Origin of the sequence: Streptomyces sp. NPDC048172 (genome assembly GCF_043202595.1) — a bacterium.
Classification (GTDB): Bacteria; Actinomycetota; Actinomycetes; order Streptomycetales; family Streptomycetaceae; genus Streptomyces.
In genome coordinates this window covers 1,218,809-1,670,027 of sequence record NZ_JBIDAT010000001.1, presented here as the reverse complement: position 1 = coordinate 1,670,027, position 451,219 = coordinate 1,218,809, and the positions used below count along the sequence as shown (strand labels likewise).

408 protein-coding genes, 2 tRNA genes, 8 pseudogenes and 1 riboswitch (1 of these 419 only partly in view) are annotated in these 451,219 nt (G+C 71.4%); of the genes and pseudogenes, 193 read left to right on the top strand and 225 right to left on the bottom strand.

Annotation, left to right across the window (positions count from 1 at the left end):
* The 12 genes from ACGF3A_RS07685 to ACGF3A_RS07630 all read right to left on the bottom strand — a co-directional run.
* Positions 1–39, bottom strand: a tRNA-Glu gene (locus ACGF3A_RS07685) (it extends 34 nt beyond the left edge of the window).
* 26 nt (positions 40–65) lie between these two features.
* Positions 66–137: transfer RNA gene (locus ACGF3A_RS07680), tRNA-Gln, on the bottom strand.
* A 159-nt stretch (positions 138–296) separates the two neighbouring features.
* Positions 297–1,790: a glutamate--tRNA ligase gene (gltX, locus tag ACGF3A_RS07675; RefSeq protein ID WP_393726765.1), complete on the bottom strand. Its 1,494-nt coding sequence runs from the start codon at positions 1,788–1,790 to the stop codon at positions 297–299.
* Positions 1,783–2,565 (bottom strand): fumarylacetoacetate hydrolase family protein, encoded by a 783-nt coding sequence (locus ACGF3A_RS07670; protein WP_393726763.1) that lies wholly within the window; start codon positions 2,563–2,565, stop codon positions 1,783–1,785. The genes gltX and ACGF3A_RS07670 overlap by 8 nt, the downstream gene beginning before the upstream one ends.
* Positions 2,566–2,685: 120 nt before the next feature.
* Positions 2,686–3,279 carry an ATP/GTP-binding protein gene (locus ACGF3A_RS07665; RefSeq protein ID WP_344534205.1) on the bottom strand — a complete coding sequence of 198 codons (594 nt, stop codon included), beginning with the start codon at positions 3,277–3,279 and terminating at the stop codon, positions 2,686–2,688.
* Positions 3,260–3,913 carry a DUF742 domain-containing protein gene (locus tag ACGF3A_RS07660; RefSeq protein WP_393726761.1) on the bottom strand — a complete coding sequence of 218 codons (654 nt, stop codon included), beginning with the start codon at positions 3,911–3,913 and terminating at the stop codon, positions 3,260–3,262. Before ACGF3A_RS07660 ends, ACGF3A_RS07665 begins: the two co-directional genes overlap by 20 nt.
* Positions 3,914–4,058: 145 nt before the next feature.
* Positions 4,059–4,472, bottom strand: coding sequence for a roadblock/LC7 domain-containing protein (locus tag ACGF3A_RS07655; protein ID WP_241063341.1), 414 nt, complete (start codon positions 4,470–4,472; stop codon positions 4,059–4,061).
* Positions 4,473–4,482: 10 nt separating this feature from the next.
* Positions 4,483–7,776, bottom strand: coding sequence for a nitrate- and nitrite sensing domain-containing protein (locus ACGF3A_RS07650; RefSeq protein ID WP_393726759.1), 3,294 nt, complete (start codon positions 7,774–7,776; stop codon positions 4,483–4,485).
* Positions 7,777–8,152: 376 nt separating this feature from the next.
* Entirely contained in the window at positions 8,153–8,737 is a 585-nt protein-coding gene (locus ACGF3A_RS07645; RefSeq protein ID WP_393727214.1) for an ATP/GTP-binding protein, read from the bottom strand.
* Between the two features lie 67 nt (positions 8,738–8,804).
* Positions 8,805–9,218, bottom strand: coding sequence for a DUF742 domain-containing protein (locus tag ACGF3A_RS07640; protein ID WP_344534208.1), 414 nt, complete (start codon positions 9,216–9,218; stop codon positions 8,805–8,807).
* 67 nt (positions 9,219–9,285) lie between these two features.
* A complete protein-coding gene (locus ACGF3A_RS07635) occupies positions 9,286–9,699 on the bottom strand; it encodes a roadblock/LC7 domain-containing protein (protein ID WP_344534485.1) in 414 nt (137 codons plus the stop codon).
* Positions 9,700–9,708: 9 nt separating this feature from the next.
* A complete protein-coding gene (locus ACGF3A_RS07630; protein ID WP_393726757.1) occupies positions 9,709–13,794 on the bottom strand; it encodes a nitrate- and nitrite sensing domain-containing protein in 4,086 nt (1,361 codons plus the stop codon).
* Positions 13,795–14,349: 555 nt separating this feature from the next.
* Here ACGF3A_RS07630 and ACGF3A_RS07625 point away from each other — a divergent pair.
* Positions 14,350–14,535 carry a hypothetical protein gene (locus ACGF3A_RS07625; protein WP_393726755.1) on the top strand — a complete coding sequence of 62 codons (186 nt, stop codon included), beginning with the start codon at positions 14,350–14,352 and terminating at the stop codon, positions 14,533–14,535.
* 116 nt (positions 14,536–14,651) lie between these two features.
* On the opposite strand, the gene ACGF3A_RS07620 is transcribed toward ACGF3A_RS07625, so the two are convergent.
* From ACGF3A_RS07620 to ACGF3A_RS07610, 3 genes are all read right to left on the bottom strand, one after another.
* The gene (locus ACGF3A_RS07620; RefSeq protein ID WP_393726754.1) at positions 14,652–14,864 is read right to left on the bottom strand and encodes an acyl-CoA carboxylase epsilon subunit; all 213 of its coding nucleotides are present in this window, start codon (positions 14,862–14,864) and stop codon (positions 14,652–14,654) included.
* Between the two features lie 62 nt (positions 14,865–14,926).
* Positions 14,927–16,534: an acyl-CoA carboxylase subunit beta gene (locus ACGF3A_RS07615; protein ID WP_393726752.1), complete on the bottom strand. Its 1,608-nt coding sequence runs from the start codon at positions 16,532–16,534 to the stop codon at positions 14,927–14,929.
* A 177-nt stretch (positions 16,535–16,711) separates the two neighbouring features.
* On the bottom strand, positions 16,712–19,153 hold the full coding sequence (locus ACGF3A_RS07610; RefSeq protein WP_393726750.1) for a polysaccharide lyase 8 family protein: 2,442 nt from the start codon (positions 19,151–19,153) through the stop codon (positions 16,712–16,714).
* Between the two features lie 190 nt (positions 19,154–19,343).
* On the opposite strand from ACGF3A_RS07610, the gene sph reads away from it, so the two are divergent.
* Positions 19,344–20,318: a sphingomyelin phosphodiesterase gene (sph, locus tag ACGF3A_RS07605; RefSeq protein WP_393726748.1), complete on the top strand. Its 975-nt coding sequence runs from the start codon at positions 19,344–19,346 to the stop codon at positions 20,316–20,318.
* A 53-nt stretch (positions 20,319–20,371) separates the two neighbouring features.
* Here the strand turns inward: sph and cimA are convergent, their stop codons facing one another.
* Together cimA and ACGF3A_RS07595 are read right to left on the bottom strand one after the other, a co-directional pair.
* On the bottom strand, positions 20,372–22,012 hold the full coding sequence (cimA, locus tag ACGF3A_RS07600; RefSeq protein ID WP_393726746.1) for a citramalate synthase: 1,641 nt from the start codon (positions 22,010–22,012) through the stop codon (positions 20,372–20,374).
* Between the two features lie 296 nt (positions 22,013–22,308).
* Positions 22,309–23,607 carry a TolB family protein gene (locus ACGF3A_RS07595; protein ID WP_393726744.1) on the bottom strand — a complete coding sequence of 433 codons (1,299 nt, stop codon included), beginning with the start codon at positions 23,605–23,607 and terminating at the stop codon, positions 22,309–22,311.
* 287 nt (positions 23,608–23,894) lie between these two features.
* Between ACGF3A_RS07595 and ACGF3A_RS07590 the strand changes: the two genes are divergently transcribed.
* Positions 23,895–24,977, top strand: coding sequence for a S1 family peptidase (locus tag ACGF3A_RS07590; RefSeq protein WP_393727213.1), 1,083 nt, complete (start codon positions 23,895–23,897; stop codon positions 24,975–24,977).
* 70 nt (positions 24,978–25,047) lie between these two features.
* On the opposite strand, the gene ACGF3A_RS07585 is transcribed toward ACGF3A_RS07590, so the two are convergent.
* Both ACGF3A_RS07585 and ACGF3A_RS07580 read right to left on the bottom strand, forming a co-directional pair.
* A complete protein-coding gene (locus ACGF3A_RS07585; protein ID WP_393726742.1) occupies positions 25,048–26,151 on the bottom strand; it encodes a branched-chain amino acid aminotransferase in 1,104 nt (367 codons plus the stop codon).
* Between the two features lie 237 nt (positions 26,152–26,388).
* The gene (locus tag ACGF3A_RS07580) at positions 26,389–27,429 is read right to left on the bottom strand and encodes a 3-isopropylmalate dehydrogenase (protein ID WP_393726741.1); all 1,041 of its coding nucleotides are present in this window, start codon (positions 27,427–27,429) and stop codon (positions 26,389–26,391) included.
* Positions 27,430–27,564: 135 nt separating this feature from the next.
* On the opposite strand from ACGF3A_RS07580, the gene ACGF3A_RS07575 reads away from it, so the two are divergent.
* On the top strand, positions 27,565–29,238 hold the full coding sequence (locus tag ACGF3A_RS07575; protein WP_393726739.1) for a purple acid phosphatase family protein: 1,674 nt from the start codon (positions 27,565–27,567) through the stop codon (positions 29,236–29,238).
* 16 nt (positions 29,239–29,254) lie between these two features.
* Here ACGF3A_RS07575 and ACGF3A_RS07570 read toward each other — a convergent pair whose 3' ends face one another.
* The 3 genes from ACGF3A_RS07570 to ACGF3A_RS07560 all read right to left on the bottom strand — a co-directional run bounded on the left by ACGF3A_RS07570 (position 29,255) and on the right by ACGF3A_RS07560 (position 32,269).
* Complete coding sequence (locus tag ACGF3A_RS07570) at positions 29,255–29,386, bottom strand: hypothetical protein (RefSeq protein WP_393726737.1); 132 nt, start codon at positions 29,384–29,386, stop codon at positions 29,255–29,257.
* Positions 29,387–29,668: 282 nt separating this feature from the next.
* Positions 29,669–31,300: an L-glutamate gamma-semialdehyde dehydrogenase gene (gene pruA / locus ACGF3A_RS07565; RefSeq protein ID WP_393726735.1), complete on the bottom strand. Its 1,632-nt coding sequence runs from the start codon at positions 31,298–31,300 to the stop codon at positions 29,669–29,671.
* Positions 31,301–31,342: 42 nt separating this feature from the next.
* On the bottom strand, positions 31,343–32,269 hold the full coding sequence (locus ACGF3A_RS07560; protein WP_393726733.1) for a proline dehydrogenase family protein: 927 nt from the start codon (positions 32,267–32,269) through the stop codon (positions 31,343–31,345).
* A 190-nt stretch (positions 32,270–32,459) separates the two neighbouring features.
* Between ACGF3A_RS07560 and ACGF3A_RS07555 the strand changes: the two genes are divergently transcribed.
* A complete protein-coding gene (locus ACGF3A_RS07555) occupies positions 32,460–33,578 on the top strand; it encodes a PucR family transcriptional regulator (protein ID WP_393726731.1) in 1,119 nt (372 codons plus the stop codon).
* A gap of 7 nt (positions 33,579–33,585) precedes the next feature.
* Here ACGF3A_RS07555 and ACGF3A_RS07550 read toward each other — a convergent pair whose 3' ends face one another.
* From ACGF3A_RS07550 to ACGF3A_RS07520, 7 genes are all read right to left on the bottom strand, one after another.
* A complete protein-coding gene (locus ACGF3A_RS07550; RefSeq protein WP_393726729.1) occupies positions 33,586–35,094 on the bottom strand; it encodes a hypothetical protein in 1,509 nt (502 codons plus the stop codon).
* Between the two features lie 62 nt (positions 35,095–35,156).
* Positions 35,157–36,758, bottom strand: coding sequence for a phosphoglycerate dehydrogenase (serA, locus tag ACGF3A_RS07545; protein WP_393726727.1), 1,602 nt, complete (start codon positions 36,756–36,758; stop codon positions 35,157–35,159).
* A 411-nt stretch (positions 36,759–37,169) separates the two neighbouring features.
* Entirely contained in the window at positions 37,170–38,168 is a 999-nt protein-coding gene (gene ilvC / locus ACGF3A_RS07540; RefSeq protein ID WP_393726725.1) for a ketol-acid reductoisomerase, read from the bottom strand.
* Between the two features lie 93 nt (positions 38,169–38,261).
* A complete protein-coding gene (ilvN, locus tag ACGF3A_RS07535; protein WP_393726723.1) occupies positions 38,262–38,786 on the bottom strand; it encodes an acetolactate synthase small subunit in 525 nt (174 codons plus the stop codon).
* A gap of 23 nt (positions 38,787–38,809) precedes the next feature.
* Positions 38,810–40,678 (bottom strand): acetolactate synthase large subunit, encoded by a 1,869-nt coding sequence (locus tag ACGF3A_RS07530; protein WP_393726721.1) that lies wholly within the window; start codon positions 40,676–40,678, stop codon positions 38,810–38,812.
* A gap of 268 nt (positions 40,679–40,946) precedes the next feature.
* On the bottom strand, positions 40,947–44,159 hold the full coding sequence (locus ACGF3A_RS07525) for a putative bifunctional diguanylate cyclase/phosphodiesterase (protein WP_393726719.1): 3,213 nt from the start codon (positions 44,157–44,159) through the stop codon (positions 40,947–40,949).
* A gap of 329 nt (positions 44,160–44,488) precedes the next feature.
* Positions 44,489–45,433, bottom strand: coding sequence for a 2-hydroxyacid dehydrogenase (locus ACGF3A_RS07520; protein WP_393726717.1), 945 nt, complete (start codon positions 45,431–45,433; stop codon positions 44,489–44,491).
* A gap of 90 nt (positions 45,434–45,523) precedes the next feature.
* On the opposite strand from ACGF3A_RS07520, the gene ACGF3A_RS07515 reads away from it, so the two are divergent.
* The 3 genes from ACGF3A_RS07515 to ACGF3A_RS07505 all read left to right on the top strand — a co-directional run bounded on the left by ACGF3A_RS07515 (position 45,524) and on the right by ACGF3A_RS07505 (position 48,091).
* Entirely contained in the window at positions 45,524–46,519 is a 996-nt protein-coding gene (locus ACGF3A_RS07515; RefSeq protein ID WP_393726716.1) for an aldo/keto reductase, read from the top strand.
* A 184-nt stretch (positions 46,520–46,703) separates the two neighbouring features.
* The gene (locus ACGF3A_RS07510; protein ID WP_393726714.1) at positions 46,704–47,900 is read left to right on the top strand and encodes a PQQ-dependent sugar dehydrogenase; all 1,197 of its coding nucleotides are present in this window, start codon (positions 46,704–46,706) and stop codon (positions 47,898–47,900) included.
* 17 nt (positions 47,901–47,917) lie between these two features.
* Positions 47,918–48,091: a DUF6191 domain-containing protein gene (locus ACGF3A_RS07505; protein ID WP_393726712.1), complete on the top strand. Its 174-nt coding sequence runs from the start codon at positions 47,918–47,920 to the stop codon at positions 48,089–48,091.
* On the opposite strand, the gene ACGF3A_RS07500 is transcribed toward ACGF3A_RS07505, so the two are convergent.
* The 6 genes from ACGF3A_RS07500 to ACGF3A_RS07475 all read right to left on the bottom strand — a co-directional run bounded on the left by ACGF3A_RS07500 (position 48,060) and on the right by ACGF3A_RS07475 (position 57,359).
* Complete coding sequence (locus tag ACGF3A_RS07500) at positions 48,060–51,230, bottom strand: AAA family ATPase (protein WP_393727212.1); 3,171 nt, start codon at positions 51,228–51,230, stop codon at positions 48,060–48,062. The two genes, ACGF3A_RS07505 and ACGF3A_RS07500, sit on opposite strands and share 32 nt — an antisense overlap.
* A 1-nt stretch (position 51,231) precedes the next feature.
* On the bottom strand, positions 51,232–51,366 hold the full coding sequence (locus tag ACGF3A_RS07495) for a hypothetical protein (RefSeq protein ID WP_393726710.1): 135 nt from the start codon (positions 51,364–51,366) through the stop codon (positions 51,232–51,234).
* 152 nt (positions 51,367–51,518) lie between these two features.
* Positions 51,519–52,178, bottom strand: a complete 660-nt coding sequence (locus tag ACGF3A_RS07490; RefSeq protein ID WP_393726708.1) for a hypothetical protein — start codon at positions 52,176–52,178, stop codon at positions 51,519–51,521.
* Entirely contained in the window at positions 52,150–54,426 is a 2,277-nt protein-coding gene (locus tag ACGF3A_RS07485; RefSeq protein ID WP_393726706.1) for an MMPL family transporter, read from the bottom strand. Before ACGF3A_RS07485 ends, ACGF3A_RS07490 begins: the two co-directional genes overlap by 29 nt.
* Before the next feature lie 222 nt (positions 54,427–54,648).
* On the bottom strand, positions 54,649–56,751 hold the full coding sequence (locus tag ACGF3A_RS07480; RefSeq protein WP_393727210.1) for a phosphocholine-specific phospholipase C: 2,103 nt from the start codon (positions 56,749–56,751) through the stop codon (positions 54,649–54,651).
* Positions 56,752–56,864: 113 nt separating this feature from the next.
* Positions 56,865–57,359, bottom strand: a complete 495-nt coding sequence (locus ACGF3A_RS07475; RefSeq protein WP_393726704.1) for a hypothetical protein — start codon at positions 57,357–57,359, stop codon at positions 56,865–56,867.
* A 51-nt stretch (positions 57,360–57,410) separates the two neighbouring features.
* On the opposite strand from ACGF3A_RS07475, the gene ACGF3A_RS07470 reads away from it, so the two are divergent.
* Positions 57,411–57,857, top strand: coding sequence for a MarR family winged helix-turn-helix transcriptional regulator (locus tag ACGF3A_RS07470; RefSeq protein WP_393726702.1), 447 nt, complete (start codon positions 57,411–57,413; stop codon positions 57,855–57,857).
* Between the two features lie 11 nt (positions 57,858–57,868).
* On the opposite strand, the gene ACGF3A_RS07465 is transcribed toward ACGF3A_RS07470, so the two are convergent.
* Positions 57,869–58,339 carry a nuclear transport factor 2 family protein gene (locus ACGF3A_RS07465; protein ID WP_393726700.1) on the bottom strand — a complete coding sequence of 157 codons (471 nt, stop codon included), beginning with the start codon at positions 58,337–58,339 and terminating at the stop codon, positions 57,869–57,871.
* Between the two features lie 150 nt (positions 58,340–58,489).
* Here ACGF3A_RS07465 and sigJ point away from each other — a divergent pair, with 150 nt between their 5' ends.
* Positions 58,490–59,431, top strand: a complete 942-nt coding sequence (sigJ, locus tag ACGF3A_RS07460) for an RNA polymerase sigma factor SigJ (protein ID WP_393726698.1) — start codon at positions 58,490–58,492, stop codon at positions 59,429–59,431.
* On the opposite strand, the gene ACGF3A_RS07455 is transcribed toward sigJ, so the two are convergent.
* Positions 59,400–60,461: a hypothetical protein gene (locus ACGF3A_RS07455; protein ID WP_393726696.1), complete on the bottom strand. Its 1,062-nt coding sequence runs from the start codon at positions 60,459–60,461 to the stop codon at positions 59,400–59,402. The two genes, sigJ and ACGF3A_RS07455, sit on opposite strands and share 32 nt — an antisense overlap.
* Positions 60,462–60,471: 10 nt before the next feature.
* Positions 60,472–60,870 (bottom strand): ATP-binding protein, encoded by a 399-nt coding sequence (locus tag ACGF3A_RS07450; RefSeq protein ID WP_393726695.1) that lies wholly within the window; start codon positions 60,868–60,870, stop codon positions 60,472–60,474.
* A gap of 163 nt (positions 60,871–61,033) precedes the next feature.
* On the opposite strand from ACGF3A_RS07450, the gene ACGF3A_RS07445 reads away from it, so the two are divergent.
* Genes ACGF3A_RS07445 through ACGF3A_RS07435 form a run of 3 tightly spaced genes read left to right on the top strand, consistent with a single transcriptional unit; the run spans position 61,034 to position 62,331 of the window.
* On the top strand, positions 61,034–61,903 hold the full coding sequence (locus ACGF3A_RS07445) for a helix-turn-helix domain-containing protein (protein WP_393726693.1): 870 nt from the start codon (positions 61,034–61,036) through the stop codon (positions 61,901–61,903).
* A complete protein-coding gene (locus tag ACGF3A_RS07440; RefSeq protein ID WP_393726691.1) occupies positions 61,900–62,094 on the top strand; it encodes a DUF397 domain-containing protein in 195 nt (64 codons plus the stop codon). Before ACGF3A_RS07445 ends, ACGF3A_RS07440 begins: the two co-directional genes overlap by 4 nt.
* 42 nt (positions 62,095–62,136) lie before the next feature.
* Positions 62,137–62,331, top strand: a complete 195-nt coding sequence (locus ACGF3A_RS07435; RefSeq protein ID WP_393726689.1) for a DUF397 domain-containing protein — start codon at positions 62,137–62,139, stop codon at positions 62,329–62,331.
* Here ACGF3A_RS07435 and ACGF3A_RS07430 read toward each other — a convergent pair.
* Positions 62,306–62,884, bottom strand: a complete 579-nt coding sequence (locus ACGF3A_RS07430) for a TetR/AcrR family transcriptional regulator (protein WP_393726687.1) — start codon at positions 62,882–62,884, stop codon at positions 62,306–62,308. The genes ACGF3A_RS07435 and ACGF3A_RS07430 overlap by 26 nt on opposite strands.
* 121 nt (positions 62,885–63,005) lie before the next feature.
* On the opposite strand from ACGF3A_RS07430, the gene ACGF3A_RS07425 reads away from it, so the two are divergent.
* Positions 63,006–63,899, top strand: coding sequence for an alpha/beta fold hydrolase (locus tag ACGF3A_RS07425; protein WP_393726685.1), 894 nt, complete (start codon positions 63,006–63,008; stop codon positions 63,897–63,899).
* Here ACGF3A_RS07425 and ACGF3A_RS07420 read toward each other — a convergent pair.
* Positions 63,829–65,109 carry an MFS transporter gene (locus ACGF3A_RS07420; RefSeq protein WP_393726683.1) on the bottom strand — a complete coding sequence of 427 codons (1,281 nt, stop codon included), beginning with the start codon at positions 65,107–65,109 and terminating at the stop codon, positions 63,829–63,831. The genes ACGF3A_RS07425 and ACGF3A_RS07420 overlap by 71 nt on opposite strands.
* A gap of 81 nt (positions 65,110–65,190) precedes the next feature.
* On the opposite strand from ACGF3A_RS07420, the gene ACGF3A_RS07415 reads away from it, so the two are divergent.
* From ACGF3A_RS07415 to ACGF3A_RS07390, 6 genes are all read left to right on the top strand, one after another.
* The gene (locus ACGF3A_RS07415) at positions 65,191–65,580 is read left to right on the top strand and encodes a MerR family transcriptional regulator (RefSeq protein WP_393726681.1); all 390 of its coding nucleotides are present in this window, start codon (positions 65,191–65,193) and stop codon (positions 65,578–65,580) included.
* Positions 65,581–65,610: 30 nt separating this feature from the next.
* Positions 65,611–65,889, top strand: coding sequence for a DUF397 domain-containing protein (locus ACGF3A_RS07410; RefSeq protein ID WP_393727209.1), 279 nt, complete (start codon positions 65,611–65,613; stop codon positions 65,887–65,889).
* A gap of 121 nt (positions 65,890–66,010) precedes the next feature.
* A complete protein-coding gene (locus ACGF3A_RS07405) occupies positions 66,011–67,099 on the top strand; it encodes a dimethylarginine dimethylaminohydrolase family protein (RefSeq protein ID WP_393726679.1) in 1,089 nt (362 codons plus the stop codon).
* Complete coding sequence (locus ACGF3A_RS07400; protein WP_393726677.1) at positions 67,099–67,692, top strand: GNAT family N-acetyltransferase; 594 nt, start codon at positions 67,099–67,101, stop codon at positions 67,690–67,692. The genes ACGF3A_RS07405 and ACGF3A_RS07400 overlap by 1 nt, the downstream gene beginning before the upstream one ends.
* A 56-nt stretch (positions 67,693–67,748) precedes the next feature.
* Complete coding sequence (locus ACGF3A_RS07395; protein ID WP_393726675.1) at positions 67,749–68,237, top strand: GNAT family N-acetyltransferase; 489 nt, start codon at positions 67,749–67,751, stop codon at positions 68,235–68,237.
* 106 nt (positions 68,238–68,343) lie between these two features.
* Positions 68,344–70,143, top strand: coding sequence for a glycoside hydrolase family 3 protein (locus ACGF3A_RS07390; protein WP_393726673.1), 1,800 nt, complete (start codon positions 68,344–68,346; stop codon positions 70,141–70,143).
* Here ACGF3A_RS07390 and dnaE read toward each other — a convergent pair.
* Both dnaE and ACGF3A_RS07380 read right to left on the bottom strand, forming a co-directional pair.
* Positions 70,127–73,645 carry a DNA polymerase III subunit alpha gene (gene dnaE, locus ACGF3A_RS07385; RefSeq protein WP_393726671.1) on the bottom strand — a complete coding sequence of 1,173 codons (3,519 nt, stop codon included), beginning with the start codon at positions 73,643–73,645 and terminating at the stop codon, positions 70,127–70,129. The genes ACGF3A_RS07390 and dnaE overlap by 17 nt on opposite strands.
* Positions 73,646–73,658: 13 nt before the next feature.
* Positions 73,659–74,204, bottom strand: coding sequence for a TetR/AcrR family transcriptional regulator (locus tag ACGF3A_RS07380; protein WP_393726669.1), 546 nt, complete (start codon positions 74,202–74,204; stop codon positions 73,659–73,661).
* Positions 74,205–74,284: 80 nt separating this feature from the next.
* Here ACGF3A_RS07380 and ACGF3A_RS07375 point away from each other — a divergent pair, with 80 nt between their 5' ends.
* The 3 genes from ACGF3A_RS07375 to ACGF3A_RS07365 all read left to right on the top strand — a co-directional run bounded on the left by ACGF3A_RS07375 (position 74,285) and on the right by ACGF3A_RS07365 (position 76,959).
* A complete protein-coding gene (locus ACGF3A_RS07375; RefSeq protein ID WP_393726667.1) occupies positions 74,285–75,094 on the top strand; it encodes an alpha/beta fold hydrolase in 810 nt (269 codons plus the stop codon).
* Positions 75,095–75,268: 174 nt separating this feature from the next.
* The gene (locus ACGF3A_RS07370; protein ID WP_393726665.1) at positions 75,269–75,856 is read left to right on the top strand and encodes a TetR/AcrR family transcriptional regulator; all 588 of its coding nucleotides are present in this window, start codon (positions 75,269–75,271) and stop codon (positions 75,854–75,856) included.
* 59 nt (positions 75,857–75,915) lie between these two features.
* Positions 75,916–76,959 (top strand): DUF6461 domain-containing protein, encoded by a 1,044-nt coding sequence (locus ACGF3A_RS07365; protein WP_393726663.1) that lies wholly within the window; start codon positions 75,916–75,918, stop codon positions 76,957–76,959.
* On the opposite strand, the gene ACGF3A_RS07360 is transcribed toward ACGF3A_RS07365, so the two are convergent.
* The 6 genes from ACGF3A_RS07360 to ACGF3A_RS07335 form a co-directional block, all read right to left on the bottom strand.
* Positions 76,949–78,478 (bottom strand): nickel transporter, encoded by a 1,530-nt coding sequence (locus ACGF3A_RS07360; RefSeq protein ID WP_393726661.1) that lies wholly within the window; start codon positions 78,476–78,478, stop codon positions 76,949–76,951. The genes ACGF3A_RS07365 and ACGF3A_RS07360 overlap by 11 nt on opposite strands.
* Complete coding sequence (locus ACGF3A_RS07355) at positions 78,475–79,791, bottom strand: hypothetical protein (protein WP_393726659.1); 1,317 nt, start codon at positions 79,789–79,791, stop codon at positions 78,475–78,477. Before ACGF3A_RS07355 ends, ACGF3A_RS07360 begins: the two co-directional genes overlap by 4 nt.
* A 616-nt stretch (positions 79,792–80,407) precedes the next feature.
* Positions 80,408–81,961 carry a DUF4331 domain-containing protein gene (locus tag ACGF3A_RS07350; RefSeq protein WP_393726657.1) on the bottom strand — a complete coding sequence of 518 codons (1,554 nt, stop codon included), beginning with the start codon at positions 81,959–81,961 and terminating at the stop codon, positions 80,408–80,410.
* A 188-nt stretch (positions 81,962–82,149) separates the two neighbouring features.
* Positions 82,150–83,229, bottom strand: a complete 1,080-nt coding sequence (locus tag ACGF3A_RS07345) for a maleylpyruvate isomerase family mycothiol-dependent enzyme (RefSeq protein WP_393726655.1) — start codon at positions 83,227–83,229, stop codon at positions 82,150–82,152.
* Positions 83,226–83,783: a sigma-70 family RNA polymerase sigma factor gene (locus tag ACGF3A_RS07340; protein ID WP_393726653.1), complete on the bottom strand. Its 558-nt coding sequence runs from the start codon at positions 83,781–83,783 to the stop codon at positions 83,226–83,228. Before ACGF3A_RS07340 ends, ACGF3A_RS07345 begins: the two co-directional genes overlap by 4 nt.
* 75 nt (positions 83,784–83,858) lie before the next feature.
* On the bottom strand, positions 83,859–84,737 hold the full coding sequence (locus tag ACGF3A_RS07335) for a DUF6597 domain-containing transcriptional factor (RefSeq protein ID WP_393726651.1): 879 nt from the start codon (positions 84,735–84,737) through the stop codon (positions 83,859–83,861).
* Between the two features lie 102 nt (positions 84,738–84,839).
* Here ACGF3A_RS07335 and ACGF3A_RS07330 point away from each other — a divergent pair, with 102 nt between their 5' ends.
* Positions 84,840–85,736 carry an SDR family oxidoreductase gene (locus tag ACGF3A_RS07330; protein ID WP_393726649.1) on the top strand — a complete coding sequence of 299 codons (897 nt, stop codon included), beginning with the start codon at positions 84,840–84,842 and terminating at the stop codon, positions 85,734–85,736.
* A 20-nt stretch (positions 85,737–85,756) separates the two neighbouring features.
* Here the strand turns inward: ACGF3A_RS07330 and ACGF3A_RS07325 are convergent, their stop codons facing one another.
* The 7 genes and pseudogenes from ACGF3A_RS07325 to ACGF3A_RS07295 all read right to left on the bottom strand — a co-directional run bounded on the left by ACGF3A_RS07325 (position 85,757) and on the right by ACGF3A_RS07295 (position 93,804).
* The gene (locus tag ACGF3A_RS07325) at positions 85,757–86,773 is read right to left on the bottom strand and encodes a glutathione S-transferase family protein (protein WP_393726647.1); all 1,017 of its coding nucleotides are present in this window, start codon (positions 86,771–86,773) and stop codon (positions 85,757–85,759) included.
* A 71-nt stretch (positions 86,774–86,844) separates the two neighbouring features.
* Positions 86,845–87,519, bottom strand: coding sequence for a class I SAM-dependent DNA methyltransferase (locus ACGF3A_RS07320; RefSeq protein WP_393727207.1), 675 nt, complete (start codon positions 87,517–87,519; stop codon positions 86,845–86,847).
* Positions 87,520–87,579: 60 nt separating this feature from the next.
* Positions 87,580–88,002 (bottom strand): annotated as a pseudogene (locus tag ACGF3A_RS07315) (GNAT family N-acetyltransferase); the annotation flags it as partial.
* A gap of 79 nt (positions 88,003–88,081) precedes the next feature.
* Positions 88,082–90,133: a dipeptide ABC transporter ATP-binding protein gene (locus tag ACGF3A_RS07310; RefSeq protein ID WP_393726645.1), complete on the bottom strand. Its 2,052-nt coding sequence runs from the start codon at positions 90,131–90,133 to the stop codon at positions 88,082–88,084.
* Positions 90,134–90,143: 10 nt separating this feature from the next.
* Positions 90,144–91,001, bottom strand: a complete 858-nt coding sequence (locus tag ACGF3A_RS07305) for an ABC transporter permease (RefSeq protein WP_393727205.1) — start codon at positions 90,999–91,001, stop codon at positions 90,144–90,146.
* A 50-nt stretch (positions 91,002–91,051) separates the two neighbouring features.
* Positions 91,052–92,002 (bottom strand): ABC transporter permease, encoded by a 951-nt coding sequence (locus ACGF3A_RS07300; RefSeq protein WP_393726643.1) that lies wholly within the window; start codon positions 92,000–92,002, stop codon positions 91,052–91,054.
* Entirely contained in the window at positions 91,999–93,804 is a 1,806-nt protein-coding gene (locus ACGF3A_RS07295) for a peptide ABC transporter substrate-binding protein (protein ID WP_393726641.1), read from the bottom strand. Before ACGF3A_RS07295 ends, ACGF3A_RS07300 begins: the two co-directional genes overlap by 4 nt.
* Before the next feature lie 195 nt (positions 93,805–93,999).
* Here ACGF3A_RS07295 and ACGF3A_RS07290 point away from each other — a divergent pair, with 195 nt between their 5' ends.
* Together ACGF3A_RS07290 and ACGF3A_RS07285 are read left to right on the top strand one after the other, a co-directional pair.
* Positions 94,000–95,148, top strand: a complete 1,149-nt coding sequence (locus ACGF3A_RS07290; RefSeq protein ID WP_393726639.1) for an ROK family protein — start codon at positions 94,000–94,002, stop codon at positions 95,146–95,148.
* A 464-nt stretch (positions 95,149–95,612) separates the two neighbouring features.
* A complete protein-coding gene (locus ACGF3A_RS07285) occupies positions 95,613–97,082 on the top strand; it encodes a M81 family metallopeptidase (RefSeq protein WP_393726637.1) in 1,470 nt (489 codons plus the stop codon).
* On the opposite strand, the gene ACGF3A_RS07280 is transcribed toward ACGF3A_RS07285, so the two are convergent.
* From ACGF3A_RS07280 to ACGF3A_RS07260, 5 genes and pseudogenes are all read right to left on the bottom strand, one after another.
* Positions 97,063–97,704, bottom strand: coding sequence for an HAD family hydrolase (locus ACGF3A_RS07280; protein WP_393726635.1), 642 nt, complete (start codon positions 97,702–97,704; stop codon positions 97,063–97,065). The two genes, ACGF3A_RS07285 and ACGF3A_RS07280, sit on opposite strands and share 20 nt — an antisense overlap.
* The gene (locus tag ACGF3A_RS07275; RefSeq protein WP_393726633.1) at positions 97,701–98,525 is read right to left on the bottom strand and encodes a ketose-bisphosphate aldolase; all 825 of its coding nucleotides are present in this window, start codon (positions 98,523–98,525) and stop codon (positions 97,701–97,703) included. The genes ACGF3A_RS07280 and ACGF3A_RS07275 overlap by 4 nt, the downstream gene beginning before the upstream one ends.
* Before the next feature lie 42 nt (positions 98,526–98,567).
* Positions 98,568–99,515 (bottom strand): 1-phosphofructokinase family hexose kinase, encoded by a 948-nt coding sequence (locus ACGF3A_RS07270; RefSeq protein ID WP_393726631.1) that lies wholly within the window; start codon positions 99,513–99,515, stop codon positions 98,568–98,570.
* Complete coding sequence (locus tag ACGF3A_RS07265; RefSeq protein ID WP_393726629.1) at positions 99,512–100,327, bottom strand: DeoR/GlpR family DNA-binding transcription regulator; 816 nt, start codon at positions 100,325–100,327, stop codon at positions 99,512–99,514. Before ACGF3A_RS07265 ends, ACGF3A_RS07270 begins: the two co-directional genes overlap by 4 nt.
* A gap of 22 nt (positions 100,328–100,349) precedes the next feature.
* Positions 100,350–102,322: pseudogene (locus ACGF3A_RS07260) on the bottom strand (fructose-specific PTS transporter subunit EIIC).
* Positions 102,323–102,507: 185 nt separating this feature from the next.
* Between ACGF3A_RS07260 and ACGF3A_RS07255 the strand changes: the two are divergent.
* A pseudogene (locus tag ACGF3A_RS07255) lies at positions 102,508–103,699 on the top strand (RNA-guided endonuclease InsQ/TnpB family protein); the annotation flags it as partial.
* Positions 103,700–103,876: 177 nt separating this feature from the next.
* On the opposite strand, the gene ACGF3A_RS07250 reads toward ACGF3A_RS07255, so the two are convergent.
* Positions 103,877–104,455, bottom strand: a complete 579-nt coding sequence (locus tag ACGF3A_RS07250; protein ID WP_393726627.1) for a TetR/AcrR family transcriptional regulator — start codon at positions 104,453–104,455, stop codon at positions 103,877–103,879.
* A gap of 103 nt (positions 104,456–104,558) precedes the next feature.
* On the opposite strand from ACGF3A_RS07250, the gene ACGF3A_RS07245 reads away from it, so the two are divergent.
* The 10 genes from ACGF3A_RS07245 to ACGF3A_RS07200 all read left to right on the top strand — a co-directional run bounded on the left by ACGF3A_RS07245 (position 104,559) and on the right by ACGF3A_RS07200 (position 112,235).
* Entirely contained in the window at positions 104,559–105,005 is a 447-nt protein-coding gene (locus tag ACGF3A_RS07245; RefSeq protein WP_393726625.1) for an anthrone oxygenase family protein, read from the top strand.
* Positions 105,006–105,059: 54 nt separating this feature from the next.
* Positions 105,060–105,503: a DUF4267 domain-containing protein gene (locus tag ACGF3A_RS07240; protein WP_393727203.1), complete on the top strand. Its 444-nt coding sequence runs from the start codon at positions 105,060–105,062 to the stop codon at positions 105,501–105,503.
* 82 nt (positions 105,504–105,585) lie between these two features.
* The gene (locus ACGF3A_RS07235; protein ID WP_393726623.1) at positions 105,586–106,428 is read left to right on the top strand and encodes an MOSC domain-containing protein; all 843 of its coding nucleotides are present in this window, start codon (positions 105,586–105,588) and stop codon (positions 106,426–106,428) included.
* A 160-nt stretch (positions 106,429–106,588) separates the two neighbouring features.
* Positions 106,589–107,245: a hypothetical protein gene (locus ACGF3A_RS07230; protein WP_393726621.1), complete on the top strand. Its 657-nt coding sequence runs from the start codon at positions 106,589–106,591 to the stop codon at positions 107,243–107,245.
* A 22-nt stretch (positions 107,246–107,267) separates the two neighbouring features.
* Positions 107,268–107,690: a PadR family transcriptional regulator gene (locus ACGF3A_RS07225; RefSeq protein ID WP_393726620.1), complete on the top strand. Its 423-nt coding sequence runs from the start codon at positions 107,268–107,270 to the stop codon at positions 107,688–107,690.
* On the top strand, positions 107,687–108,268 hold the full coding sequence (locus tag ACGF3A_RS07220) for an HAAS signaling domain-containing protein (RefSeq protein WP_393726618.1): 582 nt from the start codon (positions 107,687–107,689) through the stop codon (positions 108,266–108,268). The genes ACGF3A_RS07225 and ACGF3A_RS07220 overlap by 4 nt, the downstream gene beginning before the upstream one ends.
* A gap of 171 nt (positions 108,269–108,439) precedes the next feature.
* Positions 108,440–110,143 carry a TerD family protein gene (locus tag ACGF3A_RS07215; protein ID WP_393726616.1) on the top strand — a complete coding sequence of 568 codons (1,704 nt, stop codon included), beginning with the start codon at positions 108,440–108,442 and terminating at the stop codon, positions 110,141–110,143.
* Between the two features lie 13 nt (positions 110,144–110,156).
* The gene (locus tag ACGF3A_RS07210) at positions 110,157–110,843 is read left to right on the top strand and encodes an AIM24 family protein (protein WP_393726614.1); all 687 of its coding nucleotides are present in this window, start codon (positions 110,157–110,159) and stop codon (positions 110,841–110,843) included.
* A 19-nt stretch (positions 110,844–110,862) separates the two neighbouring features.
* On the top strand, positions 110,863–111,624 hold the full coding sequence (locus ACGF3A_RS07205) for an AIM24 family protein (protein ID WP_393726612.1): 762 nt from the start codon (positions 110,863–110,865) through the stop codon (positions 111,622–111,624).
* 131 nt (positions 111,625–111,755) lie between these two features.
* Positions 111,756–112,235: a DoxX family protein gene (locus tag ACGF3A_RS07200; protein ID WP_393726610.1), complete on the top strand. Its 480-nt coding sequence runs from the start codon at positions 111,756–111,758 to the stop codon at positions 112,233–112,235.
* Between the two features lie 69 nt (positions 112,236–112,304).
* On the opposite strand, the gene gatB is transcribed toward ACGF3A_RS07200, so the two are convergent.
* Genes gatB through gatC form a run of 4 tightly spaced genes read right to left on the bottom strand, consistent with a single transcriptional unit; the run spans position 112,305 to position 115,894 of the window.
* Positions 112,305–113,816 (bottom strand): Asp-tRNA(Asn)/Glu-tRNA(Gln) amidotransferase subunit GatB, encoded by a 1,512-nt coding sequence (gene gatB, locus ACGF3A_RS07195; protein WP_393726608.1) that lies wholly within the window; start codon positions 113,814–113,816, stop codon positions 112,305–112,307.
* A gap of 37 nt (positions 113,817–113,853) precedes the next feature.
* Complete coding sequence (locus ACGF3A_RS07190; RefSeq protein ID WP_393726606.1) at positions 113,854–114,099, bottom strand: hypothetical protein; 246 nt, start codon at positions 114,097–114,099, stop codon at positions 113,854–113,856.
* Positions 114,096–115,601, bottom strand: a complete 1,506-nt coding sequence (gene gatA, locus ACGF3A_RS07185; RefSeq protein WP_393726604.1) for an Asp-tRNA(Asn)/Glu-tRNA(Gln) amidotransferase subunit GatA — start codon at positions 115,599–115,601, stop codon at positions 114,096–114,098. Before gatA ends, ACGF3A_RS07190 begins: the two co-directional genes overlap by 4 nt.
* Positions 115,598–115,894: an Asp-tRNA(Asn)/Glu-tRNA(Gln) amidotransferase subunit GatC gene (gene gatC / locus ACGF3A_RS07180; protein WP_393726602.1), complete on the bottom strand. Its 297-nt coding sequence runs from the start codon at positions 115,892–115,894 to the stop codon at positions 115,598–115,600. The genes gatA and gatC overlap by 4 nt, the downstream gene beginning before the upstream one ends.
* 175 nt (positions 115,895–116,069) lie before the next feature.
* Between gatC and ACGF3A_RS07175 the strand changes: the two genes are divergently transcribed.
* Positions 116,070–116,504 carry a hypothetical protein gene (locus ACGF3A_RS07175; protein WP_393726600.1) on the top strand — a complete coding sequence of 145 codons (435 nt, stop codon included), beginning with the start codon at positions 116,070–116,072 and terminating at the stop codon, positions 116,502–116,504.
* Here ACGF3A_RS07175 and ACGF3A_RS07170 read toward each other — a convergent pair.
* Entirely contained in the window at positions 116,467–118,584 is a 2,118-nt protein-coding gene (locus ACGF3A_RS07170) for an acyltransferase family protein (protein WP_393726598.1), read from the bottom strand. The two genes, ACGF3A_RS07175 and ACGF3A_RS07170, sit on opposite strands and share 38 nt — an antisense overlap.
* Positions 118,585–118,600: 16 nt before the next feature.
* Positions 118,601–120,277: a glycosyltransferase family 2 protein gene (locus tag ACGF3A_RS07165; RefSeq protein ID WP_393726596.1), complete on the bottom strand. Its 1,677-nt coding sequence runs from the start codon at positions 120,275–120,277 to the stop codon at positions 118,601–118,603.
* Between the two features lie 109 nt (positions 120,278–120,386).
* On the opposite strand from ACGF3A_RS07165, the gene ACGF3A_RS07160 reads away from it, so the two are divergent.
* Positions 120,387–121,397 (top strand): SUKH-3 domain-containing protein, encoded by a 1,011-nt coding sequence (locus tag ACGF3A_RS07160; RefSeq protein WP_393726594.1) that lies wholly within the window; start codon positions 120,387–120,389, stop codon positions 121,395–121,397.
* A 4-nt stretch (positions 121,398–121,401) separates the two neighbouring features.
* On the opposite strand, the gene ACGF3A_RS07155 is transcribed toward ACGF3A_RS07160, so the two are convergent.
* The 6 genes from ACGF3A_RS07155 to ACGF3A_RS07130 all read right to left on the bottom strand — a co-directional run bounded on the left by ACGF3A_RS07155 (position 121,402) and on the right by ACGF3A_RS07130 (position 130,290).
* Positions 121,402–122,493, bottom strand: coding sequence for a hypothetical protein (locus ACGF3A_RS07155; RefSeq protein WP_393726592.1), 1,092 nt, complete (start codon positions 122,491–122,493; stop codon positions 121,402–121,404).
* A gap of 109 nt (positions 122,494–122,602) precedes the next feature.
* Positions 122,603–124,903, bottom strand: a complete 2,301-nt coding sequence (locus ACGF3A_RS07150; RefSeq protein ID WP_393726590.1) for a putative bifunctional diguanylate cyclase/phosphodiesterase — start codon at positions 124,901–124,903, stop codon at positions 122,603–122,605.
* 290 nt (positions 124,904–125,193) lie between these two features.
* On the bottom strand, positions 125,194–127,437 hold the full coding sequence (ligA, locus tag ACGF3A_RS07145; protein ID WP_393726588.1) for an NAD-dependent DNA ligase LigA: 2,244 nt from the start codon (positions 127,435–127,437) through the stop codon (positions 125,194–125,196).
* Between the two features lie 16 nt (positions 127,438–127,453).
* Positions 127,454–128,425: a methionine synthase gene (locus ACGF3A_RS07140; RefSeq protein WP_393727201.1), complete on the bottom strand. Its 972-nt coding sequence runs from the start codon at positions 128,423–128,425 to the stop codon at positions 127,454–127,456.
* Between the two features lie 56 nt (positions 128,426–128,481).
* The gene (locus tag ACGF3A_RS07135; RefSeq protein ID WP_393726586.1) at positions 128,482–129,180 is read right to left on the bottom strand and encodes an SDR family oxidoreductase; all 699 of its coding nucleotides are present in this window, start codon (positions 129,178–129,180) and stop codon (positions 128,482–128,484) included.
* 72 nt (positions 129,181–129,252) lie between these two features.
* Positions 129,253–130,290, bottom strand: a complete 1,038-nt coding sequence (locus ACGF3A_RS07130; RefSeq protein ID WP_393726584.1) for a rod shape-determining protein — start codon at positions 130,288–130,290, stop codon at positions 129,253–129,255.
* Between the two features lie 465 nt (positions 130,291–130,755).
* Between ACGF3A_RS07130 and ACGF3A_RS07125 the strand changes: the two genes are divergently transcribed.
* Positions 130,756–132,267 carry a methyltransferase domain-containing protein gene (locus ACGF3A_RS07125; protein ID WP_393727199.1) on the top strand — a complete coding sequence of 504 codons (1,512 nt, stop codon included), beginning with the start codon at positions 130,756–130,758 and terminating at the stop codon, positions 132,265–132,267.
* Here ACGF3A_RS07125 and ACGF3A_RS07120 read toward each other — a convergent pair.
* Positions 132,245–134,110 carry an NAD-binding protein gene (locus ACGF3A_RS07120; RefSeq protein WP_393727197.1) on the bottom strand — a complete coding sequence of 622 codons (1,866 nt, stop codon included), beginning with the start codon at positions 134,108–134,110 and terminating at the stop codon, positions 132,245–132,247. The genes ACGF3A_RS07125 and ACGF3A_RS07120 overlap by 23 nt on opposite strands.
* 76 nt (positions 134,111–134,186) lie before the next feature.
* Between ACGF3A_RS07120 and ACGF3A_RS07115 the strand changes: the two genes are divergently transcribed.
* Positions 134,187–134,711, top strand: coding sequence for a TIGR00730 family Rossman fold protein (locus ACGF3A_RS07115; protein ID WP_393727195.1), 525 nt, complete (start codon positions 134,187–134,189; stop codon positions 134,709–134,711).
* A 33-nt stretch (positions 134,712–134,744) separates the two neighbouring features.
* Complete coding sequence (locus tag ACGF3A_RS07110; protein WP_393726582.1) at positions 134,745–134,993, top strand: hypothetical protein; 249 nt, start codon at positions 134,745–134,747, stop codon at positions 134,991–134,993.
* Here the strand turns inward: ACGF3A_RS07110 and ACGF3A_RS07105 are convergent.
* On the bottom strand, positions 134,980–136,653 hold the full coding sequence (locus tag ACGF3A_RS07105; protein WP_393726580.1) for a membrane-associated oxidoreductase: 1,674 nt from the start codon (positions 136,651–136,653) through the stop codon (positions 134,980–134,982). The two genes, ACGF3A_RS07110 and ACGF3A_RS07105, sit on opposite strands and share 14 nt — an antisense overlap.
* Before the next feature lie 59 nt (positions 136,654–136,712).
* Positions 136,713–137,255: a MarR family winged helix-turn-helix transcriptional regulator gene (locus ACGF3A_RS07100; RefSeq protein WP_393726578.1), complete on the bottom strand. Its 543-nt coding sequence runs from the start codon at positions 137,253–137,255 to the stop codon at positions 136,713–136,715.
* A gap of 107 nt (positions 137,256–137,362) precedes the next feature.
* Here ACGF3A_RS07100 and ACGF3A_RS07095 point away from each other — a divergent pair, with 107 nt between their 5' ends.
* The gene (locus ACGF3A_RS07095) at positions 137,363–138,310 is read left to right on the top strand and encodes an EamA family transporter (protein ID WP_393726576.1); all 948 of its coding nucleotides are present in this window, start codon (positions 137,363–137,365) and stop codon (positions 138,308–138,310) included.
* 7 nt (positions 138,311–138,317) lie between these two features.
* Positions 138,318–138,959 (top strand): NAD(P)-dependent oxidoreductase, encoded by a 642-nt coding sequence (locus ACGF3A_RS07090; RefSeq protein ID WP_393727193.1) that lies wholly within the window; start codon positions 138,318–138,320, stop codon positions 138,957–138,959.
* A 14-nt stretch (positions 138,960–138,973) separates the two neighbouring features.
* Here ACGF3A_RS07090 and ACGF3A_RS07085 read toward each other — a convergent pair whose 3' ends face one another.
* Both ACGF3A_RS07085 and ACGF3A_RS07080 read right to left on the bottom strand, forming a co-directional pair.
* A complete protein-coding gene (locus ACGF3A_RS07085; protein ID WP_393726574.1) occupies positions 138,974–139,462 on the bottom strand; it encodes a GNAT family N-acetyltransferase in 489 nt (162 codons plus the stop codon).
* A gap of 60 nt (positions 139,463–139,522) precedes the next feature.
* Positions 139,523–140,014, bottom strand: coding sequence for an ATP-binding protein (locus ACGF3A_RS07080; protein WP_393726572.1), 492 nt, complete (start codon positions 140,012–140,014; stop codon positions 139,523–139,525).
* 151 nt (positions 140,015–140,165) lie between these two features.
* Here ACGF3A_RS07080 and ACGF3A_RS07075 point away from each other — a divergent pair, with 151 nt between their 5' ends.
* Together ACGF3A_RS07075 and ACGF3A_RS07070 are read left to right on the top strand one after the other, a co-directional pair.
* A complete protein-coding gene (locus ACGF3A_RS07075) occupies positions 140,166–141,020 on the top strand; it encodes a helix-turn-helix transcriptional regulator (RefSeq protein WP_393726570.1) in 855 nt (284 codons plus the stop codon).
* 12 nt (positions 141,021–141,032) lie between these two features.
* Positions 141,033–141,221, top strand: a complete 189-nt coding sequence (locus ACGF3A_RS07070) for a DUF397 domain-containing protein (RefSeq protein ID WP_393726568.1) — start codon at positions 141,033–141,035, stop codon at positions 141,219–141,221.
* 9 nt (positions 141,222–141,230) lie between these two features.
* On the opposite strand, the gene mnmA is transcribed toward ACGF3A_RS07070, so the two are convergent.
* A complete protein-coding gene (mnmA, locus tag ACGF3A_RS07065) occupies positions 141,231–142,403 on the bottom strand; it encodes a tRNA 2-thiouridine(34) synthase MnmA (RefSeq protein WP_393726566.1) in 1,173 nt (390 codons plus the stop codon).
* A gap of 54 nt (positions 142,404–142,457) precedes the next feature.
* On the opposite strand from mnmA, the gene ACGF3A_RS07060 reads away from it, so the two are divergent.
* The gene (locus ACGF3A_RS07060; protein WP_393726564.1) at positions 142,458–143,168 is read left to right on the top strand and encodes an N-acetylmuramoyl-L-alanine amidase; all 711 of its coding nucleotides are present in this window, start codon (positions 142,458–142,460) and stop codon (positions 143,166–143,168) included.
* Here the strand turns inward: ACGF3A_RS07060 and ACGF3A_RS07055 are convergent.
* From ACGF3A_RS07055 to ACGF3A_RS07040, 4 genes are all read right to left on the bottom strand, one after another.
* Positions 143,161–144,348, bottom strand: coding sequence for a cysteine desulfurase family protein (locus ACGF3A_RS07055; protein ID WP_393726562.1), 1,188 nt, complete (start codon positions 144,346–144,348; stop codon positions 143,161–143,163). The two genes, ACGF3A_RS07060 and ACGF3A_RS07055, sit on opposite strands and share 8 nt — an antisense overlap.
* A 74-nt stretch (positions 144,349–144,422) precedes the next feature.
* Entirely contained in the window at positions 144,423–144,641 is a 219-nt protein-coding gene (locus ACGF3A_RS07050; RefSeq protein WP_393726560.1) for a hypothetical protein, read from the bottom strand.
* 45 nt (positions 144,642–144,686) lie between these two features.
* Positions 144,687–145,163, bottom strand: a complete 477-nt coding sequence (locus tag ACGF3A_RS07045) for a Dps family protein (RefSeq protein ID WP_393726558.1) — start codon at positions 145,161–145,163, stop codon at positions 144,687–144,689.
* A gap of 104 nt (positions 145,164–145,267) precedes the next feature.
* Entirely contained in the window at positions 145,268–146,104 is an 837-nt protein-coding gene (locus tag ACGF3A_RS07040; RefSeq protein WP_393726556.1) for a thioesterase family protein, read from the bottom strand.
* A gap of 127 nt (positions 146,105–146,231) precedes the next feature.
* On the opposite strand from ACGF3A_RS07040, the gene ACGF3A_RS07035 reads away from it, so the two are divergent.
* The gene (locus ACGF3A_RS07035; protein WP_393726554.1) at positions 146,232–147,671 is read left to right on the top strand and encodes an aldehyde dehydrogenase family protein; all 1,440 of its coding nucleotides are present in this window, start codon (positions 146,232–146,234) and stop codon (positions 147,669–147,671) included.
* 40 nt (positions 147,672–147,711) lie between these two features.
* Here the strand turns inward: ACGF3A_RS07035 and ACGF3A_RS07030 are convergent, their stop codons facing one another.
* From ACGF3A_RS07030 to ACGF3A_RS06995, 8 genes are all read right to left on the bottom strand, one after another.
* On the bottom strand, positions 147,712–148,365 hold the full coding sequence (locus ACGF3A_RS07030) for a trimeric intracellular cation channel family protein (RefSeq protein ID WP_393726552.1): 654 nt from the start codon (positions 148,363–148,365) through the stop codon (positions 147,712–147,714).
* Between the two features lie 62 nt (positions 148,366–148,427).
* On the bottom strand, positions 148,428–149,513 hold the full coding sequence (locus tag ACGF3A_RS07025) for an ABC transporter ATP-binding protein (RefSeq protein ID WP_393726550.1): 1,086 nt from the start codon (positions 149,511–149,513) through the stop codon (positions 148,428–148,430).
* A gap of 14 nt (positions 149,514–149,527) precedes the next feature.
* On the bottom strand, positions 149,528–150,808 hold the full coding sequence (locus ACGF3A_RS07020; protein ID WP_393726548.1) for an ABC transporter ATP-binding protein: 1,281 nt from the start codon (positions 150,806–150,808) through the stop codon (positions 149,528–149,530).
* Positions 150,805–151,803 (bottom strand): ABC transporter permease, encoded by a 999-nt coding sequence (locus ACGF3A_RS07015; RefSeq protein ID WP_393726546.1) that lies wholly within the window; start codon positions 151,801–151,803, stop codon positions 150,805–150,807. The genes ACGF3A_RS07020 and ACGF3A_RS07015 overlap by 4 nt, the downstream gene beginning before the upstream one ends.
* A 138-nt stretch (positions 151,804–151,941) precedes the next feature.
* A complete protein-coding gene (locus tag ACGF3A_RS07010; protein ID WP_393726544.1) occupies positions 151,942–153,693 on the bottom strand; it encodes an ABC transporter substrate-binding protein in 1,752 nt (583 codons plus the stop codon).
* 68 nt (positions 153,694–153,761) lie between these two features.
* A complete protein-coding gene (locus tag ACGF3A_RS07005) occupies positions 153,762–154,757 on the bottom strand; it encodes an ABC transporter permease (protein WP_393726542.1) in 996 nt (331 codons plus the stop codon).
* A gap of 368 nt (positions 154,758–155,125) precedes the next feature.
* Positions 155,126–155,896 (bottom strand): enhanced serine sensitivity protein SseB C-terminal domain-containing protein, encoded by a 771-nt coding sequence (locus tag ACGF3A_RS07000; protein ID WP_393726540.1) that lies wholly within the window; start codon positions 155,894–155,896, stop codon positions 155,126–155,128.
* Positions 155,897–156,063: 167 nt separating this feature from the next.
* Positions 156,064–156,837: an enhanced serine sensitivity protein SseB gene (locus ACGF3A_RS06995; protein ID WP_393726538.1), complete on the bottom strand. Its 774-nt coding sequence runs from the start codon at positions 156,835–156,837 to the stop codon at positions 156,064–156,066.
* Positions 156,838–157,026: 189 nt separating this feature from the next.
* Here ACGF3A_RS06995 and ACGF3A_RS06990 point away from each other — a divergent pair, with 189 nt between their 5' ends.
* Positions 157,027–157,911, top strand: coding sequence for a hypothetical protein (locus tag ACGF3A_RS06990; RefSeq protein WP_393726536.1), 885 nt, complete (start codon positions 157,027–157,029; stop codon positions 157,909–157,911).
* Here ACGF3A_RS06990 and ACGF3A_RS06985 read toward each other — a convergent pair.
* A complete protein-coding gene (locus ACGF3A_RS06985; protein ID WP_393726535.1) occupies positions 157,889–158,608 on the bottom strand; it encodes an AAA family ATPase in 720 nt (239 codons plus the stop codon). The genes ACGF3A_RS06990 and ACGF3A_RS06985 overlap by 23 nt on opposite strands.
* Positions 158,609–158,797: 189 nt before the next feature.
* Positions 158,798–158,910: riboswitch (glycine riboswitch) on the top strand.
* A 145-nt stretch (positions 158,911–159,055) separates the two neighbouring features.
* Here ACGF3A_RS06985 and gcvT point away from each other — a divergent pair.
* The 5 genes from gcvT (at position 159,056) to ACGF3A_RS06960 (ending at position 167,661) form a co-directional block, all read left to right on the top strand.
* Complete coding sequence (gene gcvT, locus ACGF3A_RS06980) at positions 159,056–160,207, top strand: glycine cleavage system aminomethyltransferase GcvT (RefSeq protein WP_393726533.1); 1,152 nt, start codon at positions 159,056–159,058, stop codon at positions 160,205–160,207.
* Positions 160,208–160,314: 107 nt separating this feature from the next.
* Positions 160,315–160,695, top strand: a complete 381-nt coding sequence (gene gcvH, locus ACGF3A_RS06975) for a glycine cleavage system protein GcvH (protein WP_393726531.1) — start codon at positions 160,315–160,317, stop codon at positions 160,693–160,695.
* Between the two features lie 60 nt (positions 160,696–160,755).
* Positions 160,756–162,033 (top strand): serine hydroxymethyltransferase, encoded by a 1,278-nt coding sequence (gene glyA, locus ACGF3A_RS06970; RefSeq protein ID WP_393726529.1) that lies wholly within the window; start codon positions 160,756–160,758, stop codon positions 162,031–162,033.
* 119 nt (positions 162,034–162,152) lie between these two features.
* Positions 162,153–163,535, top strand: a complete 1,383-nt coding sequence (locus tag ACGF3A_RS06965; protein ID WP_393726527.1) for an L-serine ammonia-lyase — start codon at positions 162,153–162,155, stop codon at positions 163,533–163,535.
* A 994-nt stretch (positions 163,536–164,529) separates the two neighbouring features.
* On the top strand, positions 164,530–167,661 hold the full coding sequence (locus ACGF3A_RS06960; RefSeq protein WP_393726525.1) for a hypothetical protein: 3,132 nt from the start codon (positions 164,530–164,532) through the stop codon (positions 167,659–167,661).
* Between the two features lie 546 nt (positions 167,662–168,207).
* Here the strand turns inward: ACGF3A_RS06960 and ACGF3A_RS06955 are convergent.
* The 3 genes from ACGF3A_RS06955 to ACGF3A_RS06945 are packed head-to-tail and all read right to left on the bottom strand — an operon-like array spanning position 168,208 to position 175,378.
* Complete coding sequence (locus tag ACGF3A_RS06955) at positions 168,208–170,874, bottom strand: RNaseH domain-containing protein (protein ID WP_393726523.1); 2,667 nt, start codon at positions 170,872–170,874, stop codon at positions 168,208–168,210.
* Complete coding sequence (locus ACGF3A_RS06950; RefSeq protein ID WP_393726521.1) at positions 170,868–174,218, bottom strand: hypothetical protein; 3,351 nt, start codon at positions 174,216–174,218, stop codon at positions 170,868–170,870. Before ACGF3A_RS06950 ends, ACGF3A_RS06955 begins: the two co-directional genes overlap by 7 nt.
* Complete coding sequence (locus ACGF3A_RS06945; protein WP_393726519.1) at positions 174,215–175,378, bottom strand: hypothetical protein; 1,164 nt, start codon at positions 175,376–175,378, stop codon at positions 174,215–174,217. Before ACGF3A_RS06945 ends, ACGF3A_RS06950 begins: the two co-directional genes overlap by 4 nt.
* A 519-nt stretch (positions 175,379–175,897) precedes the next feature.
* Between ACGF3A_RS06945 and ACGF3A_RS06940 the strand changes: the two genes are divergently transcribed.
* On the top strand, positions 175,898–176,818 hold the full coding sequence (locus ACGF3A_RS06940; RefSeq protein WP_393726517.1) for a DUF5655 domain-containing protein: 921 nt from the start codon (positions 175,898–175,900) through the stop codon (positions 176,816–176,818).
* A gap of 90 nt (positions 176,819–176,908) precedes the next feature.
* On the opposite strand, the gene ACGF3A_RS06935 is transcribed toward ACGF3A_RS06940, so the two are convergent.
* The gene (locus ACGF3A_RS06935; RefSeq protein WP_393726515.1) at positions 176,909–177,658 is read right to left on the bottom strand and encodes a DNA-methyltransferase; all 750 of its coding nucleotides are present in this window, start codon (positions 177,656–177,658) and stop codon (positions 176,909–176,911) included.
* A gap of 620 nt (positions 177,659–178,278) precedes the next feature.
* On the opposite strand from ACGF3A_RS06935, the pseudogene ACGF3A_RS06930 reads away from it, so the two are divergent.
* The 7 genes and pseudogenes from ACGF3A_RS06930 to ACGF3A_RS06900 all read left to right on the top strand — a co-directional run bounded on the left by ACGF3A_RS06930 (position 178,279) and on the right by ACGF3A_RS06900 (position 185,593).
* Positions 178,279–179,410, top strand: a pseudogene (locus ACGF3A_RS06930) (C40 family peptidase).
* Between the two features lie 76 nt (positions 179,411–179,486).
* Entirely contained in the window at positions 179,487–179,795 is a 309-nt protein-coding gene (locus tag ACGF3A_RS06925) for a DUF6112 family protein (protein ID WP_393726513.1), read from the top strand.
* Positions 179,795–180,481, top strand: a complete 687-nt coding sequence (locus ACGF3A_RS06920) for a hypothetical protein (RefSeq protein ID WP_393726511.1) — start codon at positions 179,795–179,797, stop codon at positions 180,479–180,481. Before ACGF3A_RS06925 ends, ACGF3A_RS06920 begins: the two co-directional genes overlap by 1 nt.
* Positions 180,482–180,544: 63 nt before the next feature.
* A complete protein-coding gene (locus ACGF3A_RS06915) occupies positions 180,545–181,924 on the top strand; it encodes an ATP-binding protein (RefSeq protein ID WP_393726509.1) in 1,380 nt (459 codons plus the stop codon).
* A gap of 97 nt (positions 181,925–182,021) precedes the next feature.
* Positions 182,022–183,494, top strand: coding sequence for an SCO6880 family protein (locus ACGF3A_RS06910; protein WP_393726507.1), 1,473 nt, complete (start codon positions 182,022–182,024; stop codon positions 183,492–183,494).
* Between the two features lie 53 nt (positions 183,495–183,547).
* Positions 183,548–184,003 (top strand): DUF6238 family protein, encoded by a 456-nt coding sequence (locus ACGF3A_RS06905; protein ID WP_393726506.1) that lies wholly within the window; start codon positions 183,548–183,550, stop codon positions 184,001–184,003.
* Positions 184,004–184,024: 21 nt separating this feature from the next.
* On the top strand, positions 184,025–185,593 hold the full coding sequence (locus tag ACGF3A_RS06900; RefSeq protein WP_393726504.1) for an ATP-binding protein: 1,569 nt from the start codon (positions 184,025–184,027) through the stop codon (positions 185,591–185,593).
* A gap of 178 nt (positions 185,594–185,771) precedes the next feature.
* On the opposite strand, the gene ACGF3A_RS06895 is transcribed toward ACGF3A_RS06900, so the two are convergent.
* Positions 185,772–186,032, bottom strand: coding sequence for a chaplin family protein (locus ACGF3A_RS06895; RefSeq protein WP_393726502.1), 261 nt, complete (start codon positions 186,030–186,032; stop codon positions 185,772–185,774).
* A gap of 188 nt (positions 186,033–186,220) precedes the next feature.
* On the opposite strand from ACGF3A_RS06895, the gene ACGF3A_RS06890 reads away from it, so the two are divergent.
* The 9 genes from ACGF3A_RS06890 to ACGF3A_RS06850 all read left to right on the top strand — a co-directional run bounded on the left by ACGF3A_RS06890 (position 186,221) and on the right by ACGF3A_RS06850 (position 193,488).
* Positions 186,221–186,877 carry a hypothetical protein gene (locus ACGF3A_RS06890; RefSeq protein ID WP_393726500.1) on the top strand — a complete coding sequence of 219 codons (657 nt, stop codon included), beginning with the start codon at positions 186,221–186,223 and terminating at the stop codon, positions 186,875–186,877.
* 82 nt (positions 186,878–186,959) lie between these two features.
* Complete coding sequence (locus tag ACGF3A_RS06885; RefSeq protein ID WP_393726498.1) at positions 186,960–187,409, top strand: hypothetical protein; 450 nt, start codon at positions 186,960–186,962, stop codon at positions 187,407–187,409.
* A 13-nt stretch (positions 187,410–187,422) separates the two neighbouring features.
* Entirely contained in the window at positions 187,423–187,887 is a 465-nt protein-coding gene (locus ACGF3A_RS06880) for a hypothetical protein (RefSeq protein ID WP_393726496.1), read from the top strand.
* Between the two features lie 33 nt (positions 187,888–187,920).
* A complete protein-coding gene (locus tag ACGF3A_RS06875) occupies positions 187,921–188,418 on the top strand; it encodes a hypothetical protein (RefSeq protein ID WP_393726494.1) in 498 nt (165 codons plus the stop codon).
* 11 nt (positions 188,419–188,429) lie between these two features.
* Positions 188,430–189,161, top strand: a complete 732-nt coding sequence (locus ACGF3A_RS06870) for a hypothetical protein (protein WP_393726492.1) — start codon at positions 188,430–188,432, stop codon at positions 189,159–189,161.
* Positions 189,162–189,245: 84 nt separating this feature from the next.
* Positions 189,246–191,042 (top strand): type IV secretory system conjugative DNA transfer family protein, encoded by a 1,797-nt coding sequence (locus ACGF3A_RS06865; protein ID WP_393726490.1) that lies wholly within the window; start codon positions 189,246–189,248, stop codon positions 191,040–191,042.
* Between the two features lie 83 nt (positions 191,043–191,125).
* Positions 191,126–191,332, top strand: coding sequence for a hypothetical protein (locus tag ACGF3A_RS06860; RefSeq protein ID WP_393726488.1), 207 nt, complete (start codon positions 191,126–191,128; stop codon positions 191,330–191,332).
* Positions 191,329–192,510, top strand: coding sequence for a DnaB-like helicase N-terminal domain-containing protein (locus tag ACGF3A_RS06855; protein ID WP_393726486.1), 1,182 nt, complete (start codon positions 191,329–191,331; stop codon positions 192,508–192,510). Before ACGF3A_RS06860 ends, ACGF3A_RS06855 begins: the two co-directional genes overlap by 4 nt.
* 177 nt (positions 192,511–192,687) lie before the next feature.
* Positions 192,688–193,488 carry a hypothetical protein gene (locus ACGF3A_RS06850; protein WP_393726484.1) on the top strand — a complete coding sequence of 267 codons (801 nt, stop codon included), beginning with the start codon at positions 192,688–192,690 and terminating at the stop codon, positions 193,486–193,488.
* Between the two features lie 768 nt (positions 193,489–194,256).
* Here ACGF3A_RS06850 and ACGF3A_RS06845 read toward each other — a convergent pair.
* From ACGF3A_RS06845 to ACGF3A_RS06825, 5 genes are all read right to left on the bottom strand, one after another.
* Positions 194,257–194,589: a transposase gene (locus ACGF3A_RS06845; RefSeq protein ID WP_393726482.1), complete on the bottom strand. Its 333-nt coding sequence runs from the start codon at positions 194,587–194,589 to the stop codon at positions 194,257–194,259.
* Between the two features lie 5 nt (positions 194,590–194,594).
* Entirely contained in the window at positions 194,595–195,917 is a 1,323-nt protein-coding gene (locus ACGF3A_RS06840) for an ISL3 family transposase (RefSeq protein ID WP_393726480.1), read from the bottom strand.
* Between the two features lie 625 nt (positions 195,918–196,542).
* Positions 196,543–199,692 carry an RHS repeat-associated core domain-containing protein gene (locus tag ACGF3A_RS06835; RefSeq protein WP_393727191.1) on the bottom strand — a complete coding sequence of 1,050 codons (3,150 nt, stop codon included), beginning with the start codon at positions 199,690–199,692 and terminating at the stop codon, positions 196,543–196,545.
* A gap of 482 nt (positions 199,693–200,174) precedes the next feature.
* Positions 200,175–200,438 (bottom strand): DUF4314 domain-containing protein, encoded by a 264-nt coding sequence (locus tag ACGF3A_RS06830; protein WP_393726479.1) that lies wholly within the window; start codon positions 200,436–200,438, stop codon positions 200,175–200,177.
* A 232-nt stretch (positions 200,439–200,670) separates the two neighbouring features.
* Complete coding sequence (locus tag ACGF3A_RS06825) at positions 200,671–201,405, bottom strand: TetR/AcrR family transcriptional regulator (protein ID WP_393726477.1); 735 nt, start codon at positions 201,403–201,405, stop codon at positions 200,671–200,673.
* Positions 201,406–201,491: 86 nt separating this feature from the next.
* Between ACGF3A_RS06825 and ACGF3A_RS06820 the strand changes: the two genes are divergently transcribed.
* The 14 genes from ACGF3A_RS06820 (at position 201,492) to ACGF3A_RS06755 (ending at position 212,235) form a co-directional block, all read left to right on the top strand.
* Positions 201,492–202,436 carry an ATP-binding cassette domain-containing protein gene (locus ACGF3A_RS06820; protein ID WP_393726475.1) on the top strand — a complete coding sequence of 315 codons (945 nt, stop codon included), beginning with the start codon at positions 201,492–201,494 and terminating at the stop codon, positions 202,434–202,436.
* Positions 202,433–203,254 carry an ABC transporter permease gene (locus ACGF3A_RS06815; RefSeq protein WP_393726473.1) on the top strand — a complete coding sequence of 274 codons (822 nt, stop codon included), beginning with the start codon at positions 202,433–202,435 and terminating at the stop codon, positions 203,252–203,254. The genes ACGF3A_RS06820 and ACGF3A_RS06815 overlap by 4 nt, the downstream gene beginning before the upstream one ends.
* Positions 203,255–203,301: 47 nt before the next feature.
* Positions 203,302–203,934: an FMN-dependent NADH-azoreductase gene (locus ACGF3A_RS06810; protein ID WP_393726471.1), complete on the top strand. Its 633-nt coding sequence runs from the start codon at positions 203,302–203,304 to the stop codon at positions 203,932–203,934.
* 406 nt (positions 203,935–204,340) lie between these two features.
* Positions 204,341–205,000: a DNA cytosine methyltransferase gene (locus ACGF3A_RS06805; protein ID WP_393727189.1), complete on the top strand. Its 660-nt coding sequence runs from the start codon at positions 204,341–204,343 to the stop codon at positions 204,998–205,000.
* Positions 205,001–205,331: 331 nt separating this feature from the next.
* Positions 205,332–205,931, top strand: a complete 600-nt coding sequence (locus ACGF3A_RS06800) for a DUF4913 domain-containing protein (protein ID WP_393726470.1) — start codon at positions 205,332–205,334, stop codon at positions 205,929–205,931.
* Entirely contained in the window at positions 205,928–206,701 is a 774-nt protein-coding gene (locus tag ACGF3A_RS06795; RefSeq protein WP_393726468.1) for a hypothetical protein, read from the top strand. Before ACGF3A_RS06800 ends, ACGF3A_RS06795 begins: the two co-directional genes overlap by 4 nt.
* Positions 206,698–207,162 (top strand): hypothetical protein, encoded by a 465-nt coding sequence (locus tag ACGF3A_RS06790; RefSeq protein WP_393726466.1) that lies wholly within the window; start codon positions 206,698–206,700, stop codon positions 207,160–207,162. The genes ACGF3A_RS06795 and ACGF3A_RS06790 overlap by 4 nt, the downstream gene beginning before the upstream one ends.
* A gap of 27 nt (positions 207,163–207,189) precedes the next feature.
* Entirely contained in the window at positions 207,190–208,119 is a 930-nt protein-coding gene (locus ACGF3A_RS06785; RefSeq protein ID WP_393726464.1) for a DUF317 domain-containing protein, read from the top strand.
* Between the two features lie 17 nt (positions 208,120–208,136).
* The gene (locus ACGF3A_RS06780) at positions 208,137–208,931 is read left to right on the top strand and encodes a winged helix-turn-helix transcriptional regulator (protein ID WP_393726462.1); all 795 of its coding nucleotides are present in this window, start codon (positions 208,137–208,139) and stop codon (positions 208,929–208,931) included.
* Between the two features lie 101 nt (positions 208,932–209,032).
* A complete protein-coding gene (locus tag ACGF3A_RS06775) occupies positions 209,033–209,857 on the top strand; it encodes a DUF317 domain-containing protein (RefSeq protein WP_393726460.1) in 825 nt (274 codons plus the stop codon).
* Between the two features lie 29 nt (positions 209,858–209,886).
* Positions 209,887–210,708: a DUF317 domain-containing protein gene (locus ACGF3A_RS06770; protein ID WP_393726458.1), complete on the top strand. Its 822-nt coding sequence runs from the start codon at positions 209,887–209,889 to the stop codon at positions 210,706–210,708.
* Between the two features lie 414 nt (positions 210,709–211,122).
* A complete protein-coding gene (locus ACGF3A_RS06765; protein ID WP_393726456.1) occupies positions 211,123–211,476 on the top strand; it encodes a DUF317 domain-containing protein in 354 nt (117 codons plus the stop codon).
* 41 nt (positions 211,477–211,517) lie between these two features.
* Complete coding sequence (locus tag ACGF3A_RS06760; RefSeq protein WP_393726454.1) at positions 211,518–211,979, top strand: DUF1707 domain-containing protein; 462 nt, start codon at positions 211,518–211,520, stop codon at positions 211,977–211,979.
* A gap of 34 nt (positions 211,980–212,013) precedes the next feature.
* Positions 212,014–212,235 carry a hypothetical protein gene (locus ACGF3A_RS06755; RefSeq protein WP_393726452.1) on the top strand — a complete coding sequence of 74 codons (222 nt, stop codon included), beginning with the start codon at positions 212,014–212,016 and terminating at the stop codon, positions 212,233–212,235.
* Positions 212,236–212,400: 165 nt separating this feature from the next.
* On the opposite strand, the gene ACGF3A_RS06750 is transcribed toward ACGF3A_RS06755, so the two are convergent.
* The 12 genes from ACGF3A_RS06750 to ACGF3A_RS06695 all read right to left on the bottom strand — a co-directional run bounded on the left by ACGF3A_RS06750 (position 212,401) and on the right by ACGF3A_RS06695 (position 223,749).
* Positions 212,401–214,305 carry a UvrD-helicase domain-containing protein gene (locus ACGF3A_RS06750; RefSeq protein WP_393726450.1) on the bottom strand — a complete coding sequence of 635 codons (1,905 nt, stop codon included), beginning with the start codon at positions 214,303–214,305 and terminating at the stop codon, positions 212,401–212,403.
* A complete protein-coding gene (locus tag ACGF3A_RS06745; RefSeq protein ID WP_393726448.1) occupies positions 214,302–216,182 on the bottom strand; it encodes an ATP-dependent endonuclease in 1,881 nt (626 codons plus the stop codon). The genes ACGF3A_RS06750 and ACGF3A_RS06745 overlap by 4 nt, the downstream gene beginning before the upstream one ends.
* A 373-nt stretch (positions 216,183–216,555) precedes the next feature.
* A complete protein-coding gene (locus ACGF3A_RS06740) occupies positions 216,556–216,891 on the bottom strand; it encodes a hypothetical protein (protein ID WP_393726446.1) in 336 nt (111 codons plus the stop codon).
* Between the two features lie 78 nt (positions 216,892–216,969).
* Positions 216,970–217,383, bottom strand: a complete 414-nt coding sequence (locus ACGF3A_RS06735; protein WP_393726444.1) for a hypothetical protein — start codon at positions 217,381–217,383, stop codon at positions 216,970–216,972.
* Positions 217,384–217,460: 77 nt separating this feature from the next.
* Positions 217,461–219,191 (bottom strand): relaxase/mobilization nuclease domain-containing protein, encoded by a 1,731-nt coding sequence (locus ACGF3A_RS06730; protein WP_393726442.1) that lies wholly within the window; start codon positions 219,189–219,191, stop codon positions 217,461–217,463.
* A 5-nt stretch (positions 219,192–219,196) separates the two neighbouring features.
* The gene (locus ACGF3A_RS06725) at positions 219,197–219,571 is read right to left on the bottom strand and encodes a plasmid mobilization protein (protein WP_393726440.1); all 375 of its coding nucleotides are present in this window, start codon (positions 219,569–219,571) and stop codon (positions 219,197–219,199) included.
* 251 nt (positions 219,572–219,822) lie between these two features.
* The gene (locus ACGF3A_RS06720) at positions 219,823–220,047 is read right to left on the bottom strand and encodes a hypothetical protein (protein ID WP_393726438.1); all 225 of its coding nucleotides are present in this window, start codon (positions 220,045–220,047) and stop codon (positions 219,823–219,825) included.
* Positions 220,048–220,182: 135 nt separating this feature from the next.
* On the bottom strand, positions 220,183–221,181 hold the full coding sequence (locus ACGF3A_RS06715) for a DUF2637 domain-containing protein (protein WP_393726436.1): 999 nt from the start codon (positions 221,179–221,181) through the stop codon (positions 220,183–220,185).
* Positions 221,178–221,732 (bottom strand): WhiB family transcriptional regulator, encoded by a 555-nt coding sequence (locus tag ACGF3A_RS06710; protein WP_393726434.1) that lies wholly within the window; start codon positions 221,730–221,732, stop codon positions 221,178–221,180. The genes ACGF3A_RS06715 and ACGF3A_RS06710 overlap by 4 nt, the downstream gene beginning before the upstream one ends.
* Positions 221,733–221,822: 90 nt before the next feature.
* A complete protein-coding gene (locus tag ACGF3A_RS06705) occupies positions 221,823–222,527 on the bottom strand; it encodes an ATP-binding protein (protein ID WP_393726432.1) in 705 nt (234 codons plus the stop codon).
* The gene (locus tag ACGF3A_RS06700) at positions 222,527–223,474 is read right to left on the bottom strand and encodes a hypothetical protein (RefSeq protein WP_393726430.1); all 948 of its coding nucleotides are present in this window, start codon (positions 223,472–223,474) and stop codon (positions 222,527–222,529) included. Before ACGF3A_RS06700 ends, ACGF3A_RS06705 begins: the two co-directional genes overlap by 1 nt.
* A 2-nt stretch (positions 223,475–223,476) precedes the next feature.
* Positions 223,477–223,749, bottom strand: coding sequence for a hypothetical protein (locus ACGF3A_RS06695; RefSeq protein WP_393726428.1), 273 nt, complete (start codon positions 223,747–223,749; stop codon positions 223,477–223,479).
* A 364-nt stretch (positions 223,750–224,113) separates the two neighbouring features.
* Here ACGF3A_RS06695 and ACGF3A_RS06690 point away from each other — a divergent pair, with 364 nt between their 5' ends.
* The 4 genes from ACGF3A_RS06690 (at position 224,114) to ACGF3A_RS06675 (ending at position 227,291) form a co-directional block, all read left to right on the top strand.
* A complete protein-coding gene (locus ACGF3A_RS06690; RefSeq protein ID WP_393727187.1) occupies positions 224,114–224,650 on the top strand; it encodes a helix-turn-helix domain-containing protein in 537 nt (178 codons plus the stop codon).
* Between the two features lie 425 nt (positions 224,651–225,075).
* On the top strand, positions 225,076–225,462 hold the full coding sequence (locus ACGF3A_RS06685; RefSeq protein WP_393726426.1) for a hypothetical protein: 387 nt from the start codon (positions 225,076–225,078) through the stop codon (positions 225,460–225,462).
* Positions 225,463–225,465: 3 nt separating this feature from the next.
* Complete coding sequence (locus ACGF3A_RS06680; RefSeq protein WP_393726424.1) at positions 225,466–226,674, top strand: MAB_1171c family putative transporter; 1,209 nt, start codon at positions 225,466–225,468, stop codon at positions 226,672–226,674.
* The gene (locus tag ACGF3A_RS06675) at positions 226,671–227,291 is read left to right on the top strand and encodes a hypothetical protein (RefSeq protein ID WP_393726422.1); all 621 of its coding nucleotides are present in this window, start codon (positions 226,671–226,673) and stop codon (positions 227,289–227,291) included. The genes ACGF3A_RS06680 and ACGF3A_RS06675 overlap by 4 nt, the downstream gene beginning before the upstream one ends.
* A gap of 577 nt (positions 227,292–227,868) precedes the next feature.
* Here ACGF3A_RS06675 and ACGF3A_RS06670 read toward each other — a convergent pair.
* The 4 genes from ACGF3A_RS06670 to ACGF3A_RS06655 all read right to left on the bottom strand — a co-directional run bounded on the left by ACGF3A_RS06670 (position 227,869) and on the right by ACGF3A_RS06655 (position 232,104).
* A complete protein-coding gene (locus ACGF3A_RS06670) occupies positions 227,869–229,332 on the bottom strand; it encodes an endonuclease/exonuclease/phosphatase family protein (RefSeq protein ID WP_393726420.1) in 1,464 nt (487 codons plus the stop codon).
* A gap of 444 nt (positions 229,333–229,776) precedes the next feature.
* Positions 229,777–230,358 (bottom strand): exonuclease domain-containing protein, encoded by a 582-nt coding sequence (locus ACGF3A_RS06665; RefSeq protein ID WP_393726418.1) that lies wholly within the window; start codon positions 230,356–230,358, stop codon positions 229,777–229,779.
* 269 nt (positions 230,359–230,627) lie between these two features.
* The gene (locus ACGF3A_RS06660) at positions 230,628–231,377 is read right to left on the bottom strand and encodes an ANTAR domain-containing protein (protein ID WP_393726416.1); all 750 of its coding nucleotides are present in this window, start codon (positions 231,375–231,377) and stop codon (positions 230,628–230,630) included.
* A gap of 61 nt (positions 231,378–231,438) precedes the next feature.
* On the bottom strand, positions 231,439–232,104 hold the full coding sequence (locus tag ACGF3A_RS06655; protein ID WP_393726414.1) for an ANTAR domain-containing protein: 666 nt from the start codon (positions 232,102–232,104) through the stop codon (positions 231,439–231,441).
* Between the two features lie 182 nt (positions 232,105–232,286).
* Here ACGF3A_RS06655 and ACGF3A_RS06650 point away from each other — a divergent pair, with 182 nt between their 5' ends.
* Both ACGF3A_RS06650 and ACGF3A_RS06645 read left to right on the top strand, forming a co-directional pair.
* Positions 232,287–232,775: a hypothetical protein gene (locus ACGF3A_RS06650; protein ID WP_393726413.1), complete on the top strand. Its 489-nt coding sequence runs from the start codon at positions 232,287–232,289 to the stop codon at positions 232,773–232,775.
* 73 nt (positions 232,776–232,848) lie between these two features.
* Positions 232,849–233,682, top strand: coding sequence for a transposase family protein (locus ACGF3A_RS06645; RefSeq protein WP_393726411.1), 834 nt, complete (start codon positions 232,849–232,851; stop codon positions 233,680–233,682).
* A gap of 354 nt (positions 233,683–234,036) precedes the next feature.
* Here the strand turns inward: ACGF3A_RS06645 and ACGF3A_RS06640 are convergent, their stop codons facing one another.
* The 20 genes from ACGF3A_RS06640 to ACGF3A_RS06545 all read right to left on the bottom strand — a co-directional run bounded on the left by ACGF3A_RS06640 (position 234,037) and on the right by ACGF3A_RS06545 (position 248,951).
* Complete coding sequence (locus ACGF3A_RS06640; RefSeq protein WP_393726409.1) at positions 234,037–234,657, bottom strand: HAD family hydrolase; 621 nt, start codon at positions 234,655–234,657, stop codon at positions 234,037–234,039.
* A 30-nt stretch (positions 234,658–234,687) separates the two neighbouring features.
* A complete protein-coding gene (locus ACGF3A_RS06635) occupies positions 234,688–235,296 on the bottom strand; it encodes a PIG-L deacetylase family protein (protein ID WP_393726408.1) in 609 nt (202 codons plus the stop codon).
* Positions 235,296–236,126, bottom strand: coding sequence for a 5'-3' exonuclease H3TH domain-containing protein (locus ACGF3A_RS06630; RefSeq protein WP_393726406.1), 831 nt, complete (start codon positions 236,124–236,126; stop codon positions 235,296–235,298). The genes ACGF3A_RS06635 and ACGF3A_RS06630 overlap by 1 nt, the downstream gene beginning before the upstream one ends.
* A 38-nt stretch (positions 236,127–236,164) precedes the next feature.
* On the bottom strand, positions 236,165–237,307 hold the full coding sequence (locus ACGF3A_RS06625; protein WP_393726404.1) for a glycosyltransferase family 4 protein: 1,143 nt from the start codon (positions 237,305–237,307) through the stop codon (positions 236,165–236,167).
* The gene (locus tag ACGF3A_RS06620; protein WP_393726402.1) at positions 237,304–237,861 is read right to left on the bottom strand and encodes a phosphoribosyltransferase; all 558 of its coding nucleotides are present in this window, start codon (positions 237,859–237,861) and stop codon (positions 237,304–237,306) included. Before ACGF3A_RS06620 ends, ACGF3A_RS06625 begins: the two co-directional genes overlap by 4 nt.
* The gene (locus ACGF3A_RS06615; RefSeq protein WP_393726400.1) at positions 237,858–238,814 is read right to left on the bottom strand and encodes a radical SAM protein; all 957 of its coding nucleotides are present in this window, start codon (positions 238,812–238,814) and stop codon (positions 237,858–237,860) included. Before ACGF3A_RS06615 ends, ACGF3A_RS06620 begins: the two co-directional genes overlap by 4 nt.
* The gene (locus ACGF3A_RS06610; protein ID WP_393726398.1) at positions 238,811–239,848 is read right to left on the bottom strand and encodes a glycosyltransferase; all 1,038 of its coding nucleotides are present in this window, start codon (positions 239,846–239,848) and stop codon (positions 238,811–238,813) included. The genes ACGF3A_RS06615 and ACGF3A_RS06610 overlap by 4 nt, the downstream gene beginning before the upstream one ends.
* Positions 239,845–240,306, bottom strand: coding sequence for a hypothetical protein (locus ACGF3A_RS06605; protein ID WP_393726396.1), 462 nt, complete (start codon positions 240,304–240,306; stop codon positions 239,845–239,847). The genes ACGF3A_RS06610 and ACGF3A_RS06605 overlap by 4 nt, the downstream gene beginning before the upstream one ends.
* Positions 240,303–240,884: a formylglycine-generating enzyme family protein gene (locus ACGF3A_RS06600; protein WP_393726394.1), complete on the bottom strand. Its 582-nt coding sequence runs from the start codon at positions 240,882–240,884 to the stop codon at positions 240,303–240,305. Before ACGF3A_RS06600 ends, ACGF3A_RS06605 begins: the two co-directional genes overlap by 4 nt.
* Positions 240,885–240,890: 6 nt before the next feature.
* Entirely contained in the window at positions 240,891–241,691 is an 801-nt protein-coding gene (locus ACGF3A_RS06595) for a reverse transcriptase domain-containing protein (protein WP_393726392.1), read from the bottom strand.
* Positions 241,692–241,836: 145 nt separating this feature from the next.
* The gene (locus tag ACGF3A_RS06590; RefSeq protein WP_393726390.1) at positions 241,837–242,598 is read right to left on the bottom strand and encodes a 7-carboxy-7-deazaguanine synthase QueE; all 762 of its coding nucleotides are present in this window, start codon (positions 242,596–242,598) and stop codon (positions 241,837–241,839) included.
* Positions 242,595–242,990, bottom strand: a complete 396-nt coding sequence (locus ACGF3A_RS06585) for a 6-pyruvoyl tetrahydropterin synthase family protein (protein WP_393726388.1) — start codon at positions 242,988–242,990, stop codon at positions 242,595–242,597. Before ACGF3A_RS06585 ends, ACGF3A_RS06590 begins: the two co-directional genes overlap by 4 nt.
* Complete coding sequence (gene queC, locus ACGF3A_RS06580) at positions 242,987–243,685, bottom strand: 7-cyano-7-deazaguanine synthase QueC (RefSeq protein ID WP_393726386.1); 699 nt, start codon at positions 243,683–243,685, stop codon at positions 242,987–242,989. Before queC ends, ACGF3A_RS06585 begins: the two co-directional genes overlap by 4 nt.
* A gap of 342 nt (positions 243,686–244,027) precedes the next feature.
* Entirely contained in the window at positions 244,028–244,501 is a 474-nt protein-coding gene (locus ACGF3A_RS06575) for an NUDIX domain-containing protein (protein ID WP_393726384.1), read from the bottom strand.
* 151 nt (positions 244,502–244,652) lie between these two features.
* The gene (locus ACGF3A_RS06570) at positions 244,653–245,366 is read right to left on the bottom strand and encodes a hypothetical protein (protein WP_393726383.1); all 714 of its coding nucleotides are present in this window, start codon (positions 245,364–245,366) and stop codon (positions 244,653–244,655) included.
* Entirely contained in the window at positions 245,363–246,928 is a 1,566-nt protein-coding gene (locus tag ACGF3A_RS06565; RefSeq protein WP_393726381.1) for a tetratricopeptide repeat protein, read from the bottom strand. Before ACGF3A_RS06565 ends, ACGF3A_RS06570 begins: the two co-directional genes overlap by 4 nt.
* A 206-nt stretch (positions 246,929–247,134) precedes the next feature.
* Positions 247,135–247,317 (bottom strand): hypothetical protein, encoded by a 183-nt coding sequence (locus ACGF3A_RS06560; protein WP_393726379.1) that lies wholly within the window; start codon positions 247,315–247,317, stop codon positions 247,135–247,137.
* Between the two features lie 178 nt (positions 247,318–247,495).
* Positions 247,496–247,873, bottom strand: coding sequence for a hypothetical protein (locus ACGF3A_RS06555; protein WP_393726377.1), 378 nt, complete (start codon positions 247,871–247,873; stop codon positions 247,496–247,498).
* Entirely contained in the window at positions 247,870–248,349 is a 480-nt protein-coding gene (locus tag ACGF3A_RS06550) for an ATP-binding protein (RefSeq protein WP_393726376.1), read from the bottom strand. The genes ACGF3A_RS06555 and ACGF3A_RS06550 overlap by 4 nt, the downstream gene beginning before the upstream one ends.
* A complete protein-coding gene (locus ACGF3A_RS06545) occupies positions 248,346–248,951 on the bottom strand; it encodes a hypothetical protein (RefSeq protein WP_393726374.1) in 606 nt (201 codons plus the stop codon). The genes ACGF3A_RS06550 and ACGF3A_RS06545 overlap by 4 nt, the downstream gene beginning before the upstream one ends.
* Before the next feature lie 138 nt (positions 248,952–249,089).
* Here ACGF3A_RS06545 and ACGF3A_RS06540 point away from each other — a divergent pair, with 138 nt between their 5' ends.
* Positions 249,090–250,466 carry a Tat pathway signal protein gene (locus ACGF3A_RS06540; protein ID WP_393726372.1) on the top strand — a complete coding sequence of 459 codons (1,377 nt, stop codon included), beginning with the start codon at positions 249,090–249,092 and terminating at the stop codon, positions 250,464–250,466.
* A 66-nt stretch (positions 250,467–250,532) separates the two neighbouring features.
* A complete protein-coding gene (locus ACGF3A_RS06535) occupies positions 250,533–251,021 on the top strand; it encodes a TrmO family methyltransferase (RefSeq protein ID WP_393726370.1) in 489 nt (162 codons plus the stop codon).
* Positions 251,022–251,041: 20 nt separating this feature from the next.
* Here ACGF3A_RS06535 and ACGF3A_RS06530 read toward each other — a convergent pair whose 3' ends face one another.
* Positions 251,042–251,446 (bottom strand): hypothetical protein, encoded by a 405-nt coding sequence (locus ACGF3A_RS06530; RefSeq protein ID WP_393726368.1) that lies wholly within the window; start codon positions 251,444–251,446, stop codon positions 251,042–251,044.
* A gap of 189 nt (positions 251,447–251,635) precedes the next feature.
* Here ACGF3A_RS06530 and ACGF3A_RS06525 point away from each other — a divergent pair.
* Both ACGF3A_RS06525 and ACGF3A_RS06520 read left to right on the top strand, forming a co-directional pair.
* Positions 251,636–252,177 (top strand): annotated as a pseudogene (locus ACGF3A_RS06525) (hypothetical protein); the annotation flags it as partial.
* A gap of 44 nt (positions 252,178–252,221) precedes the next feature.
* Positions 252,222–252,842, top strand: a complete 621-nt coding sequence (locus ACGF3A_RS06520; RefSeq protein WP_393727186.1) for a YdcF family protein — start codon at positions 252,222–252,224, stop codon at positions 252,840–252,842.
* Between the two features lie 367 nt (positions 252,843–253,209).
* Here the strand turns inward: ACGF3A_RS06520 and ACGF3A_RS06515 are convergent, their stop codons facing one another.
* On the bottom strand, positions 253,210–254,439 hold the full coding sequence (locus ACGF3A_RS06515; RefSeq protein ID WP_393726366.1) for an IS701 family transposase: 1,230 nt from the start codon (positions 254,437–254,439) through the stop codon (positions 253,210–253,212).
* On the opposite strand from ACGF3A_RS06515, the gene ACGF3A_RS06510 reads away from it, so the two are divergent.
* On the top strand, positions 254,438–254,848 hold the full coding sequence (locus ACGF3A_RS06510; protein ID WP_393727184.1) for an HD domain-containing protein: 411 nt from the start codon (positions 254,438–254,440) through the stop codon (positions 254,846–254,848). The genes ACGF3A_RS06515 and ACGF3A_RS06510 overlap by 2 nt on opposite strands.
* Here the strand turns inward: ACGF3A_RS06510 and ACGF3A_RS06505 are convergent.
* Complete coding sequence (locus ACGF3A_RS06505) at positions 254,806–255,279, bottom strand: hypothetical protein (protein ID WP_393726364.1); 474 nt, start codon at positions 255,277–255,279, stop codon at positions 254,806–254,808. The genes ACGF3A_RS06510 and ACGF3A_RS06505 overlap by 43 nt on opposite strands.
* A gap of 323 nt (positions 255,280–255,602) precedes the next feature.
* Between ACGF3A_RS06505 and ACGF3A_RS06500 the strand changes: the two genes are divergently transcribed.
* Positions 255,603–257,228: a translation initiation factor 2 gene (locus ACGF3A_RS06500; protein WP_393727182.1), complete on the top strand. Its 1,626-nt coding sequence runs from the start codon at positions 255,603–255,605 to the stop codon at positions 257,226–257,228.
* Here ACGF3A_RS06500 and ACGF3A_RS06495 read toward each other — a convergent pair.
* Entirely contained in the window at positions 257,225–259,303 is a 2,079-nt protein-coding gene (locus tag ACGF3A_RS06495) for a tetratricopeptide repeat protein (RefSeq protein WP_393726362.1), read from the bottom strand. The genes ACGF3A_RS06500 and ACGF3A_RS06495 overlap by 4 nt on opposite strands.
* A gap of 640 nt (positions 259,304–259,943) precedes the next feature.
* Here ACGF3A_RS06495 and ACGF3A_RS06490 point away from each other — a divergent pair.
* The 3 genes from ACGF3A_RS06490 (at position 259,944) to ACGF3A_RS06480 (ending at position 262,945) form a co-directional block, all read left to right on the top strand.
* Positions 259,944–260,909, top strand: a complete 966-nt coding sequence (locus ACGF3A_RS06490; RefSeq protein WP_393726360.1) for a hypothetical protein — start codon at positions 259,944–259,946, stop codon at positions 260,907–260,909.
* Positions 260,910–261,103: 194 nt separating this feature from the next.
* The gene (locus ACGF3A_RS06485) at positions 261,104–261,376 is read left to right on the top strand and encodes a helix-turn-helix transcriptional regulator (RefSeq protein WP_393726358.1); all 273 of its coding nucleotides are present in this window, start codon (positions 261,104–261,106) and stop codon (positions 261,374–261,376) included.
* Between the two features lie 129 nt (positions 261,377–261,505).
* On the top strand, positions 261,506–262,945 hold the full coding sequence (locus ACGF3A_RS06480) for a tyrosine-type recombinase/integrase (protein WP_393726357.1): 1,440 nt from the start codon (positions 261,506–261,508) through the stop codon (positions 262,943–262,945).
* Between the two features lie 70 nt (positions 262,946–263,015).
* Here ACGF3A_RS06480 and ACGF3A_RS06475 read toward each other — a convergent pair whose 3' ends face one another.
* Positions 263,016–264,449 (bottom strand): FAD-binding oxidoreductase, encoded by a 1,434-nt coding sequence (locus ACGF3A_RS06475; protein ID WP_393726356.1) that lies wholly within the window; start codon positions 264,447–264,449, stop codon positions 263,016–263,018.
* 91 nt (positions 264,450–264,540) lie between these two features.
* Here ACGF3A_RS06475 and ACGF3A_RS06470 point away from each other — a divergent pair, with 91 nt between their 5' ends.
* The 3 genes from ACGF3A_RS06470 (at position 264,541) to ACGF3A_RS06460 (ending at position 268,388) form a co-directional block, all read left to right on the top strand.
* Entirely contained in the window at positions 264,541–265,155 is a 615-nt protein-coding gene (locus tag ACGF3A_RS06470) for a TetR/AcrR family transcriptional regulator (protein WP_393726355.1), read from the top strand.
* Positions 265,156–265,327: 172 nt separating this feature from the next.
* Positions 265,328–266,494, top strand: a complete 1,167-nt coding sequence (locus ACGF3A_RS06465; RefSeq protein WP_393726353.1) for a beta-1,3-glucanase family protein — start codon at positions 265,328–265,330, stop codon at positions 266,492–266,494.
* A 772-nt stretch (positions 266,495–267,266) separates the two neighbouring features.
* Positions 267,267–268,388 (top strand): DUF418 domain-containing protein, encoded by a 1,122-nt coding sequence (locus tag ACGF3A_RS06460; protein ID WP_393726351.1) that lies wholly within the window; start codon positions 267,267–267,269, stop codon positions 268,386–268,388.
* 29 nt (positions 268,389–268,417) lie between these two features.
* On the opposite strand, the gene ACGF3A_RS06455 is transcribed toward ACGF3A_RS06460, so the two are convergent.
* From ACGF3A_RS06455 to ACGF3A_RS06420, 8 genes are all read right to left on the bottom strand, one after another.
* A complete protein-coding gene (locus ACGF3A_RS06455) occupies positions 268,418–270,256 on the bottom strand; it encodes a type IV secretory system conjugative DNA transfer family protein (RefSeq protein ID WP_393726350.1) in 1,839 nt (612 codons plus the stop codon).
* Complete coding sequence (locus tag ACGF3A_RS06450) at positions 270,253–271,707, bottom strand: ATP/GTP-binding protein (RefSeq protein WP_393727180.1); 1,455 nt, start codon at positions 271,705–271,707, stop codon at positions 270,253–270,255. The genes ACGF3A_RS06455 and ACGF3A_RS06450 overlap by 4 nt, the downstream gene beginning before the upstream one ends.
* Before the next feature lie 104 nt (positions 271,708–271,811).
* Positions 271,812–273,308, bottom strand: a complete 1,497-nt coding sequence (locus ACGF3A_RS06445; RefSeq protein WP_393726348.1) for an SCO6880 family protein — start codon at positions 273,306–273,308, stop codon at positions 271,812–271,814.
* 104 nt (positions 273,309–273,412) lie between these two features.
* Entirely contained in the window at positions 273,413–274,708 is a 1,296-nt protein-coding gene (locus ACGF3A_RS06440) for a hypothetical protein (protein WP_393726346.1), read from the bottom strand.
* Between the two features lie 15 nt (positions 274,709–274,723).
* Positions 274,724–275,500, bottom strand: a complete 777-nt coding sequence (locus tag ACGF3A_RS06435) for a hypothetical protein (RefSeq protein WP_393726345.1) — start codon at positions 275,498–275,500, stop codon at positions 274,724–274,726.
* Positions 275,501–275,521: 21 nt separating this feature from the next.
* Positions 275,522–275,839, bottom strand: a complete 318-nt coding sequence (locus ACGF3A_RS06430; RefSeq protein ID WP_393726343.1) for a hypothetical protein — start codon at positions 275,837–275,839, stop codon at positions 275,522–275,524.
* A 49-nt stretch (positions 275,840–275,888) separates the two neighbouring features.
* Positions 275,889–276,188, bottom strand: coding sequence for a hypothetical protein (locus ACGF3A_RS06425; RefSeq protein ID WP_393726341.1), 300 nt, complete (start codon positions 276,186–276,188; stop codon positions 275,889–275,891).
* Complete coding sequence (locus tag ACGF3A_RS06420) at positions 276,185–276,793, bottom strand: hypothetical protein (protein ID WP_393726339.1); 609 nt, start codon at positions 276,791–276,793, stop codon at positions 276,185–276,187. Before ACGF3A_RS06420 ends, ACGF3A_RS06425 begins: the two co-directional genes overlap by 4 nt.
* Before the next feature lie 194 nt (positions 276,794–276,987).
* Between ACGF3A_RS06420 and ACGF3A_RS06415 the strand changes: the two genes are divergently transcribed.
* The 3 genes from ACGF3A_RS06415 (at position 276,988) to ACGF3A_RS06405 (ending at position 279,761) form a co-directional block, all read left to right on the top strand.
* A complete protein-coding gene (locus ACGF3A_RS06415; RefSeq protein ID WP_393726337.1) occupies positions 276,988–277,848 on the top strand; it encodes a transglycosylase SLT domain-containing protein in 861 nt (286 codons plus the stop codon).
* 25 nt (positions 277,849–277,873) lie between these two features.
* Positions 277,874–278,938: a hypothetical protein gene (locus ACGF3A_RS06410; RefSeq protein WP_393726335.1), complete on the top strand. Its 1,065-nt coding sequence runs from the start codon at positions 277,874–277,876 to the stop codon at positions 278,936–278,938.
* 235 nt (positions 278,939–279,173) lie between these two features.
* On the top strand, positions 279,174–279,761 hold the full coding sequence (locus tag ACGF3A_RS06405; protein WP_393726333.1) for a sigma-70 family RNA polymerase sigma factor: 588 nt from the start codon (positions 279,174–279,176) through the stop codon (positions 279,759–279,761).
* Positions 279,762–279,826: 65 nt separating this feature from the next.
* Here ACGF3A_RS06405 and ACGF3A_RS06400 read toward each other — a convergent pair whose 3' ends face one another.
* From ACGF3A_RS06400 to ACGF3A_RS06390, 3 genes are read right to left on the bottom strand one after another with little or no spacing between them, the layout of a single operon-like run.
* Positions 279,827–280,720 (bottom strand): hypothetical protein, encoded by an 894-nt coding sequence (locus ACGF3A_RS06400; protein WP_393726331.1) that lies wholly within the window; start codon positions 280,718–280,720, stop codon positions 279,827–279,829.
* 14 nt (positions 280,721–280,734) lie between these two features.
* Complete coding sequence (locus ACGF3A_RS06395; RefSeq protein WP_393726330.1) at positions 280,735–281,451, bottom strand: hypothetical protein; 717 nt, start codon at positions 281,449–281,451, stop codon at positions 280,735–280,737.
* Positions 281,448–282,473, bottom strand: coding sequence for an NlpC/P60 family protein (locus ACGF3A_RS06390; protein WP_393726329.1), 1,026 nt, complete (start codon positions 282,471–282,473; stop codon positions 281,448–281,450). The genes ACGF3A_RS06395 and ACGF3A_RS06390 overlap by 4 nt, the downstream gene beginning before the upstream one ends.
* Before the next feature lie 360 nt (positions 282,474–282,833).
* On the opposite strand from ACGF3A_RS06390, the gene ACGF3A_RS06385 reads away from it, so the two are divergent.
* From ACGF3A_RS06385 to ACGF3A_RS06360, 6 genes are read left to right on the top strand one after another with little or no spacing between them, the layout of a single operon-like run.
* Positions 282,834–283,277 (top strand): DUF6668 family protein, encoded by a 444-nt coding sequence (locus tag ACGF3A_RS06385; protein WP_393726328.1) that lies wholly within the window; start codon positions 282,834–282,836, stop codon positions 283,275–283,277.
* Positions 283,278–283,289: 12 nt separating this feature from the next.
* A complete protein-coding gene (locus ACGF3A_RS06380; RefSeq protein ID WP_393726326.1) occupies positions 283,290–283,646 on the top strand; it encodes a hypothetical protein in 357 nt (118 codons plus the stop codon).
* Positions 283,647–283,655: 9 nt separating this feature from the next.
* Positions 283,656–284,432, top strand: coding sequence for a hypothetical protein (locus tag ACGF3A_RS06375; protein ID WP_393726324.1), 777 nt, complete (start codon positions 283,656–283,658; stop codon positions 284,430–284,432).
* The gene (locus tag ACGF3A_RS06370) at positions 284,432–285,796 is read left to right on the top strand and encodes a hypothetical protein (protein ID WP_393726322.1); all 1,365 of its coding nucleotides are present in this window, start codon (positions 284,432–284,434) and stop codon (positions 285,794–285,796) included. The genes ACGF3A_RS06375 and ACGF3A_RS06370 overlap by 1 nt, the downstream gene beginning before the upstream one ends.
* Positions 285,786–287,282, top strand: coding sequence for an SCO6880 family protein (locus ACGF3A_RS06365; protein ID WP_393726320.1), 1,497 nt, complete (start codon positions 285,786–285,788; stop codon positions 287,280–287,282). Before ACGF3A_RS06370 ends, ACGF3A_RS06365 begins: the two co-directional genes overlap by 11 nt.
* A 41-nt stretch (positions 287,283–287,323) precedes the next feature.
* Positions 287,324–288,817: an ATP/GTP-binding protein gene (locus ACGF3A_RS06360; protein WP_393726318.1), complete on the top strand. Its 1,494-nt coding sequence runs from the start codon at positions 287,324–287,326 to the stop codon at positions 288,815–288,817.
* 42 nt (positions 288,818–288,859) lie between these two features.
* Here the strand turns inward: ACGF3A_RS06360 and ACGF3A_RS06355 are convergent, their stop codons facing one another.
* From ACGF3A_RS06355 to ACGF3A_RS06345, 3 genes are all read right to left on the bottom strand, one after another.
* The gene (locus ACGF3A_RS06355) at positions 288,860–289,945 is read right to left on the bottom strand and encodes a hypothetical protein (protein WP_393726316.1); all 1,086 of its coding nucleotides are present in this window, start codon (positions 289,943–289,945) and stop codon (positions 288,860–288,862) included.
* Positions 289,946–289,979: 34 nt separating this feature from the next.
* Positions 289,980–291,509 carry a glycosyl hydrolase gene (locus tag ACGF3A_RS06350; protein WP_393726314.1) on the bottom strand — a complete coding sequence of 510 codons (1,530 nt, stop codon included), beginning with the start codon at positions 291,507–291,509 and terminating at the stop codon, positions 289,980–289,982.
* 258 nt (positions 291,510–291,767) lie between these two features.
* A complete protein-coding gene (locus ACGF3A_RS06345) occupies positions 291,768–293,243 on the bottom strand; it encodes an RICIN domain-containing protein (protein WP_393726312.1) in 1,476 nt (491 codons plus the stop codon).
* A gap of 293 nt (positions 293,244–293,536) precedes the next feature.
* On the opposite strand from ACGF3A_RS06345, the gene ACGF3A_RS06340 reads away from it, so the two are divergent.
* Both ACGF3A_RS06340 and ACGF3A_RS06335 read left to right on the top strand, forming a co-directional pair.
* Entirely contained in the window at positions 293,537–294,004 is a 468-nt protein-coding gene (locus ACGF3A_RS06340; RefSeq protein ID WP_393726310.1) for a DUF4913 domain-containing protein, read from the top strand.
* 125 nt (positions 294,005–294,129) lie between these two features.
* Positions 294,130–295,416 carry a glycoside hydrolase family 18 protein gene (locus ACGF3A_RS06335; protein ID WP_393726308.1) on the top strand — a complete coding sequence of 429 codons (1,287 nt, stop codon included), beginning with the start codon at positions 294,130–294,132 and terminating at the stop codon, positions 295,414–295,416.
* Between the two features lie 69 nt (positions 295,417–295,485).
* Here the strand turns inward: ACGF3A_RS06335 and ACGF3A_RS06330 are convergent, their stop codons facing one another.
* The gene (locus tag ACGF3A_RS06330; RefSeq protein ID WP_393726307.1) at positions 295,486–297,375 is read right to left on the bottom strand and encodes a S9 family peptidase; all 1,890 of its coding nucleotides are present in this window, start codon (positions 297,373–297,375) and stop codon (positions 295,486–295,488) included.
* A 166-nt stretch (positions 297,376–297,541) separates the two neighbouring features.
* Here ACGF3A_RS06330 and ACGF3A_RS06325 point away from each other — a divergent pair, with 166 nt between their 5' ends.
* Positions 297,542–298,165 (top strand): TetR/AcrR family transcriptional regulator, encoded by a 624-nt coding sequence (locus tag ACGF3A_RS06325; protein WP_393726305.1) that lies wholly within the window; start codon positions 297,542–297,544, stop codon positions 298,163–298,165.
* 10 nt (positions 298,166–298,175) lie between these two features.
* On the opposite strand, the gene ACGF3A_RS06320 is transcribed toward ACGF3A_RS06325, so the two are convergent.
* The 3 genes from ACGF3A_RS06320 to ACGF3A_RS06310 all read right to left on the bottom strand — a co-directional run bounded on the left by ACGF3A_RS06320 (position 298,176) and on the right by ACGF3A_RS06310 (position 300,447).
* Positions 298,176–298,898, bottom strand: a complete 723-nt coding sequence (locus tag ACGF3A_RS06320) for an ANTAR domain-containing protein (protein ID WP_393726303.1) — start codon at positions 298,896–298,898, stop codon at positions 298,176–298,178.
* Between the two features lie 78 nt (positions 298,899–298,976).
* The gene (locus tag ACGF3A_RS06315) at positions 298,977–299,756 is read right to left on the bottom strand and encodes an ANTAR domain-containing protein (RefSeq protein WP_393726301.1); all 780 of its coding nucleotides are present in this window, start codon (positions 299,754–299,756) and stop codon (positions 298,977–298,979) included.
* A gap of 223 nt (positions 299,757–299,979) precedes the next feature.
* Positions 299,980–300,447, bottom strand: coding sequence for a MarR family winged helix-turn-helix transcriptional regulator (locus tag ACGF3A_RS06310; protein WP_393726299.1), 468 nt, complete (start codon positions 300,445–300,447; stop codon positions 299,980–299,982).
* A gap of 89 nt (positions 300,448–300,536) precedes the next feature.
* Between ACGF3A_RS06310 and ACGF3A_RS06305 the strand changes: the two genes are divergently transcribed.
* Positions 300,537–300,950: an organic hydroperoxide resistance protein gene (locus ACGF3A_RS06305; protein ID WP_393726297.1), complete on the top strand. Its 414-nt coding sequence runs from the start codon at positions 300,537–300,539 to the stop codon at positions 300,948–300,950.
* Here ACGF3A_RS06305 and ACGF3A_RS06300 read toward each other — a convergent pair.
* Positions 300,940–301,485: a CGNR zinc finger domain-containing protein gene (locus ACGF3A_RS06300; RefSeq protein ID WP_393726295.1), complete on the bottom strand. Its 546-nt coding sequence runs from the start codon at positions 301,483–301,485 to the stop codon at positions 300,940–300,942. The genes ACGF3A_RS06305 and ACGF3A_RS06300 overlap by 11 nt on opposite strands.
* A 79-nt stretch (positions 301,486–301,564) precedes the next feature.
* Here ACGF3A_RS06300 and ACGF3A_RS06295 point away from each other — a divergent pair, with 79 nt between their 5' ends.
* Positions 301,565–302,260, top strand: a complete 696-nt coding sequence (locus tag ACGF3A_RS06295) for a haloacid dehalogenase type II (RefSeq protein WP_393726293.1) — start codon at positions 301,565–301,567, stop codon at positions 302,258–302,260.
* A 19-nt stretch (positions 302,261–302,279) separates the two neighbouring features.
* On the opposite strand, the gene ACGF3A_RS06290 is transcribed toward ACGF3A_RS06295, so the two are convergent.
* Positions 302,280–302,855 carry a hypothetical protein gene (locus tag ACGF3A_RS06290; protein ID WP_393726291.1) on the bottom strand — a complete coding sequence of 192 codons (576 nt, stop codon included), beginning with the start codon at positions 302,853–302,855 and terminating at the stop codon, positions 302,280–302,282.
* A 306-nt stretch (positions 302,856–303,161) separates the two neighbouring features.
* Between ACGF3A_RS06290 and ACGF3A_RS06285 the strand changes: the two genes are divergently transcribed.
* The 3 genes from ACGF3A_RS06285 to ACGF3A_RS06275 all read left to right on the top strand — a co-directional run bounded on the left by ACGF3A_RS06285 (position 303,162) and on the right by ACGF3A_RS06275 (position 305,124).
* A complete protein-coding gene (locus ACGF3A_RS06285) occupies positions 303,162–303,581 on the top strand; it encodes a pyridoxamine 5'-phosphate oxidase family protein (protein ID WP_393726289.1) in 420 nt (139 codons plus the stop codon).
* 16 nt (positions 303,582–303,597) lie between these two features.
* Positions 303,598–304,494, top strand: a complete 897-nt coding sequence (locus tag ACGF3A_RS06280) for an amidohydrolase family protein (RefSeq protein WP_393726288.1) — start codon at positions 303,598–303,600, stop codon at positions 304,492–304,494.
* Positions 304,495–304,614: 120 nt separating this feature from the next.
* A complete protein-coding gene (locus ACGF3A_RS06275; protein ID WP_393726286.1) occupies positions 304,615–305,124 on the top strand; it encodes an Asp23/Gls24 family envelope stress response protein in 510 nt (169 codons plus the stop codon).
* Positions 305,125–305,162: 38 nt separating this feature from the next.
* Here ACGF3A_RS06275 and ACGF3A_RS06270 read toward each other — a convergent pair whose 3' ends face one another.
* A complete protein-coding gene (locus ACGF3A_RS06270) occupies positions 305,163–305,657 on the bottom strand; it encodes an STAS domain-containing protein (protein WP_393726284.1) in 495 nt (164 codons plus the stop codon).
* 326 nt (positions 305,658–305,983) lie between these two features.
* Here ACGF3A_RS06270 and ACGF3A_RS06265 point away from each other — a divergent pair, with 326 nt between their 5' ends.
* The 3 genes from ACGF3A_RS06265 to ACGF3A_RS06255 all read left to right on the top strand — a co-directional run bounded on the left by ACGF3A_RS06265 (position 305,984) and on the right by ACGF3A_RS06255 (position 307,950).
* Positions 305,984–306,427 (top strand): ATP-binding protein, encoded by a 444-nt coding sequence (locus ACGF3A_RS06265; RefSeq protein WP_393726282.1) that lies wholly within the window; start codon positions 305,984–305,986, stop codon positions 306,425–306,427.
* A 194-nt stretch (positions 306,428–306,621) separates the two neighbouring features.
* Entirely contained in the window at positions 306,622–307,059 is a 438-nt protein-coding gene (locus ACGF3A_RS06260; protein WP_393726281.1) for a DUF3662 domain-containing protein, read from the top strand.
* A gap of 72 nt (positions 307,060–307,131) precedes the next feature.
* Positions 307,132–307,950 (top strand): alpha/beta fold hydrolase, encoded by an 819-nt coding sequence (locus ACGF3A_RS06255; protein ID WP_393726279.1) that lies wholly within the window; start codon positions 307,132–307,134, stop codon positions 307,948–307,950.
* Positions 307,951–308,149: 199 nt separating this feature from the next.
* Here ACGF3A_RS06255 and ACGF3A_RS06250 read toward each other — a convergent pair whose 3' ends face one another.
* From ACGF3A_RS06250 to ACGF3A_RS06240, 3 genes are all read right to left on the bottom strand, one after another.
* Complete coding sequence (locus tag ACGF3A_RS06250; RefSeq protein WP_393726277.1) at positions 308,150–309,652, bottom strand: helix-turn-helix domain-containing protein; 1,503 nt, start codon at positions 309,650–309,652, stop codon at positions 308,150–308,152.
* 199 nt (positions 309,653–309,851) lie between these two features.
* Positions 309,852–310,307 carry a tellurite resistance TerB family protein gene (locus ACGF3A_RS06245; RefSeq protein WP_393726275.1) on the bottom strand — a complete coding sequence of 152 codons (456 nt, stop codon included), beginning with the start codon at positions 310,305–310,307 and terminating at the stop codon, positions 309,852–309,854.
* Between the two features lie 42 nt (positions 310,308–310,349).
* The gene (locus ACGF3A_RS06240; protein ID WP_393726273.1) at positions 310,350–310,790 is read right to left on the bottom strand and encodes an NUDIX domain-containing protein; all 441 of its coding nucleotides are present in this window, start codon (positions 310,788–310,790) and stop codon (positions 310,350–310,352) included.
* Between the two features lie 46 nt (positions 310,791–310,836).
* Between ACGF3A_RS06240 and ACGF3A_RS06235 the strand changes: the two genes are divergently transcribed.
* The 9 genes from ACGF3A_RS06235 to ACGF3A_RS06195 all read left to right on the top strand — a co-directional run bounded on the left by ACGF3A_RS06235 (position 310,837) and on the right by ACGF3A_RS06195 (position 320,398).
* A complete protein-coding gene (locus ACGF3A_RS06235; protein ID WP_393726272.1) occupies positions 310,837–311,127 on the top strand; it encodes an ArsR/SmtB family transcription factor in 291 nt (96 codons plus the stop codon).
* A complete protein-coding gene (locus ACGF3A_RS06230) occupies positions 311,124–311,513 on the top strand; it encodes a VOC family protein (RefSeq protein ID WP_393726270.1) in 390 nt (129 codons plus the stop codon). The genes ACGF3A_RS06235 and ACGF3A_RS06230 overlap by 4 nt, the downstream gene beginning before the upstream one ends.
* Before the next feature lie 48 nt (positions 311,514–311,561).
* Positions 311,562–312,617 carry a LacI family DNA-binding transcriptional regulator gene (locus tag ACGF3A_RS06225; protein ID WP_393726268.1) on the top strand — a complete coding sequence of 352 codons (1,056 nt, stop codon included), beginning with the start codon at positions 311,562–311,564 and terminating at the stop codon, positions 312,615–312,617.
* A 149-nt stretch (positions 312,618–312,766) separates the two neighbouring features.
* Positions 312,767–313,804 carry an extracellular solute-binding protein gene (locus ACGF3A_RS06220; protein ID WP_393726266.1) on the top strand — a complete coding sequence of 346 codons (1,038 nt, stop codon included), beginning with the start codon at positions 312,767–312,769 and terminating at the stop codon, positions 313,802–313,804.
* A 47-nt stretch (positions 313,805–313,851) separates the two neighbouring features.
* Complete coding sequence (locus ACGF3A_RS06215; protein WP_393726264.1) at positions 313,852–314,919, top strand: ABC transporter ATP-binding protein; 1,068 nt, start codon at positions 313,852–313,854, stop codon at positions 314,917–314,919.
* On the top strand, positions 314,916–316,634 hold the full coding sequence (locus ACGF3A_RS06210) for an ABC transporter permease (protein ID WP_393726262.1): 1,719 nt from the start codon (positions 314,916–314,918) through the stop codon (positions 316,632–316,634). The genes ACGF3A_RS06215 and ACGF3A_RS06210 overlap by 4 nt, the downstream gene beginning before the upstream one ends.
* Positions 316,635–316,741: 107 nt before the next feature.
* Complete coding sequence (locus tag ACGF3A_RS06205; RefSeq protein ID WP_393726260.1) at positions 316,742–318,106, top strand: adenylosuccinate lyase family protein; 1,365 nt, start codon at positions 316,742–316,744, stop codon at positions 318,104–318,106.
* A gap of 84 nt (positions 318,107–318,190) precedes the next feature.
* A complete protein-coding gene (locus tag ACGF3A_RS06200) occupies positions 318,191–318,982 on the top strand; it encodes an alpha/beta fold hydrolase (protein ID WP_393726258.1) in 792 nt (263 codons plus the stop codon).
* Between the two features lie 252 nt (positions 318,983–319,234).
* Positions 319,235–320,398 (top strand): ABC transporter ATP-binding protein, encoded by a 1,164-nt coding sequence (locus ACGF3A_RS06195; RefSeq protein ID WP_393726256.1) that lies wholly within the window; start codon positions 319,235–319,237, stop codon positions 320,396–320,398.
* Positions 320,399–320,542: 144 nt separating this feature from the next.
* On the opposite strand, the gene ACGF3A_RS06190 is transcribed toward ACGF3A_RS06195, so the two are convergent.
* The 5 genes from ACGF3A_RS06190 to ACGF3A_RS06170 all read right to left on the bottom strand — a co-directional run bounded on the left by ACGF3A_RS06190 (position 320,543) and on the right by ACGF3A_RS06170 (position 323,984).
* Positions 320,543–321,481 carry an ABC transporter substrate-binding protein gene (locus ACGF3A_RS06190; RefSeq protein ID WP_393726254.1) on the bottom strand — a complete coding sequence of 313 codons (939 nt, stop codon included), beginning with the start codon at positions 321,479–321,481 and terminating at the stop codon, positions 320,543–320,545.
* Positions 321,478–322,152, bottom strand: coding sequence for an ABC transporter permease (locus tag ACGF3A_RS06185; RefSeq protein WP_393726252.1), 675 nt, complete (start codon positions 322,150–322,152; stop codon positions 321,478–321,480). The genes ACGF3A_RS06190 and ACGF3A_RS06185 overlap by 4 nt, the downstream gene beginning before the upstream one ends.
* Positions 322,149–322,841 carry an ABC transporter permease gene (locus ACGF3A_RS06180; RefSeq protein WP_393727178.1) on the bottom strand — a complete coding sequence of 231 codons (693 nt, stop codon included), beginning with the start codon at positions 322,839–322,841 and terminating at the stop codon, positions 322,149–322,151. Before ACGF3A_RS06180 ends, ACGF3A_RS06185 begins: the two co-directional genes overlap by 4 nt.
* 61 nt (positions 322,842–322,902) lie before the next feature.
* On the bottom strand, positions 322,903–323,337 hold the full coding sequence (locus ACGF3A_RS06175; RefSeq protein WP_393726250.1) for a hypothetical protein: 435 nt from the start codon (positions 323,335–323,337) through the stop codon (positions 322,903–322,905).
* Positions 323,334–323,984: a LysE family translocator gene (locus tag ACGF3A_RS06170; protein WP_393726248.1), complete on the bottom strand. Its 651-nt coding sequence runs from the start codon at positions 323,982–323,984 to the stop codon at positions 323,334–323,336. Before ACGF3A_RS06170 ends, ACGF3A_RS06175 begins: the two co-directional genes overlap by 4 nt.
* Positions 323,985–324,095: 111 nt before the next feature.
* Between ACGF3A_RS06170 and ACGF3A_RS06165 the strand changes: the two genes are divergently transcribed.
* From ACGF3A_RS06165 to ACGF3A_RS06145, 5 genes are all read left to right on the top strand, one after another.
* A complete protein-coding gene (locus tag ACGF3A_RS06165; RefSeq protein ID WP_393726246.1) occupies positions 324,096–324,881 on the top strand; it encodes a class I SAM-dependent methyltransferase in 786 nt (261 codons plus the stop codon).
* A gap of 25 nt (positions 324,882–324,906) precedes the next feature.
* Positions 324,907–325,248 (top strand): TcmI family type II polyketide cyclase, encoded by a 342-nt coding sequence (locus tag ACGF3A_RS06160; protein ID WP_393726244.1) that lies wholly within the window; start codon positions 324,907–324,909, stop codon positions 325,246–325,248.
* Positions 325,249–325,377: 129 nt separating this feature from the next.
* The gene (locus ACGF3A_RS06155) at positions 325,378–325,851 is read left to right on the top strand and encodes a MarR family winged helix-turn-helix transcriptional regulator (RefSeq protein ID WP_393726242.1); all 474 of its coding nucleotides are present in this window, start codon (positions 325,378–325,380) and stop codon (positions 325,849–325,851) included.
* Positions 325,852–326,265: 414 nt separating this feature from the next.
* Positions 326,266–327,381 carry a sensor histidine kinase gene (locus ACGF3A_RS06150; RefSeq protein ID WP_393726240.1) on the top strand — a complete coding sequence of 372 codons (1,116 nt, stop codon included), beginning with the start codon at positions 326,266–326,268 and terminating at the stop codon, positions 327,379–327,381.
* Complete coding sequence (locus ACGF3A_RS06145; protein WP_393726238.1) at positions 327,368–328,069, top strand: response regulator; 702 nt, start codon at positions 327,368–327,370, stop codon at positions 328,067–328,069. Before ACGF3A_RS06150 ends, ACGF3A_RS06145 begins: the two co-directional genes overlap by 14 nt.
* A 47-nt stretch (positions 328,070–328,116) precedes the next feature.
* Here ACGF3A_RS06145 and ACGF3A_RS06140 read toward each other — a convergent pair whose 3' ends face one another.
* Genes ACGF3A_RS06140 through ACGF3A_RS06110 form a run of 7 tightly spaced genes read right to left on the bottom strand, consistent with a single transcriptional unit; the run spans position 328,117 to position 333,153 of the window.
* Complete coding sequence (locus tag ACGF3A_RS06140) at positions 328,117–328,572, bottom strand: SRPBCC family protein (protein ID WP_393726236.1); 456 nt, start codon at positions 328,570–328,572, stop codon at positions 328,117–328,119.
* Between the two features lie 3 nt (positions 328,573–328,575).
* Complete coding sequence (locus ACGF3A_RS06135) at positions 328,576–328,857, bottom strand: acyl carrier protein (RefSeq protein WP_393726235.1); 282 nt, start codon at positions 328,855–328,857, stop codon at positions 328,576–328,578.
* Positions 328,857–330,116 carry a beta-ketoacyl synthase N-terminal-like domain-containing protein gene (locus ACGF3A_RS06130; RefSeq protein WP_393726233.1) on the bottom strand — a complete coding sequence of 420 codons (1,260 nt, stop codon included), beginning with the start codon at positions 330,114–330,116 and terminating at the stop codon, positions 328,857–328,859. Before ACGF3A_RS06130 ends, ACGF3A_RS06135 begins: the two co-directional genes overlap by 1 nt.
* Positions 330,113–331,399: a beta-ketoacyl-[acyl-carrier-protein] synthase family protein gene (locus ACGF3A_RS06125; RefSeq protein WP_393726231.1), complete on the bottom strand. Its 1,287-nt coding sequence runs from the start codon at positions 331,397–331,399 to the stop codon at positions 330,113–330,115. The genes ACGF3A_RS06130 and ACGF3A_RS06125 overlap by 4 nt, the downstream gene beginning before the upstream one ends.
* The gene (locus tag ACGF3A_RS06120; protein ID WP_393726229.1) at positions 331,396–331,791 is read right to left on the bottom strand and encodes a cupin domain-containing protein; all 396 of its coding nucleotides are present in this window, start codon (positions 331,789–331,791) and stop codon (positions 331,396–331,398) included. The genes ACGF3A_RS06125 and ACGF3A_RS06120 overlap by 4 nt, the downstream gene beginning before the upstream one ends.
* A 16-nt stretch (positions 331,792–331,807) precedes the next feature.
* Entirely contained in the window at positions 331,808–332,113 is a 306-nt protein-coding gene (locus ACGF3A_RS06115) for an antibiotic biosynthesis monooxygenase family protein (RefSeq protein ID WP_393726227.1), read from the bottom strand.
* Complete coding sequence (locus ACGF3A_RS06110; protein ID WP_393726225.1) at positions 332,110–333,153, bottom strand: methyltransferase; 1,044 nt, start codon at positions 333,151–333,153, stop codon at positions 332,110–332,112. Before ACGF3A_RS06110 ends, ACGF3A_RS06115 begins: the two co-directional genes overlap by 4 nt.
* A gap of 138 nt (positions 333,154–333,291) precedes the next feature.
* Between ACGF3A_RS06110 and ACGF3A_RS06105 the strand changes: the two genes are divergently transcribed.
* From ACGF3A_RS06105 to ACGF3A_RS06090, 4 genes are read left to right on the top strand one after another with little or no spacing between them, the layout of a single operon-like run.
* Complete coding sequence (locus ACGF3A_RS06105; protein WP_393726223.1) at positions 333,292–333,636, top strand: antibiotic biosynthesis monooxygenase family protein; 345 nt, start codon at positions 333,292–333,294, stop codon at positions 333,634–333,636.
* Positions 333,629–334,936, top strand: a complete 1,308-nt coding sequence (locus ACGF3A_RS06100) for an NAD(P)/FAD-dependent oxidoreductase (RefSeq protein WP_393726222.1) — start codon at positions 333,629–333,631, stop codon at positions 334,934–334,936. The genes ACGF3A_RS06105 and ACGF3A_RS06100 overlap by 8 nt, the downstream gene beginning before the upstream one ends.
* Positions 334,933–335,997 carry a methyltransferase gene (locus tag ACGF3A_RS06095; protein WP_393726220.1) on the top strand — a complete coding sequence of 355 codons (1,065 nt, stop codon included), beginning with the start codon at positions 334,933–334,935 and terminating at the stop codon, positions 335,995–335,997. Before ACGF3A_RS06100 ends, ACGF3A_RS06095 begins: the two co-directional genes overlap by 4 nt.
* 38 nt (positions 335,998–336,035) lie before the next feature.
* On the top strand, positions 336,036–337,676 hold the full coding sequence (locus ACGF3A_RS06090) for an FAD-dependent monooxygenase (RefSeq protein ID WP_393726218.1): 1,641 nt from the start codon (positions 336,036–336,038) through the stop codon (positions 337,674–337,676).
* A 7-nt stretch (positions 337,677–337,683) separates the two neighbouring features.
* Here ACGF3A_RS06090 and ACGF3A_RS06085 read toward each other — a convergent pair whose 3' ends face one another.
* Positions 337,684–338,181, bottom strand: a complete 498-nt coding sequence (locus ACGF3A_RS06085; protein WP_393726216.1) for a MarR family transcriptional regulator — start codon at positions 338,179–338,181, stop codon at positions 337,684–337,686.
* A gap of 85 nt (positions 338,182–338,266) precedes the next feature.
* Between ACGF3A_RS06085 and ACGF3A_RS06080 the strand changes: the two genes are divergently transcribed.
* Positions 338,267–339,823, top strand: coding sequence for a DHA2 family efflux MFS transporter permease subunit (locus ACGF3A_RS06080; RefSeq protein WP_393726214.1), 1,557 nt, complete (start codon positions 338,267–338,269; stop codon positions 339,821–339,823).
* A 12-nt stretch (positions 339,824–339,835) separates the two neighbouring features.
* On the opposite strand, the gene ACGF3A_RS06075 is transcribed toward ACGF3A_RS06080, so the two are convergent.
* From ACGF3A_RS06075 to ACGF3A_RS06060, 4 genes are all read right to left on the bottom strand, one after another.
* Positions 339,836–340,327, bottom strand: coding sequence for an ATP-binding protein (locus tag ACGF3A_RS06075; RefSeq protein ID WP_393726212.1), 492 nt, complete (start codon positions 340,325–340,327; stop codon positions 339,836–339,838).
* Between the two features lie 295 nt (positions 340,328–340,622).
* The gene (locus ACGF3A_RS06070; protein ID WP_393726210.1) at positions 340,623–341,390 is read right to left on the bottom strand and encodes an enoyl-CoA hydratase/isomerase family protein; all 768 of its coding nucleotides are present in this window, start codon (positions 341,388–341,390) and stop codon (positions 340,623–340,625) included.
* A gap of 79 nt (positions 341,391–341,469) precedes the next feature.
* Positions 341,470–342,717 carry an Ig-like domain-containing protein gene (locus tag ACGF3A_RS06065; RefSeq protein ID WP_393726208.1) on the bottom strand — a complete coding sequence of 416 codons (1,248 nt, stop codon included), beginning with the start codon at positions 342,715–342,717 and terminating at the stop codon, positions 341,470–341,472.
* A 276-nt stretch (positions 342,718–342,993) separates the two neighbouring features.
* Positions 342,994–344,241: an Ig-like domain-containing protein gene (locus ACGF3A_RS06060; RefSeq protein WP_393726206.1), complete on the bottom strand. Its 1,248-nt coding sequence runs from the start codon at positions 344,239–344,241 to the stop codon at positions 342,994–342,996.
* 294 nt (positions 344,242–344,535) lie between these two features.
* Between ACGF3A_RS06060 and glgX the strand changes: the two genes are divergently transcribed.
* The 9 genes from glgX to ACGF3A_RS06015 all read left to right on the top strand — a co-directional run bounded on the left by glgX (position 344,536) and on the right by ACGF3A_RS06015 (position 356,840).
* Positions 344,536–346,731, top strand: coding sequence for a glycogen debranching protein GlgX (gene glgX, locus ACGF3A_RS06055; protein WP_393727176.1), 2,196 nt, complete (start codon positions 344,536–344,538; stop codon positions 346,729–346,731).
* 211 nt (positions 346,732–346,942) lie between these two features.
* Positions 346,943–348,193 carry an MFS transporter gene (locus ACGF3A_RS06050; protein ID WP_393726204.1) on the top strand — a complete coding sequence of 417 codons (1,251 nt, stop codon included), beginning with the start codon at positions 346,943–346,945 and terminating at the stop codon, positions 348,191–348,193.
* A complete protein-coding gene (locus tag ACGF3A_RS06045) occupies positions 348,190–350,034 on the top strand; it encodes an ABC transporter ATP-binding protein (RefSeq protein ID WP_393726202.1) in 1,845 nt (614 codons plus the stop codon). Before ACGF3A_RS06050 ends, ACGF3A_RS06045 begins: the two co-directional genes overlap by 4 nt.
* Positions 350,031–351,980 (top strand): ABC transporter ATP-binding protein, encoded by a 1,950-nt coding sequence (locus ACGF3A_RS06040; protein ID WP_393726201.1) that lies wholly within the window; start codon positions 350,031–350,033, stop codon positions 351,978–351,980. The genes ACGF3A_RS06045 and ACGF3A_RS06040 overlap by 4 nt, the downstream gene beginning before the upstream one ends.
* A gap of 102 nt (positions 351,981–352,082) precedes the next feature.
* Complete coding sequence (locus tag ACGF3A_RS06035; RefSeq protein WP_393727174.1) at positions 352,083–353,357, top strand: sensor histidine kinase; 1,275 nt, start codon at positions 352,083–352,085, stop codon at positions 353,355–353,357.
* Positions 353,354–354,025, top strand: a complete 672-nt coding sequence (locus ACGF3A_RS06030) for a response regulator (protein ID WP_393726199.1) — start codon at positions 353,354–353,356, stop codon at positions 354,023–354,025. The genes ACGF3A_RS06035 and ACGF3A_RS06030 overlap by 4 nt, the downstream gene beginning before the upstream one ends.
* 65 nt (positions 354,026–354,090) lie before the next feature.
* Positions 354,091–354,483 carry a hypothetical protein gene (locus ACGF3A_RS06025; protein WP_393726198.1) on the top strand — a complete coding sequence of 131 codons (393 nt, stop codon included), beginning with the start codon at positions 354,091–354,093 and terminating at the stop codon, positions 354,481–354,483.
* Between the two features lie 261 nt (positions 354,484–354,744).
* Positions 354,745–356,352, top strand: coding sequence for a M4 family metallopeptidase (locus ACGF3A_RS06020; RefSeq protein WP_393726197.1), 1,608 nt, complete (start codon positions 354,745–354,747; stop codon positions 356,350–356,352).
* A gap of 158 nt (positions 356,353–356,510) precedes the next feature.
* Positions 356,511–356,840, top strand: a complete 330-nt coding sequence (locus ACGF3A_RS06015; RefSeq protein ID WP_393726195.1) for an SH3 domain-containing protein — start codon at positions 356,511–356,513, stop codon at positions 356,838–356,840.
* 29 nt (positions 356,841–356,869) lie between these two features.
* Here the strand turns inward: ACGF3A_RS06015 and glgP are convergent, their stop codons facing one another.
* Positions 356,870–359,464, bottom strand: a complete 2,595-nt coding sequence (glgP, locus tag ACGF3A_RS06010) for an alpha-glucan family phosphorylase (RefSeq protein ID WP_393726194.1) — start codon at positions 359,462–359,464, stop codon at positions 356,870–356,872.
* 433 nt (positions 359,465–359,897) lie between these two features.
* On the opposite strand from glgP, the gene ACGF3A_RS06005 reads away from it, so the two are divergent.
* From ACGF3A_RS06005 to ACGF3A_RS05980, 6 genes are all read left to right on the top strand, one after another.
* The gene (locus ACGF3A_RS06005; RefSeq protein ID WP_393726192.1) at positions 359,898–361,946 is read left to right on the top strand and encodes an alpha-1,4-glucan--maltose-1-phosphate maltosyltransferase; all 2,049 of its coding nucleotides are present in this window, start codon (positions 359,898–359,900) and stop codon (positions 361,944–361,946) included.
* Complete coding sequence (gene treS / locus ACGF3A_RS06000; protein ID WP_393726191.1) at positions 361,933–363,645, top strand: maltose alpha-D-glucosyltransferase; 1,713 nt, start codon at positions 361,933–361,935, stop codon at positions 363,643–363,645. Before ACGF3A_RS06005 ends, treS begins: the two co-directional genes overlap by 14 nt.
* 143 nt (positions 363,646–363,788) lie before the next feature.
* Positions 363,789–365,330, top strand: a complete 1,542-nt coding sequence (locus ACGF3A_RS05995; protein WP_393726189.1) for a maltokinase — start codon at positions 363,789–363,791, stop codon at positions 365,328–365,330.
* A gap of 143 nt (positions 365,331–365,473) precedes the next feature.
* Positions 365,474–367,702: a 1,4-alpha-glucan branching enzyme gene (glgB, locus tag ACGF3A_RS05990; protein WP_393727172.1), complete on the top strand. Its 2,229-nt coding sequence runs from the start codon at positions 365,474–365,476 to the stop codon at positions 367,700–367,702.
* A gap of 246 nt (positions 367,703–367,948) precedes the next feature.
* On the top strand, positions 367,949–368,374 hold the full coding sequence (locus ACGF3A_RS05985; protein ID WP_393726187.1) for a hypothetical protein: 426 nt from the start codon (positions 367,949–367,951) through the stop codon (positions 368,372–368,374).
* A gap of 65 nt (positions 368,375–368,439) precedes the next feature.
* Positions 368,440–370,554, top strand: coding sequence for a protein kinase (locus ACGF3A_RS05980; protein WP_393726185.1), 2,115 nt, complete (start codon positions 368,440–368,442; stop codon positions 370,552–370,554).
* A 4-nt stretch (positions 370,555–370,558) separates the two neighbouring features.
* On the opposite strand, the gene ACGF3A_RS05975 is transcribed toward ACGF3A_RS05980, so the two are convergent.
* The 5 genes from ACGF3A_RS05975 to ACGF3A_RS05955 all read right to left on the bottom strand — a co-directional run bounded on the left by ACGF3A_RS05975 (position 370,559) and on the right by ACGF3A_RS05955 (position 374,954).
* Positions 370,559–371,641, bottom strand: a complete 1,083-nt coding sequence (locus ACGF3A_RS05975; RefSeq protein WP_393726183.1) for a MerR family transcriptional regulator — start codon at positions 371,639–371,641, stop codon at positions 370,559–370,561.
* 59 nt (positions 371,642–371,700) lie between these two features.
* Complete coding sequence (locus ACGF3A_RS05970) at positions 371,701–372,255, bottom strand: DUF6939 family protein (RefSeq protein WP_393726181.1); 555 nt, start codon at positions 372,253–372,255, stop codon at positions 371,701–371,703.
* 35 nt (positions 372,256–372,290) lie between these two features.
* The gene (locus ACGF3A_RS05965) at positions 372,291–372,890 is read right to left on the bottom strand and encodes a hypothetical protein (protein ID WP_393726179.1); all 600 of its coding nucleotides are present in this window, start codon (positions 372,888–372,890) and stop codon (positions 372,291–372,293) included.
* A gap of 226 nt (positions 372,891–373,116) precedes the next feature.
* Positions 373,117–373,695: an SMI1/KNR4 family protein gene (locus ACGF3A_RS05960; RefSeq protein ID WP_393726177.1), complete on the bottom strand. Its 579-nt coding sequence runs from the start codon at positions 373,693–373,695 to the stop codon at positions 373,117–373,119.
* Between the two features lie 44 nt (positions 373,696–373,739).
* Positions 373,740–374,954, bottom strand: coding sequence for a DUF1266 domain-containing protein (locus ACGF3A_RS05955; RefSeq protein ID WP_393726175.1), 1,215 nt, complete (start codon positions 374,952–374,954; stop codon positions 373,740–373,742).
* A gap of 172 nt (positions 374,955–375,126) precedes the next feature.
* Between ACGF3A_RS05955 and ACGF3A_RS05950 the strand changes: the two genes are divergently transcribed.
* Positions 375,127–375,975 carry a DUF6000 family protein gene (locus ACGF3A_RS05950; RefSeq protein WP_393726173.1) on the top strand — a complete coding sequence of 283 codons (849 nt, stop codon included), beginning with the start codon at positions 375,127–375,129 and terminating at the stop codon, positions 375,973–375,975.
* Here the strand turns inward: ACGF3A_RS05950 and ACGF3A_RS05945 are convergent.
* Positions 375,950–376,948 (bottom strand): alpha/beta hydrolase family esterase, encoded by a 999-nt coding sequence (locus ACGF3A_RS05945; protein ID WP_393726172.1) that lies wholly within the window; start codon positions 376,946–376,948, stop codon positions 375,950–375,952. The two genes, ACGF3A_RS05950 and ACGF3A_RS05945, sit on opposite strands and share 26 nt — an antisense overlap.
* Complete coding sequence (locus ACGF3A_RS05940) at positions 376,948–378,384, bottom strand: cation:dicarboxylate symporter family transporter (protein WP_393726170.1); 1,437 nt, start codon at positions 378,382–378,384, stop codon at positions 376,948–376,950. The genes ACGF3A_RS05945 and ACGF3A_RS05940 overlap by 1 nt, the downstream gene beginning before the upstream one ends.
* A gap of 114 nt (positions 378,385–378,498) precedes the next feature.
* On the opposite strand from ACGF3A_RS05940, the gene ACGF3A_RS05935 reads away from it, so the two are divergent.
* The 3 genes from ACGF3A_RS05935 to ACGF3A_RS05925 all read left to right on the top strand — a co-directional run bounded on the left by ACGF3A_RS05935 (position 378,499) and on the right by ACGF3A_RS05925 (position 381,999).
* Positions 378,499–380,127: an ATP-binding protein gene (locus tag ACGF3A_RS05935; RefSeq protein WP_393726167.1), complete on the top strand. Its 1,629-nt coding sequence runs from the start codon at positions 378,499–378,501 to the stop codon at positions 380,125–380,127.
* Positions 380,124–380,822, top strand: coding sequence for a response regulator (locus ACGF3A_RS05930; protein ID WP_393726165.1), 699 nt, complete (start codon positions 380,124–380,126; stop codon positions 380,820–380,822). The genes ACGF3A_RS05935 and ACGF3A_RS05930 overlap by 4 nt, the downstream gene beginning before the upstream one ends.
* Positions 380,823–380,958: 136 nt before the next feature.
* Positions 380,959–381,999 carry a chitinase gene (locus ACGF3A_RS05925; RefSeq protein ID WP_393726163.1) on the top strand — a complete coding sequence of 347 codons (1,041 nt, stop codon included), beginning with the start codon at positions 380,959–380,961 and terminating at the stop codon, positions 381,997–381,999.
* A 40-nt stretch (positions 382,000–382,039) separates the two neighbouring features.
* On the opposite strand, the gene ACGF3A_RS05920 is transcribed toward ACGF3A_RS05925, so the two are convergent.
* Positions 382,040–382,792 carry a DUF4232 domain-containing protein gene (locus ACGF3A_RS05920; RefSeq protein WP_393726161.1) on the bottom strand — a complete coding sequence of 251 codons (753 nt, stop codon included), beginning with the start codon at positions 382,790–382,792 and terminating at the stop codon, positions 382,040–382,042.
* A 226-nt stretch (positions 382,793–383,018) separates the two neighbouring features.
* On the opposite strand from ACGF3A_RS05920, the gene ACGF3A_RS05915 reads away from it, so the two are divergent.
* Both ACGF3A_RS05915 and ACGF3A_RS05910 read left to right on the top strand, forming a co-directional pair.
* Complete coding sequence (locus tag ACGF3A_RS05915) at positions 383,019–384,380, top strand: ABC transporter substrate-binding protein (protein ID WP_393726159.1); 1,362 nt, start codon at positions 383,019–383,021, stop codon at positions 384,378–384,380.
* Positions 384,377–385,264, top strand: coding sequence for a carbohydrate ABC transporter permease (locus ACGF3A_RS05910; protein ID WP_393726157.1), 888 nt, complete (start codon positions 384,377–384,379; stop codon positions 385,262–385,264). The genes ACGF3A_RS05915 and ACGF3A_RS05910 overlap by 4 nt, the downstream gene beginning before the upstream one ends.
* 107 nt (positions 385,265–385,371) lie before the next feature.
* Here the strand turns inward: ACGF3A_RS05910 and ACGF3A_RS05905 are convergent, their stop codons facing one another.
* Positions 385,372–386,013: an LAETG motif-containing sortase-dependent surface protein gene (locus ACGF3A_RS05905; RefSeq protein WP_393726156.1), complete on the bottom strand. Its 642-nt coding sequence runs from the start codon at positions 386,011–386,013 to the stop codon at positions 385,372–385,374.
* Between the two features lie 155 nt (positions 386,014–386,168).
* Between ACGF3A_RS05905 and ACGF3A_RS05900 the strand changes: the two genes are divergently transcribed.
* A complete protein-coding gene (locus ACGF3A_RS05900) occupies positions 386,169–386,993 on the top strand; it encodes a carbohydrate ABC transporter permease (protein WP_393726154.1) in 825 nt (274 codons plus the stop codon).
* A 37-nt stretch (positions 386,994–387,030) separates the two neighbouring features.
* On the opposite strand, the gene ACGF3A_RS05895 is transcribed toward ACGF3A_RS05900, so the two are convergent.
* The 3 genes and pseudogenes from ACGF3A_RS05895 to ACGF3A_RS05885 all read right to left on the bottom strand — a co-directional run.
* Complete coding sequence (locus ACGF3A_RS05895; RefSeq protein ID WP_393726152.1) at positions 387,031–387,735, bottom strand: hypothetical protein; 705 nt, start codon at positions 387,733–387,735, stop codon at positions 387,031–387,033.
* Positions 387,736–387,767: 32 nt separating this feature from the next.
* Entirely contained in the window at positions 387,768–388,370 is a 603-nt protein-coding gene (locus ACGF3A_RS05890) for an RNA polymerase sigma factor (RefSeq protein WP_393726150.1), read from the bottom strand.
* 551 nt (positions 388,371–388,921) lie between these two features.
* A pseudogene (locus ACGF3A_RS05885) lies at positions 388,922–389,461 on the bottom strand (aminotransferase class I/II-fold pyridoxal phosphate-dependent enzyme); the annotation flags it as partial.
* A gap of 66 nt (positions 389,462–389,527) precedes the next feature.
* Here ACGF3A_RS05885 and ACGF3A_RS05880 point away from each other — a divergent pair.
* Entirely contained in the window at positions 389,528–391,141 is a 1,614-nt protein-coding gene (locus ACGF3A_RS05880; RefSeq protein ID WP_393727170.1) for a recombinase family protein, read from the top strand.
* 655 nt (positions 391,142–391,796) lie between these two features.
* On the opposite strand, the gene ACGF3A_RS05875 is transcribed toward ACGF3A_RS05880, so the two are convergent.
* Both ACGF3A_RS05875 and ACGF3A_RS05870 read right to left on the bottom strand, forming a co-directional pair.
* Entirely contained in the window at positions 391,797–391,997 is a 201-nt protein-coding gene (locus tag ACGF3A_RS05875) for a DUF397 domain-containing protein (RefSeq protein WP_393726148.1), read from the bottom strand.
* On the bottom strand, positions 391,994–392,809 hold the full coding sequence (locus ACGF3A_RS05870) for a DUF5753 domain-containing protein (protein WP_393726146.1): 816 nt from the start codon (positions 392,807–392,809) through the stop codon (positions 391,994–391,996). The genes ACGF3A_RS05875 and ACGF3A_RS05870 overlap by 4 nt, the downstream gene beginning before the upstream one ends.
* Positions 392,810–393,786: 977 nt before the next feature.
* Between ACGF3A_RS05870 and ACGF3A_RS05865 the strand changes: the two are divergent.
* Positions 393,787–394,350 (top strand): annotated as a pseudogene (locus ACGF3A_RS05865) (methyltransferase domain-containing protein); the annotation flags it as partial.
* A 134-nt stretch (positions 394,351–394,484) separates the two neighbouring features.
* Here the strand turns inward: ACGF3A_RS05865 and ACGF3A_RS05860 are convergent.
* On the bottom strand, positions 394,485–395,894 hold the full coding sequence (locus ACGF3A_RS05860) for a PLP-dependent aminotransferase family protein (RefSeq protein WP_393726144.1): 1,410 nt from the start codon (positions 395,892–395,894) through the stop codon (positions 394,485–394,487).
* Positions 395,895–395,940: 46 nt separating this feature from the next.
* Between ACGF3A_RS05860 and ACGF3A_RS05855 the strand changes: the two genes are divergently transcribed.
* Both ACGF3A_RS05855 and ACGF3A_RS05850 read left to right on the top strand, forming a co-directional pair.
* A complete protein-coding gene (locus tag ACGF3A_RS05855) occupies positions 395,941–396,420 on the top strand; it encodes a carboxymuconolactone decarboxylase family protein (protein ID WP_393726142.1) in 480 nt (159 codons plus the stop codon).
* A gap of 10 nt (positions 396,421–396,430) precedes the next feature.
* Positions 396,431–396,946, top strand: coding sequence for a DUF6368 family protein (locus tag ACGF3A_RS05850; RefSeq protein ID WP_393726140.1), 516 nt, complete (start codon positions 396,431–396,433; stop codon positions 396,944–396,946).
* A 164-nt stretch (positions 396,947–397,110) separates the two neighbouring features.
* Here ACGF3A_RS05850 and ACGF3A_RS05845 read toward each other — a convergent pair whose 3' ends face one another.
* The 3 genes from ACGF3A_RS05845 to ACGF3A_RS05835 form a co-directional block, all read right to left on the bottom strand.
* Positions 397,111–397,689, bottom strand: coding sequence for a hypothetical protein (locus ACGF3A_RS05845; RefSeq protein WP_393726138.1), 579 nt, complete (start codon positions 397,687–397,689; stop codon positions 397,111–397,113).
* Positions 397,690–397,882: 193 nt separating this feature from the next.
* Positions 397,883–398,113 (bottom strand): DUF397 domain-containing protein, encoded by a 231-nt coding sequence (locus ACGF3A_RS05840; RefSeq protein WP_393726136.1) that lies wholly within the window; start codon positions 398,111–398,113, stop codon positions 397,883–397,885.
* Positions 398,114–398,986, bottom strand: coding sequence for a helix-turn-helix transcriptional regulator (locus ACGF3A_RS05835; RefSeq protein WP_393726134.1), 873 nt, complete (start codon positions 398,984–398,986; stop codon positions 398,114–398,116). It abuts the gene before it with no gap.
* A gap of 282 nt (positions 398,987–399,268) precedes the next feature.
* Between ACGF3A_RS05835 and ACGF3A_RS05830 the strand changes: the two genes are divergently transcribed.
* Positions 399,269–399,760, top strand: a complete 492-nt coding sequence (locus ACGF3A_RS05830) for an ATP-binding protein (RefSeq protein ID WP_393726132.1) — start codon at positions 399,269–399,271, stop codon at positions 399,758–399,760.
* Here ACGF3A_RS05830 and prcB read toward each other — a convergent pair.
* Together prcB and ACGF3A_RS05820 are read right to left on the bottom strand one after the other, a co-directional pair.
* The gene (prcB, locus tag ACGF3A_RS05825) at positions 399,741–400,601 is read right to left on the bottom strand and encodes a proteasome subunit beta (protein WP_393726130.1); all 861 of its coding nucleotides are present in this window, start codon (positions 400,599–400,601) and stop codon (positions 399,741–399,743) included. The two genes, ACGF3A_RS05830 and prcB, sit on opposite strands and share 20 nt — an antisense overlap.
* Before the next feature lie 84 nt (positions 400,602–400,685).
* Complete coding sequence (locus ACGF3A_RS05820) at positions 400,686–401,621, bottom strand: LysR family transcriptional regulator (protein WP_393726128.1); 936 nt, start codon at positions 401,619–401,621, stop codon at positions 400,686–400,688.
* A 73-nt stretch (positions 401,622–401,694) separates the two neighbouring features.
* On the opposite strand from ACGF3A_RS05820, the gene ACGF3A_RS05815 reads away from it, so the two are divergent.
* A complete protein-coding gene (locus ACGF3A_RS05815) occupies positions 401,695–402,954 on the top strand; it encodes an MFS transporter (protein ID WP_393726126.1) in 1,260 nt (419 codons plus the stop codon).
* Positions 402,955–402,974: 20 nt separating this feature from the next.
* Positions 402,975–405,221: a protein kinase gene (locus ACGF3A_RS05810; protein ID WP_393726124.1), complete on the top strand. Its 2,247-nt coding sequence runs from the start codon at positions 402,975–402,977 to the stop codon at positions 405,219–405,221.
* A 170-nt stretch (positions 405,222–405,391) separates the two neighbouring features.
* Here the strand turns inward: ACGF3A_RS05810 and ACGF3A_RS05805 are convergent, their stop codons facing one another.
* Complete coding sequence (locus ACGF3A_RS05805) at positions 405,392–406,417, bottom strand: 6-phosphofructokinase (protein ID WP_344526664.1); 1,026 nt, start codon at positions 406,415–406,417, stop codon at positions 405,392–405,394.
* Between the two features lie 272 nt (positions 406,418–406,689).
* On the opposite strand from ACGF3A_RS05805, the gene pta reads away from it, so the two are divergent.
* The 3 genes from pta to pyk are packed head-to-tail and all read left to right on the top strand — an operon-like array spanning position 406,690 to position 411,555.
* On the top strand, positions 406,690–408,813 hold the full coding sequence (gene pta / locus ACGF3A_RS05800) for a phosphate acetyltransferase (RefSeq protein WP_393726121.1): 2,124 nt from the start codon (positions 406,690–406,692) through the stop codon (positions 408,811–408,813).
* Positions 408,810–410,072 carry an acetate kinase gene (locus ACGF3A_RS05795; RefSeq protein WP_393726119.1) on the top strand — a complete coding sequence of 421 codons (1,263 nt, stop codon included), beginning with the start codon at positions 408,810–408,812 and terminating at the stop codon, positions 410,070–410,072. Before pta ends, ACGF3A_RS05795 begins: the two co-directional genes overlap by 4 nt.
* Before the next feature lie 55 nt (positions 410,073–410,127).
* Positions 410,128–411,555 (top strand): pyruvate kinase, encoded by a 1,428-nt coding sequence (pyk, locus tag ACGF3A_RS05790; protein WP_393726117.1) that lies wholly within the window; start codon positions 410,128–410,130, stop codon positions 411,553–411,555.
* Between the two features lie 91 nt (positions 411,556–411,646).
* On the opposite strand, the gene ACGF3A_RS05785 is transcribed toward pyk, so the two are convergent.
* From ACGF3A_RS05785 to ACGF3A_RS05770, 4 genes are all read right to left on the bottom strand, one after another.
* A complete protein-coding gene (locus ACGF3A_RS05785) occupies positions 411,647–413,050 on the bottom strand; it encodes a hypothetical protein (protein ID WP_393726115.1) in 1,404 nt (467 codons plus the stop codon).
* On the bottom strand, positions 413,040–413,624 hold the full coding sequence (locus ACGF3A_RS05780; RefSeq protein WP_393726113.1) for a DUF6114 domain-containing protein: 585 nt from the start codon (positions 413,622–413,624) through the stop codon (positions 413,040–413,042). Before ACGF3A_RS05780 ends, ACGF3A_RS05785 begins: the two co-directional genes overlap by 11 nt.
* A 137-nt stretch (positions 413,625–413,761) precedes the next feature.
* The gene (locus ACGF3A_RS05775) at positions 413,762–414,379 is read right to left on the bottom strand and encodes a DUF6230 family protein (protein ID WP_393726112.1); all 618 of its coding nucleotides are present in this window, start codon (positions 414,377–414,379) and stop codon (positions 413,762–413,764) included.
* A gap of 635 nt (positions 414,380–415,014) precedes the next feature.
* Positions 415,015–415,974 (bottom strand): tetratricopeptide repeat protein, encoded by a 960-nt coding sequence (locus tag ACGF3A_RS05770; RefSeq protein ID WP_393726110.1) that lies wholly within the window; start codon positions 415,972–415,974, stop codon positions 415,015–415,017.
* Between the two features lie 229 nt (positions 415,975–416,203).
* Between ACGF3A_RS05770 and ACGF3A_RS05765 the strand changes: the two genes are divergently transcribed.
* Positions 416,204–416,830, top strand: a complete 627-nt coding sequence (locus ACGF3A_RS05765) for a TetR/AcrR family transcriptional regulator (protein ID WP_393726108.1) — start codon at positions 416,204–416,206, stop codon at positions 416,828–416,830.
* A gap of 275 nt (positions 416,831–417,105) precedes the next feature.
* Here ACGF3A_RS05765 and ACGF3A_RS05760 read toward each other — a convergent pair whose 3' ends face one another.
* From ACGF3A_RS05760 to ACGF3A_RS05745, 4 genes are all read right to left on the bottom strand, one after another.
* Positions 417,106–418,107 carry an SDR family NAD(P)-dependent oxidoreductase gene (locus ACGF3A_RS05760; protein WP_393726106.1) on the bottom strand — a complete coding sequence of 334 codons (1,002 nt, stop codon included), beginning with the start codon at positions 418,105–418,107 and terminating at the stop codon, positions 417,106–417,108.
* Positions 418,104–419,276, bottom strand: coding sequence for a glycosyltransferase (locus ACGF3A_RS05755; RefSeq protein ID WP_393726104.1), 1,173 nt, complete (start codon positions 419,274–419,276; stop codon positions 418,104–418,106). The genes ACGF3A_RS05760 and ACGF3A_RS05755 overlap by 4 nt, the downstream gene beginning before the upstream one ends.
* Positions 419,277–419,330: 54 nt before the next feature.
* The gene (locus tag ACGF3A_RS05750) at positions 419,331–419,702 is read right to left on the bottom strand and encodes a DoxX family protein (RefSeq protein ID WP_393726102.1); all 372 of its coding nucleotides are present in this window, start codon (positions 419,700–419,702) and stop codon (positions 419,331–419,333) included.
* A 327-nt stretch (positions 419,703–420,029) separates the two neighbouring features.
* A complete protein-coding gene (locus tag ACGF3A_RS05745; RefSeq protein ID WP_393726100.1) occupies positions 420,030–420,911 on the bottom strand; it encodes an RNA polymerase sigma-70 factor in 882 nt (293 codons plus the stop codon).
* Between the two features lie 68 nt (positions 420,912–420,979).
* On the opposite strand from ACGF3A_RS05745, the gene ACGF3A_RS05740 reads away from it, so the two are divergent.
* The 4 genes from ACGF3A_RS05740 (at position 420,980) to lanL (ending at position 426,112) form a co-directional block, all read left to right on the top strand.
* Positions 420,980–421,663: a response regulator transcription factor gene (locus ACGF3A_RS05740; RefSeq protein ID WP_393726098.1), complete on the top strand. Its 684-nt coding sequence runs from the start codon at positions 420,980–420,982 to the stop codon at positions 421,661–421,663.
* 20 nt (positions 421,664–421,683) lie between these two features.
* Positions 421,684–423,054: a sensor histidine kinase gene (locus ACGF3A_RS05735; protein WP_393726096.1), complete on the top strand. Its 1,371-nt coding sequence runs from the start codon at positions 421,684–421,686 to the stop codon at positions 423,052–423,054.
* A gap of 103 nt (positions 423,055–423,157) precedes the next feature.
* Complete coding sequence (locus tag ACGF3A_RS05730; protein ID WP_393726094.1) at positions 423,158–423,337, top strand: hypothetical protein; 180 nt, start codon at positions 423,158–423,160, stop codon at positions 423,335–423,337.
* Between the two features lie 78 nt (positions 423,338–423,415).
* Entirely contained in the window at positions 423,416–426,112 is a 2,697-nt protein-coding gene (gene lanL, locus ACGF3A_RS05725; RefSeq protein WP_393726092.1) for a class IV lanthionine synthetase LanL, read from the top strand.
* Here lanL and ACGF3A_RS05720 read toward each other — a convergent pair.
* The 4 genes from ACGF3A_RS05720 to ACGF3A_RS05705 all read right to left on the bottom strand — a co-directional run bounded on the left by ACGF3A_RS05720 (position 426,088) and on the right by ACGF3A_RS05705 (position 429,984).
* Positions 426,088–427,788, bottom strand: a complete 1,701-nt coding sequence (locus tag ACGF3A_RS05720; RefSeq protein WP_393726090.1) for a methylmalonyl-CoA mutase — start codon at positions 427,786–427,788, stop codon at positions 426,088–426,090. The genes lanL and ACGF3A_RS05720 overlap by 25 nt on opposite strands.
* A 72-nt stretch (positions 427,789–427,860) precedes the next feature.
* Positions 427,861–428,193, bottom strand: coding sequence for a DUF3817 domain-containing protein (locus ACGF3A_RS05715; RefSeq protein ID WP_393726088.1), 333 nt, complete (start codon positions 428,191–428,193; stop codon positions 427,861–427,863).
* A 43-nt stretch (positions 428,194–428,236) separates the two neighbouring features.
* A complete protein-coding gene (locus tag ACGF3A_RS05710) occupies positions 428,237–428,758 on the bottom strand; it encodes a MarR family winged helix-turn-helix transcriptional regulator (protein ID WP_393726086.1) in 522 nt (173 codons plus the stop codon).
* Positions 428,759–428,790: 32 nt separating this feature from the next.
* Positions 428,791–429,984, bottom strand: coding sequence for an MFS transporter (locus ACGF3A_RS05705; protein ID WP_393726084.1), 1,194 nt, complete (start codon positions 429,982–429,984; stop codon positions 428,791–428,793).
* A gap of 85 nt (positions 429,985–430,069) precedes the next feature.
* Between ACGF3A_RS05705 and ACGF3A_RS05700 the strand changes: the two genes are divergently transcribed.
* A complete protein-coding gene (locus ACGF3A_RS05700; RefSeq protein WP_393726082.1) occupies positions 430,070–431,113 on the top strand; it encodes a DUF5937 family protein in 1,044 nt (347 codons plus the stop codon).
* On the opposite strand, the gene ACGF3A_RS05695 is transcribed toward ACGF3A_RS05700, so the two are convergent.
* Both ACGF3A_RS05695 and ACGF3A_RS05690 read right to left on the bottom strand, forming a co-directional pair.
* On the bottom strand, positions 431,059–431,391 hold the full coding sequence (locus tag ACGF3A_RS05695; RefSeq protein WP_393726080.1) for an MTH1187 family thiamine-binding protein: 333 nt from the start codon (positions 431,389–431,391) through the stop codon (positions 431,059–431,061). The two genes, ACGF3A_RS05700 and ACGF3A_RS05695, sit on opposite strands and share 55 nt — an antisense overlap.
* Entirely contained in the window at positions 431,388–431,765 is a 378-nt protein-coding gene (locus tag ACGF3A_RS05690; RefSeq protein WP_393726078.1) for a DUF3817 domain-containing protein, read from the bottom strand. The genes ACGF3A_RS05695 and ACGF3A_RS05690 overlap by 4 nt, the downstream gene beginning before the upstream one ends.
* 95 nt (positions 431,766–431,860) lie before the next feature.
* Here ACGF3A_RS05690 and ACGF3A_RS05685 point away from each other — a divergent pair, with 95 nt between their 5' ends.
* The 4 genes from ACGF3A_RS05685 to ACGF3A_RS05670 all read left to right on the top strand — a co-directional run bounded on the left by ACGF3A_RS05685 (position 431,861) and on the right by ACGF3A_RS05670 (position 434,505).
* Positions 431,861–432,505 carry an AIM24 family protein gene (locus tag ACGF3A_RS05685; protein ID WP_393726076.1) on the top strand — a complete coding sequence of 215 codons (645 nt, stop codon included), beginning with the start codon at positions 431,861–431,863 and terminating at the stop codon, positions 432,503–432,505.
* Positions 432,505–433,155 carry an AIM24 family protein gene (locus ACGF3A_RS05680; protein WP_393726074.1) on the top strand — a complete coding sequence of 217 codons (651 nt, stop codon included), beginning with the start codon at positions 432,505–432,507 and terminating at the stop codon, positions 433,153–433,155. The genes ACGF3A_RS05685 and ACGF3A_RS05680 overlap by 1 nt, the downstream gene beginning before the upstream one ends.
* Positions 433,155–433,925, top strand: a complete 771-nt coding sequence (locus ACGF3A_RS05675) for an AIM24 family protein (RefSeq protein WP_393726072.1) — start codon at positions 433,155–433,157, stop codon at positions 433,923–433,925. Before ACGF3A_RS05680 ends, ACGF3A_RS05675 begins: the two co-directional genes overlap by 1 nt.
* 103 nt (positions 433,926–434,028) lie before the next feature.
* Positions 434,029–434,505 carry a MarR family winged helix-turn-helix transcriptional regulator gene (locus tag ACGF3A_RS05670; protein WP_393726070.1) on the top strand — a complete coding sequence of 159 codons (477 nt, stop codon included), beginning with the start codon at positions 434,029–434,031 and terminating at the stop codon, positions 434,503–434,505.
* A gap of 18 nt (positions 434,506–434,523) precedes the next feature.
* Here the strand turns inward: ACGF3A_RS05670 and ACGF3A_RS05665 are convergent, their stop codons facing one another.
* Positions 434,524–435,984 (bottom strand): sensor histidine kinase, encoded by a 1,461-nt coding sequence (locus ACGF3A_RS05665; RefSeq protein ID WP_393726068.1) that lies wholly within the window; start codon positions 435,982–435,984, stop codon positions 434,524–434,526.
* Positions 435,977–436,663, bottom strand: coding sequence for a response regulator transcription factor (locus ACGF3A_RS05660; protein WP_393726066.1), 687 nt, complete (start codon positions 436,661–436,663; stop codon positions 435,977–435,979). Before ACGF3A_RS05660 ends, ACGF3A_RS05665 begins: the two co-directional genes overlap by 8 nt.
* Positions 436,664–436,786: 123 nt before the next feature.
* Between ACGF3A_RS05660 and ACGF3A_RS05655 the strand changes: the two genes are divergently transcribed.
* On the top strand, positions 436,787–437,518 hold the full coding sequence (locus ACGF3A_RS05655) for a PepSY domain-containing protein (RefSeq protein WP_393726064.1): 732 nt from the start codon (positions 436,787–436,789) through the stop codon (positions 437,516–437,518).
* Between the two features lie 78 nt (positions 437,519–437,596).
* Here ACGF3A_RS05655 and meaB read toward each other — a convergent pair whose 3' ends face one another.
* Together meaB and ACGF3A_RS05645 are read right to left on the bottom strand one after the other, a co-directional pair.
* Complete coding sequence (gene meaB / locus ACGF3A_RS05650) at positions 437,597–438,580, bottom strand: methylmalonyl Co-A mutase-associated GTPase MeaB (protein ID WP_393726063.1); 984 nt, start codon at positions 438,578–438,580, stop codon at positions 437,597–437,599.
* Between the two features lie 48 nt (positions 438,581–438,628).
* On the bottom strand, positions 438,629–439,834 hold the full coding sequence (locus tag ACGF3A_RS05645) for an acetyl-CoA C-acetyltransferase (RefSeq protein ID WP_393726060.1): 1,206 nt from the start codon (positions 439,832–439,834) through the stop codon (positions 438,629–438,631).
* Between the two features lie 139 nt (positions 439,835–439,973).
* On the opposite strand from ACGF3A_RS05645, the gene mce reads away from it, so the two are divergent.
* From mce to ACGF3A_RS05610, 7 genes and pseudogenes are all read left to right on the top strand, one after another.
* A complete protein-coding gene (gene mce / locus ACGF3A_RS05640; protein ID WP_393726059.1) occupies positions 439,974–440,432 on the top strand; it encodes a methylmalonyl-CoA epimerase in 459 nt (152 codons plus the stop codon).
* A 198-nt stretch (positions 440,433–440,630) separates the two neighbouring features.
* On the top strand, positions 440,631–444,017 hold the full coding sequence (gene scy, locus ACGF3A_RS05635; protein WP_393726057.1) for a polarized growth protein Scy: 3,387 nt from the start codon (positions 440,631–440,633) through the stop codon (positions 444,015–444,017).
* A 124-nt stretch (positions 444,018–444,141) separates the two neighbouring features.
* A complete protein-coding gene (locus ACGF3A_RS05630) occupies positions 444,142–445,098 on the top strand; it encodes a cellulose-binding protein (RefSeq protein WP_393726055.1) in 957 nt (318 codons plus the stop codon).
* A 151-nt stretch (positions 445,099–445,249) separates the two neighbouring features.
* A complete protein-coding gene (locus ACGF3A_RS05625; RefSeq protein ID WP_393726053.1) occupies positions 445,250–446,236 on the top strand; it encodes an ABC transporter ATP-binding protein in 987 nt (328 codons plus the stop codon).
* 2 nt (positions 446,237–446,238) lie between these two features.
* A complete protein-coding gene (locus ACGF3A_RS05620) occupies positions 446,239–447,009 on the top strand; it encodes an ABC transporter permease subunit (protein ID WP_393726051.1) in 771 nt (256 codons plus the stop codon).
* A gap of 80 nt (positions 447,010–447,089) precedes the next feature.
* A pseudogene (locus ACGF3A_RS05615) lies at positions 447,090–448,350 on the top strand (ABC transporter ATP-binding protein).
* Entirely contained in the window at positions 448,347–449,303 is a 957-nt protein-coding gene (locus ACGF3A_RS05610; protein WP_393726049.1) for an ABC transporter permease, read from the top strand. The pseudogene ACGF3A_RS05615 and the gene ACGF3A_RS05610 overlap by 4 nt, the downstream one beginning before the upstream one ends.
* A gap of 81 nt (positions 449,304–449,384) precedes the next feature.
* Here the strand turns inward: ACGF3A_RS05610 and ACGF3A_RS05605 are convergent, their stop codons facing one another.
* Positions 449,385–449,747 (bottom strand): ATP/GTP-binding protein, encoded by a 363-nt coding sequence (locus ACGF3A_RS05605; RefSeq protein ID WP_393726048.1) that lies wholly within the window; start codon positions 449,745–449,747, stop codon positions 449,385–449,387.
* Between the two features lie 234 nt (positions 449,748–449,981).
* Here ACGF3A_RS05605 and ACGF3A_RS05600 point away from each other — a divergent pair, with 234 nt between their 5' ends.
* On the top strand, positions 449,982–451,037 hold the full coding sequence (locus tag ACGF3A_RS05600) for an LLM class flavin-dependent oxidoreductase (RefSeq protein ID WP_393726046.1): 1,056 nt from the start codon (positions 449,982–449,984) through the stop codon (positions 451,035–451,037).
* Positions 451,038–451,219 lie beyond the last annotated feature (182 nt).

The window sequence follows — 451,219 nt, the reverse complement described above, 5'->3', positions numbered from 1 at the left end:
TTGAGAGGGCGGCGTGCTAGGCCGCTACACAACGGGGGCCTCGATCTATATGAGCGTAGATCGCGCTGGGCTACCAGGACTCGAACCTAGACTAACTGAACCAGAATCAGTCGTGCTGCCAATTACACCATAGCCCACCAGAACTCAACCCCAGTTGGGATCTTGTTCGGGTTACCGCCGGTCGGTCCGGGCCTTCGGCCCGTCCCCTCGCGGCGACAGGAAGAACATTACCCGATGGGAGACGGTGCTCCAAAACGGGTTCTGCCCGGGAGCGGGGCTCCCGGGCAGCCTCGTGATCAGGCGGTGAGCTTGGCCAGCGCCGCGTCGATACGCGCGAGCGTGCGGTCCTTGCCCAGGACCTGGAGCGACTCGAAGAGCGGCAGGCCGACCGTGCGGCCCGTCACCGCGACGCGGACCGGGGCCTGGGCCTTGCCGAGCTTCAGGCCGTGCTCCTCGCCCGCCGCCAGGACCGCGTCCTTGAGGGCGTCCGGGGACGACCAGTCGGCCGCCTCCAGCTTGGCGCGGGCCGTGCGCAGCAGCGCGTCCGAGCCCTCCTTCATCGCCTTCTGCCAGGACTTCTCGTCCTCCACCGGCTCGTCGAGGAAGAGGAAGTCGACGTTGTCGGTGATGTCGGAGAGGACCGTGAGGCGGGTCTGGGCCAGGGGGGCCAGCTCCTCGAAGGCCGCCTGGTCGAAGTTCTCCTCCGGCCACGGGGCGTACGGGGCCCTCAGCCAGGGGGCGCAGCGCTCCGTGAAGTCCTTCACCGGCAGCTCGCGCAGGTGCGTGGCGTTGATGGCCTCGCACTTCTTCAGGTCGAAGCGCGCCGGGTTGCCGTTGACGTCGTGGATGTCGAAGGCGGCGACCATCTCGTCCATGGAGAAGATGTCGCGGTCCTCGGAGAGCGACCAGCCCAGCAGCGACAGGTAGTTCAGCAGGCCCTCGCGGAGGAAGCCCCGCTCCCTGTACATGTTCAGCGAGGACTGCGGGTCACGCTTGGAGAGCTTCTTGTTGCCCTCCCCCATCACGTACGGCAGGTGCCCGAAGAGCGGGACCTCCTTGGCCAGGCCCAGGTCGATCAGCGCCTTGTAGAGCGCGATCTGGCGCGGGGTGGAGGAGAGCAGGTCCTCGCCGCGCAGGACGTGCGTGATCTCCATCAGCGCGTCGTCGACCGGGTTGACCAGCGTGTAGAGCGGGGCGCCGTTGGCACGCAGGATGCCGTAGTCGGAGACGTTCTCCGGCTGGAAGGTGATCTCGCCGCGGACCAGGTCGTCGAACGTGATCGCCTCGTCCGGCATCCGGAAGCGGACGACATGGCTGCGCCCCTCCGCCTCGTACGCGGCGATCTGCTCGGGCGTGAGGGTGCGGCACGTGCCGTCGTAGCCGGACGGGCGGCCCTCCTCGCGGGCGCGCTCGCGGCGCTCCTCCAGCTCCTGCGCGGTGCAGTAGCAGGGGTAGGCGTACCCGCCCTCCTGGAGCTTCCGCGCGACGTCCGCGTAGATCTCCATCCGCTCGGACTGGCGGTACGGGGCGTGCGGGCCGCCCACCTGGGGGCCCTCGTCCCAGTCGAGGCCGAGCCAGCTCATCGCGTCGAGGAGCTGCTCGTAGGACTCCTCGGAGTCGCGGGCCGCGTCGGTGTCCTCGATGCGGAAGACCAGGGTGCCGCCGGTGTGCCGCGCGTACGCCCAGTTGAAGAGCGCGGTGCGGACCATGCCCACGTGGGGGTTGCCGGTCGGGGAGGGACAGAAACGTACGCGTACGGGGTTCGCCGCGTCGCTCGTCGCGTTAGTCACGCTTGATCACCTTGTTGGTGAGAGTGCCGATGCCTTCGATGGTGACGGCGACCTCGTCGCCGACGTTCAGGGGGCCGACGCCCGCGGGGGTGCCGGTGAGGATGACGTCGCCCGGGAGCAGCGTCATGGCCTCGGTGATGTGGACGATCACGTCCTCGATGGAGCGGACCATCTCGGCGGTGCGGCCGAGCTGCCGCTGCTCGCCGTTGACCGTGCACATGATGCCGAGGTCGGCCGGGTCCAGCTCCGTCTCGGTCCAGGGGCCGAGCGGGCAGGAGGAGTCGAAGCCCTTGGCCCGCGCCCACTGCTTCTCCGTGCGCTGGACGTCACGCGCGGTGACGTCGTTCGCGCAGGTGTAGCCGAGGATGACGTCCTTCACGCGCTCGCGGGGCACGTCCTTGCACAGCCGGCCGATGACGACGGCCAGCTCCGCCTCGTAGTGCACCTCGGAGGAGAAGGAGGGGTAGACGATCGGGTCGCCGGGGCCGATGACCGAGGTGGACGGCTTGAAGAACGTCACCGGGGTCTCGGGGACCTCGTTGCCCAGCTCCTTGGCGTGCTCGGCGTAGTTCCTTCCGATGGCGACGACCTTGTTCGGGAGCACGGGCGGAAGCAGGCGCACCTGGCTGAGGGGCAGCTTCTGTCCCGAGCGCTCGAAATCGGCGAAGGGGTGGCCCTTGATGATGTCGAGGACGGGCCCGCCCTCCGTACCGGCGTCGCCTTCCACTACGCCGAATCCGACGTTGCCGTCCAGGGAGAATCTGGCGATGCGCACGGGGTGTTTCCTTCGCGGTGGCGTGGCTGTGGGGTCGGTGCTCCAGCCTATGCCACGCGCCACGGACCGCCCCTCCCGCGCCGGTGCGGGGGAGGTGGCGGGGCGCCCGTGCGGGGCCCGTCAGCGCAGGCGGGCCATCAGGGCGTGCTCGACCAGGGTGATCAGCGCGCTCTTGGCGTCGGCTCTGTGCCGGGCGTCGGTGGTGATGATGGGCGCGTCGGGCCCGATCTGGAGGGCCTCGCGGACCTCCTCCGGGGAGTACGGCTGGTGCCCGTCGAAGCCGTTGAGGGCGATGACGAAGGGCAGGCCGCTGTTCTCGAAGTAGTCCACCGCCGGGAAGCAGTCCGCGAGACGCCGGGTGTCGACGAGGACGACGGCGCCGATCGCGCCGCGCACCAGGTCGTCCCACATGAACCAGAACCGGTCCTGACCCGGCGTACCGAACAGGTACAGGATCAGGTCCTGGTCCAGGGTGATGCGGCCGAAGTCCATGGCCACCGTGGTCGTCGTCTTGTCCGCGGTGTGCGTCAGATCGTCGATGCCCGCGGACGCCGAGGTCATGACCGCTTCCGTGCGCAGCGGGTTGATCTCCGAGACCGCGCCCACGAACGTGGTCTTGCCCACGCCGAAGCCGCCGGCCACCACGATCTTCGCGGACGTGGTGGATCGGGCTGAACCTCCAACGGTCCCGCCGCTAGAGCTTGCGAAGTCCACTGAGCACCCTTTCGAGCAGTGTCACGTCTGGCTGGCCGTCCGCGCTCTGTTCGCCGCCACCGGGCTGGTGGATGGCGACGAGACCGGCTTCGGCCAGGTCGGCGACGAGGATCCGGGCGACGCCGAGCGGAATGGTCAGGAGTGCGGAGATCTCGGCTACCGACTTGATCTCGTAGCACAGACGGCAGATCCGCTGGTGCTCGGGCAGTTGGCCCTGGAGCTGCGCGGGGTCGGCCGAGGTGTGCACCAGTGCCTCGATGGCCAGCTGGTAGCGGGGACGGGTCCGGCCACCCGTCATGGCGTACGGCCTGACCAGCGGCTGCTGGGTCTGCTGCGGCGGCCGCTGCTGGTCGCCCGGCCGGTGTCCGCTGCCCACGCCCCGCTGCGGGGGGTGCACGGGCTGGATACGCGGAGCCTGCGGCTGGCGCTGATGGTGCTGAGGCTGGTGCGGGTCGTGCTGGTGCTGGTGGTGCTGCGGGGGCTGATGCTGCTGCGGCGCCTGAGGCTGCTGCTGCGGCTGCGCGTACTCGCTGGGCGTGGAGGGGAAGTTGAAGCGGTTGAGGAACGGGGCGTCGCCGCCGGGACCCTCATGACCACTGCCGTACGACGACGGACCTCCTGGGGGCGTTGCCACGTTTCCTCCTCGCACTACGGACGTTCGGGCCGTTGCGTCTTCCTTCGGGACTGTCCCTGCTGCTTCAACGCTCCTGCTCGGCACCGCGTCCCCGCACTTTATGGTGCGGAGACGCAATGCGCACTGTCTGTCTGCTTCCTACGCCCTAGTTGAGAAGGCTGCCTTGCAGTTCCGCGCGCAGATCCGGCGTCAGGACCGTACCCGCGCGGTCGACGAGGAGGGCCATCTCGTAGCCGACGAGGCCGATGTCGGCCTCGGGGTGGGCGAGGACGGCGAGCGAGGAACCGTCCGAGATGGACATGATGAAGAGGAACCCCCGCTCCATCTCCACCACCGTCTGGTTGACCCCCCCACCCTCGAAGATGCGGGACGCACCCGCGGTGAGCGAGGTCAGCCCCGAGGCGACCGCCGCCAACTGATCGGCACGGTCACGCGGGAAGCCCTCGGACATCGCGAGCAGAAGTCCGTCGGCGGAGACCACCACCGTGTGCGACACCCCGGGGGTGTTGTCCACGAAGTTGGTGATCAACCAGTTCAGGTTCTGCGCCGCCTGGCTCATCGGGCTCACACTAACGCTCCTGATCGTAGGTGCTGCCGGGGCCGAAGCCCTGTTGGTCATTCTCGTTGGCGTCGCCCGCTGTGCGTCCCCGTCGGACACCACGGTGCAGGTTGCTCAGTCTGCCGCGCACGTCCTCCGGCGCACGGGAGACCGAGGGGCCGCCCTGCGGGCTCTCCTCCGCGGCGCCCTCGACCAGGTTGGCCCGGGGCACCCGCCGCGGCAGGCCGGATGTGGTGACGCCGCCGGCCTGGGGGTCGCGCAACTGGCCCGCCCTGTCCCAGAGGTCGTCGTTCGGCGACCGCGTGTGGGTTCCGGTTTCGTCCTGCGACGGCTGCTTCTGAGGCTGCTGAGACAGGGGTGCCGGAGTTTCGGGGTGGGCCGTGTGCTGCGCTGCCGAACCCCCATCGAACGGTGAACGCCCCGGCTCACGGCGCGGAAGCCCCGCGTCGGTCGTCGAGCTGATCCTGCTCGGGAGGGGACCCGGACTGTCGAAGCCTACGCGGTCCAGACCGGAGTTCGGAACGCCGGGAGCAGATTCCGCTTCCGCATCGTTAGCGGCGTACTGCCCTTCCTGCGGGGCCTGTTGAGGCGCCCCGTGCTGCGGCTCGTAGGGCTGCGCGGGCTGCTGCGGAGCGTACTGCTGGGGGTCGTACGGCGGCTGCGCCGATGGCTGAACCGGCTGCTGATCTGGCTGGATCTGATGCTGCTCGTACGGCTGGACCTGCGACTGCGTGTGCGACTGGGCCTGCGGCTGGGCGTCGTACGGCTGCTGCTGCTGGTCGTACCGCTGTGCCCCGTCCTGGCCGTACCGGCCGTACTGGTCCTGACCGCCGTACGGCGCCTGGCCGTACGGCTGCCGCGTGGGCAGCTGCGGCTGGCCGTTGCCCTGGAAGCCCAGGGGCTCCTGCTGTCCCTGGTCCCCCGGTCCGCCTTGGTGCGCTTCGAGCGCCGCGCGCCGTTCCCCGCGCCGCAGGGAGCGCTCGACGGGTCCGAGCGCCGGTGTCGCGTCGGGTGCGCCGGGTGCGCCCTCGGCGCCGTAGCGCGAGTCGTCGAAGCCCAGCTCGGCGGCGGAGCGTGCCTGGGCGTCGTACGCCTGCTGCTGCGGGAGGCCGGGCTGCTGTTCGGGGACGATCCGGGAGACGGTGAAGTCCTCCTCGCCGTTCTCCCCGTGCTCCGAGCCGCCGCCGCCGTGCGTGATGGCGTCGGGCAGCATCACCAGCGAGGTGGTGCCCGCCTGCTCGCCGGAGGGGCGGAGCTGGACGCGGATGCCGTGCCGGTCGGAGAGGCGGCCGACCACGAAGAGGCCCATGCGCTGGGAGACCGAGGCGTCCACGGTCGGCGGGTTGGCCAGCTTGTGGTTGATGTCGGCGAAGTCCTCGGCGGTCAGGCCGATGCCCTTGTCGTGGATCTCGATCATCATCCGGCCGTCGGGCATGCGGGTGGCCCGCACCCGCACCTTCGTCTGCGGCGAGGAGAACGAGGTCGCGTTCTCCAGCAGCTCGGCGAGGAGGTGCACGAGGTCGTTCACGACCTGGCCGTGGATCTCGGTCTCCGGGACGCCGGAGATCTCGATCCGCTCGTAGTGCTCCACCTCGGAGGCCGCGGCGCGCAGGATGTCGACGAGCGGGACGGGCTCGGTCCAGCGCCGTCCCGGCTCCTCGCCCGCGAGAACCAGCAGGTTCTCGCCGTTGCGGCGCATGCGGGTGGCGAGGTGGTCCATCCGGAAGAGGCTTTCGAGCTGGTCCGGGTCCGCCTCGTTGTTCTCCATGTCCGTGACCAGTTCGAGCTGGCGCTCGATGAGGCCCTGGTTGCGGCGGGAGAGGTTGGTGAAGATCGCGTTGACGTTGCCGCGCAGCAGCGCCTGCTCGGCGGCGAGCCGGACGGCCTCGCGGTGCACCTGGTCGAAGGCGCGGGCGACCTCGCCGATCTCGTCGCGGCTGGTGATCGGGATGGGCTGGACGCGGGTGTCCACGCGGCCCGGCTCCGTACGGGAGAGCTGGTCGACCAGCATCGGCAGGCGCTGCTCGGCGACGTCGAACGCCGCGCCGCGCAGGGTGCGCATGCTGCGGCTCATCGAGCGGGCCATGCGACCCGCGATGACGAAGGCGAAGAGCAGCGCGACCAGCACGATCACGGAGTTGATGATCGCGTCGCGGCGGGCGTCGGAGGCGATCTGGTCGGTCTCGTCGAGGGCGTGCCGGGCGAGGTCCTTCTCGACGGCGCGGTACGCGTCGAACGTCGCGGTCGAGGTCGCGAACCAGCTCTTCTCGGTGATGCCCTTGGCCTTGAGCTCGGCCGGGCTCGCGCCGCTGCCGATGGCCTTGACCATCTTCTCCATCGTGGGCGGCGGCACGAACTTCTCGTTCTTCGCCGCGGCCTCCTGCTTGGCCTGCGCGATCTGCTTGCGGCCCTCCGCCTTGGCCTTGACCTGCTCGTCCCGCAGCAGCTTCACGTCCTGGGTACGCCCGCCGGACACGTACTCGCCGAGGGCGATCCGCTCCAGGTAGGCGTAGGAGGCGAGGGCGGTGAGCTGCTGCTGCTTGGCCTGGTCGGAGGGGCCGGGCTTGGTCAGCAGATGGGCGCCGAGCGCGCGCTGGAGGGACTCGGCGGCCTTGGCGAGCGAGATGGCGTAGACGGTGCGGCCGTAGGAGGTGACGTTGCCGGTGCCGAGGCCGAGCTCGTTGGCGAACTCCATCAGCGGGTGCTGGATGGTGACGTAGCCCTCTTCGGTCTTCACGCCGGGCAGGGCCTTGGTGTAGGCGCCCTGGCGGAGCACGGGAAGGCGGGGCTCGACCTTCTTGAAGGCGTCGAGCCGGCGCTTGAGACCCGGCTCGTCCGGCATGTTGTCGACGGCCTTCTTGAAGTCCTTTGCCGCCTGGTCCGTGGCATTACGGGAGCTGCTGACCTCGGAGTCGTTCTTGTCGCCCCTCAGGAGCGGGGCCGCGGTGCGGTCACGCTCATCGATGAGGGCGTGGCCGTAGTCGGCGGCCGACTCGACGAGTTCCGCGGTCCGCTGGGCCTCCTGCGCGTCCTGCCAGGTGGCGAAGTCCGACTCGACCTTGAATCCGCCGAAGACGAGGGCGACGAGCACGGGTATCAGGAGAATCGCGTTCAGCCGGGTGGGCACCCGCCAATTGCGTACCTTCATCCGGCTGCCGCCCTGGCCCTGCCCCTGTGCCTGCCCCTGTCCCTGGGGCGCCCCGGCCTGGGATCCCCCGGGCGCGGTGGCGCGCGAGGGTGGCGTGAAGTTCCCCCGCGCCTGAGCCCGATCCTGCGGTGCGGAGCCCGCCTTGCTTCGCCTCACTCGACTTCTCACCTCTCGGCGCTCGGTTCCCCGTCGCCAGCGCTGCGCCGTCACTACTGCTGAGTTCAGGGAATTCCAGCACGTCAGACCCGCCGTTTCCAAACACTTGACGAATGAGTGCAAAGGTGGAACGCGTCAGCGGAAAAACGGGCATTGGGGCAATGCCCCGTCAAATGACGTGGGATTCATGCGCAGAGTGAGACGTTCCGCTCGCCACGGGTGTTCACAGGGCTCTGTTTTGCCTGTCGAAACGTTATGAAGGCGAGTCCGGACATGGCGAAGAACACAGCCGATCTACGACTGTGATCCAGGGACCGTCTACATCATTCAGCGGTCGGCGCAGAGCGGGTGAGGAGTCTCCGCGCCGCCGCTTCGATCATTTCAGCCGGGCGAGCAGCGCGTGCTCGACCAGGGTGATCAATCCGCTCTTCGCCTCGGCGCGGTGCCGCGCGTCGGTGGTGATGATGGGGGTGTCGGGCCCGATCTGCAGAGCTTCGCGGACCTCCTCCGGGGAGTAGGGCTGGTGCCCGTCGAAGCCGTTGAGGGCGATGACGAAGGGCAGGCCGCTGTTCTCGAAGTAGTCCACCGCCGGGAAGCAGTCGGCCAGCCGCCGGGTGTCGACGAGGACGACGGCGCCGATCGCACCGCGCACCAGGTCGTCCCACATGAACCAGAACCGGTCCTGACCCGGCGTACCGAACAGGTACAGGATCAGGTCGTCGTCGAGCGTGATGCGGCCGAAGTCCATGGCCACCGTGGTGGTGGTCTTGCCTCCGGTGTGCGTCAGATCGTCGATGCCCGCGGACGCCGAGGTCATCACGGCCTCGGTGCGCAGCGGGTTGATCTCCGAGACCGCGCCCACGAACGTGGTCTTGCCCACGCCGAAACCGCCCGCGACAACGATCTTCGCGGAGGTGGTCGAACGCCCCGTTGCGGGCATGCCGTATCCCTGCTGGCTCATCTGTCCCATGGATCCCATCGGCCCTACGGGACCTGGCGGCTGCTGCCCCATCTGTCCCCTCTGCGGGCTAGAGCTTGCGAAGTCCACTGAGCACCCTTTCGAGCAAGGTCACGTCGGGAGCGCCGCCGGGCTCGGACCCGCCACCGGGCTGGTGGATGGCCACCATTCCGGCCTCGGCGAGGTCGGCGACGAGAATCCGGGCTACCCCCAACGGGATGGCGAGCAGTGCGGAGACCTCCGCGACCGACTTGACCTCGCGGCACAGGTGGCAGATCCGCTGGTGCTCGGGGAGGAGCCCCTGGAGCTGCACAGGCTCGGCGCTGGTGCTCACCAGGGCCTCGATGGCCAGCTGGTAGCGCGGCCGGGTGCGGCCACCCGTCATGGCGTACGGGCGCACCAGCGGCTGGTCGCCTTCGTCCCCGTACGGCGCTTGGTGGTTCGGGGCACCGTACGGGCCGGGCGAGGCGGGCGGCGGGGTCATGGCTCCTCCGAGCGAGGCATGTGGTCGGCGGGCGGACGATGGTGCTCAGGTGGGGGGAGCGTGAAGATCAGTTGAGAATGCTTCCCTGGAGTTCCGCGCGGACGTCCGGGGTGAGTACGGTTCCGGCACGGTCCACGAGGAGGGCCATCTCGTAGCCGACGAGGCCGATGTCGGCCTCCGGGTGGGCGAGGACGGCGAGCGAGGAACCGTCCGAGATGGACATGATGAAGAGGAACCCCCGCTCCATCTCCACCACCGTCTGGTTGACCCCCCCACCCTCGAAGATGCGGGACGCACCCGCGGTGAGCGAGGTCAGCCCCGAGGCGACCGCCGCCAACTGATCGGCACGGTCACGCGGGAAGCCCTCGGACATCGCGAGCAGAAGTCCGTCGGCGGAGACCACCACCGTGTGCGACACCCCGGGGGTGTTGTCCACGAAGTTGGTGATCAACCAGTTCAGATTCTGCGCCGCCTGGCTCATCGGACTCAACTAACGCTCCTGCTGGTAAGTGGGGCCAATGCCGCGGCCGTCCGTGCCGGCCTGTCGGCCCTGCTGGATACCGCGGCGGAGATTGGTCAGCCGCCCACGTACGTCGTCGGGCGCACGCGAGACCTGCGGACCGGATTGTGCGTCCGACTGCTGCTGTGCGGTCCCCGCGACCAGGTTGGCGCGGGGCACGCGACGCGGCAGGCCCGACGTGGTGACTCCCCCGGCGGCGGGCTGACGCACCTGCTCGGCACGGCGCCAGCGCTCGTCGTTCGGTGAAGCTCCCCAATTGGCACCCGTGTCGGTGTCGGTGCTCGTGCTGCCGCCGTTCCCCGTCGCGTTCCGCGCCGGCTGGCGCTGCGGCATCGGGGGGACCGCGGAAGCGGGTTGCCCAGGGCGCGGGGTGGGCGCCTCGGGCTGCTGCGGAGAGGTGTCCGCTGCCTGTGCCTGCTCCGGCTCGGGCGTCTGCGCGGGGTGTGGGGGCTGTGGGGGGGTGCCCTGCGCGGAAGCCTGTGCCGAGGGATCGGCGCCACGGAACCAGTTCGATTCCATGGAGGCGAATATGGGGGTCGGGGCGTCGGCCGGGGCCGGCGGCCCGTTGGGTATGCCGAGCTCCGTGCTGCCCTCGCCGCCGGCTTCCGCCGGGGAGGGGACAGGGGTCTCGCCGGTCTCCTGGCCCGTCGGGCCGGGCTGACCGGGGGCGCCGCTGGCCGCGCCGGTGTATCCGGGGCGGGCGTGCTCGCCCGTGTCCGGCTCGTCGTGCCCGCGCGGCGCGTCCTCGGGCGCAGGGCCCGACTCGGGCGCCGCCCAGCTCGGACGGCCCGCGGCGCTGCCGGGGACGCCGACGTCGGAGAAGCCGGGGCGCGCGAACTGGCCGGTGTCGCCCGGGCCACCCTGCGGGGGCTGGGCCTGCGGGAACTGGCCGGTGTCGCCGGGGCCGCCCTGGCCGCCGGGCTGCGGCAGCGCGTACTCGCCGGTCTCGGAGGGGCCTCCGGCCTGCGGGCGGGCGTACTCCCCCGTGTCGCCGGGGGTGCCGGGCTGCTGCGACTGCGGCTGCTGGGGCTGCTGCGGCTGGGCCAGCGGGAACGAACCCGTGTCACCCGGGCCGCCCGCCTGCGGGCGCGCGAACTGACCGGTGTCGGACGGGCCGCCCTGCTGCGGCAGCTGCTGGGGCTGGGCCAGCGGGAACGAGCCGGTGTCGCCGGGACCGCCCTGCTGCGGCTGGGGCGGCTGGACCTGCGGGAACTGGCCGGTGTCGCCCGGGCCGCCCTGACCGTCCTGGCCACCCTGACCGGGGCCGCCACGCTGCGGCAGCGCGAACTCCCCCGTGTCGCCGGGGCCGCGCTGCTGCGACTGCGGCTGCTGGACCTGCGGGAACTGGCCGGTGCTGCCCGGGCCGCCCTGCTGGGCCTGGATCTGGGGTATCTCGCTGGTGTCCCCCGGACCGCCGGACCCCGGTGCCTGGCCCTGCTGTCCGGGCTGCCCCGGACCCTGCTGGCTCTGGCCGCCCGGGAGTTCGCCCGCGGGGCCGCCACGGGTGGGCAGCGGCGGGGTGCCCGGCGTCGGACCGCCCGGTGCCTGACCGGGGGTCGGGGCGCCGGGGCGCGGCGGGATGGGAGCGCCGAAGAGGTTGCTGGCGGGAGCGGGCTCGCCGCCCTGGCCGCCCTGGCTGCCGGGGAGCGCGGGGCGCTGGGCAGCGCCGCCGACCTGGCCGCGCGGCGGTACGGCACCGAGCCGTCCCGCACCCGCGCCCGTACCGGCCGCACCGGCGCCCACGCCGGGGCCGCCGCTCTGCGGGCCGCGCTGGAGCGCGGCCGCGAGGCCCGCGCCCTTGGGCGGACGGGGTCCGCCGCCGGGGCCGCCCGGTCCGGACGGCATGCCCGCGGGAGCGCCGGGCCGACCGCCCTTGGCGCCCTGCGCGCCGCCCTGGGCGACGTCGACGGGGAGCATGACGAGCGCGGTGGTGCCGCCCGAGTCGGAGGGGCGGAGCTGGATACGGATGCCGTGCCGCAGGGAGAGGCGGCCGACCACGAAGAGGCCCATGCGGCGGGAGACGGAGACGTCCACCGTCGGCGGGTTGGCCAGCCGCTCGTTGATCGCGGAGAGGTCCTCGGGCGAGAGGCCGATGCCGGTGTCGTGGATCTCGATGAGCACGCGGCCGTCGGGCAGCGCGTGGCCGGTGACCTTGACCTTGGTCTGGGGCGAGGAGAACGACGTCGCGTTCTCCAGCAGCTCGGCGAGGAGGTGCACGAGGTCGTTGACCACGCGGCCCGCGACCTCGGTGGCGGGCACGGAGTTGAGCTCGATGCGCTCGTACTGCTCCACCTCGGAGGCCGCGGCGCGGAGCACGTCGACGAGGGGGACCGGGCGCGTCCAGCGCCGTCCGGGCTCCTCGCCCGCGAGAACCAGCAGGTTCTCACCGTTACGGCGCATGCGGGTGGCGAGGTGGTCGAGCTTGAAGAGCGAGGAGAGCTGGTCCGGGTCGGCCTCGCGGGACTCCAGCTCGGAGATGAGCGAGAGCTGACGCTGGATCAGGCCCTGGCTGCGGCGCGAGAGGTTGGTGAACATCGCGTTGACGTTGCCTCGCAGCAGCGCCTGCTCGCCCGCCAGCCGGACGGCCTCGCGGTGCACGTCGTCGAAGGCCGCGGCGACCTTGCCGATCTCGTCGCGGCTGTGGACGCCGACGGACTCGACGGAGGTGTCGACGTCCTGCGGGTCGGCCTCGGACATCTGCTTGACCAGCTCGGGCAGCCGGTTGCGCGCGACCTCCTGGGCGGTGTCCTGGAGGCGGCGCAGCGAGCGGACCATGGAGCGGGCCACGACGAACGCGCCGACGAGCGAGATGCCGAGGACGAGCAGGATGAGCGCACCGCTGATGTACGCCTCGCGCTGGGCGTCGGAGCGCAGCTCGCGGGCCTGCTGCTCCATCTGCGTGAGCAGGGTCTGCTCGATCTTGCCCATCGCGGTGATCTTGTCTACGTCCTGGTCCATCCAGTCGACGTAGGTCCGCTTCTCCTTCTTGATCGCGTCCGGGCTGTGGAGCATCCGGTCGCGGTACTTGTCGGCCTCGCGGATGTTGATGTCGCCGCTGTCGAGCGGCTTGATCAGGTCGGACGCGCTGCCGTCGCCGTAGATCTGGCTGAAGCTGCCCAGCTCGGCGTGCTCGGAATCGGCCGCCGTGCGGGCGTAGAGCCGGTCGCTCTCGGAGAGCTCGGGGCGGCCGGGGTGGGCCAGGCCCGCGGAGATGATCGCGCGCTGGATGGAGGCGAACTCCTTGGCGCTGGAGAACGCGGCCAGGGCACGGGTGCTCTGGATCATCTCCGAGTTGCTCGTCGCCTGCGCCATGTCCTGGGAGAGGGAGAGCAGGGACTCGATGAGCTGGTTGTAGCTGTTGACCGTCTGGGAGACGTAGTTCTTGTTGTCGTACGCGCGCTCGCGGACGTTCTTGATCGAGGTCAGCTGACGGGTGATGTCGAGGACGGTGGACTGCACACCGGCCATCACCTTGTCGCTGCCGTCGATGTCCCCGGTGCCCTCCTTGAACGCCTGGATGGCGCGGTCGGTCTTCTCGCGGGGGGTGACGACCAGCTCGTCCTTCTCGTTCCCCGTGCTCACCAGGGGGCCTGCCGAGCGGTCGCGCTCCTCCTGGAGCGCCGCGGCCAGCTCGGTGGCCTGCTCCGTCATCTCGGTGAGGCGCTTCATGTTGTCGAGCTGGTCGACGTTCTGGAGCGAATTGCCGATACGGAGGCCACCGAGCGTGGTGGCCGCGATCACCGGGAGGGCGAGCAGGGAGACCAGACGGGTGCTGATGTGCCAGTTGCGCAGGGCCAGGCGCGAGCCGGTGTTGTCCGGACCGAGGGGGGTCTTGCCCTTGCCCTTCTTGCCCTTGGACTTGGCCTTCTGGTCGCCGGGCGCCGCGCCTCCGCCGCCCTTGCCGGGCGCGGACGCGCCCGGTGCGGCGCCGGCGTCCTGGGCGGCCATGGCCTGCCCGCCGTCCTGGGCGCGCTGGGGCGGGGAACCGCGGTCGGCTGAGCCGCGCAGCTCCGGGTCCCCCTCAGCGCTGCCATCCCTCTTGAAACGTCCCTGCACTAGCGTCGCAACCTCTGGACCAGGCGTCCCCCCGCGCGCGACGGCGGGACGGTATCGAGTCATGGGGGTCCAAAGGCCCCCCGGGCGGTCGTGAATGACCGGCGCGTCCCCTCATCACCGACATGCCGCGCTGCTCTGCGCATGCGCGTCGGTCTGCTTGTCTTGCGGCGGTCCGTGGAATTCCAGCACAGTGCCGGATCTCCAACAAGGGCTGTGGAAAACGCACGCGAGGCGGTCACCGACCGGATTCACGCCCTCACCAGCCGTATAGATGCGCCCCTGAAATTCCGGACTTTTCCCTACGAGGCACCCGGGTGGTTGGGCTGCCCAACTAGCGAGTAGCTAGCACGCAATCTCACGTATGTCCGCGTTGCCCGATTAAGGAACCGGATTCAACGATTCCTTATGTCGCTTTTCGTCCGCCGGTCGTGAGCAAACTCACACGCTGGACGTTGCCTAGATCACGCCTCGAAAGGGAATAGCGGGCCTACCCTCGGCATTTACATAGCGTGATGAAGTGACAAGCACGACAAGCCGAGCGAGGTACGGGCACCAGTGAAGTCCACCCTGACCATCCGCAACATAGCCAACCCGCGCCGCACCACCCTGGCTCATCTCGACGACGCGGACGAGATGACGACCGCCGTGGTGGCGGAGCAGGACCCGGCGGGAGGCGTCGAGCTCCCCGCGCAGACCGCCAATCCGCGCCGCACCGTCCTGGTGGACGCACCGGCGGCCTGAGTCCGGCCCACGTTCGGCGGGGCCGACGATACGCCGCTCAGACGCCTGTGGGGCGGAACCGAGAAAATCGGTTCCGCCCCACAGGCGTTGAGTCGTACGGGCCCCGCGCCAGGCCGTCAGCCCTGCCAGCTGTGGGGCGCGCGGAAGCCGTGCTGGCGCTCCAGACGGCGCCAACCCGCCTTGGTCGTGCGCCGACGGCGCGCGGGCACCTGGGCGTGCCGGGAACCGGCGGCGGCACGGGCGAGGAGCAGGGCCGTGACGGCGGCCAGCTCTTCCTCGTTGGCCAGACCCTTCTCCACGCGGATCGGGCTGCTTTCGCCTTCGCTCACTTCACTCACTTCTCGTTCTCCCATCGCTGCGAAGCCCTGAATGCCTTACTGCGGCGAATGCCTTACTGCGGCGGGTTGCCGTGTTTGCGGGAGGGCAGGTCGGCGTGCTTGGCGCGGAGCATGGCCAGGGACTGGATGAGGACCTGCCGGGTGTCCGCGGGGTCGATCACGTCGTCCACCAGGCCGCGCTCGGCGGCGTAGTAGGGGTGCATCAGCTCGGCCTTGTACTCCTTGACCATGCGCACGCGCATCGCCTCGGGGTCGTCGGCGGCCGCGATCTGACGGCGGAAGATCACGTTGGCCGCGCCCTCGGCGCCCATCACCGCGATCTCGTTGGTCGGCCAGGCGTAGGTGAGGTCGGCGCCGATGGACTGGGAGTCCATGACGATGTACGCGCCGCCGTACGCCTTCCTGAGCACCACCGAGATACGGGGCACCGTCGCGTTGCAGTACGCGTAGAGCAGCTTCGCGCCGTGCCGGATGATCCCGCCGTGCTCCTGGTCCACGCCGGGCAGGAAGCCGGGCACGTCCAGCAGCGTGACGATCGGGATGTTGAACGCGTCGCACATCTGCACGAAGCGCGCGGCCTTCTCCGAGGCCTCGATGTCCAGCACACCGGCCAGCGCCTGCGGCTGGTTCGCCACGATCCCGACGACCTGGCCGTCCATCCGGCCCAGCGCGCACAGGATGTTCGTCGCCCAGCGCTCGTGGACCTCCAGGAAGTCGCCGTCGTCGACGATCTCCTCGATCACCTGCCGCATGTCGTACGGCCGGTTGCCGTCCACCGGGACGATGTCCAGCAGCTCCTCGCCGCGCCGGTCCGGCGGGTCCTCGCTGACCTCGACCGGGGGGTTCTCCCGGTTGTTGCTCGGCAGCAGCGAGAGCAGGTAGCGGACCTCCTCCAGGCAGGTGGCCTCGTCGTCGTAGGCGAAGTGCGCCACCCCGGAGGTCGCCGCGTGCACGTCCGCGCCGCCCAGCCCGTTCTGCGTGACCTCCGCGCCCGTCACCGCCTGGACCACGTCCGGTCCCGTGATGAACATCTGCGAGGTCTCGCGGACCATGAAGACGAAGTCCGTGAGCGCCGGGGAGTACGCCGCGCCGCCCGCGCACGGGCCCAGCATCACGGAGATCTGCGGGATCACCCCGGACGCCTTGGTGTTGCGCTGGAAGATCCCGCCGTACCCGGCGAGGGCCGCGACGCCCTCCTGGATACGGGCGCCCGCGCCGTCGTTGAGCGACACCAGCGGAGCACCCGCGGCGATCGCCTTGTCCATCAGCTTGTGGATCTTGTGGGCGTGGGCCTCGCCCAGCGCGCCGCCGAAGATCCGGAAGTCGTGCGCGTAGACGAACACCGTCCGCCCGTGCACCGTGCCCCAGCCGGTGATCACACCGTCCGTGTACGGCTTCTTGGCCTCCAGTCCGAACCCCGTGGCGCGGTGCCGCCGCAGCGTCTCCATCTCGCAGAAGGAGCCCGGGTCGAGCAGCAGCTCGATCCGCTCCCGCGCGGTCAGCTTCCCCTTCGCGTGCTGCGCCTCGGTCGCCCGCTCGCTCGGCCCCCGGAACGCCTCCTCACGGATCGCGTGCAGCTCGGCCACGCGCCCCCGCGCGTCCTGCGCTTCGGGCTCGGTCTCCTCCGCCTCTTCGGGCGCCGGCTCGGACAGATCGGTCATGTATAGACCCTACGAAACCCGGCCTGGGTTCGCCGTCGTCAGATTCGTACAGTCTCCGCGCCGGTTTCATGGCCGCGCTGGACAGAACCCGGCGGCCGCGTCGTGCGTACGCAGGGAAATCTCCCACGTCGGGCCGCTGGAGCTGTGGAGTTCCCACAGGCCGTCGCCCGGTCGGCCTCAGCGGAGCCGGACCTCGCAGCGGAGCGTAGCCCCGTCCGTACCCGGTGTCACGCGGAGCCGGAGCTTGTCGCCGGTCGACAAGGGTTCGAGGCCCTTGTCCGCGGAGACCACCTCGGCGACGGCCCTGTCCCAGGTCAGCTCGAACGCCTTGCCCGAGCGTACGGGCTCCGCGACGCACAGCGTGGCCGTGCCTCCGCCGGTACGTCCGCCCGTACGTCCGCCCGTACGTCCACCGCGGCCCGAGCGGCGCACGAGGACGCTCGCGGGCGCGGTGGAGGTCAGGGCCCCGGCGGCGCCGCGCACCGTGCCCGGCGCGAAGAAGTTGACCGCGCTGAACCCGAGGGAGGGCACGGTGACGCCCTGCTGCGCGTCGGTGTTGGCGTCGACGGTGAGCCAGCGCCGGTCGGCGGCGCGGGCGGCGAGCGCGCGGGGCCCGGCGCCGGGCATCAGCAGATAGACGTACTCCGCGCCGCTGGGGTCGGTGCCGTGGTCGGTCCACAGGGTGAGCCAGCGGCGGGTGAACTCGTCGGTGACGCTGCGGGTGTTGATGTCGGACCAGGCTCCGGTACGTTCCTCGCGCCGCACGCTCAGCGCCGTGCCGCCCGGGAACACCCAGCCGCCGTGCCCGGCGAGATGTGCCCAGGTGGCGCGGGGGAACGTCCGGGTGCGGCCGAGCTCCCCCGGCTGTGCCGCGCCGTCCACGACGAGGGCGTGCGTGCCCCTCTCCCCCAGGTTCCGGTTGTCGAAGACGGTCTCGGCGCGGGCACCGTCCTCACCGGTGATCCCGGCGCCGAGGCAGACGACGGTGTCGTCGAGGCAGAACCAGGACTGGCGCGCGGTGAGCGTGGACTCCAGCCCCTTGAGATGCTGGCCCACGGCGGCGAACTCGCCGTCCGTCGTGCCGCCCGCCCACTCCGTGGCGGGCCGGGCCTCGCCCCACTCGCCGCCCGCGTTGTCCGCGAGCTTCTTGGTGGAGACGGTGGTGCCGGGCAGCCGCTTCCAGTCGACGGTCGGCCAGTACTGGTCGCTGTACTGGCCGAGGGTCTCCTCGGGGCCCCACCAGTAGAGCATTCCGTCGCCCGTGTGCCAGCCGCGCGGGTTCTCGCCGTTGCCGCACTCGTAGTGGGCGATGCGGGAGGAGGCGAGCGCGAGGTTGGCGCACCAGCCGGGGCCGCGGTGGACGGAGCGGGCCATGGCGGGGAAGAGGGTGTGGCCGACGGGCGCGGGCGCGGTCTCGCCGTCCTCGTCGGCGACGGCGTGCAGCCGCGCGAGGTCGGCGACGCCGAACTGGGGGTCGGTGAGGACGGGCAGCGCGGTGTCCCGCTCGATCCAGCCGCGCACCATGGCGTGCCAGCGGGCGCGCCGGGTCCCGTCGGCCGCGCCCGCGAGGACGGCGACGGCGGCGGCGAGCTGGTGGCCGCGGGTGTGGTCGCTCTGCAGGATCCGGGCGGTGTCCTCCTTGAGGATGCCGCGCGAGATGCCGCGTCCGCTGACGCTGTCCATCATCAGGCCGTTGTGGAGGAGCGGCGCGTACGCGCGCTCCACGCTGTCCAGGACGATCTTCCGGTTGGGGTCGGTGACCTCCCAGCGGGTGCCGTCCAGCAGGGAGAAGAGCCGGCCGAGCCCGTCGAGCAGCACATAGCCGTACGTTCCGGAGTACGCCACGTACGTGTGCTGGACGAAGGAGCCGTCGGCGTAGAGCCCGTCGCCCTTGGTGACGTACGGGAAGACGGGCGAGAGGGACTCCGAGGCGAGGGCGATCTTGCCGGGGTTCTCGCCGAGGATGCCGCGGACGGCGTAGACGCGGCAGAAGTCGACGCGGTTGGCGCCGGTGGAGGTGCCCGTGTACTCGTCGAAGACGGACTCGGGCAGGAAGTGGTCGACAGCGGCGAGGTACGACTCGCGGTCGGCGGCCGGGACCTCGTCGTGGAGCAGGGTGAGGATGTCGAGCAGCGCGCGCGGGGCGCCGATCTGCCAGTCCCACCAGTTGCCGTAGCGCTTGGTACCGGGGTTGTAGACCTTGGTGTGGACGTGCGCGAGCCCGGTCTTGACCGCCTTGAGCAGGGAGGCGTCGCCGGTGAGCCCGGTGCCGGGCTGGGCGTGCGCCTGGGCCATCGTCGAGAGGCGGTCGTACGACTGGGTGATGCCGGTGGACGGGTCGAAGGGGATGCCGGGGAAGAGGCCGTCGTCGGCGGGCTTCATCTCGTCGAGCAGCTTCGCCGCCTGGGTACCGAGCTCCTTCAGCCGTGCCTTGTACGGCTCGGCCGACGGGTCGAAGCCGGTGCCGAGCAGGAGCTCGCGCCATCTCCTCAGCAGCGCGGAGAAGTCGTCGGCGCCCGCGGCGTGCGAGGTTCCGCTTCCTGTCCACAGCGCGGCGGTGACAGCGCTTGCTCCCGCCGTGGCGAGAAATCCCCTGCGGCTCCAGGCTGCTGACGGCATCACGACGGGCCCCTCTCCAACGGGTGTATGCGGTTCGGGAGTTGGTCGCTGGTGTAGCACGCGTACGGTCCCGTCACAATGTTCTCGACAGAAGTCGGCAAGCGCTCTCTAACTCAGGGGTTACCTCGAAGTAACCCAAGCTGCTTAGATGAGGGGCGGCCCACCCCCACACCCTCACCGGGAGAGCTCTGTGAGCAGCAGCCCCGCCCGTCTCGCGTGCGCGTCCGCCGTCTGCGCCGCGCTCGCCGCCACCCCCCTGCTGGGCGCCACGCCCGCCGCGGCCCAGGAGGCACCGCCCCGCGTCCAGATCCTCAGCTACAACGTCTTCCTGATGAGCAAGACGCTGTACCCCAACTGGGGCCAGGACCACCGCGCCACGGAGATACCGAAGGCGGACTACTTCCAGGGCAACGACGTCGTCGTCCTCCAGGAGGCGTTCGACAACTCCTCCTCCGACGCGCTCAAGGCGAACGCCTCGAAGCAGTACCCGCACCAGACCCCCGTCGTGGGCCGTTCGAAGGACGGCTGGGACGCCACGCACGGCGCGTACTCCGGCACGACGCCCGAGGACGGCGGCGTGACGCTGCTGAGCAAGTGGCCGGTCCTCAGCAAGGAGCAGTACGTCTACAAGGAGGGCTGCGGCAGCGACAACATGTCCAACAAGGGCTTCGTCTACGCGGTCCTGGACGTCAAGGGCACCAAGGTCCATGTCGTCGGCACGCACACGCAGTCGACCGACGACGGCTGCGGGGACGGGGAGGCGGCGCGGATCCGCGGCTCCCAGTTCAAGGAGCTGGACGCCTTCCTGGACGGCAAGAAGATCCCCGAGGACGAGCAGGTCCTCGTCGCGGGCGACCTCAACGTCGACCGGAACGGCCCCGAGCACGCCTCGATGCTCTCCGACGCGGGGCTGGCGGACTCCGACAGCCGCACGGGGCGCGGCCCCTCCTTCGACACGAAGGACAACTCGATCGCTGCCGAGCGCTACCCGGGCTACCCGAGCGAGGACCTCGACTACGTCCTGCACCGCGAGGGCCACGCGCGTCCCGAGGGCTGGAACAACCACGTCGTGGACGAGAGCTCCGCGCCCTGGACCGTGAGCAGCTGGGGCAAGGAGTACACGTACACGAACATGTCCGACCACTACCCGCTGATCGGGAAGTGAGCCGCTGAGGAACGGCCCCGGACGTACGGCCCGCCGCGCCCGGGGCCACCCGCTCACTCGCGGGGTTCGGCCCCCGCGCGCAGCAGGCCGTACGTGTAGCCGTCGTCCAGCGCCTGCCAGGAGGCGGCGATCACGTTGTCGCCGACACCGACCGTCGTCCACTCCGTACCGCCGTCGCTCATGCCGACCAGCACGCGCGTGGTCGACGAGGTGCCCTGGGCGCCCTCCAGGATGCGGACCTTGTAGTCGACCAGGGCGAGCTTCGCGAGCTCGGGGTGGGTGCGCTCCAGACCGGCGCGCAGCGCGCGGTCCAGCGCGTCGACGGGGCCGTTGCCCTCCCCCGTGGCGACGACGCGCTCGCCCTTGGCCCAGAGCTTCACCGTCGCCTCGTTGACCTGCGCGCCGTCCGGGCGCTGTTCGACGATCGCGCGCCAGGACTCCAGCCGGAAGAAGCGCGGTGCCTGGCCGCCGGGGGCCCTGCCGTGCACCTCGTCGCGGAGCAGCAGTTCGAAGGAGGCGTCGGCGGCCTCGTACGTGTATCCCTGGAGCTCCTGCTCCTTGACCCGCTCCACGATCCGGCCGACGAGGTCACGGTCGCCGCCCAGGTCGTACCCCAGCTCCTTGCCCTTGAGCTCGACCGAGGCGCGTCCGGCCATGTCGGAGACGAGCATCCGCATGGTGTTGCCGACGGCCTCGGGGGCGATGTGCTGGTAGAGGTCCGGGTCGATCTTGATCGCGGAGGCGTGCAGCCCGCCCTTGTGCGCGAACGCGGAGGTGCCGACGTAGGGCTGGTGGGTGGAGGGGGTGAGGTTGACGACCTCGGCGATGGCGTGCGAGACCCGGGTCGTCTCCCGCAGCGCGCCCTCGGGCAGCACCTTCCTGCCGTACTTCAGCTCCAGCGCGGCGACGACGGGAAAGAGGTTGGCGTTGCCGACGCGCTCGCCGTAGCCGTTGGCGGTGCACTGGACGTGGGTGGCGCCGCCGTCCACGGCGGCGAGGGTGTTGGCCACCGCGCAGCCGGTGTCGTCCTGCGCGTGGATGCCGAGCCGGGCGCCGGTGTCCGCGGCCACGGTCCGTACGACGGCCTGGATCTGGGCCGGGATCATGCCGCCGTTGGTGTCGCAGAGCACGACCACGTCGGCGCCCGCCTCGTACGCGGTGCGCACGACGTCCTTCGCGTAGGCCGGGTTGGCGTGGTAGCCGTCGAAGAAGTGCTCGCAGTCGACGAAGACGCGGCGGTCCTGCTCGCGCAGGTAGGAGACGGTCTCGCGGATCATCGCGAGGTTCTCCTCCAGGGTGGTGCGCAGCGCCAGCTCGACGTGCTTGTCGTGCGCCTTGGCGACGAGCGTGACGACCGGCGCTCCGGAGTCGACCAGGGCCTTGACCTGCGGGTCGATCTGCGCGGGTACGCCCGCTCTGCGGGTCGAGCCGAAGGCGACCAGCTGTGCGTGGCGGAAGCCGATCTCCTTGGGGGCGCGCGCGAAGAACTCGGTGTCGCGCGGGTTGGCGCCCGGCCAGCCGCCCTCGATGAAGCCCACGCCGTACTCGTCCAGGTGACGCGCGATGGTCAGCTTGTCGGCGACGGTGAGGTTGATCCCCTCACGCTGGGCGCCGTCGCGCAGCGTGGTGTCGAAGACGTGGAAGGTGTCGTCGGGGGTGCCGTCCGGGGTGTCGTCGGGCTTTTCCGTGGTCATGACGGTGAGCTCTCCTGGGCATGGCGAGGGATCCGGAAGTATCGGCTCCACTTGCCCCCATCCTCCCTCGCGCCTCCGCCCCCGGCTGCGGTGGGCCGGAAAACGAAAAAACCCCTCGCGGGTGCGAGAGGTCTGCGCGCGGGTCTGGGGCACGGTGGCCGTGCCGTACGGGGGTCGTACGGACGGTCACTGCGGACCGGCGCGCTTGCTGCCAATAATCATGACGAACGAGGGCACGCCCGGAGTCTGGCACAAGACGCCCACCGGGCGTGCCCCCGTCTCACGATGCGGGCCCGCTACTGGGCGTGCCGGGCGTAGACGTGCGTGGTGTCGTAGCTGTCACCGGCGACGAGGTCGTCCGAGGCCGAGGTGAAGGTGACCGTCTTCCCGGTGCGGTCGATGTCGCCCGCGGTGGCGGAGTACTTCGTGGGCTTGCCGTCCGTCGCCGCGCTGACCAGCGTCGTCGCGCCGGTGCGCAGGTCGCGCAGATAGGCGTGGGACTCCGAGCCGCCGCCGGGCGCCCCGGCCGTGAAGAGCAGCTTGCCGTTGTCCCGGCTGAGGCTGGCGCCGTAGACGGCCCAGTCCTTGTTCTCCGCGCTGATCATCTTCGTCGTGCCCTTGTCGAGGTCCCGGATGAAGACGTTCTGCGTGCCGTTGCCGTCGTCGGGGACGATGTTCGTCGCGGGCGAGTGGTACGTGAGGGAGCGGCCGTCGGCGCTGATCCGCGGGCCCTCCGCGTGGGCGTCAGCGGTGGCGCCGCCCTGGGTCACGTCGGCCTGGACGCGCTTGCCGCCGCGCAGGTCGTAGACGTACAGGTCGCTCCAGTCGCGGCGGCCCGTGCGCTGGGTCTCGGCCCACTGGTAGCCGACCTTGGCGCCGTCGGCGCTGACGCTGGGGCGCATGCCCGCGTGGACGTCGTTCTCACCGCTCGGCTCCTGGCTGACGCGGGTGAGCTTGCCGGAGTCCCGGTCGAGCGCGTAGATCCGGCCGTCGTCGCCGCCCGGCTGGACCTCGGACTTCCAGACCTGGAACGCGACCGTACGGCCGTCCGCGCTGAGCGCCGGGCTGCCGGAGCGGTCGAAGGCGGGGGCGCCGACGTCGTCCTTGATCCGCTCGGTCGTGCCCTTCTTCAGGTCGCGGACGTAGACGTGGGAGCCCTTGGCGTCGCCGTCGAGGTTCCCGGCCTCGGAGGAGAAGGCGACATGGCGGCCGTCGGCACTGATCGCCGCGTCGTCCGAGGCGGCGTCGGCCTGCGCGCCGCCCGCGCCGAGGCTGACGCGCTGCGTCTTGCCGGTCTTCAGGTCGCGGACGAACACGTCGTCCACGCCGTTGGTGTCCCCGGGCACGAGGTTCGAGGCCCGGGAGGTGAAGGCGGCGTAGCGGCCGTCGGCGCTGAGGGAGGCGCGGCCCGAGAAGCCGTCGCCCTCCTTGCCGTCGGGCGCGGTGCTGATCCGCTCGATGCCCTTCGCGGCCTTCGCCGCCCTGTCCTCGGGAGCGCCGTCCCGCTCCCCCGCGGCCGCGCCGCTCGCGAGGACCCCCGCCGTGAGTCCGGAGGCGAGAACGGCCCCCACGGCCGTACGCATGACAGATCGCACTGTTTCCCCCTGAAAGCGTGTCATCCCCACGGCCCGTCACCGGGGGCACGGAGAAAGCAAAGCGCATAGCGTCCGCAGTGGACAATCCGCACTTTTGCGTACAACCTTCGCAAGGATCTGGGAGTCCGTATGCAGGCAGGGACAGCTCAGCCCATCCCGTGGTTCCCACGGTCCCGGCTGTTTCCGGCAATGCGTACGCGCACTCTCCCGCGACCGGGGCTTCGGCGGTTTACTGCTGGGCGTCGGTTGACAGGTCCATACCAGATCGCCAGACGGGAGAAACCGTGTTGAGCAAGCGTGTGACCATCGCCTTCGCCAGCGCAGCGGCGCTGACCCTGATCCCCGCCACCCTGGCCTCGGCCGCGGGCTCGAACCCCTCGGGGGAGCCCTCGCCGGACGAACGGAGCAACGGCGTCCGGGCCAGTGCCTCGGACTACACCCGGGACGCCCAGCTCAGCCACGCCCTCGGCGCGCGCAGCGCGGGCAGCTTCCTCGACGCGAAGACCGGCCGCCTGGTCGTCACCGTCACGAACAAGAAGGCCGCGGGCGAGGTCCGCGCGGCGGGCGTGCGCGCGAAGCTCGTCAAGCGCAGCGGCGCCGAGCTGGACGCGGCCATGACCGCGCTCGGCCGCGAGGCCGCCGTCCCGGGTACGTCGTGGGGCGTGGACCCGCGCCGCAACCAGGTCGTCGTGGAGGCGGACTCGACGGTGACCGGGGAGAAGCTGGCCAAGCTCAGATCCGTCGCCGAGAAGCGGAGCGGCGCGGTCCAGGTCACCCGCGTGCCGGGCGTGCTGCGCGAGGAGGTGCTCGGCGGCGACGCGATCTACGGCGGCGGGGTCCGCTGCTCGGCGGCGTTCAACGTGACCCAGGGCAGCACCCGCTTCTTCCTCACCGCGGGTCACTGCGCGGAGTCGGCCACGACCTGGAGCGCGACGAACGGCGGCGCGGCGATCGGCAAGCAGGAGAAGCACAGCTTCCCCGGCAACGACTACAGCCTCGTCCGCTATGTGAGCGGCCAGAACCCGGCCGGGAACGTCAACCTCTACAACGGCTCCAGCCGCGACATCACCGGCGCCGCCAACGCCGTCGTGGGCCAGGCCCTCCAGAAGAGCGGCAGCACCACCAAGGTCACCAGCGGCAAGGTGACGGCGGTCAACGTCACCGCCAACTACGGCGACGGCAACGTCGTCTCCGGCCTCGTCCGCACCACCGCCTGCTCCGCGGGCGGCGACAGCGGCGGCGCCCACTTCGCGGGCAACACCGCGCTCGGCATCCACTCCGGCTCCTCCGGCTGCACCGGCACCCAGGGCTCGGCCCTCCACCAGCCGGTGGCCGAAGCCCTCTCGGCGTACGGCGTGAAGGTCTACTGACCCGCAGCGCCGACCGGGCCCGCTCCCACGGCAGGGAGCGGGCCCGGTCGGACGGCGGGGCGAGGAGGGGTCAGCCCAGCTTGTGCATCCAGCCGTGGGTGTCCGCCGCGTGGCCCGTCTGGATGGCCAGCAGGGTCTCGCGGAGCTTCATCGTGATCTCGCCCGCGCCGCCGTCGGCGACCGTCCACTCGCCGCGGGCCGACTTCGCCTCGCCGACCGGGGTGATCACGGCGGCGGTGCCGCAGGCGAAGACCTCGCTGATCGAGCCGTCCTCGTTGCCCTGCCGCCAGTCCTCCGTGGAGATGCGGGCCTCCTCCGTGGCGTACCCCAGGTCGGCGGCGATCCGCAGGAGGGAGTCGCGGGTGATGCCGGGGAGGAGGGTCCCGGTCAGGGACGGGGTGACGACCTTGGCGTCGGCGCCCTTCCCGTACACGAAGTACAGGTTCATGCCGCCCATCTCCTCGATCCAGCGGCGCTCGATCGCGTCCAGCCAGACGACCTGGTCGCAGCCGTGGGCCGCGGCCTCCTTCTGGGCGACCAGCGACGCGGCGTAGTTGCCCGCGCACTTGGCCTCGCCGGTGCCGCCGGGCGCCGCGCGGACGTACTCCTCGGAGAGCCAGACGGAGACGGGCTTGACGCCGCCCGGGAAGTACGAGCCCGCGGGCGAGGCGATGACCATGAACGTGTACTCGTTCGCGGGCTTCACACCGAGCCCGACCTCGCTCGCGAACATGAACGGACGCAGGTACAGCGACTCCTCGCCGACGCCCGGCACCCACTCCTTGTCCTGCTTGACCAGCAGGTCGCACGCCTCGATGAAGGTCTCGACGGGCAGCTCGGGCATGGCCAGGCGGCGGGCGCTGCGCTGGAAGCGGCGCGCGTTGGCGTCCGGGCGGAAGACGGCGACCGAGCCGTCGGGCTGCCGGTAGGCCTTGAGCCCCTCGAAGATCGACTGCGCGTAGTGCAGGGTCATGTTCGCGGGGTCGATCTGGAGCGGCGCGTAGGGCTGGAGCTGCGCGTCGTGCCATCCGCGGCCCTCGGTCCACTTGATCGTGACCATGTGGTCCGTGAAGTAGCGTCCGAAGCCGGGATTCGCCAGCACCGCATCGCGTTCCGCGCCGGGAAGCGGCTGTGCGGAGGGCTTGAGATCGAAGTCGATTCGGGGCGTCGTCATGTGAGCGCGTCCTTCGCTTGTGTCGTGTCGGACCGCGCTCCCGTCGTCCTTCCGGTACTAGGACGTCCGAGCTTCCCCGGATGCGGCGGCCTCACGTTCGATTATCGCGCGCGAGGGGTCGCAGGGAGGACACGGGTGGGGTGGGCGGTCCTGGGATAGATGGTGACACCCAACCGCCAAGTAGCACAGCGGCCGGGCGCGAGGCCCGGCCGCTGGAGAAGAGCGGGAGTCCGAGCCTCAGCCCGCTACTCGTACCGCGAGCGCGTCGCCGATCTCGTCGGTCGTCCGCGTGCCCGAGCCGCGCTCCGCGAGGTCGGCGGTGACGGCTTCCTCGATACGGACGGCCTCCGGCTCGTAGCCGAGGTGCCGCAGCAGGAGGGCGACGGAGAGGACCGTCGCGGTGGGGTCCGCCTTGCCCTGGCCCGCGATGTCGGGCGCCGAGCCGTGCACGGGCTCGAACATGGAGGGGAAGGAACGCGTCGGGTTGATGTTCCCGGAGGCGGCGAGGCCGATGCCGCCGCTGACGGCGGCGGCCAGGTCGGTGAGGATGTCGCCGAAGAGGTTGTCGGTGACGATCACGTCGAAGCGCGCCGGGTCGGTGACCATGAAGATCGTCGCGGCGTCGACATGCAGATAGTCGGTGGTGACCTCGGGGTACTCGCGGCCGACGCGGTCGAAGATGTTCTTCCACAGGTGGCCGGCGTGCACGAGCACGTTGTTCTTGTGGACCAGGGTCAGCTTCTTGCGGGGACGGGCCTGGGCCCGCTCGTACGCGTCGCGGACCACACGCTCGACGCCGTACGCCGTGTTGACGCTGACCTCGTTGGCGATCTCGTGCTCGGTGCCCGTACGGATCGAGCCGCCGTTGCCCACGTACGGTCCCTCGGTGCCCTCGCGGACCACGATGAAGTCGATGTCCGGCTCGCCCGCGAGCGGCGAGGCGGTGTTCGGGAAGAGCTTCGAGGGGCGCAGGTTGACGAAGTGGTCGAAGGCGAAGCGCAGCTTGAGCAGCATCCCGCGCTCCAGCACGCCCGAGGGCACGCCCGGGTCGCCGATGGCGCCCAGCAGGATCGCGTCGTGCCCCTTGATGCGCTCCATCTCCTCGTCCGGGAGCGTCTCGCCGGTCGCGTGCCAGCGACGGGCGCCGAGATCGTACTCCTCAGTCTCCAGCTTCACGTCCTGCGGAAGGACGGCGGACAGGACCTTGAGTCCCTGGGAGACGACCTCCGGGCCGATTCCGTCACCGGGGATCACTGCGAGGCTGATGCTGCGAGACATGCGGGAGACCCTACTCTCCCGTTCCAGGTCCTGACACGCACTGTCCAGATTCCGGACAGCGCCGCTCGGGTGCCGTTCACCGCGCGTACGCCCGGGGGCCTTCCGGGAGTTGGCGCCCGCTGGGAACTTGGCTGCATGACTGCAGGCGACCTCCCGAACATGGGCGTTCCCGAACACCTCGCGGCACGCATGAGCATGGCCGAGCAGCACGAGTACCTGCGCGCGAAGCTGGCCCGGCGCACGCCCCGGCGCGCGTCCCGGTTCTCGCGGCGGGACGTCCTGGCGGGCGGCGGTCTCGCCGCCGCGGGCGCCCTGGGCACGGCGGGGCTCGTGATCGGCTCGGACCGGGCGCTGGGCGGCGGGGGTGGAGGGGCCGCGGGGAGCGCGGGTCCCGCCGACGGGACGGCGGCACCCGCCCGCTCGCCGCTGAAGGTGGACGGCTCGCTGGTCGCGCCGTTCGGCCGCCATCTCGCCTTCGGGGCCGACCCGAGGACGCGGATGCGGATCTCCTGGCAGGTCCCGTTCGCCGTGCGGAACCCGTACGTCCGTGTGGGCGCGCGCCCCTGGGAGCTGGACCAGCGGGTCGCGGCCGAGGTGCGGGAGCTGCACACGCCGTCGCTCACGGAGGACCTGCCGGACGTCGAGCAGTTCTATCTGCACGCCGCGCTGGACGGGCTGCGCCCGGGCACGACGTACTACTACGGCGTCGGCCACGACGGCTTCGACCCGGCGACGGCCGAACGGCTGGGCACCGTCGGCACGTTCACGACCGCGCCCGCGGGGACGGACGGGCGGTTCGTCTTCACGGCCTTCGGCGACCAGGGCGTCGGCTACGACGCGCTCGCCAACGACCAGCTGATCCTCGGCCAGAACCCGGCCTTCCATCTGCACGCGGGCGACCTCTGCTACGCGGACGAGACCGGGCACGGCAAGAAGACCGACACCTATGACGCGCGGGTGTGGGACCAGTTCCTCGCGCAGACCGAGTCGGTGGCCTCGCGGGTGCCCTGGATGGTGACGACGGGCAACCACGACATGGAGGCCTGGTACTCCCCGGACGGCTACGGGGGCCAGTCCGCGCGCTGGACGCTCCCGGACAACGGCCCGGACGCGGAGAAGGCGCCCGGCGTCTACTCCTTCACCTACGGCAACACGGGCGTCGTCGCGCTCGACGCCAACGACGTCTCGTACGAGATCCCCGCCAACCGCGGCGTCACCGACGGCGCGCAGACGCGCTGGCTGGAGCGCACGCTGCAGCGGATGCGCGGGGAGAAGGGGATCGACTTCGTCGTCGTCTTCTTCCACCACTGCGCGTACTCCACGAGCACCCACGCCTCGGACGGCGGCGTCCGCGACGCCTGGGTGGACCTCTTCGAGCGGTTCAAGGTCGACCTGGTGATCAACGGGCACAACCATGTGTACGAGCGCACCGACCCCGTACGGGGCGGCGAGCCCACGCGGAAGCTGGCCGTCGGGGAGACGACCGACCCGGGGAAGGACGGCACGGTCTACGTGACGGCGGGCGGCGGGGGCAAGAAGCTCTACGACTTCCCCGTGCCGGACAGCTACGAGGGCCACGAGGAGGAGCGCGAGAGCGTCTCCACCTTCCACTGGACCGAGGACAAGGAGCGGAACCCGGACCGGGTCGCGTGGTCACGGGTCCGCTACACCGGCTTCTCGTTCCTGGCGGTGGAGTCCCGGCCCGGGAGCGGTCCCGGGGCCAGGCCCTCGCTCTCGGTCACGGCCCTGGCCGCGTCCGGCAAGCGGATCGACCACTTCGTGGTGGAGAGGGAGGGGAAAGGGGACTGAGGAGAGCGGCCGAGGCTCAGCCGCGGCGGTCGAAGGCGCGCTGGAGGGCCTCGGCGGCCTGGCGGCGCTCCTCGTCGCGGGTGAGGGCGGCGGCCCGGCGGCGGCGGACGCGGGGAGCGGAGACGGGGCGGGTGGTGGACGCGGCCATGAGCGAGCAACTCCTTCGCACAGCGCACGGAGATCACGAGGATCGGGGAGATCCCGGAGACCGGGAGATGAGCCGCGGGGACGGCCGGTGCGGCAGGGGTCGCCTGCGTGGGCGCACTGGCCTCGCATCCGAGAACGCTCGATGGAGCGGGACGTTCGGCTCCTACAAAGATAGGAGCCAGGAGCCGTGATGTCTCGCTAATTAGTTGGGCTTCCTACTATCTGAGACGGCACAGGCCCCCCGCATGTGCGAGGGGCCTGTTTCCAGGGGCTGCCGGGGAGGTCAGCCCATGTGCGGGTAGCGGTAGTCCGTCGGCGCGACCTGGGTCTCCTTGATCGCGCGCGGCGAGGACCAGCGGATCAGGTTGAACTTCGACCCGGCCTTGTCGTTCGTGCCGGAGGCACGCGCGCCGCCGAAGGGCTGCTGGCCGACGATCGACCCGGTGGGACGGTCGTTCAGGTAGAAGTTGCCCGCGGCGAAGCGGAGCTTCTCGGAGGCGGCGGCCAGGACGGCGCGGTCCTGGGCCAGCACGGCACCGGTCAGCGCGTACGCCGAGGCCGACTCCATCTGCTCCAGCATCGCGTCCCACTCCGCGTCCTCGTAGACATGGACGGCGATGACCGGGCCGAAGTACTCGGTCTTGAAGACCTCGTTCTCCGGGTCCGAGCAGGCGATGACGGTCGGCGCGATGAAGTAGCCGACGCTGTCGTCGTAGGTGCCGCCCGCGACGATCTCGCACGTCGGGTCGGCGGCGGCGCGGTCGATCGCGGCCTTGTTCTTGGCGAAGGCGCGGTCGTCGATCACGGCGCCGATGAAGTTCGACAGGTCCGTGACGTCGCCCATCTTCAGGCCGCCGACCTCTTCGGCGAGCGCGTCCTTGAAGCCGCTCTCCCAGATGGAGCGCGGGACGTAGGCGCGCGAGGCGGCCGAGCACTTCTGGCCCTGGTACTCGAAGGCGCCGCGGGTGATCGCGGTCTTCAGGATCGCCGGGTCCGCGGAGGGGTGGGCGACGATGAAGTCCTTGCCGCCGGTCTCGCCGACGATGCGCGGGTACGAGCGGTAGCCCGAGATGTTCTTGCCGACCTCGGCCCACAGGTGCTGGAAGGTCGCCGTCGAACCGGTGAAGTGGATGCCGGCCAGCTCCGGGTGCGGCAGCGCGACCTCGGAGACCTCCTTGCCGTCACCCGTCACCAGGTTGATGACGCCCTTGGGCATGCCCGCTTCTTCGAGGAGCTGCATGAGGAGGATCGCGGAGTGGGTCTGCGTCGGGGACGGCTTCCAGACCACCACGTTGCCCATCAGCGCCGGGGCCGTGGGCAGGTTGCCCGCGATGGCGGTGAAGTTGAACGGCGTGACCGCGTAGACGAAGCCCTCCAGCGGGCGGTGGTCCATGCGGTTCCAGATGCCGTGCGGCTGCACCAGCGGCTGCTCGGTGATCAGCTCACGCGCGAAGTGCACGTTGAAGCGCCAGAAGTCGACCAGCTCGCAGGGCGCGTCGATCTCGGCCTGCTGCGCGGTCTTGGACTGGCCCAGCATGGTCGAGGCGGCGATGGTCTCGCGCCACGGGCCGGACAGCAGCTCGGCGGCCTTGAGGATGATCGCCGCGCGGTCGTCGAAGGACAGCGCGCGCCAGGCCGGGGCCGCGGCGAGGGCCGCGTCGATCGCGTCCTGCGCGTCCTGCTTGGTGGCGTTGCCGTAGGTGCCGAGCACGGCCTTGTGGTTGTGCGGCTGCACGACGCTGAAGCGCTCGCCGCCGCCCATCCGCTTCTCCCCGTCGATCGTCATGGGGAGGTCGATCGGGTTCTCGGCCAGCTCCTTGAGCTTGGCCTCCAGCCGGGCGCGCTCGGGGCTGCCGGGGGCGTAGCCGTGCACCGGCTCGTTGTACGGGGCGGGGACCTGGGTCACAGCGTCCACGGTTGCTCCTTGGGTCGTCGGTACGGAGGGGGAAGTCGGGGGTCAGCGGCGGGAGACGAGCGATCGCAGGAAGAACGCCATGTTCGCCGGGCGCTCGGCCAGCCGCCGCATGAAGTAGCCGTACCAGTCGGTGCCGTACGGGATGTAGACGCGCATCCGGTGTCCGTCCGCCACCAGACGCGCCTGCTCGGCCTCGCGGATGCCGTACAGCATCTGGAACTCGTACTCGTCGTGTTTCCGACCGTAGCGCGCGGCCAGGTCCTGTGCGATGGCCACCATGCGGGGGTCGTGCGAGCCGACCATGGGGTAGCCCTTGCCCGCCATGAGGATCTTCAGACAGCGCACGTACGCCTTGTCGACCTCGCGCTTGTCCTGGAAGGCGACCTCGGCGGGCTCCTTGTAGGCGCCCTTCACCAGACGGACGCGGGAGCCCTCACCCGCCAGCGCGTGGCAGTCGTCCTCGGTGCGGAAGAGGTAGGACTGCACCACGGCGCCGGTCTGCGGGAAGCGCTTCCGCAGCTCGCCGAGGATGGCGAGGGTCGAGTCGACGGTGGTGTGGTCCTCCATGTCGAGGGTGACCGTGGTGCCGGAGGCGGCGGCGGCCTCGACGACGGGCAGCACGTTCTCGTACGCCAGGTCGTGCCCGCCCGTCAGGGCCTGGCCGAAGGCCGACAGCTTCACCGACATCTCGGCGCGCTCACCCAGCCCGGACGCCGCCAGCGCGTCGGTCAGCGCGAGATAGGCGTCGCGGTTGCGGAGCGCCTCGGACCGCTCGGTGATGTCCTCACCCAGATGGTCGATGGTCGCCTCCAGGCCCCGGCCGGCGAGCGACTGGACGGACTGGAGACAGTGGTCGAGCTGCTCGCCCGCCACGAACCGGTCCACCATGGGGCGGGTGACCGGCGCGGCCGAGACGAGACGGCGGATGCTGTCGCTGCGCGCGGCGGCGAGGAGCACAGGACCCAGCACGGGCACCTCCACGATCGTTCTTGTGCAGGGCTCATCGGCGCGGTAGCGCGGGAGCCCTCCAGAACCTAAGGATCGCGCCGGGCACGGACCATCGACAGTTGTCACGCATCCGTGCCCTGCATCTCAGACAGATGTATGAGAATGGTCGGGGCAGCAGTGCGGCGAGCGCCGCGGGAGGCGGAGGAGAAGCATGCGCGAGGACTATCAGGACCTGATCGACGAGGTCTCCGCGCTGCTCGGCACGCCCGCGACCCTGGAGGGCCGGGACTTCGCGCTGATCGCCTTCGGGGCCCATGAAGGGGCCACCGAGGTCCCGGACCTCGCCCTCGACCCGGTCCGTACGCGCTCGATCCTGCACCGCCGGTCCACCGCCGCCGTGCGCGCCTTCTTCGAGAGCTTCGGCATCGCCCGCGCCACCGCGCCCGTCCGCGTCCCGCCCGACCCGGCGGCCGGGGTCGTGCACGGCCGGATCTGCCTGCCCGTACGGGACAGGGGCGTGGCCTACGGCTACATCTGGCTGCTCGACGACGGCTCCCTGGAGCTCGACGGACCCCGGATGGACGCCGCGATGGCGACCGCGGGGCGCATCGGCTCGCTGCTCGCCGCACAGGCGCGCGCGGAGGCGCGCACCGGGGAGCTGCTGGCCGACGCGCTCACCGGGCCCGCGCGCGAGGAGGCGGAGAAGGAGCTGCGGGCCGCGCTGGGCACCGCGGCCTCGGGCCCGCTCACGCTCGTCGCCGTCGAGCCCTGGGCCGACGGCGGCTCCTCCCCCACCGGTCAGCCGCACCTCGCCGCGCAGTGCGTGCTGGACGGGGCGCTCGCGGCGCTCGTCCGGCTGCGCTCCTCGGGCGATCCCGGGCCCGCGCGCGCCGCCGCCGAGCGGCTGCTGCGCTCCACCGGTACGCCGGGCGTGCGCGCCGGACTGAGCGCGCCCCGCACCGGGGTCGCCGGGCTGCACCTGGCCTGGCGCGAGGCACGGGCCGCCGCTCGGGCCGCGCGCGCCGAGGACGGTACGGTCGCCGAGTGGGCGGCCATCGGCCCGTACCGGATGCTGGCCCGCCTCCCCCGCGCCGAGCCCGACCCGGCCGTACGGGAGCTGCTGTCGCCCGCCCATCGCGAACTGGCCCGCACCGCCGAGGTGTTCCTCGACTGCGCGGGCCAGGCCAGCCGCTCCGCCGCGGCGCTCGGCATCCACCGGCAGACGCTCTACTACCGCCTCTCGCGCGTGGAGCGGCTGACGGGCCTGGACCTCAACGAGGGCGAGGATCGACTGCTGCTCCACATGGCGCTGAAGGTGACCCGGCTGTGAACGGCCCCTACGCCTCCTCCGGATAGAGCCCCTCCAGGTCCTTGAGGCACTCCCGCGCGACCTCCGCCGCGAAGACCGGGCAGGTCCAGGACTCCAGGGAGCGGGACTCCTCCGGGTCCGCCGGGTGGACGTCGGGCGCGACCAGGTGCGGGAGTCCCTTGCGGAAGTGGACGTAGCGCAGCGCCGGGTGCGCGTCCTCGTGCGCGCACTCCCCGGCGTCCGCCGCCGCGACGGGGCGCATGACGGACTGGACGCCCTTGACGGCGGCCAGCACCGGGCTCGGGTAGGCGTTGCTCATCGTCTGATATGCCGTCAGCAGCAGCGCGGCGCGCTCGCGTGCGTCCTCGCTCCGCTCGTACCGGCGCGCGGCCCACAGGCCCAGGTCGTCGGCGAACTCCTCGTTCCACGCCTTCCTGTCGATCCGCTCGGCGATCTTCTCGATGTCCAGCGCTCCGCCGTCCAGCAGATACACGGCGTCCAGGTGCGCGGTCTCCCGCTCGCCGAACAGCGCCTCGCGGCGCTCCTCGACCTGGCGCAGCGACTCGACCGCCAGTCGGCGGGCGAAGACAGGGCACACCACCCGTTCCATCGGGGCACGGCCCGAGCGCCGCTGGCTGCGCTCGAAGGTGGCCCGCCCGCCGGGGCTGCTCAGGATGACGCCGATCTCGGCCGCGCTGGGTCCGTCCTCCGGCAGCCGGGCGTGCCAGTCGTGCTCGCACGTCGCGTCGGTGAGCTGGGCGTACGCCGCGTCCATCGCCTCCGCCAGCGCGTCGAGGACGGCCTTGTCGCGCACCATGCCGGAGACCGCGTACCAGCCCAGGGCCCTGGCGGTCATGATGCGCCCGGGCAGCTCCTCGCCCCGGGCCCGTCTCAGCGACTCGGCGTGCGAGGTGATCGTCTCGTTGATGTCCGTCCACAGCTTCGGGTAGCCGTGCAGCAGCGCGGAGAGCTCCTCGATCTCCTGGTCCGCCTCGGCCGGCAGCCGGGGCGGTACGTCCGTGACGGAGCCGGGCTCGATGATGTCGAGGGCTATGCGCGCGAACCCGGCCACGTTGCGCGGGCAGCGCCACTGCTCGCGGGTGCCCTCGCCGCGCCACTCGATCGTCTCGTCGGCCAGCTCGCGCAGCCGCCCGAGCAGTTCCGCGTCGTCCTCGCCCTCGTGCTCCTCGTACGGGTGCGTGTCGTGCGCGCAGGGCCGGTCGCGGAACTCGACGTCGGTCTCCTTGAGGGCGCCGACCGCCAGCGGGAGGACGCCCTTGCCGGGCAGCCAGGTCAGATGGCGGCCGATGACCACCAGTCCGAACGTCCAGAGATACGGCGCCTCGCCGTCGGGGTCGCCGTCGGAATCGCCGTCGGAGTCGCCGTCGGGGTCGCCGGTGAGGTGCTCGTCGAGGTGGTCGGCGAGCTCACCGGCACAGTGGGACACGACCCCGTCGGGCTCGGGGCCCTGGGAGGGGAAGTCGTCGTACAGGGACGCCCAGGAGTGGAGGAGTTCGTCAAGATCGTCGAGAGTCATGGCCCTGACGACGCTCGCACCGCTCCCGGGAGTTCCCGTACGGACGGGTGGGTTCCGCCGGATCAGTCCTCGGTGAGGTTGACCGCGCGGGCCTTCGTGGCGCCGATCTCGCCCGCGATCTCGGTGAGGACGGTGCCGTTGATGTTGTCGTCGACGGTGAGCGCGACGAGGGCCTCGCCGCCCTCCTCGGCGCGGGAGACCTGCATGCCCGCGATGTTGATCCCGGTCTCGCCGAGGACGCGGCCGACGGTGCCGACGACGCCGGGACGGTCGCTGTAGCTGAGGAAGGCCATGTGGTCGGCGAGGGCCAGGTCCACGTCGTGGTCGTTGATGGCCACGATCTTCTGCTGGTTCTTCGGGCCCGCGAGGGTGCCGGAGGCCGAGACCTCCTCACCGTTGGCGAGAGTGCCGCGGACCGTGACGACGTTGCGGTGCTCCGGGGACTCGCTGGAGGTCGTGAGGCGGACCTCGACGCCGCGCTCCTGCGCGAACAGCGGGGCGTTCACGTACGACACCGTGTCCTCGACGACGTCTTCGAAGACGCCCTTGAGCGCGGAGAGTTCGAGCACCTTCACGTCGTGCTGGGTGATCTCGCCGTACACCTCCACGTCGAGGCGGACCGCGACCTCGCCCGCGAGCGCGGTGAAGATCCGGCCCAGCTTCTCGGCGAGCGGCAGGCCCGGGCGGACCTCCTCGGCGATGACCCCGCCCTGCACGTTGACCGCGTCCGGGACCAGCTCGCCCGCGAGCGCGAGACGGACGGACCTGGCGACCGCGATGCCCGCCTTCTCCTGGGCCTCGCCGGTGGAGGCGCCGAGGTGCGGGGTGGCGACGACCTGGTCGAAGGCGAAGAGGGGGGAGTCGGTGCACGGCTCCGACGCGTAGACGTCCAGGCCCGCGCCCGCGACGCGGCCCTCCTTGATCGCGGAGGCCAGCGCCTCCTCGTCCACGATCCCGCCGCGCGCGGCGTTGACGATCCGGACCGAGGGCTTCACCTTGTGCAGCGCCTCGTCACCGATCAGGCCGAGGGTCTCGGGGGTCTTGGGGAGGTGGACGGTGATGAAGTCGGAGACCTCCAGCAGCTCGTCCAGCGAGAGCAGCTTGACGCCCATCTGCGCGGCCCGCGCGGGCTGCACGTACGGGTCGTAGGCCACGACCTTCATGCCGAAGGCGGACATCCGCTGGGCGACGAGCACGCCGATGCGGCCGAGGCCGACGACGCCGAGGGTCTTCTCGGTCAGCTCGACACCGGTGTACTTGCTCCGCTTCCACTCGCCGTTCTTCAGCGCGGCGTTGGCCTGCGGGATGTTGCGGGCGGTGGCGATGAGCAGGCCGCAGGCCAGCTCGGCGGCGGTGGTGATGTTGGAGGTCGGCGCGTTGACCACCATCACGCCCGCCTTGGTGGCCGCGGGGACGTCCACGTTGTCCAGGCCGACGCCCGCGCGGGCGACGACCTTCAGTTTCTTCGCCGCCGCGATCGCCTCGGCGTCGATCTTGGTCGCGGAGCGGACCAGGACGGCGTCGACGTCGGCGAGGGCGGGAAGGAGCTCGGCGCGGTTCGCGCCGTCGCACTGCCGGATCTCGAAGTCCGGGCCGAGCGCGTCGACGGTGGCGGGCGAGAGTTCTTCGGCGATGAGAACTGCGGGCTTGCTGGGCTTGCTCACGTGGTCTCCAGTCTCCAGGTCCTGGCGGATCGTCCCCGCGCGCGCCTCGTTGCGTCGGTGGGGGCAGGTGGGGGCCGCGTCCCGACGGCCGTCGTAGACGGTGGAGGGGGGTCATCCCCGCAGGCGCAGGGCAGACGCACGACGCTGTGAGCCTGGGCGCGCTTATCGCTACGCAGTTTAGCCGGGCCGCGTGGTCCGGCTCCGCCTCTTCGGCAATCTTGGGGACATGCGAATGCGCCCCGTCAGGGGCGCGGGACCGGCTCGATGTGCGGCTCCGCCGCCTGGGGGTACCGCCCTGCTCGAAGAGCCCGGGGGAAGACCCGCGGCCGGCGGCGGCCGAGCGGCAGGACGCGAGCGGCAGGACGGGGGCGCGGGGGCCGCCCGTCCTGCCGCTCGGCGCGGCCGGAAGGCTTACGCCTCCTCGTCCACCCAGCTCATGAGGCCGCGGAGCTTCTTGCCCGTGGACTCCAGCAGGGAGTCCTCGTCGGCCTTCTTGTACTCGTTGTACTTCGGCAGGCCCGCGTTGTACTCGGCCATCCAGTTGTTGGCGAAGGTGCCGTCCTGGATCTCGGCGAGGATCTTCTTCATCTCGGCCTTGGTCTGGTCGTTGACCACCCGCGGGCCCGAGACGTAGTCGCCCCACTCGGCGGTCTCGGAGACCGACCAGCGCATCTTCTCCAGGCCGCCCTCGTACATGAGGTCGACGATGAGCTTCAGCTCGTGGAGGCACTCGAAGTAGGCGATCTCCGGCTGGTAACCCGCCTCGACCAGGGTCTCGAAACCGGCCTTGACCAGCGCGGAGGTGCCACCGCAGAGCACGGCCTGCTCGCCGAACAGGTCGGTCTCGGTCTCCTCGGTGAAGGTCGTCTTGATGACGCCCGCACGGGTGCCGCCGATGCCCTTGGCGTAGGAGAGGGCGAGCGGGAAGCCCTTGCCGCTCGCGTCCTGCTCGACGGCCACGATGCACGGCACGCCGCGGCCCTCCTCGTACTGGCGGCGGACCAGGTGGCCCGGGCCCTTGGGGGCGACCATGCAGACGTCGACGTTGGCCGGGGGCTTGATGAAGTCGAAGCGGATGTTCAGGCCGTGGCCGAAGAAGAGGGCGTCGCCGTCCTTGAGGTTCGGGGCGATGGACTCCTCGTAGACCTTGGCCTGGATCGGGTCCGGAACCAGGACCATGATCACGGAGGCTTCCTTGACCGCCTCGGCCGGGGTGGTCACGCGCAGGCCCTGCTCCTCGGCCTTGGCGCGGGACTTCGAGCCCTCGTGCAGGCCCACCCGGACGTCGACGCCCGAGTCACGGAGCGACAGGGCGTGGGCGTGGCCCTGGCTGCCGTAGCCGAGAACCGCGACCTTGCGGTCCTGGATGATGGACAGGTCGGCGTCGTCGTCGTAGAACAGCTCGGCCACTGGTGAATTCTCCTTGCGTCTGAATGGTGCGGCCCACCGTATGACGGCTGGGCGGGGTGAAAGGTTCAGGGGATCGGGCGCCGGTCCCCAGGATTACGCGGAGCGCTCAAGGGCGCGCAGACTCCGGTCGGTGATGGAGCGGGCGCCACGCCCTATGGCGATCGTGCCGGACTGCACCAGTTCCTTGATGCCGTACGGTTCCAGCATCTTCAGCATGGCTTCCAGCTTGTCGCCGCTGCCGGTGGCCTCGATCGTGACGGCCTCGGGCGAGACGTCGACGGTCTTGGCGCGGAAGAGCTGGACGATCTCCACGATCTGGGAGCGGGTCTCGTTGTCCGCCCGCACCTTCACCAGAACGAGTTCGCGCTGGACCGCCGAAGCCGGCTCCAGCTCGACGATCTTCAACACGTTGACCAGCTTGTTGAGCTGCTTGGTGACCTGCTCCAGCGGCAGGTCCTCGACGTTCACGACGATGGTGATGCGTGAGATGTCGGGGTGCTCCGTCACGCCGACGGCGAGCGAGTCGATGTTGAACCCGCGGCGCGAGAAGAGCGAGGCGATGCGGGCCAGGATACCGGGGGTGTTCTCCACCAGCACGGAGAGCGTGTGCTTGGACATGATCGTGGGTTCCCTCTCCCGCCTCAGTCTTCTTCGCCGTCGCCGAAGTCGGGGCGGACGCCGCGCGCCGCCATGACCTCGTCGTTGGAGGTGCCTGCCGCGACCATCGGCCAGACCATCGCGTCCTCGTGGACGATGAAGTCCACGACGACCGGGCGGTCGTTGATGGCGTTGGCCTTCTCGATGACGGCGTCGAGCTGCGCGGGGTCCTCGCAGCGGATGCCGACGCAGCCCATGGCCTCGGCCAGCTTCACGAAGTCCGGGACGCGGGTGCCCCGGTTCGGCTGGCCCTCCTCGCCGTTGTGCAGCACGGTGTTGGAGTAGCGCTCGTTGTAGAAGAGCGTCTGCCACTGGCGGACCATGCCGAGCGCGCCGTTGTTGATGATCGCGACCTTGATCGGGACGCCGTTGACCGCCGCCGTGACCAGCTCCTGGTTGGTCATCTGGAAGCAGCCGTCACCGTCGATCGCCCACACCGGGCGGTCCGGCTGGCCGACCTTGGCGCCGAGCGCCGCCGGGACCGCGTACCCCATCGTGCCGAGGCCGCCGGAGTTGAGCCAGGTGGCCGGGCGCTCGTACTTGATGAAGTGCGCCGCCCACATCTGGTGCTGGCCGACGCCCGCCGCGTAGATCGTGTCGTCCGGGGCCAGCTCGCCGATGCGCTGGATGACCTGCTGCGGGGCGAGCGAGCCGTCCTCCGGCAGGTCGTAGCCCAGCGGGTAGGTGCCGCGCCAGCGGTCGAGCTGCGCCCACCACTCCGCGTACGGCCTCTCCGCGCCGGAGGTACGGGACTCCCCCAGCTCGCCCTGGACGGCGACGATCAGGTCGGCGATGACCTCGCGGGCGTCGCCGACGATCGGGACGTCGGCCGCGCGGTTCTTGCCGATCTCGGCCGGGTCGATGTCGGCGTGCACGATCTTGGCGGACGGCGCGAAGGAGTCGAGCTTGCCGGTGACCCGGTCGTCGAAGCGGGCCCCGAGGGCGATGATCAGGTCCGCCTTCTGGAGCGCGGTCACGGCGGCGACGGTGCCGTGCATGCCCGGCATGCCCAGGTGCTGCGGGTGGCTGTCCGGGAAGGCGCCGATGCCCATCAGGGTGGTGGTGACGGGGGCGCCGGTCAGCTCGGCGAGGACCTTCAGCTCCGCGGTGGCGTGCGCCTTGAGGACACCCCCTCCGACGTACAGCACCGGGCGCTCGGCCTCGGCGATCAGCCGGGCGGCCTCGCGGATCTGCTTGCCGTGCGGCTTGGTCACCGGGCGGTAGCCGGGCAGATCGGTCTGCGGCGGCCACTTGAAGGTGGTCTTCCCCTGGAGCGCGTCCTTGGCGATGTCGACGACGACGGGCCCCGGACGCCCCGTGGCGGCGATGTGGAACGCCTCGGCGATGGTCTTCGGGATGTCGTCCGGGTCCCTGACCAGGAAGTTGTGCTTGGTGACGGGCATCGAGATGCCGCAGATGTCGGCTTCCTGGAAGCCGTCGGTGCCGATCAGCCCGCTGGCCACCTGACCCGTGATGGCGACGAGCGGCACGGAGTCCATGTGGGCGTCGGCGAGCGGCGTGACGAGGTTGGTGGCACCGGGGCCCGAGGTGGCCATGCAGACGCCGACCTTGCCGGTCGCCTGCGCGTATCCGGTCGCCGCGTGGCCCGCGCCCTGCTCGTGGCGGACGAGCACGTGGCGGACCTTGGTGGAGTCCATCATCGGGTCGTAGGCCGGAAGGATCGCACCGCCGGGAATGCCGAATACCGTGTCGGCGCCCACTTCCTCAAGAGCACGGATGAGGGACTGGGCACCCGTGATCGGCGTGGCGGGCTGGGCCGGCACGGGATTCGTGGCGCTGCCGCTACGGGCCCTCGGCTGAGGTTTCGGGGCCCCGGTGGCCTGCTCGGTCATCTGCTGTCTCTTCTCGAAGAGTGAGGGTTGACGCTCGTCGTGTGCGGAGTGGGATCAGGGGTTGATTTGTACTGTTGGTGCCAGTTCTAGGAGGGTCGCCTCAAGCACTGGTGCAACAAAAAACCCCTCGTGCCGTGAGGCAAGCGAGGGGAGCGCGCCGCTGGTGGTCGCGGGGGTCGTGGTCGAGCCCCGGTCAGCCGACGCGCTTTCCAAGTACGAGAATTCGGGTGCGCATGGCATTGACCCTCTCCCCGTCAAGCCCTGGGTGTCAAGTGGGTGGGACGGGCGTCTCAGCATTTGAGCGCAGGGGCGGATGGGTCACGGGATCGGGCCCCGCGGCGCCGCCCTGCCGGACCGGAAGCACCCCCGCGACCACCACGGACCGCCCTCCCGGACTTCCCGGATGCCCCTCGCTGTGGGCCTTGCCGTGGGTGACCCCGGCCTGCGTGACACCGCCCTGCGCGACACCCCCCTGGGTGACACCGCCCTGGGTGACGCCGCCCTGGGTGCCCGGCTGGCGGGACGCGGCCTCCGGCACCGGATAGACCCCGCGCGCGAGCGCGCGGCGCAGCCGGTGCTCGTCCAGCGGGCCGGAGAAGACGGCGCCCTGGCCGTGCGTGCAGCCCATCTCGCGCAGCGCGGTGGCCTGCTCGGGCAGGTCCACGCCCTCGGCGACGGAGACCAGGCCGAGGTCGCCCGCGATGCGCAGCAGCCCGGCGGTGATCTTGCGCTGCCGGGAGGACTCCACGATCCCGTCGACCAGGCCGCGGTCGAGCCTGAGGATGTCGACGGGGAGCCTGCGGAGCGCCGAGATCGCCGCGTACCCGCTCCCGAAGCCGTCCAGCGCGATGCCGACGCCGAGCCGCCGCAGCGCGCTGAGGCGCCGCTCCAGCTCGTCCAGCGGGATGCGCGGGTCGCTGTCGGACAGCTCCAGGATCAGCGCGCCCGGCGCGCCGGGCGGCGCGGGCGGGCCCGCCGGGGTGCTGAGCGCCGCGCCGGTGGGTCCTGGCGCGGCCGCCAGGCCGTGCCGGGCGAGCAGCGCGCCGACGCTGCGCGGGTCCATGCCGGGCTCGGTGAGCCGCCGGGCCGGGATACGGACGGTCACCGGCGCCCCGTACCCCGCGCGCTGCCGGGCTGCGGCCTGCTGCACGGCCTCCTCCAGGAGCCAGCGGCTGACCTCGGCGGCGCGCTCGGTGCCCGCCGCGCGCGCCTCGCGCGCCGACGCGCCCTCCGTACGGAGGAACTCCGCGGGCGTGAAGAGGATGCCCTGGGCCGAGCGCCAGCGCGCCTCGGCCGCGACGGCGGTGACCTTGCCGCTCGCCAGCTCGACGATCGGCTGGTGGAGCAGCGCGAACTCTCCGTCGTGCAGCGCGCTGCGCAGCCGCGCGGCCAGCTCGGCGCGCTTGACCACCTCGGCCTGCATCTGCGGCGCGTACAGCTCGACGCGTGCCTTGCCCGCCTGCTTGGCGCGGTACATCGCCAGGTCCGCGTTGCGCATCAGGGCCGTCGGCGAGATGCCCGGCTCGGCGAAGGCGATGCCGATGGAGGCGGCCACCCGCACTTCCGTGCCCTCCACCCGGTACGGGTCGGAGAGGGTGAGGCGGAGGCGGTCGGCGATGTCGTGGATCCGCAGCTCGCGGTCCGGGTCGGCCTGGCCGGGGTCGCCGTCGCCGCGGATGAGCACGGCGAACTCGTCCCCGCCGAGGCGGGCCGCCGTGTCCCCGGAGCGGACCGAGTCGCGCAGCCGCCGCGCGGCGTGCACCAGCAGCTCGTCCCCGGCCTGGTGGCCCACGGTGTCGTTGACGGCCTTGAAGCCGTCGAGGTCGATGAAGAGGACCGCCGTGCCGCCGTCGGTGCCGCGCCGCCCGCCGAGCGCCTGGCGCACGCGGTCGGTGAACAGGGCGCGGTTGGGCAGGTCGGTGAGCGCGTCGTGCGAGGCGTTGTGCTGCAACTGGGCCTGGAGGCGGACCCGTTCGGTCACGTCCCGGCTGTTGAAGATCAGGCCGCCCTGGTAGCGGTTCACCGTCGATTCGATGTTCAGCCAGTGGCCCGCGCCGTGCCGGAAGCGGCACTCGATTCTCGTACAGGACTCGTGCTCGGGGGAACTGGCGAGGAAGCGGCGCAGCTCGTGCAGGACCTGGCCGAGGTCCTCGGGGTGGACGAGGGAGGCGAGCTCGGAGCCTACGAGCTTGTCACCGTCCCGCCCGTAGACCCCCGCCGCCGCCGGGGAGACGTAGCGCAGTATCCCGGTGGACGCGGTGATCATGATGACGTCGCTGGAGCCCTGGACCAGGGAGCGGAAGTGGTTCTCCTTCTGGGCCAGTTCCTGGGTCAGCGTGATGTTGTCGAGGAGCATGATGCCCTGCCGCACGACCAGCGCGAGCACCACGGCGCAGCCGGTGAAGAGCACCACGCGGTCGATCTCGCGGCCGTCCAGCGAGTTGTAGAGGATCCCCAACGTGCAGACGGCGGCGGCGAGATACGGGGTGAGCGCGGCCAGCGAGCCCGCGATGGGGCGGCTGGGACGGTCGCCGCGCGCGACGGCCTCGCGCGCCGGGGCGACCGGGGCGAGGGGCGGCGCGGAGGGCTCGCCCTCGCGCCGGGCCACCCACGGCGCGTACGCCAGCAGGAGCGAGCCGGCGAACCAGCCCGCGTCGAGCAACTGGCCCGACGCGTACCGCTCGCGGAGCATCGGGGAGGTGAACAGCGCGTCGCACAGCACGGTCAGCGCCAGGGCGCCGATCGCGGTGTTGATGGCGCTGCGATGGGCCGAGGAGCGCCGGAAGTGCAGCGCGAGGACCATGCTCACCAGCACGATGTCCAGCAGCGGATAGGCCAGGTTCAGCGCGGCCCTGGCGACCGAGTCGCCCTGCCAGTACGCCGTGTGGGCCAGCGCGAGGGACCAGGAGAGGGTCAGCAGCGAGCCGCCGATGAGCCACGCGTCGAGGCCGAGGCAGACCCAGCCCGCGCGGGTGACGGGACGCTTGGCGAGCACCAGCAGGCCGACGATGGCGGGCGGTGCGAAGAGCAGGAAGCAGAAGTCCGCGAGGGAGGGGCGGGGGACGAACTCGCCGAGGACGATCTCGTACCACCCCCAGATGCCGTTGCCCAGCGCGGCCATCAGGGAGGAGATGCCGAACAGCACCCAGGCCGGGCGGCTTCCGTCGGCCCGGCCCGCTCCCGGGCGGCCCGGCCGGGCCCGCTGGGTGTGCGCGTACCAGAGGCAGGAGGCGGCGGCGAGGAGCGCGGCCGCGCTGAGCCCGAAGTCGCCCATCACCAGGGCGACGGTCTCCGATCCCCAGCCGAGCGCCGCTCCCACCGCGTACGCCGCGCAGACCGCGGCGAGGCCCAACTGCGGGTAGATTCCCGCCCGTCCGCCGCCGCCCTGGGCGCCGGTGCCGGTGCCGGTTCCGTGCCCGGCGGCGCGGGGCCCGGCCGTCCAGTACCTGCCCCGCTGCGGGGCCGCTCCGTGGGCGCTCATCGCGCCGCCCGTACGGACGGGGGCTTCTTCTCGTACTTGCGCTGCTTGCCGCACTCGCCCGTGGCTGAAAGCGGGGGACGCACACGGCGGTTGGGGTGCCACGCTGGGCAATCCGTGTGCCGCATACGGCAGTTCGTCCATTGATCGTGCATTCGCCCGTCGCCCCCCTCGTGTCCGGGTTTCGCCCCCCGTCGGGACGATACACCAGGTTCGTCACTCAGGGACATAGTGCCAATACAGACCGTAACCGCAAGGGGTCACTTCGGCACAGGGTGCAGTCGTACGGATCCGTAGCGTGGCCTCTGACGCCCTGGGAGTGTTTACGGCGACTACGCCACGTCCACCACGTGTTCCAGCGGCTCACCGGCCACCCAGCGCTTCAACTGCTTCCGTAGCAGTCGTCCGGCACGCGGCAGGAAGGCGGAAGTCGCGCCTCCGACGTGCGGGGTGATCAGCACGCCCGGCGCGCGCCACAGTGGATGCGCCGTCGGAAGGGGCTCGGGATCCGTCACGTCGAGCGCCGCCCGGAGCCGCCCGTTCCGCGCGGTCTCCGCCACCAGCGCCTCCGTGTCGACCACGCCCCCGCGCGCGACGTTGACCAGCAGCGCGCCGTCCCGCATCAGGCTCAGGAAGCGGGCGTCCACCAGACCCCTGGTCGCGTCGGTGAGCGGCGTCGTGAGGATCACCACGTCGGCGAGCGGAAGCAGCCGTTCGAGGTCGGCGAGCGCGTGCACGGGACCGTGCGGGGCGGTCCGCGCGGAGCGCGCGACGCGGTGCACGGTGCCGACCTCGAAGGGGCGCAGGCGCTCTTCGACGGCGCTTCCGATGGACCCGTACCCGACGATCAGCACATCCTTGTCCGCGAGCGCCTGGTGCACGCCGGGCGCCCACTCCCCGTGCTCCTGCGCCCTGACGGATTCCGGGAGGTGACGCAGGGAGGCGAGGGTGAGCGCGAGGGCGAGCTCCGCGGTGCTCGCGTCGTGCACACCCCGGGCGTTGCACACCCGGGTTCCGGCGGGGAGGCGCGGGATGGCGGGAACGAGGTGATCGATGCCCGCGGTCAGCGTCTGGACGACCCGCAGCCCCGTCATCCGCTCCAGGGGACGTACGGAGACCTCGGGCCCCTTCATATAGGGAACGACGTAGAAAGCACAGTTCGCCGGGTCTGCGGGGAACTCCTCCTCGCCGTCCCAGTAGCGGTACGTCAGGGAGTCCGGCAGGCCCTCGACGGCCCCCGGACCGAGGGGCAGCCAGATCTCTGTCGCGTCAGCCATGGCCTCAGGCTAACCGTGATCAGAGGCTGTGCGTGGGGCTCCTGGGGCACCCGCTAGTTTGGGGGCGGTTCAGGAGGGAGTCTCGACCAGGTGGAGCGCAGGACAATCGGTGCGACAGCCCTCGGGGTGGGTGCGGTCGGGCTCGGGTGCATGCCGATGAGCTGGGCGTACTCCGCCTCGGAACAGCGTGGGGAGGAGTCGGTGCGGGCGGTGCACGCCGCCCTGGACACGGGCATGACGCTGCTCGACACGGCGGACATGTACGGCCCGTTCACCAACGAGCTGCTGCTCGGACGGGTGCTGAGGGAGCGGCGCGGGGACGCGTTCGTCTCCACGAAGTGCGGGCTGCTCGTGGGCGAGCAGCACATCGTCGCCAACGGCCGTCCCTCCTATGTGAAGCGCGCCTGCGACGCCTCGCTGCGGCGCCTCCAGACCGACGTGATCGACCTCTACCAGCTGCACCGCGCGGACCCCGAGGTCCCGGTCGAGGAGACCTGGGGCGCGATGGCCGAACTGGTCTCGGCGGGCAAGGTGCGGGCGCTGGGCTTCTCCGCGGTCGGCGCCCGGGCCGACCGGCGCGCGGGCTCGGGCATACACGAGGCGACGATACGGCAGTTGGAACGGGTGCAGCAGGTGTTCCCCGTGAGCGGGGTGCAGGCCGAACTGTCGGTCTGGTCGCGGGAGGCGCTGGAGACGCTGCTGCCGTGGTGCGAGGCGCGCGGCGTGGGCCTCCTCGCCGCGATGCCGTTGGGCAACGGCTATCTGACGGGCACGCTGACCACGGGCGGCGGCTTCGAACGTGAGGACGTACGGGCGCGGCATCCGCGCTTCACGGCGGAGATGATGGCCGCGAACCAGCCGATCGTGGCGGGCCTGCGTCGGGTCGCCCGGCGGCACGGGAACGCGACCCCGGCGCAGATCGCCCTGGCCTGGCTGCTGACCCAGGGGCCGCACGTCATTCCTGTGCCGGGCACGAAGAAGGTGCACTGGGTGCGGGAGAACGGGGCCGCGGCGGATGTCGTCCTCACCGCTGAGGACCTGGTCGAGATTTCCGCGTTGCCGCGGGCGCGGGGCTCCTGGGAGTGAGCCGCGCCCTGCCGGGTGCCGGGTTGCCGAGTGCCGGGCAGGGGGTGCCCCTGACCGTGCTTCGCGGGCCGCGGGTGCCCGGTGGTTGCTCGCGCAGTTCCCCGCGCCCCTTCGGGGCGCTTTCGGGGCGCTCCCCGCGGGGCGCGGGTCCCGCAGGGGCAGAGGGCACAATTGGGGGCCGGACATGCGGCGTGCGTGGAGAAGGGGCCTCATCGTGGGACGTAGGAGCAGGACACCGGCCCGGCTCGGCGGTGTGGCCGTCGTCGCCACTGCGCTGCTGGTCAGCGGCTGTTCCTCGGACGGTGACGGGGACGGCGGGGGTGACGCGCCGCGGCCCGGCAGTTCCGGGCCGTCCGAGTCCTCCGGCGGCACCGCGACCGCGCCGCCCGCGAAGGGGTCGGTGAAGGTCGTCAAGACCGTCGCCACCGGGCTGAAGTCGCCGTGGGGGGTGGCGCGGCTCTCCGGCGGGGATCTGCTGATCGCCTCGCGCGACACCGGGAAGATCCTCCGCGTCGACGCGGAGAGCGGGAAGAAGACCGAGCTGGGCACGGTGCCCGGGGTCTCGCCGGGCGGCGAGGGCGGTCTGCTGGGGCTCGCGGTGCCCGCCGACGACGACAAGATGGTGTACGCGTACTTCACGACGGAGTCCGACAACCGCATCGTGCGGATGCTCTACGACACCAAGAAGGAGAAGGGCAACCAGCTCGGCGCCCCCGACGTGCTGCTCAAGGGCATTCCGAAGGGCACGATCCACAACGGGGGCCGGATCGCGTTCGGCCCCGACAAGATGCTCTACGCGGGCACGGGCGAGTCCGGCGAGGGCGATCTGTCCCAGGACAAGGACTCCCTCGGCGGCAAGATCCTCCGGATGACGCCCGACGGGGAGCCCCCGGGGCAGGGCAACCCGGAGCGCGACACCGTCGTCTACTCCTACGGCCACCGCAACGTCCAGGGCCTGGGCTGGGACAAGGAGAACCGGCTGTGGGCCTCGGAGTTCGGCCAGGACACCTGGGACGAGCTGAACCGGATCGAGCCCGGCAAGAACTACGGCTGGCCCGACGCGGAGGGCAAGGCAGGTGAGAAGGGTCTCACCGACCCCGTCGAGCAGTGGAAGCCCGCCGAGGCCTCGCCCAGCGGGCTGGCCGTCGCCAAGGGCTCGGTGTGGATGGCGGGCCTGCGCGGGGAGCGGCTCTGGCGGATCCCGCTGAAGGGAACGGAACCTTCCGCGAAGCCCCAGGCGTTCCTGGAGGGGAAGTACGGGCGGCTGCGCAGCGTTGTCCCCGACGGCGCCGGCGGACTGTGGCTGGTGACGAGCGAGACGGACTCGCGCGGGACGCCGGAGAAGGGGGACGACCGTCTCCTCCGGCTGAAGGTGACCTAGTCAGGAGGTCGGTCAGGGTGTTCAACCTCGCTCAGGAGCTGTTCGCGCCCAGTCAGCGGCACGCGGAGGACGAGCGGCAGCGGCTGGAGCACACCCGGGTGGAGGCGGGGAACGCCGATCCGGGAGCGGGGCCGATAGACCTCTCCTCCGGGAAGGTGCTCATCCGCCCGTCCGCGCCCCGGGAGGAGTGACCTCGGGAGGAGTGACCCCGCCCGCCGGACCGGCCAGGCCCGGGCCGACCAGGCGCAGCCGGAAGGCCATCGCCGCCGCCTCGCCCCGCCCCGTGACGCCGAGCTTGGCGAGGATGCGGGAGACGTGGACGCTCGCCGTCTTCGGGGAGATGAAGAGCCGCTCGGCTATCTGCCGGTTGCTGCGCCCCTCGGCGACGAGCGCGAGGACGTCCCGCTCGCGCCGGGTGAGCCCGAAGGCGTCCGCCGGGGCCGGGGCCCCTTCCTTTTCCTTCTCCCCTTCTCCCTTTTCTTCTTCCGGTGCCCCCTCCAGCGCGATCCGCGCGCGGACCGCGAGGTGCTCGGTCTCCGCGCGCAGCGGCCCGGCCCCCAGCCGTACGGCCGTCGCATGGGCGCGGGAGAGCAGCTCCGCGATCTCCGGTTCCCCGCTCCCACCGGTCACGACGAGCGCCTCGGCCCGTCGCTGCCGGGCGAGCGCCAGCTCGTAGGGACGTTCCAGCGGTTCGAACGCGGCCGTGGCCTCCGCCCATCTCTCCGGGTCGGCCCGCCCCTCGGCGCGGGCGAGCTCGGCGTCGACCAGCAGTGCGTACGCCTCCCAGACGGGGGTCAGGCGCGGCAGATGGCGTGCCGCGTACCGCACGCGCTCCAGGACCGCCGCGCGTCCGGCCTCGGCGGCGGGCAGGCCGCGTGCCCCGGACTCGTGGGCCGCTGCCGTGTGCAGCAGGGGCCAGGCGTAGCGGTGGGTGCCGGGCGGGAAGCCGTCGTCCAGCGCGCGGTCCAGCTCGGCCCTGGCGGCGTCGAGGTCGCCGTTCCCGGCGGCGAGGGCCATCGTGGCGAGCCGCAGCGGGACGGTCTTGTGCGGCTCCCGCACCGAGGTGCCCGGCCGGTGGGCGCTGAGCACGGAGCCGACGGTCTCCACGGCGTCCGCGAGCGCCGCCGTGTCGCCGGTGGTCCGGGCCAGCAGGGCCCGTACGAGCGCGGCGTAGGCGAGGACGTCGGCGGAGCGGGCGGTGGCGCGGGCCCGTTCCGCGCAGTGCGCGGCGCCCTCCCAGTCGCCCAGGGAGTGCAGGGCCTCGGCGCGGGCCGCGTGGGAGGCGGAGAGGTAGTTGGGGCGGCCGCGCTCGGCGGCGAGGCGGGCCGCCCGCGCGGCCTCGGCGGCAGAGTCGGCGGAGCGGCCCGCGGTCTCCAGTTCGATGGCGATGTTGACGGCCGCGAGCGTCATCACGCCCGATACGCCCGCCTCGGCGGCCTCGTCCCTGGCCCTGGTCACCTCGGCCAGCCCGCCCTCGACGTCCCCGGAGCCCGCCAGCAGGGTGCCGAGGCTGATCCGGGCCTGGAGCCCGATCGCGGTGGCGCCGACGACGCGGGCCAGCTCCACCGCACGTACGGCCAGGGCGAGCGCGGTACGGCCAGGCCGGTGGCGCACGCCCCAGCCGGCGGCGTTGGCCAGCACCTCGGCGTGGACGGCGGACGGCGGCAGGCCGCGCACCAGCTCCTGCGCCCGTACGCTCTCCCGCCAGCCGTCGCCCCGGCCCAGGTCCTCGGTGAGCAGGGCGCGCTTGCCCCAGAACCAGGCGCAGCGCAGCGGGTCCCTCGCCTCGTCGAGGAGCGCGAGGGCGCGCTTGGCCAGCGCGAGGGCGCGTTCGGCCTCGCCGCCCGTACGGGCCGCGACGACGGCCTCGGCGAGCACGTCCACGAGGTGCGGCGGCCCGCCCTCGGGGCCTTCCGGCGGCAGCGGCGCGGGGTAGGTGCGCGGCCGGACGATCGGCGGCAGCGTCTCGCGCACCGCGTCGGGCGCCCTGTCCCACAGCTCGACGGCGCGCTCCAGGAGCTGGTGCTCCTCGGCGTACGCGTGCCGGACGCGGGCCTCGACGGAGGCGGCGAGCACGGCGGGCAGCGCCTTGGCCGCGTCCCCGCCCCGGTACCAGTAGTGCGCGAGGCGCGTCGCGCGCTCCTCCTCCGGTACGAGCGCGGGGTCGGCCTCCAGCGCCGTCGCGTAGCGGTGGCTGGTGCGGGCGGCCTCGCCGGGCAGCAGGTCGTCGGTGACGGCCTCGCGCAGCAGGGCGTGCCGGAAGCGGTAGCCCAGGCCGTCGTGGGTGGGCTGGAGGACGTGGCCGCCGACGGCGGCGCGCAGCGCGCCCAGCAGCGCGTCTTCGTCCAGGCCCGCGACGGCGCCGAGCAGCGCGTGCTCGACGGCCGAGCCGCCGCCCGCCGCGAGCCGCACCACCTCCTGGGCATCCTCGGGCAGCGCCTCGACGCGGACGAGCAGCAGGTCGCGCAGCGAGGCGCTGATGCCCTCGCCCGCGCCTCCCGTTCCGGTGCTGGACTCGGTCAGCTCCTCGACGAAGAAGGGGATGCCCTCCGAACGCCGGAACACCCTCTCCACCAGCCCCTTCTCGGGCTCGGTGACGCCCTGGATGCCCGCGATCTGGGCGCCGGTCTCGGCGCGGGTGAGCCGGGGCACCTCGATCCGCCGGACGGTGCGCAGCCGGTCCTGCTCGGCGAGGAAGGGGCGCAGGGGATGGCGGCGGTGGATGTCGTCGGTGCGGTAAGTGGCGAGGAGGACGAGGCGGGAGGGGCGCAGGGAGCGGTAGAGATAGCCGAGGAGCTCACGGGTGGAGCGGTCGGCCCACTGGAGGTCCTCCAGCGCGACGACCACCGTACGGCCGGAGGCGAGCCGTTCGAGGAACTGGGCCGTCAGCTCGAAGAGCCGGGCCCGGCCGCCGTCCTCCTCCTCGTACGCGGTGCTGGCCGTTCCGTCTCCGGGCGCGGGCGGCGCGAGGTCGGGGAGGAGCCGGGCCAGCTCGGCCGCGCGTCCGGCGCTCGCGGCGGCCAGCGCCGCGTCGCCCAGCTCGCGGTGGAGGCCGCGCAGCGCGGTGGTGAAGGGGGCGAACGGGAGGCCGTCGGCGCCCAGTTCGAGGCAGCCGCCGACGGTGGTCACGGCGCCCTGTCGGCGCGCCCGGTCCAGGAACTCCTCCAGCAGCCGGGTCTTGCCCACCCCCGCCTCGCCGCCGAGCAGCAGCGGCTGCGGCCCCTCGCCGCCGGACGCCAGGTCCAGCGCCTCGGTGAGCGTGGCCAGTTCGGCGGCGCGGCCGACGAAGACGGGGCTGACGGCGATCTGTTGGGGCACGTCCCCCAGCATCTCACCCGGCAAGTCGGCGCCTCCGGGTGCGCCGTCCGTTCTTCGCGCGGGCGGCGAGCCTGGCCAGCCGGTCCTCCTCCGCCTCCCGGCGCAGGGCGGTCAGGCGGACGCGGTGGATCTCGTGGTCGTACAGCATGCGGGTCCCCTCCGTCGCGTGGAGTGCGAGTGCTTTTCCACGACTCACACTCCTCGCTGAGGAGGGGGTCCCACATCGGGCAACTGCCTCGTCCGGGGCCTCAGGAAGCCTTAGGGAGAGGCCGGTGATGCCTTACGCCTACGCCTTACGCCTCACTGCGAGGGCATCTGAGGCTGGGGCTGGGGGGTCGGCGCGTCGGGCTGCGACGCGAAGAGGTCGAAGTACATGCCGCCCGCGACGAGCAGGCCGATGACGCCCAGGACGAGACCGCCGGCGCAGACGGCCTTGACCCAGGAGCGGGTGCCGGACCTGTTGGCGAGGGCCGCGAGCAGGACGCCGCCGACGACGACGGCGAGCAGCGCGAAGATCCCGTTGATCATCGCGGTGGCGTGCCAGGGGGCGCCGTAGACGGCGTTGACGGCGTCGCCCCCGCCGCCCTGCTGGGAGCTGCTCTCGATCTGGCCGATGAGCTGCTTGCGCTCGCGGAACATCTCGCTGAGCGGAGTGCCCATGACGGAGGCGAGGCCGAGCCCGGCGCTCACCACGGCCCCGGCGCCGAAGCCCCAGCTGGACGCGCTCTTCGCGGGTGCCGCGTCGGCCTCCGCCTCGGCTGCGAGGTCGGCGTCGTCGGCGTCGGCGTCGGCGTCGTCGTCGTCGGCGTCGTCGGCGGCCTCGTTCTTCCCGGACTCCGGCTCTTCCGCTTCCGGAGCCGCGTCCTTGGGCTCCTCGGCCTTGCGCTGCTCCTCCTCCGCCTCCTTCGCGAGGGCGGTCTCGGTCTCGGTCTTACTCTTCGTGTCGCTCTCGGTAGCCATGGGGCGTCACCGTAGGGGCCGATTCTGAGAGTCCGATGAGAGACGGCGTGCGCTGCCCGGCAATGGTGACGGAAGGCTCTTCGGACGGCTCTCCCGGCAGCTCCGGCGGCTCGATGCTGAGGCGCGGAAGGCGGCGCTCCAGCCAGCCGGGGAGCCACCAGTTGGCGCCGCCGAGCATGTGCATCAGCGCGGGGACGAGCAGGGTCCGCAGGACGAAGGCGTCCAGGGCCACGGCCGCCGCGAGCGCGATGCCGAACATGGCGATGATGCGGTCGCCGCTGAGCACGAAGGCGCCGAAGACGGCGATCATGATGACGGCCGCCGAGTTGATCACCCGGCTCGTCTCGGAGAGGCCGACGCGCACGGACCGCCGGTTGTCGCCGGTCAGCCGCCATTCCTCGTACATGCGGCTGACCAGGAACACCTGGTAGTCCATCGAGAGCCCGAAGAGCACCGAGACCATGATCACGGGGAGGAAGGGTTCGATCGGGCCCGCGCTGCCCAGGCCGAGCAGCTCACTCCCCCAGCCCCACTGGAAGACGGCGACGACGACGCCGAAGGCGGCGGCCACGGCGGCGACGTTCATCGCGGCGGCCTTGAGGGGGATGCCGATGCTGCGGAAGGCGAGGAGCAGCAGGAGGCAGCCGAGGCCGATGACGACGCCGACGAAGAGCGGCAGCTTGCCGATGATGACGTCCGCGAAGTCGTCGTAGCTGGCGGTCACGCCGCCCACGTGGACGTCGAGCGTCGAGCCGTGCTCGGCGTCGGGCAGGACCTCGCCGCGTAGCCGGTCGACGAGAGCGGTGGTGTCCTGGGACTGCGGGGAGCTGTCGGGCACGACGGTGATCACGCCGGTGTCGCCGCTGCCGTTGAACTCGGGCCCGCTGACGTGGGCGACGCCCTCGGTCTGCCGCAGGGTGTCGGGGAGCTTGTCGAAGGCGAGCCGGTCGCCCGCGCCGTCCAGCTCGCCGACGAGGGTGAGCGGCCCGTTCGTACCCGGTCCGAAGCCGTCCGCGAGCAGGTCGTACGCCTGCCGGGTGGTGGTGGCCGAGGGGTTGTTGCCCTGGTCGGAGGTGCCCAGGTGGAGGCCGAGGGTGGGCAGCGCGAGGACGGCCATGAGCGCGGCGGCGCAGACGCCGAGGAGCCGGGGGTGCCGCTCCACGAAGCCGGACCAGCGCACGGCGAAGCCGGTGGGCGTCTCCGGGCGCGGCCCCTCCTCCTGGAGCCGCCGCCGCTCGCGCCGCCCGAGCGCGCGGGTGCCGATGACGCCGAGCAGCGCGGGGAGCAGGGTGACGGAGGCCGCGACGGTGAGGACGACGGTGAGCGAGGCGGCGAGCGCGACGCCGTTGAGGAAGCTGAGCCGGAGGATGAGCATGCCCAGCAGCGCGATGCAGACGGTGGCCCCGGCGAAGACCACGGCGCGTCCGGAGTGGGCGATGGCGCGCTCCGCGGCCTCCTTGACCGGCAGTCCGGCTCTGAGGCCCTTGCGGTGCCGGGTGACGATGAAGAGCGCGTAGTCGATGCCGACGCCGAGGCCGATCAGCATGCCCAGCATGGGCGCGAAGTCGGCGACGGTCATGGCCTGGCTGAGCAGTCCGATGCCGGAGGCGGCGATGCCGACGGCGACGACGGCGGTGATCAGCGGCAGCGCGGTGGCCGCGAGCGAGCCGAAGGCCAGGAAGAGCACGACGGCCGCCACGGCGAGCCCGATGACCTCTGCCAGCTGGGCCTTCGGCGCCTCGGTGAGCGCGACGCCCGCGCCCCCGGCCTCGACCTGGAGCCCCTCCACGTCGCCCTCGGCGGCGTGCGCGGTGTCCACGACGCGCTGGACCTCGTCCTCGCTCAGCTCGTCGGCGGGCGCGTCGAAGGAGACCGAGGCGTAGGCGGTACGGCCGTCCTTGCTGACCTGGGCCTCGCCCTCGGTCCCGTAGGGGCCGCGTACGGAGGCGACGCCGGGGAGGTCCTCGATCTCGCGCAGCGCGTCCGTCATGCGGCTCTCGACGGCGGCGGCGCGCACGCTCCCGTTCTCGGTGTGCCACACGAGGGTGTCGCTGTCGCCGCTGAGGTCGGGGAAGGCGCTCTCCAGCCGCTGGGCGGCGTGTCCCGATTCGGTGCCGGGCGCGTCGTAGTCGTTCGAGTACGCGCTGCCGGTGACGGCCGACGCCGCCGCTGTTCCGGCGAGGGCCACGAGCCAGAGCACCAGGACGACGACGCGGTGCCTCAGACACCATCGAGCGAGAGCGGTCACGGGCGGTCGCCTGCTTCCCGGGTAGTGCTGCGCCGAGCGCACCCGGGAAGAGCGGGCGGGGCCGTGCGCGGGGACGGGGATTCCGGTTTCCGTGCAGAGTGCCATCGCCGGGAGATCCTTTGACCCCTTTGTGGCAATAGCCACAAGGTGTCGCCGAGCGGAACTCCGCGCCTTTTCGCCAGGAACTCGCCAGGAACTCGCCCCCGCTGCGCCCCTCGCGTCTCAGCCGGTCACGGACTCCTCACCGTTCTCGATGTGCCCCATCAGACGCCGCCTGAAGGAGTCGTCCGTGTCCGCCGTGAGGGCGAGGTCGTACCAGCCTTGTGCCCCGGCTGTGCGGTGCGTCACCGTCCGGGTGTCGCCCGCCGCGACCCGGATCGCGCGCGGCGCGGCGTCCGTGTACGCGAGGGGCTCCAGCCGGAAGGTCAGCGTCCGGTCCCCGTGGTTGGCCAGCGTCAGATGCAGCTCGCGGCGGCGGGCCCCGACCCGCGTGGTCACCTCGACGGCCCCGGCCGCGCCGTCGGCCTTCCCGGCGAACTCGCGGCGGAAGCCGTTGGGCCCGGTCAGCGTCAAGTCGTAAGCGCCGTCCTCGACGGGGACGGTCACCTCGGCCTCGTCCCGGGCGCCGACGTCGTGGTGGCGGGGCGTCGCGTACTCGCCCGCGTAGGGGTGGAGCGCGAAGTGCGCGCTCTCCTTGCCGCCGTTCCGCAGGGTGAGACGGAAGGTGTCCTTGCCGTCGTAGGCGCCGTACGCGTCGGGCTGGTACGGGAGGGCGCGGGCCGGGCGGGTGCCGTGCTCCTGCTCCGGCATCCGCTGGTCCGCCGGAGGCTGAGGCTTCCACCGCTCCTTGAAGGGCGGGATCTCTCCGGGCTTCTCGGTACGGGGCTGGCGCCTGGCCCGCGAGAAGTCGAAGGCGGCGGTGAGGTCACCGGTGACCGCGCGCCGCCACGCGGTGATGTTGGGCTCGCGCACCCCCGTCCACTTCTCCATGAACTGGATGATCGAGGTGTGGTCGAAGACCTGCGAGCAGACGTATCCGCCCACGGTCCAGGGCGAGATGACGGTCATCGGCACCCGCATCCCGAGCCCCGTCGGGCTGCCCTTCCACTGCTCGGAGGTGTTCCCCTCCGGGGGCACGGGCGGCGGTACGTGGTCGAAGTAGCCGTCGTTCTCGTCGAAGGTGAGGAAGAGGGCCGTGTGCCGCCAGGTCTCCGGGTTGCGGCCGAGGGCGTCCAGCACCTTGTAGACGAACGCCGCGCTCTGGATGGGCGAGGAGGCGCCCGGGTGCTCGCACTCCAGCGCGGAGGGGACGAGATAGCTGACCTCGGGCAGCTTGCCCGCGTCCACGTCCCGGGCGAACGCGTCGGCCGTCGAGCCCGGCTCGCCCCGGAAGAGAGCGCGGTCGAAGAGCCGCCGCTCGTCCTTGCTCAGCTCCGCGAGCCCCTCGTCGAGCTTGGCGAGCAGCAGCTTGCGCCAGTCCTCGTCGGGCGCGTCCGTCATCTTCTTGTAGAAGGCGGTCATGTTCGAGGCGCCCTCGACCTTGGCGAGCGCCTTCTTCGCGACGGCCTTGAAGGAGGCGAAGAACTCCAGGTTGTTGTCCGTGAAGTTGTCCCACTCCTGGTAGACCTTCCAGGAGCGCCCGGCCTCCTCCAGCCGCTCCGCGTAGGTCTTCCAGGAGTAGCCGGGGTGCGTGTCCTCCTCGTACGCGTCGTTGCCGACGGCCCTGTTCTCCGTGCCCGGCTCGAAGCCGGTCCAGCCGCTGACCAGGTGGTTGCGGTTGGGGCTGGTGGAGCTGTGGATGGAGGAGTGGTAGGCGTCGCAGATCGTGAAGGTGTCGGCCAGCTCGTACTGGAGCGGGATGTCCTTCCGGTCGTAGTGCGCCATCGTCGAGGCCGTCTTGGCGGTGATCCAGTTGTCCATCCAGCCCTTGTGCCAGGCCGAGGAGCCGCCCTCCCAGCCGTGGTCGAGGTCGCTGATGTACTGCGCGTCCTGCTTCTGCTTCGCCGCCGCCTCGCGCACGGAGAAGGGCAGCACGGTGCCCACGCCGAGGGGGGCGGGCTGCTCGAAGACGCTCTTGCCGTTGGGCAGCGTGAGGGCGTTGCGGTCGGCGTAGCCGCGTACGCCGCGCAGCGTGCCGAAGTAGTGGTCGAACGACCGGTTCTCCTGCATCAGCACGACGACGTGCCGGATCTCACCGAGCCCGCCCTTGCCCGGCCGTCCCGCCTGCGCGGCGATGGCCGTCTGAAGGGAGGGCGGCAGCAACGAGCCCGCGGCTCCGGCGGCGGCCCCGGCGGCCAGCGTCCCCAGCACGCGCCGACGCGAAATCCCCTCGGTACCCTCGCCCTCGCTCACCGTGCCGTCCTCTCAAAGGTTCGTGTGCGTGCCATTGATGCGTTACGGCGGGGACGGTAGCGAAGGAAAGTGACGACGGGTAGGGCTCAGGGCGAACCTTTCCCCAACCCGGGCCCTCCGCGCGCCGCGCCGACGACCGCGAGCGCCGTCGCGACGGCGGCCAGACCTGTGCGGGCCCAGTTCCACGCGTACCAGCCGTCGAGCGCGGCGCGCACCTCGCCGGGCGCAAAGCCGGGGTCGAGCAGGTCGTGGTTCGCGCCCGCGAAATAGAGGGGGAAGAGCGCCACCGTGACCGCCATGCAGCCGCACGCCAGCGCCCAACTGCTGCGCCCCTGACCCCCGTTCCGGTACGCGCGCCACGCCGCCCCGCCCAGCAGCAGCGCCGCCGCGATCTCGACGGGGAACAGCGTCCCGCCCAGCGCGCCGCCCGCCGCCCGGAACGCCTCCAGCGCCGCGCCGGGCTCCAGCCGCCGCCACGACGGCACGATCACCGTTTGCGTCAGCAGTCCCCCACCCGTGAACGCGGCGCTCGCGGCGACCGCGAGGGCGGGCAGGGCCGCGCCCGTTCGCCTACGATTCATGACAGCAATCATTCATATCCAGAATGATTAAGTCAAGCTACGATCCTCTTCATGACCGCACCCTCCCCCTCGGTCTCCGAGACACTGACCTTCCGGCTCGGCGTCCTCGGGGCGCTCGCCACCGCCCGGTTCACCGAACGGCTCGACGCGCTCGCACTGAAGCCCAAGCACGTCGGCCTGCTCGCCCTGCTCGACGCGGGCGCCCCCGCCTCGCAGCTCGAACTGGCCCGGACCATGGGCGTGGCGCCGAGCCTGATGGTCACGCTCGCCGACCACCTGGGCGAGCTGGGCGCGGTCGGCCGCGAGCGCGACCCCGCCGACCGCCGCCGCCAGGTCCTCACGCTCACGGATCACGGCCGCGAGCTCCTCGCCGGTGCCGCGCGGGCGGCCTCGGAGCTGGACGAGGAGCTGGCGGCCTCCCTCACCCCGGCCCGGCGCACCGCCCTCGACCGGGCGCTGCGGGACCTCGCGGAGGCGGAGGGGATGCCGGTCACGTGAGGGAACGTCCCTCACGTAAGCGAGTGCCCCTCACCCGAGGGGCGGGTCGGCGGGTCGCCCGCCAGCGGGCTGGTGTCGAGGTAGCGGACCTCGTAGACGCGGCTCGCGAACCGCCAGCCGTCCGGAGTGCGCCGGTAGCTGTCGTGGTAGATCGCGAGGTTCTGGTGCGCGGTGCCGTCGCGGAAGCGGCCCAGCTCGGCGATGTACGTACGGGCTGCCGCGGCGTCGCCCTCCAGCCGGACCGCACCGGGGTGCGTGGTCTGCGTGAAGAACTCCCAGTTGTCCTGGAGCCGTTCGATCCCCGCGCGGATCGCCTCCCGCCCGCTGAACTCGATGCCGCCCAACGGGATCCGCCACACCCCGTCCTCGGTGAACAGCGCCGCGAGGCGGTCGAAGTCCTTCATCATGCCCGCGTCGCTGAACTCCCCCGCCAGCGCCGTGACCTCGACGCGGTCGGCCAGTTCCCGGAATCCGTCGTCCATCGTCTTCTCCTCGCACTCCGTCGGTGGTGCCTTCCTGTCCCCTCGACGGGAGGGCGCCCTCGAACGTGAGGCCGAGCGCCGGACCTCACAACGCGGCGGGCTGTTCCGTCGTCTCTGTGAGGGCGGACGCGACCGAGGGAGCTGCACGACATGACCACCACCCCGTACGAGCCCGGACTGGGCGCGATCATGAGCGAGCGGCGGCAGCTGACCAACGTCGCCTACCGGCTGCTGGGCTCCCTCGCCGACGCCGAGGACGTCGTGCAGGAGACGTACGCGCGCTGGTACGCCATGACGGTGCGGCAGCGGTCGGCCATCGACTCCCCCGGCGCCTGGCTGACGAGGGTCGCGAGCCGCATCTGCCTCGACCAGCTCCGCTCGGCCCGCGCCCGGCGCGAACGGTACGTGGGCACGTGGCTGCCCGAGCCGCTGCCCGAACGCACGGAGTGGCTCACCGGGGGCCGGGCGGACGACGGCTCCGCCGACCCGGCGGACCGGGTCACGCTGGACGAGTCGGTGGGCATGGCCTTCCTCGTCGTCCTCGAATCGATGACTCCGGCCGAACGCGTCGCGTTCGTGCTGCACGACGTGTTCCGCTACTCGTTCACCGAGGTCGCCGCGGTCGTCGGCCGTACGCCCGCGGCGTGCCGCCAGCTCGCCTCGTCGGCCCGCCGCCGCGTGCGGTCCTCGCGGGACGCCTCGGAACAGCGGATCCGCGCCGAGGCGGCCCGCACCGAGGTCGTACGGGAGTTCAAGAAGGCGTGGGAGGCGCGGGACATCGAGGCCCTCGTCGGCCTCCTCGACCCCGCGGCCACGGCGGTCGCCGACAGCGGCGGGCTCGTGAGCGCCGTCCTCGACCCCGTCGTCGGCGGCGAGCAGGTCGCGCAGGGCTGCCTCGACCTCGCGAGCAAGGTGCCGGGCCTCACGCTCCTCGAACGTACGGTCAACGGCCAGGCCGGGCTGGTCCTCCAGCTCGGCGACGCGGTCGTGGCCGTGATCGCGTTCGACGTCACGGACGGCCGCGTCCACCATCTCTGGGCCGTCCGGAACCCGGAGAAGCTCAAGCCGTGGACGCGCCCGTCACCGTCATGACCTCGCGGAAGTCCGCCAGCGCCGCCGCGAACTCCTTCGCGGCGGCGCGGAAGGCGGCCCGGTCGGTCAGCGCGCGGGCCAGCAACCGGTAATCGCCGGTCCGGCGTGCGAGCCGTACCCCCTCGTCGAAGAGGGGACGGATCCGCTCCGCGAAGAGATGGGTGCGGTCTTCCTCGCGGACGGCCGAGCGGACGGTGAGCACCCGGTGCGCCCGGACACGCGTGCTCGGATCCGTGGCCGCGCCCGCGCGCTCGCGCAGGGCGTCGATGCCGTCTGCGTACCGCCGCATGGTGCCGGGCACCCACGACTTGTGCGTCATCCCGGCGGGTGCCTCGGCGTCCTCGCAGGTGAGGGCGAGCACGACGGCCCAATAGGCCGACTGGTACGTGCTGAACGCCCTGCGCTCGCCGAGCGCGGCAATCTCCGTGAGCAGCGCGCACGCCTCGCGCCGTACGCCGGTGGCTTCGCTGTCCCGCCCGCGCGCGTCGAGCATGTGCGCGTGCAGGATCAGCGCGTGGAGGTGGCAGGCCATCGCCCCACGGCTGTCGGCGGACCGCTCGACCTCCAGCCCGACGAGTTCCGCGCACGCGGCGAGGGCTTCGCCGGGCCGCCCGGCGGCGTCGAGCGCGGCGATCCGGTCCAGCAGGGCCCAGGCCAGGGCCCCGCTCTCGGCCCCCTCCTCCCAGAGCTCCGCCACCCACTCGGTGAGCACATCGGCGGCTTCCGCGTACCGCCCCGCGTCGGCGAGCCCCGCGGCCCAGGTCCGCAGCCCCCGGGGCGCGGGCCGTACGGCGGCCATCTCCGCGCGCGTGGCCAGCCCTTCGCTCCGTCTGCCGAGGAGGTACAGCTCGCGCTGCCGGTGATCGAGCACCCGGTAGAGCAGGGGTACGCGGGCCGGGTCGGCGGGGTCGAGGGCACGGGCGGCGCCGAGGGCTTCCTCGTACAGCGCGAGGCGGGCCTCGTGCCGAGCGTCGTACCCGCGCTCCATGCTCAGCGCGATCAACGCGTTGGCCCTCGCCCCGTTGTCCATGCGGAGATTGTCACCCGGTCGGCAACTTCAGCTCGCACCACACCGTCTTGCCCACGGCCCTCTCGCTGACCCCCCACCGTTCGGTGAGCGCGGCGATGAGGAAGAGACCTCGCCCCGACTCGTCCGTCTCCCCCGCTTCCCTCGGCTCCGGACGCCCGTCCCCCGCGTCGGCGACCTCCAGCCGCAGCGCGCCTTCGGCGGCCCGCGCCGTGAACTCGACCTGCCGGTCACGGGGCGCGGGAGCCCGTACGGCGTTGGTCACCAGCTCCGAGAGCAGCAGCTCGGCGGTGTCCGCCGCCTCGCCCTCGTCCCAGGCGTCGAGCAGGGATCTGAGCATGGCCCGTGCCCGCGGAACGCTTCTCGCTGTCCGCGGGAATCGGAACGTCGCTTCGTACGGGCCATGTGGCATGGCATCCCCTGGTGCTCTGGGTCCGTGAGGTAGCTCCTCACCGGGTGCAGCCTGTTCCACCCGCAATCCGACTCGCAACGTTTCGAGTTAGAGCTGATGAGATTCTCATCCTTCCGAGTGAGTTGACGGGCAGGCCGAACCCGCCTCTGCTACAAGGGGGTTCATGGCTCTTGAACGACAGTCCACGGTGCTGGGGCGCCAGTTGGGCGAGACGCTGCGGCAGTACCGGTTGACCGCTGCGATGTCCACGACACAGGCCGCCGATGCCCTCGACTGCACCAAGGGCAAGATCAGTCGCATGGAGAACGGCCGGGTGCTGGTGCGCACCCCGGATGTGGTCGCTCTGCTACGGGCGTACGGGATCGCGGACGAAGACGTGCACCAGCGTCTCAGCGCCCTGGCCCGCGCAGCCCACCCCCGACACCAGCGGGGCTGGTGGGACGAGTACGCGCAGGCGCTGAGCCACACCTATCGCGACTACATCGCGCTGGAGGCGTTGGCCGAGCACGTCTGCAACTTCCAGCCCCAAGTCCTCCCGGGCCTGCTCCAGTCGCCGGACTACGCACGGGCCCTGGCCGTCGCACGCCAGGACGGGCGGACCGATGGCGAGATCGAGCAGTTCATCCACGTACGGGCCGCCAGGCAACGGCGCCTGGCCGAAGAGCCGCTCCTGACCTTGAGCGTCGTCGTGACCGAGGGAGCCGTAAGGCAGCAGATCGGCGGGCCGAAGGTTTGGCGCGCTCAGATGGAACACGTCTTGGAGGTCGCACAGAGGCCGAACATCACCGTGCGGGTGCTGCCGTTCTCGGCCAGCGCATACATGTGCGTGAACGGCCCGTTCCTGCTCCTGAGCTTCCCGAAGGTGTCGGAGCGGGACGTCGCCCTGTGCGAGAGCCCTATCGGCGACATGTGGCGGGAGCACGATGACGACGTGGCGCTCTTCCGTGCCGGGTTCGACAATGCTACTGACGTCGCCCTGGAACCGGACGAGTCGTTCTCGTTGCTCCGACGAATCACCAAGGAGTACCAATGACCACTGACCTGCGTTGGCGTACGAGCAGCTACAGCGACGGCATCGGCCAATGCCTGGAGGTCGCCGAGACCGGCACCGGATCGCTGGTCCGGGACAGCAAAGCGGCCCCGCAGGGGCCCGTGCTCGCCTTCCCGCCCACTGCGTGGACCGCGTTCCTGGCGGGCATCAAGGCCGTGCCGGAGCTGCGCTGAGGAGTTCGGCGAGTGACTCCGCGTCGCGAGGAAGGGACGCGGATGACCGCTCTCATATGGCGCACCAGCAGCTACAGCGGCGCGCAGGGCGACTGCGTCGAAGTCGCAGACACCGGCACCGGCACCGGATCGCTGGTCCGGGACAGCAAGGCGCCGCACGGGCCCGTGCTCGCCTTCCCGCCCGCCGCGTGGGCCGCGTTCGTCGTGGAGGTCAAGGCAGGGCCGGTAGCGCGCTGAGCGTGACGCTCACGACGGCCCGGAGTTGGGCCGGGCTCGCTCCGACCCGGCTCATGACGGCGAGCGACTGGTTCACGGCCGCCGCGTGCGCGGCGAAGGTCTCGGCGTCCTCGGCGGCGACGCCGCCGGACCGCAGCGCGGCGCGCAGGCGTCGGCACTGGGCGCCGAGCGCCTGCCGGGCGCGCTCCGCGACATCCGGACGCAGTACGGGGATCGCCATGGCCGACTGGGCGATCAGACATCCGTCCGGGAGCCCGGGATCGGCGATGCGGGCGAGGGTGACGTCGAAGAAGGCGCGGACCGCGGCAACGGGGTCCGCGGCCGCACACGACAGGGCGGCGTCGTACTTCTCGCCGTAGCGCGCGGCGTACAGATCCAGGCAACGCAGGAAGAGCGTGTCCTTGCCGCCGAAGGTGGAGTAGAGGGAGCTGCGGTTCAGGCCGGTCGCCCGGGACAGGTCGTCCAGGGAGGTGTCGGCGTAACCGGCACGCCAGAACTGGACCATCGCGGCGTCGAGCGCCTTGTCCACGTCGAACTGCTTCTTGCCTGCCACGCCCCACTCCTCACCGGTTCGGTCTGCACTCATCCTATCTTGAACTGATCAGTTCAAGATGTGTTAGCTTTCCAGCCCTGCCCCGCCCCGCCCCGCACACTCGACACCCTCGGAGGCCCCCGTGCGCGATCTGCCCCTCCCGGATCTGGCCGGATTCACCCACCGCTGGGTCGACGCGGACGGCGTGCGCCTTCACGCAGTCGAGGGCGGGCGGCCCGAAGACCCCGCCGTCGTCCTGCTCGCAGGCTTCCCGCAGACCTGGTGGGCCTGGCGGAAGGTGATGCCCGGACTGGCCCGCCGGTTCCACGTCATCGCGGTCGACCTGCCGGGGCAGGGCCACTCCGCGCGCCCGGAGCGCGGCTACGACACGCATACGGTCGCCGCCCACGTCCACGCCGCCGTGCGGGCCCTCGGGGTGCCGTCCTACTCCCTGGTCGCCCACGACATCGGCGCCTGGGTCGCTTTCTCTCTCGCCCTCACCCACGAGAGCCACCTGCGCGGAGTCGCTCTGCTCGACGCCGGGATTCCCGGGATCACTCTTCCGGAGACGATTCCCACCGACGCGGAGCGGGCGTGGAAGACCTGGCACTTCGCGTTCCACCTCGTGCCCGGCCTGCCCGAGACGCTGCTCGCCGGTCGCGAACGCGAGTACGTCGACTGGTTCCTGAAGGCGAAGGCCCTGTCCCCCCGTACGTTCGACGACGCCGAGGTCGATCACTACGCGGCGGCCCTCGCCGCGGACGGCGGCCTGCGCGCCTCCCTCGCGTACTACCGGGACGCGGCGGAGTCCGCGCGCAAGAACCGCGAGGCGCTGGAGCGGCGGCACCTGTCCGTGCCCGTCCTCGGAATCTCCAGCAGCCACGGGTCCGTTCCGGACATGGCCGCCTCCCTGAGCCGGTGGGCCGACGACGTCACCGGAACCGTCGTGGCCGACGCCGGGCATTTCATCCCCGACGAGCAGCCCGAAGCCGTCGCCGCCGCGCTCGCGGACTTCTTCCGTGCAGCTTCAGCATGATGACGCTCGCAGCGGCGGTGAGGATCATCAGTACGCCGCAGCCGACGAGGACGGCCGGGGCGCTGGTCCGGTCGAGCAGGAAGCCTCCGAGTGCGGCTCCGAGGGGGGAGGCCGTCAGGAGTACGGCGCTGCGTGCGGCCAGCACCGTGGTGAGGGAGTCGGCGGGGGCGCGGTCCTGGATCAGGGTGAAGGAGAGCGCGGAGTAGGGGCCGTAGACGAGGCCGGCGCAGGCGAAGCCGATGAGGGAGGGGAGGGCGGTGTGCGTGAGGGCGAAGGGGAGCATGCCGACGCCGTGGCTCGCGATGATGCCGAGCATGACCGGCCAGAGCGGCAGCCGCCTGGCCGCGCCCAGGGCGAGGGCGCCGATGACGGCTCCGGCCCCGAAGGTGGCCCAGTAGGCGCCGAGCAGCCCCGCGCCCGCGTCGAGATCGCCGGAGACGAACAGGGGGAGGGCGACCTCGACGGGGCCGAAGGTGAGGTTGAACACCCAGGTCACCAGGAGCAGTCCGAACAGTTCCGGATGGCGGCGCAGGATGCTCAGCCCGCGCTGTGTCCCCTGTGTCCCGCCGTTCACCGGGGGTGCCGGTGAACGGGGCAGGGTGGTGCGGCCGGTCCGGACGGCGAGCACGGCGAACGTGGCGGCGTCCATGCCGATGATCCACGCCGGGGACACCGCTCCCGCGAGAACGCCCGCGAGCGCGGGGCCCGCGATGGTCGCGCTCCACAGGCTGGTGCTGAGCACGCTGTTGGCCGCCAGGCGCTGATCGTCGGGGAGCAGAGGGGCGAAGAGCGCGTGCTTTCCGGCCTTGCCCCAGGCGTGGAGCAGCGAGGAGGCGGCCAGGAGCCCGACGTACACGGTCGGGGTGAGCAGTCCCGTCAGGTGTGCGAGCGGGATCGTCCCCAGCAGTACGGCCCGCAGCGCGGAGTCGGTGACCAGGAGCCGTCGCGCGGGCAGCCGCCGCATCCACCGGCCCAGGACCAGTGCGCCCAGCGCGCCCGGCAGGACGTAGGAGGCGACGGCGATGCCTGCCAGCGCGCCCTGGCCGCCCTCGGGCCCCAGCGTGATCGCGAGCCACGCGACCGCGACGACGGTCATGCCGTCCCCCAGGTCGGACAGCGCGAAGACCGGCATCAGCCGCCGAAAGGTACGGTCGGCGAACAGAGCGCGGTACGGGCCGGGCAGCAGGCGTCCCGGTGCTGCTGAGAACATGCAGGTCAGCGTCCTGCTTCAAGCACGCTTGAAGTCAAGGTCGAGGACGAATCGGAGACCGAGGAGACCGAGGGGGCAGGCGTGCGGTATCTGCCCATCGGCGAGCTCGCGGAGAAGGCCCGGGTGCGGGCTTCGGCGCTGCGCTACTGGGAGGAGCGCGGCCTGCTGCCCGGCGCGCGGCGCGAAGGAGGGCGCCGGGTGTGGCCCGCCAGCACGGTCCGCCGGGTCGCCCTGATCAAGATGACGCAGCGGGCGGGCTTCACCCTCGCCGAGATCGCGCAACTGCTGGCCGAGGACACCACTCCCTCCGCCACCCGCCAGTGGCGGGACATGGCCGCGCGCAAACTGCCCGAACTCGACCGGCACATCGCACAGACCCAGGCCCTGCGGCAGGCGGTCGCGGACTGCCTGGAGTGCGGCTGCATGAAATTCGATCAGTGTGCGCTGCTCGACGCCACGGACTCTCCGTGACAACCGGCTGAGAGGACGACGTCGCCCGCTATCAGGCACTCATCGACGACGCGCGGACAGCGTCGCTGCCTCCCCGCGAATCGCTCGAACTGCTCCACCAGGCCGCGAAGGAACTCAGATGACACCCTCATATGGCGCACCAGCAGCCACAGCGGTGCTCAGGGCGACTGCGTCCAGGTCGCCGAGACCGGTACCCGACGGCTGGTCCGGGACAGCAAGGTTCCGGACGGGCCCGTGCTCGGATTCTCGGGGGACACGTGGACGGCGTTCCTGCGCGGGATCAGAAGCAGCCGTCACACCACGCAGTAGACCCAAAGTGGCACCGGGCGCTCCCCCCGGAGGCGGACGACGGTGGCTGGGCGACCAGGGAACGTGGTGGCAGCGATGCACGAGTGGAGCTGCCGTCGGCCTATGGAGGCCCGTTGTGAATATGCCGAACCGTCGCAAAGTCCTGGTCTCGGGAACCGCAGTCGCCGCCGCGGCGGCGACTGGAGGCGCCGCACACGCCACGGCGCCACGGCAGTCGGCGGTCGGCCCGCGCCGGATTGCCGTACGGGACGAGCTCGCGCCGCTGAAGGAGGCGTTCGTCGGCCGCATGGACATCGATTCGTTGGTCCATCCGCTGTCCTACTCGATCGTGGAGTACTGGGGCATGTCGCAGGCGAAGATCGACGCCTGGAACCGCGGCGTGGGCAGGCCGTTCCGCGACATGCTGGACCCTGCGGAAACCAAGGCGGTCGAGCACCAGATGGAATCCCTGGTCTCGCTCTACGAGGCGCACGGTGTCCGTGTACACCGGCCCCGGCAGCTGACCAGGTACGAGGACGAGTTCGTGACGCGCGGCCACGCGGAGCTCTACACGCGGGATACGGTCGTCGTCGTCGGGAACACAGCGGTCGAGACGACTCCCATGATGCCTTCGCGCCGTAAGGAGATCTTCGGCCTGCGCGAAACCCTCACCGCCAGGCTCGCCGCAGACCCGGACGCCGGTCACGTGGCGATGCCTCAGCCCCCGCCGACCGTGCCCGACCACAGGGTGCCGGAATCCCCCGGTCCCTTCTTGGAAGGCGGAGATCTCTTCCAACTCGGGGACGACATCCTCGTCGGCAACTCCGGGCTGGCCTCCAACTCCGCGGGCGTCGCGTGGCTGCGCCGTCAGTTCCCGGACCGCCGGGTCCACGAAGTCGGGCTTCGGCGTCCCTGGCTCCACCTCGACTGCGTCCTCTCCATCATCCGCCCCGGCCTCGTGATGTGCTATCGCGACGGCCTCGTCGACGGCCTGCCGGAACCGATCGCCGACTGGGAGGTCATCGACGCGACGAGGGAAGAGGCCCACGCGCTGGGTTGCAACACCATGGCCCTGGCCCCGAACAAGGTCGTCATCGCGCGCGAGCACACCCGGCTGATCAGGCAACTGCGCAGACGACGCGTGGACGTCATCAGTGAGTTCGAGTTCGGCGCGGTCTGCGCCTTGGGCGGCGGCATCCGCTGCGTCACCAGCCCCCTGAGGCGAGGCTGATGCAGGGAGAGTCCTGGCTGGTGGACGTGTTCATGGAAACCGAGCGGCTGGTGCTGCGCCGTTTCACCGAGGCGGACGTGGACAACCTGGTGGAGCTGGACAGTGACCCCGAGGTGATGCGGTTCCTCACCGGTGAGCCGACTCCGCGTGCGGAGATCGAGGACGAGGTCCTGCCGAAGGTCCTGCGGGACTACCGTCGGGGCCCGGCGGGGCGCTGGGCGGCTGTCGAGCGCGGCACCGGGGAGTTCGTGGGATGGCTGAGCCTCCAGCCGCCCGAGGACGGCGGCGTCCGGGAGGTGGAGCTCGGGTACCGGCTCAAGGCATCGGTCTGGGGCAAGGGGTACGCCACCGAGGGAGCCCGTGCGCTGATCCGCAAAGGCTTCGCCGAACTCGGTGTTCAGCGGGTGTGGGCCCAGACCATGGCGGTCAACACCGCCTCGCGCCGCGTCATGGAGAAGGCCGGTCTCGCCTACGTACGCACCTTCCACCTGGAATTCGACGACCCGCTCCCGGGCAGCGAGCACGGCGAGGTCGAGTACGAGCTGCGACGGGCCGACTGGGACACCGGCCCCCACCTCCAGCTCGTCGACTGACGAGACGGGACGTGTCCCGGGGAACCAACCGCCCGTGCGCTGCCAGGAGGCGCCCCATGGATGTCGAGAACCTCAGCGGGCTCCACGTCACACGTGCGGACCCATCGGACTGGGCCGCGCTGGCCGGGATCGATTCCGTCGCGGCAGCAGGCGACCTTGCGCGACGCGACGGCATCCGCCGCTGGTGCGAGCACGGCGTGGCCCTCATCGCCCGGGACTCATCCGGACCTGTGGGGTACAGCGTGCTGGAGTACACGTTCTTCGAGCAGGGCTTCGTCACCATGCTGATGGTCGCCCCCGACGCCCGCCGACGAGGCGTGGGAGCGCGTCTCCTCACGGCAACGGAGACCGTATGCGCCACCGCGAAGCTGTTCACCTCGACCAACGTCTCCAACCACCCCATGCAGCAGCTGCTGCAACACGCCGACTGGCATCCGGTCGGTCTGCTGCACGGCCTCGACGAGGGAGATCCCGAACTCTTCTACCTCTGCCCACGTGCCCGACTCCCCGACGCCACGGGCACCGACGAGTCGACGACAAGCTGAGAGCGTTCCCAAAAGTACGGTCCGGCTCTAGCTTGTGCGGCGACAGTGACCGTCGTCCTGGGAGGGGATCGTGAGACGAGGGATCAAGGTTCGGTTAGGGATCGGCGTGAGCGTGCTCGCGTTGTGCGCGGGGGCCGTGGGGGTGGCGCCCGCGGGGGCCGACAGCGGGCGTGCGGCGTACAAGGACGACCGCCTGTCCACCGGCGAGCGCGTCAGCGACCTGCTCTCGCGCATGACGCTGGACGAGAAGCTCGGGCAGATGACGCAGGCCGAGCGAGGGGCGCTCGCCCCGCAGCAGGAGGATCTCGCCAAGTACGGGATCGGGTCCGTGCTCTCCGGCGGCGGCTCGACGCCCGCGACGAATACGCCCGCCGCCTGGGCCGACATGTACGACAGCTTCCAGCGCACCGCGCTCAGCACCCGCCTCGGCATCCCGATGATCTACGGGGCCGACGCCGTGCACGGGCACAACAACGTCAAGGGCGCGACGATCTTCCCGCACCACATCGGGCTGGGCGCCACCCGGGACCCGGGGCTCACCGAGAAGATCGGGCGGACCACCGCGAAGGAGATGGCCGGGACAGGCGTCGACTGGAACTTCGCCCCGTGCCTGTGCGTGGCCCGCAACGACCGTTGGGGGCGTACGTACGAGTCGTACGGGGAGGTCCCGGAGCTGCCCAGCGCCCTCGGGGCCTCCGAGATCGAGGGGCTGCAGCACCGGCTCGGCGACCCCGGCGTGCTGGCCACCGCCAAGCACTACGTCGGGGACGGCGGGACCGAAGGGGGCGACGACCAGGGCGACACTCGCGTCAGCGAGAAGGAGCTGCGAGCCACGCACCTGCCGCCGTTCCGCAAGGCTGTCCGGCAAGGTGTCGGCTCCGTCATGGTCTCCTTCAGCAGCTGGAACGGGCAGAAGCTGCACGGGCACAAGTACCTGATCACCGATGTGCTGAAGAAAGAGCTGCGCTTCAAGGGGTTCGTCGTCTCCGACTGGGCCGGTATCGACCAGCTCGACGGCAAGGAGGGCTTCACCGGGGAGGAGGTGCGGACCGCCGTCAACGCCGGGATCGACATGGTGATGGTGCCGAACGACTACAAGAAGTTCCTCAGCCTCCTGAAGGAGGAAGTCGATGCCGGGCGGATCTCGATGTCCCGCGTCGACGACGCCAATCGGCGCATCCTCGCCCAGAAGTTCCGGCTCGGGCTCTTCGAACGGCCGTTCACCGACCGGTCCCACACCGATGACGTCGGGTCGGCCGAGCACCGGGCCCTCGCCCGGGAGGCCGTGCGCGAGTCGCAGACTCTGCTGAAGAACGATCACCGCGTCCTCCCGCTCAAGAAGAAGAGCAAGATCTTCGTCGCCGGGAAGAACGCCGACGACATCGGCAACCAGTCCGGCGGCTGGACGATCACCTGGCAGGGGCAGAGCGGCGACATCACCCCCGGGACCACCATCCTGGAGGGGATGAGGAAGCGGGCTCCCCACCTCACGTACGACCGGAACGGCGAAGGCATCGACAAGAGTTACGACGTCGCCGTGGCGGTCGTCGGCGAGAAGCCGTACGCCGAGTTCGAGGGCGACAGGCCCGGCGCGATGGGGCTGGACGACGAGGATCTCGCGACGCTCAAGCGGCTCAAGGCGTCCGGCGTGCCCGTCGCCGTGGTGCTCGTCTCCGGGCGGCCCCTGGACATCGCGGACCAGCTCCCCGGCTGGGACGCGCTGCTGGCGTCCTGGCTGCCGGGGACGGAGGGGAACGGCGTGTCCGACGTGCTGTTTGGCGCGTACCGGCCCACCGGCAAGCTGCCGGTGAGCTGGATGCGCGACGCCGCGCAGCAGCCGGTGAACGTGGGGGACGGCAAGCGTCCGCTCTTCCCGTACGGCTACGGGCTCACGTACCGGCGCTGACCGCCACCGCCGCCTTCAGGTCCGCCCACAGCGCGGGGCCGACGCGGACGCGGTCGGCGAGCCGGTAGACGGTCGTCCGCGTACGGCCCCGCACGCTGAGGTGGACCTCCGTGGGGCCCGGGTGTGCCCGGAGCACCTCGCCGAGACCCCGCACCGACTCCGGGGTCACCTGGGCCTCGCGGAGGTGGAGCCGTACGGGCGCGTGCCCGCCCGCCTCCGCGAGGTCCGGGACGGCCAGCTCGGTCGCGACGAGCCGGGGCACGTCCTCGCGCCGGTCGAGGCTGCCCTTGACCAGCACGATCGTGTCCTCCGTGAGCTGGGTGGAGACGAGCTGGTAGGTCGCGGGGAAGAACATGCAGTCCAGCGAGCCGGCCAGGTCCTCCACCGTGGCGATGGCCCAGGGGCTGCCCTGCTTGGTCACCTTCCGCTGGAGCCCGGAGACGATGCCGCCGACGGTGACGACGGCGCCGTCCGCGAAGTCGCCGCCGGTGAGCTGGGAGATCGCGGCGTCGGACCGCTCCCGGAGCAGGTGCTCGACGCCGAAGAGGGGGTGGTCGGAGACGTAGAGGCCGAGCATCTCCCGTTCCTGGGCGAGGAGATGGGACTTCTCCCACTCCTCGGAGGAGAACTCGACGTCCAGGCCGAAGGCGGGGCCCGCCGTCTCCTCCGCGAACAGGTCGAACTGGCCCTCCGCCTCCTTCCGCTTGACCCGCACCACCGTGTCGATCATCGGCTCGAACGCGGCAGCCAGGCCCTTGCGCGTGTGGCCCATGCCGTCGAAGGCCCCGGCCTTGATCAGGGACTCGACCGTCCGCTTGTTGCAGACGACCTCCTCGACCTTCTCCAGGAAGTCGGGGAACGAGGCATAGCGCCCCTTCGCCTTCCGGCACCGCACCACCGAGTCGACCACGTTCTGCCCGACGTTCCGGACCGCCGTCAGGCCGAAGAGGACCGTGGAGTCGTCGCGCGAGGCGAAGTCGGCCTCGGACTCGTTGACGTCCGGGGGCAGCACGGTGATGCCCATCTTCCGGCACTCGTTCAGGTAGACCGCCGACTTGTCCTTGTCGTCGCGGACCGAGGTGAGCAGCGCGGCCATGTACTCGGCGGGGTAGTTCGCCTTCAGGTAGGCGGTCCAGTACGAGACGAGCGCGTACGCCGCCGCGTGCGCCTTGTTGTACGCGTATCCCGCGAAGGGCACGAGCACGTCCCAGACCGCCTGGATCGCCGCGTCGCTGTACCCCCGCTCCCGACAGCCCTCGCGGAAGGGCACGAACTCCTTCTCCAGGACCTCGGCCTTCTTCTTCCCCATGGCCCGTCGCAGCAGGTCGGCCTGGCCCAGCGAGTACCCGGCCAGCGCTTGTGCGGCCTTCTGAACCTGCTCCTGGTAGACGACCAGTCCGTAGGTGAGGCCGAGGACCTCGCGCAGCGGCTCGGCCAGCTCGGGGTGGATGGGGGTGATCTCCTGCTGGCCGTGCTTGCGCAGGGCGTAGTTGACGTGCGAGTTCATGCCCATCGGGCCGGGGCGGTAGAGCGCGGTGACGGCGATGATGTCCTCGAAGTGGTCGGGCCGCATCTGCCGCAGCAGGGAGCGCATGCCGCCGCCGTCGAATTGGAAGACGCCCAGCGTGTCGCCCCTGCCGAAGAGCGCGAACGTCGCGGCGTCGTCCAGCGGCAGCGACAGCAGATCGAGCTCGACGCCCTTCGTACGGCGGATCATCCGGACCGCGTCGTCCGTGATGGTGAGGTTCCGCAGGCCCAGGAAGTCCATCTTGAGCAGGCCGAGCGACTCGCAGCTCGGATAGTCCCACTGCGTGATGGTGACCCCGTCGCTGTGCCGCACCCACACCGGGACGTGGTCGGTGACCGGCTCGCTGGCCATGATCACGCCCGCCGCGTGCACCCCCATCTGCCGCACCAGGCCCTCGACGCCGCGCGCGGTGTCGACGACCTTCCGCACGTCCGGCTCGTTCTCGTAGAGCGCCCGCACCTCGCCCGCCTCCGCGTAACGGGGGTGGGCGGGGTCGGTGATGCCGGACAGGTCGATGCCCTTGCCGCCGACGTCGGCGGGCATGGCCTTGGTGACGCGGTCACCCATCGCGTACGGGTAGCCCAGCACCCGGGCCGCGTCCTTGATCGCGTTCTTCGCCTTGATGGTGCCGTACGTGCCGATCATCGCGACCTTGTCGGCGCCATACTTCTCCGTGACGTACCGGATGACCTCCACGCGCCTGCGCTCGTCGAAGTCGATGTCGACGTCCGGCATGGAGACCCGCTCGGGGTTGAGGAACCGCTCGAAGATCAGCCCGTGTGCGAGCGGGTCGAGGTCCGTGATGCCCATCGCGTACGAGACGAGGGACCCGGCGGCGGAGCCGCGCCCAGGGCCGACCGCGATCCCGTTCTCCTTCGCCCAGTTGATGAAGTCGGCGACGACGAGGAAGTAGCCGGGGAACCCCATCTGGACGATCACGTCCATCTCGTACGCCGCCTGGCGCTCGTACTCCTCCCCCACCCCGCCCGGGAGGCGGCGGCGCAGCCCGCGCGCGACCTCCTCGCGGAACCAGGTGACCTCCGTGTACCCGTCGGGCACGTCGAAGCGGGGCATCAGGTCCCGCTTGGTGAACATGCCGTCGGTCTCGACGCGTTCGGCGACGAGCAGCGTGTTGCGGCAGCCCTCCTGCCAGGCGTCCGAGGAGTCGATCGCGTACATCTCGGCGGCGGACTTGAGGTGGTAGCCGGAGCCGTCGAAGCGGAAGCGGGCGGGGTCGGCGAGGCTCTTGCCGGTCTGGACGCACAGCAGTGCGTCGTGCGCCGTCGACTCGTGCGCGTAGGTGTAGTGCGAGTCGTTGGTGACCAGCGGCGGGATGCCGAGCCTGCGGCCGATGTCGAGGAGCCCGTCGCGGACGCGGCGCTCGATCTCGATGCCGTGGTCCATCAGCTCCAGGAAGTAGGAGTCCTTCCCGAAGATGTCCCGGTACGTGGCGGCGGCGTCGAGCGCCTCCTCGAACTGGCCGAGCCGCAGCCGCGTCTGCACCTCGCCCGAGGGGCACCCGGTGGAGGCGATCAGCCCCTCGGACCACTGGGCGAGGGTCTCCTTGTCCATGCGGGGCCACTTCTGCAGCCAGCCCTCGGCGTACGCGTCGGAGGAGAGCCGGAAGAGATTGTGCAGGCCGGTCGCGTTGCGGGCCCAGAGCGTCTTGTGGGTGTAGCCGCCGGAGCCGGAGACGTCGTCGCGCTTCTGGTGCGGCTGGCCCCACTGGACCTTCCGCTTCAGCCTGCGGGAGGCGGGCGCGACGTACGCCTCGATGCCGATGACGGGCGTGATCCCCGCGTCCGCCGCCCGGTGGAAGAAGTCGTAGGCGCCGTGCAGATTGCCGTGGTCGGTCATGGCCAGGTGCGTCATGCCGAGGTCGGCGCAGGCGCGGAAGAGGTCGGGGAGCCGGGCCGCGCCGTCGAGCAGCGAGTACTGGGTGTGGACGTGCAGATGGGCGAAGGGCTCGGACACCGTCCCCTCCTTGTCAGCCGTCGGCGAGGTGGTCCGCGAGCGCGCGCAGGGCCCGCACCACATCGGCTCCCGAGGGGGCGCTGTCGGGGTCGATCAGCCACTGCTGGGTGAGCCCGGCGGTGAGCGCCATGTGCACGGAGCCGACGGCACGGGCCTCGTCCGGGTCGTCGACGCCGTAGAGCTCGGCGGAGAGCGTGGTGCGCGCCTTCGCGTACGCCTCCGCGATCTGCTGCCGGATCTCGGGCGTACGCTCCGCCTCGGCCTGCGCCTCCAGCGCGGCGACGAGCACCGGACGGTCCGCCGCCTCGGGCGCGGCGACCCGCCGCCAGTACCGCTCGTCGGCCCTCTCCGCGCCCCGCGAGACCCGGTCGCCCCACTCGTGGACGATCTCCAGCAGGGCCGCGTTGAGGAGGGCCTCCTTGGAGCCGTAGTGGTAATTGATCGTGCCCACCGGCGCGTTGTTCGCGGCGGCGGCGATGTCGCGCGAGGTCGTACGTGCGTAGCCTCGCTCCTCCAGGCAGCGCTTGGCGCCCGCCATGAGCTGTTCACGGTGTCCCATGGGCGCCACCCTACACAGTTTTGAACACTGGTTCAGAACGTTGGTTCAAAACACAGGTTCAAGAGGGAGAAGGAGAGAACATGCGGAAGCCGTTGCACGTCACGACGTGGGACGACGGAGCCGCGCACGGGGCCCCGGCGGTCTTCGTCCACGGCATCCTCACCTGGGCCACCGACGAGCGGTACGGCTTCGGCGCCCAGCGCGAACTCGCCCGCGAGCGGCGCCTGCTGATGACCGACCGGCGCGGCTACGGGCAGAGCCCCGACACGGGGCGCAGCGACTTCGAGGAGGACGCGGAGGACCTGGTGAAGGTCCTGGAGAGCGCCGGGGGCCCGGCCGGGAGCCCGGCCCATCTGGTCGGCCACGCGAACGGCGGCCTCGCGGCGCTGATCGCCGCCGGACGCCGCCCCGACCTCGTCCGCTCCCTCGCCCTGATCCAGCCCTCGGTCTTCCGCGTCGCGGCGGACCGCGCGCCGGTACGGGCGCTGTACGAGCGGGTCGCCGAGTCCTCCGGCCCGCCGCCCGGCCTCTCCCCCGAGGAGTTCCTGCGCGCCTCGACCGAGGGCATCGGAATGGAACCCCCGGAACCGACCCCGGCCCGCCTCCGCGCCGCCCGCACCTCCATGGGCGAACGCGGCGTCTGGGAGGCCGACCCCGCCCTCGCCCCCGTACGGGACGCGCCCTGGCCCGTCCTCGTGATCTCCGGCGACTGGACGGGCGCCCCGCCGCTCTACCGCGAGTACGCCGGAGAGGCCCTGATGGCCGCCGCCGAAGCGCTGACCGACGCCCTCGCCGCCCGCCACCTCCGCGTCCCCGGCTACTACCCCCACACCCAGCAACCGGCCCTGGTGAACGCGGGGCTGCGTGAGCTGTGGGCGAAGACCGGCTGACACGGACGCCGGACCAGATCGTGCCCCGAAGGGGCGCGGGGAACTGCGCGACCGGCCACCGCACACCCGCGGACCGCGAAGCACGGACAGGGGCAGCCCGAACCCGGCACCGACCGGTACCGTGAGCCCGGATATGGGCGTACGCCCACTCCCCCGCGAGGAAAGAGGGAAACGGTGCCGACCGGAGTGGCCCTGCGCGACGCGAAAGAGCAACTCTTCGGCGCCGCGGAGCGCATCCTCGTACGGGACGGGCCGAACGCCCTCACGAGCCGGGCCGTCACCACCGAGGCGGGCTGCGCCAAAGGCGTACTGCACCGGCACTTCGAGGACTTCGACGACTTCCTCGCCGCACTCGTACGCGACCGCGTCGCCCGACTCGACGTCCAGTCCACGGCCCTGCTCGGGGCCGCCGGAACCGGCACCGTCGCCGGGAACCTCGCGGGCGCGCTGACAGACCTGTTCGAGTCGGTCGCCGTCGGCATCGTCGGCCTCGTCACCTCACGGGACGGCCTGCGCGCCCGGCTGCGCCCGACCACGCCCGTCGGGATCCCCCTCCTCACGGAGGCGACAGCCATGATCGCCGCGTACCTCGCCGCCGAGCGCGAGCGCGGCCGTATCGCGGCGGACGCCGATCTCGACGCCCTCGCCCCCATGCTGACCGGCGCCGGGCACCTGCTCTTCGCGGACCGCGAGAGCGGCCCGCCGGACGCGGAGACGGTACGCCGCACGGTGACGGCCGCCCTCGCGGGCGTCCTGCGCTAACCATCGGCCTGACGCCCGGCGGCCCCCGGCTGTCAGTGGCGGCGGCGAGAATCCACGGTATGACTTCACCCGAGCGCCTCGACGGACTCCTCACCGGCTGGGGACTTCAGGTGACGGCCACGATCACGGCCGTGCACAGCGGCGACGAGGACGCCGTGATCCGGCACTTCGGCGGCGACCCCGGGACGGCCCGGCCCATGCCCCTGGAGGAGCTGAGCGAGCACTACGACAGGGACCTCGTCCTGATCTCACGGTCGGGACCGGCGGTCGTCGTCGTGGAGAACAACGGCTATCAGGGCTCGCGCGAAGAGGTGCTGCGCCCGCTCTCCCGCCTCGGCCGCACCGCCAGTGCCTTCTGGAACGTGAACGCGGTGTCCCGGTTGAGCCTGGCCGAGGACGGGCTGATCTCCTCCGCGCTCGACATGGTCGTGCTGGACGAGGAGCCCTTCGGGGCTCGGCCCGACGCCTGGGAACCCCTGCTGGAGGGCCTGGACTTCGAGATCGACGAGCGGTGGGGCGTGGGCCTCGCGGCGGTCGAGCGCGCGACGGGCGCGCGGTTCGACGACGCCTGGGCACGGGGCCCGCACCGCGCCGTGGAGATCAGGCCGGTGCCGGAGTACGTGCTGGGACAGGGGTCCGCCGATTCGCCGCTGCTCCAGCGGGAGCCGTTCGTGGGCTACTTGGCGGACCTGGACTCCGCACCGGGCCCCGCGCTGCTGGAGCGGATGCGCCACCATGCCCTGGACCTGGCCCTCGCCCACGCCGAGCTGCGCGAACACCCCTTGGCCAGCGCGGCGCTCACGCACCCGGTCGCCGGGCCGGAGCGGCTGCGGGGCGAGCTCGGCGCCGCGCGCGACACGGCGCTCGCCCGGTCCCGGGCGCTGCGCGCCGGGGAAGCCACGGACTTCGAGCCCGAGTGGGAGCGCCCCTCCCACCTCGCCTTCCGGCAGGCCGTGGTCCTCAGCGTGCTCGCCGACTACGTCGCGGGGGACTCGGACGTCGTCAGCGCCCTGATCAACGCGATGACGGGAGACGGCGAACGCACCCAGGAGTTCTGGATGGTCCACCAGCTGCACCACGCCGCGACCCGGCTCATACCGTGACCAGCGCGCGGGCCGTGAGCGCCGCGCCGAGGACGACCACGAGGGTGGCCGTTCCCGTGGGGGCCGTACGGTGCAGGGCGCCGAGGACGCGGGCGTACCGGCCCGTGTCCGTGAGGCGGTGCGCCAGCCGCCCGCCCAGGTGGACGAGCAGGACGCCGACCGTCACCAGCGTCAGGGCGAGGCCCGCGCCGTAGGCCGTCACCAGGAGGGCCCCGAACCAGAGTTGGCCCAGGGCGCTGGACCCGACGAGCACCAAGACGGCAGAGGGGCTGGGGACCAGTCCTCCGGCGAAGCCGAGCAGGAGGGTGTCCCGTTTCCGCAGGGGCGCGGGGTGAGCGTGCGTATGCGTATGGGCGTGCGTATGGCCGTGCCCGTGGGCGTGCCCATGCCCGTGGGCGTGCCCATGGGACTTGCCGTGCCGCCGCGCGCGCCGCAGCAGGAACGCGCCCGACACCGCGACCAGCACTCCGCTCGCCACGCCCAGCCACGGCGTCACGAACGGCGCGGCCCGCGAGCCGCCCACCACCAGCAGGCCGAGCAGCACGACCCCGGCGGTGTGGGTGACCGTGACCGCGGCGCCGATGCGCAGAACGTCGCGGAGGGACCGGCGTCCGCGCGCGGCGGCGGCGTACGCCGCCATCACCGTCTTGCCGTGCCCCGGCGCGAGGGCGTGCGCCGCGCCGAGCACGGTCGCGAGGGCGAGCGCGAACAGGCCGAAGCCCGGCGTGAGTTCGTGCCGCCCGACGAGCCCGGTGAAGCGCTCGGTGAGGCCGTCGGCCGGGGAGGGCGGCAGGCCGGTCGCCCGCTCGTCGCCCTCGGCTCCCTCGGCGCCCGCCGCGGGGCCGCCGGGCCGCGCGGTGAGCGTGGCCGAGCGGACCCGTACGGGCTCCGCCAGCGAGCCCTTGGGATAGCGGGTCAGCCGCGCGGAGGCGGAGCGGCGCGGGACGCTGCTCTCCGTCAGCGTCGCGCGGTCGCCGCGTGCCGTGATCTCCCGCCAGCCGGGACCCGGTTCACCGGCGGCCGTGGTGCTCGTGAAGCGGAGCTCCGTGCCGTGCCCGCGCTCCAGCGTGAGGGGCGCGCGGAGCGCGCACTCCAGGCGCAGCGTCCGCAGCCCCGCCTGGCCGGGGCGTTCGAGCGCGCGGGCGTGGGAGGGCGAGGCGGCGAGGCGCAGCGCGCGCCCGTCCGCCTCGGCCCGGCTCTCGCGTGCCGCGCGGGCGCACATCGTGCGGGCCCAGGAGGCACGTTCGGCGGCGGACAGCCGTTCGTCGCCGTTCCGGTCGATCCGTCCCGCCGCCTGCTCGGCCGGGACCTCGGCCAGGTCCTCCACGTGGGCGACCGTCAGCGCGCGGGGCGCGACGGTCAGCCCGTCGTAGGCGTTGACCGTGAAGTTGCCGAGGGGGTGCGCGGGTGCCGAGGCGGACGCGGCGGACGCGTCGTGCCCGGTGGCGAGGAGCAGGCCGAGGACGATCCCCGGCAGCGCGAGTACGTACACCAGTCGGCGCCTGATCCGTTGCCTCATCGCGCTCGTGCCTCCAGGGCCGTACGGGCCTGCGGGGTGAGGGCCGTGCGCAGCCGCAGGGCCTGGCGGGTGTGCCGGGCGGCGTCCGCGTCGCGGCCGAGGGCGCGTTCGATCTCGGCGCGGTGGTAGAGGAACATCGCGTTGCGGTAGCCCGGCGCCGCCGCGCGGCGCGCGAGGGGCAGCGCCCGCTCGTCCTGGCCGCGCCGGTGCAGGGCCCAGGCCAGCGCGTCGGCCGTGTGGACGGTGTGCCTGCGGCTCCACTCGGCGCGGGCCGCGCGCAGTGCCGTGCGCCTGTCGCCGTGGTCGGCGTCGGCGAGCGCGGTGTCGAGGTCGGTACGGACGCGCTGGGCGCGGGCCACCTTGGCCCAGGCGCCGAGGGAGTCGTACTGCTGCCGTGCCGCGTCGTGCCGCCCCCGCGCGTCGTACATCTCGCCGAGCAGGGCGCGCGGCGCGGGCAGCGGCTGCCGCGCGACGACCGCGCGCAGGTCGGCGACTGCGCCCCGCCAACGGCCCTGCGCCGCCCTGACCTGGCCCCTCCCCAGCAGCGCCGGCAGATGGCCGGGTTCGGCGTGCAGCGCCTCGGCGTACCGGCGCAGCGCCGCCGCGCCCTTCCCCTCGGCGCGGTCCAGCTCCCCCAGCGCGGTCGCGGTCTGCGCGCGGTCGGCGGGCGAGACGGCGGAGCTGTGCGCCAGCTCCAGCGCACGCCGGGCCGCGCCGCGCGCGCCGCGCAGCTCCTCGACGTACGCGAGGCGCGTGAACGCCGGGATCCCGGGCCGCCGCGCGTCGGCCTGCCGCGCGGCCGTACGCGCGGGGCCGTAGCGGCCCAGCTCGACGAGGGCGTCCACGCGGATGGCGAGGGCGAGTTCGCCGTACGCGTTGACGGCGAGCGAACGGCGCGCGAGGCGCAGGGCCGCCGGGAAGTCGTGCCGCGCGGCGGCGAGCGCGGCCTGCCCTGCGAGGGCGCCGTCGTTCGCACGGGCGGGACGCAGCTTCAGGGAACGGCCGAGGGCGGCCTCGGCCTGCCCGTAGAGCTCGGGGTCGGCGGTACGGCGGGCCTCCTCGACCCGCCCGGTGCCGAGCGCCGCCCAGGCGGCGGCGTCCCGGGGCTGCTCGGCCAGGTGCGCGCGCAGCCGCGCGAGGTACGGCCCGAGCCCCTGGCCGCTCGGCGGCACCACGGCCGAGGCACCGCGCGGCGGGGGTGCCCCGCCGCTCTCCCCTCCGGACGGCCCACCGAACGGACGCCCCGCCACCCACGCCCCGGCCGTGATCACCACGGCCAGCGCGAGGACGAGCAGAGTACGGCGGAGACGCATGGATCCTCCTCGATGACGGGCCCGAGGGGGGTGCCGGGCCGATGCCCGACGGGCCGGACGTTTTCCGATGTGTTCGGGGCGGCGGGACCGGGCCCCGTACGGGCGGAGCCCCGCGAGCCCGTGCCCGGCGACGGGCCGGACCGTCGCCGGACGCGCCGTCCGACTCCGCCGGGCGGACCGGACGGACGCGCTGTGTACGGGCCGGGGGCCGGGCCCCCGGAACGACAGGTGAGCCGGGCCCTGACGGACACGGCACGCGGTGGGCGCCGAGCCCCATGCCCGGCGAGCCGGGCGCCTTGCCAGCCGAGTCCCGACGGTTCGTGCCCGACGGGCCGACCGGACCGCCCCCGAAGGGCCCGGCGAGGACGGCCGTTCGGGCCGCGCCCGTGCCGGGTCCAGCCGGGCTCCGGGACCTTGCAGACCGGAACCGAAGTCCCGTGCCCGGCGGTCGAACCTCGCCCGTGCCGGGTCCGGTCCGGCGGGGCCGGGCCATGGGTACGGCCAGGTCGGCGGAGCCGGTCCGCGGAGACGGTGGGCGGCGGGCCTCCCCCGGGGCCCGCCGCCCTTGGTGCGCCCGTTCCCGTCCCCCGAACGGGGACGAGCGCGGATCCGCGCGTTACCGCGGCTCGGTGCCGCGCGGACGGCTCGTGTGACGGCGCCACAGGACGTAGCCGCCGCCGAGGACCAGCAGGGCCGCCGCGCCGCTGGCCGCGGAGGCCATGAGCAGGCGGTCGGAGTCGTCGCTCGTCGACTGCGCCACGGTGGCCGAGCGGCCACCGGTCATCGCGCTGGCGCCGCTGCCCTGGGACCCGCCGCCACCGGCCGTGGGGCCGCGTGAACCGGCCGTCGGGGAGGCCACGTACGGGAAGGCGTCGTCGAACTTCTTGTCGTTCGTGTCGACCGCGTCGCCCAGGTCGTTCTTCTGGCCGACGAGTTCGCCGCGCACGGCCTGGAGCGAGATGTCGACGGTGTCGTCGGCGAGGCGCCGCCCGTTGGGGTAGCCCGCGTTGTCTCCGTCGAGCACGCCGAGCCGCTTGGGGCTGTCGGACGGCTTGGTGGAGGTGTTGAGGCGGATCTCCTCGCTCTTCTTCACGCCGTCGGGCTTGTTGAGGCCCGGCACGCCGGTGAGGAAGACCTGGACGAGGTCGTCACGCGGTGTCTTCGGCGCCTTGAGCTTGTAGATCTTCTCCAGCAGCCGCGCGACCTCGGGGTCCTTCACGTACTTCTCGAACTGCGCGTCGTCCCAGGGCGTGGACGCGTTGTACTTGTCCTTGTCCTTGACTGGGACGATCACCTCGTTGAAGAGGGGCATGCCCAGCCGCGAGACCTGCTTGAAGCCGCCGGAGGCGGTCTTGCGCGCGGTGGTGCTCCAGACGCCGATGATCGGCTTGTCCGGCCCGGCCGTCAGGTCCTTCGTGGGGACCTGCACGCCGAGGGTGTTGACGTTGTAGCCCTTGAGCGTGTCGTTGCCGACCTCGGAGAGGTCGCCGCCGTAGAGCAGGTCGAAGACGCGGAGGTCGAGGAAGAACGGGTCGTCGGCCTGCCCGGCGAAGCCGGTGCCGCCGCCCTTGTCGAGCTTGCGCACGGCCTGGGCGCGCAGGTCGTCGTACTTCGGCATCGAGGCCTTGCCGACGTTGGACGGCGCCACGGGCGCGTCGTTGGCGAGGGTCTCGGACGAGGTCTGCTTGCCGTCCTTGAACTTCAGGAGCTTCAGGTCGTACGTCTGCCGGTAGTTCAGGTCGGGGTCGTCGAGCGAGGTGACGTCGTTCGTGTTGTAGAGGAACGTGTCGCCGCTGCGGTAGCTCTCGTTGAACGTCCACCGGTAGATCAGGTCCGACTGGCCGTCGCCCGTGTTGTCGATGTGGATGTCGTGCCGGGCGTCATTGGCGAACTTGTAGAAGTTGGGGCCCCCGGCGGGCTCGGCGAACGGCCACCAGTTGGCCAGCAGTGTCGTCGTGTCCGGCTTGTCGGGGCTGGTGAACGCGTACACGTCGGTGTTGTCGTACTCCGGCTGCCCGGAGATCAGTGGTGCCTCGCGGTGACTGGAGGCGCTGGCCGGGGTGGGGCCCAGTGCTGCCGTTCCGGTGGCCAATGAGGTGGCCACCAGCGCGATTCCCCCGGTCAACGCGGTCCAGGCCGACAGGCGTCGGTGGATGCGGATTCTCGACATCGCGGCGTCCTTCGCTGTGTTCGGACGTGGGCCGCGGCGGGGATGGGACGTGGGGCGTGGCAACCGGTACGCGGTGGAGACGACCGCCGCGGCCCTGGGGCGCGTTCCGGCACCCCTGCATTCGGGCGGCGGCGCCGTACGGATTGCCCCTCGCGGGACGTGGCCGGATTCCGGCCCCTCCTACGGCCTCACGGGCCCGAGAAGGTGGGCGCCGCGCGCAGCGCCGCCACGGCGAGTTCCCGGTCGCCGGCGAGGTGCGCGTCCATCCGGTCCGGGTCGCGACGGCCGCCCGCGAGGAAGCAGAACTCGACGGTGTCCACGACGATTTCGGCCACCGCGGGCCCCCCGGACCCGGGCCCTTCGGATCCGGGCCCCTCGCCCAGCAGCCACTCCCCGCCGCCGCGTCCGGTCAGCTCGACGCGCAGGGTCCGGCCGTCGAGCGGCGTGCCCGTCCTGCCCATCACGAGGGGCAGCGTGCGCACCCCGAGGTCGGCGATCGGCCGCAGGGACTCGTCCACGGGCGGCGGCAGCGGCAGCGCGGTGCGCCCGGCGATGTCGGCGGTGTGCACCCAGGTCTCGAAGGCCCGGCCGATCGTGAGGTCGGCGACCGGGAACGGCCGCCTCCCGGCCAGCCGCGCGGGCCGCGCGCCCAGCTCCTCGCCGCCCTCGGCGAGGGTGTCGCGCAGCGCCTCGGCCCGCGCGCGCCAGGTGCCGTGCACGGTGGCGGGCGGCACGCCCGTGGCCCACGCGGTCCACTCGGCCGTACGTCCGGGGATGGTGCCGTCCTCGTTCCCGGCGACGCGGTCGGCGAGCAGGCTGTCGGTGGCGGCGACGTGCGCGACGAGCTGCGCGACGGTCCAGCCCTCGACGGTCTCCCGCTCCCAGTCGGCGTCGGAGAGTTCGCGGAGCACGGCGTCGAGGGTGGCGAGCTGCGCCGCGTACGGGCGTACGTACGCGGGCAGTCCGCGGGGGGCGGGCGGGCGGCGGGCGAAGGCGCCGGCGGTCACGCGCGCGGCGAGCTCCGGCGGCGGTGCGGGCGGTGTCGCGTCCGCGAGCCCCGCCAGGGCGGTGGCGAGCGTGCGGACCTCTTCGGCGCACCGGTCGCAGTGGCGCAGGTGTGCTTCCACGGCGGCTGCCTCCTCGGGGGAACAGGCGTTCAGCAGCCACGCTCCCAAGAGGGGTTCGGCCGAGGCGTGCCCTCCGGATGGCGTCCCGGACGGTGTTCCGGAGGGATTTCCGGAGGGATTTCCGCGCGCGGAACGGCTCATGGTGCGATCCCTTCCGCGGCGAGGGCCGCCGCCATGACGCGCAGCGCGGTGCGCAGCCGGGTCTTCGCGGTGCCCTCGGGTATGCCGAGCTCCGTCGCGACCTGTCGGTAGGTCCGCCCTCCGTAGTAGGCCAGCAGCAGGGGTTCGCGCAAGGTGTCGGGAAGGTCGGCGGCCACGGCCCGTACGCGCAGCGCGAGCAGCCCGTCGGTGGCGGTGTCCGCCGTCTCGTCGCCGCGCGGCGCGTCGTGCGGGGTGGCCAGGCCGCGCCGCTTCTCCTCGCGGCGCACCCAGTCGACGGCGCGGTGGTGGGCGAGGACCAGCAGCCAGGCGCGCAGCGGACCGCGCGCCGGGTCGTAGGAGAGGGGGCGCTCCCACAGGTGGGAGAAGACCTCCTGCAGCACGTCCTCGGCGGCGGTCCGGTCGCGGATCACGCGCGTGGCGACTCCCAGCACGAGCGGCGCGTACCGCTCGTACACCTCGCGGAACGCCTCCTCGTCCGCGGCGAGGAGGCGCGCGTGCACGACGTGCGGGTCGTCCGGCGGATCGGGCGCCATGTCCGAAGTATGCCGCGAATCACGGAAGTTGCCCCTGAGCCGAAGGTCCCTCCCCCGAGCCGGGGAGGCGCCCCGTCAGCGGGCGGGGGCACCGCACGCGTGGGGTGCGGGCCGCTCCCCCGCGAGGAAGGCGCTCGGCGTGACCCCGATCAGCTCGCGGAACTCCGCTGCCATGTGGGACTGGTCGTAGTAACCGGCCGCCACCGCGAGCCGCGCGCCCTCCGCCCCGCCCGCTCTGTCCGCTCTGTCCGCTCCACCCGCTCCCGCTCCACCCGCTTCCGTTCCGCGCGCCAGCACGGCCCGCACCCGCTCGATCCGCGCGAAGCGCTTGGGCGGAACGCCGATGCCGCGCGTGAAGAGCGTACGGAGCTGCCGCTCGCTGACGCCGAGGTCCCGGGCGACCTCGCGCACGCGGCCCGGAGCGTTCCCCCCGGAGGGTGGCGAGAGCGCGGCGGCGGCGGAGAGCAGCAGCTTCCCGTGCTCCGGGCCGGGCGGCGGCCCGTGGCCCGCCAGCCGTACGAGCAGCGCGCGTTCGAGTCGTGCCAGCACGCGCGCCGCGTCCGTCCCCTCGGACGCCAGCTCCTCCGCGAGGCCGTCGCCCGCCGCGCCCCACAGCTCGCCGAGGGGCACGGCCCTGTCGGTCAGCGCGCCCGCCTCCACGCCCAGCAGGGGCTGGGCGCCGCCGGGCCGGAAGCGGAGCCGGACGACCAGCGGCAGGTCCTTGCCCGCGAAGTAGCCCGCGCGGGTGCGGGGGCCCATGACCACGAGCTCACCGCGCCGGGCGGCGTCGATGTGGAAGACCAGCACCGTGGCGGCGTCCGGCAGATGGGTCAGCGTCACCGGAAGCCCGTCCCGGGGCGTGAGCGGCGCGGCGGAGACATGGGCGACCCACGGCCGCAGCGCGGCGGGAACCGTGACCCGGACCGTGGCCGTTCCCCGGCGAGTGACGCACATGGCCTCACCGTAGCCAGGGCGGCGGGAGGGCCGCGCGGGCCCACGGCCAACCGTGCCGAATCTTCCTAGTGCCCGCGCCCCGGGCCGCCGCACGGTGGGCCCATGATTCTGCTCACGGGTGCCACGGGCACCATCGGCGGCCATGTGCTGCGCCTGCTCACCGCCGGGGACACGCCTTCCGTCCCCGTACGGGCCATGGTCCGCGACCCTTCCCGGCTCACGCCGCCTCCCGGCGCCCATGTGGACGTGGTGCGGGGCGACTTCGACGAGCCCGGCTCCCTCCGCGAGGCGCTGGAGGGCGTCACCGATCTGTTCCTGGCGACGGTCGCGGGCCCCGCCGTCGCCGCGCACGACACGGCGGCGGTCGAGGCCGCGGAGGCGGCGGGCGTACGGCGGGTGGTGAAGCTCTCCGCGATACGCGTGCCGGGCGTTCTCCCGCGCGTCGCCGAGTGGCACGCCCCCGGCGAACGGGCCCTGCGGGAGAGCGGCATGGCCTGGACGCTGCTCCAGCCCGCGGGGTTCGCCTCCAACTCCCTCCAGTGGGCCGGGGCGGTCCGCGCGGGCAACCCCGTGCCGAACACCACGGGGACGGGGCGCCAGGCCGTGATCGACCCGCGCGACGTGGCCGAGGCCGCCGTCGCCGCGCTGCTCTCGCCCCGCGGCTCCGGGCACGAGGGCCGCTCGTACGTCCTGACCGGGCCGGAACCGCTCAGCGTGCCCGAGCAGGTGGCCCGGATCGGCCGCCTGCTGGGGCCCGGCCGGGACCCCGGGTGCGTGGACGTGCCCCCCGCGGCCGCGGCCGGGGCGATGCGCGGCGCCGGGATGTCCGAGGAGTTCGTCGGCGCCGCGCTCGAAGGGATGGAGATGCTGGGCGACGGCCGCGGCGAGATCCTGGGCGAGGGCGTGCGGGAGGCGCTGGGGCGCCCCGCCCGCCCGTTCGACACCTGGGTCCGCGACCACCTGGACGCGTTCACCGGCTCCCGGACCGGGCAGCGGTAGCGGCAGCGGCCACGCGCGCCCTACGGCACCGGGCGGTGCCCCTCCGGTACGCGCTCGTCCGCCGGGACCGGGCCCGGCGGGGTGCCGTCGCCGAAGGGGCGGCCGCCGAGGGACTCCCTGCCGTGCGGCTCCGTCCAGCCGCTCAGGTCGGGGCCGACGGGCACGATCGAGGTCGGGTTGATGCCGGTGTGCACCGCGTAGTAGTGCCGCTTGATGTGGTCGAAGTCGACCGTGTCGCCGAAGCCAGGGGTCTGGTAGAGATCGCGGACGTACGCCCACAGCACCGGGTTCTCGGCGATCTTCTCGCGGTTGCACTTGAAGTGGCCGTGGTAGACCGCGTCGAAGCGGACGACGGTCGTGAAGAGCCGGATGTCGGCCTCGGTGATCGTGTCCCCGACGAGATACCGCTGCCCGGCGAGCCGCTCGGTCACCAGGTCGAGGCGGCGGAAGACGTCGGCGTACGCGGCCTCGTACTCCTCCTGCGTGGTGGCGAACCCGGCCCGGTACACGCCGTTGTTCACCTCGCGGTAGACGCCCTCCATCACCTCGTCGATCTCCCCGCGCAGCGCCTCGGGGTAGAGGTCGGGCGCGCCCTCGCGGTGCAGCGCGGTCCACTCGGTGGCGAGGTCGAGGGTGATCTGCTGGAAGTCGTTGGTGACCAGCTCGCCGCTGGGCACGTCCACGATCGCGGGCACGCTCACCCCGCCGGGGTAGCCCGTCTCCCGCGCGTCGTACGCCTCGCTGAGGAACCGGATGCCGAGCACCGGGTCGCGGTCGCCGGGGTCGAGGGTGAAGCGCCAGCTCCGGTCGTCCTGGATCGGGTCGGTGACGCCGAGCGAGAGCGCGTCCTCCAGGCCCAGCAGCCGCCGCGAGATCAGCACCCGGCTCGCCCAGGGACAGGCCCGGCTGACGACGAGCCGGTACCTCCCCGCCTCGACGGGCCACCCGCTCTCCTTCCCGTCCGCCGTGATCCGGTCGGCGAAATGGCTCCTCGACCGCTTGAACTTCTTCCGGCCGTACTCCGTGTTGCCGTCCATCTCTGGTCCCTCCGTCTTCAGCGCGTGGCCGCGAAGCCCTCCGGCGACCCGTCGCCTTCATCTTGCACGCTTCAACCACTCCGGCGCGCGAAGAGGACGGCACCGGGGAGGCGCCCGCCGGGGTCGAGCAGCAGCTCGGCCTCGACCGTGAATCCGGCCTCGCGCAGCAGCTCCGCCATCCGCGCGGGCGTACGGCGGTGGACGTGCACGCGCATGGGGAGACCGCCGTACCCCTCGGTCTTCAGCGTCGAGCCGTCGCCGGTGTGGAAGCCCGCCGCCAGGGGCGCGCCGGGGCGCAGCACCCGGTGGAAGCGGCCGAGGACGGCGGGGAGCGCGTCGTCGGGCACGTGGATCAGCGACCAGAAGGCGAGGAGCCCGGCCGCCGAGGCGTCGGCGAGGTCCAGGCCCAGGCCCGGGTCCGTCATCGAGCCCGCCTCGAACCGGACGCCGGGGTGGTCGCGGCGCGCCACGTCGATCATCGCGGGCGACAGGTCGACGCCGAAGGCGTCCACGCCCGACTCCCGCAGCCGCGCGGTGACATGGCCGGGACCGCAGCCCACGTCCGCCACGGGGCCGCCGCCCCCGGCACGTACCAGCTCGGCGAAGAGGGAGAGCGCCGCGCGCAGGTACGGGTCGTCGTCGAGGGCTCCGGGCACGCGCTCGGCGTAGCTCGCCGCGACCGTGTCGTACGAGGTCCGGGTGTCGGCCAGCCAGCGGCCGGTGTCCGGCGTCGGAGGCTGTGTCAGCGGCTTCTCGAAGCAGCGGCTCTCCGGGGTGTCGCGGTACGGGCCGAAGGGGGACGTGCGGGTGTAGCCGCTGGTCGTGTAGAGGGTGAGGGCCTCGGGGAGCGGGGTGCCGGTCTCCAGGACCATGCGGGTGCGGCCCGCCTCGCGGGCGCTGGTCTCCAGGGCGGCGAGGAGGCGCCGGGCGAGGCCCTGGCCGCGGGCCTCGGGGACCACGTACATGCGCTTGATCTCGGCGTCGCCGTCCGCGTACCCCGCGTCGTCCCCCTCCCCGCCGGCGGCCTGGGCGCGCCAGCCGCCGCAGGCCACGGCGGTGCCGTCCGGGGTACGGGCGACGAGGAAGAGGCCGTGCGGCGGCTCGAAGTGGTCGCGGCGCAGCGGCGTGATGTCGCCGCCGTCGCCGTAGCGGGCGGCGTACTCGGCCTGGACGCGGGCGCTCAGCGCGACGGCGTCGGGGTCGTCGAAGGGGACGGCTCGCAGATGCATGGCGCCGGACCGTACTCCCGTGCCCGGCGCCGGGCACGGGAGTTTCGCGGGCCGGGACGGCCGTACGGCGGACCGCCCGTCACGCCGCCGGGACCAGCGGGAAGTGGCAGCTCACCCGGTGGCCCGGGGTGTGCGGTTCGACGGGCGGCGGCTCGGTCGTCGCGCACAGCTCGGTGGCGAGCGGGCAGCGGGTGCGGAAGCGGCAGCCGGACGGCGGGCTCGCCGCGGACGGGGTCTCCCCCTCCAGCGCGGCTCCCGCCGCTTCCTCCCCCGCCGCGCTCGTCTCCAGCAGGCCCCGGGTGTACGGGTGGAGGGGGTGGGCGAAGACCTCCTCGGCCGGGCCCGTCTCCACGAGCTTGCCCAGGTACATCACCCCGACCCGGTCGGCGAGATGGCGCACCACGGCGAGGTCGTGGGAGATGAAGAGATAGCTGAGCCCCTTCTCCCGCTGGAGGTCCCGCATCAGGTTGAGGATCTGGGCCTGCACGGAGACGTCGAGCGCGGAGACCGGTTCGTCCGCGACGACGAGGGACGGGCCGAGCGCGAGGGCGCGCGCGAGGCCGAGGCGCTGGCGCTGGCCGCCGGAGAACTCGTGCGGGTAGCGGCGGGTGGCGCCGCGCGGCAGCCCGACGTCGTCCAGCAGCCCGGCGATCCGCTCGTCCTGCGCGGCGCGGTCGCCGACACCCTGGATCACCAGCGGCTCGCGCAGGATCGTGCCGACGCGCATCCGGGGGTCCATGGACGCGTAGGAGTCCTGGAACATCAGCTGCACCTCGCGGCGGTGCGCGCGCAGTTCGGCGCGGCCGAGCGCCGAGACGTCCCGCGCGCCGAAGCGGACCGTGCCGTCGGTCGGGGCCTCCATGCCGACGGCCATCCGCCCCAGCGTGGACTTGCCGCAGCCGGACTCCCCGACGATCCCGAACGTCTCCCCGCGCCGTACGGTCAGCGACACCCCGGCGACGGCGCTCACCGGGCGCCGGTCGCGGCGCCGCGTGAAGGGGCCGCCGCGCAGGGCGTACGCCTTGCTGACGCCGACGAGTTCGAGCAGCGGCTCCGGCGCCTCGGGCGGCTCGGACGGCTCGCCGTCCGTCCCGGTGCGCGTGTCCGCCCGTACGGCCGGTACGGGCGCGGGCGTCGCCTCCGCCGGGTGGAAGCAGGCGAACGTGTGACCGTCCCCCTGGTCCGTGAGCGGCGGCGGCTCCGTGCGGCACTCGTCGGTCGCGTACGCGCAGCGCGCCGCGAACCGGCAGCCCGGCGGCAGCGTCGTCAGCGCGGGCGGCAGCCCCGGGATCGTGGCCAGCGGGCGTCCCGCGCCGGAGGGTCCGGAGGGGTCGGAGGGCCCCGAGGGCAGCGCGGCGAAGAGGGCCTCGGTGTAGCGGTGGCGGGGCGCGGCGAAGAGGCTCCGTACGGGGGCCTGTTCGGCGATCTTCCCGCCGTACATCACCGCCGCGCGGTCCACGCGGCGGGCGACGACCCCGAGGTCGTGGCTGACCAGGATCATCGCCATGCCGAGCCGTTCGCGCAGCTCGCCGATGAGCTCCAGGATCTGGTGCTGGGTGGTGACGTCCAGCGCGGTCGTCGGCTCGTCGGCGATCAGCAGCTTCGGCTCGCAGACCAGCGCCATCGCGATGGCGACGCGCTGCCGCATGCCGCCGCTGAGCTGGTGCGGATAGCTCTTCATCCGCTCGCCGGGCTGCGGGAGCCCCACCGTGCGCAGGGTCTCCTCGGCCTTCTCCCGCGCCTCGGCGCGGCGCACGCCCCGGTGCAGCAGCAGCGGCTCGGCGACCTGGTCGCCGATGGTCATCGTGGGGTTGAGGGAGGTCAGCGGGTCCTGGAAGACCATGCCGACGGTGTCGCCGCGTACGCCGCGCAGCACCTGCTCCGGCGCCCCCGCGAGGTCCTCGCCCTCCAGGAGGATCCGCCCGGAGGTGACGCGTCCCCCGCCGGGCAGCAGCCCGAGGACGGCGAGCGCGGTCATGGTCTTGCCGGACCCCGACTCGCCGACGAGGCCGAGCGCCTCGCCGGGCGCGAGGTCGAAGGAGACGCCGTCGAGCGCGTGCACCGTACGGTCCCGGCCGCTCAGCTCGACGCGCAGGTCCTCCACGCGGAGCAAGGGCTTGTTGTCTGTCATCCGGAACCCCTCAACCCTTCTGCAGCCGGACGTCGAAGGCGTCCCGCAGCCCGTCGCCGATGAAGTTGAACGCCGCCACCACCAGCACGATCGCGAGGCCCGGCGGGAAGATCAGCCACCAGTAGCCGACCTGGGTGTAGGTGATGCCGGAGCTGAGCATCGAGCCCCAGTCGGCCGCCGGGGGCGGGATGGAGAGGCCGAGGAAGGAGAGGTAGGCGACGTAGAGGATCGCGTCGGCTATCTGGAACGTGGCGTTGACGATCACGGTCCCGATGGCGTTGGGCACGATGTGCCGGAAGACCGCGCGGCCCCCGCCGCCGCCCATCAGCCGCATCGCGTGCACGTAGTCGCGGCTGCGCAGCGCCAGCGCCTCGCCCCGGATGAGCCGCGCGGGCGAGAGCCAGGCGACGGAGGCGATGATGAGGATGAGGACGGGCTTGCTGGGCGTGACGATCGCGGCGACCACGACGAGCAGGAAGAGCGCGGGGATGGCCAGCGCCGCGTCCGTGATCCGCATCAGCAGCGCGTCGGTCCAGCCGCCGAAGTACCCGGCGACGGCCCCGTAGACGGTGCCGAAGAGCGTGGCCAGGAGCCCGGCCGCGAGCCCGACCTCCAGCGAGGTCTGCCCGCCGTACATCAGCCGCCCGAGCATGTCGTAGCCGACGTCCGTCGTGCCCAGCGGATGACCGGCGCGCGGCGAGAGGCTGGCCTGGCCGAGGTCGGTGTGGACCTGGTCCGTGGAGTGGAACAGGGGCCCGAGGAAGCAGAAGGCCAGCAGGAGGACGAGGATCACGGCGCCGGTGAGGGCGAGCTTGTTGCGGGTGAAGACGGCGAGCGTACGGCGGGCGAGGGACGGGGTGGCGTCCAGCTCCTCCGCCCGTACGGGCTCGGCGGCGGAAACGGTTCCGGCTTCGGCGGTCACTGGACGCTCCTGATCCGGGGGTCGAGGACGGCGTAGGCGATGTCGGTGAGGAGCGAGCCGAGGACGGTGGCGCAGCCGACGACGAGGGTGACGCCGAGGAGGACGGGGAAGTCGCTGCTCTGCGCGGCGTTCCAGAACAGCAGGCCCATGCCGGGGTAGTTGAAGAGGGACTCGACGACGAGGGCGCCGCTGAAGAGCGTCGGCAGGTAGAGGCCGAGGAGCCCGGCGAGCGGGATCAGCGCGTTGCGCAGCACGTGCCGGGCCATCACCCGGGTCTGGGACTGGCCCTTGGCGCGCGCGGTGCGGACGTAGTCCTCGCCGAGGTTGTCGAGGACGGCCGAGCGCATGTAGCGGCTGAACATCGCGATGATGCCGAGCGCCATGGTGATCACCGGGAGCACGAGCCCGCCCGGCTCGCCGAGGATGCCGCCGACGGAGTCGGCCTGCGGGGCCTCGGCGGGGAAGAGCTGGATCTGCTGCGAGAAGGCCAGGATCAGCACGATGCCGAGGAAGAAGACGGGCGTCGCGTAGGCGAGGAAGGCGGCGCCGGTGAGCGCGTAGTCGGACGGCTTGCCGCGCCGTACGGCCTGGAGGATGCCCAGCGGTACGGCGAGCAGCGCGGCGACGAGGAGCGAGAGGCCGGTGAGCAGCAGCGTCTTGGGCAGCCGCTCGCCGAGGAGGGTGGCCACGGACTGGTTGAGCGTGTAGGACTCGCCGAGGTCCCCGGTGACGAGCCGTTCGAGGTACATGCCGTACTGGACGGGCAGCGAACGGTCGTACCCCTGCTGGTGGTTGAAGTGGGAGACGGCCTCGGGGGTGGCGGCCTGGCCGAGGATGGCGCGGGCCGGGCCGCCGGGGAGCTGGTGGAGGAGGACGAAGACGATGACCGAGACGAGGAAGAGGACGAAGACGGCCTGGCCCGTGCGCTTGATCAGGAAGCGGGTCACTTGCCCTCCCCCTTCCCGGCGGACTTCCCGGCGGACTTCTTCACGAAGTACCAGTCCTGGGGCGCGTAGGTGAGCGTCGGGTTCTGGTCGACGCCGCGCAGGTCGTTGCGGATGACGGAGACCTGGTAGGCGGGGTTGGGCGTCCAGAGGACGGGGACCTCGCTCGCCAGGTGGCGGGCGTAGTCGCGCATGGCCGAGGGGTCGTCGGAGAACTCCGTCTTCTTGATCAGCTCATCGGTCCTCGGATCCGACCAGTTGCCCATGTTGGAGGGCGCTCCGGTGGCGAAGAGCCGGTCGCCGCTGGGGTTGGCGGGGAAGATCCAGCTCCCGGCAGTGCCGAAGAAGCCCAGCTCCCACTGGGAGCAGACGGGGTCCTTCGGCTTGCACGGGATGGTGGTGCCCAGCACGGTGTTCAGCGGCTGTTCCCGGACGTCGAGGCGGACACCGGCGCGGGAGAACGAGGACTTGATCTCCTGCATCGTGTTGGACGTCTCCGTGGACCCGGACTGGGAGAGGAGTTCGAGCGCCAGCTCCTGCCCGTCCTTCACGCCCTTGCCGCAGGCGCCGGACCCGGTGCCGGGCCGTACGCAGCGCAGCGTGCCGTCCTGTTTCTTCCAGCCGTGTCCGGAGAGCAGCTTCCGCGCCTTCCCGGGGTCGTACGGGTACGGGTTGCGGTCCATCAGCGCGGCGGGGACGGGGCCCCGGGTCGGCTCGGCGCTGCCGTGCCAGACGTGCTTCGCGATGGACTCCTGGTCGATCAGCGACTGGAGGGCGCGGCGCAGATAGCGCTGGCGGAAGAGCGCGCCCTTGGTGGGGTGGTTGAGGTTGGGGACGAGGTAGGTGATGCCCCAGCTGTCCCAGGGGGCGACGCGGTAGCCGGTCTCCTTGAAGTGACCGGCCTGGGCCATGACGGAGGGCGGTATGTAGCCGTAGTCGAGGCCGCCCGCGCGCAGCACGTTGAACTCGGACCCGGCGGTGGTGAACGGCTTGAGGACGAAGCGGTCCAGGTGGGGCTTGTCGGGGCCGCCGTACCGCTTGTTGGGGACGAGCGAGACGCGTCCGGACGGCGACCAGCTCTCGATCCGCCAGGGCCCGGCGACGGTCTTCCACAGCGGGTCGGTGCCGAACTTCGAGAGCTGCTTGGCGTGGTGGAAGAGCCGCTTGAAGGTCTTCTTCGGGCTCTCGCCCTTCGGGTTCCAGGCGTGGCGCGGCAGGGGCTTGAACTTGTCGAGCTGGTTGGCGGTGAACCAGTCGGGGTTGTACGCGCGGTCGAGGCGCATCCGGAACCGGTGGTCGTCCAGGATCTGGAACTTCTTCACGTTGTCCGGGAACAGCTTGGGCGCGTAGCCGCCCCATTCCTTCTTGTTGTCGCGGATCAGCTCGTACCAGAACCTGACGTCGCGCGCGGTGACCGGCTTGCCGTCGGACCAGACGTAGTCCTTCTTCATCGTGACCGTGACGGTGCGGTTCCCGTCCGAGTAGTCGATGCCGGAGGCGACGTTGCGGGGGCTGTCCATGGTGAGCTTGCCGCTCTTGTCGCGCTCGGGGGTGACCAGCAGCGGGTAGAGCAGGTTCTGGATCGAGCTGTTGTGCGTGGCCGTGTAGCCCGCGGCGCCGATCGGGAAGACCCAGTTGGGCGTGGCGGCCGGGGGCAGCGCCATGGTCGCGGTGCCGCCCTTCACCGGCGTGCCGCCACTCGCGCCGAGATCGGTGACCGCCTTGATCTCGGGCCCGCAGCCCGTGGCACCCGTGGCCAGGGCGCCCAACAGCAGCACCCCCACGGTGACTCGGCGCACGCGCATGCCGCCTCCCGCCTTCCGATCAGCGTCCGATCGATATCAGTCAAAGACAGCGAGCAAAGTACGGACGAGAACGAAATAAGGTCAAGACTCTTGGCAGACTTCCTCCAACTCATGTCTACTGTCGATCACTTACGGAGCCGACTTGCTTCGGTGTCCGAACGAAGAAGTATCGAGGAATCGAAGAAGGGCATCGTCATGTCTCCCCCAGCGGAGCAGCGCGGCTCCGCCGCGCACGTTCTCGACCTCGTCGCCAGCGGCGCCGTCTCCTCACGCGCCGACCTCGCGCGCGAACTGGGCCTCGCCGCGTCCACGGTCTCCGCGCGGGTCCAGGAGCTGGTCGATCTCGGGCTGCTCACCGAGGACGGCGAGGGCACCTCGCGCGGCGGCCGCCGCCCGCGCCTGCTGCGGATACCGGACGACGGCGCGGTGGCCCTCGCCGCCGACCTCGGCAGCCACCACGTGCGCCTGGGCGCCGTCACCCTCACCGGCTCCTGCACGGACACCGAGGAGCACGCCTTCGACCTGACGGAGGGCCCCGGGCCGACGCTCGACCTGCTCGCCGACCGGCTCACCGCGCTCGCCGCGCGGCAGCGCGCCGCGGGCCGTACGGTGCGGGGCGTCGGCATCGGCTTCCCCGGCCCCGTCGACCCGGACACCGGCCGCGTCGTCGCGCCCTCCCGGATGCCGGGCTGGCACCTGTACGAGCTGCGCGACCGCCTCGCGGACCGTACGGGCCTGCCGGTGCTGGTCGACAACGACGCCAACATGATGGCCCTCGGCGAACACCGCGCCACCCACCCCGAGCTGCGCCATCTCGTCCTCGTCAAGGCGGGCCGCGGCATCGGCTCCGGCGTCATCAGCCACAGCCGCCTCTACCGGGGAGCGGGCGGCGCGGCGGGCGACATCAGCCACGTCCGCGTCGAGGCCGCCGCCGAACGGCCCTGCTCCTGCGGGAACATCGGCTGCCTGGAAACCGTCGCGAGCGGCGCGGCGATCGTCACGGCGCTCCGTGAGCGGGGCCTCGCGGTGGAGGGTGCGGGGGACGTCCTCCGCCTGGTCCGTGACGGCGAGCCGAACGCCACGACCCTCGTACGGCAGGCGGGCCGCCACATCGGCACGGTCCTGTCGGTCGTCGTCAACTTCTTCAACCCCCAGGCGGTGCTGTTGGGTGGCGCCTTGGCCGAGGCGGAGCCCCTTGTCGCCGCCGTGCGGGCCATGCTCTACGAGCGCTGCCTCCCCATGACGACGGCCGATCTCCTGATCGAGCCCACGTCCTCGGGCCCCGACACCGGCCTCCTGGGCGCCGGCCACACCGCCCTCAGAGAACTGGAGCCGTCCTCTTGACGAGACCGTCCAAGAGTCTGCCCCGTACCGCACATTGCCGAGTGCGGCTGCGCTGTGGCTGGTCGCGCAGTTCCCCGCGCCCCTTAGCTCTTCCGCGAAGCTTGGGAGTTCTGCGCTTCTCCCTGCGCGAAGCTTGGGAAGTCTGCGCAAGGCGCAGGGTTGGCAAGCGCAGCCCCCTCCGCCGGGTGTCCCGCGTGCAAGGGCCGCGCCCGGGGTGCCCCGGACCGTGCATCGCGGGCTGCGGCCGCGTCGTGGCTTGTCGCGCAGTTCCCCGCGCCCCTGAGGGAACAGGGGCAAGCCCCGAAGTGTCGTGACCCGGCGCGCCCGCGCGGCGGAGCCGCATATCAAACACAGGCCCGCGCCCCTAGGGAGAAGGGGCGAGCCCAAAAGTCTTGAACCGGTCGCGCCCCGCGGCGGAGCCGAAAGGGGCACCCCGTGATCAGCACAGCAGGAGGAGGACCAGGATGAACACCCGGAGACTCCGGATCGGCATAGGAGGGATGGCCATCGAGTCGAGCGGATTCTGCCCGCACAGGTCGTCCTACGAGGACTTTCGCGTGACGCGAGGCCAAGACCTGCTGGACCGGTACACGTGGACGCGCCCCGAGCATGAGCTAGCCCGAGGAGTCGAGTGGGTGCCGCTCGTGCATGCCGTGGCGCTCCCGGGAGGCCCCGTCACACCGGAGACCTACGACCGGATCTCCGCCGAACTCGTGACCCGTACAAGAGAGGCGGGCCCGCTCGACGGTCTCGTCTTCGACATCCACGGCGCGATGAGCGTGATCGGGATGACTGACGCCGAGGCGGCGCTCAGCGCCGCCGTCCGGGCCGCGACAGGGCCGGAGACGATGATCTCCGCGGCGATGGACCTGCACGGCAACGTCTCGTACGACTTCGCCCGCCACCTCGACCTGCTGACCGCGCACCGCCTCGCCCCGCACGAGGACGCGTGGGACACCCGCGAGCGCGCCGCGCGCAAGCTCGTCGAACGGCTGGAGTCGGGGAAGGGGCGGCCGTACCGCGCCTGGGTGCAGATCCCCGTGCTGCTGCCCGGCGAGAAGACCAGCACGCGGCTCGAACCGGCGAAGTCCCTGTACGGCTCGCTCGCCGCGATCGAGGCGAAGGACGGGATCACGGACGCCGCGATGTGGGTGGGCTACGCGTGGGCCGACGAGCCCCGCTGCCGCGCGGCCGTCGTCGTGACGGGCGACGACGCGGACCTCGTACGCGCGGAGGCGGGGGCGCTCGCGCGCGGGTACTGGGAGGCGCGGCGCGACTTCGTGTTCGTCGGGCCGACGGGGCAGGCGGACGCGTGCGTGGCGAAGGCCGTGGCCTCGGACGCGCGCCCGTTCCTGATCAGCGACTCCGGCGACAACCCGACCGCGGGCGGCGCGGGCGACCTCCCGTACATGCTGGGCCGTCTCCTCGCGAACGAGGACCTCGCGGCGGGCCGCGCCACCGCCCTGCACCCCGGCATCACGGACCGGGCCGCCGTGGACGCCTGCTTCGCCGCCGGGACCGGCGCGCACGTCGAGCTGGACGTGGGCGGCGAGGTCAGCGCGGGCACGGGCGCGCACGCGGGGCCGTACGCGCTGGACGGCGAGGTCGTCTCGCTCCAGACGCTGGACGGCGTACGCGCGGCGGCCGTGCGGCGGGGCGGGGTGACCGCTGTGTTCACCGAGCGCCGCAAGCCCTTCCACACCCGCGCCGACTTCGGCGAGCTGGACCCGACGGCGTACGACCTGGTCGTCGTGAAGATCGGCTATCTGGAGCCCGAGCTCTACGAGATGGCGGCGGACTGGCTGCTGGCGCTGACCCCCGGCGGCGTCGACCAGGACCTGCTCCGTCTCGGCCACCACCGCGTGGAGCGGCCCCTCTATCCGTTCGACGACGAGGGCTTCGAGGAGCCGGACCTCACGCCGGTCCTGCTGTGAGGCCCAGCCGGGCGCGGAGGGCCGGGTCGCCGACGTGCGTCACGTACGTGTCCGCGCCCGGGCAGGTCGCGGGGGTGCCGAGCCCGACGACGGTGAGCCCGGCCTCGGCCGCGGCGCGCACGCCGAGCGCGGTGTCCTCGACGGCCAGCGCCTCGCCCGGCGGGACACCGAGCGAGGCGCACGCGGCGAGGTAGACGTCGGGCGCGGGCTTGGGCCGTGCCACCTCGTCCCCGGCGACGGTCGCGGGCACCAGCGCCGCGAGCCCGCCGACGGCGAGCGTCTTGTCGAGCAGCGCCCGGAAGCTGTTGCTGGCGATGGCGACGGGCAGCACGGCCGCCGCGCCGCGCACCGTCTCCAGGGCGCCGGGCAGCGGGCGGGCGTGGGCGCCGACGGCGGCGATCAGTTCGGTGTTCAGCTCCTCGGCCAGCGCGGCGGCGTCCTCGCCGAGTTCGGCGCCCAGCACCTTCCCGGCGTCGCCCATGGCGAGCCCGGTGAGCGCGACCCGTACGTCCTCGGGGCAGGTGCGGGCACGGCGCGCGAACATCGCGTCGTACGCGGCGTCCGCGCACGGCAGCGTGTCCATGAGCGTGCCGTCGCAGTCGAAGACGACGGCGCGCGTCACCGCTCACCCCCGAGGAGGGTGACGAGCCGGGCGACCTCGTCGGCGACGGCCTCGCGGCCGGGGGCGAGGTAGCGGCGGGGATCGACGGTGTCCGGGTGCGCGCCGAGATGGGCGCGGACGGCCTCCGTGAAGCGGATGTTGAGGTGCGTCGCCATGTTGATCTTCGTCATCCCGGCCCGTACGGCCGCGACGAGGTCCGCGTCCGCGACGCCGGACGAGCCGTGCAGCACGAGCGGCACGCCGAGCGCGGCGCGCAGTTCGGCGATCAGCCCGAGGTCGAGCGCGGCGTCGCGGGTGCGCATGGCGTGCGAGGTGCCGACGGCGACGGCGAGCGCGTCCACGCCCGTGTCGCGTACGAACGCCACGGCCTCCGCCGGGTCCGTACGGGCCCCCGGCGCGTGCACCCCGTCCTTGCCGCCGACCTCGCCGAGCTCGGCCTCGACCCAGACGCCGCGCGTGTGGCAGCGCCGGGTGACCTCGGCGGTGGCGGCGACGTTCGCGGCGTAGTCGAGCTTCGAGGCGTCGAACATGACGGAGGGCACGCCGAGTTCGACGGCCTCCTCGACGAGCGCCTCGTCGGTGGCGTGGTCGAGGTGGACGGAGACGGGCACCTCGGCGGCGCGCGCCGCGGCGAGGGCGGCGCTCGCGAGGGGCGCCAGCGCCCGGTGGTACCGCACCGCGTTCTCGCTGATCTGGAGCACGACGGGCCGCCCGGCGCGCTCGGCGCCCTCGACGACGGCGGTGACGTGTTCGAGCTGGATCACGTTGAACGCGGGCACGACGCCGCCCTCGGCGGCTATCTCTCCGGTACCGGTGAGCATGGGGTTTCTCCTTGTGCGGTGGCGGGCGGGGCGGCGGCGCTCTCAGTCGAGCAGCAGCTCGCGGTCCCTCTCGACCCGGTCGTGGAACGAGATCTCGAACCCCGAGTCGTCGATGTCGGGCCCCAGCAGCGTGCCGGAGCGCATGATCGCGGCGGAGGCCCAGCGCAGGGCCTCCCGGAGCGCCGGGGCCCCCTCGCCGCCCGCTCCCAGGAACCCGGCCAGCAGGGCGTCACCGGCCCCGACGGTGTTCTGGGGACGCAGGACGCGCGCCTCGGCGTGCAGCGAGGGCTCGCCGGGGGCGACGAGGAGCGCGCCGTCCGCGCCGAGGCTCGCGAGGACCGTGCGCGCGCCCGCGTCCTGGAGGCGCCGCGCCGCGTCGACCGCGTCGCCGAGCCGCGTCACGGGCACGCCCGCGACCTGGGCGAGTTCGTGGACGTTGGGCTTCACCAGGTCGGGGCCGTGCCGGACCGCCTCCGCGAGTGCCGCGCCCGAACTGTCCACCGCCACCCGCGCGGTGACCCCGGACTCCAGCAGCCGCCCGTAGAAGCCGGGTTCGACGCCGCGCGGCAGGCTTCCGGCGGCCAGCAGCCAGCTCGCGGAGGCCGCCTCCGCGTCCTTGACCGCGCGCTCCAGCAGCGCCGCCGTCTCGTCGGCGCTGAGCTCGGGGCCCGGCTCGTTGACCTTGGTGACGCGTCCGCTCGCGCTCTCGACGACGCTCACGTTGCTCCGTACGGAGCCCGCGACCGGCACTCCGGCGAAGTCCAGCCCCGTACGGTGCAGCATCTGCGCGAGGACGGCGCCGTCGGGTCCGCCGAGCGGGAGGACGGCGCGGGTGGGGCGGCCCTGCGCGAGCAGCGCCAGGGAGACGTTGATGCCCTTGCCGCTGGGTTCGAGCCCGCACGGCTCGGCGCGGTTGACCTCGCCGGGGACGTACTCCGTGACCGTCAGGGTGCGGTCGATGGAGGGGTTGGGGGTCAGCGTGACGATCATGCGCGGAGGATCTCCTGGATTCCGGCGTCGGTGAGCCGCGCCGCGTCCTCGTCGGACAGCCCTGTGTCCGTGACGAGGAGGTCGACGTCGGCGAGCTGGGCGTACTGGTAGAGCCGCTCTCTGCCCACCTTGTGGTGGTCGGCGAGCAGGATCCTTCTGCGCGCCGCCGAGAACATCAGCCGCTTGATGGCGGCCTCGGAGGTGTCGGGCGTGCTCAGACCCCGTTCCACGGAGATCGCGTTGGTGCCGAGGAAGGCGACGTCGACCCTGATCTCGGAGAGGGTCCGCATCGCCCAGTGGTCGACCTCGGCGAGCGTACGGGCGCGGACCCGGCCGCCGAGGGTGTGGACGTCGAGCTGAGGCCGGCCGACGAGCGCGAGCGCGACGGGCAGGGTGTTGGTGAAGACGGTCAGCTCGCGGTCGCCGGGGAACATCTCCGCGAGGCACGCGGTGGTGGACCCGGCGTCGATCAGCACCGTCCCCGCCGTCGGCACGTGCTCCAGCGCGGCCTGCGCGATGCGGCGCTTCTCGCGCTGGTAGCCCGTACGTTCGGCGGTGGGCGGCTCCAGCGACAGGCTCTCGGCGGGGACGGCCCCGCCGTGCTGCCGCCGCAGCAGCCCCTGGCGCTCCAGCAGGACGAGGTCGCGCCGGATGGTCTCGGCGGAGACCCCGAGCCGCTCGGCGGTCTCGGCGGCGTCGAGCCTGCCGTCCTCGCGGACGATCCGCAGGAGGGTCTGCTGCCGCTCGGCCGCGTACTGCTGCCGGTCGTTCTGCGGGGCGCTCTGCCGGTCGCTCTGCCGGTCGCTGCTCATGGGGTGGGCACTCTCCGTTCGTTCACGCGTCCTGGACGGCCGCCGACGCGCGCCGCGTCGTGCTCTTGAGCACGATCACGAGCAGCGCGGCGACCGCCACCCCGACGGCGATGGACAGCAGCCACAGGAACGGGCTGCCCACCAGCGGCGTGACGAACAGGCCGCCGTGCGGGGCCCGCAGGGGCGTGCCGATGGCCATCGTCATCATGCCTGTGGTGGCGCACCCGGCCATGCACGCGGGGATCACGCGGAGCGGATCGAGCGCGACGAACGGCAGCGCGCCCTCGGTGATCTGGGAGAAGCCCAGCACCCACGCAGCCTTGCCGTTCTGCTGCTCGGCCTTGCTGAAGAGGGACTTGCGCACGGTCGTCGCCAGCGCGAGGGCGAGCGGCGGCACGACGTTGATCGCGATGACCGCGCCCATCACCTTGAACGCGCCGTCGGTGCCGGTGGTCAGGCCCGCGACGCCGAAGGTGTAGGCGACCTTGTTGACCGGGCCGCCCATGTCGAAGGCGGAGAGGATGCCCATGACGGCGCCGAGCAGCAGCGCGTTGCCGCCGCTGAGGCTGTTGAGCCAGTCGGTGAGCCCCTCCTGCGCCCAGGCGATGGGCCTGCCGACGACGGTGAACATCAGCCCGCCGACGATCAGCGAGCCGAGCAGCGGGATCACGACGACCGGCATGATCGCCCGTAGCGCGGCGGGGATCTTCAGCTTGCGCAGCCACAGCACCAGGCCGCCCGCCATCAGACCGGCGGCGAGCCCGCCCAGGAACCCGGCCTCGACGGCGACCGCGACCGCGCCGCCGACGATGCCGGGCGCGAGGCCAGGACGGTCGGCCATGGCGAAGGCGATGTAGCCGGACAGCACGGGGACCAGGTACTCGAAGGCGAGCTGCCCCGTCTGGAAGCAGAGCGCGGCCCAGCTCTTGAGCTCGGTCCAGTCGAAGTGCTTGGTGACGGCGGCGGCCTTGTCGATCTCGTACCCGCCCAGCGCGAAGCCGAGCGCGATGAGGATGCCGCCCGCTGCGACGAACGGAATCATGTAACTGACCCCGGTCATGAGCCAGCCCCGCAGCTGCGCGCCGCGGCCCTCGCCCTGCGGCGGCTCGGCGGCGGGCGCGGTCTCCCGTTCCGTAGCGGCCTCTTCCGCTTCCGCGCGTGCGCCGCTCCCGGCGGCGGCGACGGCGCGCGCGATCAGCCCGGCGCCGTCGCTGATCGCGTTCTTCACGCCGACCTGCACGGTGGGCTTGCCCGCGAACCGGTCCTTGTCGCGCACCTCCACGTCGGCGGCGAAGATCACGGCGTCGGCCGCGGCGATGACGTCGGCGGCGACGGGCTCGGCACCCGCCGAGCCCTGCGTCTCGACGTCGATCCGGACGCCCGCCTCGGCGGCGGCCTGCTCCAGGGCCTCGGCGGCCATGTACGTGTGGGCGATGCCCGTCGGGCAGGCGGTGACGGCGACGATACGCGCCCCGCCCGTCCCCTCCTCCCGGGACTCGCCCGGGGACTCCCCCGCCGAGGTCTGCGGCGCGGCGCTCACTGCACCGTCACCTCCTGCCGCACGAACGCGGCGACGGCCTCGGCGTCCTCGGCCGCGCGCAGCTCCCCCGTGAACGCGGGGCGTACGAGGCGGCGGGCGAGCGCGGCGAGGATCTTCAGGTGCTCGGAGTCCCCGCCCTCGGGCGCGGCGATCAGGAAGACCAGATCGGCGGGGACGCCGTCGGCGGCCCCGAAGTCGACGCCGCCCTCCCGGACCCGGCCGAAGGCCAGGCTGGGGACGGTGACGTGCGCGGACCGGCAGTGCGGGATCGCGACCCCGCCGTCCAGCCCGGTCGCCGCCTGCGCCTCGCGCGCCTCGACGTCCGCGAGGAAGCCGTCCAGATCGGTCACCCGTCCCGCGTCGCGCAGCCGCGCGGCCAGCAGCCGGACGGCCGCGCGACGGTCGGTGGCGGGCAGGTCGGTGTCCACCAGATCGGCGCTGATCAGGTCAGTCATCGGGTCTCCTCCATGGATACCCCCGGCTTCTGCCGGGGGAGGAAGCGAAGCTTCCGCGTGAGCGGGGCAGGGAAGGTCGATTCGCCGTCAGGGCGGATCGGTGTACACCGGATCTGCTGGTGGGGGACACCGCAAAGATCAATCGGAGTCAACTGTCAGTCCTCCCGGGTAGGTTCGGATGCGTGATGACAGAAGCGACCACGGAGGCGACCGGGCATTGTCGGTACGCCTACCGTCTGCGTCTGTCGTCCACGGCCCGTACTGCCCTTGAGGCGGAGTGGGACCGCTGCCGGTGGGTGTGGAATGAGTGCGTCGCCAAGTCCAAGCAGGTTCACGCGCGCAATCGGGCGACCGGGGAGAAGGCGACGTGTGGGCCGGTTCAGCTCGCGGCGATGCTGACCGGGGCCCGTGCCCGTACGCCGTGGCTGCGGGAGGGTGCCTGTGTTCCTCAGCAGCAGTTGATCCGCGACTTCGGCAAGTCCCGCGCCAGGGCGCTCAGGGATATCAAGGCCGGGTTGCCGATGCGGCAGCGTGCCGGGATGCCGAAGTACAAGAAGAAGCGCGAGGCACTGCCCACCCTCGAATACACCCGGCGGGGGTTCCGGCTGAAAGACGGGCGCGTGCACCTCGCCGGCGGGATCGTGGTACGCCCGGTGTGGTCGCGGGAACTGCCCGAACCGCCGTCCAGCGTGCGCGTGTACCGCGACGCGGTGGGGCACTGGTGGGTCTCTTTCGTGACGGCCGCAGTGACCGAGGAACTGCCTGCTACCGGACGCGTGATCGGTATCGACTGGGGTGTGAGGGAGACCGCGACCACCACCAGCGACGACCACGACCTGCCGCACGCCCAGCACGGCAGGACGGCGGCGCAGAAGCTGGCGAAGTACCAGCGGATGATGGCCCGCCGCAAGCCGCCCAAGGGGCAGGCTGGCTCGAAGGGCTACCGCGAGGCGAAGCGGCAGACTGCGAAGCTGCACCGCAAGGTCGCAGCCCAGCGGCAGGACACCGGCCGCAAGTGGGCCAAGAAGGTGGTGCGGAACCATGACGCCCTCGCGGTGGAGGACTTCAGGCCGAAGTTCCTCGCGAAGTCGACCATGGCCCGCAAGGCCGCCGATGCGGCGATCGGTGCCACCAAGGCGGCCCTGGTCGAGATGGCCCGCAAGCACGGCCGGATTGTGCACCTGGTGCATCCGGCGCATACCACGATGGACTGCGCGGACTGCGGAGCGAGAACCAAGCACGCGCTGCCTCTCTCGGAACGAACGTATGCCTGCACCGCGTGCGGAGTGTCCCGACCTCGGGACAAGAACTCCGCTCGCGTGATGCTGGTCCGGGCTGGTCTTCAACCCGGCTAGTGCTGATCGTGTAAGACCTGCTCCCCCGCCGGGGGGCAGGCGACGTGAGCTAGGAATCCCCCTCGTTCACAAGGGGGAGGGGTCAAGAGGGAACCCTCCAGGAACACGAGCCAGAGGCACGCGACCGCGCCCCATCTGCCGGAACCTTAACCCACACAAACCCACGTGGGAACCCACACCACCCCCTCGCCGCCGCCACTCAGAGGACGGCGAGCCGGTCCACCAGCAGATTCACCCGGTAGTCGGTCTCCTCCGGCGGCAGCCGTCCCTCCCGGGTCAGGGTGGCCAGGCCGTGCAGGGCCGCCCAGAACGTCTCGGTGAACAGCACCGGATCCACACCCTTCCCGGCGACCTCGCCGAGCGTCTCCAGCATCGCGGCGAAGGCGTCCTTCAGCGGCTCGGGAGTGTCCTCCTGCGCGTACAGCAGGCCACCGTCGAGCTGGAACAGGGCGTCGTAGACCGCCGGATGACGCTCGGCGAGGTCGAGGTAGGTGCGGGCGAGGAGGGTGACCCGGGCGCGCGGGCTCGACCCGGCGGCCGTCGCGTGCCGCATCGCCACGGCCATCTCGGCGGCACCCTGGAGGGCGACGGCGCCGATGATCTCGCGCTTGCCGCGGAAGTGGCTGTAGAGGACCGGCTGGCTGTATTCGATGCGCTCGGCGAGCCGCCGGGTGGTGACCGCGTCCCAGCCCTGCTCCTCGGCGAGTTCGCGAGCCGTGGCCACGATGAGGCGCTCACGCTCCGCCCGTTCGCGCTGCTTGCGTTCTTGTACCGACATGAGTCGATCCTAGCACCGCTAGACAAACGAGCGGCAGCAGCGCTAGCGTTGCCCCATCGGCTAGCACTGCTAGATTCCGTTCCCGATCCCAGGAGGGGTCCTCATGCTCACCGCACTTGAGATCGTCACCACCGTCGTCGTCGGCGTGATGGTGGGGGTGGAGTTCGCCGTCCCCTTCTTCATCAACCCGATCCTCAACGCGCTCCCCGGCGACAACGGCCTGCTCGGCCGCATCCACGGGGGGCGGGTGGGCGGCGCCGTGATGCCGTTCTGGTACATCGGCTCGCTCGTCCTCGTCGGGATCTGGGCCGTCGCCGGGCGCCACGAGGACGGCACCGGCCTCGTCATCGCCGCCGCCGCGCTGCTGGTCGTCAGCGTGCTGATGTCGGTCCTGCTGCTCGTCCCGATCAACAACCGGGTCAAGGCCTGGACCCCCGAGAGCCGGCCGGCCGACTGGAAGCAGCAGCTGACCCGCTGGGACCGCCTCCACTACGTCCGCGTCGCCGTCATCGTCGCCGCCTTCGCCTGCCTGGCCGCCGCCCTCGCCTGACACCCGGACCCACAGACCCACAGACCCACAAGGAGAAGAACGATGTCGCTGAAGCTGTCACTGAAGAAGGTCAACACCGTCCTGGCCGCCGCCTTCGTCCTCTTCATCCTCTGGTTCGGGACGGAGTTCATCCTGAGACCGGAGACGGTGGCGCCGACCTTCGGCCTGCCGAGCTGGCCGTCCGGCGACGGCGGCGGCTTCCTCGTCGTCAAGGGGATCCGCGACGTCGTGATGGCCCTGGGCCTGGGAATCCTGCTGGTGACGGGCCACCGCCGGGCACTGGGCTGGGTGCTGCTGGTGGAGTCCCTCGCCGCGTACGGCGACATGACCACCGTGCTGGGCCACCATGGCTCCGCGGCCACCGCGCTCGGCGTCCATGGCCTGACCGCGACGCTGATGGTGGTCACCGGCCTGCTGTTCCTGCGCGAGACGCGTAAGACGCGCGAGACCCGCGAGAGCGGCGCCGCTCCGGCGACGTCCGCCCCGCAGGCCGCCTGACGCTGCCGTGGCCACCATGACCACCATGACCACCGCGGAAAACCCACCGCGTCCCGAACGCGCCGCGCATTACCGTGAGGCCATGGTCACCAGGGTCGACGTCGCGGAACTGATCACGTATCCCGTCAAAGGCTGCGCCGGGGTCGCGGAGCGGGAGGTGCCGCTCGGGCCCGCCGGGCTCGCGCACGACCGCGCGTTCATGGTCACCGACGAGGACGGGGTGTACCGCACCCAACGCCACCACCCGGCCCTGGCGTTGATCCGCCCGGAGATCGCGGCCGACGGGGCCGTGCTCACGCTCGACGCGCGGGGCGCGGGCCCCGTGAAGGTCGAGGTGGACACGGAGTCGCCCGCACGCCCCGTGGACCTCTTCGGCGCCCCCTTCCGCGGCATCGACCAGGGCGACGAGGCCGCCGCCTGGCTCTCCGAGTTCCTCGGCACGCCGAGCCGCCTGGTGCGCGTGCCGCCGGACCACGACCGCGTGACGGACGGCCTCACGCCCGGCACCTCCGGCTTCGCCGACAGCGGCGCGGTCCATCTCCTCTCCCGTGCCTCGCTCGACGGGCTCAACGCCCGTATCGAGGCGGCGGGCCGCGCCCCGCTGCCCATGGCCCGCTTCCGCCCCAACATCGTGGTCGACGGCTGGCCCGAGCCGCACCGCGAGGACGGCATCCGCCGCGCCACGGTCGCCGGTACGGAGCTGGCGTACGCCAAGCCCGCGATCCGCTGCGCCGTCACGCTGGTCGACCAGGAGGCCGGGGCCAAGGCGGGCCCCGAACCGCTGCGCACCCTCGCCGCGTACCGCCGCAACCCGAAGGAGGCAGGCGGCGGGGTCACGTTCGGGACCAAGTTCTCGGTGCTGCGCGGCGGGACGCTGCGGGTGGGCGACACGCTGACCGTCACGGAGTGGGCCCCGGACGCCTGACGGCGCCGTCCCTCCTCCCGGGGTCGTCGTCCCTTCCGCCGCGCGGCGGAGGGCAGTCGGCGGGGTTGGCCCCGGCGGGCGACGTGCCGGGGCGGGGCGCGCTGCGATCTTCGAGAGGCGCCGGACCGTGCGAGTCCGGCCGCCGAAGGAGATCCCGTCCATGAACAGCCCGTCCATGAACGCCGACCGGATCCACGCCGCCGAGGAGCAGCGCACCACCGGGCGGCTGCGCGCCGCGTGGCGCGCCGCGCACGCCCCCGTCCCCGGAGTCCCGCGCTGGGCGCACCTCGCGGCACTCGCCGTCCCGCTGACCGTCCTCCCGTCCGGCCTGTGGCGGATCGCCGTCTTCATCCCCGGGCTGGGCGAGGACCACGGCAGCGGCAACCTCCCCGCCTGGCTGCCCACTCCCGTGTACGTGGTCCTCCTCTCGCTCTTCTCGGAGGCGCTGGCGTTCACGGCCGTCGGGCTGATCGCGTCCTGGGGCGAGGTGTTCCCGCGCTGGCTCCCCGTCCTGCGCGGGCGCCGGGTCCCGACGGCCGCCGCCGTGGTCCCGGCCGCGCTGGGCACCGTGGCGCTGACGCTCCTGTGGACCGTTTTCGCCCTCGTCACGCAGATCTCCGGCACGACGATCCGGGGTGAGCCGGTGTCCGAGGACTACCCGGGCTCGGCGGGCGGCTGGAGCGAGGCGGTGTTCTACGCCTGCTACGCCCCGCTCGTCCTGTGGGGGCCGCTGCTGGGCGCGGTCACGGTGGCGTACTGGCGGCGGCGCAGGGCCGCCCACGAGGGCCGAGGGAAGGGCGGCTTCCGCAACCCGTAGGTCGCAAGGTACTGTGCATTGCATGGAACCAGGCAAGGCGAGCAACCGCGCCGGAGGCAAGGCCGAGAGCCAGCTCCGCAAGGGCGTGCTCGAATACTGCGTGCTGGCGCTGATGCGCGACGGCCCCCGGTACGGGGTCGAGCTGCTGCGCGAGCTGGAGGAGAGCGGCGCGCTCGCGACGAGTCAGGGCACCGTGTATCCCCTGCTCTCCCGGCTCCGGCGGGACGAACTCGTCGTCACGACCTGGCGCGAGTCCACCTCGGGCCCGCCCCGGCGCTACTACGAGCTGACCGACGCGGGACGCGCGGCGCTCGCCGAGTTCGCCGACATCTGGCCCGGCTTCCGGAACGCGGTCGACCACTTCCTCGCAGCGCCGCCTGCTCCCCCGTCATCCGCCGCCTCCCCCTCACCCTCCATCCCCCACGCACCAGGAGAAGCACCATGAAGACCGGCGAGCACACCGCGATCCACCAGTACCTGTCGGCGGTCGAGCGCGAGGCGTCGGCCCTGCCCGCCGAGCGCAAGCAGGAGCTGCTCGCCGACCTCGCCGAGCACATCGAGGTCACCCTCGCCGAGCGCGGCGCCGAGGACGACGCGGCGATACGCGAGGTCCTGCGCGAACTGGGCGACCCCCGCACCATCGCGGCCACCGCGCTCGGCGAGGCGGGCATCCCGGCCGCCGCGCCCGCACCGCGCGCGGCGCGCGGCAACATCGAGCCGTGGATCGCGCCCCTGGTCCTCGCCCTCGCCACCCCGGTCGGCCTGATCTTCGACATGGGCCTCCTGGCGTCCGTCCTGCGCATCGGGGGCATCGTCCTGCTCTGGCTGACCCCGCGCTTCACGCAGTCCCAGAAGACCGTGACGACCGTGCTCACCGCCGCCGTGGTCCTCGTCCTGAACCTGTTCATGGTCTCCGTCGACCCCGGCGGCCTGACGCCCTGGCGCATCGTCCACGGCGTCCAGGTCGTGGTCCCCCTCGCCCTCTCGGCCTGGCTCTGGACGGCCTCCCGCCGCCGCGCCTGACGGCGGCGACACCGTGCGGGAGCACACAGGTCCGGCGCACGCCGGGGGTACGCACACGGCGGCGCCCGCGCGGAGACCCGTTAGCCTGTGGTCACTGTCGGACCGGGCGGGTCACGCACGACGACAGCAGCACGCCGAACACGCACCACGGGATGGGGGACGTCGTTACGTATGCCCAGGGAATTGCAGCGCGGCCACAAGGCCAAGGTCAGTGATCTGACGGCGGGCACGGACCTGTACATCGGCGTGCAGGTCGCCGGGCCCGGACTCGCCTTCGACATCAGTTGCTTCGGTCTGGACGGGCAGGAGCGCCTCTCCGACGACCGCTACTTCATCTTCTTCAATCAGCCGAAGTCGCCCGAGGAGTCGCTCCAGCTCCTCGGCGCGCAGGCCGGGGACGCCGAGTCGTTCCGGGTGACGCTGGACCGGATCCCCGCGCAGGTGCAGCGCCTGTCGTTCACGGCGGCCCTCGACGGCGCCGGGCAGATGTCGCAGGCCGGGCCCGGGTACATCCGTATCGTCGCGGGCGGCGAGGAGGTCGCGCGGTACGCGTTCGACGGCTCGGAGTTCACGACCGAGCGCGCCGTGATGCTCGGGGACTTCTACCGCAAGGACGACATCTGGCGGTTCGCCGCGGTCGGGCAGGGCTTCGACGGCGGGCTCGACGCGCTGCTGAAGCACTTCGGCGGCGAGGTCGCGGAGGAGCAGGCACCGGCGCCGGAGCCGCAGCAGCAGGCCGCGGCGCCCGGGTTCGCACCGCCCGCGCAGCCCGCGCCGGGCTTCGCCCCGCCCGCCGCCGCGCAGGCCCCCGCACCCGCACCGGCCCCCGCGCCAGCTCCGGCACCTGCACCGGCACCTGCACCGCAGGCCCCGGCGCCCGCACCGGCTCCGGCACCGGCCCCCGCGCAGCCCGACGTGCACAGCGCGCCCACCGTCGCCGTGCCCACCGGTCCCCTCGGGCCGCCTCCGCCGCCGCCCGGCGAGGGCCCGCCCGGAGGCCCGCCGCAGCCGAACACCCCGTTCCCGCCGCAGCAGGCCCAGCAGCCCCCGGCGCCCCAGGCCCCGCAGATGCCCCAGGCACCTCAGGCACCTCAGGCGCCCCAGGCCCCCGGCCAGCAGCTGTCCAACCCGTTCGCGCAGCAGGCCCCTCCGGGCCCGCCCGGCGGCCCCGCCGCCGGAGGCTTCGGCGCCCCGCAGATCCCGCAGGGGCCCGCGGCCGGGATCGGCGCGGCCCTGGAGAAGTACCGCGAGGTCCCGACGGGCCAGCGGTGGACGCTCCAGAACCACGCGCTCGTCCGCGCCGACATCGGCATCGACGGCCAGCCCGTCCTCGCCAAGCAGGGCAGCATGGTGCTGTACCAGGGCAAGGTCGACTTCTCGTACAAGGGCGCGGGCTTCTCCGGCCGCGTCGTCGGGAACGCGACGGGCCAGGAGATGCAGCTCATGCGCTGCACCGGCCGCGGCCAGGTCTTCTTCGCCGAGCAGAACGCGCACGTCCACCCCGTCGAGCTGCAGGGCGACGGGCTCTGCGTCTCCGCCGAGAACGTGCTCGCGTTCGACGAGTCGCTCCAGCACGAGGTCCGCCGCATCGAGGGCCACGGCATCCCCGGCGGCGCGCTGTTCACCATGCAGTTCACCGGCACCGGCACGGTGATCGTGAAGACGCAGGGCACGCCCGTCGTCCTCCCCGTCACCCCCACCACGTTCGCGGACGCGCAGGCGGTCGTGGCCTGGTCGGCGGCGGCGCAGGTCGTCATCTCCAGCCAGGTCCGGCTGCACCGCAACGCCTATCCGGGGCACAGCGGCGAGACCGTGAACCTGCAGTTCCGCGGCGCCCCCGGGAACTTCATCGTCGTCCAGCCGTACGAGGTCTGAGGGAGCCCGTCACATGAACCAGCCAGCAGCACTCGCGGGCTTCGCCGCCGCACCGGTCACCGCCCGTATGCAGAACCACGGCCAGCACATGGTCAAGGTCGCGATGCAGTCGGGCCAGGACCTCTTCGCCCGGCCGGGCTCGATGGTCGCGTACGAGGGCTTCGTCCAGTACGAGGCGAACCCGCCCGCCGTACGGCAGATGGCCTCGCAGTGGCTCACCGGCGAGCAGAACCCGCTGATGCTCTGCCGCGGCGACGGCCTGCTCTACCTCGCGGACTACGGCGCGGACGTCGTCTGCGTGAACCTCAACGAGGAGTCGCTCTCCGTCAACGGCACCAACCTGCTCGCCTTCGACGCGCACCTCCAGTGGGGTGTCGAACGCGTCAAGGGCCTGGCCAAATTCGCTGGGCAGGGCCTGTTCAACGTGGCCGTGCGCGGCACCGGCTGGGTCGCGCTCACCTCGCGCGGCGCGCCGGTCGTCGTGGACTGCGGGCGGGGCGAGGACGAGACGTACGTCGATCCGGACGCGCTCGTCGCCTGGTCCAGCGGTCTGAAGATGAAGGGCAAGCGCAGCATGAAGGCCGGGGCGCTCATCGGGCGCGGCAGCGGCGAGGCGTACCAGATCGCGTTCTCCGGACAGGGGTTCGTGGTCGTCCAGCCGAGCGAGGACAGCACGGACCGCATCCGGGTCCGGGGCTGACGGGGAGGAAAGAACAGCCGTGCAAAGCTCACTCTTCGGATACGCCGAGGTCCAGACGCAGGACCGCTACGCCGTCCAGAACCCGCAGCTCCTCCGCGTCCAGCTCACCGGTCACGACGACGTGCTGGCCCGCAAGGGCGCGATGGTCGCCTACCAGGGCCTGCTGGAGTTCGACGCCGAGTTCCAGGGCGGCGGCAGGCGCCGGGGCCCGCAGCGCGAGCAGCTCCCGCTGATGCGCTGCTCGGGCCAGGGGTCGGTCTTCCTCGCCAACCTCGCCCAGTTCGTGCACGTCGTGGACGTCGACCGCGACGGCCTCACGGTGGACGCCTCGTACGTCCTGGCCATGGACTCGACGCTGCACCACGAGATCATCTCCGTGGACAGCCAGTTCGGCATCTCCGGCACCGGCGCGTACAACCTCAACATCACCGGGCAGGGCAAGGTCGCCCTGATGACGTCCGGGCAGCCGCTGCTCCTGAACGTCACCCCGGACACGTACGTCAACGCCGACTCGGACGCGGTCGTCGCCTGGTCCTCGGGCCTCCGCGTCCAGATGCAGGCCCAGACCTCGTCGCAGGGCGTCTGGCGGCGCCGGGGCAACACCGGCGAGGGCTGGGAGCTCTCCTTCATGGGCCAGGGCTACGCGCTCGTCCAGCCCAGCGAACTCCTCCCGCCCCAGGGCGCCGAGATCGGCGGCGGCGTCCGCGCCCAGTACGGCATGGGCCAGCAGGGCGCCCGCGGCCAGAACCAGGGCAACGCCTGGCAGCCGCACTCACGCTGACGCCGCCCGTACTCCTCGCGGAGTAGGTCAGCGGTCGTCGGCCGTACGACGCGTGGCGGTAGGGGCCCGGGCGAGAGTGGGAACGGTTCAGCGGTTCTCGCGCCCGCCCGGCCCCTACAGGGAGACGGCCCATGCATCCCACCACGCCCACCGACCCCACCAAGCCCAGCGCCCCGTTACCGGACCGGTCCGCCGCGCTCATCAGGCGCATCGACACGGCGCACCCGTACGTCCTCTCCCTCTTCCGTGTCGTCGTCGGGCTGCTCTTCGCCTGTCACGGCCTCGGCTCCCTCTTCGGCGTCATCGGCCCGGCGGCCGGGCCCGAGGTCGACACCGCCGCCACGGGCGACTGGCCCATCTGGTACGCGGCTGTCATCGAACTCGTGGGCGGCACGCTGGTGATGCTCGGCCTCGGCACCCGCACGGCGGCCCTGCTCTGCTCCGGGGAGATGGCCTACGCGTACTTCGACACCCACGCGCCCGAGGGCCTGATCCCCCTGGACAACGGCGGGGAGATCGCCGCGTTCTACTGCTGGGCGTTCCTGCTGCTCGTCTGCACCGGGCCCGGCCCCCTGTCCCTGGACCGGCTGCTGCGCGGGCGGCGGCGCTGAGCGGAGAGAGAAGAAGAGGGCCCCGCACCGGAGTGCGGGGCCCTCGACGTCGGCCGGGAGTTGGAAGGCTCAGCCTTCGACGCCCAGCTTCTCCAGGATCAGCTCCTTGACGCGGGCCGCGTCCGCCTGGCCCCGAGTGGCCTTCATGACGGCGCCGACCAGGGCTCCCGCCGCCTGGACCTTGCCGCCGCGGATCTTGTCGGCGATGCCGGGGTTCCCGGCGATGGCCTCGTCCACGGCCGTACCGAGCGCGCCCTCGTCGGAGACGACCTTGAGGCCGCGCTTCTCGACGACCTCGTCCGGAGTGCCCTCGCCCGCGAGGACGCCCTCGATGGTCTGGCGGGCCAGCTTGTCGTTCAGCGAGCCCTCGGACACCAGGGCCGTCACCCGGGCGACCTGCTCGGGCGTGATCGGCAGCGCGGTCAGGTCGACGCCCTGCTCGTTGGCGCTGCGCGCCAGTTCGCCCATCCACCACTTACGGGCCGAGGCGGCGTCGGCGCCCGCCTCGATCGTGGCGACGATGGGGTCGACGGCGCCCGCGTTCAGCACGGACTGCATCTCGTGCTGCGAGATGTCCCACTCCTCGCGCAACCGGTTGCGGCGCTCGCGCGGGAGTTCCGGCAGCGTGCCGCGCAGCTCGTCCACCCACTCGCGGGGCGGGGCCACGGGGACGAGGTCCGGCTCGGGGAAGTAGCGGTAGTCCTCCGCCTCCTCCTTCACGCGGCCCGGCGTCGTGGAGCCGTCCTCCTCGTGGAAGTGCCGGGTCTCCTGGACGATCGTGCCGCCCGCGTCGAGCACCGCCGCGTGCCGCTGGATCTCGAAGCGCGCCGCGCGCTCCACGGAGCGCAGCGAGTTGACGTTCTTCGTCTCGGAGCGGGTGCCGAACTTCTCCCGGCCGTGGGGCCGCAGCGACAGGTTCACGTCGCAGCGCATCTGGCCCTGCTCCATGCGCGCCTCGGAGACGCCGAGGGCCTTGATGAGCTCGCGCAGCTCGGCGACGTACGCCTTGGCGACCTCGGGGGCCCGCTCCCCCGCACCCTCGATCGGCTTGGTGACGATCTCGATGAGCGGGATGCCCGCGCGGTTGTAGTCGAGGAGGGAGTGGGACGCGCCCTGGATACGGCCCGTGGCGCCGCCCACGTGCGTGGACTTGCCGGTGTCCTCCTCCATGTGCGCGCGCTCGATCTCGACGCGGAAGACCTCGCCGTCCTCCAGCTGGACGTCCAGATAGCCGTTGAAGGCGATCGGCTCGTCGTACTGCGAGGTCTGGAAGTTCTTCGGCATGTCCGGATAGAAGTAGTTCTTCCGGGCGAAGCGGCACCACTCGGCGATCTCGCAGTGCAGCGCGAGGCCGATACGGACGGCGGACTCGACGCCCGTCGCGTTGACGACGGGCAGCGCGCCCGGCAGGCCCAGGCAGGTCGGGCAGACCTGGCTGTTGGGGTCGGCGCCCAGCTCGGTCGAGCAGCCGCAGAACATCTTGGTCCTGGTGCCGAGTTCGACGTGGACCTCTAGGCCCATCACGGGGTCGTAGGACTCCAGCGCGTCGTCGTACGACACCAGCTCAGTGACGGTGGTCACGGAAAAAGCTCACCTTTCTCAGTCGTCCGCGCGGGACTCAGTCGTCCGCGAGGACGTCGTCGACGCTCATGCGGCGCAGCTCGCGGACGAGCAGCGCGACGCCCGTGGCGATCGCGGCGGCGGACACCACCGCGTCGACGAGCTGGAGCTTGTCGCCCTCCAGCCGCGCCTTCTTGGCCTGCTTCGCGACGCTGACGGCGCCGAAGAGCGTGGTGCCGATGGACAGGTACGTGCCGGGCTTCGACTTCTTGAAGCCCTTGGCCTTCTCCAGTTTTCCACTCACAGCGACGGTGCCTCCTCAAGCAGCGGGTGACCCCAACGTGCCTGGTAGGCGGCCTCGACCGCCGCACCGACACGGTAGAGCCGGTCATCGGCCAGGGCGGGGGCGATGATCTGGAGCCCCACCGGGAGCCCGTCCTCGGGCGCGAGCCCGCACGGCAGTGACATGGCGGCGTTGCCCGCCAGGTTGGACGGGATGGTGCACAGGTCGGCGAGGTACATCGCCATCGGGTCGTCGGCGCGCTCGCCGATCGGGAAGGCGGTGGTCGGGGTGGTCGGTGAGACCATCACGTCCACCTGCTCGAACGCCTTCTCGAAGTCACGGGTGATCAGGGTGCGGACCTTCTGCGCCGAGCCGTAGTACGCGTCGTAGTAGCCGGAGCTGAGCGCGTACGTGCCGAGCATGACGCGGCGCTTGACCTCGTCGCCGAACCCGGCCTCGCGGGTCAGCGCGGTGACCTCCTCCGCCGAGTGCGAGCCGTCGTCGCCGACGCGCAGGCCGTAGCGCATCGCGTCGAAGCGGGCGAGGTTCGAGGAGCACTCGGAGGGGGCGATCAGGTAGTACGCCGCGAGGGCCTTGGTGAAGGACGGGCAGGAGATCTCCACGACCTCGGCGCCCAGCTCGCGCAGCAGCTCGACGGACTCGTCGAAGCGCTGCATCACGCCCGCCTGGTACCCCTCGCCGCGGAACTCCTTGACGACGCCGACCCGCAGGCCCTTCACGTCCCCGTTCCGCGCGGCGGTGACCACGTCCGGGACGGGCTGGTCGATGGAGGTCGAGTCCAGCTCGTCGTGCCCGCCGATCACGCTGTGCAGCAGCGCCGCGTCCAGCACCGTACGGGCACAGGGGCCGCCCTGGTCCAGGGAGGACGAGAAGGCGACCATGCCGTAACGGGAGACCCCGCCGTAGGTGGGCTTGACGCCGACCGTGCCGGTGACGGCGGCGGGCTGGCGGATCGAGCCGCCGGTGTCGGTGCCGATCGCGAGGGGCGCCTCGTACGCCGCGAGGGAGGCGGAGGAGCCGCCGCCGGAGCCGCCGGGGATACGGGTGAGGTCCCAGGGGTTGCCGGTCGGCCCGTACGCGCTGTTCTCGGTCGAGGACCCCATGGCGAACTCGTCCATGTTGGTCTTGCCGAGGATGACGACGTCGGCCTCCCGCAGGCGCCGGGTCACCGTCGCGTCGTACGGCGGGATCCAGCCTTCGAGGATCTTGGACCCCACGGTGGTCGGGATGCCCTGCGTGGTGAAGATGTCCTTCAGCGCGAGGGGCACACCGGCCAGCGGCCCGAGCTTCTCGCCGCGCTCCCGCTTGGCGTCGACCTCGCGGGCCTTCTCCAGCGCGCCCTCGCGGTCCACGTGCAGGAACGCGTGGACCTTCTCGTCCACGGCTTCGATACGGGCGAGGTGCGCCTCGGTCACCTCGACGGCGGACAGCTCGCCGCTCGCGATCTTCCCGGCGAGCTCGGCGGCCGTCAGCTTGATGATGTCGGTGGCCATGGTCGTCATTCCTCCCCGAGGATCTGCGGCACCTTGAAACGCTGCTGCTCCTGAGCGGGCGCCTGATTGAGGGCCTGCGCCGGGGTGAGGCTCGGACGGACCTCGTCCGGGCGCATCACATTGGTCAGGGGCAGCGGGTGGGAGGTCGGCGGAACGTCCTCGTCGGCGACATCCGAGACGGTGGCGACCGCCCCGATGATGTCGTCGAGCTGTCCGGCGAAGTGATCGAGCTCTTCGTCCTTCAGCTCCAGACGCGCCAGCTTCGCGAGGTGGGCGACCTCCTCGCGCGAGATGCCAGGCATGCAGCGATCCTCTGGGGTGAGTGTTGGATTTTCCGCCCCAATCCTATGGGTCCCCGCTCGATGCCCGCGAAGGGCTTTGCCGGGAGGCCGGTGGTGCCTCCGCTACAACCCTGGACATGTCTCGGTTGTCCCAGAAAGAGAGACATATCTCTTCACTGGGGGAAGCATGAAGCGCATGAAGACCACCGCTCTCACGTTCGCCGTCGCCGCCGCGGCGGCCACGACGCTCGCCTCGGCTCCGGCGGCCACCGCAGCGCCGCCGGAGAAGAAGGCCGAAACCAAGCAGATCGCGTCCACGACTCTCGGGGACGACTACAAGCTCACCCTCACCGCCCTCCGCGACACCGGCGACCCGTACGCCGCGAGCGTCCGCCTCACCGTCTACGGGCACACGAGCGGCGCGTGGAAGGAGACGGACCGGGTGACGGTCGGCGAGGTCGGCGGCTGGTTCTGGTACCCGCTCACCGGCAAGGGCGCGGTCTGCCGCTTCACGGCGGGCTCCACGAACCCCGCCCCGATCGAGGTCAGCCTCACCGTCACCCCGTCCATCGGCTGCTCCCCCACCGACCACTTCACCCTGAAGGACGGCCGGGTGTACGGGGACTCGTAGGACGCGCGGGAAGCGCGGGAAGCGCGCCCGACGTGACGAGCCGGCGCTCGACGCGCGGGGCGAGCAGCACCGTCGCGGTGTTCGTCAGGTGCGCGCCGTCGCGGTAGAGCAGCACCCCCTGCCGTACGGCGGGGCACTCGGGCCCGCCGTCCGGGCACAGCACCGGGTTGACGTCGACCAGGTGGAGGCCCGGGCGGCGGCCCGAAGCGATGTCCTCCGCGAGCGGATCGCGCGTCAGCGCCGTACCGCGCGGGAAGGCGCAGCCGTCCGGGTCGCCGGGCCGCCCGGAGACGCAGGCGGGCACGTCCGTGCCGGGCGTCGGGGTGTCCCTCACGTACGCGAGGGGCGCCCCGGTCGCGCGCAGGCGGCGCAGGGTGTGGTCCCAGCCGCGCCGCAGCTCCGCGCGGTCGTCCGTGTAGTGGTTGAGCGAGGCGAGGACGATCAGCGCGGGGCGCGGCCCGGAGCGCAGCCGGTCCAGGGCGTGGTCGCGCCAGGTGTCGCACTCGCGGTAGCGGTGGCCGAGCTGCGGGTTGACGACGTCGAGGCGGGCGAGCGGGCAGCCCTGCTTGGCGAGCTCCTCCAGGCCCCAGCCGCGCCGTTCGGCGACGCGGCGCAGCGCCGAGTGCCACTGCCCGGCGTGCGAGTCGCCGAGCAGGACGATCCGGGGCCTGCCGGGGCCGCCTCCGAAGCGGCAGGGCGGCGAGGTGGTGGCGGCGGGCGCGACCTGGCAGGCGCCGTCGGGCGGGAAGTCGCGCCGGGCCTGCGCCGGTTCGGGGACCAGCGCGCCGGGCGGTGCCGCCCGCGCGCCCTCGGCGAGCAGCGCGCTCCCGGTGGCGGCGCCGCGCGGCAGCGCCGTCAGGTCGACGGGGTGCGTCGGCCCGACGCGGGCGAGCGCGGTGCTGCCCGCGACGAGCCCGAGGACGACGGGGATGACCATGGCGCTCAGCCCCAGCGACAGCCCGCGGCGCGGGAGTTCGGCGACGGTACGGGAGGAGCGCAGCGGGGTCTCCACCCAGCGGCGGGCCGCCAGCGCGGGCAGCAGCGCGGCGGCGGTGAGCGCCGTCCTCGCGGGCCAGGACAGCGGGCCCGTACGCGCCTCGGTGAGGACGAGCACGGGCCAGTGCCACAGGTAGAGCTGGTAGGAGAGCCGCCCGACGGCGCGGGGCGCGCGCAGCGCGAGCAGCCGTCCGACGCTCCAGCGGGCCGCGTTCCCGGAGGCACCGGAGGCACCGGAGGCACCGGAGGCACCGGAGGCACCGGCGAGGATCACGGCGGCGGTGCCGAGCGTGGGCAGCAGCGCGGCGGTGCCGGGATACGGGGTGGCGGCGGTGAAGCGGAGGACGGCGACGACGATCGCCGCCGCACCGGCCCAGCCGAGCAGGGCGCGCAGCGGCGGCGGGACCCGTAACCGCGCGGGCAGCAGGGCGACCAGCGCCCCGGCGCCGAACTGCCAGGCGCGGGAGGGCGTTCCGAGGTACGCGAGCGAGACGGCCTGGCCGCTCCAGCGCAGGCACAGCCAGAGCGAGACGCCCTTGACGGCGGCGGCCACGAGGAACAGGGGGACGCGTGCCCGGCGGCGTACGGCGAGCGCCACCACGAGCGCGAAGAGCGGCGCCCATACGGCGTAGAACTGCTCCTCGACGGCGAGCGACCAGAAGTGGAGCAGCGCGCTCTGGTCGCGTCCGGCGGCGAGGTAGTCGGTCTGCCCCTCGATGTAGTGCCAGTTGGCGAGGCTCAGCGCGGCGGCGAGCAGGTCGCGGTAGAGGTCGGGCCTGGTGAGCGGCGGCAGGAGCAGCATCGCGGCGGGCACGGTGGCGATGAGCACGACGGCGGCCGAGGGCAGCAGCCGCCGCGCGCGGCGGGCGAAGAACGCGGTGAGCCGGACGCGTCCGGTGGTGAGCGCCTCGCGCAGCAGCAGCGTGGTGATCAGGTAGCCGGAGACGACGAAGAAGACGTCGACGCCGACATAGCCCCCGGCGAGCCCGGGGACGGTGGCGTGGAAGGCGAGTACGGCGAGCAGAGCGACGGCACGCAGCCCCTCGATGTCGGGGCGGAACCAGTGCTCGGTGGCGGACGGCACGGTACGTGAGGCCCTTTCAGAAGGTCAGCATGGGGTCGGCCCAGCCCGAGGCCAGCAGGAGGACGAGGAGCAGCGAGGACGTCGTGGCCAGCGCCTCGGGCCAGCGCCGGGGCCGCATCGGAGTACGGGGAGCGGCGGGGGCCGCCGGGGCCGTACGGCCGCGGAGCGCGCGCACCAGGTCCCGCAGCAGCGGCAGGTTGAGCTGGCACTGGACGAGGACGTAGAGCCCGAGACCCCACGCGTCGCCCCAGCCCGCGTGGTGGACGGCGACGGCGAGCCCGGCGAGCGTGGCGGCGGTGGAGAGCGCGAGCCACCAGGCGGTGGCGCGGACGATCCGCGTGCCGGCGCCGCCGCCTCCCCGCGCGCTCCCCGAGGCGGCGCCGGTCGGCACCCACCCGGCGCCCCGGCCGCGCAGCGTGTCCAGCAGCGCGGCCCCGGCGGCGGCGCTGACCAGCAGGTTGGCGCGGACGACCTCGAAGCGCCAGCGCGTCCGGCTGACCCTCGGCAGCAGCACGTGCCACAGCCACAGCGGCGCGAGCAGCGGGAGGACGTGCCAGGGGCGGACCTGCTCCGGGTAGCCGAACATCATCACGAGCGGCGGCAGCAGCGCGGTGACCGTGTTGACGAGGCCCGCGAGGTACCCGGCGATGCCCTCGTAGTAGCAGAGCCGCAGCCGCCACGAGGCGCCCGTACGGCCGAGGCGGCCGAGGTCGCGGGTGACGAGGAGGCGGAGGTTGCCCATGGCCCAGCGGTACTGCTGGTTGGCGAAGGCGTGCGCGGTCTCGGGCGAGGTGCCCTTGGCGACGAGCACGGGGACGTACAGCGTGCGGTGCCCGAGCCGGTGCAGCTCCAGCCCCGTGTACATGTCCTCGGAGTGGTCGAGCCGCGCGAAGCCCCCGGCCGCGTCGAGCGCGGAGCGCCGGTAGACGGCGTTGCTGCCGCAGCAGATGGCGGCGTCGGCGGCGTCCCTGGCGGGCTGGATCCAGCGGAAGAACCACTCCTGCGCGGCCCCCGCCGCACGCTGGATCCACCCCATCGAGGGGTCGGTGTCGAAGCACTGGGGGCTCTGCACGATGCCGACGGTGGGGTCGGCGAGGTAGGGCACGAGGTGGTGCAGGAAGTCGGGGCGCGGGGTGAAGTCGGCGTCCAGCACGGCGACCAGCTCGCCGGTGCTGAGGGTGAGGGCGTGGTTGAGGTTGCCCGCCTTCTTCAGGTGCCCGCGGTCGGGGCGTACGACGTAGCGGAAGCCGTGCTCCCCGGCGAGCGCGGCGACCTCGTCGCGGGCGGCGTCGTCGAGCACCCAGACGTCGAGCCCGCCGGGCCAGCGGACGGCGGCCACGGCGCGGTAGGCGTTGGCGAGGACGTCGAGGGGCTCGCCGCAGGTCGGGAGGTAGAGGTCCACGCGCGGCGCGTCCCCGGGGCGCCAGGCGCGGAGCAGCACCTCGTGCGAGCGGCGCGAGAAGCGGCGCTGGCGCAGCGTGTTGACCGAGGTCAGCACGAGCGCCACGAGGTTGAGGCCGAGGACGGCCAGGAACGCCCACAGCGCGGGCGTCCGCAGCGCGAAGGCGCACATGCTGGCGCCGGTCACGACCGAGACGAGGGAGCTGCACAGCAGCACCCATCTGCGCTGGGGCCCGAAGTACCAGTACAGCTCGCGGTCGTCGGGCGGTAACGGAAGTTGACGCTTCATCATGAATCCCCCCATGTCAGGTGCTTGGCACGGAAGCCACCATAACCTAGAGGTCTAGACCAATGTTGAAGAGTTGATGAACGCCGTATGGCGGCGGGTATCGTCCGGGCCCATGGGACTGGAGGCGCCGGACGACGGCACCGTCGCGTGGATGCTGGGGCGGCTCGGCCTCGCCTGGCCGACGGCCGACGAGGACCCGTACCGCGAGGCGGCCGACGCGCTTCGGGACCTCGCGGGACAGGCGGGCGGCGCGGCGTACCGGGCGTACCGGGGCCTGCACCGGGCGGGCGTGGGCGCCGCGTTCGCGCCGCACTGGACGGCCACGGACGCGGACGAGGTGCTGCCCGGGCTGCGGGACACGGCCTGGCTGCTCGCGGGCGCGCTGGACGCGGCGGCCGGGGCGGTCGAGTCGATGAAACGGGAGATCGCGGGGCTGCTGCGGGAGGCGGCGGCGTCATCGGAGTCCGAGGCAGGCGACGAGGCCGTACGGGCGGCCGTACGGCGCGCGGAGGACGCGTGCGGCGTGCTCGTCTCCCGTATCGACTCCGCCGTCGCGGAGCCCACCGCCCGGCTGCTGCGCGACGGGCACCCGGGCGTGCCGCTCCCGGCAGTCCTCGCCGCCCTCACGGGCGAGGACGGAACGGCGCCCTGGCCGTCCCGCACCGTCGCCCCGGAGGACGTGGACCGGTGGTTCGCGCGGGCGGGGTGGTTCCCCGGGCGCGACATCGGCGCGTCACGGACCCGGGGGACGGCCGCCACCGTCGTGGCGGAGGCCGCGCGGGAGGGCGTCGTCCTGGAGGCCCACGACCGCGCCCTGGCGTTCCTGCGGACGTACGGGCTGCTCCAGCTCCCCGGCAAGAACACCCGCGAGCGCGTGCTGCTCCGTCCCTGGCCGCTCTCGGACGGCGAGGCCGGGGCGGTCTGCGACCTGGGGGACCACGTCGGCGAACGGCTGTTCCCCGTCGGCTTCACCACCGACCCGGGCGGCCACGAGAACGGGACCGTCGCGCTGGGCGAGCGCGGGAGCTTCTACTTCCTGCACTGGTCGGGCGAGTACGCGATGGGCGCCACCGGACGCGACGCCTTCGCGAACCTGCTCGGCAACACGCTCTCGGACCTCTGACGCGTCACCCCTGGGACGCCCCCGTACGGAAACCGTCGGCGCCCGCCCCCGCCCCGCCCGCCTCCGGGGCGCGGAACAGCAGCGCGCACACGACCGGCGCGAGCACCACGAAGGCGATGTTCGTCAGGCCGCTCAGCGTGCCCTGCGTCGTGTCGAAGAGGTAGTCCCAGGTCATCACGGTGTCGCCGTCCGAGTTGACCAGGCCGTTCCGCAACTCCGAGGAGTCCGCGAGCGTCAGCCCGATGACGGTCCGCGCGACCAGGTACAGCTGGATGCCCATGAGCGTGAAGGCCGCGCCCCGTACGGCCGGCCGCCGCAGCAGCGCGAGTACGCCCAGCACGAGGGCCGCCACCACGTACGCGACCTCGAACACCTGGAAGTCTCCCGCGAAAGACGAGTAGCCCAGCGCGGAGGCGTCCACCACGTCACGCAGCAGTTCGCCCCGCCGCGACTCGGCCTGGACGAGGTTGTGGACGAACCAGCTCAGCGACATCAGGCCCAGGACGATCATGAGCACGCCCGCGACGGGATAGCGCCCGGAGCCGGGGCCACGCGCGGCCCGCCCGGCGCCCGGAGCCGGACGTTCGGCGGCCCGCAGCAGCACGACCAGGACGGCCACCCCGGCCAGCAGGGCGAGGATCCAGCTCGCGACGACCGGGAGCGCGAGGCCGGTCCCGCCGAAGTAGCGGTCCCTGAAGTCGTTGTCGTCGACGATGAGCCCCACCAGCTCCCGCACCGCGACCAGCACGAGCACGGTGGCGAGCAACAGCGCCCCGCTCCGGCCCGCCCTGCGGTTCGCCAGGGTGACCGCGCCGACCACGGTCAGGGCCCCCGCGAAGGACCACTGGTACGCCGTCAGCAGCCCCGGGGCCACCTGCTTGTTCGAGTCGTACAGCGCCCGGAGGAAGTCCCCCGCGTCCTCGTGCCCCCAGGTGAACCCGTATCCGGTCCAGCTGATCAGGATCCGCGCGACGACCGACAGCAGCGTCCCGGCGACGAGATACGCCATCAGGTGACGTGGTGACCCCGTGCGCGGCGCCTCCCCCTGCGCGCCGGTGACGGGCTGTATGGCATGCGGTGGCTCAGTGACCGCCATGTGTACTCCCCCGAGTGTCGTTCTGGCAGACGAACGCACCATGGTTCCTTACGACGGCTGCCTTGCCCAGCCCCTGCCGGCGGGGGTGGGGCCCCGACGGCGGGGGGGGCTACGACGTCCGCGCCGGGGGCCCCGGGATCTGGGTGCGGGCGGGGGCCTCCCGCGCCCGCAGCCACGCCGTCGTCTCGCCGGGCGGCATCGCGGCGGCGACCAGCCAGCCCTGGACCGCGTCGCAGCCCAGGTCGCGCAGGCGCTCCCACGTCTCGTCGTCCTCGACGCCCTCGGCGACGACCATCAGCCCGAGCGAGTGCGCCAGATCGACCGTGCAGCGGACGATCTCCGCGTCCTCGGTGTCCACGGCCAGCCGCGCCACGAACGAACGGTCGATCTTCAGCTCGCTCACCGGCAGCCGCCGCAGATGGACCAGCGAGGAGTAGCCCGTGCCGAAGTCGTCCAGCGACATCTTCACGCCGTGCCCGGTGAGCCCGGCGAGGGTGTCGGCGGCGCGCTGCGGGTCCTCCAGCAGCACATGCTCGGTGATCTCCAGCTGGAGGGCGCCCGGTGGGACCCCGTGCCGGGCCAGCCGCGCCGCGACGGCCCCGGCGAAGCCGGGCGAGTGGACGTCGCGCGGCGAGACGTTGACGGCGACCGGCACCGTCAGGCCGTCGCGGCGCCACCTGGCCACCTGCGCGAGCGCCGTCTCCAGGACGTACTCCGTCAGCCGGGGCATCAGCCCCGAGGTCTCCGCGATGGCGATGAACTCGTCGGGAGGCACCCGGCCCCGCTCGGGGTGCACCCAGCGCACCAGGGCCTCCAGCCCGGAGACCGTGCCGTCGAAGCCGACCTTGGGCTGGTAGTGCAGCTCGACCTCGCTCGCGTCGAGCGCGCGGCGCAGATCGGCCAGCAGGCCGAGGCGGTCGGGGGTGTTGCCGTCGCGCGTCGCCTCGTAGACCTCCACGGCCGTACGGTCGCGCTTCGCCTCGTACATCGCGACGTCCGCGCGGCGCAGCAGGCCCTCGGCCTCGCGCGCGTGCTCGGGGAAGACGGCGACGCCCGCGCTGGCCTCCAGGACGAGCGTGAGCCCGTCGAGGTCGAGCGGGGAGCTGAGCGCGGAGACCAGCGCGCGGGCGACCCGCTGGGCGCTGGTCGTGGAGTCGGCGACGGGCAGCAGCACCGCGAACTCGTCGCCGCCCAGCCGCGCCGCCTCGGCGCCGCGCGGCAGCGCGGCCCGCAGCCGCTCCGCTATCTGCAACAGGAGCCGGTCGCCCGCGAGATGCCCCAACGTGTCGTTCACAGACCGGAAGCGGTCGAGGTCGATCAGGACGAGCGCGGAACGCGCCCCCGTACGGTCGGCGTCGTCCAGCGCGGCCCAGGTGCGCTCCAGCAGCCACTGGCGGTTGGGCAGGCCGGTGAGCGGATCGCGCAGCTGCTCCTCCGCGCGGGCGCGCGCGATCCACAGCGTGGAGTCGAGGGCGATCAGGGCCACCGCGAAGAGCGGGAGCAGCAGCGGCTTGTGCATCGCGACGACGGCGATGAGCGGCGCGAGCCCGAGCAGCGCGATGCCGACCAGGGTCTGCCGCACCAGCGCCGTACGCATCGCGTGCGACAGCCCCCTGGACGTCGCGCTCGGCGCGAAGGAGAACCACAGCAGGGCCCGTGTGACGGCCAGATACGCGCCCGCGACGAGCACGACCTGCGGCACGGCAGCGAGCGACCAGCCTGCGGGCTCCCACGGGTCCTCCACGGACGGGTGGGTGCCGAAGAGGGCGAGGCAGAGGTCCGCCGCGCCGATGCCGAGGATGTCGATCGCGCCGTGCACCACGGCCTGGCGCCAGCGGTGCCGCCGGGCCGCGCCGACGAGCACGACGACCGCGAGGCTGACGAGGACGGCGGGCACCCACCCGTACAGCAGCAGGATCGCGAGGGTGAGCGCGGCGCCCGAGCCCGTCCCGCCCCACCAGCGGTCGCGGCCCATGGCCACGAGGTGCGCGACGATGCAGCCGGTGAGCACGGCGAACGACCAGCCGACGGCGCCGTCCGGGAAGAGCGCGTGACCGCCCGTCAGCACCCGGTAGACGCCCACGAGGAGCGCGACGCCGGCCGCGAGCACCACGCAGACCGGCAGCAGCGGCGGGCGCAGGGCCACGAACCGCTGGAGCCAGGGAGACTCCTCGCCCCCGGAACAGAGGCCTCCGCCCGCGCCGCCGTGTCCTCCGGCGCCGCCACCCGTGCCCTCACCCATACCGCCCGCGTCGCTCCCGCCCGCGCCGGTCCCCGCACCCGGGGCTCCGGCTCCCGTTCCACTGCCAGTGCCGCTGCCACTGCCACTGCCGCGCGCGCCCTTCGCGCCCCTGCCGTTCGAGGGCAGGCGGGAGTACGGGGGGTGCGATCCCCCGGAGAATTCCAGCATCCTGGTCCCTCTCGCAGCCGTCCTCGCCCATCCCACGCCACGACAGGCTTATGTCAACAGTAGGCCGCTGACTGGGCAGAGGGGCAGCGATCGGCCGGGGTTGCCTGAATGCGTCCTTCCCGGAGGGGTCCATCTCCCCCGCACCGTACGGGTGTCGGAGGCAACCTTCGCCCGCCGGAGCGCGGAAATCGGGGGGACGGGTGTGAAGGGGCGGCGTCCGTGTCCGAAAGCGGAAGCCGCAGACGGGCGTTGCGGAATGTCCCGGACTCGCCCCTTCCCACCAGGTCCCGCTACTCCTCCACGGGCAGCGCCGCCTCACGGGCGGCATCCGGCCCCTCCGCCAGCAGGACGGCAAGCCCTCCGTCGTCCAGAATCGGCACCTTGTGCTGGACGGCCTTGTCGTACTTCGAACCGGGGTTGTCACCCACAACCACGAATCCGGTCTTCTTCGAAACGGAACCGGTCACCTTGGCGCCCTGCTCCTGGAGCGCGGCCTTGGCGCCGTCCCGCGTGTACGTCGCGAGGGTGCCGGTGACCACGACGGTGACGCCCTCCAGCGGACGCGGGCCCTCGTCGGCCGAGCCCTCCTCCTCCATCCGGACCCCGGCGGCCCGCCAGCGCTCGACGATCTCCCGGTGCCAGTCCTCGGCGAACCACGCCTTCAGGGACGCCGCGATCGTCGGCCCCACGCCCTCGGTCGCCGCCAGCTCCTCCTCGTCGGCCGCCGCGATCCGGTCCAGCGAGCGGAACTCGCGGGCCAGCGCCTCGGCCGCGACCGGGCCCACATGGCGGATGGAGAGCCCGGTGATGATCCGGGCCAGCGGGCGGCTCTTGGCCTCCTGGATCTTCTCCAGCACGGCCAGCGTGTTCTTCTTCGGCTCGCCCTCCTTGTTGGCGAAGAGGGTGACCGTCTTCTCCTCGCCCGTCTCCGGATCCCGCTTGGGCAGACCGCTGTCCTGGTCCACGACGTACGCCACGATGGGCAGCAGGTCGTCCACCGTCAGGTCGAAGACGCCGCCCTCGTCCCGCAGCGGCGGCTCGGCGGGCTCCACGGGCTGGGTGAGCGCACTGGCGACCACGTAGCCGAAGTGCTCGATGTCCAGGCACTTGCGGCCCGCCAGATAGAACAGCCGCTCGCGCAACTGCGCCGGGCACGAGCGCGCGTTGGGACACCGCAGGTCGATGTCCCCCTCTTTCATCGGCTGGAGCTTCGAGCCGCACTCCGGGCACTCGGACGGCATCACGAACTCGCGCTCGCTGCCGTCCCGCAGGTCCGCCACCGGGCCGAGGATCTCCGGGATCACGTCGCCCGCCTTGCGCAGCACGACCGTGTCGCCGATGAAGACGCCTTTGGACTTGACGACCTCCTGGTTGTGCAGCGTGGCGAACTCGACCTCGGAGCCCGCCACCGTGACGGGCTCCACCACCGCGTACGGCGTGACGCGGCCGGTGCGGCCCACGCCGACGCGGATGTCGACCAGCTTGGTGTTGACCTCCTCCGGCGCGTACTTCCACGCGATGGCCCAGCGCGGGGCGCGCGAGGTCGAGCCCAGGCGGCCCTGGAGCGGGATCTCGTCCAGCTTCACGACCACGCCGTCGATCTCGTGCTCGACGGAGTGGCGGTGCTCGCCGTAGTACGCGATGAAGTCGCGGACGCCCTGCAGGCCGTCCACCACCTTGTTGTGCGTCGAGGTGGGCAGGCCCCACCCGCGCAGCAGGTCATAGGCGTGCGAGAGGCGGTCGAAACCCTTCCCGTCGGTGGACTTCCCGTCGGAGTCCTTCGCGCCGGAGTCCTTCGCGTCGAAGCCCTCCAGGGCGCCGATGCCGTGCACCACCATGTGCAGCGGGCGGGTCGCGGTGACGCGCGGGTCCTTCTGGCGCAGCGAACCCGCCGCCGCGTTCCGCGGGTTGGCGAACGGGGCCTTGCCCTCCGCCACCAGGCCCGCGTTCAGCTCCTCGAAGCGCTCCATGGGGAAGAAGACCTCGCCCCTGACCTCCACCAGGTCCGGGACACGCTCGCCGTCGAGCCGCTCGGGGATGTCCCCGATCGTGCGCACGTTGGGCGTGATGTCCTCGCCCGTACGCCCGTCGCCGCGGGTGGCGGCGCGGGTCAGCCTGCCGTGCTCGTACGTGAGGTTGACCGCGAGGCCGTCGATCTTGAGCTCGCACAGGAAGTGGTACGCCACGCCCTCCAGCTCGCGGGCCACGCGGTCGGCCCACTCGCCGAGCTCCTCGTCGTCGAACGCGTTGTCCAGCGAGAGCATGCGCTCGCGGTGCGCGACCTCGGTGAACTCCGTCTCGTACTGCCCCGCGACCTTCTGGGTGGGCGAGTCGGGCGTCCGCAGCGCCGGATGCTCCTCCTCGACGCCCTCCAACTCGCGCAGCAGCCGGTCGAACTCGGCGTCGCTGACGACGGGCGCGTCCTTGACGTAGTACCGGAAGCGGTGCTCCTCGATCTGCTCCGCGAGCCGCGCGTGCTTCTCCCGCGCCTCGGCGGGAACCGTCACGTCTGTCACGTCCTGTTCGCCAGCCACAGTTCAAGTCCTCCCGTTACTCAGGGTTGTCAGCGAGCGATTTCGCAGCCTGGGCGCAGTGGGTGAGCACCCGGCGTGCGTACGCGGGCGAGGCGCCCGCGAGACCGCACGACGGGGTGACGACCACGGACTGCGCGAGCAGCCCCGCGGCCAGCCCGAGTCTGCGCCACAACGACCTGACACCCCCGACGCTACCGGCCGGGTCTGACAATGCCCCCTCGTCGTCCACGGCCCCCGGTACGACACCCGCGAAGAGCGCGACACCGCCCTCGACGGCCTCACCGATCATCTCGTCGTCACGTTCGGTGAGCAGACCGGCGTCGAGGGAGATCCCCGCGACGCCCGCGCGCCGCAGCAGCGCCACCGGCACGCCCGGCGCGCACGAGTGCACCACCACAGGGCCCTCGTGCGCCTCCACGAGCCCCCGCAGCGTGCCCTCGACGACGGCGCGGTCCACGGCGGGGTACGTCCGGTAGCCGCTGGCCGTACGGACGCTGCCCTGGAGCACTCCGGTGAGCGAGGGCTCGTCGAGCTGGAGGACGAGCGTGGCCCCGGGCACCCGGCGCCGTACGTCCGCGAGGTGCGCGCCCAGCCCCTCCGCGAGCGAGGCGGACAGGTCGCGGACGGCGCCGGGGTCGCCCAGCATCGCCTCGCCGTTGCGCCGCTCCATCCCGGCGGCGAGCGTCCACGGGCCGACCGCGGAGACCTTCAGCGGGCCCTCGTAGCCCTGGGTGAACTCCTCGACCGTGTCCAGGTCCTCGCCCAGCCACGTCCGCGCCCGCCGGGTGTCCCGGCCGGGGCGGTCGCTGATCCGCCATCCGCTGGGCTCCAGATGGACGTACATCTCGGCCAGCATCCCCGCGGTACGGCCCAGCATGTCCGCGCCGGGGCCGCGCGCAGGCAGCTCCGGCACGTACGGCAGATGCGGCGGGCCCTCCAGCGAGCCGGTCACCGTCTTCACGGCCTCGCGCACGTCCGTGCCCGGCATCGAGCCCACGCCGGACGCGGCGGCGGGCCCCCAGGGGAACGTGAGTTCCTTACCGCTCACGCGCCCCGCCCGCCCGGACGTACGGACAGGTCCGTGACCTCGGCGCCGCGCGGCAGGTCGAGCGCGGTGAGGATCGTGGTGACGACGGCCTCCGGCGGGATCCACTGCCCGGCGTCGTACTCCCTGCCCTCCTGGCGGTGGATCTTCTCCTGCATCGGCGTCGCGGTGCGCCCCGGGTAGACGGAGGTGACCCGCACCCCGTGCTCGGCCTCCTCCCCGCGCAGCGCGTCGGCGAGGGCCTTCAGACCGTGCTTGCTGGCCGCGTACGCGCCCCACTGCGGGTTGGCGCGGAGTCCGGCGCCCGAGTTCACGAAGACGACGTGGCCGCCCGCCTGGCGCAGCTGAGGCAGCAGCAGCCGGGTCAGCTCGGCGGGCGCGACGAGGTTCGCGGCGAGCGTCGCGTTCCAGTGCTGGGGCGTGAACTCGCCGATTCCGCCCAGTTCGACCACCCCCGCGACGTGCAGCAGCGAGTCGACGCGCTCGGGCATCGTCTGGTGCCCGAACGCCCAGGAGAGCCGGCCGGGCTCCGCCAGGTCGCCGACGAGGGTGTGCGCGCCCTCGAACTCCGCCGCGAGCTCCTTCGCGCGGGCCGCGTCCCGGGCGACGAGGTAGAGGGTGTCGCCGCGCTCCAGCAGCCGCCGGGCGACCCCGGCCCCGATGCCGGATCCGGCACCGGTGATCACATGTGTAGCCATACGCCTATGGTCGCGCATACGGGAGTGACCCCTGCGCCCCGGCGTCACCGCAGAGCACAGGGTTGCCCATGGTCACGCGGCGAAGATCGCGTCCAGCTTGTCGTACTCCTCCAGGCACCGGCCCGTGCCCAGCGCCACGCAGCCCAGCGGCTCGTCGGCGACGACGACCGGCATCCCGGTCTCCTTCACCAGCCGCTCGTCGAGCCCGTGCAGCAGTGCGCCGCCGCCCGTCAGCACGATGCCGCGCTCCATCACGTCCCCGTACAGCTCGGGCGGGCAGTCGTCGAAGGCGCCGCGCACGGCGTCGACGATCGCCTGGAGCGGCTTCTCGACGGCCTCCAGGATCTCCTCCTCCGTCAGCTCGACGACCTTCGGCATGCCCGTGTGCTTGTCGCGCCCGCGCACCCGCACCGGCTCGTCGCCGCCGAGCGACATCTTGATCTCCTCGGCGGTCCGCTCGCCCACGGCGATCGCGAACTCCCGCTCCACGTACGCCGCGATGGCCGCGTCCAGCGCGTCGCCCGCGACGCGCGCCGAGCGCGTGGCGACCATGCCGCCCAGCGAGATGATGGCGATCTCGGTGCTGCCGCCGCCGATGTCGACGACCATCGAGCCGCGCGCCTCGTGCACCGGCAGGCCCGCGCCGATCGCCGCCGCCATCGGCTCCTCGATCAGCCGCACCGAGCGCGCCCCGGCCCGCGCCGCGGTCTGGAGCACGGCCCGCCGCTCGACGCCGGTGACCCCGCTCGGCACGCACACCACGACCCGAGGGGCCCGCCCGCGGCCGGGCCCCTTGCCGCCGCGCGCGGCGCGGATGAAGTGCCGGAGCATGCCCTCGGTGGCCTCGAAGTCGGTGATCACGCCGCCCTTCAGCGGCCGGGTCGCGGTGATCGAACCGGGCGTGCGCCCCACCGCGTCCCTGGCCTCGGCGCCGACCGCGAGGACCTTCCCGCTGCGGGAGTCGATCGCCACGACGGACGGCTCGTCGAGGACGACGCCGTGGCCACGGGCGTAGACAAGGGTGTTGGCGGTGCCGAGGTCTATGCCGATGTCGCGGCTGCGGCCCGCGGTGGGCGCCGGGACCTCCGAGGACGGGGTGCGCTTAGCCATGTGTTCTCGCCATGTTCGATGCGTGGTGTACGAGACGTACGGACTTGTCGTACTGACATCGCAGCGTACCCAACTGTCCCGGTTTCGTGGCAACCGAGCCCCCAGAAATCTGGGGGCGGAAAGGCGCTGGTCGGAGCTGGTTTTTACATCAATCTAACGAGGTGAGGACGTAGTTGGTGGCATAGATCCCCGCCGTGTGGATAGCTATGCGTCGGAGACCGCGCGCGGTTCCGAGACTCGAAGCCTGTTGCGTCCTCGGCGGCCGCGCCGTAGGCCACCGTCTCTTCCACAGGAGGTTTCGTCATTTCCGCGCGACCGGCTCAGGAATTCGGAGACAACCCCGTTGAGGTCCGGGAAACCGGCCACTACACAGAGGAGTATGTCCCCAGCTTCGTCGAGAAGTGGGACTCCCTCATCGACTGGGAAAAGCGAGCAGAGAGCGAGGGCAATTTCTTCATCGATCTGCTGAGAAAGCGGGGGGTAAGGAGCGTCCTCGATGTCGCTACGGGGACCGGGTTTCACTCGGTGCGACTCCTGGAGGCCGGTTTCGAGACCGTGAGCGCGGACGGCAGTGCCGACATGCTCGCCATGGCCTTCGAAAACGGAATGAAGAACGGCGACCATATCCTCAGGGTCGTCCAGGCGGACTGGCGCTGGCTCAATCGGGACGTTCACGGAGAGTACGACGCCATCGTCTGTCTCGGGAATTCCTTCACGCATCTCTTCTCGGAACGCGACAGGCGCAAGGCGCTCGCCGAGTTCTACGCGATGCTGAAGCACGACGGAATTCTCATCCTGGATCAGCGCAACTACGACGCGATGCTGGACCGTGGATTCTCCTCGAAGCACACGTTCTACTACTGCGGCGACGATGTCGCGGTGGAGCCCGAGTACGTGGACGAGGGCCTGTGCCGCATGCGGTACAACTTCCCGGACGAGTCCGTCTACCACCTCAACATGTTCCCGCTGCGCAAGGAATACACGCGGCGGCTCATGTCGGACGTGGGCTTCCAGAAGATCGATACGTACGGGGACTTCCAGCACACGTACAGGGACGAGCAGCCGGACTTCTTCGTCCATGTAGCGGAGAAGGAGTACCGAATAGACGAGGGGGAAGAGGGTGGCTATTCGGGCGCGGTCAGCACGGCCCGTAGCTATTACAACTCCCCCGACGCCGACGCCTTTTACTCCTCTGTATGGGGCGGCGAAGACATCCACATCGGCCTCTACGAAAACGCCGAGGAACCCATCGCCGACGCCAGCCGGCGCACGGTCGAACGGATGGGGTCGCGGCTCGGACTGACGTCCGAGTCGGTCGTCCTGGACCTCGGCTCCGGCTTCGGCGGCTCGGCCCGCTATCTCGTGGAGACTTACGGCTGCCGCGCCCTCGCGCTCAACCTCAGCGAGGTCGAGAACCAGCGGCACAAGGAACTCAACGCGGCACGCGGACTCACCGACCGCATCGAGGTCGTGGACGGCTCGTTCGAGGACATCCCGTTCCCCGACTCCAGCGTCGATGTCGTCTGGTCGCAGGACGCGTTCCTGCACAGCGGCGACCGCATCCGCGTGCTGGAGGAGATCAGCCGGGTGCTCAAGCCGGGCGGCCAGCTCATCTTCACCGACCCGATGGCCTCCGACGGCACCCCCGTCAGCGCGCTCCAGCCCATCCTGGACCGCATCCACCTGGACGACATGGGCTCCCCCGGCTTCTACACGCGCGAGCTGCGCCGCCTGGGCTTCTCAGCCGTCGAGGAGACGGGCAAGGGCGGGTTCGAGGACCTGCGCGAGCAGCTCGTCAACCACTACGGGCGCGTGCTCCAGGAGACCGAGCGCCAGGAGGCCGACGGCCTCGCGGCGAAGGTCAGCTCGGACTACCTCGCCCAGATGAAGAAGGGGCTGACCCACTGGGTCGACGGCGGGAACGAGCGCCGCCTGACCTGGGGCATCTTCCACTTCACGCTGGACGCGGGACGGTAATCCCGCTCAGCCCGTCAGGGGACTCGGCGAGCAGCTCGCCGAGCCCCCTGCGGGTGGCCGCGACGATCACCTGATCCCCGGCGGCGAGCGCCCTGTCGCCGTCGTGGCCGGCGGGGCGGCTGTCCGTCTCTCCGTCGGCCGTGTCGCCCGTGCCGCCGGTGCCGCCCGTGTCCTCCCCCGTGCGGGAGAGCACCCGCCAGGCGCCCGCGCGGAACGCCTCGGCCACGGTGCGGCCCTCCAGCAGCGCGTTGCCCGCCACGTCGACCGTCGCGAAGACGAGCACGCGCCGCCCGACCGGGATCGCGCCGAGCACCCGGCGCCCCATCATGGCCCCGGCGAAGGCGGGCGCCGCGAGCGCGGAGACCGAGCGGCTGCGGGTCTGCGCCGCCGGATACGTGTCACGCAGCGTGCGGTAGACGGTGGTGGCGAACTCGTCGTCGAACAGCCGCATCACCACGCGTATCTCCGGCTTGAGCTGGCGGGCGTAGAGCGACGCCTCCAGATTGGTGCCGTCGCTGCTGGTGAGCGCGAGCAGGGCGCGGGCCCGCCGGATACGGGCGTACTCCAGCACGCCGCTCTCGGTGACGTCGGCGATCAGCGTCGGCACCCGCTTCTCGCGGGCGAGGGCGACGCCGCGCGCCTCGGTGTCCCGTTCGACGCAGACCACGGGGATCCCGTGCTCCAGCAGCTCCTCCAGCACCCGCGAGCCCACCTTGCCCAGGCCGAGCAGCACGATGTGCCCCGACAGCCCGCGGGGCGGGTCGGGCAGCGCCGTGGCCTGCCGGAACGCCCCGTAACTCTCCAGCACGATCGCCAGGAACAGCGGCAGCAGCAGCATTCCGGCGAACCCCGCGAGGAGTTGCAGCAGCTGCTCGTCCGCGGGCTCGTCGGTCTTGGGGTCGTTGATCCCGAAGACGTCCAGCAGCGTGACGTACGCGGCGTGCGCCGGGGAGTCGCCGCTGATCCACCAGTTGAAGGCGGCGAGCGCGATCACGACGGCGGTCAGCGCGAACAGCGAATAGCGCAGCTTGCGCGAGAACAGCTCCTTGAAGGCCAGCAGTCTCGGCAGTCGCGGTGGGCTCGGCGGCGGAGGCCCCTGACTTCGGGTGATCGCCTCCAGCACCACGGCGCCGCGCTGCGGAGGCAGCCCCTCCAGCGAGGCGTCGTCGGGCAGCAGGACCGGCCCGCCGGTCCTCCTGCCGCGCCGCTCCCCGTCCTCCGCGTCGGTGTCGGCGTCGCCCTCGTCCGGGTCGTCGGAGCCGGGCATCAGCGCGAGCGTGCAGAGCGGGTCACGGCGCGAGGCCGTGCCCAGCGTCCGCTCCTTGGCGCGCAGGAGCAGCCCGTCCGCGTAGACGACCTTCTCGCTGCCGACGACGGCCGCGGCGACGAGCGAGGGCGCGGCCGTGTCGGAGTCGGAGAGCACCGTGGTGGACGCCTCCAGCGCCGCGTCGTCCAGATGAGGGCTGGCCACCTGCGCGGCACGGTCGAGGAGGCTCTCCAGATAGCCGCCGAGGGTCCGGTTGAACATCCGGATGACGAGCCGGACTTCGGGGTTGAGACGGCGGGCGCGCAGCGCGATGTGCGTATTGAGCTGATCGTCGCCGGAGGTGAGCGCGAGCGCGCTGGCGCGCCGCACCCCGGCCCTGATCAGCGCCTCGTCGTCGGGCACCCGCGCCTCGACGGCGTCCACCCGGAACCGCCGGTTCCCGACCAGCTCGGCGATCTGCGGTCCGTGATCTCCGCCACGCAGCGAGGGCAGCACGACGGTCACCCGCTGCCCGTACACACTGGCCAGCTCCTTGGTGAGCCGCTGCGCGAGCGAGTTGTCCCCGCATACGACCATGTGTCCACGGCGCCGGTTGCCGCCTAGGCTGTCGGCCATGGCCTCCGAATCCTCCCCCGCTGCCGCCCGTACCCCGATGAACATCTGCGTCTTCTGCTCGGCCGCCGACCTGGACGCCGTCTACACCGACGCGGCCCGGGATTTCGCCGAGCTGATCGGCAAGCGCGGCCACAGCCTGGTGTGGGGCGGCTCGGACTCCGGCCTGATGAAGGTCGTCGCGGACGGCGTCCAGGACGCGGGCGGCAAGCTGATCGGCATCTCCGTCGAGTTCCTGCGGGACGTGGCCCGCCCGAACGCCGACGAGATGATCGTCACCCCCGATCTCGCCGCACGCAAGGCCCTCCTGCTCTCGCGCGCCGACGCCGTCGTCGTCATGGTCGGCGGCACGGGAACGCTCGACGAGGCCACGGAAATCCTCGAACTCCGCAAGCACGGCATGCACACCAAGCCGGTCGCCATACTCAACACGGCGGGCTTCTACGACGGCCTCCAGCAGCAGATGGAACGCATGGAAGCGGAGAACTTCCTCCCTCTGCCCCTCACCAAGCTGGTCCACTTCGCCACGGACGGCGCGGAGGCGCTGGACCTGCTGGGCGCGTAGCCGAGGGCTTGGCGGCGCGGAGGAGCGCATGCCGTGACCGAAGCACACCTGACGCCCCCGGTCCTGGACCGCGTCCGCGCCGGGGCCCTGGCCTGGTCCCGGTCGCACGGCGATCCGCACCCGACCCGCGCACGGGTCGTGGCGACGACGCGCGACGCGGCCACCCGCCTGCTCCACCCCTGCGGCGTACGGTCCCTGGACGAGCCCTGCTACTTCGTGGTGCTCGAAGGGCACCGTCCACGGCCCGGTGCCGAGGTAGCGGCGAGAGCTACTGACGGCTGAGGACGCGACTGACGCCTGTGAGAACCGTCGTCGCCAGGATCCAGCCGAGGGCGATCAGCAGATACGCCAGCCGCTGGTACCCGCCCTCCGGGCGGAACGCGCTCTCCTGGCCGAATCCGACGACCAGCAGCAGGTCCAGGGTGTAGAACGCCGCGTCGAAGCCGGGCGCCTCCTCCGGTTTGACGGGGCGGGGCGGGTGCTGGGCGAAGACCGCGGAGCCGATCAGGAGCAGTACGAGCAGGCATCCGGCCGCGCGGAGGGGCCGGTAGCCGTAGCCGACGGCGCCGTCCTGCACATAGCCCCAGAGACGTTCGTACCAGGGGCGCGTGGTGCGGTAGTGCCGGTGCTTGGCGAGCTGGACGGTCCGTGCGGCGGGCTCGTCCCCGGCGCGCCGGTAGGCGGCGGCGAGTTGCTCGTACGCGTACGGGACGTATCCGTCACCGTCGCGGCCAAGGAGCGCGAGGCGCCGCGCGGGCGGGAGGTGCGGCGAGAGGGCCTGATAGGTGAGCCCGTCGAGCCAGACGCGGTCCGGCCAGTCCTCGGGGGCCGCGTGGACGGTGGTGAACGTGGCGCCGCGCAGGGAGAGATGGCCGTCGGCGATGTCGAGGCCGTCGAGCCACAGCTCGGCGCCGGAGGCCCCGCTGGCCAGCAGCGCCGCGCCGCCGGGGTGCGAGAGGCGGGCCCCGGTCAGCACAAGGGCGCCGGAGAGCTGGGCGCCCCGCAGCTTGACCTGGCCACGGGTCCGGAGCCCGGCGGCGGACACCTCGGCCCCGACGGCGGCACCCCCGAGCCGGAGCGCGGCCCCTCCCGGGTTGTCGAGCCGGGCGCCTTCGAGGTTGACACGGCCGCCGACACGGCACCGCGTGAACCGGACCTCCCCCTCGGCCCGCACCTCGTTGCAGAGCAGGTCGAGACCGACCGTGACGACGGTGGCCACCAGGGCGGCCCGGCCGTCGGGCGCGATGAAGGCGGAACGTTCGAGATTGAGCGAGCCTTCGACGCGGGCGCCGGTGAACAGCACGGTGCCGTGCGCGGAGAGACCGACGCACGCGACGCCGCCGCCCATGCGGGTGTTGACGGCTTGCAGGGCGACCCCCTCGTGACCGGGAGTGCCGTCGCAGCACAGCTCCGCTCCGTTCAGCACGAGTGCGTCGGTGATGTCGGCACCGTCCAGCCGGATCTGGCCGGACGTGCGGACCCGGTCGAGGAAGAGGGAACCGGCGAGCTGCGCGCCGCTGAGCGAGACGGGCGCGGTGAGCCGACAGCCCGTCATCCGCAGCACGCCGTCGACCTGGCTCTGGGCGGCGAGCAGTCCGGGCATCCGCGAGCCGCCGAGGTCGAGCTGGCGGAGGCGGGCACCGTACAGGTTCGGCTGCTCGTCGAACGTGCAGTCCCGCAGCTCGACCGGTGCTTCAACGGTGGCATGCCCCAGGTCCAGCGCCCCGCTGATCCGCGCCCCGCGCACGTGCAGCTTGGCCACCGCCCCGTCGGCGGCGGTCCCGCTAACCACGAGCGTGCGGAGGAACTCGGCGCGTACGACGGGCGATTCACCCTCTTCCTCACCGGTGCCGCGCACGGTGAAGTCGACCTCACGGCCGTACGGGAACGCCTCGCGGACCCGCTGCTCGGCGGGGGTCGGATCGGTGATCGGCAACGTCATCGCCGCACGATCCGCCACCGCCCGTGCCGTGTCAACGCCGGTGCCGTGTCAACGCCCGCTCACCCCAGCCGGGTGTCCCCCAGGGAGACCAGGAGGTGGCGCAGGGCTGATTCGAGGGCTGTGCGTTCCGGCTCCTTCAGGGCGGCAAGCATGCGCTGCTCGTTCTCAGTGTGGGCCTCCACGGCCCGGTCGACGACGGCCAGGCCCTCGTCGGTGAGGCGGACACGGACCGCGCGGCGGTCGTCGGGGTCGGGATACCGCTCGACGTAGCCCTTGCGCTCCAGCTTGTCGAGGCGGTTGGTGATCGCGCCCGAGGTGACCATCGCGGACTTGAGGAGACCGCCCGGCGTCATCTCGTGCGGCGCGCCCGCGCGGCGGAGAGTGGCCAGGACGTCGAACTCAGGTCCTTCCAGGCCGTGTTCCGCGAAGACCGGCTTCATGCCGCGCTCCAGCAGGCCCGCGGCCCTCTTGATCCGCCCTATCAGCGCCATCGCGTCGAGCCCCGGCCCGTCGAGGTCGGGGCGCTCGCGCTGCCACTGGGCGCGCAGCTCGTCGATGGCGTCGGCGGAGTCCGCCGGGGTCGTGGGCTCGGCTGTGCTCATGCGTCGAGAGTACACGAGATCTCTCAACATTCAGATACTTGACGTTCGCGGATCCTCGCGGCAGGATTTCTCTCAACATTAAGAATCCGAATGTTGAGGGGGACCCCATGCCCACCACCACCACGACCTCACCGCGCCACACGGCCCCCGCCCGCCCCATACAGGCGGAGGCACACGGACATGCGCGCCGGGCCTGGGCAGGGGCCGCCGCACTCGCCGCGATAGGCCCCGCGACCTGGGGCACCACATACGTCACGACGACGGAACTACTCCCGCCCGACCGCCCGTTGCTCGCCGCCGCACTCCGCGCGCTCCCCGCAGGTCTGCTCCTGCTGCTGGTGACCCGGCGGCTGCCGCGCCGCGACTGGTGGTGGAAGGCGGCTGTCCTCGGGATGCTCAACTTCGGCGCGTTCTTCCCCCTGCTCTTCTACGGCGCGTATCACCTCCCCGGCGGCGTGGCCTCGACGATCAGCGCGGTGATGCCGTTGCTGGTGGCCGGTTTCGGGATAGGCGTGCTGAAGGTGCGGCCGACCGCGCGCACGCTGCTCGCGGGGCTCGTCGGAGTCACGGGAGTGGCCCTGCTGGTGCTGCGCGGCGACGCGGCGCTGGAGCCCACAGGCGTGCTGGCCATGCTCCTAGCGACCACCCTCATGGCCCTGGCGGTGGTCCTCTCCAAGCGCTGGGGCCGCCCCGAGGGCGTCTCACTCCTCGCTCTGACCGGCTGGCAGTTGACGGCGGGAGGCGTCGTCCTGGCCCCCCTCGCACTCGCGGTGGAGGGCCTCCCCTCCCACTTCACCGGCACCAACCTCGCGGGGTACGCCTATCTGGGCCTGATAGGCACCGCCCTCGCCTACGCCCTGTGGTTCCGCGGCATCGAGCGGCTCCCCGCCTCCTCCCTCTCCTTCCTCGGCCTCACCAACCCCATCACGGCGACCCTCGCGGGCCTGATCTTCCTGGGCCAGACCCTCACCCCCTGGCAACTGGGCGGCCTGGCCCTCGTCGTAGCCGGCGTCGTCCTGGGCCAGCTCGCCAGCACGCCCCGAAAGGACGCCTGAAATGACCCTGCACCTCACGATCTTCGGAGCCGCCGGAAACACGGGCATACGCGTGGTGGCCGAAGCCGTCTCCCGGGGCCACCAGGTGACGGCGGTCGTCCGGGACCCGTCCCGCGCCGCCGCCTTCCCGCCGACCGTCACGGTCCGCGCGGGCGACGCGACGGACGTGGACGCGGTGGCGGCCCTGGCCACCGGCCAGGACGCCGTCCTCAGCGCCACCCGCCCGGCGCCGGGGGACGAAGCAGCCCACACCACGATGGCCAAGGCCCTCCTCGCCGGAGTCGCCCGCACCGGCACCCGCCTCCTCGCGGTCGGCGGCGCGGGCAGCCTCACCGTCCCCGGCTCGGGCGGCGTCCTGGCCGTGGACGACCCGTCCTTCGTCCCGCCCGCCTGGCGGGCCATAGCCCAGTCCTGCAACGACCAGTGGGAGGTCTACCGCACCGACACCGAGGCCGACTGGACGTACCTCTCCCCACCCGCCCTCCTGGAGCCAGGAACCCGCACAGGCCGCTACCGCCTGGGCCACGACGAGTTGCTGATCGACGCGGCAGGCCGCTCGGCGATATCCATGGAGGACCTGGCCGTAGCCCTGCTGGACGAGACGGAAAACCCAAGACACCACCACCGCCGCTTCACGGTGGGCTACTGACCCGGGACTGCGGCCTAGGGCCGGTCCACCCCATAAACAGTGACGGGATTGCCGAACAGCTCCTCCTCCCGGCGCGGGGCGAAGCCCAGCCGCTCCGCGACCTTCACGGAGGGTTCGTTGCCGGGTCGGATGAGAGCGATGAGGTGATCGACGTCCAGCGTCGCGAAGCCCCACTCCAGACAGGCCCGCGCGGCCTCGGTCGCATACCCGTGCCCCCACGCCTCAGCCCGCAAGGTCCACCCCAACTCGACCTCGCCGAACTGCTCCCAGTACTGCAGCCCGCTACGCCCCAGGAGTTCACCGGTGTCCTTCAACTCAACGACACACAACCCATGCCCCCGTTCCTCCCACTGCTGCTCGATGGCCCGCAGCCGCTCCAGCGCCCGTTGAGGGGTGTACGAGCCGACGAACCGGTTGACCCGGGGGTCGTCATGAAGCGCAACGAAGAAGTCCACGTCGGAGGTGGTGAGAGGACGCAGAAACAGCCGCTCGGTCTCGATCACACGCCCGATCGTACGTCCGCCAACGGACGCCGTAGCCCCCAGAGTCCCCCGGCTCCCCGGTCACGCCGCGAGCGCGGCTCCCCCTCGGGACGGGCCCGGGACCGCCAGCTCGAACCAGACGGTCTTGCCGCCCGGCCCGTACGCGCCCTCCCCCATCCCGCATCCGCCCCACCGGTCGGCGAGGGCGTCCAGGATCAGTAGCCCGCGCCCGCTGTCGGCGTACGGCTCCGGAGCGACAGGTTTCCCGAACGGCGGCAGGTCGGGCCCCCTGTCCCACACGCTCACCCGCAGCACGGGGCAGAGCCACAGCAGCGTTACGAGGGCCGAGCCCTTCGAGTGCTGCACGGAGTTGGTGGCCAGCTCCGTCATCAAGAGGGCGGCCTTGTCGGCGAGTTCGCCGACACCGTGCGCGGTGAGGACCGCGTGCAGGGTCGCTCGGGCGACCCCGGGTCCGCGCGGGTCGCACGGGAAGTGCAGCTCGTAGCGCCAGGGGGCGGTGAAGGGGAGGGGTTCGGGGTGAGGGCGGGGCTCGCTGTCGGCGTGATGACTCACGTGGCACCTCCGTTGGTGGCGTGGGTCACACACCCTAGGGCAGGCGCGACTCACACGTGAGTCCATGTTCACGAAAGAGTGAGTGACAAGCGGGCTCACTAGACTCTCAACTCGCCTACCTGGAAGACTCCTCGAGCGCGAGAGAGGACCCATGGCTTCCAAATCCGCCCCAACGGGCCGCCAGCGCCGACTGGCCACGGAAATGCGTCGCATGCGCGAGCAGGCAGGCACTTCTGCACGGGATGCGGCAGCGAGGCTCGGTGCTGACCGCACGATGGTCTCCAATATCGAAGCGGGGCGCACCGGCCTCAGCGAAGAGCGAGTTCGCCAGATCGCCTGCCACTACAGGTGTCCAGATCAAGAACTGATCGACGCGCTCGCGGCCATGGCGGCGAGCCGCCGAACTCGCCACTGGTGGGAGGAGTACCGGGGGAAACTTCCGGACGATCACCTCGACGTCTCCGAGGTGGAGCACTACGCCAAGCGCATCCGCACCGCGCAGACCGTCCATCTGCCGGGTCTGTTCCAGACGGAAGATCACGCTCGCGCTATCTTCGACCTCGCTGTCCCCCGGCTTCCGAGGCTGGAGGTGGAGTTGCGCGTCGCCCATCGGCTCGGACGGCAGTCCATCCTCGCCGGAGACTCCCCGACGCCCTATACGGGCATCATTCACGAGGCCGCCCTGCGCCTGGAGTTCGGAGGCCGAGAGGTGGCTCGGGCCCAGTTGGACGAGCTGGCGGAGGCTGCGGAACGCGAGCACGTGACGCTTCTCGTCATCCCGTTCAGCACAGGCGCGTTCCACGGCGCGGGGCAGTCGGTCCTCTACGCCGAGGGACCCGTTCAGCAACTGGACACGGTCCAGTTGGACACCGCGTTCGGTGCCCACTTCGTGGATGCCCCGACACCTCTTGCGAACTATCGTTCCTTGTTGGACCTGATGGAACAGTCCGCGCTCCCTCCGGACGAGTCCCAGAAGCTCATCCGGTCGATCGCGCGAGACCTGTGAGAGGACCGACGAGTGACTGAACGGAACTGGCAGCGGGCATCGTTCTGCGGGGGCGGTGGCAACAACTGCGTGGAGGTCGCCGCCGCGGCGGCAGGCCGTGTCGCATTGCGGGAGAGCGAGAGACCGGAGCGCGTGCTGACGATGGGGCCGAGCCTTCTCGGCGCGCTCATACGTCATGTGAAGGCGAACCCGCCCGAGTGAGGCGGGACCTCAGCTCGGGGCCGGGACCGCCTTCTCCGTCGTGGCGATCGTCGCGCTGCCGACGACGCGCGTGCCGTCGTAGAGGACGATCGCCTGGCCCGGGGCGACGCCGCGTTCCGGGGCGCCGGTGAAGCGGACGCGGAGTTCCGCGTCGGAGGTCAGTTCGGCCTCGACCTCGCACTCGGTGCCGTGCGCACGGAGCTGGGCCGTGTACGCGCCCGACGTACCCGCCGCCGGAGGCGTGCCGCACCAGCGGGGGCGGATGGCCGTCAGGGACGTGACGTCCAGGGACGCCGCCGGGCCGACGGTGACGGTGTTGTCGACCGGGGAGATGTCCAGGACGTAGCGCGGCTTGCCGTCCGGGGCCGGGTGGCCGATGCGGAGGCCCTTGCGCTGGCCGATCGTGAAGCCGTAGGCACCCTCGTGGGTGCCGACCTCGGTGCCGGACTCGTCGAGGATCGCGCCCTCGGAGCGGCCGAGGCGGTCGGCGAGGAAGCCTCGGGTGTCGCCGTCGGCGATGAAGCAGATGTCGTGGCTGTCGGGCTTCTTGGCCACGGACAGGCCGCGGCGGGCGGCCTCCTCGCGGATCTCGTCCTTCGTCGTCACCGTGTCCCCCAGGGGGAACATGGCGTGGGCGAGCTGCCGGTCGTCCAGCACGCCCAGGACGTACGACTGGTCCTTGGCCGCGTCGCTCGCGCGGTGCAGCTCGCGGCTGCCGTCCTCGCACACCGCCACCGTCGCGTAGTGGCCCGTGCACACCGCGTCGAAGCCGAGTGCCAGCGCCTTGTCGAGGAGGGCGGCGAACTTGATCTTCTCGTTGCAGCGCAGGCACGGGTTCGGGGTCCGCCCCGCCTCGTACTCGGCGATGAAGTCGTCGACGACGTCCTCGCGGAAGCGCTCGGCGAGGTCCCAGACGTAGAAGGGGATGCCGATGACGTCGGCGGCGCGGCGGGCGTCGTGGGAGTCCTCGATGGTGCAGCAGCCGCGGGCGCCGGTGCGGAACGATTTCGGGTTCTCCGAGAGGGCCAGGTGCACGCCCGTCACGTCGTGCCCCGCCTCGGCGGCGCGCGCCGCGGCCACGGCGGAGTCGACGCCGCCGGACATGGCGGCGAGCACGCGCAGGGGGCGTGCCGGTCCGGCTGAGGGTACGGGGGCCGTGCCCCCGGAGAACGCAGTAGTCATAGCGTCTCCAGGGTAGTCGGAACCACCAGTGGGCCCGAACGCGTTATGGAGCGCATGGACATCACCAGGCGAAGGCTGCTGATCGCGGGCGGAACGGCGGTCGGTCTCAGCATCGTCGCGACGGCCGGGCGGGACAGCGCGTCCCGCCTGTGGTGGCGCGTGCCCGGGAACGAGAAGCCGCGTACGGAGGGTGACGTCGACCACGCCTCCGCGCAGTGGGTGGCGGCCTCGACCTCGAACTGGCGGCGGGCCGACCGCCCCGCCGACTTCCGCGTGGACCGCATCGTGATCCATGTCGTCCAGGGCAGCTATCCGACGGCCCTGAAGGTGTTCCAGGACCCGTCGCACGGCGCGGCGGCGCACTACGTCGTCCGCAAGGACGGGCATGTGGCGCAGATGATCCGCGAGCTGGACGTCGCCTACCACGCAGGCAACCGGGAGTGGAACGAGCGCAGTGTCGGCATCGAGCACGAGGGCTTCGTGGACCGGCCCGCGGACTTCACCCCGCAGATGTACCGGGCGTCGGCGCGGCTGGCGGCGGACATCTGCCACCGGTACGACTTCCCCGCCGACCGCGAGCACATAGTGCCCCACTCCAAGGTGCCGGGCACGGATCACACGGACCCGGGGCCGCACTGGGACTGGGGCCGCTATCTGGGGATGGTCGAGGAGGAGCTGCGCCGGGTCCGGCGCCAACGGACCTCCGGGAGTGCCGAGAGCGCCGGGAGCGCCGGGAGCGCCTCGGACAGGCCGTCCGCTAGCTGAGGCCCGCTCCCCGCGCCCGTGCCACCGCCGGGCCGATCGCCTCCGCGACCGCCTCCACGTCCGCCTTCGTCGAGGTGTGGCCCAGGGAGAAGCGCAGCGTGCCGCGGGCGAGGTCCGGGTCGGCGCCCGAGGCGAGCAGGACGTGGCTGGGCTGGGCCACGCCCGCCGTGCAGGCGGAGCCCGTGGAGCACTCGATGCCCTGCGCGTCCAGCAGCAGGAGCAGGGAGTCCCCCTCGCATCCGGGGAACGAGAAGTGCGCGTTGGCGGGGAGGCGGCCCGCCGGGTCGGGGTCGCCGTTGAGGATCGCGTCGGGCGCGGCGGCACGCACGGCGTCCACGAGCGCGTCCCGCAGGGCGCCGACCTCGCGTACGAACTCCTCGCGCCGTTCGACCGCGAGCCGTCCCGCCGTGGCGAAGGCGGCGACGGCGGGGACGTCGAGGGTGCCGGAGCGCACGTGCCGCTCCTGGCCGCCGCCGTGCAGCAGCGGCACCGGCGCGTACTCGCGCCCGAGCAGCAGCGCGCCGATCCCGTACGGCCCGCCGACCTTGTGGCCCGTGACGGTCATCGCGGCGAGGCCCGACTCCTGGAAGGAGAGGTCGAGCTGGCCGAACGCCTGCACCGCGTCGGCGTGCAGCGGCACGTCGAACTCGGCCGCGGCCCCGGCCAGTTCCCGGACGGGGCTGACGGTGCCGATCTCGTTGTTGGCCCACATCACCGTGGCCAGCGCGACGTCCGAGGGGTCGCGGGCGATGGCCTCGCGCAGCGCCTCGGGGCTCACGCGCCCGTGGGCGTCGACGGGCAGCCACTCCACGGTGGCGCTCTCGTGCGTGGCGAGCCACTCGACGGCGTCGAGGACGGCGTGGTGCTCGACGGGGCTGGCCAGCACCCTCGTACGGCGCGGGTCGGCGTCCCTGCGCGCCCAGTAGAGCCCCTTGACGGCCAGGTTGTCCGCCTCGGTGCCACCGCCGGTGAAGACGACCTCGCTGGGGCGGGCGCCGAGCGCCGTGGCGAGCGCTTCGCGGGACTCCTCGACGGTGCGGCGGGCTTTACGGCCCGAGCCGTGCAGCGAGGAGGCGTTGCCGACGACCGCGAGCTGGGCGGTCATCGTCCGCACCGCTTCGGGGTGCATCGGGGTCGTGGCGGCGTGGTCGAGATAGGCGCGATGGGCGGTGTCAGCCATGGTTCCCCGATTCTACGGGGCTCCACGGGGCGCACGCCGGGCGCGTGGGAGCGCGACGGACTCGCCCCGGCCGGTCAGCCCGCCGCGCGGGGCCCCCACACCTCGGGACTTCCGCCGCGCCACTCGATCAGTTCCTCGTCGTAGAGGCTGATGGTGGCGATGTCGAGTCCGGCCCGGCGCAGGAATTCGATCACGTCGACCATTCCGTACGCCGTCCCCAGCGTCTCTCCATGCGCCGCCACCCGTCGGCCACCGGCGGGTGCGGGCGGATACACGACTATCGGTGCGCCCATGTGTCCAGCCTGCGCGGCACCCGCACCCTCCGCACCTCGTCCAGGTCAGCCCTGGTTCTCCGCCTGGAACATCCAGTGCTCCTTCTCCAGGTCACCGGTGAGCTGGATGAAGATGTCCTCGGTGACCGGGTCGACGGGGCCGACGGCCTTCATGCGCTCGCGGGCCTTGGCGATGACCGCGGCGAGGGCGGAGACGATGGTCTGGACGGCGTCGGTGTCGGGCTGCCAGCCCTCCTTGACCGTGCTGACGGCGCTGCTGTTCGAGACGGTCGCCGCGCGGCCGTCCGGCGGGATGCCCAGCGCGGAGGCGCGTTCCGCGACGGTGTCGGAGTAGTTGCGCGCCGTGTCCACCACCTCGTCGAGCTGGAGGTGGATGGAGCGGAAGCGCGGACCGACGATGGTCCAGTGGATCTGCTTGGCGACGAGGGAGAGGTCGATCAGGTCGACCAGCGAGCCCTGGAGGGCCTCGCCGACGATCTTCAGGTCCTCGTCCGGAAGCGTGCTCTTCACTGCGTACGTCACGATGGGTCGCTCGCTCTCTCTCGGGTGCGCCTCGGCCGCTGCCGAGTGAACTCCACTGAGCTCCTTCTCTCCCCAACGTATACGCATCACCGGAAAACGGGCATTTACACCCGGGCGAGCTGGCGGGACTGGGCGACGAGGCGGTCGGCCGAGTCCCAGATCTCCCCGTCCTCCTCCAGGAAGCCGGTCGCCAGGTTGCGCGTGGTGAGCGCGATCCGCAGCGGGCCGGGCGCCGGGCGGGCCCGCACATGGACGCTCAGCTCCACCGTGGGCAGCCAGCCGCCGAGGCCGAGGTCGAACCCGGTGGGCGGCAGCGCGTCCACGGCCATCAGCAGCGAGAGCGGGTCGGGCGCGCGCCCGTCCGCCAGCGAGAGCCAGGCGCGGATCTCGCCGCGCCCGCTGGGCTCGCCGAGCGCCCAGCCGCAGGTCTCCGGGTCGAGCCGCAGGTCGAGGCGGTGACTCATCTCCGGCACGGGCACGGAGCCGGCCGGGGCGTCCGAGGCGCTGAAGCAGTGCTCGGGCGGCGGCATGGCGGGCGGCTTGGCGCTGGTGCGCACGTCTCCGGTGAGCGCGTCCAGGTCGCCGTAGGTGGCGAGGGCGCGGATCCGCTCGACCTCGTTGCCCTCCGCGTCGCGCTGGACGAGCGCGGCGGAGGCCGTGGAGACCGTACGGCCCGTGCGCGCCGTCTCCGTACGCACCTCGGCAGGGCCCGCGGCGCTCGCGGTGAGGTAGTGGGCGCTGATCGCGAACGGGTCGGGGTGGGGCAGCGACTCGCGCAGCGCGCGCCCGAGGACGGAGAGGAGATAGCCCCCGTTGAGGGCATGGCCTATCGCCCATCCTGAAGAAAGCTGGGCCTCGTGGACGCCCTGACCGCGCGGCCGTACGGCCGTGTCGCGGTCGAATTCGCTGGTGACGGGGGCATCGAGGGGAGCGTCGGACATGAACGCACGGTACACCGGAGGTGTTACCGGCAGGTAGAAGTGGCAGGAGACTGGTAGTGCCCCCTTCACCAACTCCACTCGCCCGTACTTAACTTGTCGTCCGGACCAGGGAAGGAAGCCAGCGGCAATGTCGTATTTCGCGAAACTCGCGCTCCAGTACATCGATGGGGCGTGGCGTCCGGGCACCGGCTCCTGGGACCTCATCGACTTCGATCCCTACAGCGGCGAGAAGCTCGCATCCGTCACAGTGGCCACGGCGAGTGAGGTCGACGAGGCATATCGGGCGGCCGAGCGTACGCAGCGTGACTGGGCCGGCGCGGGAGGCTTCGCGCGCAGGGAGATATTCGAGCGCGCCATCCGCCTCATCGAGGAGCGCGCCGAGCGGCTGGCCGATGTGCTGATCACCGAGACGGGTACGCCCCGCGCGCGTGCCGACTTCGAGCTGAGCCTCGCCAAGGAGTGCCTGCGCGAGGCGAGCGGGCTGGCGGTCCGGCCGCACGGGCGGCTGCTGCCCTCCCCCGTGGAGGGCAAGGAGAACTATCTGCACCGCGACCCGGTGGGCGTGGTCGGCGTGATCAGCCCGTTCCACTACCCCTTCCTGCTCGCGCTCGCCGCCGTCGCGCCCGCGCTCGCGCTGGGCAACGCGGCGGTGCTCAAGCCGCACCAGAACACCCCGGTCAGCGGCGGCACCCTCGTCGCCGAGCTGCTGGAGGAGGCGGGCCTGCCGCCGGGCCTGCTGAACGTGCTGATCACCGACATCGCCGAGATCGGCGACGCGCTCATCGAGCACCCCGTGCCCCAGGTGATCTCCTTCACCGGCTCCGACAAGACGGCGCGGCACGTCGCGGCCGTCGCCGCGGGCCACTTCAAGCGCACCGTGCTCGAACTCAGCGGCAGCAGCTCCTTCATCGTCCTGGACGACGCCGACCTCCCGCAGGCCGCGCAGGCCGCCGCCTTCAGCCGCTTCGTCCACCGGGGGCAGGGTGGCGGCGCCGCGGTGAGCCGGATCCTCGTCCACCGGGACGTGGAGCGGGAGTTCACCGAGGAGTTCACCGCGCGGGTGCGCGCGCTCAGGGCCGGGGACCCGCGCGACCCCGAGACCCGGATCGGGCCGCTGCTCAGCGACGCGCAGGCGGACGCGGTCGTGGCGCTGACCGACCACGCGCTCAGCGAGGGCGCCGTCGCGCTCGTACGCGGCGAGGCCGAGGGCGCGGTCGTCCGGCCGACGGTGCTGGCGGGGCTCTCCCCCGACTCGGCGCTGCTGCGGCAGGAGATCTTCGGCCCGGTCGCCGCGCTGCTGCCGTTCGACGGCGACGAGGAGGCCGCCCGCCTCACCAACGACGCGCCCTTCGGTCTCGGCGCCGCCGTGCACACCCGCGACGTCCAGCGGGGCCTGGCGCTCGCGCGGCGCATCGAGACGGGCGTGGTGCATCTGAACGGGCCGGGCGCGCTGGACGAGCCCTCCGTGCCGTTCGGCGGCAAGCTGCGCGGCGAGGGCGCCTGGGAGGCCTTCACCACCCAGCGCTGGGTCTCGGTCCAGCACGGCCGCAGCGAGTTCCCCTTCTGAACGGCGGTACGGGACGGGACCGGGACGGGACCGGGACCGGCTAGGACTCGTCCAGCGTCGCGCTCCGGCGGTTCCAGGCGCGCGGGGCCCGCCAGTTGTAGCGCAGCGCCAGGAGGCGCAGGACGAAGGCGAGTACGGCCGCCGAGGTCATGGCCACCGGGGTCGCCCGGTCCCAGTGGATCAGCAGCGCCGTGGCGGAGGCGCCGACGACGGCGGGGACGGCGTACATCTCGCGGTCCCAGCGCAGCAGCGAGGGCACCTCGTTCGCGAGGACGTCGCGCAGCACCCCGCCCCCGGCGGCGGTCGCGAGGCCCAGCACGGCGGACGCGGTGAGGCTGAGCCCGTACTGGTGCGCCTTGAGCGTGCCCGCGACGCAGAAGAGGCCGAGCCCGGCCGCGTCGAAGACCAGGACGGCCTTGTTGATCCGCTCGACCACGGGGTGCAGGAAGAAGACGAGCACCGTGGCGACCAGGGGCGTCAGGAAGTAGCCGAGGTCGGTGAAGGCGGCCGGGGGCACGGCGCCGATGACCACGTCGCGGAAGAGCCCGCCGCCGAGCCCCGTCACCAGCGCGAGAACGGCCAGCCCGAAGACGTCGAAGTTCCGGCGCACGGCGAGCAGCGCGCCGGAGAGGGCGAAGACGAAGATCCCGACGAGGTCCAGCGTGTGCAGGAGCGGCGAGCTGAAAAAGTCCACGGGCCCTTTCTACCGGGCTCGTGGACCTTTTCCGCTCCCGCCTCGTACGGGCGGCCGCGCCGCTACTTCTGCACCAGGAGCTTGGTGTCGCCCGGCTCCTGGTCCGCGGCGTTCTCCGGGTGGTGGCAGGCCACCTGGTGCCCGGTCTCCAGGGCCACCAGCGGCGGCTCCTTCGTCTTGCACACCTCGGTCGCCTTCCAGCACCGGGTGTGGAAGCGGCAGCCCGACGGCGGGTTCATCGGCGAGGGGACGTCGCCCTGCAGCAGGATCCGCTCCCGGCCGCCGCCGGTGTGCTTGCGCCGGGGGTCCGGCACCGGGACCGCCGAGAGCAGCGCCCGGGTGTACGGGTGCATCGGGCGGTCGTACAGCGACTGGCGGTCGGTCAGCTCGACGATCTTGCCCAGGTACATCACCGCGATCCGGTCCGAGACGTGCCGGATGACGGAGAGGTCGTGGGCGATGATCACGTAGGTGAGGCCGAGCTCCTCCTGGAGGTCGTCCAGCAGGTTGACGACCTGCGCCTGGATCGACACGTCGAGCGCGGAGACCGGCTCGTCGGCCACGACCAGCTTCGGGTTGAGGGCGAGGGCCCGCGCGATGCCGATGCGCTGCCGCTGGCCGCCGCTGAACTCATGCGGGTACCGGTTGTAGTGCTCGGGGCTGAGCCCGACCACCGACAGCAGCCGCTGCACCTCCTTCTTGACGCCGCCCTCGGGCTTGACGCCCTGGAGCTTGAAGGGGGCGCTGACGATCGCGCCGACGGTGTGCCGCGGGTTCAGCGAGGAGTACGGGTCCTGGAAGATCATCTGCACGTCGCGGCGCAGCGGACGCATGCCGTTGACGCCGAGGTGCGTGATGTCCGTGCCCTCGAACTCGATGTTCCCGGCGGTCGGTTCCAGCAGCCGGGTGATCAGCCGGCCCATCGTGGACTTGCCGCAGCCGGACTCGCCGACGACGCCGAGGGTCTCCCCCGAGCGGACGTCGAAGTCGAGGCCGTCGACCGCCAGGACCGCGCCGACCTGCCGCTTGAAGAGCCCCTTGGTCACCGGGAAGTGCTTCTTCAGGCCGCTGACCTTGAGCAGGGTCTCGCCCTGTGCGGGCTCCTCGACGGTCGCCGTGCCGCCCTTGGGCTGGTCGGAGTTCGCCATCTTCTCGTCCTCGCTCACAGCTTCGGGGCAATCTCTTCGTTCCAGATCCGCTCCCGGTCCTCCTGCGACATGTGGCAGGCGGACAGGTGCCCGGCGGACACCTCACGCAGCTCGGGCCGCGTGGTGCGGGTCACGCCGCCCTTGGGCACGTCGGCGTAGGGGCAGCGGGGGTTGAAGGCGCAGCCTTCGGGCACGTTGATCAGGCTCGGCGGGGAGCCCTTCACCGGGATGAGGCGCTCGGTCCTGTCCCGGTCGATACGGGGCATCGAGCCCAGCAGGCCCCAGGTGTAGGGGTGCTGCGGCTCGTAGAAGACCTTCTCGGCCGTGCCGTACTCGATGCAGCGGCCGCCGTACATCACCAGGATGTCGTCCGAGAGCTCGGCGACGACGCCCAGGTCGTGGGTGATGATGATGACGGCCGAGCCGAACTCCTTCTGGAGGTCCCGGATCAGGTCGAGGATCTGCGCCTGGACGGTCACGTCCAGCGCTGTCGTCGGCTCGTCCGCGATCAGCAGCTCGGGGTTGTTCACCAGCGACATCGCGATCATCGCGCGCTGCCGCATACCGCCGGAGAACTCGTGCGGGTAGCTGTCCACCCGCTTCTTCGGCTCCGGGATGCCCACGCGGTCGAGCAGCTCGATGGCGCGCGTGCGCGCCTTCTTCTTGTCGACGTTGTGGTGGACGCGGTACGCCTCGACGATCTGCTGGCCGACCGTGAAGAACGGGTGCAGGGCCGACAGCGGGTCCTGGAAGATCATGGAGATCTCCCGGCCGCGCAGCTTGCGCACCGTGTCCGCGTCGGAGGTGAGCAGCTCCTGGCCGTTCAGCCAGATCTCGCCGGAGATCTTCGGGCGCTGCCGCCCGTACTGGCCGACCGTGTGCAGGCCCATGATGCCGAGCGAGGTCACCGACTTGCCGGACCCCGACTCGCCCACGATGCCGAGCGTCTTCCCCTTCTCCAGGGTGAAGGTCAGCCCGTCGACGGACTTGACCAGGCCGTCCTGGGTGGGGAAGTGGATGCGCAGGTCGCGGACGTCGAGGAACGCGCGTGCGGGCTTCTTGTCCAGCACCGGCTCGCCGGGAGCGGTCCCCGTCGAGGTGAGGTCCCCGTTCTCCTTCGCGACGTCCGTGGACTCGGCCTTCTCGGCCTTCGCGCCGGACTTCTCGGCCTTCGCCTCGGACTTCTCGGGCTTCGCGCCGTTCTCGTCCTTCTCGGCCTTGGCCGCGGAGGTCTTCTCCGGGGTCTCCGGCTCGTCCGGCGTCGCGTCTGCTGGTTCTTTGCTGGGGACTGTCATGCAAGCCTCACTCGGGGGTCGATCACGCCGTACAGCAGGTCGACGATGAGATTCGCGATGACGACGGCGGTTGCGGTGATGAGGGTGACACCGAGGATCAGCGGCAGGTCCTTGTCGTTGATCGCCTTCAGCACGGCCTGGCCGAGGCCCGGGATGCTGAAGGTGGTCTCGGTGAGGATCGCGCCGCCCATCAGTGCGCCGAGGTCGATGCCGAGGAGCGTGAGGATCGGCGTCATGGTCGAGCGCATGGCGTGCTTCCCGATGACGACGGGTTCCTTGATGCCCTTGGCCCTGGCTGTACGGATGTAGTCCTCACCCATCACTTCCAGCATGGTGGCCCGGGTGATACGGGCGTACATCGCGCCGAAGAGGAAGGCGAGGCTGATCCAGGGCAGGATCATGCCGCTGAACCACTTGGCCGGGTCCTCGCCGAACGGGGTGAAGGAGTTGCTCACCAGGTCGAGCTGGTAGGCGAAGACCGACAGCAGGATCAGACCGGTGAAGTAGACCGGCAGGGAGACACCGGCGAGCGCGCCGGTCATGCCCAGACGGTCCCAGATGCTGCCGCGCTTGAGCGCGGAGACGATGCCCACCGCGAGTCCGATGACGAGCCACAGGAGGGCCGCGCCGGCCGCGAGGGACAGGGTCACGGGCAGGCGGTCGGTCAGGACCGGCCAGATCTCCTGCTCGGTGCGGAAGGAGTAACCGAAGCACGGGGCGGAGCAGTGAGTGGTGTCGCCCCCGCCGGTGTAGTCCCGTCCTACGAAGATGCCTTTGAAGAACTCGAAGAGCTGAACGAGGATCGGCTCGTCGAGCTGGAGCTTCTGGCGTACGCCTTCGATGGCCTCCTTGTCGGCCTGTTTGCCGACGAACATCGTGGCCGGGTCGGTTCCGGTCCACTTGGGGATCAGGAAGAAGATGCAGAAGACCGCCAGGATGATGACGACCAGCATCACTGCGACGGCGAACAGCCGCCTGATGAGATATGTGAGCACTGCTCTCGGCCGCCCGGCGGCGGCCCGGCCTCTCCCCCGGGGTGCGGGGGTTCGGCCGGGCCGCCGCCGCGGCCTTCACCTGCCCTTCGTGCCAGCGGCGGGTGCGCCGTCAGATGGTGATGTCGGTGGCGGTCTGGATCACTTGACGCCGATGTTCACGAAGTCGTACCAGCCGCTGAAGGCGTCGGTGGAGTAGACGTTCGTCAGGCGCGGCGAGCGCCACTGGACGACCTTCAGGTAGGTCAGCGGGAGGTAGTAACCGCCCTTCATGACCTCCTTGTTGACCTCGGCGTACTTCTCCGCGGCCTTGTCCGGGTCCAGCTCGCCGATGGCCTCGGCGAAGCCGTCGTCGACCTTCTTGTCCTTGATCAGGGCGTAGTTGTTGTTGCCGTTGTCAAGGATGTACTTGCTGTGCCACAGCGGAACGCCGTAGCCCTGGCCACTCGGGAAGTCCGGCCCCCAGCCGTAGAGGACCATCCCGTAGCCCTTCTTCTTCACGACGTCCGGGTTACCGACGATCGAGGAGCCCTGGGCACCGTCGAACTGGTCGATCTCCACGTCGATGCCGATCTTCTTCAGCGACGCCTGGATCGCCTCGGAGGACTTCACATCGGACTTGTCGGTGTTACGGACGGCGAGCGTGGTCTTGAAGCCGTCGGGCTTGCCGCACTTCTTCAGCTCTTCCTTGGCCTTCGTGACGTTGGCCTTGCCGCCGTTCTTCAGCACGCCGTACTGGTCGTCGCTCTTGTCGTGACCGGGGACGACCGGGGGCAGCATGTTCTGCGCGATCGCGCCGCCCGCCATCGGGCCGCCGCGCGCGGTCTGGACGGACTTGTGGTCCGTGCCGTAGATCGCGGCCTTGCGGCAGTGGATGTTGTCGAACGGCTTGATGCTCTGCGGGAACGCCACGTACGAGATGAAGCCCGACTGCGGGTTGTCGACGTTGCCCTTGTGCTGCTTGAGCGCGGTCGTACGGCCCTGCGAGTCCATGCCGCGCTGGTTCAGGTCGAGGTCCGCGTCGCCGTTGATCAGGCGCTTGTCGCGCTCGTCGGCGTTGGTGAGCAGCGTGACCTTGACCTGGTCCGGCAGCGCCTTGCGGAGCTTGTCCTCCTTGCCGTCCCAGTGCTTGTTGCGGACGAGCGTGAGGTTCTTGTTGGGCGTGTACGACTGGAACTTGTACGGGCCCGAGGAGAACGGCTTCAGCGCGTACTTGGACTTGGTGTCCTTGTCCTTGCGCACCGGCGAGTTGGTGGGCATGGCGAGCATCTGCTCGAAGTCACCGTTGGGCTTGGGCAGGTGGAAGACGATCGTCTTCTCGTCCTTGGCCTCGATGCCCTTGAAGTCCTTGCCCTCGTACGGACCCTTGTACTTGCCGTCGGGGTCCAGGACGTCCTTCAGGTAGACGGGGCCGCCGGACAGCGTCTTCTGCGCCCACTGGCGCTCGATGCCGTACTTGACGTCCTCAGCCGTGATCGGCTTGCCGTCCTCCCACTTCAGCCCGTCCTTGAGCTTGTAGGTGTACGTCTTCTTGTCGGACGAGATCTTGGCGTGGTCCGTCGCCAGGTCGGGCTGGAGCTTGATGCCGCCCTGGCCCGGCTTCGGCGAGTAGCTCACGAGCTGGCGGCTGTAGTAGCGCGCGAAGTCGAAGGCGAAGCCGTAGTACATCCGGGTGGTGTCCCAGGAGTCGGCGTCCTGCACGCCGACGAACTTCAGCGTGCCGCCCTTCTTGTCCGACGCGTTCGCGACCTTGCCGATGCCCGCGTTGAACCCGCCGCCCTTCCCGCCTTCGTCGTCGTCTCCGCCGCCGCAGGCCGAGATGGCCAGCAGGGGGCCGATGGCGAGCGCGGAAACCGCGGCCAGTCGACGCCTCGATGTGCGTTTGGTTGTCACTTTCTCGCAACCTCCGTGTAGGTCACGGCCCGCACCATCGCGAGGCCGGGGGGATCTTGGCTGGGGGGTCAACGGGTCCCCTTGGGGTCGAGCGCGTCGCGCACGCCGTCACCGAAGAGGTTGAAGGCGAGCACCGTGATGAAGATCGCGACACCGGGGATGATCATGTACATCGGGTCGGATTCGTAGTACGTCACGGCGTCGGACAGCATCGAACCCCAGGAGGCGGTGGGGGGTTTGACGCCCACCCCGAGGAAGCTCAGCGCGGCCTCGGTGAGGATGTTGGTCGGGATCATCAGCGTCGTGTAGACGGTGATCGGCGCGACCAGGTTGGGCAGCAGTTCCTTGCTCAGGATGTAGCGCCGCCCCGCGCCCAGGCTGCGGGCGGCCTCGATGTACTCCCGCTCCCTCAGGGAGAGCACCTGTCCTCGGACGATGCGGCCGATATAGGGCCAGCCGAAGAATCCGATCACCAGGATCATCACCATCAGCCGGACGCCCGTACCGGTGAGCCCGAACATGTTGTTCGGCATGACCGAGATCAGCGAGATGGCGAAGAGAAGCTGCGGGAAGGCCAGGAGCATGTCCATCACGCGGCTGATGAGCGCGTCGAGCCAGCCGCCGAAGTAGCCGGCGAGCGTGCCCAGGAGCGTGCCGATGATCACGGCGACGAAGGCGGAGAGGAAGCCGACGAGGATCGAGACCCGGGCGCCGTAGAGGATGCGGGCGAGGATGTCGCGGCCGCTGACCGGTTCGACACCGAGCAGGTGGTCCCCGCTGATGCCGCCCAGGTCCCCCTTGGGCGTACTGAAGAGCGGATCGATCAGATCCTCGTGGCGCTCGTTCGGGTCCTGCCCGATCAGCGAGGCGATCAGCGGGGCGAAGACCGCGACCAGGATGAGGAGCAGGACGATCGCACCGCCAATGAGTGCCACCTTGTCACGCTTGAGACGCTCCCAGGCGATCCGGCCGAGTGAGCGGCCTTCGATAGCCTTGTCTGCGCCGCTGGGCGCGGGCTCAGCGACCGCGGTTTCCGCGGACGTCTCGTGCAGTGGTGCCGTCATCGTGGTGGGAACCCCTTCTCGACCGGCAGTTGACCAGTCCACGCACGCCGCTGTAGCGGCCGGTTCGCATGCTGTTCGTACAGAAGGCCGATGGCCTATGGCTCGGGAGTCTTCATCGCGCTCTCGATCACCCGCCAGACCTCCTGGGGAAAGGATGCGCAACTGTGATGTGACGCGTCATGTTCCGTTATGCGGACGAAAGTTGACGTTGAGCGGTGCCGGGTCGCTCGATTTGCCCCGTTCTGGCCCATCTGCGCGTGGCCGAAATCCGGCCAGGAAATCCCCGCCTACGGGGAGCCTACGGGGAGGGGTCCCGCATCACGACAGAGCGGGACGAAAGGGGCGGAAAGCCCGCTCGGTGTGTCCGCTCAGCGGGCCCGCGGGTACCCGTACCCGAACCCCGGCGCGGCGGCGACGCCCTGCGCGTCACGGTCGAAGAAGGGGCGGGACTGGCGGCGCAGCCACATCGCCACCGGGTCGTAGTCGTCCGACATGGCGACGCTGGAGACCGGCAGGCCGTCCGGCACCGCCGAGATCGACTGCCGCATCATCTGCCGCGCGCCCTCGACCGAGTGCGGGGCGTTGTCGTACAGCTCCAGGCCGATGGCGAGGTACGGGACGCCCAGCGCGGGCTGCACCCAGGCGCGGCGCATCGAGCGGACGGCGGGGGTGTGGTGCGCGTTCTGCGCCAGCAGCGCGTAGAACTGCGGGATCTCCAGGGACGGTTCGGAGATGCGCAGCGGTCCGGCGGGCAGCCGGTCGAGCCCGGCGGCGATCCGGCGCAGGTCCAGCCAGGGGATCCCGAGGCCGCCGCCGGGGGTGTGCGGATTGAGCCAGATGCCCCAGCGGTCGGGGAAGAGGGCGGCGGCGATGTCCCGGCCGCCGACGACCTCGTGCGCCCGGGTCCAGCCCGAGGCGGACAGCTCCTGGGCCGAGGTCACGCACGGCGCGTATCCGTACCCCCCGACCTCCATGTTTCCGTACTGCGCGTCGGGGGACCCGGCCTGCCCGTTCCACAGCAGCATCCAGAGCCGGGTTCCGGCGAGGGCGCTCAGCAGGGACTCATAGGTCTCGTAGGTGTCGCTCCGGCCCGGCGACACCTGCCGCAGGAGCTGCTCGACGCTTCCACCCGCGCTCACCTGGGCCGCCCTTCCCTTACCTGTGCCGTACACCCCTGGCGCCCGGCCCGCCGGTCATGTGCGCCGGGCACGCCTGTGCGCCCCGCGCCGTCATCCAACCAGCTTAGGTCCCGGGCACGACATCGGTCCTCGTCCCTGAGCTCGACTTGGTTACTTTCCCCTGGTCCCTACTCCTGGCGCGTGTAGAAGGGCCGCACGCACTCGCGCATCCACTCCACCACCGGATCCCGCGCCGCGTCGAGCAGCACCATCTGCACGGGCCACTTCACCGTGTGCGTCCCCAGCGCCCGGCCGAGCGCCTCGTGGGCCGCCTGCCTCGACTCCGGGTCGAGCAGGTCGAGTTCTATGCCGACGAAGAGCGCGGGCGGATCGCCCTCGGAACTCGCCAGGGCCCGCCGCGCCGTCCGTACGGCCCCGAGCCCGGCGAACTCGGAGGAGACGGCGGAGAGGAAGTCCACCGGGTCGTCCTGCCAGTCCGGCTCGAAGAGCCGGACGCGGGCGCCGCGCGCCATGCCGGTGACGGCCTGCTCGGACGTGCTGTTCTCGCACAGCTCGGCGACGGCCTCGGGAGGCAGCGGCACCCCGACCGTCCCCTCCGGGTTCACCGCGATCCCCACCTGGGGCGGCAGTCCGCGCGCGAACTCCCGCGCGGGCGCGATGGTGAACGACACGTGCGCGCCCGCGACCTGGAGGAACTGCTGCTCCGAGCTGAAGACGGGGACGTACGCCGCGCCGCCCAACTCGATGGTCGGCAGGGAGAGATCCCGGCTCTCGGGCCCGCCGCCCTCGGGCAGGGGGACCCACACGCTGCTGCGCCGCAGGACTTCCAGCAGCCGGGCTCCGGCACCGGGGACGTCGAGGGAGGCCGCGAGGGTCTCCTCCAACTCGTTCCCGGGCCATCCCCCGCCGTGACCCGGCCCGTACTGCTGCGGAAAGCTCATGCGGACCAGCCTATCCGTGCGTCCGGGTGACGCGGATGGCGGAAGGGTGAGGGCCGGGGAGAGAGACAGGGCGCTCCCCCGATTGCTCACGTACGGCGACTCTCCGGTTGCGGAGCGCACGCGAGGCCCGAAAGGTGGTGAGCGTCCCTTTTATGTGCTTACGAGCACGCTCACTGGAGGAATGTCCCCATGCAGGTCAACCGCATCACCGCCGTCGCCGTCACCGCGCTCGCGGGCTCCCTCGCCCTCGGCGTCGCGGGCGTCGCCACCGCCGACCACGGCCCGGCCCACAAGGCCGCGCCGGAGCCCGCGCCCGTCGCCCCGAAGCAGCAGCAGCTCGCGCAGCAGGCCGAGACCCTCCAGGACACGGCGGCGGTGAGCGACGCGGTCGGCCGCGTGCTCAGCGACGTCGCGCAGGCCAAGGACGGCAAGCTCGCGCCGTTCCGTGCCCAGCAGCACGCCCACCGGATCGCCAAGGCGCTCCGTGAGCTGCGGACGTCGATCGCGCCGAAGGCGGCCAAGGCCCGCCCGCTGCCCGCCGCCGAGCTGACCACGAAGGCCGCGGCCGAACTGCAGGCCAGCTCCGCCGAGCTGCTGAAGGCGGCGTCCGCCGGTGACGCGCGCAAGACCAGCACCGCCGCGGAGAAGACGCTGCTCAGCACGGTGAACGTGATCGCCGCCGCGAACGCCAACGGCAAGCTCCCGGCCGCCGACCTCAAGGGCCTCCCGAAGGTCCCGAAGACCCCGCAGGCCGCGAAGAAGCCGCAGGAGGCGAAGAAGCCCCAGGAGGCCAAGAAGCCGCAGGAGGCGAAGAAGCCGCAGGACGCCGCCAAGCCGCAGAAGCCCCAGAACGCGCAGAAGCCCCAGGACGCCGCGCAGCCGCAGGCCCCGCAGAACCCGCAGACCCCCCAGACGGGTCAGCAGCCGCAGACGCCCCAGACGCCCCAGACCCCGGCGCAGCAGGGCCAGCAGGCTCCGCAGAACGCGCAGACCCCGGCGCAGCCCGCCGCCCCCGCGGCGCCCGCGAACCCGGCGGCCCCCGCCTCGCCGGTCACCCCGGCAGAGGGCCGCTGACACCGGGGGCCGCGCTGACGCGGCCCTCGCTGTCCCCGCGCACGGTCCCGTCCCCGCGTCCCGGGGGCGGGACCGTGCGCGTGCGGAACTCCTCCGGCACCGGGGCGAAGACCATCTCGCTCAGCGCCTCCGCCGCGGGCCTGTCCATGAGGACGGCGGTGTCCGTGCCGCGCGGCAGCCTGTCCTCCTCCGCGTCGGCCGTCAGTCTCCGTACGGCCCGCAGATGGCGCCGGAACGCGTACCCGGACACGCCCCGGCCGCGCGCCGCCTGCCCGGCGAGCGCCGTCTCGGGCGGGACGTCGAGCAGCAGCAGGTGCAGGGCCCGGCCCCGCCGCCGCGCGTCGGCCGCCAGCCAGCGGCGCACCCAGCTCTGCGTCCCGCAGTCGTGCACGACCACCCCGGCGCCGGAGGCGAGGGCCCGTCGCAGCCCCGCGTAGTGCGCGAGCCGCACCAGCGGCCGGTAGGCCCCGTACGGCAGCCAGGCGGGCAGGGCCCTCTCCCAGCGCTCGCGGGTGTCCTGGGAGTCGATGCTGACCACCGCGCACGCCCCGCCCCGTACGGGCACGGTCCGCCGGATCAGCGTCGACTTGCCGCTCCCTGGGAGCCCTGAGACCACCACCACATCACCGTCGGGAAAGCGCAGAACGCCTCCGGCCGCCGTCCCCCGCAGATCGCGCAGGTCGCGCAGGCTGCCCACAGATCACCCCTCCCGGAGGCGGCAGCTCCGCCGCCGCTCCTCAGAGAGTGTCAAGAAAAGGTAATGCGATTCAAGGCGATTGGCCGCCGAACAGGGGCAGTAGGCCTCCGAGCCCTCTGTGCGATGCGGCATCTTCCGGGGGGCACACCCCCATGCAATGATGTGCGGGCCAACTCCATACAGGCCGTTCGAGCCCGCGCGGGAGAGTTCCCGGAAGATGTCGTCAGGCGGCGTCGGACCGGGGCGCCGAAGGAGCAAGATCCTCCCTTGAATCTCTCAGGCCCCGATACCGCGCAGGGTGAGGCAGATCTGAAAAGCGAGCCCTCCGTCGTCCGGCGGCCGGGCTCCACCCAAGGTGCAAGCCGGGCAGCCGCCGCTCCCGGCGAACCTCTCAGGTTCCGATGACAGATGGGGAGGACATCCGCGTCACACGCCTGGAGCCTGAAGATGACTGAGCCTGAGCCCCGCACGCCCCGTAAGACAGCCCTCGACGCCACGCATCGCGCGCTCGGCGCGACGATGACGGACTTCGCGGGCTGGGACATGCCGCTGCGGTACGGCAGCGAGCGCGAGGAGCACCTCGCCGTCCGCAGCCGCGCCGGGCTGTTCGACCTCTCGCACATGGGCGAGATCACGATCACCGGCGCCCAGGCCGGGGAATTCCTGGACTACGCGCTGATCGGCAACCTCTCCAAGCTCAAGCCGGGCCGCGCGCGCTACACGATGATCTGCGACGAGGACGGCGGCATCCTCGACGACCTGATCGTCTACCGCACCGAGGAGGAGCGCTACCTCGTCGTCGCCAACGCGGCCAACGCGCAGGTCGTGCTGGACGCGCTGGTCGCGCGCATCCCGCGCGACGCGGACAAGCAGGTCGTCGTGATGGACGACCGCGACGCCTACGCGCTGCTGGCCGTCCAGGGCCCGGAGGCGGCGGGCATCCTCAAGTCCCTGACCGACGCCGACCTCGACGGCCTCAAGTACTACGCGGGCCTGCCCGGCACCGTCGCCGGGAAGAGCGCGCTCATCGCCCGTACGGGATACACCGGCGAGGACGGCTTCGAGCTGTTCCTCGCGCCCGGGGACGCGGTGGCCGTGTGGGAGGCGCTGACGGAGGCGGGCGAGGGCGTGGGGCTGGTGCCGTGCGGGCTGAGCTGCCGGGACACGCTGCGCCTGGAGGCGGGCATGCCGCTGTACGGGCACGAGCTGTCGACGGAGCTGACGCCGTTCGACGCGGGCCTGGGCAGGACCGTGAAGTTCGAGAAGACCACCAACGACGGCCGCTTCGTGGGGCGCGCGCCCCTGGAGGAGGCGGCGCGCAAGGCCGAGTCCGCGCCGCCGCGCAAGCTGGTCGGGCTCGTCGCGGCGGGGCGTCGCGTGCCGCGCGCCGGGTACCCGGTCGTGGACACGGCGGACGGCTCGGTGATCGGCGAGATCACCTCGGGCGCCCCGTCCCCCACCCTCGGCAAGCCGATCGCGATGGCGTACGTGGACGCGACGCACGCCGCGCCCGGCACCGAGGGGGTCGCCGTCGACATCCGGGGCAGCCACGAGCCGTACGAGGTCGTGGCGCTCCCCTTCTACTCGCGGAACCGTTAGGGAGACGCGGACAAGACGCGTACGGAGGCTCTGTCAAGAGCGTGACCTCCGTCCCACCAGCCAAGACCCGTTTTCGCCGAACGCGACACATCCAGGAGAATCACCCCATGAGCAACCCCCAGCAGCTTCGCTACAGCAAGGAGCACGAGTGGCTGTCGGACGCCAAGGACGGCGTCTCGACGATCGGCATCACGGCCCACGCCGCCAGCGCCCTCGGTGATGTGGTCTTCGTCCAGCTCCCGGCTGTCGGCGACACCGTCGACGCGGGCGAGACCTGCGGCGAGCTGGAGTCGACCAAGTCCGTCAGCGACCTCTACTCCCCGGCCTCGGGCGAGGTCACCGAGATCAACCAGGACGTGGTGGACGACCCGGCGCTGGTGAACTCCGACCCCTTCGAGGGCGGATGGCTGTTCAAGATCAAGGTCTCCGACGCCCCGGACGACCTGCTCTCCGCCGACGAGTACACCGCGTTCGCCTCGGGTGACTGAGGCCCGCCGGGGTATTCACGACCCGTCGCCTGCCCGCCCACGCCTTCCCGGGATGGTCCCATGTCGCTTCTGAACAGCTCCCTCCACGAGGTGGACCCGGACGTCGCCGCCGCCGTCGACTCCGAGCTCCACCGCCAGCAGTCCACCCTCGAAATGATCGCGTCGGAGAACTTCGCCGCGGTCGCCTCCATGGAGGCCCAGGGCTCGGTCCTCACCAACAAGTACGCCGAGGGCTACCCCGGCCGCCGCTACTACGGCGGCTGCGAGTACGTCGACGTCGTCGAGCGGCTCGCCCGTGACCGGATCAAGGAGCTCTTCGGCGCCGAGGCCGCGAACGTCCAGCCGCACTCGGGCGCGCAGGCCAACGCCGCGGCGATGTTCGCGCTGCTGAAGCCGGGCGACACGATCATGGGCCTGGACCTGGCCCACGGCGGTCACCTGACCCACGGCATGAAGATCAACTTCTCCGGCAAGCTCTACAACGTCGTCGCCTACCAGGTCGACGCCGAGACCGGCCAGGTCGACATGGACCAGGTCGAGAAGCTGGCCAAGGAGCACCGGCCGCAGATGATCATCGCGGGCTGGTCGGCGTACCCGCGCCAGCTCGACTTCGCGGCCTTCCGCCGGGTCGCCGACGAGGTCGGCGCGCTGCTGATGGTCGACATGGCGCACTTCGCGGGGCTGGTCGCGGCCGGGCTGCACCCCTCCCCCGTGCCGTACGCGGACGTCACCACCACCACGACGCACAAGACGCTGGGCGGCCCGCGCGGCGGTGTGATCCTCTCCAAGAAGGAGCACGCCAAGAAGATCAACTCCGCGGTCTTCCCCGGCCAGCAGGGCGGCCCGCTGGAGCACGTCATCGCGGCGAAGGCGGTCTCGTTCAAGATCGCGGCGACCGAGGAATTCAAGGAGCGCCAGCGGCGCACGCTCTCCGGCGCCAAGATCCTCGCCGAGCGCCTGCTGCGCCAGGACGCCGTGGACGCGGGCGTCTCGGTGCTCTCCGGCGGCACGGACGTCCACCTCGTCCTCGTCGACCTGCGCAACAGCGAGCTCGACGGCCAGCAGGCCGAGGACCGCCTCCACGAGATCGGCATCACCGTCAACCGCAACGCGGTGCCGAACGACCCCCGTCCCCCGATGGTCACCTCGGGCCTGCGCGTCGGCACCCCGGCGCTCGCGACCCGCGGCTTCCAGGACGAGGACTTCACGGAGGTCGCCGACATCATCGCCGAGGCGCTGCTGCCGGACTTCGACGAGGCCAAGGCCAAGACCCTGTCGGCGCGCGTCACCGCGCTGACGGAGAAGTACCCGCTCTACGAGGGCCTCGGCAGCAAGTAGCACGCCGGACCACCGGTCACCAGGAGGGGCGCCCCGGACGCCCCGTCACCCGGCTCCCGCCGGGGCGCCCCTCCCGCACCACCCCGCACCGCACCACCCGGACGAGGGAGTCCGCCACCATGGCCATTTCCGTCTTCGACCTCTTCTCGGTCGGGATCGGCCCGTCCAGCTCGCACACCGTCGGCCCGATGCGCGCGGCGCGGATGTTCGCGCGGCGCCTCAAGAACGAGGGCGTGCTCGCGCACACCGTCTCCGTACGGGCCGAACTCTTCGGCTCCCTCGGCGCCACGGGCCACGGCCACGGCACGCCCAAGGCCGTCCTGCTCGGCCTGGAGGGCAACTCACCGCGCACGGTCGACGTCGAGTCGGCGGACGGCCGCGTCGCCGAGATCCGCACGACGGGCCGCCTGCGCCTCCTCGCGGCGGAGATAGGCGATGCCCACGAGATCGACTTCCACGAGCCGAGCCAGCTCGTGCTGCACCGCCGCCGCTCACTCCCGTACCACGCGAACGGCATGACCCTCTTCGCGTACGACGCGGCGGGCACCCCGCTCCTGGAGAAGACCTACTACTCGGTGGGCGGCGGCTTCGTCGTCGACGAGGACGCCGTCGGCGAGGACCGCATCGTGCTCGACGACACGGTGCTGCGCCATCCGTTCCGTACCGGCGACGAACTCCTGCGCCTCACCCGCGAGACCGGCCTCTCCGTCTCCGCGCTGATGCTGGAGAACGAGAAGGCGTGGCGCACCGAGTCCGAGATCCGCGCGGGCCTGCTGGAGATCTGGCAGGTCATGCGCGCCTGCGTCGCCCGCGGCCTCAGCCAGGAGGGCATCCTCCCCGGCGGCCTCAAGGTCCGCCGCCGCGCGGCCACCTCGGCCCGCCAGCTGCGCGCCGAGGGCCACGCGGAGGCCCACGCGATGGAGTGGACGACGCTCTACGCGATGGCGGTGAACGAGGAGAACGCGGCGGGCGGCCGCGTGGTCACGGCCCCGACGAACGGCGCGGCGGGCATCATCCCCGCCGTCCTGCACTACGCCGCGAACTTCGTCCCCGGCACGGACGACGAGTCCATCGTCCGCTTCCTGCTCGCCGCGGGCGCCATCGGCATGCTCTTCAAGGAGAACGCCTCGATCTCCGGCGCCGAGGTCGGCTGCCAGGGCGAGGTCGGCTCCGCCTGCTCCATGGCGGCCGGCGGCCTCGCCGAGATCCTCGGCGGCAGCCCCGAACAGGTCGAGAACGCCGCGGAGATCGGCATCGAGCACAACCTCGGCCTCACCTGCGACCCGGTCGGCGGCCTCGTCCAGATCCCCTGCATCGAGCGCAACGGCATGGCCGCGGTCAAGGCCGTCACCGCAGCCCGCATGTCCCTGCGCGGCGACGGCCGCCACCACGTCTCCCTGGACAAGGCCATCAAGACGATGCGCGAGACGGGCGCGGACATGAAGGTCAAGTACAAGGAGACGGCCCGCGGCGGGCTCGCGGTGAACGTCATCGAGTGCTGAGCACAGCACCTCTGACCAGGTGATTCGCGTCTTTCAGCTCTGTCACGGGCTTACCTTTCTGTACGGCGAGATGTCCCTCAGAAGTCCCTGTGACAGAGCTGAAAGTCCCTGAAAAGTCCCTGGGATGTACCTGGCAGACCGGTCAGTGACCTGGTCGCTGGCAGCGTTTCGCGCACCGACAGCGCAGCCCGCAGCGAGGCGTCCGCCATGCCGGGTGCGACTGGGGCTCCACCTCCCGACTACACGGGGTTGACGGACGTGGGTACCGCTTGGGGCGGATCGATCTCCGTACGACGTACACACAGCAAACGGATGGCGAGTCGGCAGCCACCAGCCCAGGCGGTTCGGACTGGTGTTCTTCCGCTCGCCATCAGCCACCTGCTGGTCCTCTACGTCGGCAATATGCAGATGCCCCCCGAACCGAGCGGCGCATACGTCAATGGCCCCATCACTAGAAAGCCGTTCGCGGGGCAAGGCGGGTGGCATAGCCTGGGGGTCGATCGCACCACGACAGTTCACCTGCTCGAAGAGTGAGGCACATGCCCGTCTTATCCTCGCAGTCGCTTGGAGCGGCCTTCCGCTCTCGCGCGTCGGCAGCTGCCATCTCGGCTGTGTCCGCTGCCGCCATCGCTGTCATCGTCAACGTGTGGACAAGCACCTGGACTTGGCCCGCCGGAGTCAGCCTCGGAACGCTACTTCTGATTCAAGTGCTCTTCGAACGGAGCCGGGCTCGCGCAGCCGACGACACACCTTCATCCCCGTCCTGTTGGGTAGTGGAGCAAGACTTCGCGGACGTCTCGGACAGCAGCATCACCGCGGCACGCCGTCCCGCAAGTGGCGGTGATACGGAAGTGCGGCAGCGTCTTGGTTCGGTAAGCCAGTCCACAGTCGTCGGCGTTGACAGCAACAGCGACCAGTGAGGATCGACGAAAGGCCGGGGGTCCCGGCGGAACTGGACAGGAAATCCGACTCTTTCGTCGGACGTCAATGGGCAATGGCTGAGATCGCGTCCTGGTACGAGACCGCCGAACCGCTACTCATCATATCGGCTGAACCTGGAGTCGGTAAATCCGCGCTCGCGGTACGGCTGGCGCAAATCTCGCTCGGCGAGGCGCCTCCCCCACAGGGGATCGGGCCAGGCTGGCTCCACGCGTGGCACTTCTGCCAGGCCCAGAGATTCGGTTCGCTGAACATTCGAGGAGTGCTGGAAGGGGTGGCCGACCAGTTGCGCGCCACGCTTCCGGGGTACGCCGAAGCGGTGGCGTGCAACGCTCCTACAACCACCATCGCGATTAACCAGGAGTTCACGGGGCCTGTACAGAACTCCAACGTGATCGGGGTCAACCGACTGGTTCTTCCTGACGTCGAACCACTTCGTCTACTGGACAACCTGCTCCGACAGCCACTGTCTGAACTCGGGACCCAAACCGTCATCCTGCTCGACGCCGTGGACGAGACTGAGGAACAAGCAGATGGACAGCAGACGCTGGCCCGGCTGCTGTCCATGCTGCGCACCGAGCCCGTACCAGGGCTTCGTCTTGTGCTCACCACACGCAACGGTCCCACCGCTGAGCGCTTCTCTCATGGCCGACAATTGCGTCTCCAGCACGACGAACCTGCAGGTACACACGACGTACTTGCCTATCTACAGGGCCGCCTCCACGACAGAGGAGTCACCGATCCCACACGTGTCGCGCAATCGATCGCTCACTTCGCCGACGGCAACTTCTTGTTCGCGACCCTTGCCGCATCCGAGGATGCCGAATGGCTGCGTCTCCTGGTCTCGGGGGAACGTGCTCTACCGCGCGGGCTGGCGGACCTCTACAGCAGCTTCCTCGACCGCCAAGTGACCGCCGACCCCCGCCGATGGCGGGAGGTTATCCGGCCGGTTCTCGGTCTCTTGGTGCAAAGCCGGGGCGACGGCTTCACACGACGCCAGCTGGCCCAGCTGTCCGGTCTCCGTCAATCAGCCGTCGATGACGCATTGGAACTGTGCGCTCCCTATTTGCGGGGGCCGCGGCCTGACGGTCCCTTTCTCCCCTTCCACGGGTCGTTGCGTGACCACCTGCGCTCGGAATTCCGGCATGGCATCTACCCGCGAGAATCGATAGAGAGGATCATCTCGACGTTCCGCACTGATGCAACAAATCCCCACGGCGTGGAGAACCTCTTGGGCTACATGGCCGACCGTGCCCATCTCGCGGGCCTCGGAACAGGCAACGAGGGCACCCCCGGACACGACCGTGGGAATCCGCGAGAACTGCGAGAGCTAGGTGAGGCAGTCACAGACTGCGGCTACCTGAGCGCGCGTATCCAGGCAACGGGCGTGGACTCGCTTCTGGATGAGATCGCTGCTCTGCGAGACTCATTCCCAAGGTTCCCAGTACTCGGCTCGGTGCACGGGATACTCGGACGCCAGGCTCACAACCTGCGCATCGGGGCACCGGGGGGCATGACTTCGTTCGCCACCCAACAGCTCCTGTACGAGTGCTCAGTGAGCGGGAACTCTGGTCTCCTCCGTCATTCTCGGGGCCCCGAACGCTCGCCGGTCTTCGCAGCCTTGTGGAGCGCCGGTAGCGAGAACTCCCGGCTTTTGTCCCACACGCTCGCCACCAGTGAATTCTTCGTGGATGCCCTGGCCATGTCTCAGGACGGAACCAGAACAGCGCTCTGCGTACACACCTGGCGCAGGAACGACAAGAGCACGACCGTGAAGGTCTTCGACACGGAGACGGGTTCGACGATTCGAGAGTTCTCGCTCTCCGAGAACGGGCTGAAGGTGCGCAGTCTCCGCTTCAGCGACGACGGTCGGCGCCTGCTGGCCCTGCGGGTGGACCAAACGAGCATGGCTTGGGACCTGTCCTCCGGAACCAGAGAACCGGTGCTGCCCGACGAGATCAGAGAGCTCCAGCCAGCTTCCCAATCATCGGAACTCCCGCCCTACGCGATCCCCGGGCAGGTCCCCCCGGACCTCGACGAGTTGGTCGTGGCGATCACCCCGGATCGCCGGTATGCGGCCATTGGTAAAGGCCACGGCAACACAGTGACCATGTGGGATCTCGCCAATCGCACCACCCTGGGACGCTACGACGCCCACCGGATCAATCACCTGGCCATTTCACCTGACGGCCGGTGGGTGGTCGTGGGCTCGGCCATCGGTGGAGCCCACGTCCTCAGCCCATTGTCACCCTCCTCGCAGTTCTCACGGGACGGTCACCTGGGCGCCGTTCGCACAGCATCGTTGCACGACGGCCATGCGGCGACCCTGGGCCATGACGGTGACCTGAAGATTTGGAACGCGGCCACGGGCCAGCTAGTACGGACTCGGGGCACACCATCTGTACTGGGCGGTGCAGACACTCTCGCCGTGGACGATGAGGCCAGCCTGTGCGTCGTGGGAAACCACGACGGCAGCGCCACGCTCCTTGACCTGCAACGTCCGTCCTTCATGCGCCCCCTCATGGTCGGCGGCGCCCCCTGCGACGAGAACTGGCGAACGCGCGACGGCGCGCAGGACGAGGCGTTGCCTCCGGTGGGAGCCGGCGACTGCCCCCGCACAGAGTGGCCAACCCGGGTCAACGATCGCCATGGCTCCCCTGTGTCGGCTCTCGACATCGCACCTGACGGTCGCCGCATCGCAACTGGAACTCTGAACGGCGTTGTGCGTGTTTGGGATGCAAACACCGGCGACCTGGTACGCGAAGTGACACGGGCCGGTCATCTCGTCCGGTCGGTTCGGTTCACACCGGACGGAAGCCACGTCATCACCGTCGCCCAACTCGGTGGCCCTTTCCTCCATCAGTGGGAGGCAGTGGAGGTGTGGAGCCTCAGCTCCGGCGAGCTGACCCGAACCCTGTGGCCTGATGCTGCCCATCCGCGCTTCACCCTCCCCGCTGAGGACACGGTCGCCGCTCTCACCAGAAACGGACGCTACCTCGCGACAGGGCACCAGCGCGGCACGGTCACGGTGCACAATCTCGCCACCGGGCAAGAATTCGGTCACCTGGCGCTGCACGGAGCCATCACATGCCTGGCTTTCGATGAATCACGACTCCTGGCAGGCACGGCCAACGGTGACGTCACACTGACTGATGTGCGGGGGATGCCTGCGTCAGCGCACCCTTGAGCGTGCGGTCACTTCCAGTGTCCCGGGAGTAATGGCCAAACCATCGACAACCAGTTCCGTATCCCACACGCCCGGACCCGCGACCGTCCTCGTCGGCGAGGAAGCCCCGTAGGCACAAAGTTCCAGGTCACGAGCCTGGTGTGCACACTCCGATACACGTCCCCTCCGCTCCCCTTCACGTGTGATCACCGCGCGAACCGACCAACCGTCGGAGGGTTAAACCAAGGAGGTCAGACTGTGTCTGACCTAGCCCTCAACCGAGCCGCCAGGGGGATTCGAACCCCCGACCTACGCATTACGAGCACGATAGGGCTCATGTCGCGTCATGCTGCGCGATGATCCGTGATCTCAATTTCGCAGATCAGAGCACGTGCCGTGATCCCCATGCACATGCCCCGTGCTGCCTCGTCCAAAGGCGTCCGCGCTCCCCTTGCGCTTCCCTCCGCGACGCTCTAGCTCGAACAGGGACACCAGCGTCTATCCTGAATCCGAGTTGTCGGTTTCGAACAACATCAACACCATGCGGCGCAGGCTCGCACTCCGCGATCAGGAGGCGGCCTCATCGGGCTGCTCGGTCTCGGTTTCAAAGCTGGAACCCCTATACTCGGGGTGATTTCGGTCGACGGCGCCGGCGACGTGGAGCGGGACGGGATGGCGGGTGCGCGCGTCCCAGGCGAGAGACTGGTGGCAGAGCGCCGCTGCCAGTGCGGCAAGATCCTTTGGCTTGTGCCCGCCTGTCTGCGGCACGGTGATCTGGGTCGCGGTGAAACTGTGCCAGTCCTTGCGCAGCAAGGTCTCCCTCAGGTCCTCGGGGATCGTGAAGCGGGTGTACGTGCTGCCGTTGATGGCGGTTTGGCCGAAGCCGTCGTAGCTGCGCGATTTCTGGGCCAAGTACCAGCTGGTTGCCCCTGTGGATGTGGTTCGTTCGTGCAGCCAGTTGTCGGGGGCTTGTGGCCGGGCCGGGTCGCGTCGCCCCCGGGCGTCGGCGCGGTCGACTGGCGTGGGGACCTCGCCGTACGACGTGTTGATGCTGACTACAGCAACCGAACGGCCAGTGTCGTCGAGCCCTTCGCTGGGGAGCGTTCCTTCGCCGAGTCGGGCGTGCTGGAGTCCTGGCCAGATGGTCCGGCACGCCTCGGTGTCCACGACGAGGACGAGCGGTGTCTGTCCGGGCAGGATCCGTAGCGCGGCTTTGATGTGCTCTCGGACCAGGGCGGCGCCTTCTTTGTGTCGGGCGTGCTGGTCCACACCGATGGGGCCGGAGCCGAAGGCCGCCTCTCCCTGAGGAAGAGGGAGCCAGGCGTGGTCGCGGCGGCTGTACATCTCCAGTCGCCAGGGTTTGTGCGGATCCGGATCAGTGTGGAGGGCCGTGAGAACCTCCACCATCTGTGTCTTGTCGGCGGAGCCGAACTTTGCGCTGACCCGCTGCTGGCGTAGATGCAGTCCAACCAGGATCGTGGGGCGATCCAGTGCGACGCCCTCGGCGAGACGTCCGTCGACCGCGCCGAGGCGGAACAACAGGTCACGCAGTCCGTTGATGGCCGGGTAGTCCAGGCGCGGACGCTTCTGCTTGGACTGCTTGGCCTCCTCGCCTACCTGTGACTCTGCGTCAACGTCACCAGCCATGGCACGAATGTCGGTGCTCGGCTCCGAGTCCTGGGACGGTCCTTCTTCGTCTTCGGGCTTTGGCGGCTTCGGCCGGGGGCGCTGGGCAATGAACTGGGAGACCGCTCCCCGTCGATGGAAGTGCCTGCGGAGATCCTGCTTCGGGTCGTAGACGTCCGGCTGGCCCCTGCGAGGGGTGCGCTTCTTCGGGTTCCAGATCGTCTCGACCCACACGCCGGTGAGCATGGTGCTCGTAAGTGGTGAGAGAAAGGAGAGTTCACGATGCCAGTCGACCGGCGTCGGTGAGGTCAGAGCGGGCAAGCGCCGCAGATGTACGCGCAGCCGATCCGTAAGCCGGTGGTCACGGTTGTCTCCCCACTCCTCCGTCTGCTCCGATTCCTCGAGATATGGAGTAAGTGCGGTGATCATCCGCTCACGCGTGTACTCGTCGTCATACAGCGCGAGGATCCGGATCTTGTTCTGTCCGGTGCCGCTCAGAGCGTGGTCGAGATCGTCCCGCGCGACGGGACCTTTCGTGTGACGGACGACCTCGACGTCGGTTCGTTCGTACACGACCTGCTCGGCTTTCAGCTTCGCCGCAACCTTCTTCACGTGGTTGGCGAGGTAGAGGTTGAAACGCGTGCCTGTGCCCTTGCCCAGCGGATGCTCGGTGGGTCCGGGCACCAGGGCACGCACCGAAGACTCTTTGACCTCGGCGAGTGTCTCGTTGGTGCCAAGTTTGATGGCTTCCAGATTGCACGCAGCGACGACTTGGGCGGCGAAGTTGCGGGCATAGGGCTCCCATCCTTCGCCAGCACGACGGTGACCGACAGGCAGGCGGAGCACGGTGTTGTTCTTGCCCCGCTCCACGAATGCGGTGCGGGTGCCGGCCCAGTGTGTGGCCAGTCTGCTGAACGTGGGCAGAACGTGGATGCCGATCCGAGGCTCGCCGGGCAGCGTGACCACCCGGAAGTCGATCTTGTGCATCGCGTAGCCGACCCTCGCCGGCCGTTCCGTCCTGCCTTTCGATACGTCGTCCCAAGCGAGCAGGCTGCCTCTGGTGTCCATCAGCCATTCAACGCGCCGCCCCGCGCCTGCGGTGCCGGCGGGCAGGTGGAGTGGTTCGCGCGCGAGTTCGGCGGCGAAGTTCCACGCGGCGACTCGATAGAACCACTGTGGCGCGCGTGGCCGGCCGCAGGCTGCGTCGCGGATGAAGGATCCGAGCTTGGGTTTGTCCATTTCGCTCTGTGCCAGGAGCGGGGAGAGGGTGTTGGCGTCTGTGCCTCCGTGGATGAGTTGTTCCCAGATGCGGACGGCCCGGGTCAGCAGTCGTGGCGCGATGGGCTTGGTGGTGGCCAGGACGGTGGGCAGCGCACGGTCGTCGTCGGGCATGTTGTCGATGTCCGGCATGATCACGATGGGCTGGTTGGTCACCGCGGAGAGTGCCGTGGCAAGCCCTGCGTATGCGGGACGGATCGGCTTGGAGGTGTCGTTGTCGCGGTAGCGAGGCAGCTGGCTCCATGCCTCGGCAAAGTCCTTGTTCAGTCGGTAGAGGACCACGGTGCCGAGGCGCTCAGGGGCGAGGAGGTAGGCCAGGGAGGTCAGCATGCGGTGTCCAATGAGTCTGCGGTGACTTTGTGGCTGTCGGCGAAGGTGAAGAAGGCCCGGAGCGCCTCGCCGTTGGTGGTGAGCATGGTGTCGAGTTCACCGGTGCGGACCCAGTCGGCGCGGAGCTGCTTGATGAGGCTGGGCAGGTCGGAGTTTCCCTTGGGGTCCAGGAAGGCGTAGTCGACGAGGCGGATCCGCCCTGGTGTGCCGCCCCGGCGTGCACGGCCCACTAGCTGGATGATGGAGGCGATGAGCTCGGCGGCGATGGCCTTCTTGGCCCGGCGGGGCAACGCACTGAAGTAGCGTTCGCTGCCCAACAGTTCGTCGAAGTACTGACCGGCTGTCTTCTTGGATCGCGCGAGTTCGAGCCAGGGCTTGTCGCCGGCGCGGTGGTCGTCCAGGGCTCTTACGCCCACGTGGGCGAGCAGTTCGTCGGGGTCGTCGACGATCGACATGGGGCGTACCGCGAGCCAGATGGAGCCGATCCGGGATCGGCGTTCGCCCGGTGTGAGGATGTTGAGGCTGCGTTCGGCTCGCTTGAGCGGCGCGATGAGGATGCGCGCGTGCGGTCGAGCGCCGAAGTCCTCCAGTTGGTCTCCCGAGATCTCGATCCAGGGCCGGTCCTCGGTCTCCGGTTCAGTTGCCGTGTCGGCATCCGCGTCAGGCTTCACCGCGACCACGATCAGCCCGGGTGGGGCACCGGCAGCGCGCAGACCTTCGGCCAGGTCGCGGCAGCTTTGGTAGGAGGTCGTGGCGAGCAGGATCGCGTCCTGAACGCCGGGGACGTCTTGCGTCGCGAGGTCTTCGAGCTCATGCGAGAGTTCACTCCACAGCTTCATGCCGAGCTGTCGCGTGGCCTCCCGTCTCTTCTTTCCGGTGAGCCCTGAGATCCTGATCATTTCTCCCGCCAGGTCCGGAATGGCGCGGGCGTCGATGACCACGGTTGAGCCTTCGTCCGGCACGATGAACTCGGGCCGGATGTGGATGTGGTGCCGGTGTGCTCCCGGCATGTATGCGGTTGCCGAGAGCCCGAGGACTACGCGCGGGTGCCCGGAGTGGGCGAGCGCGGTGATGTGCCCGAGTGAAGTGATGTACCGGTGTGGGTCACCGCCGAACGCGGCGGCGCTCAGTTTGGTCTCGTGGGGCGTCTTGGGATTGTGATCCTCCGTGAAGGCGAACACCAGTCGTCCGAGCGGGCCGTGTGGAATCGCCCTCCAGCTCTCGTAGCCGCCCAGAGCCTGGGTGATCTCCTCTGCCGCGGGGACGCCGGCGAGTTTGAGCTGCGGTGCGTCGTGCACAAAGCTGTACAGCATGCCCCTCAGCGGGACCAGGAACATCCTGCGTACCAACCGGTCGATTACCGCTGCTCTGGTCTTCGACGCGGGGACCCAGGAGGCCAGTGCCTCGAAGAGCTCGCCGCGGGCGTTCTCCAGCACTCCTGCGGCGTCAACGGAGGCGGTGATCGAGCGCACCAGAGACGCGAACTCGCGGACATGCGCTGGTAGAAGATGGCTCGCAACCTTGCTGTCGTACACCGCTTCCATGAGTACCGCCGCCGCCGCAGCATCTCGTGGATCGGGCTCGGCCGACACCTTGGACACGTCATCTGCGAGGAAGGCGGCGAGGTGCCTGCCCAGCCATCCGTCCCAGCGCTGAGGGACGATCCATCGACGGCCGCCTCGCTGCTTGCGCGGCTTCTGGTCGGGCTCGTCCGGGAGCTGGTCACTCAGAGCGAGATCACCTCGGGCCAGATGCATTGTGTAGGTCTCGGCCAGACGCCTGCATTCCGACACGTTCGATCGTGTTCGTTCCTCCAGCGCCCCGGGAAGCCGGCCGAAAGCGCTGACCACCTGAGTGTCCACTTCCAGCAAGGGCCGATCGTGCCCACGATCGCCCCAAGCCAAGGTCAGCCCCCGCCCAGAACGGTCCATCACAGTCGACTGGAAGGCGTCGAGTTCATCGATGAGGACGACCTGGGCGCGTGTCATGAGGAACTTCTCCACGCTGACCTTCTCGTCCACGGTCCCGTCGTCCGCCTCCAGCGGGATGTGCATGCGTCCCTCGTAGAAGTTGGCGTGGGTGGTCACGATGATGCGCGCTGAGCTTGCCTGTCGGGCCAGCCGGAACTTCCCGCATCCCTGCCTGAAAGGACAGACCTTCGGAGTCGGCATGCTCCGATACGGCTCCCCGCGCTCAGCGCGTACGGGGGTCAACTTCGTGCAAGGCTCTCCGCCCGGCACCCACGTGTCGACGGCCTCTTCCACCGAGGCACACGCGGGCAGTTGGCAGGAATAGCCGATCCGGGCGAAGACCCAGTCGACGTAGTCCGGGTCATGCGAGCCGCTGACGGCTCGGTCCAGTTCCCGCATCAGGCTGTTCGGCGACATCAGCGGAACCACTACCGTCGAAGCCTCGGCTCCCAGCCGCGCTCGGACACCCCACTGTTCAAGATCCTGCTCGATCGCGTGCGCAAGCTTCAGCGCGTTCGCGTTGGTGTCGACGACAAGGGCTACGGTGTGCCCTTCCTGTACGGCCCATGTCGCGTAGCTCCGAAGCAAGACGCTCTTCCCTGAGCCTGTGGGAGCACTCAGCACCTGGGTCGGTCCCGCCCGCAACTGCATGGCGTTATCGACGTCATCCCCCTGCACGGTCCGCATCTTCTTGAAGAAGGGTGCGAGAGTCTCAGTCCGGAACGCGCTTCCCATCCCTTCGTCGAGTTCCGAGTTCAACTGCAGGAAGTCTTCAACCTTGAGCACCGCTTCCGAAAGCTCCGGGGCCGTGTGCATGGGAACCGGTTGTGGCTGGACCGGCGGCACCTGGTGCTCCTCGAAGGTGTAGTACGCGAGGACTGGCGCCTTCTGACGGCCTGCCATTGGAACACGCAGTGTATGGGTGTACTCCCCTGGTTTCGCGATCGCGCTCACGGTCAGCGCGGACGCCCGGATGTCGTCCATCTCCGCCAGCAGTTGGTCGGCGCAGGTCCGGGGGTCAAGACCGTGGTGGCCGATTACGTGTTCCTCGCCGTCCTGCAGACGGAAGCCGGGAACGCGGCGCTCAAAGAAGTTCGTGTTGGCGTAATCGCGGAACGCCGTGTCGTTCGCCAGGGGGTTCGCCCTGTGGGCGAGCAGACGGCTGAGACGGCGCTGATCGTCCACAGGAAGATTCGCGAAGGCCGCCCAGGTGTCGTACTTCCCCGTCAACAAGTAGTGCGCGGCCGTCAGCGTGGTGCCTGTCCGGTCATTCGGGAAGTACGCCTGTGCGCAGGCACAAGCGCAGGCAAGTAGCCGCGACAGGAGCCGGGACTGGCTCCGTCCGAGGCCATTACGATCGCGTTCGTCCTTCACTGAGCCCTCCTGGCCTCGGCGAGCTTCTTCTTCACGATCCGGTTCACGTCCTCGACCACGAGGACGGTGTAGTCGGGCAGCAGGTCCTGCAGTTCCGCACGCTGCGCGGTGCCACGGTGATCCGGGAGGACGATGGTCTTCGCGGCGAGCGGTTTCTTGGCGATCTCGTCAGCAAGGCCGGAGGCGCTGGCAACATCCTTGAGGTCGACCGCAAGCTCCCAGTCCAGCTCCTTGATGGCGAACCGCACGTCGTAGAGATCCTGACGGGGCCAGAGTTCAACGGTCAGCGGCGGCTTGCCGTCCCACCGTTTGTACAACTTGAGCTCCTCAATTCCCGGTACAACGATGAATCGCCACACAGAGAATTCGACGCAAACCGTCTGGCGGTTGCCCTCCCGATAGACGGTCTTGGTCGCTGGCTGCCTGCGCACGGTGTCGTCCCGGGGGCGGAGCTTCGGAGGCTGGCCGTCCTTCAGGCCGCGGATGGCGTACTCGGCGTTGTGAGCCCAGTAACTGCAGCGTACGGACGTCCCGTTCACGCGCATGGGCCACTGACATACAGGGCAGGGCCACCAGAAGCGCCCCTCATAGGCGCGATCTGGAGGGAGAGGAACGTAGCGGACTGGAGGCAGAATCCCGGCATCGCTGCACGCGTCAGCGATGTTCTCCCGCTCGCCAGCCGGGTGCTCGGTCGTGAAGCGTCGACGCGTTACGTAGTCCGCATCGCTTGCCCCCGCTTTCAACCCGAGGAACGCCTCGTTCTCGATGAACTCGTGCTGCATCCACGTCCACGTGGGCATCCAGCCACGGCCACGATCCCCTCGTTCCAGCAGCGAGACGATCGCCGAGCATCCGTCGGAGTAGACGTCGTCGCTGATCTCATCCCACTCCAGGATCGTGACCCGGCCCAGCGGATCGTCATCGAAGACATCAGGGGCGATATGCCGAAGCGGCTTCCTCGACAGTTGGTCAACGAGTGCGGCTGGAGTCAGGGCTTCTCGGTCGGCACCGAGGATCGAGTTGACCACCCCGGTCATACTCATGACTTCGCGCCAGGCACGGGGTTCTTCGCGCCGGATCGTCCAGGCGTACCCGAGGCGAATCGTTGCGCTGACCAGCATGGTCCTGCGCCGACTCATAACGGCATCGAGCACCGTCACTCCTCCATCTCACTTTACTGAGTGTTCTTGACAGAGAGCTCTGCGTGATGGAGGTGATGGTGCCGGAACTCTTGGGGCGTGATCGCAAGCATGCCAGTCAGCGTGTCGCGCCCACAAAGCCCCCACGGTGCTGACCAGGTTGTTTGCGCACAGTCGGCGCGGAGCGAAGAAATAGAGGTTCACCCTCTCAGGTGACACGCGACGTCATCCGCCGCGCACCGGGCTACTCACCCACGGCCTCGCGTTGCCCTCCCCCCGGAGGGCGATCGACGGTCTTCCCTGATGACGGACGACCAAGGTGTCAGGCGCTTCTTTCGTGCTGGGCTCCCTCTGCTTTCCGCAGCCTGAACGCGGTGAGGTTCGGGTGAGGAGGTCGAACTCGACGTTGTCCTTTGCACTCCAAGAGTGCCCGCTGTACGGCGGGAAAGACGGTCCATCTGATCTCGCCCGAGGGGGAATAATCCGGTGGCCTCTTCGATTCTCGCCTGGCAGTGATCGTGCTGGAGCGGGGAGGAGTGCGTGGGCGACCTGAAGGTCTTCCGGGTCAGAGGCGGCCGGGCGACGGAGATTCCGGGTGCGTCGGTCGCGGTGGAGCGCGAGCTGCAGTCGCTGATCGAGGCCAATATGGAGGCGATGCTCGGGATCCGGTTCCTGGCCTCGGAGTACCGGACGGGTCGGCATCGCGGGCGGGTGGATTCGCTCGGGCTGGACGAGAGCGGCACACCGGTGATCGTCGAGTACAAGCGGTCGCGAGATCAGAACGTGATCAACCAGGCGCTGTCGTATCTGGTGTGGCTGCGCGACCACCACCACGAGTTCGAGCGGCTGGTCGCCGACCGGCTCGGCCCGGAGGCGGCCGGGGCGGTGGACTGGAGCAATCCGCGGGTGGTGTGCGTGGCGGGGGAGTTCACGTATCACGACACGGTGGCGGTGGAGGAGATCGGCCGTCGCATCGACCTGGTCTCCTACCGCGTCTTCGACGACGTCCTCACGCTGCGGCTGATCGCCTCAGTGGCCGGAACCAGGGGGGCCTCCCTGCGGGCGAAGGCTTCGAATCCGGCGAAGGCGGCCGAGCCGGGGTCGGCGGTGAGCGTGCAGCAGCAGAGGCTGGATGGGGCTTCGGCGAAGGTGCGGGAGCTGTTCGGCGCCGTCGATGAGCGGTTGCTGCTGCCGGAGGGGGCTCGGGTGGAGCCGCAGCAGCATTACGTGACCTACCGGCGGTTGAAGAACTTCGCCTCGGTGCGGGTGCTGCCGCGCAAGGAGGTCGTCGCGGTGAACCTGAAGCTGGATCCGGCGATGGTGGAGTTGGTGGAGGGCTTCACCCGGGACGTGACGAAGATCGGCTGCCTCGGGATCTCGGGAGTCGAGGTGAGCTTGCGCTCGCTCGCGGATCTGGAACGTGCCGAGGGCTTGATTCAGCGGAGCATCGCGGCCTCCTGACCACGCCGCCTCACGAAGGGGCGGTCGCCACCCGTTGCGGGTGTGCGACCGCCCCTTCGCGTGTTCTGCCGTCCTGGCCCCTATCCCGGGTCACTGCTCGGGTCCGGCGAGGTCGAAGTCGTCCTGGGTCAGGGCGTTCGCCAGGCGCTGTTCGGCGATGTCGGCGTAGTGGTCGGACAGCTCGACGCCGATGAACTGGCGTCCTTCGCGCAGGGCGGCGACGCCGGTGGAGCCGGATCCGGCGAAGGGGTCGAGGACGGTGCCGGCCTCGGGGCAGATCTTCACCAGTTCCTGCATCACCTCGACGGGCTTCTGGGTGATGTGGACGCGGTCCTTGCGGGGCTGGCTGGCGGTGTAGAGGCCGGGGAGGTAGACGGGGTTGCGGTTCGCGTCGACCGGGCCCTTGGTGCCCCAGACGATGTACTCGCAGGACTGCTTGAGCCGTCCCTTCTGCGGGCGGGAGACCGGCTTGTGCCACGAGGCGATGCCGCGCCATGTCCAGCCCGCCGCCTGCAGCGCGTCTGTCGTGGTGGGAAGTTGGCGCCAGTCGGTGAAGACGAGGGCGGTGCCGGAGGGGACGGTGGCGCGGTAGGACTCGGTGAGCAGCAGGGTGAGCCAGTACCCGTAGGAGCGCTGGTCGCGGTTCTCGCCGGGGAAGTTGGCGAGCTGGTGCTCGGCGTCCGCGGCGGTGTACTTCGCCTTCGCGGTCCTTCCGGTGCGCTCGGAGCTGGTGCGTCCGCCGGAGTTGTAGGGCGGGTCGGTGATGAGGGCGTCGACGCTGTTGTCCGGGAGTTCGGACAGGACGCTCAGGGCGTCGCCTCGGTGCAGGGTGTAGGGCATTTCAGCGGGCTCTCTCTCGGGGAATAACGCGCACGCAGCCCCTGGGAAAGGGGGCGCGTGCGTGGGAGAAGGCCGGGACCTCGGGCGGTGGATTCGCCTGGGCCAAGGTCCGGCGTGCACCGGAGGTTAGTCACGGATTCCGGCCGCACCAAGCCAGCGACCGACTCGTTCTGAGGGTGCTCTCCGGCTCGTTTGGTGCGGCCGGAAATCGTCTCTACAGTCTCGGCATGCTCGCCGGGCAGGAGACAACTCCACCCTCGTTGAGCTGTGCTGATGCGTGCTGCCTCGCCCAAGGACGGTGGCGTGGATCGGTGCTCCGCAATGTCTTCGACTCGGGGTGAGGGTCTCCCGTATGTGGCGTGTGAGATTACGAGCGCGGCTGGCTGCCGCTCTCCGCAGAAGTGGTCCCGTGGGCGGGCTCTTGATTGCCCGCCCACCGGGCCGCCCTCTCTCCGAGTGAATTCGGATTTTCGACCGGTGTGGTGCGGGTGGCCTTTTCGACGAGAACGCCCGCACCCCGCCGCCTACGCACAAGGAGTTGCCGTGCAACACCCTGAGAAACCCCCGGCTCCGGCGCCGGGACCGAGGCGTGGTTCCCGTTCCGTGACGGGCTGGCGCTCGTGAACAAGACCCTGCTGGCCGTCGGTTCGGTGGTGGTGGCACCGATGCTGCTGATCGCGCCACTCGCCATGGCGATGGCCGGTGCACAAGGCGCCGAGGCGGCCTGTAAAAGATGACGCGGGCGGAGACGTCGACACCACGGCGGTCGCCCAGCAGGTGCGCTCGCCCCTGAAGGGCGGCAAGGCCGCCTCCGTGCGCGTGGCCGGGCTGGATGCTCCCAAGGAGCAGATCCCGAACGCGAAGAAGATCCAGGCCACCGGTGTCGCGTTGAAGATCCCGCCTCGGGGGCAGGTGGTCGCGCTGGCCACCGCGCTTCAGGAGTCGGGGCTTCGGAACCTGAACGACGGCGACCGGGACTCGCTCGGGCTCTTCCAGCAGCGGCCCAGCCAGGGCTGGGGCACTCCGGCGCAGGTGCGTGATCCGGTGTACGCGTCGACGAAGTTCTACGAGCGCCTCAAGCAGGTCTCCGGCTGGAAGTCGATGACCGTCACCCAGGCTGCCCAGGCGGTGCAGGCGAGCGGGTTCCCCGACGCGTACGCGAAGTGGGAGCCGCTGGCCACCGCACTGCACAAGGCCCTCGCCAAGTCCTTCAAGGACGACGGCGGTTCCGGTAAGGACGTTGGCAAGGGCGGTCCAGTCGCTGCTTCCGATGTCGGTGCGTGCGGGGGTGAGGACGGCACACCGGCCGGTCCGATCCCCAAGGGCAAAGTCCCCAAGGGCTACGAGATCCCGGCCTCGGCTCCCGAGCCGGTGCGCAAGGCGATCCGTTGGGGTCTGGGGCAGCTCGGCACCCCGTATCAGTGGGGCGGTTCGTGCGCGGATGCGCACGGCAAGGACCCGATGGGCCGGTGCGACTGCTCCTCGCTGATGCAGGCGTCCTACAAGGCCGGCGGCATCCAGCTCTCCCGGACCACGTACACGCAGGTCAAGGAGGGCAAGCCGGTCAGTCCTGACCGGCCGAAGCCGGGGGATCTGCTCTTTACCCGCGGTACGGCCGCCCGGCCCGAGCACGTCGGGATGTACATCGGGCACGGCCTGATCCTCCAGGCCCCGCGCACCGGCGACGTCACCAAGATCTCCCGGCTCGCCGAGTGGCGCTCCACGATCCTCGCCGCGCGCCGCGTCGCCTAGCGCCCTCTCCCCTCCCCCTCTTCCTCTCGCACGACCTCCGGGGCCTTCGCGCGCCCTGATTCGAACAGGAGTTCCCTTGAAGCTCGCGCAGCATCTCCAGTACCTGGCCTACGACCCCGGCGTCTCGCCGAAGGGTGGCGGCCTGCCCGGCCTCGACGTGCTCAAGAAGGTGATCGGCTCGATCAACCTCTTCGGCATCGTCGCGACGGTCGGCGCCCTGGTGCTCTCGGCCGTGATCTGGGCCTGGGGTCATCACTCGGGTGGTCACCAGGCCGAGCAGAACGGCAAGAAGGGAACTCAGATCGCCGCAGGCGTCGCCCTGCTACTCGGGGCGGCCAACGGGATCGTGGCCTTCTTCTCCGCGATGGGGACGCAGGTCCACTGATGCCGACACTGAAGAAGCAACTCGCCTCGTCGCGGAACACCTCCGGCGAACCGTCGTCGATGCTCCAGCGCTCGGCGATGATCGGCGTCGTCCTCGCGGTGCTGCTGGGCCTTGCCGGACTCACCGCCTACCTGACCCGGACCGACGATCCGCAGCCCCACGCGGACGCCCGCCCGAAGTCCACCACGACGCCCCGCCCGACCGCGCCGCGTCCGGAGGCCAAGGAGGCCGTTGCCGCGCCGCCGAGCACCAGTGATCCGGTGACGTTCGCGAAGGCCGCGACCGAGGCGCTGTGGACGTATGACGCCCGACGTTTCTCCCGGGCCGAGCATCTGGCCGGGCTCAAGGAGTGGATGACCGGCGAGGAGAAGTACGCCGACTTCGCCTCCGTGACCGGTGAGGTGCCGGGCAAGGCGCTGTGGTCGCGGATACGCGACAACCGCCAGCACGCCACGGCGAAGGCGGACGAGGGGCACTACCCCGAGGCGTTCAAGACCGCCATGTCCCAGGACCCCGGGGCGATCACCGAGGCGTACGTCTACGCGGTCACCGTGACCGGCAAGCAGTCCCTGTCCTGGAAGGACGGCGGCACCGGGGCCGAGCCCCGCTCGACCACGCTCGCCATCCAGTGCCGACCCCACCACGACTGCGCCCTTATCGGCGTGCTCCCGGAGGTCGCCCCATGACCACCACCACGAACGCGACGACGGTGAAGGGGGTGCCCGGTGGGAGCCTGTGACCTTCCCCTGATGAACCAGGTCTGCGGCGCCGTCGGCGGCGTGGCCAGCGAGACCGGCGAGGCCATCACCGAGGGCATCGGCGCCTGGATCGCCAAGTCCATGGGCGAGATCGCCCAGTCGGCGGCCGACCTGGCAACCCGGGCCGTGGACAAGACCACCGCCGTCGACCTGAACGCCGCCTGGTTCCGGGAGAACTACGAGCTGATCCTCCCGATCGGGCTCGTGCTGACCGTGGGCACCTTCTGTCTCCAGCTCACCCGCGCCGCCTGGCGCCGGGACGAGCGCGCGCTGGCACAAGCCGCGTTCGGCACGATGATCGGCGTCTTCTTCGCCTTCGCCGCCATCGCCTGCACCACCGTCGCCCTCACCATGGTCGACGCCCTGTCCGCCGGGCTGTTCAAGGCGGCGAACACCTCCGTCGACGACGCGATCCGCCGCGTGATCAAGGTGAATGAGCTGGGGGCGATGTACGGCCTGGGCTGGGGCGTGCCCGCGATCATCGCGCTGGGCTGCGCGGTCGGGGCATTCTTGTACTGGGCCGTGATGGTCGCCCGCAAGGTGGGCATCCTCGTGCTGGTCACGCTCGCGGTCTTCGCGGGTACCGGCGGCGGCTGGGAGGTCGCAAAGCGCTGGCGACGCGGGTGGATCGAGGCCACCGCCACCCTCATCGTCTCCAAGCTGCTGATGACGATCGTCTTCCTGCTCGGCGTCTCCGCGATGGGCAAGTCCGACTCCGACGGCGGGATGGCCGCCCTCTCCGACGCCATGTCCGGCCTGGTCGTGATGGTCCTCGTCCTGCTCTGCCCCTACGCGACCTACAAGTTCGTGCACTGGGCAGCCGACGGCAGCGGCCAGGATGACCTGCACCGTTCCGGGATGGCCGGAGTCGGTACGGCGACCGGCGCGGCGAAGACCGCGGGCCAGCTCGCACTCCAGGCCAAGACCGGCGGCGCGGCGCCGCAGGGCCCCGCCAAGGTCCCCGGCCAGGGCAAGGGCGGCGTCGCCTCGGGCATCGACCCCAGCGGCGGCTCCGGCAGCGGCGGTGCGGGCGAGGCGAAGCAGACCCGCTTCCGCTTCGGTGAGGACCCGGCCGCCCCCGGCGACAAGGGCCGCGCGCTCATCCGCCGTCCCCCGACCGGCGGGGACCGGGGCCAGCCGCTCATCCGCCGCCCCGGTCAGGCCGCCGGTGCGGGTTCCGACTCCGGCGGTCAGGGAGCGCCGGGCTCTTCCGGTCCTGCCGCGCAGGGCGCCTCCGGCGGGCCGACGGGGACGCTGCACCGGCCCTCCTCGCCGGGCGGGACGCCGCCGTCGAGTGGTCCGCCTCCGCAGGGCGGCGCCACGCCGCAGCGATGGGTCTACCCCAGCCCACCGCGTGATTCCGGCTCCTAGAGCCCACCTGTGACGGGGGGCGGGCTCCGGCCTCGCCTGGCGGCCCGCCCCCGTCCCTCTCCCTCTCATCTCCTCTGCTTGCAAGGACGGCTCTGCCATGCTCTCCGAGACCTCTCCTTCCGACGGTCCGGTCACCGTGAAGTTCCCCTACCGCACGCGCCGGGGCGTGCTGATGGGCCTTTCCGTACCGCAGTTGCTCGGCGTCGCGACCACCGGCCTGCTCCTCCTCGCGGTACTCCTCGCCTCCGGCGTCCTGGGCGCGCTGAAGCTCATCCCGCTGTGGGCCCTGCTGCTCGCGGGCGTCTTCGTCCGGCACCGGGGACGCTCGCTGGCCGACTGGGCGCCCATCGCCCTGCGCTACGTACTGCGGCGCGCGAAGGGGCAGTTGGTGTGGCTGGCCCGGCCCGCCACCCGGCCCCGCCGCGAGGGGCTGCTGCACCTGCCCGGTACCGCCGCCTCGCTCCGCGTCGCCACCGCCCCCGACGGGCACCTCGGCGCCGTTCATGATCCGCACGCGGGCACGCTGACCGCCGTGGTCCGCGTCTCGGCCCGCGCGTTCGCGCTGCTGGACCCGGCCGCCCAGTCCGCGAACGTCACCGGGTGGGGCCGCACCCTGGCCGCGCTCGCCCGCACCGGCCACGTCGCCCGCGTCCAGGTCCTGGAGCGCACCGTCCCCGACTCCGGTGACGCACTGAACCGGTACTGGAGCGAGCACGGCGACGAGCAGACCCCGCTGGCCGGAGCCGTCTACCAGGACCTACTGCAGGCCGCCGGACCGGCCGCCGCCCCGCACGAGGCGTACGTCGCGCTCGCCCTGGACATGAAGGCCGCCCGACGGTTGATCAACCAGGGTGGGGGCGGGCTCACCGGCGCCTTCGCCGTGCTGGCCCAGCTCACCTCCACCTTCGACCAGGCCGCCCGCAACGCCGGACTCGCCCCCGGCGGCTGGCTGTCCGCAGGCGAGGTCGCCGCCGTGATCCGGACCGCCTACGACCCGGCCTCCTCCGCCGCGCTCGACCAGTGGTCCCCCACCGGGCGCCCGCAGGCCGACCCGGCAGCCGCAGGCCCCGTGGTCCTGGTCGAGAAGAGCGACCGCGTCCAGACGGACACCGCGCACCACGCGACGTACTGGATCGAGAACTGGCCCCGGACCGAGACCTCGCCCGGCTTCCTGCACCAGCTCCTGTTCACCTCCGGCGTGCGCCGCGCCCTCTCGCTCACCTACACGCCCAAGGGCCTGGATTCCGCGCTCAAGGACGTGCAGCGCAAGAAGGCATCCGTCATCGCGGACGCGGCCGAACGCCAGCGCAAGGGCCAGGTCGACTCCGAGGAGGACGCCGTCGAGTACGCCGACGTCAAGGAACGCGAGCGACAGCTCATCGCCGGGCACGCCGACGTCGCCGTCACCGGGCTGCTGACCGTCAGCGCCGAATCCGCGGACGACCTCAACTCCGCCTGCGCCGCGATCGAGACCGCCGCCGTGGCCTCCATGACCGACCTGCGGCGCCTGACCTGGCAGCAGGCCGAAGCCTTCACCACCGCCGCCCTCCCACTCGCCCTCGCCGCCTGACCGGCACCGCGCCGCACCTCTTCCTACCGTGCTCGACCGAAGGTCCCTCCCCCATGCCGACCGACCCTCCGCCCACACCGGCCTCGGACTTCGTGCCGTTCGCCACCGCCGCGCTCGACTTCCACCGCGCGCTCAACCTTCCCGACGCACCCGTCGCCGCCGCCCGCGCCGAGCTGGACTCGCTGCACGCGCACCTGGTCGCCCTCTACCGGCTCTTGGACGCGCACACCACCAGCACCTCCCCCGCCGCCGCCGTCGAGGGCGATCATCTGCGTGCCTGCCGGATCCGGCTGTGGCAGGCCGCCGACCACCTGCACACCGCCTTCCACGCCGCCCCGCTCCCGGACACCGGACGGCCGCCCGCCCGGGAGACGTGCCGGGCCCGGCTGCCCGAGGGGGCGCCCGAACTCACGGTGTGCCAGCGCCACCTGGCCGCCTCCGCCCGGGTGCGCCGGGATCACACCCCCTCCGATCTGCGCGATCCCTTCACCGGCCTCACCCGCCACTGACCCCCAGGAGCACCACCTCGTATGTCCCCCGCGATACGCCCCCGTGCCACCGCCAGCCCGCTGTTCGTCCCGGCCCAGCGCGACCGCCAGGCCGCCCGCGCCGCACGGGCCCGCCTCGCCACCGCCCGCGACCAGGCCCGGCAGACCAACCGCCCCGCCGCCCGCACGGCCAGCTCCGGTCTCGACCCCGAGCTGCGGGCCACCTACCCAGCATCCGGGCGCCCGGGGGTCGCCTCCGCCCGCGGCGGCAGCCTCAAGCTCCCCGCGCATCGGATGACGACCGCGACCGCCTCGGGCGCCTATCCGTTGCTGGCCGAGGGCGGGCTGGGCGCGCACGGCATCTACGTCGGCCGCGACGTCCACGCCGAGGCCGCGTTCTGCTACGACCCGTTCTCCCTCTACGGACGGCTCGACGGGTTCACCAACCCGAACATCCTGCTCGCCGGAGTGATCGGCATGGGCAAGTCCGCCCTGGCCAAATCTCTCGCACTGCGCGCCGTCGCCTTCGGCTACCGCATCTACGTCCCCTGCGACCCCAAGGGCGAATGGACCCTCGTCGCCCGCGAACTGGGCGGCCAGACCATCGCCCTCGGCCCCGGCCTGCCCGGACGCCTCAACCCCCTGGACGCCCCCGCACGCCCGAACGGGATCAGCGAGGAGGACTGGCGCACCGAGGTCCGCAAGCGCCGCCTGCTCCTGCTCGGCTCCCTCGCCAAGACGGTGCTGCGGCGCGAGCTGCACCCCATGGAGCACACCGCGCTCGACGTCGCCCTCGACGAGGTCGTCGCGCATGCCGAGGCAAGCGGGGGCACGCCGCTACTCGGGCAGGTCGCGCACGTCCTCGGCTCACCGGACCAGCTTGACGCCGCGCTCGGCGAGTCCTCCGGCCGCCTGGGGAACGCCGCCGAGGACCTCGCCCACGCCCTGCGCCGCATGGTGCACGGAGACCTGGCCGGAATGTTCGACGCAAAGTCGACCGTCGCCTTCGACCCGAGCGCGCCGATGCTCTCGATCGACCTGTCCCGCCTGGGCGGCGCGGGCGACGACACCGCCCTCGTGCTGGCCATGACGTGCGCGAGCGCGTGGATGGAATCCGCGCTCGCCGACCCAGGCGCCGGACGGCGCTGGGTGATCTACGACGAAGCCTGGCGCGTCATGCGCCACGTCGCCCTGCTGGAGCGCATGCAGTCGCAGTGGAAGCTCTCCCGCGGCCTGGGCATCGCCAACATGATGGTCATCCACCGGCTGTCCGACCTGCTGACCGCAGGCGACGCCGGATCACGCGGACGCGCCTTGGCCGAGGGCCTACTCACCGACTGCTCCACGCGGATCATCTACCGCCAGGAAGCCGACCAGCTCGCCGCAGCCACCGCCCTCCTCGGCCTGACCGGCGTCGAGGCCCAGGCTGTCTCCGCCCTCACCAAGGGACGCGGCCTGTGGAAAGTCGCAGGCCGGAGCTTCATCACGCAGCATCTCCTCCACCCGCACGAGCGCGAACTGTTCGACACAGACGCCCGGATGCACGGCATCCCCGACGGGGTCCCGGCTTCCGAGCGGGGAACGGACGCGAACCCACGGGAGAGGTCCTGATGAAGGGGCTCGCCACGCGCGTGGTTGCCCGAACCCTTGACTTCACCTTGGCAAGCACGGGCACCGGCGGCCCGGTCCCAGTAGGCGGCTCTCGTACTGGACGTGGGCACCCGCTGGTGCGGGTGCCCACGGGGCCCGGTGGGGATTTGGCTCCGCTGCGGGCCCGTCAGACCAACGACTACGTGGTCGCGCCGGGCTGGCCTGGTGCTGCACAGGGGTTGCCGAGTGCGGCGTTGAGGACGGCGTGGCTAGCGACAACGTCGTTGCACTTGGCGGTGGGCACGAGAACTGGCGCGATCACCGGAGCTGGCGAACCGTTGCCGGGGCCGTTCACGGCCGCGCCCTGAGCATTCCCGCCACCGGCGGCAGCGGTGCCGGCTCCGGCGAGGACGGAGGTGGCCGCCAGCGCAGTAGCGGCGAGGGTGGTGCGAACGGGCATGGATTCTCCTTCGGGGGGGGTAGCCCGACAACTCTCCCCGCACTGAGCACGCAATCGCGCCTCCCTCGGATGAGCAGCGCGAACCACTCCTTCAGAGGACAACCGCTGCTGTGGACCGTCGATCAAACCCGCCGCGAGACGCGGCCACCCCACTCACCATCCGACCCAACCTTGCGAAGGAGCCCAAGATGCCGCTTGATCCGACGACCCGCGAATCCCTCCTCGCCGCGATCCCCGAGGCCGCCGAGCAAGGGCGCAAGGCCCAAGAGGACTGGAACGCCGTCTCCGACAGCCTGTGCGACGAGAACCACGAACCGCTCGATGAGCGGTACGACGTGCGCCAGCACCAGCGAGACGCCGAAGCCTGGGCAGCCTTCGAGCCCTTCCTCGACCACGGCCCCGAGCTGCTCGCCCAAGCCGAGACCGACTTCCGCACCCTCCACCAGAGCGACGGGAGCCCGGACTTGGAAACCATCGCGCGACGCAGGCATCAGCTCACCGAACTGCGCCACGCCGTCGAAGGGGGTCGGCGGGAGCGTGCCGCCTGGGAGTGGGTGAACGAGATGATCCTGCCCGGGCCCGAAGGCGACGAGCTGCGGCGCAGGACGGAGATCTCGCGCAACGCCGAAGGGTGGCACTACGCGATCACGTTCGCCGACCATGCCGACGTCCTGGTCGAGATCGACCAAGCGATCCGCCACCATTCGGACTCCCGTGACGCGCGCACGGCTCAGGCCAATGCCGCGCGCACCCGTTCCACCAACGCACCCGCTACGACGCCACCCGTCGAGGGTCCGGCGCCCGGCACTCCGTCCCCTCCTGGCCGGACGCACCGGACGCGCTAGCGGAAATCTCCGGCACCGCCAAATCCCGCATTCCCGCAGATCCTCGCCCCCGGTATGTCCCCGATCCAGCGAGGTGCAGCTCGTGGCGGAAGCTCCGCACATCACCATCGGCCACCACCCCCAAGTCGGCGTCGTAGCCGCCCCTTCCCGCGACCACCACGTCACCGACCACCTGCTTCGCCGATTGGGCTTCGAACGCCTCGACGACAGCGACCTCTACGTCCTGGCAGATCCCGCTCGCGATCCGGTACGCCGCACCCAGCTCGCCGTCCAGGCGCTACGCGCCGCGCGCCAGAGCGTCAGCGCCGACGCCGCCTACGACCTTCATCCCGGCGAGCATCCGTCCCCGCCCGGTGATCCGACGAAGGCGCCGCCCTTCGCGACGGCTTCCGCCCAGCAGCGACGGGTTCAAGCGGCAACCGCCAGCTCGCCCGCCCGCAGGGGCATCGCCGTCACGCCGTCCACGCCGCCGGTCGAGCACTCGCACCGGCCCAGCCCGGCCGCCACCCAGCAACCAGCACCCCACCTCTAGGAGAAACGTTCCTGTGTCCTCGCAGCTTGAGCCGGACGTCGCCTTCGGCGCCACCCGCGAATTCGGGATCGCCGCTACGGTCGCCGATGACCGGCCGTTCCTCAACGAGGTCCTGCGCAAGCACCACTTCGCCTTCGAGCCCCGGCTGAACGTGTACCTGCTGCCGCCCGAGACGACCTACGACGACGCGGTGAAGAACATGGCCGCCGCCACACGCGAATTCCAGGCTGCGGGACTGTCGGTCGCAGCTGATCCCCGCGCCGTCGTGCCGCCCGGCCCTGCCGGTCCCACGCACACTCCCGCCCACTCCGAAGCCGCCGGACCCGGGCCGCAGGAGGAGCGCCGGGAAGGCCACGCCTCGCGCTCCCGCGCCGCTTTGGCCGCCTCGCCTCAGCGTCCCGCCCCTACGCCGAAGCCCGCGCCCCCGTCCCCGCGCGCGGCAACCCAGCCGCCGACCGGCAACCGCCGGACCCGCTGATCACGCCCTCTTCGCTCAGTAAGGAGCCTGCCGATGCCCGTGAAGAAGATCTGGTCCATCGACCACGCCTGCGGCCACGCCGTCGAAGCCGACCTGTCCGACCGTGCAGCCGACCGGCGTGCCGGATACGCACGCTGGCTCGCCTCCCGGGACTGCGCCGAGTGCTGGCGCGCCTCGAAGAGCCAGGACTCCGTGTCTTTGGCGGAGTGGCTGGCGCACAAGCGCGCCGAGGAAGCGGCCGAGGCCGAGGCATGGGCCGAGCAGTACCGGATGCCGCCTCTGGAAGGCAGCGACCGCGCGGTCGACTGGGCGGCCCGCTGCCGCCACCAGCTCGTCACCGCCGCCTACACCGTGCTCGTCGCCGAGGGCGACATGGAAGAGAGTGCGTGGCAGGCCATCGAGGAGGCCGTTCGGCCGCTGACCCGGGCGGGGTGGTGGATCGACAACCGCGAGGCCGACCCGGCGGATCTGCCCGAGCTGCTGGAGGCCGCCGGTGAGGCCGACCACCCCACTGAGAACCCCCACTTCTGAGGGGCGGGCCAGTGCCTCAGCCTCCCGAAGTCGCCATCACCCGGCTCAACGACAACCATGTTGTCGCCGAGATCGTGGACGAGCGCTCCGCCCAGCTCGTCGCCACCGTCGGCTTCCGCCCAGATCAGCAGCCCGGTCCGGCCCGCTATCACCTGCCACGCGCCATCCCCGAAGAAGCCCGTCGGTGGGGAGCGAGCCTCGCGACGCGGCTTCTGGCCCAGGAGGGCTACGCGGTCGCCCTCGACCCCACCCTCCAGGACGCGCGGCTTCAGCCCGACGCCCCGCAGGACAACTACGCCGCCGGTCGCCACGTACGCGACCTGACCGTACGGATGAACGGCGCGCACACCTACGCACGCGCCAAGCACCACACCGACCAGGTACTCCACCCCGACTTCGGGGTCCTGGCCCGGCTGGGCGAGTTCTTCGAAGCCGCCGCCGAACAGGCCAGGGACTCCGAGACCGACGAGGGCTGGGAGCTGCACTCCCGGTTCATGGAGGCCGCCGACACGCTCACCGGCCTGCGGGACGAGCTGGACGACGCCTCCGAGGAACTGCGCAGCCTCGGCCTGCCCCGGCAACTTCGTGAACTGGGCCCGCCCGAGCCGCCGCACTGGCGCGACCGCGTCGAGCGCTACAACGCCACCGCGCCCACGCGCCCGACCGCCCCCGGCCCCGACGTGATCGTCACCCGCCCGGCACCACCCGTCTCGCCCGCCCCGTCCCCGCGCCGCCACCGCTAGGAGCACGCCCGTGATCACCCGCAGAGCCCCCGGCCCGCCCCGCGCTCCCCCACCGCTCGACCTCGCACGTTCTGGGATCTCGTCTTGTCTGAAGCGCGTACCAGGACTCCGTCGGCCACCACCGGTACGGACGTCCTGCTCTATCTCCTGCTCACCCTCGCCGCCCTCGGGATCGGCAGCGGCAATCTCGGCTGGCTGTTCGGCAATCTCGCCAACGCCGCCTTCGGCTCGGGCGGCTGGGCCGCCTACGCACCGAACCAGGCCCTCTTCCATCCAGAAGTCCTGTGGCCCCACCTGCCCCGGCTCGCGCTGCTCACCGCCTGCTACGGCATCCCCGCCGTGTTCCTGCTCACGGCCGCCGGAATCGGGACGAAGCTCTGGCTGCGCTTCCGCTCCGACAAGAAGGGGCTCGCCGACCGCCGCGAGTTGGGGGACCTGCTCCCGAAGAAGGCCGCCGCGAAGGCCACAGGGCTGCGCCCCAGCCTCCAGGACACGAAGCCGGCCGACGTCGCCCCCGACGATCGCGGGGTTCTGCTCGGCTCGCTGAAGCCCGGCTCGGCCGAGGTGCGCTCCTCCTGGGAGGACGTCCTCCTGGCGATCATGGCACCCCGCTCGGGCAAGACCTCAGGGCTGGCAATACCCGCGATCCTGCGGGCGCCGGGCGCGGTGCTGCTGACGTCCAACAAGGCGGCGAACGACGCCTACACCACCACGCTCGACGAACGCGCCCGCCTCGGCACGGTCTGGACGCTGGACCCGCAGCAGATCGCGCACGCCGAGCAGACGATGTGGTGGGACATCCTCGCGGGCGCCCAGGACCTGACCGGCGCCCGACGGCTCGCCCAGCACTTCGTCACCGCCTCCGTGGACGAGTCCAGCGCCGGGGACTTCTGGGCGACGGCCGCCGCCAACACCCTCACCGCGCTCTTCCTCGCCGCCGCCCGCGGGGGACGGCCGGTCACCGACGTGACGGCCTGGCTCGCCTCCCCTTCCGACCGCACACCGATCGATCTGCTCACCGATGCCGGCCTGGACGCGGTGGCCGCGCAGTTGCAGGGCACCGTCGCCGGGGCCGTCGAGACGCGGGACGGCATCTTCGAGAACGCCCGGCAGTACGCGAGCTGCCTGCTGGACCCACACATCGCCGCCTGGGTCACCCCGCCCCAAGACGGCACGGAGCTGCGGGAGTTCAGGCCGGAGGACTTCTCGCGCAGTACGGACACGTTGTATCTACTGTCCAAGGACGGCGGCGGCTCCGCCTCGGCGATCATCGCGGCGGCGGCCGACGCGGTGATGTGCGCGGCCGTCATCCAGGCCGAACGCGACGGCGGACGCCTCGACCCTCCGCTGTTGAGCGTCCTGGACGAGGCCGCGAACGTGTGCAAGATCCAGGACTTGCCCGACCTGTACTCCCACCTCGGGTCGCGCGGGGTCATCCCGATCACGATCCTGCAGTCCTACCGGCAGGGTCAGCGGGTGTGGGGCGAGACCGGGATGGATGCCCTGTGGAGTGCGGCGACGATCAAGCTGATCGGTTCCGGCATCGATGACGCGGACTTCGCCGACAAGCTCTCCCGCTTGGCGGGCGATCACGACGTGCAGACCCTCTCGGTCTCCTCCAGCGACTCCGGCCACTCCTCCTCGGTCTCCATGCGCCAGGAGCGGGTGCTCCCGCCCGACAAGATCCGGGCACTGCCCAAGGGCAGTGCCCTGCTGCTGGCGACCGGCGTCCGACCGGCCCTGCTGGACCTGAAGCCCTGGTACCGCGAGCACGATGCCGACCGGATCGGCGCCGCCTCGAAGAAGGCGACCGCCGCCATCACCGCACGTGCGCTGGCCAAGGACCTCCCCCGCCGCGACCAGTACGGACCCGCCGCATGACCGCAGCTTCGGGAACCGCACCCCGGCTAGACGCACGGCCACCGCCGCGTCCGCCCACCCCTCTCCTCTCGCCGAGGTGCCCCATGTTCTCTCCCGCCCCATCCCTGTCCCCGTCTTCGCGCGCCGGGCAACTCGCCGATGTCCCCGTCGTACGCGGATCCGGTGGCTGGTGGCTGATCGCCGCCAGCGGTGCCGTCGCCGCCGATCCCGTCTTCGACCATGTGCTCGATCGTCATGCCGTCGATCTCGCGGCGGCGGACCGTGCAGTTGAAACCGTGGAGCAGGGGTGAGCGAGTCGCCGCTGGTGCAGGCCGAGCAGGCCGTGCTCGGCGCGGTGCTGCTGGAGCCGCGCCAGCTCGGCCGCCTGGCCGGGTGGCTGCGCCCCGAGCACTTCTACCGCCCCGCCCACGCTGCCCTGTACACGGCGATGCTCGACCTGCGCTCTCAGGAGCATCCCGCCGCGAAGGCGCGGCCGGGTGAGCCGGTGCCGATCTCCTGGGTCACTGGTGTCCTGGAGAGGGCGGGCGCGCGTACCCGCGGGGTGACGGCCGCGTACGTGCACTCTTTGGCTTCGGCTTGCCCGCGTCCCGCGCACGCGCCGGTCTACGGGCGGATGGTGCTGGAGGGCGCCATCCACCGCAGCGTCGCCGAGCATGGCCACCGCCTGCACCAGGCCGCCCGCGAGGACGCGGCCCGCGGCGCCGGAGTCGCCGCGACCCTCCATCACGCGCAGGTCCTGGCCGACGTCCTAGACGACCTCGGTCACCGCTGGGGCACCGGGCCCCGCCCCGCACACGCCCCGACACCGCAGGCGGCCCCTCGACCCGCTCGGGGTCCGGCGGACGAGCGCGTCCGGGAAGTCGAGGAGTCTCTCCTCGGCGCGCTCGCCACCCACCCGCGACAGATGCGGGAGGTGGTCGGTTGGCTGCGACCGGAGGACTTTTCCGACCCGGGGCACGGGCACCTCTACCGCGCTTTGGGAGGGCTGCACCACCGGGGGGAGCCGATCGACGCGCTGACCGTGCTGTGGGAGTGCCAGCGCCGGGGAACGCTCGCCGACGGCACGCTGGACGCCGAGCGCGTCCGCGCCACGTGCGCGAGTGCGGCCGGAGGTTCGGCCGACTACTTCGCCGAGCAGATCCTCGACGCCTCCGTGCTGCGCACCGCCGCCGTCTCCGCCCGGCGCATCCGCGGCCTGGCCGACGACGAGGCGCTCGCCCCCGGCCCGCTGATCCACCGGGCCGCTGCCGCTCTCGTGCCACTCGACGAGGTCCGCCGACGGCGCACTGTCGGAGAAGGCGAACCGGATCCCGGCGCCACGAAGCCGCCGGGGGCACGTCCGGAAGCTCGTGCTGCCGCTGCTCGTGTCCGCACCACCGCGCCCTCCGCCGGTACAAAGCCGTCGTCGAGCGCGAGCATGCCGTCCCGCTCGGTGCGCCCCGTGCGCCCTCATAGGAGCCCGTCGTGACCACCTCCCGACTCTTCACCGCAGCCGATGAGTTGCGGACCGCCTCCGCCCCCGCTCGGAAGGACAACGTGACCGCAGCCGCTCCGGATACTCCGCGTGCCGACCTCCGCAGACGTGCGTCGACGCCGAGCACCCCGCCCAATCCCCTTCCCCTAACGCACCCGCAGGAGACTCCTCTTGAACGACAACGGTCACCAGGCCCAGACCCAGGCCGAGCAGCAGCACATGCTGCGTCGGGCCGAAGAGCTGACCCGCGCACACGACCAGCTTCATGTACCGGACGCGCCGGACGACCTGCCCGACGTCTCCGATCATCTGGACGAGTTGGCCAGGCTTGTGCAGGACCTGTCCGCGCGCATCCGGGGGCACGCCGAACCCGGGCAGGACGCCGAGGAGCCCGAGCTGCACGAGGATGCGGCCTTCTACTGGTCCTGGGCTGCCAAGCGGCTGGCCCACGCCACGGGTCTCTACGCGGCGGCCTGCCACAACATCACGCTCATACGCCGGAGCGCCCGTCGGCACGGAGAGCACCCTGCGCATGCCTTCATCCGCCGGGGCGCCTTCGCCGAGTCGCAGCAGCACCTCACGCACACCCGCGACGGCCTGATCTCGGCGCGGGCCGCTCTGGAGATTGGCGCCGAGCGCCTCGGCGAATCCGACTCTCGCCTCCAGGCCGCCCGCTCCCGCTCTCCGCACGTGCACGGTGATCCGGCAGCGGACGGCTCCGGTCCGGTGATCGGGAGCTTGTGCTCCGGGTACGGCGGCCTGGACCTGGGCGTCCAGGCCGCCCTCGGCGGCACCCTGGCCTGGCACGCCGAGGTGGACCCCGGCGCCTCCCGGATTCTCGCTCGCCACTGGCCCGGTACGCCGAACCTAGGCGACATCACCACGGTCAACTGGGCCGACGTACCGGAGGTGTGTGGTTCTGTAACCGAGGGTGGGAGTCGTTCTGAAGTGACTGTGGGAGTCACCTGCTGACCGAGTTTGCGATGTCACTTTGTTTTGACGTCGCTGGAGGGCTTGCGGTGGGAGTGTGCAGTGTGCTTCTGCCGCAGGAGGTCCGATGGGGACGTCGCAGTCGAAGGTTGATCTGTATGCGGAGATCCGCCGGGATCACCGCCACAACGGGCTGTCGCAGCGAGCTTTGCAGTGCAAGTACAACGTCACGTGGCGAACGGTGCGGCGGGCGCTGGACGGGCAGTGGCCGCAGGAACGCAAGAGACCGCACAGCCGTGGGTCGCGCTTGGACGCCTACAAGGCACTCGTCGATGACATGCTGCGGGCTGATTTGGACGCGCCGGCGAAACAGCGGCATACCGCTCAGCGAATCTTCGACCGGCTGGTGGACGAGCACGATGCCCAGGACGTCTCCTATGCGATGGTCCGCACCTATGTGAAGTCCCGGCGCGCGGAGGCGGCTGCCTGCGCGGAGCCGGCCAGGCCGAGGTCAGTGCCTGACGGACAACCCGTCGATGCACGTTGTACTTTCGAGCCAGGGCGCGGATGGACAGCTGCCCGGTACGCGAGTCCCGACGGATCGCGGCATACAACTCGACCTTGGACTTCGGCGGCATCGTTGCCCCCAGGTGGCGCTTCGCCCGCCAATCGTCCCACTGCGTAGCTATGGGTGGGGCCAGTTCAGCTGGACACCGAGTTACCGATCACATCAGTGGGGCCGTCCGTCCCGTTCCGGAGGGGCCACCAAACGGTTCTGGCACAGATCTTGGGGGGGGCGGTCGCGGAGGGTCACTGATGCAGGATCAGTTTCCGGAGGAGTTCGAATCCGGATCGTCCGTAAAGCTGTCTTTTGATCTTCTTGATGCGGTTCACGGCGCCCTCGGTTCCGCCGGAGCTGTAGGGCACGGTCAGACCAGCAGCGACCGCGTCGTGGTCGCTGTGCAGGCTCCGGGCGAACCCGCGCAGCCCCGGCAGACCGCTGGCCTCGACCTCGGTGATCCACGCGTCCAGGTGGTCTCCGCGGCGTTCGGTGAGCATCTGTCCGAAGGCACGGATGTGTCTCTCGGCGGCCTGGAGATCGGGACACTGCGCGAGGGCAGTCTTGACCTGGAGGGATTCCACCTCGCTCAGAGTCTCCGGGTGGCGGGTGAGCCATCCGGTGACCTGCCGGGTGTGGGCGGGGCCGGTGCAGGGGCACCGGGCGGGGTGCTGCGCCGGTCGGCCACGTGGTCGCGCACCGCGGCGTAGCCGCCGGTGTAGCCGCGGGCGGTGATCTCCCGGTGCAGGGCACGGGCGTTGGCGCAGCTCTCGGCGATGCGCTGGTCAAGGTAAGTCCGGTATGGGTCCACGTGGCTGGACCGGGGGCGGCGGCCGGTGAGCATGTCCTGCCAGCGGGCGGCGCGGGCGTAGCGCTGGACGGTGTGTCGGCCCCAGCCCAGGTGCCGGGCGATGGCCCGGATGCCGTGGCCTTGGGCCAGCAGGGTGTGGACCAGCGTGTGCGCGGCGCGCTTGCGTTCGGCGAGCCGTCCCTGGAGGTGGTGGTCGGCTCCGGTCGCGGGGTCGGCCGGGTCGACCGCCTCGGGCGGCGGTGGGGCCAGTGGCCGCAGGCAGCCGCGGTGAGCGACCACGGTCTTCTCCACAGCCTGGCCAAGGTTCTGCCACAGGTGGAAGCGGTCGGCGACCTGCTGCGCGTCGGGAGCCCTGATGCGGGCGCCTTCCGCGTAGGCGCTTGCCCGGTCCCGGCAGATGACCTCCACCCCCGGGTGGGCAGTCAGCCACGCGGTCAGCGGCCCGGCGTCGCGGGTCGGGAGCACATCAACCACACGATGGGTTTCTCCGCAGGTCAAGACGGTGGAGTAGGTCTGGCCCCGGCGGACCGCGAAGTCGTCCACTCCCAACACGCGCGGCGTGCTGGGCTGCGGGTCCGGCAGGGCCATGACCCTGCGCAGCAAGGTCATCCGTCCGGCGCGGAGTCCCAGTTGAGCGGCCAGCCGGGCACCGGCCCGCCCGGCCAGTGCCAGCCCGACGCGTTCCAGGACGCGGTCCAGTCGCGCAGTGACACGCGCGTACGGGGCAGTCAGCCCGGGAAACGGCTCGGCAAATGTGCGGCGCGGGCAGTTCTGCGCGCCGCACATGAAACGCCGGACCGTCAGATGAATCACGACACTCTGCTCACCGAGCGGGAGGTCCTTTAACCTGCGCTCGTAGGAGTCGTGTACCCGGCCGGAGAAGCGACCGCAGTCCGGACACGTCGCCCCAGTCGCACGGCCTCTGGCCAGCACATCGACCGTGCCGACGGCAGCAGTCACCCCCTCAACGTCCACGTCGTCGATCCCGGCGAACACGAGAGAGTCCCAAAACGATGCGTCGGCCTGCATGACCAGCACCGTCACCGACCACGGCCCAACGCGGGGGAACCAGTCGAGTACCTGACGGAGCGTCATTCCCATCGGCACAACGGCAGGCGTGCGCGGTCTCACCCGAGCCCGAACTTCACAATCGAACACTGCGGTCACCCTCCGCGACCGCCCCCCCAAGATCTGTGCCAGAACCCAGAAGACTCGTTCCTATTCACCCGCGCCGCCGATCTCGATACAACACAGCAAGACGGATCAGCCGGGCCGGGCCCGCTCACATCCCAGAATTGCGGCGCTTGCTCACGCGTCTCACCTACGGCACTCACCGCCGCGCCGACGTGTCCTGCACTGGTTCCCGAGGACGATGCCGAGGCCATGAGATGCCCTTCGCCCAACCACTTCCCTGCGGGCGGAGAAGAGAGGGACCAGCGGTACGCGCAAGTGCTCCGAAGCCCGGCGGACGGGAATGCCTGCCGAGCTTCGGAGCCTACAGATTCGACCCGAATCACTACGCTGATTCCGTGATGTTGGGACTCAGCGAGTTCCCCTGTTTCTTACAAGCCGCCAGATTCCGACAGCTAGATAGGAAACCCCAGCACAGGCTGCAGCCCACACGATGTACCACAGAGCCTCCATCGAACTCTGTTCAATCTTGTCGTGCACTGCAGGCAAACTGGCGATCAGGAGCGCGAGTGCGACCCCGAGCCGGATGTAGCTGTCAGGATGAACCATTGCTCGCCTCTCGGGCGCCCCGGTAGAGCCCGGTACCGAAACCGCCGAACGCACCGATCGTTCCTCCTGGGACTGCGCCCGCTACGCATCCTTCCGACCAGGTCGCGATGCAGCCCGTGATGGCTCCCGCCATGAAGCCGTCAATTGACATTTCCACAGCAGGCTTGAGCCAATCGGGAAGTTCAACGTCGATACCGAAGAGCAACCCGCTGGGGTCAGTGTGATTGGTGGGATCACCTGCGGCGTAGAGGTAGGGGTTGGCCTCTAGACCCGACGGGTCGGGTTGGGTGAAGCGGCCGGTGTGGGTGTCGTAGTAGCGGGCGGCGTTGTGGTAGAGCTGCGTGGGATCCTGGTAGCTGCCCGCGAAGCGGTAGGGCTGGGGGACCTTTTCGGTGGCGTTGGTGACACCTCTCGGGCTGTAGTAGTAGGAGTTGACCTTTTCACCCTGGTCGTTGACGACGGCTTCGGTGGAGCCGATGGCGTCGGTGAGGTAGTAGTAGCTCTTTCCGCTGGTGCGGAAGGAGTTGAGGATCCCGCCCGTTTCGCGGGTGAAGGTCATGTCCACTCCGCCAGTGGTCTGTGCGGAGAGGCCGAGCGGGCCGTGGTGCAGGGCGGTGTCGCCGAACTGGACGCGTTCGGAGTTGTCCGTGCTGGCGTACTTGACCTGGAACTCCTTGCCGCCCTGGGTGAGCGCGGTGTTCTGCGAGAAGTCATTCCATTTGCTGTCCGTACGCGCGCTGCCTGCCGTCGGAGCGCCCGCTGTCTCGTTGCCTGCTTTGTCGTACGACCAGCCGTCCGCGGAACCGTTCTTGGCGGTGATCTGGGAGGCGTCGTTGTAGTCGTACGTCGTCCCGCCCGGGCAGCCCGCCTTGATGCCCTGCGAGGTCAGGTTGCCTGCCTTGTCGTAGCAGTACAGCCAACTGTCGTTCGTCGTCGCGCCCTTGATCTCCTTGGTGAAGGTCAGGCGCCCGGCCGAGTCGTAGTCGTAGGCGCGCTTGAGACCGTTCGCGGCGTCGGTGCGGGTGCGGATCTTGCTGCCGTCTACCTGCTTGCCCCCGGCCGTGTAGGCGTAGGAGTAGGACAGGTCCGTCAGGACGCCCTTGGTGGTGGAGGTGGCCTTGATCTTCACGGGGCGGTTGGACTTGTCGCGCTCGGTCGTCTCGACGGTGCCGCCGGGGAAGCTGGTCTTGGTGCGTGCGTCGTTGGCGTTGTAGTCGTACTCGGTCTTCTTGCCCTGCGGGTCGGTGAGGGTGAGCAGCTTGTGGGTTTTGCTGTAGGTGTACTTCACCGTGCCGTTCGGGTCGGTGTACGACTCGACGTTGCCCTCGGGGCTGTAGGTCAGCACGGTTTGGGAGCCGTCCTGGAGGGTGCGGATCGTCTCGCGGTTGAGTGGGTCGAAGGCGTACTTGGTGATGCCGGTGGCGTCCGAGCGCTGGGTGACGTTCCCGTCCCCGTCATAGCTGTACTCGGCCCAGGCCGTGGGACCGGCGACCTTCGTGAGGCGGTCGCGGTGGTCGTAGGCGTACGTGGTCTTCGTGCCCCGGCCGTCGGTGGAGGTGACCGGGCGTCCGGCCTCGTCGTAGGTGTAGCTGGTCGCGCCCAGTGGGGTGGGCGGGGTGACCTTATCCAGGTTGCCCTTGGTGTCGTAGTGGAACGTCGTCGCCTTGCCGTTCGCGTCCTTCACCTCGCACCGCTGCCCCTCGAAGCCGCCGCAGGTGGGGGACTGGGGGTTGTAGGCGAAGGTGCGGGTGCCGCCCTGCTCCCCGGCCACCGTTTCCTTGGTGGTGTTGCCCGCGTCGTCGTAGGTGTAGCTGACGCTTGTGCCGTTCGCGTCCGTCGTCTTGCCGGGCACGTCCGCCCCGGCGATGGTGCGGTAGCCGGTCAGCGCCGAGGTCGCGCCGGTCGGGAGCTTGGCGGTGGTGGGGTTGGAGCGGGCGTCCCAGCCATACGTGGTCACGTTCGCCGGATCGCCGCCGACGCCCATCGCATCCGAGGCGGTCTCCACGTTGCGGTTCGCGTCGTACGTACGGTCGCGGTTGCGCCCGAGCGCGTCGGTGACCTTGGTGACCTCGCCGTCGGCGGTGTGCGCGTAGGTGGTCGTGTTCCCGGCCGGGTCGGTGACCTTCGTCGAGCCCGCCTTGTTCGGGGCGTCGGCGGAGTAGCTGTAGGTGTAGGTCGGGCCCGTCTCGCCGGAGCCGTCGAAGTGCGTGGCGCGCTTCATGGAGGTGACGCGGTTCTTCGTGTCGTAGGTGAAGACCGTCACCCGCCCCTCCGGTGTCGACAGCTTCGTCACGCGGCCGTCGGCGTCGTAGCCGAAGCTGGTGGCCTTGCCCTCGGTGTCGGTGGTCTTGGCCAGGTTGCCTGCCGCGTCCAGGTCCATCACGACCGTGCGGCCGGTGTTGTCCTTGGCCTGCCACTGCGCCGTGTCCGTCTTGACCAGGTCCACGAACCGCCCGGAGCGCACATCCGTCAGCTTGAAGCCCTTGTGCTCGGCGCCCTGGTCGTGCTGCTCGACGCGGACCTCACCGCCGTTGCGGTCGGTGACCTTCGTCAGCGTGCCGCCCTCGCTGTAGGTATCCTTCGCCCCCGAGGCACGGTCGGTGAGCACGTAGGTCTTGTCGGCCTTCTGCTCCAGGTCGAGCCGGTAGCCCTTCGGCGTGGTGAAGGTCCCGTCGGCCTTCTTGGCGAAGGAGACCGAGCCGCCGCTCGCGTCGTACAGGACGGCCTTGTTCTCCTCCGGCAGAATCCGCAGGTAGCGCTCGTACCCCTGCCACCAGCGGCGCGAAACCTTGCCCCACGGGGCGTCGAGGGAGTTGTACGTACGGGCGAGCCGGAGGGAGGGGCCCACTCCGGCCACGTCGAAGTCGGTCGCGGCCAGCATCAGATTGCCCGTCGAGTAATTCACCCGGGCGACCAGGGCGTCCGTCACGCGTACGTCGGAGATCTGCTGCCAGGGCACCTGCCCCTGCCCGGACGGTACAAACTCCGCCTCCGGGGCGGCCAGCTTCTCCCGCTCCTTGACCGGGGCCTCGGCCCGCTTCTCCTGGGCCTTGCGCCAGTCGGTCACGGCCTTGGGCGGGGCGACCTCACGCTTCGCGCCCGGCGCCTTGGTCTTGCCCACCTTCACGGCGGGCATCTTCGCCTTCGCCCCGTCCTTGCCCCAGGCCGAGGACGGCTTCTCCTCGTCCGGCCCGGCGAGCGCGGGCGTGATCGACGCTCCTAACGCCAAGGCGGCGACCATCGCGATCGCCGCCCGTCTGGCACGTCTGGGAGCACGCCTCACCGGCGCACCTAATGTGCGTATCTGCATCTTCTTCCCCCCACGGAAGAATCACATGATGACCACCATGGCCATCAACAGCCCGCACAGTTACACAACTTCATCTTTATCCGCACCCATTACTTCATCTTTATCCGCACCCATTACCCAGCCGGTACTTGGTCTACACCAAACAGAATCGGCCACGACACTCCACGAAGAGGCGCAGGTCGTCGCCGGAGAAAGATCGCCCGGCTCACCTGCCAGCCATTTCACCGCATCCCGGTGGGCGCAAATCACATGCAGATACTCATATGTGCAGGGTGGGGCAATTGACCCACGATCTCCCTGCTGGTCTTCTAAGCCGACGCTTCGGGTGGCCTGGAAGACCAGCAGCTGTCCTGCACACGCGGTGAGGCTGCTTGCAGTCTCGAGGGGGCGTGGCGGACGCGATCTCCCTCGCTGGGGATCATGCTGAGCCGTGAGCCGCTGTCCCAGGCGACTTCGAGATGGCCCAGGTGTGCATCCCAGCAGTAGACCGTTCCCTGGTCGCCTGGCTCAAGGCGGGTGTAGGGATCATTGGTATGGACGAGTTCCACGCGGTCTCCTTTGGCGAAGTTCACGGACGGTCTCTGAGGCCCCGGTGTCCTAGCTCAGACACCAGCCGCAAAGTAGGCCGCGGGTAGCTGGACGCGCCCCGTTTCCCGGTCCTGGGCGCTGCGTTGGTCGAATCGAGTGATCGAGGCCAAAGGGGCGGCAAGAGTGGTCGCCAGAGGAGCTGCTGGCGAACTGCACGCTGGATAGATGGCGACTGGGACCTGGTGGCGAACAAGAGCAGGGCGACCCGGCTCGGCTTCAGCTTGGAGACTCGGTCGTTGGCGGGAGGGCTGCGGCGATGCAGTCGAGGACGCGCTTGAGGCCGTTCCGGAACTGGTCGTCGCGGCTCAGGTGCGGCTGGCGCGCCTCCATCACGACCTTGGTGAAGATCGGGTACTCCCCGCTCTTCACCAGCCGGTCGATGTACGGGTAGCTCCGCTCCATCCATTCCGACTCGCTGAGTCCGCTGCGGCGGATTCCCCTGGCCGTGCTGATCTCCTCGCGGACGGTGCTCTCGACGTAGCTGCTCAGCAGGGCCACGAGGCTGAGGTTCTCGTCGATGGGGATGAAGGGGTCGAGCACCCCCATCAGCCGTTCGACCAGGACCAGTTGGTTGGGGCCGAAGCTGGGGAGTGAGCGCTGCACGGTGGCGATCCACGGGTGCCTCATCCACATGGCCCGCTGCTCGTCGGCGTAGCGGGTCAGGTCGGCGCGCCAGTCGCCCGAGGGCATGTCCGTGACATCGATCTCGCCCATCACCTGGTCGGCCATGAGTTCGACCAGGTTCTCGCGGTTCGGGACGTACCGGTAGAGGGACATCGCGCCGGTGCCGATATCGGCGGCGATCCGCCGCATGGTGGCGGCCTCCAGCCCCTCGGCGTCGGCGATCCGGACGGCCGCCTCGGTGATCTTCGCGCGGCTGTAGACCGGCGTCGGCCCGTAGGTCGCGCGCTCGGGCCGCATCCAGATGTTCACGTACTCGGCGTCGGGCACCGTTCCACCTCCTTGGTTGCGTACATAGTACCCAGTCGTTTAGCGTGACCGCCGAGACCGCGTACAAGGTACTCAGTGGAGGAGTTATGCCTGATCCGATCGTGGTCGCCGAAGGGCTGCACAAGTCCTTCGGCGACACCCACGCCCTACGGGGTCTGGACCTGAGCGTCCCGAGAGGAAGGGTCTGCGGCGTACTGGGGCCCAACGGCGCGGGCAAGACGACCGCGGTGCGCATCCTGGCGACCTTGTCCGATCCCGACGCCGGGCACGCCCGCATCGCCGGACACGACATCGTCCGTGAGGCCGGCAAGGTGCGCGCCAGAATCGGGCTCGCGGGCCAGCACGCCGCCGTGGACGAGAAGCTCACCGGCCGCGGCAACCTGCGCATGTTCGGGCGCCTCTCCCACCTGTCCCGGCGAGAGGCGCACCGGCGGGCCGACGAGCTGCTCGAACGCTTCGATCTGACGGACGCCGCCGACCGGCAGGTCACCGGCTACTCCGGCGGCATGCGCCGCCGCCTCGACCTGATCACCAGCCTCATCCTGCGCCCCGAGGTGCTCTTCCTGGACGAGCCGACCACCGGTCTCGACCCGCGCAGCCGCGGCGAGATCTGGGACAGCATCCGCGAACTGGTGGCGGACGGCACCACGGTGCTGCTCACCACGCAGTACCTGGACGAGGCCGACCAGCTGGCCGACGACATCGCCGTCGTCGACCACGGACAGGTGATCGCCACGGGCACCCCCGACGAACTGAAGGCCACGATCGGCGACCGCCTCGACGTCGAACTCGAAGACCCTGCCGCCCTCCATCCGGCGGCGACCGTACTGAAAGCGCTGGCCGGGACCGATCCCACGACGACCGGCTCCGACCGGCTCAGCGTCGCCCTGCCGGGCCGCGGCTTCCGGCTCTTCGACGTCATGCGCGAACTCGACCGAGCCGGGGTCGCCGCGGCCGACGTGCGGCTGCGCCGCCCCACCCTCGACGAGGTGTTCCTGCGCCTCACGGACGACAAGGAGCTGGTCCGATGACCGACCCCGCCCCGCCGCCGGGCCACCGCCTGCGATGGACGTTCACCGACGGGCTGACCCTCGTCGGCCGCGAGCTGGGACGGCTGCGGCACGCTCCCGGCGAGCTCGTCGCGGCGCTGATCTTCCCGGCCGTCATGGTCGTGCTGTTCGGGTACGTCTTCGGCAGCGCGATCCAGGTGCCGGACGGCGGCGACTACCGCGAGTACCTCATGCCGGGCCTGTTCGCGATGGTGACCTTCTCCGCGTGGCTGGGGGTCATGACGCGGATGGCCGCCGACGCCTCCCGCGGCGTGATGGACCGCTTCCGCTCCATGCCGATGGCACGCCTGGCGGTGCCGTTCGGGCAGACCGGCGCCGACCTGCTGACCGGCCTGCTGATGCTGGCCATGATGGTGGGCACGGGCCTGCTGGTGGGCTGGCAACCGCACCGCGGCCTGATCCCCACCGCCCAGGCGTTCCTGCTGATGATCGTGCTGCGGTACGCGCTGAGCTGGGTGGGCGTCTACGTCGGCCTGGCGGTGAAGAACGACCAGGTCGCCGACGCGATGGTGCCGCTGGGCCTGCCGTTCACGATGCTGTCGAACGCGTTCGTCCCGACCGACGGCATGCCGGGCTGGCTGCGCTTCCTGGCCGACTGGAACCCGGTGAGCGCGCTCACCGCCGCCGCACGGGAGCTGTTCGGCAACCCGGGCGCCCCGTCCGGGAACGTGGCCTGGCCACTGGCGCATCCGGTGACCACGGTCCTGCTCTGGTCGGCCGCGCTGCTGATGATCTTCGTCCCGCTGTCGCTCCGCGCCTACATGCGCAGAGGGCGCTGAATACTCCAGAACCGCGCTGCCACCAACACCAACACCATGGAGACGTCATGAGCCTGTTCCGACTCGACGCCAGCATCCTTCCCGGCACATCCGCCAGCACCGAACTCGCCGACCTCGTGGAATCGGAGTGGACCGCAGTCCACCCGGACACGCCGGTGCTACGCCGCCATCTGGGCACCGACCCGCTGCCCGCCGACGCCTGGGCACACGCCCACACCGGCAACGTGACGCCCGAACCCGACCGCACTCCCGCCCAGCGCGATGCGCTCACCCTCGCCGGGTCGCTCACCGTGGAACTAGAGGCCGCCGAGGCGGTGGTACTGGCCGTGCCGCTGTACAACTTCGGTGTCTCCCAGCACTTCAAGACCTGGGTCGACCTGGTCATCGCCGGGGCGCCCCTGGGCAGCCCGGTACTCAAGGACAAGCCGACCGTCCTGGCCACCGTGCGAGGCGGCGGCTACGCCCCCGGCACTCCGCGCGAAGGCTGGGACCACTCCACCCCGTACCTCAAACGCATCCTCGCCGACGTGTGGCAGGCCGACCTCGTCGTCATCGAGCGCGAACTCACCCTCGCCGCCACCTCCCCCGGCATGGAACACCTCCAGGACCTCGCCGCCGACGGACATACCAAAGCCCTGGCCGCAGCCCGCGACGCCGGCCGAGAAACCGCAGCCAAGTGATGCTCCCCGCTTCGGAGCACTTGGCCGACGACGGCTGATCGACTTTGCCAGATCACCGAACGCACCGTCCAGGCGATCCTGGACGACCTCGAACAGACCGGCCACCTGCACCGGAAGCGCACCGGACGGCGCAATCAGCACTTCCTCTACCTGGACGGCTCCTTCCGGCATCCCGCTGAAGCCCACTTCTCCGTCCAGGCGCCGCTGGACCTTCTCGCTGCCCACGACGATGAAGCTGGAGCCGAGCGCCGACAGGCGCAGCACAGTGACATCAATTCTCACTGAGATTGATCACAGCGCTGCCTGACGAATGACTCCCGATCTCGCGTCGAAACGGCATCAGGGGAAACCGACACAGCCAAGGTGTGCGTCCTGACCGCGGGATTCCCTTGCCAAAGACGTCTCGATCGCCGGACGCCGTGCCGGTCTGCTGGAAGGAAACCGCTCCGGGCTGTGGCACCACATCGTGGCCGCCATCGACGCCCTCAACCCCTGCCTGGTGGTGATCGAAAACGTTCGAAGACTCCTCACCTCCCCCGCCGCTCCCGCTGGCGCAGTGGAACCGTGCCCGTGGTGTCTGGGAGACGGCACAGGCCGACCTGCTCTGCGAGCACTCGGTGCCGTACTCGGCTCCCTGGCCGACCTCGGGCGCGATGCGCGCTGGTGCGTGCTACGCGCCTCCGACGTCGGTGCCCCGCACCGACGGGAGCGGCTCTTCCTCGCCGCTTGGCGACCGGGTTCCGCTGTTGAAGACGCCGACGAGCAACTTGGCGTCCAATGGCGGGAGCCAGCCGCCCGCGAAGCGGAAGGCGGGCGGACACGGTCCCAACCTCGCGGACAAGGTCGAGTGGCTGCTGCCCACGCCGAAGGCGTCCGATGGCATCAAGGGCTCACCGCGCCAGCGGCACGGAATCGGCGACCTGACCCTGCCCTCGGCGGCGCAACTGAGCGGCAGGACGACCGTGCCTGGCGTTCACCCGAACCCGGCCCTCGTCCTCTTCGACACTTCGGTCGTGACGAAGAACGCCCCCGGGATTGGGGACGTTACGGCGGAGCGATCTCCTGATGGGAGAGCCTCACGCGCCCGGCACCGGCGCCCACCGACGAAGCGGGCCGCCTGAGCCCACGCTTCGTGGAGTGGATGCAGGGCCTGGACGACGGCTGGGTGACCGCCACCCCCGGGCTGGGACGCCCTGCCCAACTCACCGCACTGGGCAACGGCGTCGTCCCGCAGCAAGCCCGCCAGGCAGCACGGCTCCTCGTACCCTCCGCCCCTGTCTGCCGTCATCGGCGTGGAGGGTAAGCCGCCCCTTCTACACCTGGTTCCCCGGCCGGGCCAAACCGCTCGTTCTGCGGATCCTCGTCGCTCCCACACCCGAGCGACGAAGGGGCTGCCGATGGATTCCGCCCACGAGCACGAGCCGGTACGGATAACGGACCACGACCTTGACGACCTCGTCTCCACGGTCACCGGTCTGGTCGCCGAGACCCGCAAGCAAGGCGAGACCCTCGCCCGTCTCACCAACGAACCCCCGCCCCCACCCGCGGGCGACGAGACGGGGCCCGGCCGGGCCGCTCCCGCTGCCGACCCGAGCAGCGGGAGCGGCGAGGCCGGGGCTTCATCCGTGTTCATCCTGGCCATGGCCGGTGCCGCGTACGACGAGGAGTTGGCGGCGCTGAAGGTGTGGGTGGAGGACCTGTTGCTGCCGGTCTACGGACGCGAGATCACCGCCACCCGGCCCTGGTGCGCGCAGTGGACCGAGCATCCCGAGGCCGTCGCCCGGCTGCACGCGCTGTGGCTGGCCTGGCAGCAGTTCACCGACGCCGAGGCGGGGCTAGCCGGCCCGTCCGTGTGGCACCGCGACCACCTCGACCCCGCGCTGATGCAACTGCGCGCGCCTGACGGCCCGTTCAGCGCGTGCACCACCAGCCCTTCCCGCCCGCACCACCGGCTGCTGGCCCACCCCGATCCCGCGGCGTACGAGGTGGCGGCGTGACGGACCCGGACTACCGCATCGACGGCTTCGAGCCTGCCTGCGACCTCGTCGAGGAGGACTTCCACGCCGCAACGCTCTCCGCCGACATGTACACCGAGCTGGCCTCGCACCACACCAAGGGCAACACCTTCCTGCTGTTCTACGACAGCACTGCCCCCTGGGACGTCCCCGGCACGGCCGAGTACGTCGGGATGCACGTCCAGCGCGATCTGTTCGAGAGCACCTTCACCTTCGAGCACATCCGGCAGCCCACCGTGCCGGTCACGCAGAACTGGCTCATCTCCCGCGGCTGTCCACCCCAGGCGATCGAGCTGAGCACCGCGCCCGGTCCGCGCCCGGCCGATGGGCTCACCTCCCGGCTGGAGGACATGCTGCGCGCCAATCCGGACGGCCGGTACACACTGCTGGACCACTACACGCACAACCCTTGCCGCTTCGACGAGGGCGTCGAGGTCAGCACCCTCGTCCACGACGACCACCCTGACTCCGCCGCGCGGCCCTACCGGCTCTTCCTGGAAGAGACCACACCGTCCCTCGACACGTACACCGTGCGCGAGGGCGCGTTCACCAGCGCCGAGGCGGCCGACGCATGGCTGCGGGACCGGGACACCCCGCTGCCCCTGGCCCCCGCGCGCAGCGCCGTCGACCGTCGTGCCGCTGCTGCCCTCGTGCGGACCACGACCCACGCCACGGCCAGCGCGCAGCTAAACCTGCCGGGGGCGTCGGCGACGCCTGATACGAATCTCGTCCGCGCTCGGGGGCGTTCGTGAGCGCCCGGTACGCCTTCGCCGCCCACCCCGAAGCTCTGGCCGATCTTCGCGATGTGCCGGAGAAGATCCGGGACCTGGCGCTGCTCGAACTCCAGCACCTGGTGCACGGCAACGAGCGTGGTGCTCCCCTCACCCGTGAACTGGCGGGCTGCCACAAGGTCTACGTCGATCCGCAGACGCGGTGGCGGATGGTCATCCAGTACCGCGAAGCCCCCGCCGCCTCCCAGCACCGCCGGGAGATCTACCTGCTGGCCGTCGGCGAGCGCCAAGACCACGCCGCCTACGAATCCGCCGCCCGCCGCCTGGCCCGCGAGCGGCAGCTCCCCGAAGCCGGGCCGCACGCCGGGCGGGCGCACGCCGCCCGCGCACGCTCCGCCCACGCCCCACGCGTCCGCAGCGAACCGCCCGCTCCCGCGCCCGGGACGGCCACGCCGCAGCAGTACCTGCGACGTGTGCGCTGATCACCGCCACCACGAGGAACCTTCCGCATGTTCGACGACCTGGACGACGAGCGGCGCTGGCGCGAGTACCACGTCACCCCGCGCTACCTGGCCGGTTCGGGCTTCACCGGCGACCCTGCCTTCGCACCGGTCGACCACTGGCCCCACCACGACCTCGACGACGAGACCTTCTGCCAACTGCTGATCACCAGCCCCGACGGCCGGATCCGGCTCGGCTGGTTCGGCGACGACTACGACCCCGTCAAGATCACCGCAGCCGAGGACGCGGTCGGCCCCGCCCGCTGGACGGCCCGCTTCAACCAGAACTTCCCCCCGGAGATCACCGCCGGATTCACCACAGCACTGGTCCAGGACTGGGACCCGGACTCCGAGCGCTTCCTCGCCCGGCCATCGATCTACTGGGCCGACAGCGTCGAACCACTGCTGGACGCCGGATGGGAAAGGCTGCGGGCCTCCCAGCCCAGCACGGTGGAGCTGCTCGCGCCCGACGGGCAGGCCGGGGCCTGGATCGACACCCGCGGCCATGGCCGCGAGGAGGAGACCGTACGGCTGTGGGCCGGACCACCGGGCTACCTCACCCGGGCGGAGGCCACCTTCACCGCCGAGACGCCCGACCACCTCATCGCCGCCACCGCCACCGCGCTGAACCAGCCCGCCCCGGTCGTCCGGGAACGGCACATGATCCGCCAAGAGGTCGAGCACCTCGTCCAGCTCGCCCCCGTCCACAAAGCCGGGTCACGGGACCGCCCCTCCGTGCCCACCCCGCTGGAGGCGAAGCGGGCCTCCGTCTCCGCCGCCCTGCACCGGGCCGCACATCAACAGCCAGGTCATGCGCGGGCCCGTGCCGCCCAGATCCGCACCACACGAACCCGTACCCGCCCGGGTGCGGTACCCGCCGCCACGCTCCCTGCCAGCGCCGTCCCCGCAGCCCATACGACAGCCCGCCCCCGTCGCTGAACCTCCCGGAGAACACCATGAACACCACCACCCCTGCCCCGGCCACCTCGGACCGGGTGCTCCACGCCGTCGAGGTCCTCGCACCGCGCTGGACATCCTGGACGCTGGAGAGCCTCCGCGAGCGCGGCCCCCAACGGGCGCGTGATCTGACGGCGGCCATGCCGTGGCTGAACGCGAACGCCACCCACCAGGTCCTGCTGCGCATGCAGTCCACCGGTCTAGTGACCAAGCAGCCCGAACGCGGCTACGTCGCGGCCACCCGCCTGGGGCAGCAGGCCCATTCCACACACCGTGCTCTCGCCTCCTGGCACAAGCGGCACTTCGAGCAGGCCAACCCAGCCTGGAAGCGGGCCGACCGTGTCGAGGACGCGCTGGCCCGGCTGCGGGGCAAGGGCGCGGTCGAGGTGCTCGGCGCACTGGAGCACGGCCCGCTCCGCCCCGGCGAGCTGCGAGAGGCCGCCGGGATGGCGACCGGCTCCTTCCACTACCGCACCCAACAGCTCCTCGACGACGGCCTGGTAACTCGCCTCGGCCCCGAGCAGCACTTCTCCTACGCCCTCACCCCGGCCGCCCGGCAGCTCGCTCCGGTCTACGCCGAGCTGCACGACTTCGGCCGCCGCAGCCAGGCCGCCCAAGGCGTGGGGCACGAGCGGGGCAAGCGCCCGGCTGCGACGGCGAGTCGGGCCGCCGCCGCGCGCCGGTCCTCGCCCGCGGCTCCGGCCGCGCGTGGGCTCTTCTCGCACCCGCCCGTGCCGCAGCCCCGCGTTCCGGCCTACGTCACCGCGCTCTCCCACCCTTCCCGCGCGCGGTGAGCGGCGTGCCCGGCCTCAGACGACCTGTCCGTCCCAGTGCCCGCCCGCCCCCGGCGCTGCCAGGGGCGGGCGCCCGCACCCCACCACCGGAACGCCCCCTCATGCCGCACCCCGCCGCCAGCGGCGAGACCCTTCTCGTCGCGCCCCGCTACCTCGCCGGAACCACCGGCACCGACCCCCTCGTCCCGCTCCTGGACACCACCCCTGGCTGGACCCGGACCCTCGTCGGGCCGGATCCGTACTACGCCAGCCCGTGCCAACGCCTGCGCGCCGCACGGCGCCTGGACGGCGAGTGGACCTTCACCTACGCCGCCGACCCACTCGGCATGCCCGTCTGGTCCGCCCACTTCGACCGCGCCACCCCGGACGAGGTCCTCCTGGCCTTCACCGAGCACCTGGTCGACGGCATCGGGAACTACTTCGCCGACCACCTGCACGGCGGCCAGCACTACGCGGGGCACACGCCCGCCCGTCTCCTCGCCGCGCACGAGTGGGAACCGGTGCCAGGGACGCGCCCGTGGCGCATGCTCGCCCCCGACGAGCACGCCGCCTTCCACCTGCGCCTCGGCTACCTCGACGACCACGACGAACTGCGCGACCGAGGCGCGGCCACTTGGAAGTTCACCGCCGGACCGGATCCGGTCAAACACCCCGCGTGGACGGCGTCCTTCACCGGCCACACCCCGCAGCCGCTGCTGACCGCGGTCGCCGCCGCCGTCGCCGACCCCCGGCCCGTCGAGCGCCCCGCGCACCGGCTACCCGAGCGCCACCGCCCGCTCGTCGACCTGCGCGCGTCCCCGCGCTCCGCGCAGGTCGCGGCGGCCCAGGCCCGCAGCCGCCACCGCCCCGGGCCGCCGCACGCGCAGGAGGCTGCCCGCCTCCCCACCACGGCCTCGGCATCGCCCCGCCCGGCGCCGAAGCGCTGAACACCGCAACCCGATCAGGAGGTTCTGTCATGCCCGAGACCGACGCCCAGTCCGCCGTCCAGCACGTCTCGCCCGTGTACCTGGCCGGGTCCGCGCCCAGCTTCCACGCCCGCCGCCCCCTGCGGGAGGCGGGCTTCCGTCAGGAGGTCGATCGGGCCGGGAACGTCCACCTCACCTCGCCCCGAGGCGGGCACCACTTCGACTACCTGCCCAACGGCCTGACCCATGCCCTGTGGTGCATCTACGAGGCACCCGACCGCTACACCCCGCCCACCTGGCTGGCCGAATTCACCACCGGCACGCCTCCCGAGGTCGTCGAAGCCCTCACCACGGCCCTCGCCGAGGATCTCCACACCCCCAGGGGACGTCGCCCCCGGGCGGACAGCGTGTTGCACCCGCTGGCCGAGGCCGGCTGGCATCGCCGCGAGAACGAATGGGAGATCGAGTTCACTTCCCCCGACCGGCTCGCCCAAGTCTTCTACGACACCGCCCCCGGGCACCCCCTCGACCCCGACTACCAGCCCTGGCTCATCCACGGAGGCCGCACGGGGAACAACGGCTACCTGGAGTGGTACGGCGCCTTCACCGCCCACACCCCCACCCGGCTCGTCACCGCCACCGTCGAACGGCTGGCCAACACCGAACCGGTCGACCGCGCCGCCGACGCCGTTCTCCACCCCAAGGCCACGGTCACCACAGCCCCTATGCGCTCCACCGCACCACGGGCCGCAGCCGCCCAAAGCTGTACCCGAGCAACGGCGCCCTCGCGGAGCACATCAGCGGAGCCGAGCCCGGTCTCGCCACCGGCGACCAGCCGCTCCGCTCCCGCCCGGCCGTCCCGGCGGCGGTGAACCTCCCCCCTGCTCCTCGGTACTCACGGCCCGGATGCCTCTCGCGTTCCTGATGCTGCCGCAACGGGGGAGTCGAGGGCTCGGGCCAGTTCCTCCACGGTCAATTCGACGCGCTTTTGGCTGGCCGCTCGCGAGCGCGCCAGGGAGCCCGCCTCGGCGTCGTCCACACGCTCCTCGAACCGGAACCGCTCGTCCCCGCACACGGCGTCCACCGCTCTCGCTCGCCATCGGTCGTCCCGCAGTCAGCCTGCGGGGCGACCGATTCATTCCCGCACGAGACGTCCGTCCCGCCCTTCGACCGCCGAGTTCGCCCGCAGCAGACACACACCCTCCCGCACGGACTGGAATGCCGCGCCCATTCCAAGTCAACGTACGGACGACGCGAAAACCCGCAGGCCAACAAAGGGATTCCTCGTGACAACGCAAGCCCTTACCCCGGCTCGCCCCGAGCCCGCCGAGCGCGAGTGGCTCCTCGAATGCCACTGCGCCGACCCCGTCCTGCGGCTGCTGGACAACAGCGGCTGGGCCACGGTCGACGACCCGAAGGCCAACGTCTACTGCGCCAGCCCCGACCGACGGGTCTTCGTCGGGTTCCTGCCCGAGAGCCCGGAAGCCGCCTTCGGCGAGCTATGGCACATCAGCGTCCACGGCCCCGACGGCCGCCGCGCCTGGAGCACGACCTTCGACCACGACGTCCCCGCCCACGCCGTCGCGGGATTCCTCTCCGCGCTCATCGCCCACCCCAGCCGCTGGTGCGCCTGCATCTGACACGCACACCCCACACCCTGACGCGCTTGGGAGGCCCGCTCGTGCTCCATCGACCCACCACCCTGTCCGCCTACGACTCCTCCGCACCACCCACGACGCGTGCCTCCGACACCGATCGCAACATCGTGCTCACGATCCTCGGCACAGCCCTGGCCAACGGCCGCCTCGACCAGGCCGAGCGCGACGACCGCTCCAGCGCCGCACTCGCCGCCCAGACTCTGGCGGAGCTGGCTTCGGTGACCTCCGACCTGCCCGAGGCGGACGACCGCGCTCGCGAAGTACGCCGCGCTCGACGCCGCGCCGCAACGCTCAAGAAGTGGATCAAATGCTGGCGGATCTGGGCGCAAGTCGCTCTGTGCACGAACGCGTTCTGGGCCGCTGACAGCCTCGCCCGCAAAGAACTGACCGCCTACTGGCCCGCGTACATGCTCGGCACGTGGGCGGCCGTACTCCTCGCCTGCATGCTCTCCACCCTCAAAAACGTCCAGCGCTCCCGCCTCTGACCAGCTCGCGCCTTAACACCCACGGAGACACCCCATGTCCCACACGCTCACCGTTGGACAACTGATCCACCAGCTCCAGACCCTCGACCACGACCTGCCGGTCTTCCTCGCCATCAACCCCGACTGGCCCTTCGCCCACCGCATCGACCGCGTCGTCACCGTGCCCGACGGACCCAGCACCGTGGCCTACATCGCCGAGAACGGCCAAGAGGGCTACCTCCCACCCGCTGTTCGAACCGAACTGTCCTGGTCCTAAGACCACCCTCCGCCCGCGACACGGCCCGCTATGCCGTGTCGCGGGCCTCTTCCTCTTCACGTCACTGCCGGGGTACGGGGCCCGCCAACCAGCGGCCCAACCCACAAGGTGTCGGAGACGCACCGCGGCAAACGGGCGAGACGGGCCCGCTGGGACCGATGCAAGTCAGTGCTCGGTGAGGTCCCGGACGTTCCAGCCCGCTTCGATCATCACTTCCGCGTACCGCTTGCCGCGGTCGCGGTGGGCGGCGAGTGCCAGCAGGTGGGTGGGGCGCGTCGCCCCGACGAAGACGAGCTGCACAGCGGCCTGGACGCTCTTGAGCTCCCGTCGGGGGTCGCTCCCCTCCGCGACCATGCGGAGCGCCTCGGTCACGTCGAACTTCTTGCCGTTCTTCTCAAGGCACTCCAGGATCAGCGTCGCCGCATGGGTCTCGCCCTTCGCGCTCTGAATGGTCCCGGGTACGGCCCGCACCGTCGGCGCTGCGGCGGAACTCCTGGGGACGCCGCCCGCTGCTGTGGCCGCCTCGGCCGCGGGGGTGAACTCCAGGCCGACAGCCTTCAGCGGCCGGTCGGCGAGCAGCTTCATCTGGACGGTCAGCTGCTCGGTGATCATGGCCCAGCCTGCCTCGTCGAACGCGGTTCCGTGGACGAGAAGTTCACGCAGCAGGATTCGCACCCTGCCTCCGGGGGTCGCCGCAGACCTCTCCAGGCGGCCCAGCGCCGGTAGCCCTTCGCCGGTCAGGGGCGTGAAGCACGCGCGCAGAGCGTTCCACAACTCGCTGACCGCTTCATGGCTGTCCGCACCGGACCTCCACTGGGCCCCTGCCGCGCGGGCCACGTCGATCAGAGCGCGGTGGGCCGTCGGGCGGCCGGGCGGGGTGTAGCCGGGCACATAGCAGGAGATCGACTGCGGGTAGGCATCGGAAGCTCCCCGGGCCTGCCGCGCGCCCAGCACACGCGGCGGACGCCTATTGAGGACATCTTCGGGGACGCTTACGGCGGCCATACGTTCGAAGGTCGGCACGACATCAGTCGCTGTGGCCTCGTCGAACAGCAATACCGCCACCTGGCCGTCGGGACCGGCTCCGTGGACTTGCTGGGGGCGCCGGACGGCCAAGCGGCTGGCCACAACTGCGATCTGCGGTCCGAAGCGGCGGCTAACCGGCAGCTCTGCGGCGCCGGAAAGCGGGAACGCCGAGACGGGTCCGCTCATGGCGCCAGCGTCACTGTAAATGCCCTGGTTGGTGTCGCCTACCCGCTGCACCACGGTGGGCGAGGAGGCGAAGACGAGGTCCAGCAGTTCGTGCTGGGTGGCGCTGGTGTCCTGCATCTCGTCGAGGAGAACGAACGGGAAGCGCGCAGAGACAGCGGGGACGATGCCGGGGCGCTCGGCGAGGTACTGCTGGGCGATGGCGTACATGTCCTGGTAACGGAAGACGCCTCGGCGGGCCAGAGCCCACTTGAGGTTGGACAACTGCTTGCTGCTGGTTGTCTCAGCTCGGAAGGGGGGTTCCCTGGTCGCGCCGGTGACCACGAGTTCACCGTCCTTGTAGGTGAACATCGCACCGGTGACAATGCCGGTGCCATCGCGCTGACGTTCCACGTAGCTGCGCAGGGTGGAGTAGTTGGGGTGTTGCAGGAGGCGGATTGCTGCGGTCTCGAAGGCCGTGTCGTCCACGGACCGGACCTCGACGCCCTTGGCCCGCACGGCCGGCAGCGCGAGGAAGGTGTGCACGAAGGACTGAATGGTGCCGATGAAGTGCGGGTAGCGCAGCAGCCTCCGGCCCGCAGCAAGAGAGGCCACTCGGTCAGCGATCTCATTCTTGGCCGTGTTGGTGTGGGACAGCACGCATACCCCGCACGTCACGGAGGTCCATGCGTCGGCCATGAGCGCGAGCTTGAGCCCGATCAAGGTGGTCTTGCCCGACCCCGGGGCGGCCTGAAGGTCCTGTGTAGCCTCGCTCTGCAGGAAGTCCCACTGCTCGGCGTCGAGCGGGTCGAGTCCGAGGAGCTTCAGCATCGCCTCCACCTTGTGCGTGGCAAAGGCATCGGGCAGGTGGATGCCGGTCACGGGGCCACCTCGCCGCACAGGTGCCTGAAGGCGTCGACCAAATAGGGTGGAACGTCGCTCTCCGTGAGCGAGGTGGAGGCGAGGAGCTGCGCGGCGAATTGCGCGGTGATCGACTTACTGGCTCTGTCGAGCTTGAGCGGTCTGTAGATCTTCAGGGCCGCCTGTTCCAGAGTGAGGTTCTGGCGTTCCCACTCGTCGACGTCCTTGTCGGCCCGGAGGATGATCTGATCGGTCTTGGCGCCGTCAGGCCACGACCGTTCTGCAACGGATGCGAGTTTGACCGCGCGGTGCATCAGCCTGGCCATGGCCCAGGAGGCGACCGCGAGGTCGTACTCCAAGGTCCACCAGTTCGACACGAAGGTCTTCACTGGCCCGTCGTCGTCAGTGGCGAGGTCCGTGACATGCGCGGCGATCTCCTGCTTTGTCATCTCGTCCCAGCACTTCAGGCCGCCGCGCATCTCCTCCGGGGTGTCGGCGGGGACGAGGTCGCGGTCGCGAATACAGGCGATCGGGACGGGGATCTGCTCGCCGGAGCGCTGGAAGACGCGGCTGTACCGGAACAGGCCGACGTGGCCGACGTTGACCACGCTGACGCCGTGCTCGTTGAAGGGCATGCCCAGGCCGGCAGCGAGAGCGGGCAGGAAGATTGCCTCAGCGTCGCCCTCGACGATCGCCAGGCCCCGGGCGAAGAACATGTTGGCCTTGGTGACGTCCAGGAACCGGGTCAGGAACGCGTAGTCCTCGCCGTTCAGGCGCGTGATGCCGCGCCGCAACGGGAAGGTGCGGCCCCGGACGACGAGGGTCAGACACTCGACGGGCGTCGACGAGGCGAGGTTGGGGCTGTGGGTGGTGAGGATGACCTGGACCGGGGCCGTACCGCGTTTCTGCGGCCCTTGGGCCTTGTCGCGGAGCAGGTCCATGATCCGCGTCTGGAGCTGGGGGTGGAGGTGCGCCTCGGGCTCCTCGATCAACAGCAGGGGTGCCAGTTCACTCTTGCCCAGCAGAAGGAGCTCTGCGGCCATGAACAAGGCATTGTTGTAGCCGAGCCCGCGGCGCGTCCACTCGTCCGACTCAGCGAAGAGGTTCAGTTCGAGCCGTTCCAATGCGCGGGCCAGCGTGGCGTCGGTTGCAACGCTGATCTTGGCGCGCAGGACATCATCGCCGATGGCGAACCGCTGCAGGTAAGCCGAGTTGATGTCTTGGCTCACATCAGAGACGGCATCGTTGTCTCGGATGTCGTGCTCGGCGCGGCGTAGAATCCCCACCAGCGTGGAGGGAGGGTCATCGCCCTCGGGGTTGTAGTCATCGATACCCTGATCCTTCATCGCCGGGTAGCCAGCGAGGATCTGGGACAGCCGTGATCCGCGGCCCGATCGCAGTTCCGCCTCCGCGTCGCGCAGGGGGCGCAGATAGGTGGCGCGGAGCAGTTCGCGTGCGGCGCCATCCAGGGCGGGGCCGTTGCCGTCCGGTCCGGTTCGGGTGGTGACCGAGACGCGGTTCCGGACCGGGTCCATCCGCTGGGCCTTGAACGTCACGCAAAGCCAGGTAGCGCCGCTGCGGTCGTGGGTGAGCAGTTCCAGGAAGACCGCCTGCTCCTCGGTCGACAGGTCGGTGAACCCGCACACAATAGTGAAGGTCTCCGCCCGCCCGTCCTTCCCGAGGTGGAAGTCGTCCTGAGAGACCCGGTAGTAGTCCGTCGCCGCTGTCTGCAGGCACAGTCGGATCGCGTCAATGATCGCCGTCTTCCCACTGTCGTTCTCGCCGACGAGCACGTTCGTCCCGGCCATGAACGACAGGTTCAGCGATGCGTCCGTCTCGCCCTCACTCTCGGCCGCAGCTCCGAAGACCCGGAAGTTCTCGACCCGAAGATGTGCCAAGTACACAGATTCCCCCGCTGACGGAGCCGCGGCGCCCTCTTCTCCGGGAAGGAGGCCCCTGGGCTGCGCGGGCCGTGATCGATATTTCCGAGATCTTATGCTCTCCCGGGCCGCCGCCGGGGTAATCCGGCATATTTCCATCAACTACCTGGACTACATCCTCAAAGGCGACGGCTCGGAGCCGATGTGAGCCGCAGGCCACCACGACAACAAGGGCCGCGAGGAAGCCGCCACGGCCAACCTGGTTGCAGACAGGTCAAGATCCCCCACGGACTTCGAAGAGAGCCCAGGCGCCTCCAGTACGTCCGCTGAAATTCGGCTCCTGACAACAAAGCTTGGGCCGTTCCACGATCGATACGGCCCCGCTTCGGCGTCAGGCAGCCTTGGTCCCCGCTTCCAGGGCGTCGATGGCCGCCATCGCCTCCGCGCGCTTCTTCGGATCCACACGGGCCAGGTGCCACAGCAGGTCCACCACCTGCTGCACGGTCGCGTCGCTCACAGGCTTCGTCTGGGGCTCGGGCGAAGGAGTGGTCTGGGACGTCCGGGAGTTCGGGAGATCTCGGAGGTCGAGTCCTCCGTAGTGGCTCCCGGCGATCTGGATCGCGGTCGAGATCTGTGCTCCGTCGCCGATGTAGTTGGTGTTGCGCGACCGGTAACGTGTGGTGTTCTCGGTGCGGCTGCGTATGTCGTGGTCTCCTGCGTCAGCCATACGTGCAACGTATGACAGCAGTTGGCGAATATGCCAACGGTCTACGCGCTCTGGACGACGGCACGAGTCCCGGGCCGGTCAGCCCCACGTTCCAGGGGCAAAGCCCTCGGGAAGGTAGGTGCCGGCGAGTGTGCCGTCGTAGCCGGTGTCCCGTACGACGGCTTCCAGGCTCGGGTACTTCTGGCCGCCCTCGCCCGCCATGGCGTCGAACTCGGCCCGGGTCAGCTCGGGCTCGTGCCATTCATGGGCACAGCGGCAGCGCAGGAAGATCTGGTTTTGGCGGTCGCAGATGACCAGCCATTCGCGGCGGGCGGCGCACTTCGCGCACATCACGGTGATCCCGGTGATGGTGATCCGGTCTGGGTGCGTGGTGGTCTGTATCCGGGTGGAGTCGTCCGGTTCGCTCGCGTCCTGGAGGCGCAGGAGCGGGTCGTCGGCGAGTGTCTTCTCCGGCGTGAGCGTTCTGGACTTCTGGAGTTCTTCGGTGGGCATGTGCATCGACTCCTTGTGTTCCTTTGACCAGCCCTAACAGGCTCGGGGCGGTGTCGTCCACACCTTGGGTGGCGGCTTCAGCGCCGGTGCCGGTGTTCGGGCGGGGCGGGGTTGTGTGTCGGCCCGGCGACGTGTGTCTGCTCCTGCCAGGGCTGTTGCGCGGGGGAACGGGGGGCGGCGGGGCGCTGTGGTGCGTCCGCGGGGAGTTGGCCGAGGCGCCGCAGGCGCCAGACCAGGACGTCGGTGACGCGGTCGGCGGTGTTCAGCTCGCGCCAGGCGACGGCCTGCTGGAGCAGGGTTTCGGGGTCGTGTCCGGCGCGTTCGGCCTGGTCGAGGGTGGCGACCAGGGCGTCCCAGCCGTATTCGCGGCGAAGGGTGCCGGTGCGGCCGGGAAGAGCGGCTTCGACGGCGCCGAGGTGACGGTTCCGTACGTGCTCGGGAAGGCGGCGGCCTTGTGCCCGCATCGCGCGCAGGGGCGCGGTCGCGGCCGTGCGGTAGGCGGCTCGGAGCTGGTCAGCGGCTTGCCGTGCGGCTGCGGCCTGCTGGTGGTGTCGGCGGGCGGTGTGCCAGCGGGCGGCGGCGATGGTGGCCAGGACCAGCGTGGACAAAAGCATGGCGGTCGCGCCGCCGTCTTCGCCGCGTCCCAGGGCGTTGCCGGCCTGGATGATGCCGCGCGCGGCGTCGCGGACAGCGCGGCCCTCGGCGCGTTCGGCGCGGGTGTGCCAGCGGGTGGCGCGTTCGAAGGCGCGGGCGGCTTCGGTCACCTGCTGCCGGGTGGAGGCGGGCGAGGTGTGGGCGAGGGCGTCGAGGACTTCGCCGAGCCCGGAGAGCTGTGCGGCGGCCTCTGCTTCGTCACCGCCGTTGTAGGCCGTGGTGGTGCGCTCCACGATGCTGGCGGCCTCGCGTCGAGCACGTGCCGGAGCCGCCCGCTGGTGGGGGCGGGTTTCGGAGTGTGGCTCGTCGGCTCCTTCCGGGTGGCCGAGGCGTTGGCGGATCTTGGGGAGGGAGAGGTCGGGGGCGAGGCGGGAGCCGGGGAACCAGATCGGCGTCCCGTCGCGGTTGCGGTCGCCGGGCAGGGCGACCTTGTAGCCGAGCACGTCGCCGGAGGGCGCGAGGCGCCGATCGACGCGCACTCCGGCGTCGGTGAGGCGGCGGAAGAACTCGGCTTCGTCCGCGGCTCCGGCAACGGCCTGGCGGACGTGGTCGCGCAGGAGTTCGCGGGCGGTGGCGGTGCGGCCCGCGCGTTCGGCCTTGGCGCGCTCGGCGCTGGTGGGGCGCTTGGCGGCGGTACCGTCACCAGGGTTGAGCCGACGGAGGTCGAAGTCCTTCTCGATCTGGCGGCATGCGGCCTGGGCGCGGTTGTAGTCGTCGTGGCGGCGGGGGGCGCGGCCGTCCTGGCGCTTGAGGGTGGCGACGATGTGGATGTGGTCGTCGGCGTGGCGCACGGCGATCCAGCGGCACGCGTGCTCGTCGCCTTCTTCGGCGATGCCGGTGGCGTGCACGACGCGGCGGGCGACTTCAGCCCACTCGGCGTCGGACAGGTGTCGGTCGTCGGCGTCGGCGCGGACGGGGCAGTGCCACACGTGCCGGGCCGGGCGGCGGTGCTCCGGTACGGCCTGGACGGGGAGGTCGAGCCGCTCTTGCAGTTGCTTGAGCGTGGCGGCCGGATCGCGGCCGGGATCGGGGGTCAGTTCCGGTCGCCAGGCGGCGACCTGGTGTGGGTCGAGGTGTTCGTCGCGGCGGCCGGGGCCGTAGAGGTAGGCGAGCAGGCCGTACGTCCGCCCGCCGAGGGAGATGTCGGGCACCATGACGGTCAGCGCCTCGCGATCTCGGTCGCGGCGGCCTCGACGCGGGCGGCGGCGCGCAGTACGCGGGCGAGCGTGTCGTCCGCGTACGGGGCCTCGGCACCGGAGTTGAGGGCCTTGGCCACCTGGTTGAGGTTGTTGCCGACGCGGGCGAGCTGGGCGGAGGCACGCATCAGCTCTTCGACGAGGGCGCGCTGGTTCATCAGCCAGCTCTGGGGGCCGTCTTGGGCGCGGGCGACGGCGACCGCGGCGTCGGCGAGGAACCCGGCCACCCGCATGCCCATGGTGGCGGCGGCCTGTTGGACGTCGGCGAGTTCGTCGGCGGTCAGGCGGACGCTGCGGACGCGGTCGCGGTACTGGGCGTGGCGAAGGCGCGGGCGCATGCGCGTCTCGACGACGGCGTGCGGCGTCTCCCCCTCCTCCGGCTGCGATCCGCCCTCGGTCGCAGCCTCGTGGTCCGGCGCCCCCTGGTGCCGGACCTCCCCCGCCCCTCCTGGGGCAGGGGCATGCCCTTGCGAAACTCCCTCGTCGGCTTGTCCGGCGAGGGAGTTTCGCAAGGTATAGCTTGCTCGGCCTCGTGCCGGGCGGTCGAACGAGTGCTCCTCGTCGGGGGCAGCCGGGTGTTCCGGGGCGGTCATCGGATGCCGTCTGCGGCTTCGAGCCGGACGTCGCGCAGGATCTCGGCGATGTAGTCGAGCGCGAGAACGGGGTGGTGCAGGGTGCGGGGCGTGCTCGACTGCGTCCGCTGCACCGTCCAGGAGCGGTCGGGGCCCGGTTCGGCACGGTGCAGGTGACCGTGACCGCGTAGGACGGCGAGCCACACGTCAATCTCGTCGATGGTCGGTGGGGTGGTGCGCACGAGAGGTTCTCCTTCGCGGAGGACAGTTGGCGTGGGCGAGTTCGGTGACCGGGGCCGGGCGGACAACCCCCGGATCCTGTGTCCGGAGTGACCGGGTGACCGGAGAGAAGGGGTGTCCGCCCGGCGGTTCGGCGGTCACCCGGTGGAGCGGAGGGTGTGGTTGTCCGCCTCGGCGCGGAGCTGCTGCATCAGCTCGGTCAGCCGGTCGTTGGACAGCGAGAGGCCCTCTCCCCGGACGGCGTCCGCGACGACCTTGCGGGTCAGCTTCCCCGCGTCGGTGACCGCCCGGCGGGCCAGAGCGAGCAGCTCGTCGGCGTCACCGGCCTTGGGTCGGTTCTCCGTGCCCGTGCTGGAGGACGGGGCCTTCGACGGCGCATCCGATACGGAGGCGTTCCGCTCCCGGGGACGGGCCCGTTCACCGTGTCCGGGTCTGGCATCCGGATCGTTGTCCGAGACTGCGGTGTCCTCGTCCTGGCGCTCCAGGACGGCCTCGGGCTCCGTGACCGGCTCGCCACTCGGGTTGTCCGGGCGGAGGGTGTCCGCCGGGTGACCGGTGGCACCGGCGGACAGCGCCGAAAGCTGCTCTCCCGCGACCGCTCGGGAACGGTGACCGGCCGGAGTGTCCGGGGCGTCCGCCGAGATCCGCTCGGCGCGGACAGCGGTGTCCGCAGCGCCTGCGGTGACCGGGTGACCGGCCTCGGTGGCGGCGCGGCGGGCGATGAGGATGTAGAGGTGGACAGCTCCGGCCAGGGCGAGCGGGGCGAGCGTGGACAGCACGCCGACCGTCACGTCGCCGAGCCGGAGACCCCCGCCGCCGGGTTGGTCGTTGAGACGGACAGCATGGAGGGCGTTGGCCCAGATCGACGCGGCCGTGGCGGTGCCGAACAGGGCCCATACGTAGCAGCGGGCGCCGAGGGAGGCGCTGCGCATGACGAGCACCGCGCGGACCCCGTAGCCGATGAAGCCGTCGATCACGAGGGGGAAGAGGTAGGTCAGCAGACCGCGGATGTGGATGGCGACAGCCATCTGCTGGAGCGCGTCGTACGAAAGGGCGCATCCGGCGGCACCGAGGGAGACGATGGCGGCGCGGTCCCAGCCGGTGATGCGCACCGGTATCGCGTCGGTGTAGGTCACGCGGCCGTCCCCAGCTCGTCGCGGCCCGGGGCCGGGGCGCTCCACGAGGTGTCGTTGTTCTGGTGCTCGTCGACCGCGCGGTTGCGGGTCTCCCGGCGCACCTGACGGTAGAGCTTCTCAGCGTGCTCCTGGGTGATCTTCAGCAGCCAGGCGAGGCGGTCGGCCGGGATGCCGGCCTGGAAGGCGGCGCGGGTCGCCGAGCGGCGTTCGGCGGTGGTGAGGTGGATGTCGCGCCCGGCCAGCACGGTGTTGACGCGGCCGTAGTCGAGGCGGCTGGGGAGGTTCTCGTGCAGCGGTTCGCGCTCCTCCTCGGTCATCCCGCCCCGGATACCGAACCGGTCGACGTTCTCCAAGGCGGCATCCAGGCAGGTCCGGCGGACCAGGCACTGGGCGCACAGGGCTTTGGCGGCGCGGATGCGGTCCATCTCCTCCGGCTCCGGGAAGAAGATCTCCACGTCGACCGGGTGGGCGGGGGTAGAGCGGCAGGCGGCGTGGTTGTGCCAGGTGTGGTCGCCGAGGATGCGCGGCTCGGCGGACTCCGTGTGGTGCATGAAGGTGTCTCCGATCGGCCCCCGGGGCGCGTTCGGGCAGGCGCGGGCCCAGGGGATTGTGCGTGAAGGGGTGACGGGCTGGCTGCCGGTTCAGGCGGTGGCGACGCGGAGCGAGGCGGCCAGGGCGCGTCTGCGGTCGGGGCCGTCAAGGATGACCTTGTCGGTCATCTCGGTCAGCCGGGAGGCGACGCGGTCGCCGATGTGCGCGCGCAGGTCGGCCATGCCGAGGTTGGTGGTGACCAGAGTCGGGAGCATCTCGTTGTAGCGGCGGTTGATCAGCCGCATCGTGATCTCCTCGGTCCACTCCGACGCCTTCGCGGCGCCGAGGTCGTCGACGATCAGCAGCGGGCAGCGGGCCAGGTCCTGGAGTTCACGCTCGCCGTCGCTGCCGGGCCGGGGCCGCAGTTCGGCGTACAGGTCGGCGGCGGTCGTCGCCTTCCACCGCAGCCGTACTCCGACGGCGAGCAACGAGCGGACCGCGCCGTACGCCTGGTGGGTCTTGCCAGTGCCGGTCGTGCCGACAATCAGCAGCGACCGCCCCCGGGCGATCCCCGGTGCCCCCTCCGGGCCCCGCCGACCGGCAGCGGCGATCTCGCGTACCCAGGCGGCGACGGCGGGGTGGTCGGCCACGGCGTCCTGGTAGCGGGCCGGGATACGGGCCTGGGCGGCCTCCAGCGCTGCGCTGGGCTCGGCCCCGTCGGCGACCGGGGCGTCCGGGTCGATGCCCCGGGACTTGAGGATCCCCGCTAGGCGCCGCGCGATGCCGCCGACGGGCTGGGCGTCGACGTCGCGCATCACAACTCCTCGGCGTAGGCAGCGGCAGGGTCGGCGGGGTTGGCCCAGGCCCGGTGACCGCGCACGGTATTCGCGGATTCCGGCCGCACCAAGCCGCCGGTCGGGCCGGTTGCGTTCATCGCCTCGTGGACCAGGCTCGGCAAGGTGCTCGGATGCAGGCCCTTGGCCCGGTGCCGGGCCATTCCAGCGCGGATGTGCCCGGGGGCGATGCCCTCGGCGAGCAGCTTGGCGACTTCGCGTCCGAGGTGGCCGAGCACGTCGTTCGGCGGGCGGTGGGCGCAGGAGGCGGCGTACTCGGCGATGAGCTGCTGCGTCGAGACGGACTCCGGTGCGGGCGCGGCAGCGCCCCCCGAAGGGGGAGATCCTAGATCCACGTTCCTAGGTCCTAGATCCGGACCGTGAGTATTCGCTGCTGGTGCACTGGTTGCGTCGTGAGTATGCAGTGAGGGCTCACGGAATGCCTTATGACCTGCTGCTTCATGATCCGGTGAGGGCTCATGCGGGACGTCGGAGTCCTCACTGCGCACTCCGTGAGCCTGCGCTGAGGGCTCAGGCACGGTGTCCTGAGCCTGCGGTGCATCCCCGGCGCCGGGGGTATCGACATCGTGCTGCGGGCAGGCCGGGTGGCGGACCCCGCCTCGGCGGTTGATCTTCTGGTGCTTGTGCCAGGTGATGATGTGCAGGTACCTCTTACCGTCCTCACCTCCGTAGCGGCAGATCAGACCGGCCGCAGCGAGCTGGTTCAGATCGTCCTCGACGCCGACCGGGCCGTGCTCGGGCCGTAGCGACCACAGCAGCCCGGTGAGCACGGCAGGCTGGTCCCGGAAGCGACCGTGGTCGTCGGCCTGGGTAAGCAGCCCGAAGAACGTGCGCTCGGCGGTCAGCGAGACTTCGGCGAGCGTCTCGGAGGTGAACGCCTCCGGCTTGATGGTGCGAATCCGCGCCATGATCACTCACCCCCCGTGCCGTGGGCGTACTGGACCAGAGGCCGCAGAGTTCCCGAGGGAAGGTCGAGGTCGTGGGGTTCGGTCCAGTCCACGCCCTGGTAGGTACGGATCACCCAGCGGGCGGCGGAGACCCGCTGCGCCCGGGTCATGGGCAGGCCGTTGCCTTCGTGGTCGTACGCGCGGGCATGGGCGCTCGGCCAGGACAGCCCAGGCGCACGCTGGGTGACGCGGATGATGGTCGCGCCCGGCACCATGTCCGCGAGGAGATGGGCCAAGCGTCGGCGGCGATCGGCAGAAGCGGCGCCCGGGGCAGCGTCCGTCGATGTTTCGCGCGGCGATGGGGGCATGCGAGAATCCCTCACTCGTAGGTGGGGTGGGCCCGGCGGTTCTCGTCGAAAAGGCCGGCCGGTCCGTCCCAGTTATGGATCCGTGCCTCGTCGAAGGGCGCGGACGCGGTGTCCGGGGTGACCGCCCCGGACACCGATTCACCGCTCCCCGCGACCGGCGTCTCAGCTCGGTCGTCGGTCTACACGCCCTCCCTTAGCTCACTGACCAGGCATTTCCGTCCCGTATTCGCATCAGTTGATGGCGATGGAACGACCATAGGCTGATGAGGACGGAGCATGTCAACTGGTGAAGATGATCGAACCCGCGCTAGACGTGTATCGTTTTCACCAGTCGATGACGCGACGCCGACCAGCAGATTCGGACCGCACCGAGGAGAGAGGCACTGCCATGGGCGACGGCCCTCCAGAGCCGGGGGACTCCCTCGCAGACAAGATCGACCGCCTCTTCGAGACGATCCACCCCAAGGGGCGTGGCCCGTACTCGTACAAGGAGGTCGAGGCCGGCATCCGCGACCAGGGCGGCCCGGTGATGTCCTCCAGCTACATCTGGCAGCTCAGAACGGGCAAGCGGGACAACCCGACCATGCGGCACCTGGAAGCCCTCGCTGGCTTCTTTGGGGTGTCGCCGTCGTACTTCTTCGACGAGGAGGAGTCCGAGCGCATCACCGCCGAGCTGTCGATGCTCGCGACGATGCGCGATCAGCAGGTTCGCTCGGTCGCCATGCGCGCCAGCGGGCTCTCCACGGAGACCCTGGAAACGATCAAGGGATTCATCGAGCGAGCCCGGGACCTCGAAGGGTTGAACCGCGGCGAGAAGACCGACGAGTAAACGTGGCCCATGCCACAGGCGGTACGCCGGATTACGGAACCATATAGATCCCAAGATCGCGTCAAAGTCAGTTCATCCAGTTGTTACCGGATGTCCGATTACCGCAGAACGCTGCGCAACGTCGATCTGACGGGCCGTGACTCGCTGGCGATAGAAGAATCACAGGGACCGGAACCCGCGACTTACTTTCAGGCGGAATCCTTCTAGGATTCGGGCACCTGCAAATGAGCAGACCCCGAACCTGTTCCGCCCTGAAGCATCACCCGGGAGTTCCGTTGCGTCTTCGACGACGACTCCAGGTCCGAGCGTCTCACCAGAACGCGCGAGACCTCCAAGATCCACTATTCGGGATCGAGATACCCGCCCCGTTCAACCTCGGCAGGTTCTGCAATGCCGTCTCCAAGCACCGCAAGCGCCCCCTCGTCGTGGAGGCAGTCGAGGGAGTAAACGGCCAGGAGGACGAACTGTGCGGCTTGTGGGTGGAACTCGATAGCGCTGACTACGTGTTCTACGAAGCATCGACTTCCCCGCTCCACCGTGATCACATCGTGCTGCACGAGATCAGCCACATCCTCCTCGGGCACACCACCTCCAACGGGGTGGATCCCGTCGCCAACCTCGGCGCCCTGTTCACGGGCATCGACCCGAGCACGGTCCGGAACGTGCTGGGCAGAGCCAACTTCAGCACCCCACAGGAGCGTGAAGCCGAGCAGCTCGCTACACGGATTGCCGGCCGATCCGTACTCAAATACCCGCCTAAAAGGCGTGCGCCTGAGCTTGACCGCATCGACAACGCTCTTCGTTACGAGTGACCCATGCAATTGATTGAATTTTTTATCACGGCACTGCTGTGGGTCACCACGATTTGGCGTGGAACCAAGGATTGGCGTCCGGGGCAGAGCAGGGCCCTTTGGTGGGCGTTCTTCGGCTTGACCGTGATGATGACGCTTCGATTGCCTGTCGGGCGAATGCTCGATGAGATGCTTGGAGTTGCGGACCTCTCATACCTGTTGAAGCATCTCTTCGGTGGAGTTCTTGGCTCGGCCGCCTTGCTGGCGTTCCTGAAGGACGTCTCCGGGAATCGGGACACCAGGGTCACGACGAAGAGGCTGCGCATAGCCCTCCCTATCGTGACGGCAATCTGCATGTCCGCCCTGTTCTTCGCGAAGCTCCAGCCATACGAAACTCTCGCGATCTACCAGGACTTCGGAGCACGGCTGGCACTCCTGCTCTACACAGTGATCTTTCTCGGGTTCCTCAGCCTCTCCCTCTGCAACGGCGTTCGCGTCTCCTGGCGATGGGGCCGGGATAAGGGAAACGGGGCTCTGGGCTGGGGACTTCGCCTCATCGGGATTGGCCTCGGCATCGGAGTCGTCTACGCCCTGGTACGCATCATCGCGCTGGTCACCCGATTCGAGGGGAACGGAGTTCTACCCGGCAACCTCGACGACCAGGTGACGAGCTACCTCTTGCTGACGACGCTCTTCCTGGTCGTCACCGGGAGCACGCTCCCCGTCCTGGGCAAGCTGCGCTCATGGCAGGGCGAGCGGCGCGGACTACACCGTCTTCGTGCGCTGTGGCGCGAGCTGACGGAGGCGGTGCCCTCCGTGCGGCTCGACCCTCCTCGTAGGCGCATCGCCGAGCTGCTCGACGTCCGGCACGTCCAGGACCGGCTCTACCGCCGCACCGTGGAGATCCGCGACGCGGCGCTCACCCTCAACGACCATGTGACGACCGATGTCGAGCTGCGCGCCCACGAGCACGTTGCGGCCGACGGCCTGATCGGCACCCAGGCCGAAACCGCGGCTGAAGCCTGCCGACTGGCAGCAGCACGCCGAGCCCGCCTTCGGGGGGACGCGTCCACTCCCCGACCCCACGAACCCTCCGGCGGCGGATCCAATCTGACCAGCGAGATTCGTGCCCTGACCCAACTGTCCGACGCCTACTTCTCCAATCTCACCCGCTCGTTCATCGACGCGACCGAGCACCGTCCTTCCGCCCCCACGCTGGAGACACAGCAATGAGCACGTTCACGCCCCCCACCCCGCCTTCCTACGCCGAGGCCACGCCGAAGATGAAGGCCGCCAAGCTCGTCACGGACATCCTGGCGCCCGCCAACCTCGTGATCGTGCTCCTGCTCGTCATCGGCTGGCACAGCACCCACAGCTTCACCGGCGTCGGCTGGGGCCTGTTCGCCGCGCTGTTCTGCGGCATCATCCCGATCACCATCGTCCAGCTCGGCGTACGACGCGGCAGCCTCACCGACAAGCACGTGCGTGTCCGCAAGCAGCGCATCGTCCCGCTCGCGGCGAGCCTCGTCTCCGTCGTCGTCGGCATCGTGCTGCTGTACGTGCTCGACGCGCCGAAGGACGTGTCCGCGCTCGTCGTCGCCATGCTCGTCGGCCTCGCCTCGGTCCTGCTCGTGACCGTGTGGTGGCAGATCTCCGCCCACAACGCGGTTGCCGGCGGCTCCGTGATGATCCTGCTGCTGGTCTTCGGCCTCCCCGCCCTGCCCACCGCGCTGATCGTCTTCCTCATCGGCTGGTCCCGACGGCTCCTCAAGGCTCACACCATGGTCCAGCTCGTGTGCGGAACCGCGCTCGGCGCCATCTCAGCCATCGTCTTCACCTTGCTGCGCTGATTGGTCGGCTGACCGACATCACGTGGCTCCGTTCACAAGAACGGGCAGCACTTCGACACCGGCTCGGGAGGCGGTAGGCGGTCGCGCGCCGACCGGAATGCTCGCGAGTTTCGACAGCGCCGAGGCTTCCTGAAGCGGGCCCCGTGACCCGGACGCGGGGGCCGGTAGAAGTCCGTTGTCGGTCCGCCTCAGCACCTATGGCGCCGCCGGGCGCGAACCACCCCGCCAACCGCAGTTGTCCGGCCAGAGCGAGTGGGCCTTCGCCCGCGTGAGCGTGGTGCGCATGAGCGCCTGAGCCCGGATGAGTCGGACCGTGGGTGGGATCGGTTAAGCGACAGGGGTGAGGCTCCACCGAAGCCATAGCGCCAGGTGACCAAGTTCGGCGGCCTGGACGAGCTATTCGAGGGTCCACTCCTTCGTACTCCGATCCACCTCAATGCTGATCAGCCGCCCCTTACCCGATCGGTGCCGCAGTTGGGCGCACCTCCTGTGCGGGGAAAGCCACCGGGAGCCGGGACGCATAGAGAACGCCCGGGACGCGCCCCCGCCTCCGCGCCCCGGGCCGCACGCTCACTCCCTAGCGGGTCTCTCCCGCGTCGACGCTGATCTCGTTCGCCTGATCCCGCGTCGATGCCCCGGTCCGGTCGGGGTCCCCTGCGCCCGTACCGACGCGGCTCGAGTCCCGCTCCTTGTCGTCCTGCCCGTGCTCGGCCTGCTCCTGCTTCTCACGGTCGTCCCTGTCCTGCTGCTCGTGCTCGGCCTGGTCCCGCTTCAGCTCGTCGTGCGGCGGTACGTAGTCCAGCCCCTTGTGCTCCCAGTCGTAGCGGTAGCCGCGCACGATGAGGCCGTTGGCGCCGGGCTGGAGATAGCCGGTGTGGTCCGGGTTCTGGATCTGCCTGTCGCCGTTCAGCTTCCAGTGCTGTTCCTCGTCGCCGGGGTCGCAGCGCGTGGCGACGGTGTCGTTGCCGTTCCGCGCGATGCAGGTGTCGGAGCTTTCACCGTAGGCGAGCAGGTACTCGCCCGGATCGGAGCTGAAGCGCACCTGCACCGTGTAGTAGGGGTTGCTCTTGTCACGGCCGTGCCGGTAGGGCAGGAGCGCCGGTTCGCCGTCCCTGATACGGGAGATGACCGAGCCGCTCTCGTGCTTCGAGAAGAAGCGGTACGTATGCCCCGGGAGCGGCGCCTGGCACGACAGATCGCGTTTGCGGCATCCCTGGTAGTCGAACAGCAGCCCATGGTGGTCGGAGTTGAGCCAGTGCCGCTCGACGCGCTGGCTCACGTTGGTGGGCGCCCCTTCCATGCCGAAATCGATTTCATTACCGCCCTGGTGAGTGGGCTGGCGCACGGCCACGATGCGGTTCTGCATGTCGGCGGGCATGTCGGAGGGGCGGGTGTTGAAGTCAGCGTTCATGTGCCAGTTCGCATCGGGAACGCCACGCCTCTGCATTTCCTGCCGGGCGGTCTCGTACATGTCGTTGGCGTTACTCGGTCCCCGCGAGCGGCCGTGGCCGTTGAAGTACCAGTCGTTGCCCAGCCGAATCCCCATGATCGGCCGGGAGTCATCGTTGTTGCCGTTGTGGACGGGGAGTTGCACGACGTCGGTGGCGGTCTCCCTGGTGACAATGGCCAGCCCGTTGCGCTGCTGGCCGACCTCCACCCAGTAGATGTTCAAGAGGTCCGGCCGGTCCGGCCCGCCGAAATGCAGCGTGTGCTCGGTGACACCTGTGCCCACGAACCTGTGCTCGTTCCACACGGCACGCTCAGGTGGCGCGCTGCCCGCTTCCTGGAGGGCCAGGACGTCTGTGTGACGCATCCACTCCGGGACCATGTTCTGCCAACGTGACTCCGGACTGCCGCCGTCGCCCTGATTCTGGCCGCGCATGTTCCATTGGGCGGTCGTACGGTCCCCTGGCGCGGCCTCGGCCGACTGCGTGGAACCGGGTAAACCCCCCACCGCAAGCGGCATGGCCAGCAGGGCGCCGAGAGGCAACAGGCGAGCCAGTGTGGCCAGCCTGCCCCGCAGAGCATTACGTGAGTGCATAAGTCCTCTTTCCTCAGCGTCTATTGATGCTTCTCCCCATGTGAAGGATGTGGACCAGGAGATCCCGTCATGCTCGCCCATCACCTGCGTGACACAGAAGGGCACTCGAATAGCCGTTCCCGTCCCGTGACACCCTCATCACGGGACACGGAACCCGGTGACACGCTCCGCCCGAGCGCGGACTGAAGCATCAACTCGCAGCATTTGCGACGGTGTTGGGACCCAGGAGACCACCCGACGCACTCGACATGGGGCCACGCGAGGACCATGTGCGCTTGCCCGAACCTAGTGAAGAGCGTTCCCCGGCCAGCAATGGGGCATGGGTCCCACCGTCTTAACGAGAACCGTGCCCCATTGCTGGCCGTACGCGGGCTGACGGTCCTCGACCCCAGGCTGAGGACGCTGTCTCGCCTGTGCAATGTCTTCCGACCGCGGCGCTGCGGATCACCAGAGCGTGTCCGCCGTGGGCGCAGGTGCGGAGGCGGACGCGCCGGGCATGCGTGGTGGCACGGCAGCGGCGGTGAGGGCGTCCCAGGTCGGGTAGTGCTCGGCGAGGTGAAGCAGGAGCAGGGCGGCTGCGTGGGCGTCGAAGGCCGCGCGGTGCCGTTGTCCGGGCACTCCGCTCAGGTCGATGCCGGTCCGGTCGAGCAGCGCGTCCAGCCCGTACCTGCGGTGGACGGGGTCGGCGTTCTTGGCCAGGCGCAGGGTGTCGAGGACGCCGTCGGGCTGCCAGCCGGGCAGGTGCCGGGTGAGCGCGTTGTACTCGACGCTCGCGTTGTGGGCGGCGATCCACGCGCCCTCCAGCAGCTCGCGCACCTCGTCGCGGATCTGCTCCCAGGAGGGGGCGCCTTCGAGCATGGTGTTGGTGATGCCGTGGATACGGGTGATGCGGGCCGGGATCGGCTCCGGCGGCCTGATGAGCCACGTGCGCGCCTCCTCGGCCCGCGCTCGGCCGCCTTCGAGGGGGATTGCGGCGACCTCGACCAGATTTGGCGGGCTGGCGCCGTTGCCCTCTACGTCGATCACGTACAGCGGGTGGGGCCAGTCGGAACAGCTCTTCGATGTCACGTCGTGCCGTTCGGTAGTGGCTTCAGGGCGACTGCCGGTTGCGGATTCGGCGGTAGTAGTCGGCATGCGGCTCCGGACCGACCTGGGCTCGGCGCTCATCCAGTTGCTCCGTGTCCTTGATCGGAAACGGGCTTAGGTCGATTCTGATGGCTCTTGGAAATGGGTTGCTACTGACCGGAACTGTCCCCGCTGCACCAGGAGAGTCCGATCTTGTGGCGGTGGGGCCGTTATGCAGGGGGTGCGTCTTTCGGCGTCGCGGGTGGGGGTGCGGTTCGGGGGAGGTCGCCGGTGTCGATGATGTGGCGGGCGACGGAAGTGAGCAGGAGCTGGTGGCTGCGGGCGTGCTGGCGCATGGTGTCGAAGGCGTGGTCGAGGGTGCTGCTGTGCCGGGAGGCGAGGAGCCCTTTGGACTGTTCGATGACAATACGGCTGTGCAGGGCCGTGTGAAGCTGTTCGTTGACCGTCTCGGAGCGCTCCACGGTACGGGCGTGGAGCAGCCCGATGGTGGCGCTGGCGGCGAAGGCGCGGGCCACGACGAGGTCTTCAGGGGGCAGCGGTTCCTCGGTGGTACTCAGGAGCAGCAGGCTTCCCAGGATCGTGCCGCGCAGCCGCAGCGGTACCGCGCAGGCGTGGGTGTATCCCTGCGCGCGGGCGTGCGTGGCGAAGTCGTTCCACTCCGGGGGTGCCTCTGTGAGGCGGCCGGGGGCAACGGTGTCGCCGGTTTGGTAGGCGTCGCGGCCGGGCCCCTCGCGCGTCGCGAGGTCCAGCACCTGCTGCAGGGCGTGGCTCGGGTCGCAGGGGGCGGGGCTGTGGAAGCGCTGGCCAGGGTAGGCCAGCAGGACCGCAGCGTCCGCGACGGTGAAGATGTCACGGCAGCGGGCGAGCAGTTGCTGGAGGAAGTCGATCAGGTCGAAGTCGTCCACGAGGGTGTCGGCGAGTTCGACGAACGTCTCAGCGATCTTCTCTTCCCGACTCATGTCCTGTCTCCTGGATGTGGAAGCGCACCCCCCGACCGGGGCCCGCGTATGGCTGTGCCGTTCAGCCCGGCAGGTGCCGGTGGAGGACTTCACGGGCGACCTCGGTGATGGGCCGACTCTCGGCGAAGGCCCGGGCCCGTAGTCTGGCCAGGGCCTCGTCGATCGGAATGTCGAGGCGGTGGCTGAGGACGCCGGTGGCCTGGTGGACCTCGACACGGTGCAGGTCGACGACCCCGGCGGTCCGAGGCCCGTCCTGAGAACCGTCGGCTCCGGGGTGCCAGGCGAGCAGCCGGCCACACATGACATCGGCCACCAGCAGCCCGTCCGTGATCTGCCGGTCGCTCAGTGGCCCCGGCGTGTTCCGGTAGCCGGTCAGCGTCCCGATCCAGGCCGCCCCGGTACGTACCGCCCAGGCGCACACCACTCGTACGCCCAGCTCCCGCGCCTCCGCGGCGAACTGCGGCCAGCTCGTGCCCGGTCCGTCCATCTCGACCGTTATGAAGGACGCCGTCTCGAAGTCCGGCCACAGGCCCGGCCCCTGCCCCAGGGCGAACTGCGCGTCCGCCAGCCGGAGGCTGATCTCGTCGCTGAACCACACCAGTTCATCGCCCCACCGCAACGAGACTCCCAGTCCATCCAGCCCCAGCGCGTGCGCGCACCGCATCGCCCACACCCGCTGCTCCCCCGAGCTGTCGGCGCCGACCAGGTCGTCCAACAGCTCCCGCACAGACACCTCGTCAGGCAATGAAGTCCCGCCATCCTGAAGTCGTAGGTCAGGTGCCTGGTGTGAGCTGTGGCTGGTGGGCTCGGGCTGGTCGGGGGCGAGATGGTTAGCACGTGATCGTCCGTCACGGGTGGGGTCTGGCCTTCCGGGGCGGGCTCGGCGGCTGGCCGCGTAGGTTCCGCGGCATGACGGATGTGCTGGCGTGGACGGTGCAGCAGCGGCTTGAGCTGCAGGAACGTGCGGAGCTGCTGCGTAAGGAGCTGGTCGAGGTCGAGGGGAGGCTGGCTCGTCTGGAAGCCGCCGAGGCGGTCTTCGGGGAGTGGGCCGAGGCGACGGACGGCGGGCGGAGGTCGTCGGGCATCGTGGAGCCGGAGCCGGAGCCGGAGCCGGAGCCGGAGCCGGAGTCCGTGGCGGTGACGCCGGGGGCGGCCGGGATGCGGCTGGTCCCCGACCGTGTGGGCGGGATGGGGGTGGAGGCTCTGCCCTCGGACTATCGGCGGATCATGGAGATTGTCGCCGTTGCGGGCGGTCCGGTGATGGCCAAGGACGTGGCCGGCGCGATGGGCCGTGAGCTCACCCCGGCGAAGGTCGAGCCGGTCCGGGGGCAGCTGCGCAGACTCGCCGACCGGGGCTGGCTGGCCCGTACCGGAGCGGGTCGCTATCTGCCGCGCTGATTTTCCCGGGGCAGCGGCGGAGGGGCCGGTTCTGCCCGTAACGCAAGGGCCCCCGGCGGGTGTTGGTGAATCTGTGACGAAAAACCAGCCCGCCGAGGGCTCTCACCGTGCTGTCTATCAGGTTCGGCTCCCGCTGTCGAAGTCAACCATCGATCTCGTCGCCGGACTGATACGCCGGCACCGCAACCGGCTCGGGACCCGGTGGCGCAAGCTCGATCCCGGGAGCCAGGCGATCGTCGTCCTGGCCGTCCTCCGTCACGACCAGCGGCTCGCGGACATGGCCGGCGGCAACGACGTCTCGGCCTCCACCGTGCGCCGCTGGGTCGCCGAAGTGATCAACCTGCTCGCCGCGCGGGCCCCGCGCCTGGACCGCGCGCTGAAGAAGATAGCCACGAAGGGCGGTGCGGTCGTCCTGCTGGACGGCACCCTGGTCCGCACCCGACGGCGCACCGGGAAGGACAACCGGAAGAACTACAGCGGGAAACACAAGGCCCACGGCCTGCTGTTCCTCGCGCTGACCGACGTCAAGGGCAACCTGATCTGGATCTCCTCGGCAAGGCCCGGCCGGTCCAGCGAGATCACCGCCGCCCGCCACGACAAGGTCATCGCCCACCTCCGCGAGGCGGGTCTCGGCGCCCTGGCCGACCTCGGGTTCGTCGGTCTCGACGACCAGCCCGAGACCGACCCGGTGATCATCACCGGCCGCAAGGCCACCAAGAACCACAAGCTCACCGACGCGGAGAAGGAAGCGAACCGCCTACTCAACCGCGAACGCGCCGCCGTCGAACACGGCTTCGCCAACCTCAAGTCCTGGCGCATCCTCACCAAGGTCCGTATGAACGCCCGTCACGCGACCACCCTCCTGCGAGCCCTCCTCGTCCTCGCCAACGCCGAAGTCCAGAAGTGACCGACGATCTCCCCGCAACAATCACACCCCTGACCAGCGTGAGCACGTCATTCCCAGCCCACACCAGCCCCGTGACCTGCAAAGTCAGGATGAAACGATCTCAATGCTGGCCCTCCCGCTCCCCATGGAGGTCGGCCCATGAGATTCGCCACTCACTGTGGCGAACAGGCTACTCCGCGACGCCCCGGGCCGAGACCCTGCGGAGCCTTCCCCAAGCGTCAGACAGCAGACGGCTCAACAGCAGCACCACGAATCGCTTGTGCGCAAGAGCCGTCAGAAAAGGCGTAGTTCCGGATACGTCAAGAGGTGGCCTTTCTGCCGGGGTTCCTTGGACGGACACTGCTCGGTTCGGCGCTAGCTTCCGAGGGAGGGCGTCACGAGCTGGCGAAGCTGCTGAACGGTGCGGGTGGGCTCGGTTGCCAGGACGGGGGTGATGCCGAGTTCCCGCGCGGGGTGGAAGTTCGCTTCTATGTCGTCCACGAAGATGCACTCGTGGCCGAGGTGTCCGAGGCGTTCCAGCGTGATTTCGTAAATCTGGCGCTCCGGTTTGCGCATCCGTACTTCTTCCGAGAGCACGACGACATCGTGCCGTTCGTAGAGGTCCCAGGGTTCGTACGGGTTGAAGGGGTTCATGCCCATGCTGTTCGACAGAACGGCGGTCTTGAGCCCGGCGGTACGGATGGCTCGGGCCAGCTCGACGAGGGCTGGTTCGGGGTGGAGGGTGGCGAGAGCCCGGCGCATGAGGTCGGTTCCGTCGATGCCCAGCAGGGCTGCGATGCCTGTGTTCCAGGCTTCCTGGCTGATCTCGCCGCGTTCGAGCTGGGCGTTGAGGTGACGTCCGGTGGGGTGGGCGGAGACCGCGTGGAGGTAGGCGTCTTCGGGGAGTCCGGATTCTCGCGCGAAGACGCGGGCGGTCTCGTCCAGGTTGGTGGTGAGGACTCCGCCGAAGTCGAATATCACGGCCTTGTACGGCATGGCAGCTCCCGGTCTGTTCGGCGTGGGGTGCTACAGGTGGGTGGCGCCGGGGAGACGTCCGAGGATCGGTATGGCGGTGAAGGCTTCGGCGCGTGCCACTCCGGTGCGCTGGCCCCAAAGGGTGCTCAGGGTGTGTGCCATCGGGCCGAAGTGGTCGTCGATGGGCTGCGAGGCGTGCTCGGCCAGAGCCCGTCGTTTCTGGGGGTAGGTGCTGGTGATGTCGACGATCACGTCCGCGTCGACCGGGCCGTCCATGGTCAGCGAGTTGTAGGTGTCGCAGGAGTAGAGCCGTTGGGGCATTCCGGTGGCGATGTGCGCGTCGGGCAGTCCTGCGAGCACGGCGTGCGTGGTGGCGCGGTGGTCTGGGTGAACGTCGTGGACCGGGTGGGTGATCAGCACCTCGGGCCGGTGGCGTTCGATGAGGGAGAGCACGATTGCGTCGTCGAGGCGGGGAATGAGTTCCAGGTGAGTGCCCAGCACGGCCGCACCGGCAATGGCTTCCTCGTCACGCATGGCGTCGTGGGCGGGGACGGCGACGATGACGGGGGCGTGGAGGGCGTGGAGGGCGAGGGTGCCTCCGGTCCATAATTCGGCGTCGTCCGGGTGCGCCATGATGGCGAGGACGGATCCGGGAGCCATCACCACATCCCGAGCTTCTCGACGACATCGGCCGGGCGGGGTAGTGCCGGGCTAGCAGCGCCGGTGGGCTGCCAGGACACTGCGATGTCCCGGCGCATGCGGCTCAGCTCCCGCCAGCGCAGGACGTCCGGCCAGGTGTGGGCGACGGTGGCGCCCTTGGCCCCGGCCAGCCGGTCGGAGGCGCGCAGATCCTCCAGCGTGAAGCCGTCCGCGAGCAGCCGGGCGGCGGTCTTGGCACCGATGCCTTTGACGCCGGGGATGTTGTCGGAGGTGTCTCCGGTCAGCGCCCGGTAGTCCGGCCACTGGGCGGGGGTGACGCCGTAGCGCTGGTGCACTTCGGCTTCGGTGATGATGCGCCTGCTGGCGGCGCGCGAGCGGTTGATGATGCGGACCTGCTGTCCGTGCAGCAGTTGGTAGTAGTCCTGGTCGGCGCTCATGATCCGCACGGGGCGGTCGGTGTGGCGGTGGGTGAGGGTGGCGATGACGTCGTCGGCCTCGGCGTTCTCGATCTCGACCCAGACGATGCCGTAGTTGTCGAGGGCTTCCTTCATCGGCGCGAGGAACTGGAGCGGTTCCAACGCGGCCGGGGTCTCCTCGCGGTTGGCCTTGTAGTCCGCGTCGGCGTCTTTGCGATCGGCGCTGCCGTGTTCGCCGTCGAGTACCACGCACACCTCGACGGGTCCGACGTCCAGGTCATCGCGGATCGAGGCGCGCAGCAAGGCGAAGAAGGCGAACAGGCCGGTGAGGTTGCGGGTCTTGTCGCGGCTGTAGACGGGGGCCGGGAAGCCGAAGTGGCCGCGCCACAACACGTTGAAGCCGTCAACGAGCAACAGAGGAGCCTGGGAGTGGGACGGGAGAGCAGCACCCATCACGACACCGCCTTCAAGAAGAGCTGGGCGATTCGAGAGGGCCTGTAGTCCTGCACCAGGGGGTACATGGCCGTCGACGTTCGCCGGTAGGTTACCGGATCCGCCAGGAGCCGTTCGGCACGGTCGAGGAGCGTGTCCGGGCCCTGGGCGGAGTCGGCCAGGAGGAGGTCGGCGTGCGGGCTGACGTCCAGCAGGGCGGGCAGGTTCCCGACGCGGTAGGCGACGACCGGGGTGCCTGTGCTCATGGCTTCCAGCGCCACCAGCCCGAAGGTCTCTTTCAGAGAGGGCACGATCACCACGGCGGCGCCCGCGAGCCAGTCCGGGACGTCGTTCCAGGCCAGGGCGTGTGTGGTGAGGCTGATGCGCGAGGACGCCTCGGCGATGGCCTGGCAGTCGGCCAGGAGCCGGTCCTGGGCTCCTCCGGATTCCTCGAATCCCGCCCGCGCGAGGACGACTTCCATACGGCGGGGGTTCGAGCGCCGGGCTGCCGCCTCCAGCAGGGGGAGCACGCCCTTCTCGTGACCGAGCCGGGCCAGCACCCGGATGGGAGCGTCCAGGGCAGGTGACGGCGGATCGGCGGTGTCCGGCCCCGCGGGCGGGCGGAGCAGGGCGTTGGGGACCACCTTCCAGCTCCGGGTGCACCAGCCTGCCTGCGCCGCCTCGGCCTGGACGATCGGTGACGGGGTCAGGACGGTGTCCGCGCGGGCGAGGGCGGGGGCGAGGTCCTCGCGGTGCGGCAGTACGTGTACGGCCAGGACCCGGCGCACGTCCTGGGGCAACTCGGCGTCGAGCCGTCCGAGTCCCCACAGCGCTTCGGTGAACACCACGGTGTCCGTGCGGTGGCGCGCGATGATCCGCCGCAGCTGATGCCGGAGACGTTCTTCGCCGCGAGTGAGGGCTGCGCGGAGCGCCTCGTCGTCGCAGGGAAAGGCGACGGGGAGGTCGAGGTGTTCGATGACGGCCCTGGGCAGCCGGGGGTCGGATCGCTGTGGGATCGCGGTGGCGATGACGATGTGGTGCCCCTCTTCGGCCAGGCCCGTCGCCAGCGCGGCGGTGGCGCGCTCGATGCCGGCGGGCGCGTTCATCCGCCAGGAAGCGAGCACGAGGACGATGCTGCGCCGGGTGGCTGCGGGGGCGGTCATGAGGTGCGCACTCCTTCCGGGACGGTCAGGGCTTGGGTGCGCATCGTGGGGCGTGGCTCCCAGGGGAAGACGGTCCATTCGTCGACCTCCCAGCACCACCAGTGCGGGGCGATCGGGCTGCCGATGTTGCGGCAGAGAGTTGCCCATTCCAGGCGGGTGCCGGGCGCACGGCGGGGTGTGAGGGCGTCGGTGAGCGCGGTGAGCGTGGCCCCGGTCCCGCAGATGTCGTCCACGATTACGAAACGGCCTGAGAGCAGGCGCGGAAGGTCGGTGGGGAGGTGGATCTCGACACGTCCGGTCGCCTGAACGTAGAGGTCGTCGGTGGCGTTGTGCCGGGCCGTGGCGTGGAAGAGGGGGACGTCGAGCTGGTCGGCGATCTTCTCGGCCGGGTGGCGACCGCCAGAGGCGATGCCGATGATCCCGCTCGGCGCTCCTCGCTGCCCGATGGCGGCGGTGAGCTGGGACAGGGCGACGTTGCAGACCGCCTCACTCAGCGCGTAGGGGCGCTGTCGGCGGAAGACCCGCCTGGCCTGTCGCGTGCGGTGAACGGTCATGGGGTGCTCCTGTCCGCGTGGGGAGTGGGCAGGAGAAGATCGCCCGCCGTACGCAGTCGGATCGAGGGGATGATGCGCGCGACGGCCGGACCGTTGCGGTAGACGAGCCCGTCTGCGCGGACGACCGTGAAGCCTTCGGCGCTCTCGCGGGTGCGCAACCGCACGTGGACGCCTTCGGGAGCGTGGATGGTGCTGATCGCACGGGCGGCCTCGGTGTCGGTCACCATCTCGCTGCGGGCCAGACGAGCGCCGTCACCGATCGGCAGCATCTGGAGGAAAGTGACTCCCACGGCGCCCAGCTCGGCGGCGAGGTCGACCATGCTCTGGACGCGGTCGAGCGTCGAACGCATCACCACCGCGTGGATCTGGAGCGGGATTCCTTCGGCTACGGCTGCCTGGATGCCTTCGCGGGCGCGTGCGAACGAGCCCGCCCCGCGCCAGTGGTCGTGCGCGGGTGCGTCCGGACCGTCCAGGCTGACGCGGATCGCGGCAAGGTGAGGGGCGAGTTCGGCGGCGCGGCGCTGGAGGTGCCAGCCGTTGGTCGTGCAGCTCACGGCGGCTCCGTGACGGGCCAGGATGTCCAGGAGGTGGGCGAGTTCCCGCAGCAGCAGCGGCTCACCGCCGGAGATGTCCAGGCCGAGTGCCCCGGAGGCCGCGAGGATCTCCCCGGCGCGAGCCCGTTCGGCGGCCCCGGCTTCGGGGAGCGTCTTGTCGTCCAGGCAGTGGGGGCAGTGCAGGTTGCAGCGCACGAGGGGTGACCAGCAGATGTTCAGCGGCACGCGGGTGGCCAACTGGCTCTGCGAGACGGTGGGCCATTGGGCAACTTCGGTGTCGTCCAGCAGGACGCGGCCGACCGGCAGCGTGCGGGGAGCGAGGTGTGCGAGTTCGGCCGCCGGGTCGTAGACGACGGTGCGGCCTGCGGGTACGGCCGAGCAGAAGGTCCGTGCGGTCATCGGGGGATCACCTCTGCCGTGGCCAGCATGCGTTCGGCGGCGGCACGGAATCGTGCGGTGCGGCCGGTCGGGGCGGGGGCCCGGAGCAGAGCGCGGTAGTGCGCGAGGGTGGCGGGCCAGGAAGCGAGCTTCGTCTTCCACTGGCTGGCAGCGTCCGGCGGGTCGAGGTGATAGCCGACGGTCTGCCGCAGGGGCACGACGAGGCATCCGGCGGCGATGAGGGCGGCGCCGAGGTGGGTGTCCTCCATGCCCCAGCCGATCTGGCCGAAGGCGGGGTCGAAGCCGCCGACGTCTTCGACGGCGTGGCGAGGGACGCCGAGCACGGCGGTGACCACGGTGCGCGGCAGGTCCCAGTCGAGATAGCGGGCGGCATGTCCCAGCTCTGCGAAGTCGTGGGTGTCCTTGAGCGGGCTGCCGGTGGTGGGGCCGTCGAGCACAGTCCCGGTGTAGAGCTGTTCGCCCCCGTTGCTGTGCCAGGTGACCCGGTGGTCGGCGTCCAGTGAGGCGGGAAACCGCGGTACGCGGATCCTCCCGGCACGGCCGGTCTCGTAGGGCACGTTGTGGCGGAAGCCGAGAAGAACGGTCTCGCTGCTGGCGCGGGCGGCGACGTCGGCCAGGGCGTGCGGGGGCAGGACCATGTCGGCATCCAGGTACAGGACCGTGTCGGCTCCGGCCAGGAGGGTGCCGATGTTGCGGGCGGTGGCGGCCCCGGCCGGGGCCGGGAGGCGGACCAGGGCGTCGACGACGGGGTGCTGACGGGCGACGTCGGCGGTGGTGTCGATGGAGGCGTCATCGATGACGAGGACCTCGACGCTGCCGTTGGTGTCCTGGGCCGCGAGCGCGTCGAGCACTTCGGTGAGGCAGTACGCCGTGTTGCGTGCCGGGATGACGACCGAGACGGCGCGGCCCGCGGCCAGGGCGGCGGGCGTCGGTGCGTGCCAGGGGTGCCCGGTGCGAGCCTCGAAGGCGTCCCGGAGCTTGTGGTGGTCGTTGGGACGCGCGGCCAGCGTGCCGGCGAGCGTGGGGTGATTCACGGCCAGTTCCATTCGTCGAGTACGGAGGCGGCGGTGTACCAGCCGCGTGGATCGGGGACCCAGCGCAGGGTGGGCCGGTCCTCGGCGGCGAGAAGATCGGCGAGGAGCCCCAGGTACAGGGGCTCTGCGACCACCAGGAGACGGGTGGGGACGGCTATGCCGTCCAGGCGGCGGAGCAGGGCGCGGTGCACGCGGGGACGCAGTTCGTCGGCGCGTTCGGTAGTGAGCCGTTGGTCGTAGGAGCACAGCGGGGTGTTCGCGTCGATGAGGCCGTGCCGCGCGGAGAGGAAGAGGATCCTGGAGCGGAGGTCCGCGTGGTGCCCGAAGCGGGCGCGCAGGTGCGGTGCGATCCCCCCGACGTACCGCTCCAGCGCGGGCACGGCCGCAGTGCAGGCCGTCTTGCGGCGGGAGCAGGAGGCAAGCACGAGCGTGCCCGGCTGCGCAGCGTGTGCGCTCATGGTTCGCGCACCATCCGGAGGCCGATCCCGGCCGATTCCAGCTCGGCGGGGGCGGCGTTGAGGAAGGTGGTCTTGGCGTACAGCGCGGGCGAGGTGAAGGAGGCGCCCCGCAGGACGAAGCCGCCGCCCAGCACGGTCGAGCTGGTCCACTCCCAGACGTTGCCAGCCATCTGCAACAGCCCGTCCGGGGTGGCGCCTTGGAGGAAGGACCGCACGGGGGCGGGCTGTCCGATGCCCTGGCGCAGATTGGCTCGGTCGGCGGTCGGTTCCTCCTCGCCCCAGGGGTAGGTGCGGCGGTGCGGTCCGGCCGCCGCCCACTCCCATTCGACGGACCGGGGCAGCCGTGCGCCCAGCTCCTGCGCGATCCTCGCTGCGGCGGGCTGGGAGAGGCCGGTGAGCGGTCGGTCCTCCCCTCCGCGCCCCAGGTGCGCGTATGTGATCACGGTCTGCGTCCATTCCAGGGTCTTGACCCGGATCGGGCGTGCGGCGTCGCCGAACCGGCAGATGCCGCCTTCGATACGGACCCAGCACACCGGTGTTCGTGCGCGGGTGGATCGCGCGGGCGATGGTGAGGTCATCAGAAGTCACCCGTTGATCAGGAAGAGGTCTTCGGCGTGGGCGTGGTCGCGGATCCGGCTCTTGTCCGGGTGCGGCCTGAGCCCGATCCCGGCGAGGGCGGCCGTCCCGGCGGCGAACGCGTCCTCGGCCTCACGGCGGGTGCGGACGAACAGGCAGTAGTTGTCCGCGAACCGGACCGCCGCGCGATCGACGAGCAGCGCGTCGGCGCGCGAGAGCCGCAGGTTGAGGAAGAGCGGCGCCAGACCCTGCCCGGGGGCCAGGGGCGAGGGCAAGGCGTCCAGCGCGGTGCGCACCCGGTCCAGGAAGGTCCCGTCGTGGACGTGGACGGCCAGCCAGTCGAGGACCTCTTCGGTACCGGTGCCGGCCGAGGCGTCCTGGACGTCGAGGTCGGCGACCCAGGTGCGGCCGTCCGCGAGGTGAGCGGTGCTGTGGCGCAGCGCGGTGATCCGGTTGCGGCCTCGCCGGAACCCGGAAGCCCACGGGAAGAACGCGGAGGACTCCAGGACCGGCTCGATCGCCCGGCGCATGGCTCGGTGGACGACCCGGTCGGCCACGGTAGGAATGACTGTCTCGATGCGTTTGCCGGTGTACGCGACCACGTGGGAAGCCCTCAGCGGACCGGGCCGCCACGTGCCCCGGCGCAGGTCCTGGGCCAGCTCCTCCAGCCGTGCGTCCAGACCCTTGCGGAGGGCGGCCCAGGTCTGCGCGTCGGCCCCGGGCGCGGACGCGCGCCGCATGCACTCGCGTGCCGCCCGTTTCAGGTGCACCGGCTCGATGAGGAACGGCATCAGCGAATGAGGCGCCACAGTAAGGGTGTTGGGGCTTATGCTGGGCCCAGCCTGGGTGGCTGGAACGATCCCGCCTTCGCCCTGTGAAGGGCCGCTATCCCACACGCGCGGCCTTGAAGTGCTGGAACGACGGCCCCACCCAGGCGTGAGCCCTTCCCTCTGCTCAGCGGCCACGCTCGTCACCCCACAGCTCCACATGCAGCCGGGGGCTGAGGTTCCACCCCCGGGCGAGGACCTCCTCGGCGAGATCCCGGAGTCCGGCGCGCACGGTGTCGGCCGACGTTCCCTCCGGCATCACCCACACCTCGTCCATCGCGAACCGCTCGACGAGTTCGGCGATCCCCTTGCACTCCTCCGGCCCCGTGGCAACGAACTTGAACCGCGCCTTCCCGCACGAAGCGAAGGACTCCAGCGCGGGCGGAACGATCCGCATCACCTCGCGCCCCCCGGCCGCGGCGAGCTTCGGGGAAACGTTGAAGCCCGTGACGGCCTCCACCAGCTCCGGGCTCGGGATCAACGTCCCGTTCGTCTCGACCTCGATCTCGCGCCCGGCCTCGTGCAGAGCACCCGCCAGCCGTTCCAGCCCCGGACGCTGGACCAGGGGCTCGCCTCCCGTGAGGACCACGAGCTTGGGCGGGAGAGACAGCGCCCAGGTGACCAGGTCCTCCACGCTCTCCCGCCTGCGCACCTCCGGGTCTTGAGGGTCGTACGCGGCGAAGTCCCAGGTGTAGGGGGTGTCGCAGGCCCAGCGTGCTCCCGGGCCCTGGCCACAGGACAGATTGCAGTGGCTCAGCCGGATGAACAGCGCCTGGCGTCCCAGCGAGGGGCCCTCACCCTGGAAGGTCGGGCCGAACCGCTCGGCGATGAACAGCCCCCGGTCATCCACCATCTGTTGCGCCAGCATGTGCCTCACGACAGCACTCATGGCCGTATCACCTCGAACTCCGCCCAGGTCGAGGGGGTCTCCGAGACCCGGACCGCCTCCAGCCGACCGGGGATACCCGGCTCCACGTGTTCGGTGAACCACTCGGCCAGGTACCGGGCGAGGTTCTCCGAGGTCGGCTCGATGGGCAGCGCCTCGTTCAGCACCCGGTGGTCCAGGTGGCCGTCGAGGTAGTCCTTGACGCAGGTGAGATCGCCGTAGTCCGTGACGAATCCAGGCTGGCTCAGCTCGTCTGCACCGACGATGATCTCGATCGTGTAGGTGTGGCCGTGCAGGCGAGCGCACTTGTGCCCCTCGGGCAGGCCGTGGAGCTGGTGTGCGGCGTCGAAGGAGAACCTCTTGCCGATCCGGTGTCGCCCCTTCAGCCTGTTCACCGGACCACCGCCGTCGCGTACGGCGTGGGGTCGGACACCCCGGCCTCGGCGAACGCCTCACGGCGCTCCGAGCAGGTGCCGCACGTACCGCAGTGCAGGTCTTCGCCCCTGTAGCACGACCACGTCAGATGGAACGGAAGGTTCAAGCGGGCAGCCGTCTCGACGATGTCCGCCTTCGTGACGTGCAAGAACGGCGCCACCAACTGAAAGCCCGGAGCGAGGAAGCCCTCGTTCCCCGCCCGGACGGACTCCGTGAGCTTCTCGAAGAAGTCGGCCCGGCAGTCCGGGTAGACGGCATGGTCACCCGTGTGCGCTCCGAAGGCGACGGCGTCCGCCTCGGCGGCGACGGCGACACCGACCGCGACCTCCAGCATGATCGCGTTGCGGTTGGGCACCACGGTGATTCCCATGGAGGCGTCGGTGTAGTGCCCGCTGGGCACATCGACGGCCGGGTCGGTGAGGGCTGAACCTGCCAGCAACCGGCCGACGCTCGTCAGATCGACCACGTCGTGCACGGCCCCGAGCTGGTCAGCGATGGCGGCGGCGCTGTCGAGTTCCTTGCGGTGACGCTGGCCGTAGTCGAAGGACAGCAGGCTCACACTCGCCCCCTGCGCGGCCAGCAGGTAGGCGGCAGCCGAACTGTCGAGGCCGCCGGAGGCGATCACGACCGCGTGACGCGGAGTATGTCCAGTCATCTCCCGATCCTTTGCGAGTCCCCGTGCTCATCGAGCCGGGGTTACGGAGTGAGTCCGCGGCAGGCCGGATGCCCTGCCGTCGGCCGGACGATGGCGCGAGAGGAAGGTGGGGCGAGCCCGGCCTCAAGGGCCCCGGACCGTGGAGGCGGAGGTGGTGTTCGCGCAGCAGCTCGGCGAGTGCGTAGTCCGGATCGACGCCGCGAGCGCGGTCGCACACGGTGCGGAGGGCCCTTCGTCTCCAGAGCCCGTCACCGGCGCCCCCTCGTCGGGGCAGAAAGGATCACGGGCAGGAGTAGGTGGCACGTTGCCCGGCCGCCGATTCGACGGCCGGGTGAAGTGTTCTCAACCTGGGAGTGCGCCACGGCGCAGGTACGGGATGCCCCCGGTGCTTGTGGCGGTGGAGTGGGCCTGCCGGATGCGTGCGGCCTGCTGCGGCCTGGCGTAGTTGTCGAGATCGTCGAGCCCGACCCACCGGTGGCCGTCCAGCTCCTCCGTCTGGATCTGGATGGGTGTCTCGGAGGGGATCACGCCACCGTCGAAGACGACGTTGAAGCCTTCGGCGGATTCGGGGGTGGCGCTCACGTAGTCGTTGGCGAGGACGAAGGTGGGTGAGACGGTCAGGCCGGTCTCCTCCGCAACTTCGCGTACGCACGCCTTCAAGTGGTTCTCATCGGCGAGTGCACCACCGCCGGGAAGCTGCCAGCCCGGCTTGTAGTTGGGCTTGACCAGCAGCACTTGATCTTCTTCGTTGCGGATCAGAGCCAGGCAGCCGTGACGTCGGCGGGGAGGGCTCGCCCAGTCGGTGTCCTTGTGCATCACGTGTGCTCCTTCGGTTGGTGGTGGTGCGGCGTGCCCGGGATGCCGGGGCTTTGGAGAGCGCGTGGAATCTGGGTGGGGCGGGCGCTGGAGTTGCCGGGACGGCGGCGGTCCAAGGACGGGTGCCGCAGGGCCGGGCGCGGCACCGGCGCTACGCGGTCGGAGGGCGGGGTGTGCACAGATCGCGAGGGTCGACGGGGGTGACCTTGTTCAGCTCGCGGATCAGCTTGGAGACGAGCATCGAACCCAGCCCTGGGTCGTCCTTCGGCAGCCAGACGTCGTTCTCGCCGTGGTTGAGCCGCCATCCGTCGGTGGTGAGGCGGTAGCTGACCCCGCCCACTCCCCACAGCCGGGGAGCCTTCACCCGCAGCGCGGTGAAGGCACCGCTCTTGGGGCACACGGCCTTGGACAGCCGTGCGTGCTCCGCGCACAGCGGGGGCATCGCGGTCAGCGCGCCTTCCGGCCACGTCGGCGGGTCCAGCTCGTGGCGCCAGTCGAGGAAGAGCCATCCGTCCGCGTTGCGGTCCGCCGAGGTGCGGCAGACCTGGCACTTCATCGCGTACATGCACTCGTACTGTCGCCCCGGATGCATGCACGCGAACTCGGGCTCGCTGGCACCGGGCGAGTACGAGCACCGGGCCCACAGCGCCCCGAACCCGTCACGGTCCCCCGGAAGCGTCCGCCCCTGATAGGCCAGCCTGGGCGCAGGCGCGAACTCGACCGCGAGCATCGCCTCGGCGACCGCCTTCTCGCTGTCCCACATGGCGACGTATGGCACGCGGACAGACCGGCCGGTGAGCGGGTGCTTCGCGAACAAGGGGTCGCGCTGCCCCCTGAGCGCGAAGGCCGCTGCGGAGGGGGTCATGGTGTCTCCTCCTTGTTCCGGGCGTCGGTGACCCGGGACAGGGCCTCGCGGTAGTGCTCGGCGTCCTGCGGGGCAGCGCTGTCGGCGAGCGCGAGGGCCTGGGCGTAGAGCTGGAGGGCGCGGTCGAGGTGCTGCTGTTCCTCGGCAGTGGCTCCGAGCAGGTGCAGGACGCGGGCCTGCCAGGGCGCGGAGCCGAGTCCGCGGAAGTCACGCAGGGCCCCGGTGAGCAGGTCGGTCGCCTTCACGAACTCGCCGGCCCGCGCGCGGGCGCGGCCCAGCCAGGCCGCCGCCCGCGCCGCGTCGAAGCGGTCGTGGCACAACTCCAGCTCGGTGAGGGCGAGCGTGAGCTGCTTGATGGCCTCGGGGATGCGGTCGGCCTCCAGATGGACCAGGCCGAGGATGATGCGGGAGAGGCCGACGCCCCGCTCGTACCCGACGCGCTCGCGGATGGCGATGGCCTCGACCAGGACCGGCACCGCCCGCTCGCCCTCGTGCTGGGCGTGGAGGGCCACGCCGGTCTCGTGGAGCGCCTGGGACTCCGAGCGGGCGTCGCCGTCCTCGCGGGCGAGCTGGAGCGCCTCCGCGGCACGTTCGATCGCCTCGGCGTGCCGGTCCAGCCCGCGCAGGCCGATCACGAGGGTGGTGAGCATCTCGCGCTGCGCCGCACGGTGCCCGCAGCGCCGGGCGGCGGCCAGGCCGCGCTGGTGCAGGTCCACCCACAGCTCCAGCGGACGCAGCCTGTGGAAAAGCGGCCACGCGCTGTGGACAAGCTGCCACACCAGCACATCCCAGCCCCGCTCCTCCGCCGCCCGCACAGCCACTTCCAGATCGGATAGGTGGACCTCCAGCCACGCCAGCGCACCGTCCTCGTCCTGGAACGGCGGCTCCTGCGCGGGCTCGTACTGGACATCGCGGTCCATGAGGCGGTGCGCGGGGGTCAGGATCCGCTCCGCGCGCGTGCACGTCAGCAAGAACCAGTCCAGCCACCGCCGCACGGCCTCCTCGACCCCCGCGCCGGTCTCCTCCTCGACGGCCCGCTGCCGCGCGTGCTCACGGACCTCGTCGCGGAACCGGAAGAAGGCCCCGGCCCAGGGCCGGTCGTGACGCTCCTCCAGCAGCCGAACTGCGGCCAGTGAGCGCAAATGCGTGGCGGCGTCTTCCAGTTCCATCGCGCACGCGGCGGCCGTGCTGTTCACGTCGATGACGGTCTGCTCCCCGGCACCCAGGAGCCGGTAGGTACGCGCGGTCTCGGGCGAAAGACCGTCGTAGGTGGCATGGAGGGTGGGGGTCATCGGGGTGGTCCTTTCGTCGGTCGTACGGGCACGGCAGGCGAGCGCGGCGGCGGCCGAGGCCACGGACGCGTCCGAGAGCCCTGCTGGTCCCGCCGCTGCCAGGCGCACGGTCAGGGACACGCGTGCGCATGCGGTGGTCAGTCGCTCCGGCTCTCGGGGTTCCTGGGTCACGTAGCTCGCTCCGACGAGCCGTGCGAGGAGGTGGAGGGAGAGGTCCGTGTTCAGTGGTTCGCGCTGGTGTGGAGCGGTGGCGTCGAGGGCGTTCGTCATCTCGGATCGCCTCCCCTCGGCGATCCCGACACCACGAAAGGGGGTTGGGCGAGGGCGCGCTCCACAGCGACACGGGTGGTGAGGTGCCGCACGCAGTGGTTGAAGGCGTCCGTGTCCGCCTCGCACAAGGGCGTCATCGGGTGAGGTATGCGCCGCCAACGGCGCAGAATGGAGGCAACGTTCGAGCGCACGACTCCTCCTGCTTCTCAGTCTTGCTGCGTGACGACCCCGATGGTGATATAGCCATCGGTATACTTCTTTTTGATTCTGGTTCTCGCGAGGTTCTCCGCAGATTTCGGAGAATCAGCGAAGACGGTCTCGTTGAACGCAATTCCCTTCTTGTTTGTGCTGGTCACCGTTCCACCGACCCGGTAGCGCTTCCGCGCCATGCCACCTCTCGTCTTCCCATGTTGATCCGGTGCGTTGAGTCACCTGTTGTGCGTGGCGGGGAGAGGGTTCAGAGGCACTTCCCACGTATCGCAATAGCGGAATGGGAGGAATTCCCTCTCCCCGCCGTCCGTCGAACGCCGTCCGTCCGACGGAGATTTAGGGGTTCTTGCTTTCTGATCAGGCGTCTATGGGGGCGCTGGATCTCTCGTCGTCGAGTGCGGCCAGCACGCGCTTGAGCGTGCCGGTGTCGGTCGATTCCGAGGAGCACAGCGCGACCTGAGCGGCGTGCTCTCGCTCCTCCTGGGCCGCCTCGGCCTCCGCACGTCGGCGCTCGACGACGGCCATGGCAGTCTGTGCCGCCCGCACCTGCCGGGCCAGCTCGGCCAGGCGGTCCGGCCGCATCCGGATCTCCACCCGGGCGGGCTCGTCCTCGCGGTCCTCCTCGGCGAAGGTGGCGTGGACCAGGAGGCGGACGGGCTGGCCGGGGAAGCGGTCGGACGCCAGCTCCTTCTCGCTCAGGACGGTCAGGGACAGGGAGTCCTCGATGTCCTTCACCGGCTCCTCCCTTCGTCGGCGAGGGCGACCCAGGTCGTGGTGCCGTCCTCGCTGACACCCCAGTCGGTGGCCAGCGCGTCGACCAGGAACATCCCCCGGCCCGTCTCGTCCTCGTCGTCGGCCTGCCGGACCTGGGCCGCGCCGGGGGACCCGTCGTCCACCGCAACCAGCACCCGCCCGTCCGCGACGACATACCGGACAGCGATCTCGGCTCCGGTTCCGTGCTGGAGGGCGTTGGTGACCAGCTCGCTGACCAAGACCTGAAGGTCGCCGACCAGGCCCGGCATGCTCCACTGCCGCGCCTTGGCGGCGCCGATGCGACGGAAGCGCTCGACCCAGACAGCATCACCGGCAGGCACCTCTTGGCCGGGCCTGCGTGGAGTACGTGTGAACCGCAGGATCAGGTCGTCCCGGACCTCCAGGGCCTGTACCGGGAGAACGTCTTCGCCGGGGTCCACCGGGGCCGCCGCCGTCACGGCCGTACCGCCGCGATCTCGGGGTGCACCAGGGCGATGAAGACATACCGGTCGGCGCACCAGCGAAGCTGCTGGTCGTACTCGTCGTGGTGCGGGGTGATGGTGGCCTGGGTGAGCGCAACGACGCCGTCGGCGAAGCCGGACTGCAACTGCCGCTGGACCCTCGCCCAGCCCGGCCGGTGGTCCGGGTGGGTGGGACCGGTGTGGTCGACGAAGACCTGCTCGGAGCCGACCTGCCAGCCCTTGCGCACCGCGAAGGCGCGGGCCTCTTCCAGGGACCGCACCGGCGGCTCGGCCTCCGGGGTCGTGGTGAGCGCGTACAGGCACACCCGCGGCACCCGGCCCTTGGCCCGCAAAGACGCGAGCTGCTGTCTCAGATTCGCGCAGCGCCGCAGCATCAAGCAGCGGCCCGGATCCGGCCGCACCCCCACGGTGCGAGGGTGGAGCATCTGGTGGAACGCGTACTCGCGGTCCATCCACTCCGTGCCGGGCACCGCCCTTCCACTGGACTTGGGGCTCGTTCGTGTGCCGCTCGCGAGCGGGGGCCGTACGAGGTCCGTCCGGCGGCGGGCGGTGGTGTCGGGTGCCTGGGGGTGATTCACCGGACTCCTCTCGGGGGAAGGGCAGTTGCGGGGTTTGTTGACACTGAGCAAACCGGTGAGCACGGTGGGTCGGTATCCCCGGGCGGCTCCGGATGCCGTCAAACCCGTCAAAGATCGTTTTCTGAGCAGGGGCGCACCATGGCGCGTGAGCGGAACGAGCAACTGGCCGCCGTCATCGGGAAAACCGGCTGGTCGCAGGCCAAGGTGGCTGCCGCGATGGTCCGGGTCGCGAAGGAGGCCGGCGCCGAGGAGCTGACGACGGTCACCCGCTCGCACATCGCCATGTGGGTCGCGGGGACACGGCCGTCGGGGCGGGCGCCCCGTATCTTGTGCGAGACGTTGTCCCGCCGACTCCAACGCCCCGTCAGCCCCGCCGAGATCGGGCTGGACGCGCCGGAACCTCCCGGCGCATCGGAGTGGCACGTCGATACGCTGACCGCGCTCGTCGATCTCGGGAGTGACCACGTGGAACGACGTCGGCTGCTCGAAGGAACCGCCTACTCCGTCGGCGCCCTCGCCCTTCCCTCGCAGCGCTGGTGGGACGAAGCCCCGCAGCGGGCCAAGGAGCGCGCCGCGACCGCGGGCCGCCGGATCGGGATGTCGGAGATCGCGGCTGTCCGGGAGATGACCGAGTTCTTCTCCCGCCGCGACCAGCGCCAGGGCGGCCTGGACGGCCGCACGGCGCTGCACCAGTACATCTACGACGACATCACGGCCTATCTGACCGGCACCTTCGACAGCGACGAGACACGCACCGGCCTGTACGCGGCAGCAGCCGAGGCGGTCTACCTCGCGGGCTGGATGTCCTTCGACTCCTCCCAGCACGAAGCCGCCCGCCGCTACTTCACGCTCTCCCTCAAGCTGGCCTCCGAGGCCGACGACGGCCCGCTCGCGGGCCACATCCTGCGCGCCATGGCCCACCAGGCCACCGACCTGGGATACCCGAAGAACGCCGTCGACCTGGCAGGCGCCTCGGTCGACGAACGCCGCTACGCCCAGGCCACCCCACGCGAGCAGGCCCTGCTCGGCGTCGTCCAGGCCCGGTCTCTCGCGTCGAACGGACAGCGGCGCGCGGCGACAGAAGCCCTCCTGCGCGCCGAGAACGACCTCGCAGCAGCCAAGCCTGGGGACGAGGAGCCCAGCAGGGTCTGGTTCTTCTCCGAAGCCTCCCTCGCCCACGAGACCGCCCGCACCCTGTGGACGCTCGGCGACCTCCAAGGGGCCGAAGCCGAGTTCTGGCGCAGCGTCCGCACCAGAAACGCCGGCGCCTTCGGCCGTACGCACGCGGTCACCCTGGGCTTCCTCGGCGCGCTGGAGGCCCAGCAGGGCGGCGTGGAGGCCGCCTGCCACGTGTGGGGCCAGGCGCTCGACGCTATGCAGGGCGTTCAGTCGGGCCGGACGCGCGAGAGCGCGGTCACCATGCGCCGCCTGCTCTCCCCGTACCGCAACCGCGGCATCAGCGCAGCCGCCGAGATCGACGAGCGCGCCCGCGAGGTCCTGGGCCGAGTAGCCTGACCCGGCCACGCCAACGAGGCGGCGCGGCGGCCCTGCACCCCGCGTCCCTCCGGACAGATCGAGGAGATGCGCGTGCCCGAGCACATCGAGGTCCCGGTCATCGCCACCGTCGTCGGGGGCCACACCGGCCGCCTCGACGACTTCAAGGGCGGAGTCGAGTCGACCATCCGGCTCGCGGACGAGTACCCGGTGGAGACCCTCCAGGGGATCGAGGAGTTCAGCCACCTCCAGGTGACCTGGTTCTTCAGCGCCGGATCGCCCGACGACGTCGCGCTGCACGCCCGTTCGCCCCGCGACAACCCGGCCTGGCCCGCCACCGGCACCTTCGCCCACCACAACCACCGACGACCGGCCCGCATCGCCACCTCGTTCCCGAGACTCCTCGGCGTCGACGGACGTGACCTCCACGTCACCGACCTCGACGCCGACGACGGCACCCCCATCATCGACCTCGTCGCCGTCTTCCAGGAGATGCTGCCGCGCGGCCCCGTCACCCAGCCCACCTGGCCGGGCGAGATGCTCACCGACTACTGGCGCGACGCCAAGGACCGCTGAACCCCCACTTCCGCCCCGCCTCATGTCGCGACCTCCTCGCCCGGAAGGCTCCGCTGCCCAGAGGTCGCCTCGGCGGGAGCCACTACGCTGGGACGCTCGCCCCGGACGAACAGGACGCGCGCGCCGAGCTCGGCAAGGCGCCTCCGACGCGCCGTCGCCTCGCGCCGCGTGCCGAGGTGGGTGGGGGCTGGGATCACCACGCCGTACACACCCGGAAGAGCGAGTACGTCGAGAAGGCCGGTGAACGCGGACCGGCAGTGCGGGCTCCGTTCCGTGAAAGTCCCCGACAGCAGCAATTCGTGCCGGTGGCAGTAGCTGCGCAGCGCGGCCAACAGCGATTGCTGACGCGCCGACGAAGCTATCGTCGCGCGCAGAAAGCCGAAGACGACGACGTCGCCGACGCCACGCTGCTCGGTCAGCTCCATGAAAGAACCCTCAACGGTCGGGAAAGTGCTGGTTGTTCGACCCTCGCGTTCGCTGGCCTCGCTGGGAATCAACCGCCGTTCCACTTCTGTCCCACTTCCGTCTCTCGTCCTTCGTGGACCGTGGTTCCATGGCCAGCGAGAGGAGGGCGACGTGGCGACCGTGCACGAGTGGACGGGCCTTGAGACCCGTTGTCGCTGGCCGTCGTCACGGAGATGACGGGAGAACTGGAGACCTCCGCGCGGCAGTACGAACTTCTGGCCGTCGATGACCGGCTCGCCCTCCGCGACCGGGCCCGAGCCCGATTGTGGGTCGGCACCGCGCTGAGCAAGGACGGCCACCACGGCTACGCGGCTCGCCTCATGCAGGCCGCCATCAACGAGTTCGAAGACCTGAATGAGGCCGAGGACTGGTCCGTCGCTCATCAGAAGCTCGCCCTCGCCCACCGGGGCGCCGGAAGGCTCGACGACGCGCTACGCCTGATCGACGTCGCCCGCCGCACAGCGGCAACCGACTCGCCGATGCAGCGGGTCAGGCTGGAGACCGCCTACGGGCACATCCTGTTGTCAGACTCCGCGACCCGGGATGATGGGCTGCATGTGCTCGGCGAGGCCGCCGCGAAGGCCGCCGAACACGGCCTCAGCCACCAGCTACACAGCATCAAGAACATCCGGGCGGCAGGCGAGCGTGCCCCCGGCCAGCGACGAACATGATCAGGGAGACCAGCGAGTGACAGGCACCCGGCACACCCTCACGGACGAGCAGCGGCAGGCCGCGATGCTGATCTGGGACTTCCACCAGATGCACCACGAGCCACGGCCGGTCGATGCCGCGATCGGACTGGGCAGCCACGACCTCGGCGTCGCCACGCACGCCGCACAGCTCTTCCGCGCCGGCCTCTTCCCCGTGATGGTGTTCTCCGGCGGCAACAGCCCCACCACGGCAGCCCGCTTCCCCCGCGGCGAGGCCGTCCACTACCGCGAGCACGCCTTGGAACTCGGCGTACCGCCCGAGGCCGTCCTCCTGGAGCCGAAGGCCGCGAACACCGGTCAGAACATCACCCTCGCCCGTGACGTCCTGGCCGCCGCCGGAGTGCACCCCACTTCCGTGCTCCTCGTCTCCAAGCCGTACATGGAGCGCCGGTCCTATGCGACCGCACGGAAGATGTGGCCCGAGGTGGAGGTAGCCTGCGCCTCCGAACCGCTGGAGTTCGACGACTACCTCAAGGCCATCGGCGACGAGAAGCTCGTCGGCGACATGCTCGTAGGAGACCTCCAGCGCGTCATCGAGTACCCGAAACTCGGCTTCGCCATCGAGCAAGGCGTCCCCGGAGGGGTGTCCGACGCCTACACATCTCTCGTGAGGGACGGCTTCACCAGCAGGCTCATCGCTTCGTGAGTCGCCACTGATCTGCTCGGAGGAACGGGCCAGATGTCCGAAGATGTACAGAACGCACGCGGCACTGCCAGCTACCTCCCGGAGGCGGGCACTCTCAAGCACATGAAGCGAACTGGCTGATTCGTCATGGGCGTCAAGGACCCCGAGACCATCGCCGAGCACAGTTGGCGTACGGCAATCGTCGGTTCGGTGCTCGCGCGTGGTGGAAGGCGCCTACCCGGCGAAGGCGTGCCTGATGTGCGCCTTCCACGACACCTAGTAGTGCTTCGTTAGGTTCTGGCTCGGGTGATTGGGCGGCCGCAGGTGGTGCAGTGGCCGGTCCAGCACCTCAGCAGGTCTTGGAGGGTGTCGAGGACCTGGTAGAGGGTCAGGCCGGCGTGTGGGCTTTTGGGTCGAGCCTGCGGAGGGTGAGGAAGGCCTGGGCGGCGGTGACGAGGGTGACGTGGTGGTGCCAGCCGCGCCAGGTGCGGCCCTCGAAGTGGTCCAGCCCGAGGCCGTGCTTGAGTTCGCGGTAGTCGTGCTCGACGCGCCAGCGCATCTTGGCCCACCGCACCAGGTCGGCGATCGGGGTGTCGGCGGGCAGGTTGGTCATCCAGTAGCCGGTCGGCTCGTCGGCTTCTTCGGGCCGCTCGACCAGCAGGGTCCGTACGGGCAGCACCCCGTCCCACGAGCTGCGTCCCCCGGCGTGTTCCTGGGCGGCGCGGCAGGCTTCCTTGCCCGCCGGCCGCACCTGCAGGACGGCGAAACGCGAGGTGAGCGTGCCCTTGCTCCCCTGGCGCCAGGTCACCTCCTCAAAGCGGGCTCCGGCCGCGACAAGGGCGGGCAGGGCCTGGGCCGGGCCGCGGTAGCGGGGCAGCGTGGGCGGCCCCAGCCCGCCATAGGCCGGCCGGCGCGGCTCGGCGCCTGCCGGCCGGGCGGTCTCCTTCGGGTCCAGTGCCATGACGTAGGACCAGCCGCGTGCTTCGAGCGCGAGCCGGAAGGAGACGCTGCGTCCGTATCCCGCATCGGCCACCAGCACCGGCACCCGGGGCAGGAAGGCGGCCAGCCGGTCCAGCAGGCCCAGGGCCAGGCCGGTCTTGGGCACGTGCCCCACCTCCTCGGGCACCCCGGCCCGGCGGCACCGGCCGGCATCCTCGGCCCACTCCTGGGGCAGGAACAGCGCCCACTCCAGCGGGCAGGACGCGGTGTCGGTGGCCGCGTGGACACTGACCGCGACCTGGCAGTTGGCCCGCTTGCCCAACGCGCCGCAGTACTGCCGGGCCACCCCCACCGACGCCCGCCCGCACTTGGGGAACGACACATCGTCGATCACCCACACCTCGGGGTCGACCGCCCCGCACAGCCGTCGGGCGATCCGCTGCCGTACCGGGGTCCACTCCCACGGCGACTGGTTCACGAACTGCTGCAGGGCCTGCATGTTCCCGTCCGGCAGCCGAGCGGCCATCGGCTGGACCGACTTGCGCCGCCCGTCCAGCATCAGACCCCGCAGGTAACACTCGCCCCACCGCCGCTGATCCCGCCGCGGCAACGAACCGAACACATCGGCAACGAACCCCGCCAACTCGCCCCGGAGCCGTTCCACCTCCCCAAGCCTCATACCCGACACCATCCCCCGACCAGGCAAGATCGGAACACCTAACGAAGCACTACTAGGAGACCCGCATCGGAGACACCCCTGGGTATGTCGTCGACACCTGAAGGCGATCCCGAACCAGGAAGTCACCGCCAACCAAGTCGCCGACGCACACCCCAAGATCGCTGCGGGCATCCAGGCCATCATCGACGAGTACGAGACTGGCGACAGTCTCGAAGTCCTCGTCGCGAAAGACGCCGCCAAGCTGGAGTGCGTGATCCAAGCGGTCGAGTACATCGAGCAGGGCTACAGCAACGCCGTGGAGTGGCGAGACAGCACCCGCGCGAAGCTCAGCGCCCCCTCCACGCAGGCCAGGAATCACGCCCACTCTCAGCGAACTCCAGACGGCCCGGGACGGTTCAACGCCTCCTGAGCCGCCGAGATAAAAGCGAGCTTCGCCTGCCCAAGCTCATCTGGCGTCCCGTGCCGCCTCAAACCGTCAAGCAGATGTTGAGCCGCAGCAGCGACCTCGGCGGGCCCTTCCAGAACGACTGATCCAAGAGCTGTCTGCAAACGCACCGCATCGTCGGGCTGTCCCCGCCCCGTCCGCTCGGCCAGGATTCTGGCCTCCGCGACGCCGAGGAATTCCGCGTAGACCTGGCGACGGAGGGTGACTGACCGCTGACGGGCTTCAGCCTCGATCGTGAGTCGGACCGAGTCGAGCAGCGCTTCGGCTTGACGCTCCCCCGCGTGACGAGCGGCATCTGCCTGCTTGACTCCTGCGCTGCGACCGAACCAACCTGTCACGAGGCCACCAGCCACCGCTGCTCCAGCAGTAATCAACGCGACTCCCCATTCACCCATGCCACCATCCTCCTGGGCGTCCGGGGTTCCCTGCACGCCCCTTGCCGCAGGTGGGGCCTCAGTCACAGCTCAGCAGCCTGAAAGTCGAACGGTAGGATCGGATCATGTCGCCGGACGACGCCGAGAAACCCACTCCGACCTGCGGAATCGAACCTCCTCCCGCGCCCCGCGTTGCTAGAATGAAGAGTTCGGGCGACGGGCGACGGGCGACGGGCGACGGGCGACGGGCGACGGGCGACGGGCGACGGGCGACGGGCGACGGGCGACGGGCGACGGGCGACGGGCAGAAGACCGTACTTCTCGCGGCCCGGTCCGCAGTTGCCCTGCATCGCTTGCTCGATGTGTTCCCCGCACTGTCCGGAGATAGCCGGATTGCGCGTTTCTTCGCATTGGTTCCGGGGTCCGAGTTCGGCGCTGACGCGCTGACCCTCATCGACACGGTGGGCGGTCGACTCATTCCGTGGCACGAAGCGTGCGAACGCTCCTACGACTTGGTCGTCTCCGCCAGTCCCAAGGGCGATCTGCATCTCCTGCGCGGAAAGCGTGTCCTTCTGCCCCACGGCGCGGGGTTCAACAAGGCCCTCCCCTGGGAGGGTTCGTCGGATTCGGCGTCCGGCCTCGACCCCCTGTTTCTGGAGCAGACGGATGACGCGGCACCGATAGCGCTGCACGCGGTGTCCCATCCCGACCAGATCTCCCGGCTCGCCAGCGTGGCACCGCGGGCCGCGCAGAAAGCGAAGGTGACCGGCGATCCCACCCTTGACCGTGTGCTCGCCGCCAACTCGTCCCGTGACCGCTACCGCGGCGCGATGCGCACCGGGCCCCGGAAACTCCTCGCGCTCACCTCGACATGGGGACCGGACTCCCTCTTGTGGCGACGCCCCGAGCTGCCCGCGCAGCTTGTCGCCCAGCTCCCGTACGACGACTATCAGGTGGCGCTCATCGTCCATCCCAACGAGTGGAGCAGACTCGGCGAGTACGAGTTGCACGAGTGGCTGGCGCCCGCCCTGGAAGGAGGCATGCTCCTTCCCGATCCCCGGGACGAGTGGGCATCCGTGCTGGTCGCCGCCGACGCCCTGATCACCGACCACGGATCGACCGCCCTGTACTACGCGGCAGTTCAGGACCGGCCTCTCGTCGGTGCCGGAGGTGGAACCTCGGAGCTGATCCGGGACAGTCCGATGGAGGTGCTCCTGAGCCGGATACCTCAGCTGGGAGACGCGGGGTCAGTGGTGAGCGCCCTCGCCGCGTACCGCCCGGGGGCAGCAACCGCGGCGGCCCGTGCGGCGTTCGCGCATCAGGGCGATGCCCTGGGCAGGATACGAACCGAGCTGTACGCCCTGCTCGGGCTCGATCCTCCGCACTTCACCTGCACTGTGCGCGAACTGCCGTCCCCCCGCCCCGCCTCACGGGTCCCCACCGCGTTCGACGTGCACATCGAGAGCGCTCCGGACGGGATACGCGTCGCTCGGCACCCTGCAGGCACCGGACCGCCCGGTCATCATCTCGCCGTCGAAGAGGGTGCTGCCACCGAGAGATTCGCCCGCTCCGCCGATCTGCTGTACCGACGCCCGCTCCCCCAGCCCTGCGCTACGGCAGGTCTGGCGTGGTCGTCGGACGGGTGGACCCGGTGGGCCCTCTCCGAGCACCCGGCCTGCCGTTCGGCCGCAGCCGTCCTGCCCTCGGGGGTGTGCCTGCTGAGAGTGCGCGGCCGGGAAGCGCCGTACGCCGTCGAGGCAGAACCCCGGAGCGTGAACGGCCGAATCGCCCGTATCGACCCGGCCGCCGCATTGTCGGCCGTCCATGCCTGGCTCGTCTCGCGCCGCGCGGGGCCGGGGCCAGGACCAGGGCCGGACGCTCCGTCGCGGCTGACGTGCGTCATCGGCGACGGAGCCTTCCCCGTCCAGCTCCGCCCGGCCACCTCGGAGGAAGCCACTCAGGCCGTCTAGACCAGGCCGTTGCGCTGTCGGATGGCGTGCGCCGCAGCGCGGTGCTCCGCAGCCTCCTCGGCCCGCCCTTCCTCCTCGGTCACCGTGGCCAGCTCATCGTGGGCGCGTATCTGGTCGATGCTGGAGCGCCGTCGGCGGGCACCCCGCAGATACTGCTCGTAGAGCTGCTTGGCCTCCGGTGAACGGCCGAGGCGGCGCAGGACACCGGCGAGAGCGAAGCCGGTGCGCCCCGTCATCCGCCCCCGCCCCTGCTCCCTGGCGCTCGCATGCGCATCCTCCAACAGGTGACGCGCCTCCTCCAGCTCGCCGAGCTTCGCCCGGGCCTCGCCCATCCGGTAGGTCTGGAGCATGATTCCGTACGCGGCTCCGGCCTGGTCACGTGTCCGGTGGATGTCGCGGGACCGGGCGAAGTCACTGACCGCTGTGTCCCACTCGCCACGTGCGCCGTTGAGCATGCCTCGGAACTCGATCGCCGACGCGGTGAGTTTCCGGTCCTGGTCGCTGTCGCCCAGCAGCCGCAGCGCCGACATGGCGGCGTCCATCTCGCTTCCCGCCTCGTCCAGCTTGCCCGACTCCCACAGCGGCCGGGCGAGCTGACAGCGGGTGCGCACCAGCCACGCCGCGTTCGCACCGTGCCGGACCGCGGAGTCCACCGCGAGTCGGAAGACCTCCACGACGTCGAGCTGACCAGGGTGGTCCAAGGCAAACGTCCAGACAGGCTCGGACAGGGCCACCACTTCGGCGTCCAACCCGCGCGCGTGCGCCAGCCGTGCGCACGCGAACAGCGCATGACGCTCCTCGTACAGCCAGCGGGACGCCCGTGCGGAGCGCTCGGCCCGACCCTCATCGGACTCTGCCTCGGCCGGATCCGGAAGCGGCGCATCCGGCGCGCCGGAAACCGGGTCGTACACGTCCGCGACCATCAGGCGACGGCCCGCAGCGAACCTGTCAGCCCGCTGTGCCTGCCGAGCGAACCAGCGCACCACCCGGCCCGTCGCCGCCGCCACTTCTCCTGCCCCGGCGTCACGACGGGACTGGCGGAGGGCATGCGCACGCAACGGTCCCGGCAACCTCATTCGCCTCAGCGCCTCGTCCCCGGACTGCGACGCTGGCTGCAGATCCAATAATCCGGCCTGGACCAGTTCTTCCAGGGACTCCTGACATGCCTCCTCTCCCAGCCCCAGCAACGCAGTGGCGGAGGCCACTGTGAAAGTCGCTCCCGGGTGATGAGGCAGCAGACGGTAGAGCAGAGCCCCTGACCGGGACAGCTCGCCGCACACCGTGTCCCAGACACGTTCGACGCCGGGGATCCCCTTCTCTTCCATGTCCCCCCGCAGTTGCCGGATCAGGCTGGACATCGGCCGCAGGGGATGCGCCCGCACCCACTGACCGGCGACGTGCAGCGCGGTCGGCAGTCCGTCGCAGATCCTTACGAGCTCTCGTACGGCGTCCGGGTCGGTGGCCAACCGGGAGTCCTGGACGATGAGCCCCAGCAGCTCCGTCGCCGCCTCCTCCTCAAGGGGCGGCAGAGGCAGATCGACGGCGGCTCCGGCCTCCAGGTCGTACAGCGGACCGTGACTCGCGACGATCACCACGCTGTCGCCCGACGCGGGCAGCAACGGAACGAGCTCCGAGGCGTACCGGACGTTGTCCACGATGAGGATGAGACTGATCCCGAACGTCTTGTTCCGCCACTGCCCGCAGCGCGCCGCGAACTGCTCCTCGATCAGGGAGGGTTCCACGCCGAGGGACCGCAGGAGGCGGTCGAGCACCTCCCCGGGATCCACGGCACCGTCCACCCGGAAGTCGTCGAGATCGACCGACAGCACACCGTCCGGAAACCGATCAAGCTGCTTCCGGGCGAGCACCCCGGCCAGTTCCGTCTTCCCCAGACCCGCTGGCCCCCGCAGCGCCAGGATCAGCGGTCGGGCGCGGCCCCGCCAGCCCTCCAGTGCGCGGAACGCGCGCTCCTGTTCGTCGTGACGGTTGACGAAGTGCACTGGTCCTGGCGGAAGCTCGACGGTCATGCGTCCCTCCTCGGTCTCCTCGTCATTACCCTCGTCCGAGAGATCCACGCGATCTGGTGCAAGCGGGGAAACCCCTACCCCGGAGAGAGCAATGCTCTCATCCGCGTGATCATGGACTGCGGACGCAACTCGTGCATGGACCCGTCTCGCGTTGCGGCGCGAGACCGTTGCCACACCCGCGATGAGGCATACCCAGACCCCACTCCGTGCCGCTCCCTGCGACGACCGAGCGACCCCGGCATACCTTCCCGCGCACCCCAGGCGAGGGAGGCAGAGAGTGGCCTGGAACGTGAGAGGGGAGCTTCGCTGCGCCCCAGCCCACGAGTCGGCCGCCGACGAGCTATCCGGCGACAGCCGACCGCCCGAGAAGCGTGCCGCAGGCTTCAATCCTCCTACCCTTACGGGTATATGCACCGCCTTCGCATGAGGAATGGGCCCACGTGCCCCACGGGCGGCCCGCCGACGGGCCGCCCGTGGTCATGGCCTCGGCCCGCCGCCGAACCTGGCCCTACCCGCGAAGGAGGACGCCTCGGCCGTCGATGCCGATTGTCAGAGGGCGGCTCTACTGTTTCCGCCCATGACGTTGCTCCCCCGAAATTCAGGTATAGCCAGTCCTTGGAGAGTCCGAACTCGACGTCTCGCCTTGGTGCGCGTAGTCCGCTTCCACCGATGGCGGAGAAGGGTCAACGTGAAGGCCAGCGCGGACGATTTACAGGAACTCGACAACGCCACAGAACGGCTGAAGCTGGGTGCGGAGTTGACGCAGACGCACGTGGCTCTGCATGCCATGCGCAGCACGCTGGAGACGTTCCCGTACCTGGCTGGATTCGTGGCCGTAGTGGCTATGACGATCACTGCGGAGTGGTACGAGCCACTGGTCCGCGCCTTGCAAGAACCCATCGAGAATTCCCGTCCAGTCCCACCGGTCCGTGTAGCCGCAAAGGTGTTGATCGGCGGTCAGGAGGCCGATGGGAGCACGACAGCGGGCGCCTTGGTGTTGTTCGCGTGGCTCCTCCCCACGATATGGCTCGCATGGTTTCGCGCTGCTCGTGGTGCCTTACGCCGGTACCGCCTCACTTGGTGGTGCTACAGGGCCTTGAAGGATTGCGCCAACGTCTTCGACGGCGAGCCGGCTGAGTACGAAAGAACCCTACGGCGGCTGGATCGTTCATGTCGCGCGGTGGAAGGGCATGTCCTGGCTGCACATCGGACCCGGGGAACAATCCCGCTGAAGTCCACCCGACGAAGCCCCGCCCGCGATCACGCGGCTCTTGTCGCAGGGGCACTACGACAGAGCCTAGCCAAGGTGGACGAGTCGCCGCACACCGGTCTCAAAGAACTGGCGAACTTGCTTGCGGTGGTGGGTGAGAGACACGCGAAAGGACGGCTGTCCAAGCTGCTCGACCCAGACGCCCTGGCTGATGCGCAACCCGTCTCACGCGCACGGCTACGCGCAGGGGGAACTCTCCGGATCGGCCTGGCTATCGCATCCGCGATCTGCATGGCGGTACTGGTAAGCCGACTCTTGCCTGGTCACGGCATTCCCGACTATCTGCACCCATGGGTGACGGCCGGTACCGCGATATTGGCCGCCTTGCCGTTCGTCGGCTGGGATCGCGTAGTTCAGATCATCGAATCGCTGACCGGTCGATAGCTCCCGGAAGGTAAGGCGCCAGCACCATCGCCCGCCTCCTCCACAAGATGACCGATACCCCCTCATGTGCCCGCCCCGCAGCCTTCGCCTGACCAGAGGAGCCAACGCTCCCCCTATCATCGATATCCGGCACCGCCAAACCGTTGCGCCTTCAGCACAGTGGCCCCACTTCCGACTGAAGTGGGGTCTACTACATGACGGACGTGACGACCGCGCACCCGAAAGCAGCCTTCCTTACCCTCCCAATGGCCGCAGAGTACCTGGGCATATCCCCCAACACCCTCTACGTGTGGCGACACCGCCGCCAAGGCCCGCCGAGCTTCCGGATGGGCGGACGGGTGATGTACCGCATCTCGGCCTTGGACGATTGGGTCGCGGCGCAGGAAATGGCGGATTCGCGGTCGAATCCCGCTTTGAGCCCCCTGGCCAAGAGGCCGCAGCGGCGCGTGCGCTCGCCCAAGGCGTAGCCGCTCCCGTAGCGCTCGCAAGTTTTCAAATCCATCTTCGAACGCGGGATAAGAACCAGCTCCGGGTCAGGTTCACACCGACCGACCGGCGGACCTTCCGCGTGTGCCTACCGGGGAGCAGCAAGACCATTGCCTGGCTACATAGAAGACCGATGGCTCAAGAAGCGGCCGAACAAGGAGACCGGCAAGCGCGAGCGCACCTCCCAATACGGGAAAGGGCTGCGCTACCGGGTCAAAGGCATCCCTGGGATCCAGGACCGCTCGTTCGCGACGGCCGAGGACGCGAAGCAGTGGCTGGCGTCCGCGCAGACGGACACCAAGCGAGGCGAGTTCATCGACCCGCGCGACGGTGCGATCCTCCTCGCTGACTACATCGAAGATCACTGGTGGCCCAGCCGTTCCGACGAGCCGTCCACGGCCGCCCCGATGCGCAGCAGGATCTGGAATCACATCATTCCGTTCCTCGGCCCTCTCCCCCTGTGCGACGTCGACGCCTCGGCACTCCGCACCTTCAAGGGGCAGCTCCTCTCTCGGGTCGAAGCCTCCACAGCCGAGGTGATCTGGATTCACCTCACGACCATCTTCAACGCAGCCGTCGACGACAAGCGCATCCTCAAGAGCCCGTGCAAGCAGTTCAAGACGGTGAAGGCTCCGAGGCGTACCCGGAAGAAGGCCAAAGCGTGGCGCCGCGCGACGGTCGACGCCGTACGAGCTGGCCTCCAGGAGCGGTACCACCTGGCAGTCGACGTCGGGCTCGGATCCGGGCTCCGTCAAGGCGAAGCCTTCGGGCTCGCCGAAGAGGACTTCGACTTCGAGGCTGGCGTCGTGCACATCCGGCGGCAACTGCGCTGGGACGCGAAGGCCCGGCCCTACTTCTGCCTGCCGAAGGGGCAGAAGACGAGGACGGCCCCGCTCTCCCCGAACCTTGCTCTGCGCGCGCGGGACCACTTCCGGCGGTTCCCCTCCGTCGAGTGCACCCTCCCGTGGCGCAACCCCGAGGCTCCCGAGACGCCTTCGGAAGCCCGCCAGCGGAGGCCCGTGGCCGTGAACCTCGTCCTCACGACCTCACACGGCAACCCGATCAAGTACAACACCTGGAACGAACGCTCGTGGAAGCCCGCGCTCGCGTCCGCCGGTCTGATCAAGGTCGTCGGCGAGAAGGTGAAGCAGCACGGCAAGCGGGTCCGCAAGCACCCCGTCTACGAGGTATCTCGCGAGGACATGTTCCACGTCCTGCGCCACACCTTCGCCAGCGTGCAGCTCGAAGCGGGCGAGTCCGTCGTCAGCCTCGCAGAGTGGCTCGGCCACTCCTCGCCCAAGATCACGCTCGACCACTACGCTCACTTCATGCCGGAGGCGGGCAGGCGTGGGCTCGCGGCCATGGACTCCTGGCTCGCCCCGAGCAGCGCAGGGCAGAAAGTCCCTGAGAAGTCCCTGACCACACTGCCGATCACTATGCTGGACCTGAAACCGCAGGTCACGAAGCTCCTCCGGGAGGCGGCTGACGTGAAGGTCAAGTACAAGGAGACGGCACGGGGCGGGCTCGCGGTGAACGTCATCGAGTGCTGAGGCGGGAAGCCCCTACAGAAGTTCCTCAGAAGCCCTCAGAAGTCCCTCGGAAGTCCCTGCGGCAGCGCGGTCAGCGGGCGGCGCGGGGTGGTCCCGGCAGCGGGATGGCGTGGAAGACGGCGTCGGGGTCGAAGCGGCGCTTGGCGGCGAGCAGGCGAGCGCCGTTGGCGCCGTAGGCGTGCGCGGCCTGGTCGGCCGCTTCGGGCGGGAGCAGGTTCGCGTAACCGCCCGGCAGCGCGTGGGGTTCCAGCGCCCGCGACACCTCGTGGGCCCAGGAGCGGTGCCTGGCGGGCGCGGGGTCGTCCGGTTCCCAGATGGCGATGATCTCGGCCATGAGGTGCGGGGCGCGCTGGCCGAACGCCGTGTCGGCAGCGGGGACCCGGGTGGCGGCGCCGTGCAGGCTGTGCAGGCTGAGCGCCGACAGCGGCGAGGTCAGGGTGCCGCCGCCGGTGACGAGTGCGGCGCGGATCTCGGGGGTCAGTCCGGGGAGGGTACGGGTGGTGATCTCGACGTGTCGTCCGGCGGGGAACATGGCGTCCGTCCCGGCCAGTGACTCGGCGAGCGTGGTGGGGCCGAGCTGTGCCAGCAGCGGGTCCCCGAGGCGGGTGAGCGGTGCCATGGCGCGTTCGCCCGCCTCCGCTTCACCGCACCAGGTCGGCGCGACGAAGACCACCGGCGACCCGTCCGGTCCGGCGACGAATCCGCTCTGCACGGTCAGTTCGTCCGGGGCACCCGCCCCCGGCACGTGGTCGGCGAGCCCGGCCAGCACCGAATCGGCCTGTGTGGCGGGGTACATGACCATGCCGGACAGCAGGGCCGGGATCTCGTGCAGCCGCAGGCGCATGCCGGTGACCGCGCCGAAATTGCCGCCGCCGCCGCGCACCGCCCAGAACAGCTCGGGCTCGTGCTCGGCGTCGGCGGTGACCGAGGAGCCGTCGGCCAGCACGACATCGACGGACAGCACGCTGTCCACCGCGAGCCCGAGACGGCCAGAGAGCGGCCCGTAGCCACCGCCGAGCGCCAGTCCCGCCATCCCGACGGTACCGACGGTGCCGGTCGCCGCGACCAGGCCGTACGCCTGCGCGGCGCCGACGACGTCGTCGGCGGTCGCACCACCGGCGACGCGCGCTGTCCGCGACCGCGGGTCCACCTCCACCTGGCGCATGCCGGACAGGTCCAGGGTCAGGCCGCCGTCGGCCAGCGCGCTCCCGGCCCAGCCGTGCCCGCCGCCGCGCACCGACAGCGGCACGCCGGCCTCGCGCGCGGCGCGTATCCCCGCCTGCACGTCGGCCGGGCCGAGACAGTGCACGATCACGCGCGGCCGTGCCGTGACCGCCCCGTTCCAGAGGGCACGGGCGGATGCGTAACCGGGACCGGCGGTCCGCACCCGGTCGGCGGGAATCACGCGCCGCAGGGCCGCGGTCAGCGCGGTGGTCGGGTCAGCGGGCGATGCGGTCATGGGCACCTCGATACGGATCTCGGCCGCCGGGAGGGGCGACGACATGGCGGGCAGAGCAGTCGTACGTTCATCAGAGTCTAGCTCTGACGAGTTGATAGCAACTCTATCGATCGTTGGACGGCTACGATGAGGGGCTGTGACCGAACCCCCCAAGACCCGTCGGGCCGAATACGCCGAAGCGACGCAGAGCGCGATCGTCGCCGCGGCCCGTGAGCTCTACGCACGTCAGGGCTACTTCGCGACCACGGTCGAGGAGATCGCCAAGCAGGCACGGGTGGCACCCGCGACCGTGTACGCCGTCGGCGGCGGCAAGCAGGGGCTGCTGCGCACGCTGGCGGACCTGTGGAGCCAGGCGCCCGTCGTCGCCGAGACGATGGAGCGGCAGTCCCGGATGACGGACCCGGAGGAGATCCTGCGGTACACGGCCGGGGTGGTCCGGTCGATGCGGCAGGACTACGGCGACATCATGCGCGTCGTGCTGGCCACCGCCCCCCACAACCCCGCGGCGAGCGAGGCACTGCGCCTCGGGACGGACCGCTACCGGGACGCGGTCGCCACCGTCGCGGCCCATCTGCACGAGGCGGGCGGCCTGCACCCGGACATGACCGTCCAGCAGGCCACCGACATTCTGTGGTTCTTCTTCGGCTACGCCGGCTTCACCACTCTCGTCGAGGACAACGGGTGGACCTTCGAGCGGGCCGAGCACTGGCTCGTCCAACAAGCCCTCACCGCTCTCCGCACGGCTCCCTGAGCCCCCCTGACGGCGCCCCGCACGGGACTGAGAGGTAACGGGACCGAGCCGCGCGCCGCCTCCCCGCTCGTCGTCCTGGACCACCGCCTCTCGGAGTGAACCGTTGCCGGCTTGCGGGCGTAGTGCCGCTCGAAGAGCGGACTTGGCACGCCCAGCAAGGAGGACCTGGCACATGATCTCGCGAAGGAAACTTCTCGGTGGAACCACGGCCGCGGCAGCGGCCACCGGGCTCGCGCTGGCCGGGGGACGCACGATGGGCGGCTTCAACGCCTCCAGCGTCGCGTCCGCCGCACTGCCGCTGAGAATCGTGAACAACACGGGCGAGTTCGACGACACCTCCGTCTTCCTCTACGTCCTCGGCGAGAAGGACGGCCAACGGGTGTGGCTCACGCCCGAGGGCGAGGCGCGGCCCGTCGGGCTCGGCGACAACCGCCAGGACGGCTTCACCGACTACGCCATACCGCTGTCCGACGCGCGCGGCCTTCATCTGCCGCACATGGACGGCGGCCGGATCTACACGGCGCTCGGCGACAAGCTGAAGTTCAAGGCCGTCACGGACGGCACCGGCAAGGCGGCGCTCGCCTACCCGGCGGGCTGGGTCGAGTCGGACCCGAACTACCCGGTGCTGCACGACTGGGCCGAGTTCACGTTCCAGGACACGGGCATGTACTGCAACACCACCGCGGTGGACATGTTCAGCGTGCCGCTCTCGCTCGCCCTCAAGGGCCAGAAGAGGCAGACCGCGGGCAAACTCAGGCCCGGGGGCCGCAGCAGGGCCTTCAAGGCCCTGGCGCGCGGCGCGTTCGCCGACCTGATCGTCGACGACCGCCGCATCATCGCGCCGGGCCACGGGATCGACGCCGGCAAGTTCCCGGGTGACTACCTCGACGCGTACATCGATGAGGTGTGGAACACCTACTCCACGAAGGACCTGACCGTCACCACCGACCAGGGGGAGTTCAAGGGGCGGGTGAGCGGCAGCGCACTCGTCTTCACCGGCCCCGGCACGGTCACGATCGAGAAGCCGACCACCCGTGACGTGCTGTTCTGCGACGGCGCTCTGGCCGCACCGAACGACCAGCTCGGCGGCCCGGTCGCGGCCGTCATCGGCGCCGCGCTCAACCGCACGACGCTGGCGGCCGTGGACCGCCAGCCCGCCACCGACCCTGGCCGGTTCCACCAGGGCCGCTCGGCCCACGAGTACCTCAAGGTCATGCACCAGATCAACGAGGACGGCAAGGCGTACGGCTTCGCCTTCGACGACGTGGCGGGCTTCGCCTCCTACGTCCAGGACAGCGCTCCGACGGAGATGACGCTCACGCTCGACCCGATGCGGTAGGGCCACGCCGTGAACCGTGACGGAGCCGCTCGGCGCTCGACACTCATCGATCGCCGACGGCTTCGGCACCGGCACCGGCACCGGCGACACGGAGTCGTGCCAGAACCAGACCGGGCCCGGCCCCCGGCAGCCGACAGTCGAAGGAAGCGCATGAGCGGAGAAGCAGGATACGGACCGGCGGAGCTCGGACAGTTTCCGGAGGTGGCCCGCGCTTGGGCCGCGGTTCAGCAGGCCTGGGCAGGCGTGGAGGGTATGTATGACCTGTTGCAGCGGGATTGCGAAGGCCCTCGCCCGAGGATCCGCGATTGGCGGTCGATGCGGGCGGAGTTGACGGAGGAGCTGCACGCGGTGAGCAAGGCAGAGCAGCGCTTCACGACCGCGTGGCATCAAGAGTGGGACAAGCCACCGGGCCACGGATATGCCCAACAGCAGGCATTGATGCAATACGAGCAGCTGCCGCAGCGTGAGCGGGACCGGCGGGAACAGCGCCTGGAGCAGCGCATGGAGCAGACGATGAGGTCGCGGATTCAGGCCGCGGCCGCAGCAGCGCATTCGCCACAGGGCCACTCGCACCAGACCTCTGCCCAGCCACCCGTCGAGGGCTCGTCACGCTCGCATCGGCAGGGGCCGAGCCGGAGGGCAAGAGGTGGGGGCTGATGTGCCGGATCGGGATCAGGGGGTCGCGAGGCCGCGGGGCCACCGGCCACGTACCTCTTCCGGCCGCGCCACGGCGCAGCCCCGGCAGGGGCACGCCCGGATACGGGAGGTCGACGTGCTGCGCGGGGTCGCCGTGCTGGGGATCCTGCTGGGGAACTCCCCGAGCATGGCCGGGCTCCATCTGGAGTCCGGGGGAGGTGCGGCCGGGTCCGGAGTGGACGTGGCGGCCGAGTGGCTCGTCGCGGTGCTGGCCAGCAACAAGTTCTACGTCCTCTTCTCCTTCCTGTTCGGGTACAGCTTCACGCTGCAGCGGTCTTCCGCCGAGCGCGCCGAGGCCTCCTTCGCCGCCCGGCATCTGCGCAGGCTGAGCTGCCTGTTCCTGCTGGGGCTCGCCCACGGCGTCCTGCTCTTCTCCGGCGACATCCTCATGTCGTACGCCGTGCTGAGCCTCCCCCTGTTCGCGGTCCGGAACATCGCCCCGCGCACGGCGGTCCGTGTCGCGGCGGGCCTCGTCGCCTTCACCACCGCCTGCCTGCTGGTCTGGGGCCTGCTCGTCCTCACCATGACGGAGCCCGCCGCCGCGCAGAGCGGCACGACGGCCGCGGTACGCGAGTGGCTGGAGGCCCGCCGGGGGGACGCCGGATCGGTCGTCGACACCAATCTGCGGTCGCTGCGCGCGGCGCTCCCCTGGAATTTCCTCTACGGGGCCGAGATCTTCGCGGCCTTCCTGGCCGGAGTCGCCGCGGGCCGGCTCGGGCTGCTCAACGGTACGGGGCTGCCGCGCGCCCGGCTGGTGCGGATCCTTCTTGTCGGTCTGCCCCTCGGAGTGGCGGGCGGCGTATTCACGGCGATCTGCCGGATGGGGCCGCTGGACTCGCGGTGGAGCGACATCGGTTCGGCCGTGACCGTCCTGACCGCCCCCGCGCTGATGGCGGCGTACGCCTGTGGCGTGCTGCTCCTGCTGCGCACGGTGCCAGGACGCCGGTGCGCCGGCGTCCTGGCCACGGCCGGTCGGCTGTCCCTGACGCACTACCTCACGCAGTCCCTGGTGACGGCCTGGGTCTTCACCGGATACGGGCTTGCCCGCTACGGCTGCCACGGTGCCGCGGCCGTGACGGCGGGGTGCTTCGCGCTGTACGCCGCACAACTCGCCCTGGGGCGATGGCTGCTGGGGCGCTTCCGGTACGGTCCGGCCGAGTGGCTGCTCCGTGCGGCTACGCTGGCCCGCCGCCCCTGACCGTCATCCAGGGGGTTGGGGGTTGGGGGTTACGGCTTGTCCATGGGCACCGCGTCCCGGACCCATCGGCTCACTCCCCCGGCTCCCCCGGCTCCCCCTGCGTCCTCGACCGGGAGGCCTGCCCAGGAGCGGGCGGCCCGGGCGGTGATCGCCTCCGTCTCGGCCTTCGCGGCCGCGGAGATCCGGCCCGCGTCGGGCTCCTTGTACCAGGGGCGCAGCCGGATCAGCGCCGGGCGTACGCCGGTCGCCAGCAGCAGTGCCGTTCCCTTGGGCAGAGCCCTGATGCTGTCCGCGGGCAGCACCGGGTCCAGCCGGTAGGAGTACGAACGGGACGTGCCGTCCTTGCTCTTGGAGATCGAGGGGGTGCGCACGTCGCGGTTGCCGACGAGCTTGGAGACCTTCTCCACGAAGTCGGCGTCGTCCAGCCCCGCGCCGAGCAGCTTGATCGTGGCCGCGCTCCACATGGCGTCCATGCCCGCGTCGCCCCATACGCGCTGCCCCTGGCGGTAGCTCTGCAGCAGGGTGACGACGTTGATGCCCCGCGAGCCGAAGTGGCTGTAGAGGTCGGGCAGGTCGGAGATGCGGCAGACGTTGGCGGCCTCGTCGAGGACCGCGGTCATCGGCGGATCGAGCCGGCCGCCCATCCGCTCGGCCGCGATCACGCCCGCGCGCATCGTCGCGTCGGCGAGCCCCGCGATCACGCCCGCGGCCGAGCCGCCGCCGTCCTTCGACAGCAGGTAGAGCGTGTCCTTGCCCAGCACGTGCTCGTGCGGCTTGAACTCCGGGCGCACGGGATCGGGCGACACCCACTTCACGATCTCCGGGTCGAGCAGACAGGCCACGCACTGCCGGGCGGTCTCGAAGATGCCGTCGCGGGTCTCGACCGCGCCGCGGATCGTGCCCTGCAACTGCTCGGCCATGGCGTGCATGTCGACGTCCCGCAGCAGGTCGATCGGGGTCCGGTCGGCGGGGTCGGCGAGCCAGCCCAGCATGTCGGTCACGGAGGCCCCGCCGCGCGCCGCGGCGAGGAAGAGCGCGGTGAGGGTGTTCTGGCCCGCGGAGATCCAGAAGTCCTTCTTCGACTGGTCGTCGTTGACGGAGGCGACGAAGTGCCCGGCCAGGCGGCGGGCGCCCTCGATCGTGTGGCAGTCGGAGAGGATGTTCCACCACATGCCGCGCGGGGTGTGGGCGATGCCCTGGGGGTCGAACGTCCAGACCGTCCCGGCGTTCTCGCGTTCGGCACGGGTGACGGAGTAGACGTCGGACTTGTTCGACGTCAGCAGCACCGGGCCCTGGGCACGCAGCACCCGCGGGACGGCGATGCCGGTCGACTTCCCGGCGCGCGGGGCCATCAGGTCCAGCTCGACGTCCTCGTAGGAGGACCGCAGTTCGGGCCCCCTCGGGTCGAGGTCGCCGAGCAGATTGCCCGTCTCGTCGGGGTGGAGGTGCTCGCGGCCCTTGAGAGTGGGGCGCAGGTCGCGGGCGCGTTCGGCGATGCCCGCTGGGCACATCGCCGCCAGTTCCTTCGTCCCGGCGAGGCCCTTCGTGCGGGAGGAGTACCGCATGACGCTGCGTACGAGCCGCCAGCCCCCGTAGGCGGCCGAGCCGAAGACCAGGACGATCCCGGCGACGACGGCGAACGGCGGGGCGCCCGGCCAGAGGTCCCCCGGTCCGTCGCTGAGCAGGGTGCCGAACGTCGTCATGGCGAACGGCGGGGGATGCCAGCCCGATCCGGTCAGCACCGCGCCCAGCGTCCCGCCGGCCCACACCCCTCCGAACAGCACCAGCCCCACTGCCGCCGCCAGGGGGATCGCCCAGGCGGCCAGGTCATTGCCGTATCCCTGGCCGCCGCCCCGCGGGCCGCTCATACGGCCCGCCTCCCGGGCGTCCGGTCGCGCGCGGACAGGTCGAGGACGTGTCCTGCCTGTGCCCCGTCCGCCGGTTCGTTGGGTATCCAGCGCTTGTTGGTGTCGTGGAGCTGCCGCTCGGTGTCGGTGATGGCGACCTGGATCGGGATGCCGGGGCGGCCTCCGACCTTGATCAGGAATCGGCCCCGGCCGGGCGGTTCGTCACGCTCGCCCTGCGCGGCCCAGCCGGGGGGCGAGGACCAGGAGGAGACCAGTTCGATCTCCCTGCGGGTCAGGCCGACGACCTGGCCCAGCTCTTCCATCTCCTGGCGCGGCAGCCCCGCGCACACCACCATGCCCGCGCGTTCCACGAAGCCGCGCGCCTTGAAGCGGTCGGCCTCGCTGCCCAGCGCCTCGGCGTCCTTGAGCGTATGCGTGATCTTCGCGTCGCCCAGGCCGAGCGTACGGTTGAGCCTCGTCAGCGCGTCGATGCGGTCGACGATGCCCGAGGCAGCGCGCAGCGGCCGCCACAGCTCGTCGAGGACGGTGAAGAACCAGCGCCGGGGCTGGAGTCCGGCGTCCGCGAGCGCGTGCGAGGCGGCCACGGTGCCCAGGCCGTCGGACCAGGCGGCGAGCATGGCCGCCGCGGTGAGCTGGGTGTCCGCCTCGCCGATCCGGGAGATGTCCACGCACACCGACGACGCGTTCAGGTCGATACGGGTGACGGTGTTCGAGGCGAAGGTGTCGCCCAACGGGCCGTCCAGTACGCCCAGGAGCGAGCGGTGCAGCGGGTCCACGGCGTCCTGGTAGCGACGTTCGTCGCCGCGGTCCAGGGTCACGGCGCGCACCCGGTCGGGGCCTTCGGCGAGGACCCGCACCAGGTCGGGCAGCACCGGCTGGTAGCCCTCGGGCGTGCGTTCGCGCAGGTGGTGCAGGGCGGCGGACAGCACCGACTGCTCGTGGTCGTCCATGGCCCGGTCCCGCACGATGGTGACGAGCGCGGCGACCATGTTGAGGACGCGCCCGTGGGTCTCGGCGGCCAGCGCCTGGCCCGCCGCGCCGCCGATGCGCCGCGCCGCGGCGCCCATGGCCCCGGGGTCGAGGACGTTGATGCCGCCCACCCCGCGCCCGATGGAGAGGACCTGGCCGCCCAGGGCCCGTACGGTGTCGGCGTAGTCGGGCTTGAGGTCGCCGAGCACCAGCGGCACCACACCGGTCGCGGCCAGCCCGATGAGCATCCGGTTGACCAGGGTGGACTTGCCCAGGCCCGGCATGCCGAGCATGAACAGCGAGGGGTTCGAGATGTAGTGCGCGCGGGTGAACCACGACAGCGGGTCGCCGCACACGGTGGCGCCGGTGTAGAGGTGCCTGCCCAGCGGGACGCCGCTCATCGGCGCCCCGGAGCCCGCGGCGAACGGCCACAGCCCGCACGCCTGCACGGTGGTGGCACGCCACATCGACGGCGGGTCCATGTTGGCGACCTGACCACCGCCCGGGCCGGGCCAGCCGAGCGAGGAGGTGGGCCGGCCCGTGGACCGGGTGGGCTGCTTCTTCGGCTTGCCTGCTTCCCTCTTCGTCACAGTGCTTCCTTCAGCTCACGCGGTACCAGCGTGTACTCCCACGGCAGGATCCCGGTCGGCAGCGTGCAGCTGAACGCCGCCGCCTGCATCCGGTCGGCCGGACGCATGTGCAGCCGGGCTCCGGCCAGCAGATTGCGCACCGTGGTGTTCGCGTCGTCGAGTTCGGCGTCGGAGTCGACCGTCACGGTGGCCATCAGCGAGAACTCCACGAGCCCCGCGCCGGTGGCCTCCTCGGCGGCGGTCTGCTCGGTGGCCTGCACCTCGTTGGCGGCCCGGGCCTGCACCAGGCCGCGCTTGGAGGTGGCCATGAACTGCGCCGCCCGCCGGTCGGACTCGACGATGCGTGCCGAGGTCGCCGGGTCTATGGGGCGGTACAGCAGTGCGACGCGCTTGCGCCGGGTGCCGGGCGCGGGCTCCAGCAGGCCCCGCAGCACGTTGGCCCGGACCGTGCCGCGCGGTGCCTGCGTGAGCATCCAGGTGCGGGACACGCCGGAGTCGTGCTGGTAGGCCTTGGGGGTCTCCACGGTGGCGGAGGGTCCGGCATCCTCCCACTCCAGCCCGGTACCGCCGAGCTGCACACGGGCGTCGAGCACGTCGGAGGCGACCTCCGGATCGTAGGCCACCCGGACGACCTCGGCGATACGCTCGGCCGACAGCGGGGCGGCGGGGCCGCCGCCGGCGCCCACGAGTCCGTCCAGCAGGCCGGGGATCCGGGTGGCCAGGTCGTCGACGATGTCCTCGTCGGTGCGTTTCTGGCCGCCGGGTATCGCGTAGGTCAGCGCGATGTAGGTGTGCATCTCCGAGGAAGCGCTCGGATACCTCTGCACCACCTCTTCCATCACGGCCCGTGCCGCCGGGGGCGCGTCCTGAGTGATGCGCGGCAGCACCTCGTTGGCGAGCCGGCTCCCCGTGTCCGGGGCCGTCTCGATGATCACGCTGGCCCCGCGCAGTCCCGGCTCGGAGGACAGCCGGGCCAGCCACTGGCCCCAGGTCGCCACCCAGGTGTCCACCTGGTCGGGGTCCACCAGGGAGCCGCCGTCGGGTTCACAGCCGAGCACGACGGTGTAGAGGTTCCGCTTGGGATGGTGCAGCACACCGAACGGCTGGTCGTAGGGGTCCCGGCCTTCCATGACCGTGACCCGGCTCAGCAGCCCAGGGGGGCGGTACTTGCCCCCCGACCGACGGCCGAGGGGCCCGGAGACATAGGTGGTCGACCCGTTGCCCTTGCGGCGGAACCAGCTGATCCGCAGCGCGAGGAGCTGGTAGACGTTGCGCCCGTCCATCGTGCGCGCGGCCAGCGGCAGGAGGAACACGGCCTGCAGCGCGACCAGCACCAGGGCGGCGGGCAGGGAAGCCAGCGACACGAGAAGGTCGAAGATGAGGCCGCCGAACACCGCGACGGTGCCGACGAGGCCGAGCGGCCCCAGCCCCGGGCGCCGGGGCCTGCGCCAGTTCCCGTACGTGGGATGGACGGAGAGGGATTCGGTGGACATGGGGTACCTGGGTCTCCTCCGTTGGACGGATCACGAGGCCGCGCGCGCGGCGCGGCCCGCGGGCAGGGTGCGCGAAGAGCGGTCGCACACCGAGGTGGCGGAGGTCATCTGTTCCCGCCCTGGCTGTTGTTGTCGTTGTTCATGTGGTTCGGATTGGCGCCGTCCACGCCGCTCTGGGCGACCTTGAGGGCTCCCTTGGCCGTTCCCTTCGCGGTCTTGGCGGCCACCTGCGCCGCTGTGAGCGCGACACCCATGGCGGGATGTGCCCTGGCGGCGGCGAGCTTGGAGGAGCCGCCCGAGGACGAACCGCCGCCCGGGACCGGGGCACCGCCGCCGTCCGTGGAGCCCGGCCGGCCTGGTCCGCCCCGCTTGCCCTGGGCTCCGCCGTCACCCTTGTCTCCCTTGTCCCCCGAAGAGCCCGACGAGCCGGAGGAGCCCGAGGAATTCGAAGAGCCGGACGGTCCTTGGCTATTGTTTGAGCCTTGTCCGCCACTGCTTGCGGCGTTGAGGACCGATCCACCCAGTGCCTTCGCGCCGGAGGCGACACCGCCGATGGCACCCGTGGTGGCCGAGCCCACCGCGTCGGAGCTGCCAAGGGCCTCTGTCGCCGGGACGATGATCCGCATGAGCGCCGGCAGGGCGATGGCCGAAATCAGCAGCGTGGCCATTCCCGCGATATGCGTATCGATCTTTCCGGCGTCCCCTCCCGCTGGGTTGCCGTCCTTCGTGATGATGATCATCTGCGCGCCCGACCACAGCACGAGCCCGACCGTGGGCCTGTACAGCAGCCAGGCGACCAGCCAGCCGATGTGTTTTCGCCACCACGTGATGCCCCAGTCCGTCATGGACGCGGAGGCCGCCAGCGGGAGCGTCCCCATCAGAAGGATCATCACGCCGAGCCGGACCCACATCAGCACCGCATAGATGATCGCGGAGATGAGCAGGAACACCCCGATGACCAACAGCAGCATGTCCGAACCGATTCCGCTGCAATCCATGTGTCTGCGAAGGGTGTAAAGCGCCCGCCGAAGCAGATGCACGGTGTAGCGGTCCATGAGGACGACGAACAGGCCGATCACGGTGTTCGCCGCGGTGCTGACCAGGATGAGGCGCAGCACGCCCTTCAGCATGGTCGTGCCCGATTCAGCGCGGCGGTCCAGGGCCATCTTGGCCGCCGCGAAGAGGATCGAGCCGACGGAAAGATAGACGACGATCCACCGGACCTCCCCTGAGATCAGGGTGGACACGTCATCGTTCTTCGACCCGATGCGCGATGCGGCGGTCAAGACTGCGAAGGCGGCATTGATGAGGAGCTGGGCCAGCATCTTCACCATCATGCCGATGGGGTCGGTGAACAGTCTTCCGATGTCCGGGACCGCCAAACACGGACCTGCTGCCATTACATTTCCTCGCCTTCAGCCATCATGCGGAGCTCCCCAAATGACGAACCCGTCCGGCTTTCCCTGCTTCGCCGGGGAGTAGAGGGACCCGTCCCCCTGCAGGACGACCTTCCAGTCGCCGTCACGCCAGTGCACGGATGTCGACGTCGCCAGATAGCCGCCGGCGGGATTGGTGAGCAGCAGCCGTACGGTCGCGGCACGGTCCGAGTAGGAGTCCAGGGCGAAACCCACGAACCGCCCGCTCTCTGTGGAGTCAGTTGTGCCCGCGCCAGCTCTGCTGTTGATGAACAAGTCACGTTTCTCGCCGGGCACGACCTGCTGCTCCGCAGCCGTACGCCAGTGCCGGCCGCTCAGTTGGACGGGTATGGAGTGAGCGGCCAGCACGGCCCCGATAGGTGTGCGAGCGAAGCACCACCACATGTCGGCGTCATCGGTGCGCAGCGGTCCGGCCGTCCGCGAGAGGGGCACCATGTACTCGCCACGCTTCCGCCAGCGCACGTCCTTCGGTGCCGTGGCCGGCTGTGCCTTGTCCCGATCGTCGGTACGGCAGTTCTCCGGCCTGCCGTCCGGGCCACCCCGGACGTGCAGCGGGTCGCCGGGCGACAGAGGACCCCTGACTCCGGAGAGAATCTCCCGGCTGCTGTCCGAGGCACCCTTGACATCGGTACCGACCAAGAGGGTCACCGGCAACATGGCCAGGAAGAATCCCAGGAAGAGCGCTGAGCCGATCCAACTGCGTTGTTTGTAGAACGGCCCTGCGGGCGGGTCCTTGCTGCGCCTCATGCCGAACATGTCAGCGACCTCTCCCCCGGACTATCCGTTGAGATTGAAGAACCAGGTGACAACGGGGCCCGCGGTGGCGACGAGAATGCAGCCCCCCATCACCATCCCCAGGCGGGGGAGATCGTCGGATCCCTGTCCTTGTTTCATGGAAACCGCCATCTTCGCGCCGACGAAGATGACACCGGCCACACCGGCGGCGGTACCCAGCCAACTGGCCAGCGACAGAATCGTGTCGACCGCCTTGCTCAGTTCTCCGGGCGCCGACCGGCCCGGTTTCGGCGGCTGATTCTGCTGGGGCTCCGCTCCCGCCTGGACCCTGAGATAGAGCGAGTTCAGTACATGCTTCATGGAGTTCTCCGTGTTCTTGCTGGCCAGTCGGATGAAAGAGAAGCAACCATCAGAGATATGGGCTGATCACGAATTCGACGAGCGGCCCCGCGGTGGCGCAGAGAACGCAGGAGGTCGCGACGATGACCACGCCCCGGAAGTGGGTCGCCCCTTCGCCCATTTCACCGTTGCGCACCTGCAGGGCCATGTTGATGCCGATGACGATCAGGCCGGCCACGGCCGCCGCCGTCACGCACCAGGCGATGATGCTGAGGATCTCGTTCGCCTCGGTGGGATCGAAGGTCTTGCAAGGCCCGATGTCTTCTTTCGATGACGGGGGCGGGCAGTCGTCCTCGGGGAGCCAAGTCATCGCCCCACCGCCCCTCCTGGCGGCGCCGAGGCAAGGTCCGCGAGTGCGCGTACCGCCCTCGGCAACGACTCGGCCTCTTCGCCGAGGCGCCACGCGGGGATCCACGGCACGCGGTGGACCTCGGCCGCCGACCGCAGGACGCGCACGCGTTTCCCGAGTGGCCCGGGCAGCCGTCCCGGAGCGTCGGCGACCAGCACGACGGCGAGGAGGTGCACCCCCGCGGGGTGGTTCCCCGTCCGCAGCTCGTTCAGTGCCTGCGAGGCCGCCCGGACGCCCCCGGCATGAGTGCGGGCGACGAGCAGGACGCCGCCCGGCTCGCCCTGGGCCGGTTCGGGCCACCGGCGGCCCAGGTCGGCGCCGCCCAGCACCCGGGAGAGCGTGCTGGCCCCGCCGCCGCCGTGCGCGTTGACCCACGCGACCCGCTCTCCCCGGTGCGGCGAGCGTGTGGCGCCCGCCGACGGAGAGGCGGGAGCGGGTCGCGTGGGTCGCGTGGGTCGCGGAGCGGGCGGCCGGGACGCGGTCGGCGCCGGGGCGGCGGCCTGCTCGGCGGACGGCCCGCGGACCCACATCTGCGGACCGGCGGACGCCGCCGGTGGGACAGCCATACTTCCCCCCTTCTCACAGTTCCGACTACGGCGACGGCCCCGGAACCCGCATTGAACTGAGCGGCCGCCGTGTCCGTTACGGCGTACGGGCCCGCGGTGATCCGTCGGGCAGCCACTACGGGAAAACGGGTGACCTGGTTCAGAACACGTCAGGCCCCACGTCGAGCAGGCGAACGTAAGGGGTGTGACCAGGCATGTCCGAGGACAACGAGGAAGGGAAGAACACCACGGTCGCGGTCGCCGGTACGGCGGGGGGACTGACTCTCGTGGGGTGTCTCCTCCCGCTCTTCGCGGTGATCCTGGTGTTCGGAGGGATCATGATCGTCCTCTCCAACACCATCCTTCTGCCGCTGAAGATCGTGTGCGAGCTGGGCCTCTGCAGTACCCCCGACATGGACAAGTTCTTCAACAAGGACGACGGTGACAAGCTCGCCGAGGCGTTCAACGGGGACGGAAAGGGCGACTTGAACAAGAAGGCCGTGCCCCCGGACTACGTCGACGCCATCAAGAACGCCGGAAAAGAGTGCCCCCAGATCGGGCCGATCGTCATTGCCGCACAGATCCACCAGGCGTCCGGCTTCAAGGAGAAGCAGGTCGGCCCCGACGGGGCCGAGGGGATTTCCCAGCTGCCCCCGGACAAGTTCGAGGAGTTCGGCGAGGACGACGACGACAACGGCGAGACCTCGGCCCTGGACGCCGAGGACTCGATCATGGCACAGGCCAGATACATGTGCTCACTGGCGGAGGACGTCGACGAAATCGCCGAGAACAAGCGGGACAAGGAAGGCAAGAAAGTAGAGGTGGACGACCCGGAACGCCTGGACATGACTCTGTCCGCTTATCGCCTGGGCATCGAAGCGGTCGAAAAGGCGAACGGCGTGCCGAAGGACGAGGACGCGAAGACGTATGTGGCCTCGGTCCGCACCTGGTTCTCGCTGTACGCGGGGGTCATCAAGGTCCCCGATGACAAGCCGTATCCCACGCCCACCCCCGTGGAAACCAGCCCCGCTCCCACGAACACCGGCCCCTCCCCCAAGCCCGACGACGGGCAGTGACCGGGAGAGGCGAAGGAGGGCTCAGATGTTCAAGAAGAAGTCCGGACAACGCGGGAAAGCGCAAGAACCCCAGGGCGCGGCGCCGCCCCCGGCCGTCTGGGACGTGGTCATCGGCCGCGACGGCCGGGTGGCGGTCGGCGGCGAGGACTTCCCCGTGCCGGACGGCGAGCCGGTGCACGTCGCCGTCCTCGACGCGATGCAGCACGTGGCGCGGGCCCAGGGCGAACCGGTCGGGGTGGTGATCATCGACGAACAGGAGGAGTACGCCACACACATCGAGGTCGGCCCCGACGGTTCGAGCAGGCTGGTGGAGGACCCGGACGGAGGCTTCACCGAGGTCCTGCCCCCGGTCGAGCCCGAGGCTGAGGTCGAGGTCGAGCCCGAACCCTGGCCCGAACTCGATGCCGAACCCGAGCGCGAGCCCGAGGCCGAACCCGACCCCGAGCCCGAACCCGAGCCCGAACCCGAGCCCGAACCCGAGGCCGACACCGAAGCGGTCACCGAGGTCCTGCCCGTGTACGGGGCCGACAGACCCCCCACCACCACGCCCGGCGCCGACACCGGCGCCGACACCGCAGGACAGACCACTCCGGGCTCGTCCCCGCCGGTGCCCGACGAACTGGCCGCGCTCGTCACGGGCATTCACCGCGCCCTCGACACCGGGGCGCCGGAACGGGCGACGGCGCTCGCCTTCCGGCTGCGGGAGCACGCCAGGCGGCGCTTCGGTGCCGAGCACCCCTTCGCGCTCGAAGCGCTCGAACTGGAGGCGTTCGCGACATACCGGTGCGGCAACTTCCCCGGCGCGGCCGCCCTGTGCCTCGAACTCGCCCAGTTGCGCCACGCCCAGGGGGACCCCCGCGCGCACGAGGATCTGACGCGGGCCGCCGCCGCCTGGTCGCTGATCCAGGACGTGCCCGCGTCCGTCAAGCACGGCCGCGCCCTGCTCGCCGTATGGTCCCGGCAGGGCAGCGGCGGTGCGGTGGACACCGACCTGGTGAACCGGATCATCCGTCGTATACACGCCTTCAACACCGGCGGCGCCGACCCGGAGACCGGCGGCCGGGAGAAGGAAATCGCACGTCAGCGGTGAGCGGCTGGCGCGGAACAGGTACCTCCGGTTCCCTCTCCTCGCCTCGTCTCCGGACGGCTTCCCTCCGGTCCGTCAATCCCACGCACCATTCGTCAATCCCACATCAATGGCATGTGGAGCCCCTCTCGTGACACTCCCCGTATCCGGGCCCGCCGGGTCCCGGACCTGACTCGCACGAGGTCATGGAACGAGGGAACGGATCGTGAGCTGGACCGTGATGGGCTCCTGTGGAGCGATGAGCAATCGGGAACGCGCGATACGCAAGCTCTATGAAGAACAGGCGGGGCCGCTGTACTCCTACGTCGTGCGGCTGCTGGGAGGTGATCGCTACAGAGCGGAGGACGTGGTGCAGGAGGCGCTGCTGCGCTGCTGGCGCACCCAGGACCTGGCCTCCGGCCGGCCCCTGCGGCCGTGGCTGTTCCGGGTGGCGCGGAATCTCGTCGTCGACGACTACCGGCTGCGGATGTCGCGTCCGCAGGAGGTCGACGGCAACGCCTGGCTGGACGACCTGCTGACGAGCCCGGACGAAGTGGACTGGCTGCTCTCCTCGATGGTGCTCAAGGAGGCGTTCCAGCATCTGTCGGCCAACCACCGGGAAGCGCTGTACGAGACCTTCTTCTCCGGGAGATCGATGCGCGAGGCCGGAGAGGTGCTCGGCATTCCGCCCGGCACCGTCAAGTCGCGCGTGCACCACGCGGTACGGGCGCTGCGCCTCACCATGGGTGCCGGTGCCGTCCCGGGCGCGAACGGCGCGAACGGCGCGGTCGGCGCGAACGACGCGGCCGGCCGCGACTCCGCGGGACAGCACCCCTCCGCGGCGTGAGACGCGCAGCCGAAGGGCGGCCCGGAAGAGGCGCCCTGGGGGCCCGGCTGCTGCGTCATCACCGTTCAGACTTCGGACTTCACGGCGTGCACAGCGGGCCGTTCCCAGGTCGACAGGGGACGCGGCTCCTGCGGCGGCGCGGGCACCTCTGCGACGCCCCGCGCGGCCCTGTCCGGCTCGCTCGCGGCACTCGCCCGCGACTCCAGCCACGCCCAGTGCTCCAGGACCATGGCCAGCGCTTCGCCTGATCTTCCCGGGAGCTGATTGCGCATCCGGATCACGGCGACCCCGGCGGACAGCGCCAGGTCCACGCGGCTGATCCGCTTCCACAGCGCCTCGGCGCGGCGCGCCACCTCTTCGGCCCGCTCGCCGTCTCCCCGGTAGTACCAGCGCTCGGCCACGTCACGGTACAGCCGGATTCCGCCGATCACGTCTCCCGCCGCGGCGGCGGCGTCGGCGCAGACCTCGCGGATGCGCAGCGCGTCGGGGTGGGACAGCCCGAGGACGCCCGCCGCCCGCTCGTCGAGCCCCGCGGCCAGCTCCGCCGCCCGCTCGGCGCGGCCCGCCGCCAACTGCTCCTCCACCTGCTTCAGTTGCGCCTCGAACGGTTCGGGCTCTTCCCTTACGCCGCCTTTCCCCTGACTCTTCTTCGGCGCTGGCACTGGCGCTGGCACTGGCACTGGCACTGGCGCCGACGCCTCGCGCACCTCGCCGTCGGGCGTGATGATCAACTGCCATACGTTGCCGTCCGGTTCGACGGCAGTGGCCCGTACCGGACGGCCGAGCCTGGCGGCGGCACCGGCCACGGTGTCCACGGCGGCGGCGCGGGTGGGGTGTCCGGCCTGGGGGATCAGCGGGCCGGACACCACGATCCGCCCGTCCTCGTGCACGGTGAGGTCGTAGAGCGGCCAGGTGGGCACATCGGCGTGCTCGTGCGCGCGGTCGTGCGCAGAGGGCATGAGGGTCCTCCGGACTACGGGACGGTGATTCCGGCGACGCGCCACGGCTTGCCGGGCGCCGAGCGGGTGAGCTGGACGTACGCGGTCACCGTGACGGGGTCGCCCCGCCATCGGTCGCGCCCCGTCGGGGTGGCGGTGACGGTCCACTGCCGCCACGCCTCGGTTTCCGTGTCGGGCGGTTTGGCGGCGTCCTGCGTCTGTTTCAGCCCGACGGTGGTGTACGCGCGGTGGTCGTCCCACTGCTGCCACTGGGCGCCGGGCACCGGACGGGAGCGGTGCGCGCGCAGCCGGTCCGCGTAGGCGCCGGTGAGCCAGCCCGCCTCGGCCGTCCGCAGCTCGGCGTCCTGGGGGCGGCGGTCGACGGTGGTGTCGAACGTCCACAGCGCCTTGAGCGCGCCCCGGCTCATCTCGTCGGCGTCGGTCTGTTCCACGTCGCCCGGGCGGGCCGTGCCGCCCTTGGGCGTTCCGGTGGGCCTCGGCCCGCCGGGCCCCGGGGTTCCGGCCGGGGTGGTGGCCGAGTCGGACGGGCTCGGGTAGGGGCCGTTGCCGGTGGCCGGGGGCGTCGAGGGCGCGGTGCGCGCCTTGCCGCCGCCGGTGCCGCCTCCGCCGTCACCTCCGTCACCCCCGTCGCCTCCACCTCCGCCGTCCGCGCCGCAGCCCGTTGCGGCCAGGGCGAGCGTGAGCAGCGTCGCCGCGAGGGCCGTGGCGCCTCGCGGCCTGCGCGTGATCAACCGAACCTCCTCACTTCCTGGGGCTTGTCGGCGTAGTAGGGCTCGTCAAGGCTGCTGATCTTGACGACGTCGCCGGTGCTCGGCGCGTGGATGAACTGGCCCTCGCCGAGGTAGATGCCGATGTGGTCGAAGCTGCTGCCGAGCTGGAACCCGATCACGTCCCCGGGCCGCATCTCGTCGCGGGAGACCGGCTTCCCCGAGGTGACCTGGAGCTGGGAGACACGAGGCGGCAGGGTCTCGCCGCCGCTGGCGTGGTAGACGGCGTACTGCACCAGGCTGGAGCAGTCGAAGCCCACCGTGCCGCTGCCCTGGGCGAAGCCGCGTCCGGGGCCCTCGGGGCCGCCGCCGCCCCACGAGTACGGGGTGCCCAGCCACTTCTTGGCGCTCGCCACGACCCGGTCCCCGAACGCGCCGCCGGACTCGGACTCCTCGCCGCCCGTGTACTGGGGCAGGGCCGTGATGATCCGGTTGACGTAGTTCTGCGTCTCCGGGTACGGGGGCACGCCGTCGTAGTCGTCGACCGCCTGCGGGCCCGCGTTGTAGGCGGCGAGCAGCAGCCGGGTGACGTCGCCGTCGGCGCCCATCTCCTTGACCTTGTCCGCGAGCCAGCAGTCGTAGCGGGCCTGCGTCATGATGGCGTCGCCCGGGGTGAACGGGTCGGCCTTGCCGTCCGGTTCGGCGTCGTCGCCCTTCCCCGCCGCGTCCACGCCCCAGGTCTTCCAGGTCCCCGGCATGAACTGGCTCAGCCCCTGGGCGCCCACCGGGCTCTCGGCGTCGGGGTTCCAGCCGGACTCGGCCTCGATCTGCACGGCCAGCAGCGGGGCGCTGACCTCCGGGCAGACCGCACCGGCGCGCTTGAGCCACGGAACGTACTCGGAGGGCACGCGCCCAGGCTTCAGTTCGGTGGCGAACCCCGCGGTCACGATGTCGTGTTCGCTGCTCTGGCCCGCGCCGTCCTGCTCCGCGCCGCCGACCACCGACAGGCCGACCATCGTGCCGATCAGCCCCACCGCGGACGCCATGACGACCAGCAGGCTCGGACCCGCCCGGCCGGGATGACCCCTCATCTGAACCCCCAGAAGTGCTCGTAGTGCGACATGGGCAATTTGCACCTTTAGACACGTTTGATGAGGCAAGCCCAACTATGCGGCTTATATTGCCTTTTGACACTTTATGTGTACTATCGGCTCGTCTTGTCAGCGGTCGAAGGAGATGCCATGTCGGGGGATGTGCCGGTCGTCAATCCCTGGTTGGCGCCGCCGGACCGAGACAGTCCAGGGGGCACCAACGGGAAACCCAGGCAATCGGTTCAGAACCCGCCCGACGGACTCACCGGCCCCACGGAGCCTCAGGGCGCGGGAATCCCGCCCCCGGAACGGGCGTTGCCCGTCGCCAGCGCGGGACCCGGCCGGGGACCGGCCTGGTGGTGGCTGGGCGCGCACGGAGGTGCGGGCGTCAGCGCGCTGGAGGAGGCCGTACCGGGCGGCCGGGACGCCGAGCGCGCCTGGCCGGCCGCCGCCGAGGCCCAGCCGGTGGTGCTGGTGGCCCGCTCCAGCGCACGCGGTCTCGCCGCGGCGCAGAACGCCGCGCAGCAGTGGGCCTCACGCATGGTCACCGGCGTCGATCTGCTGGGCCTGGTCGTCGTCGCCGACGCCCCCGGCCGGCTCCCGCGTGCCCTGCGCGACCGGGTGCGGCTGGTCTCCGGGGCCGTGCCGCGGCTGTGGGAGATCCCGTGGGTGGAGCCCTGGCGGCTCGGCGAGCCGCACCTGCCCAAGGCGTGCGCGTCGCTCGCGCGCGACCTCACCCGACTCACCCGACCCGCCTAGAAGGGACCCGAGTTGTCCAGTCTCCTGGCCGCTCTGACAGACGCCTCCCAGTCCGTCCCCACGTCCGTCCCCCCGTCCGTCCCCGAGACCGCGTCCCACCTCGTCGCGGCCTCCGCCCAGCCCTCGGGCGTGCCCGACGTCGGCGGCGGGGAGGCGCCGCCCGGCTCCAACGACCTGCTGAAGGTGCTCAGGTGGGTGGCGTGGACCGTCACGGCTCTGTGCGTCGCGGGCATCTTCGGCGTCGCGGCGCGGATGGCCCTCGACCACTCCCGGGGAGGCGGGCGCGAGCACGCCCGGGGGCTCGGCTTCGTCCTGGGCGCGTGCCTGCTCGTCGGGGCCGCCTCGGGCATCGTCGGCGCGCTCGTCTAGGGGGCGGACATGGCAGATCCTGGCACCCGCACCGCGGCCGACGAGCCGCGCAGCCCGTGGCTGCGCCACGGCTTCGTGCTCGCCGCGGCGTTCCTCGGCTTCGTGACCGTCGTCGGCGGCGCGGTCGTCTTCGCCTCCGACGGCTCGGGCGGGGACGGCGGCTCCGGCAAGGACGGCGCGCCCGCCGCCGCCCGCACGGCCGCGGCGCCGACCGGCGAACCCGCGCCGCCCCCTCCCGACGACGACGGACCGTGCCCCCGACTGGCCGACGAGGAGCGGGAGGTGCCCGCCGCGGCCCCACGGCACGTGAAGTGGACCCTCTACGACGGCGTGGCCCTGCCGTCCTCCGAGGAGGCGGGCCCGGCCGTGGCCGACAAGAACGTGGCGCGCTGTTACGCCCGTACGCCCGTCGGGGCGCTGCTGGCGGCGAGCCAGATCAGCGTGCGCTACCTGGCCGCCGACGACTGGCGTCTGGTGACCAGGACCCAGACCGTCGGCGCGGGCCGCGAGCCCTACATCGCCCAGCGGACCGCGGCGGAGAAGAAGGGCTCGGGGGACCCGGAGCGCGGAGCCCACGGGCAGCTCGCCGGGTTCAAGTTCGTCACCTACAACGACACCACCGCGGTGCTCCAGACCGTATGGCGGTTCTCCGACGGCCGGATGCAGGCCGCCACCACGACGATGCTGTGGCGGGACGGCGACTGGCGGCTGGAGTACCCGGCCGACCCCGCCGCCCCCGCACCGGTCGACTCCCTGGCCGGATACACCGAGTGGGGAGGCGTGTGATGGCCGGCTGCGACTTCGGCTGGGTGGCCCCCTCGGTCGGCGGCTACTGCGTGGGCGACGGCTCGGGGGCCTCGCCCTCCCCGGAAGACCTCGGCGACAGCGGGTTCGACGACATCGCCGAGAGCGCGGCGCAGGGCGCGGCGACGACCGTCAAGTCGCTCGGCGGCGCCTGGATGGACCTGGGCACCCCCGAACTGGCGGGCGACAGCGGTCCGGTGGCGTTCCTCCAGGGCTCCACGCTGTGGGTGACCTCGTTCACCGCCGTGCTGTGCCTGCTGCTCGCGGCCGGGCAGCTCGCCTGGCAGCGGCGCGGCGACTCGGCCCGGCAGGCGCTGCAGGGGCTGCTCAACCTGGTGGTCGTCTCCTCCGCCGGAGTCGCCACCGTCGGCCTGCTGACGTCGGCGGGCGACAAGTTCAGCGTATGGATCATCGACAGGTCCACCGGCTGTCAGGAGATCAGCGCCACCGGGGAACCGGTCGCGCAGTGCGTCGACGAGTTCGAGAAACGCACCTCGGCGATGCTGGCGCTGGGCGGCGGCGACTCGTCGTTCCTCGTGCTGCTGATGGCCGTGCTCGTGATCGTCGGCAGCGTGGCGCAGATCGCCCTGATGATCGTGCGGATGGCCATGCTGGTCATCCTCACCGGCACGCTCCCCCTGGCGGCGGCGGCGAGCACCGCGCCCGGCGGCCGGGTCTGGTTCCGCAAGTCCGTGGGGTGGCTGCTGGCCTTCGTGCTGTACAAACCGGCCGCCGCCGTCGTGTACGCCGCCGCGTTCTCGATCGCCGGGCAGAAGCAGGACGACGAGGTCGTCTCCATGGTCTCCGGGGTCGTGCTGCTCGTCCTGGCCTGCTGCACGCTGCCCGCGCTGCTGCGGTTCGCCGCGCCCGTCGTGCAGGCGACGGTGTCCGGCTCCCGTTCCGGCCGCGCGGCCGGCTCCTCGGCCGGAGCGGACGGACCGGCCCCTGCGGCGACCGGGGCGCTGCCCGTGCCGCACCTGCGCAGCCTGGCCACCGGCCGGTCGGTGGCCGGTGCCGCAGTACGCCCGGAGCTCACAGGGCCGCCCACGGCGCGGTCCGGCCCCGGCTCCCCGACCGCGCGGACGGCCGGGAGCGGCGACGCGAGCGGCGCACGGACGAACGGGCCACCCGGACCGGGGCCGGCGCCGGGGGGCGAGAAGGCGGCCGGGAAGCCGCAGGCCGCGCGTGCCCGTCACCCGGCCCCCGGCGCCCCGGACCCGGAGGACGCCGCCGGGCGCTCCGAGGACCGAGAACCCACGGCTGCGCCGGTGCCGGTGCCCCGGCCCGTGCCGACGACGGAGCGCCAGAACCCCGACGACCCGCAGGAGAATCCCCGTGGCCGCTGAAGAACTCGCCCCCCGTACCTACGGCAACTTCCGCAAGCCCCGCACCTCCGGCCTGCGCGGCCTGTCCCTCGGGACGACGCTGCTGCTGTTCGCCGGACTGGTCGCCGTCGTCCTGACCACGCTGGCCTCCCTGTGGGCCGCGCTGTGCCTGGCACTGGTGCTGGCCGTCGTCGTGGCGCCGCTGGCCCTCAAGGACCGTCACGGCCGTACGGTGATGCAGCGCGGCGCCGTACGGCTGGCCTGGTGGCGCACCACCTCGGCGGGCAACCACGAGTACCGCTCGGGCCCGATGGGCCGCTCCGGGCACGGCACCAGCGAACTGCCGGGCCTGGCGGCCGGATCGAAGCTGACGGAGGCGCAGGACGGCTACTCCCGCCCGTTCGCCCTGATCACGATCCCGTCGACCGGGCACCACACCGTCGTGATCGCCTGCGAACCGGACGGGGCCGCCCTCGTCGAGGAGCGGCAGGTGGACAGCTGGGTGGCCCACTGGGGCCAGTGGCTGTCCGCGCTGGGCTCGGAGCCCGACCTGGTCGCCGCGAGCGTCACCGTGGAGACGGCGCCCGACACCGGAGTCCGGCTCCAGCAGGAGATCGACGCCAACTCCGCCCCCGACTCCCCGGGGCTGGCCACGGCGATGCTGCGCGAGGTGCTGGCCACCTACCCGGCGGGGTCGGCGCAGATCGCCACGCGGATCGCGCTGACCTACTCGGGCGCCGCCCGCGCCGGTACGCCCCGCCGCAGCGCGGAGGACATGGCCCTGCACATCGGGACCCGGCTGCCGGGCCTGACCGCCGGGCTCTCCATGACCGGCGCGGGCGCGGCCGTACCGATGACCGCGACCGAGCTGACCGAGGCGGTGCGCCTCGCCTACGACCCCACCGTGGCCCCCCTGGTGGAGGAGGCGCGGGCCACCGGCGGCACCGGGCTGACCTGGAGCCAGGCCGGGCCCATGGCCGCCCGGGAGGCGTGGGACCACTACCGGCACGACGGGGCCTTCAGCATGACGTGGGCCATGACCGAGGCCCCGCAGGGCGAGGTGTTCTCCAACGTCCTGACCGCCCTGGCACAGCCCAGTCCCGACATCGCCCGCAAGCGCGTCACGCTCCTGTACCGCCCGCACACCCGTGCCGAGGCCGCCCGGGTCGTCCAGCAGGACTACAAGAACGCGCTGTTCAGCGCCCAGCAGTCGCAGATCGGCCACGCCCGCGACGACGCCGAGGTGATCGCCGCGCGCAGGACCACCGAGGAACAGGCCCACGGCCACGGCGTGATCCGCTTCGGCATGCTCGTCACCGCCACCGTCAACTCCGCCGCCGAACTGCCCGAGGCCGCCGCGGCCGTGGACAACCTCGCGCCCGCCGCCCGTATCGCCGTACGGCCCGTCTACGGCTCCCAGGCCGCGGCCTTCGCGGCGGCGCTCCCCCTGGGCCTGGTCCTCCCCCTGCACACCGCCCTGCCGCAGACCGTGCGCGACGCGATGTGACGCGGACCGTGTGCGACGCGACACCGACAGAGGAGACCCCCGTGGCAAAGAGCACGAAGCAGCAGCAGCGGCGACGGCCGTCGCAGGACCCCCGCGCCAGGCGTCCCACGCCCCGGGGCAGGCCGGGCCCCGGCGGCGGCATGGTCGGCTACATCGACCCCGCCCCCGAGTGGCGCGGCACCACGGCGCAGGTGTGCGGCCTGTGGCCGTTCGGCGCGGGCGCCGGAACCCCCATGGTCGGGGTCCCGCTCGGCCGCGACCTCGAATCCGGGGCCACGGTCTGCTGCGACCCCGTGTCGTGGTTCATGCGTACGGGGCTGCTGGCCAGCCCTTCCATGTTCGTCCTCGGCCGCCCGGGGCTCGGCAAGTCGACGGCCGTACGGCGCATGGCGCTGGGGCTGTCCGGCTACGGCGTCCACCCGCTGATCTTCGGCGACCTCAAGCCCGACTACGCCGACCTGATCAGGGCGATCGGCGGACAGGTCATCAGCCTGGGCCGGGGCCGCGGCAACCTCAACGTCCTCGACCCCGGCGAATCCCTCCAGGCCGCGTCCCGCCTCACCGGCGACGCCCGCTCCAGGATGCTGGCCGAGATCCACGGCCGCCGTCTGCACATGGTCTCCGCGCTGGTGACCATCCTGCGCACGGCACCGCCGACCGACCGCGAGGAGACCGTCCTCTCGGCCGCGCTGAACGTCCTGGACGACCGCCACGGCGCGGACCCACGCCACGCCCCGGTCCTCGGCGACCTCGTCCAGGTCATCAAGGACGCCCCGGAGTCCGTACGTTCGGTCGCCCTGGACCGCGGCGACATGACCCGCTACCGGGACATCACCGAGAACTTGGAGGCCTCGCTCACCGCCCTGCTCAGCGAGGGCCGCCTCGGCGGCACCTTCGCCCGCCCCACGACGGAGCCGATGCGGCTGGACCGTCCCGTCTGCTTCGACGTCAGCGGCATCGACGACAGCGAGACCCTGCTCCAGGCGGCGGCCCTGCTGTCCTGCTGGTCCTACGGCTTCGGCGCGGTCTCCGCCGCGCACGCCCTCGCGGACGCGGGGCTGGAGCCGCAGCGCAACTACTTCCTCGTCATGGACGAGCTCTGGCGGGTCCTCCAGGCCGGCCGCGGCCTGGTCGACCGCGTCAACGCCCTGACCCGCCTGGACCGCCAGCGCGGAGTGGGCCTGGCCATGATCACCCACAGCATCGACGACCTCCTGGCCCTCCCCGCGGAGGAGGACCGCACCAAGGCCAAAGGCTTCGTGGAACGGGCCGGCATGGTGCTCTCCGCGGGCCTGCCGCCCGCCGAGATGCCGCAGCTCAGCCAGGTCGTCGAACTGACGGCGGCGGAGCAGCGCCTGCTGGTCGACTGGTCGGCGCCCCCCGCCTGGGACGCGGCCAACGGCCGCCGCGCCACCCCGCCCGGCCTCGGCAACTTCCTCATCAAGGTCGGCAGCCGCCCCGGCATCCCCCTCCGCGTCGACCTGACGGCGGCGGAGCTGGGCGTCAACGACACGAACAAGCGCTGGAACAAGTAAGGAGGGAGCGGGCCTCTCCGGCCCGCCCCCTCACCGGTACGGTCACCTCTTCCTCTTCAGAGGGTTGTGGGCCTCGCCCAGGGGCTTGTAAGGCTGTGCCGCCGCCGGGCGGGCGGAAGCCGGAGAGGGATGCTCACCCGTCTTCCTTCTCTTGGCAGGCGGCGGAGAGAATTCCGCGGCGCTGCTGGCGATTCCCTCCGCAGCGGGCTTCCCTCGCCGGTTGGGCATCGGAGCCTGCGGCCGAGGCCAGGCGGGCGCCTGCGGCTTGGGCTGGGGAGCCTTGCTCTCCGGCCCCGTGCTCCGCCGGACGGGGTGCGCTCCCAGCAGGAAGTCGGTGTTCGGCAGAGGTCCCTTCCTGTAGCGCTCCAGATACTCGGAATTGTTCTCGTTGAAGAGCATCATCCGCATCGCCCGCGCGGTCTTGTCGCGCTGCGCGAGGTCGAGATCCTCCAGCCCGGCCCTCGGCCGCCCCCGCTCCCGCCCCGGCGAGGAGCCCGAGCCGGACGGGCCTCTCGTGAGGCCGAGGTCCTCCATGACCAGCTCTCTCGCGAGCTTCTGGGCGTCTCGCCACTCCATGCTCCTGGCCTGCAGATCGTTCTGCTGCAGATTCCTGGCGTACCACGCGTCGGAGCCGCGCGGTCCGTCGTGGCCCCGCCTGGGCGGTGTTCCCGGCGGAGCGGCGGCACGCTCCCGCGGCTCACTCAGCAGCCGCTGGATCATCGGCAGCTGAGCCGCGTGCGCGTACTCCCTGTCCGTCTCGATCAGCCTCTGCAGCCTGCTCAGGACCTGATGACGCATCCTGAGGTCGCGACCATCGAGATCCATCGCCGCCGTGAACCGTCCCTGCCCCGACGAGTACGAGTAGGTGGGCGCCGCCCCCCGCGCGGAACGCGGCCCCGGAGGCTGAGGCCCCCGGTCCTGCCCGTAGCCCTCCTCCGCGTTTCCCCCGCCGTACCCCTGCTCGGGCGGCGAGGAGGACCGCGAGAGGCCAATGCGCCGGAGGAACCTCTTGAGGCTCTCCAGGGCCGAGGTACGGCGGTAGCTCTCGACGCGGGCCTGGTGGATCAGGGCCTTCGCCAGGTTCAGAGCCTCATTGGCCGGGTCCGGCGTGTCTTCGGCGGCGGCCATGGCTTCCCTCCCTCATGGTCCGGTTCTCCGACACTCACTCCGCGTTCCGGAAGATCTTCCCGCTCGCATTCGGTTCGGCGCCGTCATAGAGACCGGTCGGGCTGGTCCGGGTGGAGAGCGCGAACCACGCGTAACGTTCCACGTAGTCCCGCTTCCTCAGCGAATCGAGCGAGGACCTGACGAAGGCCGACTGCTCCTTCTCACCCGGGTATCGACGGGTCTCCCCCTTCTTCTCGGGGAAGTCGGTCAACGCGTACTCGGTCAGCCACACCGGCTTCTTGTATCGCTTGTGCACGCGCTCCAGATATCCGGACAACTGGTCGGCCGCGGCGGGGCCGAAGTCGGCGCCGTACCAGTGAACCGGAATGAAGTCGACTCGAAGACCGCGCTTCTCCGCCCCCTTCATGAATCTGTCCAGCCAACTGCCCGGCTTGTCGGCGTCGGTGGCGACAGCGGGGGCTCCCAGCCTGAGGCCGGTACTCTCCAACCTGGGCCATAGGTCCAGGGCCTGTTCGGGGGTCATGTCCGCCTGCGAATCCAGGTCGGGCTCGTTGAAGGCGAGGAGATTCCTGCCCTCTCTCTTGGCGGCGTTCAGCTCGGCGTCGGTGACGGAGTCGGGGCCCCAGATCGTCGGAACGTACTCGACTCCCTTCGGCTCCTTGATCCCGGGGCTCGAAGAGGCCCAGTTGTGGTACCAGGACACGCCGGAGTCCGCCAACGCCTCGGCACCGCCCTCACCGCGCTCGACAGCGACACCCTTGCCATGGCCCGACCCCTGGCCCGGACCCTGGCCCTGGCCTCGGTCCCGGTCCTTGTCCTTGCCGTGGAAAGTGACGGTCAGGCCGTCGCACTCGGCGCACTGGCGTACGACCTGGTTGCCCGGCTCCGTGTCGTGCTTGGACCACGCGTACGCCGACGGGCATTCCTTGGACAGCGCGTTGCTGTACGCGGTCCTGGCATCCCTGTTCGGATTGACGCAGACCAGTGGCCTGCCGGACTTCTTGTCCTTGGTCAGGTTCTCGGGCGGGCACCGGGACAACAGGTCGGCCGGGCAGCCCACCGGCGCGCATTCCCCGCCGTTCTCGGGCGGGTCCGCTCCGTCGGGGGTGATGGTGATGGGCGCCGAGACCGCGTTGACGTAGCTGACGTTGTACCAGGGCGCCAGCTCGTCCTCCGTGTCGAAGTTGAACTCGGCGAGACTGGCGGGCTGTTCACCGAGGGTGCAGCGGTGGGCGTACGGGCCGCAGTCGCCGACGTCGCAGTGGAACGTGCTGCCCTCCTTCCCCAAGCAGCCCTGGCGGGGGAAGAGCTTGCCGCGCCAGTGCCCGGCGCCCGCGCGCTCGGGTATCCGGATGGTCTCGGACTGCCCGTCGTCCAGCACCGGCAGCCCGGTCAGCGGCGCCGAGCCGTCGGCGTTGACGGTGGCCCCCACCCAGACCCGCTCCCCCGTCTCGTTCCGCACGGTGACGGTGTGCCCGGCACCGGCACCTGCACCGCCACCGGCCGCCTCGGCGATCCGGTCCTCGCGGTCGTCGGAGGATCCCGGCATCTCGCCGGAGGTCATGGCCGCCACCCCGGCGACGACGAGCAACAGAGCGAGGAGAACGGGCCGGAACGGTCGAAGCGGTCGAAGTACCCGAAGTGAGTCCACTGATCTCGCGCGCACGGAAACGCCCCTGGAATCGGCAATCGTCTGCGCCCGCACTACGGATGAAGGCGGCGGGCGGTTCACCGCGCGGGGCCCCCTGGCAAAGGGGCGGCCCCGCCCCTCGCGCTCCGGGGAGGAGAAGCGGAGGGGCGGGGCCGGAACCGCTCTGGTCGCTCAGCTCTTCACGAACCGCCACTCGTGATCGTCACCGGCGTTGCACGGGACGATCAGGACTCCGGCGTGCTTGGGCCTCTTGCTCGTCCTCGCCAGGTCGAGGCACATGTCGCGGCTCTTGTGGTTGCGGATCCAGAACGAGCCGTTGGGGCGCTTCTGCAGCCACCACAGCTGGTTGTCGCTGTTCGTGTTGTCGCAGTGGTACTCGGTCACCCCTGTCTTGGCCTTGGCGGAGCCGTAGTACGGCAGGTCCAGGCAGAGGTTGTCCTTGACGTTACGGAAGGCGTGGAGCTTCCTGCCTCTGTCGCCCCTGTCGGGGCTGTTCGTCATGGCCCAGTTCTGGTTGCCATGGCGCGAGCTGTCGCAGACGCGGCTGTCCTGCACCCTGCCGTCGGGCTTGCCCTTGCCCAGGCCGGGCAGGTCGAGGCAGGTGTTGAACTTCACGTTCCTGATGAGCAGCGTGCCGCGCCCGTCGCCGGACTTCGGCGAGCCCTTCGGCGGCGAGTCCGCGTCGTCGTCCGGCGTCGGCTCCGCGTCGTCGTCGGAGTCCGTCGAGTCGGAGCCGTTCCCGCCCCCGCCCCCGTCTCCGCCCTTGGACCCCTCATTGCCCTCAGAGCCCTCGGACCCCTTGGAACCCTTGGAGCCTCCGTCCTCGGAGTCCGAGTCGGAGTCGGAGCGGTTCTTCTCCGCCTGAGAGGTTCCCAGATAAGGGGGTGAGGAGCGGTCCGAAGGCGACGGGCCGCCCTTGTTACGGGGATCCTGCGGGTCCAGGCGGTGCTCGCCCTTCTCTCCGGCCGAGTCGGCTGCTCCGTTCTCCCGCCCGTCGTCCCCGGAGCCGGTGGTGGCCACTGCCACCAGCGAGCCGATGACCAGCGCGACGACGCCGATGGCCACTCCGCCGGCGACCTTCGGGCGTTCGAACAGGTTGGGCCGCTCGTACTCGTCGTCCGACTGGGGCCCACCTCCCCTCCGGAACGGATTCCCGACCCGTACGGCGGGGAGGGCGAAGGGCGCACTCCACGGTTTCCCGGACCGCTTCCCCTTCAGCGGCTCCGCGTCCTCCTCATCCCGCTCATCCCGGCCGAGGGAGGGAAGCGCGCCCAGGAACCCGCCGGGCCCCGGGGCGGGCAGGGCCCCGGCGACAGGAGCGTCCGTGTCCTGGTCGGACTCGTCCCGTTCCGCAGGAGCCGTCAGTGCGTCAGGAGCCTCCAGCCCGTCGGGGACGGCCGGTTCCCCGGGCTCCCCGGGCTCGTCCGCGCGCAGCTCTTCCCGCAGCGTGCTGGACCCGTCGGGCCGGACCTCGACGACCGACACCGAGTCCGTGGACAGATCGGAGATGGCCGCCGTGACGGCGGCGTCGCGGCCGCGTGCGTATCCGTGCAGTGTGTCGAGGACCGCGACGTCCACCGGCTCGCCCGGAACCAGCGGCACGGGCTCACCGTCGATGGACGCGGAGCCGTCGCGGTCGATGACCACGGCGAACGGTGCGGAGGTCCCGGCCCCTTCCCCGGCCCCCTCCGGCACATCAGGACGGGCCGGGGGGCCTGGCGCGAGAGGTTCGAACTCCCTGGCTGACTCATCAGCGTCGTCACCCCGATTCATGATTCCCCTTCCTCCCTCTCACCGCTGTCGGCAATGGCGTCGCACACCGCAACGGGCTCAGGGGAGAATCAGTTCAACGGCGACTCCGGTGAACCCCGGGCCCCGTGCGTGCGTGGTGGTCCCGAGCAGCCCCAGGCTGCTCTCGACGCACTTCGGGAGGACACACCATGACGGCCGACACCCCGGACACCGAACAGGAGGAGTCCGAAGAACTCCCCCCGACCGGCCCCCGGTTCATCCTCTATCTCGACGGTCAGGAGTACGCGCAGGCTCTGCGGCAGCTGACCCTGTGGACCCATCACGTCCTGCTGCCGGTCTACGGCAGGGAGCTCACCTCTACGGCGCCCTGGTGCTCCCGGTGGTGGGAGCACCCCGAAGCGGTCGCCCAGCTCCACGGACTCTGGCTCGCCTGGGGCGAGTTGACCGGCCCCGACTCCGGGATGTGCGGCCCCGCCAACTGGCACCGTGACTATCTGGGCCCGATCATGATGAACCTGCGGGACCCCAGCGGCCCCTTCGCCGGCTGCAAACCCGGCGCGCACCGGGCCAAGGAGACACCCCCGGTCGACAGCCTCGACCCGTTCGGCCCCCCGCCTCCTCCGCCTCCTCCGCCTTCCGGCACCCGAGCCGCCTGAAGCCGCCTGAAGCCGCGGGGAGTCGCCCCGGCGACTGAACCGAACGGTGACCGCCGCCGTTGCTGGGGGCGGTGCCGGCAAGAGGACAACGACGGGCACCCCCGCTCTCTCTCCGTGAGGTGACCATGCTCGGATCGGACAGAAGACCACGCTTCAGCCCCGCCAGAGGTCGCCGTCGCCGCGGCCTCTTCGCCCTCACGGGCGCGTTGTGCGCGGCGGCCGTGGCGGCGACCCTGCTCGCGGTCAACGCGTCCGGGGGAGGCGGCGACCGGCCGGGCCTGGCCGAGGCGGCGGCGAACTCGTCGGCCACGGGCAAGACCGTCGGCTACTTCACCGCCTGGGGCTCCTACCCGCAGCGCGACTACCAGGTGAAGAACATCGAGACGTCGGGCTCGGCGGACAAGCTCACCCACATCAACTATGCCTTCGGCAACGTCCAGGGAGGCAAGTGCGCCGTCGGTGACAGCTACGCCGACCACGAGAAGACGTACAAGGCCGACCAGAGCGTCGACGGCAAGGCCGACACCTGGGACCAGCCCCTCGCCGGGAACTTCAACCAGCTGCTCAAGCTCAAGAAGAAGCACCCGGACCTGAAGGTGCTGTGGTCGTTCGGCGGCTGGACCTGGTCCAAGGGGTTCACCGAGGCCGCGAAGAACCCGGAGGCATTCGCCGAGTCCTGCCACAAGCTGGTCAACGACTCCCGCTGGAAGGGCCTCTTCGACGGCATCGACATCGACTGGGAGTACCCGAACGCCTGCGGCCTCAGCTGCGACAGCAGCGGCCCGGACGCCTTCACGAAGGTGATGAAGGCGATGCGCGGCAAGTTCGGCGACAAGCTGGTGACCGCAGCCGTCTCCGCCGACCCCACCGAGGGCGGGAAGATGCAGGCGTCGGGCTACTACAAGGACGCGGCGCGGTACGTCGACTGGTACCTGCCGATGACGTACGACTACTTCGGCGCCTTCGACCAGCAGGGCCCCACGGCGCCGCACTCGGCGCTGGAGGACTACGACGGCATCCCCAAGAAGCTCTTCGACACCAAATCCACCATCGCGTCCCTCCTCTGGAACGGGGTCCCGCCCGAGAAGGTGCTGATGGGCATCGGCTTCTACGGCCGCGGCTGGACCGGAGTGACGCAGAAGGAACCCGGCGGCAAGGCCACCGGCCCGGCTCCGGGCAAGTTCGAGCCCGGCATCGAGGACTACAAGGTCCTCAAGAACCGCTGCCCCGCCAACGGCACGGTCGGCGGCACGGCCTACGCGCACTGCGGCAACCAGTGGTGGAGCTACGACACCCCCAAGACCATCGGCGGCAAGGCCGACTGGGCGAAGAAGCAGAAGCTGGGCGGCACGTTCCTCTGGGAGCTGAGCGGTGACACCCGGGAGGGCGAGCTGATCAAGTCCATCCGGTAGAACGGAGATCGCTCGACGCATCCCCTGCGAGGCCCGCCGCCACACGCGGCGGGGCCTCCTGGCTGAACGTCACCGGGTGCCCAACGCGCCGCCTCCGCCCAGGTGTTCGGCGAGGAAGCGGTCCACCGCGCGGTAGAGGGCGAGGGCGTTGTCCGGGTTGTCGAAGGTGTGGCCCTCGTCCTCCATGACGGTGTACTCGACGGGGACGCCCCGCGCGCGGAGCGCCTCGACCATGTTGTCGGACTCCGCGCGGACGACCCGGGCGTCGTTGGCGCCCTGCACCACCATCAGCGGGACGCGGATCTGGTCCACCCGGCTGATCGGTGAACGGGCGCGCATGTCGGCCTCCTGCCGCGGGTCCGCGGGGTCGCCGACGTAGAGATGCCAGTTGTAGGACAGCTCGGACTTGAGGAAGCCGGGCTGGCTGCGCAGGAAGTGGGCGAGGTCGGAGATCCCGACGACGTCGATGGCCGCGGCGAAGACGCCGGGGGTGAACGCCGCGCCGACCAGCGCGGCGTAGCCGCCGTAGGACCCGCCCATGACGGCCACCCGGTCCGGGTCGGCGTACCCCTGCTCGACGGCCCAGCGCACGCCGTCCACCAGGTCGTTGTGCATCTTCCCTGCGAACTCCCCTATCGCGGCCTTGGCGAAGGCCTTCCCGTACCCCATGGAGCCGCGGAAGTTGACCTGCAGCACCGCGTATCCACGGTTGGCGAAGAGCTGCGCGACGGGGCTGTAGACCCAGCTGTCCCGCGTCCAGGGGCCGCCGTGGACGAACAGCACCATCGGCAGCCGCTCCGGCGCGATCCCGTTCGGCAGTGTCAGGTAGCCGGGCAGGGAGAGCCCGTCGCGGGAGGGGACCGTCACCGGGGTCATCGGCGCCAGGGCCCCGGGATCCAGGCCGGGCCTGGAGCGGAAGAGCAGGCGGCTCTCGCCGGTCGAGTGGTCGTAGAGGTACGTGGCGGGGTCGCGGTCGTGCGTGAAGCCGACGACCCAGCGCTGCCCGCTCTCGTCGGAGGAGAGCGAGGCGACGTCGCCGTCGGAGAGCTTCTCCAGGTTCGCCAGCACCTCGGCGAAGTGCGGGTCCAGGGCCCGGATCACCTGGCGTTCGCCGAGATAGCGGACCCCGGTCAGCTCGCCGGTCCGCCGGTCGCGGATGAAGGGTGAGGGGAAGCGGGGGGAGACCCGCGAGCGCGGGTCGAGGTCGAGGTCCGGATGGGAGTCGACCTCGGTCTCCTCGCCGGTGGCGAGATCGACCCGCACCACGCGGGTCAGGTCGGTGCCCCGGTTCGATCCGAGCCAGACCCCGGTGCCGTCCGGGGTGATCTCCAGCGGGTGGATGCCCATCGGGTAGTCCGTGCCGTCGAACACCGCGAGGGCCCGCGAGGCGCCCGTCGCCGCGTCCCGGCAGGAGAGTTCCAGGTCGCCGCCGGGGGTGGGCGCGACCTTGAGCACGTCCCCGCCCGGGCCGTACGTCCAGCTGCCGCCGCCGAAGTTCCGGACGAGCGGCGTACGGGCGCCGGTGGCGATGTCCAGCTCGGTGAGGTCGACCTCGGCGAGGTCCCGCAGGTTCGCCTGGACGACCACCTTTCCGGGCCGCCCGGCGGGCAGGTCCAGCTCCAGGACCCTCGCCCCGGCGACGGGGGTGAGATCGACGGCATCGGCGTCCGGGTCCGCCAGGTCGACGCGGTAGAGGTGCCAGTGCTCGTCGCCGTTCTGGTCACCGGTGTAGAGCAGCCACCGCGGATCGTCCGTCCAGTGGTAACCGAGCACCCCTCGGGGCTCGGTGGTCACGCAGCGCGCGTCACCGGGCGCTTCGACGCTCTCGGTCCACACGTTCAGACGGCCCTTCCAGGGCGCCAGGTAGGCGAGCGTGGTCCCGTCCGGCGAGAGGGTCACACTCGCGCGGGCGGGCGGGGCGAAGAACTCCTCGACGGAGATCCGGTCCGGCAGGGCCATGGCGTTCCTTTCCTTGGTCTGTCACTTAGTGACGACACCGACCGTGTCACTAAGTGACAGAACACGCAAGCCCTCACTCCCGCGACCCCCATGGTGGCGACAACGGCGATCGTCACTTACTGTCAATATGACACTTGATGCACATCAAGAGCGGAGGCGTGGCGCGATGAGTGAGCAACGGCGGCTCCGTCTGCGCCTGGAGATCTCCCGGGAGGCGGCCCGCCTCTTCTGGGAGCAGGGCGTGGACGCGACGAGCGGGGACCAGATCGCCGGGGCGGTGGGCCTCTCGACGCGCACCATCTGGCGCCACTTCCGCAGCAAGGAGAGCTGCGCCGAGCCCATCGTGCGCCAGGGCGTGGACTGGGAGATGTCCATGCTCCGCAGCTGGCCCCCGGGGCTCTCCCTCGAAGAGCACATCGACGTGGAGAGGGAGCGGTACCGGCGCGAGGCCGACGCCGTCGCGCGAGCCGACGACGTGCTCGCGATGAAGATGATCCTGCTCGCCGACAGGGAGCCCGCCATCCGCACCGCCTGGCTGATGGCCTGCGACCAGATCGAGCGCGAGATGGCCGAGATCGTCGCCGTACGCCTGCGGCTCCCGGCCGACGACGTCCAGGTGCGCCTGCACGCGGCGGCGGCCTCGGCCACGCTCCGGATCATCAGCGAGGACATCGGCGCGGGCCTCCTGAGAGGCGCCGACCCCACGGAGTACGCCGACGCGCACCGGCACCTCACGCGCGCCATCCGCACCGCCACCGGAGGGGCCGTGGGAGACGCGCTCCCGGCATGAACCGCCCCGGTCAGGGCGCGGGGCGCAGGTCGGGGAGGGGTTCCGTGCCCTTGACGAGGGCGGTGGCGAGGCCGGTCAGGCGACGGTTGTGGGAGCGGGCGTACCCCCGCAGCAGGGTGAAGGCCTCGCCCATCTCCAGCCCGTGGCGCTCGGCGAGCTTGCCCTTGGCCTGTTCGATGATGACGCGGGTGCCGAGCGCGGTCTCCAACTGCCGGGTGAGCACGGTCTGGTCCTCGATGAGCCGCTGCTGCAGGACGCTGATGGTGGCCACGTCGGCCATCGCCTGCGCGATCCCGCTGACTTCGGGGTCCAGGGGCTGGGCCTCGGTGTGGAAGAGGTTGAGGGCGCCGATGACGCTCTCGCGCAGCCGCAGCGGCATGGCCTGCACGGCGGTGAAGCCGCTGCGCAGGGCGGCGTCGGCGAAGCGCGGCCACCGCTCCCGTTCCTCGGTCAGGTCGTGGAGGGTGACCGGCTCTCCGGTGCGGTAGCTGCTCAGGCAGGGGCCGCTGTCGTTCTGCACCTGGAGCAGCTCGATCAGGCGTACGTCGTCGCTGGAGGCGGCCATCACGCGCAGCACCCCCGCCCGGTCGGCCAGCAGCACCCCGGCGGCCGCGACGTGCAGCGTGCCGACGCAGTGGTCGGTGAGGACGGTCAGGAAGTCGATGAGGTCGAAGTCGTCGACGAGGCTGTCGGCCAGTTCGACGAAGACGGGCCCCAGACGCCGTTCATCCACGCTGCTCACCTGCGATCTCGAAAGACATCGGGGTCACCCGCGACCGCGGACGACCGGTTCCTGGTGCACACATCACTCTCACTGCCCTTCGCAGCGGGCCGTGCCGTCCGGGCCGAAGCGCAGCCGGCGGGCGACCACTTCGACGGCCACGTCCGCGAGTGTCCGCGCCTGGGCGTAGGCGTACGCCCGCAGGCGCACGGCCACCTCTTCCACGCCCGCGCTCATCTGCTCGGTGAGCATGCCCACGGCCTGGTCGATCTCCGCCCGGTACTGGTCGTAGCCGAGCGCTTCCTCCATGCCCTCGGGGCCCGCCCCCTGGACCGTGCCGATGCCGGGCGAGGCCAGGAGCAGCAGCATGGTCGCGGCCTCGGCGAACGCCAGCGCGTCGGCCAGCACTTCGCCGCGCAGCGGACCGGTCCGGGCCGCGTACAGATCCAGCACCCCCGGCGACCTGGTGCCAGCGGAGAGCGGCAGCGCGAAGAACGCGCCGGCGCCCGCGGCGTGGGCTGCCGGGGCGAACGAGGGCCACCGCTCCCGCAGTTCGGCCCGGGACAGGTCTCCGGTGAGCACGGGCGCCCCGGAGCTGATGACGTCCACGCAGGGGCCCTCGCCGAGCGTGAGCTGGAGCTCCTCCAGCTCACCGCTGATCCGGTCGGTGGTGTGCAGGACGTGCCGCATCGCCGGGGTGGACATCAGCGAGATCCCGGCACCGTCCACCGGCAGCGTGTCGACGGCGGCCGCGCACACGTCGCGGACGTCCGCCTGGCCGCCGCGGCGTCTGGCCTCCAGCGCCACCCTCTCCATGACCCGCCCGGTCCGGCCCGCCTGTCCCACCTGCCCGTCCCACCCCTCAGGCATGGCGGGCTCCGGCACTCTTCCGGCGTGAACCGCGCATGAGCGCTCTCCGTCCAGCGGCGACACCGGCCACGACGGAGCCCGAGGCACGAACAGCGGGGACTCGACCATCAGCCCTTGATCCCACGAGGCAGCCCTTACGCGCCCACGCTACCGCGCCAAGTGCCGTGAAGGGAGGCGGCTGTTCGGCCCTCCGGACGGCTCCCTGCCGACGGTCCCCTCCGCCCTACGCGCGCTCGGAAGCCTCCCGCGCCGCCGCCGTGTCCAGCGCCTCGGTGAGGCGGTCCAGGCGGGCGCGCAGGTCGGCGATCTCGTCGGCGCCGAAGTCCGTCGCGGCGGCGATGCGGCGCGGGACGAGCCTCGCGCGCTCGCGCAGGGCCGCGCCCTCGTCGGTGAGGCGGACGCGCACGGAACGCTCGTCGCTGGCGCTGCGCTCGCGGCGCACGCGCCCCGCGCCCTCCAGCCGCTTGAGCAGCGGCGAGAGCGTCCCGGAGTCGAGGCGCAGCCGCTCTCCCAGCTCCTTGACCGGCATCTCGCCGTGCTCCCACAGCGCCAGCATCACCAGGTACTGGGGATAGGTGAGGCCCAGGTCCTTGAGCAGGACGCGGTAGAGGCCGCTGAAGGCGCGCGAGGCGGCGTTCAGCGAGAAGCAGACCTGCTGGTCGAGGCGGAGGAGGTCGTCGTCGGCGGACATGCGGCCAGGGTAGCGTGACACGAATTAATTGTGCGCAACTCAATTGTGTGCTCTACTTCTGGACAGAGGACAGCAAGGAGAGGATTTCCATGGACGCGCTCTACACCGCCGTCGCCACCGCCACCCACGGCCGCGAGGGCCGGGCCGTCAGCTCGGACGGCAAGCTCGATCTGGAGCTGGGCATCCCCACGGAGATGGGGGGCGACGGAAAGGGCACCAACCCGGAGCAGCTCTTCGCCGCCGGGTACGCGGCGTGCTTCGCCAGCGCGCTGGGCGTCGTCGGACGGCAGGCGAAGGTGGACCTCGGCGACGCCGCGGTGACCGCCGAGGTCGGCATCGGCAAGCAGGGCGAGGGCTTCGGCCTGAAGGTGGCGCTGCGCGTCGAGCTGCCGGACGCGCTCGACGCGGCGCGCGGCCGCGAGCTGGTCGAGCAGGCCCACCAGGTCTGCCCCTACTCCAACGCGACGCGCGGCAACATCCCGGTCGAGCTCGTCATCGAGTGACCTCGCCCTGCTTGCGGGCGCGGTACGCCGCCGCCTTGACCCTGTTGCCGCAGGCGTCCATGCCGCACCAGGTGCGGCGGGCGCCTCGCGAACGGTCGACGTAGAGGCGCGTACAGGCGGGGCGGCCGCACTCCTTCACCGGGGTGCCGCGGTCGGCGAGCAGCGCGATGCCGCCGCGCGCGACCTGGGCCAGCGCGGCGCGCAGGTCCCCCGACAGGCGCAGGCCCGCGTCGCTCAGCTCGACCGTGGGCGGCGGCGGGGCCGCGGCCCGGTTGACGACGACGAGCCCGGCGGGGGTGAAGCGGCGCCCCTCGACGCGGTCGAGGGCCAGCCGGTGGAGCGCCTCGCGGAGCCGCACCCCGGAGTCGAGGTCCGCGGCCCCGGCCGTGACCCGGTCGGGCAGCTCGTCGCACTCCTGGACCCACCGCTCCAGGTCGGCGGGGGTGGCCAGGAGGTCCTCGGGCGCGTGGCGCCGCGACTCCACGGTGGCGATCAGGTCCAGCGCCGGACTGCCGCTCACGAATGCGAATCCCACGTCACCATCTTGACCGGTGACGCGGGAGGGGGCAAGAATCGTCACCAGTTGAACCGGTGACGCAGAAACGGGAGACGCGATGCCCCACCCCTCCGAGATCGAGGCCGTCGTCTTCGACGTCCTCGGCACGATGGTCGACGAGCCCGGCGGGCTGCGGGCGGCCATCCGTGACGCGGCGCCCGCCTCCGACGAGGACTCCCTCGACGAGCTGCTCGCCGTCTGGCAGGACCACGTCGCGCACGAGCAGGAGCGGATCGAGAAGGGCGAACGGGCGTACGCCGAATCCGTCACCGTCGACCGCGAGGCGGCGCACCGGGTGGCCGAGCGCGCCGGGATCACCGACCCGACGGCCGTGGCGCGGCTGGCCACCGCGAGCCGGCGGCTCAGCCCGTGGGACGACTCCGCCGCCGGACTCGCGCGCCTCGCGCGGCACTTCCCCGTGCTGGGGCTCTCGCACGCGAGCCGCGCGGCGCTGCTCCGCCTCAACGCGTACGCGGGGCTGCGCTGGCACCAGGCGCTCTCCGCCGAGGACGCCCGCGCGTACAAGCCCGCGCCGGAGGTCTACCGCCTCGCGCTCGACGCGGCGGGCTGCCCGCCGGAGCGCACGCTGATGGTCGCGGCCCACGCCTGGGACCTGCACGGGGCCCAGGCGGTGGGCATGCGGACCGCCTACGTCCGGCGCCCGGGCGGAGATCCCCCCAAGGACTCCGACGCCTTCACCTGGTACGCGGACGGGCTGGACGAACTGGCCACCACGCTCACCGCGGAGCGGTAGGGCCCCAAGGACCCGTGGTTCAGAGGATCGTGGCCGTGACCTTCGGGTAGTCCTCGGTCGTCGCGCCCTTGCCGTACTGCAGCGTGATCACGATCTTGCGGCCGAACTCCTTCTTGATCACGCGGTCCTCGGTCTTCGTCCGCGTCGCGCCGGGAGCGAGCCGCCCCCCGATCCCGCCCGTGTCGTCGCTGAAGGACGTCCGCGTGGCCTCCCCGCCCCGCGTGCCCCCCTCGACGAACGTGGCGAAGTCGTCGAGCGCGAGGGTCTCCTTGCCGCTGTTGTGGAACTTGAAGTGCAGCTGGAACGGGAGGTGGCCCGCGCCGTACCCCGACGTCTTCACCTCGTCGGCCTTCACGACCGTGACCTCCAGGCCGTCGGGCCAGCTGAACGTCTCGCCCTCCCGCAGCCTCAGGTCGGCGTCGTCGGACGCGGCGGCCCCCTTGCCGCTCCGCCCCTCGGCGCCCGTGGACACCTCGCCCCTGCTCGTCCCCTCGCCCTTGCCGTCGCCGCCCTCCGTCCCGCACGCGGTGACGGCGACGAGCACCGCGGCGACGAGCGCGACGACGGCCTTCCCTCTTCCTCTTCGCGTTGTCATGGTCCCCCCAGGGTTGTTGAAACGCGGAGCGTACTCCCGTAGATGCCCGACACATCAGGTGTTTGACCCATGTGCCTGGTTGTGGTGGTACTCGTCAGTTCCTGTGCGGCCCCGTCGTACGGGTGGGACAGGCGTGTTCGCCCGCGGCGCACGGGGAGAGCGCGCTGCGCCGTACGTACGGCGGCGTCTACGGCCACGCGTGCCATGTCTCCGCTCTCCGACGGACGGGCGCACCCGTCGCCCTGCGGCATCCGGCTGCCCCATAGAGTCGGAGGCGTCCGTCCCGCGCACACCCGAGGGAGAACGATGGCGCAGCCCCCGTCCCGGCCCGCCCTGCGGTCCGACCCGGCCTACCTCGCCTTCTGGGAGGAGCGGCACGTGGGCCTCCTGACGACCCTCCGGCCGGACGGCTCGCCGCACCTCGTCCCGGTGGGCGTGACGTACGACAGCGGCGCGGGCGTCGCCCGCGTGATCACCAGCCGTTCGAGCAAGAAGGCCCGCAACGTGCTCGCCGCGGGGCCCTCCGGCGCCCGCGTGGCCGTGAGCCAGGCGGACGGGGCGCGCTGGGCGACGCTGGAGGGCACGGCCGTCGTACGGGACGAGCCGGAGGCGGTCGCCGACGCCGAGGCGCGGTACACCCGGCGCTACCGCCCGCCCCGCGTCAATCCGAACCGTGTCGTCATCGAAATCACCGTCACCAGGACAATGGGCTCGGTGCGCGCGTAGGACGGGAGGCCGGAGGATGACCGAGGAGGCGGACGCCGCCGCGCGGGAGCGGGCCGAAGTGGCCGCGTTCCGCGCGTCGCTGGGCCTGGACACGCTCATCGACGTGCACACGCACTTCATGCCGGAGCGGGTCCTCGCGAAGGTGTGGGCGTACTTCGAAGCGGCCGGGCCGCTCATCGGCCGCCATTGGCCGATCGCCTACCGCCACGAGGAGGAGCGGCGGCTCGACGTCCTGCGGGGCTTCGGCGTCCGCGCGTTCACCTCGATGCTCTACCCGCACAAGCCGGGCATGGCCCGCTGGCTCAACGACTGGGCGGCGGACTTCGCCGCCCGTACGCCCGACTGCCTGCACACCGCCACGTTCTACGCCGAGCCCAGCGCGTACGACGACGTGCGGCGCGCCCTCGACCAGGGCGCGCGGGTCTTCAAGTGCCACCTCCAGGTGGGTGGTTACGACCCGAACGACCCGGTGCTCAAGCAGGTGTGGGGGCTGCTGGAGGAGGCGCGCGCGCCGGTCGTCACGCACTGCGGCTCGGGCCCCGTGCCCGGCCCGTTCACGGGCCCGGAGCCGGTCGCCGCGCTGCTCGCCCGGCATCCGCGGCTGCGGCTGGTCGTCGCGCACCTGGGGATGCCGGAGTACGAGGACTTCCTCGCCCTGGCCGAGCGGCACGGGGACGTCATGCTCGACACCACCATGGCCTTCACCTCCTTCACCGAGGCCGAAGCGCCCTTCCCGCGGGCCGCGCTGCCCCGGCTGGCCGCGCTCCAGGACCGCGTCCTGCTGGGCACGGACTTCCCGAACATCCCCTATACGTACGCCGAGGCCCTGCGCGGGCTGCGGGAGACCGGGCTCGGGACGGAGTGGCTGCGCGCCGTCTGCCACGACAACGCGGCCCGCGTCTTCGGCATCTAGGTCCTCCGGTCTTCGGGGTTCTTCCGGCGCATTCGGGCAACGGATCCTGGGGACACGCGTCCCAGACAGAGAACGAGAACCGGCACGATTCCACGAGTCCGACGTGATCAGGAGGATGCGATGACCACGCAGCAGTTCACCGGCACGGAGGAGAGCGGCCAGGCGGCGGGTCCGGGCACGTCCGGGAGGGCGGAGCCGGGGACGACGACGGTGAGCGGCGGGGCACGCGGCGCGGGCCAGCCCGCCGCCTCCCGCGGCAGGACGACGATCGCGGACGTGGTCGTCGTCAAGATCGCGGGAATGGCGGCCCGCGAGATCCCCGGCGTGCACGACATGGGCGGCGGCTTCTCGCGCACGATCAGCGCCGTCCGCGACCGGGTGCCCGGCGGGCGGCCGAACGTGGGGCGCGGGGTGAAGGTCGAGGTCGGCGAGCGCCAGACGGCCGTCGACCTGGACCTGGTCCTGGAGTACGGCGTCCCGGTGATGGAGGTGGCGGGGGCCGTACGGGAGAACGTGATCGCGGCGGTCGAGCGCATCACGGGCCTGGAGGTCGTCGAGGTCAACGTCGCCATCAACGACGTCCATCTCCCCGAGGACGACGACGCGGGCACGGACGCACGCGTGGAGTGACGCCCGCCAGAGGCGGCGCCAGGGGGCGCCAGGGGCCGTCAGGAGAGGTCGTGGTCCGGGGGCAGATGCGGGTTGTCGTCCTGGAGCCAGGACTTCTCCACGGCCTGGGGATGCGGGTGCGGGATGTCCGGACGGCGGCCGCCCGTGGGCGGCCACTGGGGGCGCTGCTCGTCCGGGAGGGCCTGCAGCGCCTCGCTGACGCTGGGGTAGACGGGCAGCATGCCGGTGCTCCCGGTGAGCGTCAGCAGCCCGGCCATGTGGCGGCCCACGCAGGCGAGGAGCAGCCGTCCCTCGCGGCGGCGCAGCAGCCAGCGCAGCGCCAGCAGGCAGTTGAGCCCCCGCGAGTCGCAGAAGACCAGCGCGGTGACGTCCAGGATCAGATAGCGGTATCCGGCGACGACGACCGCGCCGATCCGGTCGAGGTAGAACTCCTCGGAGCCGTGGTCGAGTTCGCCGCTGAGCCGGAGCACCGCGCACTCGTCCCTGACCGCGAGCGAGGTGATGGCCAGACGGTGCGTGTCCCACGTGCTCAAGCCGACTCCTCCGTCCCCCGCCGAGTCCCGGCACAGTTCATCGTTCACCGAGTTCATCGTTCATCGAACGCTCCGGGCGCGTACCGGTGCGCCCGCACTTCCGGCCGAGTGTCCCGTCGCGAGGGCCGGAACCCCGCTCCGCCCATCACACCACGGGACAGCCACGAGGGCGCCACACGGAACACACAGTTCCGGTCGTAGTGATCGGGTGGGGGATCCGGATCGTACGCCCATCCGGGTGTTGCGCGGCACGCCGGGCCGGGAATCACCCGTCACACAGACCGTCCAGCCGTCCCACGCACGCCACCTCCAGGGAAGTGAGAACCATGCGCGCGGGCCACCGCCGACATCGCCGCCGCACCGTCCGGCCGCACCCCGCCCGGGGCGCCCGGGTCGAGTACGCCCTCCCGGCCGACGCCGCCTCCGCGCGCTGGGCGCGGCGGCTGACCACCGAGTTCCTGCTCAGCGAGAGAGCCCCGGCCGGAGCGGGCCACCACGAGGACGAGGCCGAACTGATCGTCTCGGAGCTCGTCACCAACGCCGTGCGGCACGGCCGCGGCCGCTGCCGCCTCCGGCTGACGAGCAGGCGCCGCGCCCTGACCATCGAGGTCGCCGACGACGGCCCCGGGCACCCGGTGCCGCGCCGGGCGCGGGCCGGGCACGAGGGCGGCCGGGGCCTGATGCTCGTACGCCACCTCTCGCGGCGGCTGCGCACCACGCGCCATCCGCACGGCGGCAAGACGGTGCGGGCGGTCCTCGCCCTCGCCTGAGACACGCGGCCCGCCACCCGCCACCCGCCACCCGTGACCACCGCGTCCCCGCTCCGTAACACCCGTAACAGACGTGTTCATACGGCCCATCGGCACGTGCCTCTCGCGCCGGAGGCCCGTTAACCGGCCGGGGGCGCGCGAGAGCGCCCCCTGACCGTGCCGGACGGACGTGAGGGAAGCGGGCGACAGGAGCGATGAGGACGATCACGCGGGTGGAGAGCACGATGGAGCGCTGGGCCGCGACGGTGTGGTCCGCGGTCCGCAGACCACGCAACCGCCCCATCGAGGTGGTGTCCGTGCTGCGCCGCGAGTGCGACCTCAACGCCCTGATCCTCGGCCGCGGCCGCGTCCTGGTGCCGAACCACTTCACGATCGAGCTGCCGTACGCGAGCCACCGCAGGCTCGCCGAGCACGGTCCCGCACTCGGCCCCGAACTGGCCGCGCAGGTACGGGGTTACGCGGCGGAGCAGCGCTACAGCTTCACCGGGCCCGTCTCGGTGCAGCTCTCGCCGCTGCCCGGGGACAGCGAGGCCCGCTACCGCGTCAGCAGCCGCATCGCGCCCGGCGAGCCCGAGCGGACGTGCGGCGACGAGATGACACGGCTCCTCCCGCTGCCGCCCGAGCCCTTCTGAGCCGTCCCGGCCCCTTGACCTCATACCCCCTAGGGGTATCTGATGAGGCAACGGCCGAGCCGAGGAGGAGCCATGACGGAGCAGCACGGGGACCGGTATCTGGCCCGGGAGGGCGCGCGGATCGCGTACGAGGTGACGGGGACGCGCGCGGGACCGCCGGTCGGGTACGCGCACGGGGTCATGCTCAGCAGGGCGGCCGTGCGCCGCCTCGAACTGCTGGACCTGGACGCGATGGCGGGCGGACGGCGGCTGCTGACGTACGACGCGCGGGGGCACGGGCGTTCGACGGGGCGGCCGGTCACGGAGGACTACCTCTTCGGGAACTACGCGCGCGATCTGCTCGCGCTGCTCGACGAGGCGGGCTTCGAGGAGCCCATGGACTTCACGGGCTCCTCGCTCGGCGCCGACACGGCGCTGCGCGCGGCGCTCCTCGCGCCCGAGCGGTTCCGGCGGCTGGTCGTGATGATCCCGCCCGTGGCGTGGGAGAGCGGCGAGGGGCCGCACGCCCGGGACTGGTACACGGCGGCGGCCGACACCATCGAGGCGCACGGCGCCGCGCACTGGCGCGAGGGGTGGGCGAAGGAGGCGGACACCGAGGTGATGCCGCTCTTCGACGGCTATCCGCGGTTCGACATGACGCCCGACATCTCCGACGAGCTGCTGCCGCACGCGCTCCGCGGTGTCGCCGCCTCCGACCTCCCCTCGCCCGAGGAGATCGCGACGGTGCGGCAGCCCACACTGGTCCTCGCCTGGGACGCCGACCCGCTGCACCCGGTGTCCACGGCGGAGCGGCTGCACGGGCTGCTGCCGGACGCGGAGCTGCACGTCTCCCGCTCGGTCGCGGACGTCCAGGGCTGGACGCGGCGCATCGCGGAGTTCCTGGAGAAGTGAGAGGGCGGGACGCGCGCGAGGCCGGGACCGGGGGCTGACCGCCCCTGGTCCTCCGGCCTGCTGGACGGCCCACCTGTCGTACGTGTCGCCACGTTCCCCCGAACCGGCGGGTGGGCCGTCACTGATGACGGTAGACCGCACCGGGGTGTGTGCCCAATGTGCACGGTGCGCAATTTCCGGGGCGGGTTGTGCACGCTGCTCAGTTGGTCCGGGCGCGGGCGATGTGCAGGGCGTGGACGATGTCGTGGGTGCCGGTGCCGAGGGTCAGCAGGTCCAGGCCGAGCACGGTCTCGGCGGCGCGCAGATGGGCCCGGACGGTGTTGCGGCTGATCCCCAGGCTGTGCGCGGCCCGCTGGGCGTCGGTGTTGGAGTCGATCCAGACCTGGAGCGTGCGCACATGGCGGTCCGGGAGGGGGCCCAGGAGCGTCTGCGCCCAGGCCCCGGCGCGCTCCGTGCGCAGCAGATGGTCCAGGGTGACGGGACGGTGCCGCACCTCGGCGACGGGTGCCGCGCGGGAGCTGTCGAGGGAGAGCGCCAGATGGACGGCGGCCCGTGTCCGTACCTCCGTGAGGTCGCGGCCGAGGGCCCGTTCCGCGCGCCGCAGATGGGCGGTGACCGTGTTGCGGCTCAGGTCGAGGAGGCGGGCGACGGCCGTACGGGGCATGGTCATGGCCAGCCGCGTCACATCGGCACTGGTCTCCGGGGCCTCCTGGAGGGGCGCGAGGAGCGTGCGGGCCCAGTCGAGCGCGGGCTGGCGCGGCAGCACCCCTTCGAGCGGGCTCCGGCCATGGTAGAAGGCGATACGGTCCGGCGCCGCGCGCGCCGCGGCCAGCGCGTGGGTGGCCTGGCTGTACGCGGCGGCGGTCGCGGGGAGGGGGTGCGAGCCGCTGACGCCGAGCGCGTAGCCGGGGTTGTCGCGCACGAGACGGCGGAGCATGGCCCCGCGCCCGTACGCCCCCTTGCCGCCGTCCTCCTGCTCGTCCTCGGCGACGAGGCAGATCAGGTGGTCCTTGAAGACCGGGCACTGCACCAGCAGGTCCGGGCCGTGGTAGCCGGAGGCGTCCTGCTCGGCGCGGGCGATCCGGTCGCGGTCGGCCGCCGGGCAGTGCAGCAGGTGCAGCCGCACCCGGGGGGCCTCCAGGAGCGGCGGGACGGCGCCGGTCGTCATCCGCCGGGCCAGCAGCACGTCACCCGCCAGCAGGGCCTGGAGCACGGCGATCCGCATCTGCCGCGCGGAGCGCTGGTAGCTGCGCCAGCTCCGGTCGTGGTCCCCGGCGCGGCGCAGCAGCGTGAGGACGGCGGCGGTGTGGGAGAGCCACGCGGCCTCCTCCGGGTCCGGCTCGCGGGAGAAGGCGGCCACGAGCACCGGGCGCGGCTCGTGCGGCCCGAGCGTCACGGCGCGTACGTGCAGCTCCTCGTCCCGGGTCGCGGCCGCCGCGAGCTGCCCGGTGGACAGCCGTACGAGCAGCTCGGACAGCGAGTCAGGGAGGCGGCGGGGGAACCGCGGCGTCGCCGACTCCACCCTGCCCGTACCGTCCGCGACCGCGACCAGCGCGACCTGGGCGCCGGTCCGGTCGTGCAGCCACTCCAGGATCCGGCGGACGTCGGGACTCTCGGCGTGGGTGGCCAGGCGGCCCACCTCGCGCAGCAGCCCTTCCAGACCGGCGGCCGACGACCGCGTCCCCACCTCGGCCTCGCTCACGGTTTCCTGCTCCTCGCGTCCGCCCCCGTCCAGTCGTGCATCCCGTACACCGGACAGACTGCCACTGTGTGCGGACGGCACAAGAGGCGGATCCCGTCACAGCCACGGACGACGGGACAGGTGGCCGACGCCCGCCCCGAGGAGGGGTACGAGGTAACGGGCGCCGACCACCCGGTCGGAGAGGGGCGGAGCCCCGGTCTCAGAGGTCGAACTCGTGCGGCGGCAGGTCGAGGGTGTAGCAGGCCTCGCGGACGACGGCCTGCTCGTCCTTGTCGAAGTCGCCGTCGGCGCCGCCGATGACGATGCCGATCTGGACGACGGCGCGGGCCTCGGTCGGCTTCTTCTTCGCCTTGGCGACCTCCTGGAGGACGCTGACCTTGCCGAAGTCGAAGTCGGCGGTGAGCTTGTCGCAGTTCTCCTCGAAGCGGCGGCGCAGATCGTCGGCCGGGAAGTTCTGCAGCACCTCGTTGTTCGCGATGAGCTGGGCGACCTTGCGGCGCTCCTCGGGGTCGATGCTCCCGTCGGCGGCGGCGACCAGGGCGCACATCGCCATGCTGGCGTCACGGAACGCACCGCTCTTGAGGTCGTTCTTCTTCGCGGTGAGCTGGGTCTGCATCGTCGATGCGGATTCCTTGATGCGGTCCCACAGGGCCATGAGGACTCCGTACGGTGTCAGGAGGGAGAAAGGCGTATTGCTCTACAGGAGTGTAGAGCAATCGGCCGGGAGCCATGCGTCCTGCCCGTCGGCCAGCGGCCGCCCCAGCGGCAGCGGAACGAAGCGGCACGCGAACACCATCCCGGCGTCCCCGCCCTCGCCCCCGACCTCGTGATGCCAGGCGTCCGGCGCGTCCGCGGGCGCGCGGAGCAGGAAGAAGACGGTGCTGCGGGGCTCGCCGGTCTCCGGGTGGGGCCTGTCCTCGGCGCCGAGCCTCCGGACCACGGCGACCGCCGTCAGCCCGGTCTCCTCCGCGACCTCGCGCAGCACGGCGTCCTCGCGCCCCTCCCCCGCCCGTACGCCCCCGGCGGGCACCTGCGTCCCGGCCTCCGGGGCGCCGACGTGGTCGAAGACCAGCAGCTCGGGGACGGGGCGGGGGCGGATGACGTAGGCGGCGACGCGCTGCCGGGGCGAAGGAGGCATCCGGTCATTCTCGACAGGCAAGCCAATACTTGCCTATGGTGGGGGTGTGGCCGACGAACTCTTCAAGGCCCTCGCCGACCCCACGCGCCGGAAGATCCTCGACGAGCTGGCGGAGCGGCAGGGGCAGACCCTCTTCGAGATCTGCTCGCGCCTGAGCATGAAGCATCAGCTCGGGCTCAGCCGGCAGGCCATCTCGCAGCATCTCGCGGTGCTGGAGGAGGCGGGGCTGGTGGAGAGCAGGCGGGAGGGGCGCTACAAGTTCCACGACCTGAACACGGAGCCGCTGCGGCACATCGCCGAGCGGTGGATCAGGTCCGACCAGCGGGAGACCCCATGAGAATCAACCTGACCAGCGTCCTCGTGGACGACCAGGCGAAGGCCCTGGCCTTCTACACCGACGTCCTCGGCTTCGTGAAGAAGGAGGACATCCCGATCGGCACGGACCGCTGGCTGACCGTGGTCTCCCCCGAGGACCCGGGCGGCACCGAACTGGTGCTGGAGCCCTCGGGCCACCCGGCGGCGACCCCGTTCAAGGAGGCGCTGGTCGCCGACGGGATCCCGTACACCTCGTTCGCCGTGGACGACGTGCGCGCCGAGCACAAGCGGCTCAGCGACCTCGGCGTGACCTTCACGCAGGAGCCGATGGACGCGGGCCCCGTCACCGTGGCCGTCTTCGACGACACCTGCGGCAATCTGATCCAGATCGCCCAGCAGCACGGCTGAGCGGCGGCGCCCCGCCGCGTCCCCGCGGGGCCGCCCTATATTGACGACGTGACTGACAAGGTGACGTTGCAGCAGGTGGCGGCCCACGCGGGGGTGTCGCGCGCGACCGCCTCCCTGGTCGTACGGGGGACGGGGCGCGTCTCGCAGGAGACCCGCGACCGGGTCTTCGCGTCCATGGCGGAGCTGGGATACGTCTACGACCAGGTGGCCGCCTCCCTGCGCACCCGGCAGGCGAAGGTCGTCGGGATCGTCGTCACCAACATCGCCAACCCCTTCTTCTCCGAGCTGATCCTCGGCCTGGAGGCGGAGATAAGGAAGGCGGGCTTCCTGCCGCTGCTCGCCGTCACGCGGGACGACGTCGCACAGCAGGCGGAGGCCGTCAGCGCGCTCCAGGAGCACCGGGTCGCCGGACTCGGCATCGTGCCCGCCACGGGGACGAGCCCCGAGCTGATCGACGAGCTGCGCCGCTCGCGCGTCGGGCACGTCTTCATGACCCGGTACCTGGACGGCGCCGAGACGAGTTACGTGGGCCCCGACGACGTTCGCGGGGGCGAACTCGCGGGCGAGCACCTGTTCCAGCACGGCTGCCGCCGGGTCGCCTATCTCGGCGGCCCCGCGCGCATGGTCTCGCGCCGGGACCGGCTGACGGGACTCCGTACGGCCGCGGCCCGCGCCGGGCTCGACCCCGACGGAGCCGTGCTCAGCCTCCCCGGCGAGACCAGCGGCACCGGCGGCCTGGAGCTGGGGCGACGGCTCGCCGCCGACCCGGACGCGCTGCCCGACGGGGTGCTCTGCCACGGCGACAGCGTGGCGTTCGGGCTCTACCGCGCGCTCTACGACGCGGGGCTCAGCGACCGGCTGCGGGTGATCGGCTACGACGACGTGCCCGCGGCGGCACTCTGGGAGCCCCCGCTGACCAGCATCTCCGTTCGCGGACGGGAACTCGGCCGGGAGGCCGCGCGGCTGCTGCTGGGCCGGATCGAGAACCCCTCGGCGCCGCCCGTCGTCCGCCGGCGCGCGCCGGAGCTGCGCGTACGGCGCTCGTGCGGCTGCCACGGAAGCGCGGATTCCGCTGTGGATCCCGCCACGGAAGACAGCCCTTGACAGCCACACGCGCCCCGCGCATTCTCTTGTGACCGCCAGAGATCGGCCTCCCCCAGGCGCCTTCAGGTGTCCCCGTATGCCCTGAACCAGCTTGGTAGATCGATCTACCACCCTCGAACCACCGCCCCCGGCCCGTAAGGAGCAGTCCCATGCGCCGTCGCGCCCTGGCCTCCGCCGCCGCCGCCCTGCTGGCGCTGCCGCTGTCGGGCTGCGGCCTGAACGCCATGTCCGCGCCCTCGGAGTCGCTGACGATCTACGCCTCCCGCCCCGACGACATCGGCGGCGGCGTGCTCAAGGACTTCGAGAAGGCGCACCCCGAGTACGCGGGCAAGGTGCGGGTCCTGACCATCGGCGCCCAGGAGGTGCTGGAACGGATCCGCGCGGAGTCCCGCAGCCCGCAGGCCGACGTGTGGTGGGGCGGCACGTCCCAGCAGTTCGACCAGGGCGTCGACGCCGGGCTGCTGACGCGTCCGCCGAAGGACGTCGTCGAGCGGGTCCCGGCGAAGTACCGGGGCGAGAGGGACCTGTGGCTCGGCGAGATGAGGATGGCCCAGCTCTTCGTCTACAACGACGAGATGATGCGGGCGCGGGACGTCCCCCGCGACTGGGACGACCTGCTGGAACCCGCGTACAAGAACAAGATCCTGATCCGCGACGTCGCCGCCTCCGGGACCATGCGCAGCGTCTGGACCGCGATGATCGACCGCGAGGCGCGGAAGAAGGGCGGGAGCGTCGGCGCCGGTTACGACTGGCTGAAGCGGCTCGACGCGAACACCAAGGAGTACACGGCGAGCCCCACCGACCTCTATCTGCGCCTCCAGCGGGAAGAGGCCCCGCTCTCCGTCTGGAACCTCCAGGACGTGCTGGTCCAGCGGGCGAAGGGCATCGCCATGAAGCCCAAGGTGCCCGCCTCGGGCGCGCCGATGCTGCTGGACGGGGTCGGCAAGGTCAAGGGCGGGCCCAACGGCAAGGCCGCGGACGCCTTTCTGCGCTTCCTGCTGCGCCAGGACACCCAGCGGCGGCTGGCCCAGGAGACCTACCAGCTCCCGACGGTCCCGCTGGAGAAGGAGCCGAAGTGGCTCGCCTCGCTCCACCTCAAGGAGATGCCCGTCGACTGGCGGCGGATCAGCCGCCACGAGACGAAGTGGATCACGCACTGGAGCGAGCACATCAAGGGCCGCGGGTGAGACCCGGGACCGGCTTCCGGAAACCGGGTGAGAACGGAGTACACACGATGATCCCTGTCCGACTCGACGAGGTCAGCAAGACGTACGGCGGGAAGTCCCCCGTCGTCAGCATGGATCTGACCATTTCCGCCGGGGAGTTCTTCACCCTGCTCGGCCCCTCCGGCTGCGGGAAGTCCACGATGCTGCGCATCATCGCCGGTTTCGTGCGCCCCTCCACCGGGCGCGTCCTGTTCGGCGACCGCGATGTGACGGCCGCTCCCCCGAACCGCCGGGACACCGGCATGGTCTTCCAGAACTACGCGCTCTTCCCGCACATGACCGTCGCGCAGAACGTCGCCTACGGCCTGAAGGTCCGCAAGGTCGCCAAGGACGAGGCGGCCCGCCGGATCGAGAAGGCCCTCGCCCAGGTCGGCCTGGACGGCTACGGCGCGCGGCGGATCGACCAGCTCTCCGGCGGCCAGCAGCAGCGCGTGGCGCTGGCGCGGGCCGTGGTGATCTCCCCCTCCGTGCTGCTGCTGGACGAGCCGCTGTCCAACCTCGACGCCAAGCTGCGCGAGGAGACCCGGGCGCAGATCCGGCAGGTGCAGGAGTCCGCGGGCATCACCGGCGTCTACGTCACGCACGACCAGGCCGAGGCCATGGCGATGAGCGACCGCGTGGCCGTGCTCGACGCGGGCCGCGTGCACCAGGTCGCCACGCCGCGCGAGGTCTACCACCGGCCCGCGACGACGTTCGTGGCGCGCTTCATCGGCGGCAGCAACGTCGTCCCCGTACGCGTCCTGGGCGTCGAGGCCGACGCGGTGACCGTCGAACTGCCGGGCGGCGCGCGGCTTCCCGTACCGCCCCGGCCCGACGCGGAGCTGAAGGCCGGGGACGAGGCGGCGCTCTCGCTGCGCCCCGAATCCCTGCGCTTCACCTCCGGGGACGGGGAAGGTCTCCTCCACGGCACCGTGCGCGACCGGGAGTTCAACGGCGCCACGGTCTCCTACCGGGTGCGCGTCTCCGAGGAGCTGACGCTCCAGGTCGCGGGCCCCGACCACGAGGCGGCGCCCGAGGTCGGCGCGAGCGTCTCGCTGGACTGCCTGCGCGAGCGTGCCTGGCTGGTGACGCAGTGAGCCTCACCCTCCCCCGCCGCCGCGACCGGTCCCGGCCCTCCCTCTCCCCGTCGGGCGACCGCTTCGTCTACGTCCTCGCGCTGCCCGTCGTCCTCGTCCTGCTGCTGTTCGTGACGGTGCCGATGCTGCACACCGCCGTCTCCAGCGCGGGCGGCGACGGCCTCGCCGCCAACTACCGCGGCTTCCTGAGCGGTACGTCCGGCACGGCGCTGCTCCTGTCCGTCGGCATCTCGCTGGGCTCCGTCCTCACCTGCGGCGTGATCGGCACGCTGCTGGCAGTGCTGCTCAACCGCTTCGACTTCCCCGGCCGCCGGGTGCTGGAGGTCCTCGCGCTGGTGCCGATGGCGCTGCCGCCGCTGATCGGCTCGGTCTCGTTCGTGCTGCTCTACAGCGAGACCGGCATCGTGCCGCGCGTGCTGCACTCGGCCTTCGGGGCCGACCCCGCGACGTTCTCGGTGGGCGGGGTCACGGGCGTACTGCTCGTGCACACCTTCACGATGTACCCGTACTTCTATCTCTCCGTCTCGGCCGGACTCGCCGGGCTCGACTCCTCGCTGGAGTCGGCGGCGGCGAACCTCGGCGCGAGCCGCGCGCGGATCTGGCGGACGGTCGTGCTGCCGATGCTGACGCCCGCGCTGGTCTCCGGGGCGCTGCTGACGTTCATGATCTCGATGGCGTCGTTCACCGCGCCGCAGCTCTACAACGTGCAGACGCTCACCATGCAGATCGTCTCCTCGCGCACCTCAGGCAACCAGGAGCTGGCCGCCGCGCAGGCCACCGCGCTCTCGGTCGTCTCCGTGCTCTTCCTCGTCGCGATGCGCTGGTACCAGTCGCGGCGCGTGCACCGCAGCCTCTCCAAGGGCGTGCAGCGCGAACGGACGCACGCCCGCGGCCCCGCGCGGTACGCGGCACTCGCCGGGAGCGCCCTGATCAGCCTCGTGCTGCTCGCCCCGGTGCTGGTGCTCGCGCTGCTCTCGTTCTCCGTGGACGGCTCGTGGACGACGCAGATCCTGCCGGGCGACTACTCGACGGACAACTACCGCACCATCTTCACCGACCCGGCGAGCCTGCTGCCGATCTCGGTGAGCGTCCAGATGAGCCTGCTGGCCACGCTGGCCGCCGTAGTGATCGGGGCCGCCGCCTCCTGGGTGCTGGCGCGCTGGCGCCGGGCCGGGCGGACGGTGCTCGACATCATGGTCATGCTGCCGTGGGCCCTGCCGGGCACGGTCATCGGCGTCAACCTCGTCACCGCCTTCGCCGAACCGCAGGCCTCCAACCTCGGGCTCACGCTCGTCGGCACGCTGTGGATCCTGCCCGTCGCGTACTTCGTGCGGTACGTGCCGCTCGTGTTCCGCTCTACCAACGCCGCGCTGGACCAGATCGACCCCTCGCTGGAGGAGGCCGCGGGCAACCTGGGCGCCTCGCCGCTGCGGGTGCTGCGCACGGTGACGATGCCGCTGGTGATGCGGGGTGTGCTCGCGGGCGCGCTGCTGGCGTTCGTCGACGGGGTCGGCGAGTACGTGGCCTCCGTCGTGATCTACCCGGCGGGCTTCACGCCGATGTCGGTCGAGATCTACAACCGCATCTACTCCTCCGAGTTCGGCAGTGCGGCGGCTTACGGCACGTTGCAGGTCGTCCTGATCCTCGCCGTCCTCGCACTGTCGAACCGCATCCAGAGCGGACGCCGGGGCCTTGAGGCCGCCCCCTCGAACTAGAGCTAAGGGGCGCGGGGAACTGCGCGACAAGCCACGGCGAAACCGGCAGCCCGCAACGCAGGCACAGGGGCACCCCGTGCCCGGCACCGAGAAAGAGAGCACCGCACATGTCACAGCGCTTCACGTCCGGCCGAGTTCCGGCAAGCGGAATGCGAGAGCTGTTCGCGACCGAGCACCGTTGGAGCCAGTGGCTGCGCGTAGAGGCCGCGTTGGCCCAGGCACAGGCCGAGCAGGGCATGATCCCGGCCGAGGCGGCCGAGGCCATCACCGCGGCGTGCCGTCCCGAGGCGCTGGATCTGGAGGAGGTACGGCGCGAACGGGACCGCACCAGCCACCCGTTGATGCCGCTCATCGTCGAACTGAGCCGCGCCGTGGGCGAGCCGCACGGCGGCTGGGTGCACTGGGGCGCCACCACGCAGAACATCACGCAGACCGGCGACGTCCTCGTGCTGCGCGAGGCCCACCACACGATCCTCACGCAGCTCGCCCGGCTGCTGGACGCGCTCGCCGCGCTCGCGGAGCAGGGCGCGGACATGGTGATGGCGGGCCGTACGCACGGACAGCACGCGGTCCCCGTCACGTTCGGCTTCAAGGTGGCCGCGTGGATCGACGAGCTGGACCGGCACGTCACGCGGCTGCGGCAGCTCGAACCGCGGCTGTGCCAGGCGATCGTGGGCGGCGCGGCCGGGACGTTCGCGGCGCTCGGCGACGAACCGGAGCGGCTCCAGGAGGAGATCTCCCGGCGGCTCGGGCTGCTGCCGATGGCGGTGCCGTCCCGCGCGACGGCCGACCACTTCGCGGAGTTCGTCTGCGCGCTGGGTCTGCTCGCCGGGACGGGCGGCAAGATCGCCCGCGAGGTCTACACGCTGATGAAGACGGAGTACCAGGAGGCCGAGGAGCCGGTGCCCGCCGGGACCATCGGCAGCTCCACCATGCCGCAGAAGCGCAATCCGCAGCTCTGCCAGGACGTGCTCGGGCTCACCGCGGAGATCCGCTCGCTGGTGCCGCTCGCGCTGGAGCACCTGCACAACGAGCACGAGGCCGACCACGCCCCCTCCGACCTCTTCGCCGCGCAGGAACGCGCCTGCGTGCTGACGGGCGACACGCTGGAGCGGCTGATCGTCATCCTCTCCGGGCTCCGCGTCGACCCGGAGCGGATGCGGGCCAACCTCGCGCTGTCGGGCGGCATGATCTCGGCCGAGGCCATCATGCTGCGGCTCGGGACGAGCATCGGCCGCCAGCACGCGCACGACGTCGTCTACGAGGCGTCCCAGCGGGCGGCCACCGGCGGCGGCTCCTTCCCCGAACTGCTCGCCGCCGACCCGCGCGTCACCGCGCACCTCACGGAGGACGACATCGCCACGCTGCTCGACCCCGCCACCCACACGGGACGCTCCGCGTCCCTCGCGCACGCCGCGTCCCGCCGCGCCGTGGCGTCGGCGGCCGACCTGCGCGAGCACCTGACGCCCTGACACCCTGACGGCACGGCGATGAGTTCCGGCCCTCCGCCCGGTCTGTCCGGTGAGGAATTCCACGGAGAACTCGACGGAGGGCTCATGAGAACAGCGGTATCCCGGGACGGCACCCCGATCGCGTACGAGCGGACCGGCGAGGGCCCGCCGCTCGTGCTGGTCAGCGGCGCGACGTGCACCCACGAGATGGACCTGCCGCTCGCGGCCGAGCTCGCCGGGCGGCACACCGTCCACGTCTACGACCGCAGGGGCCGCGGCGGGAGCGGTGACACCGCGCCGTACGCGGTGGCCCGCGAGGTCGAGGACCTGGCGGCGGTGATCGACGCCGCGGGCGGCGAGGGCGGCGAAGGCCGCGAGGTCCAGGTATTCGGCATCTCCTCCGGCGGTGCGCTGGCGCTGGAGGCCGCCGCGAGCGGGGTGCCGGTCGGCCGCGTCGCGGTGTACGAGGTGCCGTACTCCGACGACCCCGGGGTGCGGGCCGGCTCCGGCACGTACACCGCCGAGCTGAACAGGCTGCTGGCCGCCGGGGACCGGGCGGGCGCCGTCGAGCTGTTCCTGCGCCGGGTCGGCATGCCGGAGGAGGACCTCGCCGGGATGCGTCACGCGCCGTTCTGGAAGGGCATGGAGGCGCTGGCGCCGACCCTCGCCTACGACGACGCGGTGATCCGCGGCGGCGAGCTGCCCGCCGAACGGCTGGCGCGGATCACCCAGCCGGTCCTGGTGGTCTGCGGCGGCGCGGGCCCCGAGTGGTGGCGCGACACCGGCCGGAGCATCGCCGCGGCGGTGCGCGACGGACGGTACGCCACGCTGGCGGGCCAGGACCACCGCGTGGATCCGGCGGCCCTCGCCCCCGCGCTGAGGGAGTTCTTCGCGTAGGCCGCACCCTGCATGGAGGGCTGGGCAGGGGCTGCCCCGTGCCCAACGTTGCAGGCTGCGGCCGTCGCCGTGGCTTGTCGCGCAGTTCCCCGCGCCCCTGAGGCCTCAGGGGCGCGGGGAACTGCGCGAGCAACCACCCACCACCCGCAGCCTGCGGCGCACAGGCAGGGGCAGCCCCTGCCCAGCCCCGAGAGGGGGGCACCCGCGATCCTCCGGATGCGCGCGCAACGGCGCACGACCAGCATGGTGACCATGATCCGGTTCGAGCGAGTGACCAAGCGGTACGGCGACGGAACGACCGCCGTGGAGGAGCTCTCCCTCGACGTCGTCGAGGGAGAGCTGGTCACGCTCGTCGGCCCCTCGGGCTGCGGCAAGACGACCACGCTGATGATGGTCAACCGGCTCATCGAGCCCACCTCGGGGCGGATCCTGGTGAACGGCGAGGACATCGCCCGCACCGACCCCGTACGGCTGCGGCGCGGCATCGGCTACGTCATCCAGCAGGCCGGGCTCTTCCCGCACCGCACCGTCCTGGACAACACCGCGACCGTGCCCGCGCTGCTGGGCTGGAAGCGGTCACGGGCCCGGGAGCACGCCTCCGAGTTGCTGGAGATGGTCGGGCTCGACCCGAAGACGTACGGGCCGCGCTACCCGGCGCAGCTCTCCGGCGGGCAGCGGCAGCGGGTCGGGGTGGCCCGGGCGCTGGCGGCGGATCCGCCGGTGCTGCTGATGGACGAGCCGTTCGGCGCCGTCGACCCCGTGGTGCGCGAACGGCTCCAGAGCGAGTTCCTGGCGCTCCAGGCCCGGGTGCGCAAGACGGTGCTGCTGGTCACCCACGACATCGAGGAAGCGGTGCGGATGGGCGACCGGATGGCGGTGTACGGGCAGGGCCGCATCGAGCAGTTCGACGCGCCCGCCGCCGTGCTGGGCGCCCCCGCGACGCCGTACGTGGCCCGGTTCGTGGGTGCCGACCGGGGCCTGAAGCGGCTGTCGGTCACGCCCGTCGAGGCGGGCGACCTGGAGCAGCCGCCGCTGGTGCGCGTCGCCGAGCCCGCGGGGCGTGCCGCGGCCCGGCTGCGGAACGACGGGGCCCGGTGGGCGGTCGTCCTCGACGGGGACGGCGCGCTGCGCGGCTGGGTCGCGGCCACGGCCCTGGCGGACGCCGCGGAGGGGACGGAGGTCGGCGGGCTGACGCGCCGGATGGAGGCGTGGGTCCCGATGGGGGCGCCGCTGCGGCAGGCGTTCAGCGAGATGCTCCAGTACGACGCGGGGTGGGTCGCCGTCCTGGAGGGCGACACGTTCCGGGGCGTGCTGACTCCGGCGACCCTTCATGAGGCGTTGCGGCGCTCGATCGAGTCCGACGCGACCGGAAGGGACCGGGGCTCGGTCGAGGTCGACACGGTGACCTCCGCGTAAGCGGTACGGCCGGTCATCGGTCGCCCCATCCCCGGCTGCTGCGTCCGGGCTGCCCGGGCGGGTGCGTCGCAGACCGCGCGTCGCGGGTGGTTGCTCGCGCAGTTCCCCGCGCCCCTGACGGGGCGCCTCCCGCACGGCACGAACTCACAGCAGCTTCTTCGACTCCAGGTAGTCCCGCGCGACGTCCTCCGGGAGGCGGCGCCAGCTGTCCACGCGCTCGTTCATCGCCGCGAGGTCGTCCGTCGTGAGGGCCCTGTTGAGCTTGTTCAGCGCCTTGCGGACGCGCGGGTGGCCCGCGCGGGCGCGGTTGACGACGGGGACGAGCGCGTCGGCGTTCTGGAGCTTCTTGTCGTCCTTGAGCGTGACGAGCCCGAAGTCGTCGAGCGTGGCGTCCGTGGTGGTGGTCAGCACCATCTGGTCCTGGCCGTTCTGCACGGCCTTCTTCGCCGCCGTGGTGCCGACGCCCTTGGGGTCGATGCCGGTGATCTTGATCCCGTACGTCTTCTTCAGGCCCGGCTCGCAGTACGGCCGCTTCACGCACTCGTCGCCCGCCGCCAGCCGCACCGGCAGCTTCGCCCTGCCCAGGTCGCTGAGGGTCTTGAGGCGGTGCTCGCGGGCGTACGAACGGGACACGGCGAAGGCGTTCTGGTCGACGGCCCGGCCGGGCGGCAGCACGGTGAGGCCGCGCGGCGCGGCGAGCGCGCGGAGGGCCTTCATCGTGGCGCCGAGGTCGGGCGAGCCGACGGTCTTCGCGTCGGGGCCGTGCTTCTTGGCGTTGAGCCAGTCGGCGAAGGTCGCCGCGTACTCGGGGACGACGTCGATCTGGCCGTTCTCCAGCGCGGGTTCGTACAGCTCGCGGTTGGTGACGGTGAGCATCTTCGTCTCGTAACCGGCGTCGCGCAGCAGCAGCGCGTACATCTGGGCGAGCAGGTCGCTCTCGGTGAACCCGGCCGAGCCGACGGTCAGCCGGTGGCTGTCGCCCGGCTTCCCGGTGGGCGTGCCCTGGTTCTCCAGCGAGGGCCCGCCCGCGCAGGCCGCCGCCCCCAGGCACAGGGCGAGCGCGAGGGGCGCCGTTCGCCTCATCGCGCGCCCCCGTCCGTCCGTACGGGCACCAGCCGTTCGACGAGCGCGAAGAGGCCCTCGACCAGCAGCGCGAACACCGCGACCAGCACGGCGCCCGCCACCACCTGCGGCGTCGAGGCCAGGTCGAACCCGGCGGTGATGACGCGGCCCAGGCCGCCACCCCCGGCGAGCGCGGCGAGCGTGGCGGTGGCGACGAGCTGGACGGCGGCGAGCCGTACGCCGCCCAGCACCATCGGCAGCGCGAGCGGGAGTTCGACGCGGAAGAGCAGCTGCGGGCCCGTCATCCCCATGCCGCGCGCGGCCCGCACCACGTCGCGGTCGACCTCGCGCATCCCGACGTACGCGTTGGTGAGCAGCGGCGGCACGGCGTACAGGACGAGGGCGACGACCGTGGGCCAGTCGCCGTGCCGCCCGAGCGGGCTGAGCAGCAGCAGGACGAGCACGGCGAAGGTGGGGACGGCGCGGCCGACGTTGGAGATGTTCACGGCCAGCGCGCCGCCCCTGCCGATGTGGCCGAGGACGAGCGCGACGGGCAGCGCGATCAGGCAGCTCAGGAACAGGCAGAGGGCCGTGAGCCAGAGGTGTTCGAGGAGCCGGTGCGCGACGCCGTTCTCGCCCGCCCAGTGGGCGCCGTCGGTGAGCCAGCTCCAGGCGTCGGCGACGGCGTTCACGCGCGGACCGCCCGGGTCCAGGGGGTGAGCAGCCGCTGCACGCCGAGGAGCAGCAGATCGGCGCAGACGGCGATGACCACGCAGAGCGCGGAGGCGGTCAGCACCTGCGCCTTGAACTGGGTGTTCATGCCCTGGTAGATGAGGTTGCCGAGCCCTCCGTGGCCGACGATCGCGCCCACCGTGGCGAGCGAGACGGCCGAGACGGCGGCGATGCGCAGCCCCGCCATGGCGGCGGGCAGCGCGAGCGGCAGCTCGACCGCGAGCAGCAGCCGCACGGGCCCGTACCCCATGCCGCGCGCGGCCTGCCGGATGTCCTCTGGCACCTCGCGCAGCCCGGCGAGGATGTTCCGGACGAGGACGGTGAGCGAGTACAGCACCAGTCCGGCGATCACGAGCGAGGCCGAGAGCCCGTAGAGCGGCAGCAGCAGCGAGAACATCGCGAGCGAGGGGATCGTGTAGAGGATCGTCGTCACGCTGAGGACGGGCCCCGCCGCCCAGCGCCAGCGGCGCGCGGCCACGGCCAGCGGCAGCGCGACGGCGAGCCCCAGCGCGACCGAGACCGCGGTCAGCTCCAGGTGCTGGACGACCGCGTCCCACAGGACGTGGCGACGGGTCGTCAGGTAGTCGCCGCAGATCCACGCGTTCCGCGCGAGGCAGTCGTCGGGCGCGGCGGCAGCGGCGAGGAGCACGGTCACCCCGCCATCGCACCAGCCCCCTCGCGCCCCCGCACCCGCTGCTGGGCCTTCTCAGCTACGGCGCGAGGCCGTACGAGGGGTCCTGCTCCGGCGTGGCCTCGCGCGGGCCCCGCGCGTACGCGGAGGCGAACTCGACGGGCTCAGCGAAGCGCAGCGCGTCCGCGTCCGCGTCCCCGTCGAGGGTGTAGGCGGTACGCAGCACTCCGGTGGCGGGTCCGCTCTCCCGGACGGCTTCCAGGGCGCCGCTCTCCACGGACCAGTCCCCGTCGGCGTACCAGCGCTCGCGCAGCTCCAGCACCCCCGGGGCCGGGCAGCTCCAGCCGAAGCGGGTGACGCACAGGCTGCCCGAGGCGCTCGCCAGCACGCTCCAGCCGCGCCCGTCGGGGAGGAAGGCCAGGTCGCTGCTCTCCATCGCGCCCCCGTCGTAGGGCGCGCTGCTCCAGTGGCCGAGGAGCGCCGGGTCGCGGTCGGCGCCGCGCGGCGAGGTCACTCGCTCAGCGCGAGGTGGACGCCGAAGCCGACGATGGCCGTGCCCGTGACGCGGTCGAGCGCCCGGCGTGCGGCGGGGCGGCGCAGCCAGCCGCCGACGGCCTTGGCGCAGCCGACCAGGACGGCGGACCACACGGTGCCGAGGACGACATGGACGAGGGTGAGCAGCACGCCGGTCGCCAGGTGCGGGGCGCCCTCGGGGATGAACTGGGGCAGCACGGCGACGTAGAAGACCCCGATCTTGGGGTTGAGGACGTTGGTGAGCAGGCCCTGCCGCCACCCGGCGGCGAGCGTCGGCCGCCCTTCGGAGGGGCCGGGGACCTCCACGGACCCGGTGTCCTCGCCGCCGCGCCGGCGGCGGAGGGTGGCGAGCAGCATCCGGCCGCCCATCCACAGCAGGTAGGCGGCGCCCGCCCAGCGCAGCACGTCGTAGGCGAGCTGCGAGGCGGTGAGCACGGCGGTGATCCCGGCGGAGGTGAGCGCGCCCCAGACCAGCGTGCCGGACTGGATGCCGAGCACGACGCCCCAGGCGCGGCGGCGGTGGCCGACGGCCGCGGTGCGCAGCACGAGCGCGGTGTCCAGCCCGGGGGTGAGCGTGAGCAGGCCGACGACGAGCGCGAAGGACCACAGGGCGGTGCTGATTGCCATGGGCGGAGCCTAATACGTACGCCTCCGGGGGTCTTGCGCGGACCGAAATAATTAATAGACTCACTCAAAGACTTTGTTGCTCAAGTAGCTTTCTCCAGAAGGGAGATCGGCATGGCGGGAGCGGAGACCGAGGGACCGTTATGGGACCAGGGCGCGGAGGGGTGGGCGGAGTTCCAGGAGGCGCAGTTCCAGGTGTGCTTCGAGGACGCGCTGACCGCCGCGTCCGCCGGCCCCGGAGCCAGGCTGCTCGACGTGGGCTGCGGCTCCGGGCTGCTGCTGCGTCTCGCGGCGGAGCGCGGCGCCGCCGTGGCGGGGCTCGACGCCTCGCCGGGGCTGCTCCAGGTCGCCCGGCGCACCCTGCCGGAGGGCGCCGACCTGCGCGTCGGTGACCTGGAGAGCCTGCCGTTCGGCGAGGCCGAGTTCGACATCGTCACCGCCTTCAACGCGCTGCGCTACGCGACCGACGCGGTCGCGGCCGTGCGCGGCTTCGCGCGGGCCGTGAAGCCCGGCGGCCGGATCGTCGTCGGCGGCTGGGGCGAGCCCCGCAAGTGCGAGACGACGGGGCTGCTCTTCGCCGTGCTCGCGCTGCTGCCCGAGCCGCCCGACTGGTCGGGCTCCTCGTCCGTCAACACCCCGACGGAGGTGCGCGAGACGGTCCGGCGGGCCGGTCTCCCGGTCACCTTCGTCAAGGAACTGTCCTGCCCGTTCGTCTACCCGGACCGGGAGACGGCCTGGCGGGCGCTGAGCGCCACGGGCCTGCTGCGGCAGGCGTCCGCCACGGCCGGTGAGGACGCCGTGCGCAAGGTCTTCGACGAGTACGTGAACCCGTCCGTACGGCCGGACGGCTCCGTGGTGCAGCACAACGTGTGCGAGTACACCGTCACGCGCGTGCCCTGACCGACCATCCAACGGGAGGCATCCCATGCACACCTCGCTCATCATCGCGCGCCACATCCCCGGCAGCGAGTCCGAGATCGCCCGGCTCTTCGCGGAGTCCGACGCGAGCGGGCTGCCCGAGGAGATCGGCGTCCACACCCGGAAGCTCTACACGTTCCACGACGTCTACATCCACCTCGTCGAGGCCCCCGCCGCGGTCGGCCCGAACGTCGAGCGCAACCGCGACAACCCGCTCTTCAAGGACATCAGCAAGGCGCTCGACGAGTACATCCGGCCCTACCAGGGCAGTTGGGGCTCGATCCACGCGGCGTCGGCGAAGCAGTTCTACCAGTGGGAGCGCGGCAAGGGCGTCGTCCCGGTGTCGTAGCCGATGCCCGGGGTCACAGTCCTGTTCAACTCTCCGTGACTTCTGCCATCATTGACCTTGCCCCCTATCCGTCCCGCGCACGGCCAGGTGCGCGGGACGGGGGTCCGAGTACGGCAGAGGTGAGCGGATATGACCACGGCCCAGGCGCCTTCGACGCCCGTCCCCACGCAGCAGCAGGCGGCGGGGAGCGGACTGCTCCACAGCCTGCTGGACTTCGCGCAGTCCCATCAGGACCGGCTGGCCGAGACCGCGGCCGACCTGGGCCTGACGGTGCCCCAGGCCCGTGCGCTCTACCACGTCGCCGCGGCGCCCACGGTGCGCAAGCTCGCCGTCGAGCTGCACTGCGACGCCTCGTACGTCACCGGGCTCGTGGACCGTCTGGAGGGCCGCAAGCTCATGAAGCGCGAGGTGGACCCCGCCGACCGGCGCGTGAAGAAGCTGACCCTCACCACCGCGGGGAAGCGCGTCCGGACGAAGCTGACGCGCGCCTTCGACCAGGCGCCCGGCCTCGACAATCTCTCCCAGGACGAGAAGCGCGAGCTCGAATCCCTGCTGAACAAGGTGTCGGGTTCGACCACCTCCTCCGGCTTCTCGCCGAACTGAGGCGCCGGGACGCCCCCTGCGTCCTCGCACACCCCCATGGGCCCCCACGTGCCCTCATGGGCTCCATGGGCCCCGGGCCAGTTCGTCGAACAACCCCCGAATCCCCGTTCGTCCCGACGCTAACCCGCGCCCTTCCCCGGCTCAATGCCTCCGGTCGAGGGAGGGATGCGGCATCCCCCTTTCGACAGATGCCCCGTCCTCTTCCGGCAGGTTTGCCCCGTGGTAATGGCGCATTCCGGACTCACAGCGGTACCTCCCAACGGATAGGCTGTGCGGGTCCCGCTGCCCAGAACGGCCGCCCCGACCACGAAGCCGCCCTCCCCCCGCCGGTCTCCCCCGGACATGCGGTTGTCCCCTTCGAGCGGTCCTTTTCTTCCGGATGCGATTCCGCTTCCACGCGCCCCGCCGAGGCGTGTGAACATCCAGATCAACCCGGAGGCTGATGTGCACGGAGCTGTCCTCGACGATTTACGTTTCGGGCCTGAGATCTCTCGGGCCCTGAACGCCCAGTTGGACGGGATCCTCTCCCGATACGACCAGCGCCTCGTCGCAGAGGGAGTCGGGGCCGACGACCCCGCGATGCGGCGCTTCTGCGCGGCCCAGGCAGGGGCCGTGCTCGACGATGTCATCCATGCCCTCCGCAGCGGCCAGTCCCTGCGCGGCCTGCGCGCGCTCGACGCCGACCGCGGCGCCTTCGCCGGCTCCTCGCCCTGCCCGGCCAGGCCGGAGGAGGCCAGAGCGGCCGTCACGGCGCTCTTCGACACCGTGATGGAGGCGTTCGCACGCCTCGCGCAGCCGCACCCGGACGCCGTCCAGCGCCTGACGGCCGGCGCGATCTGCCTGCACCACAGCATCATGGCGCGGTTCCAGGCCGCGCTGGAGTCCCAGACCAGGAAGATGCTCCACGAGACGGCGCACAGCTTCCTGGAGGAGCGCCGGTCCATCTCCCGCGACCTGCACGACAGAGCGGGCTACGCGGTCAGCGTGGCCAAGCAGAACGTCGAACTCGCCCAGATGTACCGCTCGCTGGGCGACGCGGCGGCCGACCCCAAGCTGGCCACGGCCCACGCGTCCGTGCGCGAGGCCCTGGAGGAGATCCGCCTGCTGGCCTCGGCCCTGCGCCCGTACGCCCGCTCGGAGGGACTGGAGCCGGCGCTGCGGCGCTGCGCCCGCCAGCTGTGCCCGCCCGAGGCGGACTTCGACCTCGTGCTGACAGGACACGAGGCCTGGCTGAGCGGCGAGGCGGCGGACGAGCTGTTCCTGGCGCTGCGCGAGGCCATGCGCAACGCCTTCGCGCACTCGCGGGCCCGCAAGGTGACGGTGCGGATCGACATCGCGCCGCACCAGACCCGCGCGGCCGTCGAGGACGACGGGGTGGGCTTCGAGGGCGCGACCGGCGACGAGTTCGACGGCGTCGGGCTGGTCGCCATGCGCGAGCGCATCGAGCGGCTGGGCGGCTCGGTCGCCGTCTCCAGCCACCTGGGACGCGGCGTCTTCGTGGAGCTGCTGCTGCCCCGTGAGCGAGGGTGAGGTGGCGGCGCCGGCGCCCTCGGCGTCCGCGCCGCTGCCCGCGCGCACCCGCATCGGCGTCGTCGACGACCACACGCTCTTCCGGGACGGCCTCCGGGAGATCCTGGAGGCCGAGCGGGACTTCGAGGTCGTCGGCGAGGCGGGGGACGGCGTCCGCGCCGTCGAGCTGGCGGCCAGCACAGCGCCCGACGTCCTGCTGATGGACGTCGGGCTCCCCGACACCGACGCGGCGTCGACCGTACGGCGCGTGCTGCGGGCCGCGCCCGGGGTGCGGGTGGTCATGGTGAGCATGTACGACGAGCCGGGCGACATCGTGGCGTTGCTCGGCTCCGGCGCACGGGGCTATCTGCTCAAGACGGTCTCGCGCGAGGACCTGGTCTCCGCGGTGCGCGCCGTGATGGCCGACAGCGAGCGGATCGTCCTGTCGGTCTCCCGGGAGAGCATGAACCGGGTGCACTCGGCGCAGACGGAGGCGAGCCCGCTCTCGGGCCGCGAGCGGGAGGTCATCACCCTGGTCGCCCAGGGGATGACCAACGCTCAGACGGCGCGCAGGCTCGCCATTTCCGAGGGCACGGTGAAGCACCATCTGCGGAACGTGTTCGCGAAGCTGGGCGCCACCTCCCGCATCGACGCGGTCAACAAGGCGGCGGAGGCCTCGCTGATCGGCCCGCGCCGCGCCCGGGGGTGACCCGGGCGCTCCGGACGGCCCGCTCCGGACCCGCTACGGACGGCCCGCTACGGCGCGGTCGCCGCCGCCTCGATACGGTCCCGGATCAGTGCCATCTGGACCTTGCTGTTGCGGTTGATGTTGTCGCGCATCCAGGCGTCGGTGACCGGGGCCTCCGGCTTCATCGCGAACTCCTGGGACCAGCGCATGACGGTGCCCTCCGGCACCTCCTCGTAGGTCCAGTGGATCTTCATGAAGGCGAAGGGGCCCGTCTCCACGCGCCGGGCGCGCACCGAGCGGCCCTCCCGGTCCATGATCCGCTCGGAGACCCAGCTCCACTCGTTGCCGTCGTCGTCGGGGTGCAGGGTCAGCCGGAACAGCACACGGTCGCCGTCCCGCTCCAGCACCTCCGCCTCCTTGTACTCGCTGAACAGCTCGGTCCAGCGCTCCACCTCGTTGGTGCGCCGCCACACCTCGTCGAACGGCGCGCGGATGAGGATCTCGTTGCGGGTGTGCTCGGGCATGGTTCACCGCCCCTTTCCGCTGGCGGCGCCGCCCTGCTCGGCGCGGACGATGCCCACCAGCTCGTGCGGGGACGGGGCCTGCTCGGCGTCCTGGCCGAGGGTGACGCCGCAGCGGCGCTCCAGCTCCGCGACGATGCCCAGCAGCCCCAGGGAGTCGACCCCGAGGTCCTTGAACCGGGCTTCGGGCGCCTCCAGTCCCGCCGGGTCCAGGGGGACTCCGGCACTCGTCTTGATCACCTCGGCGAGCATCTCGTAGGTCAGCGGCTTCTCGGAAGCGGGTCGCATCAGTGGCCTCCTTCGGTGGTGTGACGGGTGAGGATCAGTGCTGAGTTGTTGCCGGACAGGCCGCGCGCGAGGAGCAGCGCGGTGCGCGGGCGCGTGGTCCGCGCGCGCCCCGTGACCAGGTCGAGGTCCTCGAAACCGGGCCCCGGCGCCGTGACGTACGGGGTCGGCGGGACGTCTCCGTGCCGCAGGGTCCGTACGGCGTGGGCGGCGTCGAGCGCGGCGGCGCCCGAGTACGCCCTGCCGGTGCCGGTCTTCGGCGCGGTCACCGGGATCCGGGGCAGCCGGGGGCCGAACAGCGCGCGCAGCGCGTCCGCCTCGGCGGCGTCGGCCTCGGGGACACCGAGCGCGTCGGCGAAGACGACGTCGATGTCCCCGGGCCCGAGCCCCGCCTCGGCGAAGGCCTGACGGGCCGCCGTCTCCAGCCCTGCCGCCGAGGCGGGGTGGTCCGCCGGTCCGGTGAACGTGGTGCCGTGCCCGGCGACCCGCGCGAGCGGCTCGGCCCCGCGCTCCAGGGCCGCCGTCCGCTCCTCGACGAGGAAGACGGCGCCGCCCTCGGCCGGGACGAAGCCCCGGGCGCCGTTGGTGAAGGGCAGATAGGCGTGGGCCGGCTCGCTCGCGGTGCTGAGCATGCCGTGGCCGAACTGGCAGGCCATGGAGAACGGCGAGAGCGGTGCCTCGGCCCCGCCCGCGAGCATGGCCGCCGTGCCGCGCCGGATCTCACGGTCCGCGTACGCCACGGCGTCCAGGCCGCCCGCCTCGTCGGTGACGACGACGCCGCTGGGGCCCTTGAGCCCGTGCCGCAGGGAGATCTGTCCGGTGCTCGCCGCGTAGAACCAGGCGATGGACTGGTAGGGCCCGACGTGGGTCGGCCCCTGGCTCCACAGCCGCTGGATCTCCCGCTGGCCGAACTCCACTCCCCCCGCGCAGCTCGCCGTCACCACTCCCACCGCGTACGGCGGCAGCTCGGCGGGCACGAGGGCCGCCTCGCGCAGCGCCATGTCGGAGGCGGCGAGGGCGAGATGGGTGAACCGGTCGGTCTGGGCGACGATGCCGCCCTCCAGGTGGGCGTGCGGGTCGAATCCGGGGATCTCCCCGGCGAGCGCGAGCGGATGGCGGTCGCCCCCGGCGGCCAGCGCCGGGTAGCGGGCGAGCGGACCGAGCGCCGTGACCCCCTCGCGGGCCGCCTTCCACACCGGTGCCGCGCCGATCCCCGTGGGCGCGAGCGCGCCCACCCCCGTGATGACGGAACGACGGGTCACGCGACCGCCTCCCGGCCCCGGCGCCGCAGGGAGGTGCGGTCCAGGACGACGGCCGACTGGAAGCCGCCGAAGCCGCTGCCGACCGACAGGACCGTGTCGAGCCGCCCCTCGCGCGCGGTGACCGGCACGTAGTCCAGGTCGCACTCGGGGTCGGAGTTCTCCAGGTTGGCGGTCGGCGGGACCATCGACTCGTTCATCGCCAGGACGCAGGCGGCGAGTTCGATGGCGCCGATGGCGCCGAGCGAGTGCCCGACCATCGACTTGATGGAGCTGACGGGGACGCGGTAGGCGTCCTCGCCGAGCGCCCTTTTGAACGCGGCGGTCTCGTGCCGGTCGTTCTGCTTGGTGCCGGAGCCGTGCGCGTTCACGTAGTCGATGTCGGCGGGGCCGCGCCCGGCCTGCTCCATGGCGCGCTCGGCCGCCTCGGCCAGTTCGACGCCCTCCCTGGTGAGTCCGGTCATGTGGTAGGCGTTGCTGCGGGTGGCGAAGCCGCCGACGACGCAGTGCACCTGGGCGCCCCTGCGGCGGGCGTGCTCCAGCTCCTCCAGCACGAGCACGGCGGCGCCCTCGCCGAGGACGAAGCCGTCGCGTTCCGCGTCGAACGGGCGGGAGGCGCCGGCTGGTTCGTCGTTGCGTACGGACGTGGCACGGATGGCGTCGAAGCAGGCCACCGTGATGGGCGAGACGGGCGACTCGGCGGCCCCGGCGATCATCACGTCGGCGCGGCCCTCGCGGATGGCCTGGCAGGCGTAGCCGACCGCGTCCAGGCCCGAGGTGCAGCCGGTGGAGACGGTGTGCACCACTCCGCGGGCCCCGGCGAGCGTGGCGATCTCGCCCGCCAGGGGCGCCGGGGAGAAGACCCGGTGCAGATGGGGCGAGGCCCGCTCGTGGTCGACCTCCCAGGTGGCGCCCCCGCCGGAGGCGCGGACGTAGTCGGACTCCAGCAGCGTGGTGCCGCCGACCGCGCTGCCGAGCGAGGCGCCGACCCGCCAGGGGTCCTCGGCGTCCATGTCGAGCCCGGACTCCTCCAGGGCCTCGCGCGCCGCGACGGCGGCGAACTGGACGTAGCGGTCCATGCGGGCCGCCTCGTGCGCGGGCAGCCCCGCGAGCGCGGGGTCGAAGTCGCACTCGGCGGCGATCCGGGAGCGGAAACCCTCGGGGTCGAAGAGCGAGATGGCGCGCGTGGCGGTGCGGCCCTCGGCCAGGAGCTCGGTGAACGCCTTGCGTCCCGTGCCGCCCGGCGCGACGACGCCGACCCCCGTGACGGCCGCGGCGCGGGTCATGTCGCCTCCCGCTGCTCGGTGTCCACGTGCCCCAGTTCGGGGCGCGGGGCGAGCGGGGAGAGGTGGAAGACGATGCGCACGTCGACGTTGCCCGCGTTGCGCACCCGGTGGCGGACGCCGATGGGCACCATCAGCCCCTGGTCGGGCCCGAGCCGGTGGGGCACGCCGTCGAGCTCGGCGACGACGTCCCCCTGGACGACGTAGAGGAATTCCTCGGAGTACGGGTGGTAGTGCTCGGCGATCCAGTCGCCGGGCGCGATGCGGGCGGTGCCCATGAAGCCGGAGGTGGCGCCGACCGCACCGGGGGTGAGCATGGTGCGCAGCTCACCGCCCCTGCGGGTGTTCGGCGTGATCTCGCCCGCGTCGACGATGCGATGGGTTGCGGTGGTCATGACTGGCTGACTCTCCTCACGCGGTCCGTACGCGCACGGCGTACGGCTTGTCCGCACGGGTCAGGGTGGTGGCCACGATGGGCGCGGCGAGGTCCTGGTGCCCGTCCTCGCGCGCCCAGGCGCGGTAGTGCTCCTCGGAGGCCCAGGCGCTGGTGATCAGCCATTCGCCGGGTTCGGTCAGCGACTGGCACAGCTCCTCGCCGAGGTGTCCCTCGGCCTCGGCGACGCGCTTCCTGACGTGCTCGTAGGCGTCGAGGAACGCGGCCTCGCGGCCCTCCTCCACGGTGGCGTGGAAGAGGATCCGCACGCCTGGCTCGGTCATTGCGGGCCCTCGACGGTGCCGTTCACCAGGTGCAGGCTCGTCCCGGGCACGGGGGCGTGGCCGGTGTAGGCCAGTCCGGCGCGGGAGAAGAGCTCGGCGAGGCCTGCCGCCGTGTGCTTCTTGCCGCCGACGTTCAGCAGCAGGAAGAGGTCCATGGTGGTGGTGACCTTGAGCTCGGAGGAGTCCTCGACGAGGTTCTGGACGAGCGTGACGCGGGCTCCGGGGCGTGCGTTGGCCACCATGGCGCGCAGTGCGGCGAGGGAGCTGTCGTCGTCCCACTCCAGGACGTTCTTGCACAGGTAGAGGTCCTTGCCGGGCGGGACCGTCTCGCGGCAGTCGCCGCCGATCACGTCGGCGCGCTCGGCCAGCGGCCCCTCGCGCAGCTCGGGGAGGGCCCCGGCGACGACGCCGGGCAGGTCGAACAGCGTGCCGTGCAGGTGCGGGTGGCGCTCCAGCAGGGTGCGCAGCAGATGGCCCTGGCCGCCGCCGATGTCGACGACGGTGCGGATGCCGGTCAGGTCGAGCGCGTCGGCGACGGGCGCCGAGGTGATGCGGCTCGACTGGGTCATGGCGCCGTCGAAGGTCGCCTTGGCCTCCGGGTCGTCCTCCGCGAGGTGGGCGAAGAACTCCTTGCCGTACAGCGAGTCGAAGACGCGCTCCCCGGAGCGGACGGCGTCGGCGAGCTTGGGCCAGGCCTGCCAGGTCCAGGGCGCGGTGGCCCACAGGACGATGAAGCGCATGCCGGCGGGGCTGTCCTCACGCAGCAGGCGCGAGAGTTCGGTGTGCGCGAAGCGGCGCTCCTCGGTCTCCTCGAACACGCCGTGGCTGGTCAGCGCGCGTAACAGCCGCTCCAGGGTGGGGGCGTGGGCGCCGGTCTGCGGGGCGAGCTCCTCGGCGGTGCTCGGCTTGTCCCCGAGCGCGTCCGGCACGCCGAGGGTGACGGCGGCGCGGAGGGCCCCGGCGAAGCCGAGGCTCATGCCGAGCTCGCGCAGCCGGGTCGCGTCGGCGGGCCTGGGTCCGGGCTGCTGGGTCGACGTCATGCTTGCGTCCTCCAGTTAGTGGGCTCACCAATTCAATTACACATCCATTGACTTGCTCAATTAATGACTCTACATAATGGACGGGACAGCGCAAGAGGCTCAGCCCCTGCCGAACGACAGACAAGGAGAACCGGACGCATGGCCGAGATCCAGGCCGGCGACCACGTCGCCACCTTCATCAGCGTGTTCCCGACCAAGCCCCGCGACCAGCGAAAAGTCCTCGATCTGATCGTCAAGGCGCACGAGGAGATGATCCGCCACCGTCCGGGTTACGTCTCCGGGAGCGTCCACCGCAGCGTCGACGGCTACCAGGTCGTGGACTACACGCAGTGGCGTACGCGCGAGGACTTCGAGGCGATGGTGCGGGACCCCGCCGTGGCCCCGCACTTCGCCCCCATCGGCGAGCTGACCCAGGGCAAGCAGCTCGCGTTCGACGTCATCTACAGCCATGTCACGGCAGAGGAGGAGACCGGCGATGAGTGACCTCACAGAGCCGCGCTACGACGTCATAGTGGTCGGCGGCGGACCGGCCGGATCGGCCACGGCGGGCCTGCTCGCCCAGGAGGGCCGCTCCGTCCTGCTGCTGGAGCGCGAGAAGTTCCCCCGCTACCACATCGGCGAGTCCCTCATCCCGGGCGTGCTCCAGACCCTGGACCGGCTCGGCCTCCAGCAGCGCCTCAAGGACTCGGACTTCGTCCGGAAGTACGGCGGCAGCCTGGTGTGGGGCAAGGGCCTGCCGTTATGGAGCTTCTCCTTCGACCAGGGCGGCCCGTACGAGCACGCCTACCAGGTGCGGCGGGCCGACTTCGACGCGCTGCTGCTCACCCGCGCCCGCGAACTCGGCGCCCATGTCGTCGAGGAGGCCACCGTCCGCGAGCCGGTCATGGACGGCGACCGGATGACCGGGGTGCGCTACCGGACCTCGGCGAAGAAGGAGACGGTCACCGCGCGGGCCAGGATCGTCGTGGACGCCACAGGCCAGCAGCGCTGGCTGGGCCGCCACTTCGACATGGTCGACTGGCACGAGGACCTGCGGAACATCGCCGTGTGGAGCTATCACCAGGGCTGCCTGCGCTTCCCCGGCAAGGCCGCGGGCAACATCCTGACCGAGTACCGCCCCGGAGGCTGGATCTGGTTCATCCCGCTGCACGACGGGACGACCAGCATCGGCTACGTCACGCCGACCGCCGAGCTGGCCAAGACGGGCCTGACGCCGGAGGAGCTCTACGTCAAGCAGGTCGAGGGCTCGCGCGAGGTACGGCGGCTGATGGAGCCCTCCGTCCAGGTCAGCGACTACCGCACGATCCGCGACTGGTCCTACAACTGCACCTCGTTCCAGGGCCCCGGCTGGCTCTGCGTCGGGGACGCCGCCGCGTTCGTCGACCCGCTGCTGTCCACCGGCGTCACCCTCGCCCTGCGCGGCGCCGCGACGGCGGCCAAGGCCGCCGGCCGCATGCTCACCGACCCGGAGACGGCCGCGCAGACCGGACAGGCCTACGAACGGAGCTACCGGAACTTCCTGGACGGGATCCTCGCCTACGTCCGCGAGTTCTACCAGCAGGACTACAGCACCGAGGAGTACTTCGAGCAGGCGAGCAAGGTGCTGGACAGGGACGTCGACCTCCCGGCGAAGGCCGACTTCGTCACCCTGGTCTCCGGGCTCTCCGAGGGCGGCGACTTCTTCGAGCGTCCCATGGAGACCAGCGACGAGCTGTGGGAGCGCCTCAGGGTCCGCGTCGAGGCGCCGCCCATGAACACCATGGCCACCGGAGGGACCGAGTGAGCGCCGGGCCGGACACCACCCCCGACGAGCCGGGCGGCGGCGCGGGCAACGCGATGCCGGTGGTCTTCCGCGCCATCGCGCCCGTGCTGGAGTGCCATCTCCTGCACGCCGTCACCCGGTTCGGCGTCCCCGACGCCCTGTCGGACACCCCGCGCCCCGCCGAGGAGATCGCCGACGCGCTCGGGCTCCACCGGGACGCGCTGCGCCGCGCGCTGCACGCGCTCGCCCAGAGCGGCTATGTCGCCGAGGGGCCTCCGGGCCTCTTCGCGCTGAACGACGCCATGCGCGCGCTGCGTTCGGACTCCGAGATGCCCGGTGCCACGCTGCTCCTGACGCATGTGGAGCACTCGCTGCCGCTGTACGCGGCCGTGGGACACACCATCGAGACCGGCGAACCCGCCTCCGAGAAGGTCTACGGCAAGTCGTACTTCGCGCATCTGGCCGAGCGGCCCGAGGCGCAGCGCGGCTTCGTGGAGGGCCTCGGCCGGGTGGGGACCCTCGCGTTCGGACCCGCGCTCGCCCGCCTCGCCCAGGAGCTGACGCCCCGGGTGCGCAAGGTGGTCGACGTGGGCGGGGGCGACGGCTTCCTGGCGGAGGGGCTGCTGCGGGGGGATCCGGAGCTGCGGGCCGCGGTGCTGGACCTGCCGTCCGTGCTCGACGCGGCGCGCGACCGGCTCGCGAAGGCCGGGCTGCTGGACCGGTGCGAGCTGGTGCCCGGCAGCTTCTTCGAGACCGCCCCGGCCGGCGCCGACGCGTACGTCATCGCACGCTGCCTGCACAACTGGAACGACGAGCGGGCCGTGGCGATCCTGCGCACCGTCCGGGCCGCCATGGGTACGGAGGCGCGGCTGTTCGTGCTCGAACAGCTCGTCCCCGAGGAGCAGGACGACTCCGCCGCCTATCCCGACCTGCTGATGATGCTGATCGGCGGGAGCGAGCGCACCGAGTCGCAGTACGCGCGGCTGATGGCCGACGCCGGTCTGCGGCTGACCGGCACGCGCCCGTTCGGGCCGGGGGTGGGCGGGGTGACCACCTCGCTGCTGGAGGCGGTACCCGCCTGATCCGTACGGGAGGCAGTCGGCCGAGAGGCGGAGGCAGCATGACCGAACACACACCGGTACTCATCGTGGGCGGGGCACTGGGCGGGCTGTCCTCCGCCCTCTTCCTCGCCCACCACGGCGTGCCCTGCACGCTCGTCGAACGGCGCACAGGACCGTCCCCCTACCCGCGCTTCCGGGGGATGACCATCCGCTCCATGGAGCTGCTGCGCGGCGTCGACGCCGCGCGGCGGATCAGGACGGCGGGCGGCGAGGAGGCCGTCATGGGCGGCTTCGCGCATGTGCCGCGCAACCTGGCCGAGGGCGGCGCCACCTGGGCGCCGGTCGCCTGGGAGGAGGACCTGAGCGCGATCAGCCCGGCGAAGGCCTGCAACCGCGACCAGGACGTGGTGGAGCCCGTCCTGCTGGAACGCGCCCGCGAGTTGGGCGCCGACGTCCGCTTCGAGACCGAGCTGACCGGAATCGAGCAGGACGACGAGGGCGTCACGGCCCGGCTGCTCGGCCACGACGGGCGCCGCTCGACGGTGCGCGCGCGGCACCTGATCGCCGCCGACGGCGCGAACGGGATACTGCGCGGCCTGCTGGGCATCGGCACCGAGGGCCCCGGGGTGCTCGGCCGCCGGCTCAGCCTGTACTTCAGGACCGACATGGAACCGCTCGTGGACGGAAGGCCGTTCACGGCGTGCTTCCTGGAGGGCACGGACAGCGGGCTGATGCCGCGTGACAACGGGCGCTGGCAGCTCTCCCTGGGCTACCACCCCGAGACGGGCGACTCCGCCGGGGACTTCACGGAGGAGCGCTGCCGCGCCCTGGTCCGCGCGGCGCTGGGCCGGGACGACGCGGAGGTGACGATGGAGGGCGTGGTGCCGTACGACATGACCGTCACGGTGGCGGAACGGTTCGCCTCCGGACGCGTCTTCCTCGTCGGCGACTGCGCGCACACCATGCCGCCCACCGGCGGCTTCGGCGGCAACCTGGCCGTCCAGGACGCGCACAACCTCGCCTGGAAACTGGCCATGGCGCACCGCGGCGCCGCCGGGCCCGCCCTGCTCGGCACCTACGAGACGGAGCGGCTCCCGGTCGCGCGGCTCACGGTCGGGGCCGCGGGCCGGAGGCTGCACAACCCCTCCGGCACACCGGGGTCGTCGCTCGCGGACGACCACAACGCGATCTCGCTCGGCTACCGCTACCGCTCCGGCGCGCTCGTGCCGGAGGAGGAGGGCGCCGACGAGGAGCAGCCCGTCGAGGACCCGCGCAAGCCGACGGGGCGGCCCGGCACGCGGGCGACCCATCTCCCGCTGGAGTCCGGGGAGTCGAGGATCTCGGCCCTGGACCTGTGGGACGGCGGCTTCGCGCTGCTCACCGGCGACGAGAACTGGCGGGCACCGGCGCTGCGGGCCGCGAAGGAACGCGGGGTGCCGCTCACGGTGCACACGGTCGGCACGGACGAGACGGACGGCACGCACGGCACGGACGGCACGCACGGCGACGCGGGCACCGACTGGACGGACCCCACGGGCCGCTGGCCCGGCGTCTACGGCATCGGGCCGCACGGCGCGCTGCTCGTACGGCCGGACGGCTTCGTGGCCTGGCGTACTCCCGCCGTGCCCGCCGCGGAGCCGGAAGAGGTCCTGCGGCGGGTGCTGGCCCAGGTGCTGGGCGGGGTGGCCGGCGCCGGGTGACTCCCCTTCAGGAGGCCGCCGGGCGCCCGTCCGCGTCGCCCCCGGCGGCCTCCATCGCGGAGACCACCTCGTCCAGCGTGCCGATGAACTCCCGCCGCCTGCCCGCCGGAAGCGTGTCCAGTGCGTGGCGCAGCGGGGCCATCCGCAGCCGCGCGCAGTGCTCGATGAGTGAGCGGTGCGGCTCGGCGACGCTCACGATCATGCGCCGCCGGTCGGCGTCGTCCTCGCGCCGCTCCAGCAGCCCGGCGCGGTGCAGCTCGTTCACGAGCTGGCTCGTGGTGGTGGCGCCCAGGCCGATGCGCCCGGCGAGGGTGCCGACGGAGGCCGGGCCGTCCACGGCGAGCGCGATGAGCGGCGCCAGATGACGGTTGCCCAGCCCCGGTGCGCCGAGCATCGCGTGCACGGCCTCCGGCATGTCGTCCATCGGGCCGCGCACCTGGCGCAGCAGCCGCCCGACGAGCCGTGCCACGTCCGTGAGCTCCGCTTCCTCGCGTTCTTCGCGCATGGCTTGAAGTTCAACATGTTCTCTGCTGCACTGCAAGATATCTCGAAGCTCAAGTAATTCTGATATCGATGCAACTGGAGCAGTCTTGCCGCACTCCACCGGGGAGGCCGGCGCCGACGCCGCGCCGGACGGAAAACTGAGCAAGGAGATCTGGGTCCTCGCGGGCGTGCTGACGCTGGGCTCGATCATGGCCGTACTCGACACGACGATCGTCAACGTCGCCCTGAACACCCTGAGTTCGGACCTGGACACCGACCTCAACACCGTCCAGTGGACCGTGACCGGCTACTTCCTGGCGATGGGCACGGTGATCCCGCTGGTGGGCTGGGCCGTCGACCGCTTCGGGGCCAAGCGGCTGTGGCTGCTGTCCCTGCTGCTCTTCGTCCTCGGTTCCGCGCTCTCCGGCATGGCCTGGTCCATCGAGGCGCTGATCGGCTTCCGGGTGCTCCAGGGGCTCGGCGGCGGCATGATCCTGCCGCTGGTGCAGACCATCCTGGCCACGGCGGCCGGACCGCAGCGGATGGGCCGGGTCATGGGCCTCGTCATGATCCCCACCCTGCTCGGCCCCGTCCTCGGGCCCGTGCTGGGCGGCTGGCTGGTCGAGGACGTCGACTGGCGCTGGATCTTCTTCGTCAACATCCCCGTCGGCATCCTGGCGATCTTCTTCGCCGCCTGGAAGCTCCCGCGCGGCGAGGGCCGGAGCGAGCCGGCGCGGGCCCTCGACGTCCGCGGACTCATGCTGCTGCCCCTCGGGCTCGTCAGCCTGCTCTACGGCTTCTCACGCGCCGGGACCGAGGGCTTCGGGGACGGCCCCGTGCTCGGCTTCCTCCTCGTCGGCGCCGTGCTGACCACGGCCTTCGTGCTGTCGGCCGTGCAGCGGGGGGAGCGCGCGCTGGTCGACGTACGCCTCTTCCGCGACCGTACGTTCGCGGCGAGCACGACGACCATCTTCCTCTTCAGCATCGGCCTCTACGGCGTGATGCTGCTGCTGCCCCTCTACTACCAGGTGGTGCGCGGCGAGGGCGCCCTGCACGCGGGCCTGCTGCTCGCGCCGCAGGGGGTGGGCGCCATGCTGGCCATGCCGCTCGCCGCGATCCTCACCGACCGCATCGGGCCGGGGCGCATCGTCCTCACGGGAGCGATGCTCGCCCTGGCGGGCACCTACGTCTTCACCCAGGTCGCGGACGACACCTCGTACACGCTCCTGACGCTGGCGCTCGTGGTGCGCGGATTCGGGCTCGCCTCGACCATGGCCCCGACGTTCACCGCCGCCTACGCCACCCTGTCGCCCGCCTCCGTCCCCAAGGCGAGCAGCACCATCAGCAGCATGCAGCAGCTCGGCGGCTCCGTCGGCAGCGCCGTGCTCTCCCTGACGCTCTCCAACCGGATCGAGGCCAACATGCCGGACACCCCCGGCGGCGGGAGTCCGACGGGAGAGGTGGGCGAGATCCCGCCCGAGGTGCGCGAGCGGGCCGGGGACTTCCTGGCGACCGCCTTCGGGCAGACCTTCTGGGTGGCCTTCTGGCTGATCGTCGCGATCCTGGTGCCCGCCTCGCTGCTGCCGCGCAAGCCGCTGAACAAGAACGCGCCACCGCCACCGCCGGCGGAACACCGCACCGGGAAACCCGCGACCCGCTCGTGAGGTGAGCCCGGGTCAGTGGTCCGTGACGCGCATCTCGAACCAGGTGGTCTTGCCGCACGGCAGCAGATCGACGCCCCAGCGGTCGGAGAGGGTGTCCACCAGGAAGAGGCCGCGCCCGCTGGTGTCCAGCTCATGGACGGGCAGCAGGCAGGGCAGCCCGCGCGAGGGGTCGCGCACCTCGACGCGCACCCAGCCGCTGCGCCGCATCATCCGCAGCCCGAAGGTGTGCGCGCCGGTGTGCCGTACGGCGTTGCCGACGAGCTCGGAGACGAGCAGCACCGCGTTGTCGGTCAGGGAGAGGGGCAGGGCCCAGCGGAGCTGGAGGACGGAATGGGCGAGCCGGCGCGCGAGGCGCGCGGATTCGGGCCGGTTGGGGAGCTGCACCTCCCCCTGCGTCGGGTCGCCCACCTCGTCCAGTACCTTGCGCGCGGCCTCTTCGCCCGCCTCACCTGGGACTTCCGGAACCCGATCGGTCACGCCCGCCACATCTCCCTGTCCCGCCATGGGCACCATGATGGCGGCACCGGAGGGGCGTCGGGGACGGTTCACGGGGATCGGAACGGGCCCGGCAGGGGCGCCAGGAGCGCTCCCCGCGCGTCCGTGAGCCGTACGGGTCACGCGCATCACAGGGTTGACCTGGCATGACATCCCGTACGCAAGTGATCACAACCGGCCACGAAAGCGGGGAAATCCGTGGCCACTTCAACAGAAGCGCGGTCCCCCACAGGTGGGGCGCGGAGGGGGGAGCGTCGCGCGCCACCCCCAGCCACCCCACCCCGGGAGGCGACCACGGCGTCGGTCAGCGGAACTTCGCCTTGCCCGGACCGTCCTCGACGAAGCTGCGCATGCCGGTCTCGCGGTCCTCGGTGGCGAACAGCCCGGCGAACCAGGTGCGCTCCACGGCGAGGCCCGAGTCGATGTCCGTCTCCAGACCGGTGTCGACCGATTCCTTGGCGGCGCGCAGGGCGAGCGCGGGCCCCTTCGCGAGCCCCGCTGCCCACGCGTGCGCCTGCTCGTACACCTCCGCGTCCGGCACGACCCGGTCGACGAGGCCGATCGAGAGCGCCTCGTCGGCCCGCACCTGACGCCCGGTGAAGATCAGGTCCTTCGCGCGGGACGGGCCGACCAGCCGCGACAGCCGCTGGGTGCCGCCCGCGCCCGGGATCAGGCCGAGCAGGATCTCGGGCTGCCCGAGCTTGGCCCTCTCGCCCGCGATCCGGATGTCGGCGCAGAGCGCCAGCTCGCACCCGCCGCCCAGCGCGTACCCGGTGACGGCGGCGACGACGGGCTTGGGGATACGGGCGACGGCGGTGAAGGACTCCTGGAGCGCGCGGGACCTGACGACCATCGCGGCGTGGTCCATCTCGCGCATCTCCTTGATGTCCGCCCCGGCGGCGAACACCTTCTCCCCGCCGTAGAGCACCACGGCGCGCACGTCGTCGCGGTCGGTGGCCTCGGCGGCCAGCTCGCGCAGCCGGTCCTGGGTGGCGATGTCGAGCGCGTTCATCGGAGGACGGTCGAGGCGGATCGTGCCCACGCCGTCGGCGACTTCGAGAGTAGCGGTCATGGGGGAAGGTTAACGGGCGTTACGCACGGGGGGCCCGGTGCTGTCGCTCACAGCACCGGGCCCCACGTGACCGTCTCCGCTACTGCGGCGCGGTCCACTTCTCCCAGCTCATGTTCCAGCCGTTGAGACCGTTGTCCGGCTTGATGGTCTCGTCCTGCGAATTCTTCACCTCGACGACGTCGCCGACCATCGAGTTGCGGAAGAACCAGGCGCCCGGCGTCCCCTTCATGCCGCCGCCCCGCGCGTCGAAGAGACCGACGCAGCCGTGGCTCGCGTTGACCTTGCCGAACGCGCCCTCGCCCGACCAGTAGTTGCCGTGGATGAACGTGCCCGAGGTGCTCAGCCGCATGGCGTGCGGCACGTCCTTGATGTCGTACTCCCCGCCGAAGCCCACGGTGTCCCCGTTCATCCGGGTCACCTGGTGCTTCTCGCTGACCACCATCTTGCCGTTGTACGTCGGGTTGGCCGGGCTGCCCGAGGTGATCGGGATGGTCTTGATCTTCTTGCCGTTCCGCGTGACCGTCATGGTCTTCTTCTTCGCGTCGACGACGCTGACCTGCTGCCGCCCCACGGTGAACTTCACGGTCTTGCGCTGCTTGCCGTAGACCCCGTTGGAGCCCTCGACGCCGCTGAGGTTGAGGTCGGCCGTGACCTTGGTCCCGGCCTTCCAGTACTCCTTGGGGCGGAAGTCGAGGCGCTGGTCGCCGAACCAGTGGCCCTCGATCTCGGCCTCCGGGTCGGCCTTGACGGATATCGCCTTCTCGACCGCCTCGCGGTTGGCGATCGGACGGTTGAAGTTGATCGAGACCGGCATCCCGGCGCCGACCGTGTCACCGTTCTCCGGCGTGAAATAGCCGACGAAGGTGTCCTTGGGGACGAAGGTCGTGAAGCTGCCGTGCTTGGCGGACTCGCGGCCCTCGGAGTCCTTGGCGACGGCGTCGACCGTGTACTTGGTGCCCGCGTTGAGATGCGTCGAGGGCTTCCACGCCGTACGCCCGTCGAGGAACCTGCCCTTGACGACGTTGTCCTTGCTGTCCTGGACCTTCACCTCGGTGAGCTTGCCCTTGGCGGCCGAGACCCGCAGCTTGCCGGAGGTGGCGACCTCGTCGGCACCGTCCTTGGGCGCGAGGGTGACGACCGCCTCGGACGGGCCCTTGGCCTTCTTCTCCCCGTCGCCCCCGTCGGCGCCCGAGCTGCTTCCTCCACAGGTGGTGAGCACCAGCAGCATCACGACGAGGAGGACCACCAGACCCGCGGCCGAGCCTCCTATGATCTGCTTCCGGCTCTCCCCGTTGAGCTTGTCCCTGGCCACAGTCTTCAGATCCAAGACGGCCTACTCCCCTCACAAGGCGCCGCGCACCCTTGTGCGCCCCCGAACGCGCGCGTCCCTGCAGCACCCTCGAACGGGCGGCGGCGCGCGATGCCCTGTTAGATAACCACACCCCAAAGAGGGTGGAGTTCCCGCGCGTGTCACCGTTCGGTCGCAGTTTTGAGGAGGGAAGAAGGAGGTGAAGGGAGTGGTCCGGCTTCGGGTGTGCTTGCCGGAGATCACCCGCTCTTGCCCGAGTCGCCGGGGATTTTGCCGAACTCCTACAACACCGCTCTACGACGACAGCGCGGAGCCCGTCCGCCAGCGTTCCCAGGACATGTTCCAGCCGCCCAGCCCGTTGTCCGGCGCGACGGTGCGCTCCCGGGAGCCACGCACGGTGACCAGGTCCCCGACGAGCGACTCGCGGTAGAACCGCCCGGCGGGCGAGTCCGCGCTGCCGCCGCGCGCGTCGCGCAGCCCGACGCAGCCGTGGCTGACGTTGCGCGCCCCGAAGGTGTCGGGCGAGGCCCAGTAGTTCCCGTGCAGGAAGGTGCCGCTGTCCGTCAGCCGCAGCGCGTGCGGCACGTCGTCGATGTCGTACTCGCCGCCGAAGCCCACGGTGTCCCCGTTCATCCGCGTGACCTCGTACTTCTCGCTGATCACCATGCGGCCGTTGTACGTCGGGTTCTCCGGCGCGCCCGCCGTCACCGGGATCCGGGCGGCCACCTCGCCGCCCCGCCGGACCGTGAGCGCGCGGCGGCGCACGTCGACGACGCTGCGCTGGTCCCTGCCGACCGTGAACCGGACCCGCTTGTGCTGCACCCCGTACGCGCCCCGCGCGCCGCGCACGTCCCGCAGCCGCAGGTCCAGCGTGATGCGCGTGCCGGGACGCCAGTACGTACGCGGCCGGAAGTCCAGCCGGGAGCGGCCGAACCAGTGCGCCGCCACGGGCACGGACGGGCTCGCGGTCACCCGGATCGCCCGCTCGAACGCGGCACGCTCGGTGACGGGCCGGTTGAAGCGGATCGAGACGATCGCGCCGGTGCCCACGGTCTGGCGGTTCTCCGGGGTGAAGAAGCCGATGATCCGGTGCCGGGGCACCCGCGTGGTGAAGGTGGTGTGCCGGGCCACGCGCCGCCCGTGCCCGTCGCGCGCCACGGCGTCCACCGCGTACTCGCTGGCGAGCTCCAGCGCCGCCGGACCGTCCGGGTCGTCCCCGCGCGCGGCGGGGCGCCAGCTCCGGCGGTCCTCGGAGAGCCTGCCGGGCACGGGGACGCGGTCGCCGCCGCCCCTGCGGACCACCGTGACCCGCTCCAGCCTGCCCTCGGGGACCGTGACCTCCAGCCGGTCGCGGGCCCGTACGCCCTTCGTGTCGTCGTCCGGAGTGATCCGGATCGCCTGTTCGGGCGGCTTCTCGTCGCTCAGCGGCCCGCAGCCCGCCGCGGCCAGCGCGCCGAGCGCGCTCAGCGCCGCCGCCCACCGCACCAGCCGCCCCCTGCCCCGCCCGTACTGCCAGTCCTGCCCGTACTGCCCCCGGCCCATGGCCGTCCCCTCCCTCTCGCGCCGACCTCCGTCCGGCGCAGGGACCAACGACGGGTGTCGGCCGGGGAAACGAATCACTTTGCGAGGGAAGCGCGGTAATGGGGAAGTATCGGAGGGAGGGCCACGCGCAGGCGGCCGGGACACCGCGCGCGGGGTCCGAACGAGCCGCGAGCCGCGGGAGGCGGTCACGTGTCGCACGCACCCGAGCAGGGGGCCCTGACCGACGGAGCGGCCGGGCCGCGGAGCACGGAGCACGCTCCGTCGCAGCCCAACGGCCACCGGCCGGGCCGCGCCCTGCCGCGCCCCGAGCCCGCGCCGCACGGGCCCGGCGGCCACGGCCCCGTGCCGCCGGTCTGGCCCGGCAGCCCGCAGCCGCTCGGCGCGCGCTTCCACACCGGTCCCGGCGGCGTCGCCGGGACCAACTTCGCCCTGTGGGCGGGCGGCGCCGAGGCCGTCGAGGTCTGCCTGTTCGACGACGACGGCGCCGAGACCCGGCGCCCCCTGACCGAGCTGACGCACGAGATCTGGCACGGCTTCCTCCCGGGCGTACGCCCCGGGCAGCGGTACGGATACCGGGTGCACGGCCGCTGGGACCCGTGGACCGGCGCCCGCTGGAACCCGGCGAAGCTGCTCCTCGACCCGTACGCGCGCGCCGTGGACGGGGAGTACGCCCTGCCCCCCGAGGCGTACGGACACGTGCGGGACTGGCCGCAGCAGCACATCGCCGACACGGTGCGCGACGAGCGGGACTCCGCGCCGTACGTGCCCAAGGGCGTCGTCACCGACGACCAGGACGACTGGGGCGACGACCGCAGGCCGAAGACCCCCTGGACGGACTCCGTCATCTACGAGCTGCACGTGCGCGGCTTCACCATGCGCCACCCCGGCATCCCCGAGCGGCTGCGCGGCACGTACGCGGGGCTCGCGCACCCGGCCGCCACCGGGTATCTGCGGAAGCTCGGCGTCACGGCCGTCGAGCTGCTGCCCGTGCACCAGTTCGCGCACGAGGACCACCTGCTGCGGCGCGGGCTGCGCAACTACTGGGGCTACAACTCCATCGGCTACTTCGCCCCGCACGCGGCGTACGCGGCCTCCGGCACGCGCGGCCAGCAGGTCGGCGAGTTCAAGCAGATGGTGCGGGCCCTGCACGCCGCCGGGATCGAGGTCCTGCTCGACGTCGTCTACAACCACACGGCCGAGGGGGACGAGCGCGGCCCCACCCTCTCGCTGCGCGGCATCGACAACCGGGGCTACTACCGCCTCGCCCCGAACGACCCGCGCCGGTACGCCGACTACACGGGCTGCGGCAACACCCTGCACGTCGTCCAGCCGCACGTGCTCCGCCTCATCACCGACTCCCTGCGCTACTGGGTGCAGGAGATGGGCGTCGACGGCTTCCGCTTCGACCTGGCCGCCGCGCTGGCCCGTTCGATGCACGACGTCGACATGCTCTCGCCGTTCCTCGCGGTCATCGCGCAGGACCCGGTCCTGCGCCGCGTGAAGCTCATCGCCGAGCCCTGGGACGTCGGCAGCGGCGGCTACCAGGTGGGCGCGTTCCCCCCGCTGTGGACCGAGTGGAACGACCGCTACCGCGACACGGTGCGGGACTTCTGGCGCGGCGCGGCCCCCGACGTCCGCGACCTCGGCTACCGGCTCTCCGGCTCCAGCGACCTGTACGCCTGGGGCGGGCGGCGCCCGTACGCCTCGGTGAACTTCGTGACCGCGCACGACGGCTTCACCCTCCGCGACCTGGTCACCTACGAGCAGAAGCACAACGCCGCGAACGGCGAGGGCAACCGCGACGGCACCGACGACAACCGCGCCTGGAACTGCGGCACCGAGGGCGAGACCGACGACCCCGACGTACGGGCGCTGCGCCGCCGCCAGGTGCGCAACATGCTCACCACGCTGCTGCTCTCCACCGGCGTGCCGATGCTCGTCGCGGGCGACGAGATGGGGCGTACGCAGGGCGGCAACAACAACGCGTACTGCCAGGACGGCGAGATCAGCTGGCTCGACTGGTCGCTGCTGGACGACCCGGAGTGGGGCGCGCTCTCCGCGCTCGCCGCCAAGCTGATCCGGCTGCGCCGGGCCCACCCCGTCCTGCGGCGCAAGGCCTTCTTCTCCGGGCGCCGCCAGGGAGCCGAGGGGCTGCGGGACCTCGCCTGGTTCGCCGCGAGCGGCGAGGAGATGACGGAGGCCGACTGGTACGCGCCGGGCACGACCCTCGGCATGTACCTCTCGGGGCGCGACATACCGCAACGGGACGCACGGGGCCGCCCCGTACGCGACGAGAGCTTCCTCCTGCTCCTCCGTGCAGAGCCCGACCCCGGCGCCTTCACCTTGCCGGGCCCGGAATGGGGCACGGAGTACGAGCTGATCCTCGACACGACCTCCGACTCCGTCGAGGAAGGAGGCACCTTCTACCCCGCAGAAACGGAACTGAGGTTGCCGGGCCGCTCGGCGTTCCTGCTGAAGGCCCGTACATAGCCGTACCCGGCATCGGGGGCTGCGCTTGCCAACCCTGCGCCTTGCGCAGACTTCCCAAGCGCAGAGGGAGCAGCGGACGTGCCCCGTCAGGGGCGCGGGGAACTGCGCGAGCGGGCACGGCGCGCCCGCAGCCCGCGAAGCACCGGCGGGGGCAGGCGGGGCTCGGAAATCGAATAGCCGTACGGGCCGTTCCGGTCCAGACTTTCCCTCCGTGACCTCACTTCGCTCAGGCCCCTTCCTGCTCTTCTTCTCCGCGAGAGCGATAGCCAAGCTAGGGGACGCGATGCTCCCCATCGCGCTGTCCGCGGGGCTCATCCAGAGGGGGCACGGGCCGGGGGCGATCGGTGCGGCGCTCGCGACGTTCACCGTGTGCTTCGCGGGGTTCGTCATCTTCGGGGGCGTCTTCTGCGACCGCTTCAACACACGGGCCCTGATGATCGGTTCGGACCTGGTGCGGCTCGGGACGCAGTCCCTCGCGGCCGTACTGTTCCTGAGCGACCGCGTCGAGCTGTGGCACATGTGCGTGATCGGCGCCGTCAACGGCATCGCGGGCGGCATGTTCCAGCCGGGCGTGGCCAGCACCATTCCGCGTATCGCGCGGGACGTGCAGGGGGCGAACGGCGTGATCCGTACCGCCGAGGCGCTCGCGATGCTCGCCGGGCCCGCGCTCGCGGGGATGCTGGTGGCGACCATGTCGCCGGGGGCGGTGTTCGCCGCGCACGCGGGCACGTACGCGCTCAGCGCGCTCTGTCTCTTCTTCCTCCGGCTGCCTCCCGGACCGGCGAAGGAACCCCTCGCCACGCGGACGAGCTACCGGGCCGATCTCGTCGAGGGCTGGCGGGAGTTCCGCGCGCGCACCTGGATGTGGAGCGTGATCGTCATCTGGATGGCGCTGATGCTGACCTCGACGGGCCCGCTCGTACCGCTGACGGCGAGCGAGATCATCTCGACGGACGGCGCGAAGGTCTACGGCCTGGTGAACTCGGCGCTCGGCGCGGGCACCGCGCTCGGCGGGCTGCTGGCGATGCGCATCCGGCCGGAACGGCAGCTGCGCGCGGGGTCGTTCGCGCTGCTGGGCTGCTGCTGCTTCCCCACCGCCGTGGGGCTCGGCGCCTCGGTCGGGGTGATGGCGGGCGGCGCGGCTCTCTCCGGCGCGGGGATCGGCTTCTGGGGCGTGATGTGGTCGACGAGCGTCCAGACGCAGGTGCCGGGCCCCGTGCTGAACCGTATCCACGCGTACGAGGTCGCGGGCTCGCTCGCGATGATGCCGGTCGGCCAGGCCCTCGCGGGACCGGCCTCGGCGCTCTTCGGCACCCGGGCGATGCTGCTGGTGTGCGGGGCCGCGCCGCTCGTGGTGACCTGCGCCCTCCTGCTGGTCCGGCCCGTACGGGAGTTGCGTTCGGTGACGGCTCGAAAAGCACATGAGGGATGTCGGACCAGGCCCGTAACCTCACGACAATGACCGACAGCACCCATCCCGCGGACGATCCTGCCTCATCACCGGCGCGCGAGCGCTCCACCGTGCGTTCGCTGCTGCGCCTGTGGCCGTACGTCAGGCCGGTGCGGGTGCGGCTCTTCACCGCCGCGTTCGTGGCGATCGTCGCCTCGTGCCTGGGCCTGGTGATCCCGCTGGTGCTCAAGTGGATCGTGGACGGTCCCGTCGCGGAGAAGGACACGGGCGGGGTCTGGCTGGGCGGCGGGCTGCTGCTCGCCGTCGGCGTCGCGGAGGCCCTGCTCTTCGGGCTGCGGCGCTGGCTGGTCGCGCGTCCGCTCGCCGGGGTCGAGGCGTCGATGCGCGGGGCGCTCTACGGGCGGCTGCAGCGGCTGCCCGTCTCCTTCCACGACCGGTGGCCCAGCGGCCAGTTGCTGTCGCGGGCGACGACGGACCTCCAGCTGCTGCGGATGTTCTTCGCCTTCCCCATGACCTTCCTGCTGGTCAACGGGTCGACGGTGCTGGTGGGCTGCGTGATCCTGCTCGTCCAGCAGTGGACGCTGGGCCTGGTGCTGCTGGCGCCCGTGGTCCCGCTGGTGCTGCTGTGCTCGGTCTTCGAGGTGCGGTACGCGGTGGCGGCGCGGCGCGCCCAGGACCAGCTCGGCGATCTGACGACGGTGATCGAGGAGGCCGTGCTCGGCATCCGGATCATCAAGGGCTTCGGCCGCCACCGCAGCCAGGCCCGCGCCTTCCGCGCGCTCTCCGAGCGGCTGCTCCACACGGAGCTGGGCAAGGCCCGGCTGCTGGCGGCGATCTGGGCGATGATCATGACGCTGCCCGAGATCGCGATCGGCGCCGCGCTGGTCCTCGGCACGGTCCAGGTCGCCGACGGCGGGCTGTCCGCGGGCACGCTCGTCGCGTTCCTCTCCACGGCGCTCGCGCTGCGCTGGCCCGTGGAGTCGATCGGCTTCCTGCTGGCGATGTGCAACGAGTCGGCGACGGCGGCGGACCGTTTCTTCGACGTGATGGACGAGCCGGTCCCCGCCGACGTGCTGCGCGAGGCGCCCGGGAAGGCCGACGGCAAGGCGGACGGCGAACGGCCGGAGGCGGGGCTCCGCTTCGAGCACGTCGTCTTCCGGCACCCCGACGCGTCCCCGGCGTCGCGCCCCGCGCTCGACGGCGTGGACCTGCACATCCGTCCGGGCGAGACGATGGCCCTGGTCGGCGCGACCGGCAGCGGCAAGACGACGCTGACCGCGCTCGTCCCCCGGCTGCACGAGGTCAGCGGCGGCCGGATCCTGCTCGACGGCGACGACGTCGCCACGCTCTCCCGCGCCGAGCTGCGCGCCCGGGTCGCGGTCGCGTTCGAGGAGCCGACGCTGTTCTCCGCGTCCGTACGGGAGAACGTGCTGATGGGCACGGACGAGGGCGCCGTCGGGTCCGGCGGGCTGGAGCGGGCGCTGCGGGTGGCGCAGGCCGAGGAGTTCGTCGGCGCGCTGCCGCACGGCGCCGACACCCAGGTCGGCGAGCAGGGCCTGAGCCTCTCCGGCGGTCAGCGCCAGCGGCTCGCGCTCGCCCGCGCCGTCGTCGGACGGCCACGCTTCCTCGTGCTGGACGACCCGCTCTCCGCGCTGGACGTGCACACGGAGGCGGCCGTGGAGGGGGCGCTGCGCGAGGTGCTGGCGTCCACGACCGCGCTCGTCGTCGCGCACCGGCCCTCGACGGTGCAGCTCGCGGACCGGGTGGCGCTGCTCTCCGCGGGGCGGATAGCGGCGGTGGGCACCCACCACGAACTGCTGCGCGAGAGCGCGGAGTACGCCTGGCTGATGTCCGGCGCGGCCGAGGAGCGGACGGAGGAGAGCGCGCGATGACCACGACCGTGCGGGACGGGGCACGCCCGGAGGACCCCGAGGAACCCGGGGACCCCGAGGATCCCTCGGAGCGGGCCCCGGAGAAGGCCGCCGGACCCGAACCGACGGGGCCGTCCCCCGAAGATCCGGCCGGGGACGACGCGTTCGAGAAGGACGTGCTGCCCACGCCCAAGGGCGCCTCGCGCAGGCTGCTCGGCTCGCTGCTGCGCCCGCACCGGCGCCGGGTGACGGGCGCCGCCGCGCTGCTCCTGGTCCAGCAGGCCGCCGTGCAGGCCGGGCCGCTGCTCGTCGCGTACGCCATCGACAGCGCGCTGCCCGCGCTCCGGGCCGGGGGCGAGGGCGGGGCCGGGCGGGACTACGGGCCGCTGATCGCGGTCGCCGTCGGCTATCTGGTGTGCGCGGTGGCCTCGGGCTGGTTCCAGCACGCGTTCATCATCGCCGCCGCGCGGATCAACCAGCGGGTGCTGCTGGAGCTGCGCGGCCGGATCTACCGCCACGCGCAGGCGCTCGACGTCGACTTCCACGACCGGTACACCTCCGGGCGCCTGATATCCCGTTCGACCACCGATGTGGAGGCGCTGCGCGAGCTGCTGGACGAGGGGCTCCAGGAGCTGCTGGCGGTGGTCCTCTCCGTCGTCTACATCCTGGTGACCCTGATCTGGCTCGACCCCGGGCTCGGCGGCGCGGCGCTGCTGTCGTTCGTGCCGCTCGCGCTGCTCGTACGGAACTTCCAGCGCCGTTCTCTCCGCGTCTACCGGGGCAAGTCGACGGCGATCGCGGCCGTCATCGTGAAGTTCGCGGAGACCATGAACGGGATCCGTCCCGTCCAGTCCTTCCGCCGCGAGCAGCCCAACGACACGGCGTTCGACCGGCTCAACGGCCGCCATCTGAAGGCCAACGGGGACGCGATCCTGGAGATGGCCCGCTATGTGGTGCTCTCCCGGCTGGCGGCGAACACGGCGGTGGCCGGGATCGTCGTCTGGGGCGCCTACCGGGTGGCGTCCGGCGAGCTGGCGCTCGGCGTGCTGGCCGCGGCGGCGCTCTATCTGCGGCGGCTGTACGACCCGATCGACCGGCTCGGCATGTTCCTCAACTCCTGGCAGTCGGCCGCCGCCTCGCTGGAGAAGATCGCGGGGCTGCTCGCGCGGCGCCCCGCCGTGCCGGAGCCCGAGCGCTCGCGCGAGCTGCCGCCGCGCGCCCCCGAGCACCCTGGCCGCGAGGTGGTCTTCGACGGCGTCCGCTTCGCGTACCGCACGGGCGGTGAGGTGCTGCCGGAGTTCAGCCTGACGCTGCCCGCCGGGCAGACGGTCGCCGTCGTCGGCGCGACGGGCGCGGGCAAGTCGACGCTGGCCAAGCTGCTGGCCCGGTTCTACGACCCGAGCGAGGGGCAGGTCCGGCTCGACGGCGTGGACCTGCGCGAGCTGGACGTCCTCGCGCTGCGGCGCGGCGTGGTGATGGTGACGCAGGAGGCGTTCCTCTTCTCCGGCACGGTCGCGGAGAACATCGCGATCGGCCGTCCGGACGCCACCCGCGAGGAGATCGAGCAGGCCGCGAAGTCCATCGGCGCGCACGACTTCATCGCGGGCCTGCCCGACGGGTACGACACGGACGTCCGCAAGCGTGGCGGCCGCATCTCCGCCGGGCAGCGCCAGCTGGTCTCCTTCGCGCGCGCCCTGCTGGCCGACCCGTCGGTGCTGATCCTGGACGAGGCGACGTCCTCGCTGGACATCCCCGGCGAGCGCTCCGTGCAGCGCGCGATGGACACCGTGCTGCGCGGGCGTACGGCCGTGGTGATCGCGCACCGCCTCTCGACGGTCGCCGTCGCGGACCGGGTGCTGGTGATGGACGGCGGCCGAATCGTGGAGGACGGCCCGCCGGAGCGGCTGATCGCGGGCACGGGCCGCTTCGCGGACCTGCACCGGGCCTGGCGCGACAGCCTCACGTGAGGCACCGGTCCCGGGGCGTAGTACGGGAGAGCTACGGAAGCCCTCCTCCAGCGGGACGCCGGACCGCGCCCCGCTCCCTACGCTGAGCGCGTGACGAGGGGGATGAAGGCGGTGGGGCGGGCGGCGCCGGGCGCGCTGCGGGTCCTGCGCGCCGATCTGGGCAGGGGCTCCGTCGACCCGCTGTCGCCGGACGCGCGGCTCTGGATGCCGGTCTACACGCTGGGGATGGTGCTGTACGGGATCGGGGTCGCGGTCTTCGGCATCAACGATCTCCTCGGGGACCAGAGCCGGCTGGGCACCACGCTCGGCACGCTGCTGGGCGTCTGCCAGGCGTCGGCCCCGCTGGTCGCGCTCTACCGGCCGCTGACCGGCTGGTGGCTGGCGACGGTGGTGATGGCCGTCGTCGCGGGCGCGGGCACCTCCGCCGAGGGCGCGGAGCTGCAGCCGTGGACGGGCGCGGGGCTCGCGGCGCAGGCCGCCGCGCTCTTCCTGCTCGCGCTGCGGATACGGGCGCGGGCCACCGCAGAGGCGCTGCTGCTCGGCGTCCTGACCGGCCTGGCCTGCGTGCCGTTCGCGCCGCCGGGCACGGCTCCCGCCGATGTCGCCCGCGCCTGCGCCGTGCTCGGCACGGTGGCGGTGGTGGGCGCGGCGCTGCGGGGCGTACGGACGGCGCGGACGGAGCTGGTCGCGCAGGAGGAGATCACCGCGGAGGAGCGGTCGCGGCGCGCCCTGCTGGAGGAGCGGAACCGGATCGCGCGCGAGCTGCACGACGTGGTCGCCCACCACATGTCGGTGATCTCCATCCAGGCGCAGGTCGCGCCGCACCTGGTCGAGAACCCGCCCGAGGAACTGCGCGAGAACCTCACGGGCATCCGCGAGAACGCGGTGGAGGCGCTCGCCGAACTCCGCCGCGTGCTGGGCGTCCTGCGCTCCGAGGACGCGGCGGCCGACGGCGTACGGCACGCGCCGCAGCCCACCCTCGACCGGCTGGACGAACTCGTGGAGCCGGTGCGCGGCGCCGGGGTCGAGGTCACCACGGAGGTCACCGGGGAGCCGCGTCCCCTCTCGCCGGGCGTCGGCCTGTCGGCGTACCGCATCGTGCAGGAGGCCCTGAGCAACGCGCTGCGCCACGCGCCCGGCGCGGCCGTACGGGTCGAGATCGGGCACCGCCCGGCGGGCGTCTCGGTGCGGGTCGCCAACACGGCACCTACGCGCGGTCCGGGCAGTCCGTCCCCGCCCGGCGCGGGCCACGGGCTGCTCGGGATGCGCGAACGCGTCGCCATGCTGGGCGGCGAACTGGCCACCGGCGCCACCCCCGACGGCGGCTACGAGGTGACGGCGCTGCTGCCCACCACCCCCGTGAAGGAGTTCCCGTGACGCCCGACCCCGTACGCGTCCTGATCGCCGACGACCAGGCGATGGTCCGCCAGGGCTTCACGGTGCTGCTCGACGCCGAGCCCGGCATCCGCGTCGTGGGCCAGGCCGAGGACGGCCACGCGGCCCTCGCGCGCTGCGCCGAACTGGCGCCGGACGTCGTGCTGATGGACATCCGCATGCCGGGCCTCGGCGGCATCGAGGCGACCCGCCGCCTCCTGACGGCCGAGGGCACGCCGCCCGTGAAGGTCCTGGTCCTGACCACCTTCGACCTCGACGAGTACGTCTACGAGGCGCTGCGCGCGGGCGCCTCCGGCTTCCTCCTCAAGGACGCCTCGGCCGCCGAACTCGCCCACGCGGTACGGGTGGTCGCCGCGGGCGAGGCGCTGCTGGCGCCGACCGTGACCCGGCGGCTGATCGCGGAGTTCGCCCGGCTGCCGGGCACGCCCCGCACCCCGCCGGGCCGGATCGCGGACCTGACGGAACGCGAGACGGAGGTGCTGGCGCAGGTCGCCCGGGGCCTGTCGAACGCGGAGATCGCCACGCGTCTCGTGGTGGCGGAGCAGACCGTGAAAACGCACGTCAGCCGCATTCTGGTGAAACTCGGGCTGCGCGACAGGACGCAGGCAGCGGTCTTCGCATATGAATCACGCCTTGTGCACCCCGCATGATCACCAAGGGGGTACCTTTGCCTCCGGCTCCACGGGGGAGCCTCTTCCAACTCATCGGAGAACGCATGAAGATGAAGCTGAAGACGCTGGGTATCACGGCGGCTGCCGTGGCGTTCGCCGGGACGGCCTTCATGGCCAGTTCCGCCGTCGCCGGGGAGTCCGCTCAGCCCGCGGCCCAGCCCGCCGACGTGTCGGCCAAGGCGTACCCCAAGAACTGCTCGTCCGGGCTCGGCCCGTACAAGGTGAAGGCGAACGTCAAGCAGCGCACGCACCCCAAGTCGAGCGCCACCGCCGTCGCCCTCTGGACCACCAAGGAGGAGGGCACCGTCTGCAACGACGGCAAGTCGTACAACGGCGGCAAGTACACCAAGTGCGGCAAGACGAGCAACAACTGGGTCTACGCGGTCGCCGGCCACCGCAAGGGCTGGGTGCCTGAGACCTGCGTGAAGGGTCGCTGAACCACGGCCCGTTGAGCGATGGGGTGGACGGTATGACACCGTCCACCCCTTTCGTATGGCCGGACGTGTCCGTTATGCGCGCACAGGGCTCGTACTAACGAACAAAATCTGGCCATCCTCCTACTGGAGCGGGTCATTCCAGTGACATGTTCGCGGCAACAGTGGCAGTCTTCGCTGCGCACCACGCACTTCAAGTTCTGCCCGGACGGCGCCCCACCATGCCGCCCGGTCCCCACGGCAGAAACGGCAGAAGGAGCCTGAGTGAGACCCCTCACGAAGAAGCAGCGGATATCCGCACTCGCCGCCACCGCGGCGCTTGTCGCCGCGGGCGTCACCGCGGGTACCGCGGGAGCCGCCCCCTCCGGCTCGGCGGACGCGAAGGCGAACGGCGCACTGCCCGCGAAGCTCTCGGCGTCCCAGCACACCTCGCTGGTGAAGAAGGCCGACACCAAGGCCGCGAAGGCCGCCGACGCGAAGGCCCTCGGCCTCGGCGCCAAGGAAGCCCTGCACGTCAAGGACGTCATCAAGAACAAGGACGGCGCGACGCACACGCGCTACGAGCGGACGTACGACGGTCTGCCCGTCCTCGGCGGCGACCTCGTCGTCCACAAGTCGGCGGACGGCAAGGTGACCCGCACGTCGAAGGCCACCAAGGCGAAGATCGCCGTGAAGTCCACCACGGCGGCCGCCGCGCACAAGCCCGCCAAGGCCGACGCGAAGGGCAGCAAGGCCCCCCGCAAGGTCGTCTGGGCCTCGGACGGCAAGCCCGTGCTCGCCTGGGAGACCGTCGTCGGCGGCACCCAGAAGAGCGGCGCCCCGAACCAGCTGCACGTCATCACGGACGCGAACACCGGCAAGAAGCTGTTCGAGTTCCAGGGCGTGAAGGAGGGCTCCGGCGAGAGCCAGTACAGCGGCTCCGTCGAGCTGGGCACCTCGGGTTCCGAGGGCAAGTTCACCATGGTCGACGAGAAGCGTGGCAAGAACGAGACCACGGACCTCAAGAACGGCCAGAGCGGTGACGGCGAGCTGTTCACCGACGAGGACGACAAGTGGGGCACCGGCAAGCCCGAGGACGCGCAGACCGCGGGCGTCGACGCGCACTACGGCGCGGCCTCGACGTGGGACTACTACAAGAACGTGCACGGCCGCGAGGGCATCGCCGGTGACGGCAAGGGCGCCCGCAGCCGGGTCCACTACGGCGACAGCTACGTCAACGCCTTCTGGGAAGACGGCTGCTTCTGCATGACGTACGGCGACGGCGAGGGCAACAAGAAGCCCCTCACCTCGCTCGACGTCGCGGCCCACGAGATGTCGCACGGCGTGACCTCCACCACCGCCAACCTGGAGTACGCGGGCGAGTCCGGCGGCCTGAACGAGGCCACCTCGGACATCTTCGCGGCGGCGGTCGAGTTCAACGCGAACAACAAGGAAGACGTGCCCGACTACATGGTCGGCGAGAAGATCGACATCAACGGCGACGGCACCCCGCTGCGGTACATGGACGAGCCGAGCAAGGACGGCCAGTCCCTGGACTACTGGGACACCAACGCCGGTGACGTGGACGTCCACTACTCGTCCGGCATCGCCAACCACTTCTTCTTCCTGCTCTCCGTCGGCAGCGGCGAGCGCGAGGTGAACGGCGTGAAGTACAACTCGCCGACCAAGGGCGGCGAGAAGCTGGAGGGCATCGGCATCGAGAAGGCCGAGAAGATCTGGTTCAAGGCCCTCACCGAGGAGATGACCTCGACCACGGACTACAAGGCCGCGCGCGCTGCGACGCTCAAGGCCGCCGAGGGTCTCTACGGCGCGGACAGCGCCGAGGTCAAGGCCGTCGGCGCCGCCTGGACCGGCGTGAACGTCGCCGGCTGATCAGTTCGTAGCAGGTACGACAGAGCCCCACCGCTGGACAGGCGGTGGGGCTCTGTCACGCGTTCACCCCTGTGAGGGATGCACATACCGGATAAGGCCGACTTAACCTGATGACAGGTCAACTTACCTGACCTTCCGTCATTTGGAGGATATCCAGTATGGCTCGACTCACGTCGGTTCTCCGTAAGACCGGTCTCGCGGTGGCCGGTGCCACCGCGGCGCTGGGCATGGCGTTCACGCTGGCCCCGGGCGCGGCGGCGGCAGCCGCCCCGCACCAGGCGTCCGCCCGCGTCGACGCGGTCTGCACGGTGAACGACAACGGGGTGAACTTCCGCGGCGGTCCCGGCCCCGAATATCCGGTGCTGGGACAGGTGAACCGCGGGCAGAAGATGAACCTGAAGGGGGTCCAGGGCAACTGGGTCCACGGAGACCTGTGGGGAGGTCGCACGGGGGTCTGGATCCACACGGCGTACCTGGACGGCTGTTGAGATCCGGAGCGGCTGCTGAGGTGCGCTAGCTAGCGCATCAGCAGCCCACCGGTTCCGTCGGAGGACGAGGCCGCGTTCTCCGACGGGACCGCCAGGAGCCCCATCTCCGCGCCGCCCGCCAGCAGCCGGTGCGCGGGCAGGATGCGGACCGTGTAGCCGAACGCGCCCGTACGGTCGAGGGCGAGCGGTCCCTCGTAGAGCCACCGCCCCTCCATGTCCGGGCCCCGCGTCGGCTTGAGCGGGGTGCGCACGGCGCCGGCACCCGCGATGCGGTCCGACTCGTCGACGCAGCCCGAGACGGCCTGGACCTCCACGTCGTCCGGGCCCAGCCCGCCGAGGCCCACGCGCACGCGCAGCCCCAGCGAGGCCCCGACCTCCAGCGCCTCGCCGCTCCCGGCCTCGCCCGAGGTCTCGACGTGGTCGATGACCACGCCGGGCCACGCGGCGCGCACCCGGGTCTTCCACGCCGCCAGCTCCTCCGCCGCCGGGGGCGTCAGCTCCCGCTGGGCGCGGGCCGCCGGGGCGTAGAGCCGCTCGACGTACTCGCGCAGCATCCGGTCGGCGAGGACCTTGGGCCCCAGCCGGGTCAGGGTCTGGCGCACCATCTCGACCCAACGGTCGGGGACGCCGCCGCCGTTGCGCTCGTAGAAGGCCGGGGCGATGTGCTCCTCGACCAGCTCGTAGAGCGCGGCGGCCTCGATGGCGTCGCGCCGCTCGGCGTCGTCGGCCGCGGCGCCGTCCGCGCTGGGCACGGCCCAGCCGAAGTCTGGCTCGAACCACTCGTCCCACCAGCCGTCCAGCACCGAGAGGTTGAGGCAGCCGTTGAGCGCGGCCTTCATGCCGCTGGTGCCGCAGGCCTCCAGGGGGCGCAGGGGGTTGTTGAGCCAGACGTCGCAGCCCGCGTAGAGGTGGCGGGCCATGGCCATGCCGTAGTCGGGCAGGAAGACGATCCGGTGGCGCACGCGCGGGTCGTCGGCGAAGCGGACCAGCTCCTGGACGAGCCGCTTGCCGCCGTCGTCGGCCGGGTGCGCCTTGCCCGCGACGACGATCTGCACGGGCCGCTCCGGGTGCAGCAGCAGCTCCATCAGCCGGTCCCGGTCGCGCAGCATCAGCGTGAGCCGCTTGTAGGAGGGGACGCGGCGGGCGAAGCCGATGGTGAGCACATCGGGGTCGAACACACCGTCGATCCAGCCCAGTTCGGCCTGGGCCGCGCCGCGTTGCCGCCAGGACGCGAACAGCCGCTGCCGTACCTCCTGCACCAGCCGCTCGCGCAGCCCCCTGCGCAGCTCCCACAGCTCGCCGTCCTTGAGGTCGCGCGCGTCGGCGGGGACGGCGGGCGCGGTCCAGGTCGGCGCGTGCACGCCGTTGGTGAGCGAGCCGATGGGGATCTCGGTGGAGTCGAAGCCGGGCCACAGCGGGGCGAACATCTCGCGGCTGACCTGGCCGTGCAGGGTGCTCACGCCGTTGGCGCGCTGGGCGAGGCGCAGGCCCATCACGGCCATGTTGAAGACGTTGGGCTCGCCGCCCGGGTAGCTCTCCATGCCGAGCCGCAGCACGTCCTCGACGGCGATGTCCGGCAGCTCCCCGTCCGCGCCGAAGTGCCGCGCGACCAGCTCGCGGTCGAAGCGGTCGATGCCCGCGGGCACGGGGGTGTGGGTGGTGAAGACGGTCCCTGCGCGCACCTTCTCCAGCGCGGCGTCGAAGCCGAGCCCGGTCCCGCCCGGTCCGTGCCCGCCCAGTTCGCGGATGCGCTCCAGGCCGAGGAAGCCCGCGTGGCCCTCGTTGGTGTGGAAGACCTCGGGCTCGGGGTGGCCGCTGACGCGGCAGTACGCGCGCACGGCGCGGACGCCGCCGATGCCGAGCAGCATCTCCTGGAGCAGCCGGTGTTCGCTGCCGCCCCCGTAGAGCCGGTCGGTGACGTCGCGTTCGCCGGGGGCGTTCTCCTCGACGTCCGAGTCGAGCAGCAGCAGCGGTACGCGCCCGACGCAGGCCCGCCAGACGAACGCGCGCAGCACGCGCCCGCCGGGGAGCCGCAGCTCGATCCGTACGGGCGCGCCGTCCTCGGGCTCGCGGAGGATCTGGAGGGGCTGCTCGTTGGGGTCGAAGACGGGGTAGTGCTCCTGCTGCCAGCCGTCGTGGGTGAGGGACTGGCGGAAGTAGCCGTGCCGGTAGAGGAGTCCGACGCCGATGAGCGGGACGCCGAGGTCGCTGGCGGTCTTGAGGTGGTCCCCGGCGAGGATGCCGAGGCCGCCGCTGTACTGCGGCAGGGCTCCGGTGATCCCGAACTCCGGCGAGAAGTAGGCCACGGCTTCGGGCATCCCAGCCCCCGCGCGCTGATACCAGCGGGGCTCGCTGACGTAGTCCGTCAGGTCCCCGGCGGCCATCGCGAGGCGGCGCAGGAAGCCCCGGTCGTCCGCCAGCTCGGCCAGCCGCTCGGCGGGCACGGCGCTCAGCAGCCGTACGGGATTCCCGCCCGCGGCACGCCATGCCTCGGGGTCGATGGCGCGGAACAGCTCACGCGTCTCGGGGTGCCAGGACCAGCGCAGATTTCTGGCCAGCTCGCTGAGCGGGCGGAGCGGTTCGGGGAGGACGGGGCGCACGGAAAAGCGGCGAATGGCCTTCACGGTTCGACAGTAACGGTCCGTCGGGAGTCGGCAACCGTTCCACGCGCCGTGGCGACTCCCCCGCGAAAGAACCCGGCCTTCCCGGGAAGCCGTCGGCGGAGTCGGTGGCGGAGTCGGCTGCGGGAGCAGGAAGATCAAGCCCCGCGTCCGCCAGCACGGCAACAGCTCGGGCGCCGATCGGCAAGACCTGTCTCTCCGAAAAGAGCGGCATCTCCTGCGGCTAGCGGAAACGGGATCCGCGCCCTTGCGGGACGGCGGCCATTCCGTACGGTCGAGAACACCGCCTCCGACGCGGTGCCTCCCGAGTACGACGGAACCCCCACCCGAGTGAACGCGGACAGGAGCCGTCATGCCCGCAGCACGGAAGCGCTCCGCCGAGCGGATACAAAGTAGGGCGAGCCCGTTATCTCCCATTATGACCCCAGGTGAGCTGATGATTGGTCGCATCCCCGTGCTCGACGTCCGTCCCGTCGTGGAGTGCGGAAGCCGTCCCGCGAAAGCCGTGCCCGGCGAGACCTTCCAGGTCTCGGCCACCGTCTTCCGCGAAGGCCACGAGGACGTGGGCGCCAATGTGGTGCTGCGCGGCCCCGCGGGCCGCGCGGGGCCGTGGACGCCGATGCGCGAACTCGCGCCCGGCACCGACCGCTGGGGGGCCGGGGTCACCCCCGACGCCGAGGGGCGGTGGACGTACGCCGTGGAGGCGTGGGGCGATCCGGTGAGCACCTGGCGGCGCCACGCGAAGATCAAGATCCCGGCGGGCATCGACACCGAACTCACCCTGGAGGAGGGCGCGCTGCTGCACGAGCGCGCCGCCGCGCAGGTGCCCAAGCGGGACGGGCGCGCCGCCGTGCTGGACGCCGTGGACGCGCTGCGCGACACCGGGCGCACCGGCGCGGCGCGCCTCGCGGCGGCGCTCGCGCCCGAGGTCACGGCCGTGCTGGACCGCTATCCGCTGCGCGAGATGATCACCTCCTCGCGGCCGCTGACGCTCCAAGTCGAGCGCCGCCGCGCGCTGTTCGGCTCCTGGTACGAGCTGTTCCCGCGCTCGGAGGGCGCGGTCGTCCGCAGGGGCGGGCCGCCGGTGAGCGGGACGCTGCGGACGGCGGCCGAGCGGCTGGACGCGGTGGCCGCGATGGGCTTCGACGTGGTCTATCTGCCGCCCGTCCATCCGATCGGCGAGGCGTACCGCAAGGGCCGGGACAACGCACTGTCGGCCTCGCCCGAGGACGTCGGCTCGCCCTGGGCGATCGGCTCGGCCGAGGGCGGCCACGACGCGCTCCACCCCGACCTGGGCACGATGGAGGACTTCGACCGCTTCGTGGAGCGCGCCCGCGAGCTCCGGATGGAGGTCGCGCTCGACTTCGCGCTCCAGTGCTCGCCGGACCACCCGTGGGTCAAGGAGCACCCGGAGTGGTTCGCCAGACGCGCCGACGGGACGATCGCCTACGCGGAGAACCCGCCGAAGAAGTACCAGGACATCTACCCCGTCTCCTTCGACACGGACCCCTCGGCGTACGCGGGCCTCGTCCGGGAGACGCTGCGCGTGCTGCGGTACTGGATGGCGCACGGGGTACGCATCTTCCGGGTCGACAATCCGCACACCAAGCCCGTGGCGTTCTGGGAGAAGGTCCTCGCGGACATCAACCGGACGGACCCCGACGTGATCTTCCTCGCCGAGGCGTTCACCCGTCCGGCGATGATGCACACGCTCGCGAAGATCGGTTTCCAGCAGTCGTACACGTACTTCACCTGGCGGAACACCAAGCACGAGCTCACCGAGTACCTCACCGAGCTCTCCGGCGAGGCCGCCGCCTGGATGCGGCCGAACTTCTTCGTGAACACCCCGGACATCCTGCACGCCTACCTCCAGGAGGGCGGCCGGCCCGCGTTCGAGATCCGGGCCGTGCTGGCGGCGACGCTCTCTCCCTCGTGGGGGATGTACGCGGGCTTCGAACTGTGCGAGAACACCGCACTGCGTACGGGCAGCGAGGAGTACCTTTCCTCGGAGAAGTACGAACTGCGTCCGCGCGACTGGGCCGCGGCCGACCGCGAGGGCCGCTCGATCACCCCGCTGATCACCGCGCTCAACCGGCTGCGCCGTCACCGGCCCGCGCTCCAGCACCTCCGCGACCTGCACTTCCACCGCACGGACAACGAGAACGTGCTCGCGTACTCGAAGCACTGCACGGAGCCCTACGCCGACACGGTGCTCATCGTGGTCAACCTGGACCCCCACCACACCCACGAGGCGACGGTGTCGTTGGACATGTCGCAATTCGAAGCATCCGGACTGAGTGCCGCTCAGATGAGCGGTTCGGAGTCCTTCCCGGTGCGCGACGAGCTCACCGGCGAGACCTACCACTGGGGCAGGGACAACTATGTGCGCCTGGAGCCGGGGGGTGACTCCCCTGCCGCGGCCCACATCCTCACCCTGCGACCGTCCTCACCGACCGGAGGGTCACCCACACATGATCGTCAATGAGCCCGTCCCCGACACCTTCGAGGACACCCCTGCCAGGGACCGCGACCCGGAGTGGTTCAAGCGCGCCGTCTTCTACGAGGTCCTGGTGCGCTCGTTCCAGGACAGCGACGGCGACGGCATCGGAGACCTCCAAGGGCTCACCGCGAAGCTGGACTATCTCCAGTGGCTCGGCGTCGACTGCCTCTGGCTGCCGCCGTTCTTCAAGTCACCCCTGAAGGACGGCGGTTACGACGTCTCGGACTACACGTCCGTGCTCCCCGAGTTCGGCGACATCGCGGACTTCGTGGAGTTCGTCGACGCCGCCCACCAGCGCGGCATGCGGGTCATCATCGACTTCGTCATGAACCACACCAGCGACCAGCATCCGTGGTTCCAGGAGTCCAGGAAGGACCCCGAAGGGCCGTACGGCGACTACTACGTCTGGGCGGACGACGACAAGCAGTACCAGGACGCGCGCATCATCTTCGTGGACACCGAGGTGTCCAACTGGACGTTCGATCCCGTACGCAAGCAGTACTACTGGCACCGCTTCTTCTCGCACCAGCCGGATCTCAACTACGAGAACCCCGTCGTCCAGGACGAGATGATTTCCGCACTGCGCTTCTGGCTGGACCTCGGAATCGACGGATTCCGGCTCGACGCGGTCCCTTATCTGTACGCGGAGGAGGGCACCAACTGCGAGAACCTGCCGCGCTCCCATGAATTCCTCAAGCGGGTGCGGGCCGAGATCGACGCGAGTTACCCCGACACGGTGCTGCTCGCCGAGGCCAATCAGTGGCCGGAAGACGTCGTCGACTACTTCGGCTCGTTCGAGAAGGGGGGCGACGAGTGCCACATGGCGTTCCACTTCCCGGTGATGCCGAGGATCTTCATGGCGGTGCGCCGTGAGTCCCGCTATCCGGTCTCGGAAATCCTCGCGAAGACCCCGGAGATCCCCTCCGGCTGCCAGTGGGGAATCTTCCTGCGCAACCACGACGAGCTGACCCTGGAAATGGTCACCGACGAGGAGCGCGACTACATGTACGCGGAGTACGCCAAGGATCCGCGCATGCGCGCCAACATCGGCATCCGGCGGCGGCTCGCGCCGCTGCTCGACAACGACCGCAAGCAGATCGAGCTGTTCACCGCCCTGCTCTTCGCGCTGCCCGGCTCGCCGATCCTCTACTACGGCGACGAGATCGGCATGGGCGACAACATCTGGCTCGGCGACCGCGACGCCGTCCGCACCCCCATGCAGTGGACCCCGGACCGCAACGCGGGCTTCTCCTCCTGCGACCCGGGAAGGCTCTTCCTGCCGACCATCATGGACCCGGTCCACGGTTATCAGGTGACGAACGTCGAGGCGGCGATGAGTTCGCCGAGTTCGCTGCTGCACTGGACGCGGCGGATGATCGAGATCCGTAAGCAGAATCCGGCCTTCGGCCTCGGCACCTACGAGGAGCTCTCCTCCTCCAACCCGGCCGTGCTGGCCTTTCTCCGCGAGGTCAGGCTTCCCGAGGGAGGCGATGATCTGGTGATGTGCGTGAACAACTTCTCGCGGTTCCCGCAGCCCACCGAACTCGATCTCCGCGCCTGGGAAGGGCGCGTCCCCGTCGAATTGATCGGCGGCGTGCGCTTCCCCCCGATCGGTGAGTTGCCGTACCTTCTCACTCTCGCCGGGCACGGGTTCTACTGGTTCCGGCTGCGCCGCCCGAGTTAACGGCTCGCGTTAAGGCGCCCCCGCCACGGGCACCTCGTACCGCATCGAAGTGAATCCGCACGACACTGCTCGCACACCCGGACATCCCATGCCGCAATCCGGGACACTCTGCGTACCTTTCGTGTGCCCGGGGAAAGGACGCCATGTCGGACAGCTCCTTGCCCCTCGCGGCCGTGGTCCCGGCCGCCGCCGTGCACGGGGACCACGGCGGCACGGCCCTGCTCCGCTCGCTCTCCCCGCTGCTGGCCGAATGGCTGCCGCGCCAGCGGTGGTTCGCGGGCAAGGGCCGTCCGCTCACCGGCTTCTCGCCGGTGGCGGCGACGGAGCTGCTGCCGTGCGGCGCGGGCGGCGCGACGCCCGGGCTGCTCCATTTCCTGGTCCGGGCGCGGCAGTCCGCCGCGCCCGGCACCGCCGACGACTGCTACCAGCTGCTGCTCGGCGTGCGCGAGGCGCTGCCGCCGGAGCTGGCCCCCGCGCTGCTCGGCCGCCCCTCGACCGGGCCGCTGCGAGGCCGCGCCGTCTACGAGGCGCTGCACGACCCCCGGCTGACCGGGCTCCTCCTCGAACGCCTGCGCGCCCCGGGGCGGCTCGGGCCGCTGCGCTTCTCCCGTGACCCCAAGGCCGTCATCCCCACGGGCCTGCGCCCCCGGCCGCTCACCGCCGAGCAGTCCAACTCCTCGGTGATCTACGGCAGCGCGTACATCCTCAAGCTCTTCCGCCGCGTCGGCGCGGGCGTCAACCCCGACCTGGAGCTGCCGCTCGCGCTGGCCCGCCGGGGCAGTACGCCCGTGCCCGCGCCCACCGCCTGGTTCGAGGCGGTGACGCGCGGCCCCTCCCCGGAGACGGTCACCCTCGGCGTCCTCCAGCCGTTCCTGCCGGACGCCGCCGACGGCTGGCAGCTCGCCCTGCGGGCCCTCGAAGCACGCCGCGACTTCACCGGCGCGGCCTCCGCGCTGGGCCGTACGACCGCCGAGGTGCACACGGGCCTCGCGCGGGCGCTGCCCACCTCCGTCCTCGGCAGCGACCAGCTCGAACACCTGGCCTCCGGAATGGCGGCGCGCCTCGACACCGCGAGCGCCGCCGTGCCCGCGCTGCGCCCGTACCGCCCCGCGCTGCTCGGCGCGTTCCGGGAGCTGGCCGAGCGCGGGCGGCACGGCCCCGCCTGCCCGGCGCAGCGCGTCCACGGCGATCTGCACCTCGGCCAGGTGCTGCACACCGCGGCGCCCCCGCCCGGCGGGACCGGGGCCACCGGCGCGGACGACGGGCTCGCCGCGCACCGCGACGGCGCCGACGGGCGCTGGACGCTGATCGACTTCGAGGGCGAGCCCGCGAAGCCGCTCGCCGAGCGCCGCGCCGACCAGCCCGTCGTCCGCGACATCGCCGGGATGCTGCGCTCCTTCGACTACGCCGCCTGCCAGTGCCCGGCGGGCCCCGCGGACACCGCGGGCCCCGGCGACGCGTGGTCCCAGGAGTGGGCCGCCGCCAACCGGGCCGCTTACTGCGCCGGTTACGCGGACGCGTGCGGCTCCGACCCCCGTGACGACGCGGTGCTGCTGCGCGCGTACGAGACGGACAAGGCCGTCTACGAGGTGCTGTACGAGGCCCGTAACCGGCCGTCCTGGCTGTCCATCCCCCTGTCGGCGATCCGCAGGCTCGCCGACGAGAAACGTTCCCCCTCTTCCTGACCAGGAGGCCCCCTCCCGTGACACCCGACCGGCCCTCGGCTCCCCAGATTCCCGCCACGTTCCTCCGTGAGCCGGACGCCTCCCCCGCCCCCCGGCGCCATACGCCCGCCCCCCGGCGGGAACAGGCGTCCCCCGGCCGGACGGTGGAGCGGGAAGCCCGGCGCGGCGTCCGGCCCGCGCCGCCGCTGCCCGACGAGGACCGCGAGCGCCTCCTGACCGGCACCCACCATGACCCGCACGCCCTCCTCGGCGCCCACCCGGTGCGGGGCGGAATCCTCTTCCGCACGCTGCGCCCGTACGCGCAGGGCGTCACCGTCGTCGGCAAGGGCCTGCGCGCCGAGCTGTACGACGAGGAGGACGGCTTCTTCTCCGGCGTGCTGCCGCTCAACGCGATCCCCGCGTACGAGCTGCTGGTCCGGTACGGCGACGAGCCCGGCGCCGACGACGTACGGACCGCCGACGCGTACCGCTTCCTGCCCGCGCTCGGCGACCTCGACCTGCACCTGATCACCGAGGGCCGGCACGAGCAGCTGTGGCGCGCCCTCGGCGCCCACCCCATGACGCACGAGGGCGTGGCGGGCACCCGCTTCACCCTGTGGGCGCCGAACGCGCGCGGCGTACGGATCGCGGGCTCCTTCAACTACTGGGACGCCACCGCCTGCCCCATGCGCTCACTGGGCTCGTCCGGCATCTGGGAGCTCTTCCTGCCCGGCGTCGAGGAGGGCGCGCTCTACAAGTTCGACGTCGCGCGGCCCGACGGCAGCCACACCCTGCGCGCCGACCCGATGGCCCGCGCCGCCGAGTGCCCGCCCGCCAGCGCCTCCGTCGTCACCGTCCCGCGCCACGTCTGGAGCGACCAGGAGTGGATGGCCCGCCGCTCCCAGGCGTCCCCGCACAGCGAGCCGCTCTCCGTGTACGAGGTCCACCTGCCCTCCTGGCGCCCCGGACTGAGCTACCGGGAACTCGCCGAGCAGCTCCCCGCGTACGTGACGGACCTCGGCTTCACGCACGTGGAGCTGATGCCGGTGGCCGAGCACCCGTACGGCGGCTCGTGGGGCTACCAGGTCACCGGTTTCTACGCGCCGACCGCGCGGCTCGGCGGGCCCGACGACTTCAGGTTCCTCGTCGACGCGCTGCACCGGGCCGGGATCGGCGTGCTGATGGACTGGGTGCCCGCGCACTTCCCCAAGGACGACTGGGCGCTGGCCGCGTTCGACGGGACGCCGCTGTACGAGCACGCCGACCCGGCGCGGGCCGAGCACCCCGACTGGGGGACGCTCGAATTCGACTTCGGGCGGCGCGAGGTGCGCAACTTCCTCGTGGCCAACGCCGTGTACTGGTGCGAGGAGTTCCACATCGACGGCCTCCGCGTCGACGCCGTCGCCTCCATGCTCTACCTCGACTACTCGCGCGAGGAGGGCGAGTGGAGCCCGAACGAGCACGGGGGCCGGGAGAACCTCGACGCGGTCGCCTTCCTCCAGGAGATGAACGCCACCGTCTACCGCCGCTGCCCGGGGGTCATCACGGCGGCCGAGGAATCGACGGCCTGGGACGGCGTCACCCGCGCCACCCACCACGTCGGCGAGGGCGGCTTCGGCGGGCTCGGCTTCGGCTTCAAGTGGAACATGGGCTGGATGCACGACTCCCTGACGTACATGACGAAGGAGCCCGTGCACCGCAAGTTCCACCACGGCGACATGACCTTCTCCATGGTCTACGCCTACTCCGAGAACTACGTCCTGCCCATCTCGCACGACGAGGTCGTGCACGGCAAGCGGTCCCTGGTCAGCAAGATGCCGGGCGACTGGTGGCAGCGCCGGGCCAACCACCGCGCCTACCTGGGCTTCATGTGGGCGCACCCGGGCAAGCAGCTCCTCTTCATGGGCCAGGAGTTCGCGCAGGGCGCCGAGTGGGCGGAGGGCCACGGGCCCGACTGGTGGCTGCTCGACCCCTCCTACTCGGCCGAGCCCGACCACCGGGGCGTACGGGACCTGGTGCGCGACCTCAACACCGGGTACCGCGCGCGGCCCGCGCTCTGGGAGCGGGACACCCTGCCCGAGGGCTTCGCCTGGGTCGCGGGCGACGCGAGCGACGACAACACCTTCGCCTTCCTCCGCTTCGCCGCCGACGGCTCGCCGCTGCTCTCCGTCAGCAACTTCTCGCCCGTGGTCCGCGAGGAGTACCGGCTCGGCGTGCCCGGCGAGTGGACGTCCTGGCGCGAGGTCCTCAACACCGACGAGGAGCGGTACGGGGGCGGCGGGGTGCGCAACGACGAGGCGCTCAAGGCCGAGCCGGTCCCCTCCCACGGCCACCCGCACTCGCTGACGCCGACGCTTCCGCCGCTGGCCACGGTGTGGTTCACGCCGTGCTGAGGCGCTGCTGAGGCCCTGACGCCGGGGTCGGGGGCCGTACTCGGAATCGGTCCTCCCGCTTGCCACCGCCCCCCGAACAGCGGTGTACTGCACCACGACGGGGTCGGCGTGAACGAGAGCTGGAGGCAGTACGCATGCGCGACCGTACCCGGACCCGTCTGTACCGCCAGGCCATCTGCCGTGCTCAGTGCCCGGGATGCGGTGGTGACACCCTGACCACGAACGACGACGGCTGGAAGATCTGCTATGCCTGCGGCTACTCCTCACCCGCCTGAGCGGCGCCGCGCGGTGGTGCTGGCGTCGCTCGTCCCGCTGTCCGAGCTGGAGGACAGCCCCTTCCTGGTGGACACCCGCCGCCAGTACGCCGCGTGCCGCGACTGGGCGGAGCGGAACGGCTACGCCATCGCCGCCACCATCGAGACCAACAACGCGCCCGTCACCACCCCCGCCCTCTGGCAGGACGTGGAGGCGGGCGCGGAGGCGTTCCTGTGCGCCGGGCCCCGGATCCTGGACGCGGCGCTGGAGTCGGCGTCCGACTTCGCCGAGCGCTGCGCCTCGCGCGGCGTCCGGCTGGTCACCGTCGAGTGCGCCGAGCCCGCCTACACGGCGGAGATGAAGGCCGCGGTGCACCGCCGCCTCTCGCTCCCGACCGCCGGGTACGACGGCTGCTGAGCACCGGTTTTCCCGGCTGCTAGCCTCGGCCTCCGCAAGAGAGTTCGAGTCGGGGGTGTGCGGCGTTGCGGGGGCGCGTACTGAGCGGGCGCTACGAGCTGGTGGAGAAACTCGGCGCGGGCGGCATGGGCGAGGTCTGGCGGGCCCGCGACCGTGACCTGGGGCGCGAGGTCGCCGTCAAGCTCTTCTCGCCGCCCTCCGACGTCCAGCCCGAGGAGCGCGCCGAACTCCTCGGCCGCTTCCGGCGCGAGGCCCGCGCCGCCGCCGCGCTCGACAGCCCGCACATCGCGACCGTCCACGACCACGGCGCCGACGACGGCGTCCCGTACCTGGTGATGGAGCTGGTCGAGGGCCGTTCGCTGGAGCGGGTGCTGCGGGACGAGGGGCGCGTGCCCGTCCGCGACGCGCTCGACTGGAGCGCCCAGATCTGCCGCGCCCTGGCCACCGCGCACACGGCGGGCGTCGTGCACCGCGACATCAAGCCCGCCAACGTCGTCGTACGGCCCGACGGGACGGCCGTCGTCCTCGACTTCGGCATCGCCAGGTTCCAGGAGGCCGTCGAGGCCGAGACGAAGCTGACGCGCACGGGCCACATGCCGCTCGGCAGCGTCCTCTACATGGCGCCGGAGCGGTTCCGCATGGAGCCGGGCGACGGCCGGGCCGACCTGTACGCGCTGGGCTGCGTGCTCTACGAACTCCTCGTCGGACGCCCGCCGTTCGTGGGCCCGGCGGCGGGCGTGATGTTCAACCACCTCAACGACGTCCCGCTCCGCCCGAGCCGCGCCCGCGCCGAACTGACCCCCGACGTGGACCGGCTCGTCCTGGACCTGATGGCCAAGGACGCGGACGACCGCCCCGCGGACGCGGAGAGCGCGGGGCGACGGCTGGAGGCGGTACGGGAGGGGGCGGGGCCCGCAAAGGAGCCGGAACCGGAGCCCGTGCGGGAAGCGGAGCCCGTAAGGGAATCGGAGCCAGAGGACGCGCCGCCGCCCCAGCCCACGCGTACCCCCGCGCCCGCGCCGATCACCACCGTCGTCCACCCCCCGGAGCGCCGTCGCAGGCCCTCGCGCCGGGTCGTGCTCGCGGGCGCCGCCGCGCTGCTGGTGCTGGGCGGGACCGGAGTGACGCTGATGTCCGCGAAGGAGGAGGCGCCGGACCCCGACTGGACCGTCGTCTACGCCCGCCCCGAGGAGAACAAGGGCGCCGACGACGCCGCCGTCGAGAAGGCCGTACGCAAGGGCGTACGGGCCTCCGGGCTGAAGGGGACCCTCGACGTCGCCCCCGTGGACAGCACCACCTTCGAGCTGGAGGACGAGGTCAGGAAGCTCCCCCACGTCGTGGCCGTGATCGGCGAGACGGACCTCTCGCCGGGCGTGGCCGGGGACGACGTGGAGGAGTACGGCTCGGGCTACGGGGTGCTGCCCGTCACGCTCAACGCCTGCCCCGACCCGGGCGCCGACGGCGACACGGACGCCGAGATGGACAACTCCTTCGCGCTGCGCACCTCCCCCGGCGCCACCGGGACGCAGCTCGGCGACCGGCTCCGACGCGACCCCGGCGTACGCTCCGTGCTGCTGGTGACGGAGAGCGGCTCCGAGGAGGAGTTCGGCGAGCGGCTCCGCAAGTCCTTCTCCGGGGACGGGCGCGAGGTCGCGGAGCACCGGCTCTTCCAGGGCCTGACCCAGGAGGGCCGGGACGACGTCGCCGAGGTGCTGAAGAAGCGGAAGCCGGACACGCTCGTGCTTCCGGAGGACCCGTACGAGGGCCCGTTCACCGCGCGGGAGCTGCGCAAGGCCGGGTTCCGGGGCCGCGTCGTCACCCCGCTCCCCTCCACCTGCCGGAACGAGAGCCCCGGCAGGGCCCCGGACGCCGGGAACGCGGGGAACGCGGGGAACGCCGAGGGCGTCGACCAGTACCGCTTCCGCGACCAGGCCACCGACCGCAAGAGCGCGCGGCGCAGCGCGCTCGACGCCGCGCACGCCCTCGCCGCCACGCTCGCCAAGCAGAACGGCACCCCGGACTCCGGAGCCCTGCGCGGTCTCCTGGCGGAGGACCTGGTGGGGCTGCGGGTCCGGGGTGCGAACGGCACCTTCGCGTTCGGCGAGGACGGCTACCTCAAGAGCCGCGAGCTCAAGATCGACCGCCTGGACGGCAAAGGCAAGCGGTGGCGCGAGCGGTAACGGCTCACGCCGTCACGCCTGTCACGTCCGCGACGACGCACGAGACGTTGTCGGGCCCGCCCGCCGCGATCGACATGTCGACCAGCGCGCGTACGGCGTCCGCCGGTGCCCCGGCCTCGGTGAGCGTACGCCGCACGTCGGCGTCCGGGACCACGCCCGACAGCCCGTCCGAGCAGAGCAGATAGCGGTCGCCCGGCAGCGCGTCGTGCAGCTTGAGGTCCGGCGGCGAGGTCGCGACGGCGCCCAGGGCGCGCAGCAGCAGCGCGCGCTGCGGGTGCGAACGCGCCTCCTCCGGCGTGATCCGGCCCTCGTCGACCTGGGACTGGACGTGCGTGTGGTCGTGCGTGATGCGGAACAGCCCGCGGTCGCGCAGCAGATACGCGCGCGAGTCGCCGATGTGCACGAGCGCGAGCTGCGAACGGGCGGCGTCCCAGAGCATCGCCGTGAGCGTCGTCCCCGACTCCTCGTCGTCCGGGCCGACGCCACGGACGTCGTGCTCGGCCTCGCGGACGGCGTCCTCCAGTGCGTTGAGCAGGTCACCGGCCGGGAGGGTCCTGGTCTCCAGGCGGCGCAGAGCCGCGACGGCGGCCGAACTGGCGCTCTGCCCGCGCGCGCCGAAGCCGTCGGCGACGGCGAGCAGCCGGTCGCCCGCGTACGCCACGTCCTGGTTGCTCTCACGGACGCGGCCGGTGTCGGAGAGCGCCGCGTAACGAATGGTGAGCGGCGCGCCGTTGGTCGTCCCCATCATCGGTTGGTCCCTTCGTGCGAGGTGGGCGATGAGGAAGGAGGCCAGCTCGCGGCGGGCGGCGGTGTCCGACTCGACGGAGTCCCAGAAGGCCCGCACCTCGTCGGCTGCGGCGGCCGTGCCGAGATCGCACACCGTACGGATACGGGCCAGCGGCATGCCCAGCCGCCGCAGCCACGCGACGAGCCGGGCGCGCTCGACCTGCCCCGGGTCGTAGTACCGGTACCCGGAGAACGGATCGACGCGGGCCGGCGTCAGCAGCCCCAGCTCGTCGTAGAGCCGCAACGCCTTGGGCGTCAGCCGCGTCAGCCGCGCGAAGGCCCCGATGGTGACCAGCTCCATATCCGGCTCCCTCCCTCATCCTGACCCGCCCGAGCCTGTGCCTTCACCCAGGGACAAGGTCAACGCCCCTCGACGTACCGCCGGAGGAGCGCGGCGTGGGAGAGGGGCCGGGAGAGGTCGGCGACGTCCCCGTTGAGGGTGTAGTCGAGGAGAACCACATCCCGTACGGCCGCCATCTCCCGCAGCCGCGCCACCACCCCGGCGGCCGGATTCTCCAGCACCCAGTGGTACGCGGGCAGATAGATCCGCCGCCGCGCCGTCTCGTACGGGAGCAGCGGCCCTTCCCCGTACGGCCCGGGTCGATGACCGAGAACGGGCCCGAACCGCCGCACGGTCCGCTTGAGCCCCTTCATCGAGGTGACGTCGAGCTTCGCGAGATCGACATCGGCGCCCTCGAACACCTTGAGCGCCTGCCAGACCCCCTCGACGGACTGACTCGTGACCCCCGCGCCACCGGGCACGGGAATCCCCCCATGCGGAAAGAACGGACTCAGCCTGACCCACGGCTCGGGCCCCTTCGACGTCACGTCGACGATCTCGGCCCCCGGAAACTCGGCGGCCAACGAGGCGGACGAACGACGACGGCTGGCGACGTGGATCGAGGGTGAGTCCATGAACGCCAGCATGCCGGGCCCCACTGACAGACGGGCTACGCCGACTTCCTGACGTCCTCCCGTATCCCGTCCACGACCTTCGCGAACGCCTTGAGGTCGTACGCGGCGGGCTTCGTGCCGGTGGCCTCGGGCGAGTTGTCGACGACCATCGCGGCCGAGCCGTCGTCGTCCCAGGCGCAGGTGGGAACGGTGAGCGCCTGTCCGGCGTCCTTCTTCCTCAGCACGACGCAGGTGACCTCGCGCTCCGCGCCCGGCGGCGTGATGCGGTGCCGCTTCGGCGGGCTGGGGGCGTCGCTCGAATTCACGGCACCGTCGAGCACCCTCGCCGCGGTCACGTCCTCCCGCGCGGAGGGGGAGTTGAACCCGGAGAAGAGATAGGCCTCCGACCGCTTCCCGTTCGTGTACCAGCCCGTGTACTGCTTGTCCCCGGCCTTGAGCCCGGGCACCTTGGCCTCCGGCGAATCGCTGAGGTCCTTCGTCAGCTTGAGCCGCCCGCCGAGCACGCTCTTGGGCATCGATATCACGTGCTCGACACGGGGCCGCGGCGCCGAACCGCCGTCCCGGTCCTGCACCTTCTGCAGCACGACGTTGAGCCCGCCCCCCAAGGGCACGATGATCGCGAGCGCGATCAGCACGGCCTTCAGCCCACCCCTGCTCCTGGGCGGCGGAACGGGCGGCCCACCCCACCCATAGGGCCCGGGCTGCTGCTGGGCATACGGCCCATACGGCCCCGGCTGCTGGGCATACGGCCCGGCGGGCGGCGGAGCCCCGTAAGGAGACGGCCCGGACCCGAAGCCGGGCGGCTGCGGAGGCGGTGGCCCTTGAGGTGCGGTCAAGACATTCCCTTCCAAGGTGATGTGATCATGATCCCGCAGCCGGCGGAAAGTTCTCCGGGAAGAACGGCACCCGCACCTCCCCGCTGAGGACCGCGCAGAGGAACTCGGCCAGTCCCCCGTCGAAGGTGAACCACTCGTCGGGGTCCCCTTCTTCGCTGACCGCCACCGTCCAGCTGTCCGGATCCGGCCCCGCGCGATGCCAGAAGAAGGGGTCCCCGTTGTCGTTCCGCCCCCACGCCAGAAGCTCCGGTGGGTCGCCCAGCGCGTACGGGCACTGGGACACGTCTTCCAACTCGCGAAGCGCCCACAGCGCGTTCCGGCTCTCGACGGCGAGATCCATGTAGGCGTTCGAAGAGTCCGGGTCGTACAGATAGATGAACTCGCCGAACCGCCGCCCGCCACCGTAGACATCGATGACGCGCTTGTAGTCACTCGGCAGAGCGGTCCCGATCTCCCGCTCCACCTGCCCCCAGTCGCGCCTCCGCGGAGCCGCCGTGGGCGGCGGGACGAGCCCGGCCAACCGCTCGACGCTCCCCCGGTATTCCGCCACCGCATCCGTCCCCTCCGCCGCACGGGCGAACACCGTATCGCTGAGCGACAGCATGAACGCAAGATGTAGCGGGACCGCTCCCATGGTGCGGAGCGCGGTCAGCGGAACGGGAGCGTCTTCCAGGGGCTGCCCGGTTCCGTGGTGAGGATGCGGTGGGCCCGGAGGGCCTCCTGGTACCAGTCGCCGAACTCCTCGTCGTCGAAGTGCAGGCAGCGGCCCAGGATGTAGGCCGCCGAGAACTCCTCCCACGACCGGTAGTCGGCCTGGCTCACGCGGCCCGCGCGTACGGTCGCGGACTCGGCCTCCTCCAGCGTGCAGAAGCGGGCGCCCAGGCCCCAGCGGGCCATCTTCGAGGCGCGGCCGTAGTCCCATGCCGTGATCGAGGGCACGTGACGGCCCTCGGCGAGGAGCCCGTCGGCGCGGAAGCGCGCCTCGTAGCGGACGATGCGCCCGATGAGGTGCTTCAGCCCCTCGACCTGGGCGTCGATCTCGGCCGCTGAGCGGTCCGCGACGCGGGTGACGCCGTCGGGGGTCAGCTCGACGGCGGCCATGCGCTGCCGGAAGACGCGTTCGACGGCGCGGCGCCAGTAGTCGGTGTCCGCGTAGCCGCCGAAGTCGCGGGCGATGTGGCGGCGCGCGTCGAGCACGAACTCCCATGCCGAACTGCTCATCTCGCCCCTGAGCAGGGCCTCCTGGTACTCCCGCCACTTCTCGCGGGTGGTGATCCCCCACGAGCGCTCCAGCCGCGCCCGTTCGCCGGGGTATCCGGTGCCGTGCCAGGCCATGGCGTTCCAGTACGAGCCGTTCTGCACGCACAGCAGCGCCCCGCACGCGAGCCCGTGCGCCACGGGGCCCCGGTCGACGCCGCCGACGAGCAGCGTACGCAGCCGGAACCCGCCCGCGTCCGCGGGCGCCCGCTCCGCGTGGTACCGCCACAGCGCCCGGCTCTCCGGGCCCGTCGGGAAGTACGCCTCGCACGGCGTCCCGGGGTTCACCGCGATCCACGGCGCGGTGCGCTCCAGCGGCGTGTCCGCGAGCCACCCGAGGGACTCGGAGCAGTACACGTAGTCGGGGCAGGGCGCGGGCAGCATCGCGGGGGTGAACAGGGCGACGCAGTACGCGCCGATCTCCGTGCTCCAGTGCACGTAGAACGGGTGCCCGTCGCCGTACGGGGTGTCGAACGCGACCGGCTCGCCCCCGTGATAGAGCCGCGTGGTCGTCAGTACGTCCATGTACGCGGCCCAGTCCCCCCGCAGCTTCGCCTCACTGAGCTGGATCTCCAGGGCGCTGGGCGCCCGCCAGGCCCCGCTCACGACGCCCCACCCCCACCGCTCCCCCTGATCCCCCTGTTCCCCCAGCTCCTCCTGATTCTCAGTGACAAGTCGAACCCCCTCAGTGACGGACACCGACCCGCACAAGGTATCGAGTGCCGTACGGGCGACACGGGCGGCCCCCGCCGTAACGGCCCCGGGGAGGATGGGCGGCATGCTGCCCCAGGAAGACGTCCAGGTCCTCGCGGCGGTCCGGCGTTACGTCATGCCGGGGCGGCCGTACGCGAAGCTGCACGGCTGGAATCTCCGGCACCGGCCCGCGCACGTCGCGGACGCTTTCGTCGCGGACGCTTTCGTCGCGGACCTCGCGGAACGGGCCGCCGCGATCACCGACCACGAACTGGTCTGCCTGTTCCACGCGGAGTGGCGCGCCCGGCTGACCGCCGCGTGGCTGGTGGCCCTCAGCGGCCGCACCGCGTTCCGGGACCTCCTCGGCAAACTCCTGATACGCCCGGGGAACGGCGGCCGCGAGGCCCGTGGGTACGTCCTCGCCCTCACCGCCTTCGGCACGGCCGAGGACGCCGCCCATCTACGTCACTTCGCCGCCCGCACGACACCCGGCTCCGAGCAACACCACTTCTCCCGCGGCTGGGCCCGCGCCGGGCTGCGTCTCCTCACGGGACACGGGGAGTTCCCCTCACCCCCGGAGACCGAACTCCTCGCCTTCCTCCGCGCCCTGGTCACCGCCCACGCCCGCCCGGCACCGGCGCATACACGGTCCCCGGCGTCCCCCACGGAGCGGTTCCACGCCTGGCGCCCCACGCCCCTCCCCGGAGCGTGGACCGTCATCACCCCGGAATCCACCCGCCGCGCCCTCGACCGACGGTTCCCCTTCGCAGCCCCCTTGTCGGTGGCCACCACCGCCTCCGGCGCACTGACCCTCTACAACGTGCGGACCCCGACGCACCGCTGGGCGACCCGCACCGAGACCGGCGGACACCGCCTGTTCACGACCGTGGAGGAGGCGCTCGCCGGGCTCAGTTCAGGGGATGGGTCCGCATGAAGTGGCGGATGAGGGGTGTCGCGTCGAGGGCCGCGGGGGTGTCGGAGTCCGGGTTGGGGGTGGTGCTGGGCCAGTCGTGGGCGAGGGTGGCGAGGCGGACGTGGTGGAGGGCGCCGCGGCCCTCGCAGCCGTGCCAGGTACGGGTCGTGACACCGGCGCCCCAGGAGCGGTCGTGGGAGCGCGCGTCGCAGCCCGCCAGCGCGGCGCGGCCCGCGAGCCAGTCGGGGATCGGGGGCAGGCCCTTCGCCGGGTCGCCGCCGTACGGGATCGTCGGGTCGGCGCCGCCGTGGAGGGTGAGCAGCGGCGCGGCGCGGGAGGGCTCGCAGGGGCCCGCCTGGGGGTAGTACGCGCCGGAGACCGCCGAGAACGAGGCGATGCGCTCCGGCATGCGGCAGGCGAGGAGGGCCGTGAACGCGCCGCCGTTCGACTTGCCCGCCGCGTGGATCCGCGCCGGGTCCACGCACAGGTCCCGTTCCAGCGCGTCGATGAGGTCGCGGGTGAAGCGGACGTCGTCGACGCCGGGCGCCGAGTAGGGCGCGCCCTGCCACGCGGGCTTCTTCTCCTCCGTGCCCGGCAGGCCCTGCGGGTAGACCGCGAGGGCGTCCGTCTCCGAGAAGCCGGTCAGCTCCTCCATGTACGCGGACGTGCGGCCCTGCCCGTGGAAGGCGAGGATCACGGGCGTCGGGCGGTCGGGCCGGTAGTGCTCGGGCAGGTGGACCGCGTACGTGCGTTCCTTCCCGCCCGAGGTGAGCGTACGGGTCCGGGACGTGCCCGGGGACTGGCCCGGGTCCTTGCCGCAGCCGGTGGGACCCGAGAGGCCCGACAGGCCCGGGAGGCCCGACAGGCCCGAGCTCGTGACCGTACGGTCGCTCGCCGAGGCCGGTGTCAGGGCCGTCAGCACCAGGCACAGTGCCAGCCCCAGTACGGCCGCGACCACGGTCGCTCCGTCCCGGACGCCCCGGACCCCTCGCATCAGGCCGTCACCTTGTCCGAGCTGTCCGAGGCCGGGGACGGGATCTCCTTCTCGGAGCCGGGGGCCGGGTCCGACGGGCCGTGTTCGTCGGTGACCAGCGTCTTCTCGTCGAAGGGGAGCTGTCCGGCCAGGACCTGGCCGACGCGGTCCTTGTCGATCTCCTTGGTCCAGGTGCCGACGAGCACCGTCGCCACCGCGTTGCCCGCGAAGTTCGTCAGGGCGCGGGCCTCGCTCATGAAGCGGTCGATCCCGACGATGAGGCCGACGCCGTCGACGAGTTCGGGGCGGTGGGACTGGAGGCCGCCGGCGAGGGTGGCGAGGCCCGCGCCCGTCACGCCCGCGGCGCCCTTGGAGGCGATGAACATGAAGATGAGCAGCGAGATCTGCTGGCCCAGCGTGAGCGGGTCGCCCATCGCCTCGGCGACGAAGATCGAGGCCATGGTCAGGTAGATCATCGTGCCGTCGAGGTTGAACGAGTAGCCGGTCGGCACGGTGATGCCGACGACGGGCTTGCTGACGCCCAGGTGCTCCATCTTCGCGATGAGCCGCGGCAGCGCGGACTCGGACGAGGACGTGGAGAGGATCAGCAGGAACTCACGGCCCAGGTACTTCAGCAGCTTGAAGATGTTGACGCCCGTGAAGACGCGCAGGATCAGCCCGAGGACGACGAAGACGAAGAGGAAACAGGTGATGTAGAAGCCGATCATGATGACGGCGAGGGACTTCAGCGCGTCCACGCCCGTCTCCCCGACCACGGCGGCCATCGCGCCGAACGCGCCGATGGGCGCCGCCCACATGACCATCGCCAGCACCCGGAAGACGAGCTTCTGGATGTGCCCGATGCCGCGCAGCACGGGCTCGCCCGCGCGGCCCATCGCCTGCAGCGCGAAGCCGACGAGCAGCGCGATCAGCAGGGTCTGGAGGACCTCGCCCTCGGTGAAGGCGGAGACCATCGTCGTCGGGATCATGCCGAGCAGGAACTCGGTCATGCCCTCGCCGCCCTCCTTGGCCTGCTCGGAGCCCGCGTCGCGCGCGGCCTCCGTCAGGTGCAGGCCGTGGCCGGGCTCCAGCACGTTGCCGACGGCCAGGCCGATGGCGAGCGCGACGAGCGACATCGCGAGGAAGTAGCCGAGGGCGAGGCCGCCGACGGCGCCGACCTTCGCGGCCTTCCGGACGGAGCCGATCCCGAGCACGATCGTGCAGAAGATGATCGGGGAGATCATCATCTTGATCAGATTGACGAAGCCCTCGCCGAGCGGCTTCAGCTCCGTGGCCACCCCGGGCGCCGCGAGCCCCAGCGTCACGCCGAGCACGACGGCCGCGATCACCGCTATGTACAGGTAGTGGGTGCGGTCCCGCTTCGTCCGTGGCACTGGCGGTGGTGTCTGCTCGGTCACGTCTCCGGACACGTCGGCGGCTCCTCGTCCATGCGTCATCGCATCATCGCTTGCACGACTCGTTACGAGTCCCGGCGACTATGCACCAGCGAGTGACGCCCGTCACCCTTACGTGCATTACGTGCACGAAATCAGCCACGGCACACTGTTCCCATGCCCGCCCCGTCCCGTTCCGCCCGCCGCCTGCTGCCGCGCAGCCTGGCGGGGCAGCTCTTCGCGATGCAGGTCGGGCTGGTCGCGGTCGTCGTCGCGGGGTGCGCCGTCTTCGCGTATCTGAGCGCCCGGAGCCAGGCCGAGAGCTCGGCGCGGCACCAGACCACCGCGACGGTACGGACGGTGGCCGATTCCCCCTCCGTCCACGAGGCCATCGGCTCGAACCACCCGTCGGCGGGTCTCCAGCCCTACGCCGAGCGGGTCCGGCACGGCGCGGGCGTCACCTGGGTGACGATCATGGATCCGGAGGGCACCCGCTGGACCCACCCCAGGCCGCATCTGATCGGGAAGCGCTTCTCCGGGCACATCGGCCCCGCGCTGAAGGGGCGGACGTTCACCGAGACCTACACCGGCTCCTTCGGGCCCTCGGTGCGCGCGGTGGCCCCGATCCGGGACGGCGACGGGCGCGTCGTGGGTCTGGTCGGCGCGGGGATCACGGTCGAGAAGATCAGCGAGAAGGTGAGCGAGCAGGTCGCCGCGATCGCGGGCGTCGCGCTGCTGGCGCTGGCGCTGGGCGGCGCCGGTACGTATCTCGCGAGCGCCCGGCTGCGCCGCCACACGCACGGGATGAACGCGGCCGAGCTGAGCCGTATGCACGACTACCACCAGGCGACGCTGCACGCTGTGCGCGAGGGCCTGGTGATGCTCGACGGGCAGGGCAGGGTGGCGCTGGTCAACGACGGGGCGCGCGAGCTGCTCGGGCTGACCGGCACGGCCGGTGCGGAGGCCATGGGCCGGAGCGTGGCCGAGCTGGGGCTGCCGCGTGCCCTGACCGAGGCGCTGCTCGCGGCGGAGCCGCGGGTGGACGAGGTCCATCTGACCGCCGAGCGCGTGGTGGTCGTCAACACCTCGCCGGTGGACGGCGGGGAGCAGCGCGGCACGGTCGTCACCCTGCGCGACCACACCGAACTGCAGGCGCTCGCGGGCGAGCTGGACTCGGTCCGCGGCTTCGCGGAGGCCCTGCGCTCGCAGGCCCACGAGGCCGCGAACCGGCTCCACACGGTCGTCTCCCTCATCGAGCTGGGGCGCACGGAGGAGGCGGTGGACTTCGCCACGGAGGAGCTGGAGCTCGCCCAGGCGCTGACGGACCACGTCGTCGCCTCGGTGGGCGAGCCGGTCCTCGCGGCGCTGCTGCTCGGCAAGGCGGCGCAGGCCAACGAGCGGGGCGTCGAGCTGAGCCTGACGGAGGACAGCCACTGGGACGACACCCCGCTCCCCTCCCGCGACCTGGTCACCCTGCTGGGCAACCTGATCGACAACGCGGTGGAGGCCGTGGCCCCGCCCCGCCCCGGCACGCCCCGCGTCCATGTCACCGTCCGCCGCGAGGAGGACGGCACGCTGCTGATCCGCGTCGCGGACAACGGGCCCGGGCTGCCGCCCGGCGGCGCCGAGGCCCTCTTCGAACGGGGCTGGTCCACCAGGGGCGGCGGGCTCGGCCTCGCACTCGTACGCCAGACGGCACACCGCCACGGGGGCACCGCGGATGCCGCGCAACTCCCGGACGGGGGCGCGGAGTTCACCGTACGGATACCGACGGCGCGGCAGGAGCAGAAGGTGACGGCCCGGTGAGCGCGCTGCGGGTGCTCGTCGTCGAGGACGACCCCGTCGCGGCCGACGCCCACGCGCAGTACGTGGACCGGGTCCCCGGCTTCACGGCCGTCGCCGTCGCACGGTCCCGCGCGGAGGCCGTACGGGCGCTGGATGAGCATCCCGGCATCGATCTGATCCTGCTGGACCTCTATCTCCCCGACGGGCACGGCCTGGCGCTGCTGCGCTCGCTGCGCGCGGCCGGGCACGGGGCCGACGTGTTCGCGGTGACCTCGGCGCGGGACCTGACGGTGATCAGGGAGGGCATCTCGCTGGGCGTCGTGCAGCACGTGCTGAAGCCGTTCACGTTCCGGACGCTGAGCGACCGGCTGCGCCAGTACGCGGAGTTCCGTACGGCCGCCGCCGAGCGCGGCGAGGCGGGGAGCCAGGACGAGGTGGACCGGGCGCTGGCCGCGCTGCGCGCGGCGCCGTCCGCGCCGACGGCGCTGCCGAAGGGGCTGAGCGCGCCCACGCTGCGGAAGGTCACCGAGGCGCTGCGCGCCGCGGGCGAGGAGGGGCTGACGGCGGGCGCCGCGGGCGAGCGGATCGGGGTCAACCGGATCACCGCGCGCCGCTACCTGGAGCACCTGGTCACGACGGGCGGCGCGGACCGGCGGCCCCGGTACGGGCACGTGGGGCGGCCGGAGTTCTGCTACGTGTGGCGGCTCCGGCACTGAGAGGCCCACCGGACGGCAGGACAGTAAAGGTTCCTGCACATCTGCTCCGGCCTATTGTCTATACCAATACCCCTCGCTAGCGTGCGGCGGCGGCACCACTCGCACCCCAACCGTCCATCCGGAACGGAGAATCGACGTGTCCCCCCACTCCCCCCACCGCCGCAGGAACCGCGCCCGTCGCAGGATCGGGCTCGCCGCGGGCGCCGCGGCGCTGCTCACCACGGGCGGCGCCCTCGCCATGACCGCGCAGGCCGCGCCCGAGGACGAGGCGCCGACGAAGGCGGCAGCGGCCAGCGGGCTCAACGGCCCCTACCTCTACCTCGGTTGGGGCAACCCGCCCGAGGCCACCAAGTTCATGCAGGACACCGGCACCAAGCAGCTCACCATGGCGTTCATCCTGTCCGACGGCGGCTGTTCCCCCGCCTGGGACGGGCAGCGCCCGCTCACCGGCGGGCAGGACGAGCAGACGATCAAGGCGATCCAGCAGGCGGGCGGCGACATCACGCCGTCGGTCGGCGGCTGGAGCGGCAACAAGCTCGGCGAGGCGTGCAAGAGCCCCGAGGAGCTGGCCGGGGCGTACCAGAAGGTGATCGACGCCTACGGGCTCAAGTCGATAGACATCGACATCGAGGCCAGCGAGGTCGAGAACGCCGAGGTCCGGCAGCGGGTGATCGACGCGCTGAAGATCGTGCAGGACAAGAACGACGGCATCAAGATCTACGTCACCTTCGGCACGACCACCAAGGGCCCCAACGAGAACGGCCAGGACCTCATCAAGAAGGGCGCCGCCGCCAAGCTGGACGTCACGGCCTGGACGGTCATGCCGTTCGACTTCGGCGACGGCACCACGGACATGACCGGCGCGACCAAGTCCGCGGTGGACGGTCTCAAGGACCAGGTCAAGGCGGCGTACGGGCTCTCGGACGAGGAGGCGTACACCAAGTCCGGGCTCTCCTCGATGAACGGGAAGACGGACGTCGAGGGCGAGTCCGTCTCCGCCGCGAACTTCCAGGAGATCGTCGACTGGGCCAAGTCGAAGAAGCTCTCCCGCGTGAGCTTCTGGGCCGTCAACCGGGACCGCTCCTGCGAGGGCGGCGGAAGCCCCGGCGACTCGTGCAGCGGCATCGACCAGAAGGAGTGGGAGTTCTCCAAGATCCTGGCCGGATACGGCGGCTAGTCACCGGGGCCGGGCGGGTTCCGCCCTGGGCACGCCGTCCTTACGGGTTGGCGTGCATCGGGTGGACCAGGGCGGTCGCGTTCGACATGCCCTTGATCGCGCCCGCGGGCCAGTGCAGCTTCTCGAAGCCCTTGCCGTGCGGCGGCGTCACCTGGAGCTCGACCGGGTCGGAGTCGCCGGGCTCGCCGCCCTTGGACTTGTCGAACGAGATGTTGAAGACGGCCTTCTCGTTGGTCTTCAGGACGGCTATCCGGGGCTGGTTGTTGTCGCGCTTGAGCGGCGCGCTCGTGGTGTTGTCGGCGTCCGTCAGCCTGACGGTCGGGAAGCCGGACACGGAGCAGGTGGCGCCGGTCGTGTTCGTCATGGTGACGACGACGTTGCCGTTCTCCAGGGAGTCGCCGCCCTCGTCCGTCGCGGTCATCGACAGACCGGCCGTCTTGCAGTACTTGACGCCCTGACCGTCCTGGCCCGCGCCGTTCTTCCCGGCGCGGGCCTCGGTGCCCTCACCGGAGCCCTGCTTCGCGTTCCCGTTCCCGTTCCCGTTCCCGGCCTCCGAGCCGCCCGAGCCGGAGCCGCCGTTCTCCGCGTCGCCGCCGCCCGTACCCCCGTCGGACGAACCGCCGTTCGAGGAGTCCGAGGAGTCGCCGCCGCCCGAGGACGAGGACGAGAAAGAGCCGCCCTTGCTCTTGCCCGAGGCGTCGCTCCCCGAGTCGTCGCCGCCGCAGGCGGTGAGCGAGAGGGCGGCGGCCACGCCGAGGGCGGCGAAGACAGAGGTGCGGGTGTACTTCTTCATGGTGTTCCCCCAGAGCTGGAGCGGGGCGTGTGGTCAGCACGCTCTCGTTTCTGTGTTCGGGGATATTTGTATCGCGCAGCGAGTTACGGCTGGTTGCCCGTGAGGTCTGGGTTCTGTCACGAGCCCGCTGCCCCCCGCGCACCGACCCGATGTCACGGGCGTATTGACCCGGCCGCCCGCCAGGCGCGACCGTACGGTCACCAGCCTGGCCCGAGGAGGTCGTGCCGTGCGCCCCACCGCTCCACTGATCCTCACCCTCACCGGCATCCTCGCTGCCGGAACGCTGACCGCCTGCGGCGGCGGCTCCGGCAGCGGCGACAAGAACACCATCAAGATCGCGTTCCACAAGGAGACCGACAACAAGGTCACCTTCCGCGACGACTACATCAAGTTCGTGGCGAAGAAGTTCGAGAAGCAGAACAAGGGCAAGAAGGTCGAGCTCGTCCCCATCCAGGCCCCGCAGCAGGACTACTACTCCAAGATCCAGCAGATGATGCGCTCCCCGAAGACCGCTCCCGACCTGGTCTACGAGGACACCTTCCTCATCAACTCCGACATCAAGAGCGGCTATCTGCGCCCCCTGGACGACTACCTGGCCAAGTGGAAGGACTGGGACACGTTCGAGCCCGCCGCCAAGCAGGCAGCGAGCGCCGCGGACGGCAAGACGTACGGCGTCCCGGACGGCACGGACACCCGGGGCCTGTGGTTCAACAAGAAGCTCTTCAAGAAGGCCGGGCTGCCCGCCGACTGGAAGCCGAAGACCTGGGACGAGGTCCTGGACGCGGCCCGTACGCTCAAGAAGAAGGTCCCCGGCGTCATCCCGCTCAACGTCTTCGCGGGCAAGGGCGCGGGCGAGGCGACCGCCATGCAGGGCTTCGAGATGCTGCTGTACGGCACGGGCAAGGACCCGCTCTACGAGCCGAAGGCCAAGAAGTGGGTCAAGGGCGGCAAGGGCTTCCGCGACAGCCTGGACTTCCTCGACACCCTCTACGGCGACAAGCTCGGCCCCGAGGACGAGCAGGTCGTCGACGCCAACGTCACCACCGACGTGGTCACCCAGCTCCTCCCCGAGGGCAAGCTCGCCATCGCGCTGGACGGCTCCTGGCTCAGCCAGAACTGGATCAAGACGGGCGGCAAGCCCTGGCCGGAGTGGAAGGAGACGATGGGGCTCACGCCGATGCCCACCCAGAACGGGCAGGCTCCCGGCGAGGTCAGCATGTCCGGCGGCTGGACCTGGTCGATCCCGCAGAAGTCCCAGAACCCCGACCTGGCCTGGAAGATGATCCAGACCATGCAGACCAAGGAGAACGCGGTCGAGTGGTGCATCCGCGGCTCCCAGGTCGCCGTCCGCAACGACGTGGCGAAGGACCCCCGCTATCTGAAGTCGATGCCGGGCATCAAGTTCTTCACCGACCGCGTCGCGCACACCCACTACCGGCCCGCGCTGCCCGTCTATCCGCAGGTCTCGACGGCCATCACGGAGGCCACGGAGGCCGTGGCGACCGGTGACTCCTCGCCGCAGGAGGCGCAGAAGGCGTACGACGAGCAGCTCGACGGCATCGCGGACGGGGCGGTCACCGAGAAGTGAGCGCCACCACTCCATCGGCCAGGGGACCCCGGCGCCACTGGCGCTGGCTGCCCCTCTCCCCCGCGACCGTCCTCCTGCTGCTCTTCCTCGTCGGCCCGATCGTCTACTGCGTCTGGATCGCCTTCACCGACCTCCAGCTCACCGGGCAGGAGTCCTCGTCGTTCGTCGGCTTCGACAACTTCACGCGCGCCTTCGGCGACGAGCACTTCCGCAACGCGGTCGTCCTCACGCTCGTCTTCACGCTGCTCTCGTCGATCATCGGCCAGAACACGCTGGGGCTGGCGCTGGCCGCGCTGATGAAGCGCGCCTCGCGGCCCGTACGGTCGCTCACCGGGGCGATCGTGATCAGCGCGTGGGTGCTGCCGGAGATCGTGGCGGGCTTCCTGCTCTACACGTTCTTCAGCAAGGACGGCCAGCTCAACGCGATCCTGGCCTGGCTCCATCTCCCGGAGCAGAACTGGCTGTTCGCCCTGCCGATCCTCGCGGTGTCCTTCGCGAACGTCTGGCGTGGTACCGCCTTCTCGATGCTCGTCTACTCCGCCGCGCTCTCCGAGATCCCGAAGGAGGTCACCGAGTCGGCCGAGGTCGACGGCGCGAACGGCTGGCAGCGGCTCTGGCACGTCACGCTGCCGATGATCCGGCGCTCCATCGGCACCAATCTGATGCTCAACACCCTCCAGACGCTCTCCGTCTTCGGGCTCATCTGGGCCATGACGAAGGGCGGCCCGGCCCACCGCAGCGAGACGCTGCCGGTGTTCATGTACGACCAGGCGTTCACCAAGTCGCTCATCGGCTACGGCACGGCCGTTGCGCTGCTGCTGCTCCTGGTGGGCGCGCTGTTCTCGGTGGTCTATCTGCGACTGATGCGCGAGGAGGTGCGGTGAGGGAAGTGAGGGCAGTGCCTGAGGACTCAGAACATGCCGCGCCCGGCGGCCGGGTGGGGCGGGCCGCCGGGCAGATGATTCCGCAGGATCGGACGGGGGTGTCGGTCCTACGAGGAGCGGCGCTTGCGGGCGAAGGCCACGAGGGCACCGCCGAGAACGACCACGGCGGCCGCGATACCGGCGACCATCGGGGTGTTGCTGGAACCGGTCTCGGCCAGGTCCTCACCGCCACCCGTCTGCGGCTTGGCGGCCGGGGCGCTGCTGGAGGTCTCCGGCGAGCTCGGCGCGGGCTTCTCCCCGCCACCCTCGCTCTCGCTCGGCGAGGCGCTGGTGGACGCGCTCGGCGAGGGGGCGGTGGTCTCCGACTCGCTCGGCGACGGCGAGGGCGACTCGGTCTCGCACACCGGCGAGCTCTTCGAGTCCTCCCACGAGAACTTGTCGTCGTCCCCGGCCGTCACCTTGACGCTGACCGGAAGCTCCTTGCTGTGCTTCGGCAGGTCGATCTTCTTGTGGAACTCGCCCTTGAAGGACGTGTGCAGCAGGGACTTGTCACCGGCGGTGATGGTGAGCTTGTTGTCGTCGTCCTTGCTGTAGTTGGTCAGATCGACCGAGACCGCGTAGCAGTCCACCGACCAGTCCTTGCTGTGGGCCTGGGCGGGAGTCGCGGCTATCGCCGTGCCGAGGAAAGCCGCCGCCCCCGTCGCCACGATCGCCGTCGACCGCTGCCACCTTCGGCGCAGTGCTGTCATGTTCTTCCTTCCAGTAGGGCCACGCCGTGCGGAGAGCACACACGGCGGCGACAGCACGGTACTCCCCTCAGCCACGCGAAACACAACGACCCCGGAATATCCCGCTGTTACCTCCCAACGATCACTTGTCGTGCGACGTCGCAGCGGGGGTCCGCATGAAGCGGAAGACGCGGCAGAGGCTGGCCGCCGACGCCGGACTGCTGATCGTCGCAGCGGCGTTCATCGTGCCCCTGGCCTGGCTTCTCCTCGCCTCCGTGGACGCCGAGGCGACGCTGCGCGTACGGCCGCCGGAGTCCGCGACCCTCGACAACTTCTCGGCGGTCCTCACCGACGAGATCACCTTCACGCCGATGCGGAACAGCCTCGTGCTGTGCGGGGGCGCGACGGCGCTCACCGTGGCGTGCGCCGCACTGGCGGCGTATCCGCTCTCCCGCTTCCGCTCCCGCTTCAGCCGCCCGTACCTGCTCGGCATCCTCTTCACGACGTGCCTGCCGGTCACGGCCGTGATGGTGCCCGTCTACGGGCTCTACGTGCAGATCAACCTCATCGACACCATGTACGGCACCGCGCTCTTCCTCGCGGCCTCGCAACTCCCGTTCGCCGTCTGGCTGATGAAGAACTTCATGGACGGCGTGCCGGAGGTCCTGGAGGAGGCCGCCTGGACCGACGGCGCGTCCTGGTTCCAGTCCCTGATCCGCGTCATCCTCCCCCTCATGGGCCCCGGCATCGCGGTCGTCGGCATCTACAGCTTCGTGATGATGTGGGGCAACTTCTTCGTCCCCTTCATGCTCCTCCTGAGCCCCGACCAACTCCCGGCCTCCGTCAGCATCTTCACCTTCTTCGGCAACTACGGAGCGGTCGTCTACGGCCAGCTCGCCGCCTTCTCCATCCTGTACTCGACGCCGGTGATCCTGCTGTACGTCCTGATCTCCCGAAAGCTGGGAGGGGGTTTCGCCTTGGGTGGGGCGGTGAAGGGGTAGGCCGTTCCTTTCGGATCATCCGATCGCGAGTCTGGTCTCACGCTGCCGGAGATGCGCCGGTATTCCCCAGATCGTTCACCCGCTCGGTGCGCTGCGTGAGCGTGTCGACTCGCTCTCTGGCACCGGCGATCGCCTGGCCGACGCCGTCGCGGTGGTGCTCAAGTGCCTCAAGGGTGCTCTTGGCAACGGCCATGAGGCGCGCGGCCTCGGAACTGAGCGTGTCCTTCCGCTGTTGCGCGTTCCTGTGCGCCTCCTTGGCGAGCGCCTCCGCGTGCTTGACGGCTGCGGTGCGCATCCTGTCTGCCCAGTTCCTGGCCTCCGCCACCAGCCGCTCGGCATCCGCCTCGGCTTCTTCACGCAGTTGTGCGGCGTGTGCCACAGCGGCCTCCATCATCTCCGCGGCAGAGGCGTGGACGTCACCGGCATCATCCGTGCGGTCGGGCGCGGGGACCAGGTCGAGAGCGCATGGTCGGCCGGGCAGGTCGTCCGGCAGCCGGCCCTCGCGGATCCCTGCCAGGATTCGTTCGGCGCTCGTCACGCCGTATCGAGCTGCCTGCTCCAGCCGCTCCCTGGCCTGGTCCTGCGCCCCGCGAGCCAGGTGCTCCATACCCAGTGCATAGGCGTCAAGACCCACCTCGGCGCGGTCGGCGACCCGGTCCAACGTCTCCAGCTCGTCGGGGGTGGCCTGCTCAAGACTGGCCATGACCGCGGCGAAACCCGTGGCAAGCTCCTGCTCGGGCATGCGGCGGTCGTCGTTTCCTGCACTGGCGCGGGTCAATTGGCCACCTTCCGGAACTTGACGGGGGCCGTCGGCCCGTACGAAGCCAGGGCGGGTGCGCTGCGGAGCTTGATCAACGCTCGCTTCCTGAGGTTCTTCACGCCCCCCAGGCTGATTCCCATGAGCACTGCGGCTTCGCCGAGCCTCAGTCCGTCGACGTACTGGAGGTGCAGTGCCTCACGTTGCCGGAAGGTGAGACATGACAGAGCCCTCCTCAGGTCTACTCGACAGTCGACCATCTGGAACTCGTCGCGCCGGGACTTCATGCTGTCGGCCAACGCCCCGAGATCTTCCCCGGCCATGGGAGGCGGTTGCCTTTTGCGCTGTTGGCAGAAGTCTGCGATGCGTAGACGCGCGATATGGAACAGGAAAGCTCCCAGCGACGTGTTCAACTCCGGCTGGCGAAGGTCACACCAGCGAAAGAAGGTCCGCCAAGTCTCCTGGCAGACGTCATGTGCCTCGTCACCTCCGATACGACGGGCCACGAATTTCCGCAACTTCGGCTGCTGCTGCTCGTAGAAGTCGGACCAGGCTTTGTTCCGCCGTTCGTCACAGGAAGCCCGTCGGCGTCCGCTCTCCTCTGCTGGGGCGTGGTTCACCGGCTCCCACTCTCCACGTGCCAGGGCGCCGAAGCCTTCTGGACGCTGGCGGCTGTCAGGGAGGCATCGAGATCGAGCAGCCACTGGTGGCCATTGATCTCGTACCGCACCCGCAGCCCCGCCGGCCAGCGGCCACTCGCCGCGAACGCCCTGGCCACGTCAGCCGTCGCCCTGCGCTTCTCTCTGACCTGCGCCACTCGGCCCCGCGCCGCGATCGCTGCGACCCCCGTCAAAAGCCATGCCATCGCTGCCACGACCTCGCCGGGGAATGTCGGGTCCAGCACTCTCGATCACCACCATTGCCTCGCGCCGTCCACTGTCACCGCCTACATCCGGTGGCGCTCCAGAATCGGGTACTCACCAAGAGCGTTCCGCTGTTTCATGTGCCGTGTGCGCGCGCCGGGGGCGTACGCCTGGTTGTGCGCCCTGACTCATGCCCAGGGCCCCTGGGCCGGGACATCGCACGGCATCGCCACTCGTGGCTGGGCGCACCCGCGCGGCGGAGCCGCACATCGGCACAGGGCCGCGCCCCTGGGGGGGCACGTCTCTCGTCACGTGGCCGCCGGGAGCGCCCGGCACAGGGCTTCCAGGGCGGAGGCGTAGGCGTGGTCCGGAGGGGTCGCGTAGCCGACGACCAGGCCGTCGGCGTGCGGCATCGTCGCGCCCGCGTGACGGAAGGACGCGAGGCCGTCGACGGCGACCCCCTGCCAGGCGGCGGCCTTCAGCGCGGTCGGCTCCGTCCCCAGCGGCAGCCGCAGCACCGCGTGCAGCCCCGCCGCGATGCCCGTCACCTCGACGTGCGGGGCATGCGCGGCGAGCGCGGCGGTGAGCTGGTCGCGACGGCGGCGGTAGCGCTGCCGCATGCGCCGCACGTGCCGGTCGTACTGCCCCGAGGCGAGGAACTCGGCGAGCGTGAGCTGATCCGGCACGCTCGCCCACGCCTCACGCTCGCCCTTGACGGCGACCACGGGCCCGACGAGGTGCTCGGGCAGCACCATCCAGCCCAGCCGGAGCGCCGGGCTGAGGCTCTTGCTGACCGAGCCGAGGTAGACGATCCGTTCGGGGTCCAGTCCCTGTACGGCGCCGACCGGAGTGGGTCCAACACCAGGGGATCTATTCGGTTGCGGGCCGTTCCCGCAGGTCGGAAGGTTGTAGGCATGGGGGTTCGTGAGGAAGAGAAGGACAACAGGCCGGAGGTTGATCTCCTGCTGCGGAAGTCCAAGATCGTCCGCGAGGGGGAACGTGCTCTGTCGCTCCGTGCTCAGGAGGAGCGGGGGCGGAGCTGGGCGGACGCCAACGGGTACCGGGTGCGGAAGGTCTGGAAAGAGAACCTGTCGGCCTGGAGCGACGTAGAGCGGCCGAAGTACGACGCGGCAATGGCGGCTGTCCTCAACGGGGAGGTTCCCGCGCTGTGGTGCTATGCGCTGGACAGGTTCAGCCGGAAGGGCGCTGAGGCAGTAGTCCCCATCCTCGGAAAGGCCCGCGTGATCTTCGACTATGAAGATCTCGACTCCATGAACGAGCGTGACCGGCGGTGGATCATTGATCGTGCCGAGAATGCCCGCGAGTACTCTGTCCGGCTCTCCTACAACGTTCGGCAGACGAAGAATCGTCAGAGGAATGAGGGCCGGTGGCTTTCTCGTGCCCCGTTCGGATTGATTGCCGACAAGGTAACGCGCAAGCTGTCGCCCAACCGGGAAAAGGTCGCGGGTAAGACGTATTGCCCGTGGGATCTCATCGTGCGCATCTTCACTTCCATAGCTGAGGGCGTCTCTGCACGCGGACTTGCCCGCCAGTTCAATTCCGAGGGGATAAAGTCGGCCACTGGGAAGGGGTGGCGGGCTGACGTGATTCGGGCGATTGTTATTCACCCGGCGTATGAGGGTTGGCTCACTGTCAGTCCGGGTGGGAAGTCGCACAAGGCCCCTCAGTTGTATTACAACCCCGCCGGGGAACGCGTTCAGGTAGCGGCCGATATGCAGGAGATGATTCCCGCTGATCTCGCGGAGCGGGCGCGTAGGGTGCTGAGCGGTCATCAGATCCTGCCCCGGAAGTCGCGCCCCGGCAGGCCTTCGAGGCTGCTCGTCGGCCGTCTCGTCTGTGCGCATTGCGATCACGCCATGCGCACCGAGGGCAAGTCATACAACTGCCAAATGCGTGCGGTGTGCGGTGACTGTCCGTCCCCCGCTTCGGCATGGTGCACTGCGATCGAGAACTACGTGATGATGCGGTGGCTGGCCCGGTTCACGAACACGAGCCCTACAGACCCGCTGCTGCGTATCGTCGCAGAACGCTGGGATTCCCTCACGCGCCCTCAAGAGACGAAGGAGCACCAGGACGCCATAGCGGCCGTGAAAGCGGCTGAGGCGGCGATCGAGCAGCTCGCAGATGATCGCGCCGCTGGGCTCTACGCGGGGGCCATGGGGAAGCACTTCCCGCGCCTGGTCCAGGATGCTGAAGCGAAATTGACTGTGGCTCAGGAACGCGCTGAAAAACTCTCAGATCACGGTTCTGTCGATATCGCCTGGTTGCTCAATCCTCTGTGGACTCAACGCAAGTGGCAGGATGCGGGCCCGGAATTGAAGCGTGATCTCATCGGGCTGGCTATCGACCGGATCACGGTTACCCGTGCACCGAAACGGGGTGTGCGATTCAACGGCTGGGACCGTGTGGAAATAACCTGGGCCGACGGGGCGGCTGACTACGCTTACCCGGCGTTCCGGGAGGGTGTCCTTAAGGACTTGTGGGAATGGCGTCCCTCAGCTGCTTAGCGGGCTCGGCGTCCGGTGGCATGGAACTTGGCCCCTGCCCGTATTGGACAGTCACCACAGACCGCACGCCACAGCGAGAGGGCAAGTCATGCGGGCTGGCGCGCGTGTGGCTCGCCGCACCACCCCGCCGCGCCAACCACGCCATTTGCTCTTCATGAGGCGCGGTGCCGGTCGTCGCACCGCGATCACGCGGTCTCGCGCCGTGAAGCACGCGAGCTGCTGCCCCCCGCGCCCCGGGGCTGATCGCCTCGGAGAGTGCCCGACACGAGGCTGAGCCCGAAGAGGTGGGCGAAACGCCAACGGCCGACCGCGCCGGGCTCGGATTGGCGACGGCACGAGCTGGGGGCGTAGCTTCTGGCGGCTCAAGGGCTCCTGCAACGCGTCCGGGCGGCGTGCCGCCCGGACCGGACCGGCCGTCAGGCCGCACGCCGGTCCGGAGCGGCAGGAGCCGCCCGGACGGCGCGCCGCAGGCGCGCCCTTGAGTAAGTGAAGAAGAGTTACACCGATCCGGTCTCGGCGCCGGTTCGTCGTGTCCGTGGTCGTCGGGGCGTTCGGCCGGAACGGGGCTTCGCCCCTTCCTCGTCGGGGCGTGGGCTTCGTCGGCTCAGCGCTCCTCCCGTGGGGTCGATCACGGAGCGGGGGCCGCTGGCGTGACCTACAGCTCCCCGCGCTGCACGGCAGAGACGAAGACCGCGAACGCCTCGGTGCACGGCGTCAGTTCCGGCCCATCGGGCATCTTGGAGTCGCGCACAGGGACGGATCCGGTTATGGCGTCGGCGGGTGCCCACTCAAGGCACTGCCCCCCATCCCCGCTGCTGTAGCTGGACTTGACCCACGTACGGGGCGTGTTGCTCATTCCGTGTACTCCTTGCTCGCTTCGCGCAGTGCGCAGAGGGTCTTCTCAGGTGACAGGGCGTCAGCTCGCAGCCGCTCGTACCGCTCGTGTCCGGTGCGCACCATGGACGCTGAATCGATCACGCGCCCGATACCTTGCGCCTCGGAGTACAGCACAGGGGCGGCATCGTCGTCGTCATCGAACGTGAGCAGCGTAAACGGCTCGGCCGCGCTCGGTGCACCCGAGTCGTACGGGAGCACCTGGAGGACGATGTTCGGGCTCTCGGCCAACTGCGCGAGATGCTCCATCTGCCTGGCCATGGCTGCTCGGCCGCCGACCTGCCGATGTATGACGGCCTCGTCGAGCACGACCCACAGCAGCGGCGGCACTTCCCTCTCCATCACGCCCCGGCGCTGGAGACGAAGAGCAACCTTCTCCTTGATCTGCTCCGCGTTGAAGCGCGGATTCGCTGCCTTGAACAGCGCTGCTGCGTACTCAGGGGTCTGGAGTATGCCCATCGCCAGGAACGGTGAGAAGTCGAGGATCTGACTGGCTCGCTCTTCAAGTCTCAGGTACGGGACGAACCACTCGGGATGCCCGTACTCAGAGATTCGCGTCAGCATCCGCTCGAAGTATCCAGAGGTCTTGAAGAAGTCGTCACAGCCTCGCGCGAAGTGCGGGCTCGCCAGTGCCTTCCCGTGCTTCACCTTGGACACGTAGGGCGGCTTGTAGCCCGTGGCTGCCGCTAGTTGCTGGCCCGTCGCTCCGACGTGCTCTAGGGCGGCGTCTACCTCACGCCCGAACCATTCCAGTCCGTTCGCTGGCTCGCTCATGCGTTCAACTCCCCTTGTTTCCAAAGTCGTTGGAAACCGAATTCCTCTTCTCAGCGCGACTGACAGTGAACACGATGCGTATGGAACCAGTAACCCCCTAGTAGAGGTACCCCGATGGCTGCGACCCCTGACGTCCACAACGATCCGAAGACCACATCTGGCCTGGAAGCACAGCACGAAGAGTCCAGCACCGACGTCCTGCGTCTACCTCTAGTGACGGATGGTCACCTGTCGTCCACGACGGAACGAGCACAGGAGCATGATCAGCCTCCGGAGCCCGTCGCATGACTGAGACGAGCCGCATGACTCTGCGAGTGATGACGGTCGGCCCGGACGGCACTCGGCAGCAGGGGCGGACGAAGCGGGTCGTCGTTGATCGGGACAAGGCTGATGCTGCCGCAGTGCCGACGAATCCATGCAACTACCCGGCATGTCAGTGCGAGCGGCACCGCAGAAGCAAGACCGGCGATGAATCCAATGATCTCCCTGCCCGTTCCATTCCCCGGGCAGGGTTCCCGCTCTCGCCGTTGCGACGGTGACGGCTAGAGCGGAGAGCCCCAACTCCGGTGCTGGGGCGTTCCGGGGTTGGGGCGTCCATCCGACTCAAGAATCCGGGGGCACGCCAATGCGGCAGATATGCGCGGTGATCGTTGCCGTCTTTGTTGTCGGTGGTGCGCTCGTTTGGGCGCTAGTGAGTACAGCGCCGTACTGATCTTCCGTTCTGGTCCCTCCACGGGGACAAGGAGCGGCGCAAGTGCCAGTCTCGATCTGTAGGAGGAAGCAATGCGACTCAACACACAGCCTTGCGGTTCGGTACCCGGCGAACCGTGGCCCGGTCCCCCGCAGGAGCCGACCCCCGATGGCGGGCCCGGCGTGCCGAACCCGCCAAAGAGCATCCGGTGACTGCCGAGACTCGTCCCACGCTGGATGAGCTGGGGCAAGCCTTGGTGACGGGCGGCGCCCTGTCTTCCGACTGGATGAACGCGTTCGTGGCGGTGCCTCGCTCCGCCTTCCTGCCTGACCTGATGTGGCCCTTCGACATGGACACGGGAGAGTGCTTCCCGGTCTCCATGGCAGAGGACCCGGACACGTGGGTCCGGTACGCCGACGCTGACATGCCGATCGTCACTCAGTGGGACGACGGCCAGCACACGGGCACCGCGCCCGGAAGGTCGTCCACTAGCTCCGCGAGCATGCCGTCTGTCGTGTTCCGGATGCTGTCCGACCTTGCCCCGGAGCCCGGGGACAAGGTGCTCGAAGTCGGCACGGGTCCCGGCTGGGATGCGGCGCTTCTGGCGCACAGAGTCGGGGCACACAACGTCGTCACGGTCGAGGTTGACCCGGTGGTGGCAGCTCAAGCGCGGGCGGCGCTGGACCGTGTGGGGTCCCTGGTGCACGTGATCACCGGCGACGGGTTCGAGGGATGCAAGGAAGGAGCGCCATACGACCGGATCATGGCCACGTGCGGCCTGCGGCACATCCCGTTCGCGTGGGTGCAACAGAGCCGACCTGGAGCGGTCATCGTGACACCCTGGGGGACCCACTACAGCAACGGTGACGCCGTGGCCCGGCTGGTCGTCGCAGATGACGGCGAGAGCGCGTCAGGGGCGTTCACGGGCCCGGTCCAGTTCATGAAGCTCCGGGCACAGCGAGCGGCCCCGGTGATCCATGAGGACTACGTCCCCGACGGCGTCGGCGGAGCTGACCTGTCGTCAACTTCCCTTGGTGAGAGCCACATTGTCACCGATCGGTTCGCTCCCTCCCGCTTCGCGCTCGGGCTGCGCGTGCCTGCGTGCGTCCAGGTAGACGCCGTGAAGGTCAACGGGGCGCGTCCGGTGTGGCTGTACGGGCGCACGGACCGGTCCTGGGCGTGCGTCATGTTCCAGGACGGGCAGGACAAGGCAGCCGTATGGCAGTCGGGACCGCGACGACTGTGGGACGAAGCCGAAGCGGCATACCGCTGGTGGAACGGCAAGGGAAGACCAGGGTTCGAGCGGTTCGGGCTCACCGTCACGGCGGAAGGGCAAACCGCATGGCTGGACGATCCAGCGGAGTCCTGGGCCGTGTGATGTGCCGCTGACAGACGGAGCCCCGTCCGTGCGCTGCCCTCGTGGCGCATGGGCGGGGCTTCCGCATGCGCCCTGACCTGCTGACGCGTGAGTTGCCTGGGTGTAGGGTCCACCGGCTCGCGGTCGTAGCGGAACTCGCCGTCGTAGTCGTCCTCCAGGAGCAGCCCCTCGTGCGTACGGGCCCAGTCCACGGCGGCGTTGCGCCGCTCGGGGTGGAGGGGGCCGCCGGTCGGGAACTGGTGCGCGGGTGTGAGGAGCGCGGCGCGCACCCGCCCCAGGGAGGCGAGTTCGCCGGTACGCGCCCCGTACTCGTCGAGCGCCAGCGGCACCGTACGGACGCCCGACTCCTCCAGGACGCCGTGGTGGAACGTCAGCCCGTACGACTCGACGGCGAGCGGACCGCGCAGCACGCCGCCGCCGAAGAGGAGCCGCAGCGCGTGCACCACGCCGGAGCAGATGACGATCCGCTCCGGCGTGGTGCGTACGCCGCGCGCCCGCGCCAGATACTCCGCGAGCGCCTCGCGCAGCTCATGCCGCCCCTGCGGGTCACCGGGGCCGAACGCCTCGTGGGGCGCGGCGTTCAGCGCCCGGCGCGCGGCGGCGAGCCAGGGGGCGCGGGGGAACGAGGCGGCTTCGGGCTGCCCCTGCCGCAGGTTGTGCACGGGCCCGCGCGGCGCCCCTTCCGCCCCCTCCCGTACGGGCGCCCGCTTCGGCACCCGTACCGGCCGGGGCGGCGCGGCGCGCTCCGCGACCCGCGTCCCCGAGCCCTGACGGGCCACGAGCCATCCCTCGGCGACGAGTTCGGCGTAGGCGGAGGCCACGGTGTTACGGGCGAGACCGAGGTCGGCGGCGAGCGAACGGTACGGGGGCAGCCGGGTGCCGGGCGCGAGCCGCCCCTCGCGGACGGCGTCCCGCAGCGCGCCGGTCAGCGCGGCCTGGCGACTGCCGCTCTCCGGCAGCCGCAACGGGAGATCGGCCCCGCCGAGCTCGGCGGAATTGACCCAGGATTCCGACATGAAAGTGAACTCTACCGAGGGTCTTTCACTCCGTAGATTCATGGCCATGACGAACAGCGACACACGCTCAAGGATCAACTTCGCCAAGGCCGCCCCGAAGGCGTTCAAGGCCCTCATCGGCTTCGACGCCGCCGCCCGCGAGGGCCTCGACCCGGCACTGGTCGAACTGGTGCAGATCCGCGCCTCCCTCCTCAACGGCTGCGCGTACTGCCTCCACATGCACACCGGCGACGCCCGTAAGGCGGGCGAGAGCGAGGAGCGGCTGCACATGGTCGGCGTCTGGCGCGAGGCCCCGCACTTCTTCTCGCAGAAGGAGCAGGCGGCACTCGCCCTCACCGAGTCCGTGACCCGCCTCGGCGAGGGCGGCGTCCCCGACGGCGTCTACGCCCGCGCCGCCCAGTACTTCGACGAGGAGGAGCTGGCCCGCCTGCTGGCCCTGATCTTCACCATCAACACCTGGAACCGCATCGCCCTGAGCACCGCCAAGATCGCGGGCGAGGACGAGAGGGCGACCGTGGCTCGCTAGGCTCCGGGCCATGAGCGGACCGGTACTGTCGATCGAGCTGGCCCATACCGTCCCCGGCCCGGCGCTTCAGACCCTCCGCGACCTCCTGACCCGTTCCTCGTCGGGGTTCGAGGAGACGCGGGCCGGCGAGTACGCCCTGCACATCCGGGCGGAGAGCCTAGGCATCCGGCCCACCGGGGACGTAGACGGCCGACGCCCCTTCCTGGTCTCCGTCCACGAGGCTGAGCACGCCGATGAGGCGGCCGACCCGGAGCCCCGCATCGGCTTCACCCCGACCCACGCCGTCGACGTCGTGGCCTTCTGCAACAGCCCGGTCGACCACGCCGTCACGGCCCTGCTCACCGCAGCGGTCATGGACGTGGTGGGCGGCGTCGCCACCGCCGAACTCAGGGAGGACCAGCTGCCCCTCGTGGCGGAACTCCCGGGCTTCCTCGCCACGACGCCCACCCCCTGGCCCACCGCGTACGGCTCGGCGGAATTCCTCAGAGCCTGGGCCCGAACACCCGGCTTCCACCTGCTGAAGTAACCGGAACCGAGTGGTTAGCGGTGCACCGTCAGTGTTGCCCTCAGCGCACTCGACGCTCGCCGAACAGCTCGCTCGACTGGGCGGTGCCGGGAACTGCCCACTGTCGAGCCGACATCGCCCCTTCCACGTACCCCCGGTACTCCCCTGGGGTTCGAGGCCGCCAGCTACGCCGTATTCAGCTGTCCATCCAAAGCACCGCGAGCGATGGCAACGAACTCCTTGTGGGCAGCGATGAAGTCCATACCGTTCTCGTGACACGCCGACGATCGCTCCCCCAAGGAATCGTCGTTTGTTACGTGAACACGCGCGTACTCACGCACGTTCACAACGAGAGCCGACAGCCGTCGAACCAATGCCTGCGCAGCCTCAGCAACACCTTCAGGCCCTTCGAGCATGACCGCATGGCTCGCTGCCTCAGCAGTCTTGAAGAGTTGCCGGATCTCCCTCAGCGACTGTTCGTCCTCACCCGAACCTGGCGCGATCCTGCTTAAGTGCCGGTAATGCTCTTGATTGGCTCGGTCTGCAGCGCTCAAGGCTTCAAGAAACGCCAGATACGTGCCATGTCGACGCTCTCGAAGCCACCTCATGCTCTCTACTCGCCACTCGTGCTCCTGCGTCTGCCGAAGCGCGGCGTTCTGAGCGACTTCGCGACGTCGCTCGGAGCGGGCTGTTATGACGGCCGTGAGGATCGCACCCACAGCGGTACCGAATACGCTCACCAAGGAGACCAGAACAGTGTCCATGCCCGTCAGGCTGCGGCCTCGTCGGGCAGCGAGGGTAGGGGTCGGCAGACGTGCGAGGGCGCGCTGTGCCGCGGCGGCGCCCTGCACCTTTCTCCCGGTTCGGCCTCGACCAGCACGCCTCGCGCCCCGCTTCCTACAGTGCGCCCCCACCGGGGGCGGCTCCCAGGCGCGGAATGCAGCGAGAGGCAGGACCTCACTCCGTGAAGTGGTCGAAGGCTCCCGCCTTCGCGCCCGCGAGGAAGGCCGCTATCTCCGTACGGCTGTAGACGTGCGGGGGCTGGTCCGGCCGTTTGGAGTCGCGGAGGGCGATGAAGTCGCCGATGGCGCCGACCTCCACGCAGTTGTCGTGTCCGCCGCTAAAGGGGCTCTTCTCCCAGGTGACGTCGGAGAAGTCCAGGTCGGCGGGGTCCGGCTTCTTACTCACTCACAGCTCCTTGATCATCTTTCTGAAGTAGCTGCGGGTCTCGGGTGGGCCCAGGGCGCAAGCCCGCAGGTGATCGAAGATCTCGGTACAGCGCGCCACTTCCTCCGGCCCGTCGAAGTACACCGAGTTGGGGCCATTCTCCACCCACACCACTTCGGGGTTGGGGTCAGGGAAATCCATGAGGACGAACGAGCCATACAGCCCAGGGTGCAATCCGGCCGACAGCGGAAGGAGCTGGACCTGGATGTTGGTCTGCCTTTCGACGGACAGGAGATGGTTCAGTTCCTCCTTGAGGAACCCTGGAGTGCCCTCCAGCCGACGAAGCGCCGCCTCGTCGAGCACCGCCCACAGCTTTGCGGCGCCCTCGCCCTCAAGAAGCCGCTTGCGGGACATCCTGACCTTCACCAGCGCTTCGATCTCCTTGGGCTTCAGATCGAAGCGCATCGCGGTGATCACCCGGCGGGCGTACTCCTCGCTCTGAAGCAGCCCGGGAATCAGGCCAGGCTCGTAGTTGCGCAGGGATGTCGCGCTGGATTCCAGCGACAGGTAGCCGCCGTACTGGCTGGTGTTGATGACGGCCGAATACTTGCGCCACCACTGCTGCCGTTGCGCCTGGTCCGCGCGCACCAGGTCCAGTATGTCGTCCCGCTCTGACGCGTCTTCGACTCCGTAGCAGTCGAGCATCGCCTTCACGAGCACCGGAGTGGTGCCCCGGTCGCCGGACTCGATCCTGCTGAGCGATCCCTGGTTGATCTCCAGAGCCTGAGCGACATCGGCCATGGTCAGCTCGGCATCTTCCCTCAACTCCTTGAGTCGTGCGGAGAGTTGCCGACGGTAGACCGACTTCAGAGCTGGGTTCCGCTTCGACGCCATGCGATCAGTGTGACGCCACTCAAGGGCCTGGACAAGCAATATGGGGGAACTTCGGATGGACATGTTGCCCATGCCGATCCACGCGTGCAACATGTCAACAGTCGCGCTTCGTATCGACATGGCAACGAGACGTGATGACTGTCCCTGCTGACCATCGGCCCTCGCCCAACACGGCGGCCGTCCGGCGCAGCAGCCGAGGATCCGTGAGCGGCGAGCCCCGCTCGGCCGTACTTGCATACGTACGCGGCCAGAGGCTCCGCCCCGTGCCAGGGAGTTGAGCGAATGCCTGTCGATCGTCCTGTCACCCCGCCGCAACATGCCGCATGCGGCTACTACCTGATCTCCCAAGAAGACGGCTTCGTCCTGCACATGAGCTGCAGCCACGAGCGTCTGAGCGCCCTGCGTTCGCTGGTCATCAAGACCGTCACCGGCGCGGGCGTCGGTGACACGGTCGCCGACTGTGCCGAGCTCGTCACCAGTGAGCTGGTCGGCAACGCCGTGCGCGCCTGCGGCCCTTGGGCGCCCGTCGTCGTCCGCCTGGCGGTGGACGGGGGTGCCGTGCTCGTCGAGGTCCACGACCCTGACCGTGCCGCCCTGCCCGCAAGGGGGGCGACGGCGCCGGACGACGCGACGAGCGAGTCAGGGCGCGGTCTCTGGATCCTCGACTCCCTCGCACCCGGGTGGACGGTGCGGCTCACGTCCCTGGGCAAGCGGATCGCTTGCCGTCTGCCGTACGCCGCCGGCCACCCCGGCGTCAGACCAGTGGCGCCGTAGGTCCGTCCGGGGAGTCGGCGCGGCCCTCCAGGACCGTGCGGGCGATGGTGGCGACCTCGTCGTCGGGGAGGCGGCGGTAGCCGGAGTCGGTGACGAGGGCTACGAGGGGGAAGAGGCGGCGGGTGAGGTCGGGGCCGCCGGTGGCGGAGTCGTCGTCCGCCGCGTCGTAGAGCGCCTGGACGGCGGCCGTGACGACGTCGCGCTCGGCCATGCCGGGGCGGTACAGCTTCTTGAGGGCGCCCCGCGCGTACACCGAGCCGGAGCCCGTGCCCGCGAAGTCCCGCTCCTCCGTGCGGCCCCCGGTCACGTCGTAGGTGAAGATGCGGCCCTTGCCCTCGCCCACGTCGTAGCCAGCGAAGAGGGGGACGACGGCGAGGCCCTGCATGGCCATGCCGAGGTTGCCGCGGATCATCGTGGTGAGGCGGTTCGCCTTGCCGTCGAGGGAGAGCTGGGTGCCCTCCACCTTCTCGTAGTGCTCCAGCTCCAGCTGGAAGAGGCGGATCATCTCGACGCCGAGGCCGGCCGTCCCGGCCATGGCGACGGCGGAGTGCTCGTCGGCGGGGAAGACCTTCTCGTACTCGCGGTGGGCGATCACGTTGCCCATCGTCACGCGGCGGTCGCCCGCGACCAGGACCCCGTCCTCGTACACCGCGGCGATGATCGTCGTGCCGTGCGGCGCCTCGAAGCCGCCGTGCGCGGACGGCAGTCCGGCGGCGCGCTCCGAGGGCAGCAGGTCCGGCGCCTGGGCGGACAGGAAGTCGAGGAACGACGACGAGCCCGCCGTCAGGAAAGCGGGCGGCAGACCGCCGACCCCGTACGGACCGTTCTCGCTACCAGCCATGCGAACCCCTCCCCGTGCGGGCCCGCGCGCGGGCGCACAAGTTCGATCTCCCCTGCCCGCGCACACTACCCCGGTCCACGGGGATTACTCCGGATCCGAATCCGCCACCGCCTCCGCGAAGGCCCGCAGCAGCGCGGTGTCGCCGCCCTTCGGCCAGACCAGCGCGAGTTCGGACGGCGGCAGGCCCTCGACGGGCACGAAGGCCACGTCCTTACGGGCGTGCGTCTCGGCCGTCGGGCGGCACAGCAGCATCCCGCCCCGGCCTGCGGCGGCCGTCGCCAGGCCCTCCTGGAGCGTGGTGACGCGCGGGCCGCGCGGCACGGCGCGGCCGCCCGGCGTGACGCGCGGCGCCTGGTGGTCGCGCCAGTACGGCGGGGAGGGCTCGGCGGAGGCGATCAGCGGGCACTCGGCCAGCTCCTCGGCCGAGAGCGCGGACCGCGCCGCGAGGGGGTGCCGGACGGAGACCGCGAGGGTCCACGGCTGCCGCTCGAAGCGCGGGCCCACCTCCAGGTCGGGTTCGCAGACGGGCAGCAGCACGATCGCCGCGTCCACCTCGCCCCGCCGCAGAGGGCCGAAGGGGTCGGCCATCGTCACCTCCGTCACCGTCGACTCCGCCCCCGGGTGCCGGGCGTGGAGGAGGCCGAGGGCCTCCGTCATCCGGGAGTTGCCGCTGCCCAGGAAGCCGAGGCGCAGCTCGCCCACCACGCAGCGCGCCGCGGTGCGCGCGTCGTCCACGGCCGCCGCCAACTCCGCGTACGCGGGCCGCAGCCGGTCCAGGAAGCGGTGCCCGAGGGGGGTCAGCGCGACGGTTCTGCTCGTACGGTCGACGAGGCGCGCGCCGACGCGGCTCTCCAGGGAGCGCAAGAGCTGACTGACCCTGCTCTGGGAGACGTACAGGCGATCCCCCGCACGGCCGAAGTGCAGCTCCTCGGCAAGGACCAGAAAGCACTCCAACTCCCTGATCTCCAGCGAGCGGACCTCGGCCGCAGTACCCACGCTTCCTCCTCCGGCGGTCGCCATCGTTGAGTCCCGCTCATGGAAGGATGAGGACTTCGCCGTTGTTCCCGCTGGTCGTCCGGCCAAGGCTGGGGGCATGTCTCAGACCACCACCTCCCCAGCCCCGGACCGGCGCGCCTCGGCGCGCGAATGGCTCGCGGTCGTTTCCGTCACGGCCGCCACGTTCTCCATCACGGCCACCGAGATGCTCCCCGTCGGCCTGCTGACCCCGATGAGCGGGGGCCTGGGCGTCACCGAGGGCGTCGCCGGGCTGACCGTCACCCTCGTCGGCGTGACGGCCGCGCTCGCGGCACCCGCCGTGCCGCTGCTCCTCGGGCGGCTGAACCGCCGTACGGCGCTCGTCCTGCTGATGTCCCTGCTGACGGTGGCCAACGCCCTCTCCGCCGCAGCGCCCTCCCTCGGCGTGCTGCTGGGCGCGCGCGTCCTCGTCGGCGTGGCGCTCGGCGGCGTCTGGGCCGTCGCCGCGAGCCAGGCCGTGCGCCTCGTCCCGGCGGGCTCGGCGGGCGCCGCGATATCCGCCGTCTTCAGCGGCATCGGGCTCGCCTCGGTGCTCGCCGTGCCCGCGGGCACGATGCTCGCCGAACTCACCGACTGGCGCATGGCGTTCACCACCGTCGCCGGGCTGGCGCTGGCCGTGACCCTGGCACTCGCGCTGGCGCTGCCCCCACTGCCGCCGGAGGCGCCCGTACGCCCGCGCGAGCTGTTCCGGCTCTTCGGCAACCGGCGGCTGCGGCTCGGCCTGGTCTTCCTCGCGCTCCTGGTGACGGGCCACTTCGCCGCCTACACCTACGTACGCCCGGTGCTGGAGAAGGTCTCCGGCGTCGCGCCCGGCCTGATCGGGGTGCTGCTGCTGGCGTACGGGGTCGCGGGCATCGCGGGCAACTTCGGCGCGGGCGCCGTCGCCACCCGCGCGCCCCGCGCCGTCCTGCTCACCCTCGGCGGGGGCATCGCGCTGGCGACGGCGCTGATGGCGCTGGGCGGCGGGCTCGCGCCGTTCGCCGTCGCGGTGCTGCTGCTGTGGGGCCTCGCGTACGGCGGGGTCTCGGTGAGCGGCCAGGCGTGGATGCTCGCCACGGCGCCCGAAGCGCGCGAACCGGCGGGCGCGCTCTTCGCCTCCGTCTTCAACGCCTGCATCGCGCTGGGCGCGTTCACCGGCGGCCGCGTGGTCGACGCCGCCCCGCTCCGTACGGTCCTGTGGCTGGGCGCGGCGCTCGCCGCGGTCGCGGTGGCCGTGCTGGCCCTGGGCGGACGTACGCGGGGATCCGGGCGTACGGAGCGCGGGGAAGGGGCGGGTACGGGACGAGATCGTGAACCTGTCGTCGCGTCCCTGTCATGACCCGTACCTAACCTGTGCGCATGAGAGGGCGTCTGCTGAACGGCCGTTACGAGCTGCGGGAACTGCTCGGCTCGGGCGGTATGGGGGAGGTCTGGCGGGCGCGCGACGCCGAGCTGGACAGGGATGTGGCCGTCAAGGTGTTCCTGCCGCGGCGGGGCGCCGCCGAGGACACGAGCCACGAGGAGCTGCTGGGCCGTTTCCAGCGCGAGGCCAGGTCGGCCGCCGCGCTGGACAGTCCGTACATCGTCGCCGTCCACGACCATGGGACGGATGGGGACACTCCGTATCTGGTGATGACGCTGGTCGAGGGGCGCACGCTGCATGAGGAGCTGCTGGCCTCGGGGCGTGCGTCGCTGGCGGACGCGCTGGGGTGGACGGCGGATGTGTGCCGGGCCCTGGCCACCGCGCATGCGGCGGGTGTGGTGCACCGGGACATCAAGCCCGCCAACGTCATGGTCGCGCGGGACGGGACGGCGAAGGTCGTGGACTTCGGCATCGCCAAGTTCATCGAGTCCCGCGCGACCGACCCGCAGCTGACGCAGACGGGGCAGATGCCGTTCGGCAGCGTGCTGTACATGGCGCCCGAGCAGTTCCGCCAGGAGGACCTGGACGGGCGCACCGATCTGTACGCGCTGGGGTGTGTGCTCTACGAACTGCTGGTGGGGCGGCCCCCGTACACCGGCTCGGCGGCCGGGGTGATGTTCAACCACCTCAACGACACTCCGCTGCGGCCCTCCCGGGCCCGTACCGAACTGTCCCCGGCCGTGGACCGTCTCGTCCTCGCCCTGATGGCCCGCGACCCCGACGAACGCCCCGCCGACGCCGACGAAGCCCTCACCCGCGTCCAGGCCCTCATCGACGGCACACCCGAACCAGAACCGGAACCCGAGCCCGAGCCCGAGCCCGAGCCGAAGTCTGATCTCGTACCGGCGCCGGAAACCGAGCCGAAGCCGGAGTCCAGGCCCGAGCCCTTCACTGGGCCCGGTTTCGACCGTCCGCACCCCTTCTCCTCGCCCCTCGCCGCCGCCGGTACGTTCGAGCGCCCGTCGAACCGGTCGAACCGGCGGCAGGCGGGACTCGCCGGGCTGCTCGCCCTGTTCGTGGTCGGCGGCCTCACCGTCGCCAAGCTCACCGACGAGCCCGCGCCCCACGGCCCCGTCCCCCGCCCCTACGACTCCCCCTCGGCGTACGAGCCGGGCACGTACTCGATCGTCGTCGCGCAGGCGGAGAACGAAACGGAAGGCACCGAGGTCAGCGGCGCGCAGCGGGCCCGCGTCGTGCGCGCGGCGCTGAAGGAGGCGACCAAGGACGAGAAGCGGAAGCTTCCTGTCCGCGTCGTTCCGGTCGAGGGCGGCGACTCCGCGGCGCTTCCCGGCAACACCATCGCGGTCCTCGGCGCGATCGACGCACTCGACGCGAGGCTCAACGACGAGGACCCGGCGCGCCAGATGGCGGCCATCGACACCTGCGGCGACGCCCGCTACCGGACCGACTCGTTCTCGACCCTGGCCGACTCCCGCGAGCTGGGCGAGCAGGAGGGCCGCTACCTCCGGGAGGCGAAGGGGATCCGCACGCTGCTGGCCGGCGCCGCGAGCAAGTCGGACGTGGAGCACGACTTCGGCACCCTCTCGGGGATCAAGCAGAGCGGCCTCGCCTCTCCGCTGCCCGGCCGTGACGCCCTGGAAATGGACGAGGGGGACGTCGTGCGCGCCCTGCGGCGGCACAAGGCCCAGGCGGCCAGCCTCCCCCTCACGCCCGAGTCGTGGATCCCGGCGCTGCGGAAGGAGCGGCGGACGGCGGTGGTGGAGGCCGAGTACTTCGAGATGTGCTCCCCCGCCGAGTGGCGCGCCCGTACGGAGGACAGATTGCGCGGGCTCCCGGACGGCTCGCTGCGCTTCCGCCCGTTCCGCGACGAGTCGCAGAAGCCGGACTGCGAGGAACTGCCCCGGCTCTGTGCGGCGCCCGCCGAGGTGAAGCCGCTGCTGCGGCACCGCGGCGCGGCGGAGCTGTACGACGCGACGCTCGCCCTCGCCCAGCACCTGCCGGACACGCTCCGGGACTCGCCCCCCATGGAGACGGCCCGCAGCGAGGTGCGGATCGCGATGGAGGGGTCCAGGACGGAAGGGCTGCTCGGCGACTACAAGTTCCAGGTCCACCACGCCGAGCGCCGCCCGGTCTGGGTCGACGAGCGGCGCGACGGCAAGTGGAAGGAACTCGGCACGGTCCGGGGCCTGCTGGACGGCAAGAAGCCCGGGGACGGGGCCTAGGTCGCGTCTTCAAAGTCCCGTCTGCCCGGTGGCGTCTGGCACGCACGCTCGCGGCGTTGTCGTCAGTCGCCAATGCTCCGCAGTGGCTCCTTCCTCCGCCTTGCGATCGCACGCACCAGACGCCACCGGGCCCGCCCTTCGGGCGGACGACGCTACTTTGAAGACACTCCCTAGAAGACGGCCTCGGTCTCGTCCATACGGTCCTGCGGCACCGTCTTGAGGACGGTGACGGCGTCGGCGAGCGGGGCCATCACGATGTCCGTGCCGCGCAGCGCGGTCATCATCCCGAAGTCGCCCCGGTGCGCGGCCTCGACCGCGTGCCAGCCGAAGCGGGTCGCGAGCACGCGGTCGTACGCCGTGGGCGTGCCGCCTCGCTGGATGTGGCCGAGGATCACGGGCTTGGCCTCCTTGCCGAGCCGGTGCTCCAGCTCGATGGCGAGGCGGTTGCCGATCCCGGCGAAGCGCTCGTGCCCGTACTGGTCGATGGCGCCCTTCTGGTACGGCATCGAGCCCTCGGCGGGGTGCGCGCCCTCGGCGACGCAGATGATCGCGAACTTCTTGTCCCGCGAGAAGCGCTCCTCGACCATCTTCACGAGGTCGTCGACCTCGAAGTTCCGCTCGGGGATGCAGATGGCGTGGGCGCCGCCCGCCATGCCCGCCTCCAGCGCGATCCAGCCCGCGTGGCGGCCCATGACCTCGACGACCATCACGCGCTGGTGCGACTCGGCGGTGGTCTTGAGGCGGTCCATGGCCTCGGTGGCGACGCCGACGGCGGTGTCGAAGCCGAAGGTGCGGTCGGTGGCGGAGATGTCGTTGTCGATCGTCTTGGGGACGCCGACGACGGGCAGTCCGGACTCGGCGAGCATGCGGGCCGCGGTGAGCGTGCCCTCGCCGCCGATGGGGATGAGGGCGTCGAGGCCGAGGCGGCCGATCAGCTCCTCCGAGTTCTCGCAGGCGTCCCGCAGCCGGTCCCGCTCCAGGCGGGCCGAGCCGAGGATGGTGCCGCCGCGGGCGAGGATGCCGCTGACGGAGTTGATGTCGAGAGGGCGGTACCGGCCGTCGAGGAGACCCTTGAAACCGTCTTCGAAGCCGATGACCTCGTCGCCCCGGTCGGCCACGGCACGGTGGACGATGGACCGGATCACGGCGTTGAGACCGGGGCAGTCTCCGCCTGCTGTGAGGACTCCGATGCGCATGATGGGGTTCGCTTCTCCTGCTCGGGGGCTGCTGGTCACGGGGGCTGATCCAGGGGTGAGCCGGTGCGATTGTTTCATGTGTTGAAGACAGTGGTCCGGTGCGGTCCGCTCTGTGGACGGGCAGGGAGGGGCTGCAGGTGGCGCGCCAGCCCCCGCAGCCTGGCGCGCGGCCTAGCCAGAAGCGCAGGTATTGTCAAGGGTATAGCCCTCCTCTTACGGGCGCTTTCTAGACGAATGGGCTCAAGCCCGTCTCGACAGCAGGGAGCGAATGCGTGACGCGCAGCGTGTACGTGACCGGTATCGGCCGGGGAGACGGCCGCCAGGTCGTCGAGCTGGGAGTCATGGAGCTCCTGACCCGCCATGTGGACCGGGTGGGGGTGTTCAGGCCCCTGGTGCACGACGGGCCCGACCGGCTCTACGACCTGCTGCGCAGCCGCTACCGGCTGAGCCAGTCCGCCGCCTCCGCGTTCGGCATGACCTATGACGAGGCCGCCACGCTCCAGGCCGAGCGGGGCACCGACGAGCTGATATCGCGGCTGGTCGACCGCTTCCACGAGGCCGCCGCCGAGTACGAGGCGATGCTCGTCCTCGGCACCGACTTCGCGGACACCGGCCTCCCCGCCGAGCTGGCCCTCAACGCCCGGCTGGCCAACGAGTTCGGGGCCTCCGTGCTCCCCGTCGTCGCCGCCCGCGACCAGGGCCCGGAGGGGACGGCGGCGGAGGTGCGCAACGCGCACCACGCCTACGCCTCGCTCGGCGCCGACCTCCTCGCCATGGTCGCCAACCGGGTGCGGGACCCCGAGGCCCGCGCGGCCGTGGAGGGCCTCGCGGAGCGGCTGCCCGAGCCCGTGTACGTACTGCCGGAGGAGCCCGCGCTCTCGGCGCCGACCATGCGGCAGGTCAAGGAGACGATGGGCGCCGAGGTGCTGCTCGGCGACCACGCCGGGCTCTCCCGGGACGTCCGGCACCTGGTCTTCGGCGGGGCCCACCTGCCGAGCTTCCTCCCGGCGATGACGGAGGGGTGCCTGGTGATCACGCCCGGGGACCGCGCCGACCTGATCATCGGCGCCCTCGCGGCGCACTCGGCCGGGTCCCCGGCCATCGCGGGCGTCCTGCTCACGCTGGGCGAGCAGCCCGGCGAGCAGACCCTCCAGCTCGCCTCCCGCCTGGCGCCCGGCACCCCGGTGCTGGCGGTCGAGGACGGCTCGATGCCGACGGCGGGCGAGCTGCTGCCGCTGGAGGGCAAGCTCTCGGCGGCGACCCCGCGCAAGGCCGAGATCGCGCTCGGGCTCTTCGAGACCCATGTGGACACCAGGCAGCTCACCGAGCGGCTCTCGGTCGTACGGAGCGAGCGCGTCACGCCCATGATGTTCGAGCACGAGCTGGTGGAACGGTCCCGGGCGCACCGCCGCCACATCGTGCTGCCCGAGGGCACCGAGGAGCGGGTGCTGCGCGCGGCCGAGGTGCTGCTGCGCCGGAACATCTGCGACCTGACGCTGCTGGGCGAGCCGACGGCGGTCCGCAAGCGCGCGGCGGAGCTGGGGATCGGGCTCGACCTGCTGGGCGACGACGAGGCGCCGGACGCGTCGGCGGGCGCGACCGCGCGGGTGGTGGACCCGGCGACCTCGCCGCTGCGCGACCGGTTCGCGGAGACGTACGCGAAGCTCCGTGCCCACAAGGGCGTCAGCTACGAGCTGGCGTACGACGTGGTCGCCGACGTCTCGTACTTCGGCACGCTGATGGTGGGCGAGGGCCTGGCCGACGGGATGGTCTCGGGCGCCGTGCACTCGACGGCGGCGACGGTCCGGCCCGCCTTCGAGATCATCAAGACCAAGCCGGACGCGGAGATCGTCTCCTCGGTCTTCTTCATGTGCCTCGCGGACCGCGTGCTGGTCTACGGGGACTGCGCCGTGGTACCCGACCCGGACGCCGAGCAGCTCGCGGACATCGCCATCCAGTCGGCCACGACCGCCGCGCGATTCGGGGTCGAGCCCCGCATCGCCATGCTGTCCTACTCGACGGGCACCTCGGGCTCCGGCGCCGACGTGGACAAGGTGCGCAGGGCCACGGAGCTGGTGCGTGCCCGTCGCCCCGACCTGCTGACGGAGGGCCCTATCCAGTACGACGCGGCGGTGGAGCCCTCGGTCGCGGCGACCAAGCTCCCCGGCTCCAAGGTCGCCGGCCAGGCGACCGTGCTGATCTTCCCCGACCTGAACACGGGCAACAACACCTACAAGGCGGTCCAGCGCTCGGCGGGCGCGGTGGCCGTGGGCCCGGTGCTGCAGGGCCTGCGCAAGCCGGTCAACGACCTGTCGCGGGGCGCCCTCGTGCAGGACATCGTGAACACCGTCGCCATCACCGCCGTCCAGGCCCAGGAAGAGAGCTCCCTGCCGTGACCGCCACGACCGCCTCCCGCGTCCTCGTCCTCAACTCCGGCTCCTCGTCGGTGAAGTACCAGCTGCTCGACATGTCCGGGGGCTCCGGGGACGCCGGGGACGCCGGGGACACCGGACACTCCGGGGGCACGCGCCTCGCCGTCGGGCTGGTCGAGCGGATCGGCGAGGAGATCTCCGCGCTGAGCCACCACCCGCTCGTCACGGGCGGCGCGAAGCGGGAGTGGGAGGGCCGGATAGCCGACCACGACGCGGCGCTCAAGGCCGTCGCCGAGGAGCTGGACTCCGACGGGCTCGGGCTCGACTCCCCGGAGCTGGCCGCGATCGGCCACCGGGTGGTGCACGGCGGCCTGCGCTTCACCGAGCCGACGCTGATCGACGACGCGGTGCTCAAGGAGATCGAGCGCCTCGTCCCGGTCGCGCCGCTGCACAACCCCGCCAACATCACCGGCATCAGAACGGCCCAGCGGCTCCGCCCCGACCTGCCGCAGGTCGCGGTCTTCGACACCGCGTTCCACTCCTCGATGCCGGAGCACGCCGCGCGGTACGCGATCGACGTCCGTACGGCCGACGAGCACCGCATCCGGCGGTACGGCTTCCACGGGACGTCGCACGCCTACGTCTCCCGCAAGACGGCCGAGCTGCTGGGCAAGGACCCGTCCGAGGTCAACGTGATCGTGCTGCACCTGGGCAACGGCGCCTCCGCCTCGGCGGTCGCGGGCGGCCGGTGCGTGGACACCTCGATGGGCCTGACCCCGCTGGAGGGCCTGGTCATGGGCACCCGCTCCGGGGACATCGACCCGGCGGTCGTCTTCCACCTGGGCCGGGTGGCCGGGATGGAGATGCCGGAGGTCGACGAGCTGCTGAACAAGCGCAGCGGCCTGGTCGGCCTGTGCGGGGACAACGACATGCGCGAGATCCGCCGCCGGATCGACGAGGGCGACGAGGCGGCGCGGCTCGCGTTCGAGATCTACGTCCACAGGTTGAAGAAGTACATCGGCGGTTACTACGCCGTGCTGGGCCGGGTCGACGCCGTGGTCTTCACGGCGGGCGTGGGCGAGAACGCCGCGCCCGTGCGGGAGGCCGCGATCGCGGGCCTGGAGGAGTTCGGCCTAGCCGTCGACAAGGATCTGAACGCCGTACGCGGGGACGGCGCGCGGCTGATCTCGCCCGAGTACGCCCGGGTGAAGGTCGCCGTCGTCCCCACCGACGAGGAGCTGGAGATCGCGGAACAGACCTACGCGCTGGTCACGGCCCACTGAGCGGGCCGTGGGCCCCCATTCGTTCACCATGTAAACAAAATGAGAGGATGGCACCATGCGCCGTTCCAAAATCGTCTGCACCCTTGGCCCCGCCGTCGACTCCCACGAGCAGCTCAAGACGCTGATCGAGGCCGGGATGAACGTGGCCCGTTTCAACATGAGCCACGGTTCCCACGGGGAGCACGAGGAGCGGTACCACCGCCTCCGTAAGGCCACCGAGGAGACGGGCCGCGCCGTCGGCGTGCTCGCGGACCTCCAGGGCCCGAAGATCCGCCTGGAGACCTTCGCCGAGGGCCCCGTCGAGCTGGTGCGCGGCGAGGAGTTCACCATCACGACGGAGGACGTCGCGGGTGACAAGACCATCTGCGGCACGACCTACAAGGGCCTGCCCGGCGACGTCACCAAGGGCGACTCCGTACTGATCAACGACGGGAACGTGGCGCTCCAGGTCGTCGAGGTCGAGGGCCCCCGCGTCCGTACGATCGTGATCGAGGGCGGCGTCATCTCGGACCACAAGGGCATCAACCTGCCCGGCGCGGCCGTGAACGTCCCGGCGCTCTCCGAGAAGGACATCGAGGACCTGCGCTTCTCGCTCCGGCTCGGCTGCGACATGGTCGCGCTCTCCTTCGTCCGCGACGCGGGCGACGTCCGCGACGTGCACAAGGTCATGGACGAGGTCGGCCGCCGCGTCCCGGTGATCGCGAAGGTCGAGAAGCCGCAGGCCGTGGCCAACATGGAGGACGTCGTCGCGGCCTTCGACGGCGTGATGGTGGCGCGCGGCGACCTGGCGGTGGAGTACCCGCTGGAGAAGGTCCCGATGGTCCAGAAGAAGCTCGTGGACCTGTGCCGCAGGAACGCCAAGCCGGTGATCGTCGCGACCCAGATGATGGAGTCGATGATCACCAACTCCCGCCCCACGCGCGCCGAGGCGAGCGACGTCGCCAACGCGATCCTGGACGGCGCCGACGCGGTGATGCTCTCCGCCGAGTCCTCGGTGGGGCAGTACCCGATCGAGACGGTCAAGACCATGTCGAAGATCGTCGAGGCGGCCGAGGTCGAGCTGCTCAGCCGCGGCCTCCAGCCGCTGGCGCCCGGCAAGAAGCCCCGCACCCAGGGCGGCTCGGTCGCCCGCGCGGCCTGCGAGATGGCGGACTTCCTCGACGGCAAGGCCCTCGTCGCCTTCACCAAGTCCGGCGACACGGCCCGCCGCCTCTCCCGCTACCGGGTCTGCCAGCCGATCCTCGCCTTCACGACCGACCCCTCGACGCGCAACCAGCTCACCCTGACCTGGGGCGTCGAGACCATGGTCGTCCCGCACGTCGACAACACCGACGCGATGGTCGACCTGGTCGACGCCGAGCTGTTCAAGCTCCAGCGCTACGACGAGGGCGACACCATGATCATCACGGCGGGCTCGCCCCCCGGCGTCCCGGGCACGACCAACATGGTCCGCGTCCACCACCTGGGCAACGAGAACGGCTGAGCGGAGCCGTAACGCACGAAAAGCCGGGAGGGCCGACGCCGTCGTCGGCCCTCCCGGAGTCTGTACGGGCGCTGCCCGGTCCGCTGTTTCCTCAGTCCGTCAGGTACGTGTGCAGCCCGGGGACGGTGAGGTTGCCGCCGAACTGCGCCGACTGCCGCACCTCCACATCCGTGAGGTAGATGAACGGCAGGTCGAGCGGCGGCGGGCTCTCGGGGCTGAACGTCATCGGGATCAGCCCGAAGAGCTTGCCCTTCAGCTCCTCCGTGTACATCGTCACCTGACCGCCCCGGATGGTCGACGTCGAGCCGTCCGCGGCCTTCACGTGCGTGGTCTTGCTGTCCGGGCCCTTCACCGTCTGGTGCATGTCGCCGATGTCCAGCTCGTCGGCCGTGTACTTGAGGGCCTTCTTCGTCTTGCCGTTGGCCATCGTGATCTCGACGATGCCCTTGTAGCTCGCGCCCTTCAGCGTGAGCGAGGAGGCCTTGAGGTACCAGGGCTGGTTCGGGATCGTGGCCGGCGTCTGCTCGCCCTTGCCCGCGTAGTCGCCCTTCTCCGGGCACGGGAAGGGCTTCCCCGCGTCCTTGTCGGCGTCGTACGCGCGGGCCTTGCCGTTCTTGCCCTGCTCGTTGGCGCCGGGCTTGTCCTTGTCGTCCTCGGCCTTCTCCTTGGCCTTGGCCCTCTTCTCGGCCTTCTCGATGGCGTCCTGCGCCGCGTCACCGGCCTTGTCGCCCTTCCCGGCACGGTCCTTGGCGGGGCTGTCCGCCTCGTCCCCGCCGTCCTCGGAGGACGGGGGCTTCGGCGTGGAGGGCTTGGAGGGCTTGGACGGCTCGGAGGGCTCCGAGGGTGAGGGCTCGGGGTCCGGCTTCGCGCCGTCCTCGGGCGCGGGCTTCGCCGGATCCTCCTTCTCCTTCTCGTCCTTGGGAGTGAAGGCGTCCTCGATCTTCTTGCCCACGCCCAGCGGGTCGTACCAGGGGTTCTCCTCGTCCTCGGACTCGGAGGGGTCCGGCGCGGGCGTCGAGGGCTTCTCGGCGTCGCCGCCACCGCCGCCCGACGGGGGCGTCGAGGGCTTCTCCGGGTCCGGCGCGGGCTTGTCCGCGCCGTCGGAGGGCTGGGACTTGTCGGCGTCACCGGCGTCACCGGCACCCCCGGCGTCCCCGGAGCCCTTCTCCTTCGCGGCCTTGTCCCTCTCGGCCTGTTCCTTCTTGAGGTCGCGCTTGAGCTTCTCGGCCCGCTCCTCGCGCTTCTCCTGCTCGGCCTCGGTCTCCTCCTTGTCGGGAGCGGAGACACAGGCGTCGCCCTTGAAGGGGTTCTTGGGGAGCGGCTTGGCCTGGGCGAGCTGAGGGGTGAACCCCATGCCCACGAGCATGGCCGTCGGAACGGCCGCCACGGCGACGGCCTTCCCGGCGGGGATGTTCAGCCGGGTCAACAGGGGCTTGCGCGGCGCCGCGTGCCGCGGCCCCGATCTTCCACGGCCCTGGGCCTTGTCAGCCGGCACGGTGCTGCCTCCCGTTCGCGTTCGGGTCGTTCGCGTCGTTCGCGCTCGCTGTGTGCTCCGTCGCCGGCGGCCCGCTCTGCGCGGGAACGTCGCGCGGCTCGTCCTTCACTGCGGGCTCCGCCACGGGGTCCGCCACGGGATCCGCCGTGGACTCCGCCACCTGCGGCGTGGCCGCCGACGGCTTGCCCGGGACCCAGGAGACGCCGAGCGCGCCGCCGAGAAGGCCGAGCAGGAAGCCGATGAGGAAGGCGCCGATGTTCGAGACGACCAGGGAGACCAGCGACAGCAGGATGGCCGCGACACCCGCGAACACCCGTGACTGGGGCTGGAACCACATGGTGATGCCGAGGACGACCAGCAGCACGCCGATGATCAGCGAGCCCGCGCCCGCAGTCGTCGACATCCGGATCGTCAGGGAGCCCAGAGTGAGGTTCTGGTAGGGGATGTACATGATCGGGATGCCCGCGAGCAGCGTGAGCAGCCCGCCCCAGAACGGGCGGCGTCCGCGCCAGTCCCGGAAGGCACTGCGCTTCTGGCCGAATCCGGTCATCACACTCTGCGTGTCGGCGCTCATGGGGGTACAGCTCCTCGGGACTGGCACAAACATCTTGCTGAGGTGGAGCGGTCCGTACGGACCCGGTGCGGGGCGTGCGGCGCAGCCGTGCCGCCGCCCCGCGCCGTGGCTGGTCCGTCAGCGACCGCTACGGGCCGTCAGTAGCACTCGCTCTTGCCCTTCTTGACGGCCATGTTCAGGCCGCTGAGCTTGAACGTGCCCGCGGTGGTGGCCCACGCGCGCTGCTTGACGTCGGTGAACGCGACGCTCTCCGCCTGCTGGGCGAACGAGTCCTTCAGGTACTTGTCACCCTGGTGGGGACCCGGACCCTTGGTCGTCTTGTCTACCGAGACACCGATGTCGATGTTGTTGAACGTCGCGTTGGTCTTCAGCTCATCGGCGTCGATGTAGAGCTTCTTGGCCTCGACGCGCGGGCCGCCCGCCTTGCCGGCGGTCAGCTTCATCGAGACGTCGCCGAAGACCGGCACCGGCACGACGACCGACTGGCAAAGGTTGGTGATCTTCGCCGAGTTCATGCCGACGACGGCGACGGGCTTCTGGCCCGACTTGTTCGTGTCCACCGCGCCGTACTGAACGAAGCCCTGTCCGTCGAGCTTGTCGGCGGTGACCTTGAACTGCTGGCCGGAGACGCTGAACGACGCCGCCAGCGCACCCTGCGAGAGGGCGACACCGATCGCGGCGGTCGCCGCCACGCTCGGCACCATGACGACGGCGAACCGCTTCCATCTGGTCCCGCCACGAGCCAGGGACTCCATGACTTTCCTCCTTCTCGGACGTACATCTCCGGCCTGGCGACCCGGAGTTCGCGGGTCCGACCCTGCCGTGGGGGTACCTCCCGGCCGCGCGGGCCGGGGAGGGAGAAGTGCTACGTCCTCGGGAAGGAGAGCGCCGTCGCCGGAATCGTGCCCCGTCCTGTGCCACGTCCGGGCTGTCGGCGATCACCCCCGAGCGACAACCACTGGCCACGCTCTCGCGCAACCTTGCATTTTGTGCGGACAGGCTCCGCGGTCGGCGAAGACCCCCCTGTCCGGCCCGGTGGGGACCCAGGGGCCGCTGGCGCCGAGTGGGTGTCGGGCTGCGCTGCCATGGACCGAGCTTGGCCGATCGTGGTGCATCTGGAGCCCGCGCACAAGGGGGTTCGTTACTTACGAGTAACGGCCGGATAACCCCAGCGCGTCCGAACGGCATCGGACGGACACCGAGGGTCGCGAGCCTTGGCCAGAAAACCGACGGACCACTCGGACATCGGGGGATGAAATTCCCGGTTCCGCTTACTACGAGTAACGGCGACCGCGATTGCCAAGTTTTGGCAAAACGCGGTCGCCGTTGTCGCTAAATCAATGAGTGGTGGCGTGCGGGTGACCGCCGGTACGGGCAGGTCAGGAACAGATCAGAAAAGCGCGCGCGCCAGCGCCGAACGGGCCTGCACCACGCGCGGATCCTCGCCGCCGATCACCTCGAACAGCTCCAGCAGCCGCAGCCGCGCGGCGTCCCGGTCCTCCCCCGCGGAGCCCTTGACCGCGTCGAGCAGCCGCGAGAACGCGTCCTCCACGTGGCCGCCGGACATGTCGAGGTCCGCGACCCTGAGCTGCGCCGCGACGTCACCGGGCCGGTCGGCCGCGTCCTTGCGGACCTGACGGGCGTCCATGTCCTGGACCCTGCCGAGCAGCTCCGCCATCGCGAGGCCGACCTTCGCCTCGACGTTCCCCGGCTCGTCCGCCAGCTTGTTCCGGTACGCCTGGACCGCGCCCGGCAGGTCGCCCGAGTCGAGCGCCTCCTGCGCGGCGGCCAGCACCGGGTCCTCCGGGACCTCGGGCTCCTCGGCGTCACCCGCCTCGGCCTCCGGCACCACGCCCTGCAGACCGGTGATGCCGAACCGCTCCTCGGCGACCTGGATCAACTGGTCGAACGTGGCCCGGATCTGCTCCTGGGGCGCCGCGCCCTGGAAGAGCGGCAGGGCCTGCCCCGCCACGACCGCGAAGACCGCCGGGATCCCCTGGACGCCGAACTGCTGCATCAGCATCTGGTTCTTGTCGACGTCGATCTTCGCGAGGAGCACCCGGCCCGCGTACTCGTTCGTGATCCGCTCCAGGAGCGGTGAGAGCTGCTTGCACGGCTCGCACCACTCCGCCCAGAAGTCGATGACGACCGGGACCTCGGCCGAACGCTGGAGCACGTCCGCCTCGAAGCCCGCCTCGTCCACATCGATCACCAGGCCGGCGGGCGCCGGAGCACCGCCCCCCTCGGCGGCCTGCGCGCGCGCCTGCTCCGCCTTCTGCTTGGCCTCTCCGGCCGCCTTCACCGCGGCGAGGTCGACCACTCCGCTCATGGACATATTGCGTGGCTGCATGAGACCAGTCTCCCCCCTGCGCGCGGCTGTGTGTGCAACGGTTGCCGGGTCCCCACCCGGCGCGTGGTTGTCGCTGCCGCAGCGGCCGTCCTCGGGACCATTCCGCTACGGGTCGTAGCGTATCTCGATGCCCCGCCCGCGCCGCAAGGTTCCGCTGGGCGGAAGGGCGTGATCCGCCTCACGGCCCGGACCCCTGGTGCCGTACGTACCGGGCGGTATGGTCAGCGCCATGCCTGCACCGACCCCGCACCGCCGCGGGCGCCCCCGCAGCGCGGCCGCGGACCGCGCGATCCTCGACGCGACGCGCGCCGCGCTCGTGGAAGTGGGCTGGAGCAGGCTGACCATGGGCCATGTCGCGACCCGCGCCGGGGTCGCCAAGACCACCCTCTACCGCCGCTGGGCGGGCAAGAGCGAACTGGTCGTGGACGCGGTCGCCGTCCTCTTCGACGAGCTGGAACTCCCCGACCGCGGCAGCCTCCGCGCCGACGTCGAGAGCGTCGTCCTCTCCTTCGCGGCCCTCCTGGAACGGCCCGAGACGAAGACCTCGCTGATGGCGGTGATCGCCGAGTCGACGTACGACGACGCGCTACGGGTCCGCGTCCGCGAGGCGATCGTCGAACGCCAGAAACGTCTTGTCCTCGCGGGGCGTTACCGGGCACAGGAGCGGGGCGAACTCCCTCCGGACGACCCGGCTGCGCCGGACCCCGGCCGAATCGTCGACCTGATCTTCGACGTGATCGCGGGCGCGGTGGTCCACCGCGCGCTCATCAGCGCCGAACGCATCGGCACCGACTGGGCCCGCAACTTCACGACCCTCCTCCTCAACGGCTTGGCCGCGGCCAGCGCAGAAGCCTGAGCGGCACCACACCGCCCAGCTCAAGCGCCCCTCAGGGGCGCGGGGAACTGCGCGGCCCGCCCGCGAGCAGCCGCACCCGGCAGCGCGTCTGCCCCCAGCGGCGCGCTGCCGCCTGCGGACCGTGGCCGGTTGCTCGCGCAGTTCCCCGCGCCCCTGAGGGGGCACCCCGACGTAAGAGGTTGCCCTATAGGGGCGCGGGGAACTGCGCGAGCGGCCCACGACGTGGCGCGGAGGCCGGCGGCGCGGACCTGGCAGACGGGGCTGCCGTCCGGACGTCAGACCGCGTAGCGGTCCGGGGCGAAGAGGTGGAGGTTCTTCGCGACCCAGTCCGAGGTGCGGGCAAGCCCTTCTCGCAAGGGAACGGTCGGGCGCCAGCCCGAGAGTTCGTGGGCCAGGGAGTTGTCGGAGAGGAGGCGGTGGACCTCGCTTCCGGTGGGGCGGAGGCGCGCGGGGTCCGTCACGATCTCGGCGTCCGAGCCCGCCGCGGAGATGAGGGCGCGGGCGAGGTCGCCGACCGAGATCTCCTCCCCCGTGCCCAGGTTGACGGCCGCGCCCAGCGCACGCTCGGACTCCGCGAGGGCGAGGAAGCCGTCCGCCGTGTCCGTGACGTACGTGAAGTCGCGGGTCGGCGTCAGAGAGCCGAGCTTGATCTCGCGGGCGCCGGAGTGGAGCTGGGCGAGGATCGCGGGGATCACGGCGCGCGCCGACTGGCGGGGCCCGTACGTGTTGAACGGGCGTACCACCGTCACCGGCAGTTCGAAGGCGTGCCAGTGGGACAGTGCCAGCATGTCGGCGCCGATCTTCGAGGCCGAGTACGGCGACTGGGGCTGGAGGGGGTGCGTCTCGGCGATGGGCGCGGTGCGCGCGGTTCCGTAGACCTCGCTCGTGGAGGTGTGCACCACGCGCCGTACGCCCGCCTCGCGGCACGCCTCCAGGACGTTCTCCGTGCCGGTGACGTTGGTCTGGACGTAGGCGCCGGGCGAGGCGTAGCTGTACGGGATGCCGATGAGCGCGGCGAGGTGGAAGACCGTGTCGCAGCCCGCGACGGCCTCCCGTACCCGGCCGGGGTCGCGCACGTCGCCCGCGAGGAGGGTGACAGGGCCGTCGGCGCGACCGAGGTACGGCGCGAGATGGCCTTTCTCGGCGTACGGCTTGTAGTGGACCAGGGCCCGTACGCGGGCGCCGCGCTCCACGAGGCGGTCGGTCAGGGTGCTGCCGATGAAGCCCTCGGCGCCGGTCACCAGGACCGTACGGCCGTTCCAGAAGTTCTCGTTCACGCTGTCTCCTTCACGGGGGTGGGGTGGACGCGGCCCGCGAGGCGCAGCGCCTCGTGGGCCAGCAGGTCGGCGGCCCGCGCGTGCGGGCCGGGGTCGGCGGCTGCGCCCATCGCGGCGAGCCGCGCGGGGTCGGCGAGCAGCGGGTCGAGGAGCGCGGCGAGCCGGTCGCCGGTCGTCTCCGCGTCGGGCAGCAGCAGCCCGGCGCCCGCCTCGGTGAGCACGCGCGCGTTGTGCGTCTGGTGGTCGCCGGGCGCGTGCGGGTACGGGACGAGGACGGCGGGCACGCCGGTGGTGGCCAGCTCGGCGACGGTCGCCGAACCGGCGCGGCAGACCACGACGTCGGCCGCCGCGTAGGCGAGGTCCATCCGGTCGAGGTAGGGCACGGCGCGGGCGGGGGGCGGCAGTTGCTCGCGGGCCGCCTCGTACGCCGCGGGCCCGGTCTTGACCAGCACGTGGACGTCCGTACGGCCCTGCCGGTGCCAGCGCCCGGCGAGGGCGACGGCGGCGCGGGTGAGCCGGTCGGCGCCCAGGCTGCCGCCGGCCACGAGGACAAGGCGGGCACCGGGCGGTACGCCCAGCTCGTGGCGGGCGCGGGCGCGCAGCTCCTCGCGGTGCCGTCCGAGCGCGGCCAGCGGCGCGGCGACCGGCATGCCGACGGTCAGCGCGCGTTCCCCGCCCGGCAGATGGGCACGGGCGCGGTCGAAGGCGAGCGCGAGGTGCGGGGTGAGGCGCGCGGCGAAGCGGTTGGCGCGGCCGGGCACGGCGTTGGACTCGTGCACGAGGCTGGGCAGCCCGGCCATCCGGGCGCCGAGCACGGCCGGGGCGCTCGCGTAGCCGCCCATGCCGACCGCGAGGTGCGCGCGCTGGTCCCGCAGCACCGCCCTGGCCTGCGCACCGGCGCGCAGCAGCGCGGCGGGCAGCAGATAGCGGCGGGCGCCGAGCGCCGGGTCGAAGGGGATCATGTCCACGGTGTGCAGCCGGAATCCGGCCTCCGGGACGAGCCGGGTCTCCAGGCCGCGTTCGGTCCCGAGGAACGAGATCGCGGCGTCGGGCTCGGCCCGCAGCAGCGCCTCGGCGAGCGCGAGCCCGGGGTAGATGTGGCCTCCGGTCCCGCCCGCGCCGATGACGACGGAGAGGCGGCCGGGCGGCGGGTCTGTCGGTGTCCGCATGCCCGGCACGCTCGCGGGCCGTTCTAAGAGGGTTCTAAGCCACGCGGTTCCCCGTCACAGCGACCACGCCCCCGGCATCCCGTGCCGGGCCAGGTGCACGGCGAGGGCCGCGACGGACGCCAGGAAGTACACGGTGCACAGCAGCAGGTCCCAGTCCCGCGCCCGGAAGTGGACGAGGTAGGCGGCGACGAAGTACAGCACGAGGCCGACGGCGCCGAGCGTGCCCGCCAGCGGCACGGCGAGCCCGGCCAGCAGGCCCAGCGCGCCCAGCGTCATCAGGGACCCCGTCAGGCGCGTCCAGGACTCGGGCACCCCCAGGGCCCCGGCCTGGCGCCGGGGGATCTCGTGGTCGATGAGGCCGAGGACGCCGCCGAAGCCCGCGAGGGCGGCGGCGATGAGGAAGACGGTGAGGTGAAGCGCGAACACGGGTGTCTCCGTTCCGTGGGTACGGGTACCGGCTGATCGGTCGCCCCACGGACGGGGCGGCACCCCGGGGAGTGACGCCGCCCCGCATGACCTGCGTCACACGGGATGATCGCCCTCATCCCATGACTGGGCAGGAACTGCCCGGTGCCGTGCGTTGCAGACCGCGGCCGCGTCGTGGCTTGTCGCGCAGTTCCCCGCGCCCCTGAGGCCTCAGGGGCGCGGGGAACTGCGCGAGCAACCACCCACGGTTCGCAGCCTTGGGGGCACCTCCCTGCTCGAAGAGCTTGGGGGAGGACAGGAGGGGGCAGGCCCGGTCGGGGGTCGGCCTCACCCCGTGACGCCGCTCAGCTTCTGCGGGGCCGTCACCACATGGAGCTCCGCGACCGCGCCGTCCACCAGGTGCGGGACGGCCGCCAGTACGGGCGTACCGCCCGCGGAGAAGACCACCCCGGGTCCGCCGTTGAGCTGGACCACGCGCACGGCCGTGCCCTCCGGACGGCGGCGGGCGAGGACCGCGACGGCGCGGGCCACGCGCGCGGCGCCGTGCACGGGCCGGAGCGGGGCGCCGGTGAGGCCGCCGCCGTCGCTGACCATCGTCACGTCCGGCGCCAGCACCTCCATCAGGGCCGCCACGTCGCCGCCGACGCAGGCGGCGAGGAACCGCTCGGTGACCCGCTGCCGGGTGGCCTGGTCCGTGTCGTACCGGCGGCGGCGCTCCGCGACGGCGCGCCGTGCCCGGTGCGCGAGCTGCCGTACGGCCACGTCGCTGCGGCCCACGCAGCGCGCGATCTCGGGAAGGCTGTAGCCGAACGCCTCGCTCAGCACGAACACCGCGCGCTCCAGCGGCGAGAGGGACTCCAGCACGAGGAGCATCGCGGTGGAGACCGAGTCGGCCAGCTCCACGCGCTCGGCCACGTCCGGCCCGGTCAGCAGCGGCTCGGGCAGCCACGGCCCGACGTAGGTCTCGCGCCGGACGCGCGCGCTGCGCAGCCGGTCGATCGCGAGCCGGGTGACCACCCGGACCAGATAGCCCTCGGCGTCCCGCACCGTGGAGACGTCCAGGCGGCTCCAGCGCAGCCAGGCGTCCTGCACCGTGTCCTCGGCCTCGGTGACGCTGCCCAGCACCCGGTAGGCCACGGCGTGCAGCAGGCCGCGCTGCTCGGTGAACCGCCGCTCGGCCTCCGTCCGGCCGGACATCGCGGGCCTCATCGCGGCCTCCCCTGTTGCCGGCGGTTTCTAAGAGGGATATGAGAGCACGCTTTGGCAGGCTTTGTCGCATGCCGACGAAAGTGCTGGTCGTGGACGACGACCCCGAGGTGCGGGCCGCGGTCGCCGACGGGCTGACCGTCGAGGGCTACGCGGTGCGCGGGGCCGCCGACGGGCAGTCCGCGCTGACCCTGGTCGCGCGCTGGGAGCCCGACGCGCTCGTCCTGGACCTGCGGATGCCGGTCCTGGACGGCCTCGCCGTCTGCCGCAGGCTGCGCGCCCTCGGAGACCGTACGCCCATCCTCGTCCTCACGGCGCTCGACGCGGTGAGCGAGCGCGTGGACGGGCTGGACGCGGGCGCCGACGACTACCTCGTCAAGCCCTTCGCGCTGGACGAGCTGACCGCGCGGCTGCGCGCCCTGCTGCGCCGCACCGGCCCTGCCCCCGCGGACGGGGACACCCTGGTCCTGGGCGACCTGGAGCTGGACCCCGCCACCCGTACGGGGCGGCGGGGCGGCAGGAAGCTGGAGTTCAGCAGGACCGAGTGCGCGCTGCTGGAGCTGCTGATGCGGCACCCGGGCCAGACCGTGCCGCGCGAGGTGCTGCTGGAGGAGGTCTGGGGACGGGACTTCGGGCCCGACTCCAACTCCCTCGCCGTCTACGTCGGCTATCTGCGCCGCAAACTGGAGGCGGACGGCGAGCCCCGCCTCGTCCACACGGCGCACGGCGTCGGCTACCGGCTGGACCCCGCGTGAGGCCCCGGGTGAGGCCCCGGGTGAGGCCCCGCGCTCCGCTGCGCACCCGCCTCGCGCTGGCCGCCACGGCCGCGGTCGCGCTGGTCGCCGTCGGGGTCTGCGCGGGCGCGTACGCCGTGCTGCGCTACGAGCTCATCCACCAGCTCGAACTGAACCTCACCCAGTCCGCGACGCTCGCCAAGCAGCAGAGCCGCGACAACGAGGACCGCCCCGACGTCCTCTCCGACTCCTGCCGCTACCTCGCCGCGCCCGCCTGCGCCCAGGTCGTCGCCGCCGACCCCGGAGCGAAGTCCCCGACCCGCTACCGGCTGCCCGTCACCGACGCCACCCGGGAGGTCGCGGCGGGCGAACGGGCCGCGTACTACAACGAGATCACCGTCGACGGCTACCCGGTGCGGATGCTCACCACCCAGCTCCGCGACGGCCTCGCGCTCCAGGTCGCGCTGCGCTCGGACACCGTACGGGACGGCGTACGGCAGGCCGCGCTGCTGCTCGGCGGGGTGGGCGGCGCGGGCGTGCTGCTCGCGGCCCTGCTCGGCTACTGGGTCTCGCGCACAGGGCTCGCGCCCGTCGCCCGGCTGACCGCGACGGCCGAGCGGATCACCGCGACGCGGGACCCCGGACGGCGCGTCGAGATGCCCGCGCACGGGCCCGCGCGGGAGGACGAACTGACCCGCCTCGCGCGGAGCTTCAACACGATGCTGGAGGCCCTCGAACAGTCCGTCGCCGCGCAGCGCCGCCTCGTCGCCGACGCCTCCCACGAGCTGCGCACCCCGCTCACCGCGCTGCGCACCAACACCGAACTCCTCGCCCGCGCCGAACGGCTGAGCCCGGCCCAGCGCGAACGCGCGGCGGGCGCGCTGGGCCGTCAGCTCCGCGAGGTCACCGCGCTGGTGGGCGACCTGATCGAGCTGGCGCGCGACGAGGAGCCGCGGCCGCTGGTCGAGCGGGTGCCGCTGGCCGGGCTGGTCCGGCACGCCGTCGGCGCGGCCCGCGAGCACTGGCCGGAGACGGAGTTCCGGCTCGACGTGGCGCCGGAGGCCGAGGGCGCCGAGGTGCCGGGCGTACCGGCGCGACTGGCGCGGCTGCTCTCCAACCTGCTCGACAACGCGGCGAAGTTCTCCCCGCCCGGCGGCCCCGTGGAGATCGCCCTGGCGCCCGGGCCCGAGGTGACCGTGCGGGACCACGGCCCCGGCATCGCGCCCGAGGACCTCCCCCATGTCTTCGACCGCTTCTACCGCGCCGAGTCGGCGCGCGCCCTCCCCGGCTCCGGACTCGGTCTGGCGATGGCCCGGCAGATCGCCCGCGCGCACGGCGCGGACCTCACGGCCGAACGGGCGGAGGGCACGGGCACCGTCTTCCGGCTCCGATTCGCCGATCCGGAATTCTAGATTCAACGTCTTGTGGCGCACGCTCTCTTTTCCCGCGCAATCGCGCACTGCTAGCTTTGCGCGGTCCGGACACTCAACACACCCGAGGCACAAGGGAGTTGTCATGGAGACGCTGTCCGCACTGGCCCCGCGCCAGGTAGGTGGAGCACTCACGCGTGAGCCCGTCGTCGAATTCGATTCCTACGAGCAGGCCGCCACGGCGGCCGACCGCTGCCCGATCAGTTGCGTCTGCAGCGGCGGAACCGACAACTGTCTGGGGACGGGGAACACCTCGTTCGCGTAAGCGCGCCGGAAGCGTGAATCCGTAGACACGTGAGCACGTCAGCACGGGAACGGGCGGGGAATGGCCGGGAGAGGTGCGATGGACCGGACGGACTGGGACGCGGAGACCTTCCTTCGGAGCGCGGTGGACGCACCGCGCGACACCTCGCCGGACACCGGCCATTCACTGCACGCCGACGCGTCCTGGGTGACGGTCGTCCCCACGGGCGTGCCGCTCGCCGAGCACGGCTGGAAGCTGCACGTCTCCACGCGGGCCGCCACGTTCCCGCAGCTCCTGGAGACGGTGGTGCCCGTACTCCTCGCCGAGCGCGTCCACTTCAAGGTGGCCCGCTCCTCCGCCGTCCTCGCCCGGCTCAACCAGGGCCAGGACCAGCCCGCCGCCGTCGGCAAGGCCGTCACCGTCTACCCGGACCCCGGCCAGGTGCGTGAGCTGGGGCTCTCCCTCGCCGCGCTGCTGCGCGGGCACGAGGGCCCGCCGATCCTCAGCGACCGCCGGGTGGCGCCCGACGCGCCCGTCCACTACCGCTACGGCCCCTTCGCCGCCCGCTGGCGCCCGGGCCCCCGCGGCTCCCTCGCGCTGCGCGTCGCCGGACCCGGCGGCGAGCTCTTCGACGGCGCCGCCACGATGGAGTACCGCCGACCCTCCTGGGCCACCGACCCGTTCACCGGCGAGAGCGGCTCCGGCGAGACCGGCACCGGCGACGGCGCGGACGGGACCCCCGCGCCCGAGGTCCTCGGCGAGCGCTACCGCGTCACCCGCGGCATCTACCAGGCGGCGCACGGCAACGTCTTCCGCGCGGTGGACACCGGAACCGGACGGGACGTCGTCGTCAAGCAGGCCCGCGCCTTCGTCGGCGAGGCCGCGGAGGGCAACGATTCGCGGACGCGTATCCGGAACGAGCGCCGCGTGCTGGAGGCCGCGCGCGGCACCGAGGGAATTCCGGAATTCCTCGACCATTTCGCGCACGGCGACGACGAGTTCCTCGTCACCAATGACGCCGGAAGCCGCAATCTCCTCGTCCACGTACGGCTCCACGGCAGCTTCATGCCGCCCCGGCACACCCCGCGGGGAACACCGCCGCCGGAATTCCGCGCGCTGATGACGGACGTCGCCCGCACGCTCACCGCGCTGCACGACAAGGGCGTCGTCATGCGCGACGTCACGCCCCGCAACATCGTGCTCGGCGAGGACCGCGCCGTCCTCATCGACTTCGGCATCGCCGCGCTCGACGGCATCCATCTCCCGGGCGGCACCGCCGGGTTCGCGCCCGCCCGCCAGCTGCGCGACGAGCCGCCGCTCCCCGACGACGACTGCTTCGCGCTGGGCACCACGCTCTTCTACGCCGCCACCGGCATGCTCCCGCCCCTCGGCGTCACCGTCCCAGGCCTCGCCCGCGAGCGGATGCTCCAGGCGCTCACCGCGCTCCACGGGGACCGCCAGGCCGCCTTCACCGCGCTCCTCGCCGACCTGCTCTCCGACGAGCCCGGCACGGCACGCGCCGCGCTGCGCGCCCTCGCGGCGGGCGACCGCTTCACCGGCCCGCAGCCCGCGCCCGTACGGATACCGCTGCCGGGCGAGACGACGGACGTACGCCCCGCCGAGCTGGCCGAACGGGCGCTGGAGACGCTCCTCGGCGCGGTCGAGGAGTACCAGCTGGCGACCCCGCCGAACGCCATCAGCTCCGTCGACGCCAGCGTCTACACCGGCAGCGCGGGCATCGGCCTCGAACTGCTGCACCACCGGCACAAGGCCGGGGTCCCCGAGCTCCTCCCCCGGCTGGCCGCGCACGCCGTCGCCGCCTCCCGCCGGATCGAGCTGGCCCCCGGCCTCTACACCGGCGCCACCGGCATCGGCCTCTTCTGCGCCCTGCTCAGGGACGCCGGGTACGAGGCGCCGCCGCCCCGCGAGGCCGCCGACCCCGAGCCGGGCGACGACATCATGAGCGGCGCCGCCGGGATCGGCCTCGGCCACCTCCACCTGGCCGACCTGGCGGGGGCGCGCGGCGACGACCGTACGGGCTCCGCCGCGCACCTGGACGCGGCACGCGCCTGCGCCGAGCCGTTCCTCGACCCCGGCGCCGTCGGCGAGCTGCGGATGACGGTCTCCGCCGACAGCGGGCTCCCCGAGACCGCGGGCGTCGACCCCGCCTTCGGGTACGCGCACGGGGCCGCGGGGATCGTGGACTTCCTCCTCGCGCTCGCCGTCCGCACCGGCGACGAGCCGATCGCGCACGCCACGCTGCGCCACGCGAAGGCCCTCGCCGGACGCGCCGCCAAGCTCACGGCGGCCTCCGAGGGCCCCTCCGCCGTGCCCATCAGCGCCTCCTGGTGCCAGGGCCTGGCGGGCGCCAGCCGCACCCTGCACCGCGCCGGGCGCCACTTCGACGACCCGGAACTGATCACCTCGGCCCGCGCCGCCGCGTTCGCCTGCGCCGCGTGGGTGCCGCGCATGGAGAACCTCGCGCAGTGCTGCGGCGCGGTCGGCGTCGGCACCGCCCTGCTGGAGATCGGGCACGCCGAGGGCGACGCCCGGCTGTGGGAGGCCGCGCTCGACGTCGCCCAGCACCTGCTGATACGCAGCCCCGAACCCGACGAGGCCCCCGCCTTCATCGCCCTCGACCGCCAGGACGCGCCGCTCTCCTGGGGCATGGGCGTGGCGGGGGTCCTCACGTTCCTGCGCCGCCTCTCGGACCCGACGGGCCCGGACATCCTGCCGGACGTACTGCCACGGGCCGTACTGCCACAGGCGCGTCAGAACACGGGCGGCTCGGTGTAGACGCCCCACTCCTCGCGCAGGACGCCGCAGATCTCGCCGAGCGTCGCCTCCGCGCGTACGGCGTCGAGCATCGGGGCGATCATGTTGCCGGAGCCGCGCGCGGAGGCGACCATCGCGTCCAGCGCGCTCCGCACGGCCGCCTCGTCCCGGCCCTGCTTGCGGCCCGCGAGAGCCTTGACCTGCTCGCGCTCGACCTCGTGGCTGACGCGCAGGATCTCCAGGTCGCCGGTGACCGAGCCGTGGTGGCAGTTGACGCCGACGACCTTCTTCTCGTCCTTCTCCAGCGCCTGCTGGTAGCGGAACGCGGACTCCGCGATCTCGCCCGTGAACCAGCCGTCCTCGATGCCGCGCAGGATGCCGGAGGTGATGGGCCCGATGGGGTGCTCCCCGGTGGGCACGGCCCGCCGTCCCCGCTCCTTGATCTGCTCGAAGATCTTCTCCGCGTCGGCCTCGATGCGGTCGGTGAGCGCCTCCACGTACCACGAGCCGCCGAGCGGGTCCGCGACGTTGGTGACGCCCGTCTCCTCCATCAGCACCTGCTGCGTGCGCAGCGCGATCTCCGCCGCCTGCTCGCTGGGGAGGGCGAGGGTCTCGTCGAGCGCGTTCGTGTGCAGCGAGTTCGTGCCACCGAGCACGGCTGAGAGGGCCTCGACCGCGGTCCGTACGACGTTGTTGTACGGCTGCTGCGCGGTCAGCGAGACGCCCGCCGTCTGCGTGTGGAACCGCAGCCACTGCGCCTTCTCGCTCGTCGCCCCGTACACATCGCGCATCCAGCGCGCCCAGATGCGGCGGGCCGCGCGGAACTTGGCGATCTCCTCGAAGAAGTCCAGGTGCGCGTCGAAGAAGAAGGAGAGGCCCGGCGCGAACGTATCGACGTCGAGACCGCGGCTCAGCCCCAGCTCGACGTACCCGAAGCCGTCCGCGAGCGTGTACGCCAGCTCCTGCGCGGCCGTCGAGCCCGCCTCCCGGATGTGGTACCCGGACACGGAGAGCGGCTTGTACGCGGGAATCCCGCTCGCACAGTGCTCCATCAGGTCACCGATGAGGCGCAGGTGCGGCTCGGGCTGGAAGAGCCACTCCTTCTGCGCGATGTACTCCTTGAAGATGTCCGTCTGCAGCGTCCCGTTGAGCACGGCCGGGTCGATCCCCTGCCGCTCGGCGGCGACGAGATACATGCAGAAGACGGGGACGGCGGGCCCCGAAATCGTCATCGAGGTGGTGACATCCCCCAGCGGGATGTCCTTGAACAGCACCTCCATGTCGGCCGCCGAGTCGATGGCGACCCCGCAGTGCCCGACCTCGCCGAGCGACTTGGGGTCGTCGGAGTCCCGCCCCATCAGCGTCGGCATGTCGAACGCGACGGAGAGCCCGCCACCGCCCGCTTCGAGGATCATCTTGTACCGCTCGTTCGTCTGCTCGGCGTTCCCGAACCCGGCGAACTGGCGGATCGTCCACGTCCGCCCCCGGTAGCCGGTCGGGTACAGCCCCCGCGTGTACGGGAACTCACCGGGCCAGCCGATCCGCTCGAAACCCTCTACGGTGTCGCCCGGCCGCGGCCCGTACACCGGCTCCACGGGATCGCCGCTGAGCGTGGTGAAATCGGCGTCGCGCTTACGGGCGGTGTCGTACCGCTCCTGCCAGCGACGGCGGCCCTGTGCGATGGCGTCAGCATCCATACCCTCGAATTTACTAGGACGTCCAAGTAAATGTCGATGGCAGACGGGGCCGGACGTGTCCGACCCCGGGTCCTACGCCTTGGCGGTCCCGGCCGAAGCCCCCTGAATCAGGGGTTCGACCTCCTTGACGACCTTGCGTTCAACGAAGAAGGCGGCCGTCGGAATGGTGCCGGAGATCAACACCCACAGCAGCTTCCCGAACGGCCACCGGGCCTTCTGGCCCAGGTCGAAGGCGAAGACGAGATAGATGATGAAGAGCACGCCGTGGATCTGGGAGACGACCAGCGTGAGGTCCTCGCCCTTGTCGAAGCCGTACTTGAAGATCATGCAGACGCAGAGGATCAGCAGCATCACGGCGGTGACGTAGGCCATTACCCGGTAGCGGGTCAGCACGCTCGGTTTCATGGTTCGAGCGTAACCATCCACTGGGGGCGATCTTCGGGCGCCCCTACCCCTCGTCACCCGGATCTGTAAAGTCCCCGGCGCCCGTCCGCAGGGGGCGGAGGAGGGTGAAGATCTCGTTCAGGTCGCCGTCGTCGTAGACGCTGAGGCCGAAGTCCATGGCCATGAGGTCGCGGGTCGCGGCCTCGCAGACCTCGCGGCCCTTGTCGGTGATCGAGGCGAGCGTGCCGCGCCCGTCGTTGGGGTTGGGGCGCTTGTCGACGAGGCCGGACTTCTGGAGGCGGTCGACGGTGTTCGTGACGGACGTCGGGTGGACCATCAGCCGCTCGCCGATCTTCGACATCGGGAGTTCGCCGGACTTCGAGAAGGTGAGCAGCACCAGCGCCTCGTACCGCGCGAACGTCAGCTCGTACGGCTTGACGACCGCGTCCACCTCGGAGAGCAGGATCTGCTGGGCCCGCATGATCGAGGTGATCGCGGCCATGGACGGCACGGATCCCCATCGCTGCTTCCAGTGGTCGTCGGCGCGGGCGATCGGGTCGAACGGCAGACTGAGCGGTTTCGGCACGCGCCCGACCCTACCGGCCAGTTGTGCGGCGGCTAAAGGCGTCTCACACACCGGGCCACGGCGAGGACGCACACCGTGCCCGCCGCGCCCGTGAGGGTGAGTGCCAGGTGCGGGGGCAGGGCTTCGGCGGCGAGGCCGCCGAGGGCCATGCCGAGGCCCTGGGAGCTCATCAGGCCCGCCGTCATCAGGGTCATCGCGCGTCCGCGCCGTTCCTCGGGGACGGCGTCGTAGAACCAGCGGTCGAGGCCGAGGGTGTAGGCGAGCGCCGTGCCGGAGAGCGCGAGGAGGGCGAGGGCGGGGACCAGGGCGGGGCGGGCGGCGAAGAGGAGGAAGGGGAGGGGGAGGCAGCAGGCGAGGGGGAGGACCAGGCGTTCGCGGGTCTTGGGGCCGAGGAAGGTGCCTGTCGCCAGTTCGCCCGCTACCGCGCCGACCGGCGCCGCCGCCATCAGGAGGCCGACGCCCTCGGGCCCGGCGCCGAGCGCGTCGGCGTAGGGCGCGGCCAGGCCCTCGGGGACGACGGCGAAGGCGGGCGGCACCCAGCACAGCAGGAGCAGGGCGCGGATGCGGCGGTCGGCGAGGAGGCGGAGGGTGCCGCCCCGTTCGGCGCGGGCCCCGACATCGCGGCCGGGGCTCACGAGCGCGGGGCGCAGTCTCGTTCCGGCCTGGAGGATCAGCGCGGAGCCGAGGAACCCGGCGACGGTGATCACCAGGGCGCCGCGCGGCGGGACGAGGAGGAGCAGGAACCCGGTGAGCCCGTTCCCGACGACCTGCGCGCTCTGCGCGACGAGGCGGAGCAGCGAGCGGCCGAGGACGAAGGCGTCGCCGTCCAGGATCGCCCCGAGGCTCGCGGTCCGTACGCCCGAGAAGAGGGGCTGGACGAACGCCGAGGCCGCGCGGAGTGCCAGCAGGACCGGCACGGGGGTGCCCGGGACCAGCATGCCCAGGACGCAGCCGGCGCAGATCAGGTCGCAGGCGACGAGGACCCGGCGCGCGCGGAATCGGTCGGCCAGCGGGGCCAGCACCACGCCGCCCGCCGCGTGCGGCAGGAAACCGAGCGCGAAGGTGAGGGCGGCGAGGAAGGGGGAGTCGGTGTCGGCGTAGACGAGGACGGGGAGGGCGACCGCCGAGACGACGGTGCCGAGGAGGGAGAGGGTGTGCGCCGCGAACATCGCGCGGAACTCGCCGACGCGGAACAGGGAGAGGTAGCCGGTCCGGGTGCTGGGCATGCGCCGCACCCTCGGCCGGGCGCGCGCCGCGTGCCTAGACTTTCGGGCCCAGCCGAATCCACCGGGGACGGAGGCAGGGACCGCCGTGTCGTTCCAGATCCGCTTCGGGCCCGAGGACCCGCTCAACTGCCGGTTCGCGGTGTCCCCTTCGTGGGAGACGCAGGCGGCGGTGCGGCTGCTGAACCGGCCGTCGCGGTGGACGTCCGTCTTCCGGCCCTGGCTGCGCGCCAGCCTGCCGCTCGTACGGGGCCTGGGGCTGGAGCCCCTGTGGCTGCTGATGCCCCGGCGCGGCTACACGCCGGACTTCCTGGCGTCCGCGCCGGAGGGTCCCGGCACGACGTTCGCGCGGGAGATGGCGGGGGTCCGCGCGACGGTCCCCGAGCGCGCGGCGCGGGAGATCGAGCGGGCGCTGGCGAGCACGCCGGGCGCCGCCGGGAGCGCGCTGGGCCGGGAGCTGCTCGCCGACCCGGCCGCCGCCGTGGAGACGCTGGCGGCGGCGAAGGAGCGGGCGTGGGCGGCGCTGGTGGAGCCGCACTGGCCGCGGCTGCGCACGCTGCTGGAGGCCGACGTCGCCTTCCACTCGCGGCGGCTGGCGGACGGCGGGCTGGCCCGGCTCTTCTCGGAGCTGCACCCGCGGGTGACGTGGCGCGAGGGCGCGCTGCACATAGAACGGCCGTCCCGGCACGTACGGGAGCTGCGCGGCGGGGAGGGGGTGACGCTGATGCCGAGCGTCTTCGCGTGGCCCGAGGTGACATCCGGGTTCGAGCCGCCGTTCCCCGCGGCTCTGGTCTACCCCGCGCGCGGCATCGGCGGGCTGTGGGCCCCGCCCGCCTCCTCGGGGCGTCCGCCGGAGGCGCTGGTCACGCTGCTGGGCGCGAACCGGGCCGCCGTGCTCGCGGCGCTCGACGAGCCCGCCGCGACGACGGCGCTCGCCGCGCGGCTGGGCCTCGCGGCGTCCTCGGTCTCGGCGCACCTGTCGGCGCTGCGCGGTGCGGGGCTGCTCACCTCGTACCGCGTGCGCCGTCAGGTGCTGTACGAGCGGACGCCGCTCGGCATCGCGCTCGCGGCCGGGGATCAGCCCTCGGCGGAGCCCGCCGCGGAGCCCTCAGCGGAGCCCTCGGACAGGTGACGTTCGACCGTCTCGACCTTGGCCGTCAGGCCGTCCGTCACGCCGGGGCGGATGTCGGCCTTGAGGACGAGGGAGACGCGGGGCGCGCGGGCCTCGACGGCGGCGACGGCACGCCGTACGACGTCCATGCACTCCTCCCAGTCGCCCTCCAGGGACGTGAACATCGCGTCCGTACGGTGCGGCAGTCCGGACTCGCGGACGACCCGCACCGCGTCGGCGACGTACTCCCCCACGTCCTCGCCGACGCCGAGCGGGGTCACGGAGAACGCGACGATCATGAGGCGGCGACGCCGTCCTGCTCCTTGCGGGCGCGCATCGCGATGACGCCCGCGTCCTCCTCCTTGCGCAGCATCCTGTCCGCGAAGAAGCCGCCGGTCGGCAGGACCGAGAGCACGAAGTAGAGCGCGGCGCGGCCGAAGGGCCACTTGATGCGGTTCCAGGCGTCGGCCCAGAAGATCACGTACAGGATGAAGAGGACGCCGTGGATGGCGCCCATCACCGGTACGGCGTTGAAGTCCGTGGTGCGCTTGAGCACCGAGCAGACCAGGAGGAGAAGGAACGAGATCGCCTCGGGGACAGAGCTCAGACGGAGGCGGCGCAGGGCGGAGACCGCCTTCGGCGGCAGGCCGCTCGGAGTTTCCAGTATGGCCACGGCGTGTCCTCGGAATCGTTTGTGAAGGGGTGCACAAGCTCCGCACATTGTGGCAGCCCTGATGTCGATCACAGCGCTCAGGGTAGGTTCGCACCGTGGCTCAGTTCCGACTCGAAGGCACCAAGGTGCTCGCCGTCCAGCTCAGCGGCGGCGGTGACGCGGTCAAGGCGAAGAACGGCTCGATGGTCGCGTACGACGGCCAGATGGCGTTCAAGAAGATGTCCGGCGGGGGCGAGGGCGTGCGCGGCATGGTCACCCGGCGCCTCACCGGCGAGCAGATGACGGTCATGGAGGTGAAGGGGCAGGGGACCTGCTACTTCGCGGACCGGGCCAGCGACATCAGCCTGGTCCGGCTGAACGGCGAGAAGCTGCACGTCGAGGCGAGCAATCTGCTGTGCGCCGACTCCTCGCTGCGCACGGGCACGACGTTCACGGGGCTGCGCGGCGCCTCGCAGGGCAACGGGCTCTTCACGACGTCCGTCGAGGGCACGGGCCAGGCGGCCCTGATGTCCGACGGCCCCGCCGTGCTGCTGCGCGTGTCCCAGGGGATGCCGCTCCAGGTGGATCCGGGCGCGTACATCGCGCACCAGGGCAATCTGAACCAGAGCTTCCAGTCCGGGGTGAACTTCCGGACGCTGATGGGCGAGGGCTCGGGCGAGGCGTTCCAGATCCGCTTCGAGGGCGAGGGGCTGGTCTACGTGCAGCCGAGCGAGCGGAACACCATCGGGGGTGACGTCTGATGCCCTTCAGGGAGATCAACTCGAAGCTGGTCGAGGCCCAGGTGATCCCGGGGCAGCGGATGTTCAGCCAGCGCGGCGCGATGGTGGCGTACACGGGCGAGGTCAGCTTCGCGCCGAACATGCAGGGCGGCCAGGGCGGCCTGATGTCGATGATCGGCCGCCGGGTGGCGAACGAGGCGACGCCGCTGATGACCGTGGAGGGCCAGGGCACGGTCCTCTTCGGTCACGGCGGCCACCACGTCGAGGTCGTGAACCTGGACGGGGACACGCTCTGCGTCGAGGCCGACCGGCTCCTCGCGTTCGACGGCAGCCTGGAGCAGGGCACCCTCTTCCTCGGCTCCGACGGCGGCGTGATGGGCATGGTGCGGGGCCAGGTCAGCGGCCAGGGCCTGTTCACCACGACGCTCAAGGGCAAGGGCGCGGTGGCGGTGATGGCGCACGGCGGCATCCTCCAGCTCCCGATCACCCCCGACCGCCCGGTCCACGTCGACCCGCAGGCGTACGTCGCGCACTACGGCGACGTCCGCAACAAGCTCTCCACGGCGCTGGGCTGGCGGGACATGGTCGGGCGCGGCTCGGGCGAGGCGTTCCAGCTCGAACTCTCGGGGAACGGCGCGGTGTTCGTACAGGCGAGTGAGGAGAAGCTCTGATGACCGCTCCGGAGATCTTCGACGTCCGGTCGCTCCCGTCGAACGACAACGTGAATCCGTACACGTTCAGCGTGGACCTGAACGGCCAGTGGTTCCTGCAGAAGGGGAAGATGATCGCCTACTACGGGCAGATCGACTTCCAGGGCATCGGCCACGGCCGCCTCGACCGGCTGATCGCCTCCAGCTTCCACTCGCCGCTGCACGCCGCCGACTGGGTCGTCGCCGAGGGCCACGGCAAGCTGCTGCTCGCCGACCGCGCCTTCGACGTGAACTCCTACGACCTGGAGGACGGCAACCTCACCGTCCGCTCCGGCAATCTGCTGGCGTACGAGCCCTCGCTCGCGCTGAAGCAGTCGATCATCCCGGGCTTCCTCACGCTGATCGGCACGGGCAAGTTCGTCGCGGCGTCCAACGGCGCGGTGCACTTCGTCGAGCCGCCGGTGCGCGTGGACCCGCAGGCGCTGGTGGGCTGGGCGGACTGCCCCTCGCCCTGCCACCACTACGACCACGGGTACATGAAGGGCGTGCTGGGCGGGATCCGCGCGATGACGGGGATCGGCGGCGCCTCCGGCGAGGAGCACCAGTTCGAGTTCGTCGGGGCGGGGACCGTACTGATCCAGTCGACCGAGACGCTGATGGCCGAGCGGGAGACGGGCGGGGTCCCGCAGCAGGCGGGTGTGCCCGGCGGCGGGCAGGGGCAGCAGGGCGGCCAGCAGACGCCGCAGCTCCCGGGCCAGCTCGGCAGCCTGCAGCGCCGGTTCGGCCTCTGAGGCCCCGGACATCCGGCGCCTTGACGCGATCCTGACTCGTACGGTGACTCGAAGACCACACCGCGTGAGCACGCGTGTACGAGCGTAGGTAGAGTCTCACGGTATGGACACCGATGACGGCACCCGCTGGCTCACCGAGGACGAGCAGCGCTCCTGGCGGACGCACCTGGAGGTCAGCCGCCTGCTCATGTACCAGCTGGAGCGGGACCTCCAGCCCTTCGGCCTGACGCTCAACGACTACGAGATCCTGGTGAACCTCTCCGAGTCGGAGGACCTCCGGATGCGGATGAGCGACCTCGCCACCGCCACGCTCCAGTCCAAGAGCCGTCTCTCGCACCAGATCACCCGCATGGAGAAGGCGGGCCTGGTGCGCCGCGAGAGCTGCGAGTCGGACAAGCGGGGGCTGTTCGCCGTGCTGACCGAGCAGGGCTGGGAGACCATGCGCGAGGTCGCCCCGCACCATGTCACCTCCGTGCGGCGCCACTTCATCGACCAGCTCTCCCCCGCCGACCTCTCCCGCTACCAGAGCATGCTGCGCCCGGTCGTGGAGAAGCTGCGCAGTGAACGGGGCCGTGTCTGAGAAGGGCCCAGCAGCCTCTCAGCCGCCCGCGAGGGGCAGTCGGAGAACGAAGAGGGCGCCGTCGAGGTCCGGCGAGGCGCTCACCGTGAGCGAGCCGCCGTGGCGTTCGGCCACGTCGCGGGCGATGGCGAGGCCGAGTCCGGCCCCGCCGTCGTCACGGCTGCGGGCACCGTCGAGGCGGACGAAGCGCTCGAAGATCCGCTCGCGTTCCTCCTCCGGTACGCCGTCCCCGTCGTCCGCGACCTCCAGCACGAGCCCGTCGGCCCCGGTCCGCAGGGCGACGGTGACCTCGCCCTCGGCGTGGCGCTGCGCGTTGTCCAGCAGATTGCCGAGGACCCGCTTCAACTGGCCCCGCGAGCCCCGTACCTCCCCGTCGGCGAGCGGGTCGAGGACGCGCACCGGGTGGCGGTCGCCGACGCGCTGGGCTGTCTCCTCCCGTACGAGCGCGGCGAGCGAGACGCGCGCGTCGGCGGGGCGTTCGCCCGCGTCGAGCCGGGCGAGGAGCAGCAGGTCGGCGGCGAGGTCCTGGAGGCGGACGGTGTCCTCCACCGCGCCGTCCACGTCGAGGAGTTCGGGGTGCGCGGCGGCGACCTCCAGCTGGGTGCGGAGCGAGGCGATGGGGCTGCGCAGCTCGTGCGAGGCGTCCGCGACGAAGCGGCGCTGCCGCTCGACGGAGCCCTCCAGCGCGGCCAGCGTCTCGTTGGTCGTACGGGCGAGGCGGGCGATCTCGTCGCGCGAGTCCGGCTCGGGCACGCGGCGCGCGAGGTCCGTGCTGGCGGTGATCGCGCTCATCTCGCGCCGGATGCCCTCGACGGGCCGCAGCGCGCGCCGCGTGACCAGCCAGGTGACCCCGGCGACGACCACGAGCAGCACGGGCAGCCCGATCAGCATCGAGCGCGTGACGGAGGAGACGGCCTGCTCCTGGTCGTGCAGCGAGGCGCCCGCGTAGACGGTGACGGGCGTGCCGTCGCGGGTGACGGACTGCGCGGCGGCGACGCGGAAGTCCTGGTGGCCGACGATGTCGTCCTTGTCGTACGTCACCTCGCCGTCGTCGTCGACGGGGAAGGTGAGCTGCTCGGTCGAGGTGTCGGTGTCGACCTCGGGGCCGTCTTCCTCGTCCGCGTCCGACTCGTCGTCGCCCTCCTCGTCCGCGTCCTTCTTCTTGTCCGGCCGGTCGAAGTCGGCGACGGGGCCGCGCCCTTCGAGGTGGTCGCTGGCGCCCAGCACCCGGCCGTACCCGTCCACGATCTGCGTGGGCCCGTCCCCGTCGAGCGCGTCCACCTCCTTGGCCTTCGCGGCCTCGACGTCCGTGACCTGCGCTGCGGCCTCGCGGGCCGTGGCCTCGGCCTTCAGCTTCGCGTTGTCCGCGAGCCCGCCGCGCAGCGCGGCCACGACCAGGAACCCGGCGGCGACCAGCGCGAGGGCGACGACCAGGGTCGCGCCGAGCGCGGCGCGCGTCCGGACGGAGCCCTTACGCACGGGAGCCGCCCCCGGGACCGTCCGCGTCCACCAGCCGGTACCCGGCGCCCCGTACGGTCGTGATCCAGCCCGCGCCGAGCTTGCGGCGCAGGGCGCTGACGTAGACCTCGACGATGTTCACGTCGCCCTCGTAGGCGAAGTCCCAGACGTGCTCCAGGATCTCGGACTTGGAGACGACCTCGCCGCCGCGCACCGCGAGGTACTCCAGCACGGCGAACTCCTTGGCCGTCAGCTCGGCCTCCCGCTCCCCCACGGTCACCCGCTGGGTGCCGGGCTCGACGGTCAGCTCGCCCACGCGCAGCGCGGTCTTCGCGCCGCGCGTCCGGCGGCGCAGCAGGGCGCGCACGCGGGCGAGCAGGACGACGTACGAGAAGGGCTTGGTCAGATAGTCGTCGGCGCCGGTGTCCAGGCCCTCGGCCTCGTCGTACTCCCCGTCCTTGGCGGTGAGCATCAGCACGGGCGTCTCGTCCCCGGCGGCGCGCAGGGCCCCGCACACGCGGTAGCCGTTCATGCCCGGAAGCATGATGTCGAGGACGATCAGGTCGTACTCGCCCTCGGAGGCGCGGTGCAGCCCCTCGGTGCCGTCGTGCACGACGTCCACGGCGAAGCCCTCGGCCTCCAGGCCCTTCGCGAGCGACAGGGCCAGTCGCCGCTCGTCCTCCACGATCAGCAAGCGCATGGGCCCAGCCTGCCAAATCGCGGCTGAAGAGGGCTTCAGGTAGCTTCAGCTTACGTTCAGCAACGGCGCGCCACCGTGGAGTCATCGCAAGGCAGAGAGCGACAGATCCAAGGAGACGAAGTCATGAAGCGCAAGGTCATCATCGCCACCGTGGCAGCCGCGGCCCTGATCGGCGGAGGCACGGCGACGGCCGTGGGAGTCTCCGGCGGCAGCGGCGACGACGCGAAGCCCCTCCCCCAGTCGCAGTCCCAGGTCCGCCTCTCGGACGACGACGACCGGGGCGACCACGACGACGACCTCGACTCCGACGACCGCGACGGCCGGGACCACGACGACCGGGACGACGACGGCCGCGACGACGACGGCTCCGACAAGGCCGACCGCGACGAGAGCAGCGGGAACGCCGCCGTCTCCGCGGACGAGGCCCACGAGCGGGTCCTGAAGGCCGTGCCCGGCACGGTGACCGAGCTGGAGCTCGACACCGACGACAACCGGCTGACCTGGGAGGCCGACGTGCTCGGCAAGAACGGCACGTGGCACAAGGTCGAGCTGGACGCGGGCAACGGCAAGGTGCTGCGCCAGAGCGACGACCGTGACGACAAGGGCGGCTCCGAGGCCCGTACGGCCACGGTGAGCGCCTCCGAGGCCGCCCAGAAGGCCGCCTCGTCCACGAACGGCTCAGTGACCTCCATCGACCTGGAGCGCGGCCACTGGGAGATCGACTCCGTCGACAAGAAGGGCGTGGAGCACGAGGTCTCCGTGGACGCCAAGACGGGCAAGGTCACCCAGCAGCAGTCGGACCACGACGACGACCACGACAGCGACGCGGACGACGACGACCACGACGACGACTGACGCCGCCGCCGTCCGGCCCGCCTGACGCGAGACCCCGCTGCCCTGCCCCACTCCCCCGGGGGCAGGGCAGGGGCGCGTTCAGACCCCGGTGTTCTCGCCGGGCTCCTCGCCGGTGACGCCCGCGACCAGCTCGTCCGCCGCCGCGTACGGGTCCAGGGAGCCGGTGACGACCCGCTCGGCGAGCGCGTCCAGGCGCTTGCCGCCCCGCAGCTCGCCCATCCGCTCACGGAGCGCGGTGACGGCGATCGTCTCGATCTCGCGCGCGGCGCGCGCGGCCCGGCGCTCGCCCAGCACCCCGCGCTCCTCCATCCAGCCCCGGTGCTTCTCCAGGGCCTCCACGACCTCGTCGACGCCCTCGCCCCGCGCGGCGACGGTCTTGACGACCGGCGGGCGCCAGTCCCCGGGCTTACGGGCCTCGCCCAGGCCCAGCATGTGGTTCAGCTCCCGTACGGTCGCGTCGGCGCCGTCCCGGTCCGCCTTGTTCACGACGTAGACGTCGCCGATCTCCAGGATCCCGGCCTTCGCGGCCTGGATCCCGTCGCCCATCCCCGGCGCGAGCAGCACCACGCTGGTGTCGGCCTGCGCGGCGATCTCGACCTCGGACTGCCCGACGCCGACGGTCTCGACCAGGATCACGTCGCAGCCCGCGGCGTCCAGCACCCGGATCGCCTGGGGCGCGGCCCACGCCAGGCCGCCCAGATGGCCGCGGGTGGCCATCGAACGGATGTAGACCCCCGGATCGGACGCGTGTTCACCCATCCGCACCCGGTCACCGAGCAGCGCGCCGCCGGAGAACGGCGAGGAGGGGTCCACGGCGAGGATCCCCACCCGCTTCCCCTGCTGGCGGTACGCGGTGACCAGGGCGGAGGTCGACGTGGACTTGCCCACGCCGGGCGAGCCGGTGAGCCCGACGACGTACGCGTTCCCGCAGCGGGGCGCGAGGGCGGCCATGACCTCCCGCAACTGCGGCGAGGCCCCCTCCACGAGGGAGATGAGGCGCGCGACGGCCCGCGGCCTGCCCTCTCGCGCCCGGGCGACGAGATCTGCGACGTCAACGGCCATCTCTGCTCCGGCTCCTGTTCTTCCGCTGCTGGCTGTCCTCGGGTATTTCTACGGCACGCGGACGATCAGGGCATCGCCCTGGCCGCCGCCCCCGCACAGCGCCGCGGCGCCCACGCCGCCGCCCCGCCGCTTCAGCTCCAGCGCCAGGTGGAGGACGAGCCGGGCCCCGGACATGCCGATGGGGTGCCCGAGCGCGATGGCCCCGCCGTTGACATTCACCTTTTCGGGGGTGATTCCGAGGTCCTTCATCGACTGGTGCGCGACCGCGGCGAACGCCTCGTTGATCTCGATCAGATCGAGGTCCTCGACGGCGACGCCCTCCTTCTTCAGGGCGTGCTGGATCGCGTTGGAGGGCTGCGACTGGAGGGAGTTGTCCGGCCCCGCCACGTTCCCGTGGGCGCCGATCTCGGCGATCCACTCCAGGCCCAGCTCCTCGGCGCGGGCCTTGCTCATCACGACGACGGCGGCGGCGCCGTCGGAGATCTGCGAGGCCGAACCCGCCGTGATGGTCCCGTCCTTGGCGAACGCGGGACGCAGCTTGCCCAGCGACTCCGCCGTGGTGTCGCCGCGGATCCCCTCGTCCTGCGAGAAGAGCACCGGGTCGCCCTTGCGCTGCGGGATCTCCACGGGCGTGATCTCGGCCTCGAAGAGCCCGGCGCGCTGCGCCGCGGCGGCGCGCTGGTGGGAGCGGGCCGCGATCTCGTCCTGCTCGGCGCGGCCGATGCCCAGCTTGGTGTTGTGCTTCTCCGTGGAGGCGCCCATGGGGATCTCCTCCCACGGGTCCGTGAGCCCGTCGTGCGCCATCGCGTCGAGCATCTCGACGGCGCCGTACTTGTAGCCCTCACGGGACTTGGGGAGCAGGTGCGGGGCGTTCGTCATCGACTCCTGGCCGCCCGCGACGATGATGTCGAACTCACCGGCGCGCACGAGCTGGTCGGCGAGCGCGATGGCGTCGAGGCCGGAGAGGCAGACCTTGTTGACGGTGAGCGCGGGGACGTTCATCGGGATGCCCGCCTTGACGGCGGCCTGTCGGGCCGGGATCTGCCCTGTCCCGGCCGTGAGCACCTGCCCCATGATCACGTATTCGACCTGGTCCCCGCCGATGCCGGCGCGGTCCAGCGCGGCCTTGATGGCGAAGCCGCCCAAGTCCGCCCCGGAGAAGGACTTCAGGGAGCCGAGCAGCCGCCCCATGGGCGTGCGGGCCCCGGCGACGATCACAGAGGTGGTACTGGAGGATCCAGTCGTGCCAGTCATGAGGTGAGAGCCCCTTCCGGCGGGAAGTTAACGAGGGTTACCGTCAATGTACTGAGCGGTACCTCTCGCGGTCACCGGTACGTGGGTGTGACCGTGCGCACGTTGCGTAACCGCGCTCACAGGCGCTGCACTGTTCCCCATGCTGACGCGTATCGACCACATCGGGATCGCCTGCAATGACCTCGAAGCCACCGTCGACTTCTACTCTCGCACCTACGGTTTCCAGGTGTTCCACACCGAGGTCAACCAGGAGCAGGGCGTCCGGGAGGCCATGCTGAGGATCAACGGCACCGACGACGGCGGGGCCTCCTACATCCAGCTCCTGGAGCCGATCCGCGAGGATTCCGCGGTCGCCAAGTGGCTCGCCAAGAACGGCGAGGGCGTCCACCACATCGCCTTCGGCACGGCCGACGTGGACGGCGATTCCGAGTCGATCCGCGACAAGGGCGTCCGCGTCCTCTACGACGAGCCCCGCCACGGCTCGATGGATTCGAGGATCACCTTCTTGCACCCGAAGGACTGTCACGGCGTGCTCACAGAACTGGTGACGGCGGCGGGGGTTTCAAAGGAGAGCCCTTCCGCACCAACGGACCGCTGACGTCCGCTTCCGCGCCCGGTAGAGTGGCCCTTCGGCCGGGGCGGGCCGTCCGTGCCTGCACGGGGGCTCCGGGCTGGGGGCTCGGTCCACGTTCCGCCGATGATCTGACACCATTTCCGGGAGACACCATGAGCATGGAGTCCGCGGAGAGGCTTCAGATCACCTCCACGACGACCAGGGGACGGATGGGACCGCGCAGTGCGGGGCTACGACCGCTACGAGGCTGACGATCACCTCTCGCAGTTCGAGGCCGAGATGGATCGGCTCAAGAAGGAGCGGGAGAAGGCCGTCGAGCACGCCGACGACCTCGGCTATCAGGTCGAAGTGCTGCGCGCCAAGCTGCACGAGGCGCGTCGCGCCCTTGCCACGCGCCCAGCCGGTTACGACAACCTGTCGCACCAGGCCGAGCAGTTGCTGCGCAACGCGCAGCTGCAGGCCGACCAGATGCGCGCCGACGCCGAGCGCGAGCTGCGTGACGCCCGCGCCCAGACCCAGCGGCTCCTCCAGGAGCAGGCCGAGCAGCAGTCCCGGCTGGAGTCCGAGCTGCACGCCGAGGCCGTGCGCCGCCGCCAGCAGCTCGACCAGGAGCTGGCCGAGCGCCGCACCACGGTCGAGAACCACGTCAACGAGAACGTGGCCTGGGCCGAGCAGCTCCGCACCCGTACCGAGCAGCAGGCCCGCCGTCTCATGGAGGAGACCCGGACCGAGGCCGAGCAGTCCCTCGCCCAGGCCCGTACGGAGGCCCAGCGGCTCACCGAGGAGTCCCGGCAGCGCCTGAGCACCGAGGCGGAGACCGCGCGCACCGAGGCCGAGGCCATCCTGCGCCGGGCCCGCGCCGACGCGGAGCGGCTGCTGAACGCGGCCTCGACCCAGGCCCAGGAGGCCACCGACCACGCCGAGCAGCTCCGCACCTCCACGGCCACCGAGTCCGAGTCGAACCGCCGCGAGGCGGCCGACCTGGTCCGCAAGGCCGAGGAGCGGATGCAGGAGGCCGAGACGGCGCTGCGCGAGGCCCGTACGGAGGCCGACCGCAAGCTCGCCGACGCCGAGGAGGCCGCGCTCAAGCGCCTCGCGGACACGGACTCGGAGAACGAGCAGCGGACGCGTACGGCGAAGGACCAGGTCGCCCGGCTGGTCAGCGAGGCCACGAAGGACTCGGAGACGGTCAAGGCCGAGGCCGAGCAGATCCGCGAGGACGCCCGCGCCGAGGCGGAGCGGCTGGTCTCGGAGGCCCGCGAGGAGGCCCGCTCCACCACGGCGGAGGAGTCGGCGAACCAGCTCGCGGAGGCCGCCCGTACCGCCGAGGACGTGCTGAACAAGGCGTCCGAGGAGGCCAAGGCCACCACCAGGGCCGCCACCGAGGAGGCCGAGCGGCTGCGCCGGGAGGCCGAGGAGGAGGCCGACCGGCTCCGCGCCGAGGCCCACGACACGGCGGAGCACCTCAAGGGCGCGGCCAAGGACGACACCAAGGAGTACCGCGCCAAGACGGTCGAGCTCCAGGAGGAGGCGCGGCGGCTGCGCGGCGAGGCCGAATCGCTGCGGGCCGAGGCCGTCGAGGAGGGCGAGCGCATCCGCGGCGAGGCCCGCCGCGAGGCCGTCCAGCAGATCGAGGAGGCCGCGACCCGCGCCGAGGAGCTGCTGGGCAAGGCGAAGGAGGACGCGGAGGACACCCGTAACGACGCGGCGACGGAGAGCGAGCGGGTCCGTACCGAGGCGATCGAGCGCGCCACGACGCTCCGCAAGCAGGCCGAGGAGGCCCTGGAGCGGGCCCGCGGCGAGGCCGAGGAGCTGCGTGCCGGGGCCGAGGAGCAGGCCGAGCAGACCCGTACCGAGGCCGAGGAGGCCGGGCAGCGGATCCGCGAGGAGGCCGAGCAGGCGGCGAAGGACCGCGCGGCCGAGACGAAGGCCGAGCTGAACCGGCTGCGCGAGGACGCCGAGCAGAAGCTGCTCGCGGCCCAGGCCGAGCTGACGGCGGGCCGCGCGGAGGCGGACCGGCTGCGGGACGAGACCCGGGCCGAGACCGACCGGCTGCGCACCGAGGCCGCCGAGCGGGTCCGCTCGCTCCAGCAGCAGGCCGAGGAGGAGTCCGAGCGGCTGCGCACGGAGGCGGCGACGGACGCCTCACAGGCGCGCGCCGAGGGCGAGGCCCTGGCCGTCCAGCTGCGCAGCGAGGCCGCAGCGGAGGCGGAGCGGCTGCGCGAGGAGGCCCAGGCGACGGCCGACCGGGTGCGCGCGGAGGCGGACGCGGCGGCGGAGCGTACGAGCGCGGAGGCGGCCGAGGCGCTGAGCGCGGCCCAGGAGGAGGCCGCGCGGCGGCGGCGCGAGGCCGAGGAGCTGCTGGCCTCGGCCCGCGAGGAGGCGCACCAGGAGCGTACGCAGGCGCGGGAGCAGAGCGAGGAGCTGCTGGCCTCGGCGCGCAAGCGGGTCGAGGACGCGCAGACCGAGGCGGAGCGGCTCACGACGGAGGCCGAGCGGCGCTCGGCGGACCTGGTGGCGGCGGCCGAGGAGACCGCGCAGCAGGTGCGCGACTCGGTGGCGGGGCTGCGCGAGGAGGCCGAGGCGGAGATCGCGGGTCTGCGGTCGGCCGCCGAGCACGCGGCCCAGACGCTGCGCCGGGAGGCACAGGAGGAGACGGACGCGGCCAAGTCGCTGGCCGAGCGCACCGTTTCGGACGCGATGGCCGAGTCGGAGCGGCTGCGTGCCGACGCGGAGCGGATCCGTGACGAGGCGCGCGAGGACGCGGCGCACAAGCGGACGGAGGCGGCCGAGCAGGCCGACCAGCTCCTGGCCCAGGCCCAGGAGGAGGCCGTCCGTACCCAGACGGCGGCCGAGGAGCAGGCCGACTCCATGGTCGGCGCGGCGCGCACCGAGTCCGAGCGGCTGGTGGGCGAGGCGCGCTCCGAGGGCAGGGAGATCGTCGAGAAGGCGCGCTCCGACTCCGACACGATGCTGGAGGAGGCGCGCAGCGACTCCGCGGCGATCCGGGACCGCGCCGAGGAGCTGCGCTCCCGCATCGAGGGCGAGGTCGAGGAGCTGCACGAGCGGGCGCGGCGGGAGGCCGCCGAGGCGATGCAGTCGGCGGGCGAGCGCTGCGACAAGCTGGTGAAGGCCGCGGAGGAGCAGCTCGCCGAAGCGCGGGAGAAGTCGGAGAAGTTGCTCGCGGACGCGAACGCGGAGGCGGGCAAGGTCCGTATCGCCGCGGTCAAGAAGGCCGAGGGGCTGCTCAAGGAGGCCGAGACGAAGAAGGCCGAACTGACCGGCGAGGCCGAGCGGATCCGCGACGAGGCGCAGGAGGAGGCGCGGCGCACGGTGGAGGCCGGGCAGCGCGAACTCGACGTCCTGGAGCGGCGTCAGACGGACATCAACACCGAGATCTCCCGCGTGCAGGACGTGTTGGAGGCGCTGGAGTCCTTCGAGGCACCGGGCTCCGGTTCCGCTTCAGGCTCCGGGGGGTCCACGGGCTCCGGGGCCGGGGGCGGCTCCAGCGGCAAGAAAGGCGGTGCCTCCCCGGGGGCGAACGGCAGTGTGAAGGCGGGCGTTGGCGCAGGTACGAACCGTACGGGTGGCAAGGGCACCGAGGGCTAGCCACTCGAACGAGCGCACATTCTCCAGATCAAACGGGCATAAGCTCGATGACACGCCGCTTCGACCCCTAGGATTCCCTCTATCACTCCCCGTCTGATAACCCGTCTGAATCGACAGGAACCCCATGAGCGACACTTCCTCCCCCTTCGGCTTCGAGCTCGTGCGGCGTGGCTACGACCGCGGGCAGGTGGACGACCGCATCACGAAGCTCGTCGCCGACCGTGACAGCGCACTGGCCCGTATCACCTCTCTGGAAAAGCGCATCGAGGAATTGCACCTCGAAACGCAGAACGCCCAGGCTCAGGTCAATGACGCCGAGCCGTCCTACGCGGGGTTGGGCGCGCGTGTCGAGAAGATCCTCCGCCTCGCCGAGGAGGAGGCGAAGGATCTGCGCGAGGAGGCCCGCCGGGCCGCCGAGCAGCACCGCGAGCTGGCCGAGGGCGCGGCCCAGCAGGTGCGGAACGACGCGGAGGCGTTCGCCGCCGAGCGCAAGTCGAAGGCCGAGGACGAGGGCGCCCGTATCGTCGAGAAGGCCAAGGGCGAGGCCACCGCGCTGCGGACCGAGGCGCAGAAGGACGCCCAGTCCAAGCGCGAGGAGGCCGACTCCCTCTTCGAGGACACCCGGGCCAAGGCGGCGCAGGCGGCCGCCGACTTCGAGACGAACCTCGCGAAGCGCCGCGAGCAGTCCGAGCGCGATCTGGCCTCCCGTCAGGCCAAGGCGGAGAAGCGTCTCGCCGAGATCGAGCACCGGGCCGAGCAGCTGCGCCTGGAGGCCGAGAAGCTGCGGACCGACGCGGAGCGCCGCGCGCGCCAGACCGTCGAGACGGCGCAGCGCCAGGCGGAGGACATCGTCGCCGACGCGAACGCGAAGGCGGACCGGGTGCGCAGCGAGTCGGAGCGCGAGCTGGCGGCGCTGACGAACCGCCGCGACAGCATCAACGCGCAGCTGACCAACGTGCGCGAGATGCTGGCCACCCTCACGGGTGCCGCGGTGGCCGCCGCGGGCCAGCCGGAGGAGGGCGCCACGTCGGAGGACTCTTCCTCCCTGGGCCGGGGTGTCCCGGCGCAGCAGTCCCGCTGAAGGGCTGTCCTGGCGACGACGTACGTGTGAGGGGCCCGGCGAGGGGTTCGCCGGGCCCCTTTCGCGTGCGCCCTCACGCGCCCTCACGCGCCTTCACGCGCGCGGACGCGCTCGAATGGCGAGGTCCCCGGGGCCGTCCTAGCCTCGGCTCATGATCGAGCTGCGGGGTCTCACCAAGCGGTACGGCGAGAAGCTGGCGGTGGACGGGCTGTCCTTCACGGTCAGGCCCGGCATCGTCACCGGCTTCCTCGGCCCGAACGGGGCCGGGAAGTCCACGACGATGCGCATGATCCTGGGCCTGGACGCGCCGACCCGCGGCGACGTCCGTATCGACGGCAAGCACTACGCGCAGCTGCAGGAGCCGCTCAACCACATCGGCGCGCTGCTGGAGGCCAAGGGCGTGCACGGCGGCCGTACGGCGCGGAACCATCTGCTCTGTCTCGCGCAGTCCAACGGCATCCCCGAGCGCCGGGTCGGCGAGGTGCTGGAGATGGTGGGGCTCACGGCCGTCGCGAGGAAGCGGCCGAAGGGCTTCTCGCTCGGCATGGGCCAGCGGCTCGGCATCGCCGCCGCGCTGCTCGGCGACCCGGACATCCTGATGTTCGACGAGCCCGTCAACGGACTCGACCCCGAGGGCATCCACTGGATCCGCACGCTGATGCAGCATCTGGCGTCCGAGGGGCGGACGGTGTTCGTCTCCAGCCACCTCATGAGCGAGATGGCGCTGACCGCCGAGCACCTGGTCGTCATCGGCCAGGGGAAGCTGCTCGCGGACACCTCGATGTCGCGGTTCATCGAGGAGAACTCGCGGACGTACGTACGGATCCGGACGCCGGAGCCGGAGCGGATGCGGGACATGCTCGTCACCGAGGGCTTCCGGCCGTCGCCCGGGGAGGGCGGGGCGCTGGAGGTCGAGGGCGACGACGCGGCCCGTATCGGCGAACTCTCCGCGCGCGAGCGGCTGGTGCTGCACGAGCTGAGCCCGCAGCGGGCCTCGCTGGAGGAGGCGTTCATGCGGCTGACGGCCGAGACCGTGGAGTACCACGCGCACACCGGGCCCGGCGCCGTCGCCGCCGAACCCGCCTCGCGGCCCGCGTGGGGCCAGGACTGGAACGGCGGCAAGGACGGGAAGGGCTGACCATGGCTCACACCTCACGGGTGCTCAGGTCCGAGTGGACGAAGGTCCGCTCCGTACGCTCCACCGTGTGGACGCTGGCCATCGCGGTCGTCGTGACGGTCGGTCTCGGCGCGCTGATCTGCGTGCTGACCAACAACGAGTTCGACGACATGTCGACAAGGGATCAGCTCACCTTCGACCCGACGTACGTGAGCTTCGCGGGCATGGGGCTCGGCCAGCTCGCGATGATCGCCTTCGGGGTGCTGGTGGTCTCGGCCGAGTACAGCACCGGGATGATCCGCAACTCGCTGGGCGCCGTCCCGCAGCGCGGCACGTTCCTGCTGTGCAAGGTGATCGTGGTCGGGCTGCTGGTGCTGGTCGTCGGCATGGTCACCAGCTTCGTGACGTTCTTCCTCGGCCAGTCGCTGCTCGGCGACCACGGGGCCTCGCTGGGCGACGACGGGGTGCTGCGCGCGGTGATCGGCGGCGGGCTCTACATGACGCTGATCGCGCTCTTCTCCGTCGGCATCGCGTTCATCCTGCGCAGCCCGCTGCTGACGTTCGGGATCCTGATGCCCTGGTTCTTCCTCGTCGCCAACATCCTGGGCTCGGTCAGCGCCACGAAGAAGGTCGCCCAGTACCTCCCCGACCAGGCCGGGACGGCCGTGATGTCGGTGGTCCCGGAGACGCTGGACCGCCCGTACGGGCCGTGGGAGGGGCTGCTCATCATGGTGGCGTGGACCGTGGTCGCGCTCGTCGCGGGGTACGTGGTGCTCAAGCGCAGGGACGCGTAGCACGGAACCAAAACCGGTCCCTGTAACCTCCTAGGCCGTGTCGGGGGGCGAGTCAGCCCCGAACTGCGTCCAGGACCATGATGATCGAGGCGTACGGCCTGACGAAGCGCTACGGCGCCAAGACAGCCGTCTACAACCTGTCCTTCCAAGTGCGGCCAGGCGCCGTGACCGGCTTCCTGGGGCCCAACGGCTCCGGCAAGTCGACGACCATGCGGATGATCCTCGGGCTGGACACCCCCTCGTCCGGCCAGGTCACCATCGGCGGGCACGCGTTCAGAGGGCTCCCCAACGCCCCCCCGCCAGGTCGGCGCGCTGCTCGACGCGAAGGCGGTGCACGGCGGCCGCAGCGCCCGCAACCACCTGCTGTCGCTCGCCCAGCTCTCCGGCATCCCGGCCCGCCGGGTCGACGAGGTGCTCGGCGTCGTGGGGCTCCAGAGCGTCGGCAAGAAGCGGTCCAAGGGCTTCTCCCTCGGCATGGGCCAGCGCCTCGGCATCGCCGCCGCGCTGCTCGGCGACCCCGCGGTGCTGCTCTTCGACGAGCCGGTCAACGGCCTCGACCCCGAGGGCATCCTCTGGGTGCGGAACCTGATGAAGCAGCTGGCGTCCGAGGGCCGTACGGTCTTCGTCTCCAGCCACCTCATGAGCGAGATGGCGCAGACCGCCGACCACCTGATCGTCATCGGGCGCGGCCAGCTCATGGCCGACACCTCGGTGAAGGAGTTCATCGCGCAGAACTCGGTCGGCTTCGCGCGCGTCCGTACGCCCGAGGGCGAGCCGGAGCAGCACGAGAAGCTGAGCTCCGCCGTGCAGGAGGCGGGCGGCCAGATCCAGCCCGAGGAGGACGGCGCGCTCCGGATCACCGGGCTGGCGCTGCCGCACATCAGCGACCTCGCGCACAAGGCCGACGTCCGGCTGTGGGAGCTGTCGCCGCACTCGGCCTCGCTGGAAGAGGCGTACATGCGGATGACGCAGGGCTCGGGCGACTACGTCTCGACGGCCGACGCGCGCGCCGGACTCCAGCAGCAGATGCCGGGGACGCACCCGGGGATGCAGGGCGCTCCGGGCATGCAGGGTGCTCCGGGCATGCAGGGCGCGCCCGGCATGATGCCGCAGCAGATGCCGCCCGGCGCGATACCTCCGGGCGTCCAGGGCGGGATGCCGCCGCAGATGGCGCCGCCGCCGGTGCCGCAGGGCGCGCCCGGTGCTCCCGGTGCTCCCGCCGCGCCCGGCCCGAACCCGTACGCGGACGCGCCGCCCTCGGCGCCCCCGCCACAGGCGCCCGCCGCCCCCGCCGCCGCCCCCTCCCCGCAGCCGCAGCACGAAGGCGAGGACGCCCGATGAGCACCCAGCAGTACCCGCCGCAGGACGCCGCTCCCATGGGCGCCCCGGCCGCTCCGCCCGCCCAGGCGCCCGCGGGCGCACCTGGCGCCCCTGGCGTCCCGGGCGCCGGCTACTCCTCGCCGATCCCGGTCACCCGGACGCACATCGGGCACGCCATCGCCTCGGAGTGGACGAAGATCCGCTCGGTCCGCTCCACGATGTGGACGCTGAGCCTGATGTTCGTCCTCACGCTCGGCATCGGCCTCGCCACCGCGGCGGGCCTGAGCACCCAGGACTACACGGGCATGCCGCTGCTCTCCAGCGGCCTCTTCGGGCTGATGCTCGGCCAGCTCTGCGTGATCACGCTCGGGGTGCTGGTGATCACCTCCGAGTACGGCACGGGCATGGTCCGTACGACCCTCACGGCCTGCCCCCAGCGCGGCCGGGTGCTGCTCGCGAAGGCGCTGATCTTCTTCGCCCTCGCCTTCGTGATGACGACGGTGGCCTGCACGCTCACCGCGATGATCAACTCGGCGCTCCTGAGCGACCAGGACGTTCCCTCGTACGCGCGGACCGGGGATCTCGCCGATTCCATCGAAGGAGGGAAGCTCGTCGCCGACGGCGGCGAGTGGCTGGGCGCGACGGTCGGCGCCGGGCTCTACGTGGCGCTGCTCGGGCTGCTCTCCCTCGCGGTCGGCGCGCTGCTGCGGCACTCGGCCGGGGCGATCACCACGATGATGGGCGTCGTGCTGCTGCCGCTGGTGATGGCGCTCTTCATGGTCGGCGAGGCGATGAAGACCGTGCGCGAGAAGCTCATGGAGTACTCCCCGCTGAACGGACTGGCCACGCTCTACCGCATCCCCATGGAGGGCGACCAGGACGCCACGGGCTGGCCGCTGCTGGGGCTGCTCGCGATCGTCACGGCCGTGGCACTCGGCGTCGCGTTCGCACTGCTCAACAAGCGGGACGTCTAACCGCAGCCGGGCCGCAGCGCGGACGGGAGCTCTTCTAGACGCCCGGTCGTGCCACCGTGCGGCACTGGCATGAGCACGCCGTCAGTAGCGCGGCGCATTTCGGGACCGCTGGAGCCTCGCGCTCCGGCGGTCCCGCGCGTTCCAGCACGCCTTGTGCCAGTGGCGTCTGTCGGCCACGTCCCCGCTCTGGGGCCAGGCCACCACGTGCGGGACGCCGGGCGGGATCTCCTGGTCACAGCCCGGACAGCGGTAGTGCTTCGCGGCCGCGCCGCCGCTTATCTGCCGGACCGACCACTCCTCGCCCTGCCAGCTCTCGGTGCGCTCCAGGCCATAGCGCTCCCCCATGTCCCTGCCGTCGTCGTCACGACGGCCCGCGGACGCGGAGCTGGCGGACCTGGCTGACTTGGCGGCACCGCCACGCGGGCGGTTACGACGCGGGGACACAGGGGCACCTCGGATGTCGACGGGGGAGGACGGAATCAAGCCTACGCACGCGTACCGAGGGGGGCCTCGGCTGTCCACAGCAAGCCGCTCATTGCCGTTCATCCGATGAATGACTTGCCGGGCCGTGCCCTTGGCACGTGTCAGGCGTTGTTGCTAGAGAGGACTCCGCCCGTCGGGTCATCTCCGCGCGGGGTCCATGGAGTTCTCGGGGGCGGTCTGAGAGGGCGGTGGACAATGCGAGTTGGAGCTTTTGTCCTGGGCGCGCAGTTCCCGGGCCAGGGGCAGGGGGAGGCGCTGCACCGCGTGGTGCGGTCCGCGGACGCCGCGGAGGAGGCCGGTCTCGACGCCGTCTGGCTGGCCGAGCACCACTTCGTTCCGTACGGGGTATGCCCGTCGGCCGTGACCGTGGCGGCGCTTCTGCTGGGGCGCACACGGCGGATCGGGGTCGGCACGGCCGTCAGCGTGCTCCCCAGCGCGCACCCGGTCGCGCTCGGCGAGCAGACCGCGCTGCTGCATCTGCTCTCCGGCGGCCGGTTCACGCTCGGCGTCGGACGGGGCGGCCCCTGGGTGGACCTGGAGGTCTTCGGCGGCGGCCTGGCGGCGCACGAGAAGGGGTTCCCCGAATCCCTCGACCTGCTGCTGCGGTGGCTGAGCGAGCCCCGCGTCGGCGCGGACGGCGAGCGGTACCGCTTCCGGGAGGTCCCCGTCGTGCCCCGCGCCGACGAGCTGGTCCCCCGCGCCGACGGGGGCCCGCCCTCCGGGGCGCCGCCCCGGGTGGTCGTCGCCTGCACCTCGCCCGGCACGGTCCGGCTCGCCGCCGCGCGCGGCCTGCCGATGCTGCTGGGGATGCACTGCGGGGACGAGGACAAGGCGGAGATGGTCAAGCTCTGGCGCCGCGAGGCGCGGGCCGCCGGGCACGGCCACGACGAGGTCGAGGAGACGGCGGCCGAGCATGTCTCGGCCGGGGTCGCCCAGGTCGGCGACACCCGCTGCGAGGCCACCGAGGCCCTGACGAAGTCGATGCCGGGCTGGCTGCGCGACGGGCTCGGCGCCCATGTCACCGTCGACGGACGCCAGCGCCCGATGCGGGACCCCCTCGGCTACACGGAGCTGCTGTGCGGGCTGCACCCGGTCGGCCCGCCACGGCTGTGCGCCGACCGGCTCGCGCGCACGGCGGAGCGGACCGGCATCGAGCGGTTCGCGCTGCTCGTGGAGGGCACCGGGGACCTGGCCGCCACGGAGCGCAATGTGCAGCGGCTCGGCGGGGAGGTCCTGCCGCTGCTCGTGTGAGAGCGGGCCGCCCGCTCATGGGCCCGCACTCGCACCCGGGCCCCCGCCGGGCCCGGGCGGGGGGGGGGGGGGGGGGGGGGGGGGGCCCCCCCGCCCCCCCCCCCGCCGGCGCGGGGGCGGGGCCGGGGGCGCGCGCGCCCCGCCCCCGCCCCCCCCCCCGCCCCCCCCCCGGGGGGGCGGGC

Bases quoted from the DNA above. Each gene is read 5' to 3' on its own strand.
- ACGF3A_RS07655 (WP_241063341.1), bottom strand. From the start codon at position 4,472: ATGAGCCAGGCGGCGCAGAACCTGAACTGGTTGATCACCAACTTCGTG.
- ACGF3A_RS07645 (WP_393727214.1), bottom strand. From the start codon at position 8,737: ATGAGCCAGCAGGGATACGGCATGCCCGCAACGGGGCGTTCGACCACC.
- ACGF3A_RS07640 (WP_344534208.1), bottom strand. From the start codon at position 9,218: ATGACCCCGCCGCCCGCCTCGCCCGGCCCGTACGGTGCCCCGAACCAC.
- ACGF3A_RS07635 (WP_344534485.1), bottom strand. From the start codon at position 9,699: ATGAGCCAGGCGGCGCAGAATCTGAACTGGTTGATCACCAACTTCGTG.
- ACGF3A_RS07615 (WP_393726752.1), bottom strand. From the start codon at position 16,534: ATGACCGATCTGTCCGAGCCGGCGCCCGAAGAGGCGGAGGAGACCGAG.
- ACGF3A_RS07610 (WP_393726750.1), bottom strand. From the start codon at position 19,153: ATGCCGTCAGCAGCCTGGAGCCGCAGGGGATTTCTCGCCACGGCGGGA.
- cimA (WP_393726746.1), bottom strand. From the start codon at position 22,012: ATGACCACGGAAAAGCCCGACGACACCCCGGACGGCACCCCCGACGAC.
- ACGF3A_RS07585 (WP_393726742.1), bottom strand. From the start codon at position 26,151: ATGACGACGCCCCGAATCGACTTCGATCTCAAGCCCTCCGCACAGCCG.
- ACGF3A_RS07580 (WP_393726741.1), bottom strand. From the start codon at position 27,429: ATGTCTCGCAGCATCAGCCTCGCAGTGATCCCCGGTGACGGAATCGGC.
- ACGF3A_RS07575 (WP_393726739.1), top strand. From the start codon at position 27,565: ATGACTGCAGGCGACCTCCCGAACATGGGCGTTCCCGAACACCTCGCG.
- ACGF3A_RS07570 (WP_393726737.1), bottom strand. From the start codon at position 29,386: ATGGCCGCGTCCACCACCCGCCCCGTCTCCGCTCCCCGCGTCCGCCGC.
- ACGF3A_RS07555 (WP_393726731.1), top strand. From the start codon at position 32,460: ATGCGCGAGGACTATCAGGACCTGATCGACGAGGTCTCCGCGCTGCTC.
- ACGF3A_RS07550 (WP_393726729.1), bottom strand. From the start codon at position 35,094: ATGACTCTCGACGATCTTGACGAACTCCTCCACTCCTGGGCGTCCCTG.
- ilvN (WP_393726723.1), bottom strand. From the start codon at position 38,786: ATGTCCAAGCACACGCTCTCCGTGCTGGTGGAGAACACCCCCGGTATC.
- ACGF3A_RS07530 (WP_393726721.1), bottom strand. From the start codon at position 40,678: ATGACCGAGCAGGCCACCGGGGCCCCGAAACCTCAGCCGAGGGCCCGT.
- ACGF3A_RS07525 (WP_393726719.1), bottom strand. From the start codon at position 44,159: ATGAGCGCCCACGGAGCGGCCCCGCAGCGGGGCAGGTACTGGACGGCC.
- ACGF3A_RS07520 (WP_393726717.1), bottom strand. From the start codon at position 45,433: ATGGCTGACGCGACAGAGATCTGGCTGCCCCTCGGTCCGGGGGCCGTC.
- ACGF3A_RS07510 (WP_393726714.1), top strand. From the start codon at position 46,704: ATGCGGCGTGCGTGGAGAAGGGGCCTCATCGTGGGACGTAGGAGCAGG.
- ACGF3A_RS07500 (WP_393727212.1), bottom strand. From the start codon at position 51,230: ATGCTGGGGGACGTGCCCCAACAGATCGCCGTCAGCCCCGTCTTCGTC.
- ACGF3A_RS07495 (WP_393726710.1), bottom strand. From the start codon at position 51,366: ATGCTGTACGACCACGAGATCCACCGCGTCCGCCTGACCGCCCTGCGC.
- ACGF3A_RS07490 (WP_393726708.1), bottom strand. From the start codon at position 52,178: ATGGCTACCGAGAGCGACACGAAGAGTAAGACCGAGACCGAGACCGCC.
- ACGF3A_RS07475 (WP_393726704.1), bottom strand. From the start codon at position 57,359: ATGAATCGTAGGCGAACGGGCGCGGCCCTGCCCGCCCTCGCGGTCGCC.
- ACGF3A_RS07470 (WP_393726702.1), top strand. From the start codon at position 57,411: ATGACCGCACCCTCCCCCTCGGTCTCCGAGACACTGACCTTCCGGCTC.
- ACGF3A_RS07465 (WP_393726700.1), bottom strand. From the start codon at position 58,339: ATGGACGACGGATTCCGGGAACTGGCCGACCGCGTCGAGGTCACGGCG.
- sigJ (WP_393726698.1), top strand. From the start codon at position 58,490: ATGACCACCACCCCGTACGAGCCCGGACTGGGCGCGATCATGAGCGAG.
- ACGF3A_RS07455 (WP_393726696.1), bottom strand. From the start codon at position 60,461: ATGGACAACGGGGCGAGGGCCAACGCGTTGATCGCGCTGAGCATGGAG.
- ACGF3A_RS07450 (WP_393726695.1), bottom strand. From the start codon at position 60,870: ATGCCACATGGCCCGTACGAAGCGACGTTCCGATTCCCGCGGACAGCG.
- ACGF3A_RS07445 (WP_393726693.1), top strand. From the start codon at position 61,034: ATGGCTCTTGAACGACAGTCCACGGTGCTGGGGCGCCAGTTGGGCGAG.
- ACGF3A_RS07440 (WP_393726691.1), top strand. From the start codon at position 61,900: ATGACCACTGACCTGCGTTGGCGTACGAGCAGCTACAGCGACGGCATC.
- ACGF3A_RS07435 (WP_393726689.1), top strand. From the start codon at position 62,137: ATGACCGCTCTCATATGGCGCACCAGCAGCTACAGCGGCGCGCAGGGC.
- ACGF3A_RS07420 (WP_393726683.1), bottom strand. From the start codon at position 65,109: ATGTTCTCAGCAGCACCGGGACGCCTGCTGCCCGGCCCGTACCGCGCT.
- ACGF3A_RS07405 (WP_393726679.1), top strand. From the start codon at position 66,011: ATGCCGAACCGTCGCAAAGTCCTGGTCTCGGGAACCGCAGTCGCCGCC.
- ACGF3A_RS07400 (WP_393726677.1), top strand. From the start codon at position 67,099: ATGCAGGGAGAGTCCTGGCTGGTGGACGTGTTCATGGAAACCGAGCGG.
- ACGF3A_RS07395 (WP_393726675.1), top strand. From the start codon at position 67,749: ATGGATGTCGAGAACCTCAGCGGGCTCCACGTCACACGTGCGGACCCA.
- ACGF3A_RS07380 (WP_393726669.1), bottom strand. From the start codon at position 74,204: ATGGGACACCGTGAACAGCTCATGGCGGGCGCCAAGCGCTGCCTGGAG.
- ACGF3A_RS07375 (WP_393726667.1), top strand. From the start codon at position 74,285: ATGCGGAAGCCGTTGCACGTCACGACGTGGGACGACGGAGCCGCGCAC.
- ACGF3A_RS07365 (WP_393726663.1), top strand. From the start codon at position 75,916: ATGACTTCACCCGAGCGCCTCGACGGACTCCTCACCGGCTGGGGACTT.
- ACGF3A_RS07360 (WP_393726661.1), bottom strand. From the start codon at position 78,478: ATGAGGCAACGGATCAGGCGCCGACTGGTGTACGTACTCGCGCTGCCG.
- ACGF3A_RS07355 (WP_393726659.1), bottom strand. From the start codon at position 79,791: ATGCGTCTCCGCCGTACTCTGCTCGTCCTCGCGCTGGCCGTGGTGATC.
- ACGF3A_RS07350 (WP_393726657.1), bottom strand. From the start codon at position 81,961: ATGTCGAGAATCCGCATCCACCGACGCCTGTCGGCCTGGACCGCGTTG.
- ACGF3A_RS07345 (WP_393726655.1), bottom strand. From the start codon at position 83,229: ATGAGCCGTTCCGCGCGCGGAAATCCCTCCGGAAATCCCTCCGGAACA.
- ACGF3A_RS07340 (WP_393726653.1), bottom strand. From the start codon at position 83,783: ATGGCGCCCGATCCGCCGGACGACCCGCACGTCGTGCACGCGCGCCTC.
- ACGF3A_RS07335 (WP_393726651.1), bottom strand. From the start codon at position 84,737: ATGTGCGTCACTCGCCGGGGAACGGCCACGGTCCGGGTCACGGTTCCC.
- ACGF3A_RS07330 (WP_393726649.1), top strand. From the start codon at position 84,840: ATGATTCTGCTCACGGGTGCCACGGGCACCATCGGCGGCCATGTGCTG.
- ACGF3A_RS07325 (WP_393726647.1), bottom strand. From the start codon at position 86,773: ATGGACGGCAACACGGAGTACGGCCGGAAGAAGTTCAAGCGGTCGAGG.
- ACGF3A_RS07310 (WP_393726645.1), bottom strand. From the start codon at position 90,133: ATGACAGACAACAAGCCCTTGCTCCGCGTGGAGGACCTGCGCGTCGAG.
- ACGF3A_RS07295 (WP_393726641.1), bottom strand. From the start codon at position 93,804: ATGCGCGTGCGCCGAGTCACCGTGGGGGTGCTGCTGTTGGGCGCCCTG.
- ACGF3A_RS07290 (WP_393726639.1), top strand. From the start codon at position 94,000: ATGTCTCCCCCAGCGGAGCAGCGCGGCTCCGCCGCGCACGTTCTCGAC.
- ACGF3A_RS07285 (WP_393726637.1), top strand. From the start codon at position 95,613: ATGAACACCCGGAGACTCCGGATCGGCATAGGAGGGATGGCCATCGAG.
- ACGF3A_RS07275 (WP_393726633.1), bottom strand. From the start codon at position 98,525: ATGCTCACCGGTACCGGAGAGATAGCCGCCGAGGGCGGCGTCGTGCCC.
- ACGF3A_RS07270 (WP_393726631.1), bottom strand. From the start codon at position 99,515: ATGATCGTCACGCTGACCCCCAACCCCTCCATCGACCGCACCCTGACG.
- ACGF3A_RS07265 (WP_393726629.1), bottom strand. From the start codon at position 100,327: ATGAGCAGCGACCGGCAGAGCGACCGGCAGAGCGCCCCGCAGAACGAC.
- ACGF3A_RS07250 (WP_393726627.1), bottom strand. From the start codon at position 104,455: ATGTCGGTACAAGAACGCAAGCAGCGCGAACGGGCGGAGCGTGAGCGC.
- ACGF3A_RS07245 (WP_393726625.1), top strand. From the start codon at position 104,559: ATGCTCACCGCACTTGAGATCGTCACCACCGTCGTCGTCGGCGTGATG.
- ACGF3A_RS07235 (WP_393726623.1), top strand. From the start codon at position 105,586: ATGGTCACCAGGGTCGACGTCGCGGAACTGATCACGTATCCCGTCAAA.
- ACGF3A_RS07230 (WP_393726621.1), top strand. From the start codon at position 106,589: ATGAACAGCCCGTCCATGAACGCCGACCGGATCCACGCCGCCGAGGAG.
- ACGF3A_RS07225 (WP_393726620.1), top strand. From the start codon at position 107,268: ATGGAACCAGGCAAGGCGAGCAACCGCGCCGGAGGCAAGGCCGAGAGC.
- ACGF3A_RS07220 (WP_393726618.1), top strand. From the start codon at position 107,687: ATGAAGACCGGCGAGCACACCGCGATCCACCAGTACCTGTCGGCGGTC.
- ACGF3A_RS07215 (WP_393726616.1), top strand. From the start codon at position 108,440: ATGCCCAGGGAATTGCAGCGCGGCCACAAGGCCAAGGTCAGTGATCTG.
- ACGF3A_RS07210 (WP_393726614.1), top strand. From the start codon at position 110,157: ATGAACCAGCCAGCAGCACTCGCGGGCTTCGCCGCCGCACCGGTCACC.
- ACGF3A_RS07200 (WP_393726610.1), top strand. From the start codon at position 111,756: ATGCATCCCACCACGCCCACCGACCCCACCAAGCCCAGCGCCCCGTTA.
- gatA (WP_393726604.1), bottom strand. From the start codon at position 115,601: ATGACGACCATGGCCACCGACATCATCAAGCTGACGGCCGCCGAGCTC.
- gatC (WP_393726602.1), bottom strand. From the start codon at position 115,894: ATGCCTGGCATCTCGCGCGAGGAGGTCGCCCACCTCGCGAAGCTGGCG.
- ACGF3A_RS07175 (WP_393726600.1), top strand. From the start codon at position 116,070: ATGAAGACCACCGCTCTCACGTTCGCCGTCGCCGCCGCGGCGGCCACG.
- ACGF3A_RS07165 (WP_393726596.1), bottom strand. From the start codon at position 120,277: ATGATGAAGCGTCAACTTCCGTTACCGCCCGACGACCGCGAGCTGTAC.
- ACGF3A_RS07160 (WP_393726594.1), top strand. From the start codon at position 120,387: ATGGGACTGGAGGCGCCGGACGACGGCACCGTCGCGTGGATGCTGGGG.
- ACGF3A_RS07155 (WP_393726592.1), bottom strand. From the start codon at position 122,493: ATGGCGGTCACTGAGCCACCGCATGCCATACAGCCCGTCACCGGCGCG.
- ACGF3A_RS07150 (WP_393726590.1), bottom strand. From the start codon at position 124,903: ATGCTGGAATTCTCCGGGGGATCGCACCCCCCGTACTCCCGCCTGCCC.
- ACGF3A_RS07140 (WP_393727201.1), bottom strand. From the start codon at position 128,425: ATGCCGGGCACGGACGTGCGCGAGGCCGTGAAGACGGTGACCGGCTCG.
- ACGF3A_RS07135 (WP_393726586.1), bottom strand. From the start codon at position 129,180: ATGGCTACACATGTGATCACCGGTGCCGGATCCGGCATCGGGGCCGGG.
- ACGF3A_RS07130 (WP_393726584.1), bottom strand. From the start codon at position 130,290: ATGGCTAAGCGCACCCCGTCCTCGGAGGTCCCGGCGCCCACCGCGGGC.
- ACGF3A_RS07120 (WP_393727197.1), bottom strand. From the start codon at position 134,110: ATGGTCGTATGCGGGGACAACTCGCTCGCGCAGCGGCTCACCAAGGAG.
- ACGF3A_RS07115 (WP_393727195.1), top strand. From the start codon at position 134,187: ATGAACATCTGCGTCTTCTGCTCGGCCGCCGACCTGGACGCCGTCTAC.
- ACGF3A_RS07105 (WP_393726580.1), bottom strand. From the start codon at position 136,653: ATGACGTTGCCGATCACCGATCCGACCCCCGCCGAGCAGCGGGTCCGC.
- ACGF3A_RS07100 (WP_393726578.1), bottom strand. From the start codon at position 137,255: ATGAGCACAGCCGAGCCCACGACCCCGGCGGACTCCGCCGACGCCATC.
- ACGF3A_RS07095 (WP_393726576.1), top strand. From the start codon at position 137,363: ATGCCCACCACCACCACGACCTCACCGCGCCACACGGCCCCCGCCCGC.
- ACGF3A_RS07075 (WP_393726570.1), top strand. From the start codon at position 140,166: ATGGCTTCCAAATCCGCCCCAACGGGCCGCCAGCGCCGACTGGCCACG.
- mnmA (WP_393726566.1), bottom strand. From the start codon at position 142,403: ATGACTACTGCGTTCTCCGGGGGCACGGCCCCCGTACCCTCAGCCGGA.
- ACGF3A_RS07060 (WP_393726564.1), top strand. From the start codon at position 142,458: ATGGACATCACCAGGCGAAGGCTGCTGATCGCGGGCGGAACGGCGGTC.
- ACGF3A_RS07055 (WP_393726562.1), bottom strand. From the start codon at position 144,348: ATGGCTGACACCGCCCATCGCGCCTATCTCGACCACGCCGCCACGACC.
- ACGF3A_RS07050 (WP_393726560.1), bottom strand. From the start codon at position 144,641: ATGGGCGCACCGATAGTCGTGTATCCGCCCGCACCCGCCGGTGGCCGA.
- ACGF3A_RS07040 (WP_393726556.1), bottom strand. From the start codon at position 146,104: ATGTCCGACGCTCCCCTCGATGCCCCCGTCACCAGCGAATTCGACCGC.
- ACGF3A_RS07035 (WP_393726554.1), top strand. From the start codon at position 146,232: ATGTCGTATTTCGCGAAACTCGCGCTCCAGTACATCGATGGGGCGTGG.
- ACGF3A_RS07025 (WP_393726550.1), bottom strand. From the start codon at position 149,513: ATGGCGAACTCCGACCAGCCCAAGGGCGGCACGGCGACCGTCGAGGAG.
- ACGF3A_RS07020 (WP_393726548.1), bottom strand. From the start codon at position 150,808: ATGACAGTCCCCAGCAAAGAACCAGCAGACGCGACGCCGGACGAGCCG.
- ACGF3A_RS07005 (WP_393726542.1), bottom strand. From the start codon at position 154,757: ATGACGGCACCACTGCACGAGACGTCCGCGGAAACCGCGGTCGCTGAG.
- ACGF3A_RS06995 (WP_393726538.1), bottom strand. From the start codon at position 156,837: ATGAGCTTTCCGCAGCAGTACGGGCCGGGTCACGGCGGGGGATGGCCC.
- ACGF3A_RS06990 (WP_393726536.1), top strand. From the start codon at position 157,027: ATGCAGGTCAACCGCATCACCGCCGTCGCCGTCACCGCGCTCGCGGGC.
- gcvT (WP_393726533.1), top strand. From the start codon at position 159,056: ATGACTGAGCCTGAGCCCCGCACGCCCCGTAAGACAGCCCTCGACGCC.
- gcvH (WP_393726531.1), top strand. From the start codon at position 160,315: ATGAGCAACCCCCAGCAGCTTCGCTACAGCAAGGAGCACGAGTGGCTG.
- glyA (WP_393726529.1), top strand. From the start codon at position 160,756: ATGTCGCTTCTGAACAGCTCCCTCCACGAGGTGGACCCGGACGTCGCC.
- ACGF3A_RS06965 (WP_393726527.1), top strand. From the start codon at position 162,153: ATGGCCATTTCCGTCTTCGACCTCTTCTCGGTCGGGATCGGCCCGTCC.
- ACGF3A_RS06960 (WP_393726525.1), top strand. From the start codon at position 164,530: ATGGCTGAGATCGCGTCCTGGTACGAGACCGCCGAACCGCTACTCATC.
- ACGF3A_RS06955 (WP_393726523.1), bottom strand. From the start codon at position 170,874: ATGCTGACCTCCCTGGCCTACCTCCTCGCCCCTGAGCGCCTCGGCACC.
- ACGF3A_RS06935 (WP_393726515.1), bottom strand. From the start codon at position 177,658: ATGCCCTACACCCTGCACCGAGGCGACGCCCTGAGCGTCCTGTCCGAA.
- ACGF3A_RS06920 (WP_393726511.1), top strand. From the start codon at position 179,795: ATGCCGACACTGAAGAAGCAACTCGCCTCGTCGCGGAACACCTCCGGC.
- ACGF3A_RS06915 (WP_393726509.1), top strand. From the start codon at position 180,545: ATGAACCAGGTCTGCGGCGCCGTCGGCGGCGTGGCCAGCGAGACCGGC.
- ACGF3A_RS06910 (WP_393726507.1), top strand. From the start codon at position 182,022: ATGCTCTCCGAGACCTCTCCTTCCGACGGTCCGGTCACCGTGAAGTTC.
- ACGF3A_RS06905 (WP_393726506.1), top strand. From the start codon at position 183,548: ATGCCGACCGACCCTCCGCCCACACCGGCCTCGGACTTCGTGCCGTTC.
- ACGF3A_RS06900 (WP_393726504.1), top strand. From the start codon at position 184,025: ATGTCCCCCGCGATACGCCCCCGTGCCACCGCCAGCCCGCTGTTCGTC.
- ACGF3A_RS06895 (WP_393726502.1), bottom strand. From the start codon at position 186,032: ATGCCCGTTCGCACCACCCTCGCCGCTACTGCGCTGGCGGCCACCTCC.
- ACGF3A_RS06890 (WP_393726500.1), top strand. From the start codon at position 186,221: ATGCCGCTTGATCCGACGACCCGCGAATCCCTCCTCGCCGCGATCCCC.
- ACGF3A_RS06875 (WP_393726494.1), top strand. From the start codon at position 187,921: ATGCCCGTGAAGAAGATCTGGTCCATCGACCACGCCTGCGGCCACGCC.
- ACGF3A_RS06860 (WP_393726488.1), top strand. From the start codon at position 191,126: ATGTTCTCTCCCGCCCCATCCCTGTCCCCGTCTTCGCGCGCCGGGCAA.
- ACGF3A_RS06840 (WP_393726480.1), bottom strand. From the start codon at position 195,917: ATGGGAATGACGCTCCGTCAGGTACTCGACTGGTTCCCCCGCGTTGGG.
- ACGF3A_RS06835 (WP_393727191.1), bottom strand. From the start codon at position 199,692: ATGCCCGCCGTGAAGGTGGGCAAGACCAAGGCGCCGGGCGCGAAGCGT.
- ACGF3A_RS06820 (WP_393726475.1), top strand. From the start codon at position 201,492: ATGCCTGATCCGATCGTGGTCGCCGAAGGGCTGCACAAGTCCTTCGGC.
- ACGF3A_RS06815 (WP_393726473.1), top strand. From the start codon at position 202,433: ATGACCGACCCCGCCCCGCCGCCGGGCCACCGCCTGCGATGGACGTTC.
- ACGF3A_RS06810 (WP_393726471.1), top strand. From the start codon at position 203,302: ATGAGCCTGTTCCGACTCGACGCCAGCATCCTTCCCGGCACATCCGCC.
- ACGF3A_RS06800 (WP_393726470.1), top strand. From the start codon at position 205,332: ATGGATTCCGCCCACGAGCACGAGCCGGTACGGATAACGGACCACGAC.
- ACGF3A_RS06785 (WP_393726464.1), top strand. From the start codon at position 207,190: ATGTTCGACGACCTGGACGACGAGCGGCGCTGGCGCGAGTACCACGTC.
- ACGF3A_RS06780 (WP_393726462.1), top strand. From the start codon at position 208,137: ATGAACACCACCACCCCTGCCCCGGCCACCTCGGACCGGGTGCTCCAC.
- ACGF3A_RS06775 (WP_393726460.1), top strand. From the start codon at position 209,033: ATGCCGCACCCCGCCGCCAGCGGCGAGACCCTTCTCGTCGCGCCCCGC.
- ACGF3A_RS06770 (WP_393726458.1), top strand. From the start codon at position 209,887: ATGCCCGAGACCGACGCCCAGTCCGCCGTCCAGCACGTCTCGCCCGTG.
- ACGF3A_RS06755 (WP_393726452.1), top strand. From the start codon at position 212,014: ATGTCCCACACGCTCACCGTTGGACAACTGATCCACCAGCTCCAGACC.
- ACGF3A_RS06740 (WP_393726446.1), bottom strand. From the start codon at position 216,891: ATGGCTGACGCAGGAGACCACGACATACGCAGCCGCACCGAGAACACC.
- ACGF3A_RS06735 (WP_393726444.1), bottom strand. From the start codon at position 217,383: ATGCCCACCGAAGAACTCCAGAAGTCCAGAACGCTCACGCCGGAGAAG.
- ACGF3A_RS06730 (WP_393726442.1), bottom strand. From the start codon at position 219,191: ATGGTGCCCGACATCTCCCTCGGCGGGCGGACGTACGGCCTGCTCGCC.
- ACGF3A_RS06725 (WP_393726440.1), bottom strand. From the start codon at position 219,571: ATGCGCCCGCGCCTTCGCCACGCCCAGTACCGCGACCGCGTCCGCAGC.
- ACGF3A_RS06710 (WP_393726434.1), bottom strand. From the start codon at position 221,732: ATGCACCACACGGAGTCCGCCGAGCCGCGCATCCTCGGCGACCACACC.
- ACGF3A_RS06705 (WP_393726432.1), bottom strand. From the start codon at position 222,527: ATGCGCGACGTCGACGCCCAGCCCGTCGGCGGCATCGCGCGGCGCCTA.
- ACGF3A_RS06700 (WP_393726430.1), bottom strand. From the start codon at position 223,474: ATGGCGCGGATTCGCACCATCAAGCCGGAGGCGTTCACCTCCGAGACG.
- ACGF3A_RS06690 (WP_393727187.1), top strand. From the start codon at position 224,114: ATGATCGAACCCGCGCTAGACGTGTATCGTTTTCACCAGTCGATGACG.
- ACGF3A_RS06680 (WP_393726424.1), top strand. From the start codon at position 225,466: ATGCAATTGATTGAATTTTTTATCACGGCACTGCTGTGGGTCACCACG.
- ACGF3A_RS06675 (WP_393726422.1), top strand. From the start codon at position 226,671: ATGAGCACGTTCACGCCCCCCACCCCGCCTTCCTACGCCGAGGCCACG.
- ACGF3A_RS06670 (WP_393726420.1), bottom strand. From the start codon at position 229,332: ATGCACTCACGTAATGCTCTGCGGGGCAGGCTGGCCACACTGGCTCGC.
- ACGF3A_RS06660 (WP_393726416.1), bottom strand. From the start codon at position 231,377: ATGAGTCGGGAAGAGAAGATCGCTGAGACGTTCGTCGAACTCGCCGAC.
- ACGF3A_RS06650 (WP_393726413.1), top strand. From the start codon at position 232,287: ATGACGGATGTGCTGGCGTGGACGGTGCAGCAGCGGCTTGAGCTGCAG.
- ACGF3A_RS06640 (WP_393726409.1), bottom strand. From the start codon at position 234,657: ATGCCGTACAAGGCCGTGATATTCGACTTCGGCGGAGTCCTCACCACC.
- ACGF3A_RS06635 (WP_393726408.1), bottom strand. From the start codon at position 235,296: ATGGCTCCCGGATCCGTCCTCGCCATCATGGCGCACCCGGACGACGCC.
- ACGF3A_RS06625 (WP_393726404.1), bottom strand. From the start codon at position 237,307: ATGACCGCCCCCGCAGCCACCCGGCGCAGCATCGTCCTCGTGCTCGCT.
- ACGF3A_RS06620 (WP_393726402.1), bottom strand. From the start codon at position 237,861: ATGACCGTTCACCGCACGCGACAGGCCAGGCGGGTCTTCCGCCGACAG.
- ACGF3A_RS06615 (WP_393726400.1), bottom strand. From the start codon at position 238,814: ATGACCGCACGGACCTTCTGCTCGGCCGTACCCGCAGGCCGCACCGTC.
- ACGF3A_RS06605 (WP_393726396.1), bottom strand. From the start codon at position 240,306: ATGAGCGCACACGCTGCGCAGCCGGGCACGCTCGTGCTTGCCTCCTGC.
- ACGF3A_RS06600 (WP_393726394.1), bottom strand. From the start codon at position 240,884: ATGACCTCACCATCGCCCGCGCGATCCACCCGCGCACGAACACCGGTG.
- ACGF3A_RS06590 (WP_393726390.1), bottom strand. From the start codon at position 242,598: ATGAGTGCTGTCGTGAGGCACATGCTGGCGCAACAGATGGTGGATGAC.
- queC (WP_393726386.1), bottom strand. From the start codon at position 243,685: ATGACTGGACATACTCCGCGTCACGCGGTCGTGATCGCCTCCGGCGGC.
- ACGF3A_RS06575 (WP_393726384.1), bottom strand. From the start codon at position 244,501: ATGCACAAGGACACCGACTGGGCGAGCCCTCCCCGCCGACGTCACGGC.
- ACGF3A_RS06570 (WP_393726383.1), bottom strand. From the start codon at position 245,366: ATGACCCCCTCCGCAGCGGCCTTCGCGCTCAGGGGGCAGCGCGACCCC.
- ACGF3A_RS06565 (WP_393726381.1), bottom strand. From the start codon at position 246,928: ATGACGAACGCCCTCGACGCCACCGCTCCACACCAGCGCGAACCACTG.
- ACGF3A_RS06560 (WP_393726379.1), bottom strand. From the start codon at position 247,317: ATGGCGCGGAAGCGCTACCGGGTCGGTGGAACGGTGACCAGCACAAAC.
- ACGF3A_RS06540 (WP_393726372.1), top strand. From the start codon at position 249,090: ATGGCGCGTGAGCGGAACGAGCAACTGGCCGCCGTCATCGGGAAAACC.
- ACGF3A_RS06535 (WP_393726370.1), top strand. From the start codon at position 250,533: ATGCGCGTGCCCGAGCACATCGAGGTCCCGGTCATCGCCACCGTCGTC.
- ACGF3A_RS06530 (WP_393726368.1), bottom strand. From the start codon at position 251,446: ATGGAGCTGACCGAGCAGCGTGGCGTCGGCGACGTCGTCGTCTTCGGC.
- ACGF3A_RS06520 (WP_393727186.1), top strand. From the start codon at position 252,222: ATGCTGATCTGGGACTTCCACCAGATGCACCACGAGCCACGGCCGGTC.
- ACGF3A_RS06515 (WP_393726366.1), bottom strand. From the start codon at position 254,439: ATGAGGCTTGGGGAGGTGGAACGGCTCCGGGGCGAGTTGGCGGGGTTC.
- ACGF3A_RS06505 (WP_393726364.1), bottom strand. From the start codon at position 255,279: ATGGGTGAATGGGGAGTCGCGTTGATTACTGCTGGAGCAGCGGTGGCT.
- ACGF3A_RS06485 (WP_393726358.1), top strand. From the start codon at position 261,104: ATGACGGACGTGACGACCGCGCACCCGAAAGCAGCCTTCCTTACCCTC.
- ACGF3A_RS06475 (WP_393726356.1), bottom strand. From the start codon at position 264,449: ATGTCGTCGCCCCTCCCGGCGGCCGAGATCCGTATCGAGGTGCCCATG.
- ACGF3A_RS06465 (WP_393726353.1), top strand. From the start codon at position 265,328: ATGATCTCGCGAAGGAAACTTCTCGGTGGAACCACGGCCGCGGCAGCG.
- ACGF3A_RS06455 (WP_393726350.1), bottom strand. From the start codon at position 270,256: ATGAGCGGCCCGCGGGGCGGCGGCCAGGGATACGGCAATGACCTGGCC.
- ACGF3A_RS06450 (WP_393727180.1), bottom strand. From the start codon at position 271,707: ATGGACCCGCCGTCGATGTGGCGTGCCACCACCGTGCAGGCGTGCGGG.
- ACGF3A_RS06445 (WP_393726348.1), bottom strand. From the start codon at position 273,308: ATGTCCACCGAATCCCTCTCCGTCCATCCCACGTACGGGAACTGGCGC.
- ACGF3A_RS06440 (WP_393726346.1), bottom strand. From the start codon at position 274,708: ATGGCAGCAGGTCCGTGTTTGGCGGTCCCGGACATCGGAAGACTGTTC.
- ACGF3A_RS06435 (WP_393726345.1), bottom strand. From the start codon at position 275,500: ATGTTCGGCATGAGGCGCAGCAAGGACCCGCCCGCAGGGCCGTTCTAC.
- ACGF3A_RS06430 (WP_393726343.1), bottom strand. From the start codon at position 275,839: ATGAAGCATGTACTGAACTCGCTCTATCTCAGGGTCCAGGCGGGAGCG.
- ACGF3A_RS06425 (WP_393726341.1), bottom strand. From the start codon at position 276,188: ATGACTTGGCTCCCCGAGGACGACTGCCCGCCCCCGTCATCGAAAGAA.
- ACGF3A_RS06420 (WP_393726339.1), bottom strand. From the start codon at position 276,793: ATGGCTGTCCCACCGGCGGCGTCCGCCGGTCCGCAGATGTGGGTCCGC.
- ACGF3A_RS06415 (WP_393726337.1), top strand. From the start codon at position 276,988: ATGTCCGAGGACAACGAGGAAGGGAAGAACACCACGGTCGCGGTCGCC.
- ACGF3A_RS06410 (WP_393726335.1), top strand. From the start codon at position 277,874: ATGTTCAAGAAGAAGTCCGGACAACGCGGGAAAGCGCAAGAACCCCAG.
- ACGF3A_RS06405 (WP_393726333.1), top strand. From the start codon at position 279,174: ATGAGCAATCGGGAACGCGCGATACGCAAGCTCTATGAAGAACAGGCG.
- ACGF3A_RS06400 (WP_393726331.1), bottom strand. From the start codon at position 280,720: ATGCCCTCTGCGCACGACCGCGCGCACGAGCACGCCGATGTGCCCACC.
- ACGF3A_RS06390 (WP_393726329.1), bottom strand. From the start codon at position 282,473: ATGGCGTCCGCGGTGGGGCTGATCGGCACGATGGTCGGCCTGTCGGTG.
- ACGF3A_RS06375 (WP_393726324.1), top strand. From the start codon at position 283,656: ATGGCAGATCCTGGCACCCGCACCGCGGCCGACGAGCCGCGCAGCCCG.
- ACGF3A_RS06370 (WP_393726322.1), top strand. From the start codon at position 284,432: ATGGCCGGCTGCGACTTCGGCTGGGTGGCCCCCTCGGTCGGCGGCTAC.
- ACGF3A_RS06355 (WP_393726316.1), bottom strand. From the start codon at position 289,945: ATGGCCGCCGCCGAAGACACGCCGGACCCGGCCAATGAGGCTCTGAAC.
- ACGF3A_RS06350 (WP_393726314.1), bottom strand. From the start codon at position 291,509: ATGACCTCCGGCGAGATGCCGGGATCCTCCGACGACCGCGAGGACCGG.
- ACGF3A_RS06340 (WP_393726310.1), top strand. From the start codon at position 293,537: ATGACGGCCGACACCCCGGACACCGAACAGGAGGAGTCCGAAGAACTC.
- ACGF3A_RS06335 (WP_393726308.1), top strand. From the start codon at position 294,130: ATGCTCGGATCGGACAGAAGACCACGCTTCAGCCCCGCCAGAGGTCGC.
- ACGF3A_RS06330 (WP_393726307.1), bottom strand. From the start codon at position 297,375: ATGGCCCTGCCGGACCGGATCTCCGTCGAGGAGTTCTTCGCCCCGCCC.
- ACGF3A_RS06325 (WP_393726305.1), top strand. From the start codon at position 297,542: ATGAGTGAGCAACGGCGGCTCCGTCTGCGCCTGGAGATCTCCCGGGAG.
- ACGF3A_RS06315 (WP_393726301.1), bottom strand. From the start codon at position 299,756: ATGCCTGAGGGGTGGGACGGGCAGGTGGGACAGGCGGGCCGGACCGGG.
- ACGF3A_RS06310 (WP_393726299.1), bottom strand. From the start codon at position 300,447: ATGTCCGCCGACGACGACCTCCTCCGCCTCGACCAGCAGGTCTGCTTC.
- ACGF3A_RS06305 (WP_393726297.1), top strand. From the start codon at position 300,537: ATGGACGCGCTCTACACCGCCGTCGCCACCGCCACCCACGGCCGCGAG.
- ACGF3A_RS06295 (WP_393726293.1), top strand. From the start codon at position 301,565: ATGCCCCACCCCTCCGAGATCGAGGCCGTCGTCTTCGACGTCCTCGGC.
- ACGF3A_RS06290 (WP_393726291.1), bottom strand. From the start codon at position 302,855: ATGACAACGCGAAGAGGAAGAGGGAAGGCCGTCGTCGCGCTCGTCGCC.
- ACGF3A_RS06285 (WP_393726289.1), top strand. From the start codon at position 303,162: ATGGCGCAGCCCCCGTCCCGGCCCGCCCTGCGGTCCGACCCGGCCTAC.
- ACGF3A_RS06280 (WP_393726288.1), top strand. From the start codon at position 303,598: ATGACCGAGGAGGCGGACGCCGCCGCGCGGGAGCGGGCCGAAGTGGCC.
- ACGF3A_RS06275 (WP_393726286.1), top strand. From the start codon at position 304,615: ATGACCACGCAGCAGTTCACCGGCACGGAGGAGAGCGGCCAGGCGGCG.
- ACGF3A_RS06265 (WP_393726282.1), top strand. From the start codon at position 305,984: ATGCGCGCGGGCCACCGCCGACATCGCCGCCGCACCGTCCGGCCGCAC.
- ACGF3A_RS06260 (WP_393726281.1), top strand. From the start codon at position 306,622: ATGAGGACGATCACGCGGGTGGAGAGCACGATGGAGCGCTGGGCCGCG.
- ACGF3A_RS06255 (WP_393726279.1), top strand. From the start codon at position 307,132: ATGACGGAGCAGCACGGGGACCGGTATCTGGCCCGGGAGGGCGCGCGG.
- ACGF3A_RS06245 (WP_393726275.1), bottom strand. From the start codon at position 310,307: ATGGCCCTGTGGGACCGCATCAAGGAATCCGCATCGACGATGCAGACC.
- ACGF3A_RS06240 (WP_393726273.1), bottom strand. From the start codon at position 310,790: ATGCCTCCTTCGCCCCGGCAGCGCGTCGCCGCCTACGTCATCCGCCCC.
- ACGF3A_RS06230 (WP_393726270.1), top strand. From the start codon at position 311,124: ATGAGAATCAACCTGACCAGCGTCCTCGTGGACGACCAGGCGAAGGCC.
- ACGF3A_RS06220 (WP_393726266.1), top strand. From the start codon at position 312,767: ATGCGCCGTCGCGCCCTGGCCTCCGCCGCCGCCGCCCTGCTGGCGCTG.
- ACGF3A_RS06215 (WP_393726264.1), top strand. From the start codon at position 313,852: ATGATCCCTGTCCGACTCGACGAGGTCAGCAAGACGTACGGCGGGAAG.
- ACGF3A_RS06205 (WP_393726260.1), top strand. From the start codon at position 316,742: ATGTCACAGCGCTTCACGTCCGGCCGAGTTCCGGCAAGCGGAATGCGA.
- ACGF3A_RS06200 (WP_393726258.1), top strand. From the start codon at position 318,191: ATGAGAACAGCGGTATCCCGGGACGGCACCCCGATCGCGTACGAGCGG.
- ACGF3A_RS06195 (WP_393726256.1), top strand. From the start codon at position 319,235: ATGATCCGGTTCGAGCGAGTGACCAAGCGGTACGGCGACGGAACGACC.
- ACGF3A_RS06190 (WP_393726254.1), bottom strand. From the start codon at position 321,481: ATGAGGCGAACGGCGCCCCTCGCGCTCGCCCTGTGCCTGGGGGCGGCG.
- ACGF3A_RS06170 (WP_393726248.1), bottom strand. From the start codon at position 323,984: ATGGCAATCAGCACCGCCCTGTGGTCCTTCGCGCTCGTCGTCGGCCTG.
- ACGF3A_RS06165 (WP_393726246.1), top strand. From the start codon at position 324,096: ATGGCGGGAGCGGAGACCGAGGGACCGTTATGGGACCAGGGCGCGGAG.
- ACGF3A_RS06160 (WP_393726244.1), top strand. From the start codon at position 324,907: ATGCACACCTCGCTCATCATCGCGCGCCACATCCCCGGCAGCGAGTCC.
- ACGF3A_RS06155 (WP_393726242.1), top strand. From the start codon at position 325,378: ATGACCACGGCCCAGGCGCCTTCGACGCCCGTCCCCACGCAGCAGCAG.
- ACGF3A_RS06140 (WP_393726236.1), bottom strand. From the start codon at position 328,572: ATGCCCGAGCACACCCGCAACGAGATCCTCATCCGCGCGCCGTTCGAC.
- ACGF3A_RS06135 (WP_393726235.1), bottom strand. From the start codon at position 328,857: ATGCGACCCGCTTCCGAGAAGCCGCTGACCTACGAGATGCTCGCCGAG.
- ACGF3A_RS06125 (WP_393726231.1), bottom strand. From the start codon at position 331,399: ATGACCCGCGCCGCGGCCGTCACGGGGGTCGGCGTCGTCGCGCCGGGC.
- ACGF3A_RS06120 (WP_393726229.1), bottom strand. From the start codon at position 331,791: ATGACCACCGCAACCCATCGCATCGTCGACGCGGGCGAGATCACGCCG.
- ACGF3A_RS06115 (WP_393726227.1), bottom strand. From the start codon at position 332,113: ATGACCGAGCCAGGCGTGCGGATCCTCTTCCACGCCACCGTGGAGGAG.
- ACGF3A_RS06110 (WP_393726225.1), bottom strand. From the start codon at position 333,153: ATGACGTCGACCCAGCAGCCCGGACCCAGGCCCGCCGACGCGACCCGG.
- ACGF3A_RS06105 (WP_393726223.1), top strand. From the start codon at position 333,292: ATGGCCGAGATCCAGGCCGGCGACCACGTCGCCACCTTCATCAGCGTG.
- ACGF3A_RS06100 (WP_393726222.1), top strand. From the start codon at position 333,629: ATGAGTGACCTCACAGAGCCGCGCTACGACGTCATAGTGGTCGGCGGC.
- ACGF3A_RS06090 (WP_393726218.1), top strand. From the start codon at position 336,036: ATGACCGAACACACACCGGTACTCATCGTGGGCGGGGCACTGGGCGGG.
- ACGF3A_RS06085 (WP_393726216.1), bottom strand. From the start codon at position 338,181: ATGCGCGAAGAACGCGAGGAAGCGGAGCTCACGGACGTGGCACGGCTC.
- ACGF3A_RS06075 (WP_393726212.1), bottom strand. From the start codon at position 340,327: ATGGCGGGACAGGGAGATGTGGCGGGCGTGACCGATCGGGTTCCGGAA.
- ACGF3A_RS06070 (WP_393726210.1), bottom strand. From the start codon at position 341,390: ATGACCGCTACTCTCGAAGTCGCCGACGGCGTGGGCACGATCCGCCTC.
- ACGF3A_RS06060 (WP_393726206.1), bottom strand. From the start codon at position 344,241: ATGGGCCGGGGGCAGTACGGGCAGGACTGGCAGTACGGGCGGGGCAGG.
- ACGF3A_RS06045 (WP_393726202.1), top strand. From the start codon at position 348,190: ATGACCGACAGCACCCATCCCGCGGACGATCCTGCCTCATCACCGGCG.
- ACGF3A_RS06040 (WP_393726201.1), top strand. From the start codon at position 350,031: ATGACCACGACCGTGCGGGACGGGGCACGCCCGGAGGACCCCGAGGAA.
- ACGF3A_RS06035 (WP_393727174.1), top strand. From the start codon at position 352,083: ATGAAGGCGGTGGGGCGGGCGGCGCCGGGCGCGCTGCGGGTCCTGCGC.
- ACGF3A_RS06025 (WP_393726198.1), top strand. From the start codon at position 354,091: ATGAAGATGAAGCTGAAGACGCTGGGTATCACGGCGGCTGCCGTGGCG.
- ACGF3A_RS06015 (WP_393726195.1), top strand. From the start codon at position 356,511: ATGGCTCGACTCACGTCGGTTCTCCGTAAGACCGGTCTCGCGGTGGCC.
- ACGF3A_RS06005 (WP_393726192.1), top strand. From the start codon at position 359,898: ATGATTGGTCGCATCCCCGTGCTCGACGTCCGTCCCGTCGTGGAGTGC.
- treS (WP_393726191.1), top strand. From the start codon at position 361,933: ATGATCGTCAATGAGCCCGTCCCCGACACCTTCGAGGACACCCCTGCC.
- ACGF3A_RS05995 (WP_393726189.1), top strand. From the start codon at position 363,789: ATGTCGGACAGCTCCTTGCCCCTCGCGGCCGTGGTCCCGGCCGCCGCC.
- ACGF3A_RS05985 (WP_393726187.1), top strand. From the start codon at position 367,949: ATGCCTGCGGCTACTCCTCACCCGCCTGAGCGGCGCCGCGCGGTGGTG.
- ACGF3A_RS05975 (WP_393726183.1), bottom strand. From the start codon at position 371,641: ATGGAGCTGGTCACCATCGGGGCCTTCGCGCGGCTGACGCGGCTGACG.
- ACGF3A_RS05970 (WP_393726181.1), bottom strand. From the start codon at position 372,255: ATGGACTCACCCTCGATCCACGTCGCCAGCCGTCGTCGTTCGTCCGCC.
- ACGF3A_RS05960 (WP_393726177.1), bottom strand. From the start codon at position 373,695: ATGCTGTCGCTCAGCGATACGGTGTTCGCCCGTGCGGCGGAGGGGACG.
- ACGF3A_RS05950 (WP_393726173.1), top strand. From the start codon at position 375,127: ATGCTGCCCCAGGAAGACGTCCAGGTCCTCGCGGCGGTCCGGCGTTAC.
- ACGF3A_RS05945 (WP_393726172.1), bottom strand. From the start codon at position 376,948: ATGCGAGGGGTCCGGGGCGTCCGGGACGGAGCGACCGTGGTCGCGGCC.
- ACGF3A_RS05940 (WP_393726170.1), bottom strand. From the start codon at position 378,384: ATGACGCATGGACGAGGAGCCGCCGACGTGTCCGGAGACGTGACCGAG.
- ACGF3A_RS05935 (WP_393726167.1), top strand. From the start codon at position 378,499: ATGCCCGCCCCGTCCCGTTCCGCCCGCCGCCTGCTGCCGCGCAGCCTG.
- ACGF3A_RS05920 (WP_393726161.1), bottom strand. From the start codon at position 382,792: ATGAAGAAGTACACCCGCACCTCTGTCTTCGCCGCCCTCGGCGTGGCC.
- ACGF3A_RS05905 (WP_393726156.1), bottom strand. From the start codon at position 386,013: ATGACAGCACTGCGCCGAAGGTGGCAGCGGTCGACGGCGATCGTGGCG.
- ACGF3A_RS05900 (WP_393726154.1), top strand. From the start codon at position 386,169: ATGAAGCGGAAGACGCGGCAGAGGCTGGCCGCCGACGCCGGACTGCTG.
- ACGF3A_RS05895 (WP_393726152.1), bottom strand. From the start codon at position 387,735: ATGCCCGAGCAGGAGCTTGCCACGGGTTTCGCCGCGGTCATGGCCAGT.
- ACGF3A_RS05880 (WP_393727170.1), top strand. From the start codon at position 389,528: ATGGGGGTTCGTGAGGAAGAGAAGGACAACAGGCCGGAGGTTGATCTC.
- ACGF3A_RS05875 (WP_393726148.1), bottom strand. From the start codon at position 391,997: ATGAGCAACACGCCCCGTACGTGGGTCAAGTCCAGCTACAGCAGCGGG.
- ACGF3A_RS05870 (WP_393726146.1), bottom strand. From the start codon at position 392,809: ATGAGCGAGCCAGCGAACGGACTGGAATGGTTCGGGCGTGAGGTAGAC.
- ACGF3A_RS05860 (WP_393726144.1), bottom strand. From the start codon at position 395,894: ATGTCGGAATCCTGGGTCAATTCCGCCGAGCTCGGCGGGGCCGATCTC.
- ACGF3A_RS05855 (WP_393726142.1), top strand. From the start codon at position 395,941: ATGACGAACAGCGACACACGCTCAAGGATCAACTTCGCCAAGGCCGCC.
- ACGF3A_RS05850 (WP_393726140.1), top strand. From the start codon at position 396,431: ATGAGCGGACCGGTACTGTCGATCGAGCTGGCCCATACCGTCCCCGGC.
- ACGF3A_RS05845 (WP_393726138.1), bottom strand. From the start codon at position 397,689: ATGGACACTGTTCTGGTCTCCTTGGTGAGCGTATTCGGTACCGCTGTG.
- ACGF3A_RS05835 (WP_393726134.1), bottom strand. From the start codon at position 398,986: ATGGCGTCGAAGCGGAACCCAGCTCTGAAGTCGGTCTACCGTCGGCAA.
- ACGF3A_RS05830 (WP_393726132.1), top strand. From the start codon at position 399,269: ATGCCTGTCGATCGTCCTGTCACCCCGCCGCAACATGCCGCATGCGGC.
- prcB (WP_393726130.1), bottom strand. From the start codon at position 400,601: ATGGCTGGTAGCGAGAACGGTCCGTACGGGGTCGGCGGTCTGCCGCCC.
- ACGF3A_RS05820 (WP_393726128.1), bottom strand. From the start codon at position 401,621: ATGGCGACCGCCGGAGGAGGAAGCGTGGGTACTGCGGCCGAGGTCCGC.
- ACGF3A_RS05815 (WP_393726126.1), top strand. From the start codon at position 401,695: ATGTCTCAGACCACCACCTCCCCAGCCCCGGACCGGCGCGCCTCGGCG.
- ACGF3A_RS05810 (WP_393726124.1), top strand. From the start codon at position 402,975: ATGAGAGGGCGTCTGCTGAACGGCCGTTACGAGCTGCGGGAACTGCTC.
- ACGF3A_RS05805 (WP_344526664.1), bottom strand. From the start codon at position 406,417: ATGCGCATCGGAGTCCTCACAGCAGGCGGAGACTGCCCCGGTCTCAAC.
- pyk (WP_393726117.1), top strand. From the start codon at position 410,128: ATGCGCCGTTCCAAAATCGTCTGCACCCTTGGCCCCGCCGTCGACTCC.
- ACGF3A_RS05780 (WP_393726113.1), bottom strand. From the start codon at position 413,624: ATGAGCGCCGACACGCAGAGTGTGATGACCGGATTCGGCCAGAAGCGC.
- ACGF3A_RS05775 (WP_393726112.1), bottom strand. From the start codon at position 414,379: ATGGAGTCCCTGGCTCGTGGCGGGACCAGATGGAAGCGGTTCGCCGTC.
- ACGF3A_RS05770 (WP_393726110.1), bottom strand. From the start codon at position 415,974: ATGCAGCCACGCAATATGTCCATGAGCGGAGTGGTCGACCTCGCCGCG.
- ACGF3A_RS05765 (WP_393726108.1), top strand. From the start codon at position 416,204: ATGCCTGCACCGACCCCGCACCGCCGCGGGCGCCCCCGCAGCGCGGCC.
- ACGF3A_RS05755 (WP_393726104.1), bottom strand. From the start codon at position 419,276: ATGCGGACACCGACAGACCCGCCGCCCGGCCGCCTCTCCGTCGTCATC.
- ACGF3A_RS05745 (WP_393726100.1), bottom strand. From the start codon at position 420,911: ATGAGGCCCGCGATGTCCGGCCGGACGGAGGCCGAGCGGCGGTTCACC.
- ACGF3A_RS05740 (WP_393726098.1), top strand. From the start codon at position 420,980: ATGCCGACGAAAGTGCTGGTCGTGGACGACGACCCCGAGGTGCGGGCC.
- ACGF3A_RS05730 (WP_393726094.1), top strand. From the start codon at position 423,158: ATGGAGACGCTGTCCGCACTGGCCCCGCGCCAGGTAGGTGGAGCACTC.
- lanL (WP_393726092.1), top strand. From the start codon at position 423,416: ATGGACCGGACGGACTGGGACGCGGAGACCTTCCTTCGGAGCGCGGTG.
- ACGF3A_RS05720 (WP_393726090.1), bottom strand. From the start codon at position 427,788: ATGGATGCTGACGCCATCGCACAGGGCCGCCGTCGCTGGCAGGAGCGG.
- ACGF3A_RS05715 (WP_393726088.1), bottom strand. From the start codon at position 428,193: ATGAAACCGAGCGTGCTGACCCGCTACCGGGTAATGGCCTACGTCACC.
- ACGF3A_RS05705 (WP_393726084.1), bottom strand. From the start codon at position 429,984: ATGCCCAGCACCCGGACCGGCTACCTCTCCCTGTTCCGCGTCGGCGAG.
- ACGF3A_RS05695 (WP_393726080.1), bottom strand. From the start codon at position 431,391: ATGATCGTCGCGTTCTCCGTGACCCCGCTCGGCGTCGGCGAGGACGTG.
- ACGF3A_RS05680 (WP_393726074.1), top strand. From the start codon at position 432,505: ATGCCCTTCAGGGAGATCAACTCGAAGCTGGTCGAGGCCCAGGTGATC.
- ACGF3A_RS05675 (WP_393726072.1), top strand. From the start codon at position 433,155: ATGACCGCTCCGGAGATCTTCGACGTCCGGTCGCTCCCGTCGAACGAC.
- ACGF3A_RS05670 (WP_393726070.1), top strand. From the start codon at position 434,029: ATGGACACCGATGACGGCACCCGCTGGCTCACCGAGGACGAGCAGCGC.
- ACGF3A_RS05660 (WP_393726066.1), bottom strand. From the start codon at position 436,663: ATGCGCTTGCTGATCGTGGAGGACGAGCGGCGACTGGCCCTGTCGCTC.
- ACGF3A_RS05655 (WP_393726064.1), top strand. From the start codon at position 436,787: ATGAAGCGCAAGGTCATCATCGCCACCGTGGCAGCCGCGGCCCTGATC.
- meaB (WP_393726063.1), bottom strand. From the start codon at position 438,580: ATGGCCGTTGACGTCGCAGATCTCGTCGCCCGGGCGCGAGAGGGCAGG.
- ACGF3A_RS05645 (WP_393726060.1), bottom strand. From the start codon at position 439,834: ATGACTGGCACGACTGGATCCTCCAGTACCACCTCTGTGATCGTCGCC.
- mce (WP_393726059.1), top strand. From the start codon at position 439,974: ATGCTGACGCGTATCGACCACATCGGGATCGCCTGCAATGACCTCGAA.
- ACGF3A_RS05630 (WP_393726055.1), top strand. From the start codon at position 444,142: ATGAGCGACACTTCCTCCCCCTTCGGCTTCGAGCTCGTGCGGCGTGGC.
- ACGF3A_RS05625 (WP_393726053.1), top strand. From the start codon at position 445,250: ATGATCGAGCTGCGGGGTCTCACCAAGCGGTACGGCGAGAAGCTGGCG.
- ACGF3A_RS05620 (WP_393726051.1), top strand. From the start codon at position 446,239: ATGGCTCACACCTCACGGGTGCTCAGGTCCGAGTGGACGAAGGTCCGC.
- ACGF3A_RS05610 (WP_393726049.1), top strand. From the start codon at position 448,347: ATGAGCACCCAGCAGTACCCGCCGCAGGACGCCGCTCCCATGGGCGCC.
- ACGF3A_RS05600 (WP_393726046.1), top strand. From the start codon at position 449,982: ATGCGAGTTGGAGCTTTTGTCCTGGGCGCGCAGTTCCCGGGCCAGGGG.